A 347,950-nucleotide genomic window follows, 5' to 3' on the forward strand; every position below is an offset into this window, starting at 1 on the left:
CGACGCGCCCCCCCCCCCCCCCATCCCCCACCACCCCCCCTCTCGCCCGAGTAGAGATGTGTATAAGAGACAGTCCTTGAACACCTTGAGGTCCTTGAGCACCAGTAGCGCCAGTAGCCCCCGCTGGCCCTTGAACGCCTTGAGCACCAGTAGCACCAGTAGCGCCGGTAGCCCCTGCTGGCCCTTGAATACCTTGAGGCCCTTGAGGTCCAGTAGCGCCTGTAGCGCCTGCTGGTCCTTGAACACCTTGAGGTCCTTGAGCACCAGTAGCGCCAGTAGCGCCGGTAGCCCCTGCTGGCCCTTGAATACCTTGAGGCCCTTGAGGTCCAGTAGCGCCTTGAACACCTGCAGGTCCTTGAGCGCCTTGAGGTCCTTGAGGTCCAGTGGCACCTTGAGCCCCCGCTGGTCCTTGAGGCCCAGTAGCGCCAGTAGCCCCCGCCGGTCCTTGAGGCCCAGTAGCGCCAGTAGCGCCGGTAGCACCCGTAGCACCTGTTGCGCCTCCGCCTCCAAGACAACCTGATCCGTATTGAACTAGGATAGCTTGGATCTCTGTTATAAGTTTAACTAGTTTGTCGGTCGTACAACAATCTACTTTGAATAACTTAGCGATATACAATAAATAATTAAGCAGGCTTTGTAGTTCAACGTACAACGCTCCGCATGAGAAAGGTGTTGTTCTTAAAATAGTTAATAGATTAGCAATAATAGAATTTCCAATTTGTTTTTGTGCTGGAGATAAATCTAAGCAATTGAGAAATTTTTGTAAGTTATTTAGGGCAGCGATTAAGTTATCGATATTATTTTGAGAAGGGTTTTGAAAAACAGCTTGAATAGCTTGGCCAAGAGCTTGAAGAAGTCTAACAAATTCTGTAAGTTCGGACTTAGAGATGTTAATATGACTACAAGCTCTGACTTCGCAACAGTCATTACCATAAAATACTTTTCCTTTATTTTTATTGTTCATCTTTTCATTCCTTTCTTTCATAGAATCAATAGTCATTACTATATATTAAAATGAAATTTATACTAAATCCGTGATGGACAAACTACCATTTCTAAAAAAATAAGAAATTGGCCCGCTTGGCAAACAAATAAGTAAGATATAGAGAAGGTTTCATATAATGTAAAGAAGGAAAGTTCAACATAAAAAACTGCATGTCGATTGTTAAGGGATTTAACAATTGACATGCAGTTCGTGGATTGGATTTTATTTGTCTTGATTTAATCTTTCAAGGGCTGTTTTAGGTAAGATTGGAATTGAAATAGTAAAAGTAGTACCATCTTCATTACTAGTCATTTTTAATGTACCGTTATGATTTTGAATAATTTTTTTTGTTACTGCCAAGCCGAGTCCTGTACCGGAATCTTTTGTTGAGAAGAATGGATCAAAGATATATTCTTGAATCGCTGATGGAATACCAGTCCCATTATCAGTGAAAGTAATACGAACAAAATTATCTAGGCGGTAACTAGTAATTTGGATAGAAAGTTTTTTTTCCCCTTGAGCATCGACAGCGTTCTGGAATAAGTTTAAAAAAACTTGCACAAGTTCATGACGATCAATATGAACTAAAATATCATCTAATTCGGTAGAAAAATTATAATTAATTGAAATGTTATGTAAAAAGACTTCGCTAGCTAGTAACTGTTGAATATACTCACGTAAAAACGTATTAATGGGAAAGGGTTCTCTTGTAAATTCACGTGTTTTTGAAATAGATAAAAATTTTGTAATGATACTATTTGCGCGATCTAATTCAGGAATAAGTAAGTTTTTAAATAGTTCTTTATTAGATGGAGAAACAGTTTCTTGTAAAAATTGTAAATAACCTCGTACGGTTGTAAGAGGATTACGGACTTCATGTGCAATACCAGCTGCGATTCGCCCTGCTAACGAAAATTTTTCTGCATCACGTTCTGTGTTTAAATAATGAAAGACACTAATAACTCTAAAAATTTCTCCATTATAATCACGAATAATTCGGTTATTTAAAATACCATAGTTTTTGTCTAAAACTTCTTCATTATATATTTCCATGCCTGTTCTTAATGTTTCAAGAGCTTTAATTTTTTCTTCAGGTAATTTTAGTAATTGTTGAATTGGCTTTCCAATTATATCATTTCGTACTACACCAAAATCATCTGCCGCAGCCTGATTACATAAAGTTATATTTCCTTTATTATCAACAAAGGTTACATGATGTGAAAAAGCATCAAAAATATGAACAAAGTATGTTTCAAGTTGTTTAAATAAAAATAATGAATCGCAAGTAAGCTGAAAATCAGCCTCTTTATTCTCTTTTTGTATGTTTTGAATAGAATGAGTGGATCTCGTTTTCTTTATTTGTAAACCAATCTGTGGATTTTTATATGTGAAATGATGTGGTAATTGATTCACAAGTTCTTCATAAAAACGTACTTTATTTTCTAATTCTTCTATTCGTTTTTCATGAGACACAATATCATCTTTTGGAAGCATAAATAAATAACCCCTCAATTTAAAAATTCTTCCATCTAGTATATCATATTTTTATACGGATACTCTTAAAGAAGGGACTACTTAATGAAATTGATTGGTCGAAGTGTTCAGGAAGTGAGTAGAATGGATAGTAGGTGAAGTTAAAAAGGGAGGAATATATTTGCTTTTCATTGGAGTAACAGGGTGGGGAGATCATGATTCTTTATATATAGACCCCTATGAAAATAGAAATAAATTACGAACATATAGTGAGTATTTCCCTATAGTAGAAGTGGATAGTTCATTTTATGCGATGCAACCTGCACGAAACTATACAAAATGGGCAATGGAAACACCGAAAGATTTTTCTTTTATCGTCAAAGCATATCAAGGAATGACAGGACATATGAAAGGTGAAGTTCCTTTTTCTACGTTCGATGAGATGTTTGATGTATATAAACAATCTATTCTTCCTTTAATTGAAGCTGGTAAATTAAAAACGATTTTATTTCAATATCCACCATGGTTTGATTGTAAAAAGAAAAATGTAGATTTTCTTCGATATACGAAAGAAAAAATGGAAGGTTTGCCGTGTGCAATAGAATTTCGAAATCAAACATGGTTTTATCCAGAAATGAGAGATAAGACGTTACAGTTTCTAGAGCAAGAAAAATGGATTCATACAATTTGTGATGAGCCACAGGCAGGGATGGGTTCAGTACCACTCGTATTAGAAGTAACGAATGCAGAGATGGTGTTAATACGTTTTCATGGCCGAAATGTTCATGGCTGGCTTGATAAAGGGGAAAATTGGAGAGCGGTTCGTTGCTTATATCGCTACAACAATAAAGAATTAGAAGAATGGGTAGAAAGACTAGAACAATTAAAAAAGAAGACAAAGGACATATACGTATTATTTAACAATAATTCAGGCGGAGATGCAGCTGATAATGCGAAACAGCTTATGAAAATGATGAACATTACATATGGTGAGCCAAAGCCTGAGCAATTGAATTTGTTTGAGTGATAATAAACAAGAAAGGCACTGTACAAACAGGGGGAATGTACAGTGCCTTTCTATATGAAAAAGAGGGGTAACAATGTTACTGAGCGTTTGGTTGATTCATCAATTGTTGGCTTCGTAATAAATGATAATGGTTATCATTATCATTGTCAATGGTTTTCCTGAAAATAAATAAAAAATTTTTTATGGGATAGTAACGATAGGGAGATCCCTAATAGGAGTTTGGCTAAAGTAAAGAATTGTTTCGAGGTAGATTTCCTGCAAACCCCTGATAAAGTGAAACTTTAATCAGTGAGGTTTTGTTCATCCCCCATTGATTATCAGCCCTCACCAATCGGGCTTTTACGGGCAGCCCGACCTCCATCTAACTTCTTTATTTCCGCTGAATTTTGAGGTGGGGGTCATACTGCCCGTTAATGCGGGATAAAGTATAAAAAAAGAACAGCAATTAATGCTGTTCTTTGCTAGTGATGAATTGTTGTAAATCAAAAGGAGTTATCGCTTGGATAAATTCTTTTGAGATAAGTGTTTGAACAAGAGTACTCTCAGAAATAGAAGCACCTGTTTTCTTTTCATAAGCTTGTTTCAATAAATCAAGTTTTTCAGCCGTTTCTTTCGGTAATTCAATTGTTAAAGTGTTCATAATTTCTCCCCCTTACTATTAGAGTACCACTACAATATAGGAGAGACAAGAAAAGAGAATGTGAAACATAAAAAAGGTTACCATTTATAAATGGTAACCTTTTTTATGTATAAGAGTTATTAAGCAATACCGATATACTTTAAAGTTTTTGATGGAGTACTATGATCAAAGAAGTGTTGTAAAAATGCGATATCAACACCTGATTTGTATGCGCAATATCCCCAAGTTTTTCGAAGTGTATGTGAGCTAATCCCTTCTAATCCAACTTCTTTTGCAGCTTTGTTTAAAATGTACCACGCATGTTGTCTCGTAATAGATTTTGTTCCTTTTTGAGACTTTAACAATGGTTCATTACGTTTCCAAGTTTTACGTTCTTTCATGTAGTCTTCGATTGCGTGCTGTAAGTCTTCATTTACAGCGAACCATTTATGTTTTTTTACTTTTTCATTGTAAAATAAAATGGAATGGCGAACATTTTCGTTTTCATCGATTACATCACTAACTTTTAATTGTAAGATTTCACTTACTTTTAAGCCAGAATTTACAGCTAATACGAATAGTAAGCCATCACGTTTCGAAGATTGTAAAAGTATATTTTTGATAGTTTCTAATTGTTTTTCGTTTTGAATAGGTTGTCCTGCTTGTTTCATTTCACGCACTCTCCTCTTTTATATGTGTAAAGGAAAGGATTAACTTGTTTTTAACTATAAAGGGAGAGTGTGAATTTCATGTGAACTCCTAGTGAAATTAAGACAAATTATTTGACTTCTTTTACTTTTTGTAAATTAAAGTAGAATACAACGCTATTAGTCGTGTTATATACACCGTACTCAGCATGGTGGAGATCTAAAATGTTTTTTACAATAGATAAACCGAGACCAGTACCACCAGTATGACGGCTACGAGATGCATCTAAACGGTAGAAGCGATCCCAAATTTTTTCAAGACTTTCTTCTGGGATAGGATTTCCTGTGTTTTCGATTTCGACTTTTACTGTATCTTCCATTGCTATAACGGAGACTTGTATTTTTTCTCCATCTGGCGTATAGCGAATTGCATTGCTAAGTAAGTTCACAACCACTTGCTCAATACGACTACGATTCGCTTTCACAACTATAGAAGAGTCTACATCTATGTTCACTTGTAAATGCTTTTCTTCCATGCTAAATAATAATTTTGTATAGACTTGTTGAATTAATTCACCGATTGAGAATGTCGTCATATCTAGTTTGTACGTACCTGATTCTAATTTTGCTAATTCTAACATTTCAACAATAAGTCTGTTCATATTTTCTGTTTCTTCTAAAATAACATCTGTGTAATACGTCGTATCTTTACTAACACCATCTTTAATTCCTTCTGCGAAACTTCTAATTACACTGAGCGGTGTTTTTAATTCGTGTGATACACCAGAGATGAATTCTTTCCGCGTTTTTTCTAATTGACGTTCACGTTCAATATCTTGTTGTAATTTTGTGTTTGCAACATTTAATCGATCGATTCGATCTTTTAAATTTACAGATAACGTATTAATACTACCAGAAAGTCCGCCAATTTCATCGTCTGCTGTTACAGGTAATTTCTCGCTAAAATCAAAGTTGGCCATTTTCTTTGTAACGCGATTGATTTTAATTAATGGTTTCACAATGATTTTTGAGTAGTAGAAGGATAACAAAATAATTACGAGAAATACGATGATTAAGGCATAGACATAATAATCTTTTAAAACGAGCATCGCTTCATTAACAGGTTGCAAGGATGCTATCGCAAAAGCATATTCTGTAATCTCTCCATTTTCTATAATAGGTTTTACAAAGATACTATTCTTTATATTCTCCCCGCTATCTATGATATAAGTGTTTAATTGCTGCGAGTTAGCAGTGCCATTTCTAATAAGCTCTGCAAAATATTGAACGGCTTGTAATGTTTCAATATCATTTGCAAGACGAACCTCGGCTTTCGATGGAAGCTGTAACTTAGATATAGTACCAGTAAACTCAATTTGAGTAACAGTTTTGTATCGGTTTGTAAGTCTATTTTTAGAAGGATTACCATTAATAGATGAAAAATCTGAATTGGTATATTCGTTTTGCCAATGATTATAATTTGTTGTCAATTTTATTGGTGTTATTGTTTTGTTTTGTAGCAAACCTACGACGTTTATCACATCGTCTTTTTTCAATCCTAAGTTTTCGAATTTCTTATATTCTTCGGGTGTTAAAAGATTATTAAGCGGAATGGAATATGTTTCATGATTTTTAGGATTAAATACATCAATGTAGTAATTGTTGTCGCTTTTAATAATGCCATTCTTATTTAAAAATTGCATGTCAGCATTTGTTTTATCATGAAATTCTTGTTTTAGTTTTCTAACTTCCTCAGGATCTTTTTCGCTTTTTTCATAATTAGCTACGAATTTTTCAAAAGCAGTTTGAACTGTTTTTACTTTTTTATTAATATAAAATTTCTCTAAAAATAGAGATTGTCCTAGGAAAAAGAGGAGGAATATGATTGTAAATAATGTTGATGTTAATAAAAATAGTTTAAAGACGATACTTCTGTTTTTCACTGCGTCACCTCTTGTGAGAAATACTGTAAATGATTTCTTTATTATAACAAACGTTACAAAAAAGTAGAGGAGAAAATCTGTCTCTTCTGAAAGTAGTTTTTAATAAAAAGTCACATAAAAAGAACTCGACAGACGTATGACGAGTTCTTTAATGTATTATTGTTGAATTGCTGCATCTAAAGCGATTTCAATCATTTCGTTAAATGTAGTTTGGCGCTCTTCAGATGTTGTTTCTTCACCAGTGAAGATGTGATCGCTTACTGTTAATACAGATAACGCATTTACACCGTATTTCGCTGCTAATGTGTAAAGAGCAGTTGTTTCCATTTCTACTGCTAGTACACCGTAATCTCCAAGCTTTTTAACGATGTCCATGCTTTCGCGATAAAATACATCTGCTGTTAAAACGTTACCAACACGAACGTGTAAGCCTTTTTCAGTTCCAGCATCGTAAGCTTTCTTTAGAAGGTCGAAGTTTGCAGCTGGTGCAAAATCAAATCCTGGGAATGTTAAACGGTTCATATTAGAATCCGTACAAGCCGTCATTGCAATAATAACGTCACGAACTTTTACATCTTTTTGAATGGCACCGCAAGTTCCAACGCGAATTAAATTTTTAACTCCATAGCTTTGGATTAATTCGTTTACATAAATAGAAATAGAAGGAACACCCATACCTGTACCTTGAACAGATACACGTTTTCCTTTATAAGTTCCAGTGAATCCTAACATACCACGCACGTTATTATAGCAAGTAACGTCCTCTAGAAATGTTTCAGCGATATATTTTGCACGTAATGGATCACCAGGTAATAGAATAGATTCAGCGATTTCGCCTTGTTTTGCTTCAATATGTATACTCATGAAAAGTCCTCCTTATAATGTATTGATAGAAATCAATATCATTTGCATTATACACTACGAATCCTTTCAATTAAAATCTTTTTATTATTTGTAATATGTGCAAAACAGAAGGATTTCATAAATTATCATCTAGAATATATATGTAAGAAGTTTTGTATGAATAGAGACTATAAAAATGGTAGGTGATGTTTTGAAAAATCTTGTCATTGGACTCGTTGCTTTGCTATTTGTTGTAGTAGGCGGATTTTACATAAAAAAGTATCAAGAAACTACAGAGACTGTAAGTGATGTTCAGGAAGTAAAATGGGATGTGTTAAATAGAAAAGGAAATGAGAAAGCAGATATTTTGTTTCAATTATTAAATAATAAAAATAGCGAAGTGCGTGGTGTGAATGATCAAATTCGGGCAGTTATTGTAGACGGACAATTAAAACATGTACAACAAATGAAACCTACATTCGCAGGAAATGGATCATATAAGGTCTCTTCTAAAATAGCGAAAGATGAAGGATATACAATATTTTTATATGAAGACAAAAATAAGTCTGTGCAATCATTTGCGAAGAAAGATTTTGGGAAAGAAATAGACGAGAAAAATAAGAAAAAAGTAAAATTTCCAATCGATAGTGTACTTACAAAAAAAATAGGGGAGTATGAAGTTTCTCTTTTATTTGGTGCACTGCATCCAAATGAGCCAGTGACATTAACATTTCAATTTCAAGCGAAAAAGGGTGAAAAATTGAAATTACATTCAGAGAGAGGAGAGGTGGAGGCGCTCTATATTGTGGACGAAACGAGAGAAAACTTTTTATATGCAATCCCTGTTGATACAGATGAGCAATTACAATATCGCATTACATTTCCTGCTGAAGGAACGTATAAAATATGGGGAGATTTCTATATAAATGGTAAGAAATATGAAAAAGAATTTATTGTACAAGTTCAAAAAAGAAAAAACAGCTAACTAGTTAGCTGTTTTTTCTTTTTCCTATTAATTTTGTTACAGAGAGCATTGTAATTGGTAAAGAATGATTCTTTCTAAATGCTAGATATTTACCGCTCCATACTGGTTTATATTTTTCTTTAAAATGTCGTAATCCGCTGAAACTATATGTATAACGAACATTATTAAAGATGGCAGCAGCAACCCGTTCAGACCAGAAAGATTGTGTCGATAAACCTACATTTGAAAGTGGTGCCATACCAATATTAAAGGAGTGGTATTCATTTTCTTTTGCCCATTGGAATAGGTGGATGAAAATTGCATCCATAATGCCGCTAGGTGCATCTGGATAATACCGCATTAAATCAACAGACAATGATCCGTCTTGATATACAGGCATAAAAGTTGTAAATGCGATGATTTTTCCATCTGCATCAGATAATGTAGCGATAGGTGCTCGGCTCATATATTCGCGATCAAAGTATCCGAGTGAGAAACTTTTCTCTTTTTTTCCACCGAGCCACGCATCTGAAACTTTTCTTAATTCTTCAAATAATTCGTTTGAGAACGGTGGCTGGTGAATAGAGAATGTATAGCCTTCTCGTTCAAAACGGTTGAAAGTCGCTCGCATACCGGCACGTTTTTTTCCTGTTATGGTAAATGTATTCAAATCAACGACAGCTTCTTCACCAAGCTTAAAGAAGTTATAACCAAAATCATGATATAAACTCATCCATTTACTTTCGATTTGGTAGAATACACAAATGTATCCAAATCGGTCAGCTTCAGCTAAAAACTCTTGTAACACAGTACGGTAGGAGGATGGATCTCCAATTGGATCCCCTAGCACAACAAGACGTTTTCCAGTTATAGAGAAGAGAAGGAGCGCTTTCCCGTCACTACTGAAGAAGAATTGTTTATCACCTAAAAATCCTAAATGACTAAGTACATTTCCACCATGTTCATCTAAAAAGTTTTGCAATCTTTTATCATTAGCTGGTTGCCCGGGAAATTCATTTCGATAACGATTAGCAATGAGTGAGCCAATCAGTAAAAATGTAGGAACGAAAAAGGCAGCTGCTAATGCACTTCGTTTTACTTGTGTAATATTACGAACGACAAAATCAGGTTTAAAAGCTTCTTTTGCACCTGCAAATAAAATACCTAAGTTTTTATATAAATATAAAGTTATAAGTAAGAATATAAAAACTTTTACGATATCAGAAAGTGAGACTTCCATTTTCTCGCGTACAAATCTTTTACGAAGCATATATAATACAGCGAGTACAATTAATAAAATAAACGTTTCTTCAATATCAATCCCTTTTAGCGTATTAAATATAGCTGCTCCGATTAAAGAAATAATCGTCATATAGTAAGAACGCTTTGTTCCATAATATATACCTCGTGAAAGGATCAGGAGAAGAATACCAAATGTTAGTGATAAGCTAAAAGAAAATTGAATAAGATGTTTTGGAGCCAGAATATGTAAGGCGTGTGCTCTGTTTATACTTGTCGGTAGAATGGTCGATAAAATAACCATTAATCCCGCAAATACTGTTAAAGCAGCAGAGGCCCATGAACCTAGTTTTCCTAGAAAATCACGCTGCAAAGTCCATATAACACCAGTTGTTTCTAATGCAGGCGCAATAAAAGGTTTGTCTTCAAACTTTTTAATGGCCACACCTGTCATTTCAAAAGCTGCAAAAATAAGACCAAGGCAGAATGGTAAAATGTAATAGACGAGGCGATATAATAACATAGCAGGTAGTAATACACCTGTATCAATGCCATACTGTCCGAGCCCAGTTAAAAAGACAAGGTCAAATGAACCAAGTCCACCAGGTACAAGACTAACAACACCAGCTAATGCAGCAATTACATACACACCTAAAAATTTTTGAAATTCGATATCAATGCCAAATAATATTAGTATGACATACATAACGATACCAGCAGATACCCACTCAACTAATGAAACTAATGAGTATAAAACAGTTGGATTTTTCTCTTCTTCTCCTTCATCTTGTCCTTCGGTTTGCTTTGGTTTTCTATTTTTTAGTTTAGAAAAGCCAATGTATATAGGGACGAAAAGGGCGAAGAAGATCAAAACAGGCCATAGCCACGGTTTTTCATGCAAAATAAAACTTGTGTCTAATATTCCAATAAGACCGAGGAACGAAAGAATAGCGAGTCCGTTAATAAAAGCGGTTGTCATCCAGGCGATACTTTTAATAAGTTTGCCATTTTCTTTTATGTATGGACGATAAAGCATTGTTCGTACACCTGCTCCAACGAGACCACCAAATCCAATAAATCCATTTAAAGTATTAGCAATCCATGAGATACGAAAAATCTTTTGGACAGGTATATCAGCTTTTAAATAACGAAGCATAACATAGTCGTAAAAGAACATTGTTGATACGGCAAATGCACCAAGTGTAATTGCTAAAAAGACTCCTCCGGTTGGAATGTTTTTAATTGTATTAATTGCTTCTAAAAAAGAAATGCCTGCTAATTCTTTTTTTGCTTGAAAGAATACAATTGTTAATACAACAAATGGGAAGATAATTTTCCCGATTTGTAAGAAACGTTTCCATGAAAACGACATAAATACAACTCTCCTTGTATAAGAAAACTGAGACAATAATATTATTATGACAAACTTCAAGAAAAATAAAAAGGTAAATTCCTGTATAAGGAAGCTATTTTTTATAAGGGTTATATTTAAAAGAGTATTTCGTTTGTCAGAAAATTAAGTTAAAATAAGTTGAAAGAAGGAAGAGAGGGGAAGTAGATGATTATAATAGGTTATGCGGGATATGAGCTAGAGAAAGCAAAACCTAATACGTCAGAAGATTTTTTTAATAGATCTGAAGTGACATATATATTAAATGATAAAGAAAGAACCTTTTCTGTTTTATATGTTCGGTATTTTGAAGAAGTTTTACAAGAAATTACTCCTTTTGAAGGAAATCCGGTATGTAAAGTAGAAAATCAAGACATATATTTGCGGGATATTGTAGCGATCTGTTGTTTACTGAAAGAGAATGAGCTTCGCATGCAAAAACGTTTGTATTTAAATAATATAGAAGGATTCCAACAATATTTTGATGAGGAAATAGTCGTGAAAGTACAAGAAATATTGGCTGAATTACATAAAAATAAAAGAGTAGAAATAGCGTGAAATGGCAAAGGAGAGGGAAAAATGTCTAATCTAATGGTGGAAAATCAAACAGAACAAGTTTCTATGTTTTTAGAAGATGTTATTCATTTGATAACCAATTATGTAAATTATCATACGTTGCCTTCTTTATTAGAAGAGACACCGGCAGGAAACGAACAATATTATAAAGGGTTATTAGCGTCAATAAGACGTCTTCTCGTTTTTTGTGAAGAAGGGCATGATGCGTGTTTTGTTTTGTTAAATAGCCAGCCATTTCGAAAGACAGCAGCTGAAAAGATTTTATATAAAATTTATCATCAAGTAATTGCAGAGTTTTTTTCACCAAAGAGTGATCATTGGTATGAAAATAGTCGATCTGCTTATACAGGGAAAAACTCCATCGTTTTTCAACAAACGCCACCTGCATCTATAGAGCAAGTAATGAAGAATTTAGAAGGTAAATTTCAATTGATGCGTGAAGAACTAGAATATTATGAGACGGATTACCAAACAAAGATGCTACACAAATATTAATTGTGAAAAAGAAGCTAAGGGTACTTAGCTTCTTTTCCTTTTGTACAGTTATATAAGGGATTTCCTTTGAATATATTTAAGGGGATAGCATTAAGGAGGTGTAACATGAGTCAGCAAGGTGTATTCACAGATTACTTTCATGAAGTAGAAAACTGGTGTGAAAGTGTTCTTCACGTATTAGATAGCCGTGCAATGGAAGTGTATGATGTCCATATGCTTGCTTATAAAATTCAAACGTTATTAGACCGTATGAAAGAGCATGAGTATGATACAGATGCAGAGTTTATGTATGAAATAAGTGATGATGTAGAACATATTCAGCATCATTTGCAGGAAGTATTCGTGCAGGGAGAAGAAGAATATGAACTATGTGAAAGAGGGGATAGTGAACGAGCTGTTCCAATTGGAGGGCATACACTCCCACCATTACCATATCCGTATAATGCGTTAGAGCCGCATATATCTAGAGAAATTATGATGTTACACCATGATAAACACCATCGCAGTTACGTGGAAGGATTAAATAAGGCAGAGAAGATGATGGAAGAAGCGAGAAAAACAAATCAATTTGATTTAATTAAGCATTGGGAAAGAGAAGCGGCCTTTCATGGATCAGGTCATTACTTGCACACAATATTTTGGAATAACATGAAAAAAGGTGGCGGCGGAAGTCCAAGAGGTGCTCTTTCACACAGGATTGAACAAGATTTTGGAAGTTTCTTGCGTTTTCAAAAACATTTTACAGAAGCAGCCTCTAAAGTGGAAGGTTCAGGATGGGCAATTCTCGTTTGGGTTCCGCGATCGGGAAGATTAGAAATTTTGCAGAGTACACTTCATCAATTATTTACACAATGGGATACGATACCGCTCCTTGTGCTAGACGTGTGGGAACATGCGTATTATTTACAATACCAAAATCGAAAAGATGAATATATTAAAAATTGGTGGAATGTTGTAAATTGGCCGGATGTAGAAAAAAGATTTGAAAGTGCAAAACAAATTGAATGGACGCCATATTAGACGCATATTATATGCGTCTTTTTTATATCATGAAGGCTTGAATATTGAGGGGTAATGGTTAGTGGAGAATCAATAAAGCCATAACTGATTACAGTTTTGTTTTATTGGGGGAGAGGGAGATTTCGTTCATATTTTAAAAGGCCAAGCATACACTTGTACAAAAAGTGCCAAAAGGACGTGGGGGGAAATATGAGACGAATTTGTGTAATCATCACGCTTCTTATTATGTACGCAAGCGTTATACCAATTCCTACATATGCAAAGATGAACAGTAATGTCAGTGCTCGAAATGCTGTATTAATGGAGCAACAGTCAGGTCGCGTATTATACGGAAAAGCAGAACATGAGCCACAAAAGATTGCTAGTATAACAAAAATTATGACTGCCTTGTTAGCTGCTGAATCAGGAAAAATGAAAGAAATGGTCTCGGTTAGTAATGAAGCAGTGAGAGTGGAAGGCTCAGCAATTTATTTAAAGCCTGGACAGAAAGTGAAGTTAGAGGACATCGTATACGGACTTATGCTTAGATCTGGTAATGATGCAGCACAAGTAATTGCTGAAAATGTAGGAGGGAGTATAGAAGGGTTTGTATATTTAATGAATGAGAAGGCGAAACAAATTGGAATGAAAGATACTCACTTTTCAAACCCGCATGGTTTAGATGGAGATGGATCTCATTATTCGTCCGCCTATGACATGGCACTTTTAACAAGGTATGCAATGGGGAACGAAACCTTTAAGAAGATTTTTGGGACAAAAACGTATAAATCAGATTCGTGGGATTATCCGTGGAAAAACAAACATAAACTTGTGACGTCTTATTATGAATTTGCAACAGGAGGAAAAACGGGTTTTACGAAGAAAGCAGGACGGACGCTTGTTACAACAGCATCAAAAGATGGACTAGATCTAATTGTTGTAACTTTGAGCGCTTCTAGCGATTGGGATGATCATATGAATTTATTTGATAAAGGTTTTGAACGTTTCAAACAAACAAACGTTGTAGGACAAGGAGCGCTTGCTGAAATAACTGAAAAGAAATATGCCAATCATGTTTATACGAAAAATAGTTTTGCGGTACCTTTAACTGAGCAGGAAAGAAAGAATGTCATATTAAAAGTTGAACTCGATAAAAGTGCGAAACTTAAGGATGGAGTAAAGGTTGGGAAGACAGAAATTTATGTTGGCAATGAGAAAGTTGGAGAACGAAATTTATTTTATAGTAAACGAAAATTAGTAGCTACAACGGGAGTGTACTGGAATAATGTGAAAGAAATTTTTTCTCATATGATAGGTGTTGGGAACAATGGTTAATCTCGTATGGGTAGCGATGGCAGTCATAGGGATCGTATATGCCATGATTAATGGAACGATGGAAGCAATAAATAAAGCAGTATTTGATGGAGCGAAAGACGCAGTAACAATTTGTATAGGACTCATTAGTGTTTTAGTATTTTGGCTCGGTTTAATGAAAATTGCAGAGGAAGCAGGGTTATTAAAAAAGTTAGTTACACTTTTTATGCCGATAGTCAAAAGGCTGTTTCCAGAAATACCGAAAGATCACCCGTCAATGGGATTTATTTTATCAAATATGATGGCTAACTTTTTTGGGTTAGGTAATGCAGCGACCCCTCTTGGTATAAAAGCGATGGAGCAATTGAAAGAATTAAATGGGGGAAAGGATTCGGCGAGCCGTTCTATGGTGACGTTTCTTGCGTTAAATACATCAGCGATTACTTTAATTCCTACTACTGTCATTTCGATTCGAATGACGTATGAATCAGCGAATCCTACTGAAATTGTTGGGGTAACATTCATTGCACAAGTACTCTCTATGATCGGAGCGATTTGGATTGATCGCTATTTTTACCGAAGAAGGAGTAGGAAGGGGCGGAAAAAATGAGTATTGTTAATACGATATCATTATGGGTAATCCCTTGTGTAATTGGTTTTATCCTTTTATATGGAACGATAAAGAAAGTTCCGACGTACGAATCGTTCGTTGAGGGGGGGAAAGAAGGGATTCAAATTGCAATCTCTATTTTACCGTTTATGGTTGGAATGCTCGTATCTATTTCTATATTTCGAGCTTCAGGTGCACTAGATGCAATGATATCAGTAATGAAGCCGATGTTAGATTTAATTCATGTCCCAGCAGAAATTGTTCCACTAGCACTTATACGTCCTATTTCGGGCTCTGCTGGTTTAAGTATTACGACCGATTTAATTGCCACATATGGACCAGACTCATTCATTGGACGATTGGCTTCTACGATGCAAGGGAGTACAGACACAACTTTTTATATTTTAACAGTATACTTCGGAGCTGTTGGAATTAGAAAAATGGGAGATGCATTAAAAGTAGGACTTTTTGCCGATTTAATCGGAATTATTTGTTCGATTGTATTTGTTTCTCTATTGTTTCAGTAATGCTATTCATTTTTTATGCTATTTCGCTTATAATACGTATACGACCACTATTAAGGTGTTGCTTAATAGTGGTTTTTTTATGCGGTATTTTTGACAAAATAATGAACTTTTATTGTGAGCAATATGAAAAATATGGACAATAATAAAAGGTAAAAACATGATTTGACCTTTATATGTTTATTATCATCGCTATGTTGTTTAAGTAAGATGGAGCAAAAAGCCGTCAAGCGTATGCGGTTGCCAAGTCTTTCTAATGTAAGGTAAGATAAATTCGAGGTGAAAAAAAGAAATGGAACGATTACAAAAAGTGATTGCGCAAGCAGGTATTGCATCGAGAAGAAAGGCTGAGGAATTAATTCAGCAAGGAAAAGTGAAAGTTAACGGAAAAATAGTGAAGGAGTTAGGAACGAAAGTAACTCCTCAAGATAAAGTAGAAGTAAATAACATCCCTCTTGAAAAAGAAGAACCTGTTTATTTTTTACTATATAAACCAACTGGCGTAATTTCAAGTGTATCAGATGATAAAGGAAGAAGTGTTGTAACAGACTTTTTCCCGGAAATTACACAACGTTTATTCCCAATCGGACGCTTAGATTATGATACGTCTGGTGTATTATTAATGACAAACGATGGGGACTTCGCAAACGTATTAATGCACCCTAGATATAAAGTTGAAAAAACATATGTTGCAAAAATAAAAGGTCCACTAACAGGTGAGAAAATCCGTATGTTAGAACGTGGTGTAATGTTAGAAGACGGGAAAACAGCACCAGCGCGTGTGAAAATTATTTCTTGGGACAAGCGTAAAGAAATGGCGATTGTACAATTAACAATCCATGAAGGACGTAACCGTCAAGTACGTCGTATGTTTGAAGCCTTAGATTGTAAAGTAGTGAAACTAAAGCGTGAACGCTATGCCTTTTTAGAAGTGGGTAGCTTGCGACCTGGTGATGCAAGAGAATTGACGCCGCATGAGGTGAAACAATTACGTGCATTGGCTTCTACAAAGCCTCGCTAATCGATATTGTGAAACTTTCACCAGTGGAATGCTCCGCTGGTGATTTATTAAAAAATACATATATTCATCACTAGTCGAAGAGAGGGGAGACAATATGAAAAAAAATCGCTTATTATTTCGCGTTATTATTCTGCTCATTTTATGCGGTGCTGTAGGATTTACACTTTATCAAGGGTATTTCACTAAAGAAGAGAAAATGGAAATTGGAAAAGAAGCACCTAACTTTGTTGTGACAGATTTAGAAGGAAAGAAAATTGAGCTAAAAGATTTTAAGGGAAAAGGTGTATTTTTAAACTTTTGGGGTACGTGGTGTAAACCTTGTGAGAAAGAAATGCCTTATATGAATGAACTATATCCAAAGTATAAAGAAAAAGGCGTTGAAATCATTGCGTTAGATGCAGATGAAACGGATATTGCTGTTAAGAATTTTGTGAAACAATACGATCTTAAGTTCCCCGTTGCAATCGATAAAGGTGGAGAAATTATAAAAACGTATGGAGTAATACCATTACCAACAAGCTTCTTAATTGATAAAGATGGTAAGGTGATTCAAGAGATTAAAGGTGAACAAACGAAGGAACAATTGGAGGAGTATTTAAAGAAAATTACTCCGTAATAAAGAAAGCCTTTACATAAGTGGCGCTTACCTATAGCGCCTTCGGTTTAAAAATTCTGAGTATTGCGGTAACTTGAGGTTAGAATATACAATAGTACATATAGATACAGGGGCGGTGAGAGTGTTGAAAGAAATTAAGTGTGAATGTGGACATGTGAATCCGATAGGAACTGTTTTTTGTGAAGCTTGCGGGAAACCATTTGAAAGCAATGAAAATATAAAACTATTGGATATGCGCTATGAGGGGAGTGCTCGAAGATCTCTCACGCAAACAAAAACGATAGTCGATAAAATTTGGAGTTTTTTCTCTTCTGTAAAAGTCGGTGTGTGGCTCATTGTAATTACTTTAGCTGCATCAGCGATTGGAACTATTTTTCCGCAAGAAATGTACATAACTCCAGGGATTGCACCCGCCGAATATTATAAGCAAGAATACGGATTTTTAGGGCAATTATACTATCAATTAGGTTTTAATAATTTATACGGTTCATGGTGGTATATGATGTTAATTGCTTCAATTGGTATTTCTCTTGTGATATGTAGCTTAGATCGTGTCATTCCACTTTATAAAGCTTTAAAGAAGCAAGGGGTAAAAAGACACCCTAGCTTTTTAAAGAGACAGAGATTATATGGCACTGGTACACCGCAAGAGGGAGATTTTGAAAAAGTTCAAAAGAATTTAAAGAAAACGAACTATAATGTGAAAGTGGAAGACGGAAACGTTTTAGCAGAAAAGGGACGGTTTTCACGCTGGGGTCCATATGTGAATCATATCGGTCTTATTATCTTTTTATTCGGTGCGATGCTTCGTTTTTTACCGAGTATGTATGTAGATGAAACGCTTTGGTTACGTGATGGTGAAACGAAAGAAATACCAGGGACGGATGGCCAATATTATTTAAAAAGTGAGAAGTTTATAAAGGAAGTTTATGATAAAAGTAAGGACAAGGAAGTTTTTGATGAAGCAATTGACCGTGTCGGTGATAAAATGATTGCGAAAAACTTCCAAACGAATGCCGTATTATATAAAGCGGTAGGTGAAAAGGTAGCTGGACAAAAACCAAAATTGGAAAAAGTAAAGGAAGTTGAAATTCGAGTAAATGAACCGCTGAAATTTGATCAATTTGCTGTTTATCAATTGAGTTATAGAGAAAATGAATTTAAAAGTATGTCCTTCCGTTTGCAAAATAAAGAAAATAATCAAAAGTGGGGACCGATTAAAGTTGATTTAACAAACCCTGCAGAAAAATATGATTTAGGAAATGGTTATTCTTTAGAACTATTAAGCTATTTTCCTGATTTTTATTTTGATGAGAATGGAAGACCAAACACAAAAACGAAATTACCAAACAACCCTGCATTTGTATTTAAAATGTTTACACCTGAAACACCAGATGGTGAAGTGAGTTTTGTTGGTATTCAGCAAAATATAGAACCAGATGGGAATAACAAATATAAAATGTCCTTTGCAGGTGTGGAAATGCAAAATGCAACTGCGCTTACTGTAAGGAAAGATTTAACGCTTTGGATTCTCGGTATTGGAGGATTTATATTTATGGTTGGTGTCATTCAAGGTATGTATTGGAATCATCGCCGTATTTGGATACAACGTGTTAATGATGAATGGTGGATTGCAGGACATACGAATAAAAATTGGTTCGGTTTAAAGAAAGATATCGAAAGAGTACTAGAAGGTACAGCAATTCCGCAACCAAATGATAAAGTAGTCGATAAAAAAATTAGTTAAGGTGGGGAAACGATATGGTGCAAATAAGTAGTAACTTTCTCTTTACCGCATTTATTTTATATTTAATTGCAACTCTATTTTTCGGGGGAGCAATTAAAGAAAAGGGTCATAAATGGGCAAATGTAGGAATAACGATTACAATTTTAGGATTTATTGCACAAACAGTATATTTTGTTACAAGGTGGATTGCATCAGGACATGCACCAGTTAGTAACTTTTTTGAGTTCGGTACGTTTTTCGGCATGATGCTTGTTGGAGCATTTATTGTCATGTACTTTATGTACCGCGTAAGTATCATTGGACTATTTGCATTACCAGTTGCACTTTTATTAATTGCTTATGCAAGTATGTTTCCGAGGGAAATATCACCGCTTATTCCATCTTTAAAAAGTAATTGGTTACATATTCATGTGACGACTGCGGCTGCAGGACAAGCAATTTTAGCAATTAGTTTTATTACGGGCGTTATGTATTTATTGAAAAATGTAGATCAATCAGTGAAAAGTAAACGTACATTTTGGCTAGAGACGGTCGTGTTCACACTTGTTTGTACAGTTGGATTTATTGGAGTGACAACGGTATTTTCTAGTATGAAATATGAAGCGAAGTTTCAATGGATTGATAAAAATGAACAACAAGTGGAAATGAAATACAATCTGCCGGCTTTAGTTGGACCACATGAAGGGAAGTTGCTGACAGAAAATAAATTAGAACCGACAGTTGAAGTTCCAGCGATTGTAAATGCAAAAAAATTAAATACTGTAATTTGGTCTGTGTTAGTCGGAACGCTACTCTATATCGTATTAAGGCTAATTTTACGTAAACGAGTATCAGCGGCACTTCAGCCGTTAGTGAAAAATACGAACAGCGATTTGTTAGATGAAATAGGATATCGTTCTATTGCAATTGGATTCCCAGTTTTCACATTAGGTGCATTAATTTTCGCCATGATTTGGGCTCAAATAGCGTGGACACGTTTTTGGGGTTGGGATCCAAAAGAGGTTTGGGCGCTTATTACTTGGCTCTTTTATGCTGCGGTATTACATTTACGTTTATCAAAAGGATGGCATGGAGAGAAGTCAGCGTGGTTAGCGGTAATTGGTTTTGCAATTATTATGTTTAACTTTATTGTAGTAAACTTAATTATCGCGGGTTTACATTCATACGCATAGAGAAATAAAATAGGAGAGTGTATGTCACTTTCCTATTTTATTTTTGTCAACTTTTCTTCTTTTTTGAGAAAAACATGACAAAGTAGCGGTTGATTTTGTAAAATGATGTCGAGGACATTATATACTGTTCAAAAAAAATACATAGTTTTGGAAAAAAATTGAACAAACTTTATTATTCTTGTGAAGCATAATATGGAAAGTGAAACATTTAGAGGATTGCTTAAATAAACGAGAATAGCGCAACATAATAGTATAGAAGGGTAGGTGTGAACCGTTGTGGTAAAAGTACGCAACGGGTAGAAATGGAAAATGAATCAAGAATTTTAATTGTAGATGATGAGGATCGTATTCGTCGTTTGTTGAAAATGTATTTAGAAAGAGAACAATACACAATTGAAGAAGCAGACAATGGTGATACAGCTTTAGAAATGGCACTGCAAAATGATTATGATTTAATTTTATTAGATCTTATGATGCCTGGTAAAGATGGTATCGAAGTATGTAAAGGGGTTCGTGAGAAGAAAGCGACGCCAATTATTATGTTGACAGCAAAAGGTGAAGAAGTAAATCGGGTACAAGGGTTTGAGGTAGGAACCGATGATTATATTGTGAAACCATTTAGCCCACGTGAAGTAGTGCTTCGAGTGAAAGCGGTCTTACGCCGTTCTGTACCAACAACATTCTTTACGCAAGATACAACGACAAAAGATGTTACTGTATTCCCTCATTTAACAATTGATAATGATGCACACCGTGTTACAGCAGATGGTAATGAGGTGAACTTAACACCGAAAGAGTACGAATTACTATTATTCTTAGCGAAAGCGCCTGATAAAGTATTCGATCGTGAGCAATTGCTAAAAGAAGTATGGCAATATGAATTCTTCGGAGATTTACGTACAGTTGATACGCATGTAAAGCGTTTACGTGAGAAGTTAAGTAAAAAATCACCCGATGCTGCGAAGATGATTGTTACCGTTTGGGGCGTAGGTTACAAGTTTGAGGTTGTGAACGACTGATGCTTTGGAGAAGTGTAGTAGGGAAGTTATGGATGACCATATTACTTCTCGTTTCGTTCGTGCTTGGATTTGTTGCGATTTTACTTTCACAGTTTTTTAGAACATATTATGTTGATATGAGTGAAGCTAGGCTTCAAAAGGTTGCAACAAGTGTTTCAGAGTTAATTGAAGAAGGTGCCGATGTCAAAACGATTGAGAATATCGCGTACAAATTCTCTGACCCACTTTCAAGGATCATTATTGTAGAAGATGGTAAAGAAATATCTTCTTCACCGAAACAAGAAGGATTAGTCACTCTTACAATGGATGACTTAAAAGAAGATAAAGAATTAGCGGCTGTTTTTACAGACAAAAAAGAAATTAAGAATAACATTAGAAAAGCCTCTAATAGTAGAAAGAATAAAAATACTGAAAATGATATTATGATTGTCGGAAAACCAGTACAGTCAAAAAATGAAAGTGCAGTGTTTGTATACGAATCTTTACAAGTACCGATACAAGGTATGGAAAGAACGACTGATTTTATATTCTTATCAGCAGGGATTGCGATTATATTAACAACTTTCTTTGCATTCTTCTTATCTACTCGAATTACAGCGCCACTTCGTAAAATGCGTGAGGTTGCTTTTGAGGTGTCGCGTGGGAAGTTTGATGCAAAAGCTCCTATGGTATCCCAGGACGAGATTGGTGAGCTTGCAACAGCCTTAAATCAAATGGGGAAACAGTTGAAGTTTAATATGAATGCCCTGCAGCAAGAGAAAGAGCAGTTAGCTAGTATTTTAAGTAGTATGGCAGATGGGGTTATTACATTAAATCAAGAGGGTGAAGTCGTTGTAATCAATCCGCCGGCTGAACATTTCTTACAAGTTTGGCAAGAAGAAAAAGAGATAGAGCTCAGTAAAAAACTACCTTCTGAACTTGTTGAACTATTCCATCTCGTTGTAGAAAGCGAACAACAACAAGTGGTTGAAATTAATTTACAAAAAGGTAACTATGTAGTTCTTATGACGCCGCTTTACAATCAAACGAAAATTCGCGGGGCTGTAGCTGTATTGCGTGATATGACGGAAGAACGCCGTCTTGAGAAGATGCGTCAAGACTTTATTGCGAACGTATCACATGAACTTCGTACACCGATGGTCATGCTTCAAGGGTATAGTGAAGCGATTTTAGATGATATTGTGCAAACAAAAGAAGAAATTAATGAGTTTGTTCAAATCATTTATGATGAATCCGTTCGTTTAGGTAAACTTGTAAATGAATTGTTAGATTTAGCGCGTATGGAAAGTGGTAATGTAGAGTTACATATAGGTGAAGTTGATATTCATCCTTTCGTTGAAAAAATAGGTCGTAAATTCCAAGGGATTGCGAAGGATAAAGAAGTCGCGTTAACGGTTGATTTCAAAGATTCAATTGAGCAGTACCCGTTTGATGCAGATCGTATGGAACAAGTATTGACGAATTTAATTGATAACGCAATACGTCATACGAACGCAGGCGGACATGTAACACTTGTAATTGATACGAAAAATAATGGTCTTATTTTTGAAGTGCAAGATTCAGGCGCCGGTATTCCAGAAGAAGATATTCCATTTTTATTTGATCGTTTCTATAAAGCTGATAAAGCAAGAACACGTGGGAAAAAAGGTGGAACAGGACTCGGGCTTGCGATTGCCAAAAATATTGTGCAAGGCCATGATGGGAAAATTGCTGTTTCAAGTGTTGTTGGAGAGGGAACTACATTCTCTGTATATTTACCGAATCGTATAATTTAGATATGTGTTTTTAAAGTTGATAATGAATAAAGTTCTACTGTTTTTTATTTTTTTGTAAAATCAATTAAATAAATAATAGTAGAACTTTTTTTCTAACTTAGTCGAATGAAGAATAATGAGAGGGGTGTCGTAAAGCGATGAAATTATATACAAAAACAGGAGATAAAGGAACAACAAGTGTAATAGGTGGCAGAGTGGATAAAGATGATATCCGAGTGGAAGCATATGGCACGATAGATGAGGCGAATTCTCATATTGGATATGCGATGACGAAACTACAAGGCGGGGCTTTCGGAGATATTTACAATGAACTTGAAACGATTCAACATGAACTATTTGATTGCGGGGGAGACTTGGCGATAGTAGGCGAGAAAATTCCTTATAAAGTAAAAATTGAAATGGTCGAAAACTTAGAAGGTAGAATTGATTCGTATATAGAAGAAGCACCGCCGCTAGAGCGCTTTATTTTACCAGGTGGAAGCGAGTCGGCAGCTGCTATTCATATTGCACGTACAGTTGTAAGGCGAGCGGAACGATGTATCGTATCCTTGCAAAAGGAAGGAGAAATAAATGCAGTTGTTCTAAAGTATGTAAATAGATTATCTGACTATTTATTTGCAGTAGCTAGAGTAATAAACGCTCGATTACAAGTAAAAGATGTAGAGTATAATCGCAGTGCAATCGTTTTTCGTGATAAGAAAGAGAAGGAAGTGGAGTGATTCACTTTCTTTTTTGTATAGTTTTTTCTGTAATATACCAAAATAGAGAAGGTATGGTCGTAATTAGAAAACGGAGGATGTATATGAAAGCTTTAAAATATGGCGTCATGTTATTGACAGTACTGTTTTTATCTCAATTACATGTGTACGCAGAGGGAAATCAATGGGCATGGCCTGTTGAAGGGCAGATAAGTGATTATTTTGGGACAAGGCACGGAAAACACTACGGTATAGATATAGCGGCACCGATCGGCGCGCCTGTGTCAGCTATTCAAGAAGGTAAGGTAACAAAGTCTTATTATTCAAGTAGTTATGGAAATGTTGTTTTTATTAAACATGGAGAATATGAGGCTGTGTATGCACATTTAAATAAGAGATATGTAGTTCAAGGGGATTATATTTCAAAAGGAGAAATAATTGGAGAAGTAGGAAATACAGGAGAATCCCGAGGTGCACACTTACATTTAGAAGTTCATCAAGGAAGATGGACGATGGCAAAAAAGAATGCGATGAATCCATTGCTTGTTTTACATGAACAAAGAAATGAAGCAGTTTCTTCATCGTTATACGTCGTCCAAAAAGGCGACACTCTAGTTAGCATTGCGCGGAAATTTAGAATGTCAGTTAAGGAAATTCAAGAAAAAAATGGGTTGCAACAAGAGCTGATTTATCCAAATCAACAATTATATGTAAAGTAAAAAAAAGAGCTAGTTTATAACTAGCTCTTTTTTACCAAAAAATAAAGACACATATAAATCCAGAAATAGCTAAGTAGCTATATAAGTAAAATACTTTCGCTCTTGTTTTTTCGTTTGTTCGAAATAGTACAATAGTCGGTTCAATTAAACCAATTGTCAAACAAAGTAAACCAAGAAGCATACAACCGATTGAAATAGAGTACAGGGCGATTTGTGGTCCTTGAAATGGAATCATCCATTTTAATAAAAATGCAATGAGTGCAGTATAGCAAATGCTGCCGATGTATTTATTCAATGGTGCATTAGAACGGAAACCAGGAAGCTTTTTTAAGAAAGAGCGGGAAACAACTTCAGTTTGTAAAGATGTATGCTCTTCTATTATTTTTTGAGCTTCTTTTCCTTTTTGGAAAAGGGATAATATCCAGTTTCGCTCACCTTGAAAAATAAATTGTGAAGTTGTCAAATAATGATCAACCTTTACTTTATTCCAACTCTTCCATGGATGACGCTCACATAATTTTAATTTACTTTCTGTCTTTTTATCATACTGATAAATACTGATGCCATCTTCATCGAAAGCAGCATAGTATGTCTCGCTTGAGAATGTGCCTAAATCAATTGGACAGTAGAAAAGTAATTCTTTTTTTAAGTAAAAGTATTCTTTCCTTAAGTTTTTTTTCATTGTTTCTCGAATAGAGTGTCTCTTCTCTTTCTTCATGACATTTCCTCCATAATCCAGAAAATGTTCTTATCTTAACAATTCAACATCTTATCACTTTTAATTATATATGACTAGGGGATTCATAGGAGAAATGCCGAATACTAAAAAATATGGAGTGTATTGTAAAATATAATGAATGATTTTGATTATGTAAAATTAATAACTTATTTTTAATAAGTTACGATTTTTTTGTTCACAATACGATCATGTTGTTGTATAATGAAGTAGAAAATAGAATATCGGTCTATCTTCGGGGCAGGGTGAAAATCCCGACCGGCGGTGATGAACTATATGTGATTTTGTTCTAAGCCCGCGAGCCGTTAAGGCAGGATTTGGTGTGATTCCAAAGCCGACAGTACAGTCTGGATGGGAGAAGATGGAGGTTCAAGCGTTCAAAAAAGATAGGTATTTGAACGTCTGTTTGATGTGCCTTAAATTCTCCCTTTGTGTAAAACACAAAGGGTTTTTTCGTTCTATGAAAAAGTAGGCATAGCAGAACCTTTCCACTTTCCATGAGATGATCGATGGAAAAGGAGAGAGAAAGATGAAACAAAAAAACAGTGTAGTGCAGATGGTGAGTGTAGCAATGCTAAGTAGTATTGCATATTTACTGATGATGTTGGATTTCCCGTTCCCAGGGCTGCCACCATTTTTAAAAATTGATTTTAGTGATGTGCCAGCTTTAATTGCTGCGATTATTTTCGGACCAGTTGCAGGGGTAATTGTAGAAGCGATAAAGAATATTTTACATTACGGGATTCAAGGGAGTTTAACGGGAGTACCAGTTGGAGAAATTGCTAACTTTATTGCAGGATGTTTATTTATTGGACCAGCAGCTTTCTTATTTAGGAAGTATCGTACTGTTAAGAGTTTAACGACAGGATTAATGCTAGGGACAATTACAATGGCGCTCATTATGAGTGTATTAAATTACATCATCATATTCCCAGCTTACACTTGGTTTTTAAATTCACCAGCTATGTCTAGCGAAGCGATAAAAACAACGGTTGTAACGGCAATCTTACCATTTAATTTGATTAAAGGAATTGTTGTAACAATTGTATTTGTAGCGTTATTCTCACGCCTGAAAGTATGGGTATTTGCAAAAATGAAAAATGCATAAATATAAAATAAACCCATTAGTAGTATACAACTACTAATGGGTTTTTATTAAGGAGACTGAAAATAGAAAACAAAAAATACCCCTCAAATGAATGAGGGGTATTTTTTGAAGTTAATAAAAGACTATTCGAATTTTAAAGCATCGCCGTCGAATGATTCGTCAGCAACTTTAATTGAGTCAGTTGGACAACCTTCGAATGCATCCATCATATCTTCAAGTAATACATCTGGAATTTCAACGATACCTTGGTTATCGTCTAATGTTACGAATGCAATACCTTCATCATCATAGTCATAAATGTCTGGTGCAGCAGCGCCACAAGCACCACATGCAATACAAGTATCTTTATCAACGATTGTATATTTTGCCATCTTTTTTCCCTCCTGATAATATGTATGTGAAAAGCTCGCCATAAAAATTATAACCTTATTGTAAAACGGTTTTTAAAACTTTTCAACATAAAATTATAATGATAATCCTTATCAATTAGAGTGTCAACTAATTTCTGCATTATGTCATAAGATTTTCAAAATACGTAAATGTTATTTCGTTTGGTACAATATAATATATACAAGTATATATTGCCCATATGATAAGTTTAATGAGTAACGGTAGATGGAGCAATCATATCAAAAGCAATTAAGTTAGATTGAAAGGTGGAAGCGGTAATGCAACTACAATATACTGTATTGTATTGTTTAAAACAATTGAATGGTGAAAGAACCGTTTCTTCTATTTATTATTTATTAAAGGGAAAACGTTCTTCGCAAACGTTACAAGATGGAAATATGTTCCGAATTTCTTTTTTGTTTGGAATATATAAATCGTTAAATAGAAATGAATATGATCGTGAAGTTGCAAAGTTGTTGCAAGCAGATTTGATTCAAGAAATACATGAAAATACATATTTGTTAACACCTAAAGGTAAAAAGCAGTTACATACATGGGAGGAAGGGTATGCTTTTCCAGCCCATTTGCATGGTTTGCACTATGGTGAATTAGGTGAAACGTTTTGGAAAAGATTATCTTTAATTATTCAAACTGTATCTAATTTACAACAGAATAATACGAAGTTTATTCCTATTCAACAAGATACAGAAATAATGGTTTGGGTGAAACGCTTTTTAACAGGTATGCCGTATAGGCGTAGTGAATTGGCAAAAAGATTATGGAAAGAAATATATACTCTTTTAAGGAAATGTGATGTGGTAGAAGCGACGATTGTAACATATAGATTAACAGGATATGAACGTATCGGTTGTACATTGCAGCAATTAGCAGAAATTACGAAACGAGATGTTTTCAGGGTGTACTTTTTATTTTGGGGTACAATTCATTTCCTTATACAAGAAGTTCGCGATTATGAAAATGAATTTCCGTTATTATCTGAGATTATCTCTTATCCAAATGAGAGAGCTGAATTATTTAGTTTATCAACGAAAAAAACATATAATTTTTGGAGGCAAGGGCGCTCATTAGAAGAAATAGCGACAATTAGAAATCTAAAGGTTGCAACGATAGAAGATCATTTTGTTGAAATTGCTTTGCGAGAAAGAGATTTTTCAATTGAAATGTTTATGGAAAAAGACAAAATAGATAAAGTAACAGAAGTAATTGATGCATTACAAACACGTAAGCTGCGTGAGTTGAAACAAGCGGTTGGAGAGGATATCTCTTATTTTGAAGTTCGTCTTGTATTGGCGCGGATGGAGGGTATAAATGAAACTTGAGGAATATTTATATAGGTGGTTTGGATATTCTGAATTTCGTCCAGGTCAAAAAGGAGTCATTACAGATTTATTGGAAGGAAAAGATGTTATAGCGATGCTTCCGACCGGAAGAGGGAAGTCTATGTGCTATCAACTTCCAGGGCTTATGCAAGAAGGGACAGTACTTGTTGTATCACCATTATTATCTTTGATGGAAGATCAGGTTACACAATTAAAATATGTTGTGAAAAACCGAGTGATAGCATTTAATAGTTTTCGGACATTACAGGAAAAAAGAGAAGCGATGAAAAGATTAGCTTCTTATAAATTTATTTTTGTTTCACCAGAGATGTTGCAGTCGGAATTGTTAATAAGAGAATTGAAGAAAGTTCATATTTCATTATTTGTTGTGGATGAAGCTCATTGTATTTCGCAATGGGGTTATGATTTTAGACCAGATTATAAAAAACTAAATGTAGTTATTGAAAATATCGGGTCTCCTACGGTGCTAGCATTAACTGCAACAGCGACGAAAGATGTACTCCGAGATATAGCAGAGAGTTTGAATTTGGAGAATGTGACGCAGCATGTGTATTCTATTGATCGTCCAAATATAGCAATGGAAGTACAATTTGTGGAGACGATAGAAGAGAAGAAAGAGGCGCTTTTGGAACAGGTGATGTATTTACAAGGGCCGGGGATTGTATATTGTTCAAGCAGAGCGTGGACAGAACGTTTAACGGAATATTTAAGAGGAAAAGGCGTTACTGGTGTCGCTTTCTATCATGGTGGTATGGAACATGAAGAGCGCATGTTAATTCAACAGCAGTTTATGAATGACCAGTTGCAGCTTGTAATATGTACAAGTGCTTTTGGTATGGGCGTAAATAAATCAAATACGAGATATATTATTCATTTCCACTATCCGACTAATATAGCTTCTTATTTACAAGAAATCGGAAGAGCTGGAAGAGATGGTGAACCTAGTATAGCTATTTTACTATGCAGTCCGTTAGATCACGATTTACCAATTTCAATCATTGAAGATGAATTGCCAAGCCAGTCACAAATACAATTTTTATTTTCTTTACTGCAGGAAAGAATGTTTCAAACGAAAGAATTACCAATAGAAGAGGTAGAAGAAATTTGTTATAATGCAGCAAGATTTAATGAACAATATTGGCGTTTCATCCGCTATCATCTTGAAAAGCTTGGAATCATACAACAGAGAAAATTAATATTAGAGAGCTTGTCAGATGAAATTATGACAAGATTAATAGCTGAAGTAGAAATCAGGCTACGTAATAAATATAGTGAGCTAGAAAACATGAAATCATGGATACAAGTGAAAGAATGTAGACGTGAATATTTGCTGCGACAGTTCGGTTACAGAAAAGAGGGCGAGTTAAAGAATTGCTGCGACTATTGTCATATTACAAAAACAGATTATAAAAAAAGACAAGCGCAACAATCGGATTTCGACTATAATTGGGAAACAGAGTTACAAAAGCTTTTCGGTCTAGAAAAGATGGGGGAATGATGAACATTCAAAGGCATAATATTGAAGATATGAGTCCGAAAGAAATAAGGCTGAATCTGTATATCACACAGTTCATTATTATCGGTATCGGTTGTTTACTAGCATATATACTATTCCGAGATATAAAATCGGTGTATAGTCTGTGGAAATGGGAACCGGTGTCTATACTTATAATAGGTGGCTTGTTAGCGATTGGTATTGTGTTATTAGATTATGTTGCAATGCGAGTATTTCCAGATTCTTGGTTTGATGATGGTGGTATTAATGATAGGATGTTTCAAGGGATGTCGGTTATGCATCTACTTGTTATTACATTCATTATCGGCTTTGCGGAAGAATTTTTATTTAGAGGTGTAGTGCAGACGCACTTTGGTATTGTAATAGCGAGTTTCGTATTTGCAGTATTACATATTCGGTATATAAAAAAGCCATTTTTGTTTTGTTTCGTCTGTTTCATTAGTTTTGTTTTTGGCTATGTATTTGAATGGACAGGAAATTTGTTTATAACAATCTTTGCACACTTTCTTGTTGATTTTATAATGGGGCTCCAATTAAGAAAATAAATGGAAGGTGGTGGTGAACAACATGAGAAGACGAATTCCTGATTTTGAAGAGGAATTAGAAGTTGAGCGAGTGGAAGAAAAAGAAGGTTTACCGCCGCGTAGTGAAATTCATAGAAATAAAGAGAAAAAACAAAAGTTTAAAATGAATCATATTTTCGTTCGAGTTTTAACATTTCTATTCATATTATTACCAATTAGTATTTTATGGTATACGGATAAATATATTCAGGTGAAAAGTGATGGTAATAACGCTGGAAAAAGTGCATTTGAGGTCATTTTCTTTGATTCAGCTAAATCTCAGTCCGAGGCATCATCTGAGAAAGTTGTCACGCATACGGTGAAAGAGGGAGAAACTTTAGAAAGTATAGCGAAGCAATATTTTTCAGATGAAACTGGGATCGAAGTGATTAAAAAGTATAATGATTTACAAAAAGATGAAGTGAATGTAGGTCAAGAATTAAAAATTCCGATAAAAGATAAGTCCACAAAGCGAGAGAGTTAGTAAAATACTTACTATAAAAACTGGGAATTATCTTTATGAGGAAGGGAGTAAAAAATATATGATATGGATTATCTTATTAAGTACTCTCGTTTGTATTGGTATTATATTTCTTCTTGTAATGTATACGGAAGCAACGCGTGATACGGTGCTAGAACATACTTTAATATTTGAAGAATTTCCGAAAAGTTTTCAAAAAGTAAATGTATTCTTTATATCAGATATTCATAGAAGGGGCATTTCGAATTCGTTAATTGAACAAGTAAAAGGAAAAGTAGATCTTGTAATTATTGGTGGTGATTTAGCGGAAAAAGGTGTCCCTTTATCGAAAATCTCTGCAAATATACAAAAGTTAAGAGCGATAGCTCCTGTATATTTTGTATGGGGAAATAATGATTATGAGATTGAATATCATGAATTGGATGCTTTATTATTAGAAAATAATGTGAAAGTTTTAGATAATACAAGAGTTGTATTTGAGTCTGAATTAGGAGAGAAAATTTGTTTGCTCGGTGTAGATGATGTTGGCTTGAAACGTGATCGTTTAGATTTAGCGTTGGCTGATTGTAAGGAAGATGGTTTTCGCATATTAATTAGCCACAACCCTGATATAATAAATAAAATATCTGGAAAAGAACAAATTTCACTTGTGTTAAGTGGACATACACATGGAGGACAGATTCGATTATTCCCATTTAAAAAATATTTAAAAGGTGGCGTATATAAGCATTCAAATATGACTCTTTTTGTTAGTAATGGGTATGGAACAACGTTGGTTCCACTTCGCTTCCGAGCACCTGCTCAAACACATATTATTACGTTATGCGGAGGGAAATGATGCCAACTCTAAACGGAAAATATAACATAAAAGCTGTTTCGAATATAATTGGAATTCAACCAAGTACGCTTCGTGCATGGGAAAGACGATATCAAATTATAGCCCCAAAGCGGAATCACGCGGGGCATCGATTATATACAGAAGAGCATATTCAAATTTTGAAATGGTTAATGGACAAGGTTTCATCCGGCATGATGATTGGACAAGCAGTTCAATTATTAGAAGGGAATCGTTTGCAGAGTAATGTTCAAAATGAAATATATTACGATAGAGAAGTTGTTTTAGTGGACGATTTACTACAAGCTTTGTTAAAATTTGATGAAATTACAACTTCTGCATTGTTAAACGAGGCTTTTAGTATTTATGCAACAGAAAAAGTTATAGCAAGTATTGTTCTTCAAGTGTCAAATAAATTGTTAGCGTTAAAAAATAACAATGAAGTTACAATGGTGCAATTCCAATATGTCGTATCATTTTTACAAACGCGTCTAGGGATGGTATATCATAATGCATCATCGTTTTCTTCTATACACAAAGTTGTCGTGTTAGAAAGTAATATGTTGAAAGGGTTTGTTTTCTCAACGTATTTACGATTAAAAGGATATGATGTGATATATATTCGGGCAAGCTTAGCGGAAGATAGTATTTCGTTAGCTGTTGAGCAAATAAGACCTAAATATGTAGTAATCTCTTTTGATGACGGACGAGAACGGAAGAACGCAATGAGCTATGTGGATTTTTTGCAAGAAAAAAATGAGAACCTTTCTGTTGGGATTATAGGAGAAATAGGTGCTCGAGATCAGTTGAACATTCAAACAAGCCTAATTGGTGATACGAAAGAAGAATGGGATAATTGGTTAAACATGTTAGAATAGTTGTTCGAAAAGAACCATCTATTTTCTATTTCATATAATAAAAATTATATTCATTGGTTGCGTAGGGAGGGTATGAGATGAGGCTGGAACGATTAAATTACAATAAGATAAAAATTTTCTTAACATTTGATGATTTATCTGAAAGAGGATTAACAAAAGAAGATTTGTGGAGAAATGCACCGAAAGTACAGCAATTATTTCGTGATATGATGCAAGAAGCAAATAAAGAATTAGGATTTGAAGCGGATGGTCCGATTGCAGTTGAAGTATTTTCTCTACAAGCGCAAGGAATGGTCGTAATTGTAACGAAAGAACATCAAGAAGCGGATACAGATGATGAGTTTCGTGACGAGTTTATTGAAATGCAAGTGACTCTAGATGAAAGCGAGCATATCCTTTATGAGTTTGCTACACTAGATGACGTAATTAACCTGTCGAATCGTTTATATAACCTTGATGTAACTGGCGGAAAATTATATACGTGGGATGGGCGTTTCTATCTTTGGATGGAAGAAGAGGAGCAAATTCAATTACTGAAGGCAGATTTTATAGCTATTTTAGCGGAATATGGTAATCCGTCTACAGCAACTATTTATCGTCTAATGGAGTATGGTAAAGAATTAATGGCTTCTCAAGCAATTGAACAAATACACAATTACTTTGTGAAAAAACAAAACCTTAGCTAATGTAACATAGCTAAGGTTTTGTTTTTTTACCTTACTTAAATGTATCTTTTCAAAGTACTGTACATGAATACAATAAAAAATATTTAAATATTTAAGTATTTTACTTTTCTAAAAGTAATAAAAGGACTATAATGATAGTGAAAACGCTTGCAAAAGAAAATACTTTGTATATATTTGTTAGCGTTTTCTATTGCATTCCAAATTTAACGGTGTATACTAGGCAATGAAGGTTTACTAAACAAGTGAAATTACAGGGGGTTTACTTACTATGGTAGCCGAAAAGGGAACTCAAACAAAAACACAACAACAAAGGGAACAACATTTTGAACTATTGAATTCAACACAAATTGTTATCAGTGAAGCGTTAGAAAAATTGGGTTATCCAAACGAAGTATATGAATTATTAAAAGAACCAGTTCGTATGATGACAGTGAAAATACCAGTTCGTATGGATGACGGGACTGTTAAAATATTTACAGGATATCGTGCACAACATAATGATGCTGTTGGTCCAACGAAAGGTGGAATTCGCTTCCATCCGAATGTAACAGAAAACGAAGTGAAAGCACTTTCAATTTGGATGAGTTTAAAATGTGGTATTGTCGATTTACCATATGGCGGAGGTAAAGGTGGAATTATCTGTGACCCACGTGAAATGTCATTCCGTGAGTTAGAAAGATTAAGCCGCGGTTATGTACGAGCAATTAGTCAAATCGTAGGACCGACGAAAGATATTCCAGCTCCAGATGTATTCACAAACTCTCAAATTATGGCATGGATGATGGATGAGTACAGCCGTATCGATGAATTTAACTCACCAGGATTTATTACAGGTAAGCCACTTGTATTAGGTGGATCACATGGACGTGAAACAGCAACGGCGAAAGGTGTTACAATTTGTATTCGCGAAGCTGCAAAAAAACGCGACATTGATATTAAAGGTGCACGCGTTGTTGTTCAAGGATTCGGTAATGCTGGTAGCTTCTTAGCTAAATTTATGCATGATGCAGGTGCAAAAGTTATTGCAATCTCAGATGCTTACGGCGCATTGCATGATCCAAATGGATTAGATATTGATTATTTATTAGACCGTCGTGATAGCTTCGGTACAGTAACAAAACTATTTAATAATACAATTTCAAACAAAGAATTGTTAGAACTTGATTGTGACATTTTAGTTCCAGCTGCAATTGAGAATCAAATTACAGAAGAAAATGCTAATGATATTAAAGCAAAAATTGTTGTTGAAGCTGCAAATGGTCCAACAACATTAGAAGCAACTAAAATTTTAACAGATCGCGGAATTTTACTTGTTCCAGACGTATTAGCGAGTGCTGGTGGGGTAACAGTATCTTACTTTGAGTGGGTACAAAATAACCAAGGTTACTACTGGACTGAAGAAGAAGTAGAACAACGTTTAGAAAAAGTAATGGTAAGATCATTTGATTCTATTTATGAAACAGCACAAGTTCGTAAAGTGAATATGCGCTTAGCAGCGTATATGGTCGGTGTTCGTAAAATGGCTGAAGCAAGTCGCTTCAGAGGTTGGGTATAATATTATATTGTGAGAAAACGTGATTCCTTTCGAGGGAATCACGTTTTTTTGTTGAAGTATTAGAGTGAGGTGTTGTAAATGGGAAATGAAATGATGGAACGGGTAGAACAATTAGAAGAAAAGGTTAAGAGGTTAGAGGGAGAACTCGTAAAAACGAAGCAAGACCGAAAAGCAAGTACCGCTCGGGTGTTCGGAGAAGGATTATTGTTTTTAATATTTGGTGCGGTTGTAGTAGGACCGATTATCGCTTTTATATTAGTAATTATTAATTGGTTTGTTGAAAAATAAAATAAAAACAAAAAGAACGCTTGTTCTACACGAACAAACGTGCTATACTCTCCTTAGATAAACAAAACGGAAATGATTTTAAGGAGAGATAAATGATGAAAATGACAGTAGACCAAAGATTTATGATGCCAGCAGATGTTGTAGAACGAGTGGAAGTATTAAGAAACAAACAAAGTAAGCGCGGCACATTATTACAATCAGTAAATAAATTTTTCGGTTTAGATACGAAAGAAGATTGTGTTTGGTTTTACGGTTTTTATGGAGTTGCTGTAAGTATTTTATTATTTATGGTGTTCACATCAAATATTTTCGATTTTCTCTTCGCGTAAGAAATATGCTATAAGGACATTGCTACCGAATACATATATAAAGAAGTAAGGTAATCTTCTGAAGCGGGAGTTGGTAGTAATGGCGATGTTTCCTATAGAGCGTAACTATATTGGATATGGAAGTTCACGACCGGGTATTCCTCTTTCTAAAGTAAGGTTTATTGTAAGTCATGATACGGGGAATCCTGGTAGCAATGCGATTGGGAATCGGGATTATTTTAATGAAATACAGCCGAAAGCTTCGGCACATACATTTATAGATGATAAAACGATATTGGAAATTATTCCTATAAATGAAGTTGCCTACCATGTTCGATATGGTGTGCCGACAGATAATGACTTATATGGGTATGATGCCAATAAGGCTGCCATTGGAGTAGAGCTTTGTTATGGTGGTGATGTTAAATTTTGGGAAGCATATACCCGTTTTACGTGGTATCATGCGTATTTATGTCAAAACTTCGGCTTGAATCCGAAAAAAGATATCGTATCACATAAAACACTTGACCCAGCTAGAAAGATTGATCCTGAAAATGTATTAGGGAAACAAGGTATTAAATTTCAGCAGTTTTTAGCAGATGTCTATCGGATGTACGTTTCGTTTAGATGACAAATATATGAAAAATGAATACAATAAAGATAGGTGCCTACTGCTGTAAGTAGGTTTTTTCTTGTTTTTATAAATAGTGTATTGGTAGAAGACTAGGAGTGAACCGAGTATGCAGAAAGAAACAGCTATTATAATTGGAGGCGGTCCGTGCGGATTAGCAGCAGCAATTTCGTTGCAAAAGGTAGGGATAAATCCGTTAGTAATTGAAAAAGGAAACATTGTAAATGCAATTTATAATTATCCAACTCATCAAACATTTTTCTCCTCTAGTGAAAAATTAGAAATTGGTGATGTAGCTTTTATTACAGAAAATCGTAAGCCTGTTCGAAATCAAGCGCTTGCGTATTATCGTGAAGTAGTAAAGCGTAAATCTGTACGTGTAAATGCTTTTGAACGAGTGGAGAACGTTCAAAAAGATGGAGAAGCTTTTCAGGTTGAGACGACAAAGCGTGACGGAAGTAAAGAAATATATATAGCAAAATATATTGTAGTAGCAACTGGATATTATGACAATCCAAATTATATGAATGTTCCTGGTGAGGAATTGAAGAAGGTAGCTCACTATTTTAAAGAAGGACATCCTTATTTTGATCGAGATGTAGTCGTTATAGGTGGGAAAAACTCGAGTGTAGATGCCGCTTTAGAGCTTGTGAAAGCTGGTGCGCGTGTAACGGTTTTATATCGCGGAAGTGAGTATTCACCAAGTATAAAGCCGTGGATTTTGCCAGAGTTTGAGGCGTTAGTCCGAAATGGTACAATTGATATGCATTTCGGGGCTCATGTGAAAGAAATTACTGAACATACATTAACGTATACAGTTGATGGCGAAGCATATACAATCCAAAATGATTTTGTATTTGCGATGACTGGTTACCATCCTGATCATAGTTTCTTAACAAAGATGGGTGTTCGGATTGATGAAGAGACAGGACGTCCAATTTATGCAGAGGATACGATGGAAACGAACGCTGAAAATATTTTCATTGCAGGTGTAATTGCTGCTGGAAATAATGCAAATGAAATATTTATTGAGAACGGTCGATTTCATGGGGATGCGATTGCGCAAACCATTGCAACAAGAGAAATATAAAAAGAAGCTGTCGGAATAAACTTCGACAGCTTCTTTTTTAATCGTGCATAAACATGTTTTGGATTGCTTCATGAGAAGTTGTATTCTCTAATGCAACTAATAATTTAATACGTGCTTTTTGAGCGTTTAAACCGTATGTGAATACAATACCCATATCTTTTAATTGTTTGCCGCCACCTTCATATGAATATACATCTTGAACGATCCCATTGAAACAGCGAGAAACTAATACGACAGGAATTCCTTTATTTATTAGCCGTTCTAGACTAGGAAGTGTTCTTGGAGGTAAATTACCTTGTCCAAGCGCTTCAATAACAATCCCGTCTACCGGAAGATTTTCAATTGCTGCTAACAATGTATCGTCCATACCAGCGTACGCTTTTAGAACGACTACATTTTTAGAAACTTTATTTACTGAATATGTTTCGTGATGTACTAAAGCGTGGTGGAATACAACACCACGTTTTGTTACCATACCGATTGGTCCATACTGTGGACTTTGGAATGTTGCTACATTACTTGTATGTGTTTTCGTTACGTTTGTAGCGCAATGAATTTCGTCGTTTAATACGACTAAAACGCCTTTTTCGGCAGCTTCACTACTGCTAGCGACTTTTACAGCTGATAAGAAGTTATATAGACCATCAGCACCTAATTCATTGCTAGAGCGCATTGCGCCTGTTACGACGATCGGAATAGTTGCTTGTACTGTTAAATCTAAGAAATAGGCCGTTTCTTCTAATGTATCCGTACCATGCGTAATGACTACGCCATGAATGTTGTCTTGTTTTACTCTTTCATCAATGATGACTTGTAATTGTAACATTTCGCTCGGTGTCATATGAGGAGATGGTAGATGAAACACATCTTCAACGATTAAATCAACATCGTCTTCTAAATCAGGAATGAATTTTAAAAGAGGATTTTTTTCACCTGGTTGTACGACCCCAGTTTCTTTATCTTCCTCCATTGCAATTGTTCCACCTGTGTGTAAAACTAGGATTCTTTTCAATGCTTATACCCCTTTCAAGTAAAAAAATACATTTAGAACATAACATGTTTTGAGTAAATTCGACAATGGAAATGTATAAAAGTATGCCTCGAAAATGACAATAAAATGAAATGCTATATGTGCGGTGTGTAAAATCATGAATCGAAATGTACAAATATAGTATAGGAGGGAGTCGTTACGTTGAAAAAAGTGGAAACAATTCTTATTCGTATATTACTCATACAATTCATTTGTCTTTCTGTTGTGCAATTGTTATTTATACATAAGTCATCCGTGAAATATTTATCTAAAATTGTTTATTATGAAGGTGTTATGGTAAAAAACAAAGTAGAAATCTTACAGGTGAATAGGTAGTTTTCATTTTCTTCTATGAAGGATTATGCTACAATAATTGAGGATTTAATGACGTGAAGCAAATGAGAAGAAGCAGGAGAATACCTGCTTTTCGTTTTGTTTTATAAGTGAAAAAAATGAGGTGTTACAATGGATAAACGAATTTCAATTGCTATAGATGGTCCAGCAGCCGCTGGAAAAAGTACAGTTGCGAAAGTTGTAGCGAAGAAGCTTTCTTACGTTTATATTGATACAGGTGCAATGTATCGTGCGATTACATATGCAGCCCTTGAGCAAAAAGTGGACATTGAAAATGAAGAGCAGTTAATGGAAGTTGTAAAAAATGTGAAAATTGAGTTTCAGCAAGGAGAAAATACACAACTTGTATTTTTAAATGGACAAGATGTTTCGGAAGTCATTCGTACACCTGAGGTGACGAATCGAGTATCGATTGTGGCAAAACATCGCCTTGTTCGTGAAGAAATGGTACGTCGTCAACAAGAGTTAGCAGAAAAAGGCGGCGTTGTAATGGATGGCCGTGATATTGGTACACATGTGTTACCAGATGCTGAAGTGAAGATCTTTATGCTTGCTTCTGTTGAAGAAAGAGCAGAGAGAAGACATTTAGAAAATATGAATAAAGGCTTCGATTCTAATTTAGAGCAGTTAAAAGAAGAAATTGCTCAGCGTGATAAATTAGATTCAGAACGTGAAGTTTCTCCTCTAAAAAAAGCTGATGATGCATTGGAATTAGATACAACTTCTTTATCAATTGAAGAAGTTGTCCAAAAGATTATGAGTATTGTTTCAGGAGTGTTTGCGAAATAAAGAAAGGGCATAGCCCCTTTCTTTTTTTATTTATGAAATGTAAAGGATACGTGAATTGTGAGTCTCTTTCCTTGACAAATAATCAGATTTGTAAGAAGTTAATAAAAGAGGGATAAAACTTTCAGAATATATTCGCTATTATATTTCAAAACATACTTTCTTCAAGATGATTTTGCTGTATACTATTTATATAGGTTTAATATATTTTCTAGTGAAATGTATGAAGCTTACGTATGTGATGATAAATTCTTAAACATGCAAATGAAAACAATTGTTTTCATTTCGTATATACATAAAAAATGCTTTGTCAATTCTGTAGGGAGGTATTTCCATGGTAGAGAAAATGAATGAAGAAGTTATGGATTCAAAAGAATTACAAGTTGGTGACGTTGTTACAGGTTCTGTAACGAAAGTTGAAGAGAAACAAGTGCTTGTAAATGTTGGATACAAAACAGATGGCGTAATTCCAATTAGTGAATTAGCTAACGTTCATATTGAAAAAGCAAGCGATGTTGTAGAATTAGATCAAACACTAGAATTAAAGGTTATTAAGTTAGAAGAGGATGATCTTGTATTATCTAAACGTGCTGTTGATGCAGAAAAAGCATGGGTAGAATTACAAGAGAAATTTACTTCTGGTCACGTATTTGATGTTACCGTAAAAGATATCGTGAATGGTGGATTAGTTGTGGACCTTGGTGTTCGTGGCTTTATACCAGCTTCACTTGTAGAAGTACATTATGTAGAAGATTTTACTGACTATAAAGGCAAAACATTAGCCGTGAAAATTGTTGAATTGGACCGTGAAAAAAATCGTGTGATCCTTTCGCATAAAGCGGTAGTAGAATTAGAACTAGATTCTAAGAAGAAAGAAGCAATTTCTTCATTAAAAGAAGGCGACGTTGTTGAAGGGACAGTACAACGACTAACGGATTTTGGTGCTTTCGTTAATGTTGGCGGTGTGGACGGTTTAGTTCATATTTCACAAATTTCACACGAACGTGTAGAGCAACCTTCTGAAGTATTAGAGCAAGGTCAAAAGGTAAAGGTGAAGGTGTTATCTGTGGATGCTGATACACAACGTATTTCTTTATCAATTAAAGCAGCTCAACCAGGACCTTGGGAAAATATTGCTGGTGAAGTAAAAGCTGGTGATATTCGTGAGGGAATAGTAAAACGTCTTGTTACATTTGGTGCATTCGTTGAAATTTTACCTGGCGTCGAAGGTCTTGTGCATGTATCTCAAATTGCAAATCGTCACGTGAAAAATCCAAATGAAGTATTGGAAATGGGACAAGAAGTAAAAGTGAAAGTACTTGAAGTTCATGTAGCAGAGAAACGTATTTCTTTAAGTATAAAAGAAGCGCTTGAGGAAAATAATGTAACTGAAGATTATAGTCAGTATGAACCGAATGCTGATTCTGCTACTTTCCAATTAAGTGACATTATTGGTGAACAACTGAAAAAATTAAAGAAATAAAGAGGGGTACAAGTGGTAAGGGCAAAACGTAAATTAGATCACATTGAATACGCTCTTTCTACTGGTCAGTCTCGTACGCATGGCTTTCATGATATTGATTTTGTGCATCAAAGCTTGCCAAATTCAAATTATGACACAATAACATGTGAAACAAAAATCGGCGAACTTTCACTAAGTTCGCCGATTTTTATCAATGCGATGACTGGTGGTGGAGGAGAGAAAACGTTACATATTAATGAGCAATTAGCATATGTAGCGAAACATCATAATCTTGCTATGGCTGTAGGATCGCAAATGGCTGCGTTAAAAGATGAAAGTGAGGCTGCTTCTTATAAGATAATTAGAAAGGTAAATCCACATGGGGTTTTCTTTGCTAATTTAGGTAGTGAGGCAACTACTGAGCAGGCAGAGCGTGCCGTTGATATGATTGAAGCGAACGCATTACAAATTCATTTAAATGTCATACAAGAGTTAACGATGCCAGAAGGAGACCGTGACTTTACTGGTGTGCTTCAGCGTGTTGAGAAAATTGTTTTAAATAGTAAAGTTCCTGTCATTGTGAAAGAAGTTGGATTTGGAATGAGTAAGGAAACAATGCAACAGTTAGCGAGCATAGGTGTAACGGCAATTGATATTGGCGGACAAGGTGGTACGAATTTTGCTGCTGTTGAAAATGAAAGAAGACAGCGAATGCTTTCTTATTTTAATAACTGGGGCATACAAACAGCAACCTCGATTATTGAAGCAACCTCTACAAATAATAACCTCTCTTTTATTGCATCTGGGGGTATACAAACAGCGCTTGACGTAGCGAAAGCAATCGCATTAGGGGCGAATACAACTGCTTTTGCTGGATACTTTTTACGCATTTTAATGCAAGATGGCATCGAGAAGTTAGTGGATGAAATTGATCTTCTACATACAGATTTGAAATTTATTATGACAGCTCTCGGTGCGAAGACGATAGAAGAGTTACAATCTGTACCTCTTGTTGTAAAGGGCGAAACGTATCATTGGTTAACGCAGCGTGGTATTGATACGACGCATTATAGTAGGAGATAAAAAATCAACCGTTTGGTTGATTTTTTTGTTTTCTATTCATTTTAGTAATATAAAGCGAGGGATGGAATTGATATTCTAGAAAAATGAAATAATTCCTATATATAAACAGTATCTTGTAAAATTTGCGACTGAGAAATGTAGATAATGTGCCATTGAATTATTGCAGAAGGTTTAATTTTTCTAAGAAAAATAGGTATGGATAAAAATAAAATTTAGAAAGATTTGTATGTGAAATGTTATTTCAATATGAATAGAAATTATGAAGAAATATGTAAAAGACGGTTTCGTACAATATCGAAACCGTCTTTTTGTATTCATTAGTGCTGATTCTGTTTTCGAGCTTGCTCAGGTGTATCAAGTCCAGTTGCACCCGGATATTGTAGTGATTGGTCACGATCAGATTCAACGCGGCGAGATTCTCTTAGTTTTCGTTCTTGACGATCTTTACCCATAATGAATAGCACCTCCTTATTAAAAGTGTTGCTGTTATATGAAAAAACTATGCGCGAAGAAAGTGGATTAACTTTCATAAAAAGTTCCCATAATGGAAAACATAGGAGGTGAAATGATGGAAGGGAGTACTTTTTATTTTGTAGCTTGGATAGGGTGGATTGTCGTAACATTTTTTATGAAAAAGGACTCTATTCGGTGGAAGATAAGCGCCTGTATATTGATTTTTATTATTTGTTCTCCGTTACATGTAACGATTGCTTCATTCACAGTATCAGTAAATGCACTTTTACTTTCTGGTATAGCTTTTATAGGACTCACCCTCTATTCTATTTGGAAAAAATTATATAGCTTACTTTCGGCACTTATTATTGCAATGTTATATACAAGTTTTCATTTGTTAGAAGTATATGATCCAATTTGGATTGTGGTGGACAGGTTGTTTTTGTTAAGTAGTGCTCTTGTATATGCATCCGTTTTATTACATGAGGATCGCATATTACGACTATGTTCTCTTTATATAGGAATGTTACAGGGAGAATTGTTTGTGACAATTATTTTTCGGAAACTGCATTTTCCTTACGATTACGGTAGTTTAGCGTTTTTTGATATCGTTGCTGTTTCTACATTATTCATGGCAATTTTATTTTGGATTGCGAAAGTCTCCGTACACATGGAACAGTTTAAGAGGAAAACACGTAAAAGAAAGGCGAGGGTAATACATGATTGAATATACACCGGCCATTTTATGCGGCGTAATAGCAGGGACAGTAACGAGAGTGCTCATGCTTCGGACAGATACCCGGCAATATCCGACGAGGCTCCACGGGAAAATTATTCATATTGCGATGGGGTTAATTGCGGCGGCTTTAGGAGCGATTGCGATTCCGTCTATATTGAAAAAAGATTTTTCTGCCATTACGTTTCTTACGTTAGCAGCAACACAGTTTCGTGATGTGCGTAATATGGAAAGAAATACATTGCAACAATTAGATGGTTATGAGCTTGTACCACGTGGGAATACATATATTGAAGGAATTGCATTAGTTTTTGAAAGTCGCAACTATTTGGCGATGTTAACGTCGTTTGTAACGACGTTTGCTTATATAGGGTTCCGTTCATGGATTGCTGGAGTAGTTATGGCTATCATCGCATTTTTTATCGCGAAAAAATTAATGTCTGGTAAGAGGTTGCATGATCTTGTTGATATCGAGCATGTTCCACTTCGTTTTGAAGGAGCGGGGCTGTATATTGATAATATTTACATTATGAATATTGGATTGCCAGCAAGACAAGAGGAAATTATGAAGTATGGAATGGGTTTTATTTTAAGACCGAAATCAATTGATGCGATGGTGACAATCTCTAACTTAGGACAACGACAAGCTATTTTACATGATGTTTCTGTTGCTTTAGGAATTTATAGAGATTCTGGTACGCCGGCACTTGTACCTTTAGCAAAGCGTGATTTAGAGGATGGCAGGGTTGGAATCTTTGTCTTGCCACAAGATCAAGATGCGGAGAAAGCGATAGGTGTCATAGGGAACGTGCCGACGTTAGAAAGTGCTGTTCATATGTCATCAGAAGCCCCGAAAGGAAGGGGAGATAAGAGATGATGTTAGAAAGTGTAATTCTTGCAGTTATTACAACGACCCCGGAGAAGTTTGCTGGTGGTGCCCCTCTATTTACTTGTGAATCGACAGAGGAATTAGAATTTGTTGCAAATAATTTAGAGGCAATTCTAGACGGCATTGCGCATCGCTTACAAGAGAATGTATATATTATTGTGAAACATTAGCAACGTGTGTTATAATGTGAGGTGTTTTGATACGTTGAGAAATATTCTGGAATGCAAATCCCTTCTTGCACAAAGAAGGGTTTTTTACATAATAAACAGAAGCAAGTTGAAAGGATGAAAGTATATGCCGAAACCAGTAATAGCAATAGTAGGCCGCCCGAACGTAGGGAAATCTACTATTTTCAATAGAATTGTTGGAGAGAGAGTTTCAATCGTAGAAGATATTCCAGGTGTAACGCGCGATCGTATTTATAGCGCTGGAGAATGGTTAAATCATGAATTTAACATTATTGATACAGGTGGAATTGATATTGGAGACGAGCCATTTTTGACACAAATTCGTCAACAAGCTGAAGTGGCAATTGATGAAGCGGATGTTATCATTTTTATGACAAATGGTCGTGACGGTGTAACAGCAGCTGATGAAGAAGTTGCGAAAATATTATATCGTTCAAATAAACCGGTTGTACTTGCAGTAAATAAAGTGGACAATCCGGAAATGCGCAGTGACATTTATGATTTCTATGCATTAGGATTTGGTGAGCCATTCCCAATTTCAGGTACACACGGATTAGGATTAGGTGACTTATTAGACGAAGCTGCACAGCATTTTCCAAAGATTGAAGAAGACGGATATGATGAAGATACAATTCGTTTCTCTTTAATTGGACGTCCAAACGTAGGGAAATCATCACTTGTAAATGCTCTTCTTGGTCAAGAGCGTGTAATTGTTAGTAATGTAGCAGGAACAACTCGTGATGCTGTCGATACACCATATAGTAAAGATGGAAAAGATTATGTAATTATCGATACAGCTGGTATGCGTAAAAAAGGGAAAGTGTATGAAAGTACAGAAAAGTATAGTGTACTTCGTGCACTAAGAGCGATTGAACGTTCTGACGTTGTTTTAGTCGTTTTAGATGGTGAAGAAGGAATTATTGAACAAGATAAAAAAATCGCTGGATACGCTCATGATTCAGGACGAGCTGTCGTGATTGTTGTAAACAAATGGGACGCAGTGAAAAAAGATGAGAAAACAATGAAAGCATTTGAAGAAAACATCCGTGCTCATTTCCAATTTTTAGAGTACGCACCGATTGTATTCTTATCTGCAAAAACGAGAAAACGTACACAAACGTTAATACCGGTTATCGATGAGGTAAATGAAAGCCATAGTATCCGTATTCAAACGAACGTATTAAATGATGTAATTATGGATGCGGTAGCGATGAATCCAACGCCAACGCATAATGGTAGTCGTCTGAAGATTTTCTATGCAACACAAGTTGCGGTAAAACCACCAACATTTGTTGTGTTTGTAAACGATCCAGAACTATTGCACTTCTCATATGAGCGCTTCTTAAAGAATCGTTTACGTGAATCATTCGGCTTTGTAGGAACACCGATTCACATTATCGCTAGAGCAAGAGACTAATGGAGAGGATGTGATTTTATGACAAAAATCACAGTAGTTGGAGCAGGTAGCTGGGGAACAGCGTTAGCGATGGTATTAGCTGACAATGGGCATGATGTACGTATTTGGGGAAATCGTTCTGAACTTATGGATGAGATTAATACAAAACATGAGAATAGTCGATATCTCCCAGGAATTACATTGCCAAGCACAATCGTAGCCTACTCTTCTTTAGAAGAAGCATTAGTAGATGTAAATGTAGTACTTCTTGTAGTACCAACGAAAGCGTATAGAGAAGTACTGCAAGATATGAAGAAATATGTAGCAGGCCCGACTACTTGGATTCATGCAAGTAAAGGAATTGAACCTGGTACGTCAAAACGTATTTCGGAAGTGATTGAGGAAGAAATTCCAGAGGGCTTAATTAAAGATGTTGTTGTACTATCTGGACCGAGTCATGCTGAAGAAGTTGGGTTACGTCAGGCGACAACTGTTACATCTGCAGCAAAGCGTATGGAAGCGGCTGAGGAAGTACAAGATTTGTTTATGAATAGTTACTTCCGTGTATACACAAATCCAGATATCGTTGGAGTTGAACTTGGTGGTGCGTTAAAAAATATTATCGCATTAGCTGCTGGGATAACTGATGGTCTTGGATTAGGTGATAATGCGAAAGCGGCATTAATGACGCGTGGTTTAACGGAGATTGCTCGTTTAGGAAGAAAAATGGGTGGAAATCCGTTAACGTTTGCTGGTCTAACTGGTATGGGAGACTTAATTGTAACTTGTACAAGTGTCCATAGCCGAAATTGGCGTGCTGGGAATTTGCTTGGAAAAGGACACTCTTTAGAAGAAGTGTTAGAAAGCATGGGTATGGTTGTCGAAGGTGTAAGAACAACGAAAGCTGCGCATGAGTTGGCAGAGAAAATGGAAGTGGAAATGCCGATTACAGCTGCTTTATATGACGTCTTATTCAATGGGAATAATGTAAAAGATGCAGTGGGCTCATTAATGGGGCGTGTTCGAAAACATGAAGTGGAAGCTATACCTGACTTACTTTAAAGAAAAGCGACAGAAGTACAATTGTACTTCTGTCGCTTTTTATTTTTTTGGGTCTTTTCACCATTTTTTTATTTTTGCATAGGATGAAGAGTAACTTGAGGAGAGGGTGAAAAGAATGGATAACAACATTTTTAATAACATTGAAAAAGAAGCGAAAGTGAATAAAGAAGATATTTTTAAATTAGCATCATCTGTACAAAATGCGAATTTACGTGATGAGACTGTACTTCGTCAATTGATTCATCAAGTGGCTCTTATGGCAGGACGTGAGGTGCCGAAAGAACAAGAGGATCAAATTGTAAAAGCGATTATTAACAATAATATGCCGACAGATTTTGGCTCGTTAAGCAAAATGTTTAAAAAATAAAATATGAGAAACAAAGAGTTTGTAAATTGCATATGATAGCCATGAAAGTATGGGAATAGAGCTGTTTTGGGCATATTTGGTCAACCGAAGCGAGAGGTATGCTTGCTTCGGTTTTATTTTTATCTAGACTGGTGGAAAATGCTGAAAAACCTATTGATTAAAACTACATAATCTCGATTTGTAGTAAAATGTTCTTTTTTGTATTTGTTTAAAGATTTTAATTTGTTAAAATAGTATAAAAATAGATTAATAAAAAGGGGTGTGTATATGTCGGAAGGGCTTATAAAAATGTGGTTTGCTTTAGGAGCAATTGGATTTATGTTTTTTGCAGTAAGTTTTATTTTACTAAGCAGATATAAAATAAAGAATAAAGTTTTGAAAGGGATTACAGCATTGGTAGCGTACACCCTCATGATTGTGTCAGGAATTGTTATTTTTCTTGTTGTATTTAGTGGACCTGTGCAGCAGTAAAGGGCATGGTACGGAGCGAGTTATATTAGTATGAAAAGGTGATTACTAGTGAAAAAAGTCCATATTATTTTAATATTTTGTTGTATGAGCATTTTAACAGGGTGTCTGTATCCAAAAGAAAATATGAAACAAAATGCTGTTCCTTATGAAGATCAGTTGCAGGTCGTTCAAAAAGCTGTTGCGACATTTAAGGAGCAAAATGACGGGATATTGCCAATTAAGACGCGGGATATGAATACGCCTATTTATCAAAAATATCCAATCGATTTTCAAAAGATTTCTCCGCGTTACATACAAGAAGCACCAGGGAATGCCTATGAAAGCGGGGGAGTATATCAATACGTATTAATAGACGTTGAAACAAACCCAACAGTAAAGTTAATTGATGTTAGGATGGCTGAACAAATTCAGCAATTATCATTAAAGCTTAGGATGTATCGAGATGAACATCAATATCCACCTTTTAAAAAGGTAATTTCAGATGGTGTGTATGAATTAGATTTCAAAAAACTTGGATATAAAGATGTACCGCAAGTGACAAGTCCGTATTCTGGTAAAGGCCTTCCTTTTGTAATTAATGAGAAGGGAGAAATTTATGTTGATTATAGAATCGACTTATATGAAGCGTTGAAAAAAAATGAAGGGCAATTTAAGGAGGGAGAAGATATTCGAAATATACTTTCGAAAGATTCTCCGTTTGTACCTGCGTATTCTTTACCGTATACGGTAAAGAATGGAGAACCAATTTTTTTAAAATCATAAGTCATGAACCTTTCTTTTAGTGAATAAGTTCTAGAAGAAAGGTTTTTTATGTTACACAACTTGCGATGCAAACAAAAGGTATTTTTTAATAGTCATATGAAATTGGACAAAATTATATGATATATTGTCCGAACTTCTAGAATACCATTATATTATATCAGATATTATAGGCAACGTTAGAGAAGGTATTAGTTGACTATAAACGTGGAATTATTCCCAAAAATATTGAGGGAGGGAATCACTTGGAAAAGGTAGATATTTTTAAAGATATTGCGGAACGCACAGGCGGTGATATTTATTTTGGAGTTGTAGGAGCTGTTCGAACAGGGAAATCAACATTCATTAAAAAATTTATGGAACTTGTAGTTATTCCTAATATTGAAAATGAGTCTGACCGTCAAAGGGCGCAGGATGAACTACCTCAAAGTGCTGCTGGCCGTACAATTATGACGACGGAACCGAAATTTGTTCCAAACCAAGCGGTTTCTATCGAAGTAGATGAAGGTCTTGAAGTGAATATTCGATTAGTAGATTGCGTCGGATATACTGTTCCAGGAGCAAAAGGTTATGAAGATGAGAATGGCCCGCGCATGATTAATACTCCTTGGTATGAAGAGCCTATTCCATTCCATGAAGCTGCAGAAATCGGAACGCGTAAAGTAATTCAAGAACATTCAACAATTGGTGTTGTAATTACAACAGATGGAACGATTGGTGAAATTCCAAGAAGAGATTATATAGAGGCAGAAGAACGCGTCGTAAATGAGTTAAAAGAAGTCGGAAAACCTTTCATTATGATCATTAACACTGTACAGCCGTATCATCCAGATACAGAGCAATTGCGCCAAAGCTTATCTGAAGAATATGATATCCCAGTCATTGCGATGAGTGTTGAAAGTTTAAGAGAAACAGATGTATACAATGTACTTCGAGAGGCGTTATTCGAGTTCCCTGTTTTAGAAGTGAATGTGAACCTTCCGAGCTGGGTAATGGTACTAAATGAAGGGCATTGGTTACGCCAAAGTTATCAAGAAGCCGTTCAAGAGACTGTGAAGGATATAAAACGTCTTCGTGATGTAGACCGTGTCGTATGGCAGTTTAGTCAGTATGAATTTATTGATCGAGCGAGCCTAGCTGGCATTGATATGGGGCAAGGCGTAGCAGAGATTGATTTATATGCACCAGATGAATTATATGATCAAATTTTAAAAGAAGTAGTAGGAGTAGAAATTCGAGGGAAAGATCATTTATTGAAGCTTATGCTCGATTTATCTCATGCGAAAATAGAATACGATCAAGTGGCGGATGCTCTGCGTATGGTCAAACAAACAGGATATGGTGTAGCGGCGCCTGCGTTAGCTGACATGAGTTTAGATGAACCAGAAATTATTCGTCACGGTTCAAGATTTGGTGTGAAATTAAAAGCTGTAGCTCCATCTATTCATATGATTAAAGTAGATGTGGAGTCTACGTTTGAGCCAATCATTGGTACGGAAAAACAAAGTGAAGAACTAGTTCGTTACTTAATGCAAGATTTTGAAGATGATCCATTATCAATTTGGAATTCTGATATATTTGGACGTTCACTGAGTTCTATTGTTCGGGAAGGCATTCAAGCGAAACTATCTTTAATGCCAGAAAATGCGAGATATAAATTAAAAGAAACGCTAGAAAGAATTATTAATGAAGGATCTGGCGGATTAATTGCGATTATATTATAAGAAAAAATCCCTCTCATCGTAGAGGGATTTTTTAATTTTCGCATATAGAATAGGAAAATAAACAGCTATTATCTAATATATTGTTGTAAATTGTCAAGTTTCATCAGATTTTCACATTTTAAGAGTAACAATTTCCTTAAAAATATTGAATTATAAAGGAGAATCGTATAATATAGGCGTTGATAATGATTTATCTACATCTTTGTAGTATAGAATTTGCAAAAATTGCCTACAAATGAAAGTAAGACTCATTTTATGATCATTATACAGTCTTATCTTTGGGAGGAGGTGAATGGCATGAACAAGACAGATTTAATCAATGCTGTTGCAGAAGCAAGTTCCCTTTCTAAAAAGGACGCAACAAAAGCAGTAGACGCTGTTTTTGATTCTATCTTAGAAGCTTTAAAACAAGGTGATAAAGTACAACTGATCGGATTCGGTAACTTCGAAGTTCGTGAGCGTGCGGCTCGTAAAGGTCGTAACCCACAAACAGGTGAGGAGATTGAAATCGCTGCAAGTAAAGTACCTGCATTCAAACCTGGTAAAGCATTAAAAGATGCGGTTAAATAATCCTTACATATTAACAGGGAAGAAGAGTTTCCTTTTTGGAAACTCTTCTTTTTGCTTTTAAAAACATAAATATGCTAGAATGTGTTCGTATCACTTTTAGGTTTTCGGGAGGGCTAGCGGATGGCAAAAGTTAATTTAGAACAAATTGAACATGCAGTACGCCTTATTTTAGAGGCAATTGGAGATGATCCTAATCGAGAGGGAGTACTTGATACACCAAAGCGTGTTGCAAAAATGTACGCAGAAGTGTTCTCAGGTATGCATGAAGATCCGAAAGAACATTTACACAAAGTGTTCGGAGAAGATCATGAGGAGCTTGTACTAGTAAAAGATATACCGTTTTATTCGATGTGTGAGCATCATTTAGTTCCATTCTATGGAGTTGCTCACGTTGCATATATTCCGCAAGGCGGAAAAGTGACAGGGTTAAGTAAATTAGCTCGTACTGTAGATACAATTGCACGTCGTCCACAACTGCAAGAACGTATTACATCAACAGTAGCGAACTCTATTATGGAAGTACTAGAGCCGCATGGTGTAATGGTAGTAGTAGAAGCGGAACATATGTGTATGACGATGCGCGGTGTGAAAAAGCCAGGTGCAAAAACAGTAACAACAGCAGTACGTGGTGTGCTAGAAAATGATGCTGCAGCACGTAGTGAAATTTTATCTTTTATTAAAACGAAGTAAAGAAAAGTGGGAAACTGCTTTTCTTTTTTTTTTTTTTTTTTGTAAATAAATGATATAGTTTTAGCGAGGCAGAGTGAGAATAGAAAGATTACTTAAAAGAATAGAAGATGTTATGTAGTTCGATAGAAGTTTGGAAAGAGTAGCCAAGTTTTGGTTATAGAAAATAGAGTGTATGTGTTATAATAAGTTTTATGAATTAGAAAACAAGGGTGATTTTTGTGTGTGACATCTACGGAGGGTATGCGGGTATAAGAGAGAAATTGATGGTGAAATTACGCCATCCTTATTTTATAAACTATATTGAAGAACCATTTATTGATGAAGAGAAAATCGCATTGTTATATGGTGCTTTAAAAGGTGCAAATTTACATATAGAACAAATTGAGCATTATGTAGTGACGATTATGCTTGTGCAAATTGCGCTTGATACACATGAAAGAGTATCGAATAAAGCAGGGGAAGAAGCGAATGAATCGCATAAGCGTCGCCAGTTAACAGTGCTTGCTGGTGATTACTATAGCGGGTTATATTATTACTTATTGTCTATGAATCGTGATATTGTTTTAATTCGTGCGCTTGCTGAAGGAATTAAAGAAATTAATGAACACAAAATAATGTTATATCAAAAAGCGCATAAAACGGTGGATGACATAATGGAAAGTGTAGTAATGATTGAGTCTGCACTGTTGCAAAAAACATGTGATCATTTTCATTTAGCGCATTGGAAGCCGTTTATAACGTATGTACTAGGAAAAAATCGTCTCCAAAAAGAATGTGAACTACATGTTAATAAACAACATTCACCTGTTTTTCAAGCTGTTCAAGGGATTGTGAACGATAAAGCAGATGCAGAAACAGTTATGAATGGATGGATGATGAAACTTGGAAAGAAAGAAAATCAATTTTTAGAAAATCACACAGATATAAGCGAAATAAACTCTGTGTTAAGAGATAAATCGAAGACATAAGCAATTTTACATTGGAAGAAGGTACGAGCATGCAACAATCAAAAGAAGAAAGAGTACATGATGTATTTGAGAAAATCTCTGATAAATACGATGTAATGAATTCTGTAATTAGTTTTCAAAGGCATAAAGCGTGGCGTAAAGAGACGATGCGCATTATGGATGTAAAACCAGGTAGTAAAGCGCTTGATGTTTGCTGCGGGACAGCGGACTGGACAATTGCGCTAGCTGAAGCCGTGGGTGAACAGGGCAAGGTTGTTGGTTTAGACTTCAGTGAAAATATGTTATCTGTTGGTAAGCAAAAGGTAGAGGCTTTACAATTAAAACAAGTAGAACTTCTACACGGAAATGCAATGGAACTTCCATTTGAAGATAACACATTTGATTATGTAACGATTGGATTTGGTTTACGTAACGTACCGGATTATATGCACGTATTAAAAGAAATGACGCGTGTAGTAAAACCGGGTGGGAAAGTAATTTGTTTAGAAACATCTCAACCAACAATGATTGGTTTTCGACAAGGTTATATTTTATACTTTAAATATATCATGCCGTTATTTGGAAAGTTATTTGCGAAAAGTTATAAAGAATATTCATGGCTGCAAGAATCTGCTAGTACATTCCCAGGTATGAAAGAATTGGCTAATATGTTCGAAAAAGCTGGACTTGAACGTGTGCAAGTGAAGCCATTTACTTTTGGGGTAGCAGCGATGCATTTAGGCATGAAACCAGAATCAAAATAGAAAAAAGAAGTTTTAGGTTAAGGTGAACAATATGAAGTTACAACTTATGTACTCTTTTTTACGATCGGATATTAATGTGATAGAAAAAGAATTAAAAAAGACAGTTGCTTCTGAACAGCCATTAGTAGAAGAGGCGGCATTACAACTTATTGAAGCTGGTGGGAAGCGAATTCGTCCTGTATTTGTGTTGCTTGCGGGGAAATTTGGAGATTATAAGTTAGATGCAATTAAGCATGTAGCTGTTGCGTTAGAACTTATTCATATGGCTTCTCTTGTTCACGATGATGTTATTGATGCTGCGTTTTTACGACGTGGTAGTGCAACTGTGAATGCGAAATGGGGAGATCGTATTGCAATGTATACAGGGGACTATTTATTCGCTAAGTCTCTTGAATGTATAACGAATATTGAAATTCCAGAGGCGCATCAGGCGCTATCGCATACCATTTTAGAAGTTTGTAAAGGTGAAATCGAACAAATTAAAGATAAGTATAACTATGACCAAAATTTAAGAACATATTTAAGAAGAATAAAGCGAAAAACCGCTTTATTAATTGCTGCAAGTTGCCAACTAGGAGCGATTGCTGCTGGCGCTAATCGTGATACGGTAAGCCGTCTGTTTTGGTATGGCTATTTCGTAGGGATGTCGTATCAAATTATTGATGACATTTTAGACTTCGTTTCTACAGAAGAGAAACTTGGAAAACCTGCTGGGGGCGATTTATTGCAAGGAAACATTACGCTTCCTGCCTTATATGCTATGGAAGATCCAATCCTTTGTAAGAAAATCAGATCTGTACATGAAAATACAACAGCGGAAGAAATGAAAGAAATTATTGAAGCTGTAAAGAATAGTGCTGCTATTGATAAAGCATTTGCGTTTAGTGAACGTTATTTACATAAAGCATTAGAAATGATAAAACCACTCCCACGTGGACAAGCAAAGTATGCATTACAAAATGTAGCAAAGTATATTGGAAAACGAAAATTTTAGTGTTTTTTCTAAAAAATAAAATAATCTCTCTATTTCAAAACTATTGCACAATTGTGATAAGGGTGTTAATATGTGTGTGGGGATATACAATTACATACATAATTCAGAAGTGGAGAGATTTTTTATGGAAAAAACATTTCTAATGGTTAAACCAGACGGTGTACAACGTGCCTTCATTGGGGAAATTGTAGCTCGTTTTGAGAAGAAGGGCTTTCAATTAGTTGGTGCAAAATTAATGCAAGTCACTCCAGAAATCGCTGGACAACACTATGCTGAGCACACAGAAAAACCTTTCTTTGGTGAATTAGTAGACTTTATTACATCTGGTCCTGTATTCGCAATGGTATGGCAAGGTGAAGGTGTAGTAGATACAGCTCGTAACATGATGGGTAAAACAAGACCACATGAAGCAGCTCCTGGAACAATTCGTGGAGATTTCGGTGTAACTGTTGCAAAAAACATTATCCATGGTTCTGATTCGTTAGAAAGTGCAGAGCGCGAGATTGCTATTTTCTTTAAAGAAGAAGAATTAGTTGACTACTCAAAATTAATGAATGAATGGATTTACTAATTATTTTGAAATAATTTGTAAACGCTTTAATCACTGTGATAATAGTAGAAAGTGCAAGGAGAATAGGGGTATTCTTCTTGCACTTTTTTTATTTCTATTAGTTACGAAGTTAGAGCTGTTATGATATATTGATATGTAAAGTAAAGGCCTATCGGAGAATAAGCGAATGGCTGATGTATGAATAACTCTTTCATATTTTTAGAGTAATGAAAGATAAAATTATTGCTTAATATAGCGAGATAAATACATATACGAAAAGAGGAATAACGTATGCGATATATTACAGCTGGTGAATCTCATGGTCCACAACTTACAACGATTATAGAAGGTGTTCCAGCCGGACTGCCATTAGTAGCGGATGATATAAATGAAGAGTTAGCTAGAAGGCAAAAGGGATATGGGCGTGGTAGACGCATGCAAATTGAAACAGATCAAGTGCAAATTGTAAGTGGTGTTAGGCATGGAGAGACATTAGGTTCTCCAATTGCACTTGTTGTTGAAAACCGTGATTTTGCACATTGGACAAAAATTATGGGTGCAGAGCCGTTAACGGAACAAGAAGAAAAAGAAATGAAAAGGAAAGTAACAAAACCAAGACCTGGACATGCTGATTTAAATGGTGCGATTAAATATGGTCATAGAGATATGAGAAATGTACTGGAACGCTCTTCGGCACGCGAAACGACAGTACGTGTTGCTGCTGGTGCGGTTGCAAAAAAAGTGTTAGCGGAACTTGGTATTGCGGTAGCAGGCCATGTAATTGAAATTGGCGGTGTACAGGCTAAAGAGACTACGTATCGTTCAATTGAAGAATTAAAAAGTATTACTGAAGCATCACCTGTACGCTGTTTAGATGAAGAAGCTGGTAATCAAATGATAAAAGCAATTGATGATGCGAAATCAAATGGTGATTCAATCGGTGGCATCGTGGAAGTAATTGTGGAAGGAATGCCAATTGGAGTAGGCAGCTATGTGCATTATGATCGAAAACTAGATGCAAAATTAGCAGCCGCAATAATGAGCATTAATGCCTTTAAAGGGGTCGAGATTGGAATTGGTTTTGAAGCAGCACATAGACCAGGAAGTGAAGTTCATGATGAAATTCTTTGGAATGAAGAACATGGATATACACGAAGAACAAATAATGCAGGTGGTTTAGAAGGTGGAATGACGACTGGAATGCCAATTGTTGTGCGCGGTGTGATGAAACCGATACCTACACTATATAAACCTCTTCAAAGTGTTGATATTGATACGAAAGAGCCTTTTACAGCAAGCATTGAACGTTCAGATAGTTGTGCTGTTCCAGCCGCTAGTGTCGTTGCAGAAGCGGTTGTAGCTTGGGAATTAGCGACAGCTTTAATAGAACAATTCGGATTAGATCGTATGGACCTTATTCGTGAAAATATTGAGAAACATAATGAATATGCGAGGGGATTTTAATGGGAAACATACATATTCAAACGAAATCAAAAGAATATGATGTATATGTAGGAAAAGAATCGTTGTCACATTTGACAACAATCGTTCAAAATATGCATCCATCTGTATCAAATATTATGATCATTTCAGATGAAGCTGTTGCATCTTTACATTTACAGACAGTTGTAGATGCATTGCAAGTAGAGCAAAAAGTATTTTCATTTGTCGTACCGAGTGGTGAAAAAGAGAAGTCTTTTGAAAATTTCTACGCGGCTCATACGTCAGCTCTTGAAAATAAATTAGATAGAAATTCTTTAATTATCGCACTTGGAGGCGGGATGATTGGAGATTTAGCTGGTTTTGTTGCTGCATCGTTTATGCGTGGAATTCGCTTTGTTCAAGTTCCAACGACTTTATTAGCCCACGATAGCGCGGTAGGTGGGAAAGTAGCAATCAATCATCCGTTAGGTAAAAATATGATAGGTGCATTCCATCAACCGGAAGCAGTTGTATATCATACGCCGTTTTTACAGTCTCTTCCTGAAAAAGAGTGGCGTTCGGGTTATGCAGAAGTGATAAAACATGCTCTAATTGGTGATGTAAAGCTATATCATTGGCTAAAAGAAGAAGTGCAAACATTAGCAGATCTTCGTGATGAGAAATTAATCCACATATTAACGAAGGCAATTCCTGTAAAGGCAAACATTGTAGCACAAGATGAAACAGAAAAAGGTGTACGTGCTCATTTGAACTTTGGACATACGTTAGGCCATGCTCTGGAAAAAGAACTAGGATATGGAAATATTACTCACGGTGACGGAGTAGCGGTTGGAATGTTATTTGCTATATTCTTAAGTGAACAAGTGTATAAGGTGAATCTTGCTTATGAAGAGATGAAGCAGTGGTTCTTGAAGTACGGCTATCCAAAAATGCCAAGTGATTTAAGTGTAGAACGCCTCGTCGGGTTGATGAAACAAGATAAGAAAGCGAATGCAGGGACAATTCATATGGTACTTATGCAGGAATATGGGGTAGTGAATGTCGTATCTATTCCTGATGAGACTGTTCATATTGCGTTAGAGGCATTTCAAAAGGATATGGTTGAAAAATAAATGATAAAGAGTAGCCATGAAGTGCTTATTTTGAGGTGTTTTCGTAATAGTGACGGTTAGGATAAAAGATTACAGTAAAGGGCTAAAATTGTATTGTAATCGAATTCAATAAAATGACTGGGGGAAGAAAAATGAGAGTAAAAGAACAATTGTTAACTTTGAGAGCATATGTACCTGGGAAAAATATTGAAGAAGTAAAAAGGGAATATGGGTTATCGAAAATTGTGAAATTGGCATCGAACGAAAATCCGTTCGGTTGCTCAGCACGCGTAACAGAAGCATTAACTTCTTTAGCGAGTCAATACGCTCTTTATCCAGATGGACATGCCTTTGAACTTCGTACAAAAGTAGCAAAACATTTAGGTGTTAAAGCGGAACAACTGTTATTTGGTAGTGGATTAGATGAAGTCATTCAAATGATTAGTCGTGCGTTACTACACGAAGGAACAAATGTTGTAATGGCGAATCCAACATTCTCGCAATACCATCACCATGCTGTTATTGAAGGAGCAGAAGTTCGTGAAGTATCACTTAAAGATGGCATTCACGATTTAGATGCGATGTTACAGCAAGTAGATGATCAAACGAAGATTGTATGGATTTGTAACCCGAATAATCCGACAGGTACATATGTAGAAAAACAAAAATTACTTTCATTTTTAGAATCAGTTCCTAAGTCAGCGCTTGTTATTATGGACGAAGCATATTATGAATATGCGGGAGCAGAAGACTATCCGCAAACATTACCACTTCTTGAAAAGTATGAAAATCTTATGGTATTACGTACGTTTTCAAAAGCATATGGTCTAGCTGCTTTCCGTATCGGATATGCAGTTGGTAATACGGAGTTAATCGGGCAGTTAGAAGTAGCGAGGTTACCATTTAATACATCGACTGTAGCGCAATCTGTAGCACTTGCTGCATTAGAAGATCAAGCATTTTTACAAGAATGTGTGAAAAAGAATGAAGAAGGATTACATCAATATTACGCATTTTGTAAGGAATATAACGTATTCTATTATCCATCTCAAACAAATTTCATTTTCTTAAAACTCGGTATTCCTGGTAATGAAGCTTTCGAACGATTAATGAAAAAAGGATATATTGTTCGTTCTGGTGCTGCATTTGGTATCGATGATGGCATTCGTATTACTGTCGGTTTGAAAGAAGAAAATGATGAAATTATAGAGTTACTGAAAGAACTTGTAAATGAGCAAGTACAGAAAGAGGAAACATATTCTTAAGAGATTGTGAAGGCTCCTATTAGAGGAGTCTTTTTTATCGCATTAAAAAAGTTGAAGTTTGGTAATTAAGTTGTTCTGTAAATCACGATTTGTATGGCTCGATAATTAGTGGGAGAAGTTATTTGCACGGTCATAAAAGAAAGCGGTACAATAGAAGAAGATAAGAAGGTATCGGTATCATATCCGAACCTTTTGAACAATTAACTACTCTGTAAGAAGAAGCATGCACATTCTAAAGGTTGCGTTCTAACAATGAGTTGCTTATGATAAATGAACAGAAAAGAATATTTTTTAGAATTAAAGGAGACGTTTATGCAAAAGTTTGAACAAGCTGTTTCATATATTGAAAATGGTGAAGCGGAAAAAGGATTACAATTATTAAAAGAACAATTAAAAATTGCGAATGATGAAGAGAAGTATGATATCGCTCGCTATTATCATACACTTGGATTTACGGATGAAGCGTTAGCTATTACAGAAGACTTACGTTTATTGTATCCAGAGGAAAGTGAATTCACTGTATTTTTAGCAGAATTATATATTGATCTAGACAAAGAAGATGAAGCGATTGAAGTGCTTCATGATATTCCAGAAAATGATGATTTATATGTTCAATCGTTATTACTTGTTGCGGATTTATTCCAAATGCAAGGTTTCGATGATGTAGCAGAACAAAAACTATTAAAGGCGAAAGAAATGATGCCTGACGAGCCTGTCATTACGTTTGGATTAGCAGAGTTATATAGTAGTAAAGGTGAAGAACAAAAGGCAATCACTTATTATGAGTCGCTATTAGCGGAACATAAAGTAATGGGTGGTGTTGTCATTGCGCTACGCCTTGGAGAAACGTTAAGCGCGATTGGAAATTGGGAAGAGGCGATTTCTTACTACGAAGCAGGTTTAGAGGAACAAAAAGATATTCACTCATTATTTGGATATGCCTTCACGTTATACCAAGGTGAAGAATACCAAAGAGCAATTGGTGCTTGGCAAGAACTGAAAGAATTAGATCCTGAGTATGCATCGCTTTACATGTATTTAGCGAAAAGCTATGAAAAAGAAGGGATGCTTCAAGAAAGCTATGAAACACTTCATGAAGGAATTAAAGTAGATGAGCTTTCTGTACCATTTTATGTAGAATTAGCAAACATTGCGGCGAAATTAGGGAAAATTGCGGAAGCAGAGGAAGTACTTCAAAAAGCGCTTGAGTTAGATCCAGGACATTTAGGTGCAACATTAAAATATGCGTACATCTTAAAGGAACAAGAAAAATATGAAGAGTTAATCGCTGTTGTAGAGCGTGCAATTGATAGCGGAGAACCAGATACACAACTACTTTGGGATCTTGCATTTGCAAAAAAACAATTAGAAATGTATTCGGATGCATTAAAACACTATGAAAGTGCATATACTTCTTTTAAGAATCATCCAGACTTCTTGGAAGAGTACGGTTATTTCTTATTGGAAGAAGGTATGCGAAAAGAGGCGAAAGAAGTATTTACTCAGTTAATACAACTAGACCCGACACAAATTCATATTGAAGAATTGTTATATAATTTAGAGGATTTTTCATAAGTTGGAAGGAAACTGAATGCCGCTTCTTGAATCTAAAAAGAAAAGAGAAAGACAGAGGAGGGACTTAATTGCTATGAATACCCCTGTTTCTGTAAACGAGAAGAAGGATTTTGTAAAATGGTTTTTGAATAATTACCAACTGAAACAGCGCGAATGTGTATGGATTTTGAATTATTTAATGAGTCACGACCAATTGATGCATAAAGTCCACTTCGTAGAGCATGCAAAATATTGTCCGCGTGGCTTAGTAATGTCCGCGAATTGTGTAAAAGATACACCGTTTCACTTTTTTAAACAAAATGTTATGACAACAGATGCTGAAAAATCGTTTCATGATATTCGTTTAAATCGAGATGAGGATATTTATATTCAACTCAATTTTAAATCATCGTTTCAAAATGCCAATTACGTAGCTGTATTAGAAGAAAACCCGTATTTACCAAAGCACATTGAAGTAAATGAAAAAGATCGTTTACTTGCAGAAAGATTTTTAGAAGAAAGTGTATTTTCTTTTAGAAGAGAACGTCTTTTGAAACAAATTGATGAAGCGCTGGATAAGCAAGATAAGGAAGCGTTTCATAGGTTAACAGCGGAGTTAAAGATGTTATAGAATTCATTTGGATTCATAAAATTTTACAAATTTCAGACTTTTTCAAGAAAAACTACCTTAATATAGGTAGTTTTTCTTTTTTTACCTCTTTTAGTATGGTTTAATATATATAAAGTGAAAGTTCTGTCATTTATAGGTGGGGGAGGGAAGACATTTGAAATGGATTGTAAAAGATGTGGAACAGTTTGAGCAAGCAAGAGAATATGTAGATACAGGTATTATACCACTTTTATCAATTTCGGCAGCGAAAGAAATGAAAACGGTAGTAGAACAAGGTGAATTTATTGAACTGTTGAGTATGGAGTTGGAAAGAGAATATAAAGGAAGAGTCCTTTTATTACCTGCATTTACGTATTTAGTAGAAAGTCAAAAAAATGAAAAAGGTCGTTTGCAAGAATGGACAAATCATTTACAAAAGCAAGGTTTTAAGCATATTGCTTATGTTACAAGTGATTTTTCATGGAAAGAAGATATGCAAGAATTGCAGGGAGATTTATTTTGGTTTCCTTCATTAGCGTTAGAACAATTTAGTGATCAAGCGAAAAGAGAAGTGATTCATGCACATATAAAAAATATAATGGTAATGTTAGAAGAAAAATGGGGAAAATAATAATAAACAGAAAGTTCTTATTATTATGAGTAGTATGATATTGACCTGTGCATGAGCGTATTATATCATGATAGTGTCCTAGTTTTTATTTTTTATATAATTTATCACGAGGGGACAATTTCTGATAGAGGGGGGAAATTTTCGTGAGCGAGAAAGAACATCGTGTGTCAAGAAGACAGTTTTTAAATTACACTCTTACAGGGGTAGGAGGCTTTATGGCAGCGGGTATTTTAATGCCGATGACGCGATTTGCGCTTGATCCGGTGTTAAGAAAAGAAGCGGGAACGGATATGGTTGCTGTTGCACAAGTAAAGGATATTACAACAGAGCCGAAACGTTTCGATTTTAAGGTGAAGCAGGTTGATGGTTGGTACAAGTCCGAAGAGCCAAAATCAGCTTGGGTTCATAAAGATGAAAGCGGAGACATTGTTGCGTTCTCTCCAGTATGTAAACATTTAGGATGTACAGTGAACTGGAATTCGGACAAAGCACATCCGAATCAATTCTTTTGTCCATGTCACGGGGGCCGTTACACAAAAGACGGGATAAATATTAAAGGCACGCCGCCCCTTGCTCCACTTGATGTATACGAATCTAAAGTGAAAGATGGAACGCTGTACCTAGGAAAAGCGAAGCCAAGAGGGGGTGCAAAGTAGATGCTAAATAAAATTTATGATTGGGTAGATGAAAGGTTAGATATTACACCAATATGGCGTGATATCGCTGATCATGAAGTACCTGAACATGTAAACCCGGCACATCACTTTTCTGCATTCGTTTATTGCTTTGGCGGACTTACCTTTTTCGTTACTGTAATTCAAATTTTATCTGGAATGTTTTTGACGATGTATTATGTGCCTGATATTAAAAATGCTTGGGAATCGGTTTATTATTTGCAAAATGAAGTTGCATATGGGCAAATTGTTCGTGGTATGCACCACTGGGGTGCTAGTCTCGTAATTGTAATGATGTTTTTACATACACTTAGAGTTTTCTTCCAGGGTGCGTATAAAAAGCCTCGTGAGCTAAACTGGATTGTTGGTGTTCTTATTTTCTTTGTTATGTTAGGTCTTGGTTTTACCGGATATTTATTACCGTGGGATATGAAAGCGTTATTTGCTACGAAAGTAGGGATTCAAATTGCAGAGCAAACGCCGCTTATTGGTCCTTACATTAAAACATTACTCGCTGGTCATTCCGAAATTGTTGGCGCTCAAACATTAACTCGCTTCTTTGCTATTCACGTCTTCTTCTTACCAGCAGCACTTCTAGGTTTAATGGCCTTCCACTTCATCATGATTCGCAAACAAGGTATTTCCGGTCCGCTATAAGAGATTGCTAAATTAAAGGGGAAAGAACTAAAGGAGGGAGATTATGCATCGCGGCAAAGGGATGAAGTTTGTAGGAGATTCTCGGGTACCAGTAGCTCGGAAACCAAATATTCCAAAAGACTATTCGGAATACCCAGGGAAAACAGAAGCATTTTGGCCGAACTTCTTGTTAAAAGAATGGATGGTTGGTGCAGTTTTTTTAATCGGTTATTTATGTTTAACAGTGGCACATCCGTCACCGCTTGAAAGAATGGCGGATCCAACTGATGCTGGGTATATACCACTTCCAGATTGGTATTTCTTATTCTTGTATCAGTTATTAAAGTATTCTTATGCTTCTGGCTCATTTACTGTAATTGGAGCGTTCATTATGCCAGGGATTGCGTTTGGCGCATTACTGTTAGCTCCATTTCTTGATCGAGGCCCAGAAAGACGCCCATTGAAGCGTCCTGTAGCAACGGGATTTATGCTTTTAGCAGTTGCATCGATTATCTTTTTAACTTGGGAATCTGTAGCACACCACGACTGGGAAGCTGCAAAAAAACAAGGAGCAATTGTAAAAACAGCACCAGTTGATAAAAATGATGACGGTTATAAATTAATGCAAAAAAATACTTGTTTAACATGTCACGGTGACAATTTACAGGGCGGCGCAGCAGCACCGGCACTGCAAAATTTAACTTTGAAGCCAGAAGAAATTGCTAAAATTGCGAAAGAGGGAAAAGGTTCCATGCCTAAAGGTGTATTTAAAGGTACAGATGAGGAACTGAAGAAGCTTTCGGAATTCGTTGCAAAGTATAATAAAAAATAATAAAAAGCTGACTACAAAAAAATGAAGTGCCCCCCGAAAACGGGACACCGATCAAAACACCTAAACCATCTGTTCCCTAAATTCTTTAGGGGATAGGTGGTTTAATTTTTCTTGAATTCGCAAACAAGTGTAGTAATGAATGTATTCTAGCACAATCTTTCGCACAGTTGTGTTGGATACTTTTGTTATCTTTTGTGAGTAGAAAGCTTCACTATGGGGTTTCTTATTTTGGTGATATATCCATGAGGACACTCCAATCTTTATATAATTCCACGTACCGTATCGCTAGTAATTTTATAAATTGATACTTATATTATAGGTTTTTTATATATGTAAAATAAGGTTTGACCCTAAAAAATTTTCTCAACATTAAAAATCGCTTGTGGTTAAAGAAATTGTGTTAATATTTAAATAATATGTAGGTAGTATATAAAGAGAGGGTGACGGGCGATGGAAACAAGGGATTTCACAAATACAGGATATGCATTATTACAAGAATGGTATCTTGAAATGGTTTCGCAGCATACAGAAAAAACGATTGCCTTGAAACAAGTTATAGATGAAAAATTTAATAGTATGAAAGAATATGACGATCTTTTAGATTATTACACCTTATTTAATTGTCGTTTCCAAATGTTAATCGGTAACTTTGAACATGATCTAGGAAGTCTTTCACATCTTCAGGAGCAACCTGATTCAAGATTGCAATACTATTATCACTTTTTTAAATTCATCTATACAACAGAAATGGGACAGTATCCAAAAGCAGAACATCATTTGAGACTTGCAGAAGAATTACTACCAGTCCTTAATGACGAATTAGAAAATGCAGAGTTTCAATATAGAGTAGGTTTGTACCATTATTATTTATCACAACCCACTTTAGCGGTGAAACATACATCGAATGCCCTAGCATACTTCGAAAAAGATAAAGAGTTACATTCGTTTCATGCGAAGGTTGGAGCCTGTAAGAATACAATAGGGATGTCCCTTATTACACTTGATCAGCATGCTATGGCAGAAGAATATCTAATATCTGCCTTAAGTATACTAGAGGAGGAAAAGGAATCGAAAGCAGCCCTGACGGTTCGTTATAATTTAGGTGTTTTCTATTCGAATCAAAAGCTGTGGGAGATATCTCTACGACATTTAGAAGATGTATATGAAAAATTCAGTTCTCCTCGATTACCGTATCAGAAAAAAGGTATACATACCTTAGCGGAAGTTCATTATAATTTAGGGAATTATGAAAAGGCAAGAATCTTTATTGCTGAAGGGTTAGAAGACTGTACGGAAGAATATCACCACCGTTATAATATCTTGAATGCTTTAGTTGATAAGGTTGCTATCGAAGAATTAGAGCCTATTGTTTTGGAAGCTATTGCTTATTTTAAAGATCAAAATATTTTGAAAGAAATTCAAAACTATTCCGAATTTTTGGCTAATGAGTGTTATAATATAGGAATGAAAGATAAGGCTTCGGATTACTATCGTATGAGTTATGAAGCTAAAATTTCAATAAAGGAAAAGGGGTATTTAAGATGAAAAAGATCAAGATTTTCGTTCTAAGTCTAGTAACTGTCGCTGTATTATCTGTTGGATTAAATAACCCTGAAATTCATCAAAATGCAACACAAAAATCACCTGTTGTACAATATATGACTGAACCAGGTGGAGGAATCTAGTATAAGGTTCATTACCCCATTTAAAAACCGAATAATTATGATTTATAACAAAAAGCCCATTTCGTAATGAAGTGCCCCCGAAAACGGGACACCGATCAAAACACCTAAACCATCTGTTCCCTAAATTCTTTAGGGGATAGGTGGTTTAATTTTTCTTGAATTCGCACACAATTGTAGTAATGAATGTATTCTAGCACAATCTTTCGCACAGCTGTGTTGGATACTTTTGTTATCTTTTGTGAATAGAAAGCTTCACTTTTTAAATGACCAAAGAAGCTTTCCATGACGGCATTATCATGGCAATTTCCTCTCCGGGACATGCTGGTGATAATGCCGTTTTCTTTTGCTGTATAAATACTTCCTTGATCCGAGTGAAGAAGGAAATCTTTTACTTTTCGCCCTCTCATTGCTTGTAATTCAATGATGACACAACTAATAATTTCACGACTAAAGGCATCCATAATCGTTGATAAATACATGGAAGTGTTTTTTCATGCACCACTATTCGGGTTCACTTCAAAGTGTAGTGAGTTTTTTATTTTGATGAAAGAAAGTTTACTATATAATAGAATAGAGTTTGAGGAAAAAATGACTTTGTTTGAAAGGTGTTGGACATACAGCTTGGTTTACTTGTATGCAATGTTAAGGCAACGCTCTGTATTATTATTTTTATTAGTTGTTAACATATTAGGTACAATTTACGGATTTATATGGTATGGAGATCAATTAAAAGAAACCGCTCCTATATTTTGGCCGTTTGTACCCGATAGCCCTATGGCGAGTCTCTTTTTTGTCTTTGTTTTAATTGCTTTCTTAATAAAGAAAAATTGGGGATTAATAGAGGCGCTAGCGATTGTTACTTTAATAAAATATGGAATATGGGCTGTTGTTGTAAATGGGGTTATGATCTATGTAAAAGGTCCTATTGGCCTTATCGGGTATATGTTAATGCTTTCGCATTTTGCGATGGCAGTACAAGCAGTGCTATATGCACCGTTTTACCGTATAAAAAAATGGCATTTTGCGGTAGCCGCTATATGGACATTACATAATGATGCAATTGATTATTTGTTCTGGCAAATGCCGAGATATGGAATTATGCATTTGTTTGTAGGGGAAATTGGTTATTTTACGTTCTGGCTAAGCATTGCTGTGCTTTGTATGACATATTATTATTGCTTACGCGAGAATCGAAAACAGTTTTCTTTATGATAGTTAGAACATGTAGGGGGAGAAAATGAAGAAAAATACGAGTGGTACAAAAATATTGGATCGATTGACTACGATAATTGTTTCATATAGCATAGCATTTTCTATATTTGCACTCGCAACAACGGCGGTTGTATACGGAAAATGGCTATATTATTTTGAAATTGATTTTTTAAATATTCCAGATTTAGCAGATATGACGAAGGATGATATTAAAAGAAATTATGATGTGCTTATCACATATTTATCTCCGTTTTATGACGGTGCATTACAGTTGCCCACATTAGATATGTCTACAAATGGCCGTATTCATTTTGTAGATGTGAAAAATATTTTAGTAAAGATACAATATGTAATGTATGCGACAATTATAATTGCAATAGTAGGCGGCATGTATTTATTAAAAAAGAAAAATGAAAAGTTTTTACTGCATGGATCGATTGTAACAATTATCTTTCCGATTGCGCTTGTGTTACCAATTGCTATTAATTTTGAAAAGAGTTTTGTATTATTCCATAAGCTTTTATTCAGTAATGATTATTGGATGTTTGATATTGAAACGGATCCGATTATATTAATGTTACCAGAAGAGTTTTTTATGCATGCAGCGTGTGCTATTTTATTATTTATTTTATGTGGTAGCATAATTTGTTATAGCTTGTATAAATATTTCGTAAAAAAGAAAAGGATTTCAAAAGAAAAATTCTCTGTTTAAAGAGAATTTTTTTGTTTGTAAAACGATAATATATTTTTCGGTCCAGTTCTGTTCTATTCTTGTCCACATTAACATATTTTGTACTAGTAGTTATAGGGGGGACCGTGATGAAGAGAACATTAATTGGACTGATTGCATTTCTAATTATCATGTTTCCGTTACGTATATATGCTGAGGAGTGGAGTGAACTAACAGGGTTGTTAGATGACTCATTACAATTAGTGAAGCGTAATGAAGATGAAAAAGCAGTACAAGTATTACAACATTTCTCGGAGCAGTTTGTAATAAAGGGGAATGAAAAGAAGCAGGAAGTAACGCCAGATCAAGTTAGAGTTATTTCTTTAGCTTATGACAAGGCGAAACAATCTCTCGCGGAAGAAGATGTAAGGAAACAAGTTAAAATTGATAATGTGTTAGCCCTGCAGCTCGCTGTCGATGCGCAAGTATCGAAATATCAACCACTTTGGATGGAAAGAGAAGGAAAAGTAATGGATGCCTTTTCTCAAATGGAAAAAGCGATGAAAAAAGAAGATACGGGACAGTTTCAACAAACGTTAAACACATTTTTACATGAATTTAATATTATTTATCCAAGCTTAATGATTGCCTTGCCAGAAAATGAAGTGCAGCGTGTAAATGCCCATTTATCTTATTTGGATGAATTTCGTAACGTTATGTTAAAAACAAAAGGTGGGCAAATGCAATTAGGAATCATTAAAGGGGATTTGCAAAAAATATTTCATACAGTAAAAAAAGATGAAATTGCACCCTCTCTCATTTGGTTTATGACAATTACTGGAGGTCTTATTTTATTCACATTAACTTATGTTGGGTGGAGAAAGTATAAAGGAGAGAGAGAAAAAAGAAAAAGTAATGTACATTCTAAGAATAGATAATGTAATAAATAAAGATTCGGATTGTAAGGTTTATTCATTGACAATGGTGGCAGAAGAAAATAGAATGAGAAGTACTATAATTAAAACTTCAATGGAGGTTCATGATGTTTTATTTAATTTACTTCGCGATCATTTTGATCATACCGTTGTATGCACAGTCAAAAGTACGTAGTGCCTATAGCAAGTATTCACAAGTTTATTCAACATCAGGTATGACAGGAGCAGAAGTGGCTCGGAAAATCTTAGATGAAAATGGATTATACAACGTAGCTGTAGAAGAAACACCAGGTCATTTATCAGACCATTATGATCCAACTGCCAAAACAGTTCGATTATCAACAGATAACTATTACGGTCATTCAGTTGCTGGTACAGCAGTTGCAGCACACGAAGTAGGACACGCAATTCAAGATGCAAAAGATTATAACTTTATGCGTATTCGTCATTCGTTAGTGCCAGTTGCGAACTTTGGATCGAATATTTCTTGGATATTTATTATGATCGGTATTTTTGCATCGATGGCCAACATGATATTTTTAGGTATCATTTTAATGGCAGCAGGTGTTGTGTTCCAACTTGTTACATTACCAGTTGAGTTTGATGCATCAAAGCGTGCGATGCAACAAATTGAAGCGTTAGGTATCGTATCAACAGATGAATATGGGCAAGCTCGTAAAGTATTAAATGCGGCAGCATTAACATATGTAGCAGCTGCAGCCGTAGCGGTATTTGAATTATTACGTCTCGTATTGATTTATACTGGTATGCAGCGTAGCGATGACTAAAGACTATCAATTTTGATAGTCTTTTTTGTTTTGTGGATTGAATTATATAATGTATTTCAAATAGAAATAATAGAAGTAATGTGGAAAGGCGGTGGGGGAAATGAAATATCCAGACCATTTAGTAAAACAGGTGAAAGAGCGTAGTGCTCCTTATCAATTAGAAGGTTTTTTAAGTGGACAAGGCCCTGAAAATCCGAAAATTATGTTGTTAGGAGAAGCGCCTGGTGAAACAGAAATTCATAATGGGATTCCGTTTAGCGGGAGAGCGGGAAAACAATTAATGGGCTTTTTAGAACGTATTCACGTTACAAGGGAAGAAGTATATATTACGAGCGCTGTTCGGAGTAGACCTTATAAGTGGCGAGAGAAAAAAGAACGAAATGGTGAGATCGTACAGAAAAAGTATAATAGAACGCCAAATCAAGGAGAAATACTCGCCCATGCACCTTTGTTAGATTATGAATTAGAGAAACTAAATCCGAAGCTAATCGTCACACTTGGCAATATCGGTCTTCAACGTTTAACAGGAAAAGGTAAAAAAATCACAGATGTACACGGGCAATTATTAAAACAGCCCATTCAAAAATTAAAGGATATGCAAAGTGCAGAATTTACATGGTCAGAGAAAGAATATCATATTTTTCCGACCTTCCATCCTGCTTCTATTTTTTATAATCGGAGCTTATTGGAGCTTATTTATGAGGATTTAGAGAAACTTAAGCAATATGTAATAAAAAACTAGAAAAGCTAAAAAGCTTTTCTAGTTGTGTTTATGTATGTAACGGATTTTTATTTTCATCTAATGTAAAACCTTCACCAACTACATCATGCACGTCACTTACAGCAACAAAGGCGTGAGGATCTACAGAAGTAATAATATTTTTTAATTTCACGATTTCATTTTTAGCAACAACGCAATACAATACGTTCCGTTCCACTTTTGTATACGATCCAACAGCTTTTAAAAAGGTTGCTCCGCGCTCCATCTCAGATAAAATCTTAGCAGCAATTTCATCGTTTTTATCTGAGATAATAGTTGCTCCTTTTGCTGCATAGGCTCCTTCTTGCATAAAATCAATCACTTTCGCCCCGATAAAAACAGCAACTAACGTATACATACCCTCGCGATATGATAAATAGGTAAGGATAGAGACGATAATGACGATAGCATCAAACATAAACATCGTTTTCCCCATACTCCAGCCAACATATTTATGAGCGAGTCTCGCAATAATATCTACACCGCCAGTAGTTCCGCCGTATTTAAATATGATCCCAAGACCGATACCAATAAATGCCCCAGCAAATAAAGCTGCGAGTGTCATATCATTTTGTAAGTTTACATGTAAGTTGAGAACTTCGTAACGCTGAAAAATCCATAGAAATAAAGATACGCTAAATGTGCCGATTAGTGTATATATAAATGTCGTTCTTCCAAGTAACTTCCAACCAATAAAAAATATAGGGATATTTAAAATTAAGTTTGAATAAGAAGGGTCAAACTTAAATAGAAAATACAATAATAGTGTAATCCCGGTAAATCCACCTTCTGCAAGGTGATTTTCAATATTGATATTCACAATACCGAAAGAAAAAATAGCGGAACCGATTAAAATAAAAATGATATTTCGAATCTTCAAATTTGATGTCATATAGAAATCCCCCTAATTATGTAAATGGCATTGCTCCGCTGAAACGGTAAAACATAATGATAAGTAATTTCTAGTTGCTAGTGAAAATAGTGAAGGCTATAAAAATCGATTGGTTCTGGTTGATTTTTTGCCAAAAACGCAAAAGAAGTTTCCCTTTACCCCGTTCCAACGGCTGGTAGGAGATAAAGCTTTGAAGAAAGGCAAACTAGCCGTAGGAACCCGATTGGTGCGGGCTAATTTTTTGCCAAAAACGCAAAAGAAGTTTCACTTTATTATAATCTTTCCCAAAAAGGGTCGCAAATAGGTGTTTGGCGGGGAATAATATTTGTCAAATCGCGATGAATTGGCTAACATGAAAGAGGAAGGATTAGAGGTGAATTGTATGGAAGCGAAAACGATGAAGGATATGCAGAAAGAAGTAGATGCATATATTGGTCAGTTTAAAGAAGGTTATTTCAGTCCACTTGCAATGATGGCTCGTTTAACGGAAGAAATGGGGGAGCTTGCAAGAGAGGTTAATCATTATTATGGTGAGAAACCGAAGAAAACAACTGAAAAAGAACGTAGTATTGAAGAAGAGCTTGGAGATGTATTATTTGTTATGATTTGTATGGCAAATAGTTTAAATATTGATTTAGAAACAGCACATAACATTGTAATGAATAAATTTAATACTCGCGATAAAGATCGCTGGACACGTATTGATGAGGGAGAGAAAGAATAATGAAAGAAATGAAAGTAATTATAGCTGGACCAAGAGGACGTATGGGACATGAAGCAGTTCTTCTTATGGAAAGAACGGAACATTTTAATTTAGTAGCAGCAGTGGATTATAAGCATGGTGGAGAGAAAATCTCTGATTTACCTGGAATGCCAGCGCTAGATGCACCTATTTACGCAGATTTACATACTTGTTTAGAGGAAGTAGAAGCAGATGTGTTGTTAGATTTAACAACGCCAGAAGTTGGGAAACAACACGTTACACTAGCAGTTGAGCGTGGACTTCGTTCAGTTATTGGTACAACTGGATTTACAGAAGAAGAGCTAAAACAATTAACCGAGACTGCAAAAGAAAAAGCAGTAGGAACAATTATCGCACCAAACTTTGCAATTGGTGCAGTTCTTATGATGAAATTCTCACAAATGGCAGCGAAGTACTTCCAAGATGTTGAAGTAATTGAATTGCATCATGATCAAAAACTAGATGCACCATCTGGTACTGCGGTAAAAACAGTAGAATTGATTCGTCAAAATCGTGAATCAAAGCAGCAAGGTCATCCAAATGAAGTAGAGCAATTAGAAGGAGCTCGTGGTGCAAATGTAGACGGCATTCACATTCATAGTGTACGTTTACCAGGACTTATTGCACACCAAGAAGTAATGTTTGGTGGAGACGGACAAATGTTAACAGTTCGTCATGATTCATTCAATCGTGCATCATTTATGTCTGGTGTAAAACTATCAATTGAGACAGTAATGAATCTAGATCATCTTGTGTACGGTTTAGAGAATATTATCGACTAAAGGGGAGACAACGGATGAAAATTGCCTTAATCGCACATGACAAAAAGAAAAATGACATGGTTTCGTTTGCATACGCATATAAACCAATTTTTGAACAACATGAATTATTTGCAACAGGAACGACAGGGCTTCGTATTATGGAAGCGACCGGTTTAGTTGTAACAAGATATCAATCTGGTCCTCTTGGCGGCGATCAAGAAATTGGTGCAATGATTGCGAAAAATGATTTAGACATGGTAATTTTCTTCCGCGATCCATTAACAGCACAGCCGCATGAACCGGATGTGAATGCATTGCTTCGTTTATGTGATGTATATGCAATTCCACTTGCAACGAATATGGCAAGTGCTGAAATGTTAATGCACGCATTAGAGCGAGGAGATTTAGATTACCGCAAGTTAAGAAAATGAGGGGAACAATTATGAGTGGATTACATATATTAGCGTTTGGTGCTCATGCCGATGATGTTGAAATCGGCATGGCTGGCACCATTGCTAAATATACGAAGCAAGGGTATGAAGTAGGTATTTGTGATTTAACGGAAGCTGATCTTTCTTCTAATGGAACGATAGAGTTAAGAAAAGAAGAAGCAAAGGCGGCAGCTCGTATAATGGGAGTAAAAACGAGACTAAATTTAGCGATGCCAGACCGTGGTTTGTATATGAAAGAAGAGTATATACGTGAAATTGTAAAGGTAATTCGTACATATAAACCAAAACTAGTTTTTGCGCCGTATTATGAAGATCGTCATCCAGATCATGCAAATTGTGCAAAACTTGTGGAAGAAGCTATTTTTTCAGCAGGAATTCGCAAATATATGCCAGAGGTTCCACCACATCGTGTGGAGTCTTTTTATCATTATATGATTAATGGTTTTCATAAACCGAATTTTTGTATAGATATTAGTGAATACGTATCGCAAAAAGTGGAAGCATTAGAAGCGTATGAAAGTCAGTTTTCAACAGGGAGTGATGGTGTGAAAACGCCGTTAACAGAAGGTTACGTTGAAACTGTAGTCGCTCGTGAGAAAATGTTTGGAAAAGAAGTTGGAGTCTTATATGCCGAAGGGTTTATGAGTAAGAAACCGGTTTTATTACATGCTGATTTAATAGGGGGATGTAAATGAAATTAAAAATAGGTATTACATGTTATCCTTCTGTAGGTGGTTCTGGAGTTGTTGGAACAGAATTAGGAAAGCAATTAGCGGAACGCGGGCATGAAATTCATTTTATTACATCGGGTTTACCATTCCGGTTAAATAAAGTGTATCCAAACATTTATTTTCATGAAGTGACGGTAAATCAATACTCTGTATTTCAATATCCACCATACGATTTAGCGTTAGCGAGTAAAATGGCAGAGGTTGCACAAAGAGAAAATCTAGACATTTTACATGTGCATTACGCAATACCACATGCCATTTGTGCTTATTTAGCAAAACAAATGATTGGAGAGCGTATTAAAATTGTTACAACCTTGCATGGAACAGATATTACTGTGTTAGGATCCGACCCTTCGCTAAATAATTTAATTCGTTTTGGTATTGAGCAATCTGATGTTGTGACGGCTGTCTCGCATTCATTAATTAACGAAACGCATGAGCTTGTAAAACCAAATAAAGACATTCAAACGGTATATAACTTTATAGACGAACGTGTATATTTCAAACGTGATATGACCCAATTAAAGAAAGAATACGGTATAAGTGAGAGTGAAAAGATACTTATTCACATTTCAAATTTTCGTAAAGTGAAACGTGTGCAAGATGTTGTGCAGGCATTCGCTAAAATTGTTACAGAAGTAGATGCGAAGTTGCTTCTTGTTGGAGATGGACCAGAATTTTGTACGATTTTACAGTTGGTGAAAAATTTACATATTGAAGATCGCGTCTTATTCTTAGGGAAGCAAGATAATGTTGCAGAGTTACTTGCGATGAGTGATTTAATGTTGCTTTTATCAGAGAAGGAGAGTTTTGGTCTTGTTTTATTAGAAGCGATGGCGTGTGGTGTACCTTGTATTGGAACAAGGGTTGGAGGTATTCCAGAAGTCATTCAACATGGTGATACAGGATATTTATGTGAAGTTGGCGATACAACAGGAGTGGCAGGTCAAGCCATTCAGCTATTAAAGGATGAAGAACTTCACCGTAATATGGGAGAGCGAGCAAGAGAAAGTGTTTACGAGCAGTTTCGTTCTGAAAAAATCGTCTCACAATATGAAACGATTTACTATGATGTACTAAGGGATGACAAAAATGGAAAGATTTAAAAAAGCTAGTTCTATTATTGAGACTTTAAAGCAACAAGGGCATGAGGCTTACTTTGTCGGTGGAAGCGTACGAGACCTTATTATCGATAGGCCGATTGGAGATATTGATATTGCGACATCTGCTTTACCAGAAGAAGTGATGGCTATATTTCCAAGACATGTTCCTGTTGGTCTTGAACATGGAACTGTAATTGTAGTAGAAAATGGTGAGCCTTATGAGGTAACCACTTTTCGAACAGAGAGTGAATATGAAGATTTTCGAAGACCTAGTAGTGTTCAATTTGTTCGTTCATTAGAAGAGGATTTAAAACGTCGTGATTTCACAATGAATGCAATTGCCATGACAGAAGAAGGCGAAATGGTCGATTTATTTGCAGGACAGGAAGCGATTCAAAAGAGAGAAATTGTGACAGTGGGAAATGCTGCGGATCGTTTTCAAGAAGATGCCCTGCGAATGATGCGTGGTATTCGGTTCGTAAGTACGTTAGGTTTTTCTTTAGAGACGAAAACGAAACAAGCAATTGAAACATATGGACATTTGCTGGAACATATAGCAATTGAGAGAATTACAGTGGAGTTTGAAAAACTGTTAACTGGCACATATTGTGTGAAGGGTCTCAAAGAATTAGTAGAAACGAAACTATTTTCTCATCTGCCGTATTTACAAATGTCAGAAGAAAGATTGCTAAAAGCTACGCAGTATAACTGGGATTCTTTTGAAACAGACATTGAGGCATGGGCATTTTTCTTATATTGTATCGGGGAAGAACATCCATCTGTCTTTTTACGTCAATGGAAGTTTTCGAATAAAAAAATAAAAGATATCGTCGCAGTTTTATTAACAATCCGTAAGAGAAAGGAGAAGGATTGGGATACAGTTCTTCTTTATAAAACGGGAATTCATATAGCTGAAATGGCAGAAAGAGTATATGAAGCGATGATTGAAAGCTATGATCATACAGCTGTTAACCGGGTACAAACGTTGTTTCAAGCATTGCCAATCAAGAGTCGACAAGAGATGAATGTGACTGGGAATGATTTGTTAAACTGGGCAAGTAAAAAGCCCGGTCCATGGGTTGCTGAAATGATTCAAAAGATTGAGGAAGCAATCGTACAAGGAAACGTAGTTAATGAGAAAGAGTGTATAAGGGAGTGGCTGCAAGAATGCAATCTACTATAAGAAAGCAGTTATTGCAAGTTTTTTCGGAAGCCGATGGCGAGTTTGTATCTGGCCAAACGATTAGTGATAAACTTGGTTGTTCAAGAACCGCTGTGTGGAAACATATGGAGGACCTTCGGAATGAGGGATATGAACTTGAAGCTGTGCGTCGATTAGGCTATCGAATTGCAAGTAAGCCAGACAAAGTGACTGCGAATGAAATTCAGTTAGGGTTACAAACGAAACATATTGGTAGAACAGTGTATTTTGAAGAGTCTGTTGAATCAACGCAGCATATTGCAGCAAAGCTTGCTTATGAAGGTGCAGAAGAAGGAACGATTGTTGTGGCAGAAGAACAAACAGCGGGTAGAGGTCGTTTAAGCAGAAAATGGCATTCACCAAAAGGAACAGGAATTTGGATGAGTATTATTTTACGTCCATCGATCCCGGTTCATCATGCACCACAACTTACTTTGTTAGCCGCTGTTAGCGTTGCGCAAGCAATTGAAAAGTGCACAGGTGTAAATGTAGGAATAAAATGGCCAAATGATATTTTAATTCAAGGGAAAAAAGCTGTAGGTATATTAACAGAAATGCAAGCTGATCCTGATAAAATTAATGCTGTCATTATGGGTATTGGTATTAATGCGAATCAAAAGCAAGAACATTTTGATGAGGAAATTCAGCATATTGCTACTTCTTTAGCGATTGAATCTGGTAAGCCAATTGTTCGTGCGGAGCTTATGCAACAAATCTTTTTACAACTAGAAAAATTATATGAAGAGTATTTACAAAATGGTTTCTCTGTCATTAAAATTCTTTGGGAAAGTTACGCTGTGAGCATCGGGAAAGAAATTAACGCTCGAACGATGAGAGAGACGATTACGGGTGTAGCAAAAGGAATTACAGAGGATGGCGTATTGCTTCTAGAAGACCATGAAGGAAAAGTACATCACATTCATTCTGCGGATATCGAAATTAAGTAAAAGAAGTTCCTATTTTGGAACTTCTTTTTTATTTCAATATTTTTGAAATGAGTTTGCGGTGCGATAATGAATTTTTTAGTATTCACTTGTCATTTGACGATTACTTTTCCCTCCATTCCTTTAAGAAGGTGATACCGGCATATTAATTCATATGTACCAGTATTTTTAGGTTTCACAGTAATATTTTTTTCTTTTCCTGACTCGACTACGACGTCAATGCCGAGTTTTTTTACTGTAAAGGTGTGCTCACTCTTGCCTTTATTTTTCAATAGCAATGTTGTTGATTCTTCAATTGGAATCGTGATGACGTTCGGTTTAAAGTAATCATCGTTTAGCTCGACTTCAATCACCTTGGCAGACTCAACAGGTTGTGTTACGACGTTAATTGAGGCAAATACATTGAGGGAATTTAAAGTTGTTACTCCCACAAGCATCACAAGAAAACCGATGAATCGAAATAACCATGTGCTTATAGACATTAGCAATTCTCCTTTTGTAAGTATGTTTCCTCAATTAACCTGCATCATTATTTTAAGAGTTATACTATGCATGTAAACAAATTTGTTTATCTTTCTATGCATACGTTATTTAAAAATTTCACATACCGTAATAAGAATAAAAATTATTTTTTCAAAAAAATGTAGTAATTCCTTTTTGGAGTTTGCTATAATTAGTTCGAATATGGGCAGTATCAGAGCGAACTGCACCATGATTCGATGCAATACGAAAAATAATAACTTGGATTCTGCCTTGATCCAATAACGGACTGGGACAGAGGGATGAATAATGCCGACTAACACACAACCCTTCTGCCCTTTTATGGCCAGAGGGGTTTTTTATATGATTTCGGCCATCTCCTCTCTCCTGTATAAAGGAGGAGTAGTTTTTGAAAACAAAAACAGATTTTTTGAAAATGAAAGAGCAAGGTGAGCCGATTACAATGCTAACGGCGTATGATTATCCATCTGCTAAATTAGCAGAAGAAGCGGAAGTTGATATGATTCTAGTTGGAGATTCCCTTGGGATGGTTGTGCTCGGCTATGAATCAACAGTACCTGTAACAGTAGAGGATATGATTCATCATACGAAAGCTGTACGCCGAGGAGCGAAAGAGACGTTTATTGTAACTGATATGCCATTTATGTCGTATCATGTGTCGCCTCAAGATACGATGGTGAATGCACGCCGCATCGTTCAAGAGAGTGGTGCTCATGCACTGAAGGTAGAAGGTGCAGGAGAAGTGATATCAACTATTCATTACTTGACGAGTGCGGGAATTCCTGTCGTGGCACACTTAGGCTTAACTCCTCAATCTGTAGGAGTGTTAGGTGGCTATAAAGTACAAGGAAAAGATGCTGAAAGTGCAAAAAAATTAATAGAAGATGCGAAGAGATGTGAGGAAGCTGGTGCGATAGCACTTGTGTTAGAATGTGTGCCAATGCAGCTAGCAGAATTTATTTCGAAGCAACTAACAATTCCAACGATTGGAATTGGAGCAGGACAAAAAGTGGATGGGCAAGTACTCGTTTATCATGATCTTATCTCATATGGCGTAAATCGTGTTCCGAAATTTGTGAAGCAATATACGTCTGTTCAAGAGGAGATTGTGCGAGGGATTTCACAATACGTAACTGAAGTAAAGACAGGGCAATTTCCGGAAGAAAAACATTCATTCACAATGAAAGAGGAAGAATGTTTAGCGTTATACGGAGGAAAACAATAATGAAAATCATAAATACAGTGCAAGAGATGCAGCAAATTACAAACGAACTACGTGCAAGTGGAAAAAGTATTGGTTTTATCCCAACGATGGGTTATTTACATGAAGGTCATGCGACTTTATTACGTAAGGCAAGAGAAGAAAATGAAATTGTAGTTTTAAGCGTGTTTGTTAATCCGCTACAGTTTGGACCAAATGAAGATTTAGATCGATACCCTCGTGATATTGATAGAGATGAAAATGTAGCAAAAGAAAACGGTGTAGATTATTTATTTTATCCGAGCGTAGAAGAAATGTATCCAGCAGAACAAACGACAACAGTAGAAGTTGTGAAGCGTACCGATGTGTTATGCGGAAAACAAAGACCTGGTCATTTCGCTGGTGTTGCGATTGTACTAATGAAACTATTTAATATTACATTGCCAACACGTGCTTATTTCGGTATGAAAGATGCACAGCAAGTTGCTGTCATTGAAGGATTTGTCGCTGATTTTAATATTCCGGTTACAATCGTACCGGTGGATATTGTAAGGGAAGAAGATGGATTAGCCAAAAGTTCTCGTAACGTGTATTTATCACCAGAAGAGCGTGAAGAGGCTCCTCATTTATACCGCAGTCTATGTATAGCGAAAGAAAGAATTGAGACAGGAGAACGTAATGCAGAAATCATTACAACTCTTGTGAAAGAGTATATTGAGACGTATACGAAAGGCACTGTAGATTATGCTGATTTATATACGTATCCTTCACTACAAGTAGTGGATAAAATTGAAGGACGAATCATTTTAGCAATTGCAGTTAAATTTGACAATGTACGATTAATTGACAATATAACATTAACGGTTAAATAAGGGGGAGCATCTATGTTTCGCACAATGATGAGAGCGAAGCTACATCGCGCAACAGTAACAGAAGCAAATTTAAATTATGTAGGTAGTATTACAATTGATGAAGATTTAATGGATGCAGTAAATATTGTAGAAAACGAAAAAGTCCAAATTGTAAATAATAATAATGGTGCTCGCTTAGAGACATATGTTATTAAAGGGGAACGTGGTAGCGGTGTTGTTTGTTTGAATGGTGCAGCTGCAAGGCTTGTACAGCCAGGAGATAAAGTTATTATTATTTGCTACGGTCTAGTGGCAGAAGAAAATATTCATAAACAAGAGCCGAAAATTGCAGTATTAGACGATGATAATCAAATTATTGAAATGTTAGGTGCTGAAAAAGCGGGTACGATATTATAAGTAAGAAGGCTATCTCTATTATGGAGATAGCCTTTTTTGTGCATCTTTTCATTAAGATGAGATAAAACGTGGTATAGTAACATTATATAATTTTTTGTTTGATAGGTAAGAAATTGAGGTGTTACATATATGAGTAAGCGTTATGTCGTTGTGGATTTAGAGACGACAGGGAACTCCTGGAAGGATGGGAAAGATAAAATTACCCAAATTGCAGCTGTTGTAGTGGAAGATGGAGAGATATTAGAGATTTTTTCATCTTTTATTAATCCGAAGAGAGAGATTCCACCATTTATTACAGAGTTAACAGGGATTGATGAGAGTATGGTTAAGCAAGCCCCGTTATTTGAAGATGTAGCCCCTATGGTTGTTGAGCTATTACAAGGTGCAGCTTTCGTTGCACATAACGTTCACTTTGATTGGAATTTTTTAACGGAAGAATTAAGGCAGGCTGGATATACAGAAATACATTGTCCAAAAGTTGATACAGTTGAGTTGGCGCAAATTCTTTTGCCAACGGCTGATAGTTATAAATTACGTGATTTAGCTAAACAACACGAATTAGAGCATGATCAACCGCATCGTGCGGATAGTGATGCTCTTGCAACAGCGGAATTGTTTTTACAATTTTTAAATGAAATTGAGAAGTTACCCCTTGTCACCTTGCAATCGCTTTATGAATTGAGTGATGTGTTTCAAAGTGATATAGCGGATGTGCTTTCTGAAAATATTTTAAAGAAAATGATGCACGGTAAAAAAGGAGCAGAGGGATATGAAGTGTATCGAAATATTGCCCTTCGAAAACGGAATTATTCTTTAAACTTAAGTGAAACATGTGCATTTAAATTTGATGCTTTCTTGCATAAGACAATTGATAAACTTGAGTCGAATATGCCAAATTTTGAAAAAAGAGAAAGCCAACAGAGTATGATGAAGGAAATATATACAGCGCTAAGAGATTCTAGGTTTTCACTAATTGAAGCAGGAACAGGAACAGGAAAGACTCTTGCATATTTGCTTCCAAGTATTTATTTTGCAAAGAAAAAAGAAGAACCTGTCATCATAAGTACCCAAACTGTACAACTGCAGCAACAAATACTAGAAAAAGAAATTCCATTATTACAGAAAATAATGCCATTTTCATTTGAAGTAGCTCTTCTGAAAGGAAGAAAGCATTATCTTTGTCTACATAAATTTGAATATGCTTTGCAAGAAGAAGAGAAGAATTATGATATGGCGCTCACGAAGGCAAAAATTTTAGTGTGGTTATTGCAAACGGAAACGGGCGATCGTGATGAATTAAATATTCCTGAGGGCGGAAAGTTACTTTGGAACCGGATTTGTAGTGATGTACATAGTCCGGGTGGGATGCAAAGCAACTGGTTTAGTCGTTGTTTTTATCAACGAGCAAAGAATAGAGCATTATTTGCAGATATCGTTATTACAAATCATGCGTTATTATTTCAAGATTTTTCAAGTGAAGAACCACTGTTTGCTTCATGTGAACATATTATTTTTGATGAGGCTCATCATATCGAGGAAGCAGCGAGTAGAACATTAGGTGAACAGTTCTCCTGTATGTATTTCCAGCTAGTTTTATCTCGTCTTGGTACGCTAGAAACAGATGATGTACTTTCTAAAGTATATAAAATGATGAAAAAATCAGAGCAAGCCTCCCGTTCTACTTTCCGCATGGTAAGTCATAGTTTGAAGGAATTGAAATTTGATGCGGATGAGCTATTCCAAATGTTACGTGCATTCATCTTTAAACAAACAAAGCAGGAACAAGGGATAAGCAATATGCCACTCATTTATCGATATAACACGGAAGTAGAGAAAGGTAAGTTATGGGATAGTATTACCGAGTTAACAAATCGCTTTGTATATGATGTAAGAAAATTACTCTCTACACTTGAGAAGCAAGTTGATATATTGCAAAGTAAATTAGAATGGGAAATGCATGTTGTTACAGGTGAATTTATGCATTTAATTGAGTTGTTGAGAAAGATGGCGCATTCTTTACAAGTACTCATTTTAGAAAAAAATTCATATGTGACATGGATGGAAACTGAAACGAAGGGAACCATTCATTCAACTGTTTTATATGGACAACCTGTTCATATTGGTGAAAGATTTGCTGATGAATTTTTAACAGAGAAAAAGAGTGTTATTTTCACATCAGCAACGCTCACAGTAAACGATTCATTTGACTATATAAAAGAAGAGCTAGGCTTACATGATTTTGCTCCAAATACATTACAGGTCCCATCACCATTCCATTTTGAAGAACAGATGAAATTAATGGTTTCAACGGATGTGCCCTTTATTAAGCAAGCAAGTAATGAAGAATATATTGAATCTGTGTCGGCTCATATTGCAAAAATAGCGAAAGCTACAGAAGGTAGAATGCTTGTTTTGTTCACTTCGTATGAAATGTTGAAAGAAGCGTATAAGAATTTGAAAAATGATGAGGAATTAGAAGGTTATTTATTATTAACGCAAAGTGTGAATAATAAGAGCAGAAGTCGTCTCATTCGTAAGTTTCAAGAGTTCGATAAATCAATTTTATTAGGAACAAGTAGTTTTTGGGAAGGGATAGATATACCTGGAGATGCCCTTAGCTGTCTTGTTATTGTCCGCCTTCCCTTTACGCCTCCTCATCAACCGATGATGGAAGCGAAAGGAGAGTGGTTAAAAAATCAAGGTGAAGACGTATTCGCCAAGTTAGCACTTCCGCAAGCAATACTGCGTTTCAAACAGGGATTTGGTCGTCTTATTAGAACAAGTACAGATACCGGAACAGTATTTGTATTAGATCGTCGTTTGACGAGTGCTTCCTATGGAAAACGATTTTTACAATCAATCCCAACTGTCCCGCTCTATGAAGGTCCTCTAGAAGAATTGTTAGAGCAATTAAAAGAACAGCCAACTGAATAAAATTGGAAGAAAAATACGCCTGAAGTACGTTTACACTTCAGGCGTAAAAAATGTGGGTAGGAGGAATTTTATTTTTCTTACTTCTTGTATACAAAATGTATTGGTTTTCGACTTGAAACCTTTTTTTGCTGTACATGTCCTGCTATAATAGATGGGTGATGAAGCAGGGGTTGTAAAGAATGTACTCTTATTGTAACCGCATTGCGTTCTTCTATAATTAGAAATTTTTGTGTAACGGAGGAGTTTTTTCATGGATAAGAAAATCGAAGTCCTATCAACGACGCGTATTAAATATTCGTCTGACTTGTATAAAATCGTTGATAGTTTGAATCGTACGTTAAAAGAGCAGGACCTCATGTTCGGATTAGCATTAGACGAAAAAGATAAAGAAACAGCTGTATTTACGATTTACAGAACGTAGTGATACAATGAAAAAGTGGATCTTTGCAATCGTTATCGTAATCGTTGCTAGCGGAATATATGGGGCGTATGTTTATAATAAAGCAATGGAAAAGAAAATCCCTAAAGAGGCAAAATCTGTAGAAATTGCAAAAGAAAAAGCAAAGCTTATAAAAGTAAAATCTGTGGATTATTATAACGGAGAATCTTCATATACTGTCGTGCAAGGTACAGATGAAAAAGGAGAACAACTTATCGTTTGGGTGCCTGAGAAAAAAGGGGAAACTATAGTAAGGAAAAAGAGTGAAGGTATTTCTGAAAAAGAGGCTTTACAAAGAACGATTGAACAAGTCGGAGATGACAGTAAAGAGCACAAAAGTAAGCCTAAAGAAATTTTAAAAATAAAATTAGGCTTTGAAAACAATATACCATTATGGGAAGTTACATATATTGATGATGAAAATCGTTATAGTTATTACTATCTTGCATTTAAAGATGGGAAGTTTTTACGACGATACAGCATTGAAAAATAGATGTAGGGGGAACTACAAATGAAATTAGCAAAGCGAGTAGCTGCTTTAACACCATCTGCAACTTTAGAGATTACAGCAAAGGCACAAGCATTAAAAGCAGAAGGTCATGATGTGATTGGATTAGGGGCAGGAGAACCTGACTTTAATACGCCAGAACATATTATGGATGCTGCACATAAAGCGATGTTAGAAGGACATACGAAGTATACACCAACAGGTGGGTTACAAGCGTTAAAACAAGAAATTGTGAAGAAGTTTACTCGCGATCAAGGAATTGCGTATGATCCGTCTGAAATTATTGTATGTAACGGCGCAAAGCATGCATTATATACATTATTCCAAGTGTTACTTGATGAAGGTGATGAAGTTATCATCCCTACGCCATACTGGGTAAGTTATCCGGAACAAGTAAAGCTTGCTGGTGGTAAGCCAGTTTATGTAGAAGGCCTTGAAGATAATGAATACAAAATTACAGCGAAGCAGCTGCGTGAGGCAATTACAGAGAAAACGAAAGCAGTTATTATTAATTCACCGAGCAATCCAACAGGAATGATTTACAGCAAAGAAGAATTACAACAGCTTGGAGAAGTATGTTTAGAACACAATATTTTAATCGTTTCAGATGAAATTTATGAGAAATTAATTTATGGTGGAGCAGAATATACTTCGGTTGCCCAGCTTTCTAATGCATTAAAAGAACAAACACTTATTATTAATGGTGTATCTAAATCTCATTCTATGACAGGATGGCGTATTGGATATGCAGCAGGAAATAAGCAGCTTATTAAAGCGATGACGAACTTAGCGAGTCATAGTACGTCAAACCCTACTTCAATCGCTCAATACGGCGCAATCGCGGCATATGCAGGCTCACAAGAACCTGTAGAAACAATGCGTCAAGCATTTGAAGAGAGATTAAACATTATTTATGATAAATTAATTCAAATCCCTGGCTTTACTTGCATTAAACCACAAGGTGCATTTTACTTATTCCCTAATGTAAAAGAAGCAGTAGCTTTATCAGGATACGAAACTGTTGATGATTGGGCAAAAGCTCTATTAGAAGAGGAAAAAGTAGCTCTTGTACCAGGTACAGGATTTGGTGCTCCAAATAACGTTCGTTTATCATATGCGACATCTCTTGAACAAGTGGAGAAAGCATTAGAACGTATTCACACGTTTATGAAAAGTAAAGTGCAAGCTTAATTGTATATTTTATTAATGTAATACAAAAACCTTCCTACATAATAGGGAGGTTTTTTTGACGAATTGTGGCAAAAAGAAATAGCGAAAGGTGTGTTATACTAGAGAGCGAGGTGTTTGGTGATGAAAAAGAAAATGATGTTACAGTGGTTTGAGCAGGGAAGCATTGCAATTCCAAAATTACTTATGATGCATTATAAAAAATTAGGGTTAAATGAAACGGAATTTATGGTTGTACTTCATGTACATACATTTTTAGAATCGGGCAATTCGTTTCCGACTCCGTCAGAGATTTCAGAACGGATGACGATTACCGAAATGAAATGTATGGAAGTCATTCAGGCATTGATTCAAAAAGGTTTTTTATCACTAGAAGGTGGACAAAAATCAGAAGCGATGATGTGTGAAAGTTATTCTTTACAACCGCTATGGGAAAAAATATTGCATTTCTTAATGAATGAATCAATAGAGGAAGAACAAAAAGAAATAAAACAATTGCAAGTAAATTTATATACAGTATTTGAAAAAGAATTTGGAAGACCACTTTCTCCATTTGAATGTGAAACGTTGGGAATGTGGGAAGATCAAGATCAACATCATCCGAATTTAATTCAAGCGGCCCTCAGGGAAGCTGTAATGAGTGGTAAGCTTAATTTCCGATATATTGATCGTATTTTATTTGAATGGAAAAAGAATGGTATTAAAACAGTAGATCAAGCCCTAAACCAAGGACGGAAATTTAGAGCAAATCAACAACGAGCGCAGCAAACGACAAAACAAGAGACGAAATTTACTGGAAAAGTGCCTTTTTATAATTGGTTGGAGCAGTAATGTAGGAGGAAGTATATGTTAAATAAAACGCAAATTCGCTATTGTTTAGACACAATGGCGGATATGTATCCAGAAGCACATTGTGAATTAATTCATGATAATCCGTTTGAACTAGTAATAGCGGTAGCGTTATCTGCACAATGTACAGATGCACTTGTAAATAAAGTGACGAAAAATTTATTTCAAAAATATAAAACACCAGAAGATTATTTAAGTGTTTCTCTAGAAGAATTACAACAAGATATACGTTCTATTGGATTGTATAGAAATAAAGCAAAAAACATTCAAAAATTGTGCAGAATGTTATTAGATGATTACAATGGGGAAGTGCCGAAAGATCGAGATGAGCTTACGAAGTTACCAGGAGTAGGTCGAAAAACAGCAAACGTAGTTGTTTCGGTAGCGTTTGGTATTCCGGCAATTGCTGTTGATACGCATGTAGAGAGAGTGAGTAAACGGTTAGCGTTTTGTAGGTGGAAAGATTCGGTGTTAGAAGTAGAAAAGACATTAATGAAGAAAATTCCGATGGATGAATGGAGCGTTACACATCACCGTATGATTTTCTTTGGACGTTATCACTGTAAAGCGCAGCGACCACAATGTGAAGAGTGCCCTTTACTAGAAGTATGTCGAGAAGGAAAGAAGCGAATGAAGGGGAAATAAAGGATGGAGCGAGTGATAGAAATACCGAGAGAATTTCGGTGCTTACCATTTTTTAAAGAAAGTATAAATTCGATTGCGTATTATACAGAACAGTCATTTGAAGAAACAATACAAAAGACTTATTTTATATATGATATGGAAAGACAATATGAGCCGTGGAATGAAATTGAAAACAGTATTCCTGTAATGTTGAATGTATGGAAAAATAAGCATGAGGACATTGCTACTTTATTTCGAAACAGAAAGAAACAAGAAGCTGAAGGTCCGATGATTCTTTTTGCAGCACATTTATTATCAATTGTATATTGGCTAAATGAGCAACCTGTTCATAGTTTGAATAAAATAGAAGATTTTACGAGTGAATTGGAAGTGCAACCAGTTAATTTTATAGAGCGATATTCGTTCATTATAAAGAAACCGAATAATTATCATTCTTATATTCAGTTAGCGCAGTTGTATATTGAAATAGAAAAGCTATATGTAAAGAAAATGATAACAAAAAAGAAGTCCTGTTCTCGTTAAGAGAAAGGACTTCTTTTTTTGTATTAAGACTCTGTTGTAACAACATTTCCGTCTGCGTGAGGTGTATCTCCTCCGGTATTTTGTTGTTGTTCTTGCTGATGCTGTTGCTCTTGTTGTTTCTTAGCTTCTTCTTCAGCTTTTTTTCTAGCTTCCTCATCAGCTTTCTTTTGAGCCTCTTCTTGCTGTTTCTTAGCTTCTTCTTCAGCTTTTTTTCTAGCTTCCTCATCAGCTTTCTTTTGAGCTTCTTCTTGTTGTTTACGTTGTTGTTCTTGTTGTTTTTTAGCTTCTTCTTCAGCTTTTTTAGTAGCTTCTTCTTGTTTTAATTTATCTTCATTGGCCTTTTTCTGAGCTTCCTCATCAGCTTTTTTCTTAGCTTCTTCTTCAGCCTTCTTCTTAGCTTCTTCTTCGGCTTTCTTCGCGTCTGGAGTTCCGCCAGGCGCAGTGAAGGATGCTCCAACTGCAGGGCTTGTTCCAGTACCTTTTTTCGCTACTACAGAGAAGCTGTAAGTAACGCCTGGTTTAATACCACCAAGAGTAGCTGTCGTACCTTTTACTGATAAACTACCACTTGAACCGTCAGTCGCTTTATAGCTTGCTGCATACGCATCAACTTCTGCTGGTCCAGACCAGTTTAGTGTAACTGTGCTAGCGCCATCGAAAGTGACATTAAGACCACTAGGTGCATCTACTTTAATTTGTTTAATTGCATCTTTCTTCGCACCTTTTACATATAACTCTCCGTTTATTTCTTGTACAGAAGAAGGACGTTCGAAACGGGATTTATCTGTAGCAAATTTGCTCATCATTATTTGGAACATTTGCTGTGCAATTCTAGTATAACGATCACTAATGTAGTTTTCTGGGCCGTTTTTTTCGTAACCAGTCCATACTGCCATTGTATATTGCGGTGTATATCCAGCGAACCAACTATCTCTGTTTGCATCAGCTGGTATACCATATTTTTTTATAACGTCTTCATCAAAGTTTTGTGTTCCTGTTTTACCGGCAACATCAACACCTGAAACGTATGCTGTTGGACCAGTACCGCCAGAACCAGGTTTTACGACGTCACGAAGAACGTCAGTCACCATGTAAGCTGTGTAGTCTTGCATCGCACGTTGTTCTTTCGGTTTAAAACTTTTCTTTTTCCCATCTGGGAAGGTAACTTCTTTTACGAAATGCGGTTTATTGTAGTTCCCACCATTACCAAAGGCTGCATATGCACCTGCTACTTGTAATGGAGAACTATCGTTACTACCAATTGCTGTTGATTCAAATGTTTTGCCGTCTTTAAATGTCATACCTAAACCTTCAGCAAACGCTTGTGACTTAGGAAGACCAACCGCTTGGGCTGTTTTTAAAGCTGGGATGTTTAATGACTTTTTCAAAGCTTCACGTAGTGAAACGTCACCTTTGTAACTATTTGTTGCATTTCGTATCTTTTTACCATTGGAATACGTATACTCTGAGTCATTTAATTGATGGTATGTAGACCATTGTAAATTTTCAATTGCTGGGCCGTAGTCAAAAATTGGTTTCATTGTTGAACCGACTTGGCGTTTTAAATCGGTGGCCATATTATGACCTTTGAAAGTAGACTTACTTCCTTTACGCCCAGCTCCAATTGCTCGAACTTCACCAGATTGTGTATCCATAAATACGAACGATCCTTGGAATTGATCATTCGGATACTTAATAAGATTGCCATCCATAATTTTTTCAGCATAATCTTGAGCATCTTGATCAAGTGTTGTATGAATCGTTAAACCATCTGAACCAATATTTACATCAGGATATTCTTTTTCAACTTCTTTTACAACCGCATCTAAAAATGCTTGATACTTCATCTCAGTTATTTCTGAAGACGGTTGAAGACCCTCTGTTACTGGAATCTTAACTGCATTATTCATTTCTTCTTTTGTTATATAACCATGTCGATTCATTAATGACAATACGACATTACGACGATTTGTTGCTCGTTCAACATTTTCCTTTTTCGTTGGATCATAAATGTTTGGACCTTGGGGTAAACCAGCGAGCATAGCAGCTTCATGTAACTGTAAGTCTTTTAAATCTTTACCATAATATTTTTGCGCTGCTGTCGCAATACCATATGAACGGTTACCTAAATTAATCTTATTTAAGTACATTTCTAAAATCTCATGTTTAGAGTATTGTTGCTCTAATTTGTAAGATAGGTACCATTCTTGTACTTTTCTCTTTGCAGTTTTGTCCATCGTTAGAAAATAGTTTTTGACTACTTGTTGTGTAATCGTACTACCACCTTGAGATCCGAAACCTCCAGTGACATTTTCCATAACTGCTTTTGTAGTTCGTTTAAAATCAATACCATTATGATCATAGAAACGTGAGTCCTCAGTTGCAAGGAATGCATTTTCAACTACTTTTGGAATTTGATCATACGTAACGTGGGTTCGTTTTTCAGCACCGTATTCATAGAAAAAGTTCCCATCTTTATCAAGAAACTTTGTTGATAAAGGATTGACGAGTTTTGATTTGTCTAATTTTGGAGCATCCTTCACCATAACAAAGAAAGCGGAAACGCCAGCTACAAGACCAACGATACCAAGAAGTAGACAACCTATAAGGAATTTTTTAAAAAAGGAGCCTTTTTTCTTTGGTTTTTTCTCTGTATTTGTTTCTTGCTTTTGATTTTTTACATGATTTCGTTCTGTACGAGAACGATAATTATCTGACATTATACTTTCTCCTACCTTTCATTCTCTCCCCAAAAGTCGAAAAAAGAGCCTTAGTGATGACTCTATCACGAAAAATAAACCGTGTCTAGTACACGGATATAATCAATCCGAGGGTGATAACCGCATGATAATAAAGATCCATGCTCTTCTATTTCTTCTTTCGTAATCGATTTTCTTCCACCTGTATTTTGACGATTCCAAAATGCAATAATATGTTTTGCATCTAATAAATAAAGTTCATCAAAAAGTGTAAATTTAATAATAACAAATGCAATTCCATTATGAGCGATTACTTGCTTCATATGCTCAATTTGATGAAGGTGGAAGTTTTGAAGTGGAAAACTCGTTTTATTTTTTGTTTCTTTCGCTTCAAAATCGATGTATTTCCCTTTATATACACCGTTGTAATCTGTTGTAGAAGGTTGTTTAAAATACGCTTCTTTTACCACTGCAGCACTTCGAGCGGGGTAATCTACTTTTACAATTTGAAGAGGGGTAGGTTTTTTATGTACGCATGCAATATTATGGGTTAAGTAATATTCATTCGTTTCATTCAATTCCTCTTCAAGGGACATACCTCTGTTACTATAAGTATGTTTTTTAATTGGTGTTTTATGAGGTTGTGAAGCTTGATTGTACCGTTTTCCATTTGGGTAACGAATGGTCATAGTGTGTCCACTCCCAACTTGCTAAGAATTACTTACAAAGGTGATTATAACAAAAAATGAAAAAAGATGTGACCTTTTTCAAGAAAGGTATGATGACTTATTCATGTTTACATGGAATGATTATGAAAAAATTAAACAACATCGTAAAAATACGGTCTGTACAGAAGGAGAAAAAGCAATCGTTTACAACATTAAGAAGGAAATAGAAATAGCTAATAGGGACAACGTTTCTCGAACGCAGTCTTATCAAGATTATTATGTAAGAAATAGTGAAATTAGGTGGGCTTTTTTAGCGAGTATGGTCTCGAGAAATGCGGGGTGGAATATGACTGATTTACAAGGGAGGTATTATGCTACTGTTTTACCTCAAACAGTAAAAAAACATTTGTTTTTGACTTATGAAGAAGCGAATTGGATTATTTTTTTAGATGTATTTCCTCAGCTGTTGTTATACGAAGAAAGTAAGAGGAGGCAGATCCCACTATTCCATTTGTTACAATATTTTAACGTATCCATTTTTATGGAAAAAGAATGGATGTATTTTTGGGAGAAAAAAGATATAAATAGACTTATGACAGCGCTTATTATAAATGAACAAAATAAAATTCAAAAACCAGTTATTGAGAATGCATACTTTAAAAAACATGTATTCCATACAGCCCTTTTTAAATTACAAGAAATGCTTCATATTAGTGCCGTTATATTCCCAACCGTTGAAGGGAAGGTGTATGGTTTTTCAGTTTATCAATTTGAAACGTTACAAAAGCGTATAGAACTAGGAAAGAAATTAGCAGCGTTACTGTTCCATCCGAATTACAAAAGCTTATTCCATAGATTTGCAGCGCAAACAATACACACAGGATCAAGAGCAGATTATGAATGTTATGTAAGTGAAGCTAGAAAATCTTGTACACCCGCTCTTAGAGAAGTTTATCCTGCTGTTGCACATGATGAAATAAGTATGAGAGATTGGTTTTGTAGAGATACGGAAATAAATGAACTATTTTTACCAGAAGAGTATACGGGTGAAGTTGATATAACGGAATGGTATAAAAGAAAGAGGGAGCAAATCTATATTGCTTCCACCGTAAATCGTTTTGTTAAAAGGATAGATGAGTTCGTGATATAATAAAAAAGAAGTCCCGTCTTCATAAATGAAGACGGGACTTCTTAATGTGAAGTAACCCTACTATGCGTGCTAAACATTTAATCTCAAAACGTAATGAATATAAGAGATTAAGGAAGTTTCACTTTATGTAGCAGGGAAGTTTGGACCATCTAATTTTGGATTGCCAGTTTCGGGTTTATTTTGTTTATTTTGTTTTTTCTTTTTTTCGTTTTTGTTCTTTGCCATTTTCATGCACCTCCTTTTTGTATTGTTACCATTTCTATAAATGACATACAAAATGATTTCTTTGACGAATAACAACTAGTTTTGTCATGTGGGCAGGAGTGAAGAATCATTCGGCGAAATTACATGACAAAGGAAAAGCAAAGAAGGAGGCGTTTTGTATATGGCGATGGTTCAGAAGGAAGATGTAATGAAAACAATGGATCAAATGTTAAGTTCTCTCGATTTGCTGGAAATGAATATAGGGATTAGAATGAATCATGCATTAAAGGATAAGAGTGAAAAAATATGCAACAAGATAGAAATAACAGAAATGCATATTGAGCATATGGAAAATAAATTAGTGCATCACGAAGAAAAAGGGAATTGGGTGAAGGCATTTCAAAACGTCGTAGTGAGTGCATAATAAGGTGGGAATAAAATGAAGTATGAAGCATTAATAAAGTCTTCGGAAAAACTTATGCAACATAATAATGAAGCAAATGTGAAAAAAAGAGAAATGATTGAATACGATTTTTATAAGGATATGAAACCGTTTGTAGATATGGTAGATGAGGAATTAAAAGTGTGGAAAGAATTAGCTTATGAATGGATTAAGGAAGAAAAACCGAAGTATATACATGTACAGCAAATTGATCAAGTGTATGATAATTTACAAACAAATGTGTTGCAATGCTTTGTAAATAAAGGTAAAGGTAAGCGATTCTTTGAAACGCATCAAGCCATTTCGTATACTTTGCAAAATATAATTGAGCAATGTAGGTAACAAGAGGGGAAACCCTCTTGTTTTTTATGCTTCTGTCACTGTTGTAGGTTTTGTTGCCCCGTTTATTTCTAGTTCTTTTATTACTGTTCGGTAATCTGAAATACATATTTTCCCTTCGAGATACCAATGTCTCGCAAAGTCTAACAATTCATTTACATTCTCTGTGTAATACCCCTTTTTTTGAGAAAACGCTTGTTTTAAATCCCCTAATACCATGTTGATTCCTCCCCCATGAGAATCTTCTTCTTTTTTATCATAGCATGGAAGGGTTTTCTTTTATAATTTTTTAAAAATTTAAACTTCCGACAAAAATAGACACATACTCCGTCACACAGATTATTTTACAAGTACATATTATATATGTAGAAACTTATGTGAAGGAGGAGAGAATGCATGTTTCAACAATCTAACGTATATCTGCAATCTAATCCATATGCACAGCAAAATATGTACCAATATAATACGGATACATATTTACGTTATAATATGTATCCTTTCGAGCCTCATTATGGAAATCAAAATTATTACCAGCCATTTGAAGTATCGTTTATGAATCAACCGCAGCAACCGTATATGAATCAACAACCGCAACCTTATATAAATTCACAATACTATATGCCACCACCATCTCCCTATGGCAATCAACAAGCGATGTTTTATCCACCAAAACAACCGTATCCGACACAAAATAAACAAAAGCAACAGCAGCAACCAAGTCAATTTTCTAGTTTTGTTTCCCAATTTAAAAATTCAGATGGTAACTATGATGTAAATAAAATGATGAATACAGCTGGACAAATGATGAATGCGATGAATCAAGTGACAGGTATTGTAAAGCAAGTGGGAGGCTTTTTTGGTAAGTAATGTCAAAGGTTTGTCTATAAAAAGCATTGGATAGAAAATCAAAGACTAGACAAATTTCCTTAGAATAAATGGGTATATATAACAAGCGGCTTACCCTCTTTTCTCATACTGTAAAGTGTAATCAGATTTTTTTTATGAGAGAGGAGAGAAAAACTATGCATCATTGTCATCCTTGCTTTGGAGGGCATAAGCCTACAGGACCTATTTGTACAACTGCTCCTGTCATTCATCCGACGAAACAATGCGTAACACATTCTTTTTCAACAACGGTGGTGCCACACATTTTCCCGACGCATACAACACATGTACATCATCAACAAATTAAAAACCAAAACTTCTTCCCGCAAACAAATTCAAATGTAAATGTTGTGGACCCAATCGATCCAGGATTCGGCGGATGTGGACCATGTGGCCATGGTCATCATCACCACCACCACGGTCATCAAATATCCCCATTCGGACCAGGACCAAATGTATCGCCGTTTGGACCAGGACCAAATGTATCACCATTTTTACCAAACAATGTATCACCAGTAGGTCCGAATATTGGACCAAACGTTGGTGGAATATTTAAAAAGTAAATGATATGTTAGAACTAGCGAAATGCTAGTTCTTTTTTTGTAATTGGAGTGTTGATATGAAAGTTATTGCAGTAACAGGCTATAAGCCCTTTGAACTTGGAATATTTAAAAATGATCATCCAGGAGTAGAATGTATAAAAAAGGCGTTGCGTCGTAAATTAATTGCTTTTGTAGAAGATGGTTTAGAGTGGGTTATAATAAGTGGCCAGTTAGGTGTAGAATTATGGGCTGCTGAAGTTGTTTTTGAAATACAAGTAGAATATCCAGATTTAAAATTAGCGGTATTTACTCCATTTTTAGAACAAGAAGAAGGTTGGAAGGAAGATAACCGTGAATATTACGAATTTATTCTCTCTCAAGCAGACCATGTTGATAGTATCACGAAACGTAAGTACGAAAGCCCAGAGCAATTTAAATTAAAAAATCAATTTTTTATTGAAAAAAGTGATGCGCTTTTAGCTGTATATGATGAAGAAAAACCAGGGAGTCCTAAATATATTGTAGAAGCAGCAAAGAAAAAAGGAGAAATAGAAAATTATCACAGTTATTTCATTCTTTTTTCCGATTTACAAGATATAATAGAAGAGGAACAGTGGAATAATGCTGAGTAATATGTAATATAGTACTCGTATATATGATTGACAAAAAGCATTGTTTCTGAAAAAATTTAGTTAATGAAAGTTTTGGCAAAAATTTGAGGTGAAGAAAATGATTTCGGATAAAATTAAATTAACGGCGAAAGATATTTTAGAAAAAGAATTTAAAACAGGTATGAGAGGTTATCAACAAGAAGAAGTAGACAAGTTTCTTGATATGATCATTAAAGATTATGAAGCTTTTCACAAGGAATTTGAACAATTAAAGCAACAAAATGCTCGTTTAAAGCGTGAATTAGAAGAGCAAAAGCTAGCAGCAACGCAAGTTCCACAACAACCAGTTGTACAAACACCAGTTGCACAACCAGTATATAACAACACGAATACGGACATTTTAAAACGTTTATCGAATTTAGAAAAAGCTGTATTTGGAAGTAAGTTATACGAATAATTTCTGGTGATAAAAAGGTTACAGCATTTTACATAGAAAAAAACATTGCAAAATCTTTTTGTTTCCACTATACTAATGGATGTCATAACGTTTGGGTAATCGCTGCAACGCCAACGTTGTAGAGGAAAGTCCATGCTCGCACGGCCTGAGATGGCTGTAGTGTTCGTGCCTAGCCAATTCATAAGCTAGGGTATTCTGGCTGTAAGGCTGGTTTAACGGCAGGGAAAAAACCTAAGTCCTTTCGGATATGGTTTGACTACCTTTAAAGTGCCACAGTGACGAAGTCCTTGAAGAAATGATAGGAGTGGAACGAGGTAAACCCCACGAGCGAGAAACCCAAATAATGGTAGGGGAATCTTTTCCAAGGAAATGAACGATGGGAAAGGACAGGTTGTATAACCTGTAGATAGATGATTGCCACCGGAGTACGAGGCGTGGGCCGTTTGCAGTACAAAGGAACAGAACATGGCTTACAGAACGTTATGAACCAACTATGAAATAACTCAGCTCTCCTTTGTTAGAGGAGGGCTTTTTATTTGTATGAAGTTATAAATGATGAGTTAAAATGGTTAATGAGAAAATTCTTCGTAAAATGTAATAATTAATAGGAGAAATGGCTATTAATTATTGTTTGAATATACATAAGAGGTGAATGCAAATGGGAAAAGTTACTTTAATCGCAACAGCGGCAATGGGTATTGAAGCTTTAGTTGCCCGAGAAGTTCGTGATCTAGGTTATGAATGCCAAGTAGAAAACAGCAAAGTAACATTTGAAGCAGATGAAAAGGCGATTTGTCGCACGAATTTATGGTTACGTACTGCGGACCGTGTGAAAATTAAAGTTGGCGAATTTAAAGCGACAACATTTGATGAGCTGTTTGAGAAAACAAAAGCATTAAACTGGGGAGATTATATTCCAGAGAACGGTGAGTTCCCTGTTATCGGTAAATCTTTAAAATCTGAGTTATTCAGTGTTTCGGATTGCCAGCGTATCGTTAAAAAGGCTGTCGTTGAAAAATTAAAAACAACATATAAACGTACAACTTGGTTTGAAGAAGATGGCCCGTTATTCCGTATTGAGATTGCAATGTTAAAAGATATCGCAACATTAACAATCGATGCGAGCGGTGTTGGACTTCATAAACGTGGATATCGTGTGGATCAAGGGGAAGCTCCTTTAAAAGAAACATTAGCTGCGTCTTTAATTAAATTAACAAACTGGAAGCCAGATCGTCCTTTCGTGGATCCTTTCTGTGGATCAGGTACAATTCCGATTGAAGCAGCATTAATTGGACAAAATATCGCACCAGGTTTTAACCGTGGTTTTGCATCGGATGAGTGGGGCTGGGTTGGTAAACAAAACTGGCGTGAAGCTCGTCAAGAAGCAGAAGATTTAGCGAACTATGATCAACCATTGCAAATCATTGGATCAGATATTGATCATCGTATGATTCGAGTTGCTCAAGATAACGCAGAAGAAGTAGGTTTAGGTGATTTAATTACATTTAAACAAATGCAAGTAAAAGATTTCACAACAAAAGAGGATTATGGCTATGTTGTAACGAATCCTCCATACGGAGAGCGTTTAAGTGAAAAAGCACTTGTTGAACAACTGTATAAAGAAATGGGACAAGTATTCCGTCCATTAGACACATGGTCGGCATATGTATTAACAAGTTACGAAGCATTTGAGAAGTGCTACGGAAAAGATGCATCGAAGAAACGTAAACTGTTTAATGGATTTATCCGTACAGATTACTACCAATACTTCGGAAAACGTCCACCTCGTAATTCATAGTATAAAACTCCTCCAGCGCGCATATACTGGCTATTATGTAATGCGTAAAGGAGGAACTGATATGGATAGTTTCCAATTATCAATGATTCAAAAAGCTATTCACCGTACGTATGATGAGCTCGGAAAAGAAGTGGATAACCAAGGTGCGATTGTAGATGAAATACAAAAAGCACAAGAAGAATATTTGTTAGCTCTTTCGCATGAAACAGCGATAGATAAACGGTATTTAAAGTCATTAATATAGAAGAAAATTTTCCTTTTTCGAAAGGAAAATTTTTTTTCGTGTATTTCCATGTATTACAACAGGGGAAAGTGGCTGCGCACATATGAGTAGCAGTTGCTATATCTTTTATAGAAAAACTTTTTGGTTGGAGGCTAAGGATGTTTACTGAGAAGAGATTACCATTTGAAGTAGGGAAACAAGACAATTTTTATGATAAGTTGAATGAGTGGATTGGAGATGTGTTTTATGACATCCTTCCGGAAAAAGGTTTTGAAGAGCGTGATGAACAAATTTTTATGGCGTTTCAATTAGAGCGTGCTTTCCAAGAAAAGAAAGTTATGTTCGCAGAAGCGGGTGTAGGAACCGGGAAAACAATTGTATATCTTCTATATGCAATTTGCTATGCGCGTTATACTGGGAAACCAGCGATTATCGCTTGTGCAGATGAAACGTTAATTGAGCAGCTTGTAAAAGAAGAAGGGGACATTGCTAAATTATCTGAGGCATTAGGCTTATCGGTAGATGTAAGACTTGCGAAATCAATGGATAATTATTTATGTTTACGTAAACTTGAAGATGTTATGAGTGGACGAGCTCCAGAAGTAATTGAAGATGTATACTACGAATTACCGCAGTTTGTATTTGACCACGGTACGATGCAAAACTTTACTCACTATGGTGACCGAAAAGAATTTCCGCTTTTAAATGACGAGGAATGGTCAAAAGTAAATTGGGATTACTTCCAAGATTGTTTCACTTGTGATTCTCGACATCGTTGCGGGCAAACTCTATCACGTGAACATTATCGTAAAGCAGCAGATTTAATTATTTGCTCTCAAGATTTCTATATGGATCATATTTGGACGTATGATGCTCGTAAGCGTGAAGGACAAATTCCATTATTACCAGAAAGTAGTTGTGTTGTATTTGATGAAGGACATCTTGTAGAATATGCAGCTCAAAAAGCTTTAACATATCGTTTAAAGCAAACGATGATGGAGCAACTTTTAACGAGATTATTACAAAATGATATTCGCGAGGAGTTTGCGCATTTAGTAGAAGAAACAATTTGGCAAACAGAGCGATTCTTTGATGTGTTACAAGAGAATAAAAAAGAAATTGCTGGTTCTGATCGTTTAGAAATTACTGTGACAGAAAAAGTAACGGCTGAAGCGAAGCGACTTTATGCGAAAATTGGTGAAGTCGGTGATGCATTAGTATTTGAAAGTGAAATGCATACAGTAAACACGTATGATTTAAATATCGTTGATGAACATTTAGATGTATTAGAGCATTCACTTCGTCTGTTTATGCACGAGAAAAATGTAATTACATGGGGTGAAGAAGGTGATGGAGCTTTCACGTTAGTAATTATGCCGCGTGCAGTTGAAGAAGTATTACAAGAGAAAGTATTCTCGAAGAAAATCCCGTATATTTTCTCTTCTGCTACATTATCTAACAACGATTCATTCGCATTTACAGCAAATAGCTTAGGGGTAAAAGATTACTTATCATTCTCAGTTGCCTCCCCGTTTGATTACGAAGAGCAAATGGCAGTAAACTTACTATCTCATACGAAAGAAAATGAATGGGAAAGAAAGTGTCAATATACACTTGAAAATATACAAAAAACAAATGGACGTACACTTGTATTATTCCGTACAACGCAAGAACTTGCAGCGTTTAAAGAATATGTAAGTAAAGAACAAATGTCAGTTCCGTTCCTATATGAAGGGGACCAAGAAATTAGTCAGCTTGTTTCTCGTTTCCAAAATGAAGAAGAGACTGTACTTTGTGCCGTTCATTTATGGGAAGGTTTAGATATTCCTGGTTCATCATTATCACATGTTATTATTTGGTCATTACCATTCCCTCCAAACGATCCTGTGTTTGAAGCGAAGCGTAAGCACGTAAATGATCCATTCTGGGATGTAGATGTACCATATATGATTTTACGTCTTCGTCAAGGGATTGGCCGTTTAATTCGTACGAGCGAAGATAAAGGGGCTATATCAATCTTCTTATCTAATACAGAAGATGAGAAAGTGGTAGAAGCAGTGAAAAACGTACTACCAGTAGAAGGTAAAGAATTATAAGGAAAAAGCTTGGCGCTTGCCAAGCTTTTTTCTATTATAAAAGGAATTTAGATTTTCATGTCGAATTAAGTTTGAGGTAGAAAAAGGAGGTTTTTATATAATGACAGTAGCTACATATGAAGTAGAAAAACAATTTTTAACATATGTGAAGAAGATACAAAATTACGGAGAAGCATTAAGCTTAATGTTTTGGGACTTGAGAACAGGGGCGCCTAAAAAAGGTGTAGACCAGCGTTCAGAAGTAATTGGCATGCTTTCATCAGAAGTGTTTGCTATGTCGACTTCAGATGAAATGGGAAATTATTTAACAGAGCTTGAAGATTTAATACGTGAAGACAAGCTTTCTGAAACGACGAAGAAAATGGTGGAAGAGTGCCGTAAAGAATATGATAGAAATAAGAAAATTCCACAAGCGGAATATGAAGCGTATGTGAAATTAGAAGCGAAAGCAGAAAGTGTGTGGGAAGAAGCTCGCGAAAAATCTGATTTCGAAATGTTCCGTCCGTATTTAGAACAAATCGTTGAATTTAAAAAGAAATTTATTACATATTGGGGTTATGAAACATATAAATATAATACATTATTAGATATGTATGAGCCGGGCATTACGGTAGAAGTGTTAGACCACGTATTTGGTCAACTTCGTGAGCGTATCGTACCGCTCGTAAAAGAAATATCGGATTCGCAAAAGAGATTAAAGACAAGTGCTTTATTAGAACATTTTTCAAAAGAAAAACAAAAAAACTTTACATTAGAGCTATTAAAGCAATTAAATTATGACTTTGAAGCAGGTCGTCTTGATGAAACGGTACATCCATTTGAGATCACATTAAATAGAGGGGATGTTCGTATTACGACACGCTATGACGAAAAAGATTTCCGTATGGCTGTGTTTGGCACAATTCATGAATGTGGTCATGCTGTATATGAACAAAATATTGCAGAGAAATTTGAAGGTACACCGCTATGTAGTGGAACATCTATGGGTATTCATGAGTCACAATCATTATTCTTTGAGAACTTTATCGGTCGTAATAAATCATTCTGGAAGAAAAATTATGATTTATTAAAAGAGTATAGCGATGGTCAATTCAATGATATATCAGTAGATGAGTTTTATGATGCAATAAATGAATCGAAGCCTTCATTTATTCGCATAGAAGCAGATGAGCTTACATATCCGCTTCACGTTATGGTTCGTTATGAACTTGAGAAAGAGTTATTTGATGGCACATTACAAGTGAAGGACTTGCCAGCGGCTTGGAACGATAAAATGGAAGCATATTTAGGAATTCGTCCGGCTAACGATGCACAAGGCGTATTACAAGATGTTCACTGGGCTGGTGGTTCATTTGGATACTTCCCATCTTATGCGCTTGGTTATATGTATGCAGCGCAATTTAAGCAAAGAATGGTAAAAGACATTCCGAATTTTGATGCATTATTAGAAGAAGGAAACGTAACGCCAATTCGTGAATGGTTAACAGAAAACATTCACCAATACGGTAAAACGAAAAAGCCACTTGAAATTTTAGAAGATGTGACAGGCGAAGGATTAAATGCAAACTATTTAGCCGATTATTTAGAAACGAAGTATAGAGAGATTTATGAGTTATAAAAAAAGGGCTGCTTACTTGCAGCTCTTTTTTTAAAGGGGGATAGAAGAATGGCTTATACATATACAGTAATGACGCAAGAAGAAGCAGAAGAAATTGCATACAACTGGCATTATGAAGGGAAATATTCCTTTTACGATATAGAGGCAGATGAAGAAGATTTAGCCGAATTTTTACATGATGAGAGTAGAGGGGATCATACATTTTCTGTGAAGGAAAATGGCACTCTCATTGGTTATTTTACTGTTTGTAAAATAACTGATGGAACGGTTGATATAGGTCTTGGAATGAGACCTAATATAACTGGGAATGGATTTGGTTTACAGTTCATAAATGCTATACTAGCTTTTAGTAAAGAAAAATATGGATGTAATTATATAACACTATCAGTAGCTACATTTAATAAAAGAGCAATTAAAGTGTATAAAAGGGCAGGGTTTGAAGCAGTTGGAACGTTTATACAGAAAACAAATGGTAGTTATTTTGAATTTTTGAAAATGAATTATATATGTAAAAATGATTAAAAACAGAAGAATCTCCTCTGTTTTTTATTTTGATGCAGAAATAAATAATATTTTTGTAATTGGGTGCTTTGAATTTTTGATAGAGGATGTGTATGATTGAATTTCAGTAGTAAATGTGAAGTTTAGTCAGGAGAGGTAGAATGGTTACAATTAAAACGAAAAATGAAATAGATGTAATGCATGAATCTGGAAAGTTACTTGCTTCATGTCATAGAGAAATTGCGAAAATAATGAAACCAGGTATTACAACAAAAGAAATTAATACGTTTGTGGAAGCGTATTTAGAAAAACATGGTGCAACGTCTGAGCAGAAAGGGTACAACGGATATCCATATGCGATATGTGCATCTGTAAACGATGAAATGTGTCATGCATTTCCGGCCGATGTTCCTTTGACTGAGGGTGATATTGTAACAATTGACATGGTAGTAAACTTAAATGGTGGTCTTTCAGATTCTGCTTGGACGTATAGAATTGGAAAAGTTTCTGATGAAGCAGAAAAGTTATTACTAGTAGCTGAAAATGCTTTGTATAAAGGAATTGATCAGGCGATAATCGGTAATCATGTAGGAGATATTGGCTATGCAATTGAAAGTTATGTAGCAAGTGAAGGTTTTTCTGTCGCAAGAAACTTTACGGGACATGGAATTGGTAAAGAGATTCATGAAGAACCAGCAATTTTTCATTTTGGTAAGCCGGGACAAGGGCCTGAGTTACAAGAAGGGATGGTAATTACAATTGAGCCAATTGTCAATGTAGGTATGCGATATTCGAAAGTAGATTTAAATGGATGGACCGCGAGAACGATGGATGGGAAATTATCAGCTCAATATGAGCATACAATTGCGATTACAAAAGATGGACCAATTATTTTAACGAAGTTATAATTGGGAATGAAAGAGTTTACAAAACTCGAACGAAAATGATGATTTTATAAAATTTGTCCGTGTTTTATGAATAAAAGCTTTTCAAAGTATAAAAAATACGTTATAATCCTTCTATAAAATAAATAGTTAGCTACACTCATATAATCGCGGGGATATGGCCTGCAAGTTTCTACCGAAGTACCGTAAATACTTTGACTATGAGTGAGGACGAATATATTTGCTTGTTTAGCATTCTTTTTTGCGAAACTCCAAAAGCGCGTCTCTCACTTGTAACGAGTGGTGGCAGCTTTTGGAGTTTTTTTATTGCATAAGAGGGGGAACAAACATGAAAGTATTACAAGAAAAGATTTTGAACGAAGGAAAGGTTTTATCTGGTGACGTATTAAAGGTAGATGCTTTTTTAAATCATCAAATTGATCCAGTACTTATGCAAGAAATCGGAAAAGAATTTGCTAAACGTTTTAAAGAAGAGAACATTACAAAAATCGTGACGATTGAATCTTCAGGTATTGCACCAGCGGTTATGGCTGCACTGGAGCTTGGTGTAAAAGTAATTTTTGCAAGAAAACGTAAATCGTTAACGTTACAAGATAATATGTATGTTGCAAGCGTATATTCATTTACAAAACAAGAGACGAATGAAATTTCATTATCTCGAAATCATATTGATGAAAGTGATCGCGTTTTAATTATTGATGACTTTTTAGCGAACGGTCAGGCTGCTTTAGGTTTAATGAGTTTAGTTGAGCAAGCAGGAGCAAGTATTGCTGGGCTTGGTATTGTTATTGAAAAAGCATTTCAAGATGGAGGAAAGAAGCTTCGTGAACAAGGCGTTCGTGTTGAATCACTAGCAGAAATTGCATCACTTGATAATAACGCAGTTACATTTGTACAGCAAGAAACTGCGGAGGTGAAATAAACGATGAAGCAACATCCAATTAAAATCGCATCGCTTGGTATGCAGCATATGCTTGCTATGTATGCGGGCGCAATTATCGTTCCGCTTATTGTGGGCGGCGGCCTAGGTTTAAATCAAAAAGAGTTAACGTATTTAGTCTCAATTGATTTATTAATGTGCGGCGTTGCGACAATTTTACAAGCATTATCAAATCGCTTTTTCGGTATTGGGCTCCCAGTTGTACTAGGTTGTACATTTACAGCCGTTGGGCCGATGATTGCAATCGGAAAACAATACGGCGTATCTTCTATTTATGGAGCAATTATTGCTGCGGGGTTATTCGTTGTTATTTTTGCGAAATTATTTGGAAAGCTTGTAAAGCTGTTTCCCCCTGTTGTAACAGGATCTGTCGTTACTGTAATTGGAGTTACACTTGTTCCAGCAGCAATTAATGATATGGCTGGTGGAGTAGGAAGTAAAGATTTCGGTAGTCTTGAAAATTTAGCATTAGCATTTGGTGTGTTACTATTTATCATCATTATGTATCGTTTCTTCGACGGATTTATTCGTTCAATCTCTATTTTACTAGGTCTATTGTTCGGTACAATCGTTGCAGCATTTATGGGGAAAGTAAGCTTGCAAGCGGTTGGAGAAGCAAATTGGTTCCATGGTGTTCAGCCATTTTACTTCGGTACACCAACATTTGAATTAACGCCAATTATTACGATGATTTTAGTTGCTTGCGTAGGGATTGTAGAAGCAACAGGTGTTTACTTTGCATTATCTGATATTTGCAATAAAAAGATTGGTGAAAAAGAATTAACAAAAGGTTATCGTGCAGAAGGATTAGCGATGGTGTTAGGTGGTATTTTCAACGCCTTCCCATATACAACATACTCTCAAAACGTAGGGCTTGTTCAATTAACTGGAGTAAGAAATCGCGTTATTATTTACACGTGTGGTGGTATGTTAATCGTTCTTGGGTTCATTCCAAAAATCGCAGCCATTACAACAATTATTCCGAAATCGGTACTTGGCGGTGCGATGTTAGCGATGTTCGGTATGGTAATGGCATATGGTATTAAAATGTTAAGCAGTGTTGATTTTGGAAGACAAGAAAACTTATTAATCGTTGCATGTTCTGTTGGGATTGGACTAGGGGTTACTGTCGTTCCAACATTATTCTCACAACTTCCAGAAAGTATTCGTATTTTAACGGATAACGGAATTGTACTTGGAAGTGCATCAGCAGTATTGTTAAATATCGTATTTAATATGGTGCCGCAGCGTAAAGTGAAAGTAAAGGATGAACCAGTTCCGATACAAAGTGCGGTAAGAGAAGCATAAAAAAGCAAGGTCTCACTATGAGACCTTGCTTTTCTTTTTAAGTGGCATCATCTTTCCGTACGTACCAAGGCGCCATATATACTCAAGTGGTCCGTATTGGTAACGTGACAGCCACCAGCGGCTAATAAAGATTTGCAGCGTGTAGAAACCGATGCAAAATAGTGGTCCTACCCATAATGGAGCAAGATAATCATTTTTGAACAATATTCCGAATACAAGCAACGTAACAATTGTATGCGAGATATAATTTGTTAATGCCATTCGACCAACGTACTGGAACGGACGTAATATCTTTTGCCATTTTTCTTTTTGTAATAAACGCATGAGCGTGAAAATGTAGAATATGAATAATGTCTTTCCGCTTATCATCGTAATACCCATAAGTAAAAATGGTGTGTATGGTTGATTGTTCATAAAGAAGTAAACCATAATAAACCACATCGGTAATGTTAAAATGAACATAATGATTTGCCATTTCTTTAGTTTTGGATCTAATTCTTTCGCACGGTGGAAAATATCTTTTTTACCGGCATATAATCCGAGTAAAAACAATCCTAGTGTTTCAGGAAGCATAATAAGACTGTTACTTATTGCTTCAGAGTAGAAAGAATAGAATCGGTCTGTGATTTGTAAGCCCCAGTTTTCTAACGGCATAATTGCTGTGGAAAGGCCTAACTCCTCTACTGGCACGATTAACATGACAAGAGAACCTAATAATGTGAACAATTGCATGAAACTTAATAGTACAACTGACCATATTAAAATAGTACGTGGCTTTCTTTTGTAAAATAAAAATAAGAAAAACCCGGTAATTGCATAAGTATGTAAAATGTCTCCGTCCCATAAAAGAACGTAATGTAAGAAACCAAATAATAATAAAATAAGTAAGCGACGAACAAATAAAGTTTTTGGTCGATCTGTTTTCGCCTCAGCACGATTCATAAAAATATAAAAACCTAATCCGAATAAAAACGAAAAAATGGTATAAAATTTCGTTTGAATAAACATATCGTAAAATAGGCGAATGTAGCTGTCTATCCCTTCGTAAATTCCTGTAATATCACGGGAGTCGACTCCGGCGATAACAGGCCAGTTAACAAGAAAAATACCAAGTACAGCTATTCCTCTAATAATATCGATGGAGTGTATCCTCTCGCCTTGTGAAATATTTTGTGTCATTATTTTCCTCCTTGTTAAGTAATTCCCTTTTATTATACAAAATGTAAGATGGAGGGTATAGGGTGGATTTCCATTTTTTTTAACTATTAAGTTATGTAAGATGAGATATAATAAGAGTGCACAACAAGTTTTAATCTTCTTCAAAACAGGCAGTAAAGCTCCTTCTTATAAGGGGCTTTCTTTATGAAAAGTGTTGATAATGATTCTCTTTAATGATAAAATGTATTCAAAAGTGATAATCATTATCAAAAAAGGTTGGTGCACGAGTATGGTATATGCATTAGTAGCAGGTACAGTCGCTGTATATGCAGTTATTGCAAAGTATGTTTTAAATGGAGTAGGAACAGCAAAATGAGTGATATTACATAAAATCCCTTTCATTTGTAAAAAGAATGAAAGGGATTTTTTATTTTTAATGAGAATATGCTGAAAATTTAGTATGATAGTAAAGTGAAACGGTAATCAATGAGAGGATGTATCTCCTGTTGATTATGAGCTCGCAAATAGCGGGGAAAAGTATATACATCTTGGATAAAGGGGAACAAGGGGATGACAAACATAGTACAGACAAACGGTATGAAAAAACTTGTTTGTTTTTATGAAGAGTGGCAAAAACACGGCGATGCAGAGAATAGCTTAAAGTTGTTTGAAGTGATTCAAAAATATAAACGAGAGCAGCTTATGATAGCATTCTGCGGTCACTTCTCAGCAGGGAAATCTACGATGATGAATCATCTATATAAAGCGCAGTTGTTACCGACAAGTCCAATTCCGACAAGCGCTAACGTCGTTAAAATTGAAAAGGGGTCTGATCGTGTTGTTGTAACGATTAAATCTGGAGAGCAGTACGAATATGACGGTGCATATTCAGCAGAAGAATTAAAACAAATTTGTAAAGATGGCGATGAGGTAATTGGTGTTCATATTTATCGAAATGATGCGCCAATTCCAGAAGGTGTTATGTTAGTTGATACACCAGGGATTGATTCAACAGATGATGCCCATCAACTAGCGACAGAATCAACGCTGCATCTAGCAGACGTAATTTTTTATATGATGGATTATAATCACGTCCAATCGGAAGTGAATTTACAATTTGTTAAAGAATTGAAACAACGTAATAAAACGGTTTATCTCGTTGTCAATCAAATAGATAAACATAAAGAAAATGAATTATCATTTGAGGATTATAGAGACAGTGTAAAACAATCGTTCTCTAACTGGGATATTGAAGTAGATGGAGTTTATTATACATCATTACGAATGATGAACCATCCACATAATGAAATTGGAAACTTGGAAACATTAATTACTTCTATTATGAAAGAAAAAGAGCAGTATGTAAGAGCTGGAATGGAGCGAGAAACAGAATATTTAATGGGAGAACATGTCTCGTTTATTCTTTCTGAAAATGAAAAAGCTCTTTTGAAATATGAGGAAGAGTTAGCATCACCGCTTTCCATTTCAGAAATAGTTGAAAAGAAAGAAGAGCTAACGAAAATGAAACATCGCGAGGCTAATAAAGAGTCTCAAATGAGAAATGAATTTATAAAAGGCTTACAAGCTATATTAGATAACGCGTATTTAATGCCGTTTGAAATGAGAGAATTGGCAAATGCGTACTTAGAAACGAAATTAACAAAATTTAAAGTTGGTTTGCTATTTGCGAAAGGAAAGACTGAGCAAGAAAAACAGAGACGTTTAGATGCTTTTTATTCAGCTTTGCAAAAGACGGTTGAAACGCAACTTGATTTTCATGTGAAAGAATTTATTGTTGCCTTCTTAAAAGAAGAAGGGTTGTTTACAGAGGAAATTGGGAAAGACATATATGATTTAGAAATTGCTTTTGGACCAGAAATGTTAGCAGAAGTAATTAAACAAGGTGCAGGTTTCACAGGTGATTACTTACTTCTTTATACAGCGGATGTAGCGAATGAATTAAAGAAACGTTATTTTACAAAAGCACAGCAAATTTTTGATAAAAGTGCAGTCATTTTAAAGCAAAAGGTAAAAGAAGCAGTTGATCGTATTGAAGAAGAGATTGAAACATATACGATGTTGCAAACGGCAAAAGAAACGAAATTGCAATACAGTAACAATTTGGAGACATATGAAAGTTATTTACAAAATGTTTGGCATGAGCGTGTTGCTACACCAAAAGGGCTGCAAATAGAAGAGATATTGCAAAGTAAAAAACAAATTGTTAGTGAGAAATTCACACTACAAGAGCAGGAAATTGTAAATGATAACGTAGCGGCTCGTGAGGAAGAGATAAAAGGAACGGCAGCTTTAAATATTCAGCGTATATTAGAGAAAGTGAAGAAAGCTGAAACGATATTAGAACCATTGCCAGCGCTAAAACATGTACAGCAAGAGGTAATAGAAAAAAGGCGCCGTGTGGAAACGAAACAATTTACAGTGGCATTATTCGGAGCTTTTAGTGCTGGGAAATCCTCATTTGCCAATGCATTGCTTGGTGAAAAAGTACTTCCAGTGTCACCAAATCCGACGACGGCAACGATTAATCAAATTTTGCCAGTTACAGAGGAAAAACCACACGGAACAGTAATGGTTCAATTTAAATCAAAGCAAGCCTTATTAGAAGATATGAAAGCTGTTTATAAGCTGTTTCATTATGAGATTACTACGTTAGATGAAGCGTTAGCACAGATTGATAAAGTTATGAAATACCCTTCACCAACTGGGAAGCAAAAAACAACATTTAGCTTTTTACGAGCAGTACAAAAAGGGTATGATACAGTTTCTGCACATTTAGGTGAGAAAGTACAAGTTACATTAGAAGAGTTTTCTGATTATGTAGCGAATGAAGAAAAATCTTGTTTTGTTGAGTACATGGAGCTTTATTATGATTGTGCATTAACAAGGCAAGGAGTAGCGCTTGTAGATACACCTGGAGCGGATTCTATTAACGCCCGCCATACAGACGTTGCGTTCCAGTATATTAAAAACGCAGATGCTATTTTGTTTGTCACGTATTATAATCACGTGTTCTCTCGTGCTGACCGTGAATTTTTAATTCAGCTTGGTCGTGTAAAGGATACTTTTGCTCTTGATAAAATGTTCTTCTTAATTAATGCGGCCGATTTAGCAGAGTCTGAAGAAGAACTTAAAATGGTAAAAGGTTATATCGCAGACCAGCTACTGCAATACGGTATTAGAAATCCACGTTTATTTGCAATTTCAAGTTTATGTGCGCTTGAAGAGAAACAAGGAAAAAATATTGAGAAAGAGAAGTACGGTATTTTACAAAACTCTGGGATTGCTAAGTTCGAGGAATCATTTACATCCTTTATGATGAGAGATTTAATGCTCGTATCTGTTCATGCTTTATATGGTGCATTGCAAGGGGCAGATCAGCTGTTAGTAAATATGATAAATGGTGCAAAGCAGGGGAATGAAGAGAAAGAGAAGCAAACGAAAAAATATGAAGCAGAGCGTGATCAACTACTTCATATTATTTCATCATATAGTGTGCTTGCTGAAGAACAGGCGATGCAAAATGAAGTGAAAGAATTGCTTTATTACGTGCAACAACGTCTATTCCTACGCTATAACGATGTGTTTACTGAATTTATTAATCCAGCATCGCTTCGAACGGATGGAAATGTGAAAGTGCAGTTGCAGCAGTGTGTTATGGAATTAGTAGCATTTATTCAGCATGATTTATTACAAGAAATGCGTGCGACATCATTACGCCTTGAAAGATGGATAGATGAAGCGATGAAGCGTGCAAAGAATGAAATTGTGGTGAACTGTAAAGTAGAAAATGAATCAATTTCTATGAATGGAACAGTGGAATATGAATATAAAGATATTACACATAAAGAACCGTTCCCTTCAGTTGAAATAAAAGATTTCAAAAAAGCATTGGCACACTTTAAAAACGAGAAAAGCTTTTTTGAAAAGAATGACAAAGCCTTTATGCAAGAAGACGCTAAATCTGTATTAGAACCTCTCGTATCAAACTATGTAGCTGATGAAAAAGATTTATTTGTTCATCATTATAAGCAAGAGTGGGATTTGAAATGGAACTTATTCCAAAAAGTGATGCAGCAAGATGTGATGAATTATTATGAAAGTGTATTATTTGCATTGGCTGAAACGATTGATGTATCACTATATGAACAAAGTAAAGAACAATTGCAAAAGCAATTAGTAGAGATTGAAAAAGAAATGTATGTGATGTAGTCGTTATGAGAAAAAGATTCGTTCGATTTTCTTTTGTAGTACCGTATCTAAAGATTTGACAAATCCAGCAAATTCATCGGTAGAAATCATATGAGTAAGAACGAGTCGTCTGCCGTCTGGTGTTTCACCGCATAAGACGAACGAAGAAAATTCATATGTTTTATTTTCTACTACTAATTTTGGATAGGAATACGTGTCGCTCTTCTTCTTCTTTCCATCAATAGAGATGACGTTGCATTTTTTCTCATTGTTGTCCATGGTGAATCCCTCCTTTCTATTACTTATGGTAGACAAGGAGGGTTTAGAACAATAGAGAAGGGGGAATTTTTTATGACTGTTGTAATAGAACGTATTTCAAAAGAAGCTATACCGAAGTCTTTATTACTACTTGCTGATCCAAGTGAACAGCAAATTGGTGCATATGTACAAAGAGGATTAACATACGTAGCTAAGCAAGAGGATAATGTAATCGGTATATATGTAATTTTGGAAACAAGGCCGAAGACGATGGAAATTATGAATATTGCGGTTGTAGAGCATTTGCAAGGAAAAGGGATTGGAAAGAAGCTAATAAGTCATGCTATAGAAACTGCTAAAGGATATGGTATGTCAAAACTTGAAGTTGGTACAGGCAATTCTAGTGTTTCACAACTTGCTTTCTATCAAAAATGTGGATTTCGTATTTTTTCTATTGATTTTGATTACTTTTCGAAGCATTATGAAGAAGAGATTATTGAAAATGGGATTGTATGCCGTGATATGATTCGGCTTGCAATGGAATTAAATCAGAACGTATAACTTATTTAGGGGGAAGAGAAGATGGAAGTACATAAAGCAATTACAGCACATTCTCGTAAACAAAATGAAAGTGTAAAAGCATGTTTACAATTAGATGCACAGCGTGAAGCAGCTATTGAAGCAGCCGTATCTCTTGCGTCAAATGGGAAAGAATTTTCGGTTGATGTCATTAATGTTGTAACGAAGCAAATTAATGCTCTTGCAAAAAATGGTGTTACACTAGAGCGTAAATATGTTACAAAAGAAATGGTTATGGAGTATGTAAGTCGTTTGAAAGAGAAAGAAGGTCGTTAAAGATGTTAGTTACAGTCGAATGGTTACGTGAGCATATAGAAGATGAGAACGTCCGTATAATCGATTGTCGTTTTGATTTAGCGAATCCTAATTGGGGTAGAGAAAAGTATGAGGAAGAACATATTCCTCATGCATTATATTTTGATTTGAATTTAGATTTATCAAGTCCTATAACAGCACATGGTGGTCGTCATCCGTTGCCAAATATTGAGGAGTTTGCGGACAAGCTTTCGCGAGCTGGTATTGATGAACACACGACAGTAGTTGCATATGACAGTGAAGCGGGTGCAAATGCTTCTCGTTTCTGGTGGTTACTAAACTATGTAGGACATGAGAAAGTATATATATTAGATGGCGGATTTCCAGCATGGAAAGAGAATGGACTACCAGTAACAACAGAAATTTCTGTTGCTAAACGAAAAGCATTCAAAGCAAATGTACAAAATCATATGCTTGTAACGATGGAAACGGTGAGAGAGAATATCTATGCAGGTGCAGATGTTACGTTAATTGATTCTAGAGAGCCAAAACGTTATGCTGGTGTAGAGGAACTTGTTGATCCGAAAGCAGGACACATTCCAACAGCAGTAAATTATTTTTGGAAGGATGGAATGCTGCAATCAGGACAATTTAAGAATGAAGCTCAGCAACAAGAACGATTCCAAAACCTTTCGAAAGATAAGGAAACAATTGTATATTGTGGTTCTGGTGTTACAGCATGTCCAAATATCGTTGCATTGAAATTAGCTGGATTCCAAAATGTTAAATTGTATGCAGGTAGCTGGAGTGATTGGATTTCTTATCCAGAAAATCAAATTGCAAAAGAAGAAGATTAATCACTTGCATGCAAAAATAATTTGTATTAAAATAAGGTCACAAGCAAGAGATTGCTCGAAAAACTTTGTATTTTACACATTGGAAACAATGTGATAATATAACGACAAGTAAATAATACATCCTGCGGTGTGCGTAACTTATTTATGTCTAAAACCGATGTTAGTTATACGGAAGCTCAATATTTAGCGACCATCATCAAGCCTTCCTTGTGGAGGAAGATGTACGGTAACTGTGAGGGCATCCACCTGCGAGTAGCGGGTTTTTGGACATTTACGAGGAGCGGCACGTGCGGGGGTCTTATTTCAACTAACATTATATAAAATTCCTACGGTGTACGTAGCTTATGCATGTCTTAAACCAATAAGTTTAATATGGAAGTTCAATATTTAAATGTAGCTAACATGCCATCTTTTTAAGAAGGAAGTTACAAACATTTGTGAGAGCATCCACCTGTGAGAGCAGGTTTATGGACATCTAGAGAGAACGGCATATGTGGGGCTATATAAAAACCTTACGTTTTATACGTAAGGTTTTTTTGTTGTATACATATATCCATGTTATCTTGATTCACCTGTGAAGTTTCCGTAATAAATATAGCATTTTCTGTCTTCATCAATCTCTCTTGAATCTAAAGCAAACTCCATATGCTTGCCGTCTTGTTGAATATATATAATATCTGAATGCAGATATGGCAAGATTTCTTCATAGTTCCATACATCTTTACTTTCAATCAAGTTTGAACTTGTATCCTTTAGCTCTCTAATTTCAAAACCGATGTGGAAGTAAGTAGGATCTGAAGGATCGTTAGAGAAAGTTTCTTGTTGAATATATATAACTGCTGTTCCGTCTGGATCTACTGAAGTTGCAGTAACAACATATGTGTTTTTATCTTTTATAAAATATTCACAAGTCATGCGTGCGATAATTTCAGAATTAGAAATATTTGCATAGTTCCATAAAGCAGGATACCTTTTCGTTTCATCATTAAGTCGGTATTCTAAGCGCATTTCATCACTCTTCTTCCTTTTTCTTCTACTTTATCATGCCATCCTATATAATAGGAATAGAATTTAAAAAGGGGAGTGCGAAGGTGACAAAAACGAAATGGTTAGTAGGTGGTGTCGTAACGTCTTTAATGACTGGCACCTTATTTGGCTGCGCACAAGATCTTCCCCCAAAACCGAATGATAAAAGTTGTGCAGATTGGGATTGGGATGATGAACTTGGGGTATGGCAGTGTGATGATAGTAGTTCAGGATATCGTGGGCATTATTTCTATGGCGGGAGATACTATCAAAATAAATCCACTTTCAAAAATTCATCGGCGTTTAAATCTTATCAATCGTCTGCGGAATTTAAAGGTGGAATTGGAAGCGGTTCAAAGGGAGGATTTGGGGGCTAAAATATGTCGCAGTACATAAGAGAGCGAAAAGAGTTTTATTCGAAATATCCGGATTTCTGGTCGGATCTATATGAATGTGAGTATAGTTTATTTCATGTTTTCTCTATAACAAATGAGACTATGAAACAATTACAGTTAGCAACTGAACGAATGGGAAAAATATTTTTTAAGACTGCTAGACTTTTGCGTAATTTAAGTGACGAACAGCTTCTTGAACTTGGATTTCCTCCTGCGAGCTTATCGTTCATTAGAATGAAAGGATTATATCCTGAATCTGTTATTTCGCGGTTTGATTTCGTTTTAACAGATGATAACCAAATTAAAATGCTCGAATTTAATAGTGATACGCCAACATTTATTATGGAATGCTTTCAAATGAATGGAAAAGTTTGTGAGAAACTAGGCTATGATAATCCAAATTCGGATCAAGAACGACTACTATCTTCTGGTATTACAAAAGCCGTTATGGAAGCGACAAAGGGAATAGATAACCCAAATGTTGTTTTTACAGCGCATCATGAGCATATTGAGGATTGGAATACGACTATGTATTTGAGTCAGCTATGCCATGTTGAAAATAAAGTCGTGCCAATGTCAGAACTTAGAATTACAAAAGATGCTTTAGTGGATAGGGATGGAGTGCAAATTGATGTTTTATACCGCCAAACATATCCGATAGAAGATTTAATTGAGGATCAAGATCCTGAAACAGGAGATTTGGTAGGTGTGGAGTTGTTACAACTCGTAAAAGCCGGAAAGCTTTTTATTATAAATCCTTTGTCAGCATTTTTACTTCAGCCTAAATCAGTTCAGTGTCTTATTTGGGGATTAGCAGAAGAAGAGGTCTTTTATACAAATGAGGAACGGCAGTGGATTAAAGAATATATGTTACCTACATATTTAGAACCAGATTTATTTTTAGGAAAAGGTTCTTTCGTTCAAAAACCTTCATTTGGTAGAGAGGGAGACACGATTACCATTCGTGATAAGGACGAAAATATTATGATTCAAAATGCACACCAAACGTATAAAGCGTCACTGCCGATATTTCAAAAGTATACAGAACTTCCAGTCATATCTTTGGAAACAGAGAAAGGGATGGAGAAACTGTCGTATGTGTTTGGTTCGTTTTTAATTGCAGGAAAAGCAAGTAGTATTGGTATTCGTGCTGGTGAAAAAATTACGGGGAATGAATCGTACTATTTACCAGTAGGTATAAAAAAGGAGGAAGTATATGATTAATTTTTTATTATATTTAGCAGTAACACTTGGTCTTTTATGCATAGGTCTTTTCCTGATGGAAGTGACAACGAAAGTAAAAGAATTTAAGTTAATGGCCCAAGGGAATAAGGCAGTAAGCTATGTACTTGGAGGACGATTACTTGGGTTAGCTATTGTTTTATATTCAACAGCAGCTAATTCCATTTCACTTCTTGATATGGTTTCGTGGGGAGCGGTTGGGATTTTGGCTCAAATTATCGTCTTTTATTTAGCTGAGTGGCTTACACCACGCTTTAATATAAATAAAAGTCTTGAAGAAGATAATCAAGCGGTCGGTCTTTTTCTTATGTTTTTATCGCTTTCAATTGGGATTGTAATTGCTGGTTGTATAACTTATTAAAAACTTTACGTTTAAACGTAAGGTTTTTATTTTTACTAATTTTAAAATATGTGCTTCATTCATTTGATACGTAGAAAGAGAAATCGTATGTATATGAGAGGGAGTTGTTGTAATAAGGAAAAGATTCCATTCAAGGTGTTGACATCTATTTTAAATAAGAGTAACATTTTCTATGTAATAAAAATAAGTCTCTGTTAGGTGAGGCTCCTGTATAGAGAAATGCTACTGCCCAAAAATGTCGAGAGACGCCAATGGGTCAACAGGAATGATCGAATTAAGGTTTTTCTTAACGTAGCTGGTAATGTACCTATGCTATACAGTGCTAAAACTCGGCGAGGGAGAGGTCCGTAGATTTCTAATTGTATTAGGAATCGTTTATTTGTGTATGTCATGGCCTTTACTCTTTTCGGAGTAAGGGTCTTTTTGTTACAAAGCTATGAGTAATTTCATAGTATAAACTATAAAATAAAACGAGGAGGTGAGGAGCATGTCAAATTCTGACTCGGTTCCGTTACCCATATACTTCAAATCAAAAATATATGATGTAGGCAGGAAACGACTTGTTCCTCCCTCTATATTTATCATCATGTAGCGTTTATATGTATGTTTAGGCGCTAGACACTTTCACTGTAAAGTGGATAAATTGAGAAACAAAGCGTTTCTTCCTACGTTGTAAAGGAGGAGACGATAATATGTTATATGCAAACAAAAATGTGGGTAACACGTCATATAAATTAAGCAAAAAATCAATGAAAGAACAAACGATGCTTCAAAAAAATAAAGATTTATTAATTGAAATCGCAACGAGAGATGTAAAATCTGTATTTGCGTATTTTAAAACAACAAGAGATGGATTGTCTATGAAAGAGGCACAAAAACGTATTCAAGTATACGGCCGAAATGAATTAACTTCAAAAAGAGCTCGTATTGCAGAAGTGATGATGAAGCTAGGTGGAATGATCCCAGGTTTTTCAAAACAACATGTGAGAGATGGATTACAATGTGAGAAGATTACTGTGTCTCGAGTAGAATGTTCTAGTGTAACAGGTTTAAACGGTGAATTAAAAATGATGGATTTGCCAGTACAAGAGCTTGTTCCAGGAGATATGATTTTCCTTTCAGAAGGTGATACAGTACCAGCAGATGTACGTATCATTTATGCAAATGATCTATTAGTAAATGAATCTGTGCTAACAGGAAACGATGCAAGTGTTGAGAAATTTGAAAGTTGTTATCATCTTGAACGCAAACGATTTATTCCTTTGAAAAGAATGAAAGACTATAATCCACTTGAACTTGAAAATGTATGTTTCAAAGGGACGTATATTGTTAGTGGAAATGCAAAAGCTGTAGTAGTTTCAACTGGGAAAAATACGTATACAGGGATTCTTCATACTTGTTGTAGTAAAACGTCTTAATGTGTAAATGATGCTAAATATACAAAAACAATGTATAATAGACAAAGTTGAAAAACGTAGAATGGTAATCTATTTATATAACCTTACGTGATGACGTGGGGTTATTATTTTTTTGGTAGGAGAGGAATTATGAAAAAAGTATTATTAGTTGATGGTATGGCACTATTATTTCGTGCTTTTTATGCAACAAGTGTCTACGGGCAGTTTATGAAACGACAAGATGGTACCCCTACAAACGGGATTCATGGTTATATGAAACATTTATTAACGGCAATGCAAGCAATTGAACCGACACACATCGTAACATGCTGGGATATGGGAAGTACAACATTTAGAACAGAGTCGTTCTCAAATTATAAAGCGAATCGTGCAGCGCCACCTGAAGAATTAATTCCGCAATTTGATCTAGTGCAAGAAATGACTGCGAAATTATCTGTTCCAGTTATCGGCATGAAAGGGTATGAAGCGGATGATTGTATCGGTACACTAGCAAAACAATACTGCAATGAAGCGGAAGTTTATATTTTAACAGGTGATACGGATTTACTTCAACTTGTTGATAAGAACGTTACAGTTATGCTTCTGCGCAAAGGAATTGGAAATTACGAGTATTACACACCGGAGAAAATTATGGAAGAAAAAGGTGTAGAACCGTGGCAAATCGTGCATGCGAAAGCTTTCATGGGAGATACGAGCGATAATTACCCAGGTGTAAAAGGTATCGGTGAAAAAACAGCGTATAAGCTTATTCAAGAACATGGTACAGTAGCAACTGTACTAGAAAATGTGGCATCATTAACGAAAGCGCAACGTACGAAGATCGAAAGTGATTTAGAGAATTTAAATATTTCATTACAATTAGCGCAAATTCATTGTGAAGTTCCTATTTCATGTTCACTAGAAGAAGGATTACACACAATAGATGAAGAAAAATTACGATTCGTTTGTGAAGAAATGAATTGGGGAAGACCTGAAATATTAATCAATATGCTGTAAATAGTTTAGAAAGAAGGATGTTGCATGAGTCGAACTTTGACTAGGTGGCACCTTCTTTTTTATTTTGGAACACAGTATGTAAGTTAGCGAAAGTATATGAAACTGCGCTAGAAATATATATAAATATTTCGACAAGGTAATTGATATAAGATGGCGTAAATGGCGAATTATGTAATGAAATAAAGCGATTAGAAAACTGCTTTAGAAGGAGCTCTTTTTTCGTGTTCGCAAAGTTGTCAGAAAATAAATGTAATTTTCATATGAAGTTCAAATGGAATTCACAACAATCAATTATTATAAGAACAACCAGATAATTCTTTATCTTTTATCCCACTTTAATGGGCAGTAAGACCCCCCACTGATTAAAGTTTCACTTTATATAAACCATCCCCCAAGGAGGACAATAAAAAATGAGAAAAAAAGTGAGAAAATCTTTTAAACAACTATTAATTGAAAATAAACAATCACTATTAAATAATAAAGAAAATATGAAAGAAATTGAGGAACGAATTGAGAAACGACATGTCACATATAGTGGCTCTAGCAACTAAATAAGGTAAAAAAAGATAGCCGATAAAGGCTATCTTTTTTTGTTTTATATTGAAATAACTATATTCTCTTCTTTAATTTTTGTAAATATACAACATATTTTCATAGTGTTTTTCTACCAATTTTTTTCATTTTTCGAGGTTGAAATTGGTATATATCAATTAAAAAGATTAACTATTCATAATATTGAAAAAAATGTTACAATACATTCAAAATTACGCTATAAATCATTTTAATATGAAAAATTGGAATGAAAAGAAAGGAGAGGAATATGAATAATGGTGTCGCTTTGAAATGATTATTATCATTTCATTAGGAGTTGATATAAAACGATGGATAGGTATGAAGAACTGGATTCAATTCGAGGAATTTCCTCATTGGTAGTAATGATTGGTCATCATTTAATGATTTTTTCAGTATTTCAAAATTACAGTTATGAAGATAATAAACCATTTGTTATGTATCTATTAAAAGAAACACCTGCTCGTCTAATTTTTAGTAGTGGTAACGAATCTGTTATTATCTTTTTTGTTTTGAGTGGATTTGTTTTGTATAGATCCATTCAAAACAACTACGATAGTTATAGGTCCTTCCTTTTAAAGCGTATATGCAGAATTTATATTCCATATATCGTAGCAATACTGATAGCTATTTTATGCCAAACTACAATGAGTAAATATGGAATTTCTGATTTAAGTGAATGGTTTAATCGCTCATGGACGCTTGAAAGTTCTTTAAGCCTAATCGTGCAGCATATATTATTGGTTGGGAAATATAATACAGATGCATATAACGGCGTAATTTGGTCACTTGTTCATGAAATGCGAATATCAATAATTTTCCCGTTAGTTTTGATGGTTTGTTTACGAAAAACGTTGAGGGATTCGTTATTGACATTGTTTAGTTTTAGTATATGTTCTGTCGTGATTCTATTGTTATTTCATTCAAGTTTAACATTAACAAGCTATGCATTAACCCTGCATTACACAGTACTGTTTTTACTAGGGGCACTAGTTGCGAAGTATAAAAATAATGTAATAGTTTTTTATAGTAATCGTACTAAAAATGAGAAAATTGCATGGTTTTTATTAGCGATTTTACTTTATATGTATGAAGGGCTTATCGGAGAAATTAAAGTGCTCAATAATTTTATATTGCGAGACTACGTAGTAGCGATAAGTGCATGTTTATTTGTCATATTAAGTTTAGCAGTATCAACTTTGTCATCGTTGCTGCGTAATAAATACTTGTTATATTTGGGGAAGATTTCTTACAGTCTTTATTTATACCATATCATATCGTTATTTTCCCTTATATACATGCTTCATGAAATATTGCCGTTGCCTATCATTTTAATTTTTTCACTCGTTTTTTCATTTATACTTGCAATGCTTTCGTATATATTTGTAGAAAAATTTGCATTCAGAGTCGGAAAGTATGTAACAAAGCAAGCGAATAGAAAGAAGAAAGAGTTATCTGTAAAGAATGATGTGCAGAATATGAATCAGACAAAGGCGGTGAAATAATTGAAGCAAGAAATTAGTATGAAGGATTTTCAACAGTTATTGAAAAGAAGGATAGTAACAATTATTTTGACGATGTGCTGTTTAACTGTTTCTCTAATTCTTATCTCTATGTACGTATTAAAGCCTTCATATCAATATTCAACACAAATTCTCGTTGGGAATTTAGATGAGTTTAATAAGGAAAATTCAGCAAATAAAACACAGGAAAATAAGCAACTCGTAACTTCGTATGTTGATATTTTAAAAAGTCCACTTATTATTTCAACCGTCAAAAAAACTTTGAAATTAGAGCAATCAAGTTACGAATTAGCTCAAAAGATTTCAGTAGTGAATATGGACAATTCACAAATTGTTACTGTTACAGTAAAAGATTCGGATCCTCAAATTGTAAAAGAAATTGTAAAGTCACTGGCAGAACAATCTCAAAAAAGCTTTCAGCAGTATACGAATGTACAGGGAGTAAAAATATTAACTGACCCTGAGTTACAGGAAAAAGCTGAAAAACTGTTTCCGAAATTTCAACTTATTATCCCTATTTCTTTACTTGTTAGTTTTTTTGTTGGGGTAGGTTTAGCTGTATTTCGAGATTATTTTGATGAGCGTATATACGTCGAACAAGATTTGGAGAAAATAACAACAATCCCTGTTATTGGTTACATAAATATGAAACCGAAAAGAAAAAAGAAATCTACAGAAGTTGATCCGCAATCATCTATATATCGAGGTGAACATGTCGATGTTTAAGACAAAGAAACGGCTTCCATTTGACCCGCATGATACTTTAATGAAAGAGCAGTTTTATACGCTGTATCACGAGTTAAAAAAATCGGGGAAACAAGTGTTCACAATTAGTTCAACGAAGGATAGAGGCGTTGTTGCCTCGTTTATAGTCAATATAGGGCTAGTATTTGCAGAAATGAAAAAAAAGGTGTTACTTATCGATGTGAATTTTTCCGATCCTAAGCTACATCTATTATTACAAAGCAACCATACGAAAACAGTGAATGATATAATAAGCGATCCCTCCTGTAGTTATGAAACTTTCTCTAGTAACTTATCTAAATACTTATATTGTATTCCTGCAAAAAAAACAGTACACACCGGTACACCTTTAGTTGCTACAGATGAATTTGATGATGTAATTGCAAAATGGAAGGAAGATTTTGATTACATTTTCTTGTATTCCTCTGAAGTATTTGAGCTTCCTGCTACGCACATGATTGCAGGGAAATGCGATGGAGTGGTCTTAGCAGTTAAAAAGAGAAAAGATTCCCTACGTACTGTGCAAAAAGTGATAGCGAATATAAAGAAGAAAGAATGTGAATTAATAGGTATAGTTTTATATTCTTGAATGTGGGGGTAACGATTTATGATTCGTGAAACAAATCAAGCCAAGTTGTATACGATTCCGGCCCAAGAAAAGACCAGTATTTTGAATCGAAGTATAAAGCGCTTGTTTGATATTATATTTTCACTCATATTGTTATTAGTTACGCTGCCAATTATGTTGTTTTTTTGTATTATAATTGTTTTCGAAACAGCAGGAGCTCCAATTTATTTTCAAGAACGTTTAGGCATGAATGGGAAGAGATTTAATGTATTTAAATTAAGGTCGATGGTAACAGATGCTGAAATAAATGGACCACAATGGGCAGATGAAAATGATCCAAGAATTACTAAAGTTGGATCATTTATAAGAAAAACGAGAATTGATGAATTGCCGCAACTTTTCAATATTTTAAAAGGCGATATGTCTTTTGTTGGACCTAGGCCAGAGAGAGAGTATTTTTATAAACAATTTGATACGTATATTCCAGAATTCAAAGACCGCTTAATCGTGAAACCAGGGTTAACAGGATGGGCACAAATAAATGGAGGGTATAATCTTGATGCAAAAGAAAAATTGAAGTTGGACATGGAGTATATTGAAATGAAAACGATCAGGATGGATATTCGTATTTTATGTAAAACTGTTTTAATTGTATTGAACCGTAATGGTGCAAGATAAATATATGTAAGTAGGTTGCTTGCAAAGGAGAACAGGTATGGGTAGATCTATTTTAAATAATATTATCCATCTATTTTATAGCACAATTTTAGCTAATCTTCTTCAGGCTGTGAGTTTAATTGCTTTAGCAAATTTTTTTAATGCACAAAATTATGGGATGTTTAGTGTTGCTATAGCAGTGACGTTTTTTATGTTATTTTTTACAGATTTAGGACTAACGAATACGTTTCTTCGAGAAGGGGCAAAAGATGGAATAGACTTAGAGATGATTTTATCGTCGTATATAAAGGTAAGGATGATTCTACTTATTTTTATTTCTATAATCGGCTATATTGCTATTCATTATATGTATGCGGATAGAAATTTGATTTATATGATGATAAACGTAATGTTTTTCATGTTAATAGGATTAACTTGGCAAAATATAGGGATTGCCTACTTTCAGCTAACGGAGCGTATGAAGTATATAGCACTTATTAAAGTTGTATCAGCGGCAGTTGTCATTATCATTACATGTTTTTGTATTTTCGGAGAGTTACCAGTTTATATAACTGCGCGTTTATATGGATTTGGTTATATGATTGGTGGTATATGCAGCATATATGTAATGAAAAGAAAGACGAATGTGAATATGAAAGTTGTAATTCATAAAGCGTTGTTTTGGCAAGTGACACCTTTTATTATTAGTGGTTTTTTAATAATGAGTACGCCACAATTAGCACCTATCTTACTTAACTATACATTGCCATTAAGTATGGTAGGTGTTTTCGCGGTGGCTTATCGGATGCCAGCAGCTTTATATCAAGTACCAGGGGTGATTGCGGGGGCGTTTTATCCAGTGCTCTTTAAGCATTATAATCAGAATAAATTAGAAGAGCATACGAAATTAAACTTACTTCAAATAAAATTAATGGCGATCGTGGGAATATGTATGACAATAGGTTTATATTATTTAGCTCCATACTTTATTTCTATATTTTTTCATGAGGAATGGAGAAATACAGTAGAGCCACTCCAAATATTATCATTTCTCATTGTGCTGCAAAGTTTAAATATTGCTATAGCTGACGGCTTAACAACGAGTGGATGTCAAAATAAAAGAACAGTTGTGCAATGTATAGCATTAGTGATAGGTGGGATTATGCTTTATAGCTTTAGTAGTATTGGTGGGGTGATAGGAGCTGCTTATGCTATGGTTTTATTTGAAATTGTAGCTTTAGTTGGGTATATAGCAGTAAGTGTAGTGAAGGGGGAAATTGTATTTCAAATTGTCATACCTTATACGATTTATTTTGGCGTAACTTTTATTGGGGTGCAATATATGTTGCATACATATCATTTCATTGCGCTCGTTCTGAATACGTTAATCGTAGTAGTTGGTATATTCCTATATGATTATGAGCTAAAAAAACTTCTTCTTTCGTTTATAAGAAAAACACGCAAAAAGGATTATATTACGAAACAGGGGATATAGCCTATGGAAAATAATATGAAAATATCGATGAAATGGATCATGCTCTTAATATTATTTGTCATGTTAAGTAAATACAACATATATATTGGATTTTCGCTGAAGATATATATGATTTTTTTAGTCATATATTTTTGTGCAACAGTTAAAAACTTTCGTATTCAAAAGCTATATTTTCACGAAGTTGTATTTTTACTATTTTATTTCATCTATTGTTTCAGTGGAATTCTTTCTATATATTTACATGCTAGTATTCGTATGATTTTTGGTGTGCTACTTGTTTTAGGTTGTTATTTTATAATGAGAAATTTAGTAGGAAATGTTGAAATAGCAACACTTGAATCATCTATTGTCTATGTAGGAATTCTATTTAATATTGTAAGTCTAATACTGTATATAGTCGGTTTACAGCACTTTGGATTGTACGGTGGAGAAGAAAGAGAAATTTTTGCCGGACTATTAGTTGATAGAGGGTACCCAAGATTAATTGGTTTGCTAGATGATCCTAACATTTTTATTTTTTATAATACAATATTTTTTATGTATTATATGACAAACCTACATAATATGACGAACATTTTAGGATTGATTTTATGTGTTACGACAAGTTTATTAACTTTCTCAAGGGGAGGGATATTAGCACTTGTGCTCGTCGTTTTTGTATATGTATGTACATCTAGTTTTGCAAAAAAAATAAAAATAATAATGAGTTTACTATTGTTTGGTGTAGTGATCTTCAGTTTATCGAATAGTGTAATGGGTGGCCAATTGGATGATATATTGAATAAACGAATTTCTGATTTTTCGCATGATAATGGAAGTGGAAGATTTATATTATGGGAAGCTGCTTTTAAATATTATATATCCAATCCATATATCGGAATTGGTGCGTTTAATTTTTCGAATTATTATGAGTTTCAATTTAATGAAAAATTATATGTGCACAATACATTTTTAGAAATTTTGTCTGAATCGGGTACAATTGGTTTTCTTTTATATAGCGCTTTTTTATGCATATTAATGTTTAAATTAACGCAGTATACTCTGTTTCGTGAAAAACCGTATCTTTTATTGACTATGATTGCATTTTTATTTCAGATGATGTCATTGTCACTCATTATTAACGAAGCGTTCTTTTTATTTTTAGCAATGGTTGTGAAGTACATTTCAATATATGAAGGAAGGGGAAAGGTAGATGGTAAAATGTCTATCAGCACATAATAAGGCGCCTCATGTTTCTGTAATAACACCTTCTTATAATAGTATACGATTTATAGGTGAGACGATTTTATCAGTACAAAATCAATCATATGAAAATTGGGAAATGATTATCGTTGATGACGCTTCAACTGACCAATCTGCTGCAAAAATTAAAGAGATAATAGAAGGGGACTCGCGTATTAGGCTAATATCGTTAAAAGAAAATGTTGGTGCTGCGAAAGCTCGGAATTTAGCGATTGAAGAGGCGAGAGGAAGATATATTGCTTTTTTAGATAGCGATGATATATGGTTGCCAAATAAATTGAAGACGCAATTGTTATTTATGGAAGAAATGAATGCGGCCTTTTCATATACATCGTATAGTTTAATTGATGAAAACGGTAACGGACTAAATCGAGAAGTGAATGTACCAAAATTTGTTGACTATCATCGTTTGGCAGGAAATACAATTATCGGTTGTTTAACAGTAATGATTGATCGGGAAAAAATTTCGCATATTGAAATGCCTAATGTACAGCCGGAAGATACAGCACTATGGCTAAACTTATTACATGAAGGGCATGAAGCGAAAGGAATACAGCAAGTGTTAGCGAAGTATAGAATTGTAGAGAATTCTGTTTCGAGAAATAAAATGAGAGCGGCTTTTCGGTATTGGAAATTATTAAAGGAACAAAAACGATTGAATGCAGTGCAAATTTTTTACTATTTTAGTAAGTATGCTTTTCATGCCTATAGAAAAAATAAAATCAATGTAGTTGGGAAGACGCAATTATGAATATATTGTTGATGACAGACAAATTGATAACTGGAGGAGCTGAAAGTTATTTCTGTAAATTGGAAAGCAATTTGCGTGATGAGAACTTTACAGTTTATACAGCTGCAGGTGATGGAGAACTATATGAATCTCTTACTAGAAAAGAAAATTTCATGTTGCTTAGTCGATGGAATCATTTGAGAAATATTTATTACTTGCGAAGAGAAATTTGTGATCGAAAGATAGAAATTATTCATGCAAATAGTTTACGAATGGTTTTATATTCATTTCTACTTCAAAAGTCTATGAAAAAAAAGATAAAAGTCGTGTATACGAAACATAATGTAACGATATTAGAAAAGAAAATGCCAATTCTTTTTCGTTATTTCATGAATAAATATGTGAACAATATTATTACAGTAAGTGAGTTTGAAAAAAATAATTTAATTTCAATGCATGTAGCTGCAGAAAAAATAAAGACGATTTATAATGGTGTGGATATTGAAAAGTTTTTATTTCGGCAGAAAAAGACAGAATCTACTTATCATGTAGGGATATTAGCCAGATTATCCAAAGAAAAAAACCATCAACTATTTGTAAAAATTGCAAATGTATTGAGAAAGAGAGATGATTTTAAGTTTTATATTGCTGGTGATGGACCAGAGAAAGAGTCTATTATGAAAGAAATAGAAAAGTATGGATTGCAGCAAAATGTAAAGATGTTAGGGAATATTTCGGAACCACATAGATTTATAGGGAATATGGATGCCCTACTTTTATTATCTTTTCGTGAAGTGTTTCCGATGGTGGTAATTGAAGCGATGGCCACAGGAACACCAATTATTTCAATAGATGTCGGCGGAATAAATGAAGCAGTAATAGATGGAGAATCAGGTGTTTTGATATCTGAATATTGCGAATTAGGATTTGTAAGTGCGCTTGAGGAACTAAAAGAGAATGAAGAAAAGGTGAATGGTATTAGACTGAAAGCACGAGAGAAAGCAGAGAGATATTTCTCGTTAACGAAAATGATAGAAGAAACGAAAGATTTATATGAATTAAACAAATGACTGTAGAAGTCGTTTGTTTTTTTTATTATAGAAACTTTTAAGATAAAACTCACATATTATATGAAAAAGGTAATATGAGGAGTGAATTTATTTTGTCAGAATATATTTCTTCCCAAGAAGATTGTGCACCAGAAAATAGCGTTCATATTGATTGTTTTGGAGCAGTTCCAAACTCGGGAAATGATAGTTCATTAGCAATTCAGCAAGCTATAAATTATTGTGTAGCGAATCGAATTTCGACGGTTAGAATTACAGGGGTAAATACGTACAAAATTGTAAAGCCGGTTGTTGTTAAATCAAATGTAAGGTTAGAGCTAGATCCTACTGTAACACTACAAATCGATGGAGATTTTAATGCGTTCGAATTGCAACAAAATGCGTCTATAACAGGTGGTACAGTTCAAGTTATAAATCCACTGTTTCAATCTGCAGTTATTTATGTTTCCGGTTCACAACAAATAGAAGTTCCTAATCACTCTCTTATATCAAATATAAATATAATAAATGCAACGTCGTCATATAAAGGAAAGGCTATACACTTTTATTGTCAAAAAGCATGGGACTATATTAGTTTTTTTCAAGTCAACTTTATTCAAATTAAAAACTTTCAAACTGCAATACATTTAAAGACAGAATTTATAGATGATATAAATACCCCTTGCTGGATTAATGCAAATGTATTTCAATCTATATTTATTGATGGATGTCAGTATGGGATAGAAGTAGATGGAAATAGTGATTTGCCAAATGAAAGTTCAGGTAATACATTTCATGATATTCAAGTACAATGTAGACAGCAAACGAAAAAAGTAATTCGTTGTACGGGCGCTTATAATACATTTGATTGTATGATCTGGGATACGTACCGGATGAGTAGCGAACAGATTGTCATTGAATTTTCTTCTAATTCGCATCGTAACTACCTTTTTTCGAATTTACTTTCCACAACTATTGTAGATAAAGGACAATACAATGTTTGTAAGTCTACCTATGAAGAATCTCTTCGGATTCAGTTGCCGATTACGTTAAATAAACCACATTTAATAGGGAACCAAGATGATATATTAGTAAATGCTCAGCAGAAGTATACTGTTAAGCAAGTAAGTGGGAAATTACCTTACGGGGGGAATCTTGCAAATTGTTTTAATTTAATAGATGAACAAAGTGTAAACTATATCGATGTTCCGGATAGTAATCCAGTTGTGATTGAATTAGATTTTACGAAAAATCCAATCCAAATGTTGAATTGTTTTGGCATGTATTTTGGATGGGGAGAGAGCCCGAAGAAAATTAAAATTGAGTATGCATTAAGTGCAACTGGAAATTGGGTTGTTGCATCGGATGTTCCATTAAATGTAGGCGACACAATTATATCGAATATGAAGGCGAGTCAACTATATAAAGCGAGAATTACACTGAGGGGTTATGTTCAAGACCATAAACGTTTTCGAATTAATCGTATATTTGCGAGATCTTCTATGGAAAATGGGAATGCTTGGTTAGCAACAACAGGCGGAAGAATGTTTGGAGATATTGAAATAGAAGCAAGTAAAGGTATCATTATGAAGACTGTTAGTGGAGCGAAATGGAAAGTAACAATTAATGAGGCAGGCCAACTTATTACGACTAAATTAACTTGAGATGATGCTCGGTTATAAATGCTTGGACGAGTTATTAAGTAGTACGATAAAGAGAATGAAAAAGAGATTGTAATTTGGTTTCAACCAAACTACAATCTCTTTTTGTTTCATTTAATCCCACCAAATCCAAGTCCAAAGGTAATTTCGTACATTTCGAGGAGTAATCCGTATGAAGCGTTCACCGTCAAAGAAGCAATTAAAATTTGGAAGTGTTTCATCCGGATTTTCTGGAACAAAGGTGACCGTATTTTCATTACTCGTAACGGTTACTGTAATTGGTGGATCGGTAGGTGAGGCTTGAAGTTGTAACGAAATATTAGCCGTATTTTTAAACTCATTAGTAACAGGTGGACTTATCACTTGTACGGTGAATAACACGATAATTGTTTCGCTTGGTTCTAAATTAGTAGCAACTAGGAAACCGATATTCGGATTCGCTAGTGGAGAGCGTTCTCCGTTAATGGAGACGGTGCCGTTCATAAATTGTAAACCTACTGGAATAGTATCCTGTAACGAAATATTTAAGAGTGAAATCTCGGAAGTATTCGTAATACGCACCGTATAATCAAAATATTGATTTAAATAAGCTGAGCTGACGGAAGCGTTTTTCGTGACTGTCGCAGTTACAAATTGAACTGGTATACGAACAATATTCGAATTAACAACGAAAGTAATAATCGGATCCTGTGGTGTCAATTGGAAAGCGGCTGTAACTGTTGCAGAATTTATAATTGTATTTTTTGAAGGAATAGAAGTTACGAGCACTTGAAATGTTATCGTTGCTACTGAGCCAGCAGGTAAAGCGCCGATATTCATACCAGTGTCTGGACGGACAGTTGGTACCAGAGTACCGTTAATTGTTACGCTATTTTCTATAAATGTTGTACCAGCCGGAATTGTGTCTATAACAGAAGTATTGATTGTCGGAATTGGGGAGTGATTAAATACTGCTAATGTGAATGTAATTATATCTCCAATAACGACAATAGATTTGTCAGCTGTTTTTTCAATACGAACCATCGGATCAATGACTGTCGTTGTAACGATATTTGTTTGTTTTGTAATTGTAATAGGTGGTTTTGTTGGATCAATGATGACGGTATAGGAAACAGAAGCATCATTATTAATTGTAGGTTGAAGAGTAGAAGAAGATATTGTTATTTGGAACGTAATAATAACAGATTCACTAGGAGCAAGAGTTCCTAACGTAATACCATTTTCAGGATTCGCATTAGGTTGATTGATTCCGTTAATTGTAACACTACCAATAACGAATGTCGTATCTACTGGTGCCGTGTCTACTAAAAGAAGATCTTCAATAGTGATATTACCACTATTAGTAGTAGTAATGGTGTACGTTAAAGTTTGACCAGGTAAGGCACTCGTGAAATCAACAGCTTTTATGGCAATGACATTATCATTTTGGACAGTTGTTGTGACAGTATTTGTTGTGGTTGTATTTGTAACAGGTACGTTATTTGGATTGACTATATAGTTAAAAGTAGTGATTGCTTGGTTGGTGAGTTCATTTGGTGTCGGAATAGAAGTTACAGTTACTTGGAATGAAGTGATAGCATTTCCGCCAACAGTTATAGGACCAATTGGTATACCACTTACTGGATTAACTCCCGGAAGAGTTTCTCCGTTTACAATAACGCTATTTTCTATAAATGTAGTACCTTGAGGAATCATATCTTGAATGACTACATCATTTGCTGCAACATTACCAGTTTGATTGAGCGTAATCGTATACGTTAACGTATCACCGACTGTTGCAAATGCTAGGTCAACAGTTTTATTACTATTTAAAGTCGCATGATTAATTGTTGTTATGGCAGCTGATGAAATAATAGTTTCGGTAATAGGTGGTCGATTTGGTAACGTGTATTGGTATTCAATTGTACTCGTGTTAGAGATTGGATTTGTTTGCGGAATTGAAGTAACCCGTACTTGGAATAGAATAGTTGCTGTTGTATTAGGCGGAATGTTATCAATTTGTATCCCGCTAAGTGGATTGTCATTTGGACGAGCGTTGCCATTCACAATAACACTGTTCTCTATAAAGCTCGTATTTGCTGGGATGATATCTGTAACGATAATGTTTTCTACTTGTATATTCCCATTGTTTGTAATGGAAATTGTGTAAGGGATAATCGTTTGTAGGTCAGCATATTGGATAGGCGTTGTTTTTATAGCGAGTACATTAGCAGAAATAACTTCAGTAAAGGTAATATTACTAGTTGATATTTGTTCCTCGCCATTAATTGTATAACGAGAAGTTGATTGGTTTTGGATACGACTGCTAGCTGGAAGAGATACCACAGTAACGGAAAACGTGACTGGGATAGAAGTGTTAGGAGCAATCGTTCCTACAAGTATACCAGTACTTGGATCCGCGTTAAGCTGAGGGATATTATTTACTAACACACTACCGTCTATAAAGGTAGTTCCACCAGGAATATTGTCTGTAAATACAACAGCAGTGGCATCTGTATTCCCTGTATTCGTTAACGTTGTTGTATAAGTTAAAATGTCACCAATTGTTACAGAAGTCAAATCAACAGTTTTAAGTGAAACGATATCAGCATCATTAATTTGAACGAAAGTAGTGTTGGAAGTAGTCGATTTTTGAATTGGTGCAAAATCAGGGTTGAAAACAAAGTCGTAGATGATGTTTGCAGTATTAGGAGTTGGGTTTACAGTAGGTAAATTCGTAACGGAAACTTGGAAGGTTATTGTAGCCATTTGACCTGATGCGATATTAGGAATGGAAAAGCCGATATTCGGATCTGCTGCAGGAAATGCAGTATTGTTAACTAATACACTTCCCGGGATAAATACTGTTCCATCCTCTATCGTATCTGTAAAAAAGATGGAGTTAGTTGTTGTGGATCCGTTATTTTGAATGAGTACTGTATATTCAATAGTTTCATCAATATTAGCTAATATTGTATTAGCAGATTTTGTGGCGATAAGAATAGCATCAATAAATTGTATATTTGTAGTATTGGAAGATGTCGTTTCTGAAATTGGTGGTAAGCTTGGGTCTGGCTGATACTCATAGTGGATGACGGCGATATTATTAATGTTATTTTGAGGAGGTATAGAGACTACATTTACTTGGAATGTAACGATAATTGTATTGTTTGGAAGGATAATATTAAGGGTGATTCCGGTAATTGGATTTTCGTTAGGTCTTGGTATGCCATCTACAAGAATGCTATTTGTAACGAATGTAGTGCCAGCAGCAATTGCGTCAATTAGGAGAGTATTTGTAATAGGTACTGTACCAGCGTTTGTAACTGCGACTGTATATGTGATGATTTGACCGATGCGTGTAATAGATCTGTTAGCGGATTTAATTGCACTAATATTTGCTGTACGGATTTCAGTATTTACTGCATTTGATAATGATCTACGCTGAATAACCGGAGAACTAGAGTCAATTTGGTATTCATACGAAGTGTCTGAAATGTTAGTGACTGTGTTGCCCTCGGGTATATTTGTAAGTTGTACTTGGAATGAAATAGTGACTGTTTCATTTGGTTGTATCGTGTCAAGCGTTACGCCAATTTCAGGATTCGCACCAGGCTGAATGACATTATTTATTGATAAGCTATCTTTAATGAATATCGTACCTTCTGGAATATTGTCAATGAACACTGTATTGTTAGCCGGAACAGTTCCGATATTTTGTAGTGTATTTGTGTAAGTAATATTTTGCCCGATGGATACGAAAGTAACATTCGCCTGTTTAACAGAAATAATATTTGCATTTTGAAGCGATGTTGTAACGATATTAGAAGTTACAGAACGATTCACTGGGGGGGCTGCAGGAATACTTACATATTGGTAAGTTGCTGAAGATTGATTTACAATTTCGGTTTCAGTAGGTGGATTATTTGTTTGTACTTGAAATAGTATTGTTTTGGAACTGTTAGCTTGAATCGTTCCAATTGCTATTCCGTTTTCAGGGTTTACACCTGGCTGAAGTACACCGTTAATTGTGACGCTGTCGGTAACGAATGTAGTGCCAGCTGGAATAGAATCTGTAAAAATAATATTTATTGCGTCAACATTGCCGATATTTTTCACTTCAGAAATATAAAGGATCGTTCCGCCAATATCTACAGTTGTTGGATTGGATGTTTTTGTAATTGTTAATTGTGCTTGCACGAAATTTGTAATGACGATATTACTAGTAGATGTTTCCGTAATAGGCGGTTGCCCTGGATCTGGTTGAATTGTATATGTTGTATTGGATTGATTTGTAATCGATTGTTGCGAGAATGGATCGTTAATAAGAATTTGGAACGAAATAAGGTGAGTAGCGTTTGCTGCTAGGTTAGGCAAAATAACACCTGCATTTGGATTGGCACCAAGTATAGCTGTTCCGTTAAGTGTAAAACTATTGTCTACGAATGTAGTCCCTTCTGGAAGAGTATCTGAAAATATAAGATTTGAAGCAGGAATATTTCCGGTATTCTCTAGCGTTATCGTATAAGTCAAAATATCACCTGTTGTTGCTTGTTGTGCATTGACTGCTTTTAATGAAAGAACATTCGCATCCGAAATTTGTGTGGAAGCTGGGTTAGACGTAATTGTTCGAGAGATGGTAGGAGCGGTTGGATCCGCGATAAAAGTATAGTCAATACGAGCTATATTAGAAATTGGATTCATGCTTGGAATGGATTGAACGATAACTTGGAATGTGACGGTGACGATTTCTGAAGGTGCAATGGCGTTTAAGGAAACGCCTACGTTCGGATCGGTACCTGGGGCTGAAACACCATTAATGGTCACGCTATTCGGAATAAATGCAGTTCCTTCTGGGACTAAATCTGTTAAAGTAACTGTATTTGCAGTTGTATTCCCATTATTTTGAACGACTACAGTGTAAGTGATTGTACCGTTAGTAGATTGTACGAGGGAATCTGTATTTTTAATTACAGATAGGGATGCATCAACGACAGCTGTATTTACCGTATTAGATGAAGAAGTTGCTGTAACTGGAGGTTGACTTGGGTCGACAATATACGTGTAACTTGTAAGTGCTTGATTTATAATCGCTCCTTGCGGTGGAATAGAACTTGCAAGAAATTGGAACGTAATAGTAGCAGAATCACCTGGTGCGATAATGCCAACTGGAATACCGAGAGTTGGACTTGCATCTGGAAGTGGAATTCCATTAAGCGTAACACTATTTGGAACAAATAATGCCCCTTCAGGAACGCCATTAATGAGTAATACAGAATTTGCAGGGAAGTTTCCAGTATTCGTTAATGTTGCTGTATACGTAATGATATCTCCAATCGATACGATTGTACGATTTGCTTCTAAGACAGTTGTAACAGTCGCGTTATTAATTTGTGTGGAAGCACTATTAGAATTTATTGTGCCTGTAACAGGAGGAGAGGACGGATTAACTATAAATTCGTATTGAATAGATGCAACATTTGAAATTGGATTCGAAGGTGGAGTAGATGTAACTGTGACTTGGAAAGTAACAGTTAAAGAACTACCTGCGTTCACGGTTCCGATATTAACGCCGCTATTTGGATTTGCACCTGGAATGGTACTTCCATTTACAGTAAAACTATTTTCAACAAAAGTTGTTCCTGTTGGAATCGAATCTGAGAAATTTACATTCGTAGCGTCTGTATTGCCGTTATTTTGAATTAAAACTGTATAAGTGATCGCGTCTCCGATGTTTGCAAAGGCAGCATTAGCAGTTTTTACAGCTGAAAGCGTTGCTGAGTTAATAGAAGTAACGAAGATGTTCGTTTCCACGTTGCCAGGCTGAGCTTGTAATACATTTCCTACGTTATATTGGAAGTTCACAAATCCTAAGTTTTGGAGTTCTGGTGTAAATGTTGTTGGGTTACTTACAATTTGAACTTGGAATACGATTGTTACAGTTTGATTTGGAATGATCGTATTTATGCCAATACCGTCAATGATAGAAGCGGATGGTATTGGATTGCCATCAACAATAACTGACCCTGCAACAAATTGTGTCCACGATGGTATCGGGTCTGAGAAAATAACGTTATTAGCAGGAATATTTCCTGTATTCGTAATCGTAGTTGTATACGTAATCGTATCACCAATCGTTGCAAAAGCTTTATCTCCAATTTTAGTAGTAGTTAAAATAGCACTTTCAATTGTTGTTGTAACACTATTTGAAGTAATGTTTTTTGAAACAGGAGGATTAGCTGGATTAACGATATGCTGGAAGCTAACGCTAGCTTGATTAGAAATTGGATTTATGGGCGGAATTTCATCGGCACTAATATGAAATGCTACAATGACAGATTCGTTTGGCGCAATATCACCAATTGGAACGCCTGTAATTAGGTCTGCATTTGGGATGGTAGTTCCGTTAAGTGTAAAGCTATTCGGTTCAAAGGAAGTTCCGTCTGGAATTAGGTCGGTAAAAATAACATTCGTCGCACTAACATTTCCACTATTTGTAATCGTAACGGAGTAGATAATATCTTGCCCAATATCTACTGTTGACACATTTGAATTTTTTTGTGCAGTAAGGATAGCGCTATTAATTTGTGTAGTCGTTGTATTAGATTGATTAGAAGTTGTAATAGACGGCTGGCTAGGATCAACGACATAATGATATGTGATAGAAGCAGAATTAGAAATAGGATTTAGTGTAGGAAGTGTAGTAACAGTTGCTTGGAATGTGACGATTGCGGCATTACCACCATTAATGGAACCGATATTTACACCAGTAGATAAATCAGCATTTGGAATGGTTTGCCCATTAACTGTGAAACTATTTGGAACGAAACTTAAATTGCTATCAAGTATATCGATGACGGTAACATCAGTTGCAGCCACATTCCCGGTATTAGGGAGGTTAAGTGTAAATGTTATTGTATTACTAACATCCGCAAAGGTAAGATCTGCCGTTTTTGTACTTATAATATTTGCGTTATTTATTTGAAGAAGCGTAGTGTTGGAAGTAGCTGAACTCGACACTGGAGGGTTAACAGGATCAACAGTAAACTCATATGTCGTTGATGCTGTATTCGGTGCTGGGTTACTAAGGGAAATATTATTTACTGTCACTTGAAAGACGATACTATATATTTCATTTGGTGGAAGCGCTGCAAGTAATACACCTGTATTTGGATTCGCATTAGGTTGTAAAACGCCGTCGACGGTTAATGTGTTAGGAACAAATGTGAGTCCACTTGGTAATACATCTGTGAATACTATATTAGTTGCATCCGTATTTCCTATATTGGAAATAGAAGTAGTATAAAAGGCAGTTTGCCCGATATCTGCAAAGGATGCACTTTCATTTTTCGTCATAGATAATATGGCTTCTTTAATTTGCGTTGAAACAGGGTTGCTAATTGAAGTTTCTGTATCAGGCGGTGAGACTAATTGATAAGATGTTGATGAGAAATTTACAATTGGGTTTTCGGTCGGTAATGAGGTCACGTTTACTTGGAAGGAAACATTTACTGTAGCCCCCGCTGTTATCGGTCCAATATTTACACCGTTTACTGGATTCGCACCACTTTGAGGAACTCCATTAATGGAAAATGTGTTTGCAATAAATGTAGTTCCGCTCGGCATAGTATCTGTGAAAATAACATTTTGTGCAGATGAATTTCCATTGTTTGTTAAAGTGACCGTATAAGTGAGTGTATCTCCGATGTGGCTAAATGCTTTATCAACTTGTTTAGATGAAAGAATGGTAGCTGTATTAATTGTAGTAAATGTTGTGTTTGAAGTAACATTTCTTGAAACAATTGGTGCATTTGGATCAGCGATAAATGTGTAAGAAGCAGTAGCGGAATTGACAATAGGATTTTGGGCTGGTGTAGAAGTAGCGGTAACTTGAAATGCTATAGATATTGAGCTGTGAGGAGCAATTGATCCAAGCGTTATACCGGTATTAGGATTGAGTCCAATTTGCGTGATGCCATCTATTGTAACGCTATCAGTAATAAACGTTGTACCATTTGGTATAAGATCAGTGAAAGTAATATTCGTAGCGTTTGTATTACCGGTATTTGTCAAAAGTGTCGTATAGGTAATGGTATCACCTAGTGTTACAAGTGTTTGATCTACAGATTTCACCATCGTTATCATAGCATCTAGTACCGGGTTTGTAACGATATTCGTTGAAGTAGAAGTTGTAATAGGAGTTCCGTTTGGATCGACAGTATAAGAATATAAAATTGTGTCACTACTCATAATTGAACTTGAAGGGGGAACAGAAAGAACAGTTGCTTGGAAAGTAACAGTTACTGTTTCACCAGGAGCGATATTTGGTATAGTTACTCCAAGTGCTGGTTTCGCACCAGATTGCTGAACCCCATTTATTTTGACTGAGTTTGGTATAAAGGTAGTGTTAGCTGGAATTGCGCTCGTGAACGTTATATTCGTTGCAGTCGTATTTCCTGTATTTGTAATAGTTGTTGTATACGTAATCGTATCTCCAACAGAAATGATAGATTTATCAACGCTTTTTTGGGTCGTTAATATTGCACTATTAATTGTTGTCGAAACAGAATTAGATACATTCGTTTGTGTTACGGCAGGTTGGCTAGGATCAACCACATGTGCAAATTGTACTGAACTAAAATTAGAAATTGGATTTATACTTGGAATGTTTGTAACAAGTACATTAAGAGTAATCACGGCCGTTCCATTTGGGTTTATATTTCCAATCTGAATTCCGTTAGATGGATTTCCGATTTGCTGTGTACCAGAATTGTTTGTAAGAGTGCCAGATATGAATGTCGTCCCATCAGGTAAAGTATCCGTGAAAATTATATTTTGTGAAGTGACATTTCCAGGGTTACTTAATGTAATTGTATAAGAAATTGTATCGCCAATCGTTGCGAAAGTCTTATCTACAGATTTGACGAGTGCAATTTCCCCAGAATTTATTTGCGTCGAAACAGAATTAGATGTCGAATTTCGTGAAACAAGTGGTAAATTAGGGTTTGTAATAAATTGGTAATCGATAGAAGCGCCGTTTACAACTGGTGAGTTTGGTCCTCCAGGTCCGATTGTAAAAATAGGGTTTGGGATGCTAACTACTTGCACGCGGAAGGTGACGTTTATAAAGTCTCCTGCAATAATATCCCCAATTGGTATCCCGTTCGCTGGATTTACTCCAGGTAATAAAACCCCACCTACTCGAACGCTATCTTCTATAAATATTGTATTATTTGGAGTCGGATCTGTAAAAATGATATTCGTAGCAGTTGTGTTCCCTATATTTTCTAATAAAACAGTATACGTTAAAAATGAATTTCCAGGTGCAATGTCAGAAAATAGTCGATCCACACTTTTCGTTGCTTGAATAATCGCTTCGTTAATTTGAACTAAAGTTGGATTACTTGTAGCTGTTTCTGTCACCGGCGGCTGGTTAGGATCAACAATGATAGAGTATGTTGTGCTAGATTGGTTCAATGTTGGATTTGTAGCTGGTATTGAGCCAACAATAGCTTGAAAGCTAATTGTTATCGTTCCTCCAACTGGAATTGGGTCTAAAGAAATGCCGCTATCTGGTCTAAATCCAAGTTGTGAGACGGTATTTATTTGTACGCTATCAGGCACGAATGAAAGTTCGGGTGGTAATATATCGATAAAAACAGGTGTGTTTGCGGTAGTATTTCCGCTATTAGTGAGCGTAGTTGTATACGTAATTGTATCTCCAACAGCAGCAAATGCACTACTTGCAGTTTTTGTTGCGATAACGGAAGCAGTATTTACTTGTGTAAAGGTTTTATTGGATTGAACTGTTCGGGAAACAGGCGGCTCATTTATATCAACAATAAAGTTATATTGAAGCGATGATTGGTTCGGAATTGGATTCGGGTTTGGCAGCGTTGTAATGTTTACTTGAAAATTGAGTGTAATCGATGCATTTGCATTCAAGTTACCAATATTGATACCGTTTTGCGGATTTGCATTTGGGACGGTTACACCATTTATCTTAAAGCTATTTGGGACAAAGGTAGTACCATTTGGAATGGAATCTGTAAACACAATGTTGTTCGCAGTAGTATTTCCCGTGTTTGTAATAGATGAAGTGAATGTAATCGTATCACCAATTGTAGCGAAAGTTGTACTCGCATTTTTATTTAAAACTAAAGTAGCATCAATAATTGGAGTAACCGTCGTATTCGTAATTGTGCTATCAACAGTAGGTGATTGGTTTGGGTTCACGGTATACTCATAATTTACAAGAGCATTATTTGTTAATGTGCCACTAGGTGGTATCGCTAAAATTTGTGCTTGAAAAGTAATGAATACAGTATCTCCTGGGGGAATATCTGCTAAGTGAATACCAAGTGATGGATCTAAACCCGGCTGCGGAATATTATTGATAGTTACAGAGTTTTGGACAAATGAAGCGCCTGCGCCGAGTCCATCTGTTAAAACTGTAGCACTAGCAGGAATATTTCCTGTATTCGTAACGGCAATCGTATAAGTAACGATATCCCCAATTGCAGCATTCGGTGTGTTCACTGATTTTGTTGCGATAATCGTAGCGTTGTTAATTTGAGTTGTTATTACATTACTTGATGCATTGGCGGATGCTGGAGGTAAGTTCGGGTCTACGACATATTGGTACGTAGTGTTACTCTCATTTGGAATTGGATTCGGATTCGGTATAGAATTTACTATTACTTGAAATGAGATTGTTGCACTTGTATTAGGGTTTATTGGATCAATTGCAATCCCACTTGCTGGATTTGTATTAGGGAGTGTATTTCCATTTACTGTTACACTATTAGGGATAAATGATGTTCCGTTTGGAAGTACATCTGTAAAAATTACATTTGATGCAAGTGTGTTCCCGTTATTCGTTAAAGTAGTCGTGTACGTAATCATATCATTTACGTTAGCAAACTGTTTATCTGCCGATTTTACAGCGGCAATTGTAGCATTATTAATAGTCGTCTGTACGGTGTTAGATGCCACCATCTGCGTTACAATTGGTTTGGATGCGTCGTACATGTATTGGAATGTAGTGCTCGATTGATTCGTAATCGGATTTGAACTAGGAATAGTTGGTACAGAAACTTGGAATGAGACAGTACGTGATGAATTCGCTCCTATTGTACCAATTAAAATGCCATTAGCAGGGTTTGCATTAGCTATAGGGACACCGTTAATCGTTACAGTGTTAGGAAGGAAGATGGTACCAGCTGGAATGATATCTGTAAACGTTACATTGGAGGCAGGGATATTGCCGTTATTCGTTAAAATTGTTGCATAAGTTATGACATCGTCAACATCGGCGAAATTTGTACTTGTTAGTTTCGTAGCAACAATATTAGCAGTATTAATTTGTGTCGATACTATATTGCTAGTAGCATTTCTAACAACAGCAGGTAAATTTGGGTCAGCAATAAAGTTATATTGTAGTGCAGCACTATTTTGAACTGGATTTTGTGTAGGTAAACTACTTGCGCTTATTTGAAAAACAATCGTTGTAAAACCGCCAGCAGGAATTGTCCCGACTTGAAGACCTGCACCTGGATCTGCGCCTAGCTGTAAAGTACCACCTATAAAAATACTATTTGGTACGAGTGTGGTGCCAGAAGGGATGATATCGGTAACGACTACATTATTAGCGGGAGTGTTGCCAAGGTTAGCTAAGGAGATTGTATATGTGATTGGTTGCCCAACATCAGCAATAGTTAAATCGACCTGTTTGACAATCACTACATTTGCTATGTTAATTTGCGTACTTACAGTATTACTTAAAGAGGTTTCTATAGTTGGTGGATCACCCGGATTTAGAATAAAGCTATATTGTGTACTAGATGAATTTATTGTTGGGTTTTGTGTTGGTAAAGAGGTGACAGTTACTTGATAAGAGACGGTAAGTGAGCCGTTAGCAGGAATGGAAGGTAACGGAACACCAACGTTCGGATCTGCATTGTTTTGTAGCACGCCATTAATAAGGAAAGTGTTTGGAATAAAGGTAGTACCATCTGGATTTGTATCCACAAAAGTAGGATTATCAGCAGTAACACTTCCTGCATTCGTCAAAAGAATGCTATAAGTTAGTACATCCCCAACAGTGGCAAACGTTCGGTCCACTGTTTTTGCTGAAATGACATTTGCGTCATTGACTTGAGTGAGTGTAGTGGTTGAAGTTGTGTTCTTACTTACAGGAGATGTATTTGGATCCACGATAAAGTTATAGGAAATAGAAGCGCTATTTGAAATAGGATTTGGATTTGGGATGCTAGTTATTGATACTTGGAATGAAGCTGTAATTGTAGTGCCGGCATTAATACTACCAATAGTAATGCTAGTTGGTGTAACGCCTGGCTGAGCAACACCGTTAACTATGACACTGTTTGGTACAAAGGCAGTACCATTCGCAATTGAGTCGGATAGTAATACATTGTTCGCTGTAACATTTCCATCGTTTGTAAGAGAAAAATTGTACGTTAATATATCTCCGACTTCCGCAAATGTTTTATCTACAGATTTAGTAGCTTGAATGTTTGCTAATCTAATTGTTGATGTAACAGAGTTAGAATTTGCTGTTTTTGAAGTGGGTGGCAAGCTTGGATTTACAGTGTAAATGTAAGAAGCAAAAGCGTTATTAATGATAGGGTTTTGTGCAGTAATATTGATGACTGTTACTTGAAAAGAAAGTGTAAAAGTAGCTCCGCCAGGAATTGTACCAATAGGCAAAGCGACGAGAGAATTTACATTTTGCAAAACACCGTTTAGTGTTACAGTACCTGGAGTCAATATCGTTCCATTTGGAAGTGGATCTGTTAGTTGCACGTTAGTAGCAGCTGTATTTCCACTGTTTGTAATAAGGATTGTATAACTGATTGTTTCGCCAATCGTAGCAAATTGTTTATTTGTTGATTTTGTTAAAGTTATATTCGCATTGTTAATTTGAGTGGAAACGAGATTTGAAGAAATGTTTTTTGTAACGGGTGATTGACTAGGGTTGACAGTGTACTGATAAGAAGCGCTTGAACCATTAGATACAACATTCGAAGCTGGGATTGTATTTACTACTACTTGAAATGAAATGTTTTTCGTCGTACCAGTAGGAATGGATCCTATATTTACACCGTTTGCGGGATTTGCTCCAACTTGTGTCGTTCCATCAATTGTTAAACTGTTGAGAACAAAAGTTGTTCCAGTAGGAATGATATCTGTAAAAATAACATTGTTTGCATTCGTATTACCTGTGCCTGTAAAAGAAACGGTGTACGTTAGTGTATCACCAATATCGGCAAAATTTTTATCTACCGCTTTTGTCATTGTTACAGTAGCATTATTCACTTGAGTGGAGACAATATTCGTCGTATCAGTCCCGCTTACTGCCGGTTGATTTGGTACAGGAATGTATTGATAAGTTGTAGTCCCGCTATTTAATATGGGATTTGTTTGCGGGATAGAAGGGACGAGTACTTGAAATGAAACAGTAGTCGTAGCATTAGCAGCAATAGACCCAATTGCTATGCCAGTAGCTGGATTTGCACCAGCTTGCGTAACACCGTTAACGGTTACACTCCCAGGAACGAAAGTAGTCCCGCTAGGAATCGGATCCGTATATATTACGTTAGTTGCAGCAATATTTCCTATATTAGCTAAGGCGATACTGTAAGTTAACGTTTCACCAATATCGGTAAAAAGTTTGTTAACTGATTTTGTCCCGTTAATATCTGCAAGATTAACTTGTGTTCCAGCAGAGTTACTTGTAGCAAGACCGTTAAAAGTCGTTCCTCCGGCGATTGGTGTATATTGAAATGTAATATTAGCAGTGTTGGAGATAGGATTTTGATTTGGAAAAGAAACGACAGTAGCTTGGAAAGTTACTGTACGAGAAGCGTTGTTATTAATTGTTCCAAGAGATATACCAGCAGCCGGATTTGCATTCGTTTGCGGGACATTATCTACTGTTACAGTTCCAGGTATAAAGGAAGTACCGTTAGGAAGAATGTCTGTAAAAATAACGTTATTGGCGGGGAGAAGCCCTGTATTAGGGATAGTAACTGTATAAGTGAGAACGTCTCCAATTGCTGCAACACTTTTATTCACGCTTTTTGTTGCTTGTATGTTAGGTGAATTTATGTTGATTTGTAAACCGACTGTATTTAACATATATGCGTCTCCGTTAGTTGTTAAACGGATTGCAGCGGACACTTGAGAATTTGTTAAATAAGGAGAAATATCAATGGAAGTAATGTCCCAGCCCTGTCTTCCAGCGGAGATGTTTGTACCTGTAGAAGCACTTTGATTTCGCGTTCCAAATGTCCCGGTTGTATCTAAGTTTCCAGCGGCATTATTAATTTGAGAACCGAAGAAATTATTTACAGCATTGTTAGGTCCAGATAAGGCATTTAATGAACTGAAATTTGGCCCGAATAGAGCCTGATCCCCAATTAAATCAGCATCTCCTTCGGTAGAACTTAAAAACAATCTCCCGCTTACAGGCCCTCCTGAAGGTGTTAAAAATCCTGAAACAGATACATCGGCACTACCAGTTTCTGCAGAAACCCGGTTGCCTGCTACGTAAATTGTTAAATTTCTTGCAGGTAAGGAACCATTTTGATATGCGACGATAAGTGTCCATCCAGCCGAGTTAATTGATCCATTAGAAGCATCTAAAGGATCAACAAGTCCAGGTACAGATCCTGTAGTATAGGAGCCAGACCCTCCAGCTTGAATAAGAGTCGTTACGTCTGCTGAACGAGTGTAAAATCCAAATGTAATAGAGTTTGAAACGAATGTTTGATTAGAAGCTGTAACAGCTGAAGGAGTAATTGAGTATGTTGACACAGGTGTTGTAAAAGAAACTGGGTTTCCTAATACGCTCGTAATGTTTTGATCACGAGATAAATAGTTTCCACCCCAAACGAGTTCTGCGTAAAGAATCGTACTACCAGCAGGGATATTTAAAAGAGCGGTAGAACTATTTTGTGTATAGTTTAATGTTGTACCAGCAGGAAAAGAGGTTACTTGTAAAGCGGTATTGGTAGTTATAAATGCGCCAATTGCCCCGATTGTACCAGCACGGTTTTGATTACTGATTTTACTTAAACCGAGTGTGTTTCCTGTAATCGCAAGTGCGCCGTTAGTGGTGGTAGAAAATCGATTTATAATGGGCATGTTGTCACCTCACTTACAATATAGTCTTGGTCAAAATAGGATATGTGTGTGACAAATAAAGGGTAACATGTACAAGTTGAATTGGGAAGATGGCTAGATAAGGGGGTGGAGTATGATTGAATTGGAATTTAGCGTGGAGCGTCTTAGGGAAGAACAAATAGGCGATATTGTAGCATTATCATCTTATATTGGTTGGGATTATAACAGGGAAGAAGTTGAAACAATTTTTAACTCAGGTATTGTATATGGCGTATGGAATGAGAGAAAGGAACTTATTGCTAGCGCAGCAATAATATTATACGGGGAGGCGTTGGCATCTATCGGAATGGTAATTGTACATCCAGATTATAAGGGAAGAGGAATTGGAAAGATGATTACAAATTCATGCATGAATAGCGTATCAGCTCAAACTCCATTTATGCTTATTGCTACGGATGAAGGGAAACCTTTATATGAAAAATTAGGATTTAGAGCAGTAAGTTATGTTTCTAAATACATATGTAACTCGTACAATGCGAATGATTATTGTGTAAGAAATGAAGATTATGTGATGAACTATGAAGAGGGTGAGTTAGAAAAAATAATAAAAATAGATGAATATGCGTTTGGAACAAATAGAAAAGAGTTTTTAAAGAAAAGAATTATGCAAAGTGAACAGTGCACTGTTGTAAGGGACAAGGAACAAAATGTATTAGGTTACGGTTTAAGCATACAAACACCAGAAAATAAAATAATAGGACCGGTTGTTGCTAAAAATGATGAGATGGCAATGAGAATTGTACATGATTTAGCAAAAGGGCATAATGGTAAATTAAGAATTGATGTACTAGAAGGAAAGAAAGATTTCATGAAAGTATTAGAGATTACTGGTTTTAAAAAGGTGAATACACCACCAATTATGATGAAAAATAGCGGTCAATTATTAAAAAGGAATAATGAGTTATATAGCATTGCAGCACAAATTTTTGGGTGAAAAAGAATCCTTCTGAACGAAGGATTCTTTTTCGCTAATCACGATATTGATCATGAGTCGGCTGAAAGAGGTCTTCCTCGATATCCCTTACCATAGAAAAATGATCAACATTATAATGACCATGGAGAATTTTATTATGGTGAGAGATAATTTGTTCTGCAGTCAATACGTCAGAATCAGTTGTGGAATGACCGTTTTTAATTAATGTAACATCAAAGCCTTGTACACTTGCTGTCCTCACAGCGGTATCAATACAATGCTCTGTTTTACATCCACCTATAACAATATGGTTAATCTTTTCTTTTTTTAAAAGTTCAAGTAAAGAAGTGCCATAGAATGCGTTTGTGGCTGCTTTATTAATAAGGATTGCAGACTGAGGTACTTGAATTTCATTATGTACTTCAAAGCCTACGCCGCTACCAGAAGCAACATCGATATCTCTTACGAAAACAATAAGGGCATTGGAATCTATTGCTTTCTGCACGGCTGTATTGAGTGTAGATAATAATTCGGTTTTACGAAAAACTTCACTTTCTTTTTCATTTCCATCCATTAATTCTTGCTGCGCATCGATAATTAATAGTGCTTGTTTCATCATGTCTCCCCTTTAATATGGAATAAGTTCCACTGTACATATTCCTTCATATTGTAAAGAAATCCTCTATTTATAAGCGAAGTAGACGATTGATTTACAAAGTTGTCAAAGAAATTTCATTCTCATGGCGTATAAAAACATGTATGATAGGAAGTGGAGAATTTTTGAGTAGGTGGGAATAACATGCAAACAGTAGAAGATTATCTTTCATTCTTACATACGAAAGGATTTAAATTATCAGAGGAAGCACAAGGATTTATTATGTTCGGACAAGGATATACGGGTGCATCTGATGGCATTGTAAACGCAGCAATAGAAGCGACAATTAAGCATCAATTGCAGTTTGATGGCAGTTATTTTGTTGCGTTATTAGAACGATTGAAAGAAGAAGAGATTACAGATAAAAAAAGCGCTAAGGCTTTTATGCGGAAGTTACAAGCGTAACTTCACGCAGCCTGCGCTTCTTTTTTTGTTTTAGAAGGTAATTCAACAAAAACCATGCCTAGGAAAATACAGAGGCATCCGATAATAGCGGAAATAGAAAGTTGTTCGTTTGCAACGAGAACGCCTGTTAAGGCAGCGAAAACGGGCTCCATTGCGAAAATAATTGCTACTCTCGTTGGAGACGTATGTTTTTGTGCTGATGTTTGAATGAAAAAAGCAATGGATGTCGCGAACAGGGAAGTTAGAAATAGAGCAAATAAAAAGGAAGAATTCGTCCATAGTGCTACTGAAAATAATTTTTCCCAATCTTCAAACAAAAAGGCGCAAATAGAAGAAAACATACCGACAGCTAATACTTGCGATGTGCTTAACAATAAAGGTGATATTTTTTTAGAGAAGAAGCCGTTAACGAGAATATGAGCAGCGAAAGCAACTGCACAACCGAGAACGAGTATATCTCCAATGTTTAATTGAAAAGAATCACCTGCTGTTAATAAATATAAACCCGCTGTTGCTACAGCAATGCCAATTACGATAAAAATGGTAGCTTTTTGTTTTAAAAAGATAAAAGACAAGATTGGTACCATAACGATACTAAGCCCTGTTAAGAAACCAGCTTTTGAAGAAGTTGTATAAAGTAAGCCGAATGTTTGTAATACATAGCCGACGCATAAAAAGAATCCAACGGTTAATCCAGCGAGGCTACTCTGTTTTATATGTTGTTTTGAAGTTTTTTTTGAGAAAATCAGTTGAACGAATAATAAAATGATTCCAGCGAATAAAAAACGTATACCATTAAATGTAAATGGACCAACGAAAGACATAGCATTTTGAACGACAACAAATGTAGCTCCCCAAATAAAAGACACAAATAATAAAGCAAGAGGAGCAATCCAATCTTTTTTCACACTCATACCCCCGTTAATTTTGTAAGATAGCTTTTCTAGCTAACTCATCAGCAACTTTATTTTGACTACTTGGAATCCACTTAATAAAAAAGAGATCGAAACTTTTTATGTACTGCAGTGCTTCCTCTAATAGTGGTGCAAACATTTTATTTTTTGCGTATTCTTTTTCGACAGCTCGCTCAACAAGTTGCGAATCTGTACGAAAAGAGACAATGTTATAATTATGCTCCGTGCAATATTTTAATGCCGCAAGTAAAGCGTGGTATTCCGCTTCATGATTGGACATTGTCCCAAGGGGCAATGATAATTGTACAGCGGGTTGAACCCCTTTAATAAATACGCCTGCACCAGAAGGACCAGGATTTCCTTTTGATGCACCATCAATATATACTTCAATCAAAATGAGAAACCTCCAAATGATAAGATGATCCCCTACCTATATGTTTCTTTGAAGGAGGGGATAGAGTAACTTAGCCGATTGTAATACTATAACGACATGTAAATGTTTCATTCGCTTGTAAAGATTGAATTCCTTTTTTTTCCTTGAAATCTTTTGCTGGATTTACTTCATCAGCAATTCCGTACCAAGGTTCAATACATAAGAAAGGTGCATTCTCGCCTGGTGTCCATACGCCGACAAATGGGAATCCGTCAAATTCTACTTTTACGAATTTATTATGTTTATGAGAACGGATGGAGATTTCATCCGTATTCATATTTTCAAAAATAAGTGCATCGTTTTTAAATAGGTCGTATGTAAGTGGCAACTCATTCGTACTTTCAGCAATTAGTTGCTTCTTATTTGAAAGGTAAGGTCCTTCTAATACGCTCGTTTCTAAACGCTCTGAACCATTAAAAGATAGGTGGTAATCTGTAAATGACTCGCCCTCTAATAACGGAAAATTGAAACCAGGATGTGCTCCGATTGAGAAGAACATCTCTTTTGAAGCAGGGTTATTCACTTCGTATGTTACATGAACGGTTTGTCCGTCTAGTTCATAAGAAACGAGTAATTCGAATTCGTATGGGTATTTTTTTAATGTTTCTTCATTACTAGTTACAATGTAGGTGATTTTCGTTTCACTTTGTTCTTCTACAGAGAATGTAAGATCACGAGCAAAGCCGTGTTGTGTTAAAGAATAAGGTTTACCATCTACGTAGTATGTATTATCTACTAATCGGCCGACGATTGGGAATAAAATTGGTGCACGGCGTCCCCAATAAGTAGCATCACCTTGCCATAAGTATTCTGTATTGTCTTCTTTTAAGAGAACGCTTTGTAATTCTGCACCTTTGTCAGAGATGGTAACGATCACTTTTTCATTTTGAATTGTTGCAGTCATGAAGTAAAACCTCCTAAATCTTTCATATATTTCATTATACGTTGTCTAAAAGAAAAAGGGTAGTTCATGGTAGGAATCTATTGACGAAAGGGGGGCTACCGCGTAAAATATAGTCTTGTTGCTTAAAAAACGAATAACGTGGTTCGAAACCATCCCACGTAAAAAAACTAAGGAGATTTTGTCATGAATATTAGAACATTAGTCGGTAATGGTATTTTAGCGGCATTATATATTGCTGTTTCTATGCTTATTCAGCCATTTGGCTTTACGAATGTACAGTTTCGTATTTCAGAGATGTTTAATCATCTCGTTGTATTTAATAAGAAAGCAATTTACGGAATTGTATTAGGTGTATTTTTAACGAATCTCTTTTTCTCACCTATGATCGCTTACGATTTAGTATTTGGAGTAGGGCAATCTATTCTTGCATTAGTTGCAACGATTATTTCTATGCGATTTATTAAAGGTGTTTGGGCTCGTATGATTTTTAATACAGTTATTTTTACAATTACAATGTTTATGATTGCAATTGAACTTCATCTTGCATTTGATTTACCATTTATGTTGACTTGGTTAACATGTGCAATCGGTGAATTTGTTGTTATGGCGATTGGTATGCCTGTAATGTACTGGATTAATAAACGAGTACAATTTGAAAGATTTATGTAATAGATGAAAGAGCTATTCCTATAGGGATAGCTCTTTTTGCATGTGATAATATTGAATATAATTCTTTGACTCTTGATAAAATATAATAAAATAAAGTGAGGCTTTCATTAGCTGGATACATATAAGAAGTCTTACATAAGGGGAATCTATAGTATGAAATATAAAATTCATTGGTTGTATAAAGCAAAACGCGGTTTTCAGACGGAATTAACGACAGATTATATGAACATAGAAGAAGCACTTCAATTTGCGGAGGATTTCGAGAAAACAGGAAGAGTGAAAGAATTATTATTTTACGATGAAATGGATGCAGAATGGTCATTAAAGGAAATGAAGAAGCTGAGCAAACAAGTGGAGGAAGAACCCCAAGAAATACTCGTTTATTTTGATGGCGGCTATGATGTACAGACGAAAGAAGCTGGTATAGGCATATGTGTATACTATAAAAAAGGAAATAAAAACTACCGAATTCGCCGTAATGCATATATAGAAGGTATATATGATAATAATGAAGCGGAATATGCATCACTATTATATAGCATGAATATACTCGAGGAATTAGGGATTAAGTATGAAGCGGTCACGCTTCGCGGAGATTCTCAAGTTGTACTGCAGCAATTGGCTGGAGAATGGCCTTGTTATGATGAACATTTAAATCATTATTTAGACCAAATTGAGCAAAAGGCGAAGCAAATGAAATTAAAACTTGTATGTGAGCCTATATCAAGAAAACAAAATAAAGAAGCACATCAATTAGCTACGCAAGCATTAGAAGGAACAGTGATTGATAGTCATAAAGAAATAACCGAATAGAGAGGTGCAAAGGTGGATAAAAAGCAACTCATTACAGAGGTAAATGACTTATTAGAAACGTATTGTGAAGGATGTTTTTTGCGAGAACATAATCGAAAGACAAATAGTAAGTATTATGCTCATTCCTTTTGTATAAGACAATGTACAGTTGGAGAAACATTGAAAAAATATGGGGAACAGTTGTCATGAAAAAACATCCAGAGAAAACTCTCTGGATGTTTTTTAGTGCTTCGCTTCATTTAATTGATGCTCACACTCGCTTAATTTCTTTTCCTCATTTATTAAAAATGGCTCGTCTAAATCTGTTGCAACAGATTTCATAATTTCAAGCTGAGAGCGAGCTGCTTCTACAGCAGTAGTAGCATGCTCTAATGTATCTGGATCCATTGAAATTGTCGCTGATCCTACCATTTTTTGTGCTGTTTCTACACGGAATTTCACTTCTTCAAAATCATTTACTTCTAATCCCATTAATAATTCCTCCTTTGTATAGTGCGCATTTCACATAGTTTTTGCTCTGGAAAACGGAAATATACAAAGGAATAACAAAGGAATAACAAAGGAATAACAAAGGAATAACAAAGGAGGTTACCAAGTAAGGTAACCTCCTGTCATATGTTGGATTAAAGTTTTACTACGTTAGCAGCTTGAGGTCCACGGTTTCCTTCAGTGATATCGAAAGATACTTCTTGACCTTCTTCTAAAGCTTTGTAGCCTTCGCCTTGAATAGCAGAGAAATGTACGAATACATCGTCAGCGCCTTCAATTTCGATAAATCCAAAACCTTTTTCGTTGTTAAACCATTTTACTTTTCCTTGCATGTTACAATTCCTCCTAGAAAACATTTACGTTTTTTCATTTAGTGAAATTCATTTGAAAAGATAATATAAACTAAAAATGCTATAATCTTGAATATTCTGCTAAATGATTAATTTAAATATACACGAATTGGGAGAATTTAGTCAAGTAAGCGATTTTATTTTTTTGTATTTTTAAATAATTTTTTAGCCAAATTTTTTAATAGGTATAGGACAGGCCGAGTATGTAATAGTCTTAATTGAACGCTATACATAATGAGGTGAAAGAATGAATGAGTCTTATTTATTAGATAATGAAGGAATGAGAACGAGAAACGACATACCGAATTGGGTTGTAAAGGAATTTCAAAATTTTTCGAGTGTTGTGCTAGAACCAACTTTTCCGTGCTATTTCGGCTTAACAGCTTTAAAAAAGAATGAACTTCGTTATTCATTTCTCTCTCATAATGATTGGAGTCATTTGCCACATACAATGTTATCTTTTTTAGAGCTAATGAAAGAGCGTCCAATTGTAAGAAGAGGCTTTTTTCTTTTTGTAGAACCGGAATGTGAGGAGCAATCACTGGAATATTACCGTGATTACTTTTGGAAAGTACTACAATATTTACATGAAAACGATAAGGAAACATGGCCAAAGCAAATTCCTAAAGACCCAGACCATTACTTATGGGAATTTTCATTTGGCGGGGAACCGATATTCGCATTTGGAAACGCACCAGCCTATAAACAACGAAAAACTAGGCATTTAGGAAATTCTCTCGTTATTGGATTTCAGCCACGTACTATATTTGATGGATTAGAAGGGGATCGTCCTAAAGGAGCATATTCTAGGCAAACGGTCCGTGAGCGAGTTGAAAAGTGGGATCAGCTGCCGAAACATCCTAACATTAGTCATTATGGTGACCCGGATCATCGTGAATGGAAACAATACTTTATAGGAGACGATGTAGAACCGTTAAAAGGAAAATGTCCTTTTCTTCATAAGATAGAAAAGTAAGAGTCATCATCTGGATGGCTCTTTTGCATATTTTGGATAAAAAAGGGTATTTTAGTAGTAAATATTTTGAGGGAAGCTAGTCTATTTTTAATTATTACATCATTACTTAATAGTAAAGGAAGTAGAAAGGATAGAGTGATGTTTGGAGCGATTATACAACAAATTGTATTAGGTATTTCATTAGCTGCGCCAGTAGGTCCGATTAATATTGAAATGTTAAAACGAGGAATTGAACGAGGTTTTTGGCATGCGTGGGTTGTTGGAATTGGTGGAATGACAGCAGATATTTTGTTTATGCTTCTCATCTATTTCGGTTTATCTTCTCTGTTTATGTATACATATGTACAAGCTTTTATGTATTGCACAGGGTTTTTCTTATTATTTTATTTAGGATTTCAAAGTGTAAAACAAGGAATTTCTCAATCGAATATGGAATATAAAAAAGAAGAGGTAGGCGGCCTTAAACAATCGTTTATGGCAGGTTTTTTAATTGCGATATCCAATCCATTAAATCTTGTTTTTTGGTTTGGTATATACGGAAGTACACTTAGCTCATTGCTTACGAAGGTAACGAAACAAGAAGCCTTTTTGTACAGTCTTTGTATTATCGTTGGTATTATTTTATGGAATGTAAATATTGCTTTTTCTGTCCATTTTGGCAGAACTTTATTAAAGCAAAAAGCACTTGGCTATATAACAGCCGGAGCAGGTATTATTTTAGTAGGATATTCTATCCATTTTGCATACAAAGCTTTACAGTTGTTCACATAAGATTGAAGGGGAGATTTTTATGTATCGAACCACTATTGACGGAAAAGAAATCATTATTACGTTAGCACCAAAAATCAGAAAAGAAATTACTGATAGAAATCCACTATATGAAGCGGTATTTCATAATGCAGCAAGATTACTACAAACAAAGCAACCAACGTTTGCTGTAAATCATGAAATATTTGGACTTATCATTGGAGAGGTACAAAGAGGAGAAGTAACAGTGTTTGCGGTGGAACATATTATTCCAAAGCAAAATATATTTGGACCGAACAATTTTTTCTCGACAATAGAGCAACAGGCAAATTTGTAAAGCGTATAGAATAAGATATAGAAAAGAAATAGTCGTAACGATATGTTGCGACTATTTCTTTTGAAAAGGGGGAAGGAAGATGAAGAGGGTGGGGAAAGAGTTCTTTTTACAACATGATATCGTTATTATGTATAGTATTTTATTTGTTTTTATTATTATTTTAAAAATGCAATTTTTCACATGGATCGGTTTGTTAGCATGTTTGTTTGGGATTATTTTTTATACGCTAAACGAATATATGACACATCGGTTTTTATTTCATTTAAAACCACCTAAAAACGTATTTTTATTAAAAATGCTAAGAAGATTACATTATGACCATCACGTATATCCAGATGATTTAAAACTTTTATTTTTACCTGTATGGTTTAGTATACCGAGCTTTACTATATATTTACTTATATCATACGTGATAACAAAAAGTGTTACCATTACACTTTCATTCGGAATCGGAATGATTATTATGCTTCTCGTTTATGAATGGAAACATTATATTGCACATAAGCCAATTCGCCCTGTCACTAAGTTTGGTAGGTGGCTAAAAAAACAGCACATATTACACCATTATAAAAATGAAAAGTTTTGGTTCGGTGTTTCAAATCCAGTATTCGATTTCATATTTGGAACGCTTAAAGATGGAAAAGACGTTGAATTAAGCGAAACAGCTCGTAATTTAGAAAAGGAGAAAAAAACAGAAGTGGTGCGATAAGCACTACTTTTTTATTCTATTTTAATGAGTATGAAAGCTTCACTGGTGCGTAAATTTTATGTTGAAAAAGTATATTAAAAATTTAGGGGAAAATGCCGAAAAATGTCTATCGAAAAATCTTTGCAGGAATGTATGGATTGTCTAAAATGAAAATAAGTTTCTGAATATTTATAAAATTTAGTTTTTGGTTATGCAAGGGGGAATTGTACTTTCAGTAAGAGAGGGGATTAGAGAATGAAACGAGATGATACGTCAGCACGTAAGTTACAAAATGAGGTGAATTATACAGAGGTTGTTCAGTCAGAAGAATTTCAATTGTTATTAAATACGAAAAAGAAGTTTATCGTTCCGATGAGTATTTTCTTTTTAAGTTTTTTTATTACTTTACCTATTTTAACATCGTATTCAAAGGTACTCAATACATCGGCATTTGGTGATGTTACGTGGGCGTGGGTATTTGCTTTTGCACAATTTATTATGACGTGGTCATTATGTATGATTTACAGCAAAAAAGCTGAATCCTTTGATAAAATCTCACAAAATATTCTGCAAGAGATGCAAAAAGGGAGGGGCTAACTTTGAATACAACCGCTTTTGCACTATTTTTAATCATCGTACTTGGTACACTCGTCATAACTTATTTTGCATCGAAGAAAACGAAAAATGCGAGTGAATTTTATACAGCTGGAGGGGGATTAACTGGTTGGCAAAATGGTCTGGCCATTGCGGGAGATTATATGTCTGCTGCGTCTTTTCTTGGTATAGCAGGAGCGATCGCGTTAACTGGGTTTGATGGTTTCTTCTATAGTATCGGTTTCTTAGTTGCTTATTTAGTTGTACTATACTTAGTTGCAGAGCCGCTTAGAAACTTGGGGAAATACACATTAGCAGATATGATTGCGGCGCGTTTTGATGCGAAAAAAGTTCGCGGAGTTGCAGCGCTTAATACGATGACGATATCCATTTTTTATATGATTGCACAATTAGTTGGTGCGGGTGCACTTATTAAATTACTATTAGGAATCGAATATACAACATCTGTATTAATCGTTGGTACACTTATGACTGTGTATGTTATTTTTGGTGGTATGACTGCGACGAGCTGGGTGCAAATTGTTAAGGCAGTATTACTTATGGCCGGTACATTTATTATTTCTGTAATCGTTTTCGCTAAATTTAATTTCAGTGTGACGGAAATGTTCGCGCAAATGAAAACAGCTACTCCGTTAAAAGAGTCGTTTTTAAATCCCGGTGTAAAGTATAAAGATGGTCTTGATACGCTATCTTTAAATTTAGGACTAGTTCTTGGTACAGCAGGGTTACCACATATTCTTGTCCGCTTTTTTACAGTACGTGATGCAAAAACGGCACGTCAATCTGTCGTATATGCGACATGGTTAATTGGCGCATTTTATATTATGACGATTTTCTTAGGATTTGGGGCAGCGGCGTTTGTAGGAAATGAGGCGATTATTAAAGCAAATCCAGCTGGTAATATGGCAGCACCTTTATTAGCGAAAGCATTGGGCGGAGATTTCTTATTTGCTTTCGTATCAGCAATTGCCTTTGCAACGATTTTAGCTGTAGTGGCAGGCCTTGTATTAACAGCAGCATCCGCATTCGCACATGATTTTTATAATGAAATTATCCGTAAGGGGAAATCAACGGAAAAAGAGCAAGTATCCATGGCTCGTTATGCGTCTATTGGAGTAGCTGTATTATCTATTATACTAGCGTTATTTGCTCAAACGTTGAACGTAGCATTTTTAGTTTCTTTAGCATTTGCAGTTGCAGCGAGTGCAAACTTGCCAGTTATATTATTCACAATATATTGGAAGCGCTTCAATACAACAGGTGCCATCTCTGGTATGATTGCTGGTCTTGTATCAGCTATTGTTCTTGTAGCGTTAAGCCCAAATGTATGGAACCCTGTAGCTGGAAAAGCTATATTTGTTGGGGAAGCGATATTCCCATATACGACACCTGGAATTATTTCGATTCCGCTTGGATTTCTTGCAGCGTATTTAGGAACTGTTTTATCTAGTAAGAAAGAAGATGCAGCAAAATTTGATGAAATTCTCGTGAAATCTAATACTGGGCATGGTATTAGTGACGCGTCTTCGCATTAAAAAAGAGGAGCTTTTCGATAGATAAGAAAAGCTCCTTTTTCTTTTGTCATTTTCTTGTAAATAATACTGCTTTGTAAGTAGGATTTGTCTTAATTTTGTGGAATGAAAATAAGCAGGGAGAAATTTAAATCATCATGGTACCAGCGCAGCTTTTGTGAAAAATAAGTTGTTATGGAAGGTGGAAGAAATGATGAAAACGAAACAGACTGATGAATTATTAGCAAAAGATGAGCAATATGTTTGGCACGGAATGCGTCCCTTTAGTCCAAATAGTACAATGGTAGGGGCAAAAGCAGAAGGGTGCTGGATTGAAGATATACAGGGAAAAAGATATTTAGATGGTATGAGTGGTCTTTGGTGTGTGAATAGTGGATATGGCAGAAAAGAGCTTGCAGAAGCGGCATATAAGCAATTACAAACATTATCATACTTTCCGATGTCACAATCACATGAACCGGCTATAAAGCTTGCAGAAAAATTAAATGAATGGCTTGGAGGGGAGTATGTTATTTTCTTCTCTAATAGTGGTTCGGAAGCGAACGAAACAGCTTTTAAAATAGCAAGACAATACTATGCGCAAAAAGGTGAACCACATCGTTATAAATTTATGTCACGTTACCGCGGGTATCATGGGAATACAATGGCAACGATGGCAGCGACGGGACAGGCACAGCGTAGATATCAATATGAGCCATTTGCTTCAGGATTTTTACATGTGACGCCGCCAGATTGTTATCGTATGCCTGGAATAGAAAGAGAGAATATTTATGATGTCGAATGTGTAAAAGAAGTAGATCGGGTCATGACATGGGAATTAAGTGAAACGATTGCAGCTTTTATTATGGAACCAATTATTACGGGCGGAGGCATTTTAATGCCGCCACAGGACTATATGAAAGCTGTTCATGAAATGTGTCAAAAACACGGTGCATTGCTCATTAGCGATGAAGTGATTTGCGGTTTCGGACGTACAGGAAAAGCATTTGGATTTATGAATTATGATGTGAAGCCAGATATTATTACGATGGCAAAAGGGATTACGAGTGCGTATTTACCATTATCAGCAACAGCTGTGAAAAAAGAAATATATGAAGCATTTAAAGGAAAGGGAGAATATGAATTCTTCCGTCATATTAATACATTTGGTGGAAATCCTGCAGCTTGTGCACTAGCACTTAAAAACTTAGAAATTATGGAGAATGAAAATTTAATTGAGCGCTCTGCACAAATGGGCTCGCTTTTATTAGAACAATTAAAAGAAGAAATTGGAGAGCATCCACTTGTTGGGGATATTAGAGGAAAAGGTCTACTAGTGGGAATTGAACTAGTAAACGATAAAGAGACGAAAGAGCCAATTGATAACGACAAAATTGCAAGTGTGGTAAATGCTTGTAAAGAAAAAGGGTTGATTATAGGTAGAAACGGTATGACAACAGCAGGATATAATAACGTTTTAACGCTAGCACCACCGCTTATTATTTCAAGTGAAGAAATTGCCTTTGTTGTTGGAACGTTGAAGACAGCGATGGAACGCATTTAGTAATGATATGGATGATGAACCAGCACGAACTATTTTTGAAAACTGGTTAAAAAAGAACAAGATCGTTTAAAGACAAAACAAAAAAGAGATTACTATCTTATAAGATAGTAATCTCTTTTTATTGTAGAAAGCTTATTTACTTGCTTTCATTGCTTTATCTTTTGCACCAAAAGTGTATTTTAACATTGGTGGTGTAATCATTGTAGTTAAAATAACGACAATAACGATAGCTGTAAAGTAATCTTGTGCTAGTAGACCTGAAGAAAGTCCTGTTCCTGCGATGATAAGTGCAACTTCACCACGAGAAACCATTCCAGAACCGATAATTGCAGAAGACTTAGCATCAAATCCAGTCATTCGTGCACCTAAGCCACAACCGATTAGTTTCGTTAATACAGCGATTACTGTTAATGCTAGGATGAACCAAATTTGATCGCCAATACCATCAAATGTAATATTCATACCGATACTTACGAAGAATACTGGAACGAACATAGCGTAAGCGATTGGCTCTACTTTCTTTTCTACTTCATGTTTGTAGTTCGTTTGAGAAATCGCAATACCAGCTGCGAAAGCACCGATAATACCAGCAATTCCTAATAGTTCGCCGAAATATGCGAATGAGAAACAGATGATAAGAGCCGCGCTCACGATAGACTCAGATACGCGTAGCGGTGATAACCAGCGCATAATCGCAGGAACACCTTTCCATCCGATTAAAATAATAGAAGCGAAGAATACAACTTTCTTCAAGATAATCATTGTTAAGTTAACATCGTCTGTACCTAGGAAACTCATTGCAAATGCTAATAAAATAACGACAAGAATGTCATCAAATACAGCTGCGCCCAGCATAGTTGTACTTTCACGTGTTTTCATCTTTCCTAAATCGCGAAGTGTTTGTACGGAAATACTAACACTTGTCGCACATAGAAGTAATCCTAAAAATACAGCATTTCCTTGTTCCATTCCCATAATAAGACCAGAAACGTAACCACCTACGAATGGAAGAATGATACCTCCGAGTGCAACAGCTAAAGAAGAATTACGATTTGCGTTTAATTCCTCTAAGTCTGTTTCAAGTCCTGCCATAAACATTAAAAGAATAACACCAACATTACTTAATTGTGTTAGAAGTTCTGAGTTTTCAATCCAACCTAATACAGCTGGACCGATAACGATACCGACAATTAATTTACCTAGTACAGAAGGTTGACCTAATCTGACACTAAGATCACCAGCAAGCTTTGTACTTAATAAAATAAGTGCGATTTGAAAGAAAAATTCGAATTCCATCGGATCCTCTCCTTATCATTTTTATTTTTATCATACGATTTCTCGGAATTTGCCTAATGAAAATATGTAAAACCCATTAAACAAAGGGTCTGATTACAAGTTCTTTTGAACTCGTAATTTGAACCTGTAATTAATATATAATAGATTTTACAAAAAATCAATGGAAAAATGGGGGCTTTTTTAGAGAGAGACTGTGTAATTGGGGATATACATATAAGAGTAGCGTGTGAATTTATATATGTATGAAATAGTATGAAGTCCTTTTTCATTACAAATAATAAAGCCTAAATGTTATTTCACGAATTATAAATGTGAAAGGGAGGACTTATCATTTGAAGTCATTAAAAAATAACTTGTCTATCGTTGCTTTAGGTGGAGTAAATGAAATAGGGAAAAATATGTATGTTATTCAATTTGAAAATGATATTGTCGTTATTGACTGTGGATCAAAATTTCCAGATGAAAGTTTATTAGGAATTGATTTAATCATTCCAGATGTCACCTACTTACAAGAAAATAAAGAAAAAATTCGCGGATTAGTCGTGACGCATGGACATGAAGACCATATTGGGGGAATACCATATTTTTTAAAACAACTAAACGTACCAATCTATGCTACGAAGTTAACGTTAGGTTTAATTGAAATTAAATTAAAGGAACATAACCTTCAAGATGATACAGAATTAATCGTTATTCATTCAGAATCAGAAATTGATTTCGGTGCTATTAAGACAACTTTCTTTAAAACGAATCATAGCATTCCAGATTGCCTCGGTATTGTTTTTCATACACCAGAAGGTACTATAGTACATACAGGTGATTTTAAATTTGATTTAACACCAGTTAATAATCAACATCCTGATATTCATAAAATGGCTAAAATAGGTAGTGAAGGTGTATTAGCTTTACTATCTGAAAGTACAAATGCAGAACGACCTGGATTTACCCCATCAGAAAGGTCGGTAGGGGAACGGATAGAGGAAATATTTATGAAAGCAAATAGGAAAGTGATTATTTCTACTTTTGCTTCTAATGTGAATCGTGTTCAGCAAATAGTTGAAGCTTGTATAAAAACAAATCGAAAACTGGCTTTGCTTGGCAGAAGTATGGTAAATGTAGTAGAAGTTGCTCTAGAGAAAGGGTATCTAAATATTCCAGATGGTATGCTAATTGAAGCAAATGAGGTAAATAATTTAGATCCAAAGCAGGTCGCAATACTTTGTACAGGAAGTCAAGGAGAACCAATGGCAGCTTTAGCGCGTTTAGCTAGTGGAAACTATAGGCAAGTAGATGTTTTACCAGAAGATACAGTTATTATAGCTGCGACTCCTATTCCAGGAAATGAACGTAATGTTTCGCGAATTATCGATAACTTATTTGCATTAGGGGCAAGAGTGATTTACGGATCAGGCAGTTCTACTGGAGTCCATGTATCTGGCCATGCATATCAAGAAGAATTGAAGTTAATGCTCACATTAATGAAGCCAAAATATTTTATCCCCATTCATGGAGAGTTTAGAATGCTACATCACCATAGCTTGCTAGCGGAATCAATTGGTGTCGAAAAAGAAAATATCTTTATCGTTCGTAATGGAGATGTTGTAGATATAAGTAATCAAGTGGCAATTCAATCGAGAAAAATACAAGCAGGAAATATATATGTAGATGGATTAGGAATTGGTGATGTTGGAAATGCATTATTACGTGATCGAAAACAACTTTCAGAAGATGGAATGCTCGTTTTAGTTATTACTTTTAATAAAGTGGATGGAGAAATAATTTCAGGTCCTGATATTATTTCTCGTGGATTCGTCTATGTTCGTGATTCAGAAGAATTTTTGAAGGAATTAAATAAATTAGCTGTTATTACGATTAATAATGTAAAGAAAGAGAAAGTGAATAGCTGGGGTATTTTGAAAAGAGAAGTAAGAGAAGCTTTAGGGAAGTATATATATACGAGTACGAAAAGAAAACCGATGATTCTTCCTATAATTATAGAGGTGTAATAATGAATAAAAAGAATTCTCTTACGGGAATTCTTTTTTGTTTTGAAGGCAGAATGAACATATAATGAAATAAATAGAAATGAAAGGGAATAAAAGATGTTATTAAACAAACGCTTTACAATTGGAGAAATGGCAAAAATGCATAATATAGCGGAATCTACTTTACGTTATTATGATGAAAAAGGAATTTTTCATCCGTCCATTGTGGACCCACAAACAAATTATCGCTATTACACAATCGATCAATTTTCACTATTAGATACGATTAAGTTTTTACGTCAATTAAATATTCCATTAAAGGAAATTAAGAAATATATTGATGAAAGAAATCCAGCATACGCACTCAATTTGTTGGAAAAACAACAAGAAATGATGTTGAAAAAACAAAGAGAAATTGAGTATGCTTTGGCGAAAATGGAGCATAGAATTCATTTGATTAAGGAAGCAACAAAAGCAAAAGCTAAACAAATGGTAATAAAAGAGATCCCGCGGCGAAAAATAACAGCCATTGCGGTTGCTCCGAATACGACGGATGATATGTTTGAGTACTACATCCATTCGTTGCAAAAAAATATGAGGCAAATGGATGATAGTTTATTTTCTGGAGATATTGGTGTAACAGTGGCGAAAAAAGGATTCATGCAAAATGAGTTTCAAGCGTATAGTAGCGTGTTTATTCTTTTGGATTATATGCCGTATGAAGTGCATAATTCAGATGAGATTAAGGAAGGTTTATATGCTTGTTCTTATCATCATGGACCGTATGAAGAAACAGATGCAACGTACAAGGAGTTACTTACATACATTGATAAAGAAGGTTATGAAGTACATGGAGATTCGATTGAGATTGGATTAATCGATTGGTCTGTAACAGAAAATCCAGAGGAGCAAGTAACAGAAATTCAAATTCCTGTAGTAAAAAAATAAGATGAAAACCTTTGAATTGATTACAAATTTACATTCATTCATATAATTCAGTTACCTATTTTTTAAATTCTCTATTGACCTTCAAGTTACTTGAAGGTTTAAACTAAGAAAAGAGAGTTGAAAAAAGGAGCATAATAGTATGGAAGCAACAGAAAAATTAAGAGAAAAACCAATAAAAAGTTTATTTATTTCTTATTTAATACCAGCCGTTCTTGGAATGGTATTAATGTCAGTGAATATTGTAATTGACGCGGTCATGATTAGTAGAGGAGTTGGGGCGAACGGTTTAGCAGGAGTAAACGTGGCTATTCCAGCGTTTTCAATTTTCTTCTCTATTTCATTATGGATTGGGATGGGCGGGGCAACGTTATATTCCATTGCATTAGGTGAAAATAAAATTGAAAGAGCAAGGTCTATTTTTACTCAATCCATGACGATAGCAGTCATTATCGTAGGCGTTTTAGCGGCGATTTGCTTATGGAGAATAGAAGACTTAGCATACTTATTCGGTGCAAACGAAGTGATTTTACCGTATGCGTTAGACTATTTACACGTATTATTAACATTTGGAATGATATACGTTTTAGAAAATATTTTAAGTACATTTATACGAAATGATGGAAATCCTAATTTAGCAATGGCAGGTTTAGTTGTAACAGCTGTATTAAATATAGTGTTTGACTATATCTTTATTTTCATCTTTAAATGGGGCGTAACAGGAGCTGCTTCAGCAACTATTCTTTCAGCAGCGATTGGTTTCCTTGTATTATTAACGCATTTCTTTAGAAAAAGTAGTATTTTAAAATGGACGAAATTCCATTTTGAATGGGATACAGTAAAACAAATTATGATAATCGGTTTCCCGAGCTTTACAGCAGAAAGTACAGTAGCGATTGTAACGATTGGTTTTAATATTGCATTCGTTCAATATGCAGGAGAAGTAGGAGTCGCTTCTTATGCGATGGTGAATAGTATTCATGCAATGACATTACTATTATTCTTTGGGGTAGGTGCTGCATTACAACCGATTGCTAGTTTCCATTATGGTGCCAATTTAGCAGAGAGACTTCGTGAAGGATTGCAGTTTGCAGTGAAAATTGCAGTTGTACTTGGAGGCGTTGCAATAATTGTCGGATTATTCTTTGGGAAATATATTATTGGTCTATTTGATGTCCAATCTCCAGAGTTATTGGAGTTAACATTAACGGGTATTAGCTTGTTCTTTATCCAATACGTATTTTTAGGTTATAACATTGTATATGGAGAGTACTTCCAATCAGTGCGACAAACGACAAAATCAGTACTTATTATAATGAGTCGAGGGTTACTATTTATTATTCCATTATTATGGATTATGCCGAAATTATTTGGGATAAACGGAATTTGGCTCGTTATGCCAGTAGCTGAAGTATTGACAGCGATTATCGTGTTTACGATGAATCGAATGAAACATCCTGTGCCATTAAATATGGTAGGTGAGAAAAAAGTAATATAATGAAGAAAATCCCCTTGAGCAAGTAAGGGGATTTTTTATTTTTTTAAACTGATAGCAAAAGATCCATCAATTTCTTGAACAGAAGCAAAGGCAACGTTTTTAATATTTGTAATTCCTTTTTCTTTTAACTCTTTATATAACCACTTTTTGTCTTTATGAATTAACTTTAAGTTATCGTATTGAATTTGTGAATCAACGATAAGGGCAATTGGTAATCCAGCATACTTAACATCTATATTCAAATCTTTCGGAGTTAATGGGACAAGTTCACGCTTTGGTAAAATGCTAATGGCTCCATTCGCTTCTAAAATAGCGTATTCAATTTCATGAACACTTGGGTATCCTGCGACGCGAAGATTAGAAAGTAATTCAGCAATGGGATACCTACTTTTTTGTAAGTTCTCAAAAATAATATCACCATGTTTAATTAAAATAATCGGGTGCCCGAGAATAAAACGATTTAGTTTGTTGAATAGGCTTAATTTTGTAAGGATTAAATGCAAACATGTAATAACGACCATACCGAGAAAAGCTTGCAAAGCACCAGAGACTGGTATGGCTTGAAAAGCTAAATAAGATAAAAAGATAATAGCACCAAAATCATGAGGAGTTAGTTGTGCTAAAGCTGATTTACCGAGCATCTTAAGTGATAGTAAAAATAAAATAAAAAAGAACGATACGTTACATAAAAAGAGAAGCAATAGAGACACTCCTTCGTGCAAAGTTGTACTTACTGTTCCCGAAAGAAATATAAATATTACTTTCTAGAGGATAAATTAGGTTGAATTGGAATTTGTCTGTATACAAACAAATAAATGGATATTATCATGAAAGAAGCAAAGAACATAGGAGTATATGGATATGAAAAAGAAAAAAATAATGAAGTATATGATAGGAATTATAATGGTTTGCGCCGTTTATGTGGGATTTTTACAATATAACATTTATAAGCATGGGCAAATGAATGCGACCTATGAAGCTGATTATATCATTGTATTAGGATCGAAAGTGAACGGAACGAAACCATCGTACTCATTGCAATATCGTATTGATAAAGCAGCTGAGTATTTGAAATCACATGAGAAAGCAATTGCTATTGTATCTGGAGGGAAAGGAAAAGGGGAAGATATTTCAGAAGCATTAGCAATGAAAAATGGATTAATGAAACTAAAAATTGAAGAAGACCGCATTATCATGGAAGATAAGTCAACGAGTACAGATGAAAATATTAAATTCTCAAAACCTTTAATTCCGGACAATATGAAAAAAGGAATGATCGTAACAAACGATTTCCACATGTTTAGAGCGAAAAAAATAGCAGCTAAGCAAGGTTTACAATTAGAAGGTCTTCCGGCCGAAACACCGAAGCGAATTGTCATTCCATCGAATATACGAGAGTATTTAGCTATTACGCAATATTGGTTTATGAATCGAATATAGTGAAAGTGATCCCGCCTAGCATTATAGGCGGGATTTTTTGAGGGGAATCTTACAAATATGTCATCTTAATGAAAGGTAAAGCGATAGTTTCTAGAATGGATTCCTGACATAATGAAGATAACAAAAACTATTTAGAGGTGAATCGGATGAAAGGAAATAATATATTATCTTCACTATGTTACTTTAGTATCTTTTTTGCCCCATTTTTATTACCAATTATCGTGTACTTCGTTGCAGAGGATGAAGTGAAATATCACGCGAAAAAAGCATTTTGGTCACATATTTTCCCATATGCAATTTTATTCGGAGGGATAGCGATATCAGGAATATACGGTTTAGGATTCAATCAATCTGATGGTGCTGGAATTGGGATCATGATCACATATGCAGTATTCATTCTTGTAGGGATTTATTACTTCATTTGGAATATCGTAAAAGGTGTTAAAGTGTTGAAAACAGCGTAATAAGATAAGGAATAATTCGGAGTGAGTTTGTCGTTATTTGTCGGTAAGTCGATATAGTGCAGGGAATCGTTGATATATTGAAAAAATCGACGATATAATTTCATTTACCGTATTAATAGATCTTTTAAAAAGAGCAATTCAAAAAGAATTGCTCTTTTTGTGCTTATAAGTTGTGAATATTGGAAAAGATATGTTAATTTTTCAATAGGAAGAGAAAAAAGGAGTGATTTTCATGAATGAGATGATACATAAAATGGAGCAACACGTTTCAGTTCGTAAATATAAAGAAGAATCCATTCCGAAAGATGTAGTAGAAAGAATGGTGCAAGCTGCGCAGCATGCTGCTTCCTCGCATTTTGTACAGGCTTATTCTGTTATATATGTAACAGATCAAGACTTAAAGGCGAAACTAGCAGAGTTATCCGGAAATCGTCATGTGAAAGATTGCGCAGCATTCTTTGTTTGTTGTGCAGATTTAAAACGACTTGAAATGGCATGTGAAAAACATGGTACCGAGATAAAACATGAAGGAGTAGAAGACTTTATCGTTGCGACAGTAGATGCTTCACTTTTCGCACAAAACTTGGCGTTAGCAGCAGAATCGTTAGGATACGGTATTTGTTATATTGGTGGTATTCGTAATAATCCGAGAGAAGTGAGCGAATTGCTTCATTTACCGGATAAAGTATATCCTGTATTCGGAATGACAGTCGGTGTACCAGATGAAGATCACGGAGTGAAACCACGTTTACCGATAGCAGCAATCCTTCATGAAAATGGATATGATGAAAAGAAATATGATGAATTATTAAATGAATACGATGAAACGATGAGCGCGTATTATAAAGAAAGATCATCAAATAAGAAAAACGCAACATGGACGGAATCGATGAGTTCGTTTATGTCTAAAGAAAAAAGAATGCATATGAAAGAGTTTTTAAGTGAAAAAGGATTTAATAAGAAGTGAGCAAAGAGAGCAAAGAGGCAAACCTGTGATGCAGGTTTGCTTTTTTTTTGGAGGAGAAAGGTGATTGTCTTCGAATAAGTATAGGGGGAGGAGATAATATGAGAAAAGCTTTAATTTTTTTGTTTGATGGATTTGCAGAATTTGAAGTGAATATAGCGAGTTTATTTTTGATAAGTAAGCAATTTGAAATAATAACAGCAACTGTAGACGGAAAAACAGTTACAGGAGAAGGCGGTTTTTTGTGTCAACCACATGTCTCTATTGAGCAAATTAAAATAGAGGACTATGAAGTGTTTATCGTACCAGGCGGACATATTTTTGATCATTTAGAAAATGAACAATTGTTATCTATTGTGAACAAATTACATAAGCAAAATAAATGGATAGCGGGTATTTGTGCCGGAACATCTTTATTACATGCAGCAGGGGTGCTGAATAAGAAGAAATTCTCAACATCATTAACATCAGATGAAAAACAATTAGCTCATTTACATGAATGGGAATATAAACAAAACAAAGATGTAACGGTTGATGGAAAAATAATAACAGCGGTAGGGTCTGCGTACGTTGAATTTGCTACTGAAATAATGAGGCAGCTCAATTTATTTAATGAAGCTGAAGCGAAGGAGAACTTGCAATACTTTAAAAATGTAACAGAGCTTTGTGATGAAACGTTAGTATAAGTGAATAATTTAATTGTTAATACCTAAGTTCAGAATGTAGATACTCCTTTCTGAACTTAGGTATTTTATTTGTTATCACGTTTAAAAATATTGAAAACTTATCCGCCGTTATGACACATACTAAAGCACCTTCTATAACGAATGCAAACTTTCAATAAGAAGATATATGCCCGTGCAACTTAAAAGGATGTACGTAAATATTTTAAAAATCCGTTGATTAAGCCATTTGAAAATAATTTGACCTATATACAAACCTAGAAATACGATTGGAATAGCGTAAAAACTTGATTCCCAAATTATCTTGTTTGTGCCAGTAAAGAGTATTTGCGTTAGTAGACTAATGAAATATATAAATAGATAAAAAGCTAAAGTAGTTGCTCTCAGCTTCTCTTTTTTTGTATCAGTTCCTGTAAAGTACAGTAACAGGGGTGGTCCTGGCATACCGATACTTGTCGTTAAAAGACCGGATAATCCGCCAACTATGAAATCTCTAGATTTTGTTGATTGAATCTTAAAGTTACAGATTAGCATCAAAGTTAATAGTAAGAGTAGGATGCTAATTGCTAATTTAAATGTGTTGATGTTAATAGAAGTGAAAATGATAATACCAAAAGGAACACCAACTATACTGCCGAAAATTAATCTTTTCAGTAGAATACAATCAATGTCCATTCTTATTTTCCAAATGAGTGATATAGAAATAATGAATGATAAAATGATATTTATTTGTATAGCTTCTTGTGGTAGAAATAATATGAGTAAGAAAGGTGTTGCCATAATAGAAAAGCCAAAACCGGTACTTGTTTGTAAAATAGAAGCTACTAATATAATACAAATGAACATGAATATAGTATTCAAAAAAGCCCCCCCACATAATCAAGTTTCATTAATATTTTAACATAAAGTAAAACTTTAATCAGTGAGGGCTTACTACCTAGCAAATCGCCGCTTGTTATGTTGCGGTTAATATTCCAATGATGATCCTGTAGCCTTAAAATATTTTTCTCGTGAAGGCGTCATTACTCGGATTGCTAATAAACAGGAAAGGAAAAGGATGAGTAACGAGCTACTTATTACAGTCATTTGAACGGAAAGAAATTGTGCGGATGCTCCAATTGCTAAAATGAAAAAGATTTGGATAAAACTTTTTATGGAATCAAATACGCTATCGATACGTCCTATCATATGAACCGGGATGTTATTTTGATAAAATGTAAAAAAGCCAGTACCAGCAAATGATGAAGAAATGCCAAGTAAAATGAAACCGCCTGCCGCGACGATAAATGAATTTGAAAAGGCGAAAATTACATAGCCTATTGCTGTGAAAATTGTCCCTAATCCGATACAATATTGAATTGGTAAACGTTTGGCAAAGAGAGAGACAAGAAATGAACCGGAAACGTAAGCAGCGCCAGTTATACTAACAAGCATACTGTATTCTATATCGGTTAAAAACAGTACTTGTCTTGTAAAAACAACTTCTTGTGAATCAAGTGCCATAGCGACAAGCATAGTCGCTTGAAATAAAACGAATATGAGAATAATGTACGTTTCAGTTCGAGCGAAGGAAAAAACTTGTTTCCAATCACTTCGTAATGTTTGTACGAAAGTATTTGCAACTTCTTCGTTTTGCTTTGTTTGTAATGCAATGTTTGGCAAGAAGTAAATGAAAATGGTAGAAAGTAGAAAGGAAAGTGAGTTGCAGTAAATTACAAAGGATGCTGAGTGCGTGGTGAGAAGTATTCCAGCAAGAGCTGGACCGATAATGAAAGCTCCGCTTGTACAAAAGCTACTCCAAGCGTTGAATTGAGCGCGTTCTTCAGCACGTATAAGCATTGTTTTATAAGAAAATGAAGCCGGATCGAAAAATGATGTAGCAATGCGAGTCAAAAAGATAAAAATGTAAATGGCCCAAATAGAATCAAATAGTGGTATACAGCCAATGAGAGCTGCCCGAATGATATCTGTGATAAGCATAATGGACCGTTTGTTTAATCGATCTACTATGCTACCAGACCAAATTTTTGTAACAACGGTCGCAATTGGACCGACAATCCATAATCCTGCTACAGCAGCAGGAGAGTTTGTGCTATGTAACACCATTACGTTTAAGGCGATGAGATACATAAAATCACCTAAACGAGAAATTCCTGTTCCCGACAATAATAATAATTTATTTTTCATGAGCAGATGGACCTTTCTTTCATTGTTTTTTTATCCTGCAGGAAATAGCGTATTCCTCTTCAGAGTTTGATTGACGAGCGGTTTTGTTTTCCCAGCGTAATAAAACTTGTGTAACCTCCCAAGTAAGTTGTTGTAATTCCTCTGGCGTTAAAAATAAATGAGAAACAATATGACTACCTGTATTCGTTCCCTCTGTGCCGCTTTCTTCAATATAGAAATGAGCAGATTTTGCCTTGTAATATTTTTCAATAATCCCTCGTTTTTCCTTCGTGTCTACTAATTCAAGTAACCCTCCATCATATAAAATTTGAACGTGATAATGTACGCTACCAGTAGATTTGTTTAGTTTAGTAGCTACTTGTTTTGCAGTGAGTGCTTCGTCTTTTAAAAGGTGAAGAATTTGAATACGAGTTGCGTTGGAAATGAGCTTCTGCTGTTCAGCTGAAATAGTAAGTCTATCGTCAAACATTATGGCATCCCCTTTCTTATAATCTAAATTTATTGTACATTCTAAAAAATTAGAACGTAAGGAAAATAAATCGTCTTTTTCCTTTATATTTCGACATAAATAAAAATAGCATGTACATAAACATGCTATTAAGTAATAGTAGATTCTTCATTAAGTTTCCCGCGATAATACAAGAACAGCCATATAAAACTAACAAAAATACAACATGTAGCTAGAAAACTACCAATCATTTGAGGAGAAAGGATTTCTAATAGCCATCCTGTAATGAACATAGATAACTGTATGAGCGAACCATAAATTGAGTAATGAAAGGAAAAAACTTTACCAATCATATTTTCGTGCGTGTAAGTTTGAAGTAATGTCGTATCAAGTGGAACGATGATTCCTCCTGCTATGCGCATACATAGTAATGTAATGATACCGAAAGCTCAACCCTTATGTAATGATGATGCTTGAATTTGTTTTTTCCATTCACTTAAATACACTTTCTTTTCTGAAGGAAGTCCAACAGGTAATTGTGCAATCAATTCTAAACTATTTCCATCAGGATCGTTAAAGTATACAGCGGCATGTGCTAATTCTGGAAAAACAATCGGTTCAATTGGCTCCATTCCAAAGTCTTTTCGTGCTGAAATGCCTTTTTGGTTTAGCCAATGTATCGCATGTTCTAAATCATGTAAACTTACTTGAAAGGCGATGTGTCGTAAAGAGGGATGATAATTTACTTTGTATTCTGTACCTTCCCAAAGACCGAGCCAACTTTCATTTTCTTTAATCCAAAAGAAAGCAATATCGTCTCCTCTTTTATATAATTTTAGTCCTAGCGATTCGTAAAAAGGTATAGACACTTCTAAGCTACGGACGGGTAAATGTGCTTCGTAAAGACCTTTAATCATGGTAATCCTCCTAAGTAAAAATATTTCTTATTTCATAGTAAACGTTTTTTTATTAGTTGAAATCAGAAAAAGGAGGGACATAACTTCATACGAAAGTATGAAAAAACAGCTCAAATATGAGCTGTTTTCTTATAGTTTTTCGTTCATTTGTTAAGGATAGGATATATTAGTATCCGTATCCGCCGCCACCCCAACAGCTACATCCGATGATGATTAGAAGGATGAATAGTACGATAAGCAAAGCAAATCCACCGCCGAAACCAGCGCAACTTCCACCATAACTCATATGTTTTCCTCCTTTTGAGTAAGTTAATCTATATAATTCATGGACTACTGTATACAGTATGTTTTTCGTATGGAAAAGGAGCCAGTCTCTTTTGTAATTAGACAAATGCCTGTATGGTCATTTTGATTGTATATGGAGCTAGGTGTATGTGAAGAAATCGTTATATATTTCGCGATTTGTTCATAAAAAAATATAAAAATTGTAAAAAAAACCATTTTTATATTTTTTTATGAGAGGATTTGTACTATAATTTTACAAGTAATATTATGGGAAAAGGGAGTTTTAGTGAAGAGATGGAGATGGGACAACTACAAAATAAAATAGAAACTAAAAAGAAAGAGCTAATTCAACTTGTTGCTAGACATGGATTGGATCATGATAAAGTTTTGTTATTTAGCCGAGATTTAGATATACTTATTAATAAGTTTATGAATGTGAAAGATAAAGTACATAAATAAATAATTTGTAGTTTTTTATATTAAGATATTCAACAAAGAGGAGAGAGATATATTTGGAACATTTACAAGAAGAGCTATATAAACAAATAAAAGAAGAAAAAGGTATTGTTACAATTTTTTTAAAGAGTGGCGTTAGAATAGTAGGAGAAGTTGTTGCCATAGACAAATTTACCGTTTTAATGTTAGTTGATGGAAAACAACAACTTATTTACAAGCAGGCTGTATCAACAATAATGAAATAAGACACTCGTACTGAGTGTCTTATTTCATTATTGCTTGCAGGCTTCAACGTCAATGCCGGCAGCTAATAATTTTTTTTCACCATCTTGCTCAATGATTTTTTGTAATTTAGATAGGAAAGAATCAAAGTTTGTATGCTTTGCTACTTGGAATGTCATTTTATGCTCAATTGGCAGCCACGTATCAATATCAGCTTCGTTATGCTGAATTTTTACCTCAAGCTTATCAAGTGCGTTAGCAACTTTTGCTTCATACGTTTCTTTCGCTTCAAACTCCATCCATAAATCATATAATTCCTCGCCGAGAGAACCTTTTAATGTTCGTTTAATATTTGAAATTGCTTCTTGTTCATTTATTTGTTTTTGTAATTGTAATTCATGACTATTCATTGTATCAAAAGCAGGAATATCACCAGCTTCTGCTTCGACTAGATCGTGAATAATCACCATTTTAAGTAATTTTTCAATGTTTACTTTCTGATCTAAATAAGGTTCAACTAAAATGGCCATTAGAGACATGCGCCACGTATGTTCAGCAACACTTTCTTGACGTCCGTTAGAAAGCCAGCTATGTCGCATTTCATATTTTAGTTTTTCTGCTAGTGCAATGACTTGTAAAATGTTATGTTCCATCGTGATCCTCCTCATATTTCCATACTATAATTCTAATATGGAAATGAAATGTGTCAATTTTATGAGTATATTGCGATAAATAGATGATGAGCGTATAATAAGCATTATATGTGAAAACGCATTATTAAAATAAAAAAATGTTTTATAAAAATGAAAAGGAAAGGGCAGGAATATGGGAGACGAAAATCAAGGATTTGCTAGACCAGAAAGAAAAAAAAGGAAGTTTGACATTTCTAGCCCATTTGGCATTTTAGTAGGTTTTGCCATAGTGATAGCGGCAATTATGCTTGGTGGAGGCGGAATAAAAGCTTTTAAAAACTTTTTAGATGTTTCATCTATTTTAATTGTCATAGGGGGAACAACTGCGACAATTGTTGTGGCATATCGATTTGGAGAAATAAAAAAATATACGAAAAGTATTTTTACTGTTTTACATAGAAAAGAAGAGGATTTAGAACAGTTAACGGATTTGTTTGTTGATTTTTCGAAAAAATCTAAAAAACACGGTTTACTTTCTTTAGAGGTTGATGGAGAGCAGGTGGACAATCCTTTTATTCAAAAAGGAATTCGATTAATGTTAAGTGGTTACGATGAAGAGGAATTAAAAGAAGTGTTAATGAAAGATGTTGAAACGGAAGTGTATGAATTAAGAAAAGGGGCAGTATTATTAGATAAAATTGGCGATTTCGCTCCGGCTTGGGGGATGATAGGGACTTTAATTGGTCTTATCATTATGCTTCAAAACTTGCAAGACACATCGCAAATTGGTACAGGGATGGCAGTTGCGATGTTAACGACATTGTATGGATCAGTACTTGCAAATATGATTGCAATCCCTCTTGCTGAAAAAGTGTATCGTGGTATTGAAGATTTATATACAGAGAAGAAGTTTGTTATTGAAGCAATTTCAGAATTGTATCGTGGACAAATTCCGTCTAAATTAAAGTTAAAACTCGATACGTATGTATACGAAACAAAGATAAAAAAAGTAAAACGAGCAGCCTAATATTGCAAGGAGTGGTATGGTGATGATAAAACGACCGCAAAAGGGATCGCCTCGTTGGATGACGACTTTTACAGATTTAACGATGTTATTATTAACTTTCTTTGTATTACTAGTTGCTACTTCAAAGCAGGATGCAGTAAAATTGTCAAAGATGCTTGAAAAGTTTAGTGATACGGAGCAAGTTGATGCAAAAGTAATGGAAAATACTATACCAGATATTTCACATGAAAAAAATGATGAAAAAATGGTCTCAAAAAAGCGAATGGACGACTTGTACAAAAAGTTAAAAGCATATGTAGATAATAACGGTATTAGTCAAGTGAATGTATATCGAGAAGATACAGGGGTAAGCGTTGTTATAGTAGATAATTTAATATTTGATACAGGTGATGCGAACGTTAAGCCTGAAGCAAAAGAAATTATTAGCAAATTAGTCGGATTTTTTCAATCCGTACCAAACTCAATTGTTGTGGAGGGGCATACAGATAGTAGACCGATCCATAATGAAAAGTTCCCTTCTAATTGGGAATTATCTTCAGCACGAGCAGCTAATATGATTCACCATTTAATTGAAGTGTATAATGTGGAGGATAAAAGGTTAGCTGCGGTAGGATATGCAGACACAAAGCCAGTTGTACCGAATGATTCACCGCAAAATTGGGAGAAAAACCGTCGCGTTGTCATTTATATTAAAGAATAGTATTTTAGTATTTTAGTAATAAAATACTAAAATGAAGAAATTCTTTTAAAAAAATATTAAATTTTATCGTTTTATTTTGTATAATGAGTGAGAATGATAAGGTGAAATATTAAGATATATTTATACATAGAAGGAGAGAATCAAAAAGAATGGCACATAAAATTTTAGTTGTAGATGATGCGATGTTCATGCGAACAATGATTAAAAACTTATTAAAAAGTAATTCTGAATTTGAAGTAATCGGAGAAGCGGAAAATGGAGTGGAGGCAATTCAAAAATATAAAGAACTTCAACCTGATATTGTAACATTAGATATTACTATGCCAGAAATGGACGGACTTGAAGCATTAAAAGAAATTATGAAAATTGATTCAAGTGCAAAGGTTGTTATTTGTTCAGCAATGGGACAACAAGGTATGGTATTAGATGCAATTAAGGGCGGGGCAAAAGACTTTATTGTAAAGCCATTCCAAGCAGATCGCGTAATCGAAGCTTTAACAAAAGTAGCAAATAGCTAATATAAAAGGGGTGCCACAAGGAATCAAAACAGTGATAACGGATAGATGTGTGGCCCCTTTTTTCTCATTTTAAAACACTAAATTGTTATACATAAATGAAATGTTTGTTAGACAGGTAGGGGATGAAAATGCAAACAGATCTATTAAATATATTTTTTGAAGAATCGGAAGAACATTTACAGTCGCTAAATGAAAATGTGCTAATTTTAGAGCAGAATCCTACAGATATGGATGTAGTAGGAGAAATATTCCGCTCAGCTCATACGTTCAAAGGTATGTCTGCGAGTATGGAATTTACGGAAATGGCGGATTTAACGCATAAAATGGAAAACGTTTTAGATGAAATTCGTCATGGGAATATAGTAGTACATGCGGATATTATTGATGTGATTTTTGAGTGCATTGATAATTTAGAGAAAATGGTTGCAGATGTGCAGCAAGGCGGAATGGGTAATATTGATGTAGTCGCAACGAAGCAAAAATTAGAAGCGTTATTGAACGGAAATGTAGAAACTTCTATGGAACATGTAGAGCAAGAGTCTATAAACAATGATGATGCAGTTTCGCATGAAGTGCATATAACCGTTGAACAGCAAGCTATTTTAAAAGCAGTACGTGCCATTATGTGTATTGAAGCACTGCAAAATATAGGCGATATACAAAAAACGGTTCCTAGTATTGAAGAAATCGAAGCGGATGCTTTCGGTTTTGAGTTTACAGTATTTATGAATACGGATCGTAGTGAAGAAGAAGTGAAACAGGTAGTGCTTCACGTTTCTGAAATTGAGAAAGTAGTAGTGAAACAAGGAGAATCATTACAGGAAGTAGATTCGATGGTTGCTACGCAAGAAACTACGCAAGTAGAAGAAATGATACAGCCGTCTGTAGTTGCGCAGGTGGAAGCACCTATTGAGACAGCGAAGCAACCTGCAAGTGCTACGCCAACTAAAAGCACTGCAAAAACGAAAAATGCTAAAGGTGAGAATCGTTCCATTCGTGTGCAGCTAGAGAAAATTGAACGATTAATGAACATGTTTGAAGAGAGTGTAATTGAGCGTGGTCGCATAGATGAATTGGCACAAGCAATTCAAAACAAAGAATTAATTGAGCATTTAAATCGATTAGGCGATATTTCAAAAGATATTCAAAATGTACTTCTAAACATGCGTATGGTGCCGATTGAAACAGTCTTTAATCGTTTCCCGCGTATGGTGCGTATGTTAGCGAAAGATTTAGGGAAGAAAATCGATTTACAAATTACGGGTGAAGATACAGAAGTTGATAAAATTGTTATTGATGAAATCGGTGATCCACTCGTTCATTTAATTCGTAATGCAATTGATCATGGTATTGAGACTGTTGAAAAACGTCGTGATGCAGGGAAAAATGAGACGGGTACAATTAAATTAGAAGCGTTCCATAGTGGAAATCATGTCGTAATTCAAATTACGGATGATGGAAATGGAATTCATAAAGGGAAAGTATTAGAAAAAGCGATTAAAAATGGTGTTGTAACAGAATCTGAGGCAAATAAATTAACGGATCGTGAAGTGTTTGATCTCATTTTCCAACCAGGATTTAGTACAGCAGAAGTAGTATCGGATCTTTCGGGGCGCGGGGTTGGATTAGATGTTGTAAAACATACAATTCATAGTTTAGGTGGACATTTAATTATTGATTCAGAAGAAGGAAAGGGAAGTACATTTAGAATTGAACTTCCATTAACGTTGTCCATTATTCAATCTATGCTTGTTCAAACGAATGATAAACGTTATGCTTTACCTCTTGGTAATATTGTTGAAGCAATTCGAATTAAGAGAGAAGACATCCAATCCATACAAGGAAAAGATGTGTTAAACTATCGTGATCAAATTATTGAAGTGAAGCATTTAAGTACTGTATTTGGTGAAAAAACAGTAGATGAGGCATTTGAATCATATGAAAGTCAAATGGTTCCTGTGTTAATTGTTCGTAATACACATCGTAGCTATGGGCTTATTGTAAACACAATTATCGGTCAAAGAGAAATAGTCTTAAAGTCATTAGGTGATTTCTTTGCAGAGAGTTCGAACTATTTCTCTGGCGCGACGATTCTCGGCGATGGACGAGTGGTCCTCATTTTAAACCCCGAAGGTTTATAATAGGAATGAAGGAAAGCTCCCCACTTGTATACAATTGGGGAGCTTTTTGGTTAACTATTAATATAAAAAATTAATATATATAACAGGAAATAAATACATGTTCACGATTTACGTAATAAGTTTGTTAAAATGTAATGAGTGTATTCATTTAATAGAAAAACAAAAATGAGGAGGCAGGGAAAATGCCTGAGCAACACACAAAAGGGGATACGAGCACAATTGTGCTAGAAAAAGAAAAGGAGCTTTTAACGCCTCAAGAATGTGATATTCTTGGCGAAATTGCAAATATATCATTTGGCTCTGCTTCGACAGTATTATCAACGATTTTAAATAGGCAAGTAAGTATAACTGCTCCTCATGTAGAGTTAGTGGATTTATACGATACAAGTGATGTTGAGGTTCCTCATGTTGTATTAAATATTCATTTTACAAAAGGATTAGATATGGAAAATCTACTTGTCCTTCAGCAAGATGTTGCTTTATCTATTGCTGATTTAATGATGATGGGGACAGGTGAAGTGGAAGAGGGAAAAGAACTTGGCGAATTAGAGCTAAGTGCTGTACAAGAAGCGATGAACCAGATGATGGGATTTGCAGCGACGTCTATGTCGGAATTCTTCCAAGATACAGTAGACATGTCACCGCCGACAATTAAAGTCGTAAAGTTATTAGAAGAGATGGAGAAAATCTCTGGAATAACTGGAAATAACACGATTGTGAAAGTGTCGTTTGACCTTAAAATAGATAATCTTGTAAACTCTAAACTCGTACAAATTGTTTCAGTTGAACATGCGAAACAAATGATAAATAAATTACTACAATTATCTGGTGGCGTAGAAGAGCAAGACGAGCCAGCAGAAGTAGCGGAAGCTGAGATTGTAGAAGAACATGTTAAAAAAGAACAGTTAACGCAAGAAGAGAAAGATGTACTTGGGGAAATTGCCAATATTTCCATCGGTTCAGCTTCAACGGTATTATCAACGCTTTTAAATCAGCCGGTTACGATTAGTACACCCAATGTAGAAGCGATTAATGTGCGTCATTATGACGGTGTACCGGTACCCTTTGTGATTTTAAATGTCGATTTTGTTGAAGGTTTAAAGAATGAGAACGTATTCGTATTTACGAAAGATGTTGCTTTGACAATGGTAGATTTAATGATGATGGGAACAGGGGAGATTGATCCAGAGAAAGAGCTTAGTGAATTAGAGCTGAGCGGTATTAAAGAAATCATGAACCAAATGATGGGGCATGCGGCAACAGCGATGTCAGAAATGTTTAAAGAGAAGATGGACATGACGCCACCAGACGTCAAATTTGTCACGTTAAAAGAAGAAATGGAATATTTGGGAGAGTCAATGGAAGTGGATGAACTCGTTCAAATTACGTTCAACCTTGAAATTGGTGACTTGCTTCAATCGAAAATGTATCAAATTTTACCGATTTCAGAAGCGAAAGAAATGGTAAGACGACTGCTATATCCAATGGTGGAAGCAGAAGAAGAGATTGCAGAGGAAGAAATGGAAGAAGAGGTTGTAGAACCTGTTGTACAACCTATTGAATTTAAAGAAGTGAAACAAATTGAGCCAGTGTATATGGATACATCTATTCTACAAAATGTAGAAATGAATGTGAAATTTGTATTTGGAAGTACAGTGAAAACGATTCAAGATATATTAAGTTTACAAGAAAATGAAGCCGTTGTATTAGATGAAGATATTGATGAACCAATTCGAATTTATGTAAATGATGTATTGGTGGCGTATGGTGAACTTGTAAATGTAGATGGATTTTTCGGAGTAAAAGTGACGAAATCACTATAAGGCGTTGAAATAGTAGATGAAAAGCGTAAAGTTTTTTCTAATTTGCTGGCTATGCATACATGTGTGCTTGCTCTTCCCACTGCAAAGTCAGGCGGAAGAGCAAAATGTGCCAGAACAAAATATAAATGAAGTGAATGTACAAGAAGAGAATAAGGAAGTTCAAGAACAGCCAGAACAAGTGGAAATAAAGCAAGATAAAGAGGAACAACAAGAAGTAAAGAATGAACAAGAAACCGAAAAAAAGATAGAGACGGATCAAGGGATTATTACAATAAATAAGCGAGAATTAAAGGTTGGCGAAGAAGTACGGATTATTGTAGAGCCAAAAGAGACAAATATTCAAAGTATAAAAGGTATGTTGCGTTTGCCAAAAAACAGTAATCTGTATGAGCAAGAAAGAATGATATCTTTTGACTATGAAGAAGAGAAGAAGCGATGGATTGCTAACTATAAGGTCGGGATTTTTGATTTGCAAGGTGATTGGAACCTTCAGCTTATTCAAAGTTTTAAAGAAAATGAGAAAGAAGAGCTTATAGAAAATGAAGTGAAAGTCCCACTTATTCGTATAAATAATGAAACGCCAACAATAGATAAAGAGATGCCGAAGTTGCATAAAGTCACTATTGACGAGGCGAAGGAGAATGTAATCGAACGAAAACGAGGCGATTCTATACGTGTAAGAGTGAAGGCGGCAGACGTGGAATCGGTTGTGAAAGAAGTTCGTGTTACATTAAAAGGAAAAGAAAATAAAGAGATTACATTTTTATTAGATTACAATAAGCGCGACATGGAATGGCAAAAAGTATTTGAAATAACAGATGCATTGCCAAATGGGACATACGAGCTACTTGTAGAGGTAGTAGATGCGGCTGGAAATAAACTCGTTGAAGAAAGTGAGTATGTCGTTTCTGTTTTGGAACAAAAAACAGAAGAGGATAAAAAGACAGAAGAACGAGAGAAAGAAGATAAATTAGAAAATAAACTAGAAGATAAGAAAGAAACTGAGAAGCAGGAAGACACGAAAGTAGAAATCCCGCTTCAGGAAGAAAAACAGCCAGTTGTTCAAATTCCGAAAAAAGAAGAGAAAGTAAACGACCTTATAAAAGAACCATTGAAAGAGAACGAAAAAATTACTTATGTTATAAAAGAGCCTCTCACAGACAACAAGGAAGTAAATAATACGAAGGCTCAAAAAGATAAAGATAATAACAATCAAGTCATTTTGAAAAAGAAAGAAAAAAAAGAAGAGCCAGAAGATAAGAAAGAAACTAAAAGTGACCATGGAATACAAGCTTCTAATGTATTTGCTATTATGTCAGGTTTATTCGTACTATTTTTAGTTTTAAAGAGCAATAAAGAATGGGGCTAATTATTTCATCATAGTGGAGGCGCTTAAATGGAAATTAAACGTACGACAATTGAAAATAAGACGCTACAACCATTAAAACAGCCTGCAGCTATTTCAGAACATGAAATCCAGAAAGAACGAAAGCATAGCAATCTAGTGTTTACTGGACAGTCTAAAATTATTTCGAAAAATAACGAAATAGGGATTTTACTTGCGAGTTTAGGTGATGGAAAGGTTATGAAGGAAATGCTTTCTAAAGAGATGGATACAGTATTACAACTCTTTAAAAAGTTACATACATTATCTGGAGAAGGAAAGCAAACAGATAAAATATTTGAACAAGTAATGAGAAGCTTACAAGGGCTTGTGAAACAGGCGCATATAAAAGAACTGCCTTTATTAGATGGAACGTATGATTTCGCTGAAGTGCAACTATCATTTGGTAGAAAGGTACACATTCCGTTATTAGATGTAAGTGCACTCCTCTCTAGCGTGGAGAGTGACTCGTCAGAAGGAAATATAAATTTAATGGTAACGGTTATTACTGCGTATATAACGAAATTGTCTAACGAAACCATTTTAATTAGCGTCACAGATCGCACAGCTAAAGAGCGGGATGCAAGTGTATGGAGAGCACTTGCAGAAATGAATATGACACAATTATCACAGGCGTTGAAACAAACGGTGCAAGAACATAAATGGTCTATGACGTTTCTTTTTCTCTTTATATGGGTTGTTTGCATTATTTTAATTCGAGTTATATAAGAAATGAACGGAACCAAGCAATTCCTTGTTATGAATGTAGTAAATAAATATAAAAAAAGCAGGGTGCATTCATCCTGCTTTTTTCTATATTTTTTCATAAAAGAATGTATCAAAACGCTGAAGATTGAATCGTTCAGGTGTTAAAATTTGCTCTGTGCTACCGACAAATAGCACACCGCCTTTTCGTAAAGAACGGCTAAACTTTTCATACAGCTTGACTCTTGCTTCTTCTGTGAAATAGATCATTACATTACGACAAACAATTAAATCGTAATTTGTATCGAATGACTGCATTAATAGGTCATGCTGTTTAAACGTGACGTGTTGCTTAATATTTTGATGCAATGAATATATATCATCTTCTTTTGTGAAATGACGTTCTTTCAAATCGCTAGGTAATTCTTTCAAAGAACGTTCCGTATATTGACCACGTTTTGCACACTCTAAAATATGAAAATCAAGATCCGTTGCTAGTATTTCATAGCGAAATGGAGAGAGATGTTTCGATAAAATTAAAGAGAGTGTATATGGTTCTTCACCAGCAGCGCAAGCGGCACTCCATACTTTTAATTTTCCGTTATTTTGTTCCAGTAATTTTGGCAGTGCTTTCGATTCTAACGTTTGCCAACGTTCTTTATTTCTAAAAAACTCTGAAACGTTAATTGTAATATAGTCAATAAAACTTAAAAATAAGTTTTGATCAACACGTAAAGTACTTAAAAAAGTAGTGTAGTTTTCAAAGCCTTTCCTTGAAATAAAAGCATCGATTCTACGGCGCATTCTATCTTGTTTATACGCAGCGATATCCATATTGAATTGTTGTTTAAAACTCGTGATAAAATGATCATAATCTTGTTCAATTATCATATTTACAATGGGCACAATAACAATATTGTGCCGCCCCCTTTACATCATACGAATTTTTTGTTCAAAGCTTTTTTTCATTTGTTTTTCATGTAAACCTGGTAAATCATAAATGACAGCATCAATCCCGGCTTCTTTTGCAATGTCAACGGGAATGACAGATGTATGTTTGTCTCCGTTATAAAAACAGAGAACTAAATCGGTATCTTCAATAATTTGTTTCACAAAAAACATATAATCTGATCGGTAAATAGAGTCAGAAGGATGATCAAAAGCAACATACTCGGCTCCGTGTGATTTTAAATAATCTACGATTTCTTGGAATTCATCTGTTACTGCTTGTAACGGTTGTAGCGTGTAAAGGCATAAATTTTGAGCGAGTCTTTCGTTTTCAACGAAAAAACGAAGTACCTCATTTTCAATAGATTTATAACATAATATGTAAATTTTATGTTTGTGAGCATAGTCAGTTAAAAATTTTTTAATTTCTTCTTGATCTAATGCTGTTAATTGATTTGAACCACAAAGAAAAATATTCATAGAATTGTGCCACCTCATGCTAAATTGTAACATATCTTCTATAAAAAATAACTGCAAAATATTAGTGTTCAGAGTATAATTATAAATAACTAGATTTTACGATTAACTTTTGGAAGAAATAAAAAAATAAATAGGTGATATATATGCTACGTTCAATCTCGCATAATCCAATCTTATCGCATATACCGCCTGCTACTCAAATGCCGAAAGAAGCAAATGTCAGGACTGGACTTGCATTTTCGGATAATTTGCATGCAGATCCGAAAAAAGATAAGTTGTTAGAACAAATGGAAGCGTTTGTTGATAATATTGGAGAAATTAAAGAAAAAATCGAAATGGAATTAACACTTGATAACGTAATGGAATACAAAAATACAGTAAAATCATTTTTGAATTTTTACGTTGATAATGTATTGCAATATAAAGATGTCATGTCTCGTCATCCGCGTTATGGCTATTCACAGAAAATGACGATTGTAAAGCAGGCGGAAATGGGATTGAATGAGTTAGAAGATGTTATGAACTTAATTAATACAAAAACGGGACATTTAGAAATGTTAAATCAAATTGGAGAAATCCACGGTTTAATTGTAAATTTAGTCTTGTAAAAGGGAAGGAAGCTATATGTATATACAATTATATGAAAAGCTCGTTATTATTCAAAAAGCATATGAAAACATTCAAACGCTTGGAGAACAAATATATGAGAATTTAAAAAATAAAAATGTAAATGCAGTTCAAAAGTTACAAGTAGAGCAATTGCAGTACATTGAAGGTTTAAAACAATTATCGAGATCATTTGAAGAAATGGTTGTTCAGTTTTGTAAAGAACAGGGAGTGGAATTATTTCGCGTAAGTGCGTTATTTTCGTATTTTTCTCAAGAAGAAATTGAGAAAATGGAAAAATTACAAAAAAACTTAATTGGATTAGAAGAAAATGTAAAAATGCTTCTTTTGAAAAATCAATATTACTTAAACGTACTATTAAAAACTACAGAAAGTATTGTGGATTCAGTTTCTGAATATAACTTAGAACGAAACAATAATTCGCAAATCTTTATGAATGAACTATTGTAAAGGGGAAGTGAAGCATTATGAGATTATCTGATTACAATACCCCGTTATCGGGTATGTTAGCGGCCCAAATGGGATTACAAACGACGAAACAAAACTTATCAAACATTCATACACCTGGCTATGTGCGCCAAATGGTGAATTACGGATCTGTTGGAGCGAGCAATGGTCATACACCAGAACAGAGAATTGGTTATGGTGTACAAACGTTAAGTGTTGATCGAATTACAGATGAAGTAAAGACGAAACAGTTTAACGACCAATTATCTCAGCTCTCTTACTATAATTATAAGAACTCGGTTTTATCACGAGTAGAGTCTATGGTAGGAACGACAGGCAAAAACTCACTATCTAGTTTAATGGATGGATTCTTTAATGCTTTTCGAGAAGTTGCAAAAAATCCAGATCAATCAAACTATTATGATACGCTAATTTCTGAAACTGGGAAGTTTACAAGTCAGGTAAATAAACTTGCGAAAAATTTAGATTCAGTAGAAGCGCAGACGACAGAAGATATTGAAGCGCATGTCAATGAATTTAATCGTCTTGCTGAAAGCTTAGCAGAAGCGAATAAAAAAATTGGGCAAGCTGGTACACAAGTGCCAAATCAACTTTTAGACGAACGTGACCGTATCGTTACAGAAATGTCTAAGTATGCCAATATAGAAGTATCTTATGAATCTATGAATCCTAATATCGCAAGTGTTAGAATGAATGGCGTTTTAACAGTGAATGGACAAGATACATATCCATTGCAATTAAATAAAACGAAAGAACCTATGTCTGTTGAAATTTACGGTTCAGAAATTCCTTTAACTAGTGGGGCAATAAAATCAGCGATTGATACGAAAGGGCAGATTGCTAGTTATAAGAAAAATCTTGAAGAGTTAATGAGTTCAGTGAAAAACCAAGTAAATACAGTGATGGGAAAAGACTTCTTCGTTGGAGATTATGCGAAAGAGTTGAAATTAAATCCAGAATTTGCGAATGATTTTTCAAAAATGAAAATATCTGCTGAAACTGCAAATAAATTGGCAGGAATTACAGATGAAGATTATAAAGATGGTCTTTCATATAAAAAAGCATTAGACCAATTCATAGTGAAGGTAGCATCTGATAAAAGTGAAGTGAACGGTTATCAAAAAATTCATGGAGACTTATTAGAAGGTATTCAGCAAGAAAAGATGAGTATCGAAGGCGTGAATATGGAAGAAGAAATGGTTAATTTAATGGCCTTCCAAAAATACTTCGTTGCGAATTCTAAAGCTATTACAACGATGAATGAAGTGTTTGATAGTCTGTTTTCAATCATTAGATAATGAGAGGTAAAAACAAAACCTTTTTCTTTTATGTTTGAAGAGAGGGCCAGCAAAGTGTAGAAGCGGTCAGTGCCTAATAGAGGACCTATCGGTGTGAGACCAGAGATATGGAGCGGGTGCCAGATAAAGTAGAAGAGGAAACATCCTTGATTTGAGAATGGATCGCTTTGTAGCACCTTTTGTATAGCGATGAATGAGAGGTAAAAACAAAACCTTTTTCTTTTATGTTTGAAGAGAGGGCCAGCGAAGTGTAGAAGCGGTCAGTGCCTAATAGAGGACCTATCGGTGTGAGACCAGAGATACAGGGCGGTTGCCGGATAAGGAAGAATGGAGGAAAGCCGGAAATAGTTCCGGTTGCACCTTCCAATCAATTTTCAATAGATAAAGGAGGAGATAGAAATGAGAGTATCTACATTTCAAAATGCAAACTGGGCAAAGAATCAGTTAATGGATTTAAATGTGCAACAGCAATATCATCGAAATCAAGTAACTTCAGGGAAGAAAAATCTTCTTATGAGTGAAGATCCGCTTGCGGCAAGTAAATCATTTGCAATTCAACATTCATTGGCGAATATTGAACAAATGCAAAAAGATATAGCGGATTCTAAAAACGTGTTAAGTCAGACAGAAAATACATTGTCAGGCATTGTGAAATCTTTAACGAGAGCGGATCAATTAACAATACAAGCATTAAATGGACCAAATGGTGAAAAAGAATTAAAGGCAATCGGTGCCGAAATCGATCAAATTTTAAAACAAGTTGTATATTTAGCGAATACGAAAGAGCAAGGTCGTTATCTTTTTGGTGGAAATAGTGCAGAGAAACCTCCATTTGCGGATGATGGGACATACCAAGGTGGCGAAAAAGATGTAATGTGGAAGCTAAATGACGGTTATGAAATTAAAGCTTTTCGTAATGGCGAGAACTTACTAACCCCTGTTATTCAAACGTTAGTAAAGATGAAAGATGCGATGCAAAGTGGTGATCAAAAGGCGTTGCAACCGATTTTAACGGAAAATAAGAAAAACTTGGATGGTGTTATTAACCGTACAACAGAAGTGGGAGCAACGATGAACACTGTAGAGACGTTTAAGACAATTTTAAGCGAGCAAAATCTAGCACTTCAAGAAAATCGTAAAGAAATTGAAGATGTTGATTTAGCGGTAGCAATTTCTGACTTGGCGTATATTAACGCGACGTATGAAGCGACGCTTAAAGCGGTTAGCACGATGAGTAAAACGAGTATTTTAGACTACATGTAAAGAATAAGGAGTGAGAAATATGGCAGGAACGATAACAGGTATTGGCGGTAGACAACAGATTTGGAATCTCGGAAATAACATGATCGATACTTCTAACTTCGTTGAATTAGAAATGAATGCGTTAGATATGAGAAAAACACCGTATACAACTGAAAAGAATAGCCTTTCACAAGATAAACTTTTATATACAAGTTTAAAATCGGAATTCAGTTCTTTCACGCAAACATTTAAAAATTTAGCGGCTTTTAAAGGGAATGAGAAAAAGGTAACAACATCACAAGACGGTTATATTAATGTCAAAGCTGATGGTGGAGCTATTGCGGGAACTTTTAATATGAAGATTACACAGCTTGCGCAGCGCCATCAAATAGCTTCTGATGAAATTAAAGATATAGATGCAAAGCTTAATAGAGATGAAACATTAAAACTAGGTGATAAAGAACTAAAAATAACATCTGATATGACATATAAGGATTTAATTAATAAAATTAATGATGGAGATTATGGTGTATCAGCTTACACACTTGGAAATAAAATTTTTATGACCTCAAAAAAAGAAGGAAAAGATGGAGTAATTAATTTTGAGGGGAACACATCTAAATTTTTTCAAGATATAGGGTTAGCTAATGAGAAGGGTGCAGCGATCCATATAATCAATGAAGCGCAAAATGCTGAATATACGATTAATGGTATTACAGGCAGCAGCTCCACTAATACAGTTGAAGCCCTTCCAGGTGTGAAAATTGAATTATTAAAAATAACTGAGCAAAAAGTAGAGGAAAAGCCAGTAGAAAGTCCGGACGGAGAAAGTACAGAGGTTGATCCAAAGACAACAGAGGCGCAAGCAAAAGGGATAGAGCTGAAGTTTACAGTAAGTGACTCAAACGTAACAGACGCATCAAATGTTATTAAAAAAATGGTTGCGGATTATAATAAAGCTGTTTCTACAGTAGATATCTTTGCTGGTAAAGGCGGGGCGTTCCAAGGTCAAGCTATTATGCAAAGTGTACGCCAAGCGATGAATAGCGTCGTAACATTCTCTCAAGATGGTAATTACTTATTCTCATTTGGTATTCAATTAAAGCAAGATGGAACGATGGAAGTTAATGATGAAGCATTAACGAAAGCGTTAAAAGAGAAGCCGGATGCAGCGAAGCAATTTTTCTTTAGTTCTAACGGATTAGGGAAAATGATGGAAGAACCACTTGAAAAATTATTTGGTGATAAAGGTGTAGTAGGAGAACGAGTAAAAAGTATTGATTCACGTGTAAGTGATTTAGATAAAAAGATTAAAGATATTGAAGCACAAAACTTGCAAAAACAAGATGAAATTGTGAAGAAGTATCAAAAGCTAGAAAGTACATTAGCGGCACTAGATAGCCAATTAAAAACAATTAAAGCAATGACAAAACAAAAAAGTGATGATTAATGAAAGTTGAGGAAGTGATCGTATGCAAGCATGGCAACGTTATATGCAAAATGATATTATGACGAGTAATCCGATTAAAAATACAATTTTTATTTATGAAAGATGCATTGTAGAGTTTCGTAATTTAGAAGAGCTTTTACATACTTTTAAACTACAAGAGGGAGATGCACTTCTTGAGAAGTTAGAACGTATTTTTGAAGAATTAAAGCTTCAATTAAACCCTGAGATTACGAAAGATTTATATGATAGCCTTTATGGTTTATATGATTGGATTAGTGTTCAAATTCAAACGATGAAAGTAACACGTGAAGCAAAAGACATTGATGCAATTGTGAAAGTGCTACAAGATTTAATAGACGGTTATCGCGGAGCGCTTGAAAATGAACAATGATATTTATCGAGCATTTGTCGGCTGTTTTAATGAAATCGGTGAATTGCAAGTGTCAGATGAAGAGTTTGCTGAGAAGAGTGCGATGTTAAATCGCTGGATGATGACATTGGATGAAGAAACGCGGGCACAAGTTGCGGCAGAAGTAAGTCCATTCATTATTAAGGCAGCACAGCATATTCGAGATAAGCAAAAGATTTTGGAAGAAATGATTATGACAAATGATGGGCGAATGAAAGCAAATTCATTTTACGGTAAATATTAACTATAAAGTGTGGAAACGGATCCCCCTTATAAAAAGGGGATCCATTCCTTCATGTAAATAAAGAATTCCGCTGATTGAGGTTTCATTTTATGACTGTAAAAAATAAAAGTAATCTAAATAATGTAAAAATAATCTGCGGCTAGTCGTAAATATGTTGAAATATTATATAGATTACTACGCGTATACAGTTTTTTTGTATTCTTTTTTATATTTTTGTATTTTTCTAAAGACAACAATGTAAAAATGGAATAAAATATGTAAGGGTACATAATAGTTAATATTTTAATAAATACATATAAGAAATTAAATAATGAAGTGAAACTTCCATCAGTGGATTATTATGCCAAAATGATAAGTTAAAAAGGAAGGGTGTGGAGTATGCCAGATTTAGTGACTGATGTAAGCCATTATATGAATTATTTAGTGACGAAACGAAATACTGTTTCTAGTAATATTGCAAATGCGAATACACCTGGCTATAAAGCACAAGACGTTACATTTGCTGAGCAAATGAATAAAAGTAGTGCATTATATAAGAGTAATACTGCGGATTTAAAAACTAATGCAGATTTATATCAAACGAATGAAATGCACTTACCGACGGTAAATACGAAAAACACATATGCAAAGATTCAAACGAAGTCAATGCAAACGAATAAAGATGGAAATAGTGTGGATGTAACGACAGAAATGCTAGATTTAATGAAAGCAAACCAATTGTATGGGATTTCAATTAACGCAATTAATACACAATATGCAATTAACCAAGCAGCTCGCGGACGTTAATAGTAGAAGGAGAGACAACGATGTTTCAGGCAATTAATGCAAGTGGATCAGGGCTAACAACAGCGAGAAAATGGATGGAAGTTACTTCAAATAATATTGTAAATGCCAATACAACGGCAGCTCCGGGGGCAAATTTGTATGAGCGCCGTAGTGTAGTGCTTGAATCAAATAATAGTTTTGCGAATATGTTAGACAGTGCGCCGACTAACGGGGTGAAAATAAAAAGTATTGAGGCAGACAAAACTGAAAACTTAGTGTATGATCCGACACATCCGCATGCAAATGAAGAAGGATATGTGCGGTATCCGAATGTTGATGTGACTGCTGAAATGACGAATGTAATGGTTGCTCAAAAAATGTACGAAGCAAATACAAGTGTATTAAATGCGAATAAAAAAATGCTGGATAAAGATTTAGAAATCGGCCGAGGATAAAGGGGGAATATGGGAAGATGAAAATCCAACCAATGTTACATACACAGCCATTTGGCGCGATTCAGTCAATTGGTGCACCGAAAAATACACAAACATCTGTAGTCGAGGGGAAGAAGTTTATCGATTTATTGGAAGATATGAATCAAACACAAAACAATGCGCAAACAGCTGTATATGATTTATTAACAAAAGGAGTAGGAGAAACACATGACGTTTTAATTCAGCAAAAGAAGGCTGAGTCTCAAATGAAAACGGCTGCTCTCGTACGTGATAATCTTATTGAAAATTATAAGTCACTAATTAATATGCAAATTTAGAAAAATGGACGGGTGTGTTTAAATGGAAAAGTTAAAAAATGTTTTCCAATCGTTAAAAACGTGGCATAAGTTAGTCATTGGTGCTGCGCTTTTAGCAATTGTAACAGGAGCACTTTTATACTTCACCTTGCCAGATAAATATGTTGTTGTATATCAAAATTTAAATGATGCAGATAAGCAAGAGATTACAGCAGAATTATCGAAGCTAGGTGTCGATTACCAATTAGCAGCCGATGGTTCGATTCGTGTGCAAAAGAATGATGCTCCATGGGTTCGAAAAGAAATGAATGGAATGGGCTTACCGTTTAACTCAAAAAGCGGTGAGGAAATTTTATTAGAAAGCTCGCTCGGTTCAAGTGAGCAAGATAAAAAAATGAAGCAAATTGTCGGTACGAAAAAGCAATTAGAGCAAGACATTGTAAGAAACTTTGCGACAGTTGAAACGGCAAATGTTCAAATTACATTACCTGAAAAAGAGACAATTTTTGATGAAGAAAAAGCAAAAGGAACAGCTGCAATTACGGTTGGTGTAAAGCGTGGTCAACTATTAACGGCTGATCAAGTTGCGGGTATACAGCAAATGATCAGTGCAGCAGTCCCTGGTGTAAAAGCAGAAGAAGTAAGTGTGATTGATAGTAAAAAAGGTGTTATCTCAAAAGGGGCAGATGAAGCACATGCTACTAGTTCCTCTTCTTATGAGAAAGAAGTAGAGATGCAGCACCAAATTGAAGGTAAATTAAAGCAAGATATCGATGCAACATTAATGACGATGTTTAAGCCGAATGAATATAAAGTGAATACGAAAGTATCTGTAAACTACGATGAAGTTACACGTCAGTCTGAAAAATATGGTGATAAAGGTGTACTTCGTAGTAAACAAGAGCAAGAGGAAAGCTCTACTGCGCAAGAAGGTGCAGATACGAAGCAAGGTGCTGGTATTACAGCGAACGGCGAAGTGCCGAACTACGGTACGAACAATAATCAAAATGGCAAAATCGTCTACGATAATAAAAACGGTAACAAAATCGAAAACTATGAAATAGATAAAACAGTTGAAACGATTAAGAAACACCCAGAGTTAACGAAAACAAATGTTGTTGTATGGGTAGATAATGATACGTTAGTAAAACGAAGAATTGATATGACAACTTTCAAAGAAGCGATCGGCACAGCTGCTGGGCTTCAAGCTGACCCGAATGGAAACTTTACAAATGGTCAAGTTAACGTTGTAACTGTTCAGTTTGATCAGCCGAAAGAAGAGAAGAAGAAAGAGCCAGAAGAAAGTGGTATAAACTGGTGGTTATTCGGTGGTATTACAGGTGGCTTATTAGCGCTCTTTGGTCTAATATGGTTCTTCTTAGCAAGACGTAAGAGAAAGAAAGAAGAAGAGGAATATGAAGAATACTTAGCAGAAGAGGAAGTTGCTGCAAGTAGTGAAAGTATTATGGAAATTCCGGAAGAGAAAATAGTACCAGAGCCAAAACCTGAGCCGGAAGAACCGAAAGAACCAACGTTAGATGAACAAGTGCAGGATGCTACGAAAGAACATGTAGAAGGTACTGCAAAAGTAATTAAAAAATGGTTAAACGGACAGTAAGGGAGGAACAACGATGTTAGATGAAATCTCCTCCAAAGAAAAAGCTGCCATCCTCATTCGTACATTAGATGAAGAGGTGGCAGCAAAAGTCATTGAATATATGACGGCTGAGGAAAAAGAAGTGTTGCTTCGTGAAATCGCGAAGTTTCGTGTATATAAACCAGAAACGTTAGAGAATGTACTAGGGGAGTTCTTATATGAACTAAATGTAAAAGAATTGAACTTAGTCACTCCAGATAAAGAGTACATTCGTCGCATATTTAAAAATATGCCAGAAGACGAGCTTGAAAAATTATTGGAAGACCTTTGGTACAACAAAGATAATCCATTTGAATTCTTAAATTCACTGACAGATTTAGAGCCACTTCTTACAGTGCTTAATGATGAATCACCACAAACAATTGCAATTATCGCTTCTTACATTAAACCGCAACTTGCTTCTCAATTAATTGAGAGATTGCCAGATCATAAGCGAGTAGAAACGGTAATGGGTATTGCGAAACTAGAACAAGTTGACGGTGAACTCATTAATCAAATTGGTGAGCTATTAAAAGCGAAATTAAATAATATGGCATTTAGTGCCATCAATAAAACAGACGGCTTAAAAACAATTGTGAACATTTTAAATAACGTTTCACGAGGCGTTGAAAAAACAGTCTTTCAAAAGCTGGATGAAGTTGATTATGAGTTATCTGAGAGAATTAAAGAAAATATGTTTGTCTTTGAAGACTTACTTGGTCTTGAAGATCTTGCGCTTCGCCGTGTGTTAGAGGAAATTACGGATAACGGTGTCATTGCAAAAGCGCTTAAAATTGCAAAAGAAGAAATTAAAGAGAAATTATTTACATGTATGTCTTCAAACCGTAAAGAGATGATTCTGGAAGAATTAGATGGCTTAGGGCCACTTAAGATGACAGATGCTGAGAAAGCGCAGCAAACGATTACAGGTACGGTGAAAAAGCTAGAGAAAGAAGGAAGAATTATCGTTCAAAGAGGTGAAGATGATGTCCTTATTTAAAAACAGAATTCCGAAGAATTCTGTTTCTTTTTCTGAAGAAACGTATGAATTACAATTTCCAAAACCAATACCAGTTCACGTAGAAGAAATACAAGTAGATCATGAAGAACTTCTTGCGCAACAACAATCGTTACATGTTGAACTAAATCAGCTAAGGCAAGAGCAGCAAATATTAGAACGAGAGCGTCAGCAGCTATTACATGATCAAGAACAATTTCAAATGCACGTTCAGCAGCAGATGAAAGAAATAGAATCGGCACGTCAGCAGTTTCAAAAAGAGCAACAAGAAACTGCATACGAATGGACAGAATTATTATGGGATCAATCTTTCCAACTAGCAGAAAAAATTGTGAATCAAGCAGTAGATGCTAGATTGCTTGATGTGTTACCTATTTTAACTGGCATCGTGCAAACGTTACCTACTTCGTTTGAAAAACTAGTTATTACCGTACATCCAGAAACTTTTGAACGAATTCAAGAAGAGAAGGAAAATACGAAAGAATATTGGTTGCTACAATTAGTAGAATGGAAATATGATTTCTCCTTACAGTTCGGTGAATTTGTTCTAGAAGAGGAGAAAGAGTTCTTTGAATTTAAGTTTGCACCTATATTTGCGAAACTTCGCCAAAAATGGGAAGAAGAGAAGTTATTTGAGGAGCAAAATGTATGAATCGACTATTAATGAATGAAAACCAAAAATGGAATACATTTATTGAAACACCGTTTTATACGAAAGTCGGTAAAGTTCATAGTGTGCAAGAGCAGTTTTTCGTAGCGAAGGGACCGAAGGCGAAAATCGGTGATGTTTGTCTCGTTGGAGAACATAACGTCTTATGTGAAGTAATTGCAATTGAAAAAGAGAACAATATGTTACTCCCGTTTGAACAGACAGAAAAAGTATGTTACGGAGATTCCGTTACATTAATTGCAGAAGATGTTGTTATACCTCGTGGTAATCATTTACTCGGAAAAGTGTTAAGTGCAAATGGCGAAGTGTTAAATGAGAACGCTGAAAACATTCCGCTGCAAAAAATAAAACTAGATGCTCCGCCTATTCATGCGTTTGAACGTGAAGAGATTACTGACGTATTTGAAACGGGAATTAAATCTATTGATTCCATGTTAACAATTGGTATCGGTCAAAAGATTGGTATTTTCGCTGGGTCAGGTGTAGGTAAATCTACTTTACTCGGCATGATTGCGAAAAATGCAAAAGCGGATATAAATGTTATTAGTTTAGTAGGAGAACGTGGCCGAGAAGTAAAAGACTTTATTCGAAAAGAATTAGGCGAGGAAGGTATGAGGAAAAGCATCGTTGTCGTAGCGACGTCAGATGAAAGTCACCTTATGCAACTTCGCGCTGCTAAGCTTGCGACATCTATTGCTGAATACTTCCGAGACGAAGGCAATAACGTACTACTTATGATGGACTCTGTTACTCGTTTTGCTGATGCGCGTAGAAGTGTTGATATTGCTGTTAAAGAGTTACCGATTGGTGGTAAAACACTTTTAATGGAAAGTTATATGAAGAAGCTGTTAGAGCGATCTGGGAAAACACAAAAGGGGTCTATAACGGGTATTTACACTGTACTCGTTGATGGAGACGATTTAAACGGTCCTGTACCAGATTTAGCACGTGGTATTTTAGATGGACATATTGTATTAAAACGTGAACTTGCAACGCTCAGCCATTATCCTGCTATTTCCGTACTAGACTCAGTAAGTAGGATTATGGAAGAAATCGTGTCACCAACTCATTGGCAACTTGCAAATGAAATGAGAAAAATTTTATCTATTTATAAAGAAAATGAATTGTATTTTAAATTAGGAACGATTCAAGAAAATGAAGAAAATGCTTATATTTTTGAATGTAAAAATAAAGTAGAAGGTATAAATACGTTTTTAAAACAAGGTCGATCTGATAGTTTCCAATTTACCGATATCGTTGAAGCAATGCACCATATAGTATAAGACCTTGCGCTTCGCAGGTCTTATTTTTTTGTTTTTTAATATTTCACAGATTTTTTTGGAAAAAAACTATATAATAGAAAAAGAGAACGTTATAATAGGAAGGGGCTATGAAAACAGGTGGATAAGCAGCAGTACGACACGATCAAATTGCAAATAAATCAAGAAAAAGAACAGATCTTGAAAGAAGTGTATGAATTAACAGCTGAAAAAAGAAAAATAGAACAAAAAAAAGAATATGATTTATATGTTGTAAAATCGCGTAGTAAAGTCGTACAAGCTGGGCAACGTATAATGGCTGGCATGCTTTCGTCACATACGTTTTCACCTGAAAGAATAGAAGAATGGAATCGGAAAATTAAAAAAACAGAAGATTTTATTCGAAAAAATGAAAGCCTTTTAGAACAAGTAAAAGAAAAAGAACGTGTCATTGATGAGATGTATCAAGAAGATTGTAGAAAGCTTGCGAAAATACGAGAAAAGCAGGAAGAAAAAATGCTTCTTGATTTGAAAATGTGTATGAATGGATGAGGTGAATGTAGTGATACAGTCTGTATTACCGGTGCAACAAAGTTTACCTCCGCAAAAAGAAAAAGGGCTAGAAGTACAATCTAAAAGTGAAGATTCTTCATTTGATCATGCGATGAGAATGGAAAATACAAAGCAGCCGAAAACGGAGAAAACAAAGCGAGAAGATGCACCAGAAGATAGAAAAGAAAACATTCTTTCTAAAAAACCGGAAACGAAAGAAGAGCCAAGTGTAAAGAAAGAAGAAAAAAAAGAGACAGAACAGTTATTGTTAGCTGTATCTGAGCAAATGGTTGCAATTGAGCAATTACGTGTGCAGCCAGAATTGTTATATCAATACATACAAAAAATACAAGAGCTATATAAAGAATATGGAAATATAAAACTTAACGAATTACCTGCAGGTGAATTACAACAATTACAAGAACTTCTTTCCAATATGAATATCAAAAATGCTATATGTTTAGAAGATACAATGCAAATGGTTTTAGACAAAGTGAAGATGCCAGAGCAAATGATGCAAGTATTGAAAGTAGTAGAAACAGAAACTTGTAATATTGCAAAAAAACAAGAAGAGCCTAAAGACTTAGATGGAGATCTTCCGAAAGCTGAAAGTGAAGATGTCAAGGTAGAGTTGCCAGAAGGTGATGTATTTAACGATTCGAATTCTGCTGGTGCGGAGTTATTAAATAAAGCGACGAGTACCGATCAAATAGGAAAATCCAATAGTGGGGCTGAGAAAGTTTCATTGCCTGACTTAGGAAAGAAAATGGAAGCACAAGTAGAAGCATTGCAAAAGTTTGTAGTGAAACAAGAACGTGTGTTATTTCAGTTGAATCCAGAAAAACTTGGTACATTAACAGTGTTTATGAAAAAACATGGAGATCAAATTGATGTTCACGTAGAAATGGAAAAACATGATGCGAAAAAACGTGTGGAAATCATTTTTGATGAATTGAGATTGAAGTTAAAAGAAAAAGAAATCAACATTCAAATTAGCTATGCAGATAAAGATGAAAATCGTAAAGAGCAGCGAGAACACGAACAAAGGCAAAAACAAAAATTAGCAAGTCCGAAACATGAGAAACAAGAATCAAAAGAATTTGCGGGATTATTGGAGGAATAAAGCGTGCCAACAGTTGGATTAAATACAACGAGTACAAACCATATTCCATTACAAGCAGGAGCGCAGAATAGGAACGCATCTGTTAACGGTGCACAACCGGCAGTAGGGCAAATGAATGGAGTATCAGCAGGAGAACAAAAGACTCCTGGTGTAATGGGGAAAGATGATTTTCTAAAATTATTTTTAGCGAGCTTTCAACATCAAGATCCATTTAATGCGATGGATATGAATCAAATGATGAATCAGACAGCACAATTATCTCTTATGGAACAAGTACAGAATATGACGAAAGCGGTAGATAAACTGCAATCAACAATGTATTCAACAGCGCTTGATGGTGGAATGAAGTTTTTAGGGAAATACGTAAGAGGTGTTGACGGTGATGGTAAAAAAGTCACTGGTCAAGTAGAAACAGTTCGCCTCGCAGAAAATAATGAGGTACAGCTCGTTATTGATAATAAAGTTGTATCCCTTCGTTTCGTTGAGAGAGTGTCTGATAAGCCAATTGGAGACACGAATCCAGAAGATGCGAAGAAAGACGATCAAAAAGTAACGGAAGAAGAAAAAACTACAAATTCATAAGGAGTGTCCATACGTTATGATTAAAGCGTTATATACAAGTATTACAGGAATGAATGCAACACAAAATGCATTAAGTGTAACTTCAAATAATATTGCCAATGCACAAACAGTAGGTTATAAAAAACAAAAAGCAATGTTCGATGATTTACTATATAATAACTCAATTGGTGCAAAAGGTGATGGTAATTACGCAGGAACGAATCCGAAAAGTATCGGTAACGGTGTGAAAATGAGCGGTACAGTTACAGATTATAGTGATGGTACCATTACGCTAACTGGTGGAAAAACACAAGCAGCAATGGAAGGGAATGGTTTCTTCGTAGTAGGTGATTCAAAAGGCGGTAATATGGAATTTACTCGAAAAGGTACATTCGGGATATCTTCAGATTACTATATTACGAATACAGAAGGACAATACGTATTTGCATACCCTGCAAATGAAGCAACTGGTGAAGTTGATTTATCTGGTATTCCAGGACCGTTACAAATTCCAATGGGAACTGCAATTGGTGGTATTCGAACATCAAAAGGAGTAGTTGGAGGGAATATTCCAGCTGATGCAAAAGCAATATCACAAGAGATACCTATATATGATAATGCTGGTAACACTTGGACGATGCGTGTGGAGTTTACACAAACGAGTGAACATAATTATTCATATAAAGTACAGATGCGCAATGATTCAAAAAAAGAAGAGTTTAAGGATGTTCAAGGTGCAGGCGGTAATATGACATTTGATGCTGTTGGAAATCCCAGTCCGAAAGAGCAAGCAGCTAATATTCCATTTAATGGCGGCAATATAAAACTAGACTTAAGTAATTTAACGAATCATCCGACAGATAAAACATTATCAGTAACAGGCGTAGATGGTAGAGCAGCGGCGACTGTTAAAGATTGCTTCATTGCTGATGGTGGATATGTGATGGTAAAATATTCTGATGGAAGTATGAAAGCTGCTGGTCAATTAGCTGTTGCGATGTTCCCGAACGAAGGCGGACTCATGAAAACAGGTAACGGTAACTATACAGCGACGAATACAACTGGTATTTTAGCACTTGGTGCATCTGGTCAAAACGGTGCAGGTAAAATACGTGGTGCTGCACAAGAAGGTGCAAACGTAGATTTATCTGTAGAATTCGTTGACTTAATGTTATACCAACGTGGATTCCAAGGAAATGCGAAAGTAATTAAAGTGTCAGATGAAGTATTAAATGAAGTTGTAAACTTAATTCGATAATATATAATAAAGAAAAATTGTAATGTAGTAGAAAGGGTTTTTCATTCGTATGACAAGACAAGAGCGAATTTTACAATTGCCTTTTTTCGAAAATAAACGTGACCTTGCTGAGCAAGTGTTAAAAATGGAACGAGAAGAGCATGTATATTTACCAGATCAATTTGAAATTAAGCAAGTGCCTCCCTATTCATTTGGTGAAAAACAAGCAATCATTGGCCGTATTCACGAATTTTATTTCGTAAGTGTTGGTAGTGAAGGTGAGTGGAAGTATCAACTGTTTAAAGATGAAATGAAGTGCCGTGAGTTTTTTGTTACGTTGCCGGATATTGCGGATCAGCAGATAGCATTTTGGTTCAATAACATCGAGTTACTGAAAAGATCTTAAAAAGTTCTTAAAAGCTCTTTTTTAGGTTTTGAGAGAGGACCTGGCGATGTGTGGTGGCGGTTAGTGCCTAATAGATGCTCGACTGTTGTTTAAGACTGGAGATATGTAGAGTTGCTAGGGTAGTTGAAGAGGATGTAAGCGAAGTGTAGTTGAAAAGATTTTAAAAGCTCTTTTTTAGATTTTGAGAGAGGACCTGGCGTTATGTGGTAGCGGTCAGTGCCTAATAGAGTCTCGACCGGTGTTTTAAGACCAGAGATATGTAGAGTCGTAAGGTTAGTTGAAGAAGAGGTAAGTGAAGTTGGAAAAGCTCTTAAAATTCTTTTTTAGGTTTTGAGAGAGGGTCTGGCGGTTGTGGTAGCGGTCGGGGCTTATGTGGTGCTCGACCGTTGTTTAAGACCAGAGATATGTAGAGTTACTAGGGTAGTTTAAATAGATTTAAGCGAAGTGTAGTATGAATAATGCTTGTGGTCTTAACCTGTTTGGTGGATTAATAAGTTTATTTGTGGCGATAGATTTCTATAAAAGGAGAGGTGAAGAGGATGGCGCAGAATAAGTATCGCGTTACATTCATTTCGCCGAGTGAGGTTGAGCAGCGGACTGTCATGACGGCGAGTAGTTTGCCAGATTTAATTCGTAAAGTAGAGAGTATTATTGCAGATCCGAACGGTTATTTTGTAAATGATAAAAAAAATAATTGCTATTTTAAAGTGATGAAAGAAAATGTTACATTCATTCAATATGAGTTGCTATTTTCGGATAAAGAGATTCATATTGAAAAATTAAAACATATAGCGCCGGCAGTATTAAAACGATTATTTGAAAAAATAAATGATCCGGAACTATATGCACTTGCGCTACTGGATGTTGATATAGCAACGAAAGAATATGTGCTAGAAGTAATGAATGCAGAGTTAAGAATAAGAGTAGAAACAGAGCTTTCGAAAAAATGGGAAGCGATGCCGACAGAAATTGTAGGAGCGCAAGAAGTGTTATTAGAAGCACTTGCTTCGTTTATACAAGAGTAATTGTCTTTTCAAATAAAGAAATGAATTGTTCGACTATCTATATTTTTTATATAGGTAGTTGACTTTTTCGTTTTAATAAAGCTTAATAATTAGATATACGGAAATAATGAAAGGGGAGCGACACCTTTATGTCACAAGCACAAAGTATTTTATTAGAAAGCGGAACAAATGAATTAGAGATTGTTACATATACAGTTGGTGAAAACCTATTTAGTATTAACGTAATGAAAGTACGTGAAATCATTAATCCATTCCCTGTTACAACTGTGCCAGAATCTCATCATGCAGTTGAAGGTGTTGTTCAAGTACGTGGTGAAATTTTACCAGTTATTAACTTAGCGACAGCTCTTAATTTAAAATCGACAAAGCCACTTGATCAAACGAAATTTATCATTTCAGAATTAAACCAAATGAAAGTGATTTTCCGTGTTGATGAAGTGCATCGTATTCAACGTATTTCTTGGGAGCAAATTGATGAACCAGCTTCATTATCTATGGGACTGGAAGAAACGACATCTGGTATTGTAAAACTAGATGGAAAAATCATCTTACTATTAGATTACGAGAAAATTGTATGTGAAATTAGCGGTACTGGTTATGATAATAAATCACTTTCAAAATTAGAACAAAAAACAGATCGCGGTGAAAAAATTATTTATATTGCGGAAGATTCAGCAATGCTTCGTCAAATATTAGAAGAAACATTATCATCAGCTGGATATACGAAAATGAACTTCTTCAGCAATGGTGCAGAAGCGTTAGCGCAAATTGAAAAGCTAGCGAAAGAGCAAGGAGAAAAAATGTTTGAACATATTCACCTGTTAATTACGGATATTGAAATGCCGAAAATGGATGGACACCATTTAACGAAAGTAATTAAAGATAGTGAAATTATGAATCGTTTACCAGTCGTTATTTTCTCTTCCTTAATTACAAATGAATTATTCCATAAAGGCGAAGCTGTCGGAGCAAATGCGCAAGTAAGTAAGCCAGATATTCAAGAGTTAATCGGCTTAGTAGATAAGTTAGTGTTGTAAAAGATTTTTAAAAGCACTTTTTTGCTTGAATAGAAGCTTTAGCCATGTGTGGCAGCGGTTAGTGCCTAATAGAGTCCTATGCCATGTTAAGACCAGAGATATGTAGCGGGTTTTTTAGGTAAGTGGAAGAAGTGGGGCAGTGAGAGTGGTGGTGGCGGTTAAGCCACACGCGATGTGAGGTTTTAATTGAAGATTTGTAGATTCTACTTATAACTCTATTCTTTTAGTGGAGAGAAAGGAACTAGCCATGTGTAGTATTGGTTAGTTCCTTTTTAGTGTTTTATACTCTGTATAGGTGGAAAGATAGAGCGTTTTTGGAGTGTTTGTGTTTGTATGTATGAAGAATCTTTATTTGAAGATTTTTGATTTGAAAATATAAAAATATATCTTTGGATTATTTTAGTAATTTTTCGTGATAACGCAAATTTTTTCGGTGAAATTACATTCTAAATACCATATAATATAATTAAAAGTGATTCATATGCAATTATGCATATGAATAAAAAAATCTTTTTCTATTTCTATACTTTCTATACATTTTTGTATGTTTATTATTTGACAGACAATTTCGAAATGTTATAATATGGATATGAAAAAATTTCTATTTTCTAAAAAGACATGGGAGTCAGATGAGAATTGTGAAAGGATGAGGGGGAGTGGCACAGATTATGTATCACCACACAGCAATCAATGTATTAAGTCTCTTACAAAACATGTCAAATAATAAAATGAACGATATGCAACTAGAAGCGGAATTTAAAAAAATAGAAAAACAATTCCAAGTAAAATATGAAGAACTAGTTGATTTACATAATAGAATGGTATTATTTCAAATAGATATAGAAAAACATGGCGGGATGCGAGTATATGAAAAATCAACGATCACATGGCTCAAGTCTGAACTAGAGTTACTGTATGAAGTGTATCAATTTTGCCAACGTCACAGTTTAAACATTATTAATATTTCAAAATATGTTAGTAAAAACGAACTAAATCTTTTCCCGAAAACAGAAAGTCAATTACAAAATACGTATTACAAATTAAAAAAACGTGAAATACCGTTTGAAAATATTGAAAAACAAAAACCAGGACGAAAACGAAAATATACACCTGTAAAAGAAACAATCGTTGAAATGAAAAAAGAAAACAATCAAGTATTAAAAGAGGAAATCCAGCATAAAGAGAGTGAAAAAAGCCTCGTAACAGTTATATCTGGTATCGTTGATAACTTTGAGACAATTAGTCAACATAGTGAAAGAAAAGAGGATGAACTGCATCAGTTTATGGAAGGTATTTATAAGCTTTCTAGCATGGCTGCAGGGCATTTTAAAGAAGAGTCTAATAGAAGTAACCTGGAAAGTGAACTGAGAGCGCTACGATCGGAAAATGAACGATTAAAACGAGAAAAAGAAGAACTTGTGCAAGATGTGAAAGATATGACGCAACAGTTAGTTTATTTCATTAAAAGTTCTGACGTCGATCAAATTCGTAAATTACCAACTTTCGTACAAGATTGTAAAACAGAATTAAATAAATTAGGACTATATAACGCACAAGACGGAAAAATGAAAATAAGGATCGACCGTAGAGGACAAGTTATGACCGTAGCGCCATAAAAGTATTGGGTACAAAATAAAAGGGAAGTACATAGTTTATATGTATTTCCCTTTTGCTTTTGTATGGAATCGTTTCAAAGAGTGGAATGACAATTATGATTGCAGTAATTTATATACCATTTGCGGAATTTGATTCGCTTGTGAAACCATACTAAGTGCAACTTCGGTTAACAATTTAAATTTTAAAAAATCGCTCATTTCCTGTGCCATATCCGCATCTTCAATTCGAGAGGCAGCATCTGTTAACGCTGTACTTTGGCTATTTAAATTTTCGATATTAAATTGTAAACGGTTAATCATAGCACCAAGATCGGCACGGTAGAGTGATACATTTTGTAGTGCCTCTTCAATTTTACGAATCGCCGCTCTTGCTTCTTGTTCTGTTGAAATGTTGATGTCATGTTGTGTAGGGGAAGGGGAGATATGTTTCGTTACATTTACTGTATGACCAATATCATCTAACGTAACAGGACGGTTTTGTCCGTCAAATACGGATAAATCATTAAACTCAGTCGTCTCATCAATATAGCCAATTTGTTCTGTTAAAGATTGAAACTCTTTATTTAGTGAATCACGGTTTTTATTTGAATTTGTACCATTAGCAGATTGAATAGCTACATCACGCATACGCTGTAAAACATTCGTCACAGTTTGAAGTGCAGCTTCCGCTGTACGAAGCATCGATATCGCATCCTCATTATTACGAATCGCCACGCGCATACCACTTGCTCTCGCATGCATACGAGTTACAATCGCAACATTTGCAGGATTATCAGAAGCATGGTTTAACTTCTTACCAGTCGCCAAATGCTCCATTGCCACATTCATACGCTTCTCATTCTCATACAACGACTGCCTAGCATTCATACTCAAAACATTCGTACCAATACGCATAATAGACACTCCTTATAGATTGATATAGTCGGTATCTCTTAATCTAATAAACAGCTATGAACAGAAAAAGAGACTTATGCTTATCTTCTAGTTGTGTTTTAACATGAGAGGGGATAAAGATAGGCACTGACCGCTTCTACGCCACGCGGATGCTCTCTTCTACATAAAAAAAGAAAGCTTTTTCAAATAATCTATCTATATAGAAAAAATAAACCTCTCCGCAAGCAGAGAGGTTTATTCATGAAACTAACTCAAATGGATTATTGTAATAATTTAGAAACCATTTGTGGAGTTTGGTTTGCTTGAGAAAGCATGCTGATACCAGCTTCGTTCAAGATTTTGAACTTAGTCATTTCAGACATTTCTTTCGCCATGTCAGCGTCTTCGATTTGAGAAGCTGAAGCTGCCATAGAATTTTCTTGGCTCTTAAGGTTTGTTACGTTAAAGTCAAGGCGGTTTAATGTAGCACCAAGTGTTGCGCGATTATCAGCAATTTTTGTAAGTGCTTTATCGATTGCAGCAATAGCATTACGCGCGTTAGTAGCATCACCAGCTTGGTTCACTTCACCTTCTGATACGCTATCTGCACCAATTTTAACACTATTTAATCCTAAAGATGCCAATGTTACACTACCGATTTTAACTTTAATTTGTTGCTCAGATTCATTTGAATCAAGAGTTTGAATTGTAATTTTTGTTCCTGTATTAGAGAGTGCAGTGTCTGCAGCTGCAGGTGCACTACTAGGAGTTCCACTAGGATCAGGAGTTCCACTAGGATCAGGAGTTCCACTAGGATCAGGAGTTCCACTAGGATCAGGAGTTCCACCACCATCAGAAGTTTCAGCTAGGCTATCTGTTCCTTTCAATAAGCTTTGGTCATTGAATTTTGTGTTGTCAGCAATATACGTGATTTGTTTTGCTAATTCGCTAAATTCTTTTTGTAATGAAGCTTGGTTACCTTTTGTATTCGTACCAGTTGCAGATTGGTTTGCAAGGTCACGCATACGAAGTAAGATGTTAGATACTGAATTCATTGCTGAATCAGCTGTACGGATTAATGACATACCATCTTGTGTGTTACGAGAAGCAACGTTTAGACCACTTTCACGTGCACGCATACGAGTTGCGATTGCAAGACCTGCTGCATCGTCAGAAGCGTTGTTGATACGTTTACCGCTTGATAAACGGTCCATAGCAGTACTCATTTTTGCTTGGTTTTGGCGCATGTACTCTTGTGTACGCATGCTATTAATGTTTGTATTAATTCTCATGATTAAGAACCCCCATTTTTTTATATTGAGTTTTCTGCAAATTGAAAAACGGTAATATGCAAAAAAAACAATTTCGAATTTATTGTAAGCCTTGCTATAATGGGTGTCAACTGAAAATTTGAATTAATAAATATAAAAAAATAACAGTTTAACAATTTAGTCGTTTTTTTATTACAATATAATTGCAAAGGATTATTGCAAACTTTACGAAAAAACTCTAATATTAGATTATCTTTGTTTACCGAAAAGGTGATATTATGGTAGTTGGAAATATAGTAAAAGAAGTACTTGCATATAAAAAAGGACAGTTTCAGCAAAAGCTAAGTAGTCCGCAGGCTTTCGTTAGTAGTAGGTTTCAAGAAAAGTTGCAGAGCGAGCCTATGAAGGAGACGAAAGCTACTACGCAGCCGGCAAAAGTAGAGGATATGAGTCAGCCGGTACAATCTACGAAAATAGAAGCGGTTGTGAATAAACCGGAAGCATCTATTCATAAAGTAGAGGAAGTAAGTAAGCCGGAAGAAAAGCCTGAAACGAAGAAAGCCGATGACGTGCAAGTCGCGCAAAAAGAATTCGAACGACGTTTCCCGGAAACGAAAAATGAGGCTGTAGATACGTGGGGATTAACGAAGAAGTATAATATTCAAAAAATACGTTCTTCAAATGAAGGGAAGTATGAGGATATTATAGATAGAGTAAGTCGTACATACGGAATTCCGAAAACGTTAATTCAAAAAATGATTGAAGTAGAGTCTAATTTTAATCCGAAAACGGTGTCACATGCAGGTGCGATGGGACTTATGCAGCTTATGCCGGCGAATGTGAAAGAGATGGGTATAAAAAATCCGTTTTCACCAGCTGAAAGTATTGAAGGCGGCGTGAAAGAGTTAAGTGGTTATTTAAAGAAAAATAACGGTGACTTAGTATTGGCGCTTGCTTCTTATAATGCTGGTCCTGGTAATGTGAGAAAGTACGGAGGGGTACCTCCATTTAAAGAAACGCAAGGATATATTAAAAAAATATTAAATATCGACGTTTCGAAATAAGAAGTTTCATATATAGAGAGAAAATGAAATTTTCGTAAACATGATATGGGAGTGGCTAGATTGAAATTACAAGATGATATTCCGTTAACAATTTATTTTGAAATCGGAAATACGAAAAAGAAAATTGAAGATCTGCTTCATATTACGAAAGGTACATTGTATCGTCTTGAAAATTCAACGAAAAATACGGTGCGTCTTATGCTTGAGAATGAAGAGATTGGAACCGGAAAGATTTTGACGAAGAATGGAAAGATGTACGTTGAAATCGTTGAATTGAAAAGGTAGGGAAGGGGATTTTCATGAGCGGCGATAAATTAAGCCAAGAGCAAATTGATGCCCTGCTGAAGGCGGTAAATGAAGGCGAGGAAATGCCAGCTTTCGCACAAGAAGCAGGGAAGCAAGATAAATTTCAAGAGTATGATTTTAATAGACCGGAGAAGTTCGGTGTTGAACATTTACGTAGTTTGCAAGCGATTGCTTCTACGTTTGGAAAACAGACGTCACAGACGTTGTCAGCGCGTATGCGTATTCCGATTGACTTAGAGCCTTCGACAGTTGAGCAAGTTCCATTTACGAGTGAGTATGTGGAGAAAATGCCGAAAGATTATTATTTATATTGCGTCATTGATCTCGGACTTCCAGAGCTTGGAGAAATTGTTATTGAGATTGATTTAGCATTTGTTATTTACATTCATGAGTGCTGGCTTGGCGGGGATAGTAAGCGTAATTTTACGATGCGTAGACCGTTAACTGCATTCGAGTTTTTAACGCTTGATAATATTTTTGCGCTTCTATGCAAAAATTTAGAGCAATCGTTTGAAAGTGTTGTAGCGATTAAACCGACATTTGTAACGACGGAGACAGATCCGAATGCACTTAAGATTACGACAGCGAGTGATATTATTTCATTACTGAACGTAAATATGAAAACGGATTTTTGGAATACGACAGTGCGCATCGGGATTCCGTTCTTATCTGTTGAAGAAATTATGGATAAGTTAACGTCTGAAAATATTGTTGAACATTCTTCAGATAAACGTAAGAAGTATACGTCTGAAGTAGAAGTGAAAGTAAATCAAGTGTATAAACCAGTTCACGTTGCAATTGGTGAGCAGAAGATGACGATGGGCGAGATTGAACAAATTGAAGAAGGTGATATTATTCCGCTTCATACGAAAGTTTCGGATGAGTTGCTTGGTTTTGTAGATGGAAAGCATAAATTTAATTGTTTTATTGGAAAAGATGGAACGCGTAAGGCGCTCTTATTTAAAAGTTTTGTAGAGTAGGAGGATCCATATGAAGCATGAAGTATCTCCTGTGTCATTAATGGGATTAGAAGAATTTGCAGGAAAGCGAAATGAAGCAAGTAAAGCACATATTGATACTGTTTCAGATATTTCGATTGAACTTGGTGTAAAGCTTGGGAAAACATCTATTACGCTCGGTGATGTGAAACAGTTAAAAGTGGGCGATGTTCTAGAAGTAGAGAAAAACTTAGGACATAAAGTAGATGTATATTTAAGTAATATGAAAGTCGGCATCGGGGAAGCGATCGTAATGGACGAGAAGTTCGGTATTATCATTTCTGAAATTGAAGCTGACAAGAAGCAAGCTGCGCTTATGAAAGCGCAAAGTCAAATGCAAGATAAAGAGTAGAGGAGGAGTCATATGTCGTATATGACGACCTTATTTCAAGTCGTTTTACTGTTTGGTGCGCTCGGCTACGGTGCATATTTTATGACGAAAAAGACGCGCAAGCAGCAGTTTTTTAAACAAGGTGAAAATGGCCATATTCAAGTGAAGGACGGCGTTTATTTAAATCATCAAACGAGCGCCTTTTTATTTGAAGTAGACGGCAAGCAAGTGTTCACTGTTATTAGTAATAACGGTGTACAATCTGTGCAATTAACAGGAACAGGAAATCAGTTTCAACAAGCGCTAGAAGACGCGGTGAAGAGTGAAACGAAAAAAGTAGAGGATCCATCATGAGAATAAAGAAACAGTTATCGTTATTAGCCGTTATTTTCGTATTTTCTATCGTTTTTTCAATTATTTTTGTAAATCCAGCGTATGCAGCCCAAAACGGTTTTATTAATTTCGAAAATGGAAAAGAGTTTACGAGTAATTCAAGTGTACAGCTATTTGCGCTCGTTACCCTTTTATCATTATCTTCATCTATCGTTCTATTATTTACACATTTTACTTATTTTATGATTGTTCTTGGGATTACACGTCAAGGACTTGGGGTAATGAATTTACCACCGAACCAAGTACTTGTTGGACTTGCATTATTTTTATCACTTTTTACGATGCAGCCTGTTCTTGGGCAGCTAAAGAGCGATGTGTGGGATCCGATGACGAAAGAGAAAATAACGGTAAGCCAAGCTGCGGAAACGACAGCGCCGATTATGAAAGAGTATATGTCAAAGCATACATATAAGCATGATTTAAAAATGATGCTGAAAGTGCGCGGAGAAGAGTTGCCGAAAGATTTAAAAGATCTTTCACTATTTACGCTCGTACCATCCTTTACGTTAACGCAAATTCAAAAGGGATTGTTAACAGGGATGTTCATTTATTTAGCGTTTGTATTTATAGATTTGATTATTAGTACACTTTTAATGTACCTCGGGATGATGATGGTACCGCCGATGATTTTAAGTTTACCGTTTAAAATACTCGTTTTCGTATATTTAGGTGGATATACAAAAATCGTCGACATTATGTTTAAAACGGTCGCCTGAAGTGTTTGATGCTATGTGATAGGAGTCATATAAATGAATACGTCACCAATTATAGATATTTTTCAAACCTTTTTTTATAAAGGGGTTATGATTTTAATGCCGGTTGCCGGTGTTAGTATGATTGTCGTTATTATCATCGCTGTCATTATGGCGATGATGCAAATTCAAGAGCAAACGCTGACGTTTTTACCGAAAATGGCGAGTATTGTACTCGTTATTATCATTTTAGGTCCGTGGATGTTTCAAGAATTAACGACACTTATTTTAGATTTATTTGATAAAATTCCATCGCTATTGCGTTCGTACTAAGATAGGTGGACTGAAATGAATATGGAATTATGGGCGGCGACGTTTTTTGCGTTTTGCCGCATTACTTCATTTTTATATTTTTTACCGTTTTTCTCTGGTCGATCTATTCCAGCGATGGCGAAGGTTACATTTGGACTTGCTCTTTCCATTACAGTGGCCGATCAAGTTGATGTTTCTCACATAAAGACAACTTGGGACGTTGTAGCTTATGCAGGTACGCAAATTGTAATTGGATTATCACTTTCAAAAATTGTAGAAATGCTGTGGAACATTCCGAAAATGGCCGGGCATATTTTAGACTTTGATATCGGTTTATCACAAGCAAGTTTGTTTGATGTAAATGCAGGCTCACAGTCTACTTTACTATCAACCATTTTTGATATATTTTTTCTCATTATTTTTATTTCACTTGGCGGCATTAATTATTTCGTTGCCACGATTTTAAAGTCGTTTCAATATACAGAGGCGATTTCAAAATTGTTGACGACTAGTTTTTTAGATAGTCTACTCGCAACGTTATTATTTGCGATTACATCAGCGGTTGAAATTGCTCTTCCGCTCATGGGAAGTTTGTTCATCATTAACTTTGTTTTAATTTTAATCGCAAAAAACGCTCCGCAATTAAACGTTTTTATGAATGCGTACGTTATTAAAATTACGTGTGGTATTTTGTTTATTGCAATGAGTGTACCGATGCTCGGTTATGTGTTTAAAAATATGACGGATGTATTGCTTGAGGAATATACGAAACTATTTAACTTTTTCTTAACGAAGTAGGGGGACGCGCATGGCAAAGGATAATAAAACAGAAAAGGCCACCCCGCAGAAGCGTAAAAAATCGCGTGAAGAAGGGAATATTGCCCGGAGTAAAGATTTAAATAATTTATTTTCCATACTTGTGTTAGCAGTTGTCGTTTACTTTTTTGGAGATTGGCTCGGGTTTGAGATTGCCAATTCCGTATCGGTGCTGTTTGATCAAATTGGAAAAAATACAGATTCAACCGAGTATTTTTATATGATGGGGATGTTACTACTAAAAGTATCAGCACCGATATTAATACTCGTATACGCTTTTCATTTATTCAATTATATGATTCAAGTCGGTTTCTTATTTTCTTCTAAAGTTATTAAGCCGAAAGCGTCACGTATTAACCCGAAAAACTATTTTACAAGATTGTTTAGTCGTAAAAGTTTAGTAGATATTTTGAAATCACTGTTTTATATGGGATTAATCGGTTACGTCGCTTATGTGCTATTTAAAAAGAATTTAGAGAAAATCGTGAGTATGATTGGATTTAATTGGACTGCGTCACTTACTGAAATTATAAGGCAAATTAAATTTATCTTTTTAGCTATTTTAATTATATTAATTGTTCTTTCTATTATTGATTTCATTTATCAAAAGTGGGAGTACGAACAAGATATTAAGATGAAAAAAGAAGAAGTAAAACAAGAGCATAAAGATAATGAAGGAGACCCGCAAGTAAAGGGGAAACGAAAAAACTTTATGCACGCCATATTGCAAGGAACAATTGCGAAGAAGATGGATGGTGCAACGTTTATTGTAAACAACCCGACCCATATTTCGGTCGTACTCAGGTACAATAAACACGTTGATGCAGCACCAATTGTCGTTGCAAAAGGGGAAGATGAACTCGCATTATATATACGAACACTTGCCCGTGAACAAGAAATACCAATGGTGGAAAACCGTCCGCTTGCTCGTTCTTTATATTATCAAGTCGAGGAAGATGAGACGATTCCAGAAGATTTATACGTAGCTGTAATTGAAGTTATGCGCTATTTAATTCAAACGAACGAACTTGAAGTATAATAGCGCGTTTGGAGGCGATCTCTTTGTTTAAGATAGATTCTGCAAGAACCTATTTTTCTATCTTTTTAGCAGCGTCATTCGTAGTGGCGCTCTTAATTCCACTTCCACCATTTATACTTGATATCATTATCGTTTTTCTACTAAGTATGTCAGTGCTTATTTATATGCGAGCGACAAGTATTAACGAGTGGGATGAATTAAAGTCATTTCCGACGATGTTGTTATTAATCGGGATTTTCCGTGTATCGATTAACGTATCGACGACGCGAGCGATTTTGACAAACGGAAATGCTGGTCATGTTATTGAAGAGTTCGGTCAGTTCGTAATTGGCGGGAACTTATTAATTGGTATCGTTATTTTTACAGTATTAATCATATTCCAGTTTATCGTTGCAAACGGTGCATCTCGTACAGCTGAAGTTGCAGCTCGTTTTACACTTGATTCTTTACCAGGGAAACAAATGTCGATCGATGCTGATTTAAACCAGCGTATTATTTCAGAAAAAGATGCACAAGCAAAACGAAAAAAATTAAATATGGAAACAGAGTTTTACGGGGCGATGGATGGTGCCGGGAAGTTCATTAAAGGGGACGTTATTTTCGGGATTGTCATTTTATTCGTAAACATCATTTTCGGTTTAATTGTCGGAATGATGCAGCAAGGAATGAGCTTTGGTGAAGCTGCTCTTCATTACACACAGTTAACTGTCGGCGACGGAATTGTAAACCAGATTGGATCGCTCATGCTTGCGATTTCAACAGGTATTATTGTAACGCGTGTATTTGACGGTTCACCAGATACAGTAACGGAAGGTATCTTTAAAGAGTTATTAGCGCATGAAGTCGTTGTATATGCGCTTGGCGGTTTATTTATCGCAATGGGTATTTTTACTCCGCTGCCGTTTCTACCATTCGCACTCGTTGGTGGAACAATTATCTTCTTAGGAATTCGAAATAAAAACCGCATGAAGAAAGAAAAAGAAGATGAACTTCAAAAAGAATTAGAAATGATTCAAGGCGAAGATGAGCAACTGCAACAAGTGGAAGATTCATTTGGCGTATTTACAGATAAATATCCAATTATTGTAGAATTAGGTTTAGATTTAGCAGCACTTGTAAAGCAGAAAATTAACGGAGAAACAGCTCGTGATAAAGTTGTTCTTATGAGGAAGTCGATTATTACTGACCTCGGTATTAACGTTCCTGGAATTAACTTTAAAGATAATACGAGTTTTAGACCACGCGGACGATACATTATTCGTATTAAAGGTGCGAAGGCAGCTGAAGGAGTTTTAAAATCAGGTTATTTATTAGCACTGAAAACACCGAATGTAATGGCCGATTTAGATGCAGAACCAGCGAAAGATCCAATTTTTGGCGAGGATGGATATTGGATTTTAGAGCATATGGTACAAGATGCACAAATGAAAGGCTATCAAGTATTAGAGCCACTTAGCATATTAATTACACATTTAGATGTTGTCGTTAGACGTAATCTTCATGAGTTAATTCAGCGTCAACATGTAAAAGACTTAATTAACTCACTTGAAAATGATAACGGCGTTTTATTAGAAGAGATTAAGAAGAAAGAAATTGATTTATCACTCGTTCAAAATGTTATTAAACAATTGCTAAAAGAAGGTATTTCTATTCGTGATTTACCAACTATTATTGAAGGTATTATTGACGGAAAAGAAATTTATCAAAATCATGTTGACGGTGTAACGTCATTCGTCCGTGAATGTATTTCAAAAGTGATTTGTGAAAATGCGAAAAATCCTGACGGGAAAATATATGCGGCGCTCTTCTCAGATTCAATTGAGTTAGATGCAGACGTTGTGAACAATTCTTATCAAGGTTATTTATTAAACTGGGATTTAGATTTAGAAACGCGAGTCGTTGAACAAGTACAACGCGTATTGAAACAAGCGAGGTTAATGGGAAGAGAACCAGTATTATTAACGCGTAGAAAAGATTTCAGGTTTGCGATTGTAAGACTTCTTGAGCGTTATCAAGTAGAAGCGCAAGTACTTTGTATTAGCGAATTAGCACCAGAAATTGTTGTAGATCAAATTGCCTATATTGAATAGTAGGGGGTGAAGTAATGGAAAGTACAGAAAAGAAAGAAGCGTTAATGCGAATAAAAGCAGCTTCGAAAAATGAATTGTATCGAAAGTTATTTGACCAATATGGTACAGATTATTATTACGTTGTCGATGAAAGTGTAAAACGAAATATCCCGTTTTTTTGGAAAAAGAATTATGAAATGTTAGTTGCTTTTCCAGAGGATAAACAGGAAGAAGTGAACGAAGGAACAGCGCAATTTCATGAACAGTTAATGGATGTTGTGAATGACCCTTCAGAACAAATTGTGAAGGCGAACGGAATTCAATCGGTACTGCACAATTTAGAAAACGTGACGACTCCTATGTCGTATGCGGCGATGCAAACAGGAAATAGTGAAGAATGGGCAAGAAAGAAAGAGAAGCTATTAAAGCTGTTTGAAAAAGGTATCGTCGTTGTGAAACAGACGGAAGAAACGAAAGTAACGAAAAAGCAAAAAGCTGTGAAAAAAGTCGTTCCTGTCAAGAAAGAAGAAGTGGTTGTAAAAAAAGAAAAGCAAGAATCTGTACCATTTATTATTCAAAAAGTAATTCGCATGCTAGAACAAAACGATGTAGAACAATACTTCATTCACGCATATGCTGAAAAGTTAAAAGTGAAGTTTGAAAGTGCAACGATGATTACAGAAGAAGAAGTAATCGAATATATATTGGAAGATATGAGCTCCCATTTCAATACGGAAAATGTATTTGAAAAAGAAGTACAAACAATTGCATTAATCGGTCCAACTGGTGTTGGAAAAACGACGACACTTGCGAAAATGGCGTGGCAATTTCACGGTATGAAAAAAACGGTTGGTTTTATTACGACAGACCATTCGCGCATTGGGACAGTACAGCAACTGCAAGATTACGTAAAGACAATTGGATTTGAAGTAATCGCTGTGCGTGATGAAGCTGCAATGACAAGAGCGCTTACGTATTTTAAAGAAGAAGCGCGCGTCGATTATATTTTAATTGATACAGCTGGAAAAAATTATCGTGCGTCAGAAACAGTGGAAGAAATGATTGAAACGATGGGACAAGTAGAGCCAGATTATATTTGTTTAACGTTATCAGCTTCGATGAAAAGTAAAGACATGATCGAAATCATTACGAACTTTAAAGATATTCATATTGATGGTATCGTCTTTACGAAATTTGATGAAACGGCAAGTAGTGGTGAATTGTTGAAAATTCCAGCAGTATCATCAGCTCCTATTGTATTAATGACAGACGGACAAGACGTAAAGAAAAACATACATATCGCTACAGCGGAACATTTAGCGAAACAAATGTTGCAAACATCATAGAAAAGAGGTGAAGGATAAGGTAACTGCCTTATTCAAACGAGTATGAACGGTCTTTATATAGGTTCTATGGGTATGATGAATTACATGCAGCGTATTAATGTTCATTCGAATAACGTTGCAAATGCCCAAACGACAGGATTTAAAGCAGAAAATATGACTTCAAAAGTATTTGATGTACAAGACACATATCGCCGCGGAGATGGTGCTGTAACAAATATCGGTTCGGTCGATTACGCTGTAGTACCAGCCGCAACGCATGTGAACTTAGTGCAAGGAAATATACAAATGACAAATAGTGCTACAGATTTCTTTTTAGATGACGGTGCAAACGGTACAACATCATTTTTCGTTACATCTAAAAACGATGAAACGTTTTTAACGAGAGATGGTAGTTTTACAATCAATAGTGATCGTTACTTGCAAACATCATCTGGTGCCTATGTTATGGATGTAAATAATGAACGTGTTCGTATTCCAGAAGGAGCGAAGATCGCTGTACAAGCAGATGGTACATTATATGATGAGGGAACACAAAATAATATTGCTCGCCTGCAAACAAAAACAGTAGATGCAGAAGCGAATTCTCGTCTAATGCAAAGAGAGAACAAAAGCTTTACACTAGCAGAAGGAAACATTGCTGATTTACCGAACGGAACAGGATTAGTGAAAAATCATATGCTAGAAAATTCAAATGTAGATATGACGAAAGAGATGGCAGATCTTATGACGGATCAAAGAATGATTTCAGCGTCACAACGTGTTATGACTTCATTTGATAAAATTTATGAAAAAGAAGCGAATGAAATATTGAGATAGGAGGCTCCTAATAAAGGAGTCTTTTATTAGTTTTAAATTTCAGAATTATCAATTGACTTTATAGAGCTTCTTTTTTATATTAGTAGGTATAACTATAACTACTAAAGAGGTGAGAGTATGACAACGGCATTATATTTAGAAGATGCATACAAAACGAGTTGCGAAACAGAAGTGATAAAAGTAGAAGGGAATAAAGTATTTGTAAAAGAAACAGTTTTTTATCCAACTGGTGGAGGGCAAGAATGTGATACGGGTGTCATTGTACAAGATGGGTCTGTATTTGAAGTTGAAAAAGTAAAGAAGGAGCAGGGAGAAATAGTTCACTATATAAAAGATGGAGCTCAAGTAAAATTAGGTCCAGTTAAATTAGAGATTAATTGGGAAAGACGTCATAATTTAATGCGTCATCATTCTGTACTGCATCTTATCGGAGCTGTCGTTTATGAAAAGTATGGAGCTCTATGCACTGGAAATCAAATTTATCCTGACAAAGCACGTATCGATTTTAATGAGTTACAAGAGTTATCGAGCGTGGAAGTAGAAGAAATTGTTAAGGAAGTGAATAAACTTATTAAACAAAATAAAGAAATTTCTACTCGTTATATGAGCCGCGAAGAAGCAGAAAATGCTGTAGGAATGATTAAGACCGCAATAAACCTCCTGCCAACTACTATACAAGAAATCCGCATTGTTACCATTGAAAATTTAGATGAACAAGCTTGTGGAGGCACACATGTGAAAAATACGAGTGAAATAGGAACACTTGTTATTGATAAAGTAAAAAGTAAAGGGAAACAAAATCGTCGCTTTGAAGTTAGAGCGATTTAGATTGTGAGGAGTACTAATGGATGAAATTATAAAGGAATTACAAAAATTAGGTTTTTCCCAGTACGAATGTAAAGCGTATATTGGACTACTAAAACATTCCCCAGTAACTGGGTATGAAGTGAGTAAACAAACAGGAGTACCTCGTTCTATGATTTACGAGGTACTCGGTAAGTTAATGGATAAAGGAGCGGTACATATTGTACCTTCTGAACCAGTGAAATATGTACCAGTACCAGCTACAGAATTAATGAATCGAATGCGAAAAGACTTTGAAAAGTCCTTTGAATTTTTAGACCAGAAATTAAATGGTTTAGAACAAGAGCGACAAATAGATGTAATTTCGCATATTCGCTCAAATGATCGTGTTTTAAAAGAAATATGCAATATAATTAATAGAGCGAAGGAAGAGTTATGGATTTCTGTATGGGAAGATCAAGTGCATGAAATTGAGCCGTACATTCATCAAAAGGAAGAGGAAGGTGTACATATATTTTCCATCTTATTTGGCGCTCCAGAAACAAAAATAGGAGCAACGTTTCACCATAATTATATGACGCCCCACGTTGTTAAAAAGAGAATGGGTGGTCATTTAACTGTAATCGCGCGTGACGGGGAAGAAGTATTAATTGCGAACTTCTCAAATGATAGCACTTCGTGGGCTGTTACAACGTATGACCCAGCATTAGTTCTCGTTGCTACAGAGTATGTGAGGCACGATATTATGGTTGAAGAAATCACGAAGGAATTTGGAGCTGATAAGTTAGATACGTTATGGCGTGAAAATATAGATTTAGTTCATGTTGTAACAGGAAAACGAACTTTAGAAGGACTGGAGGATGATAAGGATGAGTAAAGCTGAGGCACATGTAGCTTTGCAAAGCGATGATACATTTCAGCAAGGAGTAAAAGATTGTTTACCAACTGTATTTGGTTATTTGAGCATCGGTATAGCAGCTGGCGTAATTGCAAAAACAGCTGGTTTCTCCATCATTGAAATTGCGTTTATGTCCACTTTAATTTATGCAGGTTCTGCCCAATTTATATTAGCTGGTATGTATGCAGCTGGTGCTCCTGCTTCCGCAATTATTTTTACTGTATTTTTTGTTAACTTACGCCACCTTCTTATGAGTGCTGCACTTGCGCCGTACTTTACGAAACTGCCTCTATTTAAAAACTTACTAATCGGTTCGCAAATTACAGATGAAACGTTCGGAGTTGCAGTACAGCATGCAGCGCAAAAAGGATATTTAGGCGAAAGATGGATGATTGGGCTAAATGTAACGGCTTATTTAAACTGGATTCTTGCTACTATTATCGGTGGGCTATTTGGTGAGTGGATACCAGATCCGCATACGTACGGGATGGATTATGCATTACCAGCGATGTTTATCGGGTTATTTGTACTTCAGCTTATAAGTAGTAAACCGAAGCTAGCAATTCATCTTACTGTTGCAATTATAGCGATTATACTTGCATACGTTTCACACTTATTTATGCCAGATAGTATAGCGGTTATTATCGCAACATTACTAGCTGCGACGATTGGAGTGGTGATTGAAAAATGGAAATGAGATTAGACGTAATATTACTTTTATTAGCAGCAGGAGCTGTTACACTCGTGCCACGTATTTTACCGCTACTCGTATTTAGTAAACTACAAATTCCAGACTGGGGTTTAAAATGGTTAAATTACATACCAATTGCGATATTAGCAGCACTTTTAGCACAAGTTTTATTTATGCATGAGACGATGCAGTGGGATTACTTGATCGCAGCAATTCCAACATTTCTTGTCGCAATATATACTCGTAGTTTATTAGGTACAGTATTAACTGGCGTGATTGTGATTATTTTGTTACGTTTCTTTTTCTAAAAAGGATTACGCTCATATAATAGCGAAAAGTGTAATAACATGAAAAATATAGGGGTGGTGTTATGATACTTTTAACGATAGGAGCAATTTTATTAACGTTGTTTATTTTCTTTATTATCGGCTTTATTACGTTTATGATGTTTGTTGATAGGGCGACACCTCAAATTTATTACACACCTTGTGAATCAGTGACAGTGAAATCTAAAGGTAAACATAAAAGGAAGAAAAGTTGAAAGTTGGCTTTTCTTCCTTTTGTTTTATCTGATTTTTCTGTATAATTTAAGTTAGTTATTTAACTAACTTAAAGGGTGGTTATAGAAATGGCAAAACCGAATGTTGTTAATAAAGAGAAGTTACTGGAAGCAGCAAAAAAAATTATTGCAGAGCATGGGATGGAAAAGTTGACATTAAAAGCAGTTGCAGAGAGTGCTCAAGTTACACAAGGTACCGTATATTATCATTTTAAAACGAAAGATCAATTATTACTGGAAGTAACTGAATCGTTTTGTAAAGCGTCGTGGGAACAAATAGGAAAGGATGTACAGTTAGAAAAGGCTTTGCAGTCTGCCGAAAGTAGATGTGTGAAAGATTCAATGTATCATCATTTGTTTTTTCAATTAGTAGCTAGTGGATTACAAAATGATGCGATGAAAAATAAAATTGGTGGATTGTTACATTATGAAAACCAACAATTAACAAGAGTGTTAAATAAAAATATAGGAGGTACAATGACATCTCAAATTTCAACTGAAACGTGGAGTGTTTTATGTAATGCATTAATTGATGGATTGGCATTGCAAGCCTTATTCAATCCATCTTTTTCTAGCGACAAAGTATATGGTGAGTTGCACCTGTTATTGGAAAAGTTCATAGAGCTACAAAAGGGAGGTAATGGTAATGAATAATAAACTTTGGCTCACTATTTTATTTTCTATCGGCGTTTGGTTTTTTGCCTCAGCGTTCTTCATTATTTTCGGTTCTTCTGTTTTATTAGAATACACTTCAAATAGATTTCTTCTACAATTGACGTTTCTTGAATTAGCAACAGCGATAGCTTTATACTTTGTAATGTGGTTATACAAAAGACTAGATACTACAAAATATGCAGTAATTAAGTTAGGTATATGCGGTACAGCAATCGGTTTAATTTTAGATACTTACATTTTATATAATTCTTCTAATCTATTCTCACAATTCTCCTCACAGCAAATTATATCATTTACCATTTGGATGGTGATTGCTTACGCTCTTTATTTAATAATTCCTTTCGTTATGGAACGAAAAAAACTGTTATAAAGAGGATTTTTATCCTCTTTATAACAGTCACATCCCCGAAAGAACTAACAACAATAACCCAAATAAAAAACTAATAAAGGAAAGAAAACCGATACATATGGAGAACACACGGTTGTTTCTCCATTCGCGCCAGAAAGTGATAAAACCTAATATACAAAGGAAAAACCAAATAGGCAGAAATAGGAACTTGCTAATTTTCTCGGGAAGTAACGCATAAAAAGTTGATAAATATAAAATCCAATTTGTAAAAAATAAAATGCAAACGATAATAGATTGTAAGTAGGGACGTTTGGAAAAATCCCCCTTTTTTACAGTTGCTAAAATAATAGTTAGCGCTGAGAAAAAGGCAATGAATATGAAAATAAGTAAGAGTAATGTAAGTGTCATTTACATCTCCTTTATAAGAGTGTTTTTTACAAGAAATGAATCTATTAAATTATATGCTTGTTTTGTAGAGTGCCCGTTATATTTTTCAGTGTACGGATTTAGAAAACCATGTTCACCGGGTAGTTGCTGTATTTCTAATAAAGGGTTCTTTTGTTGCTGCAACGATTGAATGAAAGAGGATACTGAAAAACTAGCTTCTTTTTCAGGGAATATAAGTAAGGTAGCACATGTTGGTTTCATATGAATATAGTCACGTATACGGGAACCGTAGCATCCGATAATAAAATCTATGTTCGGATTGTTACTACATAGCCATGAGATGGTAGCACCAACACTAAAGCCGATAAGTCCAATATGTGTGTAACGACTAGAAAGATGAGTAATGAATGTTTCAATTTGCTTTTTTCCATCTTCAAATCCAATATGATTCATAAAAAAATGATATGCTTTTTCTTCATCACTATAAGGAAATGCATGTTGTGATTGTAGCAGATTAGGACAGAATACATCTATATGAGATGAAGTGAAGTGGTCAGTAACATGATGCATATGATCGTTCACACCATATATTTCATGAACAGCAATGAGAGCTAATTTTTTCTTCATATCTACAAAGTACCTCTATGAAACTTAAATTCTTTCTCAACAAGGCAGATACGTAGGTGGAAGTTTTCGTACCATTGCTCACGACCTCTTTTTTTCGCTTCTTTATGTAAGACGTTCTGTTTCCAATTTTCAATTGCTTCAAGTGATTCCCAATAAGAAATTGTGATTCCAAGCCCTGCATGATCTCGCGCACTTTCTACACCTAGAAATCCAGGTTGCTGCTTTGCGAGTTCCTCCATTTTATCGGCAACTGTACTATAATCTGCTGTATCATTAGATAAATTGGAAGTGAATATAACTGCATAATAAGAATTGTTTTTTTCTACATTAGATGCCATTATTTTTCCCCCTTAATGTATAGTGTGAATAATTAATCCATAGTTTGTATTTTAGCAGGTCACAAAAAGAAAAGAAGTAGAAAATTCTTATTTTTTCAGCTTCTGTAAAATAGAAGATAGAGGAAATGTATAATAAGTAATCTAAAAAAAGAAAAATGCCACTTCAAAAAAATGAAGTGGCATTTCTTATATTTCCTCTAGGCTATTAACTGGAACTGTTAATTCGCGTCCTGGGTTTTTTACTTCATATATGCGGGCGGTTTCATTGCTCTCGTCGACGTGTTGAATCATAACAGGCATGCCTTGAAAACTAACATTCGCTTGCTCTGCTGACACAGAAAGCTCTTTTGCACGTTGAATATTCATTTATATTCCTCCCATCATTATTATCTTTGCTAAAAAAGAGGAATAATATACCATTTCGAGACATTCTTAAAGTTTTTGTATTATTTGTAATGTTTCTTTAATAAATGAAGAGAAGATCGAATCAGGATAGCTATCTATTGTTTGAACGGCTTCTTTTGCCTCTTTTAAGGCAGATTTTTTATCTTGAAGTTCTATATAGCAAAGGGCACGATAAGATCCAGCTGTTAATAACCACGATTGATCAAGTGGATGACTCATATAATCTGGTATGGTAGCGTGTTTTAATGCTTCCAAAGCTTCCTTATAACGTTTTAAACCATACAAAGATTTTCCTTTTTCAAGATAATACAGTCCGTCGTCTTGGAAAATTGGATCATTTTTTAGTTTTTCTCGAAATTGTTCTAGATGTTCTAATGCGATTGTATATTCATTAGTAATTGTATTGTAGTAATAAGCTTTTAATATATCTACATTTGCAGCGGATAAAGTATCTTCTGTAAAAATGGCAAATTGCTCCGATTTTTTTATGTAATATAAATATTGTTCTTTATCAGTTGTGATGATTTTTTGATAAGATAAAATGCGATAAAATTCATCTGTTTTATAATACACTTGATGTTTTTTTGAAAATGCAAGTGCATCTAAAATGACTTTTTCACATTTTTCATAACTGCCATATGCTAGTAAAATAATTGCTTCTTTTAAATATAATTGTATATGTGTAATAAGATCCATTTCTAAATTCTTCGTTTTATATTCGTCGCGAATTGTGGCGATCATCTGTAAACATTCTTTATATTTTTTCTGCTTGAAGAGCATATAGTAAAACAGTAGTTTCGTTTCAGTACTTTCGCGATACAAAGTATATTTTTCAAATATAGAAACAGCGGTTTCAACGTAATATTCAATATTATAATCGTTCATAACAGCTGCTGCTGTTATGAACTGTTTATATAAACGTGCTGTATTTAAAGTTGGAGGTAAATCTGTTTGAACGATAGGTAGTAAAGTTTTGTATACTTCATCGCCATTTGCCTTTATTAGTGGCTCCATTTTTTGAATGAGTTCTACAATTTTTCCTTCATCTTCTTCTAATAAAAAGCTCGGTTCACATTCAAGTTTTTCTGCAATATATTGTAACGTTTTCATAGAAGGTGTAGCTTTTCCATTTTCAATTTGACTAAGCATACTTTTTGTCAATTCTGAACCTGCTAGTTCAGTTTGTGTAAGTTTTTTTTCTTTACGTAATGCTTTAATTTTTTCGCCGAGAGTTGCCATATTGTAGCTCCTTTATAATCAAAAGTTAAATACAATTAAACTTTTTTGTTGTAATAATTGGAAAGTTGATTATATAATAAGTTTAACACAATTTAACTTTTAAGGGGAGAGTGTCATAATGGAAGATGTAAGTATAGATCAAAATGATTCAAGAATGAAGATTGCAACGAGAAATATCATTTTAATGATGATTGGAAAAATGACGTCTTTATTAGGCGCAGGTATTTATACGTTCGCAATGGGGTTATACGTATTAAAGACAACTGGTTCAGGAATGGGGTTTGCTACTACGCTCGTTTGCGGATCACTTCCAAGGATGATTTGTGGGCCGATTGCGGGTGCTGTAGCTGACCGTGTGAATCGAAAATGGCTTGTCATTGGTACTGATTTATTAAGTAGTTTAACGATGCTTATCATGTTTATCCTTGCTACTATATTTGGACCATCACTTCTTTTTATTTATATTTCAGCAGCATTATTATCAATTTGTGCAAGTTTTTATTCTGTTGCATTAACTTCGTCTATTCCTAATTTAGTAGATGAGGGGCGTATTCAAAAAGCGAGTGCTTTAAATCAAACGGCAGCTTCTTTATCAAATATTTTAGGACCAATTATTGGCGGAGTAATATTTGGTTTCTTTTCAATTCAGTCGTTCTTTTTGTTAAATAGTATTACGTTCTTTTTAGCGGTTATTTTGCAATTATTTATTGTATTTGATTTATATAAAAAAGAAGTGGCTGAGAGTAAAGAGCATTTCTTGACGAGTATAAAAGAAGGTTTTTCATATGTAAAACGACAACATGAAATATATGGTTTAATGAAAATAGCATTGTGGGTAAACTTTTTTGCTTGTGGGCTAACCGTTGCACTGCCATACATTATCATACGTACATTGCATTTATCTTCAAAGCAACTCGGAACTGTAGAGGGAATGTTAGCAGTCGGAATGCTAATGGGTGCGATTACTTTATCAGTGCGTAAAGAAGTGAATAATCCGTTTCGTTCTATTTATACTGGACTGTTTTTGTTTGCTGGTTTGAGTTTATGTACAGTATTCCCGTTGTTAGTTACCATTCCAAAAGTAGCAAGTTTTATTTACTATATTGCTTTCATGATGTTAACTGGTATAGCAATTATGGTTGTCAATATTCCGATGCAAGTATATATGCAAAAGACGACAGATCCGAGCTACTTAGGGCGTGTATTTGGCCTACTTGAAACAATTGCAACTGCAATCGCACCGCTCGGTATGATTGTATATGGATTATTGTTAGACATGTTGCCAACTAGCATTGTTATGATGACAATAGGCGGAGGTTTATTGTTAGTTGTATTAGTTGGAGTAAGGCAACATATGGCGAAAAAACAAGTGGATGTGTCGGCTTAAAAACAAGAAAAAAATAAAAATGACCAAATTAGTATTTTAGTTTTTGAAACTCTTTTTCATGTATGTTACAGTATAGTGAGCAGGCAAAGAAAAGGAGACAACAGCATGAAAAAATTAAGTTTTGTTATGCTTTTTCTATTAGTCGTAATGGCTGGATGTAGCAATTATGACACATATATTGAAACAGGTATGCAATCATTGAAAGATGAAAAATATAGTGATGCAACAATGTGGTTTGAAAAAGCAGAAAAAGAGAAATCAGGAAATGAAGCGAAATCATATAAAGAAATAGCCGAGAAAATGGATCACGGAGCAACGGCATTAAAAGACGGTAAGTATTTAGAAGCGAAAGACATTGCAAATGAAGTGTTACAAATGAAAAAAGACGATGCGCTTGAAACAGCTGTAACATCAAATGCAGAGAATATGCTTCAAAAAGCAAAAGATGTAGAAGAGAAAGTGAATGAAAGAGTAGCAAAACGTAGAAAAGTAGAAGAAGAAGGAATTGATAAACTCATTAAAGCTGTAGATAGTATAGATGATGTGAAAGAAAAAGAGAAAAAAGTTTCAGAAGCATTAGATAAGGCTGAAGAGGCGCAAGCAAAAATTGAAGCGAAGAAAAATAAATAGAGTTATAGCTTAAAAGACTGTCGTGTAAAGCGACAGTCTTTTAATTTTTTGTTGCATAAGAAGTGATGTTATGTAATAAAAAAGAAATAATTTTAGAATTCCACCTGTCCTCATGATGAATCGTATAAATGTTACGTTGAAATTCAAATTCAGGGATGGGTATGTAGCGTAGTTCATTTCGTTGTACTTCTTGTTCAATAGCAAGTTTAGAAATAAAGGCAACCCCATTACCGTATTTTAAAATTTGTTTCATCGTTTCTAATGAATCTAATTCAATTTCTGATTGGAATGTAATGTTATGAGCTAACATCCATTTTGTAAGTAAATCTCTCGTTGTAGATGGATTACGATGTAGTAATATGCGTTCCTTTTCGATATCTTGTAATGATAGATTTTCTTTCTTTGAAAAATGATGTTCTTTGGAGAAAGCAAGAACAAGTGTATCAGGCATTACATTCGTCTGTTTTAAAGATGATTCATCAAACGGTGCTGCGGAAATTACACCGAGATCAATTTCATGATTTTGTAGCATCGTTCGAATTTCAGGAGCTGTTTTTACCATGAGTGTTATTTTTATATTTGGAAATTCACATTGAAATTGATATACAATTTCTGGTAAAAGATAAGTCGCTGGTACATAGCTAGCGCCAATTGTTATAGCTCCTTTATGAAAATCTTTAAACTCTTGCGTGACTCGCCTAGCTTCTTTCATAAGCGCATCTATTTTACAAGCATAATGATGCAATGCTTCACCAGCCTCTGTTAAGAAATACCTTCCCAAACGTAATTCAAATAAAGATACACCGAGTTCCTCTTCTAAGCTTTTTATATGGAATGTAATAGTAGGTTGTTTAACACCTAGTTTTTCTGCAACGATCGTAAGCTTTTTGTATTTCTTAATAAGCACTACAATTTCTAATTTTAAGAGATTCATTATGAATTGCCGCCTTTTTTATTTTAACTATAGAAAAAATCTATAGAAATAAATAGTTTATTAGAAGTTTTTTAATTTAATCTTTACAGTACATTAACATTCAGTATAAATCTTCCATATAGAATGAAAGCAGGTTAAGAGTGAGGGAAGAGAGGTGAAACGATGGACATTCAAATTAGTGGATTAGAAAAGAATTTTGGAAAAACGCAGGCGTTAAAGCCATTACAAATTGTGATGAAACAAGGTGAATTCACCACACTGTTAGGGCCTTCGGGATGTGGGAAAACGACTTTACTTAGAATGATAGCAGGACTTGAAGAACCAGATAAAGGTGAAATATATTTTGGAGATACGTGCATGTATTCTTCTTCTAAAAAAATAAAAACATCTCCTCATGAACGTAATATAGGTATGGTATTTCAAGAGTTTGCTTTATGGCCACACATGACTGTATTTGAAAATGTTGCATTTGGTTTAAGAGCTACAAAGCAAACGAATCAATTACGGGAAAAAGTAGAAGAGGCAATAAAGCGAGTTCGCTTGCAAGGAATGGAGAAACGTTATCCGCATGAACTTTCTGGCGGACAGCAACAACGTGTCGCATTTGCGAGAGCGATTGTAACGAAGCCACATTTTATTTTGTTTGATGAACCGCTCAGTGCACTCGATGCAATTTTGCGAGAAGAAATGCGGTTAGAGCTTATGGATATCGTTCATTCCATTGGTTTAACGGCATTGTATGTAACCCACGATCAAACAGAAGCGATGTCAATGTCAGACCAAATTATTGTCATGAAACAAGGAGAAGTATTACAAAAAGGAACACCAGAAGACATTTATGTGAAACCGTCTCATGAATTTGTTGCAAAATTTGTTGGTAAGGCAAATTGGCTTGTAGAGGGGAAACAAATGGTTCGTCCAGAGCATGTGAGCTGGACAAAAAATGAAGTGTGTGAAATGTATACAGGTGAAATCCAGCACGTTACATATGTAGGAGAGCGTTATGAAGTGAAAGTAAATATGGGGACACTCGGAATATGGACAGCTTATCACAATAGTAAGCTAAGCATCGGAAAGCCAGTATCGTTATATGTACCGAAAAAATGTATTCACCATATAGGGGGAGAATCGTATGAAGAAATTCAGTTCGCTTAAGTCGTTATTTGTATGTACTTTATTATTTTCTGCCGTAGTAACAGGGTGTAGTTCAAAGACAGGTAATGCAGATGCAAAAAGTAAAACTACGAATGAAAAGAAGATTGTTGTATATAGTGCAGGGCCAAAAGGCTTAGCAGAAAAAATTCAAAAGGACTTTGAAAAGAAAACGGGTATAAAAGTAGAAATGTTTCAAGGGACAACAGGTAAAATTTTAGCGCGAATGGAAGCCGAAAAGAAAAATCCAGTCGTTGACGTAGTCGTACTTGCATCTTTACCAGCGATGGAAGGATTAAAAAAGGATGGACAAACGTTAGCTTATAAAGAAGCGAAACAAGCTGATAAGCTTCGTTCTGAATGGTCGGATGATAAAGGACATTATTTTGGATATAGTGCTTCAGCGTTAGGAATTGTGTATAACACAAAAAATGTGAAGACAGCGCCTGAAGATTGGAGCGATATAACAAAAGGAGAATGGAAAGGGAAAGTGAATCTTCCAGATCCAGCACTTTCAGGTTCAGCTTTAGACTTTGTGACAGGATATGTGAAAAAGAATGGAAAAGATGGATGGAATTTATTTGAACAGCTTAAGAAAAATGAAGTTACAGTAGCAGGGGCAAACCAAGAAGCGTTAGATCCAGTTGTAACAGGAGCAAAAGATATGGTCATTGCGGGTGTTGATTATATGACGTACAGTGCAAAAGCAAAGGGTGAACTAGTTGATATTGTTTATCCAAAAAGCGGAACAGTTATTAGTCCACGTGCAGCAGGTATTATGAAGGATAGTAAAAATGTAAAAGGTGCAAAAGAGTTTATTGATTATTTATTATCAGATGATGTACAAAAACAAATTTCTAAAGCGTATTTATTACCCGGTAGAACAGATATAAAAGCGGAAAATAGACCGAATGTGGAAGAGATTCCAGTATTACATATTGATTGGAAAACAGTTGAGAAAGAACAAGATGAAATAGGAAAACAATTTAAGAAAGTATTTCAATAAGATGGTGATTACATGGTAAATCGATTTGGATCAGTAAGGCAAGTTGGGATGACGGTAGCGTTGTTACTTGTGGCGATGTTAATCGTCATTCCGCTTTTTCTCATTTTACTTTCTAGTGTATATGAAAATAGTAGTTGGAATTTTTTAAAGCCGTTTGAAGTGATGCAGAGTGGTGGATTAGCTGGGATTTTTCTGAATTCGATGCTTCTAGGTGTACTCGTAGTAATAGGGGCAACTATCTTTGCATTTCCACTAGCTTTCATTATGAGCAAAACAGATGTTGGAAAGCATAGCAAGTTAGATATTGTTTTTATGATTCCATTTATGACACCGCCGTATATTGGATCGATGGGCTGGATTTTGTTCATGCAACCGAACGGATATTTTGAACAGTTTTTTCCGATGCTAAAGACGGTTTCATCTTCGTTCTTTAGCTTAGGAGGTATGGTTTTAATTATGAGTCTGCATTTATTCCCATTTCTTTACTTCATGTTGAAGAATACATTACTTCAAATTGGGAGTAGTAAAGAAGAAGCGGCAGCAGTTCATGGTGGAAGCTTTTTCTATCGTTTAAGAAAAATAATATTACCGTTATTAGTATCAAGTTATGTAATGGGTGCTTTACTCATTTTCGTAAAGACGATTGCTGAATTTGGAACACCGGCTACATTTGGACGAAGAATCGGATTTCATGTGTTAACATCAGAGATTCATAAATTTATTTCGAGTTGGCCAATTGATTTTAGTAGTGCAACAGCATTATCTTCTTTATTACTTAGTGCATGTATGCTCATTTGGTATATGCAAAACGTATTAAATCGAAAGTATTCATATGCAATGGTTAGTGGAAAAGGTGTGAAATTTAAAAGGTACACTTTGTCTATATATGTGCGCGTTGTAGCATGGGTTTATGTAATTGGTTTATTAATCGTATCAATTGGAATCCCGTATTTTTCTATACTGATTGCTTCTTTGTCAAAATTAAGAGGCGGAGGCTTACAGTTACATAACTTTACAACGAGTCATTATGAAGCATTATTTACAATCGGATCTCCAGGATTAGAAGCTCTATGGAACAGTTTTCTTTTTTCACTTATAACAGCGATTATTGCTGTTATGATTGGCGTCTTTTTAGCACTTATGATTCGAAAGGGGAGAAAGTCCTCTGAAAAATGGCTGGATATGTGCGGTATGTTACCGAACATGGTACCAGGAATCGTAATGGTTGTAGGGCTTATTTTATTTTGGAATTCCCCCTATATGCCCCTGTCCATTTACAATACACCAGTCATGGTAATCGTAACGTACGTTGTTCTTTTTTTACCTTATACAGTGCAGTATGTAAAAGCATCGCTCGGGCAAATTGATGATTCTCTCGTGCAGGCAGGAAGTATTTTTTCTGGGAATTATATGTATATTTTTAGAAAAATAATATTCCCTCTTATTATCCCGGGTATTCTTGCCGGATGGGCGATGACATTTACAATCTCGATAAGGGAGTTAGTAGCATCGCTTCTCGTACTACCTCCATCGGTAGAAACGTCAGCAACATTTATTTTTGCTCAATTTGAACAAGGAGAAGTATCTATTGGAATGGCGATGGCTGTCGTTTCAGTTGGACTTACAACGCTATGTTTATTACTTCTGCAGCATATGGAGCAAAAACGAAAAGGGGTAGCATGATGAGGGTAGAAGTATGGGGAGGAGCGGGAGAATACGGTCGTTCCTGCTATTTCGTAAAAAATAAAGAGACAAAAATATTATTTGATTGTGGTATTAATCGATCATATGAGGATAGTTATCCAAAAATAGAGCGGGAAGTTGTACCGTTTTTAGATGCAGTATTTTTATCACATATTCATGAAGATCATACGATGGGCTTACCTTTATTAGCGAAGTATGGATATAAGAAAAAAATATGGACAACTCGTTATACGAAGGAGCAACTTCCCGCTTATTATGAAAAATGGAGAAACTACAATGTGACGCAAGGATGGAATGTGCCATATAACGACCAAAATGTGAAAGATTTAAATTATATATATGTTGATGAGATTAGTAATCCGAATGAATGGATACAGATTACTCCAACATTGCGGTTTCAATGGGGGTATAGTGGGCACGTATTAGGATCGGTTTGGTTTTTAGTGGATATGAGTCATACATATGTATTTTATTCTGGCGATTATTCAGCAGAGTCTAACATACTACGAGCGAATTTACCTGAGAAATTGCGCGGCGATATAAAAGTTGCAATTGTAGATGCCGCTTATCATACTGATGATGTTTCGCAACATGAACGAGTAAACGAACTATGTACAGAAATTGAACGAGCTGCGGGGAATAAAGGGATAGCATTACTACCATTGCCACCCCTTGGTAGGGCGCAAGATATCGTATTGTATTTATATGAAAAATATAAAGAATTTCCCATTATAGTAGATCAGGAAATTTTAGATGGATTTGACGAGATGTTCTTATATAAAGATTGGATCAAAAATAATAAAGAACTTGAAGAGCTAATGGAGAGTTTAAAAAGAAACATAATAGTTATGGATGATGACGGCGGTACGCAACATAGTTATGGAATAGTTGTAATGAGTGATGCGAATATGCAAACGAAACGGGCTCAGTTATATTATGAACAAATACGGCATGAAGAAAGAAATTCTATTATCTTTACTGGGCATGTTGCGAAAGGGAGTTTTGCAGAAAAAGTTTTGAAAGAACGTATAGGTAAAGAATGTAGGGTGAAGCGAGTTCCATATAAAGTTCATCAAAGTATAAGAGATGTGAAAGAGATGTTAAATACATTATCACCAGAACATACGGTGTTAGTACACGCTTTAAAAGAGGATACGGATCGATTACAGAAAAAGCTTAGCACGGAAGGGTATGAAAATGTATATTCACTTACTATGGAACGTATAGAAGTTATTTAAAATGTAAAGGAGATAGGTATATGAAAAGCGTATTTGTATTCGTAAGTATTTTCTTTTGTTGTTTCCTTTATAACGTTAAGGAAGGGTTTGCTGCCATTCCAATGACACCTAGTTTTGAAGTGAAGTTATTATTAAAGCCAGAACAAGTATTAGGTTATAACAAAGAGATAAATCAAGAGGTACTAGAATATTTCCAGGCTGGTACAAATTATGAAAGAATACAAGTGCAATTTTTAGATACGGTAAATAAAAATTTAAGTAAGGAAGGTTGGTTTGCTAGAATTCGAAAGAAAGAATTTAGTAAAGATTTTGAGCTAACATATAAAAAAAGATATCCTATTCCAAACGGTGTAATTCAAGATGCACTAGAAGTAGCTAAAAATGATGGATTTGATAGTAAAACCGATAACTATGATGCGGAAATAGATTGGGGATTTGAAAAGAAAACGTTAAGTATTTCAAATAAGAAAAGTTACAGTGCGAAAGGATATGGAGTACTTGATTTACCAAACGAAAAAGCTGCTCAAAACATGTTAGTAGAAAAGTTACCGGGGAAAATGAACAAATGGTTGTATACGAATTGGGGAGAAGAGATGTTAAGGGATTCCCGTATTTACGGTCCGGTATTAATGAAAAGGTATACAGGGGAGTTTGAAAATAGTAAAACGAATATTGAAGTTTGGCCACTAAGTAATACAGGGAAAATAGAAGATGATTTCGTAATAGAAGTGTCGTTTAAAACAAATGAGGAAAGTATAGCAAAAGAAAAAAGAGGATTATTAATGAAGAGTTTAGAACAAAAAGGATGGCTGTTACCAAAAGATAGTTTGAAGACAGAGCTTATTTTTCAGTAAATAGTAAAAAGGAATCCATATGCCATGGATTCCTTTTTATATATGAGTATTAAGCTAAATCAGCTGACACGAACATATCACTATTTTGAAGGTTTTTAGAGCGTAAACTATAAGCAACGACCTTCTTTTTATATTGCTTTACAACATCAACATGCTCTTCATGGCTATAAATATAAAATGTAAAATCTTTTTTGCCGCGTTTTGCATTAATAATTAGAGGCGTACCCTCATTATGTGGCGGTGCGTAATAGCGATCTAAAAATAAACCTTCGTTAAAATCATGAATAATTTTGGATTTTTGTTCGCCTTCTAAGTTATTTCCATTGATTGTAACAGTCGCATTCTCTTCTTCCAGTTGCGGATGTGTTTCGTACTTGCTAATAATGGATTCAATAACAGTGTTAGGAAGGCTCGAAACGATAATTTTAAATGCCCCAAATACAACTAACATAACAATAAACCAAGTCGTCATAGTATATCATCCCCTTTTTCCTATTAAATAATATAACTCATATGATAATAGTACATATGGTGAACTTTTGTATAATTTGTGAAAAATTTTCTTTTTTTGAACGTTTTTTAACAAATGGAGCTTTGTAAAGAATGAGAGGGAATATTTGGTATGATAAAAATGTAAAGACGTTATATATTTTATAAGGGGGTTATAAAATGGGGAAATTAGATGGTAAGGTCGCTTTTGTTACAGGAGCTGCGATGGGGAACGGAGCTGGAATTGCACATGTATTTGCAGAGCTAGGGGCGAAAGTATTACTTGTTGATATTTCAGAGACAGTTCATGAAACTGCCAAAAATATCGTAAGTAAAGGGTTAGATGCTGCGAGTTATGTAGTCGATGTAGCTGATATGAATGCTGTTAAAGAAGTAGTGAAAGATGCATATGAGAAGTATGGAAAGATTGATGTGTTAGTAAATAACGCTGGTGTTATTCGACTTGCAAATTTTTTAGATATGTCAGATGAAATGCGTGATTTTCAATTTCAAGTAAATATTAATGGGGTATGGAATTTTTCTAAAGCGGTATTGCCATATATGATTGAGAAAAGTTACGGAAAGATTGTGAATATGTCTTCTGTAACAGGAACATTGGTTGCTGATGAAGGTGAAACTGCATATGCAACGACGAAAGCAGCAATTTGGGGATTTACAAAAGCATTAGCACGAGAAGTTGCAAAACATCATATTACTGTAAACGCAATTTGTCCAGGTTACATTATGACACCAATGGCAGAGCAAATAGCAAATGAATCTGATCCAAATGAGCCGAGTAATGTAATCGATGGAATTGCTTCAGGTGTTCCTTTAGGACGTTTAGGGAAAATTGAAGAAGTAGGTCAGTTAGCAGGTTTTTTAGCATCCGATGAATCAAGCTACATAACAGGTACACACATTGTCATTGATGGTGGTAGCACATTGCCAGAAACAGTTTCAGTCGGTGTAAAGTAAAAGGACTATGAATGAGAGTTTTAGTTCTTTCAATTATAACGCTAGAAGGAATCAGAAAGAGATTTCTTCTAGTATTATAATGTTATGTACTATTATTAGAAAAATCAATTTTGTTACAAAAAGTTGAAATCGAAGTATTTTAAAAGAAAAAGGTTTATAATAAAAATATAACTAATAACCACATTACTAATTATAAGGAAGTGTAACTATGAGTACTGTAGCAATCGTATATGGTATTATTCTTTCCACAATTATCGTTTTGTTTTTTGTTGGGGTTTCACGTTATATTCATAAATGGAAAGAAGGCGTTGCGAAATTAAATCACATTGAAGAAGAACTTAGTGATTTAATGTTACATCATGGTAAGTAAAAAGTTTATTTTTAGCTAAATAATGTGAAAAATATCACAAAACATGCTCTCCTTATGAAGGCATGTTTTTTTGTTATGTGAATGATTAGGTACATTCATACATTTTTTCCATACGATACATTGTGAAGGTAGAAATGTATCGTATGGAAAAGAGGGATAAAATGAGTAGTTCAGGTTATGTTCCAGATAATAAAAATTTAAAGAAAAGCTCAGGAACTCCAAACCTTTTCTTTGATTCGAGAAAAAATATCTTTTTTAAGAGGGATGAGAAAAACGTTGCATATGAAGTTACGTCAACGCAGTTACCAGCGATGATAGGTGGAGCATTTGTTGATTTATTTATGACAAAAGGACATATGCGAGAACCGCATTGGCATCCGAATGCGTGGGAATTAGATGTTGTTGTATCAGGAGAAGCAATTACATCCATTTTAAATCCCGAAACGAATCAATTGCAAAATTATCATATGAAAGCGGGGCAAACTGTCTTTATTCCAATGGGATGGTGGCATTGGATCACAGCGGTAACAGAAGAAGTGCAATTACATTTGTTCTTTAATAACGATCAGTTTGAAACAGCAGAAGGATCAGACATACTTAGATTAACACCGCCAGAAGTATTTCAAGCTGCATATGGTGTAAGTGCAGAAAAATTAGAGAAGGACCTTTCGTCAATTAAGGAGTCAGTTGTAATTGGTCCCCCTAACTTAAATCGAATAAAAGGTGTTAAAGAAAGTGGCGACTCAAATATAGTCGTTACGTTAAATGGGCAAATAACTTCATGTGAAATAGAATAACTCTTTCTTTTTAGGAAGAGTTATTCTATTTTGTATAATTTTGTAATTAGATTCGTTATAATTATAATATAGAAGGGAATATATGAGAGGGGGTATATTGTGAACATATTAAAAATTATAGGAATTGTTGCAGGAGTCATTATAGTAGCCGTTATAGCTTTCTTTTTTATTATGAAGTACTATTTGTCAAAAGAAGACCCTAATTACGTATTACAGTACATAAAAGAGCATAAAGGTGATAGAACATGTTCATTATTAATTAGGAAAAATGGGGAAGTAGTAACATCTATAAATGAAAATGTAAAATTACCATTAGCAAGTATGGCAAAAATCGTAATAGCAGTTGAATTTGCTAAGCAAGTATCAGAAGGGAAAATAAGTCGAGATGAACAAATTTCATTGTACGAGTTAGATAAATATTACGTTAAAGATACTGATGGTGGAGCGCATCCTGACTGGTTAGAAGATGCTAGAGAGAGAGAATTCGTGAAAAATGGACAGATTACTTTAGAAGAAGTAGCTAAAGGCATGATTCATTATAGTTCTAATACAAATACAACATATTTGTTAGATAAGCTTGGAATAGAAAGAGTAAATGAAAGTATAAAAGAGTTAGAGCTTACCAGTCATGACAAGTTCTCTTCATATACTGCTTCATTATATATGAGAGGGTATGTAGAAAAAGAGCTTCATGAGCCAGAAAATCAATCGTTAGAAAAGATACGTAACATGTCACAGGATGAGTATAATCAACATGTGTTACAAATACATGAATGGATGAAAGACGAAGAAGAATGGAAAAAGCGGGATATCCCATTAAAGGTAGATATGGAATTTCAGCGAATTTGGTCAGATCGATTAGTGGGTGCAAATGCTAAAGATTATATGAGTATAATGGAAAAGATAAATAGTAGAAAGTATTTTCCAAAATCAATGCAAGAAGAAATCGAGAACATTTTCAAAGGAACAGTTAAAAATAATAAGTTCGAATATGCTGGTCAAAAAGGTGGTTCTACCGCATTCGTATTGACAAAAAGCTTGTATACTACAGATAAGAAAGGGAATAAAGTAGAAGCTGTCATTATGTTTAACGGTATAGAAAATCAAATTGCATATCAAAAGTTGAGAAATAATGTAGACTATTTTATTCGAGATATTATAACAAGTGAGGAGTTTAGAAATAAATTATAATAGAATAATTTTATTGTGTAAACAAGATGCTATTAAAGGTAGGTGTTAAGATGAGGTTGAAGGAGTATATGCTTGAAACGTTTCCAAATTTAGAACTTAGACCACCTCTATTTTATAATGGGGATATTGGTATTCGCTTTAAATTAGGTGTGAACTATGATTGCACTAATATTTATGAAAACTGCCCATATTTAGAAGACGTTTATAATAGAGCCATTACTTTATTTCAGTCTTTACATTCCAAAACAGATGATGTGTATATTGTAGTGGATGTAGATGACTATGCAGACGGTGAAACTTTTAAACACAAATTGAATATCTTTTCTAAGTATGTAAAAGAGAAGTCTGATTTGTTTAAGTTACACAAAAATACAATCCCTTATGTTTTTCCAGAAGACGATGAAGACGGGGTATATAAAACACATAGATATACTTTGAAATGTAAAGTTTCAAACTTGAAATACATTCCTATGATAAAAGCAATTTGTAATCAAGATATGGGGATAAAACCGCGTATTTTTCATAGGGTGTATTTCATAAATATTAACAAGAATACTATATTTCACATTTATGATGATAGAGGTTGTGATGTATTAGCTACCTCTCCTAATACAATTAGGAATATGTATCATACATATAATGATTGGATATTAGAATACGACAGAAATAAAATTGATAAAGTATTTAATTGAATGTAGTCTATTTTAAATGAGGGAAATACCATATGGGGTGTTTCCTTTTTATTAATATGAAAATCAACATTTAAATTTGGCGGCACTTATTGTAAAAGTAAAGGGATTTGATGATAATGTATTGAATTTGGGTAGAAACGGAAAAAGGAGATGAATAAATGACAACAATATATTTCGTTCGCCATGCCCATTCTACCTATACAAAAGAAGAACGGGAGCGACCTTTATCTGAAAAAGGGCACTTAGATGCAGAGAATGTAACACGCTTATTAAAAGATAAACATATTGATGTTGTGATTTCTAGCCCGTACAAAAGAGCAATTCAAACTGTACAAGGAATTGCGAATACATATGATGTATCGATACAAATAGAAGAAGATTTACGAGAAAGGTTATTAAGTTCAGAGCCGGTAGCAGATTTTAATGATGCTATCGAGAATGTGTGGGAAGATTGGAGTTTTGCATACGAAGGCGGAGAATCGAATGATGTAGCGCAAAGGCGTGCTGTAATATGTATTCAAAATATATTAAAAAAATATGAAGATAAGAATATTGTAATAGGAACTCATGGGAATATTATGGTATTACTTATGAATTATTTTGACTCGAAATATGATCTTCAGTTTTGGAAAACCCTTCATATGCCTGACGTGTATAAATTAACTTTTGATAATAATTGTTTCATTTCTGCTGAAAGAATACAGTCTACAGATTATCAGATAAATAATTTGTAAAAGTTTATCAAAAAAAGAGGAAAGAGAGAAGTTATTGTAGAAGTATGACTTTGTAACATAAAAAATATGTTAAAGGAGGCTGTTTACATGTTTGAGAAAGAGAAAGAAGGGCTTATTGAAGTTCACAACGTATATGAAATTGTACCACCAGATGGAACAATTATTGGTATGGCAACGGAAGAAGAAATGGAAATTGCTGCTGAACTAGAGCTGCAGTACTATGCCCATTCTCGTTTGTTAGAAGCAAATATTCAGTTAGACGGTTCCTCCTACAAAGAGTTACTTCAGGAGTTCCAGGAGTACGAAAGAAAATCAATGAGCTTTTGGCGAGCAATACATAAGCGTTTAGCTGTGCCATGGGCATGGGTATTACGTATTGACGTTGCGAATGGTCCTATATATGTAAGTAATGGGAATGCGTATTACGAAGAAATCGATGATGAAGAAGATTATGAATAGATAAGTAAGGAAGCAGCTTTAGTTGCTTCCTTTTTTTATTCGTACAGATTGAACAGCTTCAATAATAATATCTGGTCGATCATTTTCTATACCATGACCAGCATGTTCGGCAAGTATATATTGGCTGTTTATTGAGATTTGTAATTGTTCATGAATCAGTTCTTGCCACATTGCTTCAAGTTGTGTCGCTTCCTCTTTTTGCATGCCGTCCTCAGTCAACTGAGTAATAGAATATTGAGGGTCTCTACCGATAACGATTAAAGGTACTTCTATTGTTTTATAGAGTTCTTTTATTGAGCGAGCACAATTTTTCCACTCCGATAGTTCAGAAGCTGTCGCTTTATATAATGTAGGAGAGGTAGAAAATTCAATTTGCTGTCTTGATTGATCGGCTAGCATAGTCTTTAGTTCATTAGAAAGCATCTCTACATCCATTTTGGAGTAGGTATTATATTTTTGAAGCCACATATCATCCGAATCAGTCTGATCAGAAATTGGTAAATGAAGTTCATCTAATCTGTGTAAGTTCATAGAAGTAGAATCAACTAAAATAAGTGATTGTAGCTTATTTTCATATAACATCGCAAAATGTTGTGCACATAAACCTCCATAGGAATGACCGATTAGAATGATTGGTTCGTGAATATCTAGTTTTTGTAGTAACATATGAAGTTCTTTTGTTGTTTGTAATGTAGTACGTGAATGATTCCCTAGCTCACTTTTTCCGTAACCTGGGCGATGGTAGGAAACGACTGTAAAGTGCTGTGAAAGCTTTTCTATAATAGGAAGCCAATCATAAAATGAGCAAGTCATTCCGGTTTGAATGACTACAGTTTGTTTACTACTTCCTTTCATATATACTTCTATAGTTTGCCCCAATACCTCTACAAATTTATAAATAGTAAACCCTCCTAACTAAGATTGAAGTAATTTTTGACAAGCAAAAACAATACACCAAACCCCTATACCGAACAGGACAGATGTACTAAGTGAAAATGAGTTTCTTAACCCAATATAGACGATAAATAATAGTAGTGCGGATGCAGGAAATCCATATAATACACCTATAGCAAATTGACTTAATTCTTGTTTGTTCCCGCCTTCGAAAGAAATCCAAAATAGGCTCAGTAAACTTACGAGAGGAAGGGCAGCAATAAACCCGCCAATCGTACTATAATGTTTAGCTACTTCAGTAATAACACCGATAATAAGTGCCGAAACGATTACTTTAACGAGGAAATGCATACTTTGCCTCCTTCGCTAATAATGAAAAAGCTTTTTCAATTAATTGTTGTTCTTCTTTCGATAACTGCGATTCTAATATTTTTATCTTTTCTTTATCTAGTAAAGTATGCTTTTCTAATACTTCAATGCCTTCTTTCGTTAAAGTAAGGTTCACAACTCTTTCATCTTGTTTGTTTCTTTCTTTCATGATATACCCTTTTTGAATAAGGCGCTTTACGTGTTCAGAAGCTGTGTTATGAGAGAGAGTAAGCTCAGTAGCGACTTTTCCAATTGTTATATCTTTCTCACGAGAAACGATTTGTAAAATACGAATAGCTTGATGGGAAAGGTTGTCTTCATATTCGTATCGTAAGTGATAATAAATACTCTCCCAATGTTGATTGATGTCTTTCATAATAAATCCTCCTGTTTTTATATCGTATAATAAGATATATTCGCTATTAAAGAAGTAAAATCCTTTTATTTGGATAAAAAATGTTGAAAAAGTTTATTTTTATTGAAATATAAGGTAATCTATGTGTAAAGGTATACATTCAGCAAGAGAGAGGATGATAGCTGTGAATACATTCAAATGGATGAGTCATGAACAGATGTATGTAGATGAAATACATGTTGAAAAATGTGGTCCTCTTTCAGTCGGCGTATATGGGGGAAATCAAGAGAGTGATGCATATGAACGAGGAGATGCGGTGCTTGCTTGGTGGGATCCGGAATTACAATTTGAATTTGTTATGATTTTTGATACACACCACAAAACAAAAAATATTGATTATATAATAGAAGCCATTTCAGAAAGAAAAGAGAAACTAAAAGAGTTATTTTCCTACCCGATACATTTAGCTTTTCATCATACACATATGTACTTATTAGCGTTATTTACAGATGAGTTGTTTATTGAAAAATGTGATCAAGATGATGAAGAACTTGCATGTTTAATTTGTTTGAGAAAAGGCGAATTTTTATATTGGTTATCAGTTGGTGATTGCTTCGCATATTTATTCCATTCTGAGAAAACGAAGAATGGTAAAGGGCGATTAAATAAACGGAAGAATTACGAATATATTGGTAGGAAAAATATTTTTGCAGCAAATACACCTTGCTTTACGTCAGGTGTAAGAGGATTAGAAAAAGGAATGAATCACATCGTAATGGCAACGGACGGTATTTTAGAGTGTGATAAACGAAGGTTTGATGATGACCAATCTTTAATAGAAATATTACACGACGGAAGTTGCTTACAGATTGAGCCAGTATTAACAAATGTACTGCAGTGGAAAGGTAGAGATTGTGCCACAATTATTGGATGGTCCATTGACACTGAAAATAAACGATGTGCTAATTAATATAAAAGGAGTTCAAGATTTTTATCCTTGAACTCCTTTTTTTAAGCAATATGGATGTGATACGTTTTTAACCATTCATTTACTTGTAGCATATACTCCATAGCACTTCTTGCTTCGAAATTGTTAATTTCTTTATTACTTTGATTGGCAATAGCAAGTAATGTGGAATGATTAATAAGTGAGAAAATAGGATTGTTTTTATTACTACACATGTCGAGTGATAAATGACGGATTGTTTGTAAATAATGTGGGTCTTGTGAAGTTGGATACGCACTTTTTCTTCTATTCCGTACATCGTCAGGTAAAGCAGGCTTTAATGCTCTACGTAAAATGCCTTTTTCAATATTATCAATGCTTTTTATGTTGAAAGGAACGTTCCATAAATATTCAACTAATCGATAATCGCAAAACGGTACACGAACCTCAAATCCTACAGCCATACTCATACGGTCTTTACGGTCAAGTAAGAACGGAAGAAATCTCGTTAAAAATAAATAAAACATTTGACGTTGTTTCGCGGATTTTTTACTTTCGCCTTCAAGAGTAGGTACTTCAAGTATCGCTTCTTGGAATCGTGTATCAATATAGTTTTCTAGATTACATTGGTTACTTACTTCATGTAGTAGAAGAGGAGATGTATTTTTCCAATTTGTTAGCCAAGGAAACTTATCTACATATAGTAATTCTTCTTGATGAAACCAAGGGTATCCACCGAATACTTCATCAGCAGATTCGCCGGATAAAGCTACGGTCGCATCTTTTTTCATTTCGCAAAATAGTAAATATAGTGAAGTTTCCATTTCACCAGCACTCGGTAAATCTTTTGCACGGAGGGGAACGAATAAGTGATTTGCTAATTCTTCAGCATTCACAATAATATCATGATGAGATGTCCCTACATGTTCAGAAACGCGTTTTACCCAAGGAGCGTCTAAACCAGTGCGAGCAAATGTCAGTTCGAAATCTTTTGCGCTATTTACAAAGTCAATGGAATACGTATGAAGTGTTTTATTTTCAGCAGCAAATTCTTTCCCCGCTAGTGCAGTAATCCCGCTAGAATCTAATCCTCCTGATAACATACAGACGAGAGGAACATCGGCAATTAATTGTCTTTTTACTGTATCTTGTAAAATAGATAAAATATGTGATGCTGTATCTTCAGTAGAGTCTGTATGAGCTTTACTTTCTAAATTCCAATACTTCGTAACTACTTTTTTATCACGTGTAAATGTTATAGAATGTCCAGCACGCACTTCTTCAATATGTTTAAAGACGCCACATCCTGGAGTTCGAAATAAGCCTAATCCAAATATTTCATTTATTCCATCCGCATCAATTTCAGCAGGGACAGATGGATGTGCTAATAATGCTTTTATTTCAGATCCGAAAATAATGCTGTCATTTCTTTCCGTATAAAAGAGTGGTTTTACGCCTAAATGATCACGTGCTAAAAACAGTTGTTGCTTCTGATCATCCCATAAGGCGAAAGCGAAAATGCCGTTTAAATGTTGTACGCAGTCTTCTTTCCATTCTAAATACGAATGTAGTAACACTTCTGTATCTGAATGCGTTTCAAATGAATGACCGCATCTTTGAAGTTGTTCCCTCAGCTCACGAAAATTATAAATTTCTCCATTATAAGTAAGAGCATACGTATAATCACCAGCACGAAATGTCTTCGGCTGCGTCCCGCCTTCTGGATCAATTACAATTAAACGCCGGTGTGCAAAGGCCGCGCGAGGTGAAAACCAAAATCCTTCAGCATCAGGACCACGATGCTGAATGCTATTTGCCATCTTTTCTAAAATAACATGTTCATTGGAAAGATCTTTATTCCAATTTACCCAACCTGTAATTCCGCACATACACATCTCATCTCCTAATTTTTAAAAGTAGATTAACGAAATAAAATGTACACTAAGTTAAAGAGTGACTATATAAATAGTGTACTACATGAATCAAATTGCAGACTTGAGAAAATTTTCTTTGGATGCATAGTTATGTGAGACAATGGCTAAGGGAAAGTATTCCATTACATACAAAAAATAATAAAAAGATGAGAGGAAAATTTTTTCTAGACGTTATATAGGGTGTAAAAGCTTTTACAAAAAAATAAGGGGAATCGCTACATGAAATCAAATGAGAAAAATTTTATAAAAAGATTACAGCGGCAAAAAGAAGATGCGCTAGAATTTGTTGTCGATACATATTTACCACTCATAAAGGGAATCACGCATAAAGTTCTTTTTCCAGTTCAAAATGATGGACTCATAGAGGAATGTATAAACGATATATTTCTTTCCATTTGGAATAATGCAAATAAGTTTCATGGAGAGCCGAGTGATTTTAAAAAATGGATTGCAGCGATTGCGAAGTTTAAAGCAATTGATTATTACCGGAAGGCAACTAAAAAAGTAGAAATTATTTCGGATGAGTTTCATATTAGTACGGAAAAGTCAGCGGAAGATGAATTAATTGTTATGGAAGATAGAGAAGAATTATTGAAGCTTATTAATCAATTAGAACCGCTAGATCAAAAAGTATTCATTATGAAATATTTACTCGGTATGAAGACAGAGGAAATAGGTGACAAGTTAGGGTTAACCCGGGCAGCGATCGATAATCGAGTGTACCGCGGGAAAAAGAAACTACAACAAAATGCTACGAATATTAGTTTTGGAGGTAGTGCAATATGAAAGACATTTATGAACTATTAAATGATATTGATATAGATGAGAAAGAACTTGAGGAAATTGAGGCTTCTGAAATTGAAAAAGAAAAAGTGAAGCGCAATGTAAAACAATCGATACGTACGAAGAAAAAGATGAAAAGTTGGAAAAAAGGCGTTGCTGCTGCATCTATTTTAGTAGGATTATCAGTTGCAACGCTTGGTATCGGATTTCCTACATATGCAGGAGGATTGCCAATTGTAGGTGATATATTCCGATTTTTAGATAATGGTAGAACAGGGTTATATGAAAATTATAAAGAGTTTTCGACTGAATTGAATATGAAGAGAGAGAGTAATGGGGTTAAGGTTACCATTAATGATGCTGTGTTTGATGGTAGAACAATTACAATCACATATTCTATTGAAAGCGAAAAAGATTTAGGAGAGAAGCCGTTCCCATTTGGAAGTCCGCAAGTTATGGGCTTTAATGGCGGAGGAGGTAGTTCAAACGTTACAAAAGTTGGAGAGGGGAAATATGTAGGTATGACTACGATGAGTGGTCATGGTAGTGAAAGATTAGATGTTGCAAATGTTTGGTGGGATATAGAGGCAATTGAGTTGGATTATGAAGGTAATGTAATAAAGGGAAACTGGAATTTCGCACTTAGTTTAAAAGCAATGGATAGTAAAGAAGTAAAGGTTAATGGGGTTTCTGAAAATGAATTAATAAAAGTAAATATAGACAAAATGGAAGTAACTCCGATGTCATTTATCGTTTTTTTCAATCAGGAAGAATCTAAAGTATTAAGAAGTATATGGGATAGCGCTGATGTGGAATTAGAAATAAAAGATGATCTAGGAAATAAATATGCAGGTGAAGGAAATGGCGGAAGTAGTACAGTAGCAGAACCGCACAAAAGTAGTTGGAGTTCCACATTCCAAAAGTTAAATGAAAATGCAACAAAGCTTATCGTTACACCTCGTGTACACTTGCGAGTGCATACATCTGAAAATCATGGTGGAGTAGAGTATGTGAATGGAAAAGAGAAGAAAATTGAAGTGCCGAATAAAGAAGCGAAAAAGAAAGATATTGTATTAGATGATATCGTAATTGATTTAAAGAAATAAAAGGGAGACTGCCTAAAACCGTTAGGCAGTCTTTTTTTCGTTAAGAACTAGTAACGAGTAAAGCATGCGGGTGTTGTGTTTTATACTCATCTTTCCATGGAATGTTTAGCTGTTCCCACGATTCGCCGCTATCAGTGGATTGAAATACGCCATTGTTATTTAAAGTGTAAAACGTATGTGGTTCTGCTGGATTTGTCGCAAACATTGAAATGACTGTACCGATTGCTGATGGTAGACCTTGCTGTACTTGCTGGAACGGAGTATCTTTCGTTTTACGATAAATATAAGATTCATAAGGAATACGGTGATGAGCGAGGTCAGCGCTTGGTGCGGCAGAAACGAGAATTGTATTACAATCAGCTGGATCGATAGCCATGCTGTATAAATAATGATGTTCAAGTCCTTCGCTGCATGAAATCCAGCTGTTTCCGCTGTTATAACTTTCGAGGTATGCGCGATCAGGTCCGCCCATAAATCCGTCACCACATGATGCATAAAGGCGATTTGGAGCTTCAGGGTGCATAAGCAATTGATGAGCATCGATAGGAGCACCGAATTTTTTATCCATCCATGTATGCCCTCTATCATTACTTTGAATAACAGCACCAGCTTCAATTGAAACGTGGATTGTATTTGGATTGTTTGGATCAACTGTAATCCAGCGTACGTGATGAGTAAAAGGTCTAGGCGGGAAAGCCCACGTATAAGAAGATAATAATGATTTCATATTTTTTAGTTCCGTCCACGTTTCCCCACCATTTTCTGAACGGAATAAAGCGCTCGGTTCTGTGCCGACATAAACGACGCCATATCCGTTAACTTGTTCATTCGGGCTTATCGTAATGGAAGTGATCGAAGAATGTAAAATACCATCTTCTTTTGGAAAATCAAAGTAACGATAAGAATCTCCAATTGGTCTCCATGAATCTCCGCTATCGTCACTTAACCAGAGACCTCGTCCAAAAGTGCCGCAATATACACGATTCTTTTGAAATGGATCAACAGCGATACAGGTAGGTTGCATATTTTGTAAGTGATACGCCGCTTCATAGTTACCATATCGTTCTTTCACTACAACAAGTTCACGTTCCATACAGAGAAATAAACGTTTCATTTTCGTAACCTCCTTAAAAATTCTTTCATTAGTAAATAATATGAAGCCGAAAAAGAAGTAGTCTTATTTTTTGTTGAGAAAAAGGACTTGTTTGAAATGTAGCGAAGTGTGTATACAGAGGAACCGGGATAAAGATGGGGAGTTTGTTTCATACTAATGTACAGATATTATCCTTAAAGGAGCCTTAGTATGGGACATTCACATAATCATGGTAATTCTAATAATAAAAAAGCGTTATTACTTGCATTTTTACTAACAACAAGTTTTATGATTGCTGAAGTTATTGGGGGATTTGTAACAAATAGCTTAGCACTACTATCTGACGCGGGGCATATGCTAAGTGATGCGGTATCGTTAGCGCTAAGTTTACTTGCGTTTAAGCTTGGAGAAAAAACAGCAACAGCTGCGAAAACATATGGGTATAAGCGAATCGAAATGTTAGCGGCATTATGTAACGGCGTCGTTCTTATAGTCATTTCAGTATACATTTTTATTGAAGCAATTCGCCGTTTTAAAGAACCAGTTGAGATTGCTAGTAATGGGATGCTCATTATTGCTGTACTTGGGATGCTTATTAATATTTTATCAGCTTGGATATTAATGAGAGGCGGAGATGTGAAAGGTAATTTGAATTTAAGAAGTGCTTTCTTACATGTATTAGGCGATCTATTAGGGTCAGTCGGAGCGATAATTGCTGCGTTACTTATTAAATTTTTCGGATGGACTGCTGCAGATGCGATTGCTAGTATTCTTGTGTCTATTTTAGTCATTATTAGTGGATGGCGTGTAACACGTGATACGGTTCATATATTAATGGAAGGTGCACCACAACACATAAATGTTGAAGAGGTAAAAAGTACATTATTAAATATTCCGGTTGTAAAAGAAGTTCATGATTTGCACATATGGTCTGTCACATCGGATTTTCAAGTATTGACTTGCCACTTGATTATTAAAGGAAATGAAACTCAAAGTGTATTAAAAGAGGCGACGGATGTATTAAAGGAGAAGTTTCATGTAGAACATGTCACCATTCAAGTAGAAATAGATGGTGAATTTAATCATAATGAGACAACTTGCAAAGTATGAAAGAAAAAGGATAAGAAAAAGTGTCATAACATTTTTCGCACGACATACATATATATAATGTGGCCACAAATACTTTGTAAGGTAAATATTTCATGAAATTACTTTACTTATAAAGAGTCATCTTTTATAATCAAAAGTGGTAATTGATAAAGATTATCATTTTCAATGATCGTAGAAAGGAGTTTTTTAAAAGATGAGCAGTCAACTCCGTTTTGCTGTTGAAAATCGTAAGAGGCATTTAATTGATGAGTTAATTGGAGCAGGTGTGTTTAAAATTCGTGACCGACAATTATACGAGCTGTCTTTAGAAGAATTGGAAAAAGAGTACGAAGATATGGAAGATTATGCAGATATTCAGGCATAGCTATATATATTAGTAAAAAGAGAGCTGGTTACGATTTTGTGTAGCCAGCTCTCTTTTTATTTCGTAGAAATTATTTTTTGTATTTCTTTCATTGGACGGAGCCAGTTTTGAGTCATCATTTGTTCCATTTGTTTTTCATCCTTCTTCTGTAATGCTTGAATGATAGAGTGATGTTCTTCAATAGATTGACTTGCTGGAACAAAGTTTTGGAAAAACAAATATTCAAGGCGTAAAACGTGAAGTTGCATATTTTCTAGAAAGGGTTCAATGTATTGATTTTTAGCAATAGAAGAAATGGTATTGTGAAATTGTATATCTAGTTGTAAAGCTTGTTTTGTGTTTTCTTTCTCTATAGAGTACTGAAAGTCATCATTTATTTTATAAAGTAGCTTCAGATCAGCGTCTGTAATGTTTTGAAGTGCTTGTTTTCCTATAATAGAGTGAAGACCAGCCATCGTTTCATAAATGATCGGAATGTCGTCTAACTGAATAGGAGCAATTTTTGTTTTTTGTCCAGGTACCATTTCCACTAATCCAGAAAGCTCTAATATTTGAAGCGCTTCTCTTACAGGTGTTCTGCTTACTCCTAGTGCTTCAGCCAGTTCCCCATCATTAATTTTTTCATTGGGCTTCAGTACACCTTCAATAATCCAATCTTGTAGTTGATTTAAAACGAGTGATTTTGCTGAAACTCTTCCTAGTTTTTTATTATTTTGAGGGATAGGCATAGTGAATTCAATCCTTTCATTGTATATTTTCCTTTTTCTCATGAACAAGCTTTAATTCGGGTTTCCCTTCATCCGGTTTTTGGCTTAAGATAAGCACCATTACAATGACACAAAGGGCCCCTAATAACTGAAAAGATTGAAATGGTACATGTAATATAAATACAGAAGAAATAATAGCTGCGAGTGGTTCTGTACAACCGAATAATGTCGTTTCTTTCGGGGTTAAGTATCGTATGCTGTCTAAGTATAAATAAAATGCGATGAGTGTTCCGAAAATGATGACAAATGTGATGAGCGGTAAGGTATTTAGTTTTACATATTTCATCGTTGACAATAAAATGAATTCTTTCGTAGTAATAAAGTGTACAATCGTTACACCCATACCCCCAATAATCATGCCCCATCCAACGATAACTGAGGAAGACCATCTATCTAGTAATCCCTTTGAATATAAACTATAAAAAGCGAGAGATAATCCAGATAAAATACCCCAAACGATAGCTGGTGTAGAAACAGCTAAGTTATGAACAGACCCGTTTGTTAGTAAGAGGAAAGTGCCTACTAATGAAAGGGCAATTGAAATAAAATCAATTTTTGATGGACGAACGTTCCATTTGAAAAGTAAGTATACAGTAATAAATATAGGAGCTAAATATTGCAATAATGTTGCAACGGCAGCATTTCCTTCTTTAATAGAAGCGAAGTACGTGTATTGTACAGCAAGCATACCGAATAGGCCAAACAATATCATTTTAGTAGCATCAGATCTTTGTTTCCATATGCTGAATATTTCTTTTTTTCTCGTTCCGAATGATGAAATAATGAGTAAGATAACGCCCGATATAAGCAATCGAATTGTAACTAACCATTCAGTAGAAATATTGTCATATTGAAAAAGTTGTTGTGCAGCTGTTCCGGACAAGCCCCATAAACAAGCACCGATGACAACCATAATGATTCCTTTTAAACGATTTGGATCCATCATGTATAGAGTCCTCCTTTCAGAAAATATATTGTATACAATATGCAATATATCACGAAATGAATAAAGAATAAACTGAAATTTCTGTACTGCGAAGTAGGAATTATAGTATTTTCAGTTACGTTTACGATACAAGTGAGTAGGTTAAATAAAGAGAGATAAAATTATAAAATTAAATCATAATCAACAGGATAAAAAAATAAAGATAAGAGTAATTTGGTTTGTTAAAAATATGGGTAGAAGGAGATATGCGATGAGCTGGGTTACTCATAAACCAACATTTGAATTTGATAATTATAGCCATTTTATTCGGGCAAATACGGCGTGGATTGGGCATTTAGACTTTGCATATGATTTAGTAAGGTTTGAAAAGCCAGAAGTATTAGTCGAGTTAGGTACACATTTAGGAGCTTCTTTTTTTAGTTTTTGTCAAGGTGTAAAGGATGGGGGATTAGCTACAAAATGTTTTGCTGTAGATACTTGGACGGGAGATGGGCATACAGGTCCATATGGAGAAGGCGTTTATCAAATCGTAGAGAAAGTCGTAAATACGAGTTATCCCAATATAGGTAATTTAATTCGTTCTACTTTCGATGAGGCCGTTGATCAATTTCAAGATGGAACGATAAACTTGTTGCATATTGATGGCTATCATACGTATGAAGCAGTTTCTCATGATTATAAAACATGGTTACCGAAACTTGCGAATAACGGTATTGTGTTATTTCATGATATTGAGGTGAAAGATCGAAACTTCGGCGTGTATAAGTTTTGGGATGAAGTCACAGCAAAGCACCCTCATTTTCAGTTCCAGCATTCATATGGACTCGGCGTATTATTTCCGAAAGGTTGTAGCGATAAGTTTGTGGAAATACTTAAAAATAAAGAAGAAATACAAAATATGTATAAATAAAAGTGGAGCATGCATCATTTGAATGATGCATGCTTTTTTGTGTGGGGAATAACGATATTCCTTTAAACGGTGAGGATAATAGTAAAAAGTTTTATGTTGGCAAATATTAAAAAAGTTACCCTTTGATTGTTAAATATAAAAAATGTAACATTTTTTATATTTTCCATTGCGAAAAGTAGCATCTACTTTTACAATAGAAAAGGTGTCCAATATATTATACTGGAAAAATAAATCGAAATAATATGAAAATTTTGTTTTGTCTTCGCTAATTGTATATTACATACATGTAAGACGACACACGTCATGTTATCGACTTGTAAGGAGAGAAAAAAATGAAAAGTGTAAGATTACCATCGATGCTAGAAATCATAGTTCTTTTATTATTATTTCTTGCTGTTGTCTTTTCCTTCCAAACGATTTTTGATCTCCCAATTCAATTAGCGCTATTTATTTCATGGTTTTTAGTAATTGCGCTTGGATTAAGATTAGGATTTCGTTATCAAGAATTGCAAGATGCAATTACGAAAGGGATTTCTAACGGATTAGAAGCAATACTCATTTTAGTTGCAGTAGGTGCTTTAATTGGAACATGGATTGCTGGTGGGATAGTACCAACATTAATTTATTATGGATTAGAATTTATTCACCCTAGCATATTCCTATTAGCAACATTAATTATTTGTTCGATAACTTCTATCGCGACAGGAACATCATGGGGAACAGTTGGAACAGCAGGTATTGCAATGATGGCGATTGGTGAAGGTCTTGGGTTACCATTACCACTTGTTGCTGGTGCAGTTCTTTCAGGTGCTTATTTCGGGGATAAATTATCGCCACTTTCTGATAGTACAGTACTTGCAGCATCTATGGCAAAAGTAGATGTTATTGCACACGTACGAGCTATGCTTGTATTAGACGTTCCAGCGTATATTATTACTAGCATTATGTTTACTGTAGCTGGTTGGATGTATGGCGGAGATAACGTAGATTTAAATCGAGTAGAATTTTTAAAGGAATCATTATTAAAACACTTTGATATTAAAATATGGATGTTAGTTCCGGCGATTATTGTCATTGTACTATTAGCAATGAAGAAGCCTTCTATGCCTACAATTGCAATGGGAGCTTTACTTGGCGCAATTTGGGCAACTGTTTTCCAAGGAATGCACTTTGGAGACGCAATTGGAACAGCATATAACGGATTCTCAATTCAATCAGGCGTTGAGTTTGTCGATAAGTTATTAAACCGTGGCGGAATTAACGGTATGCTTGGTTCAGTAGCCGTAATTATTTTTGGTTTAGGGTTTGGTGGATTACTTGAAAAATTAGGTGTTTTAAAAGTAATCGTATCAAAATTCGAAAAGAAATTAAATTCTGCTGGTAATGTAACATTATCTACATTAATCGTTGCATTTTTAGCGAACATATTTGGCTGTGCGATGTACGTATCACTTATTTTAACACCGAAAATTATGCAAGAAAGTTATGATAAACTAAAAATCGACCGCCGCGTATTAGCGCGTAACTCAGAAGTAGGTGGAACATTAACTTCAGGTATGGTTCCATGGTCGGATAACGGTATTTTTATGGCTGGTATTTTAGGTGTTGCGACGATATCATACATTCCATTTATGTGGTTAAGCTTCGTATCGTTAATTTTAGCAGTTATTTACGGATATACAGGCAAGTTCATTTGGTATGTAGATGATGCTGAAAAAGGAAAAGAAGCATCATAAATAAAAAATCACCTTCTACGTGTTGTAGAAGGTGATTTTTTATTTTGTAATAGGAGTTGAAGAGGTTATCTCATCCTCATATTTAGCAATTTTTTGTTGTATCTGTTTCTGCTAATTGACGAACAAGTTCATATCCAATTCCTTTATTTGCAACTGTTATGAAAGCATATTTTTTCATATTGAATTCCTCCAGTATTGTTATAGTAGGTTACAAAGGAAAGCATACAACCTAAACTTAAGTTTAGGTCAAGAGGAGTTTTTAAAATAAATATAAAATATCTATTTATATGAGTGAGAATTCTTATCATTTAAAGGGAAGTCTGTTATTATAAGAAATGTAGGTATTTTATTTTCAAGGGGATGAAAAAATGGAGTACAGAATTGAAAGAGATACAATAGGAGAAATAAAAGTTCCAGCTGATAAATTATGGGCAGCACAAACACAACGTAGTAAAGAAAACTTCCCGATTGGAACAGAGCAAATGCCGCTTGAAATTGTAAAAGCATTTGCCATTTTAAAGAAGAGTGCAGCACTTACTAATAAAAAATTAGGAAAGCTATCAGAAGAAAAAGCAGAAGCAATTGTGACAGCAGCTGACGAAGTGATAGCAGGGAAATGGAATGAACATTTTCCACTTGTCGTATGGCAAACAGGTAGTGGTACGCAGTCAAACATGAATGTGAATGAAGTAATTGCAAACCGAGGGAATCAAATTTTGAAAGAAAAAGGGTTTGACGTACATATTCATCCGAATGATGATGTGAACATGTCTCAAAGTTCAAATGATACTTTCCCAACTGCGCTTCATGTAGCATGTGTACTCGCAGTAGAAAATCACGTGTTACCAGCAATTACGAAATTAAAAGAAACGTTAGCAGAAAAAGTAAAAGCATTTGAACATATTATAAAAATTGGTCGTACACATTTACAAGATGCGACACCGTTAACATTAGGACAAGAAATTAGTGGATGGCACCGTATGCTTGAAAAAACAGAGCGTATGATTGCAGAGAGCAATACATATATGAAAGAGCTTGCGATTGGTGGTACTGCAGTTGGAACAGGTATAAACGCCCATCCTAAATTTGGTGAGATGGTATCTGAGGAAATTAGCCAATTTACAGGTAAGCAATTTATGTCTGCACCAAATAAATTCCATGCATTAACGAGTCATGATGAAGTTGTATATACGCATGGGGCATTGAAAGCATTAGCAGCGGATTTAATGAAGATCGCTAACGATGTGCGCTGGCTGGCAAGTGGTCCACGTAGTGGGCTAGGAGAAATTATTATTCCAGCAAATGAGCCAGGAAGCTCTATTATGCCAGGTAAAGTAAATCCAACGCAAAGTGAAGCGTTAACGATGGTTGTAGCACAAGTGATGGGAAATGACGCAACAATCGGATTTGCAGCGAGCCAAGGCAATTTTGAGTTAAATGTATTTAAACCTGTTATTGCATATAACTTCTTACAATCTGCTCACTTATTAGCAGATGCAATTGTTTCATTTAATGATAATTGTGCAGTTGGTATTGAAGCAGATGAAGAAGTCATTAAAGAGAATGTGAATCGTTCATTAATGCTTGTTACTGCATTAAACCCGCATATCGGATATGAAAATGCAGCGAAAATTGCGAAGCATGCTCATAAAGAAGGGTTAACTTTAAAAGAAGCAGCATTGCAATCTGGATTACTAACAGAAGAACAATTTGATGAAATTGTCGATCCGAAAAAAATGATTGCTCCGAAAGAGTAATAAAAACGCCAAGATTCTTTGTTTAGAATCTTGGTTTTTTTATTACTGTAAGTGCCAAAATATATTATTTGTTAGCAGACATATTCAATATTTTCATATGTGGGCAGTTTTCTTTTAAAAGTGCAATGAATTTTTCTTCTTCTTGTGGTACGAAAGTTGTCACAGAGTCGAATAAATTATAATGGATTTCTAATTGCTGTCTAGTCCATTTCTTTGAATGAAGTTTTTTACCAGAGTATTTAATGTGGCGAATATCTTCAAAGGGAATTTCAGTACGTAGTATGAAACCATGTTTTACGAAAAGAGATGATTCCGTTACGTTATAGTGAGAGAAATAGAATGAAGAAAGATTCACGATATTTAGCAGCATCATGAGGGTGAAAAAAATAGAATTTTCATTTTGGAAAAATAGTGAAATGAAAAAAATCATGATAAATAATGTAATAAAAATGACGTGAAACGGATTTTTTTTCGCTTTAAATTTCAAGTTAGTCACCTCGGTATACGTGTACTTTAACTAAATTAAATCATAACATCGTAATAAAACGTGTGAATATGCATAATTGCATATTCACACGTTTTATTGCTTCATGTCCTTTTTAAAGAATATTTTATAGACATTTTTTATAAAGGTTTGAAAAATAGGTAAACGAAACATTGAAATGTTTATTTCGTTTATGTTAAGATGATGAAGTGATAATAAACGTTATTGAAATTTGTTTATTTTAAAACGGACATTTTAAAGGAGTGTTTAGTATGAGCGATATTTCGGAGAAGTTTTGGGATGCGTCGGTAGAGGAATTGAAAAAAGGGTATGTGTTTGATGAGGAAACGGAAGAGTATATTTGTTTAGCTTGTGGAGAAACGTTTATTAAGGGTGTTATTTATCAAGATAATCAAGTTTTGTATGAAGCAGAGAAGTTTGTACAATTGCATGTGCAAAACGAACATACATCTATGTTTGACTATTTATTAAACCTTGATAAGAAGTATACGGGTTTAACGGATTTGCAAAAGAAGATGGTTCAGTTTTTCCATATGGGGCTGAATGACAAAGAGATTGTGAAAGAGATGGATGGCGGAAGTACTTCAACCATCCGCAATCATCGGTTTACACTTCGAGAGAAAATGAAGCAAGCGAAAGTGTTTTTAGCGTTAATGGAACTGTCAGAAGAAAAATCAAAAGTACAAACGAAATTTGTACCCATTCATAGAACAGCAACGATGGTAGATGATCGTTACAATATTACAGAAGAAGAAAATGATGAAGTATTAAAAACGCATTTTACAGAGGGATTAGATGGACCGCTTTCTAAATTTCCAAAAAAGCAAAAGCGTAAATTAATTATATTACGTCATTTAGTGACGAAGTTTGATAGTCATAAAAAGTACACTGAAAAAGAAGTAAATGCTATTATAGAAAGCGTATACCCGGATTTTGTAACTTTAAGAAGATATTTAATCGAATACGGGTTTTTAGATAGAACAGCTGATGGAAGCCAATATTGGGTGAAGTTATAATATAGGGAGAAGAAAATGAATAGAAGCACACCGTTATAACAACTATACAAAGAGATAGAAGTTGAAAAAAGATTTTTAATAAAAGGAGAAATGAAATTTGAAACCACCTACAGATAATAATAAAGAAGGTGCGGAGTCACAGAAGTTAGAAAGTGAGAGTAAACCGATTTGGAAATCGATGTCGATGTTTTTGGTACCGTTACTATTAAGTAATGTATTACAATCGGTTGGACAATTATTCGGTATGGTAGTAGTAGGAAGATGGCTTGGAGTGAATGATTTAGCGGCCATATCGGCATTCTTTCCTCTATTTTTCTTACTCGTTTCATTTGTAATTGGTATTGGTTCAGGTAGTTCTATTTTAATAGGTCAGGCATTTGGGGCAAAAAACGAAGATCGTTTAAAAGCGATTGTTGGTACGACGTTGACATTTACTTTTATTATTGGGGTTGTGTTGGCGATAGTAGGTAGTATTTTTGCAATGGATATTATGCGCCTTATGGGAACGCCAGAAAATATTATTGAAATAAGTGTACATTATGCACGTATTTTATTTATATCGATGCCAATCTTATTTTTATATTTCGCATACACAACGTTTATGAGAGGTACAGGAGATTCTAAAACGCCATTTTACTTTTTAATTGTAAGTACAGCGCTAAATATGATCTTATTACCAATCCTTATTTTTGGATGGTTAGGAGCTCCGAAATTAGACGTTTATGGAGCAGCCTATGCCTCTGTTATATCTACAGTTATTACGTTTATTGTCATGTTAGTGTATTTAAAGAAGAAAAATCACCCACTACAATTAGATAGTACGGTAAGGAAATATCTTCGAATGGATTGGGGTTTATTAAAGCTATTACTACGACTCGGTATTCCAGCGAGTATTAATATGATATTAGTTTCATTATCAGAAATTGCGGTAATCGCGTTTGTAAATCGTTACGGTTCGGATGCAACAGCGGCATATGGCGTTGTGAACCAAGTTGCAAGTTATGTACAAATGCCAGCCGTTAGCCTTGGTATTACAGTCTCCATTTTTGCTGCACAATCAATTGGTGCGAATCAATTTGATCGATTGCAGAAAGTTGTGAAGGCTGGAATTATTATGAACTACGTCATCGGTGGTGTGCTAATATCTCTCATTTACTTGTTCTCAAGAGACATTCTAGCACTATTTTTAACGAGTCAAACTACAATTGAAATTGCTCATAGCCTAGTTATGATCACATTATGGAGTTATTTAATTTTCGGTCATGCGCAAATTATTAGTGCGACAATGCGAGCAAGCGGTACAGTATTATGGCCAACTGTTATTGGCGTCGTATCAATTTGGCTTGTTGAAGTACCTGTAGCGTATTACCTTTCTTACCATACAAGTCTTGGCATAGAAGGGATATGGATTGGATACCCAGCAGCATTTATTGTCAGCTTAATCTTGCAATATGCATATTATAAGCTTTCATGGCAGAAGAAACGAATTACACGATTAGTGAGTTAAATATTGAAAATGTCCCTAAGTTATTTTACTTAGGGACATTTTTTTGTAAAGGTATGTTTATAAATAGCTTTTTAAAGTAATATCAAAATGTTGTCTAATGAGTTTATTATCACTCATGTAAAACTCCCACGCTTTTTCTGGTTCACCGATAATTTCAAAAGATTCTTCTGTAATATATAAGGCGCAATTATCCTCTAGTGCAATGCCTTCTATATTACCTTGATGATTTTGTAAAAAGGAATGGAAGGCGTTCATTCTATTTAATTGATTATAATGTGGACAAAACCTTTTGTTCACAATGCCCCAGCCGTTGCTCTCTATATAACCAGAACCTCCATAATCTGAGCGGATACTAGATGTGAACCAGCACATAGCGCCAGCGCTGTATCCTGCAATGAGTGTTCCTTGCTGCAGAGCCGATAGTAATTTTTCATCGAGCTTATGTTCTTTCCATTCTGTAATCATTTGAATATAGTTTCCGCCACTGAGATAAATTAAATCAGCAGACTGAATCATTTCGTCTATTTCATATTTAGAAGGTGTATCGGCTATAATACGTAAAATTTGTACGTCACAGTGTAATTGTTTTTCGAATGTGTCTAAAAATAATTTTATATAGCTTTCATCATCATGACTAGCTGTAGGAATGAATAATACTTTCGGATACTGTTTATTTGTTAATTCTATAAGTCGCTCATTAATAGGCGAGTGATTTGAATCTTGTAAATCACCGCCACCAATGACAGCTAATTTCATAGTAAAGCACCACCTAATCATTTTCGTTATATAAAAATTCGATAGAAGAGAGTTACATTCCTTCTGTGATGTAATGATTAAGTAGAAAATATAGTTTAAATATATCGGAATAGTAAAGCAAAGGCTGGTTATATTGGGAAATGAATTAGAAACAATTTATTAATATATAATACTTCATACTATTGTTTCAAAATATGGAAACAATATGTTTAAATGGATATAAAGAAGCATGTATTCATATTGAATGAGTGCTTATCCTTTAAAAAAGAATTGGAAATAATAGAGATTTTACAAATGAGTTTTTACTTTTAATAGGAAGTTGTATTACAATATGGTAAAATTATTTCAATATATTTATTTAATATAAAAATACAAAGAGGGAGCGTGAAAAAAGTGGATTTTCGATTTGAATTTACAACGAAGGTGAAGGAATACTTGGATGATGAGAAGGATGAAAAAATAATAAAAGATGGACATAGAGATATCATTTTTCAGTATTTATATCCGCTAGAGAGTGAAATTGGTATTTATAAAAATCCTAACTTTACTTTTTTTGCATCAGGAAGACGCTCACATATCGTATTAGAAAACATTGAATTTAAAACAGAGGTAAATGTAAAAAGTAACATCATTGAAATTACAAAAATAGTGGATAATGTCGTTATCCCGTTAGATACTATCGTAGCGAAAGATCGGGAATTGTTTGCACTTGGACGTAATGAGAAGTTTAGTATACAAATATTAGAGCAGTATCTCTTTGATACATTTGGTGAAAAATTAGGTTTAAAATGAATGGAATTGCCTATGATAGGTAGTTCATTTTTGTATATATCATTTACGTTTGACCTTTCATGTAATTTGTACTACGATTCGTAGTGTGAAAGGAGCCGCATTATGTTTACTCAAAACTATAAGCTAAATGAGCAAGGGTTAAATCATTTCTTTGGACCGCTTGAAGCAAAAATTATGGAGATTGTTTGGTCTAGCGAGGGTATTACGATTAAAGAAGTACAGCAGAAATTAAGCGAAGAATCACCTGTGAATTTTAATACTGTGATGACAGTTATGAACAGGTTAGTAGAGAAATTACATTTAGAAAAACAGACTGTGAAAAGAAGTGGCATATATCGTGCTGTACAAACAAAAGAAGAATTCTTATCCAATCAAACGAAGAAAATGACACAGGAATTGATGGGGGAATTTGGAGATTTAGTTGTAAATCATATGCTAGATGAGTTAGAGCAAGTTGATCCGACTTTAATAAAAAAGTTAGAAGATAAATTGAGTCAGTTAAAAAAAGAGGATTAATGAAATGAAATGGCAAATGCGTAAAATCGTATTGTTAGCAGTCATTGTTAGTTCCCTCTTTTTTAGTATGCTATTGTATTACGTTACATATCCATTTCTGTTTCAAAATAAGGCGTTCTTTCTTTCGAATTTTTGCTTGTTTCAGTTAGAAAAACATATGAAAGAATTATCGCTCATTCGTATTATAATTGCTGGATTTTTACTACTTAATGTGTTTATCGTGTGCAAAAGAATATGGCGACAATTTTTCGATACTAAAAGATTACAAAAAGTACTTATCGCCTTCGTTCGAAAAGGAAAACAAATATATATATTGCCGACTGCGGAAGTTGCGGCATTTACAATTGGATTATTTCGTCCGAAAGTTGTCGTGTCAGAAGGGATGCTTCAAACATTTTCAGATGAAGAAATGGATGCGATTATTTTTCATGAAGAATATCATCAAAACAATCGAGATCCGCTAAAATTATTTTGTTTTACGTTATTAGCAGAAGGAATGATGTACATACCGGTCTTAAAAGGCTTGTTACAGCGGTATCATACGTATCAGGAGCTAGCTGCTGATAAATATGCGATGCAAAAAATGGAGTCTTCGTTTGAGTTAGGTAGCGCGTTATTAAAATTAATTAAAATAAAGACAATGGAAAATCGATGTGTTACAGCTTCATTTGCAAAAACAGCAATCAATTTACGAATTGAGCAAGTGTTACATGAAAAAGTTGTTAAGCTTACTATTCCGTTACATACGAATTCGGTATATGTAACAGTAGGTTTATTCTGTATGTCGGTTGTACTAATTGTTGGAGAGTGCATATAGCCTCTTTTTTTTAAGAATTAACACTACTTTATGTAGTGTTTTGGGAGGAAGAAAAGTGAAGAAACTAATTGCCATTATACTGGCTGGGGCATTAATTTGGGCCGGAGTGAATTTTTATAATACAAAGAAAGAAGAAAAAGAAAGAAAAGCGAAACAAGCGGAATTACAGAAAACAGAAGTATTACCACAAGTAGGATTTAAAGCACCAGACATAACATTAAAAGGATTAGATGGGAAGCTGTATTCGTTACATGATGCAAAAGGTAAACCATATCTTATTAATTTTTGGGCATCATGGTGTGGTCCATGTGAAATGGAGGCACCTGACTTAGTTCGTATGTATGATAAATATAAAAAGGATGTTGAAATCTTTGCGGTAAATGCAACAATAGGAGATCCAGTGCAAGAAGCGAGCGCTTTTGCGGATCGTCACGGATTTAAGTTTCCTGTTTTACTAGATATGGACGGAGTAGCCGGATTAGATTATAAAGTGTTTTCTTTGCCAACGACATTTTTTGTTAATAAAGATGGAATTATCGTAGAGCAAGTACGAGGCGTACTACCTCCAGATCAATTAGAAGAGAAATTTAAGAAATTAATTGAGAGTTAAGAAGGGATTTCATAGTGATGGAGTGGATCGTGAGGTTACAACCCGTATCTCTTATAATTGGAAGTTTATTTGGATTTATGTTGATGAAACGAAAGATGAAGAACGAAAGTGTACCATATGAAAAAATGATGGATGCAGTAACAAATACTTTTCTTATCATCGTATTTGTATGGAAATTTGCACCGGCAATTTTAAATCCAGTATGGGCTATTAGGTCGCCACTGCAAGCATTATTAGCTATAGGAAGTACGAAACATATTGTAGTAGGATGCATAATTGCAAGTGTATACATTGTTTGGAAAAGTAAAAAGGGGCAATTTTCGCTTCGTACTTTACTTGATGCATTACCTATTGCGCTATGTATGAGTATTATTTTTTATTTTCTATTCCACCAAAAAGTAGGAGTACAAACGACATTGCCTTGGGGTGTGAAAGTATATGAATCTAATTTTTTATATCATCCTATATTCGTATACGAGATCATTCTGGCTCTTTGTATAGTGGGCTTGTTATGGATGAAAAATGAAAGGCTTGGAAATGGAAAGAATATAAGTGTTTTTCTAATTATTGAGGGGTTTGCTCATATTATTATTTCGCTTGTTAATGAACAGAATTCGGTTCTATTTGGTTTATCGATGCAGCAAATACTAAGTTTTTGTGTTATGAGTTTAGGGATTTTGTACGTGCCGAAAAGATAAAAATAGCCATGTGCGGAGGAATCCGCACGTGGCTATTTTTATTACATCTATTAAAAAATCGGCGGAGTAACAGAAAATAAAACAATGGCATTTTTCTCGAATTGATTTACCCATTTATGTTTTAAATAAGCGGGTATTTTTACGCTATCACCCGTTTCTAATATGTATTCTTCTTCATTTAAATGTAATGTGATTTTCCCTTCTAATACAAATGCTAATTCTTCACCTTTATGTTCTAGTACATTTTCTGATGAAGCTGTATTCGGCGGGACGGTCATAATTGCTGTTGCTAAATTTCCTGTGAAATCAGGTGATAGCATTTCATATGATAAATTATCGATAATCATTTTTTTGCGTTTATGAGAACGTACAATTAAATCGTCTGTATTTGTATCCTCAAGTAAAAAGCTAAATGTTGGAACATCAAGAGCCTTAGCGAGTACTTTTAATGTTTGGATAGAAGGGTTAGCAGATCCACGCTCTATTTGACTTAACATAGATGGTGTAATATCAGCCATCTTTGCAAGTTCTTTACTCGTTAAACCTTTTTCTTTTCTTTGTTTTTCAATTTTTTTACCAATATCTATATTTTCCATAATGAAAATCTCCTTACTAATTATTAAATTATATTTAAATAAATTAAATTAAAATTAACAAAAGTGGATAATTTATGTTAAACTATATTAAAATTAATTTAATTATAATTTATTAAATCGCAAGCTACAAGGTGATGAGGAGGAAGAGGAATGAAGGAAATAGAGAAATTAAAAGAGGAATATCCACTATTAAATAAATTGATTGAAATAGAAGAAGTGTTTTGGCTGAATCCGAACATGGAAAAGTATGAAACGGCAATAAAAGATTCGCCACTCAGTGAAGAGAATGTAAAAGATGCGGAGGAGAGGTTAAAGCGTTTTGCATCATACATTGCGAAAGTTTTTCCTGAAACGAAAGACACAGGCGGTATTATAGAATCACCTTTAGTGAAGATACCTTCTATGAAACAGTCTTTAGAGAAAAATTACGAGCAACCTATATTAGGAGAATTATTATTAAAATGTGATAGTCATCTCCCGATATCAGGATCAATTAAAGCTAGAGGCGGCATTTATGAAGTGTTGAAACACGCTGAACAATTAGCTTTGCAGCAAGGTATGTTAACAGAAGAAGATGATTATTCCATTTTAGATAGTGATACATGTAGAGAGTTTTTTGCCAAATATTCAATTGCGGTCGGTTCAACAGGGAATTTAGGGCTAAGCATTGGGATTATGAGTGCGAAACTAGGTTTTAACGTAACGGTTCATATGTCAGCAGACGCGAAACAATGGAAAAAAGATTTATTAAGAAGCAAAGGTGTAAATGTTATTGAATATGAAGCTGATTACAGTAAAGCTGTAGAAGAAGGAAGAAGGCAAGCAGATGCAGATCCTAGCTGTTATTTTGTAGATGATGAAAACTCACATGATTTATTTTTAGGATACGCAGTAGCAGCATCGCGTTTACAAAAACAATTAGAAGAGTTAGAGATTGTAGTGGATGAAGAACATCCGTTATTCGTTTATCTACCATGCGGAGTAGGGGGCGGGCCTGGCGGAGTCGCATTTGGTTTAAAGTTATTGTATAAAGACAACGTGCACTGTTTCTTTGCCGAACCTACGCATTCTCCATGTATGTTACTCGGTTTAATGACAGGACTTCATGATAAAATTGCTGTTCAAGATATCGGGATTGATAATGTAACAGACGCGGACGGACTAGCGGTAGGAAGACCATCTGGATTTGTCGGTAAAACGATGGAACCATTTTTAAGTGGAAATTACACAGTAAGTGATGAAGAGTTATATAGATTGTTGAAGGAACTAGCAGATACAGAAAATATTTATTTAGAACCTTCTGCGTTAGCCGGTATGATAGGGCCAGTGAAAGTATTCAAAGAAGATGAGTATTTACAAAAACAACAGTTAACTGTGAAGGTAAAGAAAGGTACTCATATTGTGTGGGGAACTGGTGGAAGTATGGTTCCCGAAGATGTGATGAATGGGTATTATAAAACAGGTGTGGAAGTAACGTTAAAATAAAAATGGGGCTTTTTACAGCCTCATTTTTTTCATGTGCATAAAATTCTTTGTTATTTTCGCATGAGTTCATTATAGTATAGATATAAAGAATTAATATCAAATAAATACAACAAAAAGCTTTATTTTACATAATAAGAGGATGTGTATACGATGTCATTACAGACTAAATATATAGCGGGTATTTCGCTTGGGGTTATGGGGGTAGGTTTTGCGGCTTCTATTCCTTTTCAAGGGTCGGTAGCTGGTGAGATTATTCAAGGTGGATTTGAAGCTGGGTTAGTTGGTGGACTTGCGGATTGGTTCGCAGTTACAGCATTATTCCGTCACCCGATGGGAATTCCAATTCCGCATACAGCTTTGTTACCGAAAAACCGAAAGAGAGTAACGAAAGGGCTCATCAATACGTTAGAAAATGAGTGGCTAACGAAAGAAAGCATTACGAATAAAGTAAAAGAAATGCAACTAGCACAAATGGTGCTGCAAATTGCTGAGAGAGAAATGCAGTCTGATGCTGTGAAAAAAGGGATTGTAACGATTGCGGAGAAAGCGATTGTTTCAATAGATACGGAAAAATTAGCGGTTATTATTGAAAAAGAATTAAAAACATATTTGCATACAATTAATACAAGTAACATTTTACAAGTGCTTGTTGATCAATTAGTTGTGCAAGAATATGATGAAAAGACACTTGATTACATATTAGTAAAAGTGAAAGACTGGACAGCGCAAGATGAAGCGCGTTACCAACTCGGAAGCTTAGGTATGAAGGCGATGGAAAATATAAAAGTAGATGGATTCTTGCAGTTTACTTTGAAATCATTTATGAATATTGTAGATGAAGATAAAATTGGCGGCATTTTGCAGAAGTTTATTATTAGTAATATTAACAGCTTACAAGATGCTGATAATAGCACGAGACAACTTATATTAGCGAAAATTCGTCAAGAAATTATAAATGTAAAAGAAAATGAAGCGTTGCTACAGGAATTAGAAAAATGGAAAGAAAAGTGGATTGCAAATTGGGATGGTACTGAAAAAATAAAAGAAATGCTTGAGCAAGTACAACAAAAAGCAGTTGCCTTTGTAAACAATGAAGAATTTGCGGATAAGTATGTTATTCCATTTTTACAAAAACAAATGAATAAAATAAAAGATGACGAAGTGACTGTTCAAAAAATAGAAGATTGGTTACAAAAACAAGTTGTGAAGCTTGTTGAGAATAACCATTCGAAAATCGGAAAGCTTGTGCAAGAAAATCTTGATAAGTTAGATGATAAAACGTTAATTGAAATGATTGAAAATAACGTCGGTAAAGATTTGCAATGGATCCGAGTAAACGGAGCTGTTTGCGGATTTATGATTGGCTTAGTGTTAGAGGGAATTAAAGCGATTATATGAGAAAAACCTTCCGCAATTGCGGAAGGTTTTTTTTATTTTTCAATAACGCTCATATTTAAATTGTAAGCTTTCTCAATATTTAACTTGTATGTTCCATTCCCGGTTTTAATCGAATTTTTATACCAATGTTCTTGCCCGTTTAATTCTGGATTTTCTTCTGAAGTATTCTCTTCTTTTTTTGTTATATCTTCAACTTGTTCCCAAGGTGTGCTGCCATGTGGTTCTTTTTGATTTGTTACTGCTGTTAAAAATACATCACTCTCTTTTGCAAGATGGACAGACACTCTTGAGCTTTCTTGTACAAACCAATTATTTTGTAATTGACCTGGATAAAGGGATAGTTCGTTATTTGAAGCACGAACTTCTACATTTTTATTTTGTGGAAGAACGAGTGTCGGTTTGACCTGTGGTGCGGAATTCCATAACGTATGTTGAACTGGTAATGATTTTAAAGTGATATACATCGTTTCCCCGGCTGTTTGAACGGAAAGAAAATCTTCTTGTTTTAAATTAAGTTTTTCATTATCTTTCGTCGTCATTTCATATGTTCCAAGAAGATGAATTTGATTTGTATCATTTCCCTCTATTGTTAGAGGGTGCTGTCCTGCATCCACTACAATTTTCTTTATAGATTCAGGTATATTAAGTTGTCCACTTGGAATATTACTCGTTTGGCGAGTGGTATGAATAGAATGACGAACCTCATCTAGTAATCCAGTTGATAATAAACAGTAAAAAGCAATGCCAACACTTCCTAAAACACCGATAAAGAAAATACTAAAAATATCATACTTAATAAATGATTGTTCCTTCTTAGAAATTAGAAGGTAAAGTAAAATTTCCACGCCAAGTATAATAAGTAAAACAGGCCACCATGCTGTTAAGGAATCTAATACCTCAGTACCTTTTATAACTGAAAATAGTAAGAAGCAACCTAATGCAATAATAGAAAGCCCCATTGAAAATGTTCCAACGCGCCATGTTCTCATTCTTTCGTACCACCTTTATTTTCTTTATTTCCAAGTAACAATTTAAAGCCGCCACCAATTAAGAGGAGTGCAACGATAGATGTTTGGAAATAGCGATAATACAGCTCGCTAAGATGAATGTTAAATATAGTTGCAAAGTAATCATTCAAAATAGGAAGGACTGTTTGATCTAATAAATAATAACCACCGAGTGTAATTAACCCAATACCGATCCATCTTTGATGATTGATAAAATAATCAATGATAGGTTCGTCATGTACACGTTCTTTTCCATACTTTGCAGTTTGCTGTAAAGCGTCAAAAAAGCTATAGAACCAAATGATTGGAACTAAAAATAAAAACGCAGAAAGTCTTAATAAGTCAAGTAAGTATATGGAAAGTAAAAAGGCTGCCATAAGCTGAAGACCGCGTCGCTGTAAGCCTAAATACATATGTCCTGCTCCGGGGAACATCGCTAAAATAGAAGCGAATGTTTTACTTTTCTTTCCTTGTTCACGGTGCTCTTCAAACTCTTCGAAAATCGTACGATCATCTAGTTGCTCGCCACGTTCTTTTTTCTGGAGTTGCTGAACAACATCGAAGAAATTGTAAATCCATAAAACAGGTAACGTCACGAGAAAGATAAGAAAACTTTCTTGAGATGTTAAAAGTGCAACGAAAATAATCATACTTCCGATTCCTGTGCAAGCTACTAAAAATGTAAGTCCACGTTGCATAAGTCCTAATTGAAAATGTCCAAGTCCAGGAATGATTGATAGAAGAATGATATAAAATCGTTCGCTCTCTTTAGAGGACTCTGTTAATTCTCCGGTTGCTTGTTTTTTCGATTGGTTAATAATTGTGATAACTAAATCTAGTAAGTTGACCACCCATAACACGGCTAGTAAAAATAGAGAAAGAAAAGCAAGTTCGCGCGCTATTAATTCTACTACGCAAAAAACTGCGAAAGAAAATAATAATAAAGCTCCTCCGCTGTATAAAATAAACCGTCCAAATTTCTTTAAATATAAATGTCCAAGCCCAGGAATTAGCCCTAATACAAGTGCTAAAAAGGGATTTTTATTCATGCTTTGAACCTCCGTCCTTTTTTGATGTGTCTACTGATTTGTTTACAATTTGTTGTGAGATAGAAGACTCGTTATGTTTTGAAGATTTCTCTAAATTTGATGTCGCTGTAAAAATATATTGGAATAAACCACTTACCATAAAAATAATTGTAGCCGCAGTGGCAATTATGTAGTGAATCATGGTGCGCTTTAGTGAGTTTGTTTTTATATTTTCATTAGGTTGCAGCGTTTCAAAATCAATTTGCGTCATAACTTCATTCGTAAATGAATCATCATTTATCATTGGAAGGTTTTCCTGTTGTTCATCGATACTTTCCATATAAAGTGCTAAACAATAGTCACATTCATAAAGGTGTTCTTCCATAGATTCACGTTCATTGTTCTCTATAAAATCTAGTGTATAATTGCGCCAATCTTCTTTTGAATAATGCATCATAGAAACTCTTCCTCCTTCCAATGTTTTTTAATCCATTTTCTTGCTCGATACAGTTTCATTTCGACTGTTTTCACTTCGATGTTTTCCTGTAAAGCAATTTCTTGATAGCTTTTTTCTTCTAAGTAATGTGCGAGAACGACGTCACGGTAATTTTCGGGAAGTTCTCTCAGTTTTTGAGCGATGAGTAATTTTTGCTCTTTCGTCAATAATAAAGCCTCAATATTTTGAGAGGATTTTATATTTTCCTCAGTTTCTTTACATAAGGAGAGTTCTTCGTTTTCTCTAGCTTTTTTTCTCTTATAATCAATAGCGTGATTGGTGGCAATACGTGCCATCCACGTTTTTAATCCGCGAAATTGATAATTTGGGAGAGAGGCGTGAATTTTTACGAATACTTCTTGTGTAACATCTTTCGCATCTTCTTCATGTCTTAAAATAGAAAAGATAACTTGGAAAATATAGTGACGATATGTTTGCACAAGGATACGAAAAGCATGTTCGCTTCCTTGCTGTGCTTTTTCAATTAATTGTTTTTCCTCAATGGGTCTCTCCCTCCTTTTTGACGCATTCTATTATATAGACGTAAAGAATGATAAGTCACCCTACACATGTTGTAAAAAAAGAATAATATATTTTTAGGAGGGGGGCTAGATGAAAAAAGGTGTGAAAAAATGGTAAAGAGAAGTATATAATGAGCAAGTAAGAAATGTTACGGGAAGAAAGGATGTGAATGTTAGTAGGGGAAGGTCCATACTAACAAACATGAAAATTAAAATATTAATAGCAGATGATAACTCTTTTATAAGAGAAGGCATGAAAATTATTTTAAATACATATGAAGAGTTCGAAGTAGTAGATACAGTAAATGATGGGAGAGAAGCAGTGGACTATTGCAAAAAGAACGACATTGATATCGCCCTTTTAGATGTTCGTATGCCGAACATGAATGGGGTAGAGGCGACGAAATTCATTTGTGAAGAGACGAAAACGAAGCCGCTTATTTTAACGACGTTCGATGATGATGAATATATTTTGGACGCAGTGAAGAATGGGGCGAAAGGTTATTTATTGAAAAATAATGATCCAGAGCGTATTCGTGATGCGATAAAAGGAGTATATAACGGCCAAACCGTTATGCAAGATGTAGTTCTCGATAAAATTAAGTCTAATTTAATGGAAAGTAAAGAGGAAGAATGTAAAATAGATAAAAGTCTTTTTACTGAAAGAGAGCTGAGTATTATCGCATTAATTGCAAAAGGCTTTTCGAATAAAGAAATTTCAAAGCAACTTTTCATATCAGAAGGAACAATTGCAAATTATATTACATCAGTTTTAGGGAAAACCGGACTGGAACATCGTACACAAATTGCGATTTATTACTTAACAGGGAAAGTAGATTAAAGATATGGAATTTTGGTTAATTGTAAGTAAATTAATTGTCTTTATATATATTGTGTTTAGTTACATTTATTTAAATGTAGAGAACTTACCATGGATTATACTTACTTTGCTTTTATATCTTTCTGTAAACGTGCTGATCTCTATATTTAAAACAGATACGTACAAAAACATATTAACTTGCGTATCAATTGGTCTAGTTATGTTATTTACATGGAAGATTCATTCGTTCTTTATTTTATTTTTACCATTGAACTTATATGAACTTATATTCCGTTATATAGAGAAGAAATGGAAACTCTTCATCATGATGATGATTCCTATTATATTTACAGTTGAAAGTATTCGAATGACATATGGATTAATTGTTGCATTTTCTTTTCTCGTATTAACCATGGCAGAACGGTATATATCGCGTGTATTAAAACTTGAATCACAAAATGATCAGATGCGAAAAGATATGCAGCGATTGACGAAAAGCTTACATGAAAATAAAGAGTATATAAGGCAATCAGAATACACATTTAAGTTAGAAGAGAGAAATCGACTTTCTCAAGAAATTCATGATAAAATTGGTCATTCGATGACGGGTGCGCTCATTCAAATGGAAGCAGCAAAGAGATTAATGGCGATAGATAAAGAAAAATCTGCTGAGTTATTACAAAATGCAATTCATATTTCGAAAGATGGAATTGAAAGCATTCGGATTACATTAAAAAATATGAAACCACCAACTGAGCAAATTGGTATTCATCGTATGAAATTATTCATAGAGGAATTTGCCGGTAAGCATGATGTGAATATTCCTTTCGTTTATAAAGGGAACTTAGATATGATTTCACCGATTCAGTGGAAGATTATCGGTGAAAATGTTACGGAGGCATTAACAAATGCGATGAAATATGCTGATGCGACAGTCATTTCAATCGATATTCATGTACTTAACAAGATGGTGAAAGTGCAAGTGAAGGATAATGGAAAAGGTGCAACACTTGTTAAAAAAGGTCTCGGGATTATGGGGATGGAGGAACGAACGGCGTCTGTAAATGGTAAAATTATTGTAGATGGAACAAGTGGTTTTTCAGTAACAATGTTGCTACCGATATGAGGATGAATCATCTCATATGAAAAAAGTGAATAATCTCATGTGAAAAGAATGAACTTCTGCACTGAGCAGGTTCATTCTTTTTGTTTATACTAAAAGCAGAGAAACCGAAATAGGGGTGAAACGATGAATACTTTAGAAATTAAAAATTTAACGAAAAAATTTGGTGATTTCATCGCAGTTGATAATATGTCTTTATCTATTAAAGAAGGAGAAATATTTGGCTTTTTAGGATCGAATGGTGCTGGTAAGAGTACGACAATCAACATGATTGCTGGTTTGTTAAGAAGTAATGAAGGTGAAATTAGCATACTAGGAAAAAATATAAAGAAACATAATCGATTTGCGAAGATGAATATCGGTATCGTTCCGCAAGATATTGCAATTTATGAAGAGTTAACAGCTTATGAAAATGTGAAATTCTTTGCTGGATTGTACGGATTACGAGGAGCGGAATTAAAAGCTAGGGTCGAGGAAGCTCTTCAATTTGTAGGACTTAGCGATAAACAGAAAAGCTATCCAAAGAACTTTTCTGGTGGGATGAAGCGAAGACTGAATATCGCTTGTGCAATTGCTCATAGACCGAAGTTAATTATTATGGATGAGCCGACAGTTGGAATTGATCCACAGTCAAGAAATTATATCCTGCAGTCTGTTCGGAAATTAAACGAAATGGGAAGTACGATTATTTATACGAGTCACTATATGGAAGAGGTAGAAGAGATTTGTACGAAAATAGCGATAGTAGATCACGGTAAAGTGATTGCAGAAGGAACGAAAGAGCAGTTAAAAGCGATTATTACTGATACGAAAGATATTTGGATTGAAGTGAAATCGGTAGAGAATTTAGATGTAGAAAAATTAAAAGAGATAAACGGTGTGAAAGCTGTTCAAATTGAAGAGAACGTAATTAAAGTAAATTCTGATGCAGGATTAAATAATTTAAATAAAATTGTTCAGCACTTCATCAATCATGACATTGAAATCCGTTCGTTAGAGGAGCAGGCTCCTAACTTAGAAACGGTATTCCTTACGTTGACTGGTAGAAACTTACGAGATAAATAAACGGTAAATGAAGAAAAGGTAAAGGGAGGTTCATCAATTGAACATCTTCAATATTGCAATTATGCATATGAAAAGAGATTTCAGAGACGTAAGAACTTTAGTTTTTATGTTAGCATTTCCGATTGTGCTTATGCTTGTATTAGGAACAGCATTAACAAACGCATTTAATAGTGATAGTCATTCGATTAAAGATATACAAGTGCTATATAAGGATGAAGCAAGTAGCACGTTTTCTCAAACGTTTGAAGCATTTGCGAAAGAAGTTGATAAATCGGGTATTCATTTTAAAAAAGCTTCTGAAGGTATAGATGGGAAGGAAGCGGTGAAGCAAAATAAATATGCTGCTTATGTAGAACTAAAGAAAGATGGTGCGAAATTTTACGGAAGTGACAAAAGTAGTATTGAGGGAAGTATTGTGGAAGGCATGCTAACAACATTTGTTGATAAGTACAATGTAGCAGCCGAAGTTACAAAAGTTAATCCTAGTAAGGTGAGCGCAGTTATTTCAAATGGAAATCATAATGATTATATAAAAGAAACATCTTTACAAGCTGCGAATAAACCGGGTTCTATGGATTACTATGCGGTTGTAATGACGACGATGATTGCACTGTACGCTGCGATGGGAGCAAGTTTTCTAATTCGAGGCGAACGAATACGTAAAACAGGAGATCGCCTTATTGCTGCACCTATAAGTAAGGCTGAAATCTTCATTGGGAAAGTGCTTGGTAGTCTAGTAGCAAATGCCCTGTGCATATTACTCGTTATGTTATTTAGTAAATTTGTCTTTCAAGCGAATTGGGGAGATCACCTTGGAATCATATTTCTTATTTTATTAACAGAAGTCTTTCTAGCGATTAGCTTCGGTTTAGGGATTGGATATATTACAAAAACACCTGAATCGTCTAGAGCAATTATTATGGTGGTAGTGCAATTAGCTTCTATTTTTGGCGGGGCATACTTCGTAGTAGAAGAAAATTTCGTTACGAATTTATCACCATTAACGTGGGCAAACACAGCTGTTATGAAAATTATTTATGCGAATGATGTAGGGGCAGCACTACCAGTCATTTCTTTAAATATTGGAATATCAGCACTCTTTTTATTAATTGCAATTATTGCATTACGTAGACGGGAGGGGCTATAGTATGAAAGATATTTTATGGCTCATACAAAAAACGTTATCTGTACTTTTGAAAAATAAAAAAGGGTTAATCATTATTATTAGTTTGCCAATAATCGGGACGCTCATCTCTTTTTCGATATACGGAAATGCAGGGCAAGGAACGTTAAATATCGGGATTGTAAATAAAGAAAATGAGCCGATAGCAAACGATACGATAAAGTTTTTAGAAGGATTAAATCATGTGAATGTGAGTAAGGTTAAGGAGTCTGAAGTAGAGGATAAACTCACTTCCAAAAAACTTGATGGAGTTATTACATTAGCTTCTGGTTTTTCAAAAAGTGTTCGAGAAGGGGAACCAGATCATATTGAACTTGCATCGATTAAAGGTGATCAAGTAACGGGGTTTATAAAATCATATTTATACAACTATATAGATAATGTAGCAGCTATTAGTAAAGTAGCAGGAACAGATCAAAGTGCATTTAATAGTATGTACGCAGGGTATCAAAAAAGTTCATTTAAAATGAAAACGGAGACGCTAGAAGATACATCGAAAAATAAAGATATGACAAATCAAACGATGGGTTATCTTATTATGTTTATGCTGTTTTCAGCAGTGAACTTATCAGGATTTATTTTAAAAGAAAAAGAGAATAGAACGTACTTTAGATTATTATCAACACCAATTGACGGAAAGAAATTTATATTGTCCAACGTCGCGGTAAATATGATGATATTAACATTGCAAATTGTCATTGCAGTATTATTTCTGACGAATGTTTTTCATACAAATATTAATATGCCTTTCATAGTAATGATTGGTGTGCTAATGATCTTTGCCTTAATTGCAATTGGTTTATCATTAGTTATTGTGTCGTTCTCAAAAAGTTCAGCTGCTTCAAATGCAATGCAAAATTTAGTGATAGTACCAACATGTTTGCTTGCTGGATGTTATTTCCCGTACGACATTATGCCAAAGGCGGTACAAAAAGTAGCTGATTTTCTTCCGCAGCGTTGGTTATTAGATACGATAGCAAAACTACAACAGGGAATACCGTTCTCAGAGTTGTATTTAAACATATTAATCTTATTTGCTTTTGCAATTGCATTCTTCTTAATTGCGATTTATAAATTTGGAAGAAATAATGATGCGAGGAACTTTGTTTAATATAAAAAAGGGTGTGACGTTAAGTCACATCCTTTTTTGTATGAAGCATGAAATCTAAATTTGAATGACAAAATAGAAAGGCGGAAAGAAAACGAGCGGAAGGAAATTAAAATGATTAAAAAAATATTGCGAGTTACTTCTATTATTATTGCTATTTTCATTTTTATTTTAATTTGGATGCATATTGACGTTACCTTAGGAAGGAAAATGGAAGCTGGGAAAAACATGCCGACAGAGTATGCACCTCATCATAGTGACTTTCAATTATATGTAGAAGGGAAGTCTTTTTATAAACAATTATTTACTGATATAAGAGAAGCCAAAAGCTCCATTTACACGTATTTCTTCATTTTGTCGGATGATAAAAGTAGCCATACTTTTTTAAACTTATTAAAAGAAAAGGCAAAAGAAGGAGTAAACGTCTATTTATCCGTTGATCGTATTAATGATTTATCATTTGAAAGAAAGATGATAAACGAATTGCGGGAAAGTGGTGTACATTTTACGTATAGTAGAAAACCTGAATTACCATTCGGGTTTTATTCACTTCACCATCGTAATCATCGCCGTATTACGACAATTGATGGGGAGATTGGTTATACGGGTGGTTTTAATATAGGGGATGAGTACTTAGGGAAAGATAAACACTTTGGGTACTGGCGAGACTATCATGTACGGATAAAAGGAGAAGGCGCAAAAGATTTAGAAGAACAATTTGCTTTAGATTGGAAACGAGATACGAAAGAAGAGATAAAGAGGAGTACGAATAAAGCTAGTAAAGGGAATACATTACATACTATGACGAGTTACAATGGGCATTACGTTGCTAAAAAATATATAGAGCTCATTAAACAAGCTCAGCACGCCATTGTAATTGCAACGCCGTATTTTATAGCGAAAAATAAAGAATCAATGAATGCTTTAATTGCAGCACAAAAGCGTGGTGTTACAGTAAAAATACTTTGGTCATATAAACCAGATTTACCTCTTATAAAAGAAGCGGCGTATCCATATATACGTCAAGCTGTTAATAATGGGATTACTGTATATGGGTATAAAAAAGGAATGTTCCATGGAAAATTAATGCTTATTGATAATGAATTAACCGTTATTGGCACAACAAACTTTACTTCGCGTAGCTTCAATATAAATGATGAAATGAATTTTTATATTCATGGCGGTCCTATTGTAGGGCAAGTTAATAAGGCGTTAACAGAGGATTTTCGTGATTCAAAAGAAATGAGGAAAGAATTTTTTGAGAAGTTATCTTTTTGGGAGCGTTGTAAGGAGAAATTTGCGGGATGGATTGATTTTTATTTGTGATGATAAAGGAAGAAGGGTGTCTAGAAAAGACGCCCTTTTTGATGGGAAATAATTATTTTTCATGCACAAGCAATGAAGCATCGTCATTAATTAACGTCCCCACATGCTCACCTAAACAAATTCTTTTCATTACTCCAGGCTCATCAAAGTTAAAGACGTGTGCTGGTAAATTATAATCACGGGCAAGTAGTAAAGCGGCTTGATCCATTACTTGTATGTTTTGCCTAACTATATCGTTATAGTTTAGTTTTTTGTACATTTTTGCTGCTTTATTATGTTTTGGATCACTAGTAAAGACGCCATCTACTCCTTGTTTTGCAACTAATATGGCGTCACTATTCATTTCAATGGCCCTTTGAACACTTGGGTAATCTGTCGTAACAAATGGTTGCCCGTTACCACCTCCAAAAATAACGATATACCCGTTATCTAAATGGTGGACTGCACGCAAGCGAATGTATGGTTCAGCTACAGCATTAAACGGGATGGAAGTCATAACGCGCACTTCTGTATTTGTTTTACTTGTTAAAACGCCGCGTAGCATTAAGCTGTTAATGATTGTACCTAACGTACCGATATTGTCAGCTTCTACACGATCGATTCCCCATTCTTCCGCTAGATGACCTCTAAAAATGTTCCCGCCACCGATGACGATGGATACTTCGATACCTAAATCAACAATGGATAAAATTTCGTTTGCGATATGTTCTAATCGTTTGGAGTTAAAGCTATTTCCAGTTTGATCGGCAAGTGCACCGCCGCTTAATTTAATTAAGACACGTTTATATGGCCTCATAACAATTCCCCCTATATAGATCGCAATAAAAAAGGAACAAAGGCAAATGCCTTTGTTCCTTTTTAAGAAAATGAAAAAGAAAAGAAGAAGATAGAACGAATTTTTGCACATAATTTTTCATATCATCCACTCCTTTTCATTTTGATTTGTTGTAAGTATATATCTTTTTGATTATACGAAATAATCTGATTACTTATCAAGTATATTTTATAGTTTTTTAACAAAATGGTGTCAATGAAAAAAAGAAGAAAAATATTTGAATTTTTTGTGACGAACTTGTAGGTTTTTGTATGATTTTGTAGGTTCGCTTATAAGATGTGTGAGTAGCTTTTATAAATTCAAATTGAAAGCGTTCGCATGAAGGGGATGAACATAAATGAAAAAATTCGGATTGGCAACACAAATTTTTGTCGCGCTTGTTTTAGGGATTGTAGTAGGGGCAGTCTTTTATGGCAATAAAACGGCGATTTCTTATATCACACCAATTGGGGATATATTTATTCACTTAATTAAGATGATTGTAGTACCAATTGTTATTTCAGCATTAATTGTTGCAGTAGCTGGTGTAGGAGATATGAAAAAGCTTGGGAAACTAGGCGGTAAGACAATTCTTTATTTCGAAATTATTACGACGATTGCTATTTTAATGGGATTACTTGCGGCAAATATATTCCAACCGGGTACTGGCGTTGATATGAATAACTTACAGCAAAGTGATATTTCTTCTTATAAACAAACAGCCGATGCAACCGAGAAGAAAGGTTTTGCTGATACAATTGTTCACATTGTACCAAAAAACGTATTTGAATCGATTGCACAAGGTGACTTATTACCGATTATTTTCTTCTCAGTATTATTCGGTTTAGGAGTTGCGGCAATTGGGGAAAAAGGAAAGCCTGTCTTTAACTTCTTTGAAGGTGTACTCGAAGCGATGTTTTGGGTTACAAATCAAGTTATGAAATTTGCACCATTTGGTGTATTCGCATTAATTGCGGTTACGGTTGCAAAATTTGGTGTAGCAACATTACTTCCTTTAGGAAAACTAGTGCTAGCTGTATACGTAACTGTTATACTATTCGTTGTGATTGTATTAGGTATTAATGCACGAATGGTTGGCGTAAATATTTTTACATTAATGAAAATTTTAAAAGAAGAACTAATTCTTTCATTTACGACAGCAAGTTCAGAAGCTGTTTTACCTAATATAATGAGAAAAATGGAAGAGTTCGGTTGTCCAAAGGCAGTTGCCTCTTTCGTAATTCCGACAGGTTATACATTTAACTTGACTGGATCGGCTATTTATCAAGCGTTAGCGGCATTGTTTGTTGCACAAATGTACGGTGTGCACATGTCACTGACAGAGCAAATAACGTTATTATTCGTTCTCATGTTAACATCCAAAGGTATGGCGGGAGTTCCAGGTGCATCGTTCGTTGTTGTATTAGCAACGTTAGGTTCAATGGGATTACCACTAGAAGGTATCGCGTTAATTGCGGGAATTGACCGCATTTTAGATATGATTCGCTCATCTGTCAATGTATTAGGAAATGCATTAGCGGCCATTGTTATGTCGAAGTGGGAAGGCGAATTCGATAATGAGAAAGCAAAACAATATGTAGAAACAGTCAAAGAAACAAAAGCAGCATAAGAAATCGTTAAGGAGTGAATAATCATGGCAACATTAACTGAAGTTAAAAATGGTGTTCGAATTGAAAAAGATTTTTTAGGTGAAAAAGAAGTACCAAACTATGCATACTACGGCGTACAAACAATGCGTGCAGTTGAAAACTTCCCAATTACAGGATACAAAATCCATGAAGGTTTAATTAGAGCGTTCGCAGTTGTAAAAAAAGCTGCAGCGCTTGCGAATACAGATGTAGGAAGATTGGAATTGAACAAGGGCGGCGCGATCGCAGAAGCTGCTCAAGAAATTCTTGATGGAAAATGGCATGATCATTTCATTGTAGATCCAATCCAAGGCGGAGCAGGTACTTCAATGAACATGAATGCAAATGAAGTCATTGCCAATCGTGCGCTTGAATTATTAGGGATGGAAAAGGGAGACTATCATTATATTAGTCCAAATAGTCATGTAAACATGGCACAATCAACAAACGATGCATTCCCAACGGCGATTCATATCGCAACATTAAACGCATTAGAAGGTTTATTACAAACGATGGGTTATATGCACGATGTATTTGAATTAAAAGCAGAACAGTTCGATCATGTGATTAAAATGGGTCGTACACATTTACAAGATGCTGTGCCAATTCGTCTTGGACAAGAATTTAAAGCATACTCTCGTGTACTTGAACGTGATATGAAACGAATTCAGCAATCACGTCAACACTTATATGAAGTGAACATGGGGGCAACTGCAGTTGGTACAGGTTTAAATGCAGATCCAGAATATATTGAAGCAGTTGTAAAACATTTAGCTGCAATTAGTGAACTACCACTTGTTGGTGCAGAAGACTTAGTAGATGCAACGCAAAATACGGATGCATACACAGAAGTATCAGCAGCACTTAAAGTATGTATGATGAATATGTCTAAAATTGCAAATGACCTTCGCTTAATGGCATCAGGTCCACGCGTTGGCTTAGCGGAAATTATGCTACCAGCTCGTCAACCAGGTTCATCTATTATGCCAGGAAAAGTAAATCCTGTTATGCCAGAAGTAATTAATCAAATTGCGTTCCAAGTCATTGGTAACGACCATACAATTTGCCTTGCTTCAGAAGCAGGACAATTAGAATTAAACGTTATGGAACCAGTACTTGTTTTCAACTTACTTCAATCAATTAGCATTATGAATAACGGTTTCCGTGCCTTTACAGACAATTGCTTAAAAGGAATTGAAGCGAATGAAGATCGCTTAAAAGAGTATGTTGAGAAGAGTGTAGGAATTATTACAGCCGTGAACCCTCATATCGGTTATGAAGCAGCAGCTCGCGTTGCGAAAGAAGCAATCGCGACAGGGCAATCCGTTCGAGAACTTTGTGTGAAAAATGGTGTACTGTCACAAGAAGACTTAGAATTAATTCTAGATCCATTCGAAATGACACACCCAGGGATTGCAGGAGCAACTCTTTTAAAGAAAAATTAAAAGAAGAGGGGGGACAAGCCCCTCTTTTTTGTTTACAATATAGAAATGCTATATATGAATAGAGGTAGGGATGTTATGAGCAAGTTTACAGTAGCTTCTAATGGTTCATTAGAAACGACATTAAGAGGAGTAGAAGTATTATCAACACCGCTTTTAAATAAAGGGGTCGCTTTCACGCAAGAAGAAAGAGAAGAATTAGGTTTAAAAGGGTTATTACCGCCAGCAGTTTTAACATTGGAAGAACAAGCACGCCGAGCATACGAACAATTTTGTTCTCAGCCGGATGATTTATTAAAGAATGTATACTTAACAGCGTTACATGATCGAAATGAAGTATTATTTTATCGTATTTTAACAGATCATTTACGCGAAATGTTACCAATCGTATATACACCAACTGTTGGTGTAGCGATTCAAAGATATAGTCATGAATATCGTAAACCACGAGGTGTGTATTTATCAATTAACGATCCGTCAGGTATTGAAGAAGCGTTTGCCAATATTGGTGCAACAGCAGAAAATATTGATTTAGTCGTTGTAACAGATGGAGAAGGTATATTAGGAATTGGTGACTGGGGCGTTGGTGGTATTAACATCGCAATCGGAAAATTAGCTGTTTATACAGCCGCAGTTGGGATCGATCCTAGCCGCGTATTACCGGTAATTTTAGATGTAGGTACAAATCGTGAAGAATTATTAGACAATCCATTTTATATTGGAAATCGTCATCCTCGTATAACTGGTGAAGCTTACGATGAATTTATTGATACGTTTGTACAAGCGGTAAGTAAGCAATTCCCGAAAGCACTTTTACATTGGGAAGACTTTAGTTCTAGAAATGCACGAAAAATTCTAGATAAATATCGTCATGATATTTGTACGTTTAATGATGATATTCAAGGTACAGGTGCAGTTTCACTTGCTGCTGTGCTATCGGCAGTGAAAGCTTCGGGTGTACCACTAAGTGAACACCGCGTTGTTGTGTTTGGTGCTGGTACGGCTGGAATCGGTATCGCAGATCAAGTTAGAGATGCGATGGTCCGCGTAGGCGTATCAGAAGAAGAATCATATAAGCGTTTCTGGTGTATTGATCGTAACGGATTAGTTACAGATAATATGGAAGATCTTCTTGATTTCCAAATTCCGTATGCAAGAAAAGAAGCGGAAGTAAGTGAGTGGAAACAAAATGGTGTGATCGGACTTGCTGAAGTTGTGAAACATGTGAAACCGACAATTTTAATCGGTACATCAACTGTTGCTGGTGCATTTAAAGAAGAAATTATTAAAGAAATGGCTTCTCACGTAGAAAGACCAATCATTTTACCAATGTCGAATCCGACGCCACTTGCTGAAGCAAAACCAGCCGATTTAATCGAGTGGACAGAAGGAAGAGCGTTAGTTGCAACAGGAAGTCCATTTGAACCAGTTACATATAACGGTGTAACGTATGTGATTGGACAATCAAATAATGCACTTATTTTCCCAGGTCTTGGTCTTGGAACAATTGTCGTACGTGCAAGCGTTATGACGGATGGAATGTTCGCAGCAGCAGCTGAAGCAGTTGCAAGTATGGTGGACACAAGTCAGCCAGGAGCACCTATTTTGCCAGAAGTTGAAGAATTACGTAATATCTCGGAAATGGTAGCAATTGAAGTAGCGAAAGTTGCTGTTGCAGAAGGTGTAGCTAGAGAGAACTTAAGTGATAACGATATTAAGATTGCAGTGAAAGAAGCAATCTGGGAGCCTGAGTATCGCCAAATAAAAGCGGTAGAAAAGGTTAGAATATAGAAATAAAGCCCGTTTATAATATAAGCGGGCTTTCACTTTTATTACTGAAAAAAAGAGTATAGGAAGTGGCACCTTTGAGTTGGAATCAATTATGGAAGAAAGATATATCCCTTTTAATTATATTAATGGTAGTTGTTCCGATTGCAGGAGAGCTTAATTTTCATCCTTTTAATGATACGTTTCGGGTTAGCTTTGGGACGCCGTTATTCTTCTTTTTATTACTATTTTTAAGAAGAATACCAGCAGCTGCTGCAGGTATTCTTGTCGGTATATGTGTAGTCTTATTCCGCGTATGCCTTGACTGGGTCATGCAAGGCTCATTTCATATGACAGAATCATTTTATTTGCGTTATCCTGTGTTCTTTTATTATTTTATTTATGGAAGTCTTTTTTCACTTTGTAGGGTGAATAAGTTTCATCAGAAGCCAATTGTTATTGGGTGCCTTGGAATTTCAATTGAAATTGTTGCAAGTATGTCGGAACTTGCGTTTTATCACATGTTAGTACTAGGTACAACAATAACAATTTCTGAAGTAAATAAACTCATCATTATTGCTATTTTCCGTAGCTTCTTTGCACTTGGCTTTTTAAATATGATGAATTTATATGAAACGAAATTAAAAGAATCACAAGTTCGAAAAGAAAATGAAAAAATGTTCATGCACCTTTCAAATTTATATGTAGAATCTGTTCATTTGAAAAAAACGTTACAAAATGCAGAATTAATTACACAAGAAGCGTATCAATTATATCGGAATTTACAAGCGAATGATGATTCCAGCAGTAAAACAGCATTGAAAATAGCAGGAGAAGTGCACGAAATAAAAAAGGATAATCAAAGGATTTTTGCAGGATTATCTAAACTGTTATTAGATAAAAATGTGGCTGAGTATGTAGAAGGTCATGAGCTTACAGAAATGATTGTAAGAATAAATGAAAAGTATGCTGAAATGTTAGAGAAAGATATACGTTTTTCTAAACATATAGAAGGTGAACACGCTGCATATCACGTGTATACAGTGCTATCAATTTTTAATAACTTAGTTGCGAATGCAGTTGAAGCAATTGAAGATAGAGGTCTCATTCGTATTAAGTTATATAAACGAGAAAAAAATGTAATCTTTGAAGTGATTGACGATGGCCCAGGTATCGCACAAAAGTATAAGAAATTAGTATTTAAGCCCGGGTTTACTTCAAAGTATGATCAAACAGGAACACCGTCCACAGGTATTGGACTTTCTTACATAGCTGAAATGGTAACAGAGCTCGGCGGAGAAGTAAGGTTAGAAGACAATGAAAATGGGAACGGGTGTAAGTTTATCGTTTGTTTACCGGAGTGCAGTTTAAAGCGGGAAGGGGAATAGGTTTGTTTTATTATATTGTAGATGATGATGAAGTTTTCCGTTCAATGCTTTCGCAAATTATTGAGGATGGCGATCTTGGGGAAGTAATTGGAGAATCGGAAGATGGAGCGTTTATTGAAGCGGAACAGTTAAATTATAAAAAAGTGGACATTTTATTTATTGATTTACTAATGCCGATGAGAGACGGCATTGAAACAGTTCGCCATATAGCATCTTCATTTACTGGGAAAATTGTTATGATTTCCCAAGTTGAATCGAAACAGCTCATTGGTGAGGCATATACACTTGGTGTGGAATATTATATTACAAAACCACTAAACAAAATAGAAGTAGTATCTGTTGTACGAAAAGTGATAGAACGTATTCGTTTGGAACGTTCTATATATGACATTCAAAAATCATTGAATAATGTGTTTCAGTGGGAAAAGCCACAAATGCGTAGTGAAACAGTGCAAGAAGGGAAAAAGATATCAGATTCAGGACGCTTCTTACTATCAGAACTCGGTATTGCGGGAGAGAATGGAAGTAAAGATTTACTTAGTATGCTGGAATATTTATATGGACAAGAAAAGGCGCAAACATTTGAATTTGGATTTCCTGCGTTAAAAGATATTTTCCACCAAATTACACTGAAAAAATTAGGGGAACTAGCTTCAGATGCAGATATAGAGAAGGAGAAAAAAGCATCTGAACAACGTGTAAGAAGAGCAATTTATCAATCATTAAACCATTTAGCTTCTCTTGGACTAACAGACTTTTCAAATCCGAAATTTGAAAGTTATGCTCCGAAGTTTTTTGATTTCACTGTAGTTAGAAAACGGATGACAGAAATGACAAAGGATGGGGTAGCGACTTCTGGCCATATACGAATTAATACGAAAAAATTTATTCAAGTGTTGTATTTTGAGGCGAAACGACTGATGGAGATAGAGTGAAAAGGTGCTTATAAATAAGCATCTTTTTTTGTTAAATCAACATTTTATATTTTCTCGTGAAGCATGTAAAATGTTAAGTAAGAGAAAATGGCTTTACATTAAGGAAGTGTCAAAACAATGAGTTTTACATTAAATAAATCGATTATTAAAGAAGTATGCGGAGAAACCTCATATAAAAGAGGCGAAGCTTATTATAAATCAAATAAAGTAATCGTGAATTACTATGATGAAACGAAAGAAATTTGTGAGGCGACGGTAAAAGGGAACGAGGATTTCCATGTTACAGTAGAAAAAGCTAAGAAAGGTGATGTTGTTGCGAGATGTAGTTGTCCTTCGTTAGCATCTTTCCAAACGTACTGTCAACATGTTGCAGCTGTGTTGATACAAATAAATTATAACCAGCAAACGGGTGGAATGGGCTCTGTTAGTAGCAGAAATGATCAATTAACAAACGGGATGTTTCAGTTGTTTGCAGATAAACCACTGAGGCCAAAAAGTAAACAACATCGGTTTGATACACGTGAAATATTAGATGTTGCGTTTATATGTTTACCAGTAGCGACGAAAAGCGGTGGGGCTCTTCTTGGAATTCAGTTAAAACTTGCGAAAACATATTTTATAAATCATATTAGAGAATTTCTTTCTAAAGTGGAGAAGAGAGAGACTTTTCATTGTTCCAATGAATTTACATATACGCCAGATGTACACAGTTTTAAACAAGAAACAGACGCGATTATACAACAACTCATTAAAATATATCATAATGAAAAAATGTATGAAGATGCACTAGAAGTACATGCGAAACAAGATGAAAGTATGATATTTATACCGCCAGCTTCGTGGAATGATATGCTCTCTGCACTTTCTAGAGCCGAGTATGTACAGCTGAAACAAAATGAGCAACTGTTTCAGGGATTACACATTTCAAAAGGGTTATTGCCATTACATTTTGAGTTTACGAAAGGGAATAATGGCGGGTTTACCCTTCATATAGACGGTCTAAATCGTGTTCGAGTTATGGAGATGTATAACAACGCTCTTTACGATGGGAAATTATATCATTTACCTATGGAAGATTGTATGCGACTTATTGAATTACAAAAGATGATGAGTCGCTCAAATAGCAATCAGTTTTATATTCCTGAAAATAAGATGGAACATTTCGTAGCGAAAGTTGTGCCTGGATTAATGAAACTTGGAACAGTGCGCATTGATGAAGTAATATCCGATCGTGTTGAAACGCCGTTGCTAAAAGCAAAGCTGTATTTAGATCGAGTAAAAAATCGTTTGCTAGCAGGGCTCGAATTCCATTATGGAAACGTCGTGATTAATCCGCTAGAAGAAGACGGGCAACCTTCTGTTTTTAATCGTGATGAGAAAAAGGAAAAAGAGATTTTAGACATTATGAGTGAAAGTGCTTTTGCGAAAACAGAAGGTGGCTACTTTATGCATAATGAAGAAGCTGAGTATAACTTTTTATATCACATCGTTCCAACGTTAAAAGGTTTAGTTGATATTTACGCGACAACAGCAATCAAATTACGTATTCATAAAGGGGATACAGCACCACTTATTAGAGTGAGAAGAAAAGAAAGAATTGATTGGTTATCATTTCGTTTTGATATAAAAGGAATACCGGAAGCGGAAATTAAAGGAGTATTAGTCGCTCTGGAAGAGAAACGTAAATATTACCGATTAGCGAATGGTTCTTTATTATCACTAGAGAGTAAAGAGTTTAATGAAATTAATCAGTTTGTAAAAGAATCAGGTATTCGAAAAGAATTTTTACGTGGGGAAGAAGTGAATGTTCCGCTTATTCGGAGTGTAAAATGGATGAACGGACTTCATGAAGGTAATGTTTTAAGTTTAGATGAGTCTGTGCAAGATTTAGTTGAAAGCATTCAAAACCCGAAAAAATTAAAGTTTACAGTGCCACAAACTTTACATGCTGTAATGAGAGAGTATCAAGTATACGGATTTGAGTGGATGAAGACACTCGCCTATTACCGTTTTGGCGGTATTTTAGCAGACGATATGGGACTTGGAAAAACGCTGCAAAGTATTGCTTATATAGATTCTGTTCTGTCTGAAATTCGAGAGAAGAAGCTGCCTATATTAGTCGTTTCACCGTCCTCGCTTGTTTATAATTGGTTTAGTGAATTGAAAAAATTCGCTCCACATATTAGAGCAGTTATTGCAGATGGAAATCAAACAGAACGGCGAAAAATCTTAAAAGATGTAGCAGAATTTGATGTCGTAATTACGTCATATCCATTACTGAGAAGAGATGTAAGATCGTATGCGAGGCCGTTTCATACACTATTTCTTGATGAAGCACAGGCGTTTAAAAATCCGACAACGCAAACTGCAAGAGCAGTGAAAACAATTCAAGCTGAATATCGTTTCGGACTAACGGGAACGCCTGTAGAAAATTCATTAGAAGAGCTATGGTCTATCTTTCACGTCGTATTTCCAGAATTATTACCAGGAAGAAAAGAATTCGGTGATTTAAGGCGTGAAGATATTGCGAAGCGCGTAAAACCGTTCGTATTAAGACGACTAAAAGAAGATGTATTACAGGAGCTTCCAGATAAAATAGAGCACTTACAGTCATCGGAGTTATTACCAGATCAAAAGAGACTATATGCTGCTTACTTAGCGAAATTAAGGGAAGAAACATTAAAGCATTTGGACAAAGATACGTTACGTAAAAATAAAATTAGAATTTTAGCCGGCTTAACGAGATTACGACAAATTTGTTGTCATCCCGCTTTATTCGTTGATGATTACAAGGGAAGTTCAGCTAAATTTGAGCAACTGTTAGACATATTAGAGGAATGTAGAAGTACTGGTAAGAGAATTTTAATCTTTTCTCAATTTACGAAGATGCTGTCCATTATTGGTCGTGAATTAAATCGTCAAGCAATTCCATACTTTTATTTAGACGGGAATACACCTTCGCAAGAACGTGTAGAACTATGTAATCGGTTTAACGAAGGAGAAGGAGACCTATTCCTCATTTCTTTAAAAGCTGGTGGTACAGGTCTTAACTTAACAGGCGCTGATACGGTTATATTATACGATTTATGGTGGAATCCAGCTGTTGAACAACAAGCAGCAGATCGGGCATATCGAATGGGGCAAAAAAATACAGTACAAGTTATTAAATTAGTAGCACACGGAACCATTGAGGAAAAAATGCACGAACTGCAAGAGAGTAAGAAAAATTTAATTGCTGAAGTGATTGAGCCGGGAGAAGAGAAATTATCATCAATCACGGAAGAAGAAATTCGAGATATTTTAATGATCTAATAAAGAAAGCTATGCCTTCAAATATATGAGGGCATAGCTTTTTCGTTGTAATAATTATATTTTGTTTTGTACAAAGTAAAGAAACTAAATGTTATTTCTTTGTACCTTTACTTTTGTATGGTTTTGCAGCTTTCTTCTTTTTTGCACTTGATTGCCAACGGTTCCACCCTTTACTTCCTGTACCTTGTCCTACACCTTTTTTCGGTTTTGCTTTCGTTTTACTCATATAATCACTCCGTTATATAAAAATCTAATTTGATAATAGTCAATGATTTAGAAAATACTCTTTATAAATGACTATGTTTGCTTTAAGGAAAACAAACTGCTTGAATGCTATAGTATATCATGAATTTGCAAGTAAACTGAAAGGAATTACAAAGAAAATGAAAATAATAAGAAATACTGCGGATTCTATATTCCGAACGATCACATTAATTATTGTGTATACGTTAGTTTCGGTCAGTGAAACATTTTTTGGATTGACGAGGCAGAAAAAGTAAAGATGTTAAATTAACAACAATCAATAAAGCCGTAAAATAAAGAATTGAAAAATATTTTAAAACTTTTTGTTGACTTTCTTTATTTTTTGTATAGAATAATCATTAATAAAATGTTTCAGAGATGTGACAACAAAACGACTATGAAAGGACGAGTAGTAGTAGGACGTAGTTTAAGCGAGTCAGGGGTGGTGTGAGCCTGATACGAAGCCTATTATGAAGAACCTCCTGGAGTTGCTAACCGAAATCCTTTATAGGAAAGTAGACTTAGCCGGGAACTTCGCCGTTACAAGAAGAACAGTATCGAGATATTTCATCTCCGTATTGTATAAGTGAGCAACCTCTGTTGCTAATTTGGGTGGTACCGCGGAACCAAAGCCTTTCGTCCCAGTTTTTTGGGAAAGAAGGGCTTTTTTTGTTGGCTTCTTTTCACAACATCCAAACATTTTAGGAGGAAACCACCATGTATCAATCATTAATGACAGTAAGAGAGACTCAAATCGCAATTAAGGAAGTTAAAACATTTTTCGAGGACCAATTAGCAAAACGCCTTGAACTATTCCGCGTATCTGCACCATTATTCGTAACGAAAAAATCAGGATTAAACGATCACCTAAACGGTGTAGAACGTCCAATTGAATTTGATATGTTACATTCAGGAGAAGAATTAGAAATTGTTCATTCACTAGCGAAATGGAAACGATTTGCATTACATGAATACGGATATGAAGCTGGTGAAGGTTTATATACAAACATGAACGCGATTCGTCGTGATGAAGAACTTGATGCAACGCATTCCATTTATGTTGACCAATGGGATTGGGAAAAAATCGTTCAAAAAGAATGGCGTACTGTTGAATACTTACAAAAAACAGTACAAACAATTTATGGAATATTCAAAGATTTAGAAGATCACTTATTTGAAAAATATCCGTTCCTTGGAAAGTATTTACCGGAAGAAATTGTTTTCGTTACTTCTCAAGAATTAGAAGATAAATATCCAGAATTAACACCGAAAGATCGTGAACATGCAATTGCAAAAGAACACGGTGCTGTCTTCATTATCGGAATTGGTGATGCACTTCGTTCAGGTGAAAAGCATGATGGACGCGCAGCTGATTATGATGATTGGAAATTAAACGGTGATATTTTATTCTGGCACCCAGTATTACAATCTTCATTCGAATTATCATCAATGGGAATTCGTGTTGATAGTAAATCACTTGATGAGCAGTTAACGAAAACAGGTGAAGACTTCAAACGTGAGTATGATTTCCATAAAGGTATTTTAGAAGACGTACTACCATTAACAATTGGCGGTGGTATTGGACAATCAAGAATGTGCATGTACTTCTTACGTAAAGCACATATCGGTGAAGTTCAATCTTCTGTATGGCCTGACGATTTACGTGAAGCTTGCAAGAAGGAAAACATTCATCTATTTTAATAGAAGAGAGAGAATAGCTTAAATATAGAGCTATTCTCTCTTTTTTTACTGTGTAAACGAATGGTTTACAGTGAGTTTTACTAATGGTTTCTTTCTTTTTTGGAACCTTTTATGTAATAATTTGTTAAAGGAGGCGACGTTATGAGCTTAGGACAACAACTTAAAAGATTACGAGAGTCACAAGGATTTTCACAGGAAGATGTTGCTAAGAAAATTGGTGTGACAAGGCAAGCAGTGTATAAAGTGAAACTTTAATCAGTGGGCGATTTATCCTACTGATTATTAGTTGAACCAATCGGGCTTTTATAGGCAGTTAATCGCATCTGGCTGCCTTGATTGTGCTTAAAAGCTTTGATGAGATTTACTGCCTGTTAAAGCGGGGTAAGTGGGAACAGGATAAAAGCTGTCCGGATATTGATAATTTAATTTTGCTTAGCGAAATGTATAATGTCACGCTAGATGAATTAATAAAAGGAAACCAAAGCTTTAAAGAAAAAATACATATTGATGAGGATTTTGAGAAAGAGAATGAGTTTGGTTTTTATATTGGATTTGGTTTGCTAATTGTGAGTGCTTTCGTTGATTATGAAGGAATGCAAGAGGTATTATTAGGAATTGCACTATTCATGATGGTTTTTTATTCTGACGTAAAGAAAGTTATGTTGAATGAGTTCAAATCGTTTTTCAAAAGAAAAGATATATTTGATAAGAAGTGAGAAGAGTCAGTTATATTTCCTAGGAAAGATTATAACATGCAATTGAATTGTTTTATAATAATTTTGAAATATTAATAGTATGTTAAAAAGTCCAAACAAGCATAACCCCGTTCTAAAGCTAGGACGGGGTTCAAAATCTAAGTTTTATTAAGCGTAAAGTTTTTTCAAATATTTTTACTTCAGTAAAACATTACTTACTTGTTACCAAGTTCTTCTGCTAAACCAATTAAAATGCCTTCCGTTCCACGAATGTAGCAGAGTCGATACGAATCCTTGTACTGAACTATTTCGCCAACGAGCTGAGCACCATGATTCTTAGTAAGTCTGGATACTATTTCGTCAATGTCCTCAACGGTGAACATGACGCGTAAATAACCGAGGGCATTTACAGGAGCTGTTCGATGATCTGCTATAGTAGGTGGTGTGAGAAATCGCGAAAGTTCAATTCGGCTATGGCCATCTGGTGTTACCATCATAGCAATCTCCACGCACTGAGAACCGAGTCCAGTTACGCGACCAGCCCATTCACCCTCGACAGTAGCGCGTCCTTCTAGTTTTAATCCAATCTCTTCGAAGAAAGAGATTGCGTTATCAAGAGATTCTACAACTATGCTGATATTGTCCATTCGTAGTAATTTGTTGTTTGCCATAGTCTTATCTCCTTATGTATAAAAGTTTATTATTTAATCATGCTCATAATTATACTACTAAGTAGTTACAAATTCCTTTCATTCAAAAACACTTTGTCACAGTATAGGAAAATGTGACAAGGTGTTTTTTTTATGTCATATAGCATCTTGTTAACGAACAGCTTTTGTTTAATTAGGAAGGAAGTAGATTAATATGATTTTTTTATATGTGTTACTGAACATATAAAATTAGATCATCTGCACTAAAGGCTCAATTTTCGCCAGAAATGATTGATGCAGCGCCTCGACACCTGTTACTAAATGAAGGCGGTCAATAACGACAGACACTTTAATTTCTGATGTACTTACCATTTTAATATGAATATCTTCTTCTTTTAAAGTAGTGAACATATTCGCAGCAACACCTGGATTAGATACCATACCAGATCCTACAATTGATACTTTTGCTAAATGATTTTCATATTCTACTGATTCATAGTGAAGTGCCTCTTGATTTTGTTCCAATACTTCTAATGTTTCTTTTAAATCATTAGAATGGATGGAGAAGGAGAGATGAACAGTTCCTTCATTTGTAATACTTTGAATGATGATATCTACATTAATATGTGCCGCTGCTAATGTAGCGAAAACTGTTGAAAGCGAGCCTTGTTCCAATCCTTTCACTGTGATACGTGTAATATTATCTTCAAATGCAATACCTTTAACGATTGATTGTTGTTCCATGTTACATTCTCCTTTTACAATTGTTCCATTTTCTTGTTCCATACTTGAGCGAACTTCTAACATGACATTATGATTTTTAGCAAACTCAACAGCACGCGGGTGTAATACACCAGCACCGAGATTTGCAAGTTCTAACATTTCGTCATAAGAAATTTCATCTAATTTATAAGCATCTTTTACAACTCGTGGATCCGTCGTATATACGCCGGTCACATCTGTGTAAATATCACATTTTTTTGCGTTCAGTGCCGCAGCTAATGCAACAGCAGTTGTATCAGAACCACCGCGTCCAAGCGTTGTAATTTCATGGTTTTCACTAACGCCTTGGAAGCCAGCTACGATAACAATCGTACCTTCAGCAAGATAAGATTGAATTCGATCTGTATGAATGTCAGTAATCCGTGCACTATTATGTACAGATTCTGTCGTAATACCAGCTTGCCATCCTGTTAATGAAATTGCGTTATAACCTTTTGCTTGTAGTGCCATCGTTAATAATGAAATAGTCACTTGCTCTCCTGTTGATAGAAGCATATCCATTTCGCGTTTACTCGGATTTTCTGTAATCGCGTTAGCGAGTGCGACAAGTTCATCTGTACTTTTTCCCATTGCCGAAACGACAGTGACGATACTATGTCCTCTTTCATATTCTTCAATAATTAAATTTGCTACATGTTGAATGCGTTCAACGCTTCCGACAGAAGTGCCACCAAATTTTTGTACAATCGTTTCCATTACGAATTCCTTCTTTCATCCATTTTTAAGAATAGATTAGGACATATATAAATCCCAATATTCCTGTAGTTACCAGAGAAAAACAAAAAACACCATCTCAAATAAGTGAGGATGGTGCTGTTACAGGAAAAGGGAAACAGAAAACGGAGCTAATAAAAAAACCGCCAAAAAAGGAATACCATAAAAATGATATCTCTTTTTTGTAGATAGCTCTTCATACGTACATGTCTGTACATATGACAGTTCTGTTTCTATTCGAAAACAGCCCCAATCGATACATACAGAGAAATATATCGATTTCGGCAATACTTCCTTTCATCTAATTTCATAGACATCTCTGTGTCTCCATTAAAATACTCATAAGTATCGCAACCTCTATCTCACGTTTTAGGCGAGAGTGTTTGATTTATGAAGTTGTTGGTAACATTTGTTTTATAATAATTTAAATTTTTCGAGGAATCAAGTGTTTTATATATATTTTAAAAATTCTATCTTTTTATGAGGAAGTTTGTGAAAAATGTAGCAAAATAAATTTATTACATGTACATTAAAATTATAGTTCATTGGAGGTGGAAGAATGAAAGGGAAAAAGCCTATTTATGTTTCAGCAGAAATGAACACAACAATGGAGAAATTATGGGAATACACGCAAGAACCACATATACATACAGAATGGGATGCTCGCTTTACTGAAATTTCGTATTTAGAAAAACAAGAAGGAGAACCACAGAAATTTTTATATAAAACAAAGATCGGATTTGGACTTGAAATAGCTGGAGAAGGTGAATCGATAGGTGAGATAAGGAAAGAAACGGGAGAACGTATTTCTTCTTTAAAATTTTGGACGGATAATACATTATCTCTTATTCAAATAGGGCGTGGTTATTGGAAGTATACACCCTGTAAAGAACATATTCATTTTGAGACGCAATATGATTATGATACGAGGTATGGTCGTATAGGGAATGTAATAGATTTCTATATGTTTCGGCCGTTATTAGGCTGGGCAACTGCTTGGAGTTTTGATGCTTTAAAATTATGGTTAGAAAAGGGGCTTCACCCTAGATTACTAATTAGAAAAACAATGACATATTGGCTCGTATGTTTTTTATTTGCATTTGTATGGATGTATCAAGGGATCTTCCCAAAAATAATTTTCAGTCATCCAGAAGAGATGAAGATGCTTTCTGCGAGTATTGATTCAACTGGAAATAATATTGCAATTCTTAAAGTAATAGGGATGTTAGAAATTATTTTTGGTATCATATGGATATTTCCAGTTCCAAAACAAAAATTATTTATACTACATATTTTTATGTTAATAGCTTTAACGATAGTGGCAGGATTTACGAATATCGTAAGCTTTACAGAGCCGTTTAATCCAATTACATTAAACGTTCTACTAATGGGGTTATCAATTGTCGGTTATATAAATAGCTTCGATTTGCCAAGTGCAAAAAATTGCAAGAGGAAGAGAAAGGAATAATGTATGGCTAATATGTATGAAAGACTATTAGGAGATTCTTATAAAAAACTTCATCCAAAATTACAGAAACGCTATGAGATTACAGAAGAAAATAGCTTTACTGGAGAAGGAAAGATGGATGAAATTTACGGTGGTACTTTTTTCGTAAAATTCATATTAAAAATTGCATCGAAGTTTCGAATATTTTTCTCTGAGAGAGGTAAGGGAGTGCCATTTACAATACATAATACCGCTGAGCATGATGAACATGGACATGAACTTGTGCGGTGGAATCGTACTTTTTATTTTTATAATAAGAAAAGATATTTTAATGCGGTAATGAAACTTGATGAAAATGAAATTGTAGATTATTTTGGTGAACCACACATACTTGTTTCTACACTGAATTTTCATATTGATGAGATGGGGGCGATGCATATTTCTTCAAAGAAACAATGGTTGTACATGTTTGGAAGAAAAATCTCTTTACCGAAACTTTTATACGGAGAGGCAAACATTGTTGAAAGTTATGATGACGAATTACAATGTTTTCGAATTCATGTTCAAGTACGAAATCCGTTAATGGGTTCGCTATTTTCATATAAGGGAACGTTTGTGGAAAGGAAATAAACGATATGAGAAATATAATATTTGGTCTTGCTTGTTATATTGTTTTTCTAATATGTGAGTGGCCCGATGTAAATCCTGTTGAAGCAATTATATTATTATCTATTTTGTTATGTATACCGATGTCTTTTTGTATTATTGATAAAAGAGCAAGAAATGGATCATATGTATTATTTTATAAATCCGTATCGTTTTTATATCCGATAGCGGCAATTTGTGCAATGTTATCATTTGTAACAAATCAATATTTATTTGCGATAATTTGGTTTGTATATACGGGGAGCGTTGCGTTATTTGGTATAAATAGATTACTAGAAAGAGGATGGAAACCGTTAGAAGAGACAGCTATCGATAGTGCGTTTATTTATTTGTTTTTAGGTGGTTTCTGGTTTTTTGCTTCAGTAGCAAAGATTTCGATTATGCAGTTTACTTCTGACATTGTTTTACTCACAGCTGCACACTTTCATTATTCGGCGTTTCTATTGCCGTTATCAGCTGGTTTAATAGGGCGGAAGAGAGAAAAGAGCAGTAAAGTATATGATGCAATTATGTTTATTATAGTCATTTCACCGATGACAGTTGCGATTGGAATTACGTACTCAAGGGTATTTGAATTTTTTGCTGTGTTCCTATATTTATGTGCGATTTATGTGTATGGTATTTATGTTTGGCGCACGAAATTTAATGCTATTAGTGCAAAGATTCTCCTGATCATATCGTCTAGCACACTCATGGTAACAATTATGTTTTCACTTATATATTCGTATGGGAATTTGAAACATGTAATGACGATTACAATTGCTCAAATGGTTTGGATTCACGGTGTTGTTAATGGAATTGGAGTAGCGTTACCAGCATTTGTCGGCTGGATGATTGAAAATAGTGCTCCAAATTATAAATATTACGGGAAGCCAATGAGCGGGTTAAGAGGAAATGCGACAGTTGGTGAAGCATTTTTGCATAACAGAAATTTAATAGATAGTAAAGAATACAAAGGTTTAGTTGATAATATGAATGATTTTCATAGTGAGGCATTTGACGTGACGAAGATTCCTTTAAGTATTATTCGCTTTTATGAAAATACAAAAGAGTATGAGTTACAATCACATATTAAATGGACTCGCTGGTTCCGCCCGTTTGCATTTTGCTATGAGAAAATGAGTAAGCGTGTAGGACAAATACATTTAGGAATGGGCGGCAAGTGGGAAACGATGCACGGCTCTATCATAGGGATAATGGATGAGAAGGATGGAAGGGAGAATGTAAGAGCTTGGTTAAGGAAAAATGAAGCAGGAGCATCTATTTTTGTAGCTCTTTACTCAAAACATACGTATAAGAATGAGACATATATGAATATCACATTGCCTCTACCATATTCGAATATGACGGGGGTTTTAAAATTACGTAATGATAATAATAATTTAATTATTACTAGTAAGCTGAGAAGAAATGGTAAGGGAGATGAGGGTATTTATTTGCATACTCGTTTCTTTACAATACGTTTACCATTAGCAGAAACTTTTATTATTAAAGAGAACAAGGATCAAATATTAGTAGCAAAACATAGAATGTGGATATTCGGAGTTAAGTTTTTAGAAATTGATTATGAGATTAAGAAAATGGAGGAGAAGTAAGAAAAGCTTGGAGGGATTCCAAGCTTTTTTACGTATGGGTAAGGGTCATAGCAACTTGTTTATCTAAATCGCGATCCCAAACACGTTGAATTTCAAACGTACCTTTTTCAAAAAATAATGGGAATCTCTCTTTAAACCAATTTTGCATAGGAAGATTTAATGCTGTATCCATTGGCACCCATAATAATTCGCCCTCTGGAGGATTCATAAGAAGTTCGCCTTCAAATGAGTCTGTCCAATAATTGAATACCATATAGCGAACATTTTCTTTCGGATTTACATATTCATCTAATCCCTTAAAACTTAAATTTGAAACAAGTAATCCAGTTTCTTCTTTTACTTCCCGTTTAGCAGCGTGAACGATACTTTCTGGAAAATCTACTTTTCCGCCAGGAGCGATGTAGCCAGGGAAGCCTAGATGATCGGGGCGCTGTATTAGCAGTACTTCGTTATCCCGCTGAATCATACACATCGTGTAAATACGGTGTTCTATATTTTTCCAATTGTTGCTCATTCGAACCTCTCCCCTTATAAAACCTTATAATTTTTAACTATAGTTAAATATGACAAAAAATACAATAATAATACAAAATTATACAAATTACAATTGACTATTACTAATTTTCAGAACTATAATTAGTCTGTTACATCAATACATTGTACTTGAGAGGGGAATATATTCTATGAAAAATAGAATAATCGCAGCAGGCTTAATCGCAGCTAGTATATTATCTTATTCATCTAGTAGTTTCGCACAAACAAAAAAATTTCCAGATGTCCCAGCTAAACATTGGGCAGAAGATTCTATTTACTATTTAGTAGAGAAAGGTGCAGTTACAGGTAACGAAAAAGGAATGTTTGAGCCAGGAAAAGAAATCACTCGTGCCGAAGCAGCTACAATGATGGCTAAAATTTTAAACTTACAAATTGATACAAACGCTAAACCATCTTTCGGTGATTCTCAAAACCAATGGTATACTCCATTCATCGCAGCTGTAGAAAAAGCTGGCGTTGTTAAGGGGAAAGGAGCGGGCGTATTCGATCCAACTGGGAAAATTGACCGAGTTTCAATGGCAGCGATGCTTGTTGAAGCATATAAATTAGAGGCAAAAGTAAAACAACCAGTACAAACAAAATTTGCAGATTTAAATGATAGTTGGGGGAAAGATAAGGCCAACATTTTAGTAGAATTAGATATTTCACAAGGTGTAAATAAAACAGAGTGGTTACCTAATAAAACTGTAACGAAAGCAGAAGCAGCGAAGTTTATTGCAAAGACGGACTCGCTAAAAATAGGTAATCCTTTAGTAGAAAAGGTAGTTATTATTGATCCTGGTCATGGAGGAACAGATCCTGGGAAAGCGACACAAGGATTACATGAAAGTGATATTGTATTAGATACATCTAAAAGATTACAAAGTTTAATAGAGAAACAAACTCCATTCCGCGTGATGTTAACACGTGAAACAGATATTCGCCTTGATGAAAAACAAGGAGAAGACCTTAAAAAGCGTGTGGATTTCGCAAAGGAACATAATGGAGATATTTTTGTAAGTATCCATGCAAATGCTTCTCAAAAACATGATGGATATGGAACAGAAACTTTTTATTATAAAGGATCTGAAAAGAAAGAATTAACTGAACGTGAAAAAGATAGTTATATGTTAGCTAATAAAATACAAAAGAGATTAGTTAAAGCTCTAGATACAAGAGATCGTGGTGTAAAACCAGAAGATTTTTATGTACTAAGAGAAAATGAAATGCCAGCAGTATTAACGGAGCTAGCATTTTTAGATAACAGCGCGGATTATGAGAAGTTAGCTTCAGAATCTGGAAGACAAGTAGCTGCTGAAGCAATTTTTGCCGGTATTTTAGATTATTATGAGTGGAAAGGTTTTGATGTTTCAAAATCTCGTTTAACGAAATAATAATGTTGATTGATAAGCTCATCTTCTATAAAGAGGTGGGCTTTTTATGTAAGTTTGTGTAATTTTGTATCGGAATAAAAAGATATATCGTATTATGTTAATTATAAATAAAATAATGGTAGATTAGTTTATTTTTATCACGTATACTTTTACTGTTGACTATTTAAGAGTTTGTTAGTTTAATAGGGAAAATTATATGATAAAGGGAGGCAAGTTAACACGGGACAAGCATATAAAAAACGTGTTAAAAAATTTATGAAAAAAGTTATTTCTAATGTGTTAGCAGTGACAGTCGCGCTTCAAGTAGTGATGGCTCCAGCAACTTCGTTTGCATCTACAAAAGAATTTCCAGACGTTCCAAAAAATCATTGGGCACTTGAAGCAATTACTGATTTAACGTCAAAAGGGATTATTGCAGGTTACGATAATGGTAAATTTGGCTTCGGAGATGTTGTAACTCGTGAGCAAGTAGCAGCATTAATGTATCGCGCATTAAAACCAGAAGCAAAAAGTGATTATAAAAATCCATACTCTGATATTAGTGCAGGAACGACAATGTTCCCAAAAGAAATTTTAGCATTAACAGATATGGGGATTTTCGTAGGTGATGGTAAAGGGACGTTTAGGCCGAAAGACTCGTTAACGCGTGCGGAGATGTCTGTTATTTTGCAAAGAGCATTTAAATTAGAAGTAAAAGCACCACATACATTTAATGATATAGATGCATCATATTGGTGGGCAAAAGAAGCAATTAGTGCATTGCAATCTAATGGTGTGTCAATAGGGAATGAGCTTGGAGGATTTGATCCATCAGGTGTATTAACACGTGAAAGCTATGCACAATTGTTATATAGAGCGATGCAAATAAAAAAGGATGTTCCTGTTGAACAACCATCATATATTAATCTAGATGTGACATTACCATCTAACGTAACAGCGCAAGAGATTGATAATTATATTCAAAGATTCCATCCAGATAGCCCGTTAGTTGGAATTGGACAAGACTTTATTAAAGCGCAAAATGAGTATGGTGTGAATGCACTATACTTAGCTGCACATGCAATCTTAGAATCTGGTTACGGTAAATCAGAAATTGCATATCGTAAACATAATTTATTTGGTTTAAGAGCATATGATCGTGATCCATTTGCATATGCAAAATATTTACCGTCATACGGACTAAGTATTTCATATAACGCTGATTATGTAAAAAAGAACTACTTAGAAGATGGTGCAAGATATTTCAAAGGTTACACATTGCCAGCAATGAATGTTATGTATTCAACAGATACAGCATGGGCTGGGAAAATCGCTAATATCATGGAACGCATTAAGCCTTTTAATAAAGCAGATTACCAAAATGCAAAACGACTACCGAAAAACCCTAATACATTAAATGTAGAAGTATTAAGTGAAGCAATTCCTTATACAGATTATGCAAAAGATGCAAAAGCTACTGTCCAATCGGTAGGATCTTACTATCAAGTTCCATTCCCGTTCAACAATCCAATTAAGAGTGTACCAAATGTGACACAAAATGAAGTTGGAAAACTAGAAAATGGTACAAAAGTAAATGTATATCGTGAAGATCCAAATGGCTGGGTAGAATTTTCATTTGAAAATGCGCAAGAAAAATATTGGACATTGAAGAAGAACTTAAAATTATAGACAGAAAAGGTGTTTTCATTTATGAAAACACCTTTTTTATTTGTAATCATCAAGTAATATTCCATAGTATGTAAGATCCATAGATTCTCCTGATTTTATAACATGTTGTTTAAACGTTCCTTCATGTTTCATTCCGATTTTCTCCATAATTCGCCATGAACCAGGATTATTTGTAAAAGATGCTGCGAATATTTTATTTAAATGTAGCTCGTTGAATCCATAATGTAGCAATGCTTTTGCTGCTTCGGTGCTAAATCCATTTCCCCAATAAGGTCTTCCAATCCAATAGGCCAGTTCCCCACGTTTATGGGTAGCATTTAAATTTAAATTAATTACACCTAATAATTCTTTATTATTTTTATTTAATATAGAAAAAATCACAACTTTTTTATCGGTTTCTGCTTGTATCATATGTGTAATAAAATCTTTTGCAGAGCCATTCGGGTATGGGTGTGGAATAGATAGGGTTGTTTTAGCAACATCATAATCGCCAGCTAATTTTTCAATTACTAGAGCGTCATATAATTGTAATGAGCGTAGTATGAGTCTTTCTGTCTCAATTGTTTTCATATATTATCTCCTTTATGTTTTTGATAATATTACCATAAATTTGATAATTTCATATATAATTAGATTGAATATTATTAAAAATAAAACATTTCATTGGGATGATTTAATCTTTCGAAAAGAGGAGAGAGGTATGCAAGGAGAAATACCAACAGAGAAAAAATTAAGCTATATCGGTAAATTGCTATTGCCAGTTAAAGCGTCACCACATTTTAAATTTTTGTGGATTGGGCAATTGCTTTCGACTTTAGGTAGTTCGATAACGATGGTTATTTTGCCAGTCGTTGTGTATTCATTAACTGGTTCAACAGTTGTAATGGGAATGACTATGGCAATGTACATGCTTCCTAATATTCTTGCGTTACCGTTTGCTGGATTAGTAGTAGATCGAATGGATCGGGTGAAAGTAATGTTATTTACAGATATAATTCGCTGCGTATTAATGCTATTACTTGCAATACTTATATTTATGGATGTTTTAACAATTCCACTTCTATATGTACTTGTAGCATTATATGGACTTATGGAAGGGATATTTCAGCCAGCATATGCGGCTGTAAGAGCGAAAGTATTTGTACCAGAAATTCGAAATGCAGCTAATTCATTAACGCAAATGAGCAATCAAGGTATACGACTAATTGGACCGGCTCTTGGAGGATTGATCGTTTCAGTTGCATCTGCCGGAATAGGGTTTGGACTAGATGCAGTAACATATTTGCTATCATTTTTTTGTTTATTATTTTTAAGAGAAATAAAGTTTAAAAAAGTAAAACCTATTGAAAAGAAAAAAGTCGATTATAAACAAGAGTTTATGGAAGGTGTTTTTGTTTTAAAAAGTCATCCGTGGCTATGGATTACAATTTTAGTCTTTTCTTTCATCAATATTTGTTATGCAGGAATTATCGTCGTATTAATTCCATGGTTATTTAATGTTCATCATCATTTTGAAGCATATGTGTATGGATTAGGAATGGCATCCTCTGGTGTTGGAGCTGTAGTTGCTGCGCTAATATTCGGCGGGAGAGAACGGTGGTATAAGCGGGGAATACTTGCCTATGGTGGTGTTTTAATAAGTGGTTGTGCGCTTTTAATAATGCCGTTCATTACTTGGGCACCTGTTTTAATTGTATTAATGGCAATTGAAGGGTTCGGTATGATGATATTTGGACTCATTTGGGAAACGAGTTTACAAGAGCTCGTGCCAGAAGAAGCATTTGGAAGAGTGGCAAGCCTTGATATGTTAGGTTCATTTGCTTTATTGCCACTAGGTTATGTAGTTGTAGGATGGTTAGCTACTGTCATAGGTGGCGAGATAACGATTGTAACACTAGCTATTTTAGTACTTGTAACAATTGGAGTAGCATTATGTGTGCCGAGTATTCGAAGATTTGATTGATGATATAAGGGAAGGTGGGAACGACTTATATGCTTATAAAAAATTTGAACGATATAGTCGCAAAGGAATGGGACAACCAATATACTTTGCAGGAAAAGATCTTTGAAGCAAAAAATTTCACAGTCTATATTGCTACCCATAGAGAAAATAAGCTAGCATATAATCAACTAGTATTAATAAAACATTTTTGTAACGAAAAGCCTTCCGTGCATATTTGGCATAAGAAAATTAGCACCGATGCAACAAAACTGGACATCACAAAAGAAGTGACAGAAGCCATTCAAACTGGTTTTGTAAATGAAGAGTAAGCCCTAATTAAATTAGGGCTTACTCTTCATTAAATACAAATGTTTGTTTCAGTTTTTTACTTTCATTTACTGGATGGCCGTTGTAAGAAAAGTTCTTTTCTTCCCAAGTAATCACAACTTTAAAATTATGGCTATTAAAGTCTAATGGGAATACCATGTAGTCAAAGCTTGTATGACTTTTAGAAATATTTTCATTAGGTGTAGTAGGTTTAAAGGTAGCTTTAGAGGTAGGATTGTTATCAAGTATTTCCACGGATACGTTTGATACATCATGACCGATGTTTTTTACGAGTAAACTATATGTATCAAATACACCTTGTTTTGGCTGGATTGCTTGCTTGTTTACGTTATGAGATTTATCAATTTCGATATACCATTGTTTAGACTTTGATGCAATTGGTAGGGATTGAAATGTGTATGCACTAGCTTGTATTGGTAGTGCTAAGCATATAAGCGTAAAGAGAGTTAATATTTTTCGTTTCATTTTTTGAGAGCTCCCATTCTTTAATGAATTTGTTTGTTATTTTCTTCTCTTTTTAAGATAATATACCATGCGATTTAGGGGGGGATATATCTTGAAAGAACTCGTAAGTATGGGAAGCAGTATTTTTCTACAATTATTATTTTTGTATATATTTATTTCTGGTGTTTTATTAGAACTCAATCCATGGTATGCAGTAGTTGTTTATGTGACTATTGCTATAATAAGTCTTCTTCTGGGGGGATACTCGATGATTTTCTCTATGAAGAGAAGGCCGAATACTCTTTTTCTAACATTACCAGGTGGAATTATAATAACATTATTTTCAATGTTAATCATTGGATTTACAGTATTTGCTTATTTTTTACCAGAAGGAGGTATTCCGCCTGTTATTCGTTTGTAGTATGATGAATCGATGGAGTTCCTATTTTTATTGTTAGTCTTTCTAAGTAAGCGACATATAACTTAAAAAAGGAAACTGTGTAGAGATTTTTTTGCATAGTCTCCTTTTTTGTTTTTGTAATTAATAATAGGTGTGCTTAAAAGTTATATTGGTGAAGTTAATTTATCGATATAAAAAAGTAGAGATTGTTTTTCGAAAAAAAATTAATTTGAAAAAAATCCCAATGGATATGTTAAAATAACAGTGTCATACAACAAGGGGGATTTGTTTTATGGAAAATGGAGTTCTTGATAAAGTAGATGTAACGAAAAGAATTGAATCGAAATCTAAGTACAATAAGAAACTTGAAAAATATCAAAGGCGCTTATTAGCGTTGCAGCAAATTGTAAAAGAAGAAAAAATTGCAGTTATGCTCGTTATGGAAGGCTGGGATGCGGCTGGAAAAGGTGGGGCGATTAAACGAGTGACGGAACACCTTGATCCGCGTGGGTTTCAAGTAAATCCAATTGGAGCACCGGCACCTCATGAAAAACGATACCATTACTTGCAACGTTTCTGGCGTAAACTTCCTCAGTACGGGCAAATTACTATTTTTGATCGCTCATGGTACGGCCGTGTGTTAGTGGAGCGTGTTGAAGGTTTTGCTACAAAGGAAGAGTGGACGAGAGCGTATGACGAGATTAATGATTTTGAAAAACTACTAACAGATGATCATTATATAATCGGGAAGTTTTTCTATCATATTAGTAAAGATGAACAGCTAAAGAGGTTTAAGGATAGAGAGAACAATCCTTTAAAAAGATGGAAAATTACAGATGAAGATTGGCGTAACCGTGAAAAATGGGACGAGTATGTTGAAGCGATGGAAGAAATGTTTGAAAAAACAAATAGACCAAATGCGAAATGGCAAATTATCGCGAGTAACGATAAATTATACGCTCGTTTGAAAACGTTGAAAGTGATTATTTCATTAATTGAGGATTACCTTGTAGAACATAATATAGAATTACCTTCGTATTATTATGAGATGAAAGAGGGTAAGACGGAAGGAATTGAATCTGTGCAAGATGCAGGAGTTAAATAGTAAAAGACCTGTATATGCGGTATGAATAGGGCTATCCCATAAGTATATTTATGGGATAGTTTTTTTATTATACTAGAGTGGATTTATGATCTTTGTTTAATTCATTAAACTTATGAGTATAATGCTTCTTATTATTAAAGCCAATAAAGTCAATTCCGACGCAAGGTTCTAAATTGCCGTCTACAATTGTAGAATCCAAGAAGCTTAAAAGCTTTAATTTAGGTAGCTCTTTAACGAATTGTAGATTTTGTATGTTACCACAACTTGATAGAATGACTGTTTCTATCTCTGTTAAATAACGTAAATAGTCGTGGTTTTTCATTTTACTGCAATTATTGAATTCGATGTATGTTAAAGTTGAAGCGTTGTGTTCAATTTCATCAATATGTTCTAAATTTCTTAAATAATTGATTTCTAAATGCTTTAATTTTGGGAATGCGCTACATCCCTTTAATGAGTTAATATTCCCTTGTGTAATGCTTAGTTTTTCAAGTTTTTGTAAAGACATTAATTCTTCAAGGTTTTTTTGTTTCGGTTTGTATTTCCAAATGTATAGTTCTTTTAAATTAGGACAAGATTCGAATCCTGTAATGTTTTTATTCCACTGTATGTAAAGTTCCTCCAAATTTGTATAGCTTTCTAGTGCTGTTAAGTTTAGTGGAACTTGTGATTCTTCTAGTGCTAAAGATTTTAAGTTTTTTAAATTATATAATGATGAGTAGTCAGTAATACATGTACTACTAATATGTAAGCTTTCAATTTGCGGGCAGCGTTCTAGAAAGTTAATATGATTTAAACTATACCTAAGATCATTAATGTAAACATCGGTAAAGTTATTTGTATTAATGAAGTCTACGTATTCATCCAGTCTATTTTCATGAATTTGTACGCTGCCATTCATAACTAAAAAGTTTTGTGATTGATTTGCTTCACCGGATTCTTCTATTTTATGTACTGGGTTTTGTTTGCAAGCCTCACATAATTCTAGGTTTTTTTTCATTGTTTTCTCCTTGCATATTGTAAATAGTAGTATTTTTAATATAGCATGAGATAAGTAGTCTATGGTTAGCAAGTGTTTAGAATGAAAAGAATGAATAGAAAATGTCGTTGTATATGTAATGGAAAACATAGTACATTAACAAGGGGATTTTATTTCAAAGGGAGGATGAGAACTTGTTAGATGAGGCGGGAGCTTTAATAAGTAATCATATGTATACAGAAGAAGAACAAAAAAAATTATATAAACGAACGTTACTAATCGTAAGCATTTCACAAATGTTTGGCGGAGCTGGGTTAGCTGCTGGGATTACAGTAGGTGCACTTCTTGCGCAGCAAATGCTTGGGACAGATGCATTTGCAGGTTTACCGGCTGCTATGTTTACGATGGGATCTGCGATAGCGGCTTTCTTTGTTGGGAAGTTATCGCAAAAGTATGGTCGCCGCGTAGGGCTTGCAGCGGGTTTTATAGTAGGTGGACTAGGGGCTATTGGAGTTGTATTGGCAGCTTTAATAAATAGTATTATTCTTTTACTAGTTTCTTTACTTATATATGGCGCGGGCACAGCTACAAATTTACAAGCGCGTTATGCTGGAACGGATTTAGCGAATAAGAAGCAACGAGCAACTGCTGTTAGTATTACTATGGTAATGACGACTTTTGGTGCAGTCGCAGGTCCGAATTTAGTAGGTGTAATGGGAAGGTTTGCTCATTCAATTGGAATTCCTGAACTTGCTGGTCCGTTCATATTATCAGCAGCGGCATTTATACTGGCTGGTCTTGTCCTATTTGTTATGCTTCGTCCAGATCCGTTACTTGTTGCTAATATGATAGAAACATATAAACAAGAGCATACATATAAAGGGCAACCAGTAATAGAAGAAGCGACAGAAAACAAACGAGGCATTACTGTGGGAGCTATCGTAATGATACTTACGCAAATTGTGATGGTTGCCATTATGACGATGACTCCAGTTCATATGGGGCACCACGGTCACGCTTTAAGTGCAGTAGGTCTTGTAATTGGTTTTCATGTAGGTGCAATGTACCTTCCATCTCTCGTTACGGGAATGCTAATTGATAAAATTGGAAGAACTACGATGAGTATAGCTGGCGGAGTAATTTTATTAGCAGCAGGTGTCATAGCTGCGATAGCGCCGAGTGATTCTTTAATACTAATAATCGTTGCTTTGTCTTTACTTGGATTAGGGTGGAACCTCGGTTTAATCAGTGGTACTGCTCAAATTGTTGATGCAACTATACCTTCCACACGTGCAAAAACACAAGGGAAGATAGATGTGTTTATTGCGCTAGCTGGAGCTTCAGGCGGAGCGATGTCAGGTATGGTAGTGGCGAATTCAAGTTATGCGGCATTATCATTAGCTGGAGGGGTTTTAGCTTTCATGCTTATTCCTGTTGTGATATGGTCTCGAAAAGGATAACGAAATTGAAGTGAGGTTCTAGTTACTAACTAGAACCTCTTTTTATAAACTTAAATTAAATCCCACTCCACAATAAGACCTAAATGTGTAAGACCACCACCAAATCCGTACAGTAAAAGTGTGTCTCCGTTATTTAATTTCCCTTCTTTTCTAGCTAAATCTAGAGCGAGTGGAATAGAGACAGAAGATGTATTCCCCATATATTCCACGCTCGTTAATGTTTTTTGTATTGGAATTTGAGATTTTTCACAAATAGATTCAATCATGCGTAAGTTAGCGCTATGAGGAATGAGCCAGTCTATATCATCTTTTTGCATATTTGCAGTATGTAATAGTTCTTTTATACCTGCTGGCACCGTACGTGTTGCCCATTTATATACTTCTTTTCCATTTTGAACGATTTTTTCATTTGTTTGCAGTGGGGTGTCATTCATAGTAGTAGATAAGTTTGTTCTATATAGATGAATACCGCCGTGCCCATTTGTGCCCATATGATACGCGATAAAGCTTGGTTTGTTCTCATCTCTTTCTAATAAAATAGCTCCAGCACCATCGCCAAATAAAATGCAGGTCGTTCTATCGGAGTAATCAGTAACTTTTGATAATGTCTCTGTCGCTACGACAAGTACTTTTTTATGTGATCCAGAAGTAATCAAGCTATTACCGACGTGCAAGCCATATGTGAAACCAGCGCAAGTGGCATTTAAATCAAATGCCATTGTATGAGGTATGTTGAAGTATTGTTGTATTTGGCAAGCAACACTAGGGAAAACGTAATCAGCAGTAGTAGTAGCGACAATGATACAGTCGACATCTTCTAAGTTTTTCTTATATGTTGTACATAAATTTTCAATTGCTTTAATGGCTAAGTGTGAGGAGTATTCGTCTTCGCTAGCAATCCTTCTTTCCTTCATTCCTGTTCTTTGTACAATCCATTCATCATTCGTATCGATCATTTTTTCTAAATCATGATTAGAGAGTATTTGATTTGGAACATGAGTACCAATTGCAGTAATACGAGATTTAGAATTCATAGGAACAGCTCCTAACTTTATTTTATAACCTGATACTAATATCAGGTTATAAAAATGTCAATATAGATTTTTGGTGTATTGAACGACTTAGCTTACTATGAAGGAATTTAGCGAGTGTTGTAAAAAATAATATACGAGAAGTTTTTAAAATTGATAATGAAGTGAGTTGAGCTCCTTGAAAACAGTTTTACGCATGTTGCCTGTTGTCATTATTTGTAGCTTTATTCTTATTATTTTTTCAGAGAAATCTTATGCTTGTGATTGTATTAACGTATCAGCAGAAGAGGCCTTTCAAAAAAACGATGTAGTGTTTGAGGGAAAAGTAATTGAGGTTGGAAGGAAAGAAGGGGGTGGAATTGAAGTATTATTTGAAGTGAAGAAAATTTGGAAAGGGACAAATTCTTCGCAAATTATTGTATATACAAATGGTGGTGATTGTGTATTTCACTTTGTGAAAGGAGGAGAGTACTTAGTATATTCTTCTCAAAGAGGATTGGAAAAACAATTACACACAAATAGTTGTAGTAGAACGAAGAGATTAGATGAGGCAGGGGCGGACAAAGTAACTTTAAGTCAAATTGCAAAAGAATCTGTTCCGACAAAGAAAGTCGATTTAAAAGGTGGCATGTTGAACGGTTTAAGCTGGTGGCAAGTTGTTACTCTTTCTGTAGGTCTGTTACTGATAGTACCTCTTGTGATTTTTATTGTAAGAAAAAAGCGCAAAAAATGACGATTAAAGTAAAAATACAAAGATTTTCTTTCAGGTTCTATAGGTGGTTTAACCTTGTGAAAGCGAATTACTTATGCTACACTTTATGTAACTTAAAATGAACGGAGGGGCTTCCTTTGATCTTAATCAGATTACGTCTCAATACTTTGTGCCAATAATTGAATAGCGCTCAAAGGCTCTGTCTGTGTACAGAGTGAACGGGATTGGTCTGCCTATTTTAAAGGAACCCTTTATTAAGCTTATATGTGAAAAAGAGGGAGGGACGAATACGCCCTCTTTTTGTTTTGCCTTTATAAATAGAATGGTATCGTATAGGTGAACACTTATTGTGGATACGTATATGATTTTGGGACTTATTGACTATGAGATAGGATGAAAGCACAACTTTCTTCTATTTCTTTGGTGAACCCTTATCCGTTTACGAAAACACAGGCAGCGACCTGTGTTTTTTATTTTACGTAATCGAAATGGAGGAATAAATATATGGAAGAATTATTACAAAGAGCAGTTTTAGTTGGAGTAAATTTAGGTAATGAGGATGATTTTGCATATTCGATGGAAGAGCTAACGAATCTTGCAGAAGCTTGTGATGTAGAGGTAATTGGACAAGTGACGCAAAATTTGCAACGTGTAAATCCATCCCATTATATTGGAAAAGGAAAGATTGAAGAAGTAGCAGCCTATGTAAATGAAGTAGATGCAAATATGGTCATCTTTAATGACGAATTATCTCCTTCGCAAATTCGAAATTTAGAAGCGGATTTAGATTGTAAAGTAATTGACCGTACCATATTAATTTTAGATATTTTTGCGCAACGTGCGAAAACGAAGGAAGCGCAGCTGCAAGTAGAGGTGGCCCACCTTCAGTATATGATGCCTCGTTTAATTGGTCTTCGTGAATCGTTAGGAAGACAGAGCGGCGGTGTTGGTACGAAAAATAAAGGTGTCGGTGAGAAGAAATTAGAGTTGGATCGTCGTAAAATTGAAGAACAAATTTCAGTTTTAAATAAAGATTTAGAAGCTCTTGTTGCGCAGCGTCAAACGCAGCGAAAGCAACGTAAAAAAAATGAAATTCCTGTTGTAGCATTAGTAGGTTATACGAACGCAGGAAAATCAACGACGATGAATGCGATGCTTGAAATTTATAATGGGACAGAAGAAAAACAAGTATTTGAAAAAGATATGTTATTCGCGACGTTAGAAACATCGGTGCGAAATATTGATTTACCAGATAATAAATCATTCTTATTAACAGATACAGTTGGATTTGTAAGTAAATTACCGCATCATCTTGTGAAAGCATTCCGTTCAACGTTAGAAGAAGTAGCGGAAGCAGACTTACTTATTCACGTTGTAGATTATGCAAATCCGAATTATGAACAGTTAATTGATATTACAAATGAAACGTTAAAGAAAATTGGAGTAGAAAATATTCCAACAATCTATGCTTATAACAAATCAGATATGGTAGATGTTGAAATTCCGAAAGTACAAGAAGACCGTGTTTATTTATCGGCGAAGAAACATGTTGGAATAAAAGAGCTTGTCGAAATGATTCGCACACACATTTATAAAGAGTATACGAAGTGTGAAATGTTAATTCCGTATGATCAAGGACAGGTAGTTTCTTATTTCAATACTCATGCGCACGTTCTATCTACGAGTTATGAAAACGAAGGTACGAAACTAGAAGTGGAATGTAAGACGAGCGATTACGAAAAATATAAGCGTTTTGCAATTTAATAAAGAAGGCGATCCTAATATGTTTTAGGATCGCCTTTTTCTTATTCCGTAATAGAGGCCCACTTATAAGAATAAATTCCTGCAAATGGACGAACAACAACACCTTTTACTGTTGGACGTTCTAAATATACAAGTCCTGATTGGAAGATTGGAGCGATAGCTGCATCATCTTCAAGTAAGATTTTCTCAGCATCTTGGAACGCTTTCCAACGTGCTGGTAAGTCAGTTACTAAAGTAGAGCTCGTTTTCTCAATTAATTCATCGTATTGTTTGTTTGAATAACTCATTTTATTAAACGGTCCGTCAGTGACAAACATATTTAAAAATGTTGTAGGATCAGGATAATCTGGTCCCCATGTAGAAAGTGAAATTTCAAAATCACCATTTCCTTCACGATCTAAAAATGCTTTTACTGGAAGTGGTTGTAATGTGATTTTTAATCCAGGTAAGTTTTTCTCCAGTTCACCTTTTAAAAACTCACTAATTTTTTTATCGTTAGATTCATCAGTTGTTATGATTGAAAGAGAAGCATTTTGTAAATTTGTTTCTTTTTTCGCAGTTTCCCATAGTGTTTTAGCTTCTTTCACATTTGTTTCTACTTTTACATTACTTGTACTGCGAAAATCTTTATTGTCAGGTCCTTTTACGAATCCTTTTGGAACGAATGCATTCGCAGGTATAGAACCATTGTTTAAAATCGTTGTTGCGATTCCTTGTTTATCAAAAGCAAGCGAAATAGCTTTACGAGCATTTTTGTTTGCTAACAAAGGGTTCTTTTGACTAAATCGGAAAAACGTCACAGAAGGACGTTCCATTTTCTTTAAGCTAGGATCTTTTTGATATTTATCAACAAACTCTGAATTTATCGTAATACGGTCTACTTGTTTGCTTTCAAATAAATTAACAGCTGTTGAAGTATCTTTTACAATATGTACATTAATTTCATTTAATTTCACATTTTTATTATCCCAGTAGTTCGGGTTTTTCGTCATTTTATAACTTGTATCATGTTTCCATTCACTTAATTGGAAAGGTCCGTTATACACTACATTTGCAGCTTCAAGTCCGTAATTTTTCCCTTGTGCTTCTACAACCTTTTTGTTTTGAGGATAAAATGTTGCAAATCCCATTAAACCTAAAAAGTATGGGACAGGGTGTTCTAACTGTACTTCTAATGTTTTATCGTCAATTGCTTTTACACCAAATGAGTCAATTGGCAATTCTTTTTTATTTATTTTTTCTGCGTTTTTAATATCGAACATAATATGTGCGTATTCAGAAGCGGTTTCTGGATTTACGGCACGTTTCCATGCATATTCAAAATCATGAGCAGTTACTGGATCGCCATTTGACCATTTTGAATCGTGTAATGTAAATGTATATGTTTTTCCGTCTTCACTCAGTTTGTATGATTCAGCAGCTGCAGGAACAGGTTTATTGTCAGGACCAGGCATATATAATCCTTCCATTACGTTGTTTAATGCAGCGTAAGAAAACCCATCGGTTGCGATAGATGAATCAAGTGTAGAAATTTCCCCAGCTTCTACAATGTTTAATACTTGTTTTGAAGATGCTTTTTTCTTTTCTCCGGTAGTTGTTGCCTCTTGTTTTTGACCACATGCTGTTAAAAACATAGATAATGTGATTGAGAGTGCAACAATTCCTTTAGTTTTTTTCTTCATAGCTGTCATCCTTCCCTTCATCTCTGCCTTAGTATAAAAGAAAATATAGAAAATTTCTATAAATAAATCCGATAAAACGTATAGAAAAAATATATTATGTAAGAAGTGATATTTCTGGAAAAAGAAATGAAACCAGTATAGAATAGAAATGTTTCAAAAGTCAGAATTTATTAGGGTTAAAGCTTTACTTTATTACACTTACTTTAATAAATATATATTTTGTACAGGAAGGAGAGATTCATATATGCAGGCAGTTTCGCAAAAAAACACAGTAGAAACACCGACAATATATCGAATACTATTTGCGATTAGTTTCGGTCATTTTTTAAATGATTCGATGCAAGCAGTTGTGCCCGCGTTATTTCCTATTTTGGAAAAAACGATGAATTTATCCTATATGCAAGTAGGGTGGATTGCGTTCGCGTTAAATATGACGTCATCGATTATGCAGCCAGTTTTTGGTATGTATTCGGATAAGAAGCCGTCACCATTTTTATTACCGCTCGGTATGTTTTCAAGTATGCTTGGGATGATCGGACTTGCATTTGCACCGAACTTTATTATTGTTATTATTTCTGTTTTATTTATCGGATTAGGTTCCGCAGTCTTTCATCCAGAAGGTGCCCGGGTTGCTTATATGGCAGCCGGTGCGAAGCGAGGTTTAGCACAAGCGATTTATCAAGTGGGGGGGAATACCGGGAATTCCCTAGCTCCAATTTTTACAGCGTTAATTTTCGTTCCGCTCGGTCAAATTGGTTCTTTAGGGTTTACAGCCTTTGCAGCGGTAGGAATTGTATTATTAATTTTCGTATCAAATTGGTATAGGAATGAATTAGCTACTGGTGCTGTGAGGAGAAAAAAGAGGGCTGCACTTGAGGCTGAAAATGCGATTGTAAGTACACATATTAAATTTGTTATTATACTTCTTGTTTTTCTTACTTTTGTACGTTCTTGGTACGGTGCTGGTATCGGGAATTTTTATCAATTTTACTTAATTGAGCATTACGGTTTATCTATAAAAAATGCCCAGTATTTCGTATTCGCATTTATGATTGCCGGTGTATTAGGAACTTTCTTCGGTGGTCCATTAGCAGATCGATTTGGAAAGAAAACAATTATTGTATTTTCAATGCTAGGTTCGGCGCCACTTGCACTTTTATTACCTCACGTTTCACTCGTGTGGGTCGTACCGCTATTTTTATGTATCGGTTTTATTAGTTCAAGTAGTTTTAGTGTAATTGTTGTATATGCACAAGAGCTTGTTCCTGGAAAAGTAGGGATGGTATCTGGATTAATTGTAGGGCTTGCGTTTGGACTCGGCGCTTTAGGTTCTGTAGTCCTTGGGAAATTAGCTGACATATATAGTCTTCAATTCATTATGTTACTATGTAGTTGTCTACCATTAATTGGACTTACTTCTTGGTTATTACCAAGTGATAAGAAAACGATAGAATAGGGGATGCACTATGAAATTATGTGAAAATATTACAGAATTAATAGGAGATACACCTGTCGTCAAATTATCTAAATTTATTCCAGAAGACGCAGCAGATGTGTATGTAAAACTAGAAATGTTTAATCCGTCACGCAGTGTGAAAGACCGTGCTGCCCATAATTTATTGCACGTTGCAGAAGAGAATGGTCTTATCAAACAAGGAGATACAATTATTGAGCCGACAAGTGGAAATACAGGAATAGGCTTAGCGATGAATGCAGCCGCAAAAGGATATAAAGCGGTTTTAATTATGCCAGATAATATGTCAAAAGAGCGTATAAATTTATTAAAAGCATACGGAGCAGAAGTAGTTTTAACACCAGCAGAACAAAGAATGCCAGGAGCAATTGCAAAGGCGTTAGAATTGCAAAAGCAAATTCCAAATAGTTTTATTCCGCAACAATTTGAAAATCCGGCAAATCCGAATGTTCATCGTTATACAACTGCACTTGAAATTTATGAACAAATGTATGGAGAGCTTGATGCATTCGTAGCAACGGCAGGAACTGGTGGAACGATTACTGGGACTGGTGAAACGTTAAAAGAGAAACTACCAAATTTATATGTTGCAGTAGTAGAACCGAAAGGATCTCCCGTACTATCCGGAGGGGTTCCAGGTCCTCATAAACTAGTAGGAACAAGTCCAGGGTTTATCCCAAAAAACTTAAATACAGAAGTGTATAACGAAATTATTCAAATTGCAGACGAAGAGGCTTTAACGACAATGAGAAACTTAGCTAGACAAGAGGGGTTATTAGTTGGGCCGTCTTCTGGTGCTTCTGTTTATGCAGCAATTATGATTGCAAAACGATTAGGCGCTGGTAAAAAAGTTTTATGTATTGCACCTGATACAGGGGAGCGTTATTTGAGTATGGGATTATTTGAATGAAAATGATAGAAACCCCTTAATGGTGAAAGAGAGCTATTAAGGGGTTTGTTGTAGGTTATTTAGAGAGGAGAAGCACAATGAAACTATTAAAACCAACATATGAATATAGCAAACAAATTATGGAGTATCGCGATGCGTTTTTACATGCTGATGAACAACCACACGGCAGTAGTTCTTTACAAAATTTTGATTCTCTCGATGAATGGTTTGAAAAAGTGAGCATACAAGAAGTGGGAGAAAACTTACAAGATAATCGAGTACCGTCTAGCCAATTTTTAAGTGTTGAAAAAGGGGAACTTATAGGTTGTGTGAATATTAGACATCGGTTAAACGAAGAATTATTGCGGGAAAGTGGTCATATTGGATATAGTGTCCATCCAAATAAACGTCGCCAAGGTTATGCGACGAAACAATTGAAACTTGCATTGGGTGAAGCGCAAAAATTAGGATTGAAGAAAGTGCTAATAACTTGCGATAAAGTTAATATCGCTTCGGCTAAAACAATTCAAAAGGTTGGCGGTGTGTTAGAAGATGAAGTGGTTTCTTCTCATACAGGCGAAATTGTTCAGCGTTATTGGATAGAAATATGATCTAGTAGGAATTTGAAAAGCTAATATCGAAATAGATAAATGAAAAAGTAAAGTTGTGCTGCAATTATAGGGGGAAATGAAGTGGAATTAAAAGAGAAAGCGATAGAAATGGCGGAGATTTATAGGCAAAATCCGAAAGTGGAGGCTATTATTTTAGCTGGTTCAGTAGCTAGAAAGCTAGAAGATGAACATTCAGATATAGAACTACATATTTTATGGTCAATGCCACCAGAGAATGAGGATCGTAAAGGGCCTATTAACTATATTGGTGGAACAATTTTGTCATATCATCCTTATGAGGAAGAAGAATGGTCGGAAACGTATTTGACGAAAGAAGGAATTAAATTAGAGATTAGTAACTTTTTAACAGAAACAGTAGAGAAAGTGATTTCGGATGTGGTGGATCAATATGATATAAGTTATGAAAAACAATGTATCGTATCATCCGTTCATGATGGTGTTAGTTTGTATGGAGAAGAGAAAGTACATGAATTAAAAGATAGAGTGGTGGCATATCCAGAAGACCTAGCGAAAAGGATGATTTCAGAAAATCTTTGGTTAAGCAATCGCTGGCATAATCGAGAGGCACTTTTAAAACGAAAAGACTGGCTTATGCTATATGATGTTATTTGTGAAGCACAAAGAAATATATTTGGGGTCTTATTTGGTTTGAATAAAATGTATGTACATCACCCGGCGTTTAAATGGATGCCATATAATGTGGAACGAATGATTATTAAGCCTGAAAACTTATATGAGCGTATGGCGAATACGTTAATAGGGAAACCAGAGTATAGTATACAGGAGTTAGGAGTGTTAATCGAGGAGCTATTACAGTTAGTAGAACACCATGCTCCGGAATTACATATTGCTGAACAGCAAAAGCGTATTCAATATGCGAAATAAAAACAAAGAGATGTAACCCTTGTTACATCTCTTTGTTTTTTATTTTACTAATTTCCCCAGTATAGGTAAGCGTTGAATTCTATCACCGAGAATATGTGAAGCAAGTCCACTAGTTAATACGAATAAAAGGTAAACAAGTCCTCCTACAGCGCCGCATATAACAACAATGAGAAGTGATTCGATATAAGATTGTCCAGGAATTAACCATGTTAAAATTGCTTTTAATGCAATTACAACAGCAGACATTGCTGCGGAGTAAATTGTAATAAGAAATACTGTTTTTGCTGTCTCACTAATTTTAAATTTCGCAAACTTAACGATGCAGTACAACATAATACTATTTGAAACGAGGTATCCAAGAATAGTTCCAAGTACAGCACCGTGTCCGCCAAATAAATGTAAGAGCGGTGTATTTACTACAACTTTAACGAGAATCCCGGCTGAGAATGCAATCATTGTTTTTCTTTGATAATCGATTCCTTGTAAAATAGCTGCTGAAACTGTGAAAATCGCACTTAATATAGCAGACGGTGCGAATGAAATTAAATATTGTGATCCACCAAGTGCAATTTCAGGATTTACATAAACCATACGGAATGCATCGTAAGCGATACTAGCAAGACCAAAGGCAGCCGGGATCGTGAAGAATAACAAGACTTGAAATATCTTTGAAATTTGTTCTTGTAATTCTTCTAATTTCCCGCTTGTATAAGATTTCGTTATTGCCGGAATGATCGTTAAGGAGAATCCAGTTGCAAGTGAAGCTGGAATCATAATTAACTTTTGGGCATAGTTCGTTATATAAGCGAAAACTGCATTTGCTGTTTCTAACGGCTCTCCCATCGCTCTAAGGACATCAGCTACAGTATATTGATCTACTAACGTGTAAAGTGGAATTGCGATGCCGACAAATACAATTGGGATTGCATAGCGAAGTAATTCTATATAAATATTTTTTAATGGGATATTCGATGCTCTTGATTTTAATTCACCTTCGGGAGGTTTTAACCCATTATATTTTTTCCAGTACATCATTAAAATAGAGACACTTGCAAGTGCTCCGATAACAGCTCCAAACGTAGCAACTGCAACTGAAGAAGCTACTGAACCCCCTAATAATTTTGAGACGATAAAGCTACCAACTAAAATGAAAACAACACGTGCAATTTGTTCCACGACTTGAGAAACAGCACTTGGTTTCATATGTTGAAAACCTTGGAAATAACCACGTGTAACACTCATAGCTGGTACGATAATAAGTGCAAAACTTAATGCTCGCATCGTAAGTGTTACGTCAGCGATAAATTGTGGATCTGGCGTTTTCGAGCGAATAATAAATTGTGATATGTACGGTGCTCCAATAAATAAAATTAAAAATCCTAAAAAGCCCATAAACAACATTAATTTTACACTAGAATTGTATAATTTTTTGCTTGTACTATAATCACCAAGCGCATTATGCTTTGCAACGAATTTGGAAACGGCAATAGGAATACCCGCTGTTGAAAAGCTTAATAAAATACCGTACCAAGAGTATGCATATCCATATAAAGCAACCCCTTGCGTTCCAACTAGTAATTGAAAAGGGAAGAAGTATATAAAACCTAATATACGTGAAATCATTGTGGCCCCGCTTAATAAAGCAGTTCCTTTTAAAACTTTTGACGTAGACAAAATTCTTTCCTCCTACTCTTGCTGTCTTGCATTCATCGTATACTACTATAAACCTGCTAGGGAAGTTAATACAGTATAAACCATAAATGTTCTAATACTATTCATTTAAAAGTCATATTTTGAATTTTTAAATAGAATGTAATACATAAAAATTCAAAATATAAGTTGACACTATTTTTAATGTATGATAAAAATGATAGTAATCAATTCGGAAAATAATATTTGGGCAATGAAAGGGTATAGTAGTGAATATCTCCCTATTACAGAGAGCTGATGGTTGGTGTGAATCAGTATATAGATTATTCATGAAGTTCGTCCTGGAGCATCTTTCATAAATCTCACATTATGAGGAAATGAAAGACGGTAGTTTATACCGTTATCAAATAAAGTGGTGAAGATTGTTTCACAACTAGGGTGGTACCGCGATATTTATCGTCCCTACGTATTTACGTAGGGACGTTTTTTATTTAGGTCTTACTTTGTTGTGGCTTCATAACTAGGGTGGTACCGCGATAATTTATCGTCCCTACGTATTTGCGTAGGGACGTTTTTTATTTAGGTCCTAACTTTGGTGTATCTTCATAACTAGGGTGGTACCGCGATATTTTTGTCGTCCCTACGTATTTACGTAGGGGCGTTTTTTATTAGTAGAGAGGAAGTGAACGTATTAGAAAAGAGTGTGGATAGAACAATATAAATACCGAATTGTAAAACAGAAAAAGATAAAGAGAGGAGATTAACAAATGAATTCACAGCAATGGACATCGAAATTAGGTTTCGTATTAGCTGCAGCAGGTTCAGCGATTGGTCTAGGGGCAATTTGGAAGTTCCCATACATGGCCGGAATTGGAGGGGGCGGCGCGTTCTTCCTTATTTTTATCGGTTTCACATTATTAATTGGTTTACCGCTATTATTAGCTGAATTTGTTATCGGAAGAAGTACACAAAAAGAGGCTGTTGATGCATATAGAGAAATCGCACCAAAAACATTATGGCCATGGTTAGGGAAATTAGGGATTGTAACATGTTTCATATTACTTTCTTTCTACAGTGTTGTAGGAGGATGGATTTTATTATATTTATGGAATGCAATTACAGGTAGACTATGGGAAGGAAATGGCGCATACGAAGCTACGTTTGGTGAAATCATTTCCAATCCGTATTTAGCAGTTGGATCACAGCTATTATTCATCCTTATTACTATTTTCATCGTAAGTAAAGGTGTACAAAATGGTGTTGAAAAAGTAAATAAATATTTCATGCCAGCATTATTCGTTTTATTCTTTGTTTTAATCGTTCGTGCACTTACGTTAGATGGTGCTGGAGAAGGAGTTCGTTTCTTCTTACAACCTGATTTCTCACATGTAACATCAGAAGTCATTTTATATGCGATGGGACAATCGTTCTTCTCGCTATCTGTCGGTGTAGCTGTTATGGTAACGTATAGCTCATACTTGCCGAAAGAAGAAAGCTTACCGCGTTCAGCATTTTCTATCGTAGCTTTAACACTTGTGATTACATTACTTGCAGGACTTGCAATTTTCCCAGTAGTGTTCGCATTTGGAATGGAACCATCTCAAGGACCGGGGTTATTATTTATCGTACTGCCAGCTATTTTCAGTAAAATGGCATTCGGAAAATTCTTCTTCATCGTTTTCTTACTACTATTCTTCTTTGCTACTATTACATCAGCAATTTCGATGTTAGAAATTAGCGTTGCATCTTTAACTGCAAAAGGTAAAGGGAAACGTGAAAAAATGGCTTTAATCGTAGGTTTATTAATTTTCGTTGTTGGAGTACCGTCAGCACTATCATTCGGTATATTAAGTGATCTGAAGATTTTCGGAAAGACAGTCTTTGATTTAGCTGATTATGCAGTTAGTAACGTATTAATGCCACTTGGTGTTTTATTAGTTTCTATCTTTGTTCCTTTAAAAATGAAGAAAGATGTATTAATGAAAGAGCTTGGTGTAAGTAAAAATAAAGGCTATAAATTATTCGTATCATGGCTATTCTTACTTCGCTTCATCGCACCAATTGCGATTATTATCGTATTCTTAAATGTACTGGGCATTATTTAAACAAAAAGGTAGCGTATCATACAATGATACGCTACCTTTCTTACTTTGTTCTTTTTTGTAGTTCGTTTACTGTTACGAACTGATAGCCCTTCTTAGATAAAGAGTCTAAAATACCTTCAATGGTCTGTAAACTTTCATTAGACTCATCATACATAGAGTGCAGTAAAATGATAGAACCTGGTTTTACATTTTTATTAACATATTCAATTTTATCAGCAGCAGATTTATAAAAAGTATCAGGTTCAAGATCCCATGTAATCGTTTCGATATTATTTTTATTTAAATAATATGGTAGTCCAATTAATTTTTTTCCATTAGGTGGTCTAAAATCAATTTCACCTGTAAATCCTATTCGGCGGATTAATGAATTTGTTTTTTCTATTTCTTCTTTAATAAAAGAAGGTGTTTTAAAAACCATTCTGTTATGAGAATATGTATGGTTTCCAATTTGGTGTCCAGATTGTACGATAGATTCTCCTAACGATAGGTTTTTCTCTAATTCATTTCCAATTAAAAAGAAAGTAGCTTTTGCATTGTATGTATCTAGTAGCGGTAATATTTGTTTTACATTATTAGTAGGGCCATCATCAAAAGTTAAAGCAATCACCTTTTCATTTGTTTCTACTCGATTTGTTAAATCTCCAAATAATTGAAAGCTTCTTGCATTCATCAATTTGTATGTTCCGAATAATGCTACAGTAATAATGAATATTGTAAAGATTGTAATGATTTTTTTCTTCTTCATAACGCAACCTCACTATAGTTTTTGATTGGACTAAAAAGTATTATATCAAACTAAGTAATTTCATGCTTTAAAAAGGATGTGGATGCAAGGGGAAGGAATTTATCATATAATGTAATGAAAAAGGTATATTAGGAGGTGTTTACATGGCGATTATAATTCAATTGCCAGACACTGCAGCGTCTCATGCAAAGCCAAGTATGGAAATGGCGATACTTTGCGTGAGGTAGACAAGTAATATACAATTCATCGCCAAAATGAGCTTGTATCATTTTTTTGTATTTGGCTTTGCACCTTATTGAAATGAACCATAAAAAATAAGGGGCGAGCAGAAATGAAATACGTAAAAGCTAAGGCAGTTTTACCAGAGAGTTTAATTACTGAAATTCAAAAGTATATACAAGGTGAAACAATTTACATTCCAAAACAAGAAACGAAACATTATAAATGGGGGACACGATCTGGAGGAAGAAAACAGTTAGATGAAAGAAACAAAGCCATTAAAGAAGCGTTTAAAAGTGGAATTGCTATTCATCAACTTGCAGAAGAGTATTTTCTTTCCGGAGAAACGATTAAAAAGATTGTGTATTCTAAATGAAAAAAAGAGTCTAGTTCAAAATTATTTTGAACTAGACTCTTTTTTGCTTTGTATCTATTGGATATATAGCTTATGAATGGGAAAGATAATAGAAAAATATGTCGTTTTTTTACTAAATAGAACATTTGAGTGAAAAGCAGAAAGGTGAACATATATGAATCATATTGGACAAATAACGATAGAGCTTTTAATTGGTTTCTTTGTTCTATTAATTGCTACAAAAATATTAGGGAAAACACAAATATCTCAGCTAACACCCTTTGATTTTATTTCTGCTATCGTCCTTGGTGAGCTCGTTGGAAATTCAATATATGACCCTAAAATTAAAGTGTGGTCTATTTTATATTCAGTATTTGTATGGGTAATTTTAATTTATACAATAGAAGTGATAACGCAAAAAATAAGAGGAACAAGAAAGTTTTTTGAAGGATATCCTTCCATTATTATCCGTAATGGAAAAATTGATCGTGAACAATTAAGTGTAAATCATTTGGACATTAACCAATTACAACAAATGCTTAGGCAACAAAAAGATATATTTTCAATCCGAGAAGTTGAATATATGATATTAGAACCTAACGGAAATATAAGTGTTCTGAAAAAAAGTAAATACGAATCTCCCACTATAAATGATTTAAGTTTAAAACATAAGCCTGTATACTTACCAATTTCATTAATTAGTGATGGAAAAGTAGTGAAAGATAATTTGAGAGAAGCGGGCTTTGATGAAGGATGGCTGTATAAGCAAATAAAGCAAAAAGGAATTACTAAATTTGAAGACGTGTTATATGCGGAATGGAAAACAGATGATGGCTTCTTTTGTCAGGAAATGGAGCGGTAAAATATAATCGATGTATGTAATATTCGTTTCTAAGTTATCTTTTACATACCAAAAAGCTAAATCATTGTATACAATAAGATTAGATCAACAATTTGTATGGAGTGATAAAGATGGAAGCTTTTATTAGAAGTGATCAATACAATTTTATAAAATCACAAGCTTATATTTTAGCGAATGGGCACGCAACGGCAAATGATAGAGGTGTCATTCAAGCGTTAAAATCATTAGCAATTGAAAAGATAATACATGTATTTGAGAATTTAACGGATGAGCAGAAAGAGTTAATCGATACGGTATTAACAGTTCAAAATAGAGAAGATGCAGAATCGTTTTTAATGAAAATAAATCCGTACGTCATTCCGTTTCAGGAAGTTACAGCACAAACATTAAAAAAATTATTTCCTAAGGTGAAAAAATTAAAACTTCCTGATATGGAAGAAATGGACATGAAAGAATTATCTTATTTAAGCTGGATTGATAAAGGGTCAAGCAGGAAATTTATTATAGCGAAAAATGATAAAAATAAGTTTGTTGGTCTGCAAGGAACGTTTCAAAGTTTAAATAAAAAGAGCATTTGTTCTTTATGTCACGGACATGAAGAAGTAGGGATGTTTTTAGTTGAAATTAAAGGTGATATACCAGGAACTTTCGTGAAAAAGGGAAACTATATTTGCAAAGATGCCGTGGCCTGTAATCAGAATATGAAATCACTTGATAAATTACAGGATTTTATTGAGAGATTGAAGAAATAAAATGGAAAACCTCTAGTGCTTAAACTGGAGGTTTTTTATTTAAGAAACGGTAATAGATTTCTTTTTTAAAAGATATAATTTATAAGTAAAACATAGGAGAGCTAAAGAAATGTTTAAAAAGTTTTTACTTTCTTTACCGGATGTTTTACTTATTACATAACATACACAACTACTCTTAGTTTTGTACAGATGTTAGTAATTTCAATTACAATCGGAATCGTTGGTGGTCTTGTTATAAGAATTTGTAAGGATTTATTTGCTTTTATGAAGTGGACAATTGAACAAAAGAAGTCTTGACTATGCTTAATTGTTACTAGGAGGGGATGGAATGAATCAGAAAAAGAGTAGAGTGAAAAACGAAATCGCACTTTGGACATTAACAGCGGTTGTTCTCATCATTGTATGGTACTTTTTTCAAAGATAAAAATGCATCGTACTAAAAAGCACGATGCATTTTTATTATTTTTTTTGCCAATTTTCTTTTATAAAGTCTGCACGGCCAGATTCTTTTTGCTCAGTAGCATATTTTTCTGGGTTCTTTTTATAGAAGTGTTGATGGTATTCCTCAGCTTCATAAAAAGGTGCAGCTGGGCGAATTTCAGTTACGATTGGCTCTTTAAACATACCGCTTTCTGCAAGAGTTTGTTTTGATTTTTCAGCAAGCTCTTTTTGCGTTTCGGTATGATAAAAAATAGCGGTGCGATAAGATGGACCACGGTCAAAGAATTGTCCGCCATCATCAGTTGGATCGATTTGTGGCCAGTATAAATCTAGTAATTTTTTATATGGAAAAATAGAAGGGTCGAATGTAATTTGTACGACTTCTAAATGACCAGATGTACCAGCTTTAACTTGTTCATATGTTGGGTTTTCTACATGACCACCTGCATAGCCGGAAAGTACTTTATGAATACCAGGAAGTTCATCAAATGGCTTTACCATGCACCAAAAGCAACCGCCTGCGAAGGTTGCGAGTTCGTATGTTTTTTCGGACATTGCTGTAATCCTCCTAAATATATGTGTTTTATATAGTATTATACAAAAAGTTTTATTGAGCAATAAAAAAGATTCAAAAATATATGTATTATTAAAAATATTTTTGAAAAACATGTTGACAATGAAAAGAACAACGTCCTATAATACGTGTAACAAATAAAAGTTAATTAAGAATTTTCTAACTTTATATGTTGTATATGCAAAGAAGAGGAAAGTAGATGATTATGATCGTTTCAGAGAGCTACTCCAAGGCTGTGAGGGTAGTAACAATCGAATCATTGAAGATCACCTCGGAGCATCGCTTGCGAAAGGGAAACTGAGTAGAGGGCGGCGGCATCGTCTCCGGTAAAAGGACGGAGGTCTGATTGGACCTACAAAGCTTATATTTCGTGAGAAGTATAAGGAAGCTGAGTGGTAACGCGAAACTCTCGCCTCAGCAATCAAAGCTACTAAATTGTAGTAGTTGATTGCTGAGGGGAGAGTTTTTATTTTTAAAAATAAGAGAATGCGTAGAAGAGGAGAGTAAATGATAAAAATTGTTTCAGAGAGCTACCCAGATGCTGTGAGGGTGGTAACAATGTCATCATTGAAGATCACCTCGGAGCACTACTTTTGAAAACTAGTAAAAAGTAGCGGAGTTGTTTCCGATAGAAAAACAAAAGTCTAATTGGACTTGCAGAGCTTATATTTCGTGAGAAGTGTAAGGAAGCTGAGTGGTACCACGATTCCCTCGTCTCAGCAATGGATTGCTACAAGTATGTATGTAATCGATTGTTGAGACGAGTATATTTTTAGGAATTATATACTGAATATTCTGTTAAAAATAACTCATCTCAGCAATCGATATAGAAATGGATTGCAAAAATAGAGAGAAAAAAAGAGGAGCGATGTGAGATGGGAAACCAGTATATTTATATGAATGGGGAATTTGTAGAAAAAGAAAAGGCGGTTGTTTCAGTATATGATCACGGTTTTTTATACGGAGACGGTGTATTTGAAGGAATTCGTAGTTACGGTGGAAATGTATTTTGTTTAAAAGAACATGTAAAACGATTATATGAATCGGCAAAATCTATTTTACTTACAATCCCACTGACAGTTGAAGAAATGGAAGAAGCAGTTTTACATACACTTCAAAAAAACGAATACGCCGATGCTTACATTCGATTAATTGTCTCAAGAGGAAAAGGTGACTTAGGGCTCGATCCGAGAAGTTGTGTGAAACCGAGCGTTATTATCATTGCAGAACAATTAAAGTTATTCCCGCAAGAATTTTACGATAACGGACTAAGCGTTGTATCTGTTGCATCACGACGTAACACGCCAGATGCTTTAGACCCACGTATTAAGTCAATGAACTACTTAAATAACGTACTTGTAAAAATTGAAGCGGCACAAGCAGGAGTGCTAGAGGCACTTATGTTAAATCAGCAAGGATATGTTTGTGAAGGATCTGGAGACAATGTTTTCGTTGTGAAAGATGGAAAAGTGTTAACACCGCCTTCTTATTTAGGAGCACTAGAAGGTATTACGAGAAATAGTGTTATCGAGCTATGTGAGCGACTTAACATTCCATGTGAGGAAAGGCCATTTACTCGCCATGACGTATATGTAGCAGATGAAGTATTTTTAACGGGAACGGCAGCAGAATTAATTCCAGTTGTAAAAGTTGATTCAAGAGAAATTGGAGATGGGAAGCCAGGAAGTGTAACGAAACAATTGACAGAGGAATTTAAAAAATTAACGAGAGAGAGAGGAGTACGTGTTCCAGGACTGGCGGAAAGTTTACTGTAGGTAGGGAGAGGAGTTAATTAAAATGGAGCAGCATACAACATATGAGAAATTACAGTGTGAAGAAGTGACAGGAGCTGGACACGTTATTCAATGTTTGAAGAATTTAGGCGTAACGACTGTTTTCGGTTATCCGGGCGGAGCGATTTTGCCAGTGTACGATGCGTTATACGGAAGTGGTTTGAAGCACATTTTAACTCGTCATGAACAAGCTGCTATTCATGCGGCAGAAGGATATGCGAGAGCTTCTGGAAAGGTCGGGGTAGTCTTTGCTACCTCTGGCCCAGGGGCGACAAATTTAGTTACGGGCTTAGCAGATGCTTATATGGATTCGATTCCTTTAGTTGTCATTACAGGGCAAGTTGCAACGCCTTTAATTGGTAAAGATGGATTTCAAGAAGCGGATGTTGTCGGAATTACAGTACCTGTTACGAAGCATAATTACCAAGTTCGTGATGTAAATCATGTATCACGAATTGTGCAAGAAGCTTTTTACATCGCCAAAAGCGGACGACCGGGACCAGTATTAATCGATATTCCAAAAGATGTTCAAAATGCAAAAGTCACCAGTTTCTTTAATGAAGAAGTTGATATTCCGGGGTACAAACCAGAACTCGTACCAGACAGCATGAAACTTAGAGAGGTGGCTAAAGCAATTTCAAAATCAAAACGTCCACTTCTTTATATTGGAGGAGGTGTCATTCATTCAGGTGGATCTGATGAACTAATCAAATTTGCAAGAGAAAATCGTATTCCAGTCGTGTCAACTTTAATGGGACTGGGTGCGTATCCGCCGGGAGATTCATTATTTTTAGGAATGCTCGGTATGCATGGAACGTACGCTGCAAACATGGCAGTAACAGAATGTGACTTATTACTTGCTTTAGGTGTTCGTTTTGATGACCGTGTAACAGGAAAATTAGAACTCTTTTCTACGCATTCGAAAAAGGTACATATTGATATAGATCCTTCGGAGTTTCATAAAAATGTAACTGTGGAATATCCAGTTGTTGGAGATGTGAAAAAAGCGTTACACATGTTGTTACATATGCCGATTTGTACACAGACAGATGAATGGGTTACGAAAACCGAGGAGTGGAAAGCGGAATACCCTCTTTCCTATAATCAAAAAGAAAGTGAGTTAAAACCACAGCATGTTATTAGCTTAGTAAGTGAATTAACGAATGGTGAAGCAATTGTTACGACAGAAGTAGGACAGCATCAAATGTGGGCTGCACATTTTTATAAAGCGAAAAACCCGCGGACTTTTCTAACATCAGGTGGATTAGGAACGATGGGATTTGGCTTCCCGGCGGCAGTTGGTGCTCAGCTTGCAAAAGAAGAAGAACTCGTTATTTGTATTGCAGGTGATGCTTCTTTTCAAATGAATATTCAAGAACTACAAACAATTGCTGAAAATAACATCCCTGTAAAAGTATTTATTATAAACAATAAATTTTTAGGGATGGTAAGGCAATGGCAAGAAATGTTTTATGAAAATCGATTATCAGAGTCGAAAATTGGATCGCCAGATTTTGTGAAAGTGGCAGAAGCTTATGGAGTGAAAGGGTTAAGAGCGACAAATTCAACTGAGGCGAAACAAGTGATGTTAGAAGCATTTGCTCATGAAGGACCTGTCGTAGTTGATTTTTGTGTAGAAGAAGGTGAAAACGTATTTCCGATGGTTCCACCAAATAAAGGGAATAACGAAATGATTATGAAGAGGTGGGAAGAATGAGTCATACTTTTTCACTCGTTATTCATAACGAGCCAAGCGTCTTATTACGTATAAGTGGGATTTTTGCTCGGCGTGGTTATTATATTTCTTCTTTACATTTAAACGAAAGAGATAATAATGGTGTTTCTGAAATGAAACTCACAGCAGTTTGTACTGAAAATGAAGCGACATTACTTGTTAGTCAGTTGAAAAAATTAATTGATGTACTACAAGTAAATACATTATAAGGAGTGTATGGAATATGAAAACGTATTATGAGAAAGATGCAAATGTAGATTTACTACAAGGGAAAACTGTTGCAGTAGTTGGCTATGGATCACAAGGTCATGCACAAGCGCAAAATTTACGTGATTCTGGTGTGGAAGTTGTAGTTGGTGTTCGTCCTGGTAAGTCGTATGAAGTAGCGAAAGCGGATGGGTTTGAAGTAATGTCTGTTTCAGAAGCGGTTCGAACCGCACAAGTTGTACAAATGTTACTGCCAGATGAACAGCAAGCTCATGTGTATAAAGCAGAGGTAGAAGAGAATCTTCGTGAAGGACAAATGTTACTTTTCTCACATGGATTTAACATTCACTTCGGCCAAATTAATCCGCCAAGTTACGTAGATGTAGCGATGGTTGCGCCAAAAAGTCCAGGTCATCTCGTTCGCCGTGTATTTCAAGAAGGAAATGGTGTTCCAGCATTAGTCGCAGTGCATCAAGATGCAACAGGCACAGCTTTACATGTAGCACTTGCGTATGCAAAAGGTGTAGGGTGTACACGTGCAGGTGTAATTGAAACGACATTCCAAGAAGAAACCGAAACGGATTTATTCGGAGAGCAAGCTGTACTTTGCGGAGGGGTAACTGCACTTGTGAAAGCTGGTTTTGAAACATTAACGGAAGGCGGATATCGCCCTGAAATTGCATACTTTGAATGTTTACATGAATTAAAGTTAATTGTTGATTTAATGTACGAAGGTGGTTTAACGAACATGCGCCATTCTATTTCAGATACGGCTGAGTTCGGAGATTATGTAACAGGATCGAGAATTGTTACAGATGAAACGAAAAAAGAGATGAAACGAGTGCTTACAGAAATTCAACAAGGTGAATTTGCGAAGAAATGGATTTTAGAAAATCAAGCTGGGCGTCCAACATATAATGCGATGAAAAAAGCAGAGCAAAATCATGGGTTAGAAAAAGTAGGAGCAGAGCTTCGTGAAATGATGAGCTGGATTCATGCACCGAAAGAATTAGTAAAGAAATAGAGTAATAGATTGTAAGTGAAAAATACGTAAGAGGGGATTTGACAAGATGAGAAGTGACATGATTAAAAAAGGTTTTGATAAAGCGCCGCACCGCAGTTTATTAAAAGCAACTGGTTTAAAAGATGAAGATTTTGATAAACCGTTTATAGCGATCTGTAATTCTTTTATTGAAATTATTCCAGGTCATAAGCACTTAAATGAGTTTGGGAAACTTGTTAAAGAAGCAGTGCGTGCAGCAGGTATGGTTCCATTTGAATTTAATACAATTGGAGTAGATGACGGTATTGCAATGGGGCATATCGGTATGCGTTATTCGCTTCCGAGTCGTGAAATCATTGCAGATTCAGTAGAAACGGTTGTAAATGCACATTGGTTTGATGGCATGATTTGTATTCCAAACTGTGACAAAATTACACCCGGTATGATGATGGCTGCACTTCGTATTAACATTCCAACTGTTTTTGTTTCAGGTGGTCCGATGGCGGCTGGAAAAACGTCAAAAGGGGACGTTGTCGATTTAAGTTCTGTTTTCGAAGGAGTAGGAGCTTATCAATCTGGGAAAATTTCAGAAGAAGAATTAAAGGATATTGAAGATCATGGCTGCCCATCTTGTGGTTCTTGTTCTGGTATGTTTACAGCGAACTCTATGAACTGTTTATGTGAAGTATTAGGTTTAGCTCTTCCTGGTAACGGTAGTATTTTAGCTATTGATCCAAGACGCGAAGAATTAATTAAACAAGCAGCAGAAAAATTAAAAATTTTAATTGAAAGAGATATTAAACCACGAGACATTGTAACGGAAGAAGCAATTGATGATGCGTTCGCGCTTGATATGGCGATGGGCGGTTCAACAAATACAGTGTTACATACATTAGCACTTGCACATGAGGCAGGACTAGATTACGATATGAGCCGTATTGATGCCGTTTCAAGACGTGTACCACATTTATGTAAAGTAAGCCCTGCGTCCAATTGGCATATGGAAGATATTGATCGCGCGGGCGGGATTAGTGCCATTTTGAAAGAGATGAGCCGAAAAGAGGGAGTACTTCATCTAGATCGTATTACTGCTACGGGGCAAACATTAAGAGAAAACATTGCTCATGCAGAGATTAAAGATAAGGAAGTGATTCATTCTCTTGAAAACCCTCATAGTGAAGAAGGTGGATTACGTATATTAAAAGGAAACCTTGCGAAGGATGGGGCAGTTATTAAAAGTGGGGCAACTGAAGTAAAACGATTTGAAGGACCATGCGTTATTTTTAATTCGCAAGATGAGGCGCTTGCAGGCATTATGCTTGGGAAGGTTAAGAAAGGGGATGTAGTTGTTATTCGTTATGAAGGACCAAGAGGCGGTCCTGGTATGCCGGAAATGTTAGCACCAACGTCAGCGATTGCTGGCATGGGATTAGGTGCAGATGTTGCGTTGTTAACCGATGGTCGTTTCTCTGGTGCTTCACGTGGTATTTCAGTAGGGCATATTTCGCCAGAAGCAGCTGCGGGCGGAACGATTGCACTTCTCAAGCAAGGGGATATCGTTTGTATCGATGTTGAGGAAAGGTTGTTAGAAGTAAGAATTAGTGATGAAGAATTAGATAAGCGTAAAAAAGAATGGAAACGACCAGAACCGAAAGTGAAAACGGGATGGCTTGGGCGTTACGCACAGATGGTAACGTCGGCGAATACAGGTGCAGTCTTAAAAGTCCCAAATTTTGATTGAGCCAATATAAAAGAGATAAGGATGATATATAATGGTGCAAAAGGTAAAGGAGAGAGTGAAAATTGAAGATATCTTAATGGCTCATAATTGCATGAAGGATATCGTTATTAAAACACCGTTACAACGTGATACAGTTTTATCTGAGAAATATGATTGTGACGTTTATGTAAAACGAGAAGACTTACAATTAATTCGCTCTTTCAAAATTCGTGGTGCGTATAATCTAATTCAAAGTTTACCGAAAGTGCAATTACAAAACGGTGTTGTTTGTGCAAGTGCTGGTAATCATGCGCAAGGAGTAGCTTATACGTGTAATTTATTGAAGATTCCGTCAAAAATTTTCATGCCGACGACGACACCTAAACAAAAAGTGTCACAAGTACAATTTTTCGGTGGTGATTTTGCGGAAATTGTATTAGTTGGTGATACATTTGATAGCTCTTTCCAAGAAGCACAGCGTTATTGTGAAGAAAATAGAATGACATTTGTTCATCCGTTTGATGATCCGTACGTAGTTGCTGGTCAAGGGACAGTGGCAGTTGAAATTATGCATGATATGGAGAAACCGGTTGATTATATCTTTACAGCAATTGGCGGTGGTGGATTAGCATCAGGTGTTGGTACATATGTAAAAGGTGTTAGTCCTGCTACAAAGGTCATTGGTGTAGAGCCAATGGGAGCTGCATCTATGAAAGAGGCTTTTCTTCAAAATGATAATGTGGCATTGGAGAAAATAGATAGTTTTGTTGATGGGGCTGCGGTTAAAAAGGTAGGAAAGTTAACATTTGAAACTTGTAAAGATGTAATTGATGACATTGTTTTAGTACCAGAGGGAAAGGTTTGTACGACGATTTTAGAACTATATAAGAAAAATGCGATTGTAGCTGAACCAGCTGGTGCACTCTCTATTGCAGCGCTTGATTTATATAGAGATGAAATAAAAGGTAAAACAGTTGTTTGTACGCTAAGTGGTGGAAATAATGATATTGATAGAATGCAAGAAATGAAAGAACGTTCGCTCATTTACGAAGGGTTAAAGCATTATTTCATCATTGAATTCCCGCAGCGTTCCGGTGCGTTAAGAGAATTTCTTGATAAAGGATTAGGGCCAGAAGATGATATTACTCGCTTTGAGTATATTAAGAAACATAATAAGGAAAATGGTCCAGCATTAGTTGGGGTAGAGTTAAAACATAAAGAAGATTACGAGCAGTTAATTATCCGTTTTAAAGAAAATAATATTCAATTTATGGAGCTTAATAAAAATCCTGTTTTGTTTGATTTACTTATTTAATAGAAGGAAAGAGTTAGCATCCAAATCAAAAAGATAGATACAAGCGGGGAAATATAATGCTTGTTCTATCTTTTTTATAGTTAAACTAGATACTCATTAAATTCAAGAAGGATAAAGCTAGTTAACCAAAAAAATATTGCAATACGAATGATTACATACATAGTAAATTCAAAGGTAGTAAGTGTTCGCTCACGTTTTATTTTTTTTAGAAGTCTAACAGAAAAAAATGAACATAAAAGTAGAACGGCTATAGATACTTTATAAATATTCTCTAACAAACTTACATTTTCTAATAAGTCTTTCAGCATGTTCATCACCTATTCTGTAAAGTATGTTACAGAGAAATAAATCTTGCGGTGTCTAGTTTCGTTTGTTTTTTATGTTCCCTGTATCATCAATTTCTACATCAGTTGAAATTGTTTGTAAATATTGTAGAGCTTTTCTCTTTTCCTCCTCATTCACAGGGGAAACTTGGTTGTTACGAATGATGTAAGGATTGAATGACATTTGGACATCCTTTCCTTTAAAAGTTAAAGTTAATACGCCAGTTTCGGCACTTTTTCCGTTCACATAACTTGGGAATAAAAAGTTTCCTAATGAGTAAGCGATAGGAACTTTATTATAATACTCAAATCCTTGAAGCCAATGTGGGTGACTTCCGACAATTGCGTCAGCCCCTGCTTCAACCATTTTAGGTACATATTGTTTTTGGTATTCTACAGGACGATTTGATTTCTCAACGCCCCAATGCATATAGACGATTAAATAGTCTGCATCTTTCTTTTGTTCTTTAATTGTTTTTGTTACAAGATTTAAATCATACCCATTCGCAACACCAGGTTTATTGTCACCAGCTACCCAATTCGTATCAGGCATAAATCGAACAAAGGAAAGAAATTTGAACTTTTTCCCTTTTACAGTCATTTCTCGTGCTGTATATGCATCTTTTGCATTTTTCCCGGCTCCGATATAAGGGAACTTTAATTTTTCTACATGAGAGATTGTGTCTAGTAACCCCTCTTGACCATAATCAAGTGTATGGTTATTCCCAATATTTACGATGTCATATCCAGTGTTTTTTATAGCTTGAAGTGTGGATGGATCACTTTTAATCCAAAACAATTGTCCAGGTGCTTTCTTTTCTCTCGTTGTAAATGCTGACTCTAAATTAACGAAGGAAATATCAGCTTTTGTTATTTCTTCTTTTACATGCTGGAATGGATAGTCAGCCCCGTTTTTTTCGATTACCGGACGTAATTGCCAATCGAACATTGTATCACCAGAGAAGGTGAGTGTGATTTCCGGGTCTTCTATTTTCTTTTCACTTGTTGAAGCGGTTTTACTAGATTTGTTTTGCAAATCAGGTTTGTCTTTCGCTTTTGAAGTAAAAGAGTAGTTAATTAATAAAACAATTGGTGTAATGCAAAAGGCTATTAACAGAAATCGTTTTAGTAAAGTTTTCATAAATACCTTCCCTTTTGAGTTTATCCCGCAATTAAATTAGCAATGAGTCTACAAAAAGTAATTGGTTTATGTACAGATATAAAAAATGCGGTTTATGTATTGAAAAAATATTTGTTAATATTCTCAATATTAAGTTAACATATAGATAACCTGTAAATCAATGAATAAACCAAAATATAGAAATAAAGAATTCGAAGGGTGAAGAATGAGAAATGGTTATATTAGGAGCGGTTGTAAATGGGATTTGCATTATATTTGGTACTTTACTAGGTAAATTATTTAGTAGAATACCAGAAAGTATGAAGGGAACAATTATGCATGCAATCGGTTTAGCGGTTACTGTACTTGGACTTCAAATGGCATTGAAAAGTGAAAATTTTCTTGTTGTCATACTAAGTTTAGTAATTGGTACCGTCATCGGGGAATGGTTACAATTAGAGGGAAAGTTAAAACAGTTAGGAGATTGGCTAGAAAATAAAGTTGGATCGAAAGGGAAAGGGAGTATATCAGAAGGTTTTGTAACAGCTACTTTAATATTTGCAATTGGCGCGATGGGGATACTTGGTGCACTCGACAGCGGTATTCGTGGCAATCATGATATTTTATTTACAAAGGCAATTATCGATGGATTTATTTCTATTATATTAACGACAACTCTAGGGATTGGCGTAGTATTTTCAGCGATTCCAGTCATTTTATATGAAGGTGGCATTGCAGTTTTTGCAACACAAATTAATAGTTTGGTCCCGAAAGGATTAATGAATCAATTTATAGTAGAAATGACAGCTACAGGCGGTATTATGATAGCCGCTATTGGATTGAACTTACTGGGATTTATTAAAATTAAAGTTGCAAATTTACTTCCAGGTATATTAGTAGTTGGAATCATTGTTTCACTTATTTATAGTTACGGTTTAATAGTAAAGTAGGGGAGGGAGATACATATGGAGGAATTTCAATTTACAAAACGTGTGCATAACATATTGAAGAGTGCAGCAGAAGAGACAGAATGTAATATCATTCAACCAGTTCATTTATTTATTGGCATGTGTAAAGAAGGTACTGGCGTATGCAGCGAGTTGTATATGTATTTGTTTCGTAACGTGGGTACGGATTTTTTAGAAAAACTTTCATTACGAAAACAATATGATTTAACGGATCAAGATTATAAAAAAATAGGACAATATAAATTATCACATAAGACGCTAGAAATTTTACAAATAGCGAAGAAACGTATGGAACGTTTTCAACAAGCAATAATGAATGAAGGACATGTTATATATGCATTATTTCGTGTAAATCCAGTTATTGAAAATGCACAGATGCAAAGAGATATATTACGTATTATAGCTGAGCCAAGAGATTTAGCAGTCGATTTAAAAGGTTTTGTTCCTATTTATAATGATTTAACTTGTACTGTTAGAAAGGCTAACGCTTCTGATTTTGAACAATTAGCAAGTTTTGTTGAAGCAGAATTTGGTGAACGGTGGTTACATTCGATAGAGTATGGATTTCGTACATATAAAGAAAATTCACCTATTTATATAGCGGAAAAAGAAGAAGTGATAGTAGGTTTTGCTTGTTATGATGTAGTGAGAGGAAAGAAAGGATTATTTGGTCCAATGGGTATAGCGAAACAAAATCGTGTAAAAGGTGTAGGGAGGCAATTGTTACATCTTTGTTTACAGAGTATGAAGCAAGAAGGATATGAATATGCAATTATTGGACAAGCAGGTCCGATTGAGTTTTATGAAAGAACTTGTGATGCTCGTTTAATACCGATAGGGAATAAGTAACCAACTCCATATACGGGAGTTGGTTTTATTATGAAAATAATGTAGAGATGTAGTGATTCTTATTAGAAAATAGCGGGTTTTGTAGTAAATCTTACAAATAAAGCAAATTACTAAACTTTTTATAAGAAAGGGTGTAGAATGGGTATCTAAAGAAAGAAGGTGTGAAAATGGCCAGCTGGAAACGAAATTTAATGATTTGTTGGCTAGGTTGTTTTACCACTGCAGCCGGTATGAGTTTAGTAATTCCTTTTTTATCTTTTTATATTGAGGAATTAGGGGTGACTGGCACTTCTAGTATTGCACAGTGGTCAGGACTTGCATTTGGTGTAACATTTTTAATGGGTGCGATCGTATCACCAATATGGGGAAAGCTTGGTGATATACATGGACGGAAATTGATGCTAATTCGTGCTAGCCTTGGTATGGCGATTATTATGACGCTTATGGGGTTTGTAACGGATGTATATCAACTAGTCGCACTAAGGTTTTTGATGGGAGCAGTATCTGGTTTCCTTTCAACAGCGATGACATTTATTGCAGCAGAAACTCCGAAAGAACATTCAGGTTGGGCAATTTCTACAATTTCAACCGGGGGCGTGAGCGGCTCATTACTTGGTCCATTACTTGGTGGATATTTGTCTGAGTTAATTGGAATGCGCCATGTTTTTCTTGTTACAGGAGCTTTTTTATTCCTTTCTTTTCTCATCGTTTTTTTCTTCCTACATGAAGAGAATCACTCCGCTCAAGCAAAAAAAGTACAACCGAAAAAAGTATGGACGATGGTTCCAGCGAAGCATTTAATTGTTAGTTTGTTTGTAACAACATTTATTATTCAACTTGCTAATATGTCTGTTCAGCCAATTGTTACATTATACGTGAAAAATTTAGTTGGTCCTCAAACTGCGCATATTGAAACAATTGCGGGCGCCGTTATGTCAGCGACAGGATTAGCTGTTATTTTGGCAGCACCAAGACTCGGACGATTATCAGATCATATCGGTCCTCAAAAAACGTTAGTTGTAGCGTTGTTTGCTGCAGGAATTATCTTTATCCCGCAAGCATTTGTAACCTCAGCTTGGCAACTATTAATTCTTCGATTTTTATTAGGAATCGCACAAGCAGGATTATTACCTTCCGTACAAACTCTACTAAAACAACATACACCAACCCATGTAACCGGACGAATATTTGGGTATAATCAATCGTTTCAGTTTTTAGGAAATATGATTGGACCAATACTTGGTGGACAAATTGCAGCGCATGCTGGTTTTCAATATGTTTTCTTCTCTACATCATCACTATTGTTTATTGCGTGCATTTGGGTTTATTTTCATAATAAGAACGAAGGGGTATCAGAGAAACGACATTTGGAAGTTAGTTAACTAAGTGAATGAAAAAAGGATGAAGCAATGAATGCTTCATCCTTTTCTTTAAAATTTAAGACATAGATAACTTAATGTACCAAGCTCATAACTACGGTGAATGACTTCACCGCTGTTCTCGCCACTTCCCATTGCAATAAATAAAGGAACAAAATGCTCTGCTCTTGGTACAGCTAATTGAGCATGAGGGGCATTTTTCTCCCAATTAAATAATGCATCCTTATTGTTAGTTTGCATATGTTTTATAATCCAATCATCAAATTCAATTGCCCATTGTTCGGGTGTACTTTGATTCCATTTCAGTGCTCGTAAGTTATGAACGGTAACACCGCTACCGATTACTAAAATATCTTCTTGTCCAAGTCCTTTTAATGCTTCTCCAACCTTAAATTGCTCTTTTGCAGGAAGGAATGGATTGACTGATATTTGTACGACAGGAATATTTGCTTCTGGATACATACGGTGCAAGAGTGTCCATGAGCCGTGGTCTAAACCTCTCGTCATATTATGATGGACTGGAATACCTTTGTTTTTAAATTTTGTTTCTAACATGGATGCAATGTTAGAAGAGCCTTTCGCACGATATTTGATTTCGTATAACTCAGGGGGAAAACCTCCAAAATCATAAATTGTTTCATATTCGTTATCTGATGAAGAAATCGTTAGTACTTCGCTTTCCCAGTGAGCGGTGAAAATAACAATTGCTTTTGGTTTATATGTTTCTCCAAGCGTTTTTAAAAACCTTGTATATTCTGTATCTTGAATAGCGAGCATCGGTGAGCCGTGTGCTAAAAATAATGATGGCATCATAGTAGAACCTCCTAAAATTATATAGTTACTTTATGTAAGTAACTATATAATTTTATTTTATGTTCGTCAATAGAATAGTTTGACAGCTAATCGGAAAAGGAAGACGTTTGTCATAATGACAGCAATTGCATATAATACATAATAAGAATAATGAATGGATATTCATTTTTTGAGATACATAATAGAGTTGGGAGCTGACGAAATGAACGTACAGGCAAGTTTCGTTACGGCAAAGGATGGATCAGAAATTTATTTACGTAAGTGGTTACCAGAAGGTGAACCGAAAGGGATTATTCAAATTGCACATGGTATGACAGAACATGCAGGCGTTTATACAGACTTTATTGATGCGTTATTAGAAGCGGGCTATGGTGTTTATGCGCATGATCATAAAGGTCATGGGAAAACGGTGAAGAGAGAAGAAGATTATGGTCATTTTAAACCCAATGTAGGTTGGAATGAGGCTGTATCTGATGTTATCTTTGTATCTGAAACGATAAGAAAAGAGCAGACATGCCCGTTATTTTTACTTGGACATAGTATGGGTTCTTTTTTATCAAGACGTGCTGTACAACTGAAAGGTGAATTATATGATGGATTCCTTATTTCAGGAACTGGTGGGAATCCAGGGTTTTTAGGAGTTATTGGTCATAAAGTAGCGACAATTGAGATGAAATTACGTGGGGAAAAAACGAAAAGTCCGATGCTAAATTTTTTATCTTTCGGAAACTTCAATTCACACTTTAAACCAAATCGTACAAAATTTGATTGGTTATCTTCAGATAATAATCAAGTAGATAAATATATTGCGGATCCGTTATGTGGATTCATTTGTACGACGAGTTTTTATCGAGAATTATTTTCTGGTGTATTAGAAGTAAATAAACTAGAAGAGTTCAAGAAAACACCGCAAAACCTTCCAATACATATTTTTTCAGGAAATCGTGATCCTGTTGGGGATATGGGGAAAGGCGTAAAAGAAGTATACGAGAATTATAAAAAATGTGGCGTGAAAGATGTAACACTGCGTTTATATGAAAATGGAAGACATGAAATGTTCCATGAAGTAAATAGAGAAGAAGTATTTAAAGATGTGATTTCGTGGTTAGAAGAACATAATAAATGAGAATGAAAGCTAAGTCCAGACTGTTTATAGTTTGGACTTTTTGTTTGTAGGTGTTGCAAGTATTTACTGATGTAGTGTTCATATCATTTTTACATATTTGAAGGTAGGTTATCTTCTATATAATTAAATAGATAGAAAGCCTTGTGCAAATGAGGAGATAAATGTATAAAATTAATAATCAAACTTTTTATAAAGCAACAGAGTCCATTCATAATAGTAGTATAATAGTGAATGAGGTGTTAATAGAATGGAAGATAAAACATTAGGTTTACTATTAGATGTTGTTGGGGAATTATTTTCAGATGAAATTTCAATTGCTGTATCGAATACGAAAGAATATATATACTATCGGCCAAGTAAACGAATTGATTTAAAGATTAGCGTAGGGGATCCTATTAAGGAAGGAACAATTGCTCATAAAGCAATGGTGACGAATCAAAAAACCTCTGAGTTTATGAATCGGGATGTTTTTGGTATTCCTTATCATGGTATGGCAGTGCCATTTTCAAACAATGGAAAGCTTGAAGGTTGCGTGACAGCTATTTACCCAGCTTTAACGGACGGAAAATCAGTCGTTACTTTAAAAACAACGGACGGCTGGATTCCGGTTCCTTTTTCAAAAGTCATGTATTTAGAGGCGAAAGATAAAAAGACGTATGTAAATGCAGAAGAGTTAACAGGGACACATAAATACTCGTTACAAGAATTCGAATACTTACTTCCGAAAGATTCATTTATTAGATGCCACCGTTCCTTTATTGTAAATGTGAATCATATTAAAGCGATTTATCCTGATACGCATTCAACTTTTTTACTTTCTATGGATAATGGTGAAAGGGTACCAGTGAGTCAGTCATACGCTAGTTATTTTCGTAAGCTTCTAGGATTTTAAATTATTCTGCTTTAGAGGTTAGATTCGCTGTTTTGTCTGAATTTTCGCCATTGTATACTGAAATCCCTATTTAGATACTGTTAAAGTGTAAAATAATTATGAATATTCATAAGGAGAGGGATTACATATGGAGAATAATTTGGATAGAATTAGGGATGAACGTCTGAAAGATCGCGTAGTTACACCTGAAGAAGCAGCTTCATGGATTGAAAGTGGAATGACTTTAGGCTTAAGTGGGTTTACACGTGCAGGTGATGTAAAAGCAGTCCCATTTGCGCTTGTAAACCGAGTTAAGAATGATACATCTTTTAAAGTAAATGTTTATACTGGTGCCTCTTTAGGTTCTGATGTAGATAAATTATTTGCGGAAGCAGGAATTTTAGGGAAAAGATTGCCTTTCCAAGCTGATGCGACTATGCGAAAAGGAATTAATAACGGAGATTTTTTATTTGTGGACCAGCACTTATCTCATACATCAGAGTTACTTCGCGCTGACGTTATGGATGTAGATTTTGCTATTTTGGAAGCGGTTGCGATTACTGAAGATGGCATGATTATTCCAACAACTTCAATAGGAAATTCTTTAGCGTTTTCTTTAAATGCTAAGTCCATTATTATTGAAATGAATATGGCTCAATCCACGCAGTTAGAAGGACTGCATGATTTATATGAACCAGGTAAACAAGGAGAAAGACTTCCAATTCCGATTGTGAAAACGGATGATCGAATTGGAACGATTGGCATTCCAATCGATGTTGAAAAGGTGAAAGGGATTGTGTTTACGAACCAATTAGACTCACCATCGACAATTGTTCCTCCGGATGAAGAAACTGTTATTATGGCACAGCATTTAATAGAGTTCCTTCGAAAAGAAGTCGAAGTAGGCCGATTAACAAATCGTTTAGCACCGTTACAATCAGGAATTGGCTCAGTGGCTAATGCTGTTCTTCATGGAATGTTAGATTCGGAGTTTGAAGATTTAGAAGTGTATTCTGAAGTTTTACAAGATGCGGTCTTTGATCTTATGGATGCTGGAAAAGTCAATTTTGCTTCATGCTGTTCAATCACACTCTCTGAGGAGAAAATGCAAAAAGTATTTTCCAACTTTGAAAAATATCGTGACAAATTAATGATGCGCCCGCAAGAGATTTCTAATCATCCTGAAATCATTCGTCGCCTCGGATTAATCTCGATTAATACTGCTTTAGAATTAGATATATACGGAAATGTGAACTCTACTCACGTTTTAGGCACAAAAATGATGAATGGTATCGGTGGTTCTGGTGATTTTGCGAGAAATGCTCGCCTAGCTATCTTTGTTACGAAATCGATTGCGAAAGGTGGCAACATTTCAAGTATCGTTCCTTTTGTTTCACATGTGGACCATACGGAACACGATGTAGATGTTATCGTCACTGAACAAGGGTATGTTGATCTAAGAGGACTGGCCCCAAGAGAAAGAGTGGAATTAATTATCGAGAATTGCGCACATCCAATGTATCGTGATCAGCTAAGAGCTTATTACGAAGAAGCTAAAACGAGAGGTGGACAAACTCCTCATGTTTTAGAAAAAGCTTTTTCTTGGCATATGAATTATGCTAAAAATGGAACAATGCTTGAAGCAGTAGTAGAAACTGTATAGGTGTGTATCGTTAGAAATAGTAAAACGAAAGATTGAGTTTGAAAAAATTTTAGAAGAAGAAAACGCCAACTTTCAAAGATGGCGTTTTTTTCTTTAAATATATTGTTACAGGCCGTACTGATTATAATAAAGATTTATGAAAATAAGAGGGGTTTTTAATTACTTTTCGAATCATTTTAATAGTTTACATATCGAAGGTGAGGAGAAAGAATCATGAAGATAAGAAATGCGTTATTAAGTGAAGTAAATGAATTAAGTGAACTTGCACTACATTCAAAAGCAACGTGGAACTATAGCGAAGCATTCATACTTGCTTGTAAGGAAGATTTAACAATTACTGATGAGTACATAAAAAATAATTTTGTATATGTTTTAGAAAACGATAATACGATGATTGGATTTTTCTCATTTTTACGTAATGAAAATGCTCTTGATTTTCTATATATTCATCCTCGTTACAAAGGGAAAGGATACGGGAAAATAATTTGGAAGTATGTAATAGAAAAAGCAAATGAACTAGGCTTAAAAAGTTTTACGATTGATAGTGATCCGAATGCAAAAGGATATTACTTGAAAATGGGCGCACAGTTAATCGGAGAGACACCATCAACGGTCTTTAAGGATCGTTTACTGCCTCTTTTGAAATATGATGTGTAAAACTATTAATAGTAGGGGAAGATTAGAGTGGATGATGTAAAGGAAAAAAGAATATATGAAGCATTAATAAGATCGTGGTCGATTGAAACAAGTTCAAAGTGGACGACTGAGAATCCAGCAAAGGGACAGTGTGGTGTAACGGCTTTGGTCGTTCAAGACATATACGGAGGAGAGATTAAAAAGACAAAAGTAAGAGAGGTGTGGCACTTTTATAACTTTATAGATGGACAGAGGTTTGATTTTACAGAGGCTCAATTTAATGAAAAACTGAATTATATGGATATAGAATCAAATCGAGAAGAAGCATTTGCAGATACAAATGAAAAACAATATTGCATGTTGAAGAAAAAGATAACGAAAGAATTGAAATTATCTTTTGACTCTTAATCTTTAATAAGTTACTATAATGGTGGTAACTTATTAAAGGGAACTTCATAGAGTTGAAAGGGGAAATACTTTTGAAAACAACTTATGTAAACGCTACAATCGTAACGATGAATGAACAAAATGAAGTGATAGAAAATGGATATATCATTGTAGAAAATGATCAAATTATAGATGTGAAGAGCGGAGAATTCGCTAATGATTTTGAAGTAGATGAAGTAATTGACATGAAAGGAAAGTGGGTTTTACCAGGGCTTGTCAATACACATACACACGTTGTAATGAGTCTCTTAAGAGGTATTGGTGATGATATGTTATTACAACCATGGCTTGAGACGAGAATTTGGCCACTTGAAAGTCAGTTTACTCCAGAGCTTGCGGTCGCTAGTACGGAATTAGGATTACTTGAAATGGTGAAAAGTGGTACAACATCATTCTCTGATATGTTTAATCCAATTGGAGTAGATCAAGATGCAATTATGGAAACGGTATCAAAGAGTGGAATGCGAGCTGCTGTTTCAAGAACTTTATTTAGCTTCGGAACGAAAGATGATGAAAAGAAAGCCGTTGAAGAAGCTGAGAAATATGTGAAGCGTTACTATAACGAAAGTGGTATGTTAACTACGATGGTTGCACCGCATAGCCCATATACATGCAGTACAGAACTGTTAGAAGAGTGTGCACGTATTGCAGTAGAAAATCAAACGATGGTTCATATTCACCTTTCGGAAACAGAGCGTGAAGTAAGTGATATTGAAGCACAGTACGGAAAACGTCCAGTAGAATATGCAGCAAGTTGCGGATTGTTTAAACGACCGACGGTTATTGCACACGGTGTAGTATTAAATGACAATGAGCGTGCATTTTTAGCGGAACATGACGTTCGAGTAGCTCATAATCCGAATAGTAATTTAAAACTAGGGTCTGGTATAGCGAATGTAAAAGCGATGTTAGAAGCAGGAATGAAAGTAGGAATTGCAACAGATAGTGTTGCATCTAACAATAATTTAGATATGTTTGAAGAAATGCGCATAGCGACTTTACTACAAAAAGGTATTCACCAAGATGCAACAGCGTTACCGGTTGAAACAGCTCTTACACTTGCAACTAAAGGAGCGGCTGAAGTAATCGGCATGAAACAAACAGGATCACTTGAGGTTGGAAAGTGCGCTGATTTCATTACAATTGATCCGTCTAATAAGCCTCATTTACAACCAGCAGATGAAGTATTATCGCATCTTGTATATGCTGCTAGTGGAAAAGATATAAGCGATGTAATCATTAACGGAAAACGTGTCGTTTGGAATGGCGAATGTAAAACGTTAGATGAAGAGCGTATTATATTTGAAGCAAGTCGATATAAACGAGGTTTACAAAGATAGGTATTTTTAGGCTGTGGAGAAGGTTTTCTCCACAGCCTGTTTTTGTGTTTGAACTTTTTTGGTGCCAACATTGATAAAAAGAGGGAAAGGATAGATTTTTTATGAGGGGAGCTTAAAAAATGATTGTGAGTAGCGTGTATCTGTGTAAGTAGAAGAGTTAATTCTGCAAAATCATTTCTTTTGTGTGATTTAAGCAACAATTCGTTTTGGTTTTATTAAGGAATTTTGAAAAAAATATGACATATTAGCGGGAATGAAAATATAAAACTATTGAAATTTATAAAACAAAAACAGCCCCAAATTTTTAATGAGGAATTGGAGCAGTTTGTGATCCCTTCTATTAGATGTTTAATGAAGCAAAGCCAATGATGTATAACATCTTGCAAGAATTAGATAAAATCGCAGTAGAATTAGAACGTGCAGCTGTTAAATTCCGAGAAGTGGATGAATTGTATGGAGGGAATTTAGTTGACTCTGATATTCAAGAAGGAGCCATGTGTGGAAAACTCCCTCCAAAATCAGAAGAGTCATTTTTCAATAAAAAAGATTTAAATGCTGCATGGACTGGTATTTCTACTGGGTTTGTAGATGGTGCAGTGGATGCGTGGGAAGGACTGATATCCTTAGGTGATAAAGAAACCTGGCTGAATATGAAAGATGCAATTGTAAACTATAGGGAGACTATTCCTGCTGCATGGAACACCGTATCAGATACGTTTATGAATAAATTTTGGAATGGGGATCTGGAAAGTAGAGAGCATTATGTAGCTTATGGTATAGCAACGATTTTCTTCGCTTCAGGAGTGAATAACTCTTTGAAATCTTTTGCGTTTCCTTCTTTTTCATCTTCTTCGGGATCATGATTATTTTCACATGCTGTAAATAAGCTGCGAGAAGATACAAGAGTAATTAAAATTAAAGATGGACGGCCAGTTGGATATGTGGGAATTATAACCAAAAATTCACCTTATTATTTTATATGTGTTTTTTGTTGAAAATCAAAAAGATTCCAAGATAGTCCGTACCCTGTTAAATAAGAAAACTTTTTTCTTGAACGAATAAATATTCAAAAGAATGTCGCATCTTTCTGCTAGCATTTCTGCTATAATATATAACGTTTTATAATATTATATTTTTAAGGAGAACAACTCATGAAGCGAAAAAAGAGCCATTTAATGGTAATGGCACTTGTTACATCTTTATTATTAACAGCTTGTAATAATAAAGCGAATAAAAGTGAAACAGAGGCAAAAAAACAAGTATTACATGTAACAGTATCTGAAGAAATTCCTTCTCTTGATACTGCGAAAACGATGGATGGTACATCAGCACATGTTATGCAAAACATATTTGAAGGTTTGTATGTATTAGATGATCAAGATCAGCCTATTCCAGCGGTAGCAAAATCGTTTAAAAGAAGTGAAGATGGTAAAAAATATACATTTGATTTGCGTAAAGATGCAAAATGGTCAAATGGAGACAGTGTGACAGCAAATGATTTTATGTTTGCATGGAAACGTGCAATTAATCCTGAAACAGCGTCTCAATATGCGTACATGCTCTTTTACGTGAAAAATGCAAAAGAGGTAAATAAGGGAACAATGCCTCTTGATGAATTTGGGGTTAAAGTTATAAATGATTATAAGTTAGAAGTGGAACTCGAACAGCCAATCCCGTATTTTTTACAGCTGTTAGCACTACCTATTTACTTACCACAGCATGAATCATTTTTGAAAGAACAAGGAAAGAATTATGCATTAGAACCTAGTAATCTCATATATAATGGGCCATTTGTATTAGAGAAATGGAAGCATGAACAAGAGTTTCAATTAAAGAAAAATGCTACATATTGGGATGAAAAGAAAGTGAAATTAGACGAGATAAACTTTCAAATTGTAAAGGATACAATGACCGCTGTTAATTTATACGAAGCTGGTAATTTGGACCGGGTGCCTATTAATTCTCAATTTGTAGACAAGTATAAAGGGTATAAGGAGTTACATATGTCGAGCGAACCTGCAATTGCTATGCTACGTTTTAATGAAAAAAATAGTGCGTTAGCAAATAAGAAAGTGCGTCAGGCTATTTCATTCGCGTTAAATAAAGAGGATTTCGTTACTCATTTTATTAATAACGGAGCAAAACCTGCAAGTGGACTTGTACCAGCTGGTCATATAAATGAAGAGACTGGTAAAGATTTTAGAAGAGAAAACGGAAATCTTTCTTCATATGATTTGCAAAATGCGAAAAAGATTTGGGAAGAAGCGAAAAAAGAGCTTGGGGTAGAACAAGTAAACCTCGAGTTATTAACGTTTGAACAAGATAATGCAAAACGTATGGCAGAATATATAAAAGGTGATTTAGAAAAGCATTTGCAAGGACTAACGATACAAATTAAACAACAGCCATTTAAGCAAAAATTACAGTTAGAACAAATAGGAGATTACGATATAACTATGGCAAATTGGGGACCTGACTATAAAGACCCAATTAGTTATTTAGAACTCTTTACGACGAGTAATCCGAATAACAAAATGAATTACTCTAATTCTCGTTACGATGAATTAATAAAGAAAGCAAAAACTGATCTCGTACTAGAACCAGAGAAACGATGGGGAGCATTGCTAGAAGCTGAGCAGGTATTATTAGAAGATGCAGCTGTAGCGCCGCTGTATCATATTGGTTCAGCATATGTACAAAAGGATTACGTAAAGGGAATTGAAAAGCATCAATTTGGTGGTGTTTATACTTATAAGAATGCTTATATCGCTAATGAATAAATACAAAAAACCTTACTTTTTAAAAGTAAGGTTTTTTACAGAGGAGCAGGGAAATCCTTTGGTAGTGTTCCTAGCATATAAAGAAGGGAAGTGCAAAATTGTAGTTACACATTCATAAGAAGTTGCAACAAATACTATTGAGCAGTTTGTTTAAGTAAAAAGAAGAATAGAAATATAGCATACATGGAATAAGGGAATGCAGTGGAGATTAGCATACAAGCATTCTCTTGCTATAACTATGTTTGTTTTAATTATATACAAAAAATATTAGATTATATATTTTGTCCTTGGTATACTTAAAAGGTAATTTTGGTATTAAGATGGATTGATAGAGGTGTTTGGGTGGAATTATTTGAGTATTATAAAAAAAGGGGGCGGTTTAAGTGTTTAATTGGGACAGGGATTTTTCTCTTTGGATTATATTGTCTGTATAATAGTTGGGGTGATGTTAATTGGGGAGAAATAATATTTATAGTTGTAGCTTCGTTTGTTTTTGGGGGAATTGGATTTTGGCAATTAAGAAAAGGGAATTTATTAAAAGAGAATATAGCTAAAAATGATTTGAAGTTTTGGGATATTGATACTTATGTTTTACTAGAATTACCTCAAAATAATAAACATTACGGTTTATATAATCCTGATGGGACCTATATAGTAGGAACAACTATGGTTTCAGCTGATATAATTTCTTCAAAATTACCTTTTTTAAAAAACAAGCAAGTTATTGGATTGGAAGCAAAGGATGGGGAAATTCTTGCATATTTTCATAGTGAAGTTGAAAACTATGATTGGGCTATTTATGACTCGAATTATAATTGTGTAGGTATGTTTAAAGAAAATATGATACAAGGATTTGGAATGGTACGTGGTTCTTTAATGAATGAAAAAGAGATAAAACTTTCTGAGATTGAAGTAGAATTTGACTTTTTTGAAACGTCTTTTCGTACAATGGATGATCGTATATTAATAAATTGTAAGAGAGGATATATGCCTTTAGAATGGAGCGAAAGATTCGGATTAAATGTACCTATTATTAAAATAGGTAATAATATTTCTAATGCTGAAAAGATATTTGGTTTAGGGGTTCTTTTCTACATTTTAGAAACAATTAAAGTAAGAAAGAGTAGGATTTTTAATGATTAGAGTTTCAAAAATTATTTAAAAAAGAAATTGAAGAAAAGCAGTGATTCTTTTTAGGTGTTGGTGTTTTTGAAATAGTTAAAGAATGAATCTTAATTCACATATACATAAAAAAGGGGAATTTCTATGAAATCATTACGTTTATTTATGATTCTCACTCTTGTTGTATTGTTAAGTGCATGCAATACAGCAACACAAGTCACAAAGGTTCAAAAAAATGGCGAAACGACTTTGAAAATTGGTTCGTTGCAAGGGTATTACGATGTGCAAACGGTTAAAGCTGAAAAAGGAAATGTGGAAATTCCTTATGAAGCAGCCGTTGAGGAAGGTACGATTTTATTGCAAGTTACAAAAGATGATAAGGTTATTTATGAAGAAGAAGTTACTTCTCAAAAAGAAGGTTTGCTTTCTTTTGAAGCGCCAAAATCCGGATCATATGATTTAATTGTACGCGTGAAGGGTGAAAAAGAGAAAGCGAAAGAAATTCAAGTACATACTAAGCTATGAAAAAACGGCAAGTGGAGTGCACCCGCTTGCCGTTTCCATTTTCGGTTGATTCTATCACAACATATGTTTATCAATGTAAGAAGTGATCCGCTGAGTCTTACTGTTTATTCCACCGAAATTCTTGATGAAGTTAAAATAAGAGATGGACAAAAGAAAGTGTTACAAACTTGATAACTCTTTTTTACAAGAGAAAAAGACTGGGTTTGATACGTTTGTATTTGAAAGAGTTCTAGATGGTAAAGGGAGGCATAAGGTGAGGGTCTTTTTAGAGAAGGTGCCCAGACTTTACTACAGATATTGATTATAAATGGGGGTAAATAAGTTGAAAAACGTTGAGATTCTAAATAAATACATTGAAGGGTTTTCCGATACTCTCCCTACGTGGTTAAAGTATTTAATTGAGGCAGAGGAGATACATCAAAACTATGAGAATGTACAAGTACTTGGAACATTAAAAACAGATGCGGTGTTGTACTATGTACACCGTACGCTACAAGTGTTAGATGGACTGCCTTTAGATGAAGAAGCGTATCGTATTATTGAAAAGGTACTAACGTATAGTGAACTTGCAAAGGTAGGATCTTTAAAACAGCGGGAGCAATGGAAGAAAAAAGGGATTAATCTATTCGTACATAACGAGGGTTCTGCTGATATCTTTAGTGATATTCAGTTTATTGAACGTGTAGAGACAAACTTAAACTCTACTGAGTATTTGTTTATTCGAGATTTAATTAGAACACATGGATTAATCGGGCAGTATATACGCGGGGAGGCTCGTTTGGACTCTCATGTTGATTTAATTAACACATATAAAGAAGAATACGGAGACGTTAGGTTAAAGGAGATTCTATACTATCTTAACCAATGTATTATTGAAGGTGTATCAAAAGCTTTGTGGAGTGAAGTGAAGAACGATGTGAAGATTACAATTGATGGCCTGTTTGATGGTTATATGGAGCCATTTACTTCTCGTATACATAGACTCACGCCAAAACATAAGGAGTCGGTATTTGAAAAAGATATAATTATGGGAAGCGAGAAGAGTGACGTTCAAACATTCTTATCCGATAAGGATTTGTGGTATGTAGAACCGTCTATGCATGCTCTTAGCTTCGAGGATATTTGGACAGTGTTTGTTATGTTAAAGAATGAGATAGGCACTAGAAAGGTTCAGCATATACATTTCGAGAAATTGATGCAGCAGTTGCACTATGATTTCAAAGGCGAGAAAAAGGACAACGTATATCGTAAGCGGGTTATTGAGAAGTATCTACGGGAGTACCGTGAGAATGAGAAGCCGAATACAACGCATGTTTCTTTTAAGGTTAAAGTCGATGAAGATATGAAAACTGCGTATGTGTCGTTTCAGTTTTCTGCTGTAGGTGAGGCGTTAATTACCTTCTGTGTAGAGGCAGAAAAGATAGATATGATGCATGCTCGGGCAAATGTGCTGCTGTTTGATTTCTTCGGGTTACGAAAGGATGCATATGATAGATTCCATAACGAAGAAGTGTATCTAGAGCATATGAATAGCTCAGCTGATGATAAACGAATTATTCTTGATTATATAAAGGGAGATACGATTGTAGATGTCGGAGCCGGTGGCGGTGTCATGTTAGACATGATCGAAGAAGAGACCGAGGATAAACGAATCTACGGTATCGATATTTCTGAAAACGTAATTGATACGTTGAAAAAGAAGAAGCAGAACGAGGGGCGTTCTTGGTACGTCATTAAAGGGGATGCAATCAACTTAAGCAGCTCGTTTGAAAAAGAATCGGTTGATACGATTGTATATTCTTCTATCCTTCATGAGCTGTTCTCTTATATCGAGTATGAAGGTAAGAAATTCAATCATGAAGTAATTAAAAAGGGGCTGCAGAGTGCCTATGAGGTGTTAAAACCTGGAGGTCGTATTATCATTCGTGATGGTATCATGACCGAAGATAAAACGTTAATGCGTGTGATTCATTTTAAAGATGCAGGCGGAATGAAGTTCTTAGAGCAGTATGCCCATGAATTTAAGGGGCGTATAATCCAGTATGAGGTACTTGCAGACAATACAGTCAAAATGTCTGTTAACGATGCAATGGAGTTCTTATATACGTATACATGGGGCGAGGATTCCTTCGTTCACGAGGTGCAAGAGCAGTTTGGAATATTTACGCCAAACGAATATAAGGACTTCGTAAAGGGTATCTTTGGAGATAAAGTAAACATCGTTCAAGCTATGAACTATTTACAGGATGGATATACACAACATCTTAGCGAGAAAATCGAGTTTAAAGATGAGTCTGGGAATGCTGTTGCGCTACCGGATAGTACATTCTTTATGGTTTTAGAAAAGAGGTAATGATGTTGGAAAACTTTAAAAATATAATTTTAAGAAACTTAATTTAATAGTCTGCAGTTAAAGAGCGTATTTTTAGAGTAATGAAAAATTCCTAAATTCTTAACTTTATACCGAGAAACATATCCAAGTGGGTTATTGCCGATTAAAACCGGGAATATTAGAACAAATTCGCTAGCTGAAATCTATCGAAACTCCCCTGTTTTTCAAAATCTTCGTAATCCTGACAAGTATAAGGGAAAGTGTGGTGTTTGTGAGTTTCGATATGTTTGTGGGGGATCTCGTTCTAGAGCATATGCAATGACGGGGGATTATATGGAAAGTGAGCCTTTCTGCGTATACGTACCAAAAGCATTGCGAAAACAGAAAAAGAACATAAAAAAAGGGACATGAGTAAAAGCATACTCATAGCCCTTCTTTAATGTTTTATAATGGAGAGTACTTCGCATCCTTCATTAAAAATTCACTACCTATATCTGCTGTATTGAAACAAGTTTTTTACACATGTATTCTATTAAACCGATTTTAATAAAGAATAAAAATTCGTATCATAAGGAATGTCATCTTGATACATATAATTTTTTAGAACGCCTTCTTTTTCAAATCCTAATTTTAATAGCACTTTATTAGAAGCTTCATTTTCAAGAAATACAATTGCCCCAATACGCTTTAAATGAATGGTATGGAAACCGTATGATATAACTTCAGAAACAGCTTCAGTTGCATATCCTTTTCCCCAGTGTTCAGGTAAAAAGGCATAACTTAAATTGGCCCGTTTATGCTCAGAAGACCAATCGTGAAAACCGATGGTACCAATGAGTTCTTTTTTGTCCTTTAATTCAATTCCCCATTTTATACCGCTTCTTGCATTGTAACTCAGTTTAAAGTTATGAATGACTTGTTTCACTTGATCAATATCTTGTAATGGTTTTTGGCCATAATAGCGCAGTACGTCAGTATTAGAGAAGCATTGTAGTATACTCGGTGCATCTTCTTCAGTAAGTTCTCTTAAAATGAGTCGGTCGGTTTTCAATATAGGAAACATGCTTTCACTCCATTTCTTTTGAAACTAGAATGTGTTGTTATTATATAATCTAGTCTGAAAATAAAGATTATTCAAGAGGGAAGTACGGTTTTAATTTGTGATAAAATTGATTGTGGAATATATTTCAAAAAGAGGTTTGTATATGGTGAAAAACTCAATTTTAATTGTAGATGATGATCAAGATATTGTTCGATTTGTTAATGCGAATTTAATGCAAGAAGGTTTTAAAGTTTTAAGTGCTCATAACGGAGAAGAGGCTTTAAAAATCATAAATAATAACAGTATTCAACTTGCTATTTTGGATATTATGATGCCACAAATGGATGGGATAGAATTGTGCAGAAGGATTAGAGAGAAACATAGTTTACCAATTATGTTTTTAAGCGCAAAATCATCGGATGTAGATAAGGTAATAGGATTTAGTACGGGAGCAGATGATTATATTGTGAAGCCGTTTAGTACAATTGAATTTATAGCGAGAGTGAAAGCTCAATTAAGAAGGTATACATATTTCAATCAAAATGCTGTCCAAGTAATAGAAAAGAAAATAAGTATTAGAGGTTTAGAAATAGATGAAGTGTCTAGAACAGTAATGTTATACGGAGAAATAATCAATCTTACGAAAACTGAATATGATATTTTGTACTTAATGGCGGCTGCGAAGAATCGTGTTTTTACTATTGAAGAAATATATGAAAGCGTTTGGAAAGAAAGGGCTTATGAAAGCAATAATACAGTAATGGTTCATATCGCAAGATTAAGAAATAAAATTGAAGAGAATCCAAAAGAACCGAAGTTTATTCAAAATGTTTGGGGAGTCGGATATAAAATTGAAGATTAAATTATTACAAGGCATTAGAGCTAAGTTTTTTATCGCATTCATATGTAGCATCTTATTAGCGACTGTAAGTATAATAGTGTTTCAAATTTTGGTTGGAAATATATATAGTCAGGTTAATGTTTTAGAGGAAAAATATTCATTTTTATATTTTATAGTTTTTTTGATTTTTACTACAACATACTTTGCATTCATGACAAAAACGCTGATGAAAAGGTTGTCTCAAATTAACAAGAACGTGAAAGAAATAAGTGAAGGTAATTTTGAAATACATATACCTATTTCGAAAAGCGATGAGATTGGTGAACTAGCGGCAAATGTAAATAGAATGGCCAAAAGTTTAAAAGAGTCTATCGAGAATGAAAAAAATCACAGGAAATGAAAAATGAAATGATTAGTAATATTTCGCATGACTTACGAACACCAGTAACATCTTTAATTGGTTACGCGGACTTGTTAGGAAATAAGCTGCATGCAAATGGAGAAGAATGTGAACAGTATGTAAGTATATTAAAGCGAAAAAGTTATGAATTAAAAAATCAAGTAGATGATTTATTAGAATACTGTCAAATAAATTATAGAGAGATTGAATTACATAAAAGTGTAGTAAATATGAAAGCATTAATGGAACAAATTATGATTGATTTTGTACCACAACTAGATGATGCCAATATGAGCTTTTGTATAAAAGGTGATAAGAAGTTACATGTGGAAATGGATGTAGCGCTTATGGTGAGGGTATTCGAAAATGTAATTAGTAATAGTATTATGTACGGAAAAGACGGAAAGGAGATTGTAATTCAAGTTTCTAAAAGAGACATGAATGTTGAAATAGAAATTAAAAATTTTGGGCAATGTATTCCGGATGAGAACTTACCTTACGTTTTTGAGAAGTTTTATCGCGGTGAAAAATCACGCAGCTCTCATACAGGTGGAAAAGGAATGGGGCTTGCAATTGCGAGAAGCATAGCAGAGTTTCATAAAGGGGATATCACTGTGCGCAGTAACGAGAAAGAAACTGTTTTCACTATCGCTTTACCGCAGCATAAAGAATTGTAAGAAAGTCGTAAGTATTTCTTTTATATGTCGTAATTTTTAATTCGTATCATGTAGAACAAAGATATGAGAGTAGGGATGCGACATGTGGAAGAAATATGTATTAGTAATTTTAGTTGCTGTTTTACTTACAAGTTGGAGTATAGTTTATTTAGCTAAAGGTGTTATATCAGTCATTGGGTGGTGGAGTATACAAGCCTTTAGCATAGTATCACTCTTTATTTTAATAGGGGTAACGTTACTAATTGTGTGGAAAGGAATTTTCAGATAACGAATAGATGGAGCGCTACTCTTCATCGTTATTTTCTCTATCATTGGAGCTTGGCCTTTAGGATGGTTTGCGAACATTGGTAGACTTGCTTACCCGGCAGATGTACATTCTACGAGCCCTAAAGTAGTCGTGCGCTTTCCTTTGAATGAACGAGCATTAATTGGCTGGGGCGGTGATCGTTTAGAAACGAACTATCACGTTATCAAACCGAATGAACGATGGGCATATGATATTCTCATTCCACCTGCTGAAGTGAAAAGTAGTAAGTTAGAGGATTATGGAATATATGGAGCGAAAGTAATAGCACCAGCTACTGGAACAGTTGTATCCATCAATAATGATGAAAAAGATGTAGAGCCTGGATCGGATGATTTTCAATCAATGGCGGGTAATCATATTTATATACGACTAGATGAATCAGGGACATATTTAATTCTTGCCCATTTAAAGCAAGGATCCATTAAAGTTAAAGAAGGACAACATGTAAATGAAGGAGAATTTCTTGCTCAGGTCGGTAACTCAGGAAGTTCAAGTGAGCCACATTTACATATTCATCATCAAAGGCAGGATCCATCAAAGGTAAGTATGTTTTTAGCGGAAGGATTGCCGCTGTATTTTCAAACTGAAAAAGGTGCGATGATGCCAGAAAGAGGAGAATATATAAGAGGTAATTAGGGGGAAGCGCTGATGTGGGAGAAATATTATATTGAAACTGATAGAGGGAAATTTGAGTATTTTCAAAAGGGAGAAGGAAAACCACTTTGTGTAACACATTTATACAGTGAGTTTAATAGTAATGGTAATTTATTTGCTTCTGCATTTACGAATCATTACACAGTGTATCTTATAAACTTAAGAGGATGCGGAAATTCTACACATGACACCACTAAATATAATTTGGGAATGGTAGATGCAGTACGTGATTTAGAAGCGATACGTGAGGCGTTGAATTTTAAAGATTGGACGTATGCAGGTCATTCAACAGGTGGAATGCTAGCTTTACAATATGCGATAATGTGTCCAGAGAGGCTTGTAAAAATTATAGCTGGCGGATTATGTGCATCAGCCGAGTATATGAATCACAAAAATAGTATTTATTGTAGAGATAATGATCAAAATGCTCGTTTAAGAGAAATATTTGCAGTGCTCAGGGACGTAGCTTCTACAATTGATGAGAGGCGTGACGTAAATAAAGAGTGGACAATGATGTCTTTATATAATGAATCAGCGTATGATGAAATGATTGCTAGACCGAACAGCGGTAAAACAGTATCAAAGCGTCTTGATTATTTTTCTTATAAGGAGTTACCTACATTTGATTTACGTTTACAATTAGAGAATGTAAATATACCAGCCCATATTTACGCTGGAATTTATGATGCGCAGTGTCCGTATGAATTTGCAGTGGAAGTAGCGGAGCTTATGCCAAATGCGATAATGTCGACATTTGAATACAGTAATCATTTTCCATTTATTGAGGAGGAAGAAGAGTTTATAAAATTTGTTGAAAGCACGGTCTGTCATGTAAATGGATGATGAAAATCTATAATTTAAAAAGAAGAAGGCTGTCTTCAACAAAAATTTGAGACAGCCTTCTTCTTTCATTATCCTACAAACGTTTGATACAGTAAGAAAATATTTAAAATGATAACAAGTATAGCAATGATCCAAGCGATAAAGGTAGTTATGCGGTGATTAACGAGTGCACCCATAATTTTTTTACTACTTGTAAACATAATAAGTGGTACTAATGCAAAGGCAATACCGAATGATAAGACGACTTGACTCATGACTAGAGCGTAAGTTGGATTTACACCTAAAGCGATAATAACTAATGGTGGAATCATTGTAATAAATCGGCGTAAGTATAACGGAATATGCATTCGAATGAAACCTTGCATAATAATATCACCTGACATTGTACCGACAGAAGAGCTAGATAGTCCTGCTGATAAGAGACCAATTCCAAATAAAGCAGCTGATACAGGACCGACTAAGTTGCTAAACTGGTTAAAAGCGACATCAAGATCTTCGACATGCAAGCCGTTTTTAAAGAATAGTGCAGCAGCAACAATTAACATACTTGCATTAATTGCTCCAGCGATAATCATTGCGATAATGATATCAATAAACTCGAAACGAAAAATCTTTTTCTTTTGTTCATCATTTGTTCCGACTACGCGGCGCTGTGTTAAGGCGGAATGTAAATAGATTGCGTGCGGCATAACTGTCGCACCTAAAATTCCGGCTGCAAGTAATATACTGTCTACGCCTTGGAATTTTGGGATGAAAAGTCCTGAAAGTAGAGGACTTAATTCCGGTTTTGCATAAAAGACTTGTACACCAAAAGCGATAACAACGATAAAAATCATTCCTGTTATAATCGCTTCTAATGGACGGAAGCCTCTACGTTGAAATTCGAGAATAATAAATGATCCAGCAGCTGTAATTAAAGCAGCTGGTAACATTGGAATTCCAAATAATAAATACAATCCGAGTGCTGCCCCGATAAATTCAGCTAAATCAGTCGCCATAATAACGAGTTCACCTTGTATCCATAAGCCGATGGAAACAGGTTTTGGGAAGTTTTCTCGAGCAATTTCAGGAAGGTTTCTACCTGTAGCGATTCCTAATTTAGCTGATAAAGTTTGGATTAATACAGCCATTAAATTAGAAGCGAGAATTACCCAGAGTAATAAATATCCGTATTGTGATCCAGCGGCAATATTTGTCGCGAAATTGCCAGGGTCAATATAAGCGACTGAAGCAATAAAAGCAGGACCTAGGAATGGTAATAGTCTTTTTAATCCTTTCGTTTGTCCGCTTAATGCTAAATGCGCTGATTGAACAGTTGTACTTTGAGAAGGGACATGTTCATCTTTTGATATATCTTTATTCATAGTAGTTTTCCCCTTTAAAATGTTAACATAATGAAATTATTGTAAGTATTCTTATTGTTTATTTCAATACATTTAAATGTATTAGATGATATTTTTATTTGAACATAAATGTTTCCTTAGTGCAAATTATATGTCTTTATACAATGAATGGTGTAGCGTTATTAAAAATTGGGAGTTTATGGTGTGATGACGTGGGGAAACATAATGAATTAAAGGGCTGTTTTTGAAATTTATGTGAAAATAAAGCCGATAATACAGCATATTAATTGATGGAATTGCATTTGTATGATATATAATATATTGGGATTACAACATAACCATAGTGTTTTGGTGTGTAATCTTGTTTTTTTATTTTTGTTAACTGATAGAAAATAGTATAAAGAGAAGAAAATGGGATTCATTTTCTTATTATATATGTTTTGATATGAACGTTAACTTATACATGATTTTAAAAATTAGATAGGTGGTAGAAATACATTGGCAACTACAAAACCATACAGAGTATTACTATATTACATGTACACAACAATTGAAAACCCAGAAGAATTCGCGGCAGAGCATTTAGAATTTTGTAATTCACTTGAGTTAAAGGGAAGAATCCTTGTAGCTAAAGAAGGTATTAACGGAACTTGTTCTGGTACTGTAGAACAAACAGAGAAATACATGGAAGCAATGAACAACGATCCACGTTTTGACGGTATCGTATTTAAAATAGATGAAGCTGATGGTCATGCATTCAAGAAAATGCACGTGCGTCCTCGTCCAGAGTTAGTTACACTTCGTCTAGAAGATGATATTAACCCACACGAAATAACTGGGAAGTATTTAGAGCCAAAAGATTTTTATGAAGCAATGAAACAAGAAGATACAGTTATCATTGATGCGCGAAATGATTATGAATTTGATTTAGGTCACTTCAAAGGTGCGATCAAACCTGATATCGAATCATTCCGTGAATTACCAGATTGGATTCGTGAAAATAAAGAAGTACTTGAAGGCAAAAAGATTTTAACTTATTGTACAGGTGGAATTCGTTGCGAGAAGTTTTCTGGTTGGTTAGTTCGTGAAGGCTATGAAGATGTAAGTCAGCTTCACGGCGGTATTGTAACGTACGGAAAAGACCCAGAAGTACAAGGTGAGCTTTGGGATGGACAATGTTACGTGTTCGATGAGCGTATCGCTGTACCAGTAAACCAAAAAGAACATGTTATCGTTGGTAAAGACCACTTTACAGGTGAACCTTGTGAGCGCTATGTAAACTGTGCAAATCCAGAATGTAACAAGAAAATTTTATGTTCTGAAGAAAACGAAGCGAAATATTTACGTGCATGTTCTCACGAATGCCGTGTAAGCCCACGTAACCGCTACGTAATACAACATGAATTAACGGAAGAGGAAGTAGCTGCTGCATTAGAGAAAATCGAAGCAGGGAAGTAAGCTATAATAGTGTAAAAAAGTACTCCAAACTAAAATTTGGAGTACTTTTTTATGTGTGTTTTTGTCAGTTTTTGTCGGTAAGTCGATATATCTTAAAAATCGCTGATATATTTTGAGTTGCGCTGATATATTTGAAAAATCGCTGATATATTTCGAGTTGCGCTGATATAATGGTTCCGTCAAGAAGTCTGTGTAATTTGATAAGGCCCAATACATTGGTTTATCCAGTATGAATTTATAATGATTTG

351 protein-coding genes, 3 other RNA genes, 10 pseudogenes, 5 riboswitches and 3 other annotated features are annotated in these 347,950 nt (G+C 35.1%); of the genes and pseudogenes, 282 read left to right on the forward strand and 82 right to left on the reverse strand.

Annotated features, from left to right (window positions below; all coding sequences use genetic code 11):
- Nucleotides 1-964 (reverse strand): collagen-like protein (locus FH036_RS11440; protein ID WP_257469593.1); only part of this gene is annotated, 964 nt, incomplete at its 3' end.
- 243 nt (nt 965-1,207) lie between these two features.
- Nucleotides 1,208-2,479: a PAS domain-containing sensor histidine kinase gene (locus FH036_RS11445; protein WP_000937011.1), complete on the reverse strand. Its 1,272-nt coding sequence runs from the start codon at nt 2,477-2,479 to the stop codon at nt 1,208-1,210.
- Nucleotides 2,480-2,639: 160 nt separating this feature from the next.
- Here FH036_RS11445 and FH036_RS11450 point away from each other — a divergent pair, with 160 nt between their 5' ends.
- A complete protein-coding gene (locus tag FH036_RS11450; RefSeq protein WP_000897342.1) occupies nt 2,640-3,485 on the forward strand; it encodes a DUF72 domain-containing protein in 846 nt (281 codons plus the stop codon).
- Nucleotides 3,486-3,930: 445 nt separating this feature from the next.
- On the opposite strand, the gene FH036_RS11455 is transcribed toward FH036_RS11450, so the two are convergent.
- The 4 genes from FH036_RS11455 to deoD form a co-directional block, all read right to left on the reverse strand.
- Entirely contained in the window at nt 3,931-4,125 is a 195-nt protein-coding gene (locus FH036_RS11455; RefSeq protein WP_001094859.1) for a DUF3924 family protein, read from the reverse strand.
- Between the two features lie 119 nt (nt 4,126-4,244).
- Nucleotides 4,245-4,775: a tyrosine-type recombinase/integrase gene (locus FH036_RS11460; protein WP_000806236.1), complete on the reverse strand. Its 531-nt coding sequence runs from the start codon at nt 4,773-4,775 to the stop codon at nt 4,245-4,247.
- A 107-nt stretch (nt 4,776-4,882) separates the two neighbouring features.
- On the reverse strand, nt 4,883-6,694 hold the full coding sequence (locus FH036_RS11465) for a sensor histidine kinase (RefSeq protein ID WP_000797495.1): 1,812 nt from the start codon (nt 6,692-6,694) through the stop codon (nt 4,883-4,885).
- Nucleotides 6,695-6,850: 156 nt separating this feature from the next.
- Nucleotides 6,851-7,558: a purine-nucleoside phosphorylase gene (gene deoD / locus FH036_RS11470; RefSeq protein ID WP_097852566.1), complete on the reverse strand. Its 708-nt coding sequence runs from the start codon at nt 7,556-7,558 to the stop codon at nt 6,851-6,853.
- 175 nt (nt 7,559-7,733) lie between these two features.
- On the opposite strand from deoD, the gene FH036_RS11475 reads away from it, so the two are divergent.
- On the forward strand, nt 7,734-8,522 hold the full coding sequence (locus tag FH036_RS11475; RefSeq protein WP_048551538.1) for a hypothetical protein: 789 nt from the start codon (nt 7,734-7,736) through the stop codon (nt 8,520-8,522).
- Between the two features lie 4 nt (nt 8,523-8,526).
- Here FH036_RS11475 and mprF read toward each other — a convergent pair whose 3' ends face one another.
- A complete protein-coding gene (gene mprF, locus FH036_RS11480; RefSeq protein WP_048551540.1) occupies nt 8,527-11,112 on the reverse strand; it encodes a bifunctional lysylphosphatidylglycerol flippase/synthetase MprF in 2,586 nt (861 codons plus the stop codon).
- 186 nt (nt 11,113-11,298) lie between these two features.
- Here mprF and FH036_RS11485 point away from each other — a divergent pair, with 186 nt between their 5' ends.
- The 14 genes from FH036_RS11485 (at nt 11,299) to FH036_RS11550 (ending at nt 24,415) form a co-directional block, all read left to right on the forward strand.
- Nucleotides 11,299-11,688, forward strand: coding sequence for a hypothetical protein (locus FH036_RS11485; protein ID WP_048551542.1), 390 nt, complete (start codon nt 11,299-11,301; stop codon nt 11,686-11,688).
- Between the two features lie 21 nt (nt 11,689-11,709).
- Nucleotides 11,710-12,201 (forward strand): YpuI family protein, encoded by a 492-nt coding sequence (locus FH036_RS11490; RefSeq protein WP_000067566.1) that lies wholly within the window; start codon nt 11,710-11,712, stop codon nt 12,199-12,201.
- 105 nt (nt 12,202-12,306) lie between these two features.
- Entirely contained in the window at nt 12,307-13,221 is a 915-nt protein-coding gene (locus FH036_RS11495) for a superoxide dismutase (RefSeq protein ID WP_048551544.1), read from the forward strand.
- A gap of 189 nt (nt 13,222-13,410) precedes the next feature.
- A complete protein-coding gene (locus FH036_RS11500) occupies nt 13,411-14,535 on the forward strand; it encodes a D-alanyl-D-alanine carboxypeptidase family protein (RefSeq protein ID WP_139895771.1) in 1,125 nt (374 codons plus the stop codon).
- Nucleotides 14,528-15,124, forward strand: a complete 597-nt coding sequence (gene spmA / locus FH036_RS11505) for a spore maturation protein SpmA (RefSeq protein ID WP_046955232.1) — start codon at nt 14,528-14,530, stop codon at nt 15,122-15,124. Before FH036_RS11500 ends, spmA begins: the two co-directional genes overlap by 8 nt.
- Nucleotides 15,121-15,651, forward strand: coding sequence for a spore maturation protein SpmB (gene spmB, locus FH036_RS11510; protein WP_000029510.1), 531 nt, complete (start codon nt 15,121-15,123; stop codon nt 15,649-15,651). The genes spmA and spmB overlap by 4 nt, the downstream gene beginning before the upstream one ends.
- Before the next feature lie 289 nt (nt 15,652-15,940).
- The gene (gene rluB / locus FH036_RS11515; protein ID WP_000440555.1) at nt 15,941-16,669 is read left to right on the forward strand and encodes a 23S rRNA pseudouridine(2605) synthase RluB; all 729 of its coding nucleotides are present in this window, start codon (nt 15,941-15,943) and stop codon (nt 16,667-16,669) included.
- A gap of 94 nt (nt 16,670-16,763) precedes the next feature.
- Nucleotides 16,764-17,285, forward strand: coding sequence for a thiol-disulfide oxidoreductase ResA (gene resA / locus FH036_RS11520; RefSeq protein ID WP_000742200.1), 522 nt, complete (start codon nt 16,764-16,766; stop codon nt 17,283-17,285).
- Between the two features lie 121 nt (nt 17,286-17,406).
- Complete coding sequence (resB, locus tag FH036_RS11525; protein WP_074532718.1) at nt 17,407-19,032, forward strand: cytochrome c biogenesis protein ResB; 1,626 nt, start codon at nt 17,407-17,409, stop codon at nt 19,030-19,032.
- A 14-nt stretch (nt 19,033-19,046) separates the two neighbouring features.
- Entirely contained in the window at nt 19,047-20,204 is a 1,158-nt protein-coding gene (gene resC / locus FH036_RS11530; protein ID WP_000250094.1) for a cytochrome c biogenesis protein ResC, read from the forward strand.
- 302 nt (nt 20,205-20,506) lie between these two features.
- Nucleotides 20,507-21,223 (forward strand): DNA-binding response regulator ResD, encoded by a 717-nt coding sequence (gene resD / locus FH036_RS11535; RefSeq protein WP_000426862.1) that lies wholly within the window; start codon nt 20,507-20,509, stop codon nt 21,221-21,223.
- Nucleotides 21,223-22,998, forward strand: a complete 1,776-nt coding sequence (gene resE / locus FH036_RS11540) for a sensor histidine kinase ResE (protein WP_000964668.1) — start codon at nt 21,223-21,225, stop codon at nt 22,996-22,998. The genes resD and resE overlap by 1 nt, the downstream gene beginning before the upstream one ends.
- A gap of 137 nt (nt 22,999-23,135) precedes the next feature.
- Nucleotides 23,136-23,717 carry a cob(I)yrinic acid a,c-diamide adenosyltransferase gene (locus FH036_RS11545; RefSeq protein ID WP_000781264.1) on the forward strand — a complete coding sequence of 194 codons (582 nt, stop codon included), beginning with the start codon at nt 23,136-23,138 and terminating at the stop codon, nt 23,715-23,717.
- A gap of 83 nt (nt 23,718-23,800) precedes the next feature.
- Nucleotides 23,801-24,415 carry a peptidoglycan DD-metalloendopeptidase family protein gene (locus FH036_RS11550; protein ID WP_000645699.1) on the forward strand — a complete coding sequence of 205 codons (615 nt, stop codon included), beginning with the start codon at nt 23,801-23,803 and terminating at the stop codon, nt 24,413-24,415.
- A 31-nt stretch (nt 24,416-24,446) separates the two neighbouring features.
- Here the strand turns inward: FH036_RS11550 and FH036_RS11555 are convergent, their stop codons facing one another.
- Nucleotides 24,447-25,133 carry a hypothetical protein gene (locus FH036_RS11555; protein WP_000711807.1) on the reverse strand — a complete coding sequence of 229 codons (687 nt, stop codon included), beginning with the start codon at nt 25,131-25,133 and terminating at the stop codon, nt 24,447-24,449.
- Between the two features lie 245 nt (nt 25,134-25,378).
- A riboswitch (FMN riboswitch) is annotated at nt 25,379-25,518 on the forward strand.
- A 162-nt stretch (nt 25,519-25,680) separates the two neighbouring features.
- Here FH036_RS11555 and FH036_RS11560 point away from each other — a divergent pair.
- Complete coding sequence (locus FH036_RS11560) at nt 25,681-26,259, forward strand: ECF transporter S component (RefSeq protein ID WP_000810855.1); 579 nt, start codon at nt 25,681-25,683, stop codon at nt 26,257-26,259.
- A gap of 122 nt (nt 26,260-26,381) precedes the next feature.
- On the opposite strand, the gene FH036_RS11565 is transcribed toward FH036_RS11560, so the two are convergent.
- Nucleotides 26,382-26,630: a ferredoxin gene (locus tag FH036_RS11565; protein WP_001151996.1), complete on the reverse strand. Its 249-nt coding sequence runs from the start codon at nt 26,628-26,630 to the stop codon at nt 26,382-26,384.
- Nucleotides 26,631-26,927: 297 nt separating this feature from the next.
- Here FH036_RS11565 and FH036_RS11570 point away from each other — a divergent pair, with 297 nt between their 5' ends.
- The 12 genes from FH036_RS11570 (at nt 26,928) to FH036_RS11625 (ending at nt 36,841) form a co-directional block, all read left to right on the forward strand.
- Nucleotides 26,928-27,989: a YpbB family protein gene (locus FH036_RS11570; protein ID WP_044790502.1), complete on the forward strand. Its 1,062-nt coding sequence runs from the start codon at nt 26,928-26,930 to the stop codon at nt 27,987-27,989.
- Complete coding sequence (locus FH036_RS11575) at nt 27,979-29,508, forward strand: RecQ family ATP-dependent DNA helicase (RefSeq protein WP_000762993.1); 1,530 nt, start codon at nt 27,979-27,981, stop codon at nt 29,506-29,508. The genes FH036_RS11570 and FH036_RS11575 overlap by 11 nt, the downstream gene beginning before the upstream one ends.
- Entirely contained in the window at nt 29,508-30,071 is a 564-nt protein-coding gene (locus FH036_RS11580; protein ID WP_001025762.1) for a CPBP family intramembrane glutamic endopeptidase, read from the forward strand. Before FH036_RS11575 ends, FH036_RS11580 begins: the two co-directional genes overlap by 1 nt.
- Nucleotides 30,072-30,093: 22 nt before the next feature.
- Complete coding sequence (locus FH036_RS11585; protein WP_001254344.1) at nt 30,094-30,573, forward strand: LysM peptidoglycan-binding domain-containing protein; 480 nt, start codon at nt 30,094-30,096, stop codon at nt 30,571-30,573.
- A 58-nt stretch (nt 30,574-30,631) separates the two neighbouring features.
- Nucleotides 30,632-31,408, forward strand: coding sequence for a metallophosphoesterase (locus FH036_RS11590; protein WP_000637811.1), 777 nt, complete (start codon nt 30,632-30,634; stop codon nt 31,406-31,408).
- On the forward strand, nt 31,408-32,283 hold the full coding sequence (locus FH036_RS11595; protein ID WP_139895772.1) for a MerR family transcriptional regulator: 876 nt from the start codon (nt 31,408-31,410) through the stop codon (nt 32,281-32,283). The genes FH036_RS11590 and FH036_RS11595 overlap by 1 nt, the downstream gene beginning before the upstream one ends.
- 77 nt (nt 32,284-32,360) lie before the next feature.
- Nucleotides 32,361-32,969, forward strand: a complete 609-nt coding sequence (locus FH036_RS11600; protein ID WP_001235392.1) for a genetic competence negative regulator — start codon at nt 32,361-32,363, stop codon at nt 32,967-32,969.
- Between the two features lie 268 nt (nt 32,970-33,237).
- Nucleotides 33,238-34,524: an NAD-specific glutamate dehydrogenase gene (gene gudB / locus FH036_RS11605; RefSeq protein ID WP_000225176.1), complete on the forward strand. Its 1,287-nt coding sequence runs from the start codon at nt 33,238-33,240 to the stop codon at nt 34,522-34,524.
- Between the two features lie 78 nt (nt 34,525-34,602).
- Nucleotides 34,603-34,812, forward strand: a complete 210-nt coding sequence (locus FH036_RS11610; protein WP_000526183.1) for a hypothetical protein — start codon at nt 34,603-34,605, stop codon at nt 34,810-34,812.
- 92 nt (nt 34,813-34,904) lie between these two features.
- Nucleotides 34,905-35,141 carry a DUF3961 domain-containing protein gene (locus tag FH036_RS11615; protein ID WP_001983018.1) on the forward strand — a complete coding sequence of 79 codons (237 nt, stop codon included), beginning with the start codon at nt 34,905-34,907 and terminating at the stop codon, nt 35,139-35,141.
- A gap of 79 nt (nt 35,142-35,220) precedes the next feature.
- Nucleotides 35,221-35,751 (forward strand): peptidoglycan recognition protein family protein, encoded by a 531-nt coding sequence (locus FH036_RS11620; RefSeq protein ID WP_139895773.1) that lies wholly within the window; start codon nt 35,221-35,223, stop codon nt 35,749-35,751.
- 109 nt (nt 35,752-35,860) lie between these two features.
- Nucleotides 35,861-36,841, forward strand: a complete 981-nt coding sequence (locus FH036_RS11625; protein WP_138322254.1) for a YpdA family putative bacillithiol disulfide reductase — start codon at nt 35,861-35,863, stop codon at nt 36,839-36,841.
- 37 nt (nt 36,842-36,878) lie between these two features.
- Here the strand turns inward: FH036_RS11625 and ansA are convergent, their stop codons facing one another.
- Nucleotides 36,879-37,853, reverse strand: coding sequence for an asparaginase (gene ansA, locus FH036_RS11630; RefSeq protein ID WP_000822000.1), 975 nt, complete (start codon nt 37,851-37,853; stop codon nt 36,879-36,881).
- Nucleotides 37,854-38,033: 180 nt separating this feature from the next.
- Between ansA and FH036_RS27100 the strand changes: the two genes are divergently transcribed.
- The 4 genes from FH036_RS27100 (at nt 38,034) to FH036_RS11645 (ending at nt 41,556) form a co-directional block, all read left to right on the forward strand.
- Complete coding sequence (locus FH036_RS27100; protein WP_167495104.1) at nt 38,034-38,207, forward strand: YpfB family protein; 174 nt, start codon at nt 38,034-38,036, stop codon at nt 38,205-38,207.
- Between the two features lie 129 nt (nt 38,208-38,336).
- Nucleotides 38,337-39,014: a (d)CMP kinase gene (gene cmk, locus FH036_RS11635; protein ID WP_044790500.1), complete on the forward strand. Its 678-nt coding sequence runs from the start codon at nt 38,337-38,339 to the stop codon at nt 39,012-39,014.
- Nucleotides 39,015-39,345: 331 nt separating this feature from the next.
- Nucleotides 39,346-40,494, forward strand: a complete 1,149-nt coding sequence (rpsA, locus tag FH036_RS11640; protein WP_000229565.1) for a 30S ribosomal protein S1 — start codon at nt 39,346-39,348, stop codon at nt 40,492-40,494.
- Nucleotides 40,495-40,506: 12 nt separating this feature from the next.
- A complete protein-coding gene (locus FH036_RS11645) occupies nt 40,507-41,556 on the forward strand; it encodes a type 2 isopentenyl-diphosphate Delta-isomerase (RefSeq protein WP_000251030.1) in 1,050 nt (349 codons plus the stop codon).
- Between the two features lie 317 nt (nt 41,557-41,873).
- Here FH036_RS11645 and FH036_RS11650 read toward each other — a convergent pair whose 3' ends face one another.
- The gene (locus tag FH036_RS11650) at nt 41,874-42,008 is read right to left on the reverse strand and encodes a YpzI family protein (RefSeq protein WP_000513900.1); all 135 of its coding nucleotides are present in this window, start codon (nt 42,006-42,008) and stop codon (nt 41,874-41,876) included.
- 116 nt (nt 42,009-42,124) lie between these two features.
- On the opposite strand from FH036_RS11650, the gene FH036_RS11655 reads away from it, so the two are divergent.
- From FH036_RS11655 to qcrC, 24 genes are all read left to right on the forward strand, one after another.
- Nucleotides 42,125-42,736 carry a YphA family membrane protein gene (locus FH036_RS11655; protein ID WP_000399224.1) on the forward strand — a complete coding sequence of 204 codons (612 nt, stop codon included), beginning with the start codon at nt 42,125-42,127 and terminating at the stop codon, nt 42,734-42,736.
- Nucleotides 42,729-43,622, forward strand: a complete 894-nt coding sequence (locus tag FH036_RS11660; protein WP_000575281.1) for a YIEGIA family protein — start codon at nt 42,729-42,731, stop codon at nt 43,620-43,622. The genes FH036_RS11655 and FH036_RS11660 overlap by 8 nt, the downstream gene beginning before the upstream one ends.
- The gene (locus FH036_RS11665) at nt 43,619-43,804 is read left to right on the forward strand and encodes a capping complex subunit for YIEGIA (protein ID WP_000979054.1); all 186 of its coding nucleotides are present in this window, start codon (nt 43,619-43,621) and stop codon (nt 43,802-43,804) included. Before FH036_RS11660 ends, FH036_RS11665 begins: the two co-directional genes overlap by 4 nt.
- Before the next feature lie 124 nt (nt 43,805-43,928).
- A complete protein-coding gene (der, locus tag FH036_RS11670) occupies nt 43,929-45,239 on the forward strand; it encodes a ribosome biogenesis GTPase Der (protein ID WP_001125893.1) in 1,311 nt (436 codons plus the stop codon).
- Between the two features lie 18 nt (nt 45,240-45,257).
- Nucleotides 45,258-46,280 carry an NAD(P)H-dependent glycerol-3-phosphate dehydrogenase gene (locus FH036_RS11675; RefSeq protein WP_000161779.1) on the forward strand — a complete coding sequence of 341 codons (1,023 nt, stop codon included), beginning with the start codon at nt 45,258-45,260 and terminating at the stop codon, nt 46,278-46,280.
- A 115-nt stretch (nt 46,281-46,395) separates the two neighbouring features.
- Complete coding sequence (locus tag FH036_RS11680) at nt 46,396-46,647, forward strand: stage VI sporulation protein F (RefSeq protein WP_000369754.1); 252 nt, start codon at nt 46,396-46,398, stop codon at nt 46,645-46,647.
- A gap of 267 nt (nt 46,648-46,914) precedes the next feature.
- Nucleotides 46,915-47,118, forward strand: coding sequence for a DUF2768 domain-containing protein (locus tag FH036_RS11685; RefSeq protein ID WP_001288998.1), 204 nt, complete (start codon nt 46,915-46,917; stop codon nt 47,116-47,118).
- A gap of 48 nt (nt 47,119-47,166) precedes the next feature.
- Nucleotides 47,167-47,880, forward strand: coding sequence for a hypothetical protein (locus FH036_RS11690; RefSeq protein ID WP_049113550.1), 714 nt, complete (start codon nt 47,167-47,169; stop codon nt 47,878-47,880).
- Nucleotides 47,881-48,122: 242 nt separating this feature from the next.
- Nucleotides 48,123-49,601 (forward strand): stage IV sporulation protein A, encoded by a 1,479-nt coding sequence (gene spoIVA / locus FH036_RS11695; RefSeq protein ID WP_000416519.1) that lies wholly within the window; start codon nt 48,123-48,125, stop codon nt 49,599-49,601.
- Nucleotides 49,602-49,898: 297 nt separating this feature from the next.
- The gene (locus tag FH036_RS11700) at nt 49,899-50,171 is read left to right on the forward strand and encodes an HU family DNA-binding protein (protein WP_001043860.1); all 273 of its coding nucleotides are present in this window, start codon (nt 49,899-49,901) and stop codon (nt 50,169-50,171) included.
- A gap of 120 nt (nt 50,172-50,291) precedes the next feature.
- Entirely contained in the window at nt 50,292-50,861 is a 570-nt protein-coding gene (folE, locus tag FH036_RS11705) for a GTP cyclohydrolase I FolE (RefSeq protein WP_001151482.1), read from the forward strand.
- A gap of 218 nt (nt 50,862-51,079) precedes the next feature.
- A complete protein-coding gene (locus tag FH036_RS11710; protein WP_044790555.1) occupies nt 51,080-51,829 on the forward strand; it encodes a heptaprenyl diphosphate synthase component 1 in 750 nt (249 codons plus the stop codon).
- A 29-nt stretch (nt 51,830-51,858) separates the two neighbouring features.
- Nucleotides 51,859-52,572 carry a 2-heptaprenyl-1,4-naphthoquinone methyltransferase gene (gene menG / locus FH036_RS11715; protein WP_001187662.1) on the forward strand — a complete coding sequence of 238 codons (714 nt, stop codon included), beginning with the start codon at nt 51,859-51,861 and terminating at the stop codon, nt 52,570-52,572.
- A 31-nt stretch (nt 52,573-52,603) separates the two neighbouring features.
- Nucleotides 52,604-53,566 carry a heptaprenyl diphosphate synthase component II gene (gene hepT / locus FH036_RS11720; protein ID WP_044790554.1) on the forward strand — a complete coding sequence of 321 codons (963 nt, stop codon included), beginning with the start codon at nt 52,604-52,606 and terminating at the stop codon, nt 53,564-53,566.
- Between the two features lie 124 nt (nt 53,567-53,690).
- Complete coding sequence (gene ndk, locus FH036_RS11725; protein ID WP_000415885.1) at nt 53,691-54,137, forward strand: nucleoside-diphosphate kinase; 447 nt, start codon at nt 53,691-53,693, stop codon at nt 54,135-54,137.
- Between the two features lie 270 nt (nt 54,138-54,407).
- Entirely contained in the window at nt 54,408-55,580 is a 1,173-nt protein-coding gene (gene aroC / locus FH036_RS11730) for a chorismate synthase (RefSeq protein ID WP_044790553.1), read from the forward strand.
- Nucleotides 55,580-56,671, forward strand: coding sequence for a 3-dehydroquinate synthase (gene aroB, locus FH036_RS11735; protein WP_044790552.1), 1,092 nt, complete (start codon nt 55,580-55,582; stop codon nt 56,669-56,671). Before aroC ends, aroB begins: the two co-directional genes overlap by 1 nt.
- A gap of 131 nt (nt 56,672-56,802) precedes the next feature.
- The gene (gene hisC, locus FH036_RS11740) at nt 56,803-57,915 is read left to right on the forward strand and encodes a histidinol-phosphate transaminase (protein WP_001264005.1); all 1,113 of its coding nucleotides are present in this window, start codon (nt 56,803-56,805) and stop codon (nt 57,913-57,915) included.
- 312 nt (nt 57,916-58,227) lie between these two features.
- Entirely contained in the window at nt 58,228-59,490 is a 1,263-nt protein-coding gene (locus FH036_RS11745) for a tetratricopeptide repeat protein (RefSeq protein ID WP_001168676.1), read from the forward strand.
- Between the two features lie 73 nt (nt 59,491-59,563).
- The gene (locus FH036_RS11750; protein WP_001095923.1) at nt 59,564-60,100 is read left to right on the forward strand and encodes a ReoY family proteolytic degradation factor; all 537 of its coding nucleotides are present in this window, start codon (nt 59,564-59,566) and stop codon (nt 60,098-60,100) included.
- 154 nt (nt 60,101-60,254) lie between these two features.
- Nucleotides 60,255-60,710 (forward strand): YpiF family protein, encoded by a 456-nt coding sequence (locus FH036_RS11755; protein WP_139895774.1) that lies wholly within the window; start codon nt 60,255-60,257, stop codon nt 60,708-60,710.
- Nucleotides 60,711-60,853: 143 nt separating this feature from the next.
- On the forward strand, nt 60,854-61,366 hold the full coding sequence (qcrA, locus tag FH036_RS11760) for a menaquinol-cytochrome c reductase iron-sulfur subunit (protein ID WP_001290418.1): 513 nt from the start codon (nt 60,854-60,856) through the stop codon (nt 61,364-61,366).
- The gene (qcrB, locus tag FH036_RS11765; RefSeq protein ID WP_000932700.1) at nt 61,367-62,041 is read left to right on the forward strand and encodes a menaquinol-cytochrome c reductase cytochrome b subunit; all 675 of its coding nucleotides are present in this window, start codon (nt 61,367-61,369) and stop codon (nt 62,039-62,041) included.
- 43 nt (nt 62,042-62,084) lie between these two features.
- Nucleotides 62,085-62,852 (forward strand): menaquinol-cytochrome c reductase cytochrome b/c subunit, encoded by a 768-nt coding sequence (gene qcrC, locus FH036_RS11770; RefSeq protein ID WP_000554606.1) that lies wholly within the window; start codon nt 62,085-62,087, stop codon nt 62,850-62,852.
- A 60-nt stretch (nt 62,853-62,912) separates the two neighbouring features.
- Here the strand turns inward: qcrC and FH036_RS11775 are convergent.
- A pseudogene (locus FH036_RS11775) lies at nt 62,913-63,065 on the reverse strand (IS3 family transposase); the annotation flags it as partial.
- A 237-nt stretch (nt 63,066-63,302) separates the two neighbouring features.
- Between FH036_RS11775 and FH036_RS11780 the strand changes: the two are divergent.
- Together FH036_RS11780 and FH036_RS11785 are read left to right on the forward strand one after the other, a co-directional pair.
- Complete coding sequence (locus FH036_RS11780; RefSeq protein WP_139895775.1) at nt 63,303-64,397, forward strand: response regulator aspartate phosphatase; 1,095 nt, start codon at nt 63,303-63,305, stop codon at nt 64,395-64,397.
- Nucleotides 64,394-64,537, forward strand: coding sequence for a Phr family secreted Rap phosphatase inhibitor (locus FH036_RS11785; protein WP_138322241.1), 144 nt, complete (start codon nt 64,394-64,396; stop codon nt 64,535-64,537). Before FH036_RS11780 ends, FH036_RS11785 begins: the two co-directional genes overlap by 4 nt.
- Nucleotides 64,538-64,641: 104 nt before the next feature.
- On the opposite strand, the pseudogene FH036_RS11790 reads toward FH036_RS11785, so the two are convergent.
- A pseudogene (locus FH036_RS11790) lies at nt 64,642-65,019 on the reverse strand (transposase); the annotation flags it as partial.
- A 139-nt stretch (nt 65,020-65,158) separates the two neighbouring features.
- Between FH036_RS11790 and lhaT the strand changes: the two are divergent.
- The 5 genes from lhaT to FH036_RS11815 all read left to right on the forward strand — a co-directional run bounded on the left by lhaT (nt 65,159) and on the right by FH036_RS11815 (nt 68,884).
- The gene (gene lhaT / locus FH036_RS11795; protein WP_139895776.1) at nt 65,159-65,749 is read left to right on the forward strand and encodes a lipoprotein heptaprenylglyceryl N-acetyltransferase LhaT; all 591 of its coding nucleotides are present in this window, start codon (nt 65,159-65,161) and stop codon (nt 65,747-65,749) included.
- Nucleotides 65,750-65,774: 25 nt separating this feature from the next.
- The gene (gene lit, locus FH036_RS11800) at nt 65,775-66,461 is read left to right on the forward strand and encodes a lipoprotein intramolecular transacylase Lit (RefSeq protein ID WP_044790549.1); all 687 of its coding nucleotides are present in this window, start codon (nt 65,775-65,777) and stop codon (nt 66,459-66,461) included.
- A 107-nt stretch (nt 66,462-66,568) separates the two neighbouring features.
- Nucleotides 66,569-67,357 (forward strand): sporulation protein YpjB, encoded by a 789-nt coding sequence (gene ypjB / locus FH036_RS11805; protein ID WP_000831595.1) that lies wholly within the window; start codon nt 66,569-66,571, stop codon nt 67,355-67,357.
- Nucleotides 67,358-67,461: 104 nt separating this feature from the next.
- On the forward strand, nt 67,462-68,142 hold the full coding sequence (locus FH036_RS11810) for a zinc metallopeptidase (RefSeq protein WP_000499536.1): 681 nt from the start codon (nt 67,462-67,464) through the stop codon (nt 68,140-68,142).
- A 100-nt stretch (nt 68,143-68,242) separates the two neighbouring features.
- Nucleotides 68,243-68,884 (forward strand): uracil-DNA glycosylase, encoded by a 642-nt coding sequence (locus FH036_RS11815; RefSeq protein WP_000876864.1) that lies wholly within the window; start codon nt 68,243-68,245, stop codon nt 68,882-68,884.
- Between the two features lie 28 nt (nt 68,885-68,912).
- Here FH036_RS11815 and FH036_RS11820 read toward each other — a convergent pair whose 3' ends face one another.
- On the reverse strand, nt 68,913-69,794 hold the full coding sequence (locus FH036_RS11820; protein WP_000203308.1) for a YitT family protein: 882 nt from the start codon (nt 69,792-69,794) through the stop codon (nt 68,913-68,915).
- A gap of 382 nt (nt 69,795-70,176) precedes the next feature.
- On the opposite strand from FH036_RS11820, the gene FH036_RS11830 reads away from it, so the two are divergent.
- The 7 genes from FH036_RS11830 to FH036_RS11860 are packed head-to-tail and all read left to right on the forward strand — an operon-like array spanning nt 70,177 to nt 75,731.
- Nucleotides 70,177-70,518, forward strand: coding sequence for a nucleotide pyrophosphohydrolase (locus FH036_RS11830; RefSeq protein WP_002108639.1), 342 nt, complete (start codon nt 70,177-70,179; stop codon nt 70,516-70,518).
- The gene (gene dapB, locus FH036_RS11835) at nt 70,518-71,318 is read left to right on the forward strand and encodes a dihydrodipicolinate reductase (protein WP_000661724.1); all 801 of its coding nucleotides are present in this window, start codon (nt 70,518-70,520) and stop codon (nt 71,316-71,318) included. The genes FH036_RS11830 and dapB overlap by 1 nt, the downstream gene beginning before the upstream one ends.
- A 14-nt stretch (nt 71,319-71,332) precedes the next feature.
- Nucleotides 71,333-71,728, forward strand: a complete 396-nt coding sequence (gene mgsA, locus FH036_RS11840; RefSeq protein WP_000684765.1) for a methylglyoxal synthase — start codon at nt 71,333-71,335, stop codon at nt 71,726-71,728.
- 11 nt (nt 71,729-71,739) lie between these two features.
- Nucleotides 71,740-72,444, forward strand: a complete 705-nt coding sequence (bshB1, locus tag FH036_RS11845) for a bacillithiol biosynthesis deacetylase BshB1 (RefSeq protein ID WP_000015666.1) — start codon at nt 71,740-71,742, stop codon at nt 72,442-72,444.
- A complete protein-coding gene (bshA, locus tag FH036_RS11850; RefSeq protein ID WP_139895777.1) occupies nt 72,441-73,586 on the forward strand; it encodes an N-acetyl-alpha-D-glucosaminyl L-malate synthase BshA in 1,146 nt (381 codons plus the stop codon). The genes bshB1 and bshA overlap by 4 nt, the downstream gene beginning before the upstream one ends.
- Nucleotides 73,573-74,766 (forward strand): CCA tRNA nucleotidyltransferase, encoded by a 1,194-nt coding sequence (locus tag FH036_RS11855; protein ID WP_138322238.1) that lies wholly within the window; start codon nt 73,573-73,575, stop codon nt 74,764-74,766. Before bshA ends, FH036_RS11855 begins: the two co-directional genes overlap by 14 nt.
- Nucleotides 74,751-75,731, forward strand: a complete 981-nt coding sequence (locus tag FH036_RS11860; protein WP_001192043.1) for a biotin--[acetyl-CoA-carboxylase] ligase — start codon at nt 74,751-74,753, stop codon at nt 75,729-75,731. The genes FH036_RS11855 and FH036_RS11860 overlap by 16 nt, the downstream gene beginning before the upstream one ends.
- An 89-nt stretch (nt 75,732-75,820) precedes the next feature.
- Here FH036_RS11860 and FH036_RS11865 read toward each other — a convergent pair whose 3' ends face one another.
- A complete protein-coding gene (locus FH036_RS11865; RefSeq protein WP_000028418.1) occupies nt 75,821-76,210 on the reverse strand; it encodes a cupredoxin domain-containing protein in 390 nt (129 codons plus the stop codon).
- 407 nt (nt 76,211-76,617) lie between these two features.
- Between FH036_RS11865 and panB the strand changes: the two genes are divergently transcribed.
- From panB to FH036_RS11915, 10 genes are all read left to right on the forward strand, one after another.
- A complete protein-coding gene (gene panB / locus FH036_RS11870) occupies nt 76,618-77,454 on the forward strand; it encodes a 3-methyl-2-oxobutanoate hydroxymethyltransferase (RefSeq protein ID WP_044790543.1) in 837 nt (278 codons plus the stop codon).
- Entirely contained in the window at nt 77,454-78,302 is an 849-nt protein-coding gene (gene panC / locus FH036_RS11875; protein WP_139895778.1) for a pantoate--beta-alanine ligase, read from the forward strand. Before panB ends, panC begins: the two co-directional genes overlap by 1 nt.
- Nucleotides 78,303-78,314: 12 nt before the next feature.
- Complete coding sequence (gene panD, locus FH036_RS11880) at nt 78,315-78,698, forward strand: aspartate 1-decarboxylase (protein WP_000490176.1); 384 nt, start codon at nt 78,315-78,317, stop codon at nt 78,696-78,698.
- A 129-nt stretch (nt 78,699-78,827) separates the two neighbouring features.
- A complete protein-coding gene (gene dinG, locus FH036_RS11885; RefSeq protein ID WP_139895779.1) occupies nt 78,828-81,632 on the forward strand; it encodes an ATP-dependent DNA helicase DinG in 2,805 nt (934 codons plus the stop codon).
- Nucleotides 81,633-81,882: 250 nt separating this feature from the next.
- Entirely contained in the window at nt 81,883-82,053 is a 171-nt protein-coding gene (locus FH036_RS11890) for a YpmA family protein (RefSeq protein ID WP_000358352.1), read from the forward strand.
- 7 nt (nt 82,054-82,060) lie between these two features.
- Nucleotides 82,061-82,564: a cell wall elongation regulator TseB-like domain-containing protein gene (locus FH036_RS11895; protein ID WP_000758746.1), complete on the forward strand. Its 504-nt coding sequence runs from the start codon at nt 82,061-82,063 to the stop codon at nt 82,562-82,564.
- Between the two features lie 18 nt (nt 82,565-82,582).
- Nucleotides 82,583-83,770: an aspartate transaminase AspB gene (gene aspB / locus FH036_RS11900; RefSeq protein WP_000761548.1), complete on the forward strand. Its 1,188-nt coding sequence runs from the start codon at nt 82,583-82,585 to the stop codon at nt 83,768-83,770.
- A 120-nt stretch (nt 83,771-83,890) separates the two neighbouring features.
- Nucleotides 83,891-84,598: a DNA replication protein DnaD gene (gene dnaD / locus FH036_RS11905; protein WP_000728538.1), complete on the forward strand. Its 708-nt coding sequence runs from the start codon at nt 83,891-83,893 to the stop codon at nt 84,596-84,598.
- Between the two features lie 15 nt (nt 84,599-84,613).
- Nucleotides 84,614-85,261 (forward strand): endonuclease III, encoded by a 648-nt coding sequence (gene nth, locus FH036_RS11910; RefSeq protein WP_000933023.1) that lies wholly within the window; start codon nt 84,614-84,616, stop codon nt 85,259-85,261.
- A gap of 3 nt (nt 85,262-85,264) precedes the next feature.
- Nucleotides 85,265-85,783, forward strand: coding sequence for a YpoC family protein (locus tag FH036_RS11915; protein ID WP_000442681.1), 519 nt, complete (start codon nt 85,265-85,267; stop codon nt 85,781-85,783).
- 23 nt (nt 85,784-85,806) lie between these two features.
- Here the strand turns inward: FH036_RS11915 and FH036_RS11920 are convergent, their stop codons facing one another.
- Both FH036_RS11920 and recU read right to left on the reverse strand, forming a co-directional pair.
- Complete coding sequence (locus FH036_RS11920) at nt 85,807-88,503, reverse strand: PBP1A family penicillin-binding protein (protein ID WP_001283129.1); 2,697 nt, start codon at nt 88,501-88,503, stop codon at nt 85,807-85,809.
- 65 nt (nt 88,504-88,568) lie between these two features.
- Nucleotides 88,569-89,171: a Holliday junction resolvase RecU gene (gene recU, locus FH036_RS11925; protein ID WP_000155592.1), complete on the reverse strand. Its 603-nt coding sequence runs from the start codon at nt 89,169-89,171 to the stop codon at nt 88,569-88,571.
- A 103-nt stretch (nt 89,172-89,274) separates the two neighbouring features.
- On the opposite strand from recU, the gene FH036_RS11930 reads away from it, so the two are divergent.
- Nucleotides 89,275-90,300 (forward strand): DUF2515 domain-containing protein, encoded by a 1,026-nt coding sequence (locus FH036_RS11930; protein ID WP_139895780.1) that lies wholly within the window; start codon nt 89,275-89,277, stop codon nt 90,298-90,300.
- A gap of 123 nt (nt 90,301-90,423) precedes the next feature.
- Here the strand turns inward: FH036_RS11930 and FH036_RS27105 are convergent, their stop codons facing one another.
- A complete protein-coding gene (locus FH036_RS27105) occupies nt 90,424-90,600 on the reverse strand; it encodes a hypothetical protein (protein WP_001982922.1) in 177 nt (58 codons plus the stop codon).
- A gap of 85 nt (nt 90,601-90,685) precedes the next feature.
- On the opposite strand from FH036_RS27105, the gene FH036_RS11935 reads away from it, so the two are divergent.
- The gene (locus tag FH036_RS11935) at nt 90,686-90,928 is read left to right on the forward strand and encodes a hypothetical protein (protein ID WP_001252039.1); all 243 of its coding nucleotides are present in this window, start codon (nt 90,686-90,688) and stop codon (nt 90,926-90,928) included.
- 15 nt (nt 90,929-90,943) lie between these two features.
- A complete protein-coding gene (locus FH036_RS11940; protein WP_139895781.1) occupies nt 90,944-91,288 on the forward strand; it encodes a YppE family protein in 345 nt (114 codons plus the stop codon).
- A gap of 24 nt (nt 91,289-91,312) precedes the next feature.
- On the opposite strand, the gene FH036_RS11945 is transcribed toward FH036_RS11940, so the two are convergent.
- On the reverse strand, nt 91,313-91,504 hold the full coding sequence (locus FH036_RS11945) for a YppF family protein (RefSeq protein WP_000242664.1): 192 nt from the start codon (nt 91,502-91,504) through the stop codon (nt 91,313-91,315).
- 177 nt (nt 91,505-91,681) lie between these two features.
- On the opposite strand from FH036_RS11945, the gene FH036_RS11950 reads away from it, so the two are divergent.
- The 13 genes from FH036_RS11950 (at nt 91,682) to pbuX (ending at nt 103,169) form a co-directional block, all read left to right on the forward strand.
- The gene (locus FH036_RS11950) at nt 91,682-92,152 is read left to right on the forward strand and encodes a YppG family protein (protein WP_139895782.1); all 471 of its coding nucleotides are present in this window, start codon (nt 91,682-91,684) and stop codon (nt 92,150-92,152) included.
- Nucleotides 92,153-92,307: 155 nt separating this feature from the next.
- A complete protein-coding gene (locus FH036_RS11955; RefSeq protein WP_000546265.1) occupies nt 92,308-92,733 on the forward strand; it encodes a CotD family spore coat protein in 426 nt (141 codons plus the stop codon).
- Between the two features lie 56 nt (nt 92,734-92,789).
- On the forward strand, nt 92,790-93,344 hold the full coding sequence (locus FH036_RS11960; RefSeq protein WP_000862920.1) for an SLOG family protein: 555 nt from the start codon (nt 92,790-92,792) through the stop codon (nt 93,342-93,344).
- Nucleotides 93,345-93,441: 97 nt separating this feature from the next.
- Entirely contained in the window at nt 93,442-93,780 is a 339-nt protein-coding gene (gene gpsB, locus FH036_RS11965) for a cell division regulator GpsB (RefSeq protein WP_000622430.1), read from the forward strand.
- An 87-nt stretch (nt 93,781-93,867) separates the two neighbouring features.
- An RNA gene (gene rnpB / locus FH036_RS11970) (RNase P RNA component class B) lies at nt 93,868-94,258 on the forward strand.
- A gap of 180 nt (nt 94,259-94,438) precedes the next feature.
- A complete protein-coding gene (locus tag FH036_RS11975; RefSeq protein ID WP_000521234.1) occupies nt 94,439-95,578 on the forward strand; it encodes a THUMP domain-containing class I SAM-dependent RNA methyltransferase in 1,140 nt (379 codons plus the stop codon).
- 61 nt (nt 95,579-95,639) lie between these two features.
- Nucleotides 95,640-95,822: a DUF3921 family protein gene (locus FH036_RS11980; protein ID WP_000376892.1), complete on the forward strand. Its 183-nt coding sequence runs from the start codon at nt 95,640-95,642 to the stop codon at nt 95,820-95,822.
- A 137-nt stretch (nt 95,823-95,959) separates the two neighbouring features.
- Nucleotides 95,960-97,897 carry an ATP-dependent DNA helicase gene (locus FH036_RS11985; RefSeq protein ID WP_139895783.1) on the forward strand — a complete coding sequence of 646 codons (1,938 nt, stop codon included), beginning with the start codon at nt 95,960-95,962 and terminating at the stop codon, nt 97,895-97,897.
- Nucleotides 97,898-97,997: 100 nt separating this feature from the next.
- Nucleotides 97,998-99,515, forward strand: coding sequence for a carboxypeptidase (ypwA, locus tag FH036_RS11990; protein ID WP_139895784.1), 1,518 nt, complete (start codon nt 97,998-98,000; stop codon nt 99,513-99,515).
- A 48-nt stretch (nt 99,516-99,563) separates the two neighbouring features.
- Complete coding sequence (locus FH036_RS11995) at nt 99,564-100,037, forward strand: GNAT family N-acetyltransferase (protein ID WP_139895785.1); 474 nt, start codon at nt 99,564-99,566, stop codon at nt 100,035-100,037.
- Nucleotides 100,038-100,177: 140 nt separating this feature from the next.
- Nucleotides 100,178-100,924 (forward strand): type I methionyl aminopeptidase, encoded by a 747-nt coding sequence (locus FH036_RS12000; RefSeq protein WP_139895786.1) that lies wholly within the window; start codon nt 100,178-100,180, stop codon nt 100,922-100,924.
- A gap of 116 nt (nt 100,925-101,040) precedes the next feature.
- Nucleotides 101,041-101,142: riboswitch (purine riboswitch) on the forward strand.
- 107 nt (nt 101,143-101,249) lie between these two features.
- Nucleotides 101,250-101,843: a xanthine phosphoribosyltransferase gene (locus tag FH036_RS12005; RefSeq protein WP_000866495.1), complete on the forward strand. Its 594-nt coding sequence runs from the start codon at nt 101,250-101,252 to the stop codon at nt 101,841-101,843.
- Between the two features lie 3 nt (nt 101,844-101,846).
- Nucleotides 101,847-103,169: a xanthine permease PbuX gene (gene pbuX / locus FH036_RS12010; protein ID WP_139895787.1), complete on the forward strand. Its 1,323-nt coding sequence runs from the start codon at nt 101,847-101,849 to the stop codon at nt 103,167-103,169.
- A 15-nt stretch (nt 103,170-103,184) separates the two neighbouring features.
- Here the strand turns inward: pbuX and FH036_RS12015 are convergent, their stop codons facing one another.
- Nucleotides 103,185-104,348: a DUF418 domain-containing protein gene (locus FH036_RS12015; protein WP_139895788.1), complete on the reverse strand. Its 1,164-nt coding sequence runs from the start codon at nt 104,346-104,348 to the stop codon at nt 103,185-103,187.
- Nucleotides 104,349-104,547: 199 nt separating this feature from the next.
- On the opposite strand from FH036_RS12015, the gene FH036_RS27110 reads away from it, so the two are divergent.
- Both FH036_RS27110 and FH036_RS12020 read left to right on the forward strand, forming a co-directional pair.
- Nucleotides 104,548-104,703 carry a hypothetical protein gene (locus FH036_RS27110; RefSeq protein WP_000600129.1) on the forward strand — a complete coding sequence of 52 codons (156 nt, stop codon included), beginning with the start codon at nt 104,548-104,550 and terminating at the stop codon, nt 104,701-104,703.
- Nucleotides 104,704-104,897: 194 nt separating this feature from the next.
- Nucleotides 104,898-108,557 carry a dynamin family protein gene (locus FH036_RS12020; RefSeq protein WP_139895789.1) on the forward strand — a complete coding sequence of 1,220 codons (3,660 nt, stop codon included), beginning with the start codon at nt 104,898-104,900 and terminating at the stop codon, nt 108,555-108,557.
- A 3-nt stretch (nt 108,558-108,560) separates the two neighbouring features.
- Here FH036_RS12020 and FH036_RS12025 read toward each other — a convergent pair whose 3' ends face one another.
- Complete coding sequence (locus FH036_RS12025; RefSeq protein WP_000369740.1) at nt 108,561-108,815, reverse strand: DUF3931 domain-containing protein; 255 nt, start codon at nt 108,813-108,815, stop codon at nt 108,561-108,563.
- A gap of 72 nt (nt 108,816-108,887) precedes the next feature.
- Between FH036_RS12025 and FH036_RS12030 the strand changes: the two genes are divergently transcribed.
- From FH036_RS12030 to ssrS (FH036_RS12050), 5 genes are all read left to right on the forward strand, one after another.
- Entirely contained in the window at nt 108,888-109,355 is a 468-nt protein-coding gene (locus FH036_RS12030; RefSeq protein ID WP_044790378.1) for a GNAT family N-acetyltransferase, read from the forward strand.
- Between the two features lie 21 nt (nt 109,356-109,376).
- Nucleotides 109,377-109,649, forward strand: coding sequence for a YpbS family protein (locus FH036_RS12035; RefSeq protein ID WP_000451811.1), 273 nt, complete (start codon nt 109,377-109,379; stop codon nt 109,647-109,649).
- Between the two features lie 2 nt (nt 109,650-109,651).
- The gene (locus tag FH036_RS12040; RefSeq protein WP_139895790.1) at nt 109,652-110,485 is read left to right on the forward strand and encodes a sulfurtransferase; all 834 of its coding nucleotides are present in this window, start codon (nt 109,652-109,654) and stop codon (nt 110,483-110,485) included.
- A gap of 116 nt (nt 110,486-110,601) precedes the next feature.
- A non-coding RNA gene (gene ssrS, locus FH036_RS12045) (6S RNA) lies at nt 110,602-110,784 on the forward strand.
- A 21-nt stretch (nt 110,785-110,805) separates the two neighbouring features.
- Nucleotides 110,806-110,989, forward strand: a non-coding RNA gene (gene ssrS, locus FH036_RS12050) — 6S RNA.
- 54 nt (nt 110,990-111,043) lie between these two features.
- On the opposite strand, the gene FH036_RS12055 is transcribed toward ssrS (FH036_RS12050), so the two are convergent.
- Nucleotides 111,044-111,493, reverse strand: coding sequence for a hypothetical protein (locus tag FH036_RS12055; protein ID WP_074540201.1), 450 nt, complete (start codon nt 111,491-111,493; stop codon nt 111,044-111,046).
- 83 nt (nt 111,494-111,576) lie between these two features.
- On the opposite strand from FH036_RS12055, the gene FH036_RS12060 reads away from it, so the two are divergent.
- The 15 genes from FH036_RS12060 (at nt 111,577) to FH036_RS12130 (ending at nt 126,162) form a co-directional block, all read left to right on the forward strand.
- Nucleotides 111,577-111,888 (forward strand): hypothetical protein, encoded by a 312-nt coding sequence (locus FH036_RS12060; protein WP_000169020.1) that lies wholly within the window; start codon nt 111,577-111,579, stop codon nt 111,886-111,888.
- Between the two features lie 3 nt (nt 111,889-111,891).
- Nucleotides 111,892-113,130 (forward strand): glutathionylspermidine synthase family protein, encoded by a 1,239-nt coding sequence (locus FH036_RS12065; RefSeq protein ID WP_139895791.1) that lies wholly within the window; start codon nt 111,892-111,894, stop codon nt 113,128-113,130.
- Nucleotides 113,123-113,509 carry a DUF350 domain-containing protein gene (locus tag FH036_RS12070; protein ID WP_000606860.1) on the forward strand — a complete coding sequence of 129 codons (387 nt, stop codon included), beginning with the start codon at nt 113,123-113,125 and terminating at the stop codon, nt 113,507-113,509. Before FH036_RS12065 ends, FH036_RS12070 begins: the two co-directional genes overlap by 8 nt.
- A gap of 183 nt (nt 113,510-113,692) precedes the next feature.
- Nucleotides 113,693-113,858: riboswitch (M-box (ykoK) riboswitch) on the forward strand.
- A gap of 343 nt (nt 113,859-114,201) precedes the next feature.
- Nucleotides 114,202-114,927: a P-type ATPase actuator domain-containing protein gene (locus tag FH036_RS12075; RefSeq protein ID WP_044790375.1), complete on the forward strand. Its 726-nt coding sequence runs from the start codon at nt 114,202-114,204 to the stop codon at nt 114,925-114,927.
- A gap of 129 nt (nt 114,928-115,056) precedes the next feature.
- Nucleotides 115,057-115,923, forward strand: a complete 867-nt coding sequence (locus FH036_RS12080; protein ID WP_000757053.1) for a 5'-3' exonuclease — start codon at nt 115,057-115,059, stop codon at nt 115,921-115,923.
- 410 nt (nt 115,924-116,333) lie between these two features.
- Nucleotides 116,334-116,474, forward strand: a complete 141-nt coding sequence (locus tag FH036_RS12085; protein WP_001228049.1) for an FbpB family small basic protein — start codon at nt 116,334-116,336, stop codon at nt 116,472-116,474.
- A 330-nt stretch (nt 116,475-116,804) separates the two neighbouring features.
- Entirely contained in the window at nt 116,805-117,998 is a 1,194-nt protein-coding gene (locus FH036_RS12090) for an acyltransferase family protein (protein WP_000376426.1), read from the forward strand.
- On the forward strand, nt 117,999-118,742 hold the full coding sequence (locus tag FH036_RS12095; RefSeq protein WP_000806895.1) for a YveK family protein: 744 nt from the start codon (nt 117,999-118,001) through the stop codon (nt 118,740-118,742).
- Nucleotides 118,729-119,349, forward strand: a complete 621-nt coding sequence (locus tag FH036_RS12100) for a CpsD/CapB family tyrosine-protein kinase (RefSeq protein ID WP_041184092.1) — start codon at nt 118,729-118,731, stop codon at nt 119,347-119,349. Before FH036_RS12095 ends, FH036_RS12100 begins: the two co-directional genes overlap by 14 nt.
- A gap of 18 nt (nt 119,350-119,367) precedes the next feature.
- Nucleotides 119,368-120,006 carry a sugar transferase gene (locus tag FH036_RS12105; protein ID WP_044790373.1) on the forward strand — a complete coding sequence of 213 codons (639 nt, stop codon included), beginning with the start codon at nt 119,368-119,370 and terminating at the stop codon, nt 120,004-120,006.
- Between the two features lie 37 nt (nt 120,007-120,043).
- Nucleotides 120,044-121,480, forward strand: coding sequence for an oligosaccharide flippase family protein (locus FH036_RS12110; RefSeq protein WP_044790372.1), 1,437 nt, complete (start codon nt 120,044-120,046; stop codon nt 121,478-121,480).
- Between the two features lie 3 nt (nt 121,481-121,483).
- The gene (locus FH036_RS12115; RefSeq protein ID WP_000429849.1) at nt 121,484-122,698 is read left to right on the forward strand and encodes an O-antigen ligase family protein; all 1,215 of its coding nucleotides are present in this window, start codon (nt 121,484-121,486) and stop codon (nt 122,696-122,698) included.
- Entirely contained in the window at nt 122,673-123,473 is an 801-nt protein-coding gene (locus FH036_RS12120) for a glycosyltransferase family 2 protein (protein WP_000237688.1), read from the forward strand. Before FH036_RS12115 ends, FH036_RS12120 begins: the two co-directional genes overlap by 26 nt.
- Nucleotides 123,470-124,522: a glycosyltransferase family 4 protein gene (locus tag FH036_RS12125; protein WP_139895792.1), complete on the forward strand. Its 1,053-nt coding sequence runs from the start codon at nt 123,470-123,472 to the stop codon at nt 124,520-124,522. Before FH036_RS12120 ends, FH036_RS12125 begins: the two co-directional genes overlap by 4 nt.
- 92 nt (nt 124,523-124,614) lie before the next feature.
- A complete protein-coding gene (locus FH036_RS12130; RefSeq protein ID WP_000006051.1) occupies nt 124,615-126,162 on the forward strand; it encodes a glycoside hydrolase family protein in 1,548 nt (515 codons plus the stop codon).
- 111 nt (nt 126,163-126,273) lie between these two features.
- On the opposite strand, the gene FH036_RS12135 is transcribed toward FH036_RS12130, so the two are convergent.
- The gene (locus tag FH036_RS12135) at nt 126,274-141,306 is read right to left on the reverse strand and encodes a DUF7507 domain-containing protein (protein WP_139895793.1); all 15,033 of its coding nucleotides are present in this window, start codon (nt 141,304-141,306) and stop codon (nt 126,274-126,276) included.
- A 112-nt stretch (nt 141,307-141,418) separates the two neighbouring features.
- Between FH036_RS12135 and FH036_RS12140 the strand changes: the two genes are divergently transcribed.
- The gene (locus tag FH036_RS12140; protein ID WP_000570999.1) at nt 141,419-142,279 is read left to right on the forward strand and encodes a GNAT family N-acetyltransferase; all 861 of its coding nucleotides are present in this window, start codon (nt 141,419-141,421) and stop codon (nt 142,277-142,279) included.
- 34 nt (nt 142,280-142,313) lie between these two features.
- Here FH036_RS12140 and FH036_RS12145 read toward each other — a convergent pair whose 3' ends face one another.
- On the reverse strand, nt 142,314-142,874 hold the full coding sequence (locus FH036_RS12145; RefSeq protein ID WP_000806335.1) for a cysteine hydrolase family protein: 561 nt from the start codon (nt 142,872-142,874) through the stop codon (nt 142,314-142,316).
- A 183-nt stretch (nt 142,875-143,057) separates the two neighbouring features.
- Between FH036_RS12145 and FH036_RS12150 the strand changes: the two genes are divergently transcribed.
- Nucleotides 143,058-143,318 carry a DUF6123 family protein gene (locus FH036_RS12150; RefSeq protein ID WP_001195212.1) on the forward strand — a complete coding sequence of 87 codons (261 nt, stop codon included), beginning with the start codon at nt 143,058-143,060 and terminating at the stop codon, nt 143,316-143,318.
- 2 nt (nt 143,319-143,320) lie between these two features.
- On the opposite strand, the gene FH036_RS12155 is transcribed toward FH036_RS12150, so the two are convergent.
- The 3 genes from FH036_RS12155 to FH036_RS12165 form a co-directional block, all read right to left on the reverse strand.
- Nucleotides 143,321-144,226, reverse strand: a complete 906-nt coding sequence (locus FH036_RS12155; protein ID WP_000711147.1) for a DMT family transporter — start codon at nt 144,224-144,226, stop codon at nt 143,321-143,323.
- Nucleotides 144,227-144,239: 13 nt separating this feature from the next.
- Nucleotides 144,240-144,626, reverse strand: a complete 387-nt coding sequence (locus FH036_RS12160) for a reverse transcriptase-like protein (RefSeq protein WP_000573873.1) — start codon at nt 144,624-144,626, stop codon at nt 144,240-144,242.
- A gap of 70 nt (nt 144,627-144,696) precedes the next feature.
- Nucleotides 144,697-145,569, reverse strand: coding sequence for an aldose 1-epimerase family protein (locus FH036_RS12165; protein ID WP_000127427.1), 873 nt, complete (start codon nt 145,567-145,569; stop codon nt 144,697-144,699).
- 132 nt (nt 145,570-145,701) lie between these two features.
- Nucleotides 145,702-145,746, forward strand: a riboswitch (PreQ1 riboswitch).
- A gap of 6 nt (nt 145,747-145,752) precedes the next feature.
- Between FH036_RS12165 and FH036_RS12170 the strand changes: the two genes are divergently transcribed.
- From FH036_RS12170 to FH036_RS12180, 3 genes are all read left to right on the forward strand, one after another.
- On the forward strand, nt 145,753-146,238 hold the full coding sequence (locus FH036_RS12170) for a QueT transporter family protein (RefSeq protein WP_001026467.1): 486 nt from the start codon (nt 145,753-145,755) through the stop codon (nt 146,236-146,238).
- Between the two features lie 153 nt (nt 146,239-146,391).
- Nucleotides 146,392-147,051, forward strand: coding sequence for a ribonuclease H family protein (locus FH036_RS12175; RefSeq protein WP_139895794.1), 660 nt, complete (start codon nt 146,392-146,394; stop codon nt 147,049-147,051).
- 12 nt (nt 147,052-147,063) lie between these two features.
- Nucleotides 147,064-147,240: a zinc-finger domain-containing protein gene (locus tag FH036_RS12180; protein WP_000358801.1), complete on the forward strand. Its 177-nt coding sequence runs from the start codon at nt 147,064-147,066 to the stop codon at nt 147,238-147,240.
- A 33-nt stretch (nt 147,241-147,273) separates the two neighbouring features.
- Here FH036_RS12180 and FH036_RS12185 read toward each other — a convergent pair whose 3' ends face one another.
- Nucleotides 147,274-147,522, reverse strand: a complete 249-nt coding sequence (locus tag FH036_RS12185) for a DUF2564 family protein (RefSeq protein WP_139895795.1) — start codon at nt 147,520-147,522, stop codon at nt 147,274-147,276.
- A gap of 152 nt (nt 147,523-147,674) precedes the next feature.
- On the reverse strand, nt 147,675-147,872 hold the full coding sequence (gene cspB / locus FH036_RS12190) for a cold shock-like protein CspB (RefSeq protein ID WP_001161727.1): 198 nt from the start codon (nt 147,870-147,872) through the stop codon (nt 147,675-147,677).
- A 265-nt stretch (nt 147,873-148,137) separates the two neighbouring features.
- Here cspB and FH036_RS12195 point away from each other — a divergent pair, with 265 nt between their 5' ends.
- From FH036_RS12195 to FH036_RS12225, 7 genes are all read left to right on the forward strand, one after another.
- The gene (locus FH036_RS12195; RefSeq protein ID WP_001005941.1) at nt 148,138-148,866 is read left to right on the forward strand and encodes a YqcI/YcgG family protein; all 729 of its coding nucleotides are present in this window, start codon (nt 148,138-148,140) and stop codon (nt 148,864-148,866) included.
- A gap of 138 nt (nt 148,867-149,004) precedes the next feature.
- Nucleotides 149,005-149,637: a LysE family transporter gene (locus FH036_RS12200; protein ID WP_000466557.1), complete on the forward strand. Its 633-nt coding sequence runs from the start codon at nt 149,005-149,007 to the stop codon at nt 149,635-149,637.
- Between the two features lie 19 nt (nt 149,638-149,656).
- Nucleotides 149,657-149,950, forward strand: a complete 294-nt coding sequence (locus FH036_RS12205; RefSeq protein ID WP_000286361.1) for a hypothetical protein — start codon at nt 149,657-149,659, stop codon at nt 149,948-149,950.
- Between the two features lie 79 nt (nt 149,951-150,029).
- Nucleotides 150,030-150,659: a sterol desaturase family protein gene (locus FH036_RS12210; protein ID WP_000832152.1), complete on the forward strand. Its 630-nt coding sequence runs from the start codon at nt 150,030-150,032 to the stop codon at nt 150,657-150,659.
- Between the two features lie 234 nt (nt 150,660-150,893).
- Nucleotides 150,894-151,235 (forward strand): DUF485 domain-containing protein, encoded by a 342-nt coding sequence (locus FH036_RS12215; RefSeq protein WP_000817378.1) that lies wholly within the window; start codon nt 150,894-150,896, stop codon nt 151,233-151,235.
- 2 nt (nt 151,236-151,237) lie between these two features.
- On the forward strand, nt 151,238-152,788 hold the full coding sequence (locus tag FH036_RS12220; protein WP_001098251.1) for a solute symporter family protein: 1,551 nt from the start codon (nt 151,238-151,240) through the stop codon (nt 152,786-152,788).
- Between the two features lie 190 nt (nt 152,789-152,978).
- The gene (locus FH036_RS12225; RefSeq protein WP_000850947.1) at nt 152,979-154,328 is read left to right on the forward strand and encodes an aspartate aminotransferase family protein; all 1,350 of its coding nucleotides are present in this window, start codon (nt 152,979-152,981) and stop codon (nt 154,326-154,328) included.
- A 132-nt stretch (nt 154,329-154,460) separates the two neighbouring features.
- Here FH036_RS12225 and FH036_RS12230 read toward each other — a convergent pair whose 3' ends face one another.
- Entirely contained in the window at nt 154,461-155,624 is a 1,164-nt protein-coding gene (locus tag FH036_RS12230) for a cation:proton antiporter (protein ID WP_000393887.1), read from the reverse strand.
- Between the two features lie 332 nt (nt 155,625-155,956).
- Here FH036_RS12230 and FH036_RS12235 point away from each other — a divergent pair, with 332 nt between their 5' ends.
- From FH036_RS12235 to FH036_RS12245, 3 genes are all read left to right on the forward strand, one after another.
- Nucleotides 155,957-157,630 (forward strand): ribonuclease J, encoded by a 1,674-nt coding sequence (locus FH036_RS12235; RefSeq protein WP_044790361.1) that lies wholly within the window; start codon nt 155,957-155,959, stop codon nt 157,628-157,630.
- 96 nt (nt 157,631-157,726) lie between these two features.
- Nucleotides 157,727-158,557, forward strand: a complete 831-nt coding sequence (locus FH036_RS12240; RefSeq protein ID WP_000925927.1) for a MerR family transcriptional regulator — start codon at nt 157,727-157,729, stop codon at nt 158,555-158,557.
- 139 nt (nt 158,558-158,696) lie between these two features.
- Nucleotides 158,697-160,052 carry an MATE family efflux transporter gene (locus tag FH036_RS12245; RefSeq protein WP_000388376.1) on the forward strand — a complete coding sequence of 452 codons (1,356 nt, stop codon included), beginning with the start codon at nt 158,697-158,699 and terminating at the stop codon, nt 160,050-160,052.
- Between the two features lie 35 nt (nt 160,053-160,087).
- Here FH036_RS12245 and FH036_RS12250 read toward each other — a convergent pair whose 3' ends face one another.
- Nucleotides 160,088-160,753, reverse strand: coding sequence for a DUF421 domain-containing protein (locus FH036_RS12250; protein WP_000923934.1), 666 nt, complete (start codon nt 160,751-160,753; stop codon nt 160,088-160,090).
- 187 nt (nt 160,754-160,940) lie between these two features.
- On the opposite strand from FH036_RS12250, the gene FH036_RS12255 reads away from it, so the two are divergent.
- The 4 genes from FH036_RS12255 to FH036_RS12270 all read left to right on the forward strand — a co-directional run bounded on the left by FH036_RS12255 (nt 160,941) and on the right by FH036_RS12270 (nt 163,606).
- Nucleotides 160,941-161,492, forward strand: a complete 552-nt coding sequence (locus tag FH036_RS12255; protein WP_306821671.1) for a YdcF family protein — start codon at nt 160,941-160,943, stop codon at nt 161,490-161,492.
- A gap of 146 nt (nt 161,493-161,638) precedes the next feature.
- A complete protein-coding gene (locus FH036_RS12260; RefSeq protein WP_000678037.1) occupies nt 161,639-161,956 on the forward strand; it encodes a magnetosome magnetite crystal formation protein family in 318 nt (105 codons plus the stop codon).
- Between the two features lie 232 nt (nt 161,957-162,188).
- Nucleotides 162,189-162,923 carry an oxygen-insensitive NADPH nitroreductase gene (gene nfsA, locus FH036_RS12265; RefSeq protein ID WP_001004534.1) on the forward strand — a complete coding sequence of 245 codons (735 nt, stop codon included), beginning with the start codon at nt 162,189-162,191 and terminating at the stop codon, nt 162,921-162,923.
- Between the two features lie 98 nt (nt 162,924-163,021).
- A complete protein-coding gene (locus FH036_RS12270; protein WP_139895796.1) occupies nt 163,022-163,606 on the forward strand; it encodes a type 1 glutamine amidotransferase family protein in 585 nt (194 codons plus the stop codon).
- Nucleotides 163,607-163,738: 132 nt separating this feature from the next.
- Here FH036_RS12270 and FH036_RS12275 read toward each other — a convergent pair whose 3' ends face one another.
- From FH036_RS12275 to FH036_RS12300, 6 genes and pseudogenes are all read right to left on the reverse strand, one after another.
- Nucleotides 163,739-164,464 carry a sulfite exporter TauE/SafE family protein gene (locus FH036_RS12275; RefSeq protein WP_001092067.1) on the reverse strand — a complete coding sequence of 242 codons (726 nt, stop codon included), beginning with the start codon at nt 164,462-164,464 and terminating at the stop codon, nt 163,739-163,741.
- A gap of 105 nt (nt 164,465-164,569) precedes the next feature.
- Complete coding sequence (locus FH036_RS12280; RefSeq protein ID WP_000791686.1) at nt 164,570-165,790, reverse strand: MFS transporter; 1,221 nt, start codon at nt 165,788-165,790, stop codon at nt 164,570-164,572.
- Nucleotides 165,791-165,809: 19 nt separating this feature from the next.
- The gene (locus FH036_RS12285; RefSeq protein WP_000459093.1) at nt 165,810-166,259 is read right to left on the reverse strand and encodes an ArsR/SmtB family transcription factor; all 450 of its coding nucleotides are present in this window, start codon (nt 166,257-166,259) and stop codon (nt 165,810-165,812) included.
- A 128-nt stretch (nt 166,260-166,387) separates the two neighbouring features.
- Nucleotides 166,388-166,684: pseudogene (locus FH036_RS12290) on the reverse strand (MFS transporter); the annotation flags it as partial.
- A gap of 3 nt (nt 166,685-166,687) precedes the next feature.
- Nucleotides 166,688-167,155: a VOC family protein gene (locus tag FH036_RS12295; protein WP_000589717.1), complete on the reverse strand. Its 468-nt coding sequence runs from the start codon at nt 167,153-167,155 to the stop codon at nt 166,688-166,690.
- A gap of 166 nt (nt 167,156-167,321) precedes the next feature.
- The gene (locus FH036_RS12300) at nt 167,322-167,441 is read right to left on the reverse strand and encodes a YjcZ family sporulation protein (protein WP_000120179.1); all 120 of its coding nucleotides are present in this window, start codon (nt 167,439-167,441) and stop codon (nt 167,322-167,324) included.
- 239 nt (nt 167,442-167,680) lie between these two features.
- On the opposite strand from FH036_RS12300, the gene FH036_RS12305 reads away from it, so the two are divergent.
- Complete coding sequence (locus FH036_RS12305; protein ID WP_002091864.1) at nt 167,681-167,899, forward strand: aspartyl-phosphate phosphatase Spo0E family protein; 219 nt, start codon at nt 167,681-167,683, stop codon at nt 167,897-167,899.
- Nucleotides 167,900-167,952: 53 nt separating this feature from the next.
- Nucleotides 167,953-168,141 carry an RNA chaperone Hfq gene (gene hfq / locus FH036_RS12310; RefSeq protein ID WP_000400661.1) on the forward strand — a complete coding sequence of 63 codons (189 nt, stop codon included), beginning with the start codon at nt 167,953-167,955 and terminating at the stop codon, nt 168,139-168,141.
- A gap of 27 nt (nt 168,142-168,168) precedes the next feature.
- On the opposite strand, the gene FH036_RS12315 is transcribed toward hfq, so the two are convergent.
- The gene (locus tag FH036_RS12315) at nt 168,169-168,771 is read right to left on the reverse strand and encodes an HD domain-containing protein (RefSeq protein WP_000400760.1); all 603 of its coding nucleotides are present in this window, start codon (nt 168,769-168,771) and stop codon (nt 168,169-168,171) included.
- Nucleotides 168,772-168,943: 172 nt separating this feature from the next.
- Between FH036_RS12315 and FH036_RS12320 the strand changes: the two genes are divergently transcribed.
- The 7 genes from FH036_RS12320 (at nt 168,944) to FH036_RS12350 (ending at nt 177,072) form a co-directional block, all read left to right on the forward strand.
- Entirely contained in the window at nt 168,944-169,777 is an 834-nt protein-coding gene (locus FH036_RS12320; RefSeq protein WP_000502136.1) for a flagellar motor protein MotP, read from the forward strand.
- Nucleotides 169,778-169,799: 22 nt separating this feature from the next.
- The gene (locus tag FH036_RS12325; RefSeq protein WP_000596046.1) at nt 169,800-170,477 is read left to right on the forward strand and encodes an OmpA family protein; all 678 of its coding nucleotides are present in this window, start codon (nt 169,800-169,802) and stop codon (nt 170,475-170,477) included.
- Nucleotides 170,478-170,626: 149 nt separating this feature from the next.
- A complete protein-coding gene (locus FH036_RS12330; RefSeq protein ID WP_000940577.1) occupies nt 170,627-170,995 on the forward strand; it encodes a response regulator in 369 nt (122 codons plus the stop codon).
- 128 nt (nt 170,996-171,123) lie between these two features.
- Nucleotides 171,124-173,136 carry a chemotaxis protein CheA gene (locus tag FH036_RS12335; protein ID WP_138322228.1) on the forward strand — a complete coding sequence of 671 codons (2,013 nt, stop codon included), beginning with the start codon at nt 171,124-171,126 and terminating at the stop codon, nt 173,134-173,136.
- Nucleotides 173,137-173,318: 182 nt separating this feature from the next.
- On the forward strand, nt 173,319-174,959 hold the full coding sequence (locus FH036_RS12340) for a flagellar motor switch protein (protein ID WP_073529941.1): 1,641 nt from the start codon (nt 173,319-173,321) through the stop codon (nt 174,957-174,959).
- A gap of 16 nt (nt 174,960-174,975) precedes the next feature.
- Complete coding sequence (locus FH036_RS12345) at nt 174,976-176,328, forward strand: Ig-like domain-containing protein (RefSeq protein ID WP_139895797.1); 1,353 nt, start codon at nt 174,976-174,978, stop codon at nt 176,326-176,328.
- Between the two features lie 27 nt (nt 176,329-176,355).
- Nucleotides 176,356-177,072 (forward strand): hypothetical protein, encoded by a 717-nt coding sequence (locus FH036_RS12350; protein WP_044790351.1) that lies wholly within the window; start codon nt 176,356-176,358, stop codon nt 177,070-177,072.
- Nucleotides 177,073-177,156: 84 nt separating this feature from the next.
- On the opposite strand, the gene FH036_RS12355 is transcribed toward FH036_RS12350, so the two are convergent.
- Nucleotides 177,157-177,939: a CheR family methyltransferase gene (locus FH036_RS12355; RefSeq protein WP_139895855.1), complete on the reverse strand. Its 783-nt coding sequence runs from the start codon at nt 177,937-177,939 to the stop codon at nt 177,157-177,159.
- 39 nt (nt 177,940-177,978) lie between these two features.
- Entirely contained in the window at nt 177,979-178,476 is a 498-nt protein-coding gene (locus FH036_RS12360; protein WP_001020115.1) for a flagellar motor switch protein FliG, read from the reverse strand.
- Nucleotides 178,477-178,619: 143 nt separating this feature from the next.
- Between FH036_RS12360 and FH036_RS12365 the strand changes: the two genes are divergently transcribed.
- The 22 genes from FH036_RS12365 (at nt 178,620) to FH036_RS12470 (ending at nt 197,870) form a co-directional block, all read left to right on the forward strand.
- Nucleotides 178,620-179,084, forward strand: a complete 465-nt coding sequence (locus FH036_RS12365; RefSeq protein ID WP_000946323.1) for a YaaR family protein — start codon at nt 178,620-178,622, stop codon at nt 179,082-179,084.
- Nucleotides 179,085-179,100: 16 nt separating this feature from the next.
- Nucleotides 179,101-179,553, forward strand: coding sequence for a hypothetical protein (locus FH036_RS12370; RefSeq protein WP_139895798.1), 453 nt, complete (start codon nt 179,101-179,103; stop codon nt 179,551-179,553).
- Between the two features lie 17 nt (nt 179,554-179,570).
- A complete protein-coding gene (gene flgK / locus FH036_RS12375; protein ID WP_001239723.1) occupies nt 179,571-180,869 on the forward strand; it encodes a flagellar hook-associated protein FlgK in 1,299 nt (432 codons plus the stop codon).
- A gap of 399 nt (nt 180,870-181,268) precedes the next feature.
- The gene (locus FH036_RS12380) at nt 181,269-182,132 is read left to right on the forward strand and encodes a flagellar hook-associated protein 3 (RefSeq protein ID WP_001266396.1); all 864 of its coding nucleotides are present in this window, start codon (nt 181,269-181,271) and stop codon (nt 182,130-182,132) included.
- Nucleotides 182,133-182,151: 19 nt separating this feature from the next.
- A complete protein-coding gene (locus tag FH036_RS12385; RefSeq protein WP_044790348.1) occupies nt 182,152-183,561 on the forward strand; it encodes a flagellar hook-associated protein 2 in 1,410 nt (469 codons plus the stop codon).
- 22 nt (nt 183,562-183,583) lie between these two features.
- A complete protein-coding gene (locus FH036_RS12390; RefSeq protein ID WP_001149522.1) occupies nt 183,584-183,952 on the forward strand; it encodes a flagellar export chaperone FliS in 369 nt (122 codons plus the stop codon).
- Nucleotides 183,942-184,214 (forward strand): hypothetical protein, encoded by a 273-nt coding sequence (locus tag FH036_RS12395; protein ID WP_001058066.1) that lies wholly within the window; start codon nt 183,942-183,944, stop codon nt 184,212-184,214. Before FH036_RS12390 ends, FH036_RS12395 begins: the two co-directional genes overlap by 11 nt.
- Before the next feature lie 378 nt (nt 184,215-184,592).
- Complete coding sequence (gene flgB, locus FH036_RS12400) at nt 184,593-185,000, forward strand: flagellar basal body rod protein FlgB (protein WP_001113121.1); 408 nt, start codon at nt 184,593-184,595, stop codon at nt 184,998-185,000.
- Between the two features lie 20 nt (nt 185,001-185,020).
- Nucleotides 185,021-185,434: a flagellar basal body rod protein FlgC gene (flgC, locus tag FH036_RS12405; RefSeq protein WP_000484684.1), complete on the forward strand. Its 414-nt coding sequence runs from the start codon at nt 185,021-185,023 to the stop codon at nt 185,432-185,434.
- A gap of 17 nt (nt 185,435-185,451) precedes the next feature.
- Entirely contained in the window at nt 185,452-185,751 is a 300-nt protein-coding gene (fliE, locus tag FH036_RS12410; protein WP_000701666.1) for a flagellar hook-basal body complex protein FliE, read from the forward strand.
- 22 nt (nt 185,752-185,773) lie between these two features.
- Complete coding sequence (fliF, locus tag FH036_RS12415) at nt 185,774-187,348, forward strand: flagellar basal-body MS-ring/collar protein FliF (RefSeq protein ID WP_061184043.1); 1,575 nt, start codon at nt 185,774-185,776, stop codon at nt 187,346-187,348.
- Nucleotides 187,349-187,361: 13 nt separating this feature from the next.
- Nucleotides 187,362-188,366 (forward strand): flagellar motor switch protein FliG, encoded by a 1,005-nt coding sequence (gene fliG / locus FH036_RS12420; protein WP_000883352.1) that lies wholly within the window; start codon nt 187,362-187,364, stop codon nt 188,364-188,366.
- A complete protein-coding gene (locus FH036_RS12425; protein ID WP_000051718.1) occupies nt 188,353-189,036 on the forward strand; it encodes a FliH/SctL family protein in 684 nt (227 codons plus the stop codon). Before fliG ends, FH036_RS12425 begins: the two co-directional genes overlap by 14 nt.
- On the forward strand, nt 189,033-190,337 hold the full coding sequence (locus tag FH036_RS12430; protein ID WP_001080958.1) for a flagellar protein export ATPase FliI: 1,305 nt from the start codon (nt 189,033-189,035) through the stop codon (nt 190,335-190,337). The genes FH036_RS12425 and FH036_RS12430 overlap by 4 nt, the downstream gene beginning before the upstream one ends.
- 117 nt (nt 190,338-190,454) lie before the next feature.
- Nucleotides 190,455-190,865, forward strand: coding sequence for a hypothetical protein (locus tag FH036_RS12435; protein ID WP_000360867.1), 411 nt, complete (start codon nt 190,455-190,457; stop codon nt 190,863-190,865).
- Between the two features lie 10 nt (nt 190,866-190,875).
- On the forward strand, nt 190,876-191,988 hold the full coding sequence (locus tag FH036_RS12440; RefSeq protein ID WP_014481623.1) for a flagellar hook-length control protein FliK: 1,113 nt from the start codon (nt 190,876-190,878) through the stop codon (nt 191,986-191,988).
- Nucleotides 191,989-191,991: 3 nt separating this feature from the next.
- Nucleotides 191,992-192,570, forward strand: coding sequence for a flagellar hook assembly protein FlgD (locus FH036_RS12445; protein ID WP_001143468.1), 579 nt, complete (start codon nt 191,992-191,994; stop codon nt 192,568-192,570).
- 16 nt (nt 192,571-192,586) lie between these two features.
- Nucleotides 192,587-193,807, forward strand: a complete 1,221-nt coding sequence (locus FH036_RS12450) for a flagellar hook protein FlgE (RefSeq protein ID WP_139895799.1) — start codon at nt 192,587-192,589, stop codon at nt 193,805-193,807.
- A gap of 49 nt (nt 193,808-193,856) precedes the next feature.
- Complete coding sequence (locus FH036_RS12455; RefSeq protein ID WP_000198164.1) at nt 193,857-194,192, forward strand: DUF3964 family protein; 336 nt, start codon at nt 193,857-193,859, stop codon at nt 194,190-194,192.
- Nucleotides 194,193-194,731: 539 nt separating this feature from the next.
- On the forward strand, nt 194,732-195,217 hold the full coding sequence (locus FH036_RS12460) for a hypothetical protein (RefSeq protein ID WP_000068333.1): 486 nt from the start codon (nt 194,732-194,734) through the stop codon (nt 195,215-195,217).
- A 128-nt stretch (nt 195,218-195,345) separates the two neighbouring features.
- Nucleotides 195,346-196,254: a chemotaxis protein gene (locus FH036_RS12465; RefSeq protein WP_000075951.1), complete on the forward strand. Its 909-nt coding sequence runs from the start codon at nt 195,346-195,348 to the stop codon at nt 196,252-196,254.
- A 668-nt stretch (nt 196,255-196,922) separates the two neighbouring features.
- On the forward strand, nt 196,923-197,870 hold the full coding sequence (locus FH036_RS12470; protein ID WP_000274721.1) for a DNA-binding domain-containing protein: 948 nt from the start codon (nt 196,923-196,925) through the stop codon (nt 197,868-197,870).
- A gap of 93 nt (nt 197,871-197,963) precedes the next feature.
- Here FH036_RS12470 and FH036_RS12475 read toward each other — a convergent pair whose 3' ends face one another.
- Both FH036_RS12475 and FH036_RS12480 read right to left on the reverse strand, forming a co-directional pair.
- Nucleotides 197,964-198,764, reverse strand: coding sequence for a flagellin N-terminal helical domain-containing protein (locus tag FH036_RS12475; protein WP_139895800.1), 801 nt, complete (start codon nt 198,762-198,764; stop codon nt 197,964-197,966).
- A 260-nt stretch (nt 198,765-199,024) separates the two neighbouring features.
- Nucleotides 199,025-200,035, reverse strand: coding sequence for a flagellin N-terminal helical domain-containing protein (locus FH036_RS12480; RefSeq protein WP_139895801.1), 1,011 nt, complete (start codon nt 200,033-200,035; stop codon nt 199,025-199,027).
- A 257-nt stretch (nt 200,036-200,292) separates the two neighbouring features.
- On the opposite strand from FH036_RS12480, the gene FH036_RS12485 reads away from it, so the two are divergent.
- The 19 genes from FH036_RS12485 to FH036_RS12575 all read left to right on the forward strand — a co-directional run bounded on the left by FH036_RS12485 (nt 200,293) and on the right by FH036_RS12575 (nt 214,193).
- On the forward strand, nt 200,293-201,078 hold the full coding sequence (locus tag FH036_RS12485; protein WP_139895802.1) for a lytic transglycosylase domain-containing protein: 786 nt from the start codon (nt 200,293-200,295) through the stop codon (nt 201,076-201,078).
- A gap of 60 nt (nt 201,079-201,138) precedes the next feature.
- Nucleotides 201,139-201,363, forward strand: coding sequence for a flagellar motor switch protein FliN (locus FH036_RS12490; RefSeq protein WP_000775712.1), 225 nt, complete (start codon nt 201,139-201,141; stop codon nt 201,361-201,363).
- Between the two features lie 14 nt (nt 201,364-201,377).
- Entirely contained in the window at nt 201,378-202,364 is a 987-nt protein-coding gene (gene fliM / locus FH036_RS12495; RefSeq protein WP_000012187.1) for a flagellar motor switch protein FliM, read from the forward strand.
- A gap of 10 nt (nt 202,365-202,374) precedes the next feature.
- Entirely contained in the window at nt 202,375-202,734 is a 360-nt protein-coding gene (gene fliN, locus FH036_RS12500; protein WP_000680025.1) for a flagellar motor switch protein FliN, read from the forward strand.
- Between the two features lie 12 nt (nt 202,735-202,746).
- Nucleotides 202,747-203,067, forward strand: a complete 321-nt coding sequence (locus tag FH036_RS12505; protein WP_000121170.1) for a hypothetical protein — start codon at nt 202,747-202,749, stop codon at nt 203,065-203,067.
- A complete protein-coding gene (locus FH036_RS12510) occupies nt 203,064-203,822 on the forward strand; it encodes a flagellar type III secretion system pore protein FliP (protein WP_001220586.1) in 759 nt (252 codons plus the stop codon). The genes FH036_RS12505 and FH036_RS12510 overlap by 4 nt, the downstream gene beginning before the upstream one ends.
- A gap of 33 nt (nt 203,823-203,855) precedes the next feature.
- Nucleotides 203,856-204,131, forward strand: coding sequence for a flagellar biosynthetic protein FliQ (locus FH036_RS12515; RefSeq protein ID WP_001098085.1), 276 nt, complete (start codon nt 203,856-203,858; stop codon nt 204,129-204,131).
- A 15-nt stretch (nt 204,132-204,146) separates the two neighbouring features.
- Nucleotides 204,147-204,908, forward strand: coding sequence for a flagellar biosynthetic protein FliR (locus FH036_RS12520; protein ID WP_139895803.1), 762 nt, complete (start codon nt 204,147-204,149; stop codon nt 204,906-204,908).
- 10 nt (nt 204,909-204,918) lie between these two features.
- Nucleotides 204,919-205,965 carry a flagellar type III secretion system protein FlhB gene (gene flhB / locus FH036_RS12525; protein ID WP_044790338.1) on the forward strand — a complete coding sequence of 349 codons (1,047 nt, stop codon included), beginning with the start codon at nt 204,919-204,921 and terminating at the stop codon, nt 205,963-205,965.
- Between the two features lie 23 nt (nt 205,966-205,988).
- Nucleotides 205,989-208,055 carry a flagellar biosynthesis protein FlhA gene (gene flhA, locus FH036_RS12530; RefSeq protein ID WP_000472544.1) on the forward strand — a complete coding sequence of 689 codons (2,067 nt, stop codon included), beginning with the start codon at nt 205,989-205,991 and terminating at the stop codon, nt 208,053-208,055.
- A 14-nt stretch (nt 208,056-208,069) separates the two neighbouring features.
- Nucleotides 208,070-209,380 carry a flagellar biosynthesis GTPase FlhF gene (gene flhF / locus FH036_RS12535; protein WP_000446196.1) on the forward strand — a complete coding sequence of 437 codons (1,311 nt, stop codon included), beginning with the start codon at nt 208,070-208,072 and terminating at the stop codon, nt 209,378-209,380.
- A 42-nt stretch (nt 209,381-209,422) separates the two neighbouring features.
- Nucleotides 209,423-210,196 carry a flagellar basal-body rod protein FlgG gene (locus tag FH036_RS12540; protein WP_001013945.1) on the forward strand — a complete coding sequence of 258 codons (774 nt, stop codon included), beginning with the start codon at nt 209,423-209,425 and terminating at the stop codon, nt 210,194-210,196.
- Between the two features lie 117 nt (nt 210,197-210,313).
- On the forward strand, nt 210,314-211,024 hold the full coding sequence (locus FH036_RS12545; RefSeq protein WP_139895804.1) for an alanyl-tRNA editing protein: 711 nt from the start codon (nt 210,314-210,316) through the stop codon (nt 211,022-211,024).
- A gap of 16 nt (nt 211,025-211,040) precedes the next feature.
- Nucleotides 211,041-211,877 carry a TrmB family transcriptional regulator gene (locus FH036_RS12550; RefSeq protein ID WP_139895805.1) on the forward strand — a complete coding sequence of 279 codons (837 nt, stop codon included), beginning with the start codon at nt 211,041-211,043 and terminating at the stop codon, nt 211,875-211,877.
- On the forward strand, nt 211,870-212,595 hold the full coding sequence (locus FH036_RS12555) for an AzlC family ABC transporter permease (protein WP_000029965.1): 726 nt from the start codon (nt 211,870-211,872) through the stop codon (nt 212,593-212,595). Before FH036_RS12550 ends, FH036_RS12555 begins: the two co-directional genes overlap by 8 nt.
- Nucleotides 212,586-212,897, forward strand: a complete 312-nt coding sequence (locus FH036_RS12560; RefSeq protein WP_000425935.1) for an AzlD domain-containing protein — start codon at nt 212,586-212,588, stop codon at nt 212,895-212,897. Before FH036_RS12555 ends, FH036_RS12560 begins: the two co-directional genes overlap by 10 nt.
- Nucleotides 212,898-212,959: 62 nt before the next feature.
- Nucleotides 212,960-213,130 (forward strand): DUF3951 domain-containing protein, encoded by a 171-nt coding sequence (locus FH036_RS12565; RefSeq protein WP_000602240.1) that lies wholly within the window; start codon nt 212,960-212,962, stop codon nt 213,128-213,130.
- An 87-nt stretch (nt 213,131-213,217) separates the two neighbouring features.
- Nucleotides 213,218-213,802 (forward strand): TetR/AcrR family transcriptional regulator, encoded by a 585-nt coding sequence (locus FH036_RS12570; RefSeq protein WP_001118314.1) that lies wholly within the window; start codon nt 213,218-213,220, stop codon nt 213,800-213,802.
- Nucleotides 213,795-214,193 (forward strand): DUF5367 family protein, encoded by a 399-nt coding sequence (locus FH036_RS12575; RefSeq protein ID WP_001060578.1) that lies wholly within the window; start codon nt 213,795-213,797, stop codon nt 214,191-214,193. Before FH036_RS12570 ends, FH036_RS12575 begins: the two co-directional genes overlap by 8 nt.
- A 27-nt stretch (nt 214,194-214,220) precedes the next feature.
- Here the strand turns inward: FH036_RS12575 and FH036_RS12580 are convergent, their stop codons facing one another.
- The 5 genes from FH036_RS12580 to FH036_RS12600 form a co-directional block, all read right to left on the reverse strand.
- Nucleotides 214,221-214,580 (reverse strand): hypothetical protein, encoded by a 360-nt coding sequence (locus FH036_RS12580; RefSeq protein WP_139895806.1) that lies wholly within the window; start codon nt 214,578-214,580, stop codon nt 214,221-214,223.
- Nucleotides 214,581-215,186 carry a dienelactone hydrolase family protein gene (locus FH036_RS12585; protein ID WP_139895807.1) on the reverse strand — a complete coding sequence of 202 codons (606 nt, stop codon included), beginning with the start codon at nt 215,184-215,186 and terminating at the stop codon, nt 214,581-214,583.
- A gap of 2 nt (nt 215,187-215,188) precedes the next feature.
- Nucleotides 215,189-215,524, reverse strand: coding sequence for an antibiotic biosynthesis monooxygenase family protein (locus FH036_RS12590; protein ID WP_044790333.1), 336 nt, complete (start codon nt 215,522-215,524; stop codon nt 215,189-215,191).
- Nucleotides 215,525-215,710: 186 nt separating this feature from the next.
- Nucleotides 215,711-215,890, reverse strand: a complete 180-nt coding sequence (locus tag FH036_RS12595) for an H-type small acid-soluble spore protein (protein WP_001025740.1) — start codon at nt 215,888-215,890, stop codon at nt 215,711-215,713.
- 66 nt (nt 215,891-215,956) lie between these two features.
- Entirely contained in the window at nt 215,957-217,168 is a 1,212-nt protein-coding gene (locus FH036_RS12600) for a helix-turn-helix domain-containing protein (protein ID WP_139895808.1), read from the reverse strand.
- 118 nt (nt 217,169-217,286) lie between these two features.
- Here FH036_RS12600 and FH036_RS12605 point away from each other — a divergent pair, with 118 nt between their 5' ends.
- Both FH036_RS12605 and FH036_RS12610 read left to right on the forward strand, forming a co-directional pair.
- On the forward strand, nt 217,287-218,555 hold the full coding sequence (locus tag FH036_RS12605; protein WP_139895809.1) for an MFS transporter: 1,269 nt from the start codon (nt 217,287-217,289) through the stop codon (nt 218,553-218,555).
- A 105-nt stretch (nt 218,556-218,660) separates the two neighbouring features.
- Nucleotides 218,661-219,185 carry a COG3014 family protein gene (locus tag FH036_RS12610; protein WP_000736427.1) on the forward strand — a complete coding sequence of 175 codons (525 nt, stop codon included), beginning with the start codon at nt 218,661-218,663 and terminating at the stop codon, nt 219,183-219,185.
- Between the two features lie 40 nt (nt 219,186-219,225).
- Here FH036_RS12610 and FH036_RS12615 read toward each other — a convergent pair whose 3' ends face one another.
- Nucleotides 219,226-220,119, reverse strand: a complete 894-nt coding sequence (locus tag FH036_RS12615) for a LysR family transcriptional regulator (protein ID WP_139895810.1) — start codon at nt 220,117-220,119, stop codon at nt 219,226-219,228.
- A gap of 162 nt (nt 220,120-220,281) precedes the next feature.
- Between FH036_RS12615 and FH036_RS12620 the strand changes: the two genes are divergently transcribed.
- Genes FH036_RS12620 through FH036_RS12640 form a run of 5 tightly spaced genes read left to right on the forward strand, consistent with a single transcriptional unit; the run spans nt 220,282 to nt 226,073 of the window.
- Nucleotides 220,282-221,274 (forward strand): ABC transporter ATP-binding protein, encoded by a 993-nt coding sequence (locus FH036_RS12620; protein WP_139895811.1) that lies wholly within the window; start codon nt 220,282-220,284, stop codon nt 221,272-221,274.
- Nucleotides 221,252-222,277 carry an ABC transporter substrate-binding protein gene (locus FH036_RS12625; RefSeq protein ID WP_139895812.1) on the forward strand — a complete coding sequence of 342 codons (1,026 nt, stop codon included), beginning with the start codon at nt 221,252-221,254 and terminating at the stop codon, nt 222,275-222,277. Before FH036_RS12620 ends, FH036_RS12625 begins: the two co-directional genes overlap by 23 nt.
- A 12-nt stretch (nt 222,278-222,289) precedes the next feature.
- Nucleotides 222,290-223,960: an ABC transporter permease gene (locus tag FH036_RS12630; RefSeq protein ID WP_139895813.1), complete on the forward strand. Its 1,671-nt coding sequence runs from the start codon at nt 222,290-222,292 to the stop codon at nt 223,958-223,960.
- Nucleotides 223,957-225,219, forward strand: a complete 1,263-nt coding sequence (locus FH036_RS12635) for an MBL fold metallo-hydrolase (RefSeq protein ID WP_139895856.1) — start codon at nt 223,957-223,959, stop codon at nt 225,217-225,219. The genes FH036_RS12630 and FH036_RS12635 overlap by 4 nt, the downstream gene beginning before the upstream one ends.
- 20 nt (nt 225,220-225,239) lie before the next feature.
- Nucleotides 225,240-226,073, forward strand: coding sequence for a hypothetical protein (locus FH036_RS12640; protein WP_139895814.1), 834 nt, complete (start codon nt 225,240-225,242; stop codon nt 226,071-226,073).
- 49 nt (nt 226,074-226,122) lie between these two features.
- On the opposite strand, the gene FH036_RS12645 is transcribed toward FH036_RS12640, so the two are convergent.
- Nucleotides 226,123-226,545 carry a YfmQ family protein gene (locus FH036_RS12645; protein WP_000214597.1) on the reverse strand — a complete coding sequence of 141 codons (423 nt, stop codon included), beginning with the start codon at nt 226,543-226,545 and terminating at the stop codon, nt 226,123-226,125.
- A gap of 197 nt (nt 226,546-226,742) precedes the next feature.
- Between FH036_RS12645 and ucpA the strand changes: the two genes are divergently transcribed.
- The 7 genes from ucpA (at nt 226,743) to FH036_RS12680 (ending at nt 231,780) form a co-directional block, all read left to right on the forward strand.
- Nucleotides 226,743-227,537, forward strand: a complete 795-nt coding sequence (gene ucpA, locus FH036_RS12650) for an SDR family oxidoreductase UcpA (RefSeq protein ID WP_042512953.1) — start codon at nt 226,743-226,745, stop codon at nt 227,535-227,537.
- 208 nt (nt 227,538-227,745) lie between these two features.
- On the forward strand, nt 227,746-227,907 hold the full coding sequence (locus tag FH036_RS12655) for a hypothetical protein (protein WP_000108701.1): 162 nt from the start codon (nt 227,746-227,748) through the stop codon (nt 227,905-227,907).
- Between the two features lie 161 nt (nt 227,908-228,068).
- Complete coding sequence (locus FH036_RS12660) at nt 228,069-228,704, forward strand: cupin domain-containing protein (RefSeq protein ID WP_139895815.1); 636 nt, start codon at nt 228,069-228,071, stop codon at nt 228,702-228,704.
- Nucleotides 228,705-228,803: 99 nt separating this feature from the next.
- A complete protein-coding gene (locus tag FH036_RS12665) occupies nt 228,804-229,895 on the forward strand; it encodes a serine hydrolase (protein WP_139895816.1) in 1,092 nt (363 codons plus the stop codon).
- Nucleotides 229,896-229,945: 50 nt separating this feature from the next.
- A complete protein-coding gene (locus FH036_RS12670) occupies nt 229,946-230,587 on the forward strand; it encodes a DUF3885 domain-containing protein (RefSeq protein WP_139895857.1) in 642 nt (213 codons plus the stop codon).
- Between the two features lie 158 nt (nt 230,588-230,745).
- A complete protein-coding gene (locus FH036_RS12675) occupies nt 230,746-231,321 on the forward strand; it encodes a histidine phosphatase family protein (RefSeq protein WP_138322214.1) in 576 nt (191 codons plus the stop codon).
- A gap of 87 nt (nt 231,322-231,408) precedes the next feature.
- Nucleotides 231,409-231,780 carry a hypothetical protein gene (locus FH036_RS12680; protein WP_000461775.1) on the forward strand — a complete coding sequence of 124 codons (372 nt, stop codon included), beginning with the start codon at nt 231,409-231,411 and terminating at the stop codon, nt 231,778-231,780.
- Nucleotides 231,781-231,798: 18 nt separating this feature from the next.
- On the opposite strand, the gene FH036_RS12685 is transcribed toward FH036_RS12680, so the two are convergent.
- The 3 genes from FH036_RS12685 to FH036_RS12695 are packed head-to-tail and all read right to left on the reverse strand — an operon-like array spanning nt 231,799 to nt 233,419.
- Nucleotides 231,799-232,659, reverse strand: coding sequence for an alpha/beta fold hydrolase (locus FH036_RS12685; protein ID WP_000531706.1), 861 nt, complete (start codon nt 232,657-232,659; stop codon nt 231,799-231,801).
- 36 nt (nt 232,660-232,695) lie between these two features.
- Complete coding sequence (locus FH036_RS12690) at nt 232,696-233,025, reverse strand: DUF3147 family protein (protein WP_000545635.1); 330 nt, start codon at nt 233,023-233,025, stop codon at nt 232,696-232,698.
- A complete protein-coding gene (locus FH036_RS12695) occupies nt 233,009-233,419 on the reverse strand; it encodes a MarR family winged helix-turn-helix transcriptional regulator (protein WP_000651931.1) in 411 nt (136 codons plus the stop codon). The genes FH036_RS12690 and FH036_RS12695 overlap by 17 nt, the downstream gene beginning before the upstream one ends.
- 121 nt (nt 233,420-233,540) lie before the next feature.
- Here FH036_RS12695 and FH036_RS12700 point away from each other — a divergent pair, with 121 nt between their 5' ends.
- Nucleotides 233,541-234,368 (forward strand): PP2C family serine/threonine-protein phosphatase, encoded by an 828-nt coding sequence (locus FH036_RS12700; protein WP_016717104.1) that lies wholly within the window; start codon nt 233,541-233,543, stop codon nt 234,366-234,368.
- Nucleotides 234,369-234,409: 41 nt separating this feature from the next.
- Here FH036_RS12700 and asnB read toward each other — a convergent pair whose 3' ends face one another.
- The gene (asnB, locus tag FH036_RS12705; RefSeq protein WP_139895817.1) at nt 234,410-236,233 is read right to left on the reverse strand and encodes an asparagine synthase (glutamine-hydrolyzing); all 1,824 of its coding nucleotides are present in this window, start codon (nt 236,231-236,233) and stop codon (nt 234,410-234,412) included.
- A 264-nt stretch (nt 236,234-236,497) separates the two neighbouring features.
- Between asnB and FH036_RS12710 the strand changes: the two genes are divergently transcribed.
- Both FH036_RS12710 and FH036_RS12715 read left to right on the forward strand, forming a co-directional pair.
- Nucleotides 236,498-237,064, forward strand: a complete 567-nt coding sequence (locus FH036_RS12710; RefSeq protein WP_044790526.1) for a sigma-70 family RNA polymerase sigma factor — start codon at nt 236,498-236,500, stop codon at nt 237,062-237,064.
- The gene (locus FH036_RS12715) at nt 237,061-238,167 is read left to right on the forward strand and encodes a DUF4179 domain-containing protein (protein WP_139895818.1); all 1,107 of its coding nucleotides are present in this window, start codon (nt 237,061-237,063) and stop codon (nt 238,165-238,167) included. The genes FH036_RS12710 and FH036_RS12715 overlap by 4 nt, the downstream gene beginning before the upstream one ends.
- A 40-nt stretch (nt 238,168-238,207) precedes the next feature.
- On the opposite strand, the gene FH036_RS12720 is transcribed toward FH036_RS12715, so the two are convergent.
- Entirely contained in the window at nt 238,208-239,281 is a 1,074-nt protein-coding gene (locus FH036_RS12720) for a WD40/YVTN/BNR-like repeat-containing protein (RefSeq protein WP_139895819.1), read from the reverse strand.
- 189 nt (nt 239,282-239,470) lie between these two features.
- Between FH036_RS12720 and FH036_RS12725 the strand changes: the two genes are divergently transcribed.
- Together FH036_RS12725 and fbpA are read left to right on the forward strand one after the other, a co-directional pair.
- Nucleotides 239,471-240,370: a cation diffusion facilitator family transporter gene (locus FH036_RS12725; protein ID WP_139895820.1), complete on the forward strand. Its 900-nt coding sequence runs from the start codon at nt 239,471-239,473 to the stop codon at nt 240,368-240,370.
- A gap of 193 nt (nt 240,371-240,563) precedes the next feature.
- Nucleotides 240,564-240,734 carry a Fur-regulated basic protein FbpA gene (gene fbpA, locus FH036_RS12730; RefSeq protein ID WP_000098301.1) on the forward strand — a complete coding sequence of 57 codons (171 nt, stop codon included), beginning with the start codon at nt 240,564-240,566 and terminating at the stop codon, nt 240,732-240,734.
- Nucleotides 240,735-240,790: 56 nt separating this feature from the next.
- On the opposite strand, the gene FH036_RS12735 is transcribed toward fbpA, so the two are convergent.
- A complete protein-coding gene (locus tag FH036_RS12735) occupies nt 240,791-241,462 on the reverse strand; it encodes a GntR family transcriptional regulator (RefSeq protein ID WP_139895821.1) in 672 nt (223 codons plus the stop codon).
- 16 nt (nt 241,463-241,478) lie between these two features.
- The gene (locus FH036_RS12740) at nt 241,479-242,444 is read right to left on the reverse strand and encodes a DMT family transporter (RefSeq protein ID WP_139895858.1); all 966 of its coding nucleotides are present in this window, start codon (nt 242,442-242,444) and stop codon (nt 241,479-241,481) included.
- 253 nt (nt 242,445-242,697) lie between these two features.
- On the opposite strand from FH036_RS12740, the gene FH036_RS12745 reads away from it, so the two are divergent.
- Nucleotides 242,698-243,357: a class I SAM-dependent methyltransferase gene (locus tag FH036_RS12745; protein ID WP_000119201.1), complete on the forward strand. Its 660-nt coding sequence runs from the start codon at nt 242,698-242,700 to the stop codon at nt 243,355-243,357.
- A 332-nt stretch (nt 243,358-243,689) separates the two neighbouring features.
- Entirely contained in the window at nt 243,690-245,093 is a 1,404-nt protein-coding gene (nhaC, locus tag FH036_RS12750) for a Na+/H+ antiporter NhaC (protein WP_000843974.1), read from the forward strand.
- A 100-nt stretch (nt 245,094-245,193) separates the two neighbouring features.
- Here nhaC and FH036_RS27275 read toward each other — a convergent pair.
- A pseudogene (locus tag FH036_RS27275) lies at nt 245,194-245,271 on the reverse strand (SDR family NAD(P)-dependent oxidoreductase); the annotation flags it as partial.
- Between the two features lie 190 nt (nt 245,272-245,461).
- Between FH036_RS27275 and fumC the strand changes: the two are divergent.
- The gene (fumC, locus tag FH036_RS12755) at nt 245,462-246,850 is read left to right on the forward strand and encodes a class II fumarate hydratase (protein ID WP_000456601.1); all 1,389 of its coding nucleotides are present in this window, start codon (nt 245,462-245,464) and stop codon (nt 246,848-246,850) included.
- A gap of 64 nt (nt 246,851-246,914) precedes the next feature.
- Here the strand turns inward: fumC and FH036_RS12760 are convergent, their stop codons facing one another.
- The gene (locus tag FH036_RS12760) at nt 246,915-247,337 is read right to left on the reverse strand and encodes a PH domain-containing protein (RefSeq protein WP_000669080.1); all 423 of its coding nucleotides are present in this window, start codon (nt 247,335-247,337) and stop codon (nt 246,915-246,917) included.
- A gap of 269 nt (nt 247,338-247,606) precedes the next feature.
- On the opposite strand from FH036_RS12760, the gene FH036_RS12765 reads away from it, so the two are divergent.
- On the forward strand, nt 247,607-248,371 hold the full coding sequence (locus FH036_RS12765; RefSeq protein WP_001280289.1) for a DUF2087 domain-containing protein: 765 nt from the start codon (nt 247,607-247,609) through the stop codon (nt 248,369-248,371).
- Between the two features lie 97 nt (nt 248,372-248,468).
- Complete coding sequence (locus FH036_RS12770) at nt 248,469-249,878, forward strand: MATE family efflux transporter (RefSeq protein ID WP_000804162.1); 1,410 nt, start codon at nt 248,469-248,471, stop codon at nt 249,876-249,878.
- Nucleotides 249,879-249,935: 57 nt separating this feature from the next.
- On the opposite strand, the gene FH036_RS12775 is transcribed toward FH036_RS12770, so the two are convergent.
- Nucleotides 249,936-250,634: a peptidase E gene (locus FH036_RS12775; protein WP_044790522.1), complete on the reverse strand. Its 699-nt coding sequence runs from the start codon at nt 250,632-250,634 to the stop codon at nt 249,936-249,938.
- Between the two features lie 393 nt (nt 250,635-251,027).
- On the opposite strand from FH036_RS12775, the gene FH036_RS12780 reads away from it, so the two are divergent.
- The 5 genes from FH036_RS12780 to FH036_RS12800 all read left to right on the forward strand — a co-directional run bounded on the left by FH036_RS12780 (nt 251,028) and on the right by FH036_RS12800 (nt 254,067).
- Nucleotides 251,028-251,426, forward strand: a complete 399-nt coding sequence (locus FH036_RS12780; RefSeq protein WP_138322208.1) for a DUF3942 family protein — start codon at nt 251,028-251,030, stop codon at nt 251,424-251,426.
- Between the two features lie 102 nt (nt 251,427-251,528).
- Entirely contained in the window at nt 251,529-251,942 is a 414-nt protein-coding gene (locus FH036_RS12785) for a BlaI/MecI/CopY family transcriptional regulator (RefSeq protein ID WP_000495065.1), read from the forward strand.
- A 4-nt stretch (nt 251,943-251,946) separates the two neighbouring features.
- The gene (locus tag FH036_RS12790) at nt 251,947-252,759 is read left to right on the forward strand and encodes a M56 family metallopeptidase (protein WP_139895822.1); all 813 of its coding nucleotides are present in this window, start codon (nt 251,947-251,949) and stop codon (nt 252,757-252,759) included.
- 55 nt (nt 252,760-252,814) lie between these two features.
- Nucleotides 252,815-253,369: a TlpA family protein disulfide reductase gene (locus tag FH036_RS12795; RefSeq protein ID WP_139895823.1), complete on the forward strand. Its 555-nt coding sequence runs from the start codon at nt 252,815-252,817 to the stop codon at nt 253,367-253,369.
- A gap of 17 nt (nt 253,370-253,386) precedes the next feature.
- The gene (locus FH036_RS12800) at nt 253,387-254,067 is read left to right on the forward strand and encodes a prolipoprotein diacylglyceryl transferase family protein (RefSeq protein ID WP_139895824.1); all 681 of its coding nucleotides are present in this window, start codon (nt 253,387-253,389) and stop codon (nt 254,065-254,067) included.
- Nucleotides 254,068-254,117: 50 nt separating this feature from the next.
- On the opposite strand, the gene FH036_RS12805 is transcribed toward FH036_RS12800, so the two are convergent.
- Nucleotides 254,118-254,663, reverse strand: a complete 546-nt coding sequence (locus FH036_RS12805; protein ID WP_000427640.1) for a helix-turn-helix domain-containing protein — start codon at nt 254,661-254,663, stop codon at nt 254,118-254,120.
- 150 nt (nt 254,664-254,813) lie between these two features.
- Between FH036_RS12805 and dsdA the strand changes: the two genes are divergently transcribed.
- On the forward strand, nt 254,814-256,148 hold the full coding sequence (gene dsdA, locus FH036_RS12810) for a D-serine ammonia-lyase (protein WP_139895825.1): 1,335 nt from the start codon (nt 254,814-254,816) through the stop codon (nt 256,146-256,148).
- Between the two features lie 150 nt (nt 256,149-256,298).
- A complete protein-coding gene (locus FH036_RS12815; protein ID WP_000058286.1) occupies nt 256,299-257,546 on the forward strand; it encodes a DUF445 domain-containing protein in 1,248 nt (415 codons plus the stop codon).
- Nucleotides 257,547-257,578: 32 nt separating this feature from the next.
- Here the strand turns inward: FH036_RS12815 and exsE are convergent, their stop codons facing one another.
- From exsE to FH036_RS12835, 4 genes are read right to left on the reverse strand one after another with little or no spacing between them, the layout of a single operon-like run.
- Nucleotides 257,579-258,535, reverse strand: coding sequence for an exosporium protein ExsE (gene exsE, locus FH036_RS12820; RefSeq protein WP_139895826.1), 957 nt, complete (start codon nt 258,533-258,535; stop codon nt 257,579-257,581).
- Entirely contained in the window at nt 258,532-259,602 is a 1,071-nt protein-coding gene (locus FH036_RS12825; RefSeq protein WP_001039091.1) for a hypothetical protein, read from the reverse strand. The genes exsE and FH036_RS12825 overlap by 4 nt, the downstream gene beginning before the upstream one ends.
- Nucleotides 259,595-260,038 carry a hypothetical protein gene (locus tag FH036_RS12830; RefSeq protein WP_000972338.1) on the reverse strand — a complete coding sequence of 148 codons (444 nt, stop codon included), beginning with the start codon at nt 260,036-260,038 and terminating at the stop codon, nt 259,595-259,597. Before FH036_RS12830 ends, FH036_RS12825 begins: the two co-directional genes overlap by 8 nt.
- On the reverse strand, nt 260,035-260,517 hold the full coding sequence (locus FH036_RS12835) for an RNA polymerase sigma factor (RefSeq protein ID WP_001195476.1): 483 nt from the start codon (nt 260,515-260,517) through the stop codon (nt 260,035-260,037). The genes FH036_RS12830 and FH036_RS12835 overlap by 4 nt, the downstream gene beginning before the upstream one ends.
- Nucleotides 260,518-260,800: 283 nt before the next feature.
- On the opposite strand from FH036_RS12835, the gene FH036_RS12845 reads away from it, so the two are divergent.
- The 6 genes from FH036_RS12845 (at nt 260,801) to FH036_RS12870 (ending at nt 267,223) form a co-directional block, all read left to right on the forward strand.
- A complete protein-coding gene (locus tag FH036_RS12845) occupies nt 260,801-261,439 on the forward strand; it encodes a response regulator transcription factor (RefSeq protein ID WP_000694113.1) in 639 nt (212 codons plus the stop codon).
- Nucleotides 261,440-261,443: 4 nt separating this feature from the next.
- Complete coding sequence (locus tag FH036_RS12850) at nt 261,444-262,544, forward strand: sensor histidine kinase (protein WP_000397642.1); 1,101 nt, start codon at nt 261,444-261,446, stop codon at nt 262,542-262,544.
- 123 nt (nt 262,545-262,667) lie between these two features.
- Nucleotides 262,668-263,606 carry an ABC transporter ATP-binding protein gene (locus FH036_RS12855; protein ID WP_001093819.1) on the forward strand — a complete coding sequence of 313 codons (939 nt, stop codon included), beginning with the start codon at nt 262,668-262,670 and terminating at the stop codon, nt 263,604-263,606.
- 37 nt (nt 263,607-263,643) lie between these two features.
- Complete coding sequence (locus tag FH036_RS12860; RefSeq protein WP_139895827.1) at nt 263,644-264,753, forward strand: ABC transporter permease; 1,110 nt, start codon at nt 263,644-263,646, stop codon at nt 264,751-264,753.
- Nucleotide 264,754: 1 nt separating this feature from the next.
- Nucleotides 264,755-265,900, forward strand: a complete 1,146-nt coding sequence (locus tag FH036_RS12865) for an ABC transporter permease (protein WP_000651868.1) — start codon at nt 264,755-264,757, stop codon at nt 265,898-265,900.
- Nucleotides 265,901-266,011: 111 nt separating this feature from the next.
- Nucleotides 266,012-267,223: a phospholipase D-like domain-containing protein gene (locus tag FH036_RS12870; protein WP_139895828.1), complete on the forward strand. Its 1,212-nt coding sequence runs from the start codon at nt 266,012-266,014 to the stop codon at nt 267,221-267,223.
- Between the two features lie 52 nt (nt 267,224-267,275).
- On the opposite strand, the gene pyrH is transcribed toward FH036_RS12870, so the two are convergent.
- The gene (gene pyrH, locus FH036_RS12875; protein ID WP_044790506.1) at nt 267,276-268,019 is read right to left on the reverse strand and encodes a UMP kinase; all 744 of its coding nucleotides are present in this window, start codon (nt 268,017-268,019) and stop codon (nt 267,276-267,278) included.
- Nucleotides 268,020-268,395: 376 nt separating this feature from the next.
- Between pyrH and FH036_RS12880 the strand changes: the two genes are divergently transcribed.
- The 6 genes from FH036_RS12880 to FH036_RS12905 all read left to right on the forward strand — a co-directional run bounded on the left by FH036_RS12880 (nt 268,396) and on the right by FH036_RS12905 (nt 278,530).
- Nucleotides 268,396-269,667 (forward strand): cation:dicarboxylate symporter family transporter, encoded by a 1,272-nt coding sequence (locus FH036_RS12880; RefSeq protein ID WP_000713288.1) that lies wholly within the window; start codon nt 268,396-268,398, stop codon nt 269,665-269,667.
- Nucleotides 269,668-269,691: 24 nt separating this feature from the next.
- Complete coding sequence (gene aspA, locus FH036_RS12885) at nt 269,692-271,131, forward strand: aspartate ammonia-lyase (protein WP_000224205.1); 1,440 nt, start codon at nt 269,692-269,694, stop codon at nt 271,129-271,131.
- A 75-nt stretch (nt 271,132-271,206) separates the two neighbouring features.
- Complete coding sequence (malS, locus tag FH036_RS12890) at nt 271,207-272,919, forward strand: oxaloacetate-decarboxylating malate dehydrogenase (RefSeq protein ID WP_014481628.1); 1,713 nt, start codon at nt 271,207-271,209, stop codon at nt 272,917-272,919.
- A gap of 65 nt (nt 272,920-272,984) precedes the next feature.
- On the forward strand, nt 272,985-274,283 hold the full coding sequence (locus tag FH036_RS12895; RefSeq protein WP_080776371.1) for a sensor histidine kinase: 1,299 nt from the start codon (nt 272,985-272,987) through the stop codon (nt 274,281-274,283).
- A 2-nt stretch (nt 274,284-274,285) separates the two neighbouring features.
- The gene (locus tag FH036_RS12900) at nt 274,286-275,218 is read left to right on the forward strand and encodes a response regulator (RefSeq protein WP_139895829.1); all 933 of its coding nucleotides are present in this window, start codon (nt 274,286-274,288) and stop codon (nt 275,216-275,218) included.
- Nucleotides 275,219-275,335: 117 nt separating this feature from the next.
- Nucleotides 275,336-278,530, forward strand: a complete 3,195-nt coding sequence (locus FH036_RS12905; RefSeq protein ID WP_044790482.1) for a DEAD/DEAH box helicase — start codon at nt 275,336-275,338, stop codon at nt 278,528-278,530.
- Nucleotides 278,531-278,621: 91 nt separating this feature from the next.
- Here the strand turns inward: FH036_RS12905 and FH036_RS12910 are convergent, their stop codons facing one another.
- Nucleotides 278,622-278,756 (reverse strand): DUF3934 domain-containing protein, encoded by a 135-nt coding sequence (locus FH036_RS12910; protein ID WP_000047591.1) that lies wholly within the window; start codon nt 278,754-278,756, stop codon nt 278,622-278,624.
- Between the two features lie 100 nt (nt 278,757-278,856).
- On the opposite strand from FH036_RS12910, the gene FH036_RS27115 reads away from it, so the two are divergent.
- From FH036_RS27115 to FH036_RS12930, 4 genes are all read left to right on the forward strand, one after another.
- Nucleotides 278,857-279,030 carry a hypothetical protein gene (locus FH036_RS27115; protein WP_041184099.1) on the forward strand — a complete coding sequence of 58 codons (174 nt, stop codon included), beginning with the start codon at nt 278,857-278,859 and terminating at the stop codon, nt 279,028-279,030.
- A 131-nt stretch (nt 279,031-279,161) separates the two neighbouring features.
- Nucleotides 279,162-279,420 (forward strand) — a binding site (T-box leader).
- Nucleotides 279,421-279,490: 70 nt separating this feature from the next.
- Nucleotides 279,491-280,474, forward strand: a complete 984-nt coding sequence (asnA, locus tag FH036_RS12920; RefSeq protein WP_000284917.1) for an aspartate--ammonia ligase — start codon at nt 279,491-279,493, stop codon at nt 280,472-280,474.
- A gap of 141 nt (nt 280,475-280,615) precedes the next feature.
- Complete coding sequence (locus FH036_RS12925; RefSeq protein ID WP_000052042.1) at nt 280,616-280,729, forward strand: helix-turn-helix transcriptional regulator; 114 nt, start codon at nt 280,616-280,618, stop codon at nt 280,727-280,729.
- Nucleotides 280,730-280,812: 83 nt separating this feature from the next.
- Complete coding sequence (locus FH036_RS12930; protein WP_000920185.1) at nt 280,813-281,190, forward strand: helix-turn-helix domain-containing protein; 378 nt, start codon at nt 280,813-280,815, stop codon at nt 281,188-281,190.
- A gap of 194 nt (nt 281,191-281,384) precedes the next feature.
- On the opposite strand, the gene FH036_RS12935 is transcribed toward FH036_RS12930, so the two are convergent.
- Complete coding sequence (locus FH036_RS12935) at nt 281,385-281,840, reverse strand: VOC family protein (RefSeq protein ID WP_000002737.1); 456 nt, start codon at nt 281,838-281,840, stop codon at nt 281,385-281,387.
- A gap of 228 nt (nt 281,841-282,068) precedes the next feature.
- Nucleotides 282,069-283,298, reverse strand: a complete 1,230-nt coding sequence (locus FH036_RS12940) for an aspartate kinase (RefSeq protein ID WP_139895830.1) — start codon at nt 283,296-283,298, stop codon at nt 282,069-282,071.
- A 199-nt stretch (nt 283,299-283,497) separates the two neighbouring features.
- A riboswitch (Lysine riboswitch) is annotated at nt 283,498-283,684 on the reverse strand.
- 191 nt (nt 283,685-283,875) lie between these two features.
- Here FH036_RS12940 and FH036_RS12950 point away from each other — a divergent pair.
- Genes FH036_RS12950 through FH036_RS12960 form a run of 3 tightly spaced genes read left to right on the forward strand, consistent with a single transcriptional unit; the run spans nt 283,876 to nt 287,024 of the window.
- Nucleotides 283,876-284,784 carry a DoxX-like family protein gene (locus tag FH036_RS12950; protein WP_000676652.1) on the forward strand — a complete coding sequence of 303 codons (909 nt, stop codon included), beginning with the start codon at nt 283,876-283,878 and terminating at the stop codon, nt 284,782-284,784.
- Nucleotides 284,785-284,787: 3 nt separating this feature from the next.
- Nucleotides 284,788-285,393 carry a DUF4166 domain-containing protein gene (locus FH036_RS12955; protein WP_000002641.1) on the forward strand — a complete coding sequence of 202 codons (606 nt, stop codon included), beginning with the start codon at nt 284,788-284,790 and terminating at the stop codon, nt 285,391-285,393.
- Between the two features lie 5 nt (nt 285,394-285,398).
- Nucleotides 285,399-287,024 (forward strand): YndJ family protein, encoded by a 1,626-nt coding sequence (locus FH036_RS12960; RefSeq protein WP_001244291.1) that lies wholly within the window; start codon nt 285,399-285,401, stop codon nt 287,022-287,024.
- Nucleotides 287,025-287,052: 28 nt separating this feature from the next.
- On the opposite strand, the gene FH036_RS12965 is transcribed toward FH036_RS12960, so the two are convergent.
- On the reverse strand, nt 287,053-287,538 hold the full coding sequence (locus tag FH036_RS12965) for an 8-oxo-dGTP diphosphatase (RefSeq protein WP_044790473.1): 486 nt from the start codon (nt 287,536-287,538) through the stop codon (nt 287,053-287,055).
- A 169-nt stretch (nt 287,539-287,707) separates the two neighbouring features.
- On the opposite strand from FH036_RS12965, the gene FH036_RS12970 reads away from it, so the two are divergent.
- A complete protein-coding gene (locus tag FH036_RS12970; RefSeq protein WP_138322196.1) occupies nt 287,708-288,952 on the forward strand; it encodes an N-acetylmuramoyl-L-alanine amidase in 1,245 nt (414 codons plus the stop codon).
- Nucleotides 288,953-289,207: 255 nt separating this feature from the next.
- The gene (locus FH036_RS12975) at nt 289,208-290,620 is read left to right on the forward strand and encodes an S-layer homology domain-containing protein (protein ID WP_000756007.1); all 1,413 of its coding nucleotides are present in this window, start codon (nt 289,208-289,210) and stop codon (nt 290,618-290,620) included.
- 36 nt (nt 290,621-290,656) lie between these two features.
- On the opposite strand, the gene FH036_RS12980 is transcribed toward FH036_RS12975, so the two are convergent.
- On the reverse strand, nt 290,657-291,190 hold the full coding sequence (locus FH036_RS12980; protein WP_139895831.1) for a GNAT family N-acetyltransferase: 534 nt from the start codon (nt 291,188-291,190) through the stop codon (nt 290,657-290,659).
- Nucleotides 291,191-291,320: 130 nt separating this feature from the next.
- On the opposite strand from FH036_RS12980, the gene FH036_RS12985 reads away from it, so the two are divergent.
- Together FH036_RS12985 and FH036_RS12990 are read left to right on the forward strand one after the other, a co-directional pair.
- The gene (locus FH036_RS12985) at nt 291,321-292,583 is read left to right on the forward strand and encodes an MFS transporter (RefSeq protein WP_139895832.1); all 1,263 of its coding nucleotides are present in this window, start codon (nt 291,321-291,323) and stop codon (nt 292,581-292,583) included.
- Between the two features lie 29 nt (nt 292,584-292,612).
- Nucleotides 292,613-292,891 (forward strand): hypothetical protein, encoded by a 279-nt coding sequence (locus FH036_RS12990; RefSeq protein ID WP_000905834.1) that lies wholly within the window; start codon nt 292,613-292,615, stop codon nt 292,889-292,891.
- 19 nt (nt 292,892-292,910) lie between these two features.
- On the opposite strand, the gene FH036_RS12995 is transcribed toward FH036_RS12990, so the two are convergent.
- Nucleotides 292,911-293,375 carry a hypothetical protein gene (locus tag FH036_RS12995; RefSeq protein WP_000823325.1) on the reverse strand — a complete coding sequence of 155 codons (465 nt, stop codon included), beginning with the start codon at nt 293,373-293,375 and terminating at the stop codon, nt 292,911-292,913.
- 91 nt (nt 293,376-293,466) lie between these two features.
- Between FH036_RS12995 and FH036_RS13000 the strand changes: the two genes are divergently transcribed.
- Both FH036_RS13000 and FH036_RS13005 read left to right on the forward strand, forming a co-directional pair.
- On the forward strand, nt 293,467-293,775 hold the full coding sequence (locus tag FH036_RS13000) for a hypothetical protein (protein ID WP_000661600.1): 309 nt from the start codon (nt 293,467-293,469) through the stop codon (nt 293,773-293,775).
- 271 nt (nt 293,776-294,046) lie between these two features.
- Nucleotides 294,047-294,859: a polyphosphate kinase 2 family protein gene (locus FH036_RS13005; protein ID WP_044790468.1), complete on the forward strand. Its 813-nt coding sequence runs from the start codon at nt 294,047-294,049 to the stop codon at nt 294,857-294,859.
- A 67-nt stretch (nt 294,860-294,926) separates the two neighbouring features.
- Here FH036_RS13005 and FH036_RS13010 read toward each other — a convergent pair.
- Nucleotides 294,927-295,775 (reverse strand): annotated as a pseudogene (locus FH036_RS13010) (leucine-rich repeat domain-containing protein); the annotation flags it as partial.
- A 257-nt stretch (nt 295,776-296,032) separates the two neighbouring features.
- Here FH036_RS13010 and FH036_RS13015 point away from each other — a divergent pair.
- Nucleotides 296,033-297,298: an MFS transporter gene (locus FH036_RS13015; protein WP_139895834.1), complete on the forward strand. Its 1,266-nt coding sequence runs from the start codon at nt 296,033-296,035 to the stop codon at nt 297,296-297,298.
- 50 nt (nt 297,299-297,348) lie between these two features.
- Here FH036_RS13015 and FH036_RS13020 read toward each other — a convergent pair whose 3' ends face one another.
- Complete coding sequence (locus tag FH036_RS13020) at nt 297,349-298,332, reverse strand: ketoacyl-ACP synthase III (protein ID WP_139895835.1); 984 nt, start codon at nt 298,330-298,332, stop codon at nt 297,349-297,351.
- A 175-nt stretch (nt 298,333-298,507) separates the two neighbouring features.
- Between FH036_RS13020 and FH036_RS13025 the strand changes: the two genes are divergently transcribed.
- Together FH036_RS13025 and hflX are read left to right on the forward strand one after the other, a co-directional pair.
- Nucleotides 298,508-299,062, forward strand: a complete 555-nt coding sequence (locus FH036_RS13025) for a cobalamin biosynthesis protein CbiN (protein ID WP_139895836.1) — start codon at nt 298,508-298,510, stop codon at nt 299,060-299,062.
- A 483-nt stretch (nt 299,063-299,545) separates the two neighbouring features.
- Nucleotides 299,546-300,805: a GTPase HflX gene (gene hflX / locus FH036_RS13030; RefSeq protein ID WP_139895837.1), complete on the forward strand. Its 1,260-nt coding sequence runs from the start codon at nt 299,546-299,548 to the stop codon at nt 300,803-300,805.
- A 41-nt stretch (nt 300,806-300,846) separates the two neighbouring features.
- Here the strand turns inward: hflX and FH036_RS13035 are convergent, their stop codons facing one another.
- Complete coding sequence (locus FH036_RS13035; RefSeq protein ID WP_139895838.1) at nt 300,847-302,487, reverse strand: peptide ABC transporter substrate-binding protein; 1,641 nt, start codon at nt 302,485-302,487, stop codon at nt 300,847-300,849.
- A 244-nt stretch (nt 302,488-302,731) separates the two neighbouring features.
- On the opposite strand from FH036_RS13035, the gene FH036_RS13040 reads away from it, so the two are divergent.
- The 4 genes from FH036_RS13040 (at nt 302,732) to FH036_RS13055 (ending at nt 306,367) form a co-directional block, all read left to right on the forward strand.
- Complete coding sequence (locus tag FH036_RS13040) at nt 302,732-303,943, forward strand: MFS transporter (protein ID WP_001149419.1); 1,212 nt, start codon at nt 302,732-302,734, stop codon at nt 303,941-303,943.
- Nucleotides 303,944-303,953: 10 nt separating this feature from the next.
- Nucleotides 303,954-304,871 (forward strand): cysteine synthase A, encoded by a 918-nt coding sequence (cysK, locus tag FH036_RS13045; protein ID WP_139895839.1) that lies wholly within the window; start codon nt 303,954-303,956, stop codon nt 304,869-304,871.
- Nucleotides 304,872-304,948: 77 nt separating this feature from the next.
- Complete coding sequence (locus FH036_RS13050) at nt 304,949-305,461, forward strand: GNAT family N-acetyltransferase (protein WP_139895840.1); 513 nt, start codon at nt 304,949-304,951, stop codon at nt 305,459-305,461.
- 81 nt (nt 305,462-305,542) lie between these two features.
- On the forward strand, nt 305,543-306,367 hold the full coding sequence (locus tag FH036_RS13055; protein ID WP_139895841.1) for a DUF4037 domain-containing protein: 825 nt from the start codon (nt 305,543-305,545) through the stop codon (nt 306,365-306,367).
- A gap of 39 nt (nt 306,368-306,406) precedes the next feature.
- Here FH036_RS13055 and FH036_RS13060 read toward each other — a convergent pair whose 3' ends face one another.
- On the reverse strand, nt 306,407-308,041 hold the full coding sequence (locus FH036_RS13060) for a putative polysaccharide biosynthesis protein (protein WP_000107871.1): 1,635 nt from the start codon (nt 308,039-308,041) through the stop codon (nt 306,407-306,409).
- A 220-nt stretch (nt 308,042-308,261) separates the two neighbouring features.
- Nucleotides 308,262-308,484 (forward strand) — a binding site (T-box leader).
- Between the two features lie 300 nt (nt 308,485-308,784).
- Between FH036_RS13060 and FH036_RS13065 the strand changes: the two genes are divergently transcribed.
- Nucleotides 308,785-310,122: a sodium-dependent transporter gene (locus tag FH036_RS13065; RefSeq protein WP_139895842.1), complete on the forward strand. Its 1,338-nt coding sequence runs from the start codon at nt 308,785-308,787 to the stop codon at nt 310,120-310,122.
- Between the two features lie 40 nt (nt 310,123-310,162).
- Here FH036_RS13065 and FH036_RS13070 read toward each other — a convergent pair whose 3' ends face one another.
- Nucleotides 310,163-310,867 (reverse strand): polysaccharide deacetylase family protein, encoded by a 705-nt coding sequence (locus FH036_RS13070; RefSeq protein WP_139895843.1) that lies wholly within the window; start codon nt 310,865-310,867, stop codon nt 310,163-310,165.
- Nucleotides 310,868-311,198: 331 nt separating this feature from the next.
- Between FH036_RS13070 and FH036_RS13075 the strand changes: the two genes are divergently transcribed.
- From FH036_RS13075 to FH036_RS27405, 4 genes and pseudogenes are all read left to right on the forward strand, one after another.
- Entirely contained in the window at nt 311,199-311,462 is a 264-nt protein-coding gene (locus FH036_RS13075) for a CD3324 family protein (protein ID WP_000878319.1), read from the forward strand.
- A gap of 154 nt (nt 311,463-311,616) precedes the next feature.
- Nucleotides 311,617-312,303 (forward strand): DUF421 domain-containing protein, encoded by a 687-nt coding sequence (locus FH036_RS13080; protein ID WP_001015528.1) that lies wholly within the window; start codon nt 311,617-311,619, stop codon nt 312,301-312,303.
- A gap of 110 nt (nt 312,304-312,413) precedes the next feature.
- Nucleotides 312,414-313,055: a FusB/FusC family EF-G-binding protein gene (locus tag FH036_RS13085; protein WP_000387076.1), complete on the forward strand. Its 642-nt coding sequence runs from the start codon at nt 312,414-312,416 to the stop codon at nt 313,053-313,055.
- A 109-nt stretch (nt 313,056-313,164) separates the two neighbouring features.
- Nucleotides 313,165-313,352: pseudogene (locus FH036_RS27405) on the forward strand (hypothetical protein).
- Between the two features lie 162 nt (nt 313,353-313,514).
- On the opposite strand, the gene msrA reads toward FH036_RS27405, so the two are convergent.
- Nucleotides 313,515-314,051, reverse strand: coding sequence for a peptide-methionine (S)-S-oxide reductase MsrA (msrA, locus tag FH036_RS13095; RefSeq protein ID WP_070805745.1), 537 nt, complete (start codon nt 314,049-314,051; stop codon nt 313,515-313,517).
- A 501-nt stretch (nt 314,052-314,552) separates the two neighbouring features.
- Nucleotides 314,553-314,792, forward strand: a binding site (T-box leader).
- 153 nt (nt 314,793-314,945) lie between these two features.
- Between msrA and ilvE the strand changes: the two genes are divergently transcribed.
- From ilvE to ilvA, 6 genes are read left to right on the forward strand one after another with little or no spacing between them, the layout of a single operon-like run.
- Nucleotides 314,946-315,845: a branched-chain-amino-acid transaminase gene (gene ilvE, locus FH036_RS13100; RefSeq protein ID WP_000528137.1), complete on the forward strand. Its 900-nt coding sequence runs from the start codon at nt 314,946-314,948 to the stop codon at nt 315,843-315,845.
- Nucleotides 315,846-315,867: 22 nt separating this feature from the next.
- Nucleotides 315,868-317,580: an acetolactate synthase large subunit gene (gene ilvB / locus FH036_RS13105; RefSeq protein WP_139895844.1), complete on the forward strand. Its 1,713-nt coding sequence runs from the start codon at nt 315,868-315,870 to the stop codon at nt 317,578-317,580.
- The gene (locus FH036_RS13110; protein WP_000019911.1) at nt 317,577-317,807 is read left to right on the forward strand and encodes an ACT domain-containing protein; all 231 of its coding nucleotides are present in this window, start codon (nt 317,577-317,579) and stop codon (nt 317,805-317,807) included. The genes ilvB and FH036_RS13110 overlap by 4 nt, the downstream gene beginning before the upstream one ends.
- A 14-nt stretch (nt 317,808-317,821) precedes the next feature.
- Nucleotides 317,822-318,829: a ketol-acid reductoisomerase gene (gene ilvC, locus FH036_RS13115; protein WP_000861126.1), complete on the forward strand. Its 1,008-nt coding sequence runs from the start codon at nt 317,822-317,824 to the stop codon at nt 318,827-318,829.
- 46 nt (nt 318,830-318,875) lie between these two features.
- The gene (ilvD, locus tag FH036_RS13120; protein WP_070805749.1) at nt 318,876-320,549 is read left to right on the forward strand and encodes a dihydroxy-acid dehydratase; all 1,674 of its coding nucleotides are present in this window, start codon (nt 318,876-318,878) and stop codon (nt 320,547-320,549) included.
- A 31-nt stretch (nt 320,550-320,580) separates the two neighbouring features.
- Complete coding sequence (gene ilvA, locus FH036_RS13125) at nt 320,581-321,843, forward strand: threonine ammonia-lyase IlvA (protein WP_139895845.1); 1,263 nt, start codon at nt 320,581-320,583, stop codon at nt 321,841-321,843.
- A gap of 80 nt (nt 321,844-321,923) precedes the next feature.
- Here ilvA and FH036_RS13130 read toward each other — a convergent pair whose 3' ends face one another.
- Together FH036_RS13130 and FH036_RS13135 are read right to left on the reverse strand one after the other, a co-directional pair.
- Nucleotides 321,924-322,151, reverse strand: a complete 228-nt coding sequence (locus FH036_RS13130; RefSeq protein ID WP_139895846.1) for a hypothetical protein — start codon at nt 322,149-322,151, stop codon at nt 321,924-321,926.
- 52 nt (nt 322,152-322,203) lie between these two features.
- Nucleotides 322,204-323,307 carry a CapA family protein gene (locus FH036_RS13135; RefSeq protein ID WP_139895847.1) on the reverse strand — a complete coding sequence of 368 codons (1,104 nt, stop codon included), beginning with the start codon at nt 323,305-323,307 and terminating at the stop codon, nt 322,204-322,206.
- Nucleotides 323,308-323,519: 212 nt separating this feature from the next.
- Here FH036_RS13135 and FH036_RS13140 point away from each other — a divergent pair, with 212 nt between their 5' ends.
- The 3 genes from FH036_RS13140 to FH036_RS13150 all read left to right on the forward strand — a co-directional run bounded on the left by FH036_RS13140 (nt 323,520) and on the right by FH036_RS13150 (nt 326,485).
- Nucleotides 323,520-324,236: a DUF554 domain-containing protein gene (locus tag FH036_RS13140; RefSeq protein WP_000236045.1), complete on the forward strand. Its 717-nt coding sequence runs from the start codon at nt 323,520-323,522 to the stop codon at nt 324,234-324,236.
- A gap of 15 nt (nt 324,237-324,251) precedes the next feature.
- Nucleotides 324,252-325,103 carry a GNAT family N-acetyltransferase gene (locus tag FH036_RS13145; protein ID WP_139895848.1) on the forward strand — a complete coding sequence of 284 codons (852 nt, stop codon included), beginning with the start codon at nt 324,252-324,254 and terminating at the stop codon, nt 325,101-325,103.
- A gap of 167 nt (nt 325,104-325,270) precedes the next feature.
- Nucleotides 325,271-326,485, forward strand: a complete 1,215-nt coding sequence (locus tag FH036_RS13150) for a multidrug efflux MFS transporter (protein ID WP_139895849.1) — start codon at nt 325,271-325,273, stop codon at nt 326,483-326,485.
- A 48-nt stretch (nt 326,486-326,533) separates the two neighbouring features.
- Here the strand turns inward: FH036_RS13150 and FH036_RS13155 are convergent, their stop codons facing one another.
- Nucleotides 326,534-327,295, reverse strand: a complete 762-nt coding sequence (locus FH036_RS13155) for a DODA-type extradiol aromatic ring-opening family dioxygenase (RefSeq protein WP_139895850.1) — start codon at nt 327,293-327,295, stop codon at nt 326,534-326,536.
- A gap of 202 nt (nt 327,296-327,497) precedes the next feature.
- Here FH036_RS13155 and FH036_RS13160 point away from each other — a divergent pair, with 202 nt between their 5' ends.
- The 12 genes and pseudogenes from FH036_RS13160 to FH036_RS13220 all read left to right on the forward strand — a co-directional run.
- Nucleotides 327,498-328,421 (forward strand): alpha/beta hydrolase, encoded by a 924-nt coding sequence (locus tag FH036_RS13160; protein ID WP_001102550.1) that lies wholly within the window; start codon nt 327,498-327,500, stop codon nt 328,419-328,421.
- Between the two features lie 247 nt (nt 328,422-328,668).
- Entirely contained in the window at nt 328,669-329,313 is a 645-nt protein-coding gene (locus FH036_RS13165) for a LytTR family DNA-binding domain-containing protein (protein ID WP_000389713.1), read from the forward strand.
- Between the two features lie 127 nt (nt 329,314-329,440).
- Nucleotides 329,441-330,955: a succinyl-CoA:acetate CoA-transferase ScpC gene (gene scpC / locus FH036_RS13170; RefSeq protein ID WP_000429781.1), complete on the forward strand. Its 1,515-nt coding sequence runs from the start codon at nt 329,441-329,443 to the stop codon at nt 330,953-330,955.
- Between the two features lie 213 nt (nt 330,956-331,168).
- Nucleotides 331,169-331,612 (forward strand): GNAT family N-acetyltransferase, encoded by a 444-nt coding sequence (locus FH036_RS13175; protein WP_139895851.1) that lies wholly within the window; start codon nt 331,169-331,171, stop codon nt 331,610-331,612.
- A 27-nt stretch (nt 331,613-331,639) separates the two neighbouring features.
- The gene (locus FH036_RS13180; RefSeq protein ID WP_138322170.1) at nt 331,640-331,999 is read left to right on the forward strand and encodes a YunG family protein; all 360 of its coding nucleotides are present in this window, start codon (nt 331,640-331,642) and stop codon (nt 331,997-331,999) included.
- Nucleotides 332,000-332,052: 53 nt separating this feature from the next.
- The gene (locus tag FH036_RS13185; RefSeq protein ID WP_139895852.1) at nt 332,053-333,378 is read left to right on the forward strand and encodes a bifunctional S-methyl-5'-thioadenosine deaminase/S-adenosylhomocysteine deaminase; all 1,326 of its coding nucleotides are present in this window, start codon (nt 332,053-332,055) and stop codon (nt 333,376-333,378) included.
- 344 nt (nt 333,379-333,722) lie between these two features.
- Nucleotides 333,723-334,166, forward strand: a pseudogene (locus tag FH036_RS13190) (WXG100 family type VII secretion target); the annotation flags it as partial.
- 363 nt (nt 334,167-334,529) lie between these two features.
- On the forward strand, nt 334,530-336,158 hold the full coding sequence (locus FH036_RS13200; RefSeq protein WP_139895853.1) for a peptide ABC transporter substrate-binding protein: 1,629 nt from the start codon (nt 334,530-334,532) through the stop codon (nt 336,156-336,158).
- Between the two features lie 342 nt (nt 336,159-336,500).
- On the forward strand, nt 336,501-337,301 hold the full coding sequence (locus FH036_RS13205; RefSeq protein WP_000418499.1) for a hypothetical protein: 801 nt from the start codon (nt 336,501-336,503) through the stop codon (nt 337,299-337,301).
- 123 nt (nt 337,302-337,424) lie between these two features.
- Nucleotides 337,425-337,805, forward strand: a complete 381-nt coding sequence (locus FH036_RS13210; RefSeq protein WP_044790445.1) for a BA_1872 family lipoprotein — start codon at nt 337,425-337,427, stop codon at nt 337,803-337,805.
- Between the two features lie 307 nt (nt 337,806-338,112).
- Nucleotides 338,113-340,158: a class I SAM-dependent methyltransferase gene (locus tag FH036_RS13215; protein ID WP_080776368.1), complete on the forward strand. Its 2,046-nt coding sequence runs from the start codon at nt 338,113-338,115 to the stop codon at nt 340,156-340,158.
- Between the two features lie 117 nt (nt 340,159-340,275).
- Nucleotides 340,276-340,548: pseudogene (locus FH036_RS13220) on the forward strand (SPASM domain-containing protein); the annotation flags it as partial.
- Nucleotides 340,549-340,669: 121 nt separating this feature from the next.
- On the opposite strand, the gene FH036_RS13225 reads toward FH036_RS13220, so the two are convergent.
- On the reverse strand, nt 340,670-341,200 hold the full coding sequence (locus FH036_RS13225; RefSeq protein WP_000483984.1) for a GNAT family N-acetyltransferase: 531 nt from the start codon (nt 341,198-341,200) through the stop codon (nt 340,670-340,672).
- A gap of 142 nt (nt 341,201-341,342) precedes the next feature.
- Here FH036_RS13225 and FH036_RS13230 point away from each other — a divergent pair, with 142 nt between their 5' ends.
- From FH036_RS13230 to FH036_RS13245, 4 genes and pseudogenes are all read left to right on the forward strand, one after another.
- Nucleotides 341,343-342,041, forward strand: coding sequence for a response regulator transcription factor (locus FH036_RS13230; protein ID WP_000240426.1), 699 nt, complete (start codon nt 341,343-341,345; stop codon nt 342,039-342,041).
- Nucleotides 342,031-343,097: pseudogene (locus FH036_RS13235) on the forward strand (sensor histidine kinase). The gene FH036_RS13230 and the pseudogene FH036_RS13235 overlap by 11 nt, the downstream one beginning before the upstream one ends.
- Nucleotides 343,098-343,179: 82 nt before the next feature.
- Nucleotides 343,180-344,040 (forward strand): annotated as a pseudogene (locus tag FH036_RS13240) (M23 family metallopeptidase).
- Between the two features lie 12 nt (nt 344,041-344,052).
- Nucleotides 344,053-344,901, forward strand: a complete 849-nt coding sequence (locus FH036_RS13245; protein WP_044790441.1) for an alpha/beta fold hydrolase — start codon at nt 344,053-344,055, stop codon at nt 344,899-344,901.
- 68 nt (nt 344,902-344,969) lie between these two features.
- On the opposite strand, the gene FH036_RS13250 is transcribed toward FH036_RS13245, so the two are convergent.
- Complete coding sequence (locus FH036_RS13250) at nt 344,970-346,265, reverse strand: Nramp family divalent metal transporter (RefSeq protein ID WP_070805763.1); 1,296 nt, start codon at nt 346,263-346,265, stop codon at nt 344,970-344,972.
- Nucleotides 346,266-346,742: 477 nt separating this feature from the next.
- Here FH036_RS13250 and trhO point away from each other — a divergent pair, with 477 nt between their 5' ends.
- Nucleotides 346,743-347,702 (forward strand): oxygen-dependent tRNA uridine(34) hydroxylase TrhO, encoded by a 960-nt coding sequence (gene trhO, locus FH036_RS13255; RefSeq protein ID WP_139895854.1) that lies wholly within the window; start codon nt 346,743-346,745, stop codon nt 347,700-347,702.
- Nucleotides 347,703-347,950: the final 248 nt, after the last annotated feature.

Origin of the sequence: Bacillus sp. CD3-5, from assembly GCF_006349665.1 — a bacterium.
GTDB lineage: Bacteria > Bacillota > Bacilli > Bacillales > Bacillaceae_G > Bacillus_A > Bacillus_A paranthracis.

Coding starts and splice junctions, on each gene's coding strand:
- FH036_RS11445 (WP_000937011.1), bottom strand. CDS start 2,479: ATGCTTCCAAAAGATGATATTGTGTCTCATGAAAAACGAATAGAAGAA.
- FH036_RS11455 (WP_001094859.1), bottom strand. CDS start 4,125: ATGAACACTTTAACAATTGAATTACCGAAAGAAACGGCTGAAAAACTT.
- FH036_RS11460 (WP_000806236.1), bottom strand. CDS start 4,775: ATGAAACAAGCAGGACAACCTATTCAAAACGAAAAACAATTAGAAACT.
- deoD (WP_097852566.1), bottom strand. CDS start 7,558: ATGAGTATACATATTGAAGCAAAACAAGGCGAAATCGCTGAATCTATT.
- FH036_RS11475 (WP_048551538.1), top strand. CDS start 7,734: ATGGTAGGTGATGTTTTGAAAAATCTTGTCATTGGACTCGTTGCTTTG.
- mprF (WP_048551540.1), bottom strand. CDS start 11,112: ATGTCGTTTTCATGGAAACGTTTCTTACAAATCGGGAAAATTATCTTC.
- FH036_RS11485 (WP_048551542.1), top strand. CDS start 11,299: ATGATTATAATAGGTTATGCGGGATATGAGCTAGAGAAAGCAAAACCT.
- FH036_RS11490 (WP_000067566.1), top strand. CDS start 11,710: ATGTCTAATCTAATGGTGGAAAATCAAACAGAACAAGTTTCTATGTTT.
- FH036_RS11495 (WP_048551544.1), top strand. CDS start 12,307: ATGAGTCAGCAAGGTGTATTCACAGATTACTTTCATGAAGTAGAAAAC.
- FH036_RS11500 (WP_139895771.1), top strand. CDS start 13,411: ATGAGACGAATTTGTGTAATCATCACGCTTCTTATTATGTACGCAAGC.
- spmA (WP_046955232.1), top strand. CDS start 14,528: ATGGTTAATCTCGTATGGGTAGCGATGGCAGTCATAGGGATCGTATAT.
- spmB (WP_000029510.1), top strand. CDS start 15,121: ATGAGTATTGTTAATACGATATCATTATGGGTAATCCCTTGTGTAATT.
- rluB (WP_000440555.1), top strand. CDS start 15,941: ATGGAACGATTACAAAAAGTGATTGCGCAAGCAGGTATTGCATCGAGA.
- resA (WP_000742200.1), top strand. CDS start 16,764: ATGAAAAAAAATCGCTTATTATTTCGCGTTATTATTCTGCTCATTTTA.
- resC (WP_000250094.1), top strand. CDS start 19,047: ATGGTGCAAATAAGTAGTAACTTTCTCTTTACCGCATTTATTTTATAT.
- resD (WP_000426862.1), top strand. CDS start 20,507: ATGGAAAATGAATCAAGAATTTTAATTGTAGATGATGAGGATCGTATT.
- resE (WP_000964668.1), top strand. CDS start 21,223: ATGCTTTGGAGAAGTGTAGTAGGGAAGTTATGGATGACCATATTACTT.
- FH036_RS11545 (WP_000781264.1), top strand. CDS start 23,136: ATGAAATTATATACAAAAACAGGAGATAAAGGAACAACAAGTGTAATA.
- FH036_RS11550 (WP_000645699.1), top strand. CDS start 23,801: ATGAAAGCTTTAAAATATGGCGTCATGTTATTGACAGTACTGTTTTTA.
- FH036_RS11555 (WP_000711807.1), bottom strand. CDS start 25,133: ATGAAGAAAGAGAAGAGACACTCTATTCGAGAAACAATGAAAAAAAAC.
- FH036_RS11560 (WP_000810855.1), top strand. CDS start 25,681: ATGAAACAAAAAAACAGTGTAGTGCAGATGGTGAGTGTAGCAATGCTA.
- FH036_RS11565 (WP_001151996.1), bottom strand. CDS start 26,630: ATGGCAAAATATACAATCGTTGATAAAGATACTTGTATTGCATGTGGT.
- FH036_RS11570 (WP_044790502.1), top strand. CDS start 26,928: ATGCAACTACAATATACTGTATTGTATTGTTTAAAACAATTGAATGGT.
- FH036_RS11575 (WP_000762993.1), top strand. CDS start 27,979: ATGAAACTTGAGGAATATTTATATAGGTGGTTTGGATATTCTGAATTT.
- FH036_RS11580 (WP_001025762.1), top strand. CDS start 29,508: ATGAACATTCAAAGGCATAATATTGAAGATATGAGTCCGAAAGAAATA.
- FH036_RS11585 (WP_001254344.1), top strand. CDS start 30,094: ATGAGAAGACGAATTCCTGATTTTGAAGAGGAATTAGAAGTTGAGCGA.
- FH036_RS11590 (WP_000637811.1), top strand. CDS start 30,632: ATGATATGGATTATCTTATTAAGTACTCTCGTTTGTATTGGTATTATA.
- FH036_RS11595 (WP_139895772.1), top strand. CDS start 31,408: ATGCCAACTCTAAACGGAAAATATAACATAAAAGCTGTTTCGAATATA.
- FH036_RS11600 (WP_001235392.1), top strand. CDS start 32,361: ATGAGGCTGGAACGATTAAATTACAATAAGATAAAAATTTTCTTAACA.
- gudB (WP_000225176.1), top strand. CDS start 33,238: ATGGTAGCCGAAAAGGGAACTCAAACAAAAACACAACAACAAAGGGAA.
- FH036_RS11610 (WP_000526183.1), top strand. CDS start 34,603: ATGGGAAATGAAATGATGGAACGGGTAGAACAATTAGAAGAAAAGGTT.
- FH036_RS11615 (WP_001983018.1), top strand. CDS start 34,905: ATGATGAAAATGACAGTAGACCAAAGATTTATGATGCCAGCAGATGTT.
- FH036_RS11620 (WP_139895773.1), top strand. CDS start 35,221: ATGGCGATGTTTCCTATAGAGCGTAACTATATTGGATATGGAAGTTCA.
- FH036_RS11625 (WP_138322254.1), top strand. CDS start 35,861: ATGCAGAAAGAAACAGCTATTATAATTGGAGGCGGTCCGTGCGGATTA.
- cmk (WP_044790500.1), top strand. CDS start 38,337: ATGGATAAACGAATTTCAATTGCTATAGATGGTCCAGCAGCCGCTGGA.
- rpsA (WP_000229565.1), top strand. CDS start 39,346: ATGGTAGAGAAAATGAATGAAGAAGTTATGGATTCAAAAGAATTACAA.
- FH036_RS11650 (WP_000513900.1), bottom strand. CDS start 42,008: ATGGGTAAAGATCGTCAAGAACGAAAACTAAGAGAATCTCGCCGCGTT.
- FH036_RS11655 (WP_000399224.1), top strand. CDS start 42,125: ATGGAAGGGAGTACTTTTTATTTTGTAGCTTGGATAGGGTGGATTGTC.
- FH036_RS11660 (WP_000575281.1), top strand. CDS start 42,729: ATGATTGAATATACACCGGCCATTTTATGCGGCGTAATAGCAGGGACA.
- FH036_RS11665 (WP_000979054.1), top strand. CDS start 43,619: ATGATGTTAGAAAGTGTAATTCTTGCAGTTATTACAACGACCCCGGAG.
- der (WP_001125893.1), top strand. CDS start 43,929: ATGCCGAAACCAGTAATAGCAATAGTAGGCCGCCCGAACGTAGGGAAA.
- FH036_RS11675 (WP_000161779.1), top strand. CDS start 45,258: ATGACAAAAATCACAGTAGTTGGAGCAGGTAGCTGGGGAACAGCGTTA.
- FH036_RS11680 (WP_000369754.1), top strand. CDS start 46,396: ATGGATAACAACATTTTTAATAACATTGAAAAAGAAGCGAAAGTGAAT.
- FH036_RS11685 (WP_001288998.1), top strand. CDS start 46,915: ATGTCGGAAGGGCTTATAAAAATGTGGTTTGCTTTAGGAGCAATTGGA.
- FH036_RS11700 (WP_001043860.1), top strand. CDS start 49,899: ATGAACAAGACAGATTTAATCAATGCTGTTGCAGAAGCAAGTTCCCTT.
- folE (WP_001151482.1), top strand. CDS start 50,292: ATGGCAAAAGTTAATTTAGAACAAATTGAACATGCAGTACGCCTTATT.
- menG (WP_001187662.1), top strand. CDS start 51,859: ATGCAACAATCAAAAGAAGAAAGAGTACATGATGTATTTGAGAAAATC.
- hepT (WP_044790554.1), top strand. CDS start 52,604: ATGAAGTTACAACTTATGTACTCTTTTTTACGATCGGATATTAATGTG.
- ndk (WP_000415885.1), top strand. CDS start 53,691: ATGGAAAAAACATTTCTAATGGTTAAACCAGACGGTGTACAACGTGCC.
- aroC (WP_044790553.1), top strand. CDS start 54,408: ATGCGATATATTACAGCTGGTGAATCTCATGGTCCACAACTTACAACG.
- aroB (WP_044790552.1), top strand. CDS start 55,580: ATGGGAAACATACATATTCAAACGAAATCAAAAGAATATGATGTATAT.
- hisC (WP_001264005.1), top strand. CDS start 56,803: ATGAGAGTAAAAGAACAATTGTTAACTTTGAGAGCATATGTACCTGGG.
- FH036_RS11745 (WP_001168676.1), top strand. CDS start 58,228: ATGCAAAAGTTTGAACAAGCTGTTTCATATATTGAAAATGGTGAAGCG.
- FH036_RS11750 (WP_001095923.1), top strand. CDS start 59,564: ATGAATACCCCTGTTTCTGTAAACGAGAAGAAGGATTTTGTAAAATGG.
- qcrB (WP_000932700.1), top strand. CDS start 61,367: ATGCTAAATAAAATTTATGATTGGGTAGATGAAAGGTTAGATATTACA.
- qcrC (WP_000554606.1), top strand. CDS start 62,085: ATGCATCGCGGCAAAGGGATGAAGTTTGTAGGAGATTCTCGGGTACCA.
- FH036_RS11780 (WP_139895775.1), top strand. CDS start 63,303: ATGGAAACAAGGGATTTCACAAATACAGGATATGCATTATTACAAGAA.
- FH036_RS11785 (WP_138322241.1), top strand. CDS start 64,394: ATGAAAAAGATCAAGATTTTCGTTCTAAGTCTAGTAACTGTCGCTGTA.
- lit (WP_044790549.1), top strand. CDS start 65,775: ATGAAGAAAAATACGAGTGGTACAAAAATATTGGATCGATTGACTACG.
- ypjB (WP_000831595.1), top strand. CDS start 66,569: ATGAAGAGAACATTAATTGGACTGATTGCATTTCTAATTATCATGTTT.
- FH036_RS11810 (WP_000499536.1), top strand. CDS start 67,462: ATGTTTTATTTAATTTACTTCGCGATCATTTTGATCATACCGTTGTAT.
- FH036_RS11815 (WP_000876864.1), top strand. CDS start 68,243: ATGAAATATCCAGACCATTTAGTAAAACAGGTGAAAGAGCGTAGTGCT.
- FH036_RS11820 (WP_000203308.1), bottom strand. CDS start 69,794: ATGACATCAAATTTGAAGATTCGAAATATCATTTTTATTTTAATCGGT.
- FH036_RS11830 (WP_002108639.1), top strand. CDS start 70,177: ATGGAAGCGAAAACGATGAAGGATATGCAGAAAGAAGTAGATGCATAT.
- dapB (WP_000661724.1), top strand. CDS start 70,518: ATGAAAGAAATGAAAGTAATTATAGCTGGACCAAGAGGACGTATGGGA.
- mgsA (WP_000684765.1), top strand. CDS start 71,333: ATGAAAATTGCCTTAATCGCACATGACAAAAAGAAAAATGACATGGTT.
- bshB1 (WP_000015666.1), top strand. CDS start 71,740: ATGAGTGGATTACATATATTAGCGTTTGGTGCTCATGCCGATGATGTT.
- bshA (WP_139895777.1), top strand. CDS start 72,441: ATGAAATTAAAAATAGGTATTACATGTTATCCTTCTGTAGGTGGTTCT.
- FH036_RS11855 (WP_138322238.1), top strand. CDS start 73,573: ATGGAAAGATTTAAAAAAGCTAGTTCTATTATTGAGACTTTAAAGCAA.
- FH036_RS11860 (WP_001192043.1), top strand. CDS start 74,751: ATGCAATCTACTATAAGAAAGCAGTTATTGCAAGTTTTTTCGGAAGCC.
- FH036_RS11865 (WP_000028418.1), bottom strand. CDS start 76,210: ATGTCTATAAGCACATGGTTATTTCGATTCATCGGTTTTCTTGTGATG.
- panC (WP_139895778.1), top strand. CDS start 77,454: ATGAAAATCATAAATACAGTGCAAGAGATGCAGCAAATTACAAACGAA.
- panD (WP_000490176.1), top strand. CDS start 78,315: ATGTTTCGCACAATGATGAGAGCGAAGCTACATCGCGCAACAGTAACA.
- dinG (WP_139895779.1), top strand. CDS start 78,828: ATGAGTAAGCGTTATGTCGTTGTGGATTTAGAGACGACAGGGAACTCC.
- FH036_RS11890 (WP_000358352.1), top strand. CDS start 81,883: ATGGATAAGAAAATCGAAGTCCTATCAACGACGCGTATTAAATATTCG.
- FH036_RS11895 (WP_000758746.1), top strand. CDS start 82,061: ATGAAAAAGTGGATCTTTGCAATCGTTATCGTAATCGTTGCTAGCGGA.
- aspB (WP_000761548.1), top strand. CDS start 82,583: ATGAAATTAGCAAAGCGAGTAGCTGCTTTAACACCATCTGCAACTTTA.
- dnaD (WP_000728538.1), top strand. CDS start 83,891: ATGAAAAAGAAAATGATGTTACAGTGGTTTGAGCAGGGAAGCATTGCA.
- nth (WP_000933023.1), top strand. CDS start 84,614: ATGTTAAATAAAACGCAAATTCGCTATTGTTTAGACACAATGGCGGAT.
- FH036_RS11915 (WP_000442681.1), top strand. CDS start 85,265: ATGGAGCGAGTGATAGAAATACCGAGAGAATTTCGGTGCTTACCATTT.
- FH036_RS11920 (WP_001283129.1), bottom strand. CDS start 88,503: ATGTCAGATAATTATCGTTCTCGTACAGAACGAAATCATGTAAAAAAT.
- recU (WP_000155592.1), bottom strand. CDS start 89,171: ATGACCATTCGTTACCCAAATGGAAAACGGTACAATCAAGCTTCACAA.
- FH036_RS11930 (WP_139895780.1), top strand. CDS start 89,275: ATGTTTACATGGAATGATTATGAAAAAATTAAACAACATCGTAAAAAT.
- FH036_RS11935 (WP_001252039.1), top strand. CDS start 90,686: ATGGCGATGGTTCAGAAGGAAGATGTAATGAAAACAATGGATCAAATG.
- FH036_RS11940 (WP_139895781.1), top strand. CDS start 90,944: ATGAAGTATGAAGCATTAATAAAGTCTTCGGAAAAACTTATGCAACAT.
- FH036_RS11945 (WP_000242664.1), bottom strand. CDS start 91,504: ATGGTATTAGGGGATTTAAAACAAGCGTTTTCTCAAAAAAAGGGGTAT.
- FH036_RS11950 (WP_139895782.1), top strand. CDS start 91,682: ATGTTTCAACAATCTAACGTATATCTGCAATCTAATCCATATGCACAG.
- FH036_RS11955 (WP_000546265.1), top strand. CDS start 92,308: ATGCATCATTGTCATCCTTGCTTTGGAGGGCATAAGCCTACAGGACCT.
- FH036_RS11960 (WP_000862920.1), top strand. CDS start 92,790: ATGAAAGTTATTGCAGTAACAGGCTATAAGCCCTTTGAACTTGGAATA.
- gpsB (WP_000622430.1), top strand. CDS start 93,442: ATGATTTCGGATAAAATTAAATTAACGGCGAAAGATATTTTAGAAAAA.
- FH036_RS11975 (WP_000521234.1), top strand. CDS start 94,439: ATGGGAAAAGTTACTTTAATCGCAACAGCGGCAATGGGTATTGAAGCT.
- FH036_RS11980 (WP_000376892.1), top strand. CDS start 95,640: ATGGATAGTTTCCAATTATCAATGATTCAAAAAGCTATTCACCGTACG.
- FH036_RS11985 (WP_139895783.1), top strand. CDS start 95,960: ATGTTTACTGAGAAGAGATTACCATTTGAAGTAGGGAAACAAGACAAT.
- ypwA (WP_139895784.1), top strand. CDS start 97,998: ATGACAGTAGCTACATATGAAGTAGAAAAACAATTTTTAACATATGTG.
- FH036_RS11995 (WP_139895785.1), top strand. CDS start 99,564: ATGGCTTATACATATACAGTAATGACGCAAGAAGAAGCAGAAGAAATT.
- FH036_RS12000 (WP_139895786.1), top strand. CDS start 100,178: ATGGTTACAATTAAAACGAAAAATGAAATAGATGTAATGCATGAATCT.
- FH036_RS12005 (WP_000866495.1), top strand. CDS start 101,250: ATGAAAGTATTACAAGAAAAGATTTTGAACGAAGGAAAGGTTTTATCT.
- pbuX (WP_139895787.1), top strand. CDS start 101,847: ATGAAGCAACATCCAATTAAAATCGCATCGCTTGGTATGCAGCATATG.
- FH036_RS12015 (WP_139895788.1), bottom strand. CDS start 104,348: ATGACACAAAATATTTCACAAGGCGAGAGGATACACTCCATCGATATT.
- FH036_RS27110 (WP_000600129.1), top strand. CDS start 104,548: ATGATTCTCTTTAATGATAAAATGTATTCAAAAGTGATAATCATTATC.
- FH036_RS12020 (WP_139895789.1), top strand. CDS start 104,898: ATGACAAACATAGTACAGACAAACGGTATGAAAAAACTTGTTTGTTTT.
- FH036_RS12025 (WP_000369740.1), bottom strand. CDS start 108,815: ATGGACAACAATGAGAAAAAATGCAACGTCATCTCTATTGATGGAAAG.
- FH036_RS12030 (WP_044790378.1), top strand. CDS start 108,888: ATGACTGTTGTAATAGAACGTATTTCAAAAGAAGCTATACCGAAGTCT.
- FH036_RS12035 (WP_000451811.1), top strand. CDS start 109,377: ATGGAAGTACATAAAGCAATTACAGCACATTCTCGTAAACAAAATGAA.
- FH036_RS12040 (WP_139895790.1), top strand. CDS start 109,652: ATGTTAGTTACAGTCGAATGGTTACGTGAGCATATAGAAGATGAGAAC.
- FH036_RS12055 (WP_074540201.1), bottom strand. CDS start 111,493: ATGCGCTTAGAATACCGACTTAATGATGAAACGAAAAGGTATCCTGCT.
- FH036_RS12065 (WP_139895791.1), top strand. CDS start 111,892: ATGTCGCAGTACATAAGAGAGCGAAAAGAGTTTTATTCGAAATATCCG.
- FH036_RS12070 (WP_000606860.1), top strand. CDS start 113,123: ATGATTAATTTTTTATTATATTTAGCAGTAACACTTGGTCTTTTATGC.
- FH036_RS12075 (WP_044790375.1), top strand. CDS start 114,202: ATGTTATATGCAAACAAAAATGTGGGTAACACGTCATATAAATTAAGC.
- FH036_RS12080 (WP_000757053.1), top strand. CDS start 115,057: ATGAAAAAAGTATTATTAGTTGATGGTATGGCACTATTATTTCGTGCT.
- FH036_RS12085 (WP_001228049.1), top strand. CDS start 116,334: ATGAGAAAAAAAGTGAGAAAATCTTTTAAACAACTATTAATTGAAAAT.
- FH036_RS12090 (WP_000376426.1), top strand. CDS start 116,805: ATGGATAGGTATGAAGAACTGGATTCAATTCGAGGAATTTCCTCATTG.
- FH036_RS12100 (WP_041184092.1), top strand. CDS start 118,729: ATGTCGATGTTTAAGACAAAGAAACGGCTTCCATTTGACCCGCATGAT.
- FH036_RS12105 (WP_044790373.1), top strand. CDS start 119,368: ATGATTCGTGAAACAAATCAAGCCAAGTTGTATACGATTCCGGCCCAA.
- FH036_RS12110 (WP_044790372.1), top strand. CDS start 120,044: ATGGGTAGATCTATTTTAAATAATATTATCCATCTATTTTATAGCACA.
- FH036_RS12115 (WP_000429849.1), top strand. CDS start 121,484: ATGGAAAATAATATGAAAATATCGATGAAATGGATCATGCTCTTAATA.
- FH036_RS12120 (WP_000237688.1), top strand. CDS start 122,673: ATGGTAAAATGTCTATCAGCACATAATAAGGCGCCTCATGTTTCTGTA.
- FH036_RS12125 (WP_139895792.1), top strand. CDS start 123,470: ATGAATATATTGTTGATGACAGACAAATTGATAACTGGAGGAGCTGAA.
- FH036_RS12135 (WP_139895793.1), bottom strand. CDS start 141,306: ATGCCCATTATAAATCGATTTTCTACCACCACTAACGGCGCACTTGCG.
- FH036_RS12140 (WP_000570999.1), top strand. CDS start 141,419: ATGATTGAATTGGAATTTAGCGTGGAGCGTCTTAGGGAAGAACAAATA.
- FH036_RS12145 (WP_000806335.1), bottom strand. CDS start 142,874: ATGAAACAAGCACTATTAATTATCGATGCGCAGCAAGAATTAATGGAT.
- FH036_RS12150 (WP_001195212.1), top strand. CDS start 143,058: ATGCAAACAGTAGAAGATTATCTTTCATTCTTACATACGAAAGGATTT.
- FH036_RS12165 (WP_000127427.1), bottom strand. CDS start 145,569: ATGACTGCAACAATTCAAAATGAAAAAGTGATCGTTACCATCTCTGAC.
- FH036_RS12170 (WP_001026467.1), top strand. CDS start 145,753: ATGAATATTAGAACATTAGTCGGTAATGGTATTTTAGCGGCATTATAT.
- FH036_RS12175 (WP_139895794.1), top strand. CDS start 146,392: ATGAAATATAAAATTCATTGGTTGTATAAAGCAAAACGCGGTTTTCAG.
- FH036_RS12185 (WP_139895795.1), bottom strand. CDS start 147,522: ATGGGATTAGAAGTAAATGATTTTGAAGAAGTGAAATTCCGTGTAGAA.
- cspB (WP_001161727.1), bottom strand. CDS start 147,872: ATGCAAGGAAAAGTAAAATGGTTTAACAACGAAAAAGGTTTTGGATTT.
- FH036_RS12195 (WP_001005941.1), top strand. CDS start 148,138: ATGAATGAGTCTTATTTATTAGATAATGAAGGAATGAGAACGAGAAAC.
- FH036_RS12200 (WP_000466557.1), top strand. CDS start 149,005: ATGTTTGGAGCGATTATACAACAAATTGTATTAGGTATTTCATTAGCT.
- FH036_RS12205 (WP_000286361.1), top strand. CDS start 149,657: ATGTATCGAACCACTATTGACGGAAAAGAAATCATTATTACGTTAGCA.
- FH036_RS12210 (WP_000832152.1), top strand. CDS start 150,030: ATGAAGAGGGTGGGGAAAGAGTTCTTTTTACAACATGATATCGTTATT.
- FH036_RS12215 (WP_000817378.1), top strand. CDS start 150,894: ATGAAACGAGATGATACGTCAGCACGTAAGTTACAAAATGAGGTGAAT.
- FH036_RS12225 (WP_000850947.1), top strand. CDS start 152,979: ATGAAAACGAAACAGACTGATGAATTATTAGCAAAAGATGAGCAATAT.
- FH036_RS12230 (WP_000393887.1), bottom strand. CDS start 155,624: ATGGAATTCGAATTTTTCTTTCAAATCGCACTTATTTTATTAAGTACA.
- FH036_RS12240 (WP_000925927.1), top strand. CDS start 157,727: ATGTTATTAAACAAACGCTTTACAATTGGAGAAATGGCAAAAATGCAT.
- FH036_RS12245 (WP_000388376.1), top strand. CDS start 158,697: ATGGAAGCAACAGAAAAATTAAGAGAAAAACCAATAAAAAGTTTATTT.
- FH036_RS12255 (WP_306821671.1), top strand. CDS start 160,941: ATGATAGGAATTATAATGGTTTGCGCCGTTTATGTGGGATTTTTACAA.
- FH036_RS12260 (WP_000678037.1), top strand. CDS start 161,639: ATGAAAGGAAATAATATATTATCTTCACTATGTTACTTTAGTATCTTT.
- nfsA (WP_001004534.1), top strand. CDS start 162,189: ATGAATGAGATGATACATAAAATGGAGCAACACGTTTCAGTTCGTAAA.
- FH036_RS12270 (WP_139895796.1), top strand. CDS start 163,022: ATGAGAAAAGCTTTAATTTTTTTGTTTGATGGATTTGCAGAATTTGAA.
- FH036_RS12280 (WP_000791686.1), bottom strand. CDS start 165,790: ATGAAAAATAAATTATTATTATTGTCGGGAACAGGAATTTCTCGTTTA.
- FH036_RS12285 (WP_000459093.1), bottom strand. CDS start 166,259: ATGTTTGACGATAGACTTACTATTTCAGCTGAACAGCAGAAGCTCATT.
- FH036_RS12295 (WP_000589717.1), bottom strand. CDS start 167,155: ATGATTAAAGGTCTTTACGAAGCACATTTACCCGTCCGTAGCTTAGAA.
- FH036_RS12300 (WP_000120179.1), bottom strand. CDS start 167,441: ATGAGTTATGGTGGAAGTTGCGCTGGTTTCGGCGGTGGATTTGCTTTG.
- FH036_RS12315 (WP_000400760.1), bottom strand. CDS start 168,771: ATGGAACATAACATTTTACAAGTCATTGCACTAGCAGAAAAACTAAAA.
- FH036_RS12320 (WP_000502136.1), top strand. CDS start 168,944: ATGGGAGACGAAAATCAAGGATTTGCTAGACCAGAAAGAAAAAAAAGG.
- FH036_RS12325 (WP_000596046.1), top strand. CDS start 169,800: ATGATAAAACGACCGCAAAAGGGATCGCCTCGTTGGATGACGACTTTT.
- FH036_RS12330 (WP_000940577.1), top strand. CDS start 170,627: ATGGCACATAAAATTTTAGTTGTAGATGATGCGATGTTCATGCGAACA.
- FH036_RS12335 (WP_138322228.1), top strand. CDS start 171,124: ATGCAAACAGATCTATTAAATATATTTTTTGAAGAATCGGAAGAACAT.
- FH036_RS12340 (WP_073529941.1), top strand. CDS start 173,319: ATGCCTGAGCAACACACAAAAGGGGATACGAGCACAATTGTGCTAGAA.
- FH036_RS12345 (WP_139895797.1), top strand. CDS start 174,976: ATGAAAAGCGTAAAGTTTTTTCTAATTTGCTGGCTATGCATACATGTG.
- FH036_RS12350 (WP_044790351.1), top strand. CDS start 176,356: ATGGAAATTAAACGTACGACAATTGAAAATAAGACGCTACAACCATTA.
- FH036_RS12355 (WP_139895855.1), bottom strand. CDS start 177,939: ATGATAATTGAACAAGATTATGATCATTTTATCACGAGTTTTAAACAA.
- FH036_RS12360 (WP_001020115.1), bottom strand. CDS start 178,476: ATGAATATTTTTCTTTGTGGTTCAAATCAATTAACAGCATTAGATCAA.
- FH036_RS12365 (WP_000946323.1), top strand. CDS start 178,620: ATGCTACGTTCAATCTCGCATAATCCAATCTTATCGCATATACCGCCT.
- FH036_RS12370 (WP_139895798.1), top strand. CDS start 179,101: ATGTATATACAATTATATGAAAAGCTCGTTATTATTCAAAAAGCATAT.
- flgK (WP_001239723.1), top strand. CDS start 179,571: ATGAGATTATCTGATTACAATACCCCGTTATCGGGTATGTTAGCGGCC.
- FH036_RS12380 (WP_001266396.1), top strand. CDS start 181,269: ATGAGAGTATCTACATTTCAAAATGCAAACTGGGCAAAGAATCAGTTA.
- FH036_RS12385 (WP_044790348.1), top strand. CDS start 182,152: ATGGCAGGAACGATAACAGGTATTGGCGGTAGACAACAGATTTGGAAT.
- FH036_RS12390 (WP_001149522.1), top strand. CDS start 183,584: ATGCAAGCATGGCAACGTTATATGCAAAATGATATTATGACGAGTAAT.
- FH036_RS12395 (WP_001058066.1), top strand. CDS start 183,942: ATGAACAATGATATTTATCGAGCATTTGTCGGCTGTTTTAATGAAATC.
- flgB (WP_001113121.1), top strand. CDS start 184,593: ATGCCAGATTTAGTGACTGATGTAAGCCATTATATGAATTATTTAGTG.
- flgC (WP_000484684.1), top strand. CDS start 185,021: ATGTTTCAGGCAATTAATGCAAGTGGATCAGGGCTAACAACAGCGAGA.
- fliE (WP_000701666.1), top strand. CDS start 185,452: ATGAAAATCCAACCAATGTTACATACACAGCCATTTGGCGCGATTCAG.
- fliF (WP_061184043.1), top strand. CDS start 185,774: ATGGAAAAGTTAAAAAATGTTTTCCAATCGTTAAAAACGTGGCATAAG.
- fliG (WP_000883352.1), top strand. CDS start 187,362: ATGTTAGATGAAATCTCCTCCAAAGAAAAAGCTGCCATCCTCATTCGT.
- FH036_RS12425 (WP_000051718.1), top strand. CDS start 188,353: ATGTCCTTATTTAAAAACAGAATTCCGAAGAATTCTGTTTCTTTTTCT.
- FH036_RS12430 (WP_001080958.1), top strand. CDS start 189,033: ATGAATCGACTATTAATGAATGAAAACCAAAAATGGAATACATTTATT.
- FH036_RS12450 (WP_139895799.1), top strand. CDS start 192,587: ATGATTAAAGCGTTATATACAAGTATTACAGGAATGAATGCAACACAA.
- FH036_RS12455 (WP_000198164.1), top strand. CDS start 193,857: ATGACAAGACAAGAGCGAATTTTACAATTGCCTTTTTTCGAAAATAAA.
- FH036_RS12460 (WP_000068333.1), top strand. CDS start 194,732: ATGGCGCAGAATAAGTATCGCGTTACATTCATTTCGCCGAGTGAGGTT.
- FH036_RS12465 (WP_000075951.1), top strand. CDS start 195,346: ATGTCACAAGCACAAAGTATTTTATTAGAAAGCGGAACAAATGAATTA.
- FH036_RS12470 (WP_000274721.1), top strand. CDS start 196,923: ATGTATCACCACACAGCAATCAATGTATTAAGTCTCTTACAAAACATG.
- FH036_RS12475 (WP_139895800.1), bottom strand. CDS start 198,764: ATGCGTATTGGTACGAATGTTTTGAGTATGAATGCTAGGCAGTCGTTG.
- FH036_RS12480 (WP_139895801.1), bottom strand. CDS start 200,035: ATGAGAATTAATACAAACATTAATAGCATGCGTACACAAGAGTACATG.
- FH036_RS12485 (WP_139895802.1), top strand. CDS start 200,293: ATGGTAGTTGGAAATATAGTAAAAGAAGTACTTGCATATAAAAAAGGA.
- fliM (WP_000012187.1), top strand. CDS start 201,378: ATGAGCGGCGATAAATTAAGCCAAGAGCAAATTGATGCCCTGCTGAAG.
- fliN (WP_000680025.1), top strand. CDS start 202,375: ATGAAGCATGAAGTATCTCCTGTGTCATTAATGGGATTAGAAGAATTT.
- FH036_RS12505 (WP_000121170.1), top strand. CDS start 202,747: ATGTCGTATATGACGACCTTATTTCAAGTCGTTTTACTGTTTGGTGCG.
- FH036_RS12510 (WP_001220586.1), top strand. CDS start 203,064: ATGAGAATAAAGAAACAGTTATCGTTATTAGCCGTTATTTTCGTATTT.
- FH036_RS12515 (WP_001098085.1), top strand. CDS start 203,856: ATGAATACGTCACCAATTATAGATATTTTTCAAACCTTTTTTTATAAA.
- FH036_RS12520 (WP_139895803.1), top strand. CDS start 204,147: ATGAATATGGAATTATGGGCGGCGACGTTTTTTGCGTTTTGCCGCATT.
- flhB (WP_044790338.1), top strand. CDS start 204,919: ATGGCAAAGGATAATAAAACAGAAAAGGCCACCCCGCAGAAGCGTAAA.
- flhF (WP_000446196.1), top strand. CDS start 208,070: ATGGAAAGTACAGAAAAGAAAGAAGCGTTAATGCGAATAAAAGCAGCT.
- FH036_RS12540 (WP_001013945.1), top strand. CDS start 209,423: ATGAACGGTCTTTATATAGGTTCTATGGGTATGATGAATTACATGCAG.
- FH036_RS12545 (WP_139895804.1), top strand. CDS start 210,314: ATGACAACGGCATTATATTTAGAAGATGCATACAAAACGAGTTGCGAA.
- FH036_RS12550 (WP_139895805.1), top strand. CDS start 211,041: ATGGATGAAATTATAAAGGAATTACAAAAATTAGGTTTTTCCCAGTAC.
- FH036_RS12555 (WP_000029965.1), top strand. CDS start 211,870: ATGAGTAAAGCTGAGGCACATGTAGCTTTGCAAAGCGATGATACATTT.
- FH036_RS12560 (WP_000425935.1), top strand. CDS start 212,586: ATGGAAATGAGATTAGACGTAATATTACTTTTATTAGCAGCAGGAGCT.
- FH036_RS12565 (WP_000602240.1), top strand. CDS start 212,960: ATGATACTTTTAACGATAGGAGCAATTTTATTAACGTTGTTTATTTTC.
- FH036_RS12570 (WP_001118314.1), top strand. CDS start 213,218: ATGGCAAAACCGAATGTTGTTAATAAAGAGAAGTTACTGGAAGCAGCA.
- FH036_RS12575 (WP_001060578.1), top strand. CDS start 213,795: ATGAATAATAAACTTTGGCTCACTATTTTATTTTCTATCGGCGTTTGG.
- FH036_RS12580 (WP_139895806.1), bottom strand. CDS start 214,580: ATGACACTTACATTACTCTTACTTATTTTCATATTCATTGCCTTTTTC.
- FH036_RS12585 (WP_139895807.1), bottom strand. CDS start 215,186: ATGAAGAAAAAATTAGCTCTCATTGCTGTTCATGAAATATATGGTGTG.
- FH036_RS12590 (WP_044790333.1), bottom strand. CDS start 215,524: ATGGCATCTAATGTAGAAAAAAACAATTCTTATTATGCAGTTATATTC.
- FH036_RS12595 (WP_001025740.1), bottom strand. CDS start 215,890: ATGAATATTCAACGTGCAAAAGAGCTTTCTGTGTCAGCAGAGCAAGCG.
- FH036_RS12600 (WP_139895808.1), bottom strand. CDS start 217,168: ATGGCAACTCTCGGCGAAAAAATTAAAGCATTACGTAAAGAAAAAAAA.
- FH036_RS12605 (WP_139895809.1), top strand. CDS start 217,287: ATGGAAGATGTAAGTATAGATCAAAATGATTCAAGAATGAAGATTGCA.
- FH036_RS12610 (WP_000736427.1), top strand. CDS start 218,661: ATGAAAAAATTAAGTTTTGTTATGCTTTTTCTATTAGTCGTAATGGCT.
- FH036_RS12615 (WP_139895810.1), bottom strand. CDS start 220,119: ATGAATCTCTTAAAATTAGAAATTGTAGTGCTTATTAAGAAATACAAA.
- FH036_RS12620 (WP_139895811.1), top strand. CDS start 220,282: ATGGACATTCAAATTAGTGGATTAGAAAAGAATTTTGGAAAAACGCAG.
- FH036_RS12625 (WP_139895812.1), top strand. CDS start 221,252: ATGAAGAAATTCAGTTCGCTTAAGTCGTTATTTGTATGTACTTTATTA.
- FH036_RS12630 (WP_139895813.1), top strand. CDS start 222,290: ATGGTAAATCGATTTGGATCAGTAAGGCAAGTTGGGATGACGGTAGCG.
- FH036_RS12635 (WP_139895856.1), top strand. CDS start 223,957: ATGATGAGGGTAGAAGTATGGGGAGGAGCGGGAGAATACGGTCGTTCC.
- FH036_RS12640 (WP_139895814.1), top strand. CDS start 225,240: ATGAAAAGCGTATTTGTATTCGTAAGTATTTTCTTTTGTTGTTTCCTT.
- FH036_RS12645 (WP_000214597.1), bottom strand. CDS start 226,545: ATGACGACTTGGTTTATTGTTATGTTAGTTGTATTTGGGGCATTTAAA.
- ucpA (WP_042512953.1), top strand. CDS start 226,743: ATGGGGAAATTAGATGGTAAGGTCGCTTTTGTTACAGGAGCTGCGATG.
- FH036_RS12655 (WP_000108701.1), top strand. CDS start 227,746: ATGAGTACTGTAGCAATCGTATATGGTATTATTCTTTCCACAATTATC.
- FH036_RS12660 (WP_139895815.1), top strand. CDS start 228,069: ATGAGTAGTTCAGGTTATGTTCCAGATAATAAAAATTTAAAGAAAAGC.
- FH036_RS12670 (WP_139895857.1), top strand. CDS start 229,946: ATGAGGTTGAAGGAGTATATGCTTGAAACGTTTCCAAATTTAGAACTT.
- FH036_RS12675 (WP_138322214.1), top strand. CDS start 230,746: ATGACAACAATATATTTCGTTCGCCATGCCCATTCTACCTATACAAAA.
- FH036_RS12680 (WP_000461775.1), top strand. CDS start 231,409: ATGTTTGAGAAAGAGAAAGAAGGGCTTATTGAAGTTCACAACGTATAT.
- FH036_RS12690 (WP_000545635.1), bottom strand. CDS start 233,025: ATGCATTTCCTCGTTAAAGTAATCGTTTCGGCACTTATTATCGGTGTT.
- FH036_RS12695 (WP_000651931.1), bottom strand. CDS start 233,419: ATGAAAGACATCAATCAACATTGGGAGAGTATTTATTATCACTTACGA.
- FH036_RS12700 (WP_016717104.1), top strand. CDS start 233,541: ATGTGTAAAGGTATACATTCAGCAAGAGAGAGGATGATAGCTGTGAAT.
- asnB (WP_139895817.1), bottom strand. CDS start 236,233: ATGTGCGGAATTACAGGTTGGGTAAATTGGAATAAAGATCTTTCCAAT.
- FH036_RS12710 (WP_044790526.1), top strand. CDS start 236,498: ATGAAATCAAATGAGAAAAATTTTATAAAAAGATTACAGCGGCAAAAA.
- FH036_RS12715 (WP_139895818.1), top strand. CDS start 237,061: ATGAAAGACATTTATGAACTATTAAATGATATTGATATAGATGAGAAA.
- FH036_RS12720 (WP_139895819.1), bottom strand. CDS start 239,281: ATGAAACGTTTATTTCTCTGTATGGAACGTGAACTTGTTGTAGTGAAA.
- FH036_RS12725 (WP_139895820.1), top strand. CDS start 239,471: ATGGGACATTCACATAATCATGGTAATTCTAATAATAAAAAAGCGTTA.
- fbpA (WP_000098301.1), top strand. CDS start 240,564: ATGAGCAGTCAACTCCGTTTTGCTGTTGAAAATCGTAAGAGGCATTTA.
- FH036_RS12735 (WP_139895821.1), bottom strand. CDS start 241,462: ATGCCTATCCCTCAAAATAATAAAAAACTAGGAAGAGTTTCAGCAAAA.
- FH036_RS12740 (WP_139895858.1), bottom strand. CDS start 242,444: ATGGATCCAAATCGTTTAAAAGGAATCATTATGGTTGTCATCGGTGCT.
- FH036_RS12745 (WP_000119201.1), top strand. CDS start 242,698: ATGAGCTGGGTTACTCATAAACCAACATTTGAATTTGATAATTATAGC.
- nhaC (WP_000843974.1), top strand. CDS start 243,690: ATGAAAAGTGTAAGATTACCATCGATGCTAGAAATCATAGTTCTTTTA.
- fumC (WP_000456601.1), top strand. CDS start 245,462: ATGGAGTACAGAATTGAAAGAGATACAATAGGAGAAATAAAAGTTCCA.
- FH036_RS12765 (WP_001280289.1), top strand. CDS start 247,607: ATGAGCGATATTTCGGAGAAGTTTTGGGATGCGTCGGTAGAGGAATTG.
- FH036_RS12775 (WP_044790522.1), bottom strand. CDS start 250,634: ATGAAATTAGCTGTCATTGGTGGCGGTGATTTACAAGATTCAAATCAC.
- FH036_RS12785 (WP_000495065.1), top strand. CDS start 251,529: ATGTTTACTCAAAACTATAAGCTAAATGAGCAAGGGTTAAATCATTTC.
- FH036_RS12790 (WP_139895822.1), top strand. CDS start 251,947: ATGAAATGGCAAATGCGTAAAATCGTATTGTTAGCAGTCATTGTTAGT.
- FH036_RS12800 (WP_139895824.1), top strand. CDS start 253,387: ATGGAGTGGATCGTGAGGTTACAACCCGTATCTCTTATAATTGGAAGT.
- FH036_RS12805 (WP_000427640.1), bottom strand. CDS start 254,663: ATGGAAAATATAGATATTGGTAAAAAAATTGAAAAACAAAGAAAAGAA.
- dsdA (WP_139895825.1), top strand. CDS start 254,814: ATGAAGGAAATAGAGAAATTAAAAGAGGAATATCCACTATTAAATAAA.
- FH036_RS12815 (WP_000058286.1), top strand. CDS start 256,299: ATGTCATTACAGACTAAATATATAGCGGGTATTTCGCTTGGGGTTATG.
- exsE (WP_139895826.1), bottom strand. CDS start 258,535: ATGAGAACATGGCGCGTTGGAACATTTTCAATGGGGCTTTCTATTATT.
- FH036_RS12825 (WP_001039091.1), bottom strand. CDS start 259,602: ATGAATAAAAATCCCTTTTTAGCACTTGTATTAGGGCTAATTCCTGGG.
- FH036_RS12830 (WP_000972338.1), bottom strand. CDS start 260,038: ATGATGCATTATTCAAAAGAAGATTGGCGCAATTATACACTAGATTTT.
- FH036_RS12845 (WP_000694113.1), top strand. CDS start 260,801: ATGAAAATTAAAATATTAATAGCAGATGATAACTCTTTTATAAGAGAA.
- FH036_RS12850 (WP_000397642.1), top strand. CDS start 261,444: ATGGAATTTTGGTTAATTGTAAGTAAATTAATTGTCTTTATATATATT.
- FH036_RS12855 (WP_001093819.1), top strand. CDS start 262,668: ATGAATACTTTAGAAATTAAAAATTTAACGAAAAAATTTGGTGATTTC.
- FH036_RS12865 (WP_000651868.1), top strand. CDS start 264,755: ATGAAAGATATTTTATGGCTCATACAAAAAACGTTATCTGTACTTTTG.
- FH036_RS12870 (WP_139895828.1), top strand. CDS start 266,012: ATGATTAAAAAAATATTGCGAGTTACTTCTATTATTATTGCTATTTTC.
- pyrH (WP_044790506.1), bottom strand. CDS start 268,019: ATGAGGCCATATAAACGTGTCTTAATTAAATTAAGCGGCGGTGCACTT.
- FH036_RS12880 (WP_000713288.1), top strand. CDS start 268,396: ATGAAAAAATTCGGATTGGCAACACAAATTTTTGTCGCGCTTGTTTTA.
- aspA (WP_000224205.1), top strand. CDS start 269,692: ATGGCAACATTAACTGAAGTTAAAAATGGTGTTCGAATTGAAAAAGAT.
- malS (WP_014481628.1), top strand. CDS start 271,207: ATGAGCAAGTTTACAGTAGCTTCTAATGGTTCATTAGAAACGACATTA.
- FH036_RS12905 (WP_044790482.1), top strand. CDS start 275,336: ATGAGTTTTACATTAAATAAATCGATTATTAAAGAAGTATGCGGAGAA.
- FH036_RS12910 (WP_000047591.1), bottom strand. CDS start 278,756: ATGAGTAAAACGAAAGCAAAACCGAAAAAAGGTGTAGGACAAGGTACA.
- asnA (WP_000284917.1), top strand. CDS start 279,491: ATGTATCAATCATTAATGACAGTAAGAGAGACTCAAATCGCAATTAAG.
- FH036_RS12925 (WP_000052042.1), top strand. CDS start 280,616: ATGAGCTTAGGACAACAACTTAAAAGATTACGAGAGTCACAAGGATTT.
- FH036_RS12935 (WP_000002737.1), bottom strand. CDS start 281,840: ATGGCAAACAACAAATTACTACGAATGGACAATATCAGCATAGTTGTA.
- FH036_RS12940 (WP_139895830.1), bottom strand. CDS start 283,298: ATGGAAACGATTGTACAAAAATTTGGTGGCACTTCTGTCGGAAGCGTT.
- FH036_RS12950 (WP_000676652.1), top strand. CDS start 283,876: ATGAAAGGGAAAAAGCCTATTTATGTTTCAGCAGAAATGAACACAACA.
- FH036_RS12955 (WP_000002641.1), top strand. CDS start 284,788: ATGGCTAATATGTATGAAAGACTATTAGGAGATTCTTATAAAAAACTT.
- FH036_RS12960 (WP_001244291.1), top strand. CDS start 285,399: ATGAGAAATATAATATTTGGTCTTGCTTGTTATATTGTTTTTCTAATA.
- FH036_RS12965 (WP_044790473.1), bottom strand. CDS start 287,538: ATGAGCAACAATTGGAAAAATATAGAACACCGTATTTACACGATGTGT.
- FH036_RS12970 (WP_138322196.1), top strand. CDS start 287,708: ATGAAAAATAGAATAATCGCAGCAGGCTTAATCGCAGCTAGTATATTA.
- FH036_RS12975 (WP_000756007.1), top strand. CDS start 289,208: ATGAAAAAAGTTATTTCTAATGTGTTAGCAGTGACAGTCGCGCTTCAA.
- FH036_RS12980 (WP_139895831.1), bottom strand. CDS start 291,190: ATGAAAACAATTGAGACAGAAAGACTCATACTACGCTCATTACAATTA.
- FH036_RS12985 (WP_139895832.1), top strand. CDS start 291,321: ATGCAAGGAGAAATACCAACAGAGAAAAAATTAAGCTATATCGGTAAA.
- FH036_RS12990 (WP_000905834.1), top strand. CDS start 292,613: ATGCTTATAAAAAATTTGAACGATATAGTCGCAAAGGAATGGGACAAC.
- FH036_RS12995 (WP_000823325.1), bottom strand. CDS start 293,375: ATGAAACGAAAAATATTAACTCTCTTTACGCTTATATGCTTAGCACTA.
- FH036_RS13005 (WP_044790468.1), top strand. CDS start 294,047: ATGGAAAATGGAGTTCTTGATAAAGTAGATGTAACGAAAAGAATTGAA.
- FH036_RS13020 (WP_139895835.1), bottom strand. CDS start 298,332: ATGAATTCTAAATCTCGTATTACTGCAATTGGTACTCATGTTCCAAAT.
- hflX (WP_139895837.1), top strand. CDS start 299,546: ATGGAAGAATTATTACAAAGAGCAGTTTTAGTTGGAGTAAATTTAGGT.
- FH036_RS13035 (WP_139895838.1), bottom strand. CDS start 302,487: ATGAAGAAAAAAACTAAAGGAATTGTTGCACTCTCAATCACATTATCT.
- FH036_RS13040 (WP_001149419.1), top strand. CDS start 302,732: ATGCAGGCAGTTTCGCAAAAAAACACAGTAGAAACACCGACAATATAT.
- cysK (WP_139895839.1), top strand. CDS start 303,954: ATGAAATTATGTGAAAATATTACAGAATTAATAGGAGATACACCTGTC.
- FH036_RS13050 (WP_139895840.1), top strand. CDS start 304,949: ATGAAACTATTAAAACCAACATATGAATATAGCAAACAAATTATGGAG.
- FH036_RS13065 (WP_139895842.1), top strand. CDS start 308,785: ATGAATTCACAGCAATGGACATCGAAATTAGGTTTCGTATTAGCTGCA.
- FH036_RS13070 (WP_139895843.1), bottom strand. CDS start 310,867: ATGAAGAAGAAAAAAATCATTACAATCTTTACAATATTCATTATTACT.
- FH036_RS13075 (WP_000878319.1), top strand. CDS start 311,199: ATGAAATACGTAAAAGCTAAGGCAGTTTTACCAGAGAGTTTAATTACT.
- FH036_RS13080 (WP_001015528.1), top strand. CDS start 311,617: ATGAATCATATTGGACAAATAACGATAGAGCTTTTAATTGGTTTCTTT.
- FH036_RS13085 (WP_000387076.1), top strand. CDS start 312,414: ATGGAAGCTTTTATTAGAAGTGATCAATACAATTTTATAAAATCACAA.
- msrA (WP_070805745.1), bottom strand. CDS start 314,051: ATGTCCGAAAAAACATACGAACTCGCAACCTTCGCAGGCGGTTGCTTT.
- ilvE (WP_000528137.1), top strand. CDS start 314,946: ATGGGAAACCAGTATATTTATATGAATGGGGAATTTGTAGAAAAAGAA.
- ilvB (WP_139895844.1), top strand. CDS start 315,868: ATGGAGCAGCATACAACATATGAGAAATTACAGTGTGAAGAAGTGACA.
- FH036_RS13110 (WP_000019911.1), top strand. CDS start 317,577: ATGAGTCATACTTTTTCACTCGTTATTCATAACGAGCCAAGCGTCTTA.
- ilvC (WP_000861126.1), top strand. CDS start 317,822: ATGAAAACGTATTATGAGAAAGATGCAAATGTAGATTTACTACAAGGG.
- ilvD (WP_070805749.1), top strand. CDS start 318,876: ATGAGAAGTGACATGATTAAAAAAGGTTTTGATAAAGCGCCGCACCGC.
- ilvA (WP_139895845.1), top strand. CDS start 320,581: ATGGTGCAAAAGGTAAAGGAGAGAGTGAAAATTGAAGATATCTTAATG.
- FH036_RS13130 (WP_139895846.1), bottom strand. CDS start 322,151: ATGCTGAAAGACTTATTAGAAAATGTAAGTTTGTTAGAGAATATTTAT.
- FH036_RS13135 (WP_139895847.1), bottom strand. CDS start 323,307: ATGAAAACTTTACTAAAACGATTTCTGTTAATAGCCTTTTGCATTACA.
- FH036_RS13140 (WP_000236045.1), top strand. CDS start 323,520: ATGGTTATATTAGGAGCGGTTGTAAATGGGATTTGCATTATATTTGGT.
- FH036_RS13145 (WP_139895848.1), top strand. CDS start 324,252: ATGGAGGAATTTCAATTTACAAAACGTGTGCATAACATATTGAAGAGT.
- FH036_RS13150 (WP_139895849.1), top strand. CDS start 325,271: ATGGCCAGCTGGAAACGAAATTTAATGATTTGTTGGCTAGGTTGTTTT.
- FH036_RS13155 (WP_139895850.1), bottom strand. CDS start 327,295: ATGATGCCATCATTATTTTTAGCACACGGCTCACCGATGCTCGCTATT.
- FH036_RS13160 (WP_001102550.1), top strand. CDS start 327,498: ATGAACGTACAGGCAAGTTTCGTTACGGCAAAGGATGGATCAGAAATT.
- FH036_RS13165 (WP_000389713.1), top strand. CDS start 328,669: ATGGAAGATAAAACATTAGGTTTACTATTAGATGTTGTTGGGGAATTA.
- scpC (WP_000429781.1), top strand. CDS start 329,441: ATGGAGAATAATTTGGATAGAATTAGGGATGAACGTCTGAAAGATCGC.
- FH036_RS13175 (WP_139895851.1), top strand. CDS start 331,169: ATGAAGATAAGAAATGCGTTATTAAGTGAAGTAAATGAATTAAGTGAA.
- FH036_RS13200 (WP_139895853.1), top strand. CDS start 334,530: ATGAAGCGAAAAAAGAGCCATTTAATGGTAATGGCACTTGTTACATCT.
- FH036_RS13210 (WP_044790445.1), top strand. CDS start 337,425: ATGAAATCATTACGTTTATTTATGATTCTCACTCTTGTTGTATTGTTA.
- FH036_RS13215 (WP_080776368.1), top strand. CDS start 338,113: ATGGGGGTAAATAAGTTGAAAAACGTTGAGATTCTAAATAAATACATT.
- FH036_RS13225 (WP_000483984.1), bottom strand. CDS start 341,200: ATGTTTCCTATATTGAAAACCGACCGACTCATTTTAAGAGAACTTACT.
- FH036_RS13230 (WP_000240426.1), top strand. CDS start 341,343: ATGGTGAAAAACTCAATTTTAATTGTAGATGATGATCAAGATATTGTT.
- FH036_RS13245 (WP_044790441.1), top strand. CDS start 344,053: ATGTGGGAGAAATATTATATTGAAACTGATAGAGGGAAATTTGAGTAT.
- FH036_RS13250 (WP_070805763.1), bottom strand. CDS start 346,265: ATGAATAAAGATATATCAAAAGATGAACATGTCCCTTCTCAAAGTACA.